This window comes from Akkermansia muciniphila (assembly GCF_030848305.1).
Lineage (GTDB): Bacteria > Verrucomicrobiota > Verrucomicrobiia > Verrucomicrobiales > Akkermansiaceae > Akkermansia > Akkermansia muciniphila_A.
Genome location: NZ_CP114598.1, coordinates 1,151,253 through 1,612,625 on the forward strand (window position 1 = coordinate 1,151,253; position 461,373 = coordinate 1,612,625).

The following is a 461,373-nucleotide window of genomic DNA, read 5'->3' on the forward strand; positions in this document are numbered from 1 at the left end:
CAATCCGGTGCCGTGTACGGTTACCGGGGGCTGGTGAAGGAAATTCTGGCCCGGCTGGAAGGTGAGCTGGGCGTGCGTCCGGCCGTGGTCGCTACGGGGGGAGACGCAGCGCTGATCGCCAGGGGAGTGGAGCGCATTGACCATGTGGACTCTGACATTACGCTGAACGGCTTGCGCATAGCCGCCGTGCTGAATCTTTAAAGAGCGGGCAAAATCGGCTGGAAGCCTGTTGCTTCTGGCGCCGTGGCCGGATGACGCGTAAAAACTCATAAATAGGTATTGCCAATGGCGCATACCCCATGTAGTATCAATGAACCTTAACAATAAATATCATGTCTGACAACAGCATCGAAGAAAAAGTAAGAAGTATCATCGTCGACCAACTTGGCGTTGAATCCGATAAAGTGACTGCTGATGCGAAATTCATCGAGGATCTCGGTGCTGATTCGCTGGATACCGTTGAACTCGTGATGGCTTTCGAAGAAAACTTTGACATTGAAGTGCCCGACGAAGAAGCCGAAAAACTTCAGTCCGTGGCCGACGTCGTTGCTTACATCGAAAAGGTTCAGGGTTAAGTTACACTGCTAAAATCCTTTATTACAAAAGCGGCTTCCCTGTGCAAGGCAAGGAAGCCGCTTTTTCATGGAAAGCCCCTCTGCCTTTTCTTCCATGAGTGACCTGCCTTCCTTTTCCCGTGACGATATCCGCTATGCGGCGGAGATGACGCGGGTGGTGTATGAACCGGACCGCCGCATTGATACGTTTGGCGATACCAGGTTTAATTTTCTTCTCCTCAGCGAACTGATGGATGAGGTGAACGTGGTGCGCGTGCGCAGCGGCTGGGTGGAAGCGGAGAAACCGAAAATCATACGGCCTTCCATTTACAATGAAATCAGTACGGAGGGTTTTTCCGGAGAGGCCAGGCGCTTTTTTGACTGGCTTTCCAAAAATGGGCCGGGCTTTCTGACGCTGCTGGAATACGGATTCAGATTCAAAAGGTCGGAAGTGAGCGAGGAAATTCTGCATGAACCGCTTGATTCCGTGCGTGGCCGGCTGCTGGATCAGGTGCGCAATGGGGAGGATACGTTCATGGCTCTCATTGAGGGGGTGGATGACGCATGGGAGGTCTCCCTCTTGAAATTCACGGTGGAAATGATACAAAAATCCCATGAAATCAATATCTTTGACTTCAAGCGCAAAGGTCTTCTTTAGCCTTTTGGCGGCGGCTTTCTGCGCTCAGGAAGTTTTGGCGGACGGAGAAAATTATTCCCTCTGGCCGCGCCGTCCGGAGACTCTTGCAGAAGCCCGCCGCCTGATGGACCGCGGCAGTCTGCCGAAAGCTCTGGAACTGTTGCAGCCCCTGGCGGAACAGGGAGGCGTGGTGGGGAAAGAGGCGAAGGAACTCATCGGAAGGCTGCGCATCCGCCAGTTGCTGGATCCCAACGGGCCGGACGTGAGGAAATATACCGTGCGAAAGGGAGATTCCTGGATACGCATGGTCAGGAAACTGGGTTGCTCCCAGGCCATGATGGTCCACCTGAACGGTCTGATGGATATTCCTGCTCTTCACACGGGAGATGTATTCAAGTACCGGCCTCTGGATTTCCATGTAGTGGTAAACGTGCCGGAAAAGGAAATCTGCCTTTACGACGGAACGGATTTTGTCAAGGGATACCCCATCCTCTCCATGAAGGACGGGGGAAAAAAGAATGTGGAAACGACCGTAAAGGATGAGCAGGCCCCCGTGTCCATTTACAGCAGGCAGTTTCCTTCTGCGGATAAGACGCTGGTACTGGCGGCGGGAGGCTATGTCATTGACGCCGCCCGCGGCACGCCCCGCTCGCCGGGGTTTTATCTGAGTCGGCAGGACTGCAATGAACTGGCCATGCTGACCAGGCCGGGGACGAAGGTGACTATCCTGAGGGAGAAAGGAGAGGAACCGTGAGGCTGGTTATTCAACGCGTCAGTAAGGCCGCCGTTCATATCGGCGGTGTTTGCGCGGGGGCCGTGGGGCCCGGTCTGCTGATTCTGGCGGGCATTGAAGAGGAGGATACGGAAGAAGATGTGAGCTGGCTTGCCAACAAGGCGGCGGCCATGCGCATTTTTTCCGACGCGGACGGAAAAATGAATCTTTCCGTAAGGGAGGTGGGTGGAAGCGCATTGGTGGTGAGCCAGTTTACGCTGCATGCCTCCACCCGGAAAGGGAACAGGCCCTCTTTCATCCGCGCCGCGAGGCCTGAGCGGGCCATTCCCCTGTATGAGCTGTTTAAGAAGGAACTGGCGTCTTTGCTGGAAGGCAGGGTGGAAAGCGGCGAATTCGGAGCGGATATGCAGGTTTCCCTGATTAACGACGGTCCGGTGACCATTTTCATGGACTCCAGGAAAAGAGAGTGATGGGCAGGGTCTTTATGAACACCATCAAAGAAGCCTATATAATTAGCTTTACCCTGATCTCCTGCTTGCTCTCTATTTTCGTATGAAAAAAGAAAAATATTGCTGATAAATCTATTGCTCCTCCTGAAAATCTGTCCTTGAAAAAGGAGGAATATTATATTTACGTAGATTCGAACCTAGCCCTGAAATAACTAAGGCCGGACGCTCCACTAGCCGGCCAATATTTCCCGTGGAAGCCGCCTGTCCATAGGGCGAGTAGGCGAGTTCCCCGGCCGGTTCCTGCGCCGTCTTGCGGTTGCCGATATTGTCGTAGCTGTAACTGTAGGAGGGGACGGCAATTCTGATCATCATAGTTTACGTTGCGGGAGACCAGCATGATTTCTTGCGGAGAAGCAATTTCATCATATACAAATTCTTCTTGATGCAAATCAATCTGCGTTATTGTTTAATTTTTTTAATTTATCATAAATATTTTTATGTATTTTATATTTATTTTGAATTTCTTCTATCAAATGTTTGATTGTTGTCCGTTCCAGATTATTAATTTGTGAAGAATCAATCTTTTTTTCTATTATGTCCATTTTTTTGAGTAATTCGCAATCTGATATCGACATGATTTTCATAAACAATTCCAAATCATTGATTTTGTATATATCTAATAAATATGAAATTAAATAGAATATATCTGATTTATTATCATTTAAATTATTTGCGTAATTAATAATTTTTTCCTTGGCGGAAACAGCAGAACTTGGATCCTCTACACCATTGCCTAAGATATTTTTTTCTGCCTCTATTTGATCGACATGATTTTTCATAGAGGAAAGGTTGAACCATTTGTGATGGTTCAACCTTTCTATCTCCGCCAATAGCATAATATGATATAAAGCTCCCTTTTGAGATTTAAAAAAATCTTTTAAAGAATTTTCATTTAAAACAGTATATAAAATAATAGAAAATTCGGAAGAATGTGAAAAAGTGGATTTTTCATCCGTGCAACTTTGCAATGTGACAATCATTTTTTCGCAAAAATTTGCATGTTCATTAAATTTTTGATTGTCTCCGCAAACTATTGTGGATGCAAAAATAATAGGAATTATTATATGTTTTGACATAATATGATTTTTTAGATTTCGAAAGTTTCGTCGTATACCGGATGGCGATATATTGTTACAATAAATCTTAATCCATAAGAATTTTGTGAAGATGTATAAAATTGATCAGGTGCTTTATTTGTTATACCTTTTAACGTCAATCGTGAATCACCAAAACCCAGCAAAGGCAATTGATTTTCTCCTAATCTGGGATATCCCTCCTTCCATCCATCCTTTCTCTTGACTCTATACGTCATGATGATATCTCTTCTACCACTCAATTCATAACATTTTTTCACAGATTGCATATCCTCATAAGTAAGAGGAGGTGTTTCTTTCCAAAAGGCCCAAAAGATTATATCTCCAATTGATTTTGTAACAGGTAATTTATCTCCTCTGTTCAATATAGAATATGATACATGATATTCTGGAAAAGGAATCCAAACCCAATATGTTTTTTTTCACATATAATCCAAATCGTGTCGATTTTTGTAAATTTTCAAAAGTTAATATATCTTTACAACATTTTTCTTTTCCTTTAAATGGAACTTTTATTTTTTCATAACTTTCTAACCCCAAAGCATCAACCTTATCTTGAGTGCTGTTGCCGAGGAAGGCATACAAATTCCATCCACCCTGTTCAGTGATGGGATCGCGGTTGATCCACCTGCCGTCTTTTGGGTTGTTCGAATCACGTTCCGGCTGTTGAGCATGTCCAGGGCGGCTATTTGCAAATAACCCCGGTACAGGTAGCGTTCATGGCTGACGACCGTGCCGTTAACCGTCACCTTCTTCATGTAGCGCCGTCCCGGCTGGTGAAGCTCACCGCGCGGTTGGCCGCGTTGTACGCCACTGTCCAGATGCCCGTTGACGTCCTGATGAGCGTCTGGTTGCCCGAGGCGTCGTACGTCGGCACAAAGGGCGCTTCCTCATTTTCTTCAATGCGGGTGTACTGGTTGAGTTCGTTGGCCGCATAGGCGAGTTCCCCGGCCGGTTCCTGCGCCGTCTTGCGGTTGCCGATATTGTCGTAGCTGTAACCGTAGGGGGCGGCGCCCAGGGCAGCGCCGGTGAGCTCATTTCTGCCGTTGTAGCTGAAGCTGTCGCTTCGGGCAGGCTCCGTTCCCTAGTGCGGCCGGGCGTCTCAAAAAAATCATAGTTTATAAGTAGATCATGATCTTAGAAGTCAATCTAGAGTTGACATTTGTAAGTATAATTTATTGACATATTTTGCTTGCTCATCAAGTATATTTATTAAATAATTAGCATCCAATCTTTCTAATTTTATATGATCCTTCATATTTAACGCTTTAGCTGCGTCTCTTTGATCTTCTATCCAAGTATATATTTTTTCTTTTCTTTGTGGATCGTCTTTCTTGAGGTATAAATTTATAATTTCTAGTTTTTGAAATTTTATAATATCATTTGGAGTAACATCAAATTTAGAAAAAATATATTTTCCTGGTGCAAGGTTTCTCAAAGAACATGCTTGATTTACAAACCATTCTGTATAAATGAGAGCTAAATTTGTATTAATATTTGATTCATTGTTTTCTTTTTTATTAATGTTTTTCTGCTCAATATTGGAGCAACTCGTGAATAATAACATGAACACTAAATATAATATTTTATTCATTTTTTAATTTGTGGGAGGTGTTGTGAGAATCCATGATTTCGGGTTTTGAGGATTATCGACTTTATATAATATTATATTACTTTTCTTTATTACGCTGTGGCATTTCCATTTCCCCCTATTACAGGAACACCATTTATAAGCCTGAACACTTACCCCTAATGCGCTCTGAGAGCTGCCTTCTCCTCTCAAAGGTCGGATTTTTCTGTTGAAAGTATCGCCTGTTTGACTATAACATGTTTTGTTATAACAATCAAACCAAGTATAAACTACATAACAACAATTTTCTTTACATGTATTATTATGCTCACATTCAGATGTGAAATTAGGACTTTTAACCGATGCTTTAACATTAATTCCTTTTGTTCCTGCATCCTGGATGATCGGACGTTCCTGTGATCTTTTGCATTCTTTGCAACATTTTGAACATGGATCCCCTGTTTTTATAAACCCCTTTTTTAACCCCAAAGCATCAACCTGATCTTGAGTGCTGTTGCCGAGGAAGGTATAAAGATTCCATCCACCCTGTTCAGCGATGGGATCGCGATTGATCCACCTGCCGTCTTTGGGGTTGTAATAGCGGTAATTATAATAAACCAGAGCGGGTTCTTCGTCGTGCATCTCGCCGGACCACTGGACGGGCTGGACGAGGTCTCCCGTGGAAGCTGCCTGTCCATAGGGGGAGTAGTCGTAAGCCGCCGCGATATGTCCATCTCCATCGAAGACCTCCGTCACATTCTTGTTAAAGTCCCATCCGTAGCAGTAAAGGGAAGCGCCCTGCACGAGGGCCAGGGGACGCGTGGCTGTCGGTTCCAGAGGATCCCACAACAGCGTTCGGAGCACGTTCCGGCTGTTGAGCATGTCCAGGGCGGCTATCTGCAAATAACCCCGGTACAGGTAGCGTTCATGGTTGGCGACTGTTATTTCTGAATTTTATTTTTAATTAACCGTATATCATTTAACATTGTTATGATATATCCTAATACTATCCAAATTAATATTGTTTCGAAACATATAAAAATATCTGTAATGGTAACATCAAATTTATCATTTCCATAATATTCTCCATAGGATAAGTTTATTGCGCGCGAGTATTTGTTAAATAGCGTTGTAGAATCATATATCTGGAAATACTCTAATATGCCTTTTGATATCCCTATCAGATAACATATCCAAGATATTGCTGGTATTTTTTTTAAAAAATTAATATATTTTTTCATAACTATAATATATCTTTTACTGTGTTCGTCTGATCTCTACATATTTTTTTTATCATTTTAGCAACTATTAAAATAGCCTCTTTTTTAGCATTTTCTAATGTCCAATTTTTCCCATTTCCATGGGTTTCCCAGTCTGACTCTATAATTTTCCATGCAAATTTCCTTCCTATTATTAAATATTTTTTGCATACACATTTTTTTACGGAGACTTTTATTTTTGCAACAACAAAACCTTGCCTGGCTCTTTTTTCAGCTAACTCTTTTGCTTTTTTTATTAATGCATCTCCATCCATTCTAGAATTATTAGATATCCTAATAGATCTTGGAATTTTGTATTTTCCAGCCCCTTCAAAATGTGATAAATAATTGATGATTATTACTGCTTTTTCTATATTGTCAATATCGTCAGGATTTAATATATTATTATCTAATAGGTTTATATATTTTATATCATAATCATTATAAAAACATTTACCTGGTGAACATTTATCACCTATCAACCCCAAAGCATCAACCTGATCTTGAGTGCTGTTCCCAACAAACCCGTACAAATTCCATCCACCCTGTTCAGCGATGGGATCGCGATTGATCCACCTGCCGTCTTTTGGGTTGTAATAGCGGTAATTGTAATAGACCAGGGCGGGTTCTTCGTCGTGCATCTCGCCGGACCACTGGACGGGCTGGACGAGGTCTCCCGTGGAAGCCGCCTGTCCATAGGGCGAGTAGTCGTAAGCCGCCGCGATCGTTCCCTGTGCGTCGAACACCTCCGTCACATTCTTGTTGAAGTCCATGCCGTAGCAGTAAAGGGTATTATCCTGCATGAGGGCCAGGGGGCGGGTGGCTGTCGGTTCCAGAGGGTCCCACAACAGCGTTCGAATCACGTTCCGGCTGTTAAGCATGTCCAGGGCGGCTATCTGCAAATAGCCGCGGTACAGGTAGCGTTCGTGGCTGACGACCGTGCCGTTAACCGTCACCTTCTTCATGTAGCGCCGTCCCTGGTAATCGTAGCCGCACTCAATAATCGTGTTTCCATTCTGGCTGGTGAAGCTCACCGCGCGGTTGGCCGCGTTGTACGCCACCGTCCAGATGCCCGTTGACGTCCTGATGAGCGTCTGGTTGCCCGAGTCGTCGTACGTCGGAACAAAAGGCGCTTCCCCGCTTTCTTCAATGCCGGTGTACTGATTGAGTTCGTTGGCCGCGTAGGCAAACTCCTCCTCTATTTCCTGCGCGGTCTTGCGGTTGCCGATATTGTCGTAGCTGTAACCGTAGGGGGCGGCGCCCAGGGCAGCGCCGGTGAGCTCGTTTCTGCCGTTGTAGCTGAAGCTGTCGCTTCGGGCAGGCTCCGTTCCCCGCCGCTGCGTGCGGGTGACCGGGCGTCCCAGGGCGTCGCAGCTTTGGGTCCGGGAGACGAGCCCGGTTTCCCCCAGACGGCAGTCTAGGCCGCTGATCAAATCACGCCGCTGTTCGTAAGAAAGTTCCCGGACGATGCCGTCGGGCATCGCGAGGCTGGAGAGCAGATTGCTTCCCGCCAGGTAGCCGTAGGAGAATGTCTGTTCTTCCCCCTCGTGCATGATTCCGGCGCTGGCCAGCCGCCCGTCGGCTTCATAGCCCTGGTTCACTTCCTGGAGAACGCCGGTTCCTTGCGTTAAGGCGTAGCCGGAGGAGCGTCCGTAAGTGTCGTAGTGTTCCTGGAGCTGGCAGGAGGCGCCTTCGATGGTAATGGCGTCGGTGTCCGGTTCGTTATAGGGAGTGTACGTGAGCACGCGCGTACCGGAAGCGTCCGTGACCTGGGTCAGCTGGTTGAGATAGTTGTAGGCATACTGGATGCCGGGCGTGGAGTCGCTGTAGGAGACGGAGTTGTTGACCCCCTTTTTCAGGTTGTAGCCCCAGGTGGTGACCACCCCCCGCGCGTCCGTCAGCGTGGAGCGGAGATTCAGGGCGTTGTAGGCCGTGTCCTCATGCGTCCCGTCCGCCCAGGTTTTGCGGATGAGCAGGCCCGTGGCGTCATCGTAGCTCCACGTGGTGACATCTCCGTCCGTGCGCCCTGTAGGATCCGTGGTGATGTCGCCGGCGTCCTCCCGGAACGTGGTGAGGCTGGTCATCCTGTCCGCCTCGTCGTAGGCGAAGAGCAGGGGCTGGGTTCCCGTTCCCCATTGCGCCGTGTTGCGGCCCCGGAGGTCGTAGCTGTAGCGCGTCGTGTTCCCAAGCGCGTTGGTGACGACGGCAGGCAGGTCGAAATAAGGGCTGTAGGCCGTGGCGGTCGTATTGCCCGCCGCGTCCGTCACCGAGACGGTGCGCCCGGCAAGGTCGGTGCGCGTCGTGACCGTGTTGCCCCGGCCGTCCGTATGGGCGTAGATGACGCCGGTTTCCGTATAGGCGCGGGTCTGCGTGGTCGTGACGCCTGCGTGGTCCGTCTGCGAGATGATAAAACCGTCGATGACCGTAGCGGTGGCCGTGATGTCGGAAGTGGGGATGCTGCTCTTTTGCGTCCGCAGGGCGCCCGCTCCGTACTCGCTCCACTGCGTGGATATATTTCCCCTGGGATCGATGGAAATGTCTTTGCTTTCCAGCGTGGACGAGAGGGAAGAAAGAAGCGTTTTCCGCGTTTCGTCGCAGGTCGTTCCCCGGCCGTTGTTCCTGGTCGCCGTGACGACCCGGTACACGCCGTCTTCCGCCTGTTCCGCGCCGTAGCTCCACGCGGTGATGCGCGAGTTGGACACGGTGGCCGGATCGGCCAGCTTCCAGGTTTCTTTCGTTCTGTTGCCGAAGGCGTCGTATTCCCACAGGGTCGGGGCCATCGTCGTGGCCGCGTTGCCCGCGTCCGTCTGTTCCTTGATCAGCTGCCCTTTGGCGTTGTAGGTGCGCCTCGTGTAAATGACTCCGCCGACGGTGTTGGGGACGCCCGTGCGCAGGGTTTCCCCGGCTCCGTTGACGATGCTGCGCTGCAGCTCGGTTTCCGTTTCCCCGGAGACGGTTTTCGTGAAGGTCCGCACGCCGTCACTGACCAGGTCGATGGCGTAGATGACGTGCCGCTGCCCCGTCCCGGATTCTTCCAGGACCGTTCCGTCCGGCGCGCTGCGCGTGACGAACGTGGCTCCGGAGGGGGCGGTCCGCGTCGCCGTCAGGCCGTCCCCGCTGTAGGCGTAGGCGGTGACCCGGCCCAGGACGTCCGTGGTGGAGGTTGTTCTTCCCAGCAGGTCGTAGATGGCGCTTTCCTGCGTGGTCATCGCCCCCGTGTCCCGGCGCGTGGAGAGCACGCGCCCCGCCGCATCCCGGGCGTAGGTGGTGATGGTTTCCGGCGTGACGACGGTTTCCCCGTCCATCACGGCGGAACGCGTGGTTTCCGTCAGCTGGCGCGCCGTGTCGTAGGCGTAGTCCGTCCTGATGCCGTTTTCGTCGGTTTCCCACAGCAGGCGCCCGTCGCACATCAGCTCGCGCTGCGTCACCCGCCCATGGCCCGCCGTCCGCTTCACCCACCGGTTCTGCGTGTCAAATTCGTAGACGGCGCTGCCCGTGAGCGCCCATTCCCCGCCGGTGAGCAGGGCGTAGCTTTCTTCCCGGACGCGCTGTCCTTCCGCCGTGATCCACGTCGTGGTGCGCGTGCTCTGGCCCGGCACGGTTTTTCCGTTGACGCGCGTTTCCACCGTTTCCGTGTAGAGGGCGCCGTGCTCCGCCGCGGCCGCGTAGTCGTGCCAGGTTTGCACGCCGTTGAGGTCCCGGCTGAACCGCGTGCGCCCGCGGGCATGGATGTTGGCGGCGCCGGCCAGCCATTGTTCTTCCGCCGTCAGGCGCGTGCCCGCCACGCCCAGTCCCGTGACCTTTTTTTCCGTCCTTTTGATGTGGTTGGCCGTCGTGTAGTTCCAGGTGGTGGATGTGAGCGTTTTGACATGCCCTTCCAGCGGGAGCAGGTCCACCGTTTCCGTGGCGGGGGCGTCGCTGAAGTTGTCCGTTCCCGAATAGGCATAGGTGTAGCGCGTGATGCGCCGCCCGCTTTCCGCCCACGGTTCGTCGCGGGAGAGCAGGCGCCCGTAAAGGTCGTACGCGTCATGAATTTGGCTGCCGTCCATGGCCATTTCCGTTTTGAGCCTGCCGCACTGGTCGTAGCCGTATTGCGTGGTTTGCGCCTCCGGGGTCTGGTAGCCTTCCGTCAGCGCGAGCAGCAGGTCGCCGACGTCCGTGGTCTGGTAGATGGCGCAGGCGCGCGCCGCCACGATTCCGTTTTTGGAGGTTTCCGTGACCAGCAGCCAGACCGCGTCTTCCGGTTCCAGTTCCGTGCGCGTGCGGAGGGTCGTGATGGCGTCTTCCCCCGTTCCTTTCTTCATGTTCCACGCCAGGCCGCTGTTCCACCAGGTGACGGCGTAGGGCTGCCTGGCCGGCGCCTGTTCCGTGATGGTGAAGCGGCCGTCCGCGGACAGGGAGAGGGCAAATGTTTTGAAGGGTGTTCCGGCGACCGTATAAAATCCCTGTTCGTCCGTTCCGGTGATTTGCCCAGGGGTATAGAGCGCGATGGCGTAGCCCGCGGCCGTGACGTTTTCCACGTTGAGCAGGCCGTCCCACAGGTTCCATATCTGCCTCAGCGAGCCGTCTTCGGCATGCCTGACGTCCAGATAGGATGACGCGTTGGAGATGACCTGCCTGTCGGTGGTGGTGTAGGAGAGGAGCTCTCCCGTTTCCGCCGAGAAGAGGTATTGGCTGCCGTCTTCCACCACCCAGCGCAGGCAGGATTGGCCTTCCGCCGTGACCAGCGCCGCACGCCCTCCGCCGCCTGTGTCCACCCCGATGGGCAGTACCGCGCCGTTGGTGTAGCAGCGCATCGCAATTTCCCGGCCTCCCTGCGCCAGAGTGAACCGCGCTCCGGGGACAATGCCTCCTTCGGGCACGTCCAGACGGCTGTTCAGGGGATGGTTGTAGGCCAATGACGCCGGGTTTTCCAGGCCGGAGGTATTTTTCTCAGCCCTCAGTTCCACCCTTCCGGCCGGGATGCCTCCCAGCCCACGGAACGCTCCGAAGTTGCACGACCAGTACATCAGCGTGGCCGTGCTTTCCGCCGTCACGCTGCACCCCGCCGAGCTGTAGTTTCCCAGGACGCCGCTTTCCATTCCCGCCCCGCCAGGACCCGACCGGGAAGGGGAGGGCGGCGTTCCGCCGCTTTCGTCGCACGTGTTTCCTTCGCAGGGACACGGTTCGGGCTCTTTCCTGCCCCCCGGCTCCGTCGGAATCACGTCGATGCTGTAGTTGCAGATGGAGGTGTTGCCGCTGGCCGGCTGGTAGTCGATGTTGGTCTGGCTGACTTCCCAGGTGTAGGCGCCGGAGGGGAGCTGCGCCCCGCCGACTCCCGTGTGGTAGCTGTGCCCCCCCTGCGCTCCCGCCGTCTGCGGGTTTTCCTTCAGGTCCACCTGCGCCACCACCTTGCCGCCGGAGTCTTTTACCTCCAGGCTCCCCCAGTCGTCCACCCCCAGGAAGAGCGAGCAGGTGCCGTAAAGTTTTTTGCCGTCCGCTCCTTCCGGGATGGTGAACGTGCCTTGCGCGCTGTAGCCGTCCGCCGACGTGCTCGGCGGCCCCACGTTCCTTTCCTCATGAATCCGGATTGCTTCAAACGGCAGCGGCGCGGATTCCGAAACTGCCCTCATGCCCTGCGCGCCAACGCTGCCTCCCGCTCCAAAGTACCATTTGCGATAAGTAGGAATGGAAGAATGATGAGGGGGATTCATAAGGCATTAAAGAGTTGGGATTAATGAATAAAACAAGATGAGCGCAATCCTCCCATGACCATTTTCTTAATAGGGTTATCCAGAGCCTGTGTCGATAGAATTTTGTTTGAATATTTTTGATTTTTTATAAAAGGTGACAGATGTTTCCTGCCAAAGGATGATGGCATTGTCTTACTATCAGTACTTTCTATCTATAGACGCAATTATTTTTCTATTTGTTAGAAAGTCTCCCTGATAGATGCCCTACCTTCCTGGCTGCCGGCAAATCCCCAGGAAAGCGGCTATCTGGTATTTTATTCCTCGCTCAAGGAAACCCGGTAATGAAAAAAACTCCCGGCAGCCGAGGCCGCCGGGAGTTTTTGTAGAGCGTCTTGAGAAGGAATCCTACTTTAGAAGCAGAGGCCTTCCTTGGCGTTGGCCCGCATGAAGTCGCGGTTGAGGCGGGCGATGTTGTCCACGCTGATGCCTTTCGGGCAGGCGGCTTCACATTCGTACTGGTTCGTGCAGTTGCCGAAGCCTTCCGCTTCCATCTGCTTCATCATGGCCAGGACGCGCTTGGAGCGTTCCGGCTGGCCCTGCGGCAGCAGATTGAGATGAGCGATCTTGGCGGACGTGAACAGCATGGCGGAGGCGTTTTTGCAGGAGGCCACGCAGGCGCCGCAGCCGATGCAGGCGGCGGCGTCAAAGGCGGCGTCCGCCTTCACTTTTTCCACGGCGATGTTGTTGGCGTTCGGCGCGGAGCCGGTGCGCACGTCAATGTAGCCGCCGGCGGCGATGATGCGGTCCAGGGCGGAACGGTCCACCATCAGGTCCCGCAGGATGGGGAAAGCCTTCGCGCGGAAGGGTTCGATCCAGACGGTGTCGCCGTCCTTGAATTTGCGCATGTGAAGCTGGCAGGTGGTTACCTGGCGTTCCGGCCCGTGGGGAATGCCGTTGATGGTCAGGGAGCACATGCCACAGATGCCTTCCCGGCAGTCGTGGTCAAAATGGATGGGTTCCTTGCCTTCCTTGACCAGACCTTCATTGACGATGTCCAGCATTTCCAGGAAGGAGGCGTCCACCGGAATGTCCTTGGCGGCATAGGTCTCAATGCGGCCCTTGGCGTCACGGTTTTCCTGGCGCCAGACCTTGAGAGTGAGATTGAGTGTTTTAGCCATGTTATAATCTTTCTTTTGAGTGTTAATGTATTGGCTATCTTTACTTGTAGCTGCGGATGGCAAGGTGCACGTTCTCGAAGGTCAGCGGTTCCTTGTGGAGAACAGGCAGGCTGTCCACGCCAGTGTATTCCCAGGCGGCTACGTAGGCGTATTCATCGTCGTTGCGCTTGGCTTCGCCGTCCGGCAGCTGGTATTCCACGCGGAAGTGCGCGCCGCAGGATTCCTGACGGTTCAGGGCGTCATAGCAGAGCAGCTGGGCGAATTCCAGGAAGTCGGCCACGCGGCAGGCTTTTTCCAGTTCCGCGTTGATGCCGTCCGCCGTGCCGGTTACGCGCACGTTTTCCCAGAATTCCTTGCGGAGCTGGGGAATGCGTTCAATGGCGTGGGTCAGGCTTTCTTCCGTACGGGCCATGCCGCAGTCTTCCCACATGATGAGGCCCAGTTCCCGGTGGAAGGAGTCCACCGTCTTGGTGCCCTTTACGCTCAGGAGTTTGTTGATGCGTTCCTTCACCTCGTCTTCCGCAGCCTTGAATTCCGGGGAGGCGGTGGTGACGGCGCCCGGCTTGGTAGTCGTCAGGTAGGCGGGCAGCGTGGCGGGGATGACGAAGTAGCCGTCAGACAGGCCCTGCATCAGGGCGGAGGCTCCCAGGCGGTTGGCGCCGTGGTCGGAGAAGTTGGCTTCACCGAGGACGTGCAGCCCCTTTACGTTGGACATGAGGTTATAGTCCACCCACAGGCCGCCCATGGTGTAGTGGGAGGCGGGGTAAATCATCATGGGCGTTTCATGAGGGTCGTCGTCCGTGATTTCTTCGTACATGTCAAACAGGTTGCCGTACTGGCCGTCAATCCATTCGCGGCCCATGCGCTTGATTTCATCCGCAAAGTCCAGGAAGACGCCCTTGCCGGTGATGGCCACGCCGCGGCCGTCGTCGCAGGCTTCCTTGGCGGCGCGGGAGGAAATGTCGCGCGGAGCCAGGTTGCCGAAGGAGGGATACTTGCGTTCCAGGTAGTAGTCCCGTTCTTCTTCGGGAACATCGGAAGGCTTGATTTCCTTTTTGCGGATTTTTTCCGCGGTTTCACGGGACTTGGGCACCCAGATGCGGCCGCTGTTGCGGAGGGATTCCGACATCAGCGTCAGCTTGGACTGGTAGTCGCCCTTGACCGGAATGCAGGTGGGGTGGATTTGCGTGAAGCAGGGGTTGGCGAAGAAAGCGCCGCGCTTGTAGGCCTTGTAGGCGGCGGTGACGTTGCAGCCCATCGCGTTGGTGGACAGGAAGAACACGTTGCCGTAGCCGCCCGTGCAGAGCAGGACGGTATCCCCTGCGTAGGACTTGATTTCACCGGTGACCAGATTGCGGGTGACGATGCCCTTGGCTTCGCCGTCCACCAGCACCAGATCCATCATTTCGTGGCGGGAGAACATTTCAATGTGTCCTTTGGCCACTTCCTTTTCCAGGGCCTGGTAAGCACCCAGCAGGAGCTGCTGGCCCGTCTGCCCGCGTGCGTAGAAGGTGCGCTTGAGCTGGGCGCCGCCGAAGGAGCGGTTATCCAGCAGGCCGCCGTATTCACGGCCAAAGGGAACGCCCTGGGCCACGCACTGGTCAATGATGTTGGAGGAGACTTCCGCCAGGCGGTAAACGTTGGCTTCACGGGCGCGGAAGTCGCCGCCCTTGACGGTGTCGTAAAACAGGCGGTAAACGGAGTCGCCGTCGTTCTGGTAGTTCTTGGCCGCGTTGATGCCGCCCTGGGCCGCAATGGAGTGGGCGCGGCGGGGGCTGTCCTGGTAGCAGAAGCATTTGACGTTGTAGCCAAGTTCGGCGAGCGTGGCGGCGGCGGAGGCGCCGGCCAGGCCGGAACCTACCACAAGAACCGTGTATTTGCGTTTGTTGTTCGGATTGATCAGTTTGGACTCAAGCTTGTACTTGGACCATTTGTCCTGAATAGGGCCGGAGGGAATTTTGGCATCCGGCATCCAGTCGCTTACGGGAAAATTAATCATGACTTTGAGAGGAGTTGATGGTTATTTGATGATGCCCAGAAGAACCGAGACCGGCACGGAGATGAAGCCCAGGCAGATAATCGCGCCGTAGGCGATGGCGACAAAGTTGTAAAGAGGCCGGATTTTGCGGGAATCGACGCCCACAGTCTGGAAGATGGACTGCACCCCGTGGCGCAGGTGGCTGAACAGCATCAGAACGGCCAGGATGTAGAAGGCGGAGCACCATACGTTGGAGAATCCGGCCACGATCATTTTGTACACGTCAAAGGTTTCCACCGTGCCGTCGGAAATGAAGGTGGTGAACTGGGCGGGGTCATATCCCACGCGCAGGGTGTACTGGTACAGGTGGTAGACCAGGAACACCAGGACGGTCAGGCCGGTGTAAATCATGTAGCGGGAGGAGAGCGTCGCCTTGATGGTGTTCTTGAACACGTAGGGTTCGCGGGCCGCATTGTTTTCCAGCTTCAGCTGGATAGTCAGCCAGACGTGGATGATGAAGATCACCCCAAGCCCCGCGCGAATGCCCCAGAGGGCTGCTTCCGGCATGGAGTGCAGGCCGTGGGCATAGGTGTTGATCCATTCAGGGCCTCCGAAAATGAGAAGGTTGCCTGCCAGGTGTCCCGCAAGGAACAAGACCAAACATAACCCCGTCAGAGCCACAATGATTTTGCGGCCGATGGAGGATGTCACGAATGTACATATGGTTTTTACTAGTGCATTCATAGGCGCTCTAATGAAATAAATGCGTCTCCACAAGATGCCCGGTTCAGGCACGGATGGCAAGCCTCTTCTTGAATTTCCGGCTCTTTTCGGATTTTTGAAAAGCCGTGGAAAGGCGTTGCTGTTTATCAGTTTGGAATAGTTATTATTTTGTTACCTGTTCCGGCTTGACGAGGCTTTCCGCACAGGCGTATCGTCTGTGCATGAAAAGGAGTAAAAAAGAGGTGCTGGACGCGGATTTCGCAGCGGCGCGCGCCGGCGTTCTGGATGTGGCCGCATTTCTGGACCGGGTGGACCGCGGGGAGGGAGAGGCGGATTTCCGCTACCATGCCCTGATGGAGGTTCTTCCCCTTTTGTCCGCATCCGGCCCCGGGCGTGTCCGGGCCATTCTGGAAGCCCTTTCCTACAGGGATGACGCCGTGCCGGAAACCGCCGCGGCCAAGGCAGCCTGTGGAGCCCCGAACTTCAGCAAATAGGAATCATGGCTTTTATCGAACCTCATATACATATGGTGTGCCGTACCACGGACGAATACCGGGCCATGGCGCAGGCGGGCTGCCTGGCGGTAGGGGAGCCGGCGTTCTGGGCCGGTTACGACCGTTCGTCCGTGGACGGTTTCCGGGATTATTTCGTACAGCTTACGGAAGGCGAACCCGCCAGGGCGGCCAAGTTCGGCATGGACCATTACACATGGCTGTGCATCAATCCCAAAGAGGCTCAAGACGTGGCCTTTGCACGGGAGGTAATGACGCTCATTCCGGAGTTTATTGACCGGCCCAATGTCCTCGGCATCGGGGAAATAGGGCTGAACCGGAATACTTCCCATGAAATGACCATTTTTGAAGAGCATCTGGATCTGGCGGTGCGCCTCAACCAGCTTGTGCTGATTCACACTCCCCATCTGGAAGACAAGCTGAAGGGGACCAGGATGATTCTTTCCGCCCTGAAAAACCGCCCGGATCTGGATCCCGGCCGCGTGCTGGTGGACCACTGCGAGGAACATACCTTCCCGCTGGTGAAGGAGGCCGGCTACTGGGCCGGACTGACTCTTTATCCCACCAGCAAACTGAATCCCAAGCGGGCGGCGGATATTCTGGAAATATATGGGATGGAGCGCGTCTGGGCCAATTCCGCGGCGGACTGGGGGGATTCCAATCCCCTGGCGCTGACGGCCCTGGCCTGCGAGCTCCGCAAGCGCGGTTTTTCCCGCCGGGAGGCGGAGCGGCTCCTTCTGGACAATCCGGAGGCGTTTATGGGCCAGTCCCCGAAGTTTCGGAAAGTGTCGTCCCGCTAGTCCCGTGCGCGGCGGGCAGGAAGGCCGCTAATCCCCATCCGGAAAGAAGACGGTGAAGACGGCTCCCAAAATGACTGCGGCGTCGTCCAGCAGTCCCAGCTTGTCTATTCCGGCAAACAGGAATTCATCGGGAATCAGAATATAGACGCCGGCAAGGACGAGCAGGCATATATTGCGCTTGTTGAAAAAGTGCGGTTCTTCCTTTTTGCTTTTGAAATAACGGAAAAAGCGCAGTAGCAGTTGCTGTTTCTGGTGGGTCATGGCCGGAGGATGCTGGTGAGACGGTTTTCTCCCCTTCAGCCGGGAGGAGCAGGTTGGAAAACGGAGGCTTCTTCCGGAATGGACAGGCCGTGCCGGAACGGCCTGGGCGGGGGAGCGGATTGCCGTCTAGGATGGGATGTTCCGGATGTGGGAGGAAGACTCGCTTTCCCACGTCCGTTTCCGGTTTTTTCTGCGCTGGAAAATGGATTGGCGTGGGGACCGGGCAATACCGCTGTTCCGCGGGGAGGGGCCTGCCGCACGGCGTCTGAATATCGTTTTTCCGGAAGAGGGCATTTCCCCGCCCAGCGCTTTGGCGGAGCCTTTGGGAGGGCGCCATATGGGTATGGAAAGGGCTGCCTCACGATTACATGAGGCAGCCCTGGAAAAAAGCGAGCGGACCGATGAAGCAACCTTATGCTCTGCGGCGGCGCACCATCAGCGCAGCCAGCCCCAGCAGGCCCAGCGTGGCCGTGGCGGGTTCCGGAATGCTGGCGATTTCACTCATCAGCTGACCTACCTGGTCCTGGGAAAGGCAGGAGTCATGAACGTAGAGCTGTTGGATGGCGTCGGACAGTTGGGTATCAAACAGAATCTGGTCGATAGTCGCGCTGCTGAATTTCAGGCCAGGGGAGGAATAATAGTTATCGTTGGCGCCAGCATAGATGCGGGAGCCGATATCTCCGGTGACTACAGAGATGGTCAGGAGTCCTTCCGTGCCCAGCGGAGTTGACGCGATAGGAGAGGCATATGCGGCATTGTTCCATAATCCCTGGAGTTTACGATCCGTATTCACGCCCGCACCCCAGCTTGTGCTTCCGCCTTTGGCGTTGAACAGGGCGGTATAGGTCTGCGGCGTGTTGATTTTGCCCAGGTCCAGGACCATGGTCACGGTCATGTTATTGCGATTGCTTGCAGCCGGAGTGCTAAAATTCACCCCGCTTAACATCAGATTGTCGGCGCCTTGCGTGAGGGTAACGGAATCCTTCAGAGTGCCGAAATCCGCCGTCAGGGAGGAGAAGTCCGAATATCCCACGATGGAACTATCCAGCAGGCCGGTATCCGCAGTAGCGCTCAGGCTCATGCCGGCAGAAAGAATCAGAGTGGATAATAATTTCTTCATGATTGGTATCTTAATACTTAATATATAAGAGAATGCGAGGGTCCAGCGCGCATTTGCGCCTGTGTACCGAATTTGGAATCCGCAAGCAATTAAAATTATTAAGAGTTAATGTATTGTATTTATAACTATTTGAAAATGATTGTATTTTAATGCCTCTGGTCCTTTTGCCGTCACGCTGGAACCATCATTGTTATCCATTGATTTCATTATTGATTGGGCTTCTTCACCGTTGCGTGCCGGATTCCAAATTCGATTGAGGGATTCCAAATTTGGTGTAACCACCGCACTCTTTTCCATCGTCTGTCCTGATGACGGATGATGATATCCCCGGCAATGCGGCTGCCGCGGACGGCGGCTACATCCTGATCCGGTGATCATGAAAAGTTTTTCTTTACGGCTCCCCTTTGGAGAAATTCCAGAGGCGGTGCATCGTCATGACGTCCGGAATGTTCATGGGGCGCACCACGCGGAACCCGATCATGCCTCCGTCCGTCAGGTACCAGATGCTTTTAGGGTTTTGGGGGTCCTGGCGGTTCCAGGCGGGGTCGCTGGCGCGCCGCGCCGCGCTTCGCAGACCGTCCGGGTCGTCTTCCCACGAACCGCCGCGCACGGTGTGGGGGGCTCCGGGGACGATGACCAGGGGGTCTTTCGCGGGCAGGCCGCTCCGCTTGCCGTAGGCATCCGGAACGTAGGAGTCCAAAACCCATTCCGCCACATTTCCGTGCATGTCCCGGAGGCCCCACTTATTCGGTTTTTTGGAGCCTGTTTTCTGATAGCGGTCATTGGAGTTGTTCCAGTACCAGCCGTACTGGTCCAGGGGGGCTTCTCCATTGCCGTAAGAGTAGGCGCCGGGGGAGCCGGCCCGGCAGGCGTATTCCCATTCCGCTTCCGTGGGCAGACGGTAGTAATGCCCGGTCTGGGCGCTCAGCCATTCGCAGAATTTGCTGGCGGCGTGATGGGACATGGAGATGGCGGGCAGACCGTGTTCATAGCCGTGGCCCATGCCCAGGTTCATGGCGGTGTAGGGGGCGGTGGGCTGCGTCACGAAGTCCCAGAGCTCGTCATCCGGCTGTTCCTCCAGAAGCTGGCCGTCCTTGGCGCGCGGACGTCCGTTTTCCATGAAGGCCGTATAAAGTTCCCAGGGGATTTCCGTTTCCGAGATCCAGAAGGGGGAGACGCTCACTTCATGCCGCGGACCTTCGTCCGGTTTCCGGTGCGGCTCTTCCGCGGGACTTCCCATAAGGAACGTTCCTCCCGGTATGGCGACCATGCGCAGGGAAGCTCCCGCCGCAGGCACCGTTTCCGTGTAGGATTCAGCATGTGCCGGATTTCCGGAAGCTTCAATGAGATGATGGATTTGGCGCGTCGTGCCGACCAGTTCCCGGGACGGCAGGTCATCCGGGACGGGAAGGGAAGCGCCGGCAGCGCGGTCCAGTTCCCGCTTTTGCAGCGCGGAACGGCTTTCCCCCCACTGGCGCGCGCTGGTAATGCGCGCGGCATCTTCCGTGGCCGGGCGGGGGGAATTTTCTTCCCGGCACCCGGCCAGCAGGGCGCTTCCTCCCAGAAAGCAGGAAACAAAGAAAATGCCGCGCATGGAATGGTAAGAACCGGAAGGCCCTACATGGTCATGCCCCCGTCGCAGGCAATGACCTGTCCGGTAATGTAACGGGCATCGTCAGAGGCCAGGAAGGCCGTCAGGGCGGCGATGTCTTCCACGGAGCCTTGTTCCTTCAAAGGAATTTTCTTAACGATTTCTTCCTTGAGATTGTCGGGAATGGCGTTGGACATTTCCGTGGAGATGAAGCCGGGAGCAATAGCGTTGCACGTGACTTTGCGCGGAGCGAATTCCTGGGCCAGGGATTTGGTGAAGCCGATGAGACCCGCCTTGGAAGCAGCGTAATTGGCCTGGCCGATGTTGCCGACGAGGCCGATGACGGAGCTCATGTTGATGATGCGCCCGGCCGAGGATTTCATCAGAACGCGCTGGAGGGCCTTGACCGTATTGAACGCGCTTTTCAGGTTGGTGTCCAGAACGGCGTCCCAGTCTTCCTCCTTCATGCGGAGCATCAGGGTGTCCCTCGTGATGCCGGCGTTGTTCACCAGGATGTCAATCTGCGGGAAGTCTTTCAAAATGGCGGCCATGGTTTCCTGAACGGCCGCGTAATCCGCTACGTCGCAGGGGTAGGCCTTGCAGGAGTCCGGAAATTCCCTGTTGATCTCTTCTGCGGCTCCCCCGCAGCTGGACGGGCTGCGGCTGATCAGGATGACCCTGGCTCCTTCCGAAGCGAAGCGGCGCGCGACGGCATTGCCGATTCCGCGGCCCGCGCCGGTAACGATGGCTGTTTTACCTGCTAACTTTTGCATACTGCCCACAGTAAACCCGTTTTTCACGGTTCCGGCAAGCTTGAAATGGACTTGGCCGCGCAGGAGCCCATACGGGGAAAAGGCTGCCCGGGAATGAAAGAGGGGAAGGAAACGGGGCGGAGAAGGCTACTGTTCATCTTCTTCATTTTCCCGGATTGTCCGGGAGGGCGCACCGCCTTCATCCTGTCTTTTAAGGAAGGATGAAATTCATGGCAGGGAAAGGGGAGTTGAAGAAGGGCCTCTATTCCGCCGTGACGCCGCCTTTCTCATCATCCAGAATGCCCGACTTTTCCAGATAGTAGTCATATCCGCCCGCGTAGGCGGTGATGGTCCCCCGGTTCACATGCAGGGTTTTTTGCGCCAGGGAGCGGATGAAGTGCACGTCGTGGGAGATGAAGACCAGTGTTCCTTCATAATGCTTCAGAGCCTGCACCAGGGCTTCCACGGACAAAAGGTCCAGGTGGGTGGTCGGCTCGTCCATCAGCAGGAGATTGGGCGGGTCCACCAGGAATTTGACCAGGCTGAGACGCGATTTCTCCCCGCCGGAAAGAACGCTGACGCGTTTTTCCACATCCAGCCTCCGGAACAGGAAGGAGCCCAGGATGGAGCGCGCTTCCTCCTCCCGGATTTCAGCGCTGCATTTCATAATTTCCTCCAGCACGGTATTTTCCGGGTTCAGGTTTTCCGTTCGCGCCTGGGAGAAGTAGCCGATGCGCGTGGTGGTGCCGGGAGTGCGCTGCCCGGAGTCAATGGGGATGATGCCCGCCAGGATTTTCAGCAGAGTGGATTTGCCCGCGCCGTTCGGGCCTACGAGAACAGTGCGTTCCCCGCGTTCCACCAGCAAGTCCAGGTTTTCATAAACCCTGCGGTCGCCATAGGATTGGCAGACTTTTTCCAGCTCAATGACTTTCTGAGTGCTGCGCGGCGGCTGGGGGAAGTTGAATTTAAATACTTTCCTGCGGGCTACCGGTTTTTGGATGAGCTTCATCTTTTCCAGCTGCTTGATGCGGCTCTGGACCTGTCCGGCCTTGGAATTAATGGAGCGGAAACGGTCAATAAATTCCTGGATGTGCGCTATTTCCTTCTGCTGGTTGCGGTAGGCCGCCTGAAGCTGTTCGAAGCGCACGTCCTTCTGTTGGAGGAAGTCCGAGTAGTTGCCGCGGTATTCCACCAGCTCTTCATTGTCGATGTCGTACACGCTCTCCACCAGTTCGTCCATGAAATCACGGTCGTGGGAAATCATCAGGATGGCGCCGGGGTAGTTTTTCAAATATCGCTGGAGCCACAGCAGGGACAGAAGATCCAGGTGGTTGGTAGGTTCGTCCAGCATCAGGAGGTCCGGTTCCAGGACAAGGAGCTTGGCCAGGTACGCGCGCATGATCCAGCCGCCGGACATTTCCCGGGCGGGGCGGTGGAAGTCGCTTTCCCGGAAGGCCAGACCTTTGAGAATTTTTTTGGCCTTGGGCTCCAGCTGGTAGCCGTTGGCGGCGTTGAAGGTGTCAATGGCTTCCGCGTACTCCGGCGTATCTGTCTTGTTGGCGTTTTCCGCCGTCCGGATGATGTGGATGGCCTGTTCCATTTCCGGCGTGATGCCCAGGGCGATTTCCAGCACGGTTTCATCCTTGGGTTCGCTGGCTTCCTGGGGAAGATAGCCTACGATGGCGTATTCATCCATGCTGATGGAGCCTTCGTCCGGCGCGTCTTCTCCCAGAATCATGCGGAACAGGGTGGATTTGCCCGCTCCGTTGGGGCCAACCAGAGCTACCCGTTCCCCCCAGTTAATGGTCATTTCCGTTTCCCTGAACAGGGTTCGTCCGGCGTGGGATTTCGTGAGATTTTTGATTGTCAGCATGGTAAAGAGAGACCGTATTCTACCGGGACGCAAAGGGGAAGGCAAGAGCCGTCAGGGCGGAGGCCGGCATTTTTGAAAGCTTTACTGGATTTTTGCGCGTAGTCTGGTAGCCTTGGCGCGCCATGCCGACCATGCAGACATTCAGGCTTTTGCTTGCTGCCGCCCTTTTGTGCGGATGGAGTTCCTGCTGTACTCCTCCGGCGGAGGATTATCTACAAAAACCTTACGTGCAGCAGCAAATGTCCGGGTTGGCAAATGCCTTCCTGGCGCTGCTTCCGCCGGACCAGGCCGTTCTTCCCGCTGCCGGAGCGGAGGCCAGGTGGCTGGCGGACACGGCTGTAGCCCAGTCCGCCGCGATTGCCCGGGACAACAGGACGGTGCTGTTTGGCTGGCTGAACAACATTCTGGTCAATTCCAACCTGCGCGACAGGGGGCTGTGCTGGCAGGTCCAGCAGGATTTGTACCGGGATCTGCGCCGCCGGCCCGTGAAGTATTTCCGCGTAGGGCTGACGATTCGAGACCGTGGAACGGGCAGGGAGCACAGTTGCGTGTATGTCAATGCCGCCGGGAAGGGATTGCAGGGTTCCATTGTGCTGGATGCCTGGAAGAACTGCGGCCATCTGGTGACGCTGACCCAGAAAGACCGGGAAGGCGGCAAATGGGAGGAAGACTGGCGGGAGCCGTTTGTTTCCAAAGCCTTTCCGGAGGGGCATTCCTACGGCATGGAACATCACCTGGTCTGGCCCGGGTGGGCCAGGAAACGCCCCATGCTGGTTCAACGGATATTCCAGTCTGACCAGCGGAATGAGGCGAAGGCGGGCGCCTCTGAATAAAGGAACCGCCTGCTCCGGCCGGAGCAGGTACACGGCGCTGCGCGACGGCGGTTGACGCCTGCGCGGCCGTATATGCAGGCGCCTGTTGCGGCACCGCCATTTTTAAGTAACATTCCGGCGGAATCGGCAAATGGCGGCGGGAGCCAGGGTTCAGGGCAAATAAAAACGCACTCAGTGCGTACACCGAGTGCGGATTAATTGGATGATTTGCTAGTGTTGCAGGGCAAAACCCCGCTGCAAACTTACTTGCCCTTGGCCTGCACAACCGGAGCGGGAGCAGGAGCGGTAGTTTGCTGTTGCTGCTGCTGCTGGGAGCAAGAAGCGACCAGGCAAGCGGCGCCGGCGATGGCGAGGATAGCGATGTTCTTCATAATTCGAATTAAATACAGTGTTTATTAACTACTGGAACCTCCGCATCCACGGAGGTTTGCTGGGACCAATGTAAATGGTGGCAAGTAGAAATCAAGAGATTTTCTTGTTCCATGTCACGGCATTACAGAAAAGAGCAGGACCCCCGGTTTCTGGAGTCCTGCTCTTGTTGACGCGTTATGGAAAACGGTTTGTTTCAACCCCGTTTTTTACGCTTGCAGACTGGCCCCAAGCTCAATGATCGAGTAGTCTCCGTCCGGTCTCCGGTACACGATCTGGAGCACGTCGCGCCGTGCATTCCTGTAGAGCACGAAGGGCTTATCGGAAAGTTCCAATTCCATGATAGCCTCTTCCTTGTAAAGCTTTTTGAGATTGTAGCTTTCTCTGTGAATGAGCAGGGGTTCCGGGTCTTCTTGGGAATCTCCGGGGTAATCCAGCACGGAATCGTCATATACCGTTTCATCCAGTTTGCGGATAGTTTCCTGGTGATGGGGACGGAAATTCTTCATCAGGCGCGTTTTATGCTTGCGCATGCGGCGCATGATTTTGGTGATCGTCTCATCAACGCAGGCGTACATGTCCGTCCCTTCCGTGGACGCGTCAATGGTGATATGGTCTGAACAGAACAGGATTACCTGGGAAATCTTGCGGTCGCGTTGCACATCAAGCAATACTTTAACCTCCATAATGCGCGGGAAATCCAGGCGGATCCCTTCAATCTTTTTCGTTACGAATTCCCGAATCGCGTCTGTGACTTCCACGTGGCGCCCCGTGATCGTAATGGGTGTGTTTACGTTTACCTTTTGCATTGTCGTACCTCTTTCTAGTTGATGTTAATGCGCGGACTCCCGGTCCGCACCTTTCAAGATATACAGATTTGACAATGTTTGTCGAGGAATCCTTTCTTTTTTTCGTGTGCAGGGAAAGGAGTTTTTCCTTTTCCGTTCCCATTTGCCGGAACCGGGCGGCTCTCCTACCTGTTGTGAGCCAATCAATCGGGGAGCGGCTGTTCCCGTTTATTGCCTTCCTGCGTCTCCGGAATGCGTTTCAGGGCTTCTGTCATACAACTGCGGGCATAAAAAAATTATTTGAAAGTACTTGACATGCCGCGGAAATGGATTATAACGGTTGCGCACTCCTCTACGGATGCTCTCTAAATCGCGGGATGGAGCAGCCAGGTAGCTCGTCAGGCTCATAACCTGAAGGTCGCAGGTTCAAATCCTGCTCCCGTAACCATTTGAAGGCCCTGCAAGCAATAAGCTTGCGGGGCTTTTTCGTTACGGTTGGAAAAGCATCCGGCAGGTATTGGGAACCTGTTGTTTTCGAGAGCTTTTTGACTTTTCAAGCTGCCGGGTTATGGCCGGCCGGCCTGCAAGATCGTGGAACGTGTATTTAATTCCGGCGACCGGGATTTGGAATCCATCATGACTCCGTGGGGAATTGGCATGAATATGGCATGGCTGGATGCCAGGCCGGCGGTGGATGGGATTTCCGCAGTCGTGAACCGGGGTTTTTCTCACAAGTATCCTGTGGCTAACGGTTCCCAGGACCATGGCACGGTTTTGTTGATGGACCCGCGGCATTCCGCCGCGCAGGAGGGCAGTTTCCGGAGCCGGGGGAATAGGTCGCCAGAGGGTACCCATAAGGGCTTCAGCGCGCTTGATTCATTTGACGATGTGATGCCGTGGAGAAGAAATAATGTCATCATGGAAAGATAACCTTCTGTGAGCAGGTATTTTATGAACGTGTGGAGCAATGGCGCGCCGTTGCTGCCGTCTTTGACCTTGTTACGATTAAGGACAAAGGGTATGGTGCGGCAAGATAACCTGCGCCATTAGACGGCACAATGAATGAAAGCGGTCTGCTGCCCGTCGGGAAACGGTTGTTTGCGTCCTTCCCGCGATGCCGCTCCGCTGAATAACATAAAATACTACAATAATGGGAAACTCAATAGACCATGGCATGTTCCGGAATTCCGTCCTGCTGGCTTTCGGATTGTCCATTTCCTTCTCGGGCTTCGCACTTGCCGCATTGGAAGAGCCGGTTCCTGAACAACAGGTCCAGGCCGTTGAAGGCGCCAGGAAAATCAATCCTGCCGCCGTGGAAGTGCTGCTTGACAACAATCGCCGGATGACGCTCGATTTTTACGGAGATAACGTTTTCCGTATTTTCAGGGATGACAAAGGCGGCATTATCCGCGACCCCAAGGCGGACCCGGAAGCCCGCATTCTGGCGGACAATCCCCGGAAGCCGGTTTCCCGGCTGGATGTGGACCAGAAGGGCGATGCAGTTGTCATCACTACGGGGAAGGTCAGGATTGAGATAAATAAAAAGACCTCTCTTTTCAAGGTGATCAATCTGAAGGATCATTCCGTAGTGGCGGAGCAGGCATCCCCCATTCTTTTTGAAAAGGGCAGGACCAGTTTTTCCCTGAAGGCGAAGCCGGACGAATATTTTTACGGCGGCGGCGTGCAGAACGGCCGTTTTTCTCACAAGGGAAAGGTCATTTCCATAGAAAACCAGAACAGCTGGACGGATGGCGGCGTGGCTTCCCCCACTCCTTTTTACTGGTCCACCGGCGGGTACGGCGTCATGTGGCATACCTTCAAGAAAGGGCAGTATGATTTCGGCTCCAGGGAAGAGAATCTGGTGAACCTCTCGCATGATGAAAATTATCTGGACGTCTTTTTCATGGTCAGCGACAGTCCCGTCAGTCTTTTGAGGGATTTCTACCAGCTTACCGGCGCTCCCGTTCTGCTGCCCAAGTTCGCCTTTTACCAGGGGCATCTGAACGCCTATAACCGGGATTACTGGAAGGAAGATGAAAAGGGCATCCTGTTTGAGGACGGGAAACGGTACAAGGAAAGCCAGAAGGATAACGGAGGCATTAAGGAATCCCTGAACGGGGAATTGAATAATTACCAGTTTTCCGGCCGCGCCGTCGTGGACCGTTACAAGGCCCATGATATGCCGCTGGGATGGCTTCTGCCGAACGACGGCTACGGAGCCGGGTACGGCCAGACGGATACCCTGGACGGCAATATCGCGAATTTGAAGAGCCTGGCGGACTACGCCAGGAAGAACGGCGTGGAAATCGGGTTGTGGACCCAGTCCGACCTGCATCCCAAGCCGGAAATCAGCGCTTTGCTGCAGCGCGATATCGTGAAGGAGGTGCGGGACGCTGGAGTGCGCGTGCTGAAGACGGACGTGGCCTGGGTAGGCGCGGGCTATTCCTTCGGGCTGAACGGCATTACGGACGTGGCCCAGATCATGACCTACTACGGGAACAACAGCCGCCCGTTCATCATTTCCCTGGACGGCTGGGCGGGAACCCAGCGGTATGCCGGCATCTGGTCGGGCGACCAGACGGGCGGCGTCTGGGAGTACATCCGTTTCCATATTCCCACCTACATCGGCTCCGGTCTTTCCGGGCAGCCCAACATCTGTTCGGACATGGACGGCATTTTCGGCGGCAAGAACCCGCTGGTGAATGTCCGCGATTTCCAGTGGAAAACGTTCACCCCCATGGAACTGAACATGGATGGCTGGGGAGCCAATGAAAAGTATCCCCATGTCTTCGGGGAACCTTATACTTCCATTAACCGGTGGTATCTCAAGCTCAAGTCGGAACTGCTCCCGTACGCCTACAGCATCGCGGAGGAATCCGTTTCCGGACTGCCCATGATCCGGGCCATGTTCCTGGAATATCCCAATCCCTACACGCTGGGGAAGGCGACGCAGTACCAGTTCCTGTACGGCCCCTATTTTCTGGTGGCTCCCATTTACCAGGAAACCAGGGCGGACGAGGAGGGGAATGACGTCCGCCACGGCATTTACCTGCCGGAAGGACAGTGGATCGATTATTTCACCGGGGATTTGTATGAAGGCGGCAAGATTTACAATGACGTTGACGCTCCTTTGTGGAAGCTGCCCGTGTTCGTCAAGAACGGCGCGATTATTCCCATGGCTAACCCGAGCAACAATGTCTCGGAAATTAATCCGAACCTGCGCATTTACGAGCTTTATCCGCACGGCAGCACTTCCTTCACCGTGTATGACGACGACGGCGTGACGGAAGAATACAGGGCCGGCAAAGGCATCCGCACCCTGGTTGAATCCCGGACGGACGACAAGAACAACGTGACCGTCACCGTTCATCCGGCGGTGGGGGATTTCAACGGCTTCCAGAAGAAGAAGGCCACGGAGTTCCGCATCAACGTGACGCAGAAGCCGTCCGGGGTTTCCGCCAAAATCGGGGAAAACAGCGTCAACCTGGCGGAGGCGAATTCCATGGATGAGTTCAAGTCCCGGGAGAATGTATATTTTTATGACCGGGCTCCCAACCTGAACAGGTTCGCGACGAAGGGAAGCGATTTTGAGAAAAAGGCGATTTCCGGGAACCCCCAATTGCTGGTGAAGCTGGGCGCGGCGGATATTACGGCGGCCCCCACGGTGCTTTCCGTGGAAGGGTTCCGGTTTGAACCCGCTGAAAAGTACCGCCTTTCTTCCGGCGCGCTGACCGCTCCCGCCAACGCCGTGGTGACGGAGGAAAACGCGGCGGCCTATACCCTGAAGCCCACGTGGGACGCCGTTCCGAATGCCGATTTCTATGAAATCGAATTCGGCGGAATGCTGTACACCACCATCAAAGGGACGGAATTCCTGTTTGAGGATTTGGAGGCTGAGACGCCTTATTCCTTCAAGGTGCGGGCCGTCAACAAGGACGGCCATTCCGCGTGGACGGCTGTCAGCGCGAAGACGAAGGCCAATCCGCTTGAATTCGCCATTCCTGGAATTGAGGGTGAGACGAGCGTCGAAAGCCAGGGCAATTCCCTGGCGAAGCTGTTTGACTTCAAGGAAAAGGATGCCTGGCACACGAAGCATGGCGAGAAGGCCGTGCCGTTTGACCTGGTCATGGATTTGAAGACCATCAACAAGCTTGAGAAGTTCCATTACGTTCCCCGCGAGGACGGCGGCAACGGCACATTGCTGAAAGGCGCCGTCTATTACAGCATGGACCGGGAGAACTGGACGAAGGCCGGCACGTTCCAATGGGACAAGAATGGCGACGTGAAGGTATTCAACTTCAAGGATGCCCCTGCGGCGCGCTACATCAAGCTGAATGTCACGGAAGGCGTGGGCGACTATGGCTCCGGCAGGGAAATCTACGTCTTCAAGGTGCCGGGCACGGAAAGCTATCTGCCGGGCGACATCAACAATGACGGCAAGATCGACCGAAACGACCTGACCTCCTACATCAACTACACGGGGCTGCGGAAAGGCGATTCCGACTTTGAAGGCTACATCAGCAACGGAGACATCAACAAGAATGGCCTTATTGACGCTTACGATATTTCCGTGGTAGCCACCCAGCTGGAAGACGAAGCCGACCAGCCGCAGGAAGAAGACGCCAAGAAAGACGGGGAAGAGGATAAGAAGGAAGGAGACGACGAGAAGAAGAAAGCCGCCGGGGAGGCAAAGAAAAAAGCCTGTGTGGATGGAAAGCTTCTGCTCAGCGCCGATAAGAAAAGGTACGCCAGGGGAGACGCCGTCAGGGTGACCGTGAAGGGCCGGAACCTCCGTCTGGTGAATGCCCTGAGCTTCGCCCTCCCGTACGATCCCAAGGATTTGGAATTCGTGGGCGTGGAGGTTAAGAACATGAAGAAGATGGAGAACCTGACGAATGACAGGCTTCATACGAACGGAACCAAGGCCCTGTACCCCACCTTCGTCAACATCGGAGACAAAGAGCCTGTGGAGGGAACCTCCGAACTGTTTGTGCTAAAGTTCAAGGCCCGCCGCGACATGAAGTTCCAGCCGAAGCTTATGGACGGCATGGTGGTGGATAAAAAACTGAACACCAAAAAATTGTAATTGAACACCCTGAGGCGGCTCCATGCCCGGCCGGACAACGGCCGCGCATGGAGCCTTCCGTTCCGGCAGGATGTTTCCGCAGCGTTTCCCACTGCGGAACGGCATTTTTACGCATATTCCAGAGCTTCCCGGACAGAGCGGCAACGGGGAGATATTTTCTGCCCTGCTTTTCCGGGGCGCGGAAGCAGGGCGCCTGCCCCGGCCATTGAACAATGGAAGGCTTGCCATTTCCGCGGCTGCCGCTTCTTCATGCGGCGGCCATCCTCTGGGCGGGGATGGCCGTTCAGGGAGGGATTTGCTGACCGCCTGTAGGGCGGCGGAAGGAGAATCGGAGCTGGGACGCCTGTCCAATGAGGATGGGCCTGTCCGGCATCCTCAAGACCGGTTCTTCACCGCCGGATGAAAGGGGGCGGCTGATAACCGTTCCGGCCAATAGGAAATTCTTTCCTGTAACCGGGGCCGGAAGAATTCTATCCGCGGAATTGGAAAATAGCGGCTGAATGCAGATAAAGGCGGAAATTTCCTGTCTGTCCGAAAGACTGGATTTTGGTTTCAAAAGGCCATTTCTGTTATTCATTGAGAGATTTATTGATGCTTTAAAGTTTTTGTTATGATTTTTGAATGACTGTTCAATTTATTAAAGTCACGAAAAAAGATAGGGTCTGCTATGCTCCGGTGCCGGAGCCGGTGGAAGAAGGGGACAAGCTGGAAATCATGGAAATGAAGGATGGGGGGCTTTTCCCGGCGGCAGGGAAAAACGCAGGGATTTCCCTGTCCCGGAATCCCATGGTATTCGTTAAAATGAATGACGGATTCCAGCGCATCCTGATGAAGCATATCCTGTATGTGGAAGCGGGAGGAAGCTATTGCACGCTGCACGTGCACGGCATGCCGTCCATCCTTGTTTCCGCTCCTCTGGCGCGGGTATCCGAGCATCTGGACGGGGAATATTTTATCCGCGTACACCGTTCCTACCTGGTTAACAAGCTGCATATAGAATCCATTGCGGGCAATTTCCTCCAAGTAGGCGTCGTTGCTATTCCCATCAGCAAATTCATGAAGAAAAAAGTGCTGGGAAGTTTGAACATGCTGTCGTTTTCCAAATAGGCGCCGGGGCGCCGCGCAGACTTCTGCGGCGTTCCCGGAAAGCGAAACGGAACGGCCGGAAAGGCGGGGTGGAAGCAGAACCGAAATGACCGCATGATTCACGACGTCGCCGGAAGGCGGCATATCAATGAACCTGAACCAAAAATAGAAATAAATAATGGCAATTGACAAATCAGCAGCAGAGACAGCGACTTCTTCCCTGCAGTCGCTGCCCTTCGGCAACATTATCGGCGGTCCCCTCGTTGCCTGTGTGGAAGCACAGGCCCAGGCGGCCCGGACTTCCTGGGAATTCATCCAGAACGTGGGCCTGTACTCGGATGGGGAAGAGAAGAAGACGGTAAACGTTTCCTTCCAGTTCATCAAGGACGGCCACATGGCTCAGATTACGGTTCCCCTTCTGACCATCGTCCCCATCCCCTACATCGCCATTAATTCCATCGACATTAATTTCAAGGCGAATATCAGCGCGTCCGCCGCCAGTACGGAAACGGAAACTTCCTCCACTGCCGCCGACGTCAACGTGTCCGCTTCTGCCAGATGCTTCTGGGCGCGCGGCAGCATGAATGCCAGCTACTCCAGCAAAAAGGACTCCTCCGCGACCAGGGATTCCAAGTACAGCGTGGAATACACCATGGACGTTGCCGTCCATGCCGGGCAGGACAGCATGCCCGCCGGGATGGCCAAAGTGCTGGAAATGCTGAACAACAGCATTTCCGTCGTGTCTCCGGATGGTTCCCTGGACGTGCAGCATGCCATTCAGGAAGACGGAACCGTGAAACTGGTGGCCTCCTACAAGAACAAAGAGGGCCTGTTTGACCCGGAAGCCATCACTCTCCGGATAGGCGAAGCGACGGAAACGTTCGAAAACGGCGCGGGGAATGAATCCAGGATTGTGAAGACGGATTCCGGCAAGGAATACACGCTTTCCCGGGAAGACGCCAGAAACTGCACGGTGAGCGCTGGAGAACTCAAGAAGAAGGTGGCTGTAGGCGCCTGATAACCGAACCATAACGATTTCTCCTCCATTCCAGAGCCATGTCCCGTCTTCATCTCATCGTGGAATCCCTGCTGAAGGACATTATTGAAGCGCAGCACGCGGCGAACTGCCATGCGGCATCACTGGCGCGCCAGTATGGGAAAAGAGGCCGCGCGTGCGGCTTTCCGCTGCCCAGCGCCCAGATAGGTTCTCTGGAATTCGATTTGAAGTATGCGGTGACGGGGACTTCCGGAGTGGAGGAGAAACTGGTTGCGGACACGGAGCAGTGGAGATTGTTTCGTCAGGAACTGGAAGAGAGAGCGCCGGCGTTTGCCATCCGTTCCATTGTGATGGCCGTGGTGCATTCCAGTCTTCCGGACGACGAAGCCAGAAGCGACTTTTCAAGCCTGCTGGCCAGGGAGGAACAGTGGAAAAAGAATTTCTGCTCCTACCTGCGGAAGAAAATTTCCGCAGTCGTTTCCACCCATGAAGGCTCGCTTCTGAAAGCGGAAACCGGGCTGGACAGAGGGCTGCTGCTGGAGATTCTGGCAGGCGTCGCGGAGAAGGAGTTTATGGACAATCCGGATCTGGAGGATCTGTTCCGGGGAACCCGGGGTGATGACCTCAGGCAGGAATGCCGCGCGAATCTCCGGGAGGGCCTTTCCTCCTTCCTGGCCGCCCTGGCGGAAAAGTACGTTTTCACCAGGCAGGAAAGCAATGTGGTGGTGGACGTGGAAGTGGAGGCGGACAAGCTGAAAAAGATGCCGGAGGAAGCCGTGCAGACTCTGCGCCTGAATATATCCCCTGTTTCCCTCCCCTCTGTTCTGGCGGAGCAGAATGACGTCTCCGGAGTGTCCGCGCAACAGTGATACGATGATGAGTGATTCTGCAAACAACAAGGTGAACGGGCACATTATGAGCCTGCAGCAGCTGATTTCAGCCCCGCTGGTCGCAACGATTGATGCGGACGCCATGTCCACGGAACGTTACATGAAGCATTTCATGTCCCTGGCCTTTGAGTCCTACAATCCTGCGGACGGGTCCACAGGGGCGTTGAGATTGATCAGCTTCAACTTTACGGACAGCGACGCTTCCGGCGGCGCGGAAAAGAAGGTCAGCGTGCCGCTTATCAGCCTGGTGACGCTGCCGCTGCTGCAAATCAAGCAGGCGGATTTTGATTTTGACATCAATATCATTGACGCAATAGCTTCCGCTCCGAACGAACATTTCTCCCTGAACAGGGGAGAGGTGGAGTCACCCGGCGGAAAGGAGAAGAATGAAGGGCTGAATTTTCGGGCCTCCCTGGCTCCGCAGTCCGGGAGAGGCGCTTCTTCCTCCCTTCAGGCGAACATGAAAATTCATGTCTCCATGCAGCAGGCGGACATGCCTTCCGGCTTGTCCCAATTTCTCCAGCTGGCTTCCAGGCCGCATTATGAGGATTCTCCCTCCCGGGAAAAGAAATGATTAATTGAAAAAAACAACATGGACCAGAAAACAACTTATTCCTACCAGCGCACTCCGGGGCTTCATTGCCCCAAATGCGGAGTGTATTTCCCCACGACCATTCCGGACTTGCTGTCCGGCTCCATCAGGTGCCCCCATTGCGGCCTGGCGCTTTCCGTTGACCGGAAGGCGTCCGACCATGCCATGCAGGCCCTGGAAAAGTTTCAGAACGCATTGGACAAGCAGCTTCCCTCCGCCTCCCTGTCATGAAGAGACTGTTGATTATCATGTCCGCCGTGCTGTGCATGGCTCTTCCATCCCTGTCCCCTGCGGAGATGCGGCAGCAGGAACCCCGCCAGCTTGCCGCAGCCTGGCAGGAAGTGAAGAAGCAGATAGCGGACGACGGACAAACCATCCGTGTGAGGGATGGCATTCAAGCGCTTGAACTCCTGGCGGAGCTGGGGATTTCTTCCGTTCCGGAGGATGGCGTCAGGCTGTCCCGCGGCAGCCTGACCATTGTGGTCACGCGCGGGAAAAAAGAGGACGGGGTTTTTTACGTGCTGGCCGTTAAGGAAGAAGGGGGCGCAAGCCTGGAAGTGAAGATGGTTCCTGCCTCCTGATTTGCCGAAGGGGGCATCCCTTCAGAAAAGGAAGGTCATTCATTTTCAAAGTTCCACACGCGGCGGCGGGCGTTTTTCTTCGTCCGCCCGCCGTTGGCTTTCCGGAAGGGGTCAAAAAGAGAATCCAGCCCGTTCCCTTTCAGCAGCAGGCACTGTTCCATCAGGCGGCCCAGTTTTCCTTTCGGGAACCCCTTGGCCTGGAACCAGGCCAGATATTCCTGGGGGACATCCATCAGCGGACATCCCCTGGGGGGATATTTGGCAGGACCGTACATGCCGAAAGGAATGCGGGTTTGCGCGATTTCCTCCACCAGTTTTCTCAAATCTTCCGCGTCCGGTATTTCAGGATCGTTCATAGATTGTTCATCATAAATGGTTGCAGGCATTCCGCCAGCCTTTCCGGCGTTTCCAGGGGAAGCCGGTGCCCGGCATGAGGGATGATGACGGCTTGTTCTCCCGCCATGCGCCGCGCCAGGGCGCTGAATCTGGCGTCGCGCTGTCCGGCAATCCAAAGCTGGGGAACAGGGGATTGTTTCAAAAGCGGAGCCAGGTTTTCCTGTGCGCCCACAGACCAGTCAATAAAGGCGCGGGAGATGGATTTGCGCCACGGTTTCAGGGAAGAACGGTCCGGAGGCGGCGGACCGCCTTCAAATACGCCCTGGGCATCCCATTCCTTCAAAAAATTTTCCCAGGGAGCGGAGAGGCATTGGACGGCCCATTCCGCATCCTTCGCCCGCCGCGCCGCCCGTTCCGCTTCATGTTCCAGGCCGGGATTGGCGCTGACGAATATGGCTCCTTTCCAGAGAGGGGGATGAGCCAAAACGGCCTGCATGGCCAACCTGCCCCCCAGGGAATAGCCGCAGAGGAGGGGGCGGCGATCCTGGGAGGCTATTTCGGAACACAGCACGCGGCCCATATCCTTCAAACTCTTGGGGCAGCATTCCAGATACTTCCAGAGGTTCAGAGCGCGAGCCTCCACACCTCCGGCATGAAGAAAATCCATGACGGGTTTCCAATCCGCCGGAGAACCCAGATTGCCGTGCAGAAGCCAAATCATGGTCGGAACCGCTTTTCTATTTGACGCCGTAGCCGGCGAGTCCGTTCATAAACATCTGGACGGAAATCATGATGAGCACCATGCCCATCATCCGTTCCAGGGCGATTGTCCCTTTTTCCCCCAGCAGGCGCAGGAACTTCTGGGCGATGAAAAGCACTATTCCGGAGAGGAACCAGGCAGTTACAATGGCCCCGGCATAAGTCATCTGGGAAATGCTGTCCGGAGTCTGGGAGGCGTGCAGCATAATGATGGACAGGGAAGAGGGGCCGGCCATCAGGGGCATGGCGATGGGAACAATAAAGGGTTCGTCCTTTCCGTCCGCCCGGCCGGAGGAAGAAAGCATATCCCTGGCGGGGAAGACCATTCCCAGTGCTACGAGAAACAGCAGGATGCCTCCGGAAATGCTCAGGGTGGAGGGTTGCAGCCCCAGCAGGTTCAGCAGGAATTTCCCGGAAAAGAAGAAAAGGAGCAGCAGGCTCAACGCAAATGCAAGTTCCCGCATCAGAATAGTCTTCTGTTGCGCGGGAGAGTATTTTTTCAGCATTCCCTGAATCATGGGCGCCAGACCCACCGGGTCGATGACGATGAACAGAAGAATAACAGTGGAAAGGAAATCCTGCATGGAATATGCCCCGTTGTAAACGATGCGGGCGTGTACGTCAAAAGGAACCGCCAGCAGTGGAAATTTTCTCTGCCCGGATTGCTATTTTCTTCACTAGCGCAGGAGCCGGGCCTTTATGCCTGGAAAGCGATTTGAGGAATTCTGGGGAAACTTTGCGTAGGAGACCATAGCTTTTTAATAAAACAGAAAAGCTATTAAGGCAAGGCTCCTTTGGGCGACCGGTTCGACGTATGAAATGCTGCCTTCCCTACATACACCCTCCGAATACAGGGATCTCCATATCCGTCACGAAAGATCACTTCCAACTCGTAGTTCTCACCATTGCGAAGACGGTCAAAATACGTCAGCAACAGGTAAACTTCCTTGATGGGAACTTCATGCTTTTCTCCCGGCTTCAACGTAATGAAGCGCATCAGAGCCGCTACCCGTTCGAGTTTATACCCAGGTCCATAACAGGCTATTGGATTCTTTATTTTGCCCACCATGTACCCATATCTCTTCCCTCCCGCTTTTCGCCATATTTCGATGCCGATATTCGGCCCGTCGTCCTTCAGGGGATAGAAGTCGTCGAACAGGCGCACGGTCTTTTCACCCTTGTTCGTGAACACCAGCTTGAAGTCCGGGAAAGCCTCCCTCGCGTCAAACCGGGTCTTTTCCATTACCACGGAACATTCAATTCCGTTGTCGGCCATGTCCCCCCACGCAACCGCATGGAGGGACAGGCTTGCCAGAAGTGCTAAATACCGGAAAATTTTTTTCATTACAGCGCGAGTTTGGCCGTCGCCCGGAGCATCCCCCGGAAACAATCCTTACCGTGCTGATTATAGTAGCGCGTTTCCAGTTCACAAGAACATTGTTTCCAGCCCTCCAGATCGACTTCATCCAGGCATACCGGAATCGTGACGCTGTATTCCTGGCCGGGGAAGAGCTCCCGATAGTTCAAGGAACGATGAAAGGTTATTTTCCCCAATTCAGAGTTCAGAATGCGGGAATCCCCCCGTTCCGTCCTCAACACCGTCAGGAAGAAATAATCGGCCGTTTCGTCGTTGATTTCGTCCGGAATCCGGACAGGCTCGTTTCCTTCGTTGCGGAAGCGGACCATAATGTTGCCTTCCGCGAACCGGGAAGTATCCGCAAAGGAAAGCTTCAGGGAGGACGGTTCCTCCGCAACAGCCACGCTGCGGGCATACATGCCGTTGACAGGAGGAAGGAAACAGGGCGGTTCGATCGTTCCCGGTTCCGTGACTTCATCGGGTACCTTATTCCATCCATTGGCCTTCGCCTGTTGGATGATTCCAAGGGTCGCCTCGTTCAGAACTTGCTGGCCGGCGCAATAGGGCCGATCATTGGCATCATCCGGCAACAATTCAAGATAGTGCCTAACAGCGTTCAAGTAGGTAGTTGTCCAATTAAGAACGGACTACCTCATTTCTGCCAAGGCATCATCCATTTCCGGAAATTTTTCGCAGGAAACAGGTTTTAATTCGATCGAATCCTGTATTCTCAAATTGTCCCAGTAGAATTTGAAAGCGTCATTATATTGGCGGCGGTGATGTTCTTCATGGGCGAGAGAAGCTTGCATCGTGTGCCATGTGCCCACTCTTCCTCGTTCCTGATAGCCGTTCATTTCGTTGACCGCTTCGACGGCTTCATCTTCGGTAATAGGAGGGTTTTTAAGAGCGTCCCTATAAGTTCCCGTGAGCACAAGAATCGTAGAACCGGTGGAAACTTGTTGGACGCGCGGGTTCCATCGCTCAAGCACTTCATCCTTGCAAGCCGTTATGATGATTTGAGGGATAATGAATTTCGTTTTGCAAGGACCAATCCCTTCTTTGATAACGGGTGCAGGTTCTTCGAGCGTCACCTCCACTTTCTTGGACGGTTCACAGGTAATGGTGGATTCCTTTTCAATCGTCCACAATTTGATTTTGGGGGACGGTGAGAATTCGCGTTTCATCGTCGAGTTGCCTTCGTACTTCCCTGCCTGAATGGGTTCCCTGTCCATCGTCACATTGAACGCGGCCGCATTGTTGCTGACAGGATTGTAGGCATTATTCTCGTAAGACAGGGCTACCTTGTAATAGCCCGCTTTCAAGTACCTGATAGCCGTTTCCAGATTCAGCTTGCCGTTGGGAGGTATCCCATCCTTCTTACAAAGTTCTTCGCCCGCAATGGAGATACTGCCTGTGTCGTCAGCCTCCACGCCGAAATAATACAGGCCGTCTTCCTCGACCTTGATGAACATTTCCGGCGCTCCGGCGCAAGTGGCGTGCTCGCACGCCGACCCGTCAAAGTTGAACGTCATCGCGTCAACTCCGAGTTTCTGCGGGATGAGAGCCTGCTCCCCGTCGCAGATAAGCTTCGGGCCGACCGCCTTGTTCAGTGGTATATAATTATTCATGTTCCTGAATTGTTTCTTGTTCACAGAACTAACCATTTAGTTCTGTGAACACCTTGTAGGAATTCCAAAAAACAACAACACGCTCTGGACGTGATGGGGAAAAATCCCCGATTATCTCCAATAAAAATGGCGGATGCCATCCAACGCCCGCCATATATATGTTGTTTGGAACGTATCGCTACGCTTGTGTATGAATTAAGCTAGACCCTACAGGGGCTGGTAGCCCCGTTCCTCCTGCCGGATGAGTTGCCCCTCCGGGATACAGACTCTTTACATTTCCGTTTTCGGAAAAAGCGGGGTTTCTGAAATACGGATTCAAGGCAGTAGGGAAAAATAATACGGAAACGCCCGGCATGGAGGCTTGCGCCGCCGGCCGGGCATTGAATGGTATTTCCGTTTCCGGAGTTACAGAAGAAGATCCTGAATATTGTCTGAGGAAATGACTCCCGTTTCCGTGGAGGACAGCACGCAGAGGGCGTCTACCAGGTTTTCCTGTCCCAGAGCCAGCCCGGCTTCCTCTACCAGTACATCGTCAATATTCAGGGTAGCGATGGAAAGGGGGGCTGTTTCCGGGGCAGAGGGTTCCATCAGGGCGGCAATGCCGATGACGGCCGCCACCAGGGCTGCCGCCGCAGCTCCCCAAATGCGGAAGGAATGCCGCTTGAAGTGATGAATGGATTCCACCGGAACGGCAGGAGCGCATTCTTCCCTTTCAATGCGCATCATGACCTTGCGGGCAAAATCGTCTCCCGGCGCAGGTTGGGAAGCATGGCCCAGAATCTGCCAGAGTGTTGTATCGTCCTGTTCGTTCATGGTGGCGGTTCCGCTGAGGGTTCTATGAGGAAAAACACCGGAAGATGGGTCCGGTTTCTTGCCGGCGTCATTTTTTCCGTTCAGCCGCCCGTCTGATGACGGGAGCCAGTACGGCGGCGATGCGTGCGTAACCGGCCGCAGAAGGGTGCAGTCCGTCGCTGGAAAGCTCTTCCGGGACGTGTCCGTCGCTATTAGCCATGACGCGTCCCGGCTCCGTATAGATGAAATTTTCTTCCGCGGCCAGGCGGTTCAGAAGGAGGTTGATGCCGGCAATGCGTTCCGCCGTGCCTTCCCGGGCGCTGTTGCGCGGATAGAATCCCTGGAGGATGATGACGGCTTTTTCCAGTCTGCCGGTGATTTCCCGGCAGACGGCACGAATGCCTTCCAGGATTTCGCCGTCCGTGTTTTCCGAAAGGTTGTTCGTGCCGAGGAGCACCACGCAAACGGCATTGTCCTCCGCTCCGTCCAGTTCTCCGTGGCGGAGCCGCCACAGGGCGTTTTCCACCCGGTCATAGCCGAACCCCAGGTTGACCGCCCGCATTCCCGCCGCGCACAGGTCCCATGTTTCCGGGGATTTCTGGAGGATGTCCCGGTGCGGTTCGTCCACGGGCGGACCTCCCCAGAAATGTGTGATGGAGTCTCCGATGAAGAGGAGGTCCGGGCGTGTTTCGCGCACGATGCGGCACGCGGCTTCGTGCCGGGACGCCCAGTCGTAAATCATGAAGTCCCGGTCTTGGGTGCAGGGAATCAGCGTGGAGGGTACGGCCCGGGCGGGGGCCGGGCCGGGCATGATGAAGGTTTCCGGGGCCGTAATGCCGCGCTTTCCCCGGAACAGGCGGAAGCGGATGCGCGTGCCGGGCGGGGCCTGCACCGGAGCCAGATAACGGCCCTGCGTGCAGAGCATGCGGGGGGTATCCGCATTTATGTCCATGCGGATGACGGCTTCCGGAGGGGCGTTCACCGCGGTAAGCGCCAGTTCTCCCGCCTCATTCAGGGAGGCGCGGATTCCGGGGGGTGGGGATGATTCTGTCATGAGACGTCGCGCATGTGCTGGCGCATTTGCCTGCGTCCGATGGAGTTCGGCCCGCAGCTGTCCTGCATGCAGTAGTTCACGGGACGGCTCTGGGAAGCTCCGTGGGGGGCGCCCAGGCGCTTATCCGGCTCTGACGGCAGCAGATGCACCACTCTTTTGTTTTTCCAGACCAGCCAGAGCACCACCACGGCCGCCAGTGCGGAGATGTGCAGGATGATGCCGGCTACATTGGCCAGGGCGAAGGACATCCAGGCTTTCATCATGGCATGGAGGGAGGATTCTTGCGCCTCCTCCGGTTCCTGGATGGTGATGTTGGCTTCCGGGATGCTGGCAGGGTTGTCCGGCTCCAGCGCGGGGAGGGAAGGCCTGGGGGCGGATGCCATGTCCGCCTCCGTTCTTCTGGCCAGGGAAATCATGGCCTCAATGAGTTCGTCCTGCGGGTTGGTGAATCGGGAGGCGTCCTGCTTCACCTGGTACAGGAGATCCCGCCGTCCCGCATCCCCAAGGTGGGAACTCAGCTCCGGATCCAGTGCGATCTGGGCACTTTTAATATCTCCCATGTGGAAATGGAGCAGCAGGTTGCGCTCCTTGTCCCTGAATATCTGGCGGGCGATCGTGGGGGCATTGACGGAAGGGGGGACTTTCTGCCCGGCCGCGAAGATGCTGACGAACAGGTTGACGTTGTAACGGGATTTGACGAGCTTGATAAGCTCAATAACGTCATTGCTTTCCACTTCCGCAAGAAGCTTCTGGGGGTCAATCAGGCCGGTGGAGGTGCGGATGTAGTCCGGCAGGAAATATTCATTGACGTCCGTAAAATCCTCCGGAATGGGGTCTACGGCGGGGGAGTCTGCATTGGCGGCGGGTTCCGGCATGGGATCGGAGGGGGCCGCCGCATCCACAGGGGGCAGCAAGGGAGGGTTGGCATTCCACCACGCGCCTCTCATCAGGGATTGCTGGTCGCGGGTGGTCCATTTCAGGGCAGGCAATTCCTGGGCCGGAGCCGGAAAGATGGCCGCCGCCAGCAGGAGCGGGCATAAAAGGGGGTTCATGCGCCGCCTCCTTTCCGGTCCGCAGGAGCGGGAGGCGTTAATCCATAGCGCATGGGATGCCTGACCTTGGAGCGCGCTTTCCGGGCTACGAGCTGGACGGCGTTTTTCATGATGGAACCCGCGGCCTGGAGGAGCATGCTTTCCCGCAGGGGGATGCGGGCTTTCATGATGGATTTGTTGATCAGGTCCGGCTCTACATAAGGGTCCAGTTCATACCCCCACATGAAGCAGGCCGTGTCCGTCCGCACATCCAGCACCAGAATCAGGAGCCACTGGGGGTCCAGCGGTCCCTGGTGGTTGGGGAAGCCTGCCTCGTCCACCGTCAGGTGGTTCATTGTCCAGAAACTGTGTGGAATGAGGGAAAAGGGCTCCAGGATGTTGGGGAAATAAACGGACAGGAGAACGGGGGGAATGCGGCGCTCCAGTTTCTCCAGCAGGGCATTCAGTCTCACGCGGTCCTGCTGCCGGAGAGCGCCGGCGTTGTCGCATACGCGGCGGTAGGGAATGGCGTTTTTGCCGTATTTTTTGTCCAGATTTTCCAGGGAAAAACCGCAGTGGGGGCACAATGATTCCGCCCCGCGGTGGAAATTATGTAAACACTTCGGACAAGTCGGCACAAGGAAAGTTTAAGCACGAAGTTCGTTGCCGAAAAGACTAATTGTCAGAAAGAAATCATGTATGTCTCAATCTTCCAGATTTTCTTTCGTCACACGGTAAATGGCGGCGCACCTGGGGCAGGTGACTTCCAGCTCATCTTCTCCCTGGAACAGGTCTTCCTTGTTTTTCTGAAGGGTCTTGAGCGTAGGCAGGATGCGGTCCAGCGTGCAGCCGCAGTAAAAGCGGAACCGGCGCGTTTCCAGCACGCGGGTATTTTCATCTTCTTCCAGATGGGCCATTTTCTCCCGGGTAAGGGAAGCAAGCCATTCTTCATCCGCGTCAGGTTGGGCCGTCACCATGGTATAGCATTCATCCGGGAGCTCAATGCAGCGGGCGTTTCTCTGTTCGCTTTGCCTGTAGAATTCCTCCACCCACCGTGCCGGAGACGTTCCCGGAATGGGTACGACGGAGTATTGCGGTTCAAACCCCTTGCGGAGCAGGGTGGAATACAGCGTGTTTTCCTCAGGTTCCTTGATGTCCCGGGTGAAGACGCGCCCCACTACGGATTCCGTCAGGGAAGAACCGGTCACAAACAGGTTGGCGACGGCAGGCGTCCGGAGATTGACAGTCCAGGCATGTTGTTCCGCCCAGGGCCGTGCGACCATGTAGAGAGTGAAATAGGCCATGAGTTCTTTCAGCAGGCTGTCGCAGAGTTCTTCGTTGCGCAGGCCGTACTGCATGAGGTGAAGGTAGTAGTCCGTAAACAGGGGAGAGAATTTTGACCTGAGCGCCAGACAATTGCGTCCGCGGACAAAAATGGATTCAACCGTAATGAATTCTTCTACCAGTTCTTCGCTCATGTCATTCAAGTTCGGCCTTCCTCTATGGAAAATCAACCGTTCCTCCTGTCATTAGGAACCATCATGACAGGCAGGCGCGGCAGTATTCTTTTTCCCGGCATGGAAAGGTGCGGCAGAGAAACGGGCGGGAAATAACGGAGGGGCTCGGGGACTGCACGCAATAAGCCTTTACCATGCCTTTTGGCGCGTTTAACATACACCCATGGCAACTGACAAAAATATCACCATCCATACTTCCAAGGGCGACATCAAGCTGACGGTGTTTGCTTCCAAGACGCCCGTGACGGTGGCTTCCTTTCTGAATCTGGCTTCCAAGGGGTTTTATGACGGGCTCAAGTTTCACCGCGTGATTCCGGATTTCATGATTCAGGGCGGCGACCCCACCGGCACGGGCATGGGAGGTCCCGGCTACAGGTTTGAAGACGAGTGCCGCCCGGACCTCAAGCATGACGGCCCCGGCGTGCTTTCCATGGCGAACGCGGGCCCCGGCACCAACGGTTCCCAGTTCTTCATCACCCATGTGCCCACCGACTGGCTGAATGGCAAGCACACCGTCTTCGGCAAGGTGACGGAAGGCCAGAGCGTAGTGGATTCCATTAAGCAGGGAGACACCATCTCCGGCATTACGATTGAAGATAATGCGGATGATCTGTTTGCGGAACAGGCCGACCGCATTGCCGCGTGGAACAAGGCGCTTGGTAAATAACCTCATTCCGGAATTCATTCAGCGGAACGCGGCGCGGGGACGCCCGTTCCGCTGTTTTCCTCTCTCTGCTTTTTCAGCACATGGTTCTGGCTGTTCAAAACCTGCGCGTGCAGTATGGCGCGCGCGTCCTGTTCAATGACCTATCCTTTACAGTGGAGGATGGGGAAAGAATTGCCCTGGCGGGCCATAACGGCGCGGGAAAATCCACGCTGATGAAGTGCATCGCCGGTTTGAATGAACCGGATTCCGGCTCCATTATCAAATCCAGGCATTCCCAGGTGGGTTATCTGCCCCAGGAAGGAATTCATATCCGCGGGCGCAAATTGATTGATGAAGCCATGTCCGCTTTTGCGGACCTGATGGATCTTCAGGAGCGCATTGATGCCTTGACGCGGGAAATGGCGGGGCTGGATCCCCGTTCCGCCGCCTACTCTGAAGTTCTCAATGAAATCGGGGAACTGGAACTGGTGCTGCATGCCCATAATTCCGCCCGGCTGCGTCCCCGGACGGAATCTATCCTGCGCGGCCTGGGATTCAAAGACAGGGATTTTGACCGGGATTGCGGAGAATTTTCCGGCGGCTGGCAAATGCGCATCGCATTGGCCAAACTGCTGCTCCGGGAACCTGAAGTGCTGCTTCTGGACGAACCTACCAACCATTTGGACATCCAGTCCCAACGGTGGATGGAACAGTACCTGCGCTCCTACCGGGGTGCTATTATCCTCATCTCCCACGATGTCGCGCTGCTGGATTCCCTGGTTTCCCGTACGATTGCTTTTTACCACGGCCGTGCGGAGGAGTACGCGGGCAATTTTTCCTATTTCCTGAAGGAAAGCGTGCTGCGGAAGGAGATTCTGCTGCGCCAGAAAAAAGCCCAGGAACGGGAGATCGCCAAAACGAAGGAGTTTATTGACCGTTTCCGTTATAAAGCCACCAAGGCTTCCCTGGTGCAGTCCCGCATCAAGCAGCTGGAAAAAGTGGAGCTGATTGAGGTGGAGGAGGATGACGCCGTCATGAACTTTCACTTTCCTGCCCCTCCAGCCGGCGCCCATTCTGTAGTCAGGCTGGAAAAGGTTTCCAAGCATTACGGCCCCGTTGCCGTTTTTGAGGATGTGGATTTTGAAATCGTAAAAGGGGACCGCATTGCCATTGTAGGAGTAAACGGGGCAGGGAAATCCACATTTTCCCGCCTTATTTCCGGCGGAGAGGCCCCCAGCTCCGGCAGCGTGACCATGGGACGCCATACGCAGGTAGCTTTTTTCTCCCAGACGCATGCTGACGACCTGGATCCGGAGAAAACGGTTCTGGAATGCGTGGAAGTTGCCGCCACGCGGGAATCTGCGCCCATGGTCCGGAATCTGCTTGGCTGTTTCCTGTTCCGGGGGGATGACGTGCACAAGCGCGTTGGCGTGCTTTCCGGGGGCGAACGCTCCCGTGTGGCGCTGGTGTGCATGCTGTTGCATCCGGCCAATTTCCTGATTCTGGATGAACCGACTAATCATCTGGACATCCAGTCCCAGCAGGTGCTTCAACAGGCCCTGTCCGAATATCCGGGTTCCTACTGCATCGTTTCCCACAACCGCAGTTTTTTGGATCCCATCGTGACGAAAGTTCTGGAATTTGTCCCGGGAGAAAAACCGCGCGTGTACCTGGGCAACGTTTCTGATTATTTGGAAAAGGTGGAGCGGGATCAGGCCTTGGCCGCCGCCGCCTCACCCTCTTCCGGAACGGCGGAACCGGGAGCCGGGCTGGACCGCAAGGCACGCAGGCGCATGGAGGCGGAAATCCGCCAGAAGAAGACGCGCCTGCTGCGTCCGCTTCAGGAGAAACTGGAGCTGCTGGAAGAAGAAATAGCGCGACTGGAAACGGAAAAAACGGAAATTACTACTCAGTTGGAACGTCCGGAAATAGCGGCTGATACGGAAGCCGTCATGGAGCTTACCTCCCGTTTCCAGCAGACGGACCGGCAGCTGGAAACCTGTTTTACGCAATGGGCAGATCTTTCGGAAAAGATTGAAGAGACGGAAGCGCGCATTCAAAAAGAGGCGGAAAGAAGCGTTTCCGGGAGCTGAGAGGATTTTCTTCAGGAAACTTTGTTGTTGCCGGATATCTAATCCGGAGACAATCTTTTCCGCAACGTGATAAATGAATGTTTGTCCGTTGCGGGAAATCATAAGTTTGACATGTCCTGAAAGCGGTTTCCGTCCATTTTCCTGCAAGGGGGGAAATATCGAAAACCGGAACGGGAAAAATCAGATTTCTTTCAGGATGGCCTTTTCTTCCCGCTTTTCCGTGTTTTTTTTCTGTACTCTGAAATCGTGACGCCGAACAGGGTAAGCAGGATCCCCGCCAGGGATATCCAGGTCAGGCGTTCCCCCAGAATGATGGCTGAGGCCACCACGGCTACGACCGGTACCATGTAAATGTAAACGCTGGACTTGACGGCTCCCAGCATTTCCACCACGCGGTTCCAGGTCAGGAAGCACAGTGCGGAAGCGAACAGGCCCAGATACAGCAGGTTAACGGCATTGACGGGTTTTGCCATCAGACGCCAGTCCATATTTGCCGGAAGGACCCACAGGGCGGGGATCATCAGCGCGATGCCATAGAAAAAAATGCGGCGCGTGCAGATGATCATGTTGGACGTGTTGACGCCGATTTTTTTCATCAGAATGGAATACGCCGCCCAGACGAAGGCCGCTCCCAGCGCCAGGATGTCTCCCGCCGGATTCAGTTCCAGCACGAAGGCGCCGTTTGCCATGATAAGGAAGATACCCGTGAAGGAGGCGGCAAAACCCAGGAAGAAACGGCGGGAAAAGCCTTCCCCTTTCAGCAGGAAATGGGCTAGAAGGGCTGTGAAGAAAGGCACCACGGCCACGATAATTCCCACATTGGAGGCGAAAGTGTAAGTCAGGGCGATGTTTTCCAGCAGGAAATACAGGGTAACCCCGGTCAATCCCGCTCCGGCGAACAGGAGTTCCTTTTTCCAGCCGGAGAATGGAAGAACCCGCGGTTTCAGGCACCAGAGAAAGGCATATCCTATTACAAAGCGCGTGAAGAGTACCGTGACGGGGGTGAAGTCCCGTAAGAGCACCTTGGTGGAGACGAAAGTCGTTCCCCAGATGATAATGGTCATTAGGGCGGCGGCATGTCCCAGGGTGCGCTGTCGGGAACTCATTAAATTGACGATGTGGGGGAGGAAGGCGCTTCCAGCGTCAGGCCCAGGATTTCCGCCGGTTCCGCATTCCTGTTCCAGACGGCATGGAGAACGCCGCCGGGAACGAGCTGGGATTCGTACTTGTGAACCGTTCGTTCTTCTCCGTCAAGCATGACGGAGACTGTTCCACGGGTGACAATGAATAAGTGGGCGTGGGCATGGCGGTGCGGAGAAAGGGGGCCTCCGCCGCCGGGGCTTATTTTGGCGAAGGCGCCGCCTTTCAGGGTTCCCGGCCTGTCCATAGACAGGTCCCTGGCCGTGAAGCCCGTATGATTGGGGATGGGGGAAAAGGAGTCCATTCGTTTATTTGCGTGCCAGGTCGTATCCGTCTTTGCGGTCTTTGATGACCCAGCCCAGTGTTGCCACTTCCGCCCTCAGACGGTCTGCTTCCGTCCAGTTCCGGTTCTGCTTGGCCTGCCAGCGTTGATCCGCCAGGACGCGAACTTCTTCCGGAGCCTCCTCCTGTTCCTCTTCCGGCAGAATAATGCCGAAGGCGGACAGGATAAAGTGGAAGGCATTCCGCAAGCGGAGCGCCTCCTCCGGTGAAAGAGAGGGGATATCCGCCTTTTTGATGGCGCTGAAGACATGGCCCAGAGCTTCCGGGGTGTTCAGGTCATCGTTCAGGCTGTCCCATGCCGGCCGGAAGATTCCCAATTCCGGGCGTGCCGCGCAGAATTCCTCATAGGATGGAACGGAATCCGTTCCGGAGGCGTTCCTGAGCTGCGTGTCGAATTTGGCCAGGCGGTTCAGCGCGGCTTTGGCGTCTTCCAGCGAGGAAAGGGTGAAATTCAACGGACGGCGGTAATAGCCCCCCGCCAGCACGTACCGGACCGCGGACGGCTTATGGCCCAGTTTGTCCAAATCCGCCAGCGTGTACATGTTGCCCAGGGATTTGGACATCTTGCCGCCGTCCACCAGCAGGTGCGTGATGTGGAACCACAGGCGCGCGAAGCCTCCGCCGCAGGCGCAGCGGGACTGGGCCACTTCGTTTTCATGATGGGGGAATACCAGATCCACGCCGCCGGAATGGAGATCGAAGTCATTGCCGAAGTATTTATGGATCATGGCGGAGCATTCCAGGTGCCAGCCGGGGCGGCCTTCTCCCCAGGGAGAGGGCCAGAAGTTGTCGCCGTCTTCCGGCCTGCGGCTCTTCCACAGCACGAAGTCCGCCACGGAATCCTTTTCATATTCGTCCGCGTTGGACCGGGTATTGGCGGTTTTTCCTAAATCCAGTTCACGTTCGTCCAGGTGGGAAAGCCTTCCGTATTCCGGGAAGGAAGAAATTCTGAAATACACGGAACCGTCTTCCGAGACATAGGCATGGCCCTTTTCCACCAGTATTTGGACCATTCGTATCTGTTCGGGAATATGGCCCACGGCGGAGGGTTCCGCATGGGGAGGCAGGCAATTAAGTGCGGCGCAGTCCCGGTGGAACAGGTCCGCCCAGCCAGCGGTGAATTCCGCCAGGGAAACGCCGGCCTTTTGAGAATCCCGGATAGTTTTGTCGTCCACATCCGTCAGATTGCGGATATGCGTGGTGGGAATCCCCCCCAGTTCCAGGACACGGCGGAAGACGTCCTGCATCACGAAGGTGCGGAAATTGCCGATGTGGGCAGGACCGTACACCGTGGGTCCGCAACAGTAAAAGCGCAGCGTTTTTCCGTCCATGGGGGAAATGTCCTGGGCCGTTCTGGTGCGGGTATCGTAAAGGTGTAACATGGCGGAACGATTAGAAGGGAAGAGGGCTTCCCGGTCAAGCGGGAAAAGAAAGCCGGGGCTCTGCGGTAGTCCGCGGCCCCGGCCTTGAAAGAATCAGAGGATGGCGAGAGAAAAGGAAACGCTATTTATCCGCGTTTTGCTGGCCCTTTTTATAATTCTCGTTGATACGCTCTATTTCCTCCTGAGTGATGAATTTTTCCCGGTAGGGTTTGTTTTCCACCGTGCGCTCTAAAGTATAGCCGAAACGCTTCTGGAAATGTTTTTTGTGAGTTTCCATCTTCTTTTCAAACTCTTCCAGGCTTGGACGGTTTTTATGATTGCCCCACGCGGTTTCGGAAACTGCCATGGCGCGAGGATAGGTCATGTACATCAGCAATTCGCCGGAGGGAATCCATTCCGCCCACATGCAGAGGTTGATGCCCTTGATGTGCTTGACGTCACTCTTGTCCCGTCCGTTGCGGGGATCGAAGTTGTAGCAGTCTTTCAGCAGGATGGGGGCGCCCCCGGGCCGGGCGCGCACGTCGTCCGCCGGGAATTTCATCTGGGTGCGCGCCAGATAATACTTGAACTGGGGAGTGACGATGAGGTCGATGCCCTGTTCCTTCGTCTTGTCAATGCAACGCGGGAATTCTCCCGGCAGCCAGGACATGACGGTTTCCCCCTTGTGGTAATAGCTTTTGTTGATGTCATACCAAAGGATGGGCTTTTTCCTGTGCTTGGCGAGCATGGCCGTCAGGCTTTTCGTGAAATCGCTCATCTGGGCTTCCACATTATCCCCCTGGCCCTTTTTGGCCCGGGCGGCCTGGCAGTCCGGGCATTTCTTCCAGTCTCCCATGGGGCATTCGTCACCGCCGATGTGGATGTACGGGAAAGGGAATATCTGCTGAACGGTATGGAAGGTATCCTTAAGAAACTTTTTGGTGGCCGGTTTCTGCGGACAAATCAGTTTGGAGGAAACGCCGCCGTGCGTCCATACCTGGGCCCGTTTGGTATTGCAGCAGAATTCGGGATAGGATGCGGCCAGGGCCATGTTATGGCCCGGCATTTCCACTTCCGGGAGCACCTGGATACCGCGCGCTTTACAGTAGGCTACCAGGTCCTGGAGTTCCTTTTTGGTATACATGCCTTCATTGGCCAGCAGGGAGTTGTTCTGGCTTGCCGGGGCGGAGGGACGGACGGCGCCGATAGTGCGGAGCTTATCGTAGCCCGGCACCGGGAGCCGCCAGCCCTGGTCTTCCGTCAGATGGAGATGCAGGACGTTGTATTTGTAGTAATGCATGGCGTCCACAAAGTTATAGATCTCCTTCATGGGGTAGTGGTAGCGGCCCACGTCAACCATCATGCCGCGCCAGCCGAAGTCGGGGGAATCCTGGATGTTGCCGCAGGGAAGGCCTTCAGGAGTATCTGAAAGCTGGTCCTGAAGCTGGAGCAGGGTCGCCATCGCCATGGCCTTCCCGTTGGGCGTGGTATAACGGAGTTCCACGCCGCCGGGAGTCAGTTTCATGGTATACCCTTCATTACCCAGTCCGGCGACTTTTTGCTCGTGGACGATCTTGAGGTTTTTGGTAGTTCCGGAAGCCGTCGTCACGTTGACGGGCTCCGGAATAATGTTGTAGGGATTGGTTCCGGCCCAGCAGAGGGAGCCCAGGAACGCAACGGCTAGCAAAATTGATTTCATGCGGCGCGTGTGGTAATGGTTGTTGTTTGTGTGAGGAGTTAAACCTTGTCTTTCCGCCGTCAATGGCGTGTTCCGGATAACCCGTGTTTCGGGAGGAGCGGTGAATGGCGGCGTTAATCTCTGGAAGGAGCGCAGTCCCATTGCGGCTTGACGGCCAGTTTGCCGGTGGCCCCGGGGAAGCCTTTCGGCACCTGGTAGTCTTTGCGGAGCTTGCCGTAAAGGGCTTTAAGCTCTTTCACGGTTTCCGCATATTCCGGTTTGTTGATGACGTTGTGCATTTGGGCCGGATCCTTCTGGTTGTCAAAGAGCATCCATTCGTCGCTGGTCCAGATATAGGAGAGCGTATAACGGTCCGTGCGCAGGCCGTCATGACGCGGAGCGTTGTGTTCGCCCGGATTTTCGTAAAAGGCGTAATAGATAGGACGATTCTTGAAATTCTGATGTTCCCCGGTTTGGAACAGGGGAGTAAGGCTGCGGCCCTGGAAGGTGTTCATATTTTCCTTGGTATTTACCCCGGCTACCTCGCAGAAAGTGGGGGCATAATCCAGTTCCTGCACTATGGCGGAGGAGCGCACGCCTGGCTTGATGTGGCCCGGCCATCTCATGATGAGGGGCATGCGGAAGGATTCTTCAAAAATCCAGCGCTTGTCGTACAGGCCGTGTTCCCCCATGTAGAATCCCTGGTCTCCGCAGTAGAGAACCAGCGTATTCCTGTCCAGGCCGTTCCGTTTCAGATAATCCATGATCTGGCCGATGCTTTCATCCACGGAAAGAACGGTGCCCAGATAGTCTTCCATATAATGGCGCCAGCGGCGCAGCAAAATGTCACGCTGCGTTTTGATTTTTCCGTTTTTAATATCTTTGACAAGCTGTACGGTGCGGGCCTTGTGATAGTTGTACCAGGCTTCCTTCTGCTGCGGGTCCATGCGCACCCATTCCGGCATTTCCCAGTCATACTGGGTATGCAGGGTCTTGGATTCCGGGCAGGAAAGCATTTTCTGGATGTCTTCCGGGACCACCTCCTTGATCAGGTGTTCGTCAGACCATACGTTGAAATGGTTGAGCAGGGTCTGTTCCGTCATTTTCAGGAATTCCGGACGGTCTGCAAAATCGTCTTCCAGATTGGCGGGCGGGTCAATCGCGTCCGCATACTGTTTGGCGCGGCCCAGATTCTGAATGGAGGGGCACCAGCAGCGGTGGGGAGCCTTGTGGCCCACGACGAGCATGAAAGGCTTGTCCTTGTCCCTCTGGTCCAGCCATTTGAGGCTTTTTTGCGTGACCAGTTCCGTGGCATAGCCGGGTTCCGTTTTCACCACGCGCTTGCCGTCTTTGCCGGGAGTGATAAAATCCGGATTGAAATAGTTGCCCTGGCCGGGGAAAATTTCCCAGTAATCGAATCCGGTGGGGTTGGATTCATATTTGGACGTGTCTCCCTTGGCGTCCGGCGGAATGGCTTCCAGATGCCACTTGCCGACGATGGCGGTCTGGTAACCGGCCTTTTGGAGCATTTTCGGGAAAGTGGGCTGGGAACCGTCAAAAGGAGCCGCATGTTCGTTGAAGAGGTACCCGTTCATATGGGAATGGCGGCCCGTGTAAATACAGGCCCGCGAAGGACCGCACAGGGAGTTGGCGCAGTAGCTCCGGTCAAAGACCATGCCTTCGTCCGCCAGTTTGAGGAAGTTCGGATAAGGCATGGGAGAGTCCTTTTCACAGGTGCCCAGGGTCTGGTAGGAATGGTCATCAGTGACAATGACTACGATGTTGGGGCGCTGATCCGGCGTTTGCTTCTGCGGCTGGTCTGCGGAAGCGGACAGGGAACAGGCCGCAAGCATCAGGGCGGTGGCGGCATGACGGTTCATTGTTGAAATCATGAATTAAACAGGCGAATGGTTGGAAGGGAAAGCGGCGGGATTTGTCCGTAAGGGCATTTCCTCCGGAGCGGAAAAGACCACATTCCCGAAAGAAAAAACGCTGGAAGAGAGTTTTAGGAAAAATAGAATATCAGTTTTATATTTCAATACAAAAATGGGGCTGGAGCGGAAGCTCATGAATAAACCGTTCCGCAGCCGGACGGCCGGGGAAAAGCCGTTCAGGCGTCACGTGGGCCGGATCGCTTGTTCCGGCTGTTGTTTTCATGGGCTTCTTTCTGTTCCAGAAGCCATGTTCTGTCTTCAAGGCTGAGCCTCTTCAGGGAGGTTTTGCTCTGGTGCCCGTCCAGCTCCTGGAGCCAGAGGGTCCGGGTCTTTTCCGAATAGCGGGAAAGCTTGGCGAAGACGGTATTGCCATTGACTCCTGTCCAGACCCGGTAGCCTTTGGGAATCAGCGTTTTTTTAAACTCTTCATATTGTTGCTTCGCCAGCTTGACGCTGTTCTTGATCTGGTCAAAATAAAGGGCGTTTTGGCCGGTGTAGTAACCGCGCAGCGTATCCACTTTGGAGCCGTCCGGAGACATGACCAGAAGCACGGGCGTTCCTCTCACGCCAAACAGGGAGGGAGCCTTTTTCACATATTCCAGCATCTTCTGGCGCTTCCTGTAAACAGGTTCGCTTTCAAATTTTTCCGCCTGGTCGTAACAGACGCGGACGACATTCCTTTTTGCCCAGTCTTCAAATTCCTTCGTATGGAGGAGTTCGGTTCCAAGTTTTTTGCTGGGAGGGCTGCCCACGGAATGGTGGAACCAGATGAGAATGGGTTTTCCGGTACTCTGGGCTTCCCGGAGGGCGGTGGGATAGCTTTGAATCCAGCGTTCGTTTTCCTTACGCTGGGCGAAAGCCTCTTCCAGTCCGGGGATGGGGGCGTCCGGGTCATGAGCGTCCGTGTAATAGACGGCCCCACTGTCTGCCCTGGTCATTTCCTCCTGTGTGGTGGCGGTAAGATGGGTGGCCTGTTGCTGATTCGGAGTAGTGCTTAACAGCCCCGTCGGAACATTGGCGATGGAATTGGCCTTATTGTCCTGCATGTATTCCGAAAGGCTTTTTTTTACCTTCGGTTCTTCCTGTTCCGGAGAGGTCCCTACGCAGGAGCAGAGGGCGGCGGAGGCAAGAAGAAGCATGGACAGCCTGGGCAGACTCATGACTGACCTGATAGCATAACAGGGAAAAATGCGCAACCGGGAATTGTTCAACGACTGCGGCGGTTTCAGTGTTTCTTGGCTTCCTGTTCCTTCTGCTTCCGGTTCCGTATGGCGATAATTTGCTGACGGGTGTTACCACGCGCGTGACGTTTCCAGTTGTTTTGCCGTCAAAAAGAAAGGTCTGCTCGTAAATATCCATCCTGACCTCATTCTCCTCGCTGGCAGGGGTATGAATGCTCGCCAAAACACAGGCCGAGAGAACCCGGGAAAACAGTCTCTCCATATTCAAACGGAGAACTGATATAAAACCGGGAGAAAAAGGGAAAGCACCCGTTTAGCGGTCCTGCAGAAAGAAAATGGGTTAATCCCCTGTTTTCAACACCTTGATGAACGCTTCCTGCGGAATGTTGATTTTTCCGATGGCCTTCATGCGTTTTTTGCCCTCCTTCTGTTTTTCCAGAAGTTTGCGCTTGCGGGTGACGTCCCCGCCGTAGCATTTGGCCGTCACGTCCTTGCGCATGGGGGAGATGCTTTCCCGGGCGATAATCTTGCCGCCGATGCAGGCCTGAATGGCGACGGTGAAGAGCTGGCGGGGAATGACGTTTTTCAGGCGTTCCGCCAGTTCCCTGCCGCGGGAGGCGGCCTTGTCCTGGTGAACGATCATGGAGAAAGCGTCCACCGGTTCCCCGGCGATGAGCATGTCCATTTTAATGAGTTTGGCGGCCTGATAACCGGCGTATTCATAATCCATGGAGCCGTAGCCGCGCGTCATGGATTTGAGCTTGTCGTTGAAATCCACCAGAATTTCCGCCAGAGGGACGGTGCAGGTGAGCATCACGCGCATGTCGTCAATGGTCTCCGTATTGTCCACGCTGCCGCGTTTTTCCAGAACAAGCTGCATGATGTCCCCGATGTATTCCCCCGGAAGCATGATGAACACCTTGACGATAGGTTCCCGGATTTCCTGAATTTCCTGCGGTTCCGGGAGCAGGCTGGGATTGTCCACATTGATTTCCTCTCCATTGGTCTTGGTGACCTCATAAATGACGGAGGGATAGGTGGAGATGATATCCATGTTGAATTCCCGGCGCAGGCGCTCCTGAATGATTTCCATGTGGAGCAGGCCCAGGAAGCCGCAGCGGAACCCGAAGCCCAGAGCTACGGAAGATTCCGCCTGGAAGGAGAAAGCGGCGTCATTAATCTGAAGCTTCGCCATGGCTGCTTTCAGGGCTTCAAAATCAGAGGAATCCACCGGATAAATGCCGGAAAAGACCATGGGGCGGATTTCCTTGAAGCCGGGCAGGGGGGACGGGCAGGGGCGCATGTAATCCGTGTACGTGTCCCCGATCTTGACGTCCGCCGCGGATTTCATGTTGGCGATGATATAGCCTACGTCGCCGGCTTCCAGAGAATCCGTTCGGGTCATTTTGGGCGTGAAGATGCCCACTTCTTTCACTTCATACACTTCGTCCGTCGCGAAAAGTTTGACTTTCATGCCGCGGTGCACGCTGCCGGAAATGACGCGTACATAGGAGACCACGCCGCGATAGGCGTCGTAAACGGAATCGAACACCAGGGCGCGCAAAAAGCCGTCCTGCTCCGTTTCTGGCGGAGGGATGCGCTGAACAACGGCTTCCAGAATATCGTCAATGCCGATGCCCATCTTGGCGGAGGCATGGATGGCTTCCTCATGGGGGATGCAGACGATGTCTTCCAGCTGTCGGTACACTTTGGGCAGGTTGGCGCTGGGTAGGTCGATCTTATTGATGACGGGGATAATGGCCAGGTTCAGATCCATGGCCAGGTGCATGTTGGCGAGCGTTTGGGCTTCTACTCCCTGGGCCGCGTCCACAATAAGGAGGGCTCCCTCGCATGCCGCCAGGGAACGGGACACTTCGTAGGAAAAATCCACATGGCCCGGCGTATCCAGCAGATTGAGCTTGTAAGTTTTTCCGTCCCTGGCCTTGTAGAAAATGGTGACGGGGTGGGACTTGATGGTGATGCCCTTTTCCCGCTCCAGATCCATGGCGTCCAGAAGCTGATCCTGCTTCTCCCGTTCGGAAATGGTATTCGTCTTTTCCAGCAGCCGGTCGGAAAGGGTGGTCTTTCCGTGGTCGATGTGAGCGATAATGGAGAAATTGCGAGTCAGTTCAATGGACATGGTGGTCTCTACCCTTCTAACATGAGTGCCCTGTGCGCGGGGAGGGTAACATAGCCCATGCGGCGGTCAAGACTTGAACATGACTGCCTCCCGTTCCCTGCCGCGCCGGCTTCATTCGCTCCGGGAAAACCGTCATTCATGACAGGGGAGGCGCCGGGAGATTGAACGTGGGGGAAGAAGGAAGGCTCTCAACTGGTACAGGCACGCGGAATCTTTTCCCGTGCGGTCATTTCTTACTCAGCCAGCATATGAAATCTTTTTTAGCAGCCATTTTAAGCCTGTTTATTCCCGGTCTCGGCCAGTTGTACAAGGGGCACTTTGTCCAGGCCATCATCTGGTTCCTGGTGGTGGGAGCGGCTTACGGCCTCCTCTATTGGTTCATCTTCGCCCTCATTCCCATTGTCCTGCATATTATTTGTATTCTGCAGGCTTACTTCATGGAAAATAAATGATATCCGTCGTTTCCGGCTTTACGGCCGGGATGGTTGAAAAAACATCCTGCGGATCGGCAGCGGCATTCATTCCCTGAGGTTGAAGAAGGAATGCGCCGTTCATGGCGGCATCATTCTTCTTGATACCGGTATTCGCAATGTTAACGGGCTTCCATTTGTTTACCTCGGAAACGTAAACACAACTTTTTGACTTTGAATTAATCAATATCTTCGGGAAGTGGGCCAGGGGGATAATTCTACGATAAACAAAAATTCAGAGCCGTTCCGGAGCTATTCCGGAACGGCCTGGTCATCATATCATGTTACTTTCTGTTAGAAGTCGTAACGGTAGCCGACGCTTCCGTTCACCGAGCTGGACCCGTCCCGGATGTCCGCGTTGCCGTTGACGAAGACGGTTCCTTTCGTCCCCACCGGCACGCTCAGCCCCGCTCCGAGCTGCAGCGCCGTCGTTCCCGCTTTCGCCCCTCTCACGCTTTGCGTGAAGCCGGGGTTGCCCAGCAGGGTGACGTTTGTTTCTCCCCTCCGGTCTCCCAGGTCCTGCGCCGCGTTGACCCGGATTTCCCCCAGCGCTTCACGTCCGAAGATGTTGCTGCCTACAAGACCCATCCAACGGCCGCCCAGCGCCACTGTTCCCGTCGTCCAGTCCTGCCGGCCGACGTTCAGGCCCGCGTTGCCCGCGCCCGTTTCTTCATAGCCGTCCATCCGCGTCGTCACCACCGAGGCGTTGAACAGCGGCTGCAGCACGCTGCTGCGGTTTTCGTCAAGGTAGATGTCGTAGGTGAGTTCGTACATGGCTCCAAGGCCCCACCCGCCGGTGCTGCCCTGCGTGCTGTAGCTTCCTTCCCCGTAGTTGACCGTACGGTTGAGTGTCGCGTCGTTCCATCCTCCCGTCAGGATGAGCGTGTGCGCCCAGCGTTTGTTCTGGTAGCGCCCGAAGAGGCTGGCGTAGTAGCTGTCCAGGTGGCCGTCGGCGCTGTCCGCCGCGCTGGCCGTCAGGTCTCCGTAGCTGGCCGTGAAGGCCGCTCCCACGGTGACGCGGTCGCTGAGGTCCGCGTCCATGCCCACAGTACCTCCCCAGGTGGTGAGCCGGTAGCCGCTTTCATCTCCCCGGGTGTCGAGCTGGGCGTAGGAGCCCGTGCCTTCCATCCACATGTGGAAGCGGGGGAGGTCGTCGTTGACGTAGGCGGGGTTGACGCCCATGAGGGTGGTCCGGTTGCGGATCCAGCCCATCTGGTCGCGCAGGGCGTCCCGCTGCGCCGTACCCAGCGCGTTGACTGTGCTTCCTGCCACCGCTGCCATGGCGCGCTTCGCTTCCGAGGGGTTGCCGTTGCTGATCATGGTGCTGACGCCGTTCATGAATTGGGCCAGCTGGGAGTCGGAATCCAGGTTTTTGCGGGCTTCCCAGAGCAGGCTGGCTCCAGCGGCGGAGTTCCTCGTGTCGGCCGCGGGAGAGAAGAGGTTTTCCTGACGGAGCGTGGCATTGAGCAGGATGTCGTTTCCGTCGCGGCTCAGGGTGGCGTCCTGATAGTAAACGGCGAAGAGGCCGGATATCCGGGCGGCGAGGTTTTGTCCGTCTTCCAAACCGCTGATGCTGTCGGTGGCGCTCATCAGGATGATGTCATGAAGGTCGCTTCCCGCGTTCATGGCGGCATTCCCTTCCATGTTGGAGAGGAGGAAGCCGGCTCCGTCCTGCACGGTGATGGTGCCCGCCGTCAGCATGGGGGCGCCGAAGGGGGCGTCTTGGTTGAAGTTGTAGATCAGTTCCGTCGTGGAGCCGTTCTGGAAGGTGGCGCTTTCCACGTTGAGCGTGGTGTTGGCGTTGCCCTGGGCATCCCCGGTGGCTTCAATACGCAGGGTGCCGTTGTTTCCGGCAGTGATGCCGTTGTAGTTCAGCGTGGAGGTGTCCGCGGTGCCTTTCAGGACAAGGATGCCTCCGTCACGGACGGCGAGGTCGTAGTCTTCATTGCCGGTTTGCAGGTATTGGGTGGTTTTCCCGGAGATGTCCAGGGCGCCGCTGCCTTCCAGCGTGCCGGAGAAAGTTCCGGCGGAGGTTGTCGCCGAGGAGATGGCGAGGCTGCCTCCGTTCATGGACAGGGTTCCGGCGCCGGAGAGGCTACTGATGGTGCCGGCTTCCGTTCCGGAGAGGTTCAGCGTGCCGTCGGCGGTGATTGCGGGTCCGTCCAGCCGGGCTTCTCCGCCCAGAGCCAGTTCCGCTCCTTCCCGGATACGGAGGGAGCCGGTTCCGGTGATGGCTCCGTCGTTGATATTGCTTGTTCCGGTCAGGTCAAAAGTTCCCTGAATGGTCAGGGTTCCTCCGGCTTCCGTAACGGTCATGGTTTCGATTTCGGCGTTGCCGTTGATGGTCAGGCCTCCTCCTTCCAGAGTAAGGGTGTCCAGGGAGTTTTCCGCGCCGTTGAGGACGATGCTTCCTTCACGCAGGACCAGGGTTTCCACATTCATCTTTCCTCCGACCGTCAGCGCTCCGATTCCTTCTTTGATGAAGGTGACGTTGCTGCCGCCCGTGATGCTGCCGCCCATGACGGTGTCCTGGCCGGCCGGGTCGATGTCGTCTTCTCCCGTCTCTATTTGTTTGTTGTTGAGGATGACGACGGCCGTGCCGTCTCCGGTGTTGTTGACGACCAGGCTGCTGCCCGTGGATCCCATCAGGTTGTTGATTTTAGCTCCCTGTCCGTCGGCTTCGCCTGGTGCTCCGGCCAGGTTGACCGTCAGGGTCTGTCCGCCCCCGATGACGACGCCGGCGTAGCCGGAGAGCGTTTGATAGGAGTTGACTTCATGGGCGTCACCTCCTTCCGCCTGCACGCGGTAGAGGCCGGCGGACGCTCCGCTGAGCACCAGGCTGCCTCCGTCCGTTCCGGTGACCCGGATGCCGTAGTTGGCCAGAAGGTCGGTAGTGAAGGCGATGTCTCCCAGGTCGCCGACGGTCAGCGTTCCGCTGGTCAGGGTCAGGTAGCTGGAAGAGTCGTCGGTTTTGTGGTTCAGCAGAAGGTTGACGACGGCGTCGTTGCTCAGGTCCAGCGTCAGCCCTTCTCCCGATATGGTCAGGTTCGGGGCGCTTCCCGTTGCGCTGCCGTTGCTGATGACGGCGTCAGATGCCTGCGTGTCTTGGCCGATGTTTTCCGTTCCCAGGGCGATGGTTAGTCCGTCCAGGCCGCCTTCTCCTACGGTTACGGTTCCGCTGACTCCGGTCAGACGGGAGCCGGAGGAGATATTCCACGTTCCTTTCATACGGCTGCCGTCGGCTCCGGAGAGGTTCAGGTTGCCTGCCGTGATGGAGATTCCTTCCGTGGTTCCGTCAAGGATGGTTTGCGCTCCTGCCGCGTCCGCTCCGAGTTTCAGGTTTCCCGCTCCGGTTTTGGTCAGGGACGGGCTGTCGGTCAGCGCCCAGATGGTAGCCGAAATTCCTTCCTGCTCGACATTAATTTCATCAAACCGGGTGAAGGTGACGTTTTGGAAGTTCCCGTCTCCAAAGGTTCCCTTGAGTACCAGCGTCCTGTCTCCTTCGACCGCCGCTCCGGCGCTTCCGCCGACGGTGATGCCGCCGTCTTCCCCTTCCGCCCCAAAGACGCTTCCTCCCGTCAGGGAGACGAGGACGCCGCCTCCTACCGTGCCGCAGTTGCCCGCGCCGTAGATGTCGCCCAGGTAGGCGCCCTTTCCAAGGGTGACGGTGACGTTGCCGCCAATGCTGACGGGCAGCGCTGTGGGATCTTCCGCCGTCCACGTGTTTCCTCTCCAGGAGCCGCCCACGATGTTGCCCGTGAAGGTGGAGCCTCCGTCAATGGAGACGCTGGTGTTTCCGTTGGTGGTCAGCGTCGTGCCGTTGCCCCAGTTCCAGAAGGAGCCGCCCATGATGTTTCCCGTGAAGGTGATTCCTTCTTTTCCGGTGATGGAGACGCCTGAGTTTCCTTCCACTTTTTGTACGGCTCCGTTGCTTTCGGATGCCGTATTTCCGTAACTGCCCCCATAAATGTTTTTGACGAAGTTGTTGTGTCCTTCCGTGTCGGAGAGTTCCGCATTGCTTATATTAATCGTTACCGAGGTGTTGCCCCGCACCGTCGTTCCAGATGCCGTGTTGGCTGTCCACGCGCTTCCGCCCGTGATGAAGTTCTGGTCTGTGACGTTGCGGAAACCTCCCAGGTTGACGGTCGTGTTGTTGCTGTACTGAATGCCGGTGACCAGGACGCTCGTGTTTCCGGTGATGGTAGTGACGGCATTGTGGGCGGAGGTGCTTCCTCCGATGATGGCCCCCGCCACGATGGCGTTATCTTTGACGGTAACGTTTGTGTTGCCCGTCAGGGTGGTGCTCGCTCCCTTGTTGTTTCCGCCGATGACGTGTTCCGCCGTGGCGTTCCCCGAGAGCTGCACATGGGTGTCTCCCGTCAGCGTGCTGGTCTGGAGGTTGGTGCTCCATTCGTTGGATACGCCCCCAACGACGGTGCCGAATGGCCCCCCGATGATATCCATCCAGACGTCCCCCTGGTAGTTGAGGTTGCCGGACGGCAGGGTTGCCCCGTTGTTGTATACTCCGTTCAGGTTGATTTTGGTTCCGCCGCTGTTGGTGATTTGATAGACTTTATCCCCGCTGCTCGTCAGGGTTCCGTCCAGATATCCCAGGCTGACATTGGCCGCGTTCCCCTCCCCAAGGGTCAGCGTAAAGGCGTTTTTGACCGTTTCTTCCAACGCCCCTGCCGCTCCCGCGGATACCCACGTCACGCTGGATATAGCCCCTTCTTCAATCGTCAGCACGCTGCCTTCTATGCTGTATTGTCCCGTTGCCAATCCCGTAACGGTAAAGTTCGAGCCGAGGCTGCTCCCTAAATCAAACGTGTATCCCTGGTCTTCCTCCACCAGATTGTCAAGTGCGCCGCCGATATCAATGGTGCCTGAAGTGAAGGTGACATTTTCCTTGGTAAAGGAGGAGCCTGATTCCGTATAGGTTAACTTGGCTCCGTCAATTGTTGCGTTTTTCAATGTGCCGGTGCCGTTCATGTTCAACACGGCATTTGCCCCCAGAGTGGCGGAGGTGAAATCCAGCGTTCCTCCCTCCATGGTGATTATGCCGGAATAGGCCAGGGAAGAATTATTGATTTTCAAGGCGCCCCCTTGGGCCGTGATGTTCGCGTTGATGACGGATCCCGTCAGGTTCTGAGTACCCGTTCCGGCCATAATCAGATTTATTCCTCCCGTGGGAGTAGTGTTGCCGTTGACTCCGGAATGTTGCGTGGTTGCCCCGATGCTTCCCCCATACGTGTAATTCCCGTTGCCCGTCAGGGTAAGATCCGCTCTGGAAGAATTGGCTGACTGGACGCGTCCTTTATGCGTTCCGCTGAAGCCGTCGGCATCATTTAAACCGGCCAGAGAAGCGGCATTGGAAATTTGCAACGTCAGAGCACTGGAACTTTGATTGATTGATCCCGACAAATCCACTGTTGCGTTGGCGAGCGCCGTGCCCGTAATCTGGAGAATGGCTCCTCCGGCTTGTGTTCCCTTTTGGGAAAGGATAATGTTCCCGGCGAAGCTGCTTTCCTGGGAACCAAGCACAAACTTGGAGGCATAGCCGGCATTGCCGTTAGCCGCTACCAGCGTCAGATTTCCTTCTCCGGCAAATGCCCCGTTCAAATTGATAGTACAGCCGCCGTTAGAATTCTGATTAATGGTAAACGAGGAGTCTGCTCCAATATAAAGTCCTGTGGTGTAATTGTTGTTTCCTGAATTTACATCAAGGCTGACGGATTGGTTCCCAGTAACTGAATATTCATTGGCGGGCTCGTTGTTGTTGAAGGTGGAGTCCGCTCCCCATGCGGGAGATTCAGGAGTTGGGGCAGCCAGGGAAACGCCGGTATAACAAGCCAGAACAGCGGTCAGCAGGGTAATAGGGAGATGGAGACGCATTGTAAAAATGTTAGATGTTAATTTTTTGCGTATATAACGGATTGGAAATTCGATGTCAAGTTGAAAATACCAGTTCTTGGGTTTTCAAACTCTCACTGTAAGTGTGTTATGATTTTTTAAATCTCTAAAATGGGATTTTTGCTCTTTCATTTAAACCTCCTTTGAAATAAGGGAAAAAGCATCGTTACGCTTTCATTATGAAAATAAAATATCAAATTTTATGTTATATGGGCTAATATAGGGTTCATCGCCGAATTTCCAATCCGCTTTTCCTCTCTTCGTGAAATAACACGGAGAGACCATAAAAAAGGCCGCCCCCCGGAAACGGGAAGCGGCCTTTGAATGTGGATGAAATGAAGGACTTAGCGTTCGTTGTCGAAGTTGATGGTGTCGTTCAACATGTCTTCGGCAAGTTCCGCCGCTTCCTCTTCGTCGCTGGCCAGCGCGATTTCTTCCGCGCCTTCTGCTGGTTCCACTTCAATCTTGCTGTAACGGGAGAATCCGGTGCCGGCGGGAATGAGGTGACCCATGATGACGTTTTCCTTGAAGCCTTCCAGCGTGTCAGTCTTGCCGAGGGTAGATGCTTCCGTCAGAACGCGCGTAGTATCCTGGAAGGATGCTGCGGAGATGAAGGATTCCGTTTCCAGAGAGGCCTTCGTGATGCCAAGCAGGACGGGCTTGGCTGCGGCCGGCTGGCCGCCCTGGGCTACGGTTTGTTCATTAATGCGGTCAAACGTAGTCTTGTCCACTTGGTCTCCCCACAGGAATTCGGTATTGCCGGGTTCCGTGATGACTACCTTGCGAAGCATCTGGCGAACGATGATTTCCACATGCTTGTCGTTGATTTCCACACCCTGGAGGCGGTACACTTCCTGAACTTCGTTGACGAGGTGTTCCTGGAGGCGTTCCTTGCCGCAGACATCTAGAATTTCTTCCGGAGAGACGGGGCCTTCCGTAAGCTGGTCGCCCAGATGCACATGGTCGTCTTCGTGAACGATAACGTGCTTGTTCATCGGCACCAGATGGTCCACCAGTTCGCCCGTGGGCGTTTCAATGGTAATGACCTTCTTGCCGCGGGAGGTATTCTTGCTGCTGAGGCGCACAATGCCCTCCACGCGTGCAATGGTGCAGGCGTCCTTGGGCTTGCGGGCTTCGAACAATTCCGCCACGCGGGGCAGACCGCCGGTGATGTCCTTCGTCTTGGCTACCTTGCGGGGCGTCTTGGCCACCATCGTGCCGGCGGAAATGGTTTCTCCGTCCTTCACGGTGAGGTTGGCGCCTGCGGGAATGGCGTGATGAGCCAGAACTTCGCGGGTCTTGGCGTCGCGGATGACTACCTGCGGGTGAAGTTCCTGCTTGTGTTCCATGACGACAAGGGAGGAGGCTCCGGTTTCCCGGTCCGTTTCCTTGGAAACGGTGATGCCCACGATCATATCCTTGAATTCGACGATGCCGCCCTTTTCTGCGATTACGGGCACGTTATACGGGTCCCAGGTGGCGAGAGTGTCATCCTTCTTGATGGCGCCGCCGTTGGGCACATACAGGATGGTACCGATGACGGGCTGGTAGGATTCCAGTTCTCGGCCCTGTTCATTTTCAATGCGAACGGAGCAGTTTTTATTCAGAACGACAAAGTTGCCGTCTGCGTTTTCCACCGTGCGGAGATCTTCCGTGTAGATGACGCGGCCGTCGTTCTTGGCTTTCACAATGGGCTGCTTGAACGCCGTGGTGGCCGTTCCGCCTACGTGGAACGTACGCATGGTGAGCTGCGTGCCGGGTTCGCCGATGGACTGGGCGGCAATAATGCCGACCGCTTCCCCGATCTTCACTTCCTGTCCGGTGGCCAGGTTCAGGCCGTAGCACTTGGCGCAGCAGCCTTTCTTGAGTTCGCAGGTGAGCACGGAACGGATTTTCAGCCGTTCAATGCCGATTTTTTCCAGTTGTTCCGCCTGCTTTTCGTTAATGAGGTCGTTGACGTCCACGATAACCTCGCCGCTGACGGGGTCAACGATGCGTTCGCAGGAAGTACGGCCGTAAATACGGGAGGAGAGGGACGCCACTTCTTCATCGCCGTCGTAGATGGCGTGCACAGTGATGCCGTTGCTGGTGCCGCAGTCTTCCGCGTGGACGATGACGTCCTGGGCCACGTCTACGAGTTTGCGGGTCATGTAGCCGGAGTCCGCCGTCTTCAGGGCGGTATCCGCCAGACCCTTGCGGGCGCCGTGGGTGGAGATGAAGTATTCCAGCACGGAAAGACCTTCACGGAAGTTGGCCGTGATGGGGCGTTCGATAATTTCGCCGCTGGGTTTCGCCATCAAACCGCGCATACCGGAGAGCTGCTTGATCTGCGCCTTGTTGCCTCGGGCACCGGAGTCCACCATCATGAAGAGCGGGCTGGCCATCTTGGAACCTTCGTTGTGTTCCAGTTTGCGGTACAGAGCCGCCTGGATGACATCCGTAGTCTGAGTCCAGATGTCCACCACCTTCTGATAGCGTTCTCCATCCGTGATGATGCCGTTCTTATACTGGCGGGTCACCTTGTCCAGTTCTGCATAGGCTTTTTCAATTTCCGTCTTTTTCTGGGAGGGAACCACCATGTCCACGATGCCGATGGAGCAGCCGGAACGGGTTGCTTCCTTGAAGCCCAGGTTTTTCAGAGCGTCCAGGGTCTGCACGGTACGTTCCTTGCCGACGGTCTGGTAGCAGCGCCAGATAATGTCGCCCATCTGTTTCTTACCTACGTTACGGTTAATGTAACCGAGTTCCCGGGGCCAGATTTCATTGAAACGCACGCGTCCGGCAGTAGTGACGATAACCTTCTTGGTGACATCCCCGTACACTACTTCGGAAGGCTTCTTGCCGTAGTCCGGGTTGTGCAGGCGGATCCAGTCATGGTAGCCGATCTTGCGGGCGGCAATGGCGTATTCCACCTCGTCAATGGATTCGAAGAGGGGAAGATGGTGATGATTATCCTGGTTGTTCTGCACTTCCGCAGCACGGGTGTGCGTCAGGAAGTACGCGCCCAGAATGATGTCCTGCGTGGGGGTGGCAATGGGTTTGCCGGAAGCTGGGGAGAAAATATTGTTGGGCGCCAGCATGAGCTGACGGGCTTCCATTTGCGCTTCCACGGACAGAGGCACGTGCACAGCCATCTGGTCACCGTCGAAGTCCGCGTTGTACGCATTACAGACGAGCGGGTGCAGACGGATGGCGGAGCCTTCAATCAAAACCGGTTCAAAAGCCTGGATGGAGAGTCGGTGCAGGGTGGGGGCTCGGTTGAGCATGACCGGGTGCCCCTTGGTCACTTCTTCCAGAATGTCCCACACTTCCGGCGTCTTGCGGTCAATGAGCTTCTTGGCGGAGCGCACAGTGTGCACGTAGCCCAGCTCTTTCAGGCGGTGGATAATGAAGGGCTCAAACAGAATAAGCGCCATCTTCTTGGGAAGACCGCACTGGTTGAGTTTCAGTTCCGGGCCGATGACGATAACGGAGCGGCCGGAGTAGTCCACGCGCTTGCCGAGCAGGTTCTGGCGGAAACGGCCTCCCTTGCCCTTCAGCATGTCGGAGAGGGATTTGAGGGGACGGTTGCCGGCGCCGGTGACGGCGCGGCCGTGGCGTCCGTTGTCAAACAGGGCGTCCACGGCTTCCTGAAGCATGCGCTTTTCATTACGGATGATGACTTCCGGGGTTTTGAGGCTCAGGAGGGTTTTCAGGCGGTTGTTGCGGTTGATGACGCGGCGGTACAGGTCATTCAGGTCAGACGTGGCGAAACGGCCGCCTTCCAGGGGAACCAGCGGGCGCAGATCCGGAGGAATGACGGGAAGAACATTCAAAATCATCCATTCCGGGCGCGTGTTGGACTGAAGGAATCCCTGGGCCAGTTTCAGACGCTTGGCAATCTTGCGCTTGTTCTGCTTGGAGTTGGTATTGTCCAGCTGTTCCTGAAGATCCGCGACGAGGGTAGGCAGATCGATGGCCGCCAGCATTTTCTGAATGGCTTCCGCGCCCATGCCGGCTTCAAAGCTGTCATAGCCGTATTCGTCTTCCGCGTTGCGGAATTCCTCTTCCGTCAGGATGGCACCCTTTTCCAGAGGGGTGCTGCCGGGATCTACCACGATGTAGTCTTCATAGTAAATCACGCGTTCCAAATGGCGGGCAGTCATGTCCAGCATAAGGCCGATGCGGCTGGGCATGCATTTGTAAAACCAGATGTGGGAGACCGGAACGGCCAGTTCAATGTGGCCCATTCGTTCGCGGCGCACGCGTGCGTTGGTTACTTCCACGCCGCAGCGGTCGCAGGTGATGCCCTTATGCTTGATGCGCTTGTACTTGCCGCAGGCGCATTCCATGTCTCGGGTGGGCCCGAAGATGCGTTCGCAGAACAGGCCGCCTTTTTCCGGCTTGAACGTGCGGTAGTTGATGGTTTCCGGGTTGACGACTTCACCGAATGACCAGCTGCGGATGGTATCCGGATCCGCCACGGTGATGGCAACCTGGTCAAAGGTCCGGGGCTTGTCGCTCAGGCCGTGCATTTCCCTGATAGTGGGGGTGTCAGACATATATTGAAAGTTTAAAGGAGGTTTGGTGTCCGCCCCCGCGTTTTGCGGCGCGGGGGCGGAATGCGGTGGATATTAGAATTTGAGGTCGGAGAAGTCGACGTCCGCCAGGCCGGCCATGTCGTCGCTGTCAAAGCCTTCCGTCATGCCGTCCACAGGAGTGAGATCCGTGCCGCCGAGTTGCAGGGAGGGTTGTTCATCCTTGCTGCCGGGGCGTACGTTCAGCCCCAGGGACTGCATTTCCTTCATCAGAACGTTGAAGGATTCCGGAGTTCCGGCTTCCAGGGTATTATCCCCCTTCACGATGGATTCGTAAATGCGGGTACGGCCCTGAACGTCGTCGGACTTGACGGTGAGAAGCTCCTGGAGGGTATAGGCGGCGCCATAGGCTTCCAGCGCCCACACTTCCATTTCCCCGAAACGCTGGCCGCCGTATTGGGCCTTGCCGCCCAGGGGCTGCTGCGTGACCAGGCTGTACGGACCCACGGCACGGGCGTGAATCTTGTCCGCCACCAGGTGGTTCAACTTGAGCATGTAGGTCTGGCCTACCACCACCGGGTTGTGGAAAGGTTCGCCGGTCAGGCCGTCATAAAGGGTGCTCTTCCCGCCTACGGTTCCGTCCTTGCCGTCGCCGATCCAAGTGAAACCGTCCACCTTCTTGGCTTCGGACATGTAATTCCAGATGGTTTCTTCACTGATGCCGTCGAACACCGGAGTGGCCACTTTGAAGCCGAGGGCTCTGGCAGCGATGCCGAGGTGAGCTTCAAGCACCTGTCCCACATTCATTCGGGAAGGCACGCCCAAGGGGTTCAGCACGATGTCCACCGGAGTGCCGTCCGCGAGGAAGGGCATATCCTGTTCCGGAACGATTTTGGCGACAACGCCCTTGTTGCCGTGGCGGCCGGCCATCTTGTCACCCACGCCGAGCTTGCGCTTGGCGGCGATGTATACTTTGACTTCTTTCAGTCCGCCGGGTTCGGATTCGTCTCCGGATTCCATCTGATCCAGTCGGTGTTCCCGTTCGTCATCCAGTTCCGTAAAGCGGCCTTCAAAGGAGGTGATGATTTCCAGAATCTTGTTGCGGATCGGGCTGGGCTCGATTTCGATGTGGTCGTGAACCAGGGCCAGCTTGCGCAGCAGGGTCTTGGTGATTTTCCGGTTGGCCGGGATGATGATTTCACCGGTCTGTTCGTTGACGACGTCCAACGGGATTTTTTCGCCCAGAAGAATGTCGGAGAGCTTCTTGGTCAACTGGTCAATAAGCTGTTCTTTCTTCTTCTTGTGTTCGTCGTTGATTTTCTTGAACTGCTTTTTCTTCTCCGCGCTGTCCACGACGAGGTCGCCGCGGTGGTGGCCGGAACCCGTGGAAGAAATGCGCACGTCCATCACAATGCCGGTGCAGCCGGAAGGAACGCGGAGGGATGTATCTTTCACTTCCGCGGCCTTTTCACCGAAGATGGCGCGAAGGAGGCGTTCTTCCGGGGCCAGTTCCGTTTCCGATTTAGGAGTGATTTTGCCAACGAGGATGTCGCCGGGTTTCACTTCCGCGCCGATGCGGATGACGCCGTCATGGTCCAGGTTTTTCAGGGCTTCATCACCGGCGTTCGGGATATCACGGGTGATTTCTTCCGGGCCCAGCTTGGTATCACGGGCCTGCACTTCAAACTCGGAGATGTGGATGGAGGTGAAGGTGTCTTCCTTCACGGTTTTTTCGGAGATGACAATAGCGTCTTCGAAGTTGTAGCCGTTCCACGGCATGTAGGCCACCAGAACGTTGCGGCCGAGGGCCAGTTCGCCCTGGTCCGTGTTCGGGCCGTCCGCCAGCACGTCGCCGGTTTTGATTTTGTCGCCGCGGCGCACGATCGGACGCTGGTTGATGCAGGTGCCGGCATTGGAACGCATGAACTTGCGCAGGGGATAGACGTAAACGCCATTGTCGCGGTCCGTGCGCACACTGTCGGGATCGGACAGGAACACTTCCGGGCGCACGGGCAGTTCTCCGTCTTTCGTGGTGATGATGACTTCAGCCGTGGCGGAGGCCACGATGCCGTCCGCTTCCGCCAGAACGACGGAACGGGAGTCCCTGGCGCACTTGCCTTCAATGCCAGTTCCCACGTACGGGGATTCCGCCACCATCAGAGGCACGCCCTGGCGCTGCATGTTGGAGCCCATCAGGGCGCGGTTGGCGTCGTCATGTTCCAAGAAGGGGATAAGACCTGCGGCGATGGAGACGAGCTGCTTGGGAGATACGTCCATGTAATGCACGTCCGCCGGATCCACTTCGATGAACTCGCCCTTTTCGCGGGCGGTTACGCGGGAGGTCGTGAAGTTGCCCTGTTCGTCCAGCGGGTTGTTGGCCTGGGCGATGAGATAGCCTTCTTCCTGATCGGCGGTGACGTATTCAATGGTATTGGTGACCCGGCCGTTTTCCACCTTGCGGTAAGGCGTTTCAATGAACCCGAATTCATTGATGCGGGCGTAGGTGCACATGGAGTTGATCAGGCCGATGTTGGGGCCTTCCGGCGTTTCAATGGGGCAAATGCGCCCGTAGTGGGAGGGATGCACGTCCCGGACTTCGAAACCGGCCCGGTCACGGTTCAGACCGCCGGGCCCCAGGGCGGAAAGGCGGCGCTTGTGCGTCAATTCCGCAAGGGGGTTGATCTGGTCCATGAATTGGGAGAGCTGGGAACGGCCGAAGAAATCGCGCACGACGGCACTAAGGGCCTTCGGATTGATGAGTTTGCTGGGCGTGACGCCTTCAATGTTCTGGTCAATGAGGGTCATGCGTTCCTTGACCAGGCGTTCGGTGCGGGCGAGACCTACGCGACACTGGTTGGCCATAAGTTCGCCTACGGCGCGTACGCGGCGGCTGCCCAGGTGGTCGATGTCGTCCACCATGCCTTCACCCTTCTTGAGACGCAGGAGGTATTTGAGGGCGGCCAGGAAATCTTCCGCCGTCATCAGGCGCTGGTCCAGGCTGGTGTCCAGACCGAGCTTCTGGTTGATTTTATAGCGTCCCACGCGGGTGAGGTCATATTTCTTGGGATCGTCAAAAAGCCTCTTGAGCAGGGTGCGCGCCTGAGCCGCCGTAGCGGGGTCTCCGGGCCGCAGCCGTTTGTAGATTTCCTTGAGGGCGGATTCTTCGTCGTGAGCGGGATCCTTTTTCAGGGTTTTGATCAGCACGTCGTCCTCGCTCTGGTCAATGACGTCGATTTTCTTGATGCCGAACTGGAGGAGCTGGCGAACCACACCCATGTTGAGCTGTTCGAAAGCCTTGGCAAGAACCAGATCCTTGTCCTTGATCGTGTCTACAGCCACGAGGTTGTGCAGATCTTCTTCCGTCATGTCTTCGCTCAGGGGAAGCGTGCGGATGTTGTAGAACTGGCTGACGATGTCACGGTCCGTTTTGAAACCCAGGTAACGCATAAATGTCGTCGCAAGGAACTTGCGGCGGCGGCGGCGGCGGTCAAGGTAAACGTAGAGCAGGTCATTGGTGTCAAACTGAACCTCCAGCCAGGAGCCCCGGTCCGGGATGATGCGGAAGGAGTGAAGCAGTTTCCCGTTCAGGTGCTGGGCGCTTTCAAAGCAAATGCCCGGGGAACGGTGAAGCTGGGACACGATGACGCGTTCGGCGCCGTTGATGACAAAGGTGCCGCGGTTGGTCATCATGGGGAGTTCCCCCATATAAACCGTTTCTTCCTTGGACTCGTTGTCGGATTTGAGCTTGAAGGTGACCTGAAGGGCGGCGCTGTAGGTTTCCCCCGCGCGGATGGCCTCGTAATCGCTCATCTTCGGCTGTTCAATGTCGTAGGAGACGAAGTCGAGCTCAATGTTTTCGTCATAGCTCTTGATAGGAAAGATTTCCTTCAGAACGCCTTGTAACCCGATGTTTTTCCTGGCCGCGGCCGGCGTGTCCTGTTGTAGAAAATCGAAGTATGATTGAAGTTGGATCTCAATAAGGTTCGGAGGTTCGATGACTTCCTTGATATTCCCGAAGTAGAGTCGCTTTGACATGGGCTGCTGTGGCGGAGATGTTATGGTTTGCATCCTGAAGAACCCGGATGCTGGGCTGGGCGGTCCTTTCCCTGAGGGGCGGAACCGACTGGAAGCGTTTTACGGGATAAAAAGCCTCTAGTCGATCACGCGGGATGTGAAGACGAGGAAGCGCAACAGGAGAAAAACGGCTTTTCTCCTGTTGCGCGGGAAGTAAAAAGCTTACTTGACGTCCACCTTGGCGCCGGCTTCTTCCAGCTTGGCCTTGGCAACGTTGGCTTCGTCCTTGGAGACGGCTTCCAGGATGACGGCGGGAGTGCCTTCAACCAGTTTCTTGGCGTCCACCAGGCCGAGACCGGCCTTCACTTCGCGGACGGCCTTAATGACGGCGATCTTGTTGGCGCCGGCTTCCGTCAGGACGACGTTGAATTCGGTCTTTTCTTCTTCAGCTTCGGCAGGAGCGGCGGCAGCGCCGGCGGCGGCTACGGGAGCAGCGGCGGAAACGCCCCACTTTTCTTCCAGGAGCTTGACGAGGTCGGCAGCTTCCAGGATGGTAAGGGTGCCGAGTTCTTCAGCGATTTTATTAATATCAGCCATTGTATTATTTTCTAGTTTGGTTTCGAGTCGCGCCAAGAGCCAACTTGGCATTTCAGTTCTCCGGCCGGAGTTCCGACAAGGAACCTGTAGGAGAGTCGGGTCCGGTTTTCACACATTTGGCTAGAGTGCAACCGGACCGTCCGGTCAAGGGGTTGGTATTAGGCGGCGGGTTCTTCGCTGCCGCCGTTTTCTTTGTCCACATATGCCTGAATAACTCGGGCAAGAGCGGAACCGGCCGCGTTGATGGTGCCAAGGAGTTTGGCAAGCAGCTGGTCGCGGGGGGGCAGTTCGCCGATGGCGCGGATTTCGTCCGCGGAGAGAATGGCTCCGTCCAGGATCGCCACCTTGTATTCGGCTTTTTTGGAAGCCTTGGCAAAGGTGTTGATGGCCTTGGCGGCGCCTGCTACGTCGGATGCGCCGGTCACGAAAGCGGTCTGGCCGACGAGATGTTCCCCGATGTCGGGAAGGCCGGCATCCGTCAGAGCCGTGCGCATGAAGTTGTTCTTGGCTACGTGGCACTGGGCGCCGCAGGCGGCCAGTGCGGAACGCAGGTTGGTGAACTCAGGCACGGTGATCGAGGTGTAGTCCACGACGATCAGGAACGGGGAGGCGTTGACGCGAGCGGTCAGGTCGTCAATGATGATACGCTTGTCAGGATTCATGGTGTGCTAAATCGGTTCGGGTTACAGTTTGGCGATGGAAGCGGTGTCAACCGGCAGACCGGGGCACATGGCGCATGAAACGGTGACGGATTCAATGTAGGCGCCCTTGGCGGAAGCCGGGCGGGCCTTGACGACGGAATCAATCAGGGCAGCGATGTTTTCGGCGATGCTTTCGTTGGAGAAAGACAGCTTGCCTACAGCGGCGGAGATATTGGCGTTCTTGTCAACCTTGTAGTCAACGCGGCCGGCCTTCACTTCCTTCACAGCTTTGGCCGTATCATCCGTGACGGTACCGGTTTTCGGGTTGGGCATCAGGCCGCGCGGACCCAGCACACGGGCAACCTTGCGTACCTCCGTCATGGCGTCGGGGGTGGCAATGGCCGTATCAAAGTCAACGAATCCTTCCTGGACTTTTTTGATGAGGTCTTCAAACCCCACGAATTCGGCTCCGGCTTCCTGAGCGGCCTTGGCGGCATCGCCCTGGGCAAAGACGAGGACGCGAACGTTTTTACCCGTGCCGTTAGGCAGGGAAACGCTGCCGCGAACCATCTGGTCGGATTTGCGGGGGTCCACAGTCAGGTGGAAAGAGACGGTGACAGTCGGGTCGAATTTCGGCGCCGGGAAGGATTTCATGGTTTCCACGGCTTCCGTGATGCTGTAGTTCTTGTTAGGAGTAACAAGCTTGGCTGCTTCTTGATATCGCTTGCTGCGTTTGGTAGACATGTGTGTATTTGGCAGTGCGTTCGGATTGGTTTAATCCTCCTGCGGTGAGTGTTACATACCTTCAACTTCAATGCCCATCTGACGAGCCTGGCCAGCAAGAATGCGGGCGGCGCGTTCGGGGTCTTTCGTGTTGAGGTCAGGGAGTTTGGTGTTGACGACTTCCATCAGCTTAGCCTTGGAAAGAGTGGCGACTTTCTTTTTATTCGGTTCGCCGGAGCCGGAGGCGATGCCTGCGGCTTTCTTGAGAAGCACGCTGCCCGGGGGCTGCTTGGTGATGAAAGAAAATGATTTGTCCTTGTAAACCGTGATGACGGTCGGCAGGAGATCGCCGGCCTGCTTTTGCGTGGCGGCGTTGAACTCCTTGCAGAATGCCATGATGTTTACACCGGCCTGACCAAGTGCCGGACCCACGGGCGGGGAGGGGTTAGCGGCTCCGGCATTGATCTGGAGCTTGATGATTTTGGTTATTTCTTTTGCCATGGTTTTGCTTTGTTAGCGGAGAAAATAAACGGGAAGAGAACTGATGAGGGGGGAGAAAAAGACTCAGGCTTTTTCCACCTGCCAGTATTCCAGATCCACAGGCGTGGCGCGGCCAAAAATAGAAACGCTGACGCGCAGTTTGCCTTTTTCCGGGTCGATTTCTTCGATGGTGCCCTCCTGACTCTGGAACGGTCCTTCGCATACGCGCACAGGGTCGCCGACGGCGAATTCCACCTTGGGACGGGCGGCGACAGCTTCCGCATCCAGCAGGGGCAGGAGATCTTCCACCTCGCGCTTGCGCATGGGGAGGGGGGCGTTGCGGGAACCGGCGATGCTGATGACGCCGTCAATTTGCTGGATGAAGTACCAAAGATCCTTGTTCAGGGTGCCGTCCGCTTCCAGCAAGTACATGTTGGCATAAACGTACCCGGGAAAGAGTTTGCTGTGGCGTTCCGTTTTTTTGCCGTTCCGCACTTCGGAAATGAGTTCCGTGGGGACTTCCACCCGGTAAATGAAGTCGGAAAGTTCGGCGTCCTTCGCCTTGCGGATAATGCGGTCACGAACACTGTTTTCCTGCCCGGAGAGGACATGAAGGACATACCATTGTTCGTGGGGCTCTGGGGTACTGGGCATGATCGGAGAAAAAGTGGGGGAGAGTAAAACTAGATTGCCAACTGGATGAGGTAGTTGACCACGCTGTGAAGGAAGATGTCGAACGATGCAACAAACGCGCCAAGGAAGACCATGGCGATCAGTACGACGAGAGTGGAACCCCAGAGTTCGCGGAATTTTTTGAAACCTTTCACCTTGGGGTCGCTTTCCCAGGGCCAGGTCGTCTTCTTAAGTTCGCCTTTAACCTCGGCGATGAATTGAGAAATCTTGCGAAACATGCTTCAAGGTGGGGTGGTGTATTTGGAAAGAAGTGGCAGGTCAGGAGGGACTCGAACCCCCAACTTTTGGTTTTGGAGACCAACGCTCTACCAATTGAACTACTGACCTGTTGAAGTCTCTTCTTTCGTGGGAAATGAGGGGGCCTGCGGGGAGGCCCCCTCATTAAACCTGATGTAGATTCCTCTACAGTTCCTGAGGAACTTAGTCAAGGATTTCGCTGATACGACCAGCACCCACGGTGCGGCCGCCTTCGCGGATAGCGAATCGCATGGCCTTTTCCATAGCGATCGGAGTGATGAGCTGGACTTCCAGGTTGACGTTGTCGCCGGGCATCACCATTTCCACGCCTTCGGGAAGGGTGCAGCAACCGGTCACGTCCGTCGTGCGGAAGTAGAACTGCGGGCGGTAGTTGTTGAAGAACGGAGTGTGACGGCCGCCTTCTTCCTTGGTCAGGACGTAAACTTCAGCCTTGAAGTTCTTGTGGGGCTTCACGGTGCCGGGCTTGATGATTACCTGGCCGCGTTCGATGTCTTCCTTCTTCAGACCGCGGAGAAGCAGGCCAACGTTGTCACCGGCCTGACCTTCGTCAAGCAGCTTGCGGAACATTTCGATGTCCGTAACGGCAGTCTTCTGGGTGTCCTTGATGCCGATGATTTCCACTTCTTCCATCTTCTTGATGACGCCGCGTTCGATACGGCCGGTAGCCACGGTGCCGCGGCCGGAGATGGAGAATACGTCTTCCACAGGCATGAGGAAGGGCTGGTCCACGGGGCGTTCAGGCTGGGGAATGTAGGAGTCAACGGCAGCCATAAGTTCCATGATGGAGTCTTCGGCGGCGGCGTCGCCTTCCAGAGCCTTAACGGCGGAACCCTTGATGATGGGGGTGTCGTCGCCCGGGAATTCGTATTCGTTGAGAAGTTCGCGGATTTCCATTTCCACGAGTTCGAGCAGGTCGGGATCGTCAACCAGGTCGCACTTGTTCATGTAAACGACAATGGCGGGAACGCCCACCTGGCGGGCAAGAAGGATGTGTTCACGGGTCTGCGGCATCGGGCCGTCGGAGGCGGCAACCACGAGGATGGCACCGTCCATCTGAGCAGCGCCGGTGATCATGTTTTTCACATAGTCGGCGTGTCCGGGGCAGTCAACGTGGGCATAGTGACGGTTTTCCGTTTCATATTCAACGTGAGCCGTGGAGATGGTAATGCCGCGTTCGCGTTCTTCGGGGGCGGCGTCAATCTGGTCATAGCCGCGTGCTTCGGCGAAACCCTTCTTAGCGAGCACTGAAGTAATGGCGGCGGTAAGGGAGGTTTTGCCGTGGTCAACGTGACCGATGGTGCCCACGTTCACGTGGGGCTTGTTGCGCTGGAATTGCTCTTTAGCCATAATATTATGTTTAGGTTTGGGCTGCTATGGGTCTAGCTTGAAGATGGAGCTTCTGGCGGGAATTGAACCCGCGACCTCATCCTTACCAAGGATGCGCTCTACCCCTGAGCTACAGAAGCATAGACTTCTTCCGCCTTTCGCTGCTCCTAGAGAAGTCGTAAATCCGCCCAAACCTGCGGTTCTAGCGGATAAATAGCATCCTCCCGTGTTGCCTGACGAAAAGCGGACGCTATGTTACGTTTTTAGATGCGGGATGTCAATGAAAACATGAACATTTTTTCAGTTTAATGCTGCGAATGCAGGGCGCTCATGTATAATGTATTTATCAGGAATGCGTTGAATATTTGGATCTGTTTAGATCTTCCGTCAATTTAAGATTGGGGTCAACGTCTTCATCCAGAGAGTGGAACAATCCCCTGCGGGCTTTGAGACAGGTGACATAAGCGATCATGGCGGCATTATCCGTCGTCAAGTCGAAGTCCGGGAGGACCAGTTCCACTTTTTCGCGGTCGCAGGCGGTTTTCAGGCGGGAACGCAGCTCCCTGTTGCAGGAGACGCCCCCGGAGACGGCAAGGGTGCGGTGACCGGAGGCGCGCAGAGCTTTCAGAGCCTTGTGAATCAGGACGTCCGTCACGGCCCGCTGGAAGGAAGCGCAGAGGTCGCGCAGAGTTTGCCGGGGCAGGTCGTGAGGATCGCCGGTTTTCGTAATTTTGGGCAATGTGTAGAGAACGGCCGTTTTCAGGCCTGAGAAAGATACGTTGACTGTATGTTCTTTCATCAGGGCCCGGGGGAAAGAAAAGGCTTCCGGATCGCCTTCCGCCGCCAGACGGTCGATTTCCGGCCCTCCGGGATAGGGCAGGCCGAGCATTTTGCCTACCTTGTCAAAGGCTTCCCCTGATGCGTCGTCTAAAGAACGGCCCAGCAGACGGTAGTTCCCTACGCCGCGCACGTCCACAAAGAGGGTGTGGCCGCCGGAAACGACCATGCCCAGATGGGGAACGGGACCGCCGGGGCGTTTGAGGAAGGGGGAGAGCAGATGGCCTTCCAGATGATTGACGGAGACGAAGGGCTTGCCTGCCGCCAGAGCAAGAGCCTTGGCCGTGCTGTTGCCTACCAGGAGCGCAGCTACCAGGCCGGGGCCTCCCGTGGCGCCGAAAACGTCAATGTCCGCAGGAGCTGTTCCGGCTTCGCGGCACGCGGTACGGATGATTCCGGGAAGGTCCGCTGAATGGTTGCGGGAAGCCAGTTCCGGGACTACGCCGCCGTGCTGGCGGTGAATGGCAATTTGGGAGGAGATGACGGAAGAGAGTATTTCCGGCGCTTTTTCCTCTCCGGCAGAGCGCAGGATGGCGACCGCCGTTTCATCACAGGAGGATTCTATTCCCAGAACGGTAAGGGATTCCGGCATGAAGGGAGAGCAGGGGGGTTAGGAGGCCTGATGGATTTGAGCCGGTTTGCTGCCGGTAACCGTTTCCCGGGTGATGGTGACGGAATCCGCATTTTTCATGCTGGGCACCTTGTACATGACGTCCAGCATAAGAGTTTCAAAGATGGAACGCAGAGCGCGGGCTCCCGTGCCGCGTTCCATGGCTTCGGCAGCCATGGCTTTCAGGGCGTCCGGCTGCACGTCCAGTTTGGCGCCGTACATGGCGAGCAGTTTGGAATATTGCTTGACCAGGGCGTTTTTGGGTTCCGTAAGCAGGCGGACGAGCTGGCTTTCATCCAGTTTGGAGAGCGGGCAGAAGATGGGCAGACGGCCTACGAATTCCGGAATCATGCCGAAGGAGAAGAGATCTTCCGGCATGGCCTGCGCCAGTATTTCCTCTTCCGAGTATTCCTTGCGGTCGCGTTGTTCCGTGATGGCTCCGAATCCCATCTGGGTGGCGCCGAGACGTTTGCGGATGATGTCTTCCAGACCGACGAAAGCGCCGCCGACAATGAAGAGGATTTTTTCCGTGTTGACGCGGATGTATTCCTGTTGCGGGTGCTTGCGGCCTCCGGTGGGCGGAACGTTGCAAACAGTGCCTTCAATGATTTTCAGCAAAGCCTGCTGCACGCCTTCCCCGGAGACGTCTCTCGTAACGGAGACATTCTGGGTTTTACGGCCGATTTTGTCGATTTCATCCACATAGATGATGCCCTGTTCCGCTTTCGCTACGTCAAAGTTGGCAGCCTGGAGCAGGCGCAGGATGATGTTTTCCACATCTTCCCCCACGTAACCGGCTTCCGTCAGCGTGGTGGCGTCCACAATGCAGAACGGGACGTTGAGCATTTTCGCCAGCGTTTTCGCCAGCAGGGTTTTCCCAGAGCCGGTGGGGCCGGCCAGCAGGATGTTGGATTTTTCAATCTCCACATCGTCCAGGGATTTGTCTTCCAGCATGACGGCACTTTGGCGCAGGCGCATGTAGTGGTTGTACACGGCTACGGAAAGCACTTTCTTGGCATAGTCCTGCCCGATGACATACTGGTTGAGCGTGGCGCACATTTCTTCCGGCGTAGGCAGCGGGCCTTCGTAGGCGGCCGGTCCGGCCGCCGTTTCCCTGAGCATGTCTGCAGCTGCCTCCTTGCGGGCTTCCGCCTGGCACATGGCATAGGCGGAGGGCTCCATATTCAGGATGCCGCGGATGAAGCGGGCTGCCATAGGAAGGCCTGTGTCCTTCACAATCATGTTGACGCAAATTTCAACGCAATTGTTGCAGATGTAAAAGTCTTCCGCAATCTGGATGAGCTTGTCCACCTTGTTCCCGGGCTTGCCGCAACAGGAACAGGCAGGAAGATGATGAGTGGAACCGGACATGGTTGTTCAGGTAGAGAGAAATGGCGGAGGGGAGGATCAGGCCCTGGCTTTTTTCTTGTCGTCCTGGTCGTCGGAATGGTGCGTCAGAACTTTATCCACCAGGCCGTAGGCCACGGCTTCCTCAGCAGTCATGTAGTTGTCGCGGTCGGCATCCTTTTCAATCTGCTTTTCGGTTTTGCCGGTGTGTTTGGCCAGAATGCCGTTGAGACGTTTTTTGAGGTTGAACATGAAGCCGATGGTGCGTTCCACATCTGAAGCGGTGCCCTGGGCGCCGCCGGAAACCTGGTGAATCATTACATGGGAGTTCGGCAGGCAGAAGCGTTTGCCGGGAGTTCCCGCGGCCAGAAGCACGGAGCCCATGGAGGCCGCTATGCCCAGGCAATACGTGTTTACGTCGCAGGAGACGAATTGCATCGTGTCGTAAATCGCGAGACCCGCCGTGACGGATCCTCCGGGGGAGTTGATGTAAACGTGGATGTCCTTTTTCGGATCAGCCATCTGAAGGAACAGGAGCTGGGCAATGACGGAATTCGCCACGTCGTCGTCAATAGCGGAGCCGATGAAGATAACGCGGTCTTTCAGGAGGCGGGAGTAAATGTCAAAAGCGCGTTCGCCGCGGCCGTCCTGCTCCACCACCATGGGCACATAGTAGGAGTTTGCGGGACTTGATTTGGAAGATTGGTCTTGAAACATGTTGATGGAAAATAGGATGTTGTTTTTTCAATGTACGTTACCCGTCCGCAGGACGCAAAACGGGGGAGTCGGGCATGTGCGCGCCAACTCCCCCTGATAAGGTGTTTTTTGTGCAGAGGAGGGGTTACTGCTCGTCTACCGTTACTTTGGCCTCTTTTGTCAGGAAGTCCAGAACCTTGGCTGTCAGCAGGCTCATTCTGATGCCATGCACGCGGCCTTCGCGCTGGAGTTCGCGGATGTAGGATTTGAGGTTCTTTTTCTGCTGGCGGGCCTGGCGGGCCACTTCGTTGTAAAGCTCCATTTCCGTGACGGCAATTTTTTCCACCTGGGCCACTTCCTGAAGCATGAAGAAGACCTTGAGGTTGCGCTTGGCCTCCTGTCTGGCTTCTTCCCGGGCTTCCTCAACAAATTTATCCATGTCCGCCGGGGCGTTTCCGCTGTACATGGCCTGCTGCATTTTCTGCTGGAGGATGCCGTACACTTCGCGTTCTACGACGGCTTCCGGAAGATTGAAGTCAAGCATGTCCGCCAGCTTTTCCGTGATCTGATCGGCCTTGGCTTCATCAATTTGCATGGCTTTGCGCTGGGCCAGGTTTTCCTTCAGGGCGGTTTTCAATTCTTCCAGGTTTTTGCCGGGAAGCACTTTTTCCGCAAAGGCGTCATCCATGACCGGAAGCTGTTTTTCACGTACTTCTTTCACCGTGGCATGGAAGACGAGTTTCTTGCCGCGCAGTTCCGTAATTGGGAAGGTATCCGGAATGGTGACGGTGATATCCTTGCTGTCACCGGCATTCAGGCCTTCCAGGGCAGAGGCGAAGCCGGGCAGGAATTGATCGTCTTCCACCTTCATCCACTGGCCGTCGCGGCCTTCCAGGAAGCCTACGGGTTTGCCTACGGCTTCCGCTACGGGCTTGCCGTCCAACGTGGTTTTGAAGTCGATGATCGCTACGTCGTCTTTTTTGGCGGCGCGGTCCACGGGGGTGAATTCCGCGATTTGTTCAGCCAGGGAGTTCAGCGCTTCCTCTACGTCTGCTTCCGTTACTTCGGAAGAGGGGACCTTGACTTCGATGCCTTTGTATTCCGGCAATTCAAATTCGGGAACCACGGTCATCGTGCTGGTAGCGGCGTAGTTGCCCTGGTCATCCAGGGAATGTTCCGGCTTTCCAAAGTTGAGCACTTTCAATTTGGGGTTTTCTTCCAGAGCGGCGGAGCAGGCCGTTTCAAAAAGGGTATCCAGCAGTTCTTCTTCAATTTCTTTCTTGAAGCGCTTTTCAATGATGGACTTGGGGGTTTTGCCGGGGCGGAAGCCGGGAAGCTTGGCTTTGGCGGCGTAGGAATCCACAATGGAGGCGCGGCGCGCAGACGTGGTTTCTGCGGGGATGGAAGCTTTCAGCGTGGCTGTGCAGTCCGGTTGAATATCAACGTTGATTTCCATAAATAATACGGTCAGTGTTAATAGAAAATGGTTCTGTTTCGGCTCCGGGATGGCGGCAGCGGTCAAAACACGAGCGGCAATGACTTTAATGAGAGCGTATCTGGAGTGCAAGCTATTGCACGGGAATGACACAATTGTCCCCTTAAGCGCGCACGCGCATGCGGCGTAAAGAAGCGCGCTACAACTGTGTTCTACGCGGAATCACGTCTTGACTATGCAAGAGGAAAAGTCCTTTATATCCCAAGCATTAAGTTCAGCTCTCATGATTCGTCCCGTTTTTTTGTGTGTTTCCTTTCCCTTGATAGCATGTTCGGCTGTTTTGGCCCAGGATGAAACTTCCCTTAACAGAGGCGGCTATGGTTCCGTGATGACTCCGGAACAGGTAATGCGGGAACTGGGGCCGGGCACGGGGCTTCTTCCCGGCGACCAGGCGTATGAGGGGCGGCCTGTGAAAAGCGTTTCCGTGCGGTACAGAAGCACCGGCAAGACCGTGTCCGAAGACCGTCTGAAAAATTTGCTGGCTACGCAGCCGGGCACCAGTTATTCCCCGGAAGTGGTTAACAAGGACTTGGAACGGCTGTTGGAAAGCGGTCTGGTAGGCGGCAATACAACGGTGGCCGTGGAGCCTTCCGGCGACGGCGTGTCGGTGGTGTTTGAAATGGCTGCCCAGAATCTGCTGGGCGGCGTGGGGTTCCGCGGCAATACCGCGTTTGACAACAGGGACCTCTCCGAGGAATGCGGGCTGAAGGGGGGGGAAGCTCTCAGCGATAAGGCCCTGAGCAGCGCTATTGCCAAGCTGCGCACTTACTATCAGGAAGCCCGGTATCCGGATGTACGCGTTTCCTATTTTTACCAGAAAACGGAACGGCCCGGCTTTGTGGATGTGGTCTTCGACATCAACGAAGGGAAAAAGGCCAATATTATCAAGATTGACTTTGTGGGCAATGAACACATCAGCGCCAAGGATCTCCGACAGGTGATGAAAACCAAGGAGAAGGGCTGGCTGACCTGGATTACCAAGTCCGGACGCATTGACCGTGAGCAGGTAGAGGACGATCTGGCGGAATTGGTGACTTATTACCGCAATAAAGGTTATTTGCGCGTCAAGCTGGACAAGGTGGAATATTTCGACGCCGGCAAGGGCAATGAGCAAAAGCTGATCATGAAAATTACCCTTACCGAGGGGCGCCGTTACAAGGTTAACCAGGTTGCCTTCGGTCCCACCAAGGTGTTTACGGCCCAGGAACTGATTCCCGGCCTGAGCATGTATAACGGGGATACCTATTCCGCCCAGAAAGTGGCCGACGACGTGACGATGATCCGCCGTTATTACGGTTCCCGGGGGTATGCGGACGCCTCCGTGCGTCCGGACATTCAGGAAGTGGGCGTTGATCCCAAAACAGGGTACGGTCAGATCAACATCGTGTACCATGTGACGGAAGGCAATCCCTACCGCGTAGGCAACATCCGCCTGACCGGGAATAACCGCACAAAGGATTACGTTATCCGCCAGGAACTTCCCCTCCAGTCCAATGACCCCATGAACGCCGTGGATCTAGATACCGCCCAGAAGCGTCTCCAGAACCTGAACTATTTTGACATGGTGGACGTGGCCCAGGTGGGGTCCACGCGGCCCGGCTACCGTGATATCAATATCGAGGTGGCGGAAAAACGTACGGGGTCCCTGAATATCGGCGTGGCATTTTCCTCTATTGAAAGCGTTTATCTGTTCGCTGGCATCACCCAGTCCAACTTTGACATGTATGACTGGTCCTCTTTCGTGGGCGGCGGCCAGCGTTTCGCGATTAACGCCCGCGTCGGTTTTGAAACGCAGGATGCCAGCATCTCCTGGGTGGATCCGTGGTTCCTGCACCGCAAACTGGCCTTCGGGACGGAAATTTTTTACAGCAATTCCTCATATTTTTCCGATTATTACGACCAGCAGAACTATGGCTTTGCCATTTCCCTCCGCAAACCGATCGGGGAGTTGGATTACGTGAAGCTGGAATACCGTCTGGAACAGTACCGTATTGACGCCGAGGGGAACGCCCCTATCTTCTTCTGGCAACAGGACGGGGATTACCTGCGCAGCCATGTGGAGCTTTCCTACACCATTGATACCCGAGACGCGCAGATCTTCCCCCGCAAGGGAGGCAAATTTGAAGTACTGGCCGGTTATTCCGGCCTGGGCGGCGATGTGCATACATACAACTTCGGCGTGAACGGCTCCTATTACTGGAATTTGCGCGGAGACACCATTTTCAGCATCAATGCCGGTGCGGCTACCGTGGATTCCTATGGTAGCCACGATGTACCCATTTTTGAGCGCCTCTACCTCGGCGGGCCATACAACATGCGCGGTTTCCGTTTCCGGGACGTGGCGCCGTACGATCCCGCCCTGAGCGGTGATGAAACGATGGGCGGCCGTTCCTCCTTCTTCTGCCAGTTTGAATATTCCATTCCCGTGATTGAAGAAGTGCGCATCGCGGTGTTTTATGACATCGGCTTTGTCAACGGGGACTCCTTTGACTTCAGCACGTCCAAAATAGTTTCCGACTACGGGATCGGCCTGCGCTTGAACCTGCCCATCGGCCCGCTGGCAGTGGACTATGCCATTCCGATTCAGAAGAACAACGCCATTGACCGCGGGGGCCAATTCCAGTTCTATCTTAATTATTCCTATTAACGATATTTAATAATTTCTCTACCGTTTGACGACATGAGCAATTTCCGCATTCTTATCCTGGCGTTTCTGGTGGTGGTGCTGGCTGTTCTGGGAATGATTTATGTGAATATTTCTTCAAGGATGGATGTGATTCAGCAACAGCAGCAGATGGCCTCCGCTCCGGCGCCGGCCAATCCCTCCCCTTATCTTCCGATGCCCACGCAGGCTCCTGCCTCCGCCGTTCAGCCGGTGGTGGTGGCGGACCCCGTGGTGAGCGAGGAGCTGGCTCATGTCTCGGCGGAGCTGGAACGGATGAAGAAGGAGAATGAAGAATTGAAGAAGCGCCATGCCCTGGCGGAGGAAGAACGCGATTTGTTGGAACGCCAGAGCATGGAGAAGGGAGATCCCCGGCTGCAATGGCTTAATGAAATCAAGGATGCGGAGCAGGTGGGCCGTGTGACGGAATACTACCGTGACGCTAACCTGGTTCTGTTCCAGTCCATCGGCCAGCCCGACCTGAAAGTGGGGCAGGAACTGGGCATCCGCAGGCGCGGAAGCATTTTCGTCTCCCTGATTATCGACGGGGTTGACCCGGACGGGAAGGTGTTCCAGTCCTACGTGAAGCGTAATACGCTTTTTGATCATAATGACAAGGAACCCATCAAGCCGGGGGATGAAGTCATTGTTCCGCCTGCAAGCTGGCAGGAAAACATGACGGAAGAAAACAAGTCCGCGTCCCCTTCCCCCGTTCCCGTGGAAGCTCCCAAACCGGTGATGATTCCCATGGAGCCGTGATGCGGCCCCGTATCCAGTCAAGCCAAGCATAAAGAGAAGTGCACCTGAGAGAAAGATTGCAATCGGGAGCCGGTCCCAGCCTGTCCTTTGAATTTTTCCCGCCCAAAAACGAGCAGGCTGCGTCGGCCTTGTACCAGACCATTCGTGAACTGGAGCCTTACCGCCCCAGCTTCGTCAGCGTGACGTACGGCGCAGGAGGCTCCACCCGCGAGCTTACCCGTGAAGTGGTGCTGCGCATCCAGCATGAATCCCGTATTCCTACGGTACCCCACCTCACCTGCGTAGGCCATAGCCGGGAGGAGGTATGGAATATTCTGGATCAATACGCCCGGGCAGGAGTGCGGGCCGTTCTTGCACTCCGGGGAGACCCTCCCCGGGGAGCGGAGGATTACAACCGTGATGCGGATGCTTTCCGCCATGCGGCGGATCTGGTGGCTTTCATCCGTGGGTATAATGAATCCGGCCGCCATCCGGATCCGGAGGGATTCGCCATAGGCGTGGCCGGTTTCCCGGAAGGTCATCCGGCTACTCCCAACCGCTTGCGCGAGATGGATTTCCTGAAAGCCAAAGTAGATGCCGGCGCGGATTATATCTGTACCCAGCTGTTTTTTGACAATCATTCTTTTCTGGATTACCGGGAACGCTGTCTGCTGGCCGGCATCAAGGTGCCCATCCTGGCGGGAATCATGCCTGTGACCAGCCTGTCCGGCATGAACCGCATGGCAGAGCTTTCCGGAGGCACCTGTTTCCCGGCCAGGCTGCTCAAGGCGCTGAAGCGTGCGGGTTCCAATCCGGACGCTATTCAGGAGGTAGGCATTCAGTACGCCTCCAGCCAGTGCGCCGAGCTGCTGGATTCCGACGTGGACGGCATTCATTTTTATACGCTTAACCAGAGCCGGGCTACGCGGGAAATCTACAGGAATCTGGGCCTGAAGGATTCCCTCCAGCTTCTGGAACATGGCGAAGATAAGTAAAAAGCTGATTGATTTGGCTGGGACAACACGGTAGAAACCTCTTCAACATATTATGGATATCAAGGATATTAAACGGGCCATGGACAATATGCCGATGGGCGACGGAAGCGCGTTTGCGGAGATTTCCGTCGGTCCGTCCAGGCACGAACAGTTTTTGGATGAACATTACGGCAAGGTTGCGCTGGTTGTATTGCTATGCGTCCTTGGAGCCGCCGGATGGATTATTTATAATGGCGTACAGGACTCCATGGAAAGAAAGGCTGGCGCCGCTCTGGTGGCCGCTATGCCGGAATCCCCGGCAACCGGGGAAATTTCCCTGAACGAACAGGGGCTTCAGCAGGTGGTAGCTGATTTTGACAGTTCCCGCGCCGCCGTCACCGCCTCTTATCTTCAGGCCGTTGCCCTGTGGAACGCCGGCAAGGAGGATGAAGGCGTGGCCAAAATGAAAGCTTTTATTGATTCCGCTCCCACGGAGGAATGGAAAGCCCAGGCGTCCGTTACCCTGGCATGCCGCCTGATGAACCGGGGGAAAGCGAATGAGGCGGAAGGGCTGTTCCGTTCCGTGGTGGATGCTGGAGATCCCACTTTCTCCGGCTTTGCCACCATGTGCCTGGGGGACATTGCCCGGGCTAAGAAAGACAATGCCGCCGCAGGCGCTTTTTACCGTGAACTGGCGGAAAAATTCCCGTCCAGTGCATTTGTCCTGCAAAGCGGAGGCTACCTGTTGCGCAAGAGCCTGTTTGATATTCAGAGCCCCGTTCGTATTGAGCCTGTGGTAGAACAGAAATAAGCCTACGGACGTTTCCGAAGTTTTCCGGAAGATGAACGTTTTTCTCATCCGCATGTCTGTTTTTTTGCAGTGCATGCGGATTTCCGTATTCAGGAACGCCGGAACATAGGGTAATGAAAAGCCCGCTGTGCGGTTAACTGTTGTGGTTCCGGAAATTCCGTTCCGGACCGTGACATATTTAAACAAATGATAAGGGGATTCCACGCTTACCGGATGTAACCGGGTCACCGGTATTAACCAGTATTTTTCATTCCATGAACAAGCATATCAAATCATTCTGGCTTCTTCCACTGGCGGGAATGGCGCTTTCTTTCATGCCGTCCTGCACGACGGACAGCTACGGGAACAGCTCCGTAACGCCCGGCGGAGCCGCCGCTATCGGTGTAGGGGCGCTGGCTGCCGGCGCCGCCATTGGAGCGGCTGTCCAGCATGACCGCGACAAGGACAGGTACCGCAATGACTGGCGCCGCCATAATCCCCCGCCTCCGCCTCCCCGTCCGCATCATCGCCCCCACTGGCGGAGATAAGGTGGGGGCATGCGTGTAAAGGCTGCGGTATTTCTGTCCGGCAGGGAGAGTCTGGGGGGGTGATGCGGTTTTCCGATCTTCCCTTGCACGAATTCTCAAACCTGCCGGACGCCGCGGAGCGCCCAGGTCATGCGTTGCCTGGCGCTTTCCGGGTCATTGAGGAGAGACCCCAGCAAATCGAGAACGGGCCGTGCCGCTTTCGGGTCGTGCACTTGGAGTTGTCCGGAAAGAATAAAGGGGGCTCCTCCGCAGCAGGCAAGGTAAACGAGGATGTTCATGGGGTCTCCCATGAGTACGGATCCCTCCTGCTGGGCTTCCCGTATGGTTTCCAGCAGCACGAGGGGATGGCGCGTATGGATTCCTGAAATGAAACGGATGGCTGCCCGTTCCCCAGCCAGGGCATCCAGCACCAGCTGGGCGATGAACTGGCCGTGACGCAACAGGAATTCCATGACGTCACCCAGGATGGCTTCCAATTTTTCAAAGGCCGGAAGATGAATGTTGGCGTGGGTTCTGATTCCGGTGAACAGAGGTTCGTACCAGCGTTCCAGAAGCTCGGTCAGAAAAGCTTCCCGGTTGCCGAAGTGATAGACAAAGCTTCCTGTATTGGTGCCGGCCCGAAGGGACAGACCGCGAACGGTGAGGGCGCGCAGCCCGGATTCCGCGACGATCATGGCGCCCGTATTGAGCAGGTGCTCTCTGGTGGATTTCCGTTTGGGCATGAAGGTGAAGCTTGAACCCCCATGTGTGCTCCTTATTGGCCTGCAAGGCAAGGATTCGTTATGTCTGTTGTTGTAAAAAGCGGAACCGGGGCTTATCCCCTCCCCGGTTCCGCCGCCGGAGTCCTGAATGAATCAGGAGGTGGCTTTCAATTCCTTCCGCCGGGAGGCAATCCAGCGGGAAAAGAGTTTGGCTGTGGCCGGAATGATGAGCAGGTTCAGGATGGTGGCCGTCACCAGCCCGCCGAACTGGACGACGGCCAGAGGGCCGAGCAGTTCGCCTCCGGGCTGGTCAATGGCCCAGATCAGCGGGAGCAGTCCCAGCACGGTAGTCAGGGAAGTCATGATGATGGGGACCACGCGTTCCAGAGAACCTTCCCGTATGGCTTCCGCGGGTTCCATTCCCTGATGTTCCAGGGCCCGGTACCTGTTGAGCAGAATCAGGCCGCTGCGGATGGCGAAGCCGATGACGGTCACGAATCCCACAATGGAAGCCACGGAAAGAATGGGCGGGATATAGGCTTCCCCAAACAGGGAGGCCAGTGTGCCGGGAGAGGCCAGGAAAACGGCTACGATGCCGCCCACCAGGCACAGCGGTATGTTCACCAGGGTCAGCATGGCGCGCCGGACGCTTCCCAGTGCGGAGGATAGAAGCAGAACGATGAGCACCATGACGATGGTGCCCAGGGCGTAAAGCCGTTGTGAGGCGGATTCCCGCGCTTTGATAGTGCCGTCATAGTCCACGGTACAGCCCATGGCATTCATGACCGGGTCCAATTGTTCCCGACAGGCTTTCGCGAGGTCTCCCAGGTTGGAATTGGGGGAGGGATTGCAGGAAATCATGGCTTTCCGCATGGTGTTGTCCCTCAGGATGAGGTTGGAAACTTCCTCCCGGTACACCTGCGCCACGTCGTCCAGGCGCACGGTTTTTTTGTTAGGGGAAATAAGTTCCAGGTTTTTGACGTCTTCCATGGACGTTTTAAGTCTGGGATCAATGCGCAGCACAATGTTCCAATGGTCCTGGTTTTTGATGACTTCTCCCAGTTTTTGTCCGTTCATGGCCGTGGAAACCTGTTCCGCAGCATTCGCCATGGTCAGGCCGTAGGAAGCCAGGGCTTCCTGATTGTACTGCACGCGGATAGTATCCACCATAATTTCCCGGTTGGCGCGCGCATCCGCCACTTCCGGCATGTTCTCCAGAATTTCCTTGGCTTTCCGGGCGGCCAGGCGGAGCTGGGGCAGCTCCGTCCCGTAAATGTTGATGGCGATTTCCGAGTTGGAGCCGGATAAAGCGGAACTGATGCGATGGGCCAGCGGATATCCGATCATGGAGCTGGTGCCGGGAATGCCGTCAATGCATTTTTTGATGGCGGCGCGCAATTCTTTCTGGTCTTTCTTGAGGTCCACGCGCACGAGCAGTTCGGAGGCGCTGACGGGTTCTGCATGTTCGTCATTTTCCGCGCGGCCCGTGCGCTGGGTGACGCTGAGAACCCCCGGAATCTGTTCAATGTCTTTCATGACTTTCCGGGAGATACGTTCCGTTTCATCCAGGGAAGTGCCCGGCACCGTGCTGACGAATACTGTGTAGCAATCCTCGTTGAACGGCGGCAGGAAACTGGTTCCGAATGTGGACCCCAGCCACAGGGCCAGCAGCGTAATGGCTGCCATGATGGCGCAGACCGTTTTGGAAAAGCGCAGGCAGAATTCCAGAATGGGGGTATAAATGCGCTTAATGAGGCGGGAGCTGAGGGAGTCCCCACTTTCCAGAGTAACGGCGTTTTTGCTTTTCCTGAACCATATGTAACAGAGTACCGGAGTGATGGTGACAGCTACAATAAGGGAAGAAAGCAGGGCCAGCATGTAGGAGATCCCCAGCGGCCGGAAAAACTGGCCTTCCAGCCCGGACAGGAAGAGCACCGGAGTGAATACCAGCAGGATGATGACGGAAGAGAAGGAAATGGAGCCTACGATTTCGCTCTTGGCGTTCATCAGCACTTCATATTTGCTCTTGCGCTTATCCTTCGGCAGGGCGGCGTTCCGGTTCAGGTGCCTCCAGGCTATTTCCACGAAAATGATGGCGTTGTCCACCACGTCTCCCACGGCTACGGCCAGGCCGCCCAGGGTCATGATATTGATGGCCAGCCCGAAGACGGGGAACATCATCATTCCGAACAGGATGGACAGGGGCATGGAGATCAGCGTGATGATGGCCGTGCGCAGGTTCAGCAGCGTCAGGAAGATAACGATCATGACCACCGCTCCGGCAATGAGGAGGGTTTCCGTGCCGTTATCCAGGGACATTTCTATGAAATCCGCCTGCCGATAGGCGGTGGTGTGCAGTTTCATTCCCTTGGGAAGCTGGCTTTGGCTGAATTCCCTGACGGCTGCGTCCACGGCCTGCGTCAGGGCCAGCGTGTTGGCTCCCGGCACCTTCTGCACGGAAAGCACCACAGCGTCTTCCCCCATAAATCCGGCGTCTCCCCGCCGCGGCGCACCGTCTATCTTGACTTCCGCCACATCCTGAAGCCGGAGTATTCCGGAAGCATGATCCGGAACCAGGGCGCGGTTGAGCTGTTCAATATTGGCGGTGCGGGTATCCTGCTGAATGGGGAGTTCCTGCCCGGCCACATCCTCCAGATACCCTGCGGGGACGGAGGACTGGGATTCCTGAACAGCCGTTTTCAGGCTGGAAAGGTCCACCCCTGCCAGTTTGAGTTTATTGGGGTCGTAAATCACCTGGTATTCCGGCAGACGTCCGCCCAGCACCGTGACCTGGCCCACCCCGGGAATGGCCAGCAGGCGCGTGCGCAACTTGTATTCCGCCAGTTGCCGCATGTCCAGCTTGGAGGTGTCCTTGTCTCCCGTCAGGGCGATGAGCATGATTTCCCCAGTTATGGAGACGATGGGTGCCAGTTCCGGGGATGTTCCTTCCGGCAGGGATTCCCGGACTGCTCCAAGGCGTTCCGTTACAATCTGCCGGGCCTGGTAGATATCTTTGTCCCAGTCGAAATCCACCCATACGAAGGAAAGTCCGCTGCCGGAGGAGGAGCGGACGCCCTTGACCCCGGCGGTCCCGTTCATGGCGGATTCAATGGGAATGGTGATGTACTGTTCCACTTCTTCCGCAGTAAGTCCGGGGGCTTCCGTCTGGATGGTGACACGCGGAACCTTCAGTTCCGGGAATACGTCCACGGGAATATTTTTCACCACGAAGATGCTGATGATTGCCAGCGCAATCGTCAGCAGAATCACGGTGATCCTGTTATTCAGGCAGAATGAAATTAGAAAGTTCATGGATTTTTGTCGTTAAATACGGGAGATTCAAGGGACTGTTCCAAGGCGTTAGTGGTATTTGTTCCTTAATCTTTCGTTTTGTACATCGTTTAGTGTTCTCCTTCGTGGAACTGGCCGTCCGCGTGGAAGTGTCCGGCAGCTTTTTTGCTTCCGGCCTCTCCGGTGGGCAGGATGTATTTCAATTCATACCCTCCCTTGGTGACGATGGTCTGTCCCGGCATCAGCCCCCTGACGGGCGTTTTTCCCTGCCGGGAGGGCTGCGTTTCCACTTTTTTCATGACAAATGTGTCGTTCCCGGCCTTGATGAAAACCACGTCGTTCACCCCTACCTTGACGACGGCGCTGTTGGGGACGGGAATAAAGCCCTCCGCGGCGGCGTCATCGGAATACAAATCCAGCCGGGCCAGCTGGCCGGCATGCGCCCCTTCCGGCAGGCGGTCCGGAGTGAAATACAGGGCCCGGGACTGGGTGGAGGGATCTACCTGTTCGGCTACTCTCAGGGTTCCGTCCAGCAGTTCCGTATTTTTGCCGCTGGTCAGGGCCAGCCGGGCTTTTGCGTAATGGACGGGATCCGCCCCATAAATGGTCGTGGAAAATTCCAGATCCCCTTTATTGGTCATGACGAGGGCGGGCGCGCCCTGTTCTCCCCAGGCTCCCTGGGTCATGTTCACGGACTGGACGGAACCATCCGCCGCTGCGTATATGTAAAGCAGGTTATTTTTCAATACGCCGGATTCCATTACCAGTTTTAATTTATTGTTGCTGGCGGTCAGGGCGGCCCGGAGGCTGTGGATTTCCGCCTCTTTGAATTGGATGGAAGTATTCAGTTCGCTGTTGCGGGTGCCGATTTTTTCCAACTGGGCCCGGCGTTCCCTGAGGGTGTTGAGTTCCGCAGCGGCGCGGTCCAGCGCGGCCTGCGCCTGGGCGGCGTTCCCTTCCATTTCCACAATATCCGGGGAAGCCAGCGTGTACAGCAGTTCCCCTTTGCGCACCTGTTGCGCGGACTTGACGTTGAATGTTACGCGCCCTGCGGCGGGAAGGGCGTATGTGGTCACCGCATGGGGAGGGATGACCATCTGCCCGTGAAGGGTTTTTGCCGCTCCTTGGGAGGCTTCCGCCACTTTCTCAAAGCGCATGTCCAGGGAATGGCGCGCTTTTTCATCCACATGCACGGGAATCATGTCTCCCAGTTGGCCGGAATTTTTCCCCTCGTGCTCGTGTTCATGGCTGCTTGTGCAGACCTCTCCTTCCGCGTGCTGGTGGCCTTCCTGTTCATGGTCGCCTGTGCAGACGGTTCCGTCCGCATGCCTGTGTTCTTCATGGGCATGGCCTTGAGTACAGGTTTCTCCTGCCTTGTGCTGATGGTCGTCATGGCCGTGTTCCGCCGTGCAGGCGGAGCCGTCCCCGTGTTTGTGTTCCGCAGGGGAAGCTTGTTCTCCGCGTGCGGAATGGAGGCAGAAAACAGGAGCCAGGCCCAACATGATGGAAAAATAAAGATGCTTCATGTTCATTAAAGATGGTGGAGGATTGATGTGGATTAAAGGTTGGCGTGGGTGAGGTAACGGAGCTGGGCCTGAATGGCCATCAGCTTGTCCAGATTATCCAGAAAAGCCAGGCGGCTTTCGTAAAGCTGGTGGCGGTTTTCCGCCAGTTCCAGCAGGGAGGCTTCCCCAATGCCGTGCAGCTTTTCCATAGTCCGGACGGAGGCGGCGAAGGCCTCCATGCGCTGAAGTTCCGTGCGGCAGTGGCGGAGCGCCATTTGCTGGCTGGCGTCAAGCTGGCGGGCGTTGAATAATTCCGTTTTCCAAAGCTGGATGGTTTCCTGCCTGGACAAGTCCCGCGTGCCGCGGGCTTCCGCGATAGCCTTGCGGTTGCGGTTCCAAAGAGGAAGATTGAACCCTATTTCTCCGCCCACTTCCTTTTCTCCGTCATCGCGGGTGAAAGTGGGGCCGAGTTCCAGTTCCGGATACTGCCGGCGGATTTCCGTTTTGAATAATGTTTCCGTGGTAGCGTAGGCTGCCAGCTGGGCCTTGATTTTTGGAGAGGCGGTCAAGGCTGAAGGGCCGGGAGCCGGCACGGCGGCGGGCAGATGAAATCCCTGTTTGGTCAGGACCCTGAGTTTGCGTACCGCAGAAGGATGCAGCCCCATCAGTCTGACGAGTTCCATCTTTTGCTCCAATTCCGTTTCCGTTACGGTCTGGAGTTCCCGGATGGCGTCATTCATGCGCTGGGAAGCTACCTGCCGGGAGGAAAAATCCACTTCCCCCGCGCCGATAAGCTGTTCAATCATGCCGTTTTCCTGCCGGATGGCATCCAGCCGCTCCCGGATGACCGCCTTGCGGCGCCGGGTAACGGCCAATTTGCTCCATGCCTGGTCCAGGGAACTGAGAAAATCCAGTTCCGCCTGGCGGAGAGTCCAGAAATCAGCCTCCTTGTATTGTTCCGCCACTTTTTTTTCCAGGGCGGGGAGGCCGGTCACGGGAATGGTGAAGCCCAGGCTGCCGGACATGTTGAGCGTATTTTCCTGGAGGACTTGTTCAATACCCCAGGAAAAGGAGGGATCGTTCCACCAGCCCGATTGCCTGGCCACTTCATTGCCGGAGGCCAGTTTCAGCCGGGCTTTGTTCAGATCCGGATTCATGACCAGGCCGATCCGGCGGGCCTGGTTCTGGGTGATGGAGGTAGGGGAATCTACGCGGGAGGCCTCTTTCCAGGAGGCTTCCTCCGCGTTCAGGTCAATAGGCGCGCTGTGGTAGACGCTGCATGAGCTGAGCAGGGCTGTCAGGCTGAGCCCGGCGAAGAATGGTGTGGATTTCATGATGAAAAAGATAATAAAAACAGTTCGATCCAATCAGGTTGGGACAATGCGGCGAATAACTCCGCGGAAACAAATAAAGCGGACGCCATATTAAAGGCAACGTACCGCAGGAAACGCCTTCCAGGAACGTTTCTGAAAGAAGCCGTTAAATCAGCAGGGGAAGTTGAAAGCCTTCATGCGCCGGCCCGGTGTTCCTGAACGGGTCAGGGGGAGCCGGCGTTGCGGAATCCGATGTTTGGCTTATGAGAAGAAGAGAGCGGGCCAGATGATGAAAATCCGGCAATGTCTGCCAGATGACGTAAGGCTGGGGCAGAGGCGCATGAGGCACAGGCACCATCAGGTCACTAATCTCCAGCTGCCTGTGTTCGCAGAGATGCCCGGCCATAGGGGCGGAAGAACTGGGGCAGGATGTATCGTCCCCATGGCCTTCGCAGGGGGCGGCATCCTGATGGCAGGAACAGGAAAAAATGAAGATTTCTTCATGGCACGGGCACACGGAAACCATCCCCGTTCCGCCTATGACGACGAGCAGAAGGGTAAACAGCATGATGCCGGTGCGCAATGCTCTGACCATGGTATGCCGCAAATCCTAGAAAGGAGGCGTGAGGGGGTCAAGAGCAAAAGTGGCGGATGTCTGAACCCTGAAGGGAAGACCGTTATTTTCCCGCCGCTTTGCGGAGCAGATCCACAGTGTGTTCAAAGGCTACGCCGCGGACATCAATAATCCGGGAGTTTCCCGCGATGGCCCCGATGATTTCCTCCCGGAATTTTCCGGACTGTTCTTCCGTGAGCAGGTTTTTGGAGCTCAGGGAGCGCGTGATGAGCTGGAGAATATACCCTGTTTCCACGAATGACTGGCGTCCCACGGCTTTTTTCATGGCCTCCATGAATTCCGGCGCATGGGCGGGCGACAGACCAGCCACGGCTTTTTCATAAGCGCGGATGAAGGAATCCACCGGGGCTTTGGAAACTTCCGTCTTGGTGAGGTCAAAGCTGGATTGATAGGCGAGAGCCCCTTCTTCCGCCAGTTGAAGGGCATTTTTGCCGAATTTGTTGACGGCGGTCATGTCCGCCCCTTTTTCCAGCAGCAGGGCCGCCACCTGGAAATTGCCGCGCATAGCCGCCAGCATGAGGGGTGTAAATCCGTTGCCTTCCCGGTTATTGATGTCTGCTTTTCTTTCAATCAGCATGTCGGACAGGCGGTCCAGCCCGCTCCAGGAAGCCCAGTGCAGCGCGGTCCATCCGTCCTTGTCTTTCCGGTCGATTTCCACGCGGGGGTCTTCCAGAAGCCGTTCCAGGTAGGGGGCCCGCGTGGCTTCCAGCTTCAGCGTGGTTTCAATGTTGTTGTAGTTGGCGTAGCATATCCACATGACAGGGGTTCTGCCATGGGGATCCGTCATGTTGACAAAAGCCTTTCCTTCCGCCGCAGCCAGTTTTTCCCCTTCTTTCAAGGTCTGTGCGAATTCTTTCATTCCCTTGACCCGGGCTTCCTGCTCCTCCTGTTCCGAGGAGGCGTTGACTTCCTTGGCCTCCGCTTTTTTCATTACGGTAATCAGGTCCAGGGCCGGGTTGGGGTCTCCGGAAAAGGATTTGGAGACCAACAGGCTGAGACCGCCGAGGATGGAGCTGAACGCTACCAGGATGAGGGAATCCACAATGATGTTGCGCGTGTGCTGGTTCATAGTCTCGTAAGGTCAGGAGTTGGCTTCCGTAAGTTCTTCCGCCGTCAGGGCGGGGTCCGTTTCCGTTTCAATAGCGCTGATGGACGGCGGCTCCGCATCTTCCTCGGGATGGTCTGAGGTGATGGTCTTTCGGGTCATGATGATGGCGATGGGGCTGATTACGGCCATGGCCAGGTAAATGGTCCACATGAATTCCGGGGAGTCCCAGAAGCCGATGTGCCCGGTATCCATCTTGGCGCAGATGCCGTCATAGCAGAGGTAGGCGACGAGCAGGCCGCCGATGATGCCGTTGATGGGCTTGGCGATGAACATGGGAAGCGCCGCCAGAGACATGTAGGAGGCTACCTTGTCTTTCGGAGCCACCCGCGCCACGTATTCGGAGAAGCGGGGGGAGAAGAGAAGTTCCCCGAATGCGAACACCAGGATCTGCGCCACAATGGCTACCAGATACGCCTGGGAGCGCGTTTCGATGCCGGGCACCAGGTAGTACCATTCAATGGGAATGGCCATGAAAACGAGGGAGAAGGCAGAGATGGACATGCCCACAATCATGAGGCCCACGGTGGAGAAACGGCCCAGCACCGGAATGAGCAGAATGAGGCCGGAAACGATGATGGCCGGGTTGACGGCATTGATGGAGCCTATGGCAAAGTCGTCATATAGCGTGCGCACATAATATTTGGGCATCACCAGGAACTGCAGCGTGAAGACGATGCGCACGCCCATGGTCAGCACAAGGAAAAGGATCAGTTTACGGAAGGCGGATTCCCTCCACACTTCCATGAAGAGCTGGAGGGGCCTGCGGAGGGGGGCGTTGAGGTTCGCTTCCCGTTCGCTGGGTTCCGCATAGTTGTTTTCATTAATGAAGCGCGTGGTGATGCATCCCAGCAGCACCATCAGCGTTCCGAAGTTGATGATCCAGTATCCCCCGTCCACGGCGCCGAAATGCTTGCGGAAAAATTCAATCAGGAACACGTTCGCGATGACGGCGGAAATGTTCATCAGCAGGTAATAAATGTTGAAGCCCGTGGCGCGCGCTTTCAGCGGGGAGAAGCGCCGGATGGAGGTCTGGATGACGGGGGACATGAACGCCGTGCCGAAGGACATGATCAGGATGCCCGCCATGACGGCCACCCTCCCGGAGTCCACGGTGGGGCTGAGATCCGGGCCGAAGCCCATGATCAGGCGCCCGGCGATGAGGATGATGAAACCGATCAGGTAGGTGCGCCGTATGCCGATGATGTCGCAGATGGAACCCACCGCGAAGACGAAGGCGGAGATGAAAAGGGTGTACAGGCCTACCCAGAGAGCGGCGTCCGCATCGTTGAAGCTGCAATAGTCCGTCAGGTAGAGGACGAATACCGTAATCATGGAAAAGTAGGCCAGTCCGTCAAAGAATTGAACGACGTTGGTAAGCCAGAAATCCTTGGATACGGTTTTTAGGATTTTGAATTCCGAAAAGTACTTGAGGATGGGGTTTGCGGACTCATTCATGGAGAAGTGGAAGCGGTAGAGAAAAAGTTGACGACGGTGAAAGAGTGGGTTACACGCACCCCCGTTTCAAGATTTTTTTCTCCCGAAGGCCGGTTTAACCGGAAAAATGCGTTTCATCGCCGGGGAAACCGCTATCTGGGCAGAATGCGCCGGAAGCCTGCCACATTACACCATGACAGCGCTTTCAGGCATTGCTCCACAGCTATGGCGTCCGAAGGCAGAACGGGCCACAGTCCGGCTTCTTTCAGCCCTGATTTGGCTGTTTCCGCCGCTTTCCGTTCGCGGAATTGGGAGGGAAAAGCGGAGAAAGTGAAAAAGGCCCAGCAGGCCAGCCCGATGGCCAGCGCAATGTGGAATTTCAACAGTCCGGCCGCCAGCATTCCCAGCAGAATAAGAGCCGTGAAAAAAGGAATCATCGTGGCGCGCACAGAGGCGGTTTTGCGGGCTTTGGCGGCCGCCGGGTCTTCCCGGACCAGGCTGCTCATGGCCCAGGTATGGGCTACGCAGGCCAGCCTGCCTGCGGTCACCTTGTCTTCCCACGCCGGAGGAAGGCTGATGAGTCCGTTTTCATCCACTCCGGGGAACCGGGCTTCCTCCAGTTTCCGCTGGCGTTTTTCCGCGCCGTCCAGGCGGTGGATCAATCCCGCCGGGCCGGGGAAGCCGGGCAGTTCCCGGGATTCGTAGGTGCGCAGGGGAATGATGCCTTTGGTGAAACGCAGCGCGGCAATGACGCCGAGCACGACCACGGAAAGGAAAATCACTACTGCGAATAGCATAGACGGCTTTTTCTCATATGCCCGTGTGTCCGTCAATCTCTCCGGCTGGCATGAAGCCGCCCTTTCCGGACAGCCGCCGGGGGTGGATGCGCCCGCTGTTTTTTCCGCTTTTTCCTGCCTGAAACGCTTTGAAAACGGAAGAGCGGCGCTAATGTCGGAATGATCTGTGATTCAGGACGTTTCCATGTGCGGACGCACATTCCGGCATGGATTTTCTTCATGCCGGAAGCTCTGGATTTGTATTGCTTTTCCGGAGTCTTTCATGTAATTGCTGACCGCAATGGTCCGTATCCGGGAATGCTTGAAGAAGTGGCTGCCGTTTGTCATGATGGCGGCTGCCCTGGGTGCGGCCCCCGCCCAGGATGTGGCGTGTCCCGATGCCGCGGATCTGGATTTGGACCTGGTTAAACTGAAAAGTGGCCCCAGGGGAAAACAGAGGGAGGCCATGCGGAAAGTCCTTCTGCTGGTGCATCTGAAGCAGAAGGAAACGTGGCTGGCGGAATCCACGGGAGAGGGGGCCGTGCATCTGGCGGCGGAAATTTCCTTCCGCCGGTATTTAGCCTCAGTGGATATGAGCGGATGCCCGGAGGAATTCAGGCGTGCTTTCCTCCGGTATGCAAAGCTTCTGAATTCCTTTGAAGAGAAAGATTTGAAAAGCGTCACGGATTTTCCTGCGGTTCCTTTGCAGGCTGCCGGAAGAGAGCTGTTCCGGGTGCTGCTTACTTACCGTCTGGAACCGGAGCATCTGCTGGAGGAAATGAAAGAGCTGGTGGATGAGGAAATTGAGGGAAAGGAGGAACTGTCCGCCGAACAGATGATGGATATTGTCCGGGGAGTGCGGGAGGCCCTGCAATCCGGCAGCCGCCCCTTTCCTGAGGAAAGGCTGCCGGAGGACAGAGATTCCGGAATGTAGCGGCTTTTCATGGACGGCGGCATGCCGGTGCCGTAAAAAATCTTGCGCAGGGCGTGCCGGGGAGGGCGCCCCGGCTATTCCGGGTGGAAAATGGATTGAGACGGCTGCTCGTCACGGTTTCCAGGCGGCGGCCATCAGAGTCTGGAAATGGGGCGGGTCCGGCTCCCTGTCCACAATATCCGTGTGGATATTCCGGAATCCCGCTTCCTTCAGCATGCTTTCCAGGGCGGCGGGCGTGAAGCCCAGCCAGCGGTCCGCATAAAGTTCACGGGCCTCTTCCTGGCCATGCTGGAGCAGATCCAGCACCACCAGGCAACCGCCGGATTTCAGAATGTTCCACGCGGCTTCCAGCGCCCTGGACGGCTTCTGCGCATGATGCAGGGCCTGGCTGAGCAGAGCCAGATCCACCGTGCCGGGGTTAATGGGCGGCGCTTCGATGTCGCCCAGGCGGTATTCCAGATTGTCCAGCCCGTGTTTGCGCGCCAGCTCCTGCCCCAGCTCCACCATGCTGGGGGAGTTGTCCACGGCGATCACCTGTTTGGCGCTGGGGGAGATAAGCTGGGAAACGAAGCCTTCCCCGGCCCCCAGATCCGCCACTACGTCATAGTTCAGAATGCGGAGCAGGGCTCCGGCCAGCGCTTTCCAGGAACGGCCGGGTGCGTAGTTTTTGCCCAGACGGCACACTACTTCGTCAAAATAGGCCTGGGTGCGGTTTTTGCGCTTGTCCAGGATGACCTGAAGGGCTTTTTTGTCCGTTTCCGCCTCCGGCAGTTCCTCGCAGGCTTTCAGAGCTACGTTGTGCAGGTCGCCTGCCAGGGAAAGAGTGTAAAAGACGTTTTTCCCAGAGCGGGCGTCCTCCACCACTCCTTCCTGCCGGAGCTGGGCCAGCTGGCTGGAAATGCTGCTCTGTCCCATGCCCAGAATTTCCTGAAGCTCCGCGACGCTCAGGGATTCTTCATTCAGCACGTTGATGATGCGCAGGCGGGTGGGATCTGCCAGGAGTTTGAGCGTTTTTAGGGTTGACTTCATAGCGGAATAATATATCAACATATCGAGATTTATCGATATGAGCAGAAACACCCCTCACATCTTTACGTCGGAATCCGTTGGAGAAGGCCATCCGGACAAGGTGGCCGACTACATTTCCGACTCTATTTTAGACGCCTGCCTGGCTCAAGACAAAACTAGCCGCGTTGCCTGTGAAACGCTGGTGAAAAGCAATATGGTCATCATTGCCGGAGAGCTGACGACCAAAGCGGTGATTGATCCGGAGAAAATCGCTCGCCAGGCCATTCGGGAGATTGGGTACTGCAACAGTCAGGACGACGATGTTTTCCATGCGGATACCGTCTTTTTCACGAACCTGCTCACGGAACAGTCTCCGGATATTGCGCAGGGGGTGGACGCCCGGGAGGCGGAGGGCAAGGGCCATGCGGAGCAGGGCGCCGGAGACCAGGGCATTATGTTCGGATTCGCAACGAATGAGACTCCGGAGCTGCTTCCGGCCCCCATCGTATTTGCGCACAAGCTGCTCATTGAGCTGGCCAGGCGGCGCAAATGCGGGCATGTGGACTGGCTGCGCCCGGACTGCAAGTCCCAGGTGGCTGTGGCCTATGGCGAAGACGGGCGTCCCAAGCATATTGAAAACGTAGTTATTTCCACCCAGCACACGGAAGACGTGGACCGTGGCACGATTTACTCATATTGCGTCAAACTCATTAAAAATGTGCTTCCTGCGGAATTGCTGGATGAGAGGACGGAATACTTCATCAATCCCACCGGGAAATTCGTGGTGGGAGGCCCCCACGGGGATTCCGGCCTGACGGGCCGCAAAATTATTGTGGACACGTACGGCGGCATGGGCCGCCACGGCGGCGGAGCCTTTTCCGGGAAAGACCCGTCCAAGGTGGACCGTTCCGCCGCGTATATGTGCCGCTGGGTCGCCAAACACATTGTGGCTGCCGGGCTGGCGGACAAATGTGAATTGCAGGTGGCCTACGCCATCGGCTACCCCACTCCGGTTTCCATCCGGGTGGATACGTTCGGCACGGGAAGAGTGGAGGAAAAATCCATTGAAGACGCGCTGGAAAGCATCTTTTCCTTCAAGCCTGCAGATATGGTGAAACAGTTGAACCTGCTTCAGCCCATTTACCGGAAGACGACGCACTACGGGCATTTCACCAATCCGGAGTTGCCCTGGGAACAGCTGGACGAAACGCGCCTGGCCTTCCTGAAACAACTTCTTCATTAATCCTACGACAACGCTTACAGACATGTTTTCAGAAACGGAACAATACAAAGTGCGCGATATCGGCCTGGCGGATTTCGGCCGCAGGGAACTGGATATTGCGGAGCATGAGATGCCCGGCCTGATGGCCGTGCGCGAAAAGTACGCCTCCGCCAGGCCCCTGGAGGGCGTACGCATCATGGGCTCCCTGCACATGACGGTGCAGACGGCCGTGCTGATTGAAACGCTGACGGCTCTGGGCGCTTCCGTCCGCTGGGCGAGCTGCAACATTTTCTCCACCCAGGACCACGCCGCCGCCGCCATCGCCAAATCCGGCACGCCCGTGTTCGCCTGGAAGGGGGAGACGCTGCGGGAATACTGGGACTGCACGTGGAAGGCCATGAACTTTCCTGACGGGCTGGGGCCGCAGCTGATTGTGGATGACGGCGGAGACGCCACCCTGCTTATTCACCGCGGGTATGAAATGGAGGAAGGCTCCGACTGGGTGGATACCCCGTCGGAATCGGAGGAAGAGGAAGTCATCAAGGCCCTGTTGAAAAAGATTGCCGCGGCAACTCCGGGCATTTTCCATCGCTGGCTTCCCGAACTGAAGGGCGTTTCCGAGGAAACGACCACCGGCGTGCACCGCCTGTACCAGATGCAGGCCGCCGGTCGTCTGCTGATTCCGGCCATCAACGTGAACGATTCCGTAACCAAGTCCAAATTTGACAACCTGTACGGCTGCCGCGAGTCCCTGGTGGACGGCATCAAGCGCGCCACGGACGTTATGGTTGCCGGCAAGGTGGCCGTCGTCTGCGGCTACGGGGACGTGGGCAAGGGCTGCGCCCAGTCCCTGCGCGGCATGGGGGCCCAGGTGGTCGTGACGGAAATAGACCCCATCTGCGCCCTTCAGGCCGCCATGGAAGGCTACCGCGTGCTGACGGTGGAAGATACGCTGGGCTGGGCGGATATTTACGTGACCACCACGGGAAACTGCAACATCATCCGCATCGAACACATGGAAAAGATGAAGGACCAGGCCATTGTCTGCAACATCGGCCACTTCGACAATGAAATCCAGGTGCACAAGCTCCAGACGTATCCCGGCATCAGTCATCTTAACATCAAGCCCCAGGTGGACCGCTACACGTTCCCGTCCGGCAACAGCCTGTATCTTCTGGCGGAAGGCCGCCTGGTCAACCTGGGCTGCGCTACGGGCCATCCCAGCTTCGTGATGTCCAACAGCTTCGCCAACCAGGTGCTGGCCCAGCTGGAGCTGTGGAATACCCGTAAAGACCGTTCCGTGGGCGTGGAAGTGCTGCCCAAGGTGCTGGATGAGGAAGTGGCGCGGCTGCACCTCGCCAAAATCGGGTGCAAGCTGACTGTCCTGCGTCCGGAGCAGGCGGACTACATCGGCGTTCCGGTGGAAGGGCCTTATAAACCGGACTTTTACAGGTATTAACTTTGTAAGGGTTTTCTTTTCCTGGCCGTTCCGCGCGGACTTTCCCGACGGAACGGCTTTTTTATTTTCCCGGTAACGGGTGGAGCAGGAGGGCAGCCCGTTTATTTTCCTTCCTGCTTTTATGCAGGTCCCCTGTGGGTAGTGAAAAAAGGAAGGCTTTTTATCCTGTCTTTAAAGTTTAAATACCTTTCCGGCAGGCAACACGGAAGCAGTATTGGAATGTTGGCCAGACAAAGCCTCGGCCTGCTTGAAGGATTTCCCAAAACCGCTTGAATTTAGTAAAGGGGGCGGTTATCGAATGAAGCATAGGAGAAGAGCAGGAGCCTTTTCTTCTCCGCCAGAATCAGCCTCATCAGGCGGGCGGCTTTCTGGTATGTTATTTCCGCAGGCTTATGTCTGCCGTATATCTCTTCCTTGATAAAGAGGTTTCTGATTGTAACAGAAAAGAATATTTAAAAATGACGAATTCCAAATTCGGAGTCAAGGTTAAATTTTGAAAGAAAGGAGCTTCTGAAAATAAGTTTCCCCAATGACCGGGACCTTTCGTCTTCATGATTCCGTCCGGGGCTCCCCATCAATTCCCATTCCGGCAGAAATATTCATATCCGCCGGAAAGCCTGTATTTCAAAGAAAGTGGTTGATTATCAGCTTTATTCCCTTTCTGCGGAGAGTTCCTCCCGTCATGCGGCAATAATCGCACTCAATCTTTTTTCAACCTCAGGGAATTTGGAATCCCTCAATCGAATTTGGAATTCGTGTAGTATTCCCCCACTCTTTACACGGTGCATGCACCCGGAGAGCAAATCCTGTTTTTCAATGATTTATGTTGGAGGATACGGTTTGTTCCTCTACATCAAACGACCATGGATACTTCTTCCCGGAAAACGTCTCTTGTTGTGTTGTTCAACCATCGGTATGACCGTAACATTCCGGTCATCAGAGAGCTTTATTCAAGACGCTTTTCCGGGTTGCTTCAATTAATGCCCTATTACAAGGGGGATGCCCCTGACGTATGTTCCGTTTACGGGAATTCTTTCCAGTTTTATAATTATATTTTACAGTCCAGGGAAAGAATCAGACAGCTGGATGGCGATTATCTTCTCATCATCGGAGACGATCTTCTTTTAAATCCCGGGTTTGACGAATTTTCCACGCCGTCCCTGCTGGGAATTCATGGGGAGGATACGTGTTACCTTGACGGTTTTGTGGACGTTTCTCTGCCGGTGTGTTACCGGGGAACGGCGGAAGCTCACCGTTTTTCCATAACTCCCCCCGGTATTGATGCGGAAAGCGTCAACAGGAACGTTCCTTCCTATGAGGAAGCCAGGCGGATTTTAAAATCCAGGAACCTCATGCGGCATGATGAATTGTCGCGCGTACGCATGTTTCTGCCCAAATGGAGTTCCGGCGGGATTCATGCGAATTGGAAAGTGTTGAAGGGCAGGGTATGGCATTTGCTGAATTACTGGAAGCACCGGATGAAAAAATACCGGTATTCCTATCCTGTCGTTTTCGGATATTCGGACATTGTCTGCATTCCGAAAGGGAGATTGGACGATTTCTGCCGTATTCTCGAAGTGTTCTCCGCATGGAACATGTTTGTGGAGCTGGCCATTCCCACGGCGTTGCAGCTTCTTCCCGGTACAAAACTGGCTACGCTGGAGGACACACAATACAAGTCGGGAAACGTCTGGTTCCCCCAGGATCCGGAACACTTTGAAGCCATGAATGCCGTCATCGGAGGGCTTTTGTCTTCTTCCGGAGGGAACCTTGACAAATTGCTTGCCTCCTTTCCGGAGGAATACCTGTACCTCCATCCCGTGAAATTGTCCCGCTTTGCCAGGTAGGGGCGTCAATAAATTGGCCTTTTTATCCCATGATGAAATATGCTGTGATCGGAGCCGGGGTTTCCGGATTGTCCATGGCCGGAATGTTGCTGAAGAGAGGTCATGAGGTGGTTGTTTATGAAAGGGACTCCCGGCCCGGCGGCCTGATTAAATGCACGGAGGTGCAGGGTAATCTGTATCATCGGGTGGGCGGGCATGTGTTCAATTCCCGGCGGCAGGAGGTGCTGGACTGGTTTTGGTCCCGGTTTGACAGGGAGCGCGATTTTGTTTCCGCCCGGCGCCGGGCGGTTATTTCCCTGGAGGGTGGGGCTGTGGTGGATTATCCCATTGAAAACCACCTCGACCAGTTTCCCGAGGCCGTCCGTTCCTCTATCGTCCATGAGTTGCTGGAACTTTACAGGAATCCTCCCGCGGAGCCCCGCTCCCTGGGAGAGTTTTTTCTGAACCGTTTCGGGAAAACCCTGAACAGCCTTTATTTCACGCCATACAATAACAAGGTGTGGAGGCAGGATATCAGCCAAATTGCCATGGATTGGCTGGAAAACAAGCTTCCCATGCCGGGTGTGGCGGAAATCCTGCTGAACAATATTGGGCACATCGATGAAAGCGTCATGGTGCACAGTTCTTTCTTTTATGCGAAAAACGGCGGTTCCCAGTTTCTGGCGGATACGCTGGCTCGCGGCCTTAAGGTCAGGTACCGGGAGGAAGCCGTAAATATCCTCCCGAAGGACGGGAAATGGCTCATACAGGGAGAGTTGTTTGACAGAGTTGTCTTTACGGGGAATGTCAGGCAGCTTGGGGATTGTTTCCCCTGCGTGGACGAATTGCGCCCGTTTTTCCCCCGGATTTCAGAATTGCGCTCTCACGGAACCACTTCCGTGCTTTGCCGGATCTCCCCTAATGACTACAGCTGGATTTACATGCCCTCTCCGTCCCACCGTTCCCACCGGATCATTTGCACGGGGAATTTTTCCAGAAATAATAATAACGGGGACATCACCACCGCGACTATTGAATTTTCCGAGCAAATGGCGGCAGGGGAAATCAGGCGCCAGCTGGAGCTTATTCCCTTTTCCCCTGTGTATCTGGCTCATCACTGGGAAGAATACACCTATCCCGTTCAGGATGCCTCCAGCCGGACCCTCATCAGGGAACTAAAGGAGCGCCTGGAACCGAAAGGCATTTATTTATTAGGCCGTTTTGCGGAGTGGGAATACTACAACATGGATGCGGCCATTGGCGCGGCCCTTGATTTGGATAAAAGGCTGGCTGCGAAGCAGATGCCGCGGGGATGAGTCAATTTCCGGGTATGGCAGAGTATTTGAACGGGGGATTGTTAATCCGTCTGTTCCTAAAAAATTTAGGTGTAACTATAAAAAAATAATTATAAATGGTTTATAGGATTGAATGGAATTTTTGCGATAAAAAAAATCCTGTTTCAACCCGTGTTCTATGTACGGAAATTATTCTCTGTTAAAGTTTTCCATTGACAGCGGATTAACAACTCGTTATAGCTGAAAGCGCAGAAGATGTGCCCCTGTTTTTTACCAGGGGCATGCATTTCCACCGGAATTTGGGAGTATGGCTATCCGTTATTGTTCTTTCGCGACCCGCGGCTACCGTTTGCGGCAATGGATGCAGATGATGAGCCTGAGGCTGGCGGATTCCTCTGTGGAATTGTCCTGTTGGAATCTTAATCGCCTGGAGAGGGAAGGAATCAGGGAGGCTGTTCCCTGGTTCGACCCGAATTTGCAGGGCGCCGGGTTTTGGGTATGGAAGCCTTTCATCATTCTCAAAGAGCTGGAACATTTGGAGGAAGGGGATTACCTGCTTTATACGGATGCGGGGCGTCCGCCGGGGAGGCTTTTCCATCATTCCTTGCAGCCGTTTGTCCAATGGCTCCGGGAGAAGGGGCAGGATATAATGCCGGGCGTGAACATTTCCTATTATACGGGGGACCTTACGCGGTGGTGCAAGCAGAGCGTTTTTGATGAATTGAAGCTGGATAGCAGGTGTTTTGAAAAAGCGCCCCTGATTCAGGGATCATTCCTTTTCTTGAAAAAGTCGGAACAAAGCCTCCGAATTCTCCATGAATGGATGGATTTATGCCGTCAGTTCAAGCTGGTGTCTTCCGCAGCTCCGGAAGAAGAGAGCCGTTGCCGCTCCAATTTTGTGGCTCACACGCACGATCAGACGTTGCTGTCCCTCGTGGCGGCGCAACATCATCTGGACTGCCTGTATTCCGGGAAGGGCGTCATTCATCTGGAAGGCCGCCGGGCGTTTGAGCGGCATCCCGGTTTTGACGACAAGGACCCGGACCGGTTTTTGGAAGAGCTTGGCGCAAAGAAAGAGGAGCATCCCTTAATGCCCGTGCTTGGCTGCATGCAGCAGGCGTTTTTCCTGTATGAAAAAGCCATGAGTAAATTGATGAAGCTGGCGGGCTTGAGACCCCTCCGCGGGTTTTACCGTTGAGGGATGGTTGTGGGCGGAAGGGGCGTCTGCCAGCTTCAGCCTTCGTGACGGACCGCGCCGGCCTGCCGTGGGGAAAAATAAAAAAGCGCCGGAAAAACCGGCGCTTGGAAAAGCAGTTTCCTGGGGAACTGTTACCAGGAAGCGTCGAATTTGGGGATAGGCGTTCCCTTGCCTCCGGGGCTGTTTTCCGGGACTTTATAGGCTTTACGAAGTTCGTGGTAACGCTTCTTGAGCTGCTCCACCGTAGTTTTGTAGGCAGGATCGTCAATGACGTTTTTCATTTGCATGGGATCCTTTTTCATGTCAAAGAGCATCCATTCTCCGCTGGTCCAGATGTAGGAAAGCGTGTAGCGGTCCGTCCGGATGCCGTCGTGGCGCGGGGCGTTGTGTTCGCCGGGATTTTCGTAAAAACAGTAGTAAATGGCATCCCTCCAGTTGTCGGGAGTCTTGCCCGTGAAAGCGGTGGGAAGCAGGGATACGCCCTGGAAGGTATTCATGTTTTCCGGGGTGTCCGCCCCTGCCGCGGAAACGATGGTGGGGGCGTAGTCGATGTTTTGCACCATGGCGTTGTTGCAGATGCCCGCGGGAATTTTGCCGGGCCATCTCATGATGAGGGGCATGCGGAGGGATTCTTCAAAAATCCAGCGCTTGTCGTACATGCCGTGTTCTCCCATGTAGAACCCCTGGTCTCCGCAGTAGATGACCAGCGTGTCTTTCGCGAGCCCCTCTTTGTCCAGATATTCCATAAGGCGGCCGATGCTGTCGTCCACGGACAGAAGGCACCCCAGATAATCCTCCATGTAGGCATGCCATTTCCATTCCGCAAACGCTTTCGGGTCCTTCAGTTTTCCGGATTTCATGCCGTCCACCAGGGACTTGGTGCGCTTGGCGTAATAGTCCGTCCAGGTTTTCTTTTCTTCCGGCGTCATGCGGTTCAGTTCGCCCAGATCCCAGCCGTAGCCGGGGGAAACGATGCTTTTGCGCATCTCTTCCGGAACCTGGTCCTTAAGCACTTTGAGGTCGGAATAAATCGCCATGTGATTGGCGACGGTCTGCTGGTTTTTCTTCAGGAATTCCGGACGGTTGGCGTAGTCGTCATGGAAGTTGGCGGGCGGCGTCATGCCGGAGGTGTCCACCTTGCCCAGGTGGCGCAGAGCAGGGCACCAGGCGCGGTGGGGAGCCTTGTGGCCCACAACGAGCAGGAAGGGCTTGTTCTTGTCCCGGTTTTCCAGCCACTGGATGGATTTGTCCGTGACCACGTCCGTGGCATAGCCGGGAAATCGCTTCGTCTGGCGTTTGCCGTCCGGCTTGAGGCTGATAAAGTCCGGATTGTAGTAGCTGCCCTGGCCGGGGAAGATTTCCCACGTGTCGAACCCGGTGGGATTTGATTCCAGGTGCCATTTGCCGAAAAGGCCCGTCTGGTATCCGGCTTTCTGCAGCATTTTCGGGTAGGTGGGCTGGGAGCCGTCCAGCGGTTTCTGGCCGTTGAAGACAAAGCCGTTCATGTGGGAATGCCTGCCGGTCAGGATACAGGCGCGGGAGGGGCCGCACAGGGAGTTGGCGCAGTAGCTGCGGTCAAAAACCATGCCCTGGCGTCCCAGTTTGTTGAAGTTGGGCAGGGCGACGGGGGAATCGTCTTTGCCGGTGCCCAGCGTCTGGTAGGCGTGGTCGTCCGTAATGATAAAGAGGATGTTCGGTTTCTTATTTTCCGCGGCCCTGGTTTGGGCTGACAGGGGAACTGCCGCCAGCAGGGCCAGAGTTCCGGCGACGATAGTTTTCAAGGGTCTCATATTGCCTGGAGGATATAGGATGGCGCCGCCGTGTCAATGTCATAGGATTCCTTTTGCCGGTATTCTGCGTTATGGTATTCTCGCCCCATGCTTTCCTCTACTCTGGAAGACACGCTGCGTTTGTTCGGCAAGGAGCGGTTCCGTCCCATGCAGAGGGAGCTGGTGGAGTGTGCGCTGGAGGGCCGTTCCTGCATCGGTATTTTGCCTACGGGTTCCGGCAAGAGCCTTTGCTATCAGATTCCGGCGGTGCTTGGAAACGGGCTGACGGTTGTGGTTTCTCCGCTGATTGCCCTGATGCGCGACCAGGTGGCGGGGCTGGAAAGACTGGGGGTGGCCGCCGCCAGGTATGATTCGACCCTAGCGGAGGAAGATAAGGCCGCCCTGATGGACAGATTGACGTCCGGAAGCGTCCGCCTTCTGTTTGCCGCGCCGGAATCTCTGGAATCCCCGTGGATTCGGCAGGCCATGGAGCTTGTCCCTCCCGGCTTGTTCGTGGTGGATGAGGCTCATTGCCTTTCGGAATGGGGGCACAGTTTCCGTCCGGATTATCTGGGGCTGCCCGGTTTTTTCAAAAAGCACGGATTCCGCTGCGTTATGGCGTTGACGGCCACGGCTACGGAGCGGGTGTGCCGCGATCTGGCCGGCCTGTTTGGCGTGCGCGATGAATGTATTTTCCGGGCTGCTCCGTACCGTGCGAATATTTTCCGCCAGGTGGAAACGTTGAGGGAGCAGGATAAGACCGCGCGGCTGGTTGAATTGTTGAAAGAGGAAGGCCGCCGTCCCGCCGTGGTGTACACGCGGACCCGCAAAGATGCGGAAAACCTTTCCTACGAATTGGGGAAAGCCGGTTTTTCCGTCAAGTCCTACCATGCGGGCATGCCTCCGGAAACGCGGGGGCTGGTTCAGGACGAGTTTCTGGCAGGCGCGGCGGACGTGCTGGTGGCGACGATTGCTTTCGGCATGGGGATTGACAAGCCGGACGTGCGTTCCGTAGTGCATTACCATCCCCCCGCCAGTCTGGAGGCGTATGTTCAGGAATCCGGCCGTGCGGGCCGCGACGGTCTTCCTTCCTTCACCCTGGTGATGTTGTCCGCCCGCGACAGCGTGGCCGCAGTCAACCGGCTGCATGCGGCGGAGCCGGACCGGTACGGCATGAAAGGGCTGGTATCCCTGTTGTCCCGCAGGGGGGAGCACATTATTTCCCTGTATGAGGCTTCCTCCGTTTATGATTTGCCGGATGTGGCGGTGGACCGGATGCTGTTTGACCTGAAGCGTTCCGGTTCCGTACGGGAGCAGGGGACGGGGCACAAGTACTACAAGGTGCGCCCTCTGTTCCGGATGGAAGAAATCCTGTGCGGCCGCAGCAGGGAGGAATGCGCCCGGCTGCAATGGATGGATATGCGCCGGCAGGGGGAGGTGGAAGATCTGGCCGTGGAATGGGGAATTTCATGGGAAGAAGCCGCCGCCTGGCTTGGAGACCTGGCTCTTTCCGGAGAATGGAAAGTGGAGATGCGCCAGGCAGCCCTTCATCTGTATTCGGAAGGGTTTGACGCGGAAGAGGCTACGGAGGAATTTGCGCAGTATTTTTCCAGATCCCGGCTAAACGGGCTGGAACGCTGGAAAACCTGCGTTTCCACGCTGACGTCTTCCGCCTGCCTGAATAGAAGCCTGGATGCCTATTTCGGTTTCCGGGACGCATCCGGACCTTGCGGGCATTGCCCTGCGTGCTGCGGGATGGAGCCCGCGGCCATGGAAGAAGAGGAACCCTCCCCGTTACCGGAAGAGCTGCGTTCCGCCGTCATGGAGCTGGCGGGGCAGAGAAAGCCCGCGCTGGCCCGTCCTTCCCAGTTGGCGCGCTTTTTGCTGGGGCTGGCTTCCCCCGCGGCCATGCGCGCCCGGTTGTGGAGCCATCCGCTTTACGGGGCGTTGGCGGACAGGAAATGGGAAGACGTGTGGATTGAGGCGCATGCCTTGTTGGGGAGTTAGAGGCCGGCTTTTCCGCCTTGGGCGGCTTCACAGGCGGCAATAATGCGTTTGCAGGAATTTTCCGCATGCAGCAGGGAACCCCAGTAGCGGGATATTTCCTCAGGGTTGCGTTTTCCTGAGTCCCAGGCGCGTATTTCTTCCAGCAGCGCTTGGGAGAGGCTTTCCGGAGAATCCTGCGGGCTGAGCGTGCCTGAATCATGGGAAACGTACCATTGCAGGCAGTTCAGCTGGGGGGTGAGGCAGGGCCCTACGACAGAGGCTCCGGCGCACAACGCTTCTGCGGAGGCAAGGTGCGTTCCCTCGGACAGGGAGGTGCAAAGACTGATTTTGGCCAGGGATTGTTTCTTTTGCAGCTCAATGTTTGGGATATAGCCGGCCAGATGAATGCGGGAGCGAAGGCCTTGCGGAAGGTTGCCGTGCCATTCCCGGAGAAAAGGAGGGAGATTGCCGTAAATTTCCGCTTCCCATTCCGGGGCGTGGACAAGAGCCTGTTCCAGCGTGGACATCAGCAGTCCGGGGCGTTTATAGAGAAGATCGTCCCAGCGGCCTACGGCCATGATGATGTTGCGCTTCTCTCCGGCAAAGCGGCAGGTGGAAGAAATGGGGTTGGGAACCAGGAGCAGTTTCCGGACGATGGATTTTCCATAGAGCCATTCCCTGTCTGCGACGGATTGGAGGGCGGACGGAATGGGGAAAGCGACCACGTCTCCTGAATCCAAATGTTTTCTGCGTCCCCTGCTGGCGAGGTTCCATGTATGCTGTTTCAGGAGGCGCAGCAGGAAAAAAGCGGAACCTTTGATTTTTCCGTGGATGAAAACGTCTTTGATATACATGTTTTTCGCAATGGGAAGCCAGTATTGCCACGGAAAGAACAGTCCGGAGGAGTCCATGTAGATTACCAGAAAAATTCCCGCGTCATGGATGGCTCTGGCGATGGGAAGGTATTTGCCCATTCCCCACGCGTACAGGACCAAGCCGTCAATACCCAGGGACTTCCACCAGGCGGGGTTTTCCAGGTTGGCGTATTCCGTGCGGATGAGGTCGGGATCATCTCCTTCCCGGGCAGGTGCGGGCATGATGGCCCTGCTCTTCACTCCGATTTTCTGGAAGGCCTTGCAGAAAGCGCCTGAATCACGGGAAAAGAAGGTATGGTCTCCTTTGAAGGAAACCGGTGTGCATGTGTACCATCTCATGATATTGCGGGGGTGGAAGGTGAATGGAAAACGTGAAGCTCGTCAAGAAGGGCTTCCATGGACCGGAGCCATGCGGCGGGGGAGTATGTGGAGGACAAAAGTTGTTGCCCGTGCGCGCCCATGGACGGCCAGCGTTCTTCTTCCTTCAGGGCGGTGCGCAGCGTCTCCGCCAGGGATTCCACGGAAGGTTTCTGCGCAATCCAGCCGTTTCTGCCGTGGGTGATGAGTTCCGGCAGGCCTCCGTTCGGGGTAACGATGACGGGCGTGCCGTGGAGCCATGATTCCAGGACAACCATACCGAAGGTTTCCTCCCAGAGGGAGGGCGCTATGGAAAGGCCGCAGGCGGCGCGGACGGCTCCTTGTTCCTCATGGGGAATGAATCCGGTCAGGCGGATGGATTCAAGATGGCGGGAAGAGATATAACGCTCCAGTTCCCCGCGCAGGGGGCCGTCTCCCATCAGGTAGAGCATGCGGCCAGGGGGGGACAGGAGTTCCCACGCCTGCACCAGTTGCAGGACTCCTTTTTCCTGCGTCAGGCGTCCGGCGTAAAGGACGTCCCGGCGGGGCGCTCCGGGGGCGGGGGAAGGATGTTGCCGGATGAAATGCGGGATAACCCTGATTTTATTCTCCGGTATTCCGGTCTGGATGAGAAGCTCCCGCTGGCGTTGGCTGATGGCAATGTAGGAGGAAAAGCGGTTCCAGGTTCCCGTGCGGCGCGTTTGATGCAGGACGGCGGCTGCCAGAGAGGAGTACGCGGCGTTTTTTCTCCAACAGGCGCGCATGATGCCGGGGAGATAGTTGCCGCCCTGACAGGAAAAGCAGGGCGCTCCGTTCCGGTAAAAAACTCCGTTGAGGCAGCCGGAGCGGTAATTGTGCATATAATGGATGACGGGAGCGGGCTGATTCAGGGCCAGTTCATAGACGCAGGGAGACATGGCCGGGAACGTATTGTGGATGATCCATGCGTCATAGTGGTTTTCCCGCAGGCATTCGCGCAGTTTTTTCTCCACATCCCTGTTGTGGAGCATATAACTCATTTTCGTCAGGGAGCCGTGGGGGCTCCGGCGCAGTTCCTCCGTTGAGTAAACAAAGGGAGTGACGTCCGCTATGGCGCCCAACGCCTCCGTAATGGCATGGAAGCAGATTTCTTCCCCTCCAACCTCGCTGTAACGGCTGAAAATATGTAGAATGCGTGGACGTTGCATGGCTGCGGCGGAACAGGGGGTTATCCCTGGAGTTCCCTTCTGAGTTTTGCGGGATCCTTCAATAGCTCCCTTTGAATGGCTTCCTGCTGCCGGCGCAGGCGGTCTTCCCGTGACTGGAGGGATTTTTTTCCGGCTCCCAGCCCGGAATTGACAAAGGGATTGTTATCCCCGTATTTGGACCATGGGCCGCGCGGAATACGGTAAAATTCCACAAAGCGCCAGTGGACAAGGGCTGTTCCCCCGGTAATGCCCAGATAGTCGCGTACGGCAGGGGAGATGTCAATGCCCGCCCCTTTGTTCTGGGTGTTGACGGGGGGCTTGTTGCCAAAGACGTAGGGCCAGTCTTCCGTGGTAAAGGGGCCGCAGTCTTCCCATTGGGCAAAACAGGAACGCTTGTTATAAACGATTTGCACCCATCTGCCCTTGCAGACGGATTGCCCTTTTCCCGTGTATTCACGGCGGAACCACGGGATGACCCGCGACGCCTCCGCCTTATGTTCCCCCTTGGAAACGTCATTATAAGGGAGCGCTACGTAAAAGGGGTTTTGCCGGGGGATGAATGTTTTCGGCCGGAAGTCCATCGTGCGGCAAACGGGATCCGGGTTGTCGAAGCCGCCGAAGTTTTCCCGCCATGCGGAATCCCACGAACTTTTGTGGTTGGCTACCGGATTGCGCTCCGTGGGTTCTTCCCCCACCCAGAAGACCGTGGCGGTAATGTTGAGCCGCCAGGGATAGGTGCCGGGGCTTTGCCTGGACGTTCTGGGAAGGATGCGGGGCGCCGGCCGCTTTCCTCCCTCTGTTGCCGCGGGCGATTTGACGATGACCCGGGGCAGGGGGTCCCGTTGCGTTGGGGTGATGATGGCGGGCCCTTTGGGCCGTCCGGGGCTGTCCGCCAGGGCGCGTGTGGCGCTCCGCCCTGTCTGGATGTCCGCCCTGGCGGTCCCTGCGGGGACCAGAACCAGCAGCGCGAGCAGGCATGCGGACGGGAGGGGGCTCCCGGAGGACCCCTTCCGTAATGCCTGTTGACGCTGCCGGTAGTTTACCATCGGTGCAGTTGGGTGACGAAGCGGTGGTCCAGCTTGCCGGGATAATCCGTATTGAAATGGAGGCCGCGGCTTTCATTGCGGCGCATGGCGCAGTCCACGATCAGGGAGGCCACCGCCACCAGATTGCGCAATTCCAGGATGTCCGGCGTAATGCGGTACCCCCAGTAGAAGTCCTTTACCTCCCGGTGCAGCATCCGGAGCCGCGTAGCTGCGCGGTCCAGCCTTTTATTGGTCCGCACAATGGAGACGTAATCCCACATCAGGCGGCGGATTTCATCCCAGTTATGATAGATGACGGAAAGTTCGTCAGGAAGGGCCGTATCTCCGTGGTGCCAGGCGGGGATGTCGTAAGAAGTGGGGGAATCCTTTCTCAGGGGATGCAGGGAAAGCATGGAATTCAGCGCCCTTTTGGCGACCACCACGCATTCCAGCAGGGAATTGGAAGCCAGCCGGTTGGCGCCGTGAAGGCCGGTGCAGCCGGTTTCCCCTGCGGCGTAAAGGCCGTCCAGACTGGTCTGGCCGTTGACGTCCGTCAGCACGCCGCCGCACTGGAAATGCGCTGCGGGAACAACGGGGATAGGTTCCCTGGCGGGATCGACGCCGTAGCGGTTGCATGTCTCGTAAATCAGGGGAAAACGTTCCCGGACGAACCCTTCCGGCTTGTGGGAGATATCCAGATAAACGCACATGCTGCCCGTCCTCTTCATTTCCGAGTCTACGGCGCGGGCGGTGATGTCGCGCGGGGCCAGGGATTTGCGGGGGTCGTACTTGTGCATGAATTCCTTCCCGTCCGCGCCTATCAGCACGCCGCCTTCCCCGCGCACGGCTTCGGAGATGAGGAAGGAGCGCGCTTCCGCGCCTTCCGCCCGGGTGTTGAAGAAACAGGTGGGGTGGAACTGCACGAATTCCATGTTGGCGATGGTGGCCCCCGCCCGCCAGGCCATGGCTACGCCGTCCCCCGTAGCGGAATCATTATTGGTGGTGTACAGGTAGACGCGCCCGCAGCCGCCGGTGGCGAGCAGCACGCGGTCCGACCGGAAGATTTCCACTTCTCCGGAGACGCGATCCAGCACATAGGCCCCCAGCACGCGGTCTTCCGTGACGAGGCCCAGCTTGGTAGTCGTAATCAGGTCAATGGCGAAATGGTCTTCCAGAAGTTCAATGTTGGGGTGAAGCTTGGCCGCCTCCAGAAGTTTGGAGGTAATTTCCAGTCCGGTGGCGTCTTTGGCATGGAGGATGCGCCGCTTGGTGTGGCCGCCCTCTCTGGCCAGTTCGTAATCCTCTCCCTGATTGCCGGAGTCGAAATTCACCCCCCATTCCAGCAGTTCCCGGATGGCGTCCGGACCTTCCTCCACGATAGTGCGCACGGCCTGTTCGTTGCAGAGGCCCGCTCCGGCGTCCAGCGTATCCGCGACATGGTCTTCAAAGGAATCGTTGCGGTCCCATACGGCGGCGATGCCGCCCTGCGCCTTGGCGGAACTGCAATCCAGAAATTTGCCTTTTGTAATGACTGCAACCTTACCGTGTTCCGCCGCTCTCAAGGCGAAACTCAATCCGGCAACACCTGCCCCAATGACTAAAAAGTCGCTCGTCTTCATCTTGAATGGTACGGCATTATACCATGATGCGGGCCGCCAAGTCACGCCCAATGATGGGGCGGCGGGGCATATTTGTCTGGAAAAGAAGCGTAAAACACGCTAATTGATGGGCATGAGACCCCAAGGGAACGAACAGGAAGCGCGCCGGAACAAGCATGTGCGCAGCGCGCCGTCCAAAATTGCCGTGAAGGCGCTGGGAGAGGAGGCGCTGGACGGGATTCTGGACAAATCCCCCAACCCTCTGCTGCTGATTTTGGACTGCGTGCAGGACCCCCATAACCTGGGAGCCATCCTGCGGACGGCGGACGGCGCGGGAGTGGATGCCGTCATCGCCCCGCGGGACAAATCCGTGGGCATTACGGAGACGGTGCTGCGCGTTTCCGTAGGCGCTGCGGAGAAGGTGCCTTTTATTCAGGTGACCAATCTGGCGCGTACCATGAAGCAGCTCCAGAGCCGCGGCATCTGGATATTCGGCACATCGGACAAGGGAGACCGCGGCCTGTATGAAACGGACTTCACGGGGCCGGCCGCTCTGGTGATGGGAGCGGAAGGGGAAGGAATGAGGAGGCTGACGGAAGAGAACTGCGATTTCCTGCTGAGGATCCCCATGAAGGGAAGCATTCCGTGTCTGAACGTATCTGTGGCTACGGGCGTATGCCTGTATGAAATGGTGCGGCAGCGTTCCTGATTCCATGACTGTTTTTCTCCCTCCCTCGTCTTTATGATTCAGGAACTTGCTCTTGCTCCGGGGGACCGCGCCAGATTTATCTCAGACATTCATTTCGGCCATGCCAAGGCGTTGGTGCGGGAGCCGGAAGAGCTGGAGTTTCTTTTGGAGGGATGTTCCCATCTGGTGGTGTGCGGCGACCTCAGTGAAACCCGTGAAGGCCCCTGCCGGGAGGAAGGTTTGGAAAAACGGGCCCGTTTCCTGCGGATGTGCCGGGCTGCCGGGGTACAGCCCGTTCTGCTGGCCGGCAACCATGATCCGGACGAGAAAGCCGGACTGCTGAAATTGCAGGGCGGGCGCATCTGCGCTTTGCACGGCCATGCGCTGTTCAGGGAGGTGGCCCCGTGGGGATGGGAATATTTGAAAAACAAGCAGATTTCCCGCGAACTGATTGCCGCGTTCCCGGAGGCGGATGCGGATTTGCTGCGGCGGCTGGAGCTGGCGCGTGCCATGAGCGTGCTGGTGCCGCCTGTTTACACGCGTCCCGGAGCACATCAAAATAAGCTGGTGCGTTTTTTAGCTCATTCTGCCTGGCCGCCGGAACGGCCCGCGCGGATTCTTCTGGCATGGCTGACGATGATGCGGCGCATGAGGAAATTTGCGGACTGTTTTTTCCCGGAAGCGGAAGTCGTCATTTTCGGCCATCTTCACCGCCGGGCGGTGAGCGGGAAAAAGGGGAGGCGGCTGAACGTCAACCTGGGCGCCTGTTTCCGCCATGCCAAGTGCTGGGCGGCGGACGTGACGCCGGAGGGGGGCGTCTCCATACGCAGTTATACGCCCGGGGGATATGACGGTCCGGCGGCAATCCTCCGCTGATTGATGTCTTCCCCGGAGAAAAAGATGAGGGGAACGCGTCCGTGTTTAGGCGATAATGTGTTAGAGCACCGAATGACTAGTCCATACAGTTTGTGGACGCGTTCCCCATAGAATTTGACCGCGCCTGTTTCCCCTGGCGGCTGGCGGGACAGTTTTTCCCGGAGCTTTTCAGGGCGCAGCCCCGGCAGCAGCAGGGGCGCGAGGAGGAAAAAAGCCTGGAGAAGAAGGACTCCGTTCTGGCGGATGCGCCGCCGGAGCGCTTTCTTTCACTGTTTCTTTCCGAATCGGAGCTGATTATGAATCAAAGTTAGCGTGCGCTAACTATTCTTGCAAGAAAAAAGTTTGGCAAATCTAATATTTTTCAGGAAGAGATTGACTTGGACAGATCCTTGGCTATTGTTTTTTTGTTAGTCAAACCTAATAAGAGTCAATCATGATACACAAAAAATTCCCCACTCCGGAGTTGAGCAACAGTCTGGAGGATTATATTGAGGCCGTCCGCAACATTGAGTTGAAAAAGGGGTGCGCCACCGTAGGGGAGATTGCGGAAGCCCTGAATGTGAAAAAGCCTTCCGCCTCACTGGCCATGAAGCAGTTGAAGGAACGCGGCCTGGTGGAATACACGCAGTATTCTCCCATTGCCCTGACCGGGGAAGGCCGTTATTACGCGGACCGGGTCATTTCCTGCCATACCATGGTGAAGGAGTTCCTTATGACAGTGCTGAAGATGGAGGAAAAACGCGCCGATGAAGTGGCCTGCTGCATTGAACATATCATGACGCTGGAGGAAATCTCCCGTTTCCGGATTCTGACGGAACGTTGCAGAGAGAGGGGAATAGAATACATGGGGCAGCCCGCTTCCCCGGCCGACTGCTCCGCGCCGTAAACAGGAACCGTAATCCGGAATGCTTTAGCCATTCTGAACGGAGGCGGCGGAAACACCTTGCAAAACAGAAAAGAGGAAACTTTCCCGGCTATGCGGAGAAACAAGGACCGGGCCGGTTTCCGGACTTCTCGCGTTCTTCCGGTTCGTGGCTGCGGAGCGTTTCCGGCCTGAGTTTGTCCGGCGTGCGGAGAATGGCCTGGGGCTGGTTTCTTCCCGGATGTTTGCCAGTTTCTCTGTGGCCTCCCGCTGGATGTTCATGGCTTTCAACATGCTCTGAACGGCCCGTTTCCGGGCAGCGGGACTTTTCACTGCTTTCGCATTAATGGCGGCGATTATTACTCCGACACCCCCTCATAGGTCCTTGTCGTTCATGTAACTCATGGTCATTATGTTGATTGGGTTCATCCGGCCTTGACGGCATGCAGCCGCTTTTCTTCCGGCAGGATGGGATTATATCCAATCCAGTCTGCATTTTCTATGCGTTTTCTCGACGTTTATGTTGAGTTAAATTAGTGGAAACTAATTTTTTTGATGGGTGTAAGAATATTTTTAATATATTGATAATAAGTAAAATATAATAAATCGTTGTGGTGATGGCCGGAGCCGGTCAAGGGAATCGGAAAGAAAAAGTGTTGACTGAATAGTTAGTTCAATCTAACTTTGCCGTGTTGCATGAACTTGGCTCATACAGGACTTCACCGTTTCTTCCGCCGGATCTGCCGGTACAGGAAACTGGCCGGGCTGCTCATCCGGCGTCCCAGATACCGTCTGCTTTGCGGAGACTGTGAGTTCTGTATGGGGGCATGCGGCAGAGCTGTGAAAGAGCAATCCCGGCAGAACGAAAGCGGAGCACTTTCCCTGTAAAGAAAAGCGCTCCCTCTCCGCCGCCTTGGTTCAATAATACAATCATTATACCACAAATATCCAACAATAAGACTAACTGTTTTCTATGAAGAAGCATAGCATAATGGCAATGGCGTTGACGAGCCTCATGGCTCTTCCTGTAATCGCTCAAGACAGCACCCCTGCTATTGGTGATATTTTACAGGGTATCAACATGTTTACCCCGGAAGAAGACGATCCTGCCTACAAGGTGAAGGCCAATGATAAGTACGGCGCCCAATGGGCTGTGGATATGGCCTACGGACTTTGGAATACGGAAAAGGTTTCCAATGTTAAGCGCCATACCAACCTGGCTCTTCTTCATGCCCAGCTCAATCAGCGTCTTATTGAAGACAAGGCCAACGGGGGAACCTGGTTGCGTGTGGAATTTTCCGGCTCATGGGGGCTGGATCGCGAATCCGCCCAGAGCGATACGTTTTTCACTGAAGCCTATGCCACGGCTTCCGGTTTGCACGCTGACGCGATGGGACCTCATGAAGGGATATTCCCTGAAGTGGCCCTGATGCAATACTTTGCGGGGAAGCGCGCCTGCCTCATTGCAGGCATGGTGAACCTCACCAACTATGTTGATGCCGTCAGCATCGCCAATGATTCGTTCTCTTCTTTCACCAATGACGGGTTTGTGAACTCCACTATTCTTCCTCTGGTGGACAGCAATGTTGGCGGTATTCTGCAAGTTGAACTCAACCGCAATAATTACATGATGGTTGCCGTTTCCCGCACGGGATGCGATTCCGGATACAACCCCTTTAATTCCAATCATGGCGATGGTTATGCCGTGGTTGGCGAATACGGCCATATTTTTGCCGATGGAGCTGCGACTCTCCGCGTCAATCCGTTCTATGCCAGTACGGATGTGGACATGGATGACGGGGCCGGCGAACGCCGCCGCCAAAATGCCGGGCTTGTCGCGAGCATTGAATATACCCCCTGTGAGCCTTTGACCATTTACTCGCGAGCCGGGTTTGCCGCCAAACAATACTTGAGCAATTCCGCTGAATTCTCCGTGGGAGCCAACGTTAAGCTCTTCCCTTCCCGTGAAGATGACTTCCTGGGCATTTCCTACGGTGTGTTCAAAGGGCAGACTCCCTGTGACGGAGAGCGCGCTGAGCATAACCGCGAACAAGTGCTGGAAGTCATGTACAGCTTCCAGGTGAATGATTACTTCAAGGTTGTTCCGCATTTCCAGTACATTGCGAATCCGGCTTACAGCGCTTCCAGCGAGAATATTCTCTGGGGCGTTCAGGCAGTCTTTTCTTTCTGACCAGCTGATTCTGGACGCGGCCGCCTTTTCTCCTGGATTGGGCATGGCCGGAATTTGATGAAAACGCAGTCATATTAAATCTTCCTTATCTGTCTCCATGCAGTGAGCGGAATCCTGCGTGGAAAAGATATAGAAGGGGGTTGCATGACCTGGCGGCAGCGCCGCATTCTCGATCAGGTAGAGGATGCGGCGCTGCTTATTTGATTACAGAGCGTTTGCCCTCCTTGATTGACGTCTGCCGGCTGATCTGACCGGCAATCCATGCCGGCTCTTGGAATGGCCCTCAGTCTTCCGGGGCTGTCATAAAATACCGTCAGATGAAGATAAGGCTCCCTGCCGCCGTTCCCGGAAAAGCAGGTTTTTTGCCACGCCGGAAGATGGATGGAAACCGTAACGTTTCCGGGGCTCGAAGCGTTTAAAACCATATTGACTTGAACGGAAATTATCTTAAACTGACAGAATGAGTAAGGTTCAATGGGAAATTTCAAATGATGAAGTGACCGACCGTGATACTGCTCTGCGCCGCTTGCAGGAAGGAACGACCGGCCACGTAGTGTGCGCCCGCGACGGTGCATGCCTCCAGTCGTACAAGGAAGCGGACGGCGTGTACCATTGCGAAATCGTATTCAAGGAGGATTCCTGCTGCCCGCCGGTATTCGCCGCCCCGGAAGGGGTGACGGGAAAGGAACTGGAAATGCTTTACGACCGTTTTGCCAATGGAGACGATTTTTCCTTTGTAGAAAAGGAATGGGAACCTCTGATGGCCGTGGAATACCGCCACCGCCACAATGTGATGTGGTTCATTTTCCTGTTCATTGCGCTGGTAATTGCGGTTATGGCGGCGTACCAGCACGGCTGGATTAAGTGACAGGGGCGGCATGCGACGCGGCAAAAAACCTGCAAACCGCGGAAAACGGTTTGCAGGTTCTGGAAGGGAGGGCCGGAATTGGGGGGCTAATCCCGTTTTCCGTGGTCGTGATGGTGGCCGCCGCAGCAATTTCCGCCGCAACAACCGTCGCTGTCGTTGCCGCAGCTGCCGCAGCAATTGCCGCGCTTGCTGAGGATTTTGTATAACGCGTAGGCCAGAGCCAGGAAAAGAAGGGTGGCGATGATATATGTTCCCATATTGGTTAGTAGATAGAATTAAGGGGTGGGTTCAGCAGTCATTGGAGGCTGTATAAGGTTTCTTTGCCACCAGGTAAATAAGACCCGGCAGGAGCAATAGGGCAACACCCTGTCCGATGCCGAAGGAAGCTTCCGCATAAATCCATGCTCCCAACTGGTAGGTCAGGAAGGCCAGGCAGTACGCCAGGGCGCACATGTAGCCGATGGCGAAGAAAGTCCATTTGGCGCTGTTCATTTCCCTTCTGATGGCTCCCATGGCCGCGAAGCAGGGGGCGCAGAGAAGATTGAAAATCATGAAGGAGAAAGCGCTCAGGAACGTGAAGGCTCCCGCCTGGACAAGGCGGTCCCCTGTTTCCCTGATTTCCGCGTCTTCATCTTCTTCTTCCGCTTCAGCGGCGGATTCCCCGGAACCTTCCTCCAGGGATGCCTGGAACTCCTGGCCGGCGGGGGACATTTCCTGCGTTTCGGAGGGTTCCTCCGTTTTTTCCGCCTCATCTTCTCCGGAACCGCCGTCCGCATACAGGACGCCGAAGGTTCCGACTACGTTTTCCTTGGCGATCAATCCGGTGATGGTAGCCATGGCGGGTTTCCATTCCCCCCAGCCCAAAGGCTGGAAGACAGGCGCGGCCGCATTGCCGATGGAGGCAAGCATGCTGTCATTCTGCTCTACGGAATCCACCTTCCAGTTATAGCTGGAGAGGAACCAGATCAGGGCGCTGGACACGAAGATGACGGTTCCGGCTTTTTGCACGAAAGCCTTGCAGCGGTCCCATGCATGGATGATGACGTTCTTCCAGGCCGGGATGTGGTAAATGGGAAGTTCCATGACGAAGGGGGTGGGATCTCCGGCGAACATGGCGGTCTTTTTCAGAATGAGGCCGGAAAGGATGATGGCGCCCACCCCGATGAAATAGGCTCCCGGAGCCACCCAGGAATTTTCCGGGAAAAAGGCTCCGGCAATCAGGGCAATGATGGGGGTTTTGGCCCCGCAGGGGATGAACGTGGTGGTCATGATGGTCATGCGCCTGTCCTTTTCGTTCTCAATAGTGCGGGTCGCCATGACTCCTGGAACGCCGCACCCCATGGAAACAAGCATGGGGATAAAGGATTTCCCGGAAAGGCCGAATTTGCGGAAAATGCGGTCCATGATAAAGGCTACGCGGGCCATATAGCCGCAGTCCTCCAATATGCCTAGGCACAGGAACAGTACCGCCATTTGCGGGAGGAAGCCCAGAACGGCCCCCACGCCGGCAATCACGCCGTCCTGGATCAGGCTTTCCAACCAGGGGGCGCAGCCGGCGCTTTCCAGCAGGCCTCCCACCCATTCCGGAACCCATTCCCCGAAGAATGTATCATTGGCCCAGTCCGTACCCCACGCGCCTATCGTCTGGATGGAGATGTAATATACAGCCCACATGACGACGGCGAAAATGGGGAGGCCCAGCCAGCGGTTAGTGATGATGCGATCAATCCTGTCGCTGCCCGTCAGGCCGCCGGGGCTGGCTTTAACGACGGCATTGTTGATGATGCGGGAAATGGAATTATAGCGTTCATTGGTGATAATGGACTCGCTGTCGTCATCCATTTTCCGCTCCATGGTTTCAATAATCCCGTTGATGCGGGATTGTTCCTCGGGATGGAGAGCGAGCTGGTCCGCGACTTTCCGGTCTCTTTCGAAAACTTTAACGGCAAACCATTTTTTCTGCTGGTCCAGGCATTTGCCGGTGATGATGTCCCCAATTTCTCCGATGGCTTTTTCCAGATGGTTCGGAAAGTGGACGGCCTGCGGGGGGCGTGCGTCGTCCGACGCAGCCGTCGTTACCACGGCGTCTATCAGTTCACGGATGCCGGTCCCCTTGAGAGCGCTGATTTCCAGCACCCGGCAACCGAGGTCGCGTGAAAGTTTTTCCGTGTCGATCCTGTCGCCGCGCTTCCGGACAATGTCCATCATGTTCAGCGCGATAATGACGGGAACGCCCAGTTCGCAAAGCTGGGTGGTGAGGTAAAGATTGCGTTCCAGGTTGCTGCCGTCAACCAGATTCAGGATAAGGGAGGGGTGGTCCGTGACCAGGTAATTCCGGCTGACGATTTCCTCCAGAGTATAAGGGGAAAGGGAATAAATGCCCGGAAGGTCTTCAATGATGATATTTTTATGCCCTTTCAGGCGGCCTTCCTTTTTTTCCACGGTGACGCCGGGCCAGTTTCCGACGTATTGGCTGGCGCCTGTCAGGGCGTTAAAAAGCGTGGTTTTTCCGCAGTTGGGGTTGCCCGCCAGGGCGATGGTAATGTTGCTCATGAATGGTTTCCTTGTCTTGATGAATGAGTGCGCCGTCTTGCTGTCAGGTCAGGAAACGTGCGGTAATAAAAGCGGAATCAATGGATGTGGATATTTTCGGCTTCCGATTTGCGGATGGAGAGTTCGTACCCGCGGACAGTAACTTCAATAGGGTCTCCCAGGGGGGCTACTTTGCGGATGAATATCTGCGTTCCCTTGGTAACTCCCATGTCCATGATGCGCCTTCTGACCGGGCCTTCCCCCGCCAGTTTTCCGACGGTGACGGTTTCCCCGATGAGGGCGTCTCTTAGTGTACGTTGTTTGGTCATAGAATAATGGTTGATTGTTGGATGAAAGAACTCAGGCAACGAATATTTTGCTGGCAAGCGCCTTGCTGAGGGCAATTCTGGCTCCTTTGACGTTGACAATGAAATTGCCTCCGTTTTCGGAAACGATGGAAATCGCGCTTCCGGCAATGAACCCCAGACTTTCCAGAAAACGCCGGGTTTCATCCCTGCCATGGATTTTGTTGACTTGGCGGATATCGCCGATGTTGAGCATAGAGAGTGGCATGGTGCGTGTATGAATCAAGTTCGGGAGAAAGTTAGTCTTATCAAACTAACAAGTCAATGATATTATTCGGCTATCTTTCTTTCATTTATTCAAAGCTCATTTAATATGAACTGATTATATATTAGTTTAATCTAATTATTATTAATGGAGAGAAGGTGGAAATTCCCTGGTAATGCCTGCCGTAGGACACGGAAGGAAGATACAAAAAAGCCGCGCTAATGAATGTTCATCAGCGCGGCTGGAAAAGGAGTTTTTCTTCAGATTCAGGAGGCGGGGCAAACTTCGCCCCGGACAGGTTTACCGTTGTATTCTCCGGTGAGCGACTTCAGGAAGGCTACCAGAAGTCTCACCTCCTTCTTGTCCAGTTTGTCGTAACCGAGCTGGTAATGATACATCTTCGTAATGGCTTCCTCCAGCGTCTGTGCGGAGGCGTCATGCATGTACGGCCAGGTGAGTTCCACGTTGCGGAGGGTAGGAACACGGAACCGGTGTCTGTCCGATTCCTTTTTGGAGAAATTCATCAGACCGTTATCGTCATTGGTTTTGGCGCGTCCGGCAAAGAAATCGCCTTTAAGGTCGGCGTATTCAAAAGACTGTCCTCCCATGGCGGGACCGGTGTGGCAGGTTTGGCAGCCAAGCTTCAGGAAAAGCTTGTAACCCTTTTTGGCGTTCTCGCTGATGGCGTTTTTATCCCCTTTCAGGTAACGGTCAAACGGGCTGTTCGGCGTGATGAGGGTCTTTTCATATTCCGCGATGGCATTCGTGATGGTTTCACCGGTGAACCCCTGAGGGTAAACCTTTTTGAATTCTGCGGCAAAAACGGTGTCCTGATCCAGCTTGGCAGCGATCTTCTTCCAGTCATCCGGATGTTCGTAACCCATTTCCACCGGATTCAGGGGCGGCCCTCCGGCCTGTTCCTGGAGGTTGGCGGCGCGTCCGTCCCAAAATTGCTTGGCATGGAAAGCGGCATTGAAGACAGTAGGGGCGTTGATGCCGCCTTTCTGACCGCGGACTCCGGTGGAGGTGGGCAGGTTGTCCGTCCCGGCTTTTTCCAGGGAATGGCAGGAAGCGCAGGAAACGGTATTGTCCGTGGAAAGGCGCACGTCATGGAAAAGCTTGTAGCCCAGGGCCACTTTGGCCGGATCCGCGGGGAGGGCGTCCGGAATGGGGGCAAGAGGGGAAAGGGCGTATTCCTCACCTACCATGTCGCCGAAAATTTTCAGACGCTCATCCTTGATCCACTGGAGCATGGCGTTTTTCTCCCGGAGAGTGAGCGTACTGCCCCAGTGCACCATGGTGTAGGAAGTGGGAGGCATGGAATTGATTTGAAGCACATGCTCCAGCTTGGAAAGGGTGACGGCGGTGAGAGGCTCTTCCATATTGTAGCTGCGCTGCCCGTCCCTGATATGGCGCGCCAGCAGGCCTCCGGAAAGAGTATTGACCAGTTCGGAAATATGCGTGCCGGGGCTGTGGCAGTCCGCACACTTGGCGTTCATGGTCTGTGCGGTGATTTCCGCCGCCTGGGCGGACGTCAGTGGCTTGACATTCTGGTTCGGCAGGAACAGGGGGGCGACAGCCGCCGTCACGATGACCGTGCCGCCCAGAATGGCTCCTGCCTTGATGAAGGAACGTGTTTTGCTCATGAGATTCTCAATGACGTGGAATTGCCCGGATGATAAAAGGGGAGGGGTAAAAAATCAAGATTTATTCTAAAGTTCGCCGGCCTTTCTCAAATCTTCGTTAATGGCTTCCAGAACATCCGCTTCCGGGGTGAAATTGGCGGCATGGTAGGAGCTGCGGACCAGTGGGCCGGACGCCACGTGCCTGAAGCCTTTGGAGCGCGCAATTTCCTCATACCGGGCGAAATCATCCGGATGGACGTATTTGACCACCGGCAGATGGTTGCGGGAGGGGCGCAGGTATTGTCCCAGCGTCAGGACCGTGACGCCGTGCTCCAGCAAATCGTCCATGGAGCGGAAAAGCTCGTCTTCCGTCTCTCCCAGGCCCAGCATGATGCCGCTTTTGGTAGAAACCTTGCCGTTCACGCACTCCAGCGCCATCTTGAGAACGCGCAGGGACCGCCGGTACTGGGCGCGGAAACGGACGATGGGCGTGAGGCGTTCCACCGTCTCCAGATTGTGTCCGAAAATATGCGGACGGGCCGCCATCAGCGTCTGGATGGAAGAAGGCTTTTCATTCAGGTCCGAGGCTAGCACTTCAATGATTGTGGAAGGGCTGGCTTTTCTGACGGCCCGAATCACCTGGGCGAAATGTGCGGCGGCGCCGTCCGGCAAATCATCCCGGGTGACCATGGTAATCACGGCGTGGCGCAGCTTCATGTGCACGACGGCTTCCGCCACGTGCTGTGGTTCTTCCGGATCCAGCGGATCGGGCTTGGCCGTGCGGGTGGCGCAGAATCCGCAGGCGCGCGTGCACCGTTCTCCGGCAATCATGAATGTGGCCGTACCCTGGTTCCAGCATTCATAACGGTTGGGGCAGTGTGCTTCTTCACAGACGGTAAAGAGGTTCTTGCCTTCCACAAGCTGCTTGACGTCCCAGAATTCCCGGCCGTTGGGCAGGCGCACCTTGATCCATGACGGCTTGCGTTCCATTCCTTCCGCAGTTTCATTATCGTTCCGGCGTTCCATAGTCCCGCTAGCTTGCCGTGACTCTGCTGCTTTGGCAAATGCAAAGTGTTTTATTCCGGGCCGCATTCCCTGTTTTCATCCGGAGGGGCGGGAGGACACGCGGACAGTTTTTTCCGTTCTTTTGCCGCCCGCCGCGCCGCGCGGAAAAACTCCTGAAGATGAAGCAGACACTCGTCTCCCAATACGCCGGGGCGCACCTCGCACTTGTGGTTCAGGGGAGGATTGGAATCCAGCAGATTGATCCAGCCTCCCGCAGCCCCGGTTTTTGCATCCGGGCAGCCGAAAACGACGCGGTCCGGACGGCAATGGACGATGGCGCCCGCGCACATGGGGCACGGTTCCTTGGTGACATACAGGGTGCAGCCTTCCAGCCGCCAGTCGCCCAAAGCTTCCTGTGCCGCCGTCAGGGCGATCATTTCCGCGTGGGCCGTAGCATCCTTGAGCGTCTCCACCTGGTTCCAGCCCCGGCCAATCACGCGGCCATCCTTCACGACAATGGCTCCAACAGGCACTTCCCCTTTCGCGAGGGCCTTTTTGGATTCTTTCATGGCTTGGCGCATGAACCACTCGTCCGAACCGGGCATTTCCATCATTACGGAGGTTATCATGGACTGGGCGGCGCGGTTCTGGCAAGCTCTTTCTGGAAGATGCTTGTTGTGTTTTATACAGTAAGTGCGTCATGCCGCGGAAAGGTGTGGGGATGAATGCGTTTTTACGTTGATTCCGGAGAATGGGTGGCATAAGTATGACCCATGAATTTTTCAGAACCCTGTGCCCTGGCCGTGGATTTCGGCGGCACGAGCATCAAAATGGGCGTAACGGAGGGGGATCGTATTCTGGCGACGGCCGACCGCATCCCTACCGCCATGTTCGAAAGCCCGCAGGCAATCATTGACGCCATGATTGCGGCCGCCCGCACCCTGCGCGGACAATTCCCCACCGCCTGCGTGATGGGCATGGGGATGCCGGGATGGTGCGATTACCAGCAGGGAGTGCTTTACCAGCTCACCAATGTAAGGGTCTGGGATCGGCAAATTCCGGTGAAAGAGATGATGGAGCAGGCCCTGGGGCTCCCCGTCGTGCTGGATAATGACGCCAACTGCATGGCTTATGCGGAATGGAAGCTGGGCGCCGGGCGCGGCATGTCCAGCCTGGTGTGCCTGACGATGGGAACGGGGATAGGCGGGGGAATCGTGGTGCATGACCGCATGCTGCGGGGGAGGCGGCTCTCCGCTGCGGAACTGGGCCAGACCAGCATTCATTACCAGGGAAAAACGGGTCCGTTCGGCAGCCGTGGAGCCATTGAGGAATACATCGGCAACAACGAGCTGGCGGCGGAGGCGGTTAAACGGTATGCCGGGGCGGGAATCGTCAAGACGGCGGATGAATGCACGCCCAGACATCTGGACGAGGCCGCCCGGTCCGGATGCCCCATAGCCCTCCAATTGTGGGAGGATACGGCGGAAATGCTGAGCTGCCTGATCATGAACCTGATGTATACGCTGGTGCCGGACGCCTTCATCATCGGGGGCGGCGTGGCCAAGGCAGGGGATTTGTTGATGAAGCCACTGTTGGAGAACCTCAGGAAACAGTTGTTTCCTCTTCTCATGGAGGATTTGAGAATTCTGCCGGCCAGGTTTGGAGCGGAGGCGGGGCTGTTGGGGGCGGGAGCCATGGCGATGGACGAATTCATGGGGCTGGGGATTTTGGAACGGTTTAAAAACAAGAAATCACCCCAGGCTTCTTGTTAGATTAGACTAATATAAGGCTTGCCATGCCGGAGCGGCAGGCGTACAAGCGGAACAGGTCATGAGTACGGATCATCCCCATGAACATCTTCCGGAAGGAGCTTCCTGTTGTTCCGGAAGCTGCTGTTCTGGAAGCCGTTGCAGTTCTGGCGACGCCATCGGGCCCGTTCCCGCCGTGCTGGGCATTGCCTTGTTCATCAGCGCTCTGGCGGCGGGAGGCGGTTCCTGGGTCGGTGTGGCCGCCTATGCGGGCGCCTATCTGCTGATAGGCTGGGATGTGCTGAAGGCCGCTTTTATGGGACTGATGCGCGGCCGCGCCATAAATGAAAATTTCCTGATGAGTCTTGCTTCCCTGGGGGCGATGTTCCTGGGGGACTATTCCGAGGCGGTGGGGGTGATGCTGTTCTACCGCGTGGGAGAGTACCTTCAGGAACGTGCGGTAGGCAGTTCCCGCCGGTCCGTAAGCGAATTGATAAATCTGAGGCCTGAGGCCGTCCATGTGAAAAAAGCCGGCGCCGTAGATGACGTCCCTCTTTCCGAGGTTTTGCCCGGCTCCCTGATTGAAGTGCGTCCCGGAGAACGCGTTCCGTTGGACGGCATGGTGACGGGAGGCTGTTCCGTGCTGGATACCTCCGCCATGACCGGGGAATCCCTGCCGGTGGAAGCCGGGGCCGGAAGCCCTGTGCTGGCGGGGTACATCAACGGGCAGGGGGTGCTGGAAGTGCGTACGGAGCGGGACTGGCGGCATTCCGCTCTGGCGAGGATCCAGGAACTGGTGGAGGCCGCGTCTGGCCGCAAATCCCCTCTGGAGGGGAGGCTGTCCTCATTTTCCCGCATTTATACGCCGCTGGTGATTTTCATAGCCGTCCTGGTATTTTTGCTTTACCCACTTGTGACGGGCGGAAGCTGGGCGGACGGGCTGTTCCGCGCGCTGGTCCTGCTGGTGATTTCCTGTCCCTGCGCGCTGGTGCTATCCATTCCGCTGGGCTTTTTTGCCGGAATAGGGAGAGCGGCGAGGCAGGGGATTCTTCTGAAAGGAAGCAATTATCTGGATGCCCTGCGGAAGGTGAAGACGGTGGTGTTCGACAAAACCGGAACCTTGACGGAGGGTGTTTTTTCCGTGGATGAAGTGCTTCCCCGTGACGGCGTTTCCCCGGAAGAGTTGCTGTACTGGGCGGCTCATGCGGAGCTTTCCGCCTCCCATCCGCTGGGGCGTTCCATTGTGGAGGCCTATGAAGGGGCTCTGTTCCCGGACCGCGTGGCGGAACTCGTGGAGGTGACGGGCGGGGGTGTTTCAGCCCGCGTGGAAGGGAAACTGGTTCTGGTGGGAAAAAAGGCTTTTCTTCAGGAAGCCGGCATAAAAATGGAGGAGGGAGAAGACCGTGGCGTGACCGTTTATGCGGCGTTGGACGGCATTCTTCTGGGGTGTCTCCGCCTGTCTGACCGCCTCAAGCCGGGAGCGGAGCGCGCGGTGCGGAAATTGAGGAAACTGGGCGTTTCCAACCTGGTCATGCTGACGGGGGATTCTTCTTCCGCAGGGGCAGAGGTGGGACTTAAACTGGGGATGGACGAGGTATTCTGCGGGCTGATGCCTGCCGACAAGCTGGAGCATGTGCGCCGGCTGCAATCTGAAAAGGGGCTGCTTGCCTTTGTGGGGGACGGCATGAATGATGCCCCCTCCCTCGCTGCCGCCGACATCGGCATTGCCATGGGCGGCGTGGGGTCCGATACGGCTCTTCAGGCGGCTGACGTAGTGGTGATGAAGGGAGATCCTTTGGCCGTTCCTCTGGGGATGATGCTTTCCCAAGCCACAGAGCGCATCATTGTGCAGAACATCGTTCTTATTTTGGGCGTCAAAATTCTGGTCATGGCGCTGGGTATTCTGGGGCTGGCGGGGATGTGGGCCGCCGTGATGGCGGATGTGGGCGTCTGCCTGCTTGCGGTGGGCAACTCCATGCGTATTTTCCGGGTGAAACTGGACATGTGACGAAAGGGAATTCTCTTCCTCCCCCTGTTTATGGGCGGATGCTCTTCATCCCGGTATCCGGATGCTGCCGCGGAATCTTGGAATAACGGAAAATATCCTGATAAAAAAGCCTCCGTTTCGGCGGGCGGAACGGAGGCGGTGAAAAGCAGGCCCGGATAGAAAATCCTACCGCAGCCCCGTCAACAGAAGTTCCGCGTTATTCTGGGTCTTGGAGATATTTTGCAGGAGGGCCTGAAGGCCTTCCCAGCCCGGTTTCATGGCGAGCTGACGGCGTAATTGCATGATTTTGACGAACTCCTGTTCGTTATACAGCCTGTCGTCATTGCGGGTGCCGCTCTGGGAAAGGGAAATGGCCGGATAAATGCGCCGTTCGGAAAGTTCCCGGTCCAGGCGGATTTCCAGATTGCCCGTTCCCTTGAATTCTTCAAAAATCACTTCATCCATTCTTGATTCCGTATCCACCAGGCATGTGGCGATGATGGTCAGGCTGCCGCCTTCTTCCACATTGCGCGCCGCGGAAAAGAATTTGCGCGGTTTTTCCAACGCATTGGCCCCCAGGCCGCCGGACATGATGCGTCCCCCCGTCTGGTTGGCATTGTAGCCGCGGGCCAGCCGGGTGAGGGAATCCAGCAGGATGACGACGTCTTTGCCCATTTCCACCAGACGTTTGGCGCGTTCGATAACCAGGTCGGAAACCTGGGCATGGCGCCGGGAAGGTTCGTCAAAGGTGGAGGCGTATACCGGAGCGTCCACGGTTTCTTCAAAATCCGTTACTTCCTCCGGGCGTTCGTCCAGCAACAGCACAATCAGTTCTACTTCCGGGTAGTTGGCTCTGATGGAACGGGCGATTGTTTTCAGAAGAACGGTTTTCCCGCCGCGCGGGGGGGCCACAATCAGGCCGCGCTGCCCTTTGCCGAAGGGCGTCATGAGATCCAGCACGCGCATGGCGGCGGAATTGACCCCCTTGTTTTCCAGAAGAAGGCGTTCCTTGGGGAAAAGGGGGGTGAGGCGTTCAAAATCGCTGCGCGCCCGGTAATCTTCCGCAGGGATGCCTTCCACGCTGATGACGGAGGAGGCGGAAAGGTACTTGTCATGGGGCCGCAATTTGCGCAGCCTGACTTTGATCTGCTGGCCTACGCGGAGATGCAGCGGTTTGATGAGGTTGCCGCCCAGGTAAATATCATCCGGAGAGGTGCGGAAGCTTTTAACCGGATCCCTCAGCATGGCGTAATTATCTTTGGCTTGTTCCATGACCCCGGAAACCACGACTTCATGTCCCTTTGCCAGGAGCTGTTTTCCCAATTCAAAAATTAACTGGGACTTGGTGAGGGAAGCCGCGTTCCGGATGGGCAGCCCTTCCGCCATTTCCTGGAGATCGTTCAGAGGGCGGTTCCGCAGTTCATTGATATCAATCTGCTCCAGAACAGGAGTTGCCGCTTCTTCCTCCCGGACTGCGGTTCCACTGTTTTCCTCCGGGGCGGCAGCCGGCTGTTCCCCGGCTGTTTCTTCCGGAGCGGGGAGGGGCTTGGGGTGAGCTTCCTGCGGAAGATCCCCGGCGGGGGAAGGAGTATTGTCGAGTTCTTCAGTCATGAAAAAAATGTTGGTAGAGTCTTTGGGTTTGCTTGCGGAGCAGGTCCGGGGGGCCTTCATTCCAGATGACGAAGTCGGCCGCAGCCACTTTTTCCATTATGGGGCGCTGGGCCGCCAGAATGGCTTCAATCATATCCTCCCGGAATCCATTCCTGAGAGCCAGGCGGGTTTTCTGCGTTTCCCTGGAAACAGCCACCACGCACACGGCATCTTGGCAATAGCGCGCCGATGTTTCAAAAAACAGGGGCACGTCAATGACAAACCCGTCTACCTCCGCATTCTGACGCGCTGCCAGCATTTGCGCAAGACATTCTTGGTGCAGCAGGGGATGAATGATTCCTTCCAGCGTTCTGCGGCTTTCCGGATTCCGGAAAACAAGCTCCCGCAGAAAATGCCTGTCAGCCTTTCCGTGGGAGTCAACGCTGTCTGGGCCGAAAACGCCGGAGAGTGTCTCTTTCAGCGTACCGCCGTCCAGCAACCTGCCCGCTTCCGCATCACAGTCAAACAGGCGCAGACGTTTGTCTCCCGCCTCCATCAGCAGACGGATGAATGTAGATTTCCCGGTGGCTATTCCTCCGGTAACAACCAAGGTTTTCATGGGGGAAGATAAGATGCTTTTGGGATATAAAGAGCGGGTGAAAGGATTACCCTTTCACCCGCTCCAATATGGACATTATGCACGCAGCCTACATGGGAGGCAGCAGGCCTTCGGAAGCGGGAAGAGCGCTTTCCGGAGCGGCCGCAGTGGGAAGGGCATTGCCGCGTACGGGCTGGCCCGTGGCGTCAATGATCTGACCCGTTACGAAGATCATCAGGTTCTTCTTGATGTGGTTGTCGGAGTTGCTGCGGAAGAAGCGGCCGATGAGAGGCAGGTCACCGAAGATCGGCACTTTGTCTTCCACCGTCTGCACGTTTTCCGTAATCAAACCACCGATTGCCACGGTGTGGCCGTCGTAGATGAACAGGGACGTTTCAACGGACCGCTTGGAGAAGATCGGCTGCTCGATGCGGTTTTCCGTCAGCGTCAGGGACATCGGCTTACCGTCGGAACCAACGCCGGTGGACTGGATCGGGCTGCCGTAGTTCACGAAGCCTTCAAATTCCACGATGCTGGGCTTGAAGTTCAGGTCGATGATGTACTTGTTGTCGCCGATGGTAGGCACCACTTCCAGAGTTACGCCGACGGGCTTCATTTCAAACACGCCGGGAGTGGCGGGAGTGACAGGGAAGCTGGATATCTGGGGTTGGATCTGATTGCCCAACAGACCGTTCACGAGGTTGCCGTTGTTTCCGTAACCATTGTTATTGTAACCGTTATTATTGCCTACGGAATTGGGAAGTTCCGGCGGTTCATATTCGGTAGGATACCAGAATTCGCGGATGATTTCAATCTTGGCGGTTTCACCGGACTTGGCGGTTACGCTGGGAGCGGTGAGAACGTCGGACCCTTTCTTCTGAGACAGGCCGCGCATCAGCATCTGGAAAGAGCCTTCGTCATAAATGCCCGTCAGGGACATGATGCCGGGAGCGGCATTTTTCTGGGAGGCTTCAGAGCGGTTGGTGCTGTTCAGCAGATTGTCTACGGAGTTCTTGGTGATGGCGTAATCACCCGTGCGGTTGCCGCCGGTAACGAGGCCGTTGATGGTATCGCTGCCGCTGTTCACAGGCCAGCCGGTCACGCCGCCGGGGGACTGGGTAAAGCTGTCGGGAGTGGAACCGGTGCCGTAGTTCGTGCCGCCGCCCAGGAAGGTGCTGCGGTCATTGCTTACGGAGAACGGGGTGACGATCCAGTCAAAGCCGAGTTCTTCCGTGTTTTCCTGTGTGACTTCCACGAACTTGGTCATGATGCGCACCTGCTGGGATTCGCCGCGGGTGTTTTCAATGAGCTGTTCGATCAGATCCAGGTTGCCGGAAGTGTTGCGGACGACCAGGGAGGAATTGCCATTGACAAGGAATGCCGTGGCGCCTTCCGGGAAGCTGATGCCGCTCTTTTGCAGCAGGCTGCGGATGGAGGGCATGGGCTTAAGGCCGGAGGAGCTTTCTCCACCGCCGCCGAAGGGGTCGTCGCTGACTTCGCCGCCGCCGTCGCCGACGGTGGTGCGGAGAGCGGACTGGAAGCCCGGGGGCACAGAGAAGGTGCGCTGATACAGATCCACGTCATTGCCGCCGGCAGGGAGGATGGTTACTGCATAGTCTTCCACCTTCTGGCGCAGGCCGGCATTGCTGCAGATGAAACGGAGCACTTCCAGCATGGGAACATTGGTCAGTTTCAACTGGCCGATTTTGCGGGTGCGGATGCTTTCCTGCGGGGTTGCGGCCGGAGCAGCTTCCGTGACTTCCGCGGTTTCTTCGCCAAAGCCGTCTTCATCAGTCGCGGGAACGGCGGGAGCGACGGCGGCGGGTTGGGAATCATTGATGACAAAGTTAATGCCGCGTTCGCCGTTCGGGCCTACCGTGCGGTCCAGTTCAATGGACTTCTTGCGCAGATAGTCAATGGCGTCTTCTACGGTGGTGTCTTCAAAGGAGACGGAGGGGATGATGATGCTCTTGAGCTTCATCAGATTGGCCGTGGCGCCGTTGATGTCCGTGATCGGCGCGTTGTCAGTGCCGTCGGCTCCGGTCGGAACTTCCATCGGGATGGGGCGTTCCCACATCTTGTCCACTTCCGCCAGCATGGTGCTGCGGGTTTCGTCGTAAGCGGCTGCATAGTAAGCCATTCTGCGACGGTTAACCGTTTCCTGTCCGCGGCGGGCCGCCACGTTGTACGGGTCAATGGAGAGAACCTTGTTGAATTCGGCGATGGCTTTGTCGTAGTCGCCGAGGTCATAGTAACCATAGGCCATGTGAAGGAGGGTGTTCACCTTTTCCACGTTCTTCACGTGTTCGGGGGTGAGCGCCGGATTCGTGCGAATCGGATCCTTCATGTATTCGAGCGTCTGCTTGGCAAGCTTGGCGCTCCGGGGATTGAGTTTGATGGCATCCTGCAGAAGCTTGTCAGCTTCGTCATAGCGCCCCACTTTGATGTATTCCTGAGCAACGGCGATGCTGGCGTCGCCAATGTGGTTGGCGATGGCTTCCTTGCGCTGGTCGTTGATCGGCGCGGAAGGCAGCATGTTGTAAGCGGCGTTGTATTTGTCCAGGGCTTCCTTGTACTTGCCTTCGCGGTACAGGTTGCGGCCTTCCGCAAGGAGCTGCATGGCTTCCTGGGTTTGCGCTTCGCGGCGGGCCATGGCTGTGCGCGCTGCACTGGACTGGTATTGGTAACTGCCAGGTCCGGCGTAGGACGAACCCAAGGCACTGGAGGTTCCGACGGCGCCGCCATCACCAGCCTGCGCAAACGGGCAGGAGGCAGCAATGGCCATCAGCGCAATCAGGGAACGCTTCGGTTGATAAAGTGGTGCGTGGTCCATAGTTAGGTTCTTCTTTTTACATGTTTTTCGGATTTGTGAAGCTTTTTTTTCAGAAAAGTTTAAATCCGGCTCTATTTTTTCTTGCTCAGTGTTGTTTGTTCTCCAGTGACTTTGTTGGCAATGGTTACGGTCTGTGTAGCATTATCAACGGTTTTCAGCGTGTAGACCTGTTTGGCGTCTCCCGGAATCCGGAAGTCGGAACCTTCCTCTACTTCAAAGCTGGTATCCCGTTCAGGGCCGGCGGTGATAGTAAGGTTTACTTTCTTATCAATGATTGGAATGACGTATTTTGTTCCGCGCCTGATGGTGTAGGTTTGTCCGTTTTTGGTCGGCTTCAAATCCTTGACGACGGCTTCCTCGTCCGTTTCCACCATGTCCAGGCTGGGATTTTTGAATTCCTTTTTAACAACGCTGACAAGCTCGAACCTGGGTTCGTCTTTTGTATTCTTGCGGGCGCCGAACTTGCCGTTGGTCTGGACAATGTTTTTCCAAATTTCCTGTTTGGCGCGGTTCATGCCCTTAAAAGTAAAGTCATTGCCGTCCGCCTGGGTGAAAGCCAGGTAGAAACCGAACTGCTTGATTTCGTCGACAAAAAGCTTGTTGACCAGGGACGGATGGCTGTTCGGGTCATTGGGATGGGTTTTTGCCGCATATTCCTCCTCCACCGTGAAACCGTCGTTGTCAGGGTCCCGGGTCAGGACGTCCGAGTAAACGAATTCATTTTCCAGTCCGTTGTCCAGGAACCATTTGTTCGGAATGTTGCCATGGATAGGAGGGCCGGAGATGATGTCAAAGGGTTCCATTTCTCCCTCCTTAATCCAGAGATTGGGGGCTACGAAGCCCACATACTTCTGTGTTTCCTGGGCAATCGGCTTGAGCTCGTGGGAGGCGGAAAGTTCCTGGCCTACTTCCGCGGCTTTCCTGATGCCGGGAGGCGGCTCAATGGTTTTTTCGGAAATCTGTATGGGGAACTTGTATTTGTCATTCAGTCCCATAAGGGTCAGCGTACCATAGGCGGCCACCCCCAGGCCCAGGACGATTCCGGATGCCAACAGGATTTTGTCGTAATTTTGTTTTTCAGACATGTTGAAAGTATTTGCTGCGGTTGGTTGCCGTGGTTAATCTTCGGACGCTTCCTGAGCCTTGGGCTGGTTAAAGTGGATCAGATTCAGGGAGACCTGGACAAAGATCTGCTCCTTGCCCATGTAAGGCTTGATGACTTGCTGGATGGCCGGCGCCGCAGGTGCGGCCGCTTCATCCGCAGGAGTCAGGGAAGCCGCACCCGTGGCAGGTTGGTCAGCGGCAGGCTTGGCGGCCGCCGGATTGGCGATGGGTGGGGGCATCATCCGTTCGTTGCGGATCCGGATGGAGTTGATCGTGAACAGATAGTCCTGCATGCCGGTTATGGCGTTTATGGCGTTCAACACACTTTCCCGGTCGCCCTGGAAGGCGATTTCCAAAGGCATGGGAGTCCATGGGGACTGATCGGCTTCGTCCGATTCTTCCGGATTGTTCGCCGGGGTTTCAATGGGGAGCTGGGGGCGGTATACCTTGATGAATTTGGACAGGCCGCATTCCGTCAGCTTGTTGACCAGACTGTTGATGGCTTTCAATTCAAAACCCAGCGTGGAGGCTGCCTGAACGGAAGGCGCCTGGGTGCTGTAAACCTGGAAGCCGAGCCAGTTGGAGGTGTCCGTGATGAGGATGTTCTTTTTCTTGCAGGAGGAGATCAGGGAATCCCTGAATGTTTTCAGTTCATTCTGGAACGCCGTGGGTGTGGTGGGAACCAGCGCGGAAGAGGCAAGGAAGGGCTTGTAGGCCGTTTCCAGGCTGTTCACCGCCTTGGCATAGCGGTTCAGTTCCTTTTCCAGATCCTCGTTGGATGAACGGCACGGAGTGATTTCCGCAGCATTGGCGGACTTGATTTCCTTGGCGGCAATGCTGATTTTTTTGTCCAGCTCACTGCGTTTGGAATTGACGATGTACCCTGTCGCGGATAACCCCAGGAATAAGAGAAGCCCCACGCCCGCGACCATGGCGGCGGGCTTGTTGTCTGTAATCCAATTGCTCATAAAATATGTCTTGTTCGGGTTGGGTAATCTTATTTGTTAAAGTTCACGGGAATGGGCGTTTTTAACGGAAGCACCAGCTTGAAAGGCACAAAGGCTCCGGCCGCCGCGTCTACTTTGGCGTCCTTGGCTCCCAGCTCCATGATCTGGCGGGCTTCCAGCTTGACGTCTCCGGGCTTGAAGGTGAACAGGGATTCCTTGTTCCCGTCTATTTTTGCCTGAAGGTTCTGGATGATTCTCTGGCCGCCCAGGTTGCGGCGGACGAATCCGGTCAGGCGGATGGCATTGACGCTGTAAACGGTCGCTTCATCCTCGCCGGATGCGCTGGCGGAGGCCTCCGTCCTGATATCATCCACCAGGGATGTATTTTTGTCCGATGTGAAGGAATCCTTGATGACGGAGTAGCCCGTGATCTGGGTGGTGTCCTCCGGATTGAAATGGGCCAGCGGTTCAAAATCCGTGAACCAGTAGGGATAATCCTTGTGTTCCGATTGTTCCAGCAGATGCTTGATGATGTCCGCGTAGCCGTAGCGCTGGAGCGTGAGCTGCTGGTAGGAGGCCAGGGCAGAGTCCAGCTTTTTCAGTTTCTGTTCTTTCTGGCGCAGGGCGGATTGTGCCGATTTGATAGAAGTAACGATGGGCTGGACGCCGGCGAGGGTTTCCTCCGCCTTTTTTTCGCCCATATACCCTGTGACGGCATAGGCCGCGGCGCCGAGAACGGCAATGGCGGCTCCAGCGATGATGGCGGGCATTTTTTTCTGGTTGGCCCGTTTCTTGGCGACTGCGGTCGGTTCCAGATTAATATTGAGAGAAGCCCTCCCGATGGAGTGGATGGCGGTGCCGATCAATCCTCCCAGGATGAAAGCTTCTCTGGAGATGGCGTTCACGTCCACGCCGGACCCCACGCTCACGTTGTGCATGGGGTTGAAGAAGGAAATCGGAATGCCCAGTTTGTCTTCCAGGAATTCCTTGGTGTAGGGCAGGGACGCTCCGCCGCCGCACAGGTATGCCTTGACGGGAGCGCTTCCGCTCATCTGGGCGCGGTAGTGGTTGGTGGTGCGCTGAATTTCTGAAGCCAGCCTGGTCATGGCCGTGCGGATGACGGTGGCCAGATTGGCCGTGGCGGGATCCAGGCCTTCCGTTTGCCCGTTGCTCATGGAAACGAGGCCGCTGGTGGTTTTCAGGCGTTCCGCTTCCATGAAGGGAATGTTGAATTCACGGGCGATGGCGGAGGTGACGAAGATCCCCCCCGCGGAGATGCTGCGGGTGAAGAAACGGCCCTGTTCACTGTAAATCAGATCCGTGGATTTGGCGCCGATGTCGATGAGCATGACCGGCTCTTTTTCATCCGGATAACTGTCCACATACGCGTTGTACAGAGAGGTAAGCGCGCAGTCCACCTGGCCGGTGGAAAGGCCGTGGGAAACGATTTCGTCATTCAGGGAATCCAGGTCTTCCGCCTTAATGGCAACCAGGACGGCTTCCCGTTCCAGACCCTTGGCGGGGAGCAGATGGTAGTCCCACACGACTTCGTCCAGCGGGAAGGGGACGTGCTGCTGGGCTTCAAAACGGATGAGCTGTTCCACGTCGGTGTCGTCCAGGGCCGGAAGCTTGACGAAACGGATGAAAACGGATTGTCCGGAAACGGAATAGTTGACGACGCTTCCTTTGACATTGAGTTCCTGGACGAGGTCGGCGATGGCCTCCCCTATTTTTGTCAGGCGAAGGCCTTCCGCTGACGGATCCAGCACTACGAGGCGCGTGGCATAGCGGTCCAGGATAAGGCCGTCTTTGGAAGCCCTGGAAAAGACGCCCATTGAAACTCTCTGGGAACCTACGTTTAATGCGACTATTTGTCGTGAATTAGCCATGGGTGAATTTTTCTGTTAAATAAGATGAAATGATAAAAATGAATGGAACGTTATTCGCCGTCCGCCGGGGATTCTGCCGGAGTTCCGAACGGGGCAGGGGCAGAACTGGAAGCCGCCTGCTGGCTGTTGGGTCTCATAATTTCCGGATAGCGGTCGTACCAGAACACGGAGAAAGGCGTTTCATCCTTGTTCAGCAGGGGATAATAAGAGGTTTCCACGATGCTGGGGGACTGGATGGTCCACCATTTCTCCATCTTGCCGCGTTCGGTGGAATAAGTGGCGACAATCTTGCCGTTATATTCCACCACGACGCCCTGGTACTTCACCCATTTTCCTCTTCCCCCTTCCACGCCGGTAATGCGCCTGACGGAGGACGGGGAAAGGTACACGGAAGCGTATGTGTCGTCTCCCACCGGAACATTGACGTATTTGACTTCCTTATACAGTTTCAGGTACTGGCGCGCGCGGTCCGGATTGACTACCGCAATGTAGAATTTGAACGTCAGGGCGTCAATATAGCCGGATTTGGGCATGGGCGCGGCTTCCACCTTGAAGGGAATTTCAAAATCCGCCCATTTCTTCGGTTTCGGTAGCGGCCGGGGGTCGTCCTGCGTCAGGACGTTGGGGGACTGGCGCATATACAGGGACAGCTTTCCCAGGGAGACCCTCACCTGCATTCTGGGATTGCTGGTGATTTGCGCCGATGCCGCAGGGATGAAAAGCACCGCAGCCAGCATGACCGTGATAGTGTTAAGGATGGATTTCATAGCACAATTCGATTCCCTGATTAGTTACACCAAAAACCGAACTGTGGCTAGCAAAAATCTCTCGTTTCTTTCCATGCGGCGGGGGTGGAACATGACGCGGCTTCCTCCGGCGGTTCTGTCCGGGTGGTCAAGAAAAAAACATGCGTAATGGCTACGGGCTTGACCTGGCAGAAGTGTTTTCACATGCTCGGCCCATGGCGATTGATTCTGACCTGCTGAAAAAGTTTTCAGAGGCCCACGGTATTTCTGGGCATGAGGATGAAGTACGGAACATGGTGGCTCAGGAACTTGATGGATATGGGGAATTTTCTTCCGATGGTTCCGGCAGCCTGTTCTGCACCGGCGGCGGGTCCGGTCCCCGCGTGATGCTGGCCGCCCACATGGATGAAATAGGCTTCCTGGTGCAGAATATAACGTCGAACGGTTTCCTTCAGTTGGTGGGGATAGGCGGCTGGTGGCCGCATACCCTGTTAAGCCAGCGTGTCCTGGTAAAAACCCGCTCGGGTCGCGGCATCCTGGGAGTAATTGGTTCCAAACCTCCCCATTTTCTGCCGGAAGGGCAGCGCAACAGCGTTATGAGCATGGAAGCCCTGTTTGTGGACGTGGGCGCGGAAAGCGCGGAACAGGTGAAGAATGAATTCGGCATTCACCTGGGGGATCCCGTGGTGCCGGACGTGAAATTCTCCCCCCTGGAAAATCCGTTCCGGGTGATGGGGAAAGCCTTTGACAACCGCGCCGGCCTTTCTGTGATGATAGAGGCATTTAAGGAATTATGCCGGGAAGGGCATCCCAACACTCTGATTGCCGCCGCTACGGTTCAGGAAGAAGTGGGCACGCGGGGCGCCAGGACGGCCGGCGTCGCCATGCAGCCGGATTGCGTGATCGTTCTGGAAGGTCCGCCGGCAGACGATACCCCCGGGTTTGCCGTAGGGGATGCGCAAGGAGTTCTGGGTGGAGGCGTGCAGATCAGGCTGTTTGACCCCACGGCCATCACCAACCCCCGGCTGGCTGCCCTGGCCGAAAAAACGGCTTTGGATGCGGGCATTCCATTCCAGTTGACGGTGCGCCGTTCCGGCGGAACGGATGCGGCGGCCCTGCATCTCTCCGGAAAGGGAGTTCCCTCCATTGTACTGGGAATTCCCACCCGGTACATCCATGCCCATAACGGAGTGCTGGATCTGCGGGACTACCGTGCCACAGTGGAACTGACGGTGGCTCTGGCCCGTTCCCTGGACCATGAGACAGTGGAAGCCCTTACCCGTTACCTGCCCTGAAAGAAACGCTCATGAATCCGACCGCTTACGTACATGATCTGGACCCTGTCATCTGGCAGATAACAGACTCAATTGCCCTGCGCTGGTATGGCCTGGCCTATTTAATGGGCTTCATCTGCGGATACTATCTGCTTTCCTGGCTCTCCCGCCGGAAGCTGTATCCTGTTCCTCAGGACAGGATGGCGGATTTTGTCACTTACGTGGCCATCTTTGGCGTTCTGATCGGTGGAAGGCTGGGATATGTGCTCTTCTACCAGATTCCCAATCACGGCTGGTCCCAGTTTCTGGCGGATCCGCTCATGGCCCTGAGGGTGTGGGAAGGGGGCATGGCCAGCCACGGAGGGATGATTGGAGTGGGGCTGTACACGTTTTATTATGCGTGGAAGCACCGCGTCAAGTGGGCGGCGCTTCTGGACGGCCTGGCCATTGTAGCTCCCGTCGGGCTGTTTTTCGGGCGCGTAGCCAATTTTATCAACGGGGAACTGTACGGACGCATTGTTTCGCCCGGCTCTTCCCAGGGAATGATTTTCCCGGCGGAGCTTTCCCAGGATCCGGATTTGTTCGTCCGGGTGGCCTCCCGCATTTATGAAACGCCCGGATTGCTGGACAAACTGTCCCTTTCCGGCGTAGCCGTGCCGGAACGCATGACTGCCGCCTGGGTGGCCGACCGGGTAAGGGATACGCCTGCCATCAGGGAAATCGTGGGGCAGATGATGCAGGACCATGCGCGTTATCCCTCCCAGTTATATGAAGCGTTTGCGGAAGGCGTGCTTCTCTTTGCCGTGCTGTGGTTTGTGCGGGTAAGGTTCCCCCGTGCGTGGAATGGCCTGTTCTGCGGAATTTTTGCCGTTCTTTATGCCGCGGGCAGAATTATTTGCGAAGAGTACCGGGAACCGGATTCTCCTTTCTCCATGGGATTGACCCGCGGGCAGTTCCTTTCCGTTTTCCTCGTGCTGGTGGGCGCCGCTTTCTTTGCATATGCCTTCAAGACCAGGCAGACGGTTCAGGAATGCGCTTTCTATGAACCTGAAAAGAAAGACGGAAAGGAATCGTCCGGAAAGGCCGTTTAAAACGGGTCCAGGTCAAATTCCCCTGTTTGGGGAATATTGCTGGCGGGGCCTGCCTTGAAAATATCGGCAATGCAGCTGGAAAAAAGCCGCAAGTTCCGTTGGTCAAAGGCAAAACGTTCAAATTCCTTGACGGAAAACAGAGTGATGGGGTCCGTGTTGTAGGCTTTGAATTCCATGATGCCGGCGCCCGTATTCGTATTTGACAGGCGTCCCTCAATGCCTACGTCCCCGCTCATGAAGCGTCCCAGGATCAGGGAGGTTCCCGGAAGGGGGGAGACCAAGGAAACAAGATCGGACATGATGTTGCCGCCCACGTCCGTAGGTTTCAGCCTGACGATGGCGAGGTTGAGAGCTACGGCTCCCGGAATGGGGCGGTCAACCAGCTGCCATTTCATCCTTCCGCCTGTCTGTTTGGATTTATTTTCCAGCACGTTGCGGATGTCTTTCTGCAGCTCCGCCCTGAATTGCGCCGCCAGCGCCGGGGCCTCCTTGGGGAATCCGGCCTTGATGTAATCAATATTGACAGGGGCTACATACACTTTCAGCCTCGGAGAATTCCAGATGGCCTGTTCCGAGGGATTGTACCAGACGCCTTCAAAACAACTCTGCCTGGAGTCCGCGTGAAGAGAATGGGTGATCAAGGGGGAAACGGGCATTGTCCGGGAACTGGAACAGGAAAAAACCAAACCTGTTCCCAGAGCCAGGAATAGCCGTGTAATAGCGCCGCACATGCAGGGTAAGACAGCATCCGGCAGGCTGGCGTTCGAGACATGATTCGATTGACGCCAGGAATTTTTCCCGGCGGGGGCCCTGGCAATTCCGGGCGGCTTCGTGTTTCCTTCAATGGCATGGATGATGAGCGGGAAGAGCGGTTCGGCAGGGAACGGGCGAATGGCGTAAGAATAGCGGGGACGGGAAAAAGGCACGGTGAAGAATCAAAAACGGAGCGGTCGGAAGAATTCCTGCCTGCAAGGGAACGCGCAAGGTTGTCCCGTGTCCGGATGCATGATTGACAAGCCGGAAAAGCGGGGCATGCTGTTGGTATGAGATACGAGCCGCTTCCTTCTTCCTTTTTTGCCGGCAACCGTGAAGAACTCGCTTCCCGCCTGCCTGCCGGCAGTATGCTGATTCTGCATGCCAACGACGTATTTCCTACGAATGCGGACGGTACTTTTGCCCTGCATCAGAATGCCAACCTCTTTTATCTCACGGGAATTGACCAGGAAGAAACCGTCCTGGTCATGACTATCCGGGAGGACGGCTGGGATGAGATTCTGCTGTTGCGTGAGACAAATGAACAGATTGCCATCTGGGAAGGAGCCCGGCTCACGCAGGACCAGGCGAGAGAGCGGAGCGGCATTCAGGACGTGCGCTGGACCGATGAATATGATGCGCTGCTGGAAGCCCTGGTGCCGTCCGCATCCATGGTCTTTGTGGAAGCCAACCAGCATCCCCGCTGCACCTGCCCGGTGGAAACGCGCAATGCCCGCATGACCAAGGAACTGAAGGAAAAATTCCCGGATGTTGTTTTGAAGAATGTTTATGAGATCTTGGCGGACATGCGGCAAATCAAAAAGCCGGAAGAAATCAAGGCTCTCAAAAAAGCCTGCGACATCACCAATGAAGGCTTCCGGGAGCTGCTCCGGTTCATCAGGCCGGGGGTAGGCGAATGGCAGATTGAGGGATTTCTGGCCAACGAATTTATCAGCCGTGGCCCGCGCAAATTTTCCTTCCTGCCTATCATTGCTTCCGGAAAGGATACCTGCGTGCTTCATTATATCCAAAACGACAAGCGGTGCGAAGACGGCGATCTGGTGCTCATGGACATAGGCACGGAATACGGGAATTACAACTCCGACATGACTCGCACCGTTCCCGTGAACGGAAAGTTCACCCCCCGCCAGCGCGCTGTATATGAAAGCGTGCTGAATATGATGACTTACGCCAAAAAGATTCTGAGACCCGGCATTCTGAAATCGGAGTACGAACGCCTGGTGCGCGTTTTTGCCGCCGGAGAACTCGTCAAGCTGGGGCTCATCACGCCCGCGCAGGTGGCGGAAAAACCGTCCGATCCTCCCATTGTCCGGAAATATTACATGCACGGGTGTTCCCACTTCCTGGGGCTGGATGTGCACGATGTGGGCGAAGCCAACCCCGTTGTGTTGCCGGGCATGGTTTTCACCGTTGAGCCGGGCATCTATATTGCGGAGGAAGGCATAGGCATCCGTTTGGAAAACGATGTTCTGATCGGGGAAACGGAAAACATCGATCTGCTTGGGGACGTTCCTTTGCTGCCTGATGACATTGAACGGCTCATGGCCCGGTAAAATGGGCCGGATTCGGTTCTAAACTTGACAATGAGGCCCGTGTGGGTTTTCATTCCCGTCCCATCATGTCGAAGAAACTCAAAATAGCTCTTCCCAAAGGCAGTTTGCAGGATTCCACCGTGGAATTGTTCCGCAAGGCCGGCTACAACGTGTATGTGTCCAGCCGCGGGTACCGCCCGACCTGCGACGACGACGATCTGGAGCTCTTCCTGATCCGTGCCCAGGAAATAGGCCGTTATGTCAATGACGGTTTCATCGACTGCGGCATTACCGGACGCGACTGGATTTATGAAAACAGGGCGGACGTGGAAGTGCTGACGGATCTTCAATACTCCAAGGCCACCTCCAAGCCTACCCGCTGGGTGCTGGTAGTCCCGGAAAATTCCCCCATAACCTGCGCGGAAGACCTTCAGGGCAAGCGCATCGCCACGGAAGGCGTGGGCATTACGGAACGCTGGCTTCAGGAAAAGGGCATTGAAGCCCATGTGGAATTCTCCTGGGGCGCTACGGAAGTGAAAGTGCCGGAACTGGTGGACGCCATTGTGGACATCACGGAAACGGGAAGTTCCATCAAGGCCAACAAGCTCCGCATCGTGGACACCCTGATGACCTCCTATCCCCAGTTTATCGCGAACCGGGAAACCATGCAGGATGAGTGGAAGAAGCAGAAGCTGGAACGCCTGGTCATGATGCTCAAGGGCGCTCTGGAAGCGCGCCGGAAGGTGGGTCTGAAAATGAACCTTCCTGCTGCCTCCCTGAACGGCCTGGTAGAGGCTCTGCCGTCTCTGCGCCGTCCCACTATTTCCCATTTGGCGGAAGAAGGCTGGCTGGCCGTGGAAACGGTCATTGACGAATCCGTCGTGAGGGATATCATTCCCCAGCTCAAGGCCCTGGGGGCGGAAGGCATCATCGAATACCCGCTTAACAAGCTGGTTTACTAAATTTTTTCTCACCACAGTAAAACAACAAACGAACCACAATCATGGGATCGCTCAAAAAACGCCGTAAAGCAAAAATCAACAAGCATAAGCGCAGCAAGCGCATGCGTCAGAACCGTCACAAGAAGCGTTTGCGTTACAAGTCCTAAGGTTTGTGCGCTTCGCTGCTCAAACTGGCAGTCTGTCCGATTTCCGGAAAATCCCGGCGTCCTCCTTATCACGGAAGGACGCCGTTTTTTATATGGACACAGCTTTTGTATCATTTTTTAGCTCTTGCTTACCTGAGATAGACCTGTGCACAGATTGATGCATCACGGGAATTGAACAAGGTTATAGATGGGGACGGTAGCTTAAAACAACGGATGTCTTTCATTGCTGTTTCCTTTCAAGGAAGACCGGGATAATGCTGATGAAGGAGAATGGAGCCCGCGCATCATCCATAACACAGGGGTTGAAAAAACAGGAGGATATCCCGCAGGCAATTTTTCCGGCTTGGCAAGGATGTATTTTCCCCGGTTTTAGCGGCAGACCATGTCAGGCTGTTTCATAGCGGCGTCTTATACCGCCTTTTTTCCCGGAATCGTTTCAGGGGAATGCTGATGGTAAAGACGGTTTTCCGGTGTGGGATGCTGGAGACGGTGATGGCTCCGTCGTGGGCTTCCACGGCGCGTTTTACAATGGAGAGGCCCAGGCCCGTTCCCTTGATTTCCGAGGAGTGGTGGGCTTCCACCCGGTAGAAGCGGTTGAAGAGGAAGGGGATGCTTTCCGAGGGAATACCCACGCCCGTGTCCGTGACGGTAATGACGCAGGCATCCTGTATTTTGGCGGCGGCCACACTAATGGAAAGTCCCGGCTCCGTGTTTTGCTTGAGAGCATTTTCTACCAAATTGAACAGAATTTGCGCCCAGTAAAAGGGGTCTCCATAAAGTTCCCAGTCCGCGGGAATGTCCATGTGCAGGACGGCCTGATTTTTCTCCCGGATGGAATCCAGGCGGGAGAAGACATCATCCGCGCAGGTGGTGAGGCGGAACCACTGCTCTTTCAGAATCGCCTTGTGGCCTGATTCGAGTTTGGAGATCATGAGCATGTCTTCAATAATGTTCATTAGCCTCTGGCTGTTCTGGTGCATGACTCCGATGAATTTGCGGGCCAGACCGGGACTTTCTTCCACAAGATTGTCCTCCATCAGGTTTTCCAGATATCCTACGATGATGGTGAGGGGCGTGCGCAGCTCGTGGGAGGCGTTTGCCACGAAGTCCCGGCGCATCTGGTTGGTGAGGTAGTTCTGCGTGATGTTGCGCAGCAGGATGCGCTTTTCTCTGATTGGGGCGTCCGTGATGGCGCTGTCCAGATGCCATGCCGTGATGCCGTTTTGCACTCCGCCGGGGGAATTGGCGGCGCTCAGCGTGAATTCCTTGGTGACGGGACCGTCCGTGTCGAATGCTTCCTGAACATGCCCCAGCAGTTCCTGGTTGCAGACCAGCGCTCCCGCTTTGCGCCCTTCCAGCTTTTCTTCCTGAAAGAGTTCTTTGGCCAGCGTGTTAGCCAGCGTGATATGTCCGGATGGACCGATGAGCAGGAAGGCTTCTCCCAGAGCTTCCAGGAAGCGCCGTTTGTCCGCGATGGCCTGTTCCTGCGCTTCTTCCCCGCGCTTCAGCAGGCGTTGGGCGTCCCGCAAGGCTTTTTTCCGGGCTTTCATAGCGGACCGGCATACCTGAATCAGATGCCAATTTAAGTACAGGGAGGCCAGAATAAGGATGGTCAGGATGTAGTCGATGGCCGACATGGAACCGGAGCGTTAAGCCTTTTCTTCCGGGACGCGGCGTCCCGGCAGGGTAAAGCGGTAGCCGATGCTGCGGACGGTTTCAATGCAGTCTGCATAGGGAGCCAGTTTCTGACGCAGCCGCTTCATGTGCGTGTCCAGCGTACGGCTCTGGGCCTGGTGGCTGTACCCCCATACGCAACTGAGCAGGTCATTGCGGTTCAAGGTTTGGCCTTCCCGTTCAACCATATGGATCATGAGCTTGAATTCCGTGGCCGTCAGGTCTGCTTCCTCCTTGTCGATATAGAATTTGAGGGCGTTTTTGTCAAAAGTGAAGGGGCCGTATTCCGCAATGACGCTGCCGGGGGTACGCTCGCACCGTTTCAGCACGCTGGCCACGCGCAGAACAAGTTCCTTGGGGCTGAACGGTTTGGTCACATAGTCGTCCGCTCCCAGTTCCAGTCCCTGGATGCGGTCTTCCGCCTGGGCCTTGGCAGTCAGAAAGATGACGGGAATATTCTGGGTGCGGCTGTCCCGGCGTAATTCCCTCAGTACGCCATGCCCGTCCATGCCCGGCATCATCTGGTCCAGCAGGATCAGGTCCGGCTTGTCCCGGCGCGCCGCTTTCAGCGCGGTCAGACCGTCATAGGCCGCCAGGGGCGTATGGCCCGCACGTTCCAGGTTATAGGCCACAAGGTCTGAAATGGCGTGATCGTCTTCAGCGATAAGAATGGTTGCCATGTCTGTTTTTACGATGAAAGAAAGGGCGGTGTCCCGATATTAGATGTGACGATTTGTTCACATTTCCCCGTCCGGGAGGCGTTTCCGGTCAGTGAAGGCCTTCTCTTATGCAAACATACTGTAACGGAGGCGTTTTCGTTTTGCAAGGCTGGCCCAGATTCAACTTCTCTTCCCTGCGTCATGTGATACACTTGCGTTGCAACAGTTGTATTGTTATGCGAAGCGATAGAGTTAAAGCAGGGTTCGAGCGTGCGCCGCACCGCAGTTTGATGCGTGCCACCGGAATGACGGATGAGGATTTAAGCCGTCCTTTCATTGCCATTTGCAATTCCTTTAATGAAGTGATTCCGGGCCATGTTCACCTGAACAGGGTGGCAGCCCTTATCAAGGAGGAGGTGCGCAAGGCCGGAGGAACTCCCGTGGAATTCAACCTCCCCGGCGTTTGTGACGGCATTGCCATGGGCCACGGCGGCATGAAGTTTTCTCTGGCCAGCCGTGAGTTGATCGCGGACAGCGTAGAAACGATGCTGAGCGCCCATGCGTTTGACGCCATGATCTGCATCCCTAATTGCGACAAGATTGTCCCTGGCATGATTATGGGCGCCCTTCGCTGCAATATTCCCACTATTTTCTGCAGCGGCGGTCCGATGGCCGCCGGCATGGCGGAGGACGGCACCGTGCTGGACCTGAACAGCGTGTTTGAGGCTGTCGCCCGCTTTAAAGCAGGCAAGATTAATGAGGAGGAACTTCATTCCCTGGAATGCCGCGCCTGCCCCGGCGCCGGTTCCTGCTCCGGCATGTTTACGGCCAATTCCATGAATTGTTTGAGCGAGGTGATTGGCCTGGCTCTTCCCGGCAACGGTTCCCTGCTGGCTACTTCGGAGGAACGAAAGGAGTTCTGGAAGCAGACCGCACGCCGCGCCGTGGAGATGGCGAAGGCGGACGGCCCCCTGCCGCGAGACATTGTAACCCGTGACGCTATTGACAATGCTTTCGCTATTGATATGGCCATGGGCGGCAGTTCCAATACCGTGCTCCATACGCTGGCCATTGCCCGGGAAGCCGGCGTGGAATATGACCTTCAGCGCATCAACGATATTTCCAGACGAACCCCCAACATCTGCAAGGTGGCTCCTTCCTCCCGCTTCCACATGCAGGATGTTTTGCGCGCGGGCGGAGTGAGCGCCATCATTCATGAAATTGCCAGGATCCCCGGCGCTCTTCATCTGAACGCCATGACCGTCAGCGGGAAGACGCTGGGTGAAACGGTGGAGGGGTGCGGCATTGCGGATGAAACCGTGATTCATCCGCTGGAAAATGCATATTCCCGTGATGGCGGCCTGGCGATTCTGTTCGGCAATTTGGCCGAGGAGGGCGCTGTGGTGAAAAAGGCGGGTGTGCATCCGGATATGATGAGTTTCCGCGGGCCCGCCGTGATTTTCGAGTCTCAGGAAGAGGCTTGCGAAGGCATCCTTGCCGGGAAGGTGAAGTCCGGCGATGTGGTTGTCATACGCAATGAAGGACCCAAGGGCGGCCCCGGCATGCAGGAAATGCTGGCTCCCACTTCCTATATTATGGGGCAGGGCCTTGGCGCGGAAGTGGCGCTTATTACGGACGGCCGTTTTTCCGGAGCCACGCACGGGGCCTGTATTGGCCATATTTCTCCGGAAGCGGCGGAAGGCGGTCTGATCGGCCTGCTGAGAAACGGGGATATGATTGAGTATTCCATTCCGGACCGCACGCTGAACGCCTGTTTGAGCGAGGAGGAGATCGCACGCCGTCGTGCGGATTGGAAACCTACCTATAACAGGGTTTCCTCCTCCTGGCTGAGCCGTTACCGCCAGCTTGCCACGAATGCCAGCAAGGGAGCAGTCCTCCAGCGTGGGGAATAATAGCTCGTATTATTCGACTCATCTCAACCAAATTTCAGCCGCCTTCCTCCTTAATGGGGATCGCGGCTGATTCATCTGCCGTCGTGCGGATTGAGATGCCGGTAGTTGTAGTAGATGAGGCCGAGCTCGTCGTCCATGTATTCGCTCGAGAAGCGGAATTTGTTCTCTTGCGCCATGTTGCCTTCCGACGTGATCAGCCCTCCATACGGACGGTATTCGTACAGGGCGCGGCGACCGCGCGCTTCCCCGAAGAGGGAAGTGACGTTCTTCATCGCGTCGTGCATGCAGTAGAGATGTTCCTTCACTTGTGTCCCGTTCGCCTCCCAGCGCGTCCTGGCCATGACGCGCGTGGCCTAAGGTTCCGAGGGGTCCCAGAGGTAGCTGCGCACAAGTACCGGCGTTTCTCCGGTCAAGTCGCACTCCGCCACCTGCAGGTAGTTTCGGTAGAATTATAGACAACGTCCATCATTTCTTCTAAAAGGAGAATTGCCAAGCATATCCAGTATTTTCTTCCCGTAGCTGAATCGGTTGAGATGTCTTTTCATAATAATCTTTTTGATCATTTCGCAATAGGGAGCCTCTTCTTCTTGCATATTCATATAAAACCATAAAAAATCCCACCCATTTTTATCATCCGGGAAATGTTCTATATAATTTTCCGCTGCCAAGTCAAAAATATCCGCCCTGCTTAAAATAGCCTCTCCGTATGCATTGTTTTGAAGAAGAGATAAAATATCTTTATCTTTACTCGATAAGCGGATATATGGAATAATAACTCTATTTAAATAACTATCGTCATCCTGATGTACCATGGACAGTATTTCCGGATACCGTCCGTTGCGGACCTGTTTGAATTCTTTCTTCAACATTTTCTCCCAATTCGCAGAATGAATGATATAACTCGCCAATTGCTGCTTCTGTTGCAGCGATAAGTTCATTATTCATTCCTCTGCCTGAATATATACCGGATCTTTGGGAAGCTTTTCCATATCGTAAACAGGTACTGGCTGCGGAGACTGTATCACCGGAGCCTCTCCTCGGTGACAAGATGAGAAAAATACGACCGGAAACAAGGGAAAGTATAATATTTTGCTAAAAATCATATTCTTTAGATATGGAAACATGGACATCAAGTTCCTGCTTGAGCATTTCAATATTGTTGCTACTTCGTCAAGGATTTTCTCAAAACTATTGGCAGATTCATAGCATTTTTACAATGGTTAATATCTTTGATAGGAAACATAGCTTTATAAAAATCAGCAAAAATTACTATTAAAACAAAGAAGTCATCATTTATGTATTAATTATATAAAATCAAAAATATTATATTTTATTTAATTTGTTCCATATCCTGTTTATACCGCAAGTTGTCTTGCCATTCACATATTAGTTTCCACAGTTTTTCTTTATCTGCACAGGAAAAATCAGTATCATAATCATAAAGGATTATTACGGTCAGGGTACATTCTTTTCCACAGTATGTGGCATAGACATGATGATCGGGAAACTGATCAGCGAGTGTTTGATTAAATTTAGACAATTCCTCAATCTCTACATTTCCTATTATTAAAGGAGGATCATAGCTAAAGACATATGTATTGTCGATCTCTCCTAGAAGAGGAGATCTCTTATAATATTTATCAAAAAACAGAAAAGAAGCAAATACTGAAACAACAACAATAATACAGTATATAATATATTTTTTCATCATATCATTTTAATAAAATCGATAATTACTCAAAAAAACAAAACTTTTTCTCTTCTGAAATTAGTCTCAATTATGATAATAACATAAAAATTCAAATCGCCATTCTAAATTTTTATAAGTTATCTCATTTCTAGAGTACTCTGAAATAGCTGCTCTCCTCCGCAACATAAGCTTTCTATCTCTTTTTGGCATCAGAACAGCTTTCAGCATTTCTCATCATCTTCTGATAATTAAAAAATAGTTTTCTAAATTATATAAAATCATCATATAATTTCTTTATTTTCTATTAATCTGATAGTGGGAAATTTTTTCAATACAAAGTCAACAAGTTGAATAACACAAGATTCTACTGATGGAGAGTAGCGTAAAAAAAGTACATATGAATCTTGATAGGGATAATAAGAAGTTCCCCATATCAAATTAACAATTACCAATTCAGCTATACATATGCCATTTTTATAAAACGGATGAACACAGTTATGTTCCAGAGGAATGGATTCCGCTGTCATAGCCATCTCCCATGATTTATAGTCAAATGAAGAATCTGTCAGTTCGCAGAAATACGAAGGAAGCTCTCTAAATGCACGGCTTTCTTCCGGATATTTTGCCAGACTAAAAGCTCCTTGCACAAAATCGATACTGCGTGAATTTTCAATATGATTAAGTTCATAAGCTTTCATATCGCAAAGCTTTCCGTTGGAACAAAAACTTGGTGTGACAATAAATCCTCCTTCAAGAGGATAAAGACCATCTGTCCCTTCCCAATAAATAGGAATATTTTGATAAGAGGAATTATGTAGATAATTCTGAATGCGAATTCCATTCCTATCAGCCTGCTGACTTGTATAAAAACGAATTTCCTCTATCTCTTTTTTTCTTTAAGAAAAAGTGAATTACCGCCCCATTATTCATGAAATAAAGGGTATCCATACTGGACTGAAAACCAATATATAAATGAGAATAGTGCTCATGCGAAGGAACACAGTTATTATCTTCACAGGAAAAACCCCGCCATAGAAAAGAAATCCATTTTTTACCACATTTATTCCATTTCTGCGAATTCCACTTGTTTGGATATTCACGGGCATTCGGCGGCAACTCCGGAATATATGAACATATTGAATTGGAAAGCATATAATGCAAACCATTTTTGCATTCAAAAAAAAATATAATTCGCTTTATTATCAATATCAAAATAGTATTTATTTATTTCTTGATTCATTTTTTAATAATATACATTTTATCGCAAATAATATAAACTATTTTCTATATAGAATTTTATATTTTTCATCCAATTCTGTAAATATCAAAAATAATACGCCTTCAAGTAAACTTGCAGGCGTATTATTAAATATTAGACATATATTATTCCACTTTAATATCAGATATATTCAGCTTTTTATCCCTACTTATCTTAACTGATTTTTCCCGTATGTCATCGTTTTTGTTAGGTGTTCCCAAAAAAGTATCAATAAAGTAATAATACTGTTGGTCGGCATAGACCCTATAAGTATGCTTTAGACTCATCTTTCCTAATTTACATAGTATAAAAAAAGCGGTTTTCACAGAAACACCTACATCAGGAAGTATAAAATCTTTATCGGTAGAATTTTTACTATCGTATAAAAGATTTATTATTTTATTTTGATCCACATTAGCTGCTTCTATTGGAGAAAAAATACACATACCTCCTAAGATAATTATATAAAAATATAAAATTTTATTCTTTAACATACATTTATGATTCTTTAATGCAACACATATCCATCATCTCTTCTTGAGAACTATGGCAGTGATAGGACCAAGACCCGGAATATGAAGATGCAAATTTACGTATACAACTCTCTATACCCTCTTCTGTCACATTACAACATTTTTTTCTTTTTCTTTACCATATCTCATGAAGGTTGAAAAAAATATACCATTTAAATAACCAGGTACTCCTGTAAGAGTGGAAAGTAAATCCACCCCTTTGGCTGGCCACCATCCATAGCTCTCATTACCCAATTCAACCCACCAGTGCCCATATGCATCCTCTTCTTCTCCTTCCAGTTTTTTAAATACATTCTCTCTAACAAGCTGTTTCCATTTTATTGTTTTTCGTTTTACAGTGATGGTAATAATAGGAGTATCTTTCGGTATTGTTTTTTCCCCTAAATAATCAAAATTGATCATTCCATTATTATTAACGAACGCGAACAAATTCCAGCCGCCCTGTTCCATGATGGGATCTCGGCTGACCCACCTGCCGTCGTGCGGATTGAGATGACGGTAGTTGTAGTAGACAAGCCCCAGTTCTTCCTCGCTGTATTCGCTGCTCCACTGGATGGGCTGGGCGCCGTCTTTGCGGATAGGCAGCGGGCGCGTAGTGCTGCGTCGGATCCCGGAACAGGAACCATCGGAAGGCTCCGCTGACGGCATCTATGACGGCTATTTGCAGGTAGCCACGGTACATGTAGCGCAGGTAGCTGCTCACCGTCCCGTTGACGCTCACTTTGCGGGTGTGCCGCCTACCCATGGAGTCGCAGGCGCATTCCACCACGGTATTGGCGCTTTCATTAACGAAGCGCACCGGGCGGTTTTCCGCGTTGTAGGCGACCTGCCAGATTCCGGTGGATGTCCTGATCAATGTCTGATTTCCGTCCGCGTCGTAAACCAGCTCAAAAGCGGCTTCTTCTCCGCGCTCGATGGCGGTGTATTGGTTGAGCAGGTCGGTTGTGTAGGCGGTCGCTTCTTCCGCGTCTTCCCGCGCGGTTTTCCGGTTGCCGATGTTGTCATAACTGTAGCCGTATGTCTTGCCGCTGACGGTGGCGGTGGTCAGTTCGCTCCGGCTGTTGCAGACAAAGCTGTCGTTGACTGTATTCCCCTGGCGGGGCGTGCGCCGCGTGACGGGCCTTCCCAGGCTGTCGTAAGCGTATTCCCTCGTTACGGCTGCATTTCCGGCGGTGTCCGTCATGCTGACAACTCGACCGACTAGGTCGGTTCGAGTCATGATAGTGTTGTCGTGGCCTATTCTAAATAATTTCAAAAAAACTCCTTCCAATATCATATTGGAAGGAGTTTTTAATAAAAATAAGTGAATTATATTTAAAATTTATTATAATGAAAATCATCAAACAAAAAAGAATTAAACATTATTCATATTCGTTTAGCTTCTACTGATCTCGAATAAATTAATCTCACTTCTTTCGCATGAGAATCGAATAATATTACTATTTCTCTAATCTTATTACTGTAATCATATCCTTTCACAATCATCTTGATATTAAAACTATCTATATCATAGACTGAAATAATCTTACGAAAACTGCGATTTTGAGTTGGTGGAATATCCCCAAAATCAGACCAAAGGGCTATTGATAAATTAGTATTGTCACGGCTTATATTCATATACTCTAAACCATCTGTTGTCTGCCATGTCCCGTAAATCCATTTCGGAATTTTGGAAGCGTTAAAATCAACGATATACTTATGAGATTGGTTAATTTTTACTGGAAATGTCTTTTTATAAATGTCACAATCCGAAAAATCTATTATAAGAGTTTCATTTTTTAAATGTTGAAAAATTGAGAATTTAATATTTGTCCAACTGCTACGCATCCAAAATGACAAGTATTCATCACTTAATTTAATTGGAATTAACACACATTTTTCATTTCTTAATATATCAAATATATCAATACTAATTGATTTTCTGTTTCTTTTTATTTCAAGACGATAATCTAGAAAAATAGAAAAATTCCACTTGCCAAGATACTTTTTCCACAATTCAGGACGAATATTAATCTTCATATTAACTAATTATGTTTATTTTTTTCAAAATTTATGAAATCATTTGTTTTTTGACAGGTAAGGCAGGATGGATGTTTGCTCATCTTCATATAGCAAATGCTCCTTCCTGCATAAGCCGGAAGGAGCATTGTGTAAATAACAAGAATATTAATGAGGAACAGGATAGGGAACTTTTAGTTCATAATAATTAACAAGTTTCCCTTCTTCATTAAAGTTAAATTCAAGAAATTTTAGCCATTCGTCACCAGGATACTCCGGATCGCTCTTGTTACAACGATAACCCAAACTATCTATGACAGGAGGATTATCACTTCCTACTATACCAACTCCTAAAATGTCTATTACTTCTTGTTGAGTTGTTGTCCCAATAACAAAAGACTTGGCTATTGTTTTCTTTTCTTTCCAAGAATATTTTTTAAGAGGATATTTTTTACATAACTCTTCCGGCGGGCATCTATATAAACCATTCCTGTTTGTTTTAACGGAATGATTATTTAAATCAAATTGATACAAATCAACATCTTCCGAGCAGGAGCAGAGCAATGTGCTACATAGAAAAACAACATTTTTTGATATCATCATATTTTACGGAATTATTCACTTAGTCTTGTTTCGTTGATTTCCTCGATTTTTCATCAGATCAATTTTATGAATATCAATAGTCAGGATGTTCTGAAAATCTTACAGCAAGACTATTCTTCATAATTCTGAAATTTAATATTTTGAATATAAATAATATATGCGTATCACTTTTTCTCCATTTTCCCAGATAGCAACTTTACTTTTATCATTTGAAAAACAAAATGTCATCTTACGAATCCCAGACAGTGTTATAATATTTTTTATTTTCTTATTCTCTGTATCTATGAAAGCAATAGCTGTTTTAAAATTCCAAGGAGCAGTAAACCTGCCTGCATAAGTAAATATAACTGCAAGAAGTGTTCCATCATCAGAGAGGGAAGAAATGGATGTTTTCCAAAGCCTATGTTCTAATCGAAGAAGTTTGGGAGTAATATCTATTACTTTCTGTTTACCCTGATAGAAAGAAAAAATCGCTTCTGGAACAGAGGAGGAAATACAAGCTCGAGTCATATCAGACGATAACATACTATCAGCCGGAGTCCCATATTCTGACTCATTAAACGAAAAATTTGTTTGCTCAAGAAATGTCATCGGCTTGAAATTTATAGATCCTAAGAGCAACGGTTGAGCCTCGGATGAAGACTTATATCCACCTAACATCTCCAAGCAAATTGCCTTTTTGTGGAGTAAAAAATTATATTTTTCTATTAATTTTTCATTTTTAATGATATAAGATTTAAGTATTTGAAAATTTCTAGGAAACAGGGATGAAGAATAAAGTAAAGGAATATACTTCCGAGCAGTACCATTAAAAATAATATTACTCGAAACATCGGAAACAGCTTGTTCACGTCTTCCCCTATAAACATTTCCCCAAGGATGTTTTTTAATTAATGTCAAACGTTGACAGGATTTTACATCCTTAGTATTTAATTCATAAATTTCTACATACTCGTCATCCCACACGGCAAAATGTTTTCCATCGTCTGAAAATGACATGGTTGGATGAGAACCGCGATCATAAATACAATTATTAGAAAAACAAGAGATATCCAATTTTGAAATTATATGAGTCTCTGGAAAGACATGTGACTCTCCTAAAGCTAGTAAAGGCATAACAAATATATGGCTAACTATTATTTGAAATAAAGAAATATTCATAATATTTTAAATAAAACAAAATTATCTATTAATCTCTTCACTATAAAAATGACATTTACATTTTGCAAACCAGGCGCTTAAAAATGGAATCGAGTGTATTTTTGTATAAGATTTTGCTTGTTGTTTTCGAATATTTGAATCAGTGGCTCTATCACCTGGTTCAACTCTCGAAAATGGATTCATAACTCTCCAAAAACCTCCATGTCCTCCTTTAAATCCCATAGAGCCAAAAGATACGGGAATCATTATTGGCATTTCAGGAGATCCTTGAATTTTTCCTACAACTGCTTTTTTGGCATTGTCCTCTTCTACTCCATGGGCATAGTAATCTTGCCACATGTGATTTAAATGTCCAAGCGTTTTCAATGCTTCTTTACAATCTTCCAACGATATCATTTGTTTAGATATTGTATCATAGAATTTTTTAGATTCTATAGCAAGGGTAGAAATATAATTTCTTTTAGCTGTTTCAAAGGTCTCATTACTGTCCAATCCTGTGCAATAATGATAAGCTTGGTTTTTACCCATCTCTCCAGAATCCGTATCTACATTTGCTTCAACAATAATCTCTAATAACTCTTTCTTAATGGGAAGAGAAATACTTTTACCATTAATATCAATTTGGAATTTATAGGAGGAAAGAGAACGTCTTGTTAGCCTTCTATGGCGTCTTGCGAGCCATAATCCTAATTTATCGTACTGATAATAAGCTCTATTTCCTACAAAGGCGAACAAATTCCAACCGCCCTGTTCCGCGATGGGATCTCGGCTGATCCACCTGCCGTCGCGCGGATTGAGATGCCGGTAGTTGTAGTAGATGAGGCCGAGCTCGTCGTCCATGTATTCGCACGAGAAGCGGAATTTGTTCTCTTGCGCCATGTTGCCTTCCGACGTGACCAGCCCTCCATACGGACGGTATTCATACAGGGCGCGGCGTCCGCGCGCTTCCCCGAAGAGGGAAGTGACGTTCTTCATCGCGTCGTGCATGCAGTAGAGATGCTCTTTCACTTGCGTCCCGTTCGCCTCCCAGCGCGTCATGGCCAGGACGCGCGTGGCCTGAGGTTCCGAGGGGTCCCAGAGGTAGCTGCGCACAAGCTTCGGCGTTTCCCCGGTCAAGTCGCACTCCGCCACCTGCAGGTAGTCCCGGTAGAGGTAGCGCGCGTGGAAGCCCGTTGTCCCTCCGACCGTCACTTTTTTCTCAAACCTCCTGCCCATGGAGTCGTAGGCGCATTCCACGGTTGTCCCGCCGTCCTCGCTTTCAAATTTCACAGGCCGGTTTTCGGCGTTGTAGGTGATTGTCCAGATGCCGGTGGAAGTTTTCACCAGCGTCTGGTTGCCGTCGGCGTCGTATTGGGGAACGAATGCCGCCGCGCCATTTCCGGCGATGCCCGCGTATCGGTTGAGTTCATCGGTTTCATAGTCCGTCGTGTTGCCGAATTCGAAGGCTTCCTTCCGGTTGCCGATGTTGTCGTACTGGTAGCCGAAGCGCCCTCCGGGCCTGAGCTGGTCTCCGATCAGTTCGCCGCGGCTGTTGTAGGTGAACAAACGCGTCGTTTTGGGCTCCGCCGTGTTCCACGTGTCCCTGCGCCGGGTCGGACGGCCCAGCGCGTCGTAGTCGTATTCATGTCTCGCCGGCGGGTTGGTGCTTCCGGGCCTCTGGTAGTCGATGACGGAGAGGAGGTCGCGGCTGCTTTCATAGGTGTTGACCCGGGTCATGCCGTTGGGGTAGGCGAGTTGTTCCACAAGCCCTCCCTGTTCGCAGTAGGTCCAGGAGAAGGGGTTTTCCATGCCTTCCGCCGCGAGGGCGGAGAGGCGGCCTTTGCCGTCATAGGACAGGCGCTCCTGCTGGACGCGGCGGCCGTCTGCGCTTAATTCATACCCTGCCTGACGGCCGAGCCCGTCATAGAGTTCGGAGACCTGCCAGGAGAGGCCGTTTGCCTCAAGGCAGTCTGTTTCCGGTTCTCCGTAGGGATTGCAGGCGAAGGTCCGCGTTCCGGCGGCATCCGTGATTTGCGTCAATTGGCCGAGGTGGTCGTAGGCGAAGCTCTGGCCGGGCGTGGCGTCCGAGTAGCTGATTCCCGCCAGCAGCCCGCGGGCCTGTTCGTAAGTGCGGGTCTTCACGATGCCGCGGGCGTTTGTTTCCGTGGCGAGCCTGTTGAAGGCGTCCCAGGTTTTGTCCACGTGCGTTCCGTCGGCATAGGTTTTGCGCGTTTCCAGCCCCGTGGCGTCGTCATAGCTCCAGGCGGTGGTGTCGCCGTCCGCGCGGCCGGTGGGGTCTTCCGCGATGTCTCCTTCCTGCGCCGCGCGGAAGGTGGTCAGGCTCACCAGGCGGTCCGCCTCGTCGTAGCCCATCAGCAGGGGCTGCGTCCCCGTTCCCCATTCGGCCGTTTTCCGGCCTCTGGCGTCGTATCCGGCGCACGTCGTATTTCCCAGCGCGTCCGTCACTACGGCGGCCAGGTCAAAGCGGGCGTCGTACTGCGTGACGGTTTCATTTCCGGCGGCTTCCGTCACGCTGACGGCGCGTCCGGCCAGGTCGGTCCGGACCGTCGTTGTGTTGCCGCGGCCGTCCGTGCGGGTCAGGGTCACGCCCGTGGCCGTATAGGCGCGGGCGGCCGTTTCCGTGATGCCCGCGTGGTTCTGCTGCGAGAGCATCAGGCCGTCCGCCGCCACCGTTTGAGCCGTGACGCTGGAAGAGGGGATAACGCTCTTTTGGATTCTTTTCGTATTTTCAGCATACTCCGTCCATTCCGCCGAAGTCAAGCCGCGTTCGTCGATATTTATGGTTTTTGTTTCCAGAACTTCGGAGAGTTCAGACAGGAGCTGCTTCCGTACGGAGACGAGCGGATGTCCATCTGCATGGTAGCGGGTTTGCGCCGTGACCAGATAGACGCCGTCTTCCGCGTTTTCCACGCTGAAGGCATATTCCCGGATGGGGCTGTTGTCCGGTGCGGGCTGCTCCGCCAGGGCGAGCGTTTCCCTGGTCATGTTGCCGAAGGCGTCGTATTCGTAGAGCATGGGCGCCATGGCGACGGCCCCCTCCTGCGTTCCCGTATCTCTCCATGTGCGGATGAGGCGCCCCTGTGCATTATATTCGGAATGGTCATACAGGAACCCGGCAGTCGTGGGCGTCACTTGCAGGACGCTTTGTCCGAAGCCGTTGACCAGGGTCCGGGAGAGGATGGTGGTCTGGCCGGCCAGGGTAACGGTTTCCCTCAGGCAGTTATGGTCGATGTCATAGACATGGCGGCGTTCGCGCTGTCCCGTGCCGTATTCATGGAGTACGGAGCCGTCGGGGTGACGTTCGGTGACGAGGGTGGCGCCGGCGGGCGTCGTGACGGTTTCCGTCAGGCCGTCTTCGCTGTAGGCTGTCGCCGTCACGCGGCCCAACACATCGGTTTGCCTGACGATACGGCCGAGCCTGTCGTATTCCACGCTTTCCGTCGTGGTCATGGCTCCCCTGTCCCGGCGCGTCTGCAGGGCGCGCCCGGCGGCGTCCCGGGTGTAGGTGGTGATGGTTTCCGGGGTAATGACCGTGTTTCCGTCGCTGATTTCCGAACGGATGGTTTCCACCAGCTGGTGGGCGCTGTTGTAGCCGTACGACGTCAGGATTCCGTCTTCGTCCGTTTCCGAGAGCTTGCCGCAGCACATCCAGGACGTGGCGCTGACGCGGCCGTTGCCCCGGGTGGTTTTCGTGCGGCGGCCTTCTTCGTCGTATTCATGGGCGCCGCTTGAGAGCAGCAGCCAGTTGTCGCCATCCCAGACGCTTTCCTGTTCAACAAGCACCGTGTCGTTGGCGGCAAGGAATGATTCCGTCTTGCGGCTCTGTCCGGCCGCCAGTTCGCCGCCGACCTTGGTAACGGCCGTCTTTTTGTGCGCGGCGCCGTGTTCCGCGGCCGCCTCATAGTTATAGAAGGTTTCCACGCCGGCAATGTCCCGGGTGAATTTGGTTTGCCCGGCGGCATAGGGATAGGCGGCGGCTTCTCCATACGTTTCTTCCACGCTTGTCTGTTCCTGGCCGGAACCGGCGGCAGTCACGGTTTTGGTCACACGTTCCATGAGGGGGGAGCGCTCATAGGCGTAAGCGGCGGCCGTCAGTTCGATTTCCGTGCCGTCGGACAGCACCCGGGATTCGGCGATACGCGCCGGACGGTTGTCGTAGAAGCGCAGGCCGGCGTATTCGGTCCGGGTTACCTGTTCTCCTCCGCCGGCCCAGGGCGTCGCCTCAAGCGTGACCCGTCCTTCGCCGTCGTATTCATAGCGCGTGTAGCCGCCGTCCGGACGGTTGATGCGGGAGACGCGGTACTGGCTGTTGTATTCGTAGGAGGTCGTCCGCGCCAGCGGCGTGTTGAAGGCTTCCGTTTCGCTTACCAGCAGCCAGCCGCCGTCCGTGTATTGCCTGACGCTGCGGTTGCAGGCGACCGGCTCGGCGTCGTTGATGCCTCTGACGGTTTCGATGCGTTCCGAGAGGCCTCCGTAGAGGCGGTTGGTTTCAATGGTGCGGATGATGGTGTCGTCCCCCTGGCCTTTGGCGATGCTGACTTTGCCGGGTTCTTCCGTACGGGTGATGGTGTGGGCCGGCAGTCCGCGCTGCTGGCGCGTGATGACGGTGGTCCGCACGCCGTTTTCTTCCGAGGACAGGTAGGAGGAGGTTTTATAGGGTTCTCCCGTTACTTCGTATGTTCCGTCGGCCAGAGCCGTGACGGCGGCGGGAGCGTACCATTCCAGGACGAGTTCTCCGTCCGCTCCGGTCCGGGTGCGCATCAGCCCCTCCGCGGCGCTGTAGCTGCTTACCAGGTTGCCCGCAGGATCATACGTATTGTTTACATTGCGGAAGTAGTCTTCCGCCAGGAGCACTTTGCCGGAGGCGGAGGTCATGGCGACCACGGCGCCGGTTTCCGCGGAGAAGCGGATGTTTTGCCCGTCCGCGTCCACCAGGGAAAGGTAGGCGGGGGCGCCGGAAGCGGCAGGCGCCAGGGTTTCGTCCAGCAGCTGCACCCTGAAGTCGCGCTTGCGGGAGATGCCCGCGGGGAGGGCCGCATCGGAACCGGCCTGCACGTTGAAGTAAAGCGCGGCGCCCGCCGGCGGCATGATGGTGATGAGGCCGGACGTTTCGTCCAGATGGGCGCGCCAGGCCCATGGGCTTACGTATTTCAGGCCGCCGCAGGCTTCCGCCGTTTCACGGGCGTTTTCCGCGGCGCGGAGGCTGAAGGCCGCGGGAGACGGAGCCCCTCCCCCGGCCAGGAATTCGGCCTGGGACATGCAGATTTCCACGCCGGGGTCACCCGGCAGTTTTTCCGCCGCAATGGTGTATTCGTTGCCTTCCGTGTCCGTGCACGTACCGCAACGGCAGCAGATTTCCTTTTCTTCCGGCGGCACGTCCGAAGAGGAGCTGCTGGAGGAGCTGGATGAACCGCCGGAGCTTCCATGGGCAGTCACCGTCACGGAATAGCGGCATACGGATTGGTTGTATTCGTTGTGCGGTATGTCGATGTTCTGGTGCGTGATGGAGAGGGCGTACGTTCCTTCGGATAGTTCAAAGGAGCCTGATTTGGTCCATTCCTGGTGGCCTCCCAGTTCTCCGGGTTCATCGGCGTCAGGGGTCAGGTCCAGTTCGAAGGTGCCGCCCGGGCCGGAGATGGTCAGCTTGCCCCAGTCGTCCACCGTCAGGCTGGCCACGGCCGTGGCCCCGCCTTCCGGGACGTTGAAGGTGTCGTTGACGGGGGACATGAAGACATCGGCTCCGGCAGACGTCTGAACGAAGTTGTCGGATTTTTCATAGATGACAGTATCCGCGCCGTAGGGCTGGATGGGGGTGGATATGGCATTGAGGGATGTCGCGGCGCCAGGCGCGCCAGGCTGGCCGTCCGCCCCGGGAAGCCCGGCGGCGGGGTTGGGGTTCATCTTGTTGGCGGACCCCCTGTTCAACGTGGGGGCGTCGTTTTGTTGTTCGTTGGTATACATGGTGTGTGATGGTTGTTGCTTGATTGCGACGCGAAAGGCGCCGGTTAGGTCGATTTAGACCCTTTACTATGATTGCTTGCCGCGTTTCCGGAAATTCGCCGCCCATTTCTTAAAAAAGTGAATTTTTCTTCCCGGAGCCGTTTCCTGAGGCGGCGCGCCCTGCTTTCCTCCAGATGAATGCTTCTGGCTGCCCGTGACAAATTTCCTTCAGCGTCAATCAATGCCTCAACCAGCTCCCTTTCCTGCGGCTCCAGGGATTCCATTTCCCGCTCGAAGTCTTCCCGGAACATCAGACCGGAAAGGAAGTCAGAATGCTCGTCAGCGTCAATTTCCCGGCCATCTTCATATTCAAGCGGACGGGCTTCCCGCAGCAGCAGCCTCTTCTTCCGGTTCCTTTCGCGCAAATAGCGTTCCGGTTCAAAAACGGTTACATTGCCCAGGTATGTTTTCATGCCGGCGCCTCCGCTTTTCCGGTAACGGCGGCAAATTTCCCAGCACCGGATTCTGAACCGTTGGAGGACATCCAGATATTCTTCCTCAGATATCTGAAACCCGATGGATTCTGCTTTTGTTCGGAAGCGCTGAGGAAACGCTGAAGGTGAAACGGGATCTTCGCCTCACGACACGGCGCGGTATCAGGTATTTCTCCAGAGTTTTGATGCGGAGGTGTCCGGAATTGAAAAGATTTCCGGATCGGAAACTGACGCCGGAGCATGGCGCTCATTTTCTGGAAGCTGCGTTTGCATCCCACAGGCGGGATTACAAGGGCCGGGCGGTGATGAGGATTTGGTGGAGAGGGGAATTTCGTAAGGTCCCGGACCAGTAAAAGGGAGGAATTCTGCATGTCTCCGTTCATGCTGTGCTTCGGCGGCTCCTGGCGGGATATGGGGCAGGGGGGCGGCCTGTTCTATCCTCCCAATTAGCCGATGCGTTAGAGGCTGCTCCGGGAAAAAGCGGGATGGGGTGGTACAACCGCTTTGGAGAATAGAATGCGGATGCGCGGAGGCATACCAATGTTTCCTGTCACGCCAAACGGTTCAGGGATTTTTGCCTGCCTCAGCTGGAAATGAGGCATAAGGGAGTTTCCGGGGCTATTCCCTGGGCAGGAAGTAGCCGCGCTGTTTTTCTGAGATGGGCATGTCCAGGCGTTCCATAACGGCCAGCATGTCTTCCCATACCTTGCGTTTTTCCCTCGGACTGTCTGATCTGAGCAGGTAGCTGGGATGGTAAGTGACGCGTACGGGAATGCCGTTAAGATCATGGAACCTGCCGCGCATGGAACTGACGGATCCCTGTTCCCCCAGCAGGCCTACGGCTGCGGTTCCGCCCAGGGCTATAATCATTTTCGGCTGGATGACCCGGATTTCATGCATGATGATGGGCAGGCATGCTTCAATTTCTTCCGGCGTGGGGGCGCGGTTATTGGTCCGCTGGTTGGGCAGGGCCGGGCGGAATTTGACGATGTTGGAAATGTAAACCATGTCTCTGGAGAGTCCCATGGCCCTTAATATCTGGTTGAGTTTTTCCCCGGCACGGCCCACGAAGGGCTCCTGCTGCACTTCTTCATAATATCCGGGAGCTTCTCCGATGAGCATGAGTTTCGTATGGGGATTGCCCGTGGCAAAGACCATGGTGTCCCGCAGGGAGTTGAGTTCCCGCGCCGGTTTCCAGTTTTGCGCCAGATGGCGGAGGTATTGCAGCTTGTCTTCCATAGTCCCTTCCGGGAGGGTGATGGAGGAGGCCGGTTCCCCGCTTTGCGGAAGCAGTTCCGGTGGTTCCGGCATTTCGGCAGGTGCGGGAGCAGGAGCGGACGTCTGCAGGGGCGGCGGTTTTGGAGAAGCGGACGCTGATGCGGCGGGACGGCCTCCCTGTCTGGCGGCCACGTACCATGTTCTGAGAACGTTTCTGGCTTCATCCGTCAGGCTTGCTCGCGTTGTTCCCTGCTGGATCAGGGAATCAAGATAATGGCGGAAAAGGCTGTTCGGCGTAGCGCTCATGAAAAGATAAACCAGATTAGTCCATAAGAGGCCGTCTGTCACGACGATTCGCAGGTTCCTCTGCTTTCATGGAACGCGCCGTTCCGGGAAATGACACGGTAAAAGATGGTATCTTTTAAGAGGGAGGGGGCAAATTGGGGCTTTCCGGTCCAGGAATGGAAATGCAACCGGCTCTCTCCAATTTTACTTAGTTCACTTATGTCTTTTTCTGAAGAATTAAACGGTTTGATGGATTGCCCTTCTCCTCTGGTGCGCCGTTTCATGGCGTTGCTGGAACCGGTTGACGACGCCCGCCTGGAGGCGATGGCGCAAGAGAGCCGGCGCCTGACGCGGCTGCATTTCGGCCGGACCATCCGCCTGTTCGCTCCCATTTACCTGTCCAACGAATGCATCAATAATTGCAAGTACTGCGGTTTTTCACGGGACAATCCCATTATCCGCACCACGCTTACGGTGGATGAAGTGGTGCAGGAGGCCCGTTACCTGCACGGCCTGGGGCTGCGCAGCATCCTGCTGGTGGCCGGGGAGCATCCCAAGTTCGTTTCCGACGGGTATATGCAGGAATGCCTGGACGCCCTGCATTCCTTTATTCCATCCCTGGGGCTGGAGATAGGGCCGTTGCCGGACGACCGTTATGCGGAGATCGTCCGCCACGGGGCGGAACAATTGGCCGTGTATCAGGAAACCTATAACCGGGAAGTTTATGAAACCCTGCATACGGCAGGGATGAAGAAAAATTTCAACTGGAGGCTGGATTGTCCGGAACGCGCCTATCAGGGCGGTTTCCGCCGCATTCAGATAGGAGCCCTGTTCGGGCTTTCGCCGTGGCGGCGGGAGGCCATGGCGCTTGCCGCCCATCTGGATTACCTGCAGAAGCATTGCTGGAAATCCGCGCTTTCCGTAGCGTTTCCTCGCATGCGCCCCTACGCCGGGAATTACGAATATGAACCTGATCCGGACTTGATGCTGGATGACCGCCATTTTGTCCAGCTCATGGCCGCCCTGCGCATCTGCTTCCCCAGGATAGGCATGTCCATCAGCACCCGTGAACCCGCGCCGATGAGGAATGCCCTGATGCATTTGGGTATGACTCACATGTCCGCTATTGCGCGCACGGAACCGGGAGGATACACGGGCGTGGGAACGGCTGCCGCCCATTTGACGGTGCGGGGCAACCGGGTGGATCTTCCCGATGACCGGAAAGGGCATTGCAAGGCGACGGAACAGTTTGAGATTTCCGACCAGCGCACACCGGAGCAGGTAGTCGGCGCCATACGGAATGCCGGGCTGGAGCCTGTCTGGAAAGACTGGGATGCCGCGCTGGATGTGGTGTAAGAGAGCCTTATCCCGTCTCTCTTCCGCAGAATGACATCCATATCCCCGTGATGTTGTGATGGAGCATTGACGGCATGCTCCGGCTGTCATATTTCCGGCAGTAATGATTCGTTATTATTGGGGGAGGTTTTGGCCGTTCCTCCTGTTTGCGTTCGGTATTGAGGCGGTGGAAAATCTGTTTACGGTATTTTTCGAATACCGCAACATGGATTTCGGGTTGCTTCCCCTTCTGAAAACGGCATACGTTTTTCTGACGGAGTTTGCCGTCACCATGTGCTACTGGCTTATTCCCTACGCCGTTTATTTGTGGATTCTACCGCGCGGGAAGGCGGGAGGGAAGGCGGACAGGTGGTTCACTTCCGCGTGGTTTTTCCTGTTTGTGCTCGCCAATCTGTTTGAAGATGTGGCGGAAGCCTTTTTCTGGAACGAGTTTGAGGCCAGCTTTAATTTCATTGCGGTGGACTACCTGGTTTACACCAAGGAGGTCATCGGGAATATTTACGAGTCCTATCCCATCATCCCTATTCTGGGCGGCATTCTGGCGGCGTCCGTTCTGGCCGTCTGGGGAATGAAGAGGTTTTTGCTTCCCCGGAACGGGGCGGTGCCCGCCGGATGGAAACGAGGCTGTGTGGTGCTGTTCCTGCTGGCCTGCGTCACGGGAGGATATTGGCTGGTGGATATCAAGGATGCGGACGCCGTGAACAACCGTTATAATTCGGAAATGGCCAAGGATGGCCTTTACAGCCTGTTCAGCGCCTTTCTCAAGAATGAACTGGATTACCGCGCCTATTACCGGACACTGCCGGACGCGGAAGCGGCGGCGTTTTTGGCCCGGGAGTTTACGGCGGATGACACGTCCGTGCCAGAGGCTTCGTCCGGCAGCGTAAAGAGGCAGGTGCGTCCTTCCGGGGGAGCTATCCGCCCGAATGTCGTGGTGGTGGTCATGGAAAGCATGGGGGCGGAATTTTTAAACGAATGCCGGGAAGACGGGGCTGACGTCACTCCGTGCCTGAGCCGTCTGGGAAAGGAAGGCATTTTCTTCCCGAACACTTATGCCACGGGTACCCGTTCCGTACGCGGGCTGGAGGCCATCAGCACCTCCCTACCGCCGCTTCCCGGCATGTCCATCCTTCGCCAGGAAGGAAATGAGCATTTGCAGACCATAGGGTCCATCTTCAGGGACAAGGGATATGATCTCAAATGGATTTACGGCGGCTACGGGTATTTTGACAACATGAATTACTTTTTCGGACACAACGGTTTTCAGGTTCTGGACCGTAGTGCCATGAATGATTCCGAGGTGACCCATTCCACCATCTGGGGCGTTTGCGATGAAGATTTGTTCCGTCGCGCCGTACGGGAGGCGGATGAATCCTGCGGACGCGGCAAGCCGTTTTTGCAGGTGGTGTTCACCACGTCCAACCACCGTCCCTACACGTACCCGGAAGGGCGCATTGACATCCCTCCCCGCACGGGGCGCATGGGGGCTGTGAAATACGCGGATTATGCGGTAGGCGCCTTTGTGGAGGAGGCCAGAACCAGACCCTGGTTTGACAATACGCTGTTCGTGTTCGTAGGAGACCACGGCGCCGGGAGCGCGGGAAAGCAGGCTCTTAATCCGGAAACACACCGCATTTTTTCCATTTTCTACGCTCCGGCTCTGCTGAAACCGAAACGGCGGGAAACTCCCGTGAGCCAGATTGACGTGCTGCCCACCCTGCTGGGGCTGTTGAAATGGCCGTATGATGCGGCTTTTTATGGAAAGGATGCTTTAAAGCCTTCTTACCAGTCCCGGTATTTTGTGAGTAATTACCAGTATATCGGCTATTTGAAAGGGAAAGACATGGTGGTGCTTAAACCCCAGCGTGAAGTGGAATTTTTCCGGGACGGGGAAGCCGTTGCTCCGGACGGGCGGATGAAAGATCTGGAAAGGGAGGCGGTTTATTATTACCAGCACGCTTCCGGCTGGCGGACCAGTTTGAAGGAGTAAGGCCCCCGCCAGGTGCGGAGGCCACGCTTTCGGCATCATCCGGCCGTGCGGAAAATGCGTTCAGGATTTATTTCCGTCCCTGTAATCCTGGAGCGCGTCCCAATGGAACGTGAAATGCTTCTGCATGTGCAGTCCGTTGGCGAGAATAAACATGAGGGAAATGCGGAATTCGTTGTTGTTCAAACCATCCAGCTCCTTTTTGTCAATTTTCATGGAGAATTTTCCGCTCTTTTTCCCAAGGCGTTGGGAGAAGGAAACGGCGTCATAGTCCTGGTTGACCGCATAAGGAGGATCCTGGATGTAAACGTTCAGAGCTTTAACGGTCTGGGGGCTTGTATAATTGCCGGAAACCAGAATCTGGTTTCCTTTGAAGGAGATGGCTACGTCCTTAACCTCCACTTCCGGCCTGCCTTCGTAGAATTGCTGGGCCGGGGTGACGGAGAATACTTCACAGGCGTCCAGCAGGGCGCAGCTGGCCGGAGTCAGGAACGTGGGGCTGGTCCCGAACGTGTAATTGCCCGAACCCATCAGGGCTGTGCCGTATTTTTTACCGTCCGAGGCGGTCTGGTGGTTGTGCGGCAGGTTAAGGCCATGCCCCAATTCGTGGGCCATACCCCCATACCATTTGGTCAGCAGCCTTCCTTCTCTGGTTTTCTGGCCCAGATGTTTGATATCGAAGGCCGGATAATCCAGGGCGAAGCAGTTGCGCCCCATGCCGTAAAAGGGGACGCCGCCGGGATTGTCGGGGCCGTTCTTTTCGTCATTCCAGGTAGGCATGATGATAAGCGTGTGCTGGCTTTTTTTCCTGTCCGGATGGGCTTTGAAAAATTCGTCAAGTTCCTGGGCCGCTTTCCAGCCGCCTCCGTTTTCATAAGGATAATGGGCCGCCGGATGTTTGGCCTTGTATTCAATGATGTTCACGCGCCCTGGAGATTTGATGTCCAGGCCGAAAGAACGCGCGCCATAGCCATGCCGCTGCATTTCCTTGCCGTAAAACTGCTGTAGGTGAAGGAGCAATTCGCTGAGGCGCCGTTCGTAATCCGGAACGGGTTCCGTATCACTGCCCAGAAAATAGACGATATTGAGCTGCCGTGCCGTTTTTTTCAGGGCAATCCGGTCTTTCAGGGCGTCCGGAACAGTGACTTCCGCAAAGGATGTGTCGGAGGCCGCCCCCAGAAAGAACAGAGAAAAAAATGCGGAGAGAAGTCGTTTAAACATACTTGCCAAGGTAGGGGGCTCATTGTGAAAAACAAGGAAATTTGCTGTTCTCGCCATCATTGGAGGAAGCGTTCCTGAACCGGGAGGGGGATAACGGGGGAAAGGCTCCGCCATGTGGCGGACGATAAGTTTGGAATGGCTGAAAGATAGAGGTTGCGAAGGCAGTAGATATGTGACATTGTTTATTAAAGCATGCATTTCCAATCTCTATATTTATCTGCCGTGGCGGTAAGTGCCGTTTCTTTCGGGTGGGGGGCTCTGGATAAGCCTTCCGCCTCCAATTTGATCTGGTCTGATGAACCGGCCGTAGTTGTTTATCCGCAGGAAGACAAAAATTCCGAGGGAAGCTTTGGCAAGTACAGGAAGCCTGCCTCCGTTTGGGAAGCGGAAGGGTATCCCATTGGCAACGGTCGCGTGGGAGCCATGATTTTCAGCGCTCCCGGCCGCGAACGGCTTGCCTTGAATGAAATCAGCCTCTGGTCCGGCGGAGCCAATCCCGGGGGAGGGTACGGTTACGGGCCTGATGCCGGGACGAACCAGTTCGGCAACTATCTTCCTTTCGGGGATTTGTTCGTGGACTTTAAAAAAGGCGACCAGCCGGCTTCCCTGTCTGTGGAAGATTTTACGCGCGCCCTGGATCTCCGGGACGGCATTCATAAAGTGAATTACAAGGCTGACGGCGTGACGTATGACCGGGAGGCATTCTCCAGCACGCCTGCCAATGTTCTGGTGTTGAACTATAAAGCCAGCAAGCCCGGCCAGTTCAGCGCGGATTTTTCCGTTAACAGCCAGCTTGGAGCAGATATTTCCGCCAAGGGCCCCGTCATCACCTGGAAGGGGATTTTGAAAAACGGCATGAATTATGAAGGCCGCGTTTTGATCCGTCCCAAAGGCGGTACGCTTTCCTCCGCAGGCGATAAAATTTCCGTGAAAAATGCGGATTCCTGCATGGTTGTCATCGCCATGGAGACGGATTATCTGATGGATTATAAAAAGGACTGGAAGGGCGAATCTCCCGCCAAGAAGCTGGACCATTATGCGGCCAAAGCCGCTTCTGCGGATTATGCCGCCCTGAAACAGGCCCACATTTCCCAATACAAATCCATGTTTGACCGGGTGAAGGTCAACTTCGGGAAAACGGAGGAGGATGTAGCCAAGTTGCCTACGCCGAAGCGTCTGGAATCCTATAAGAAAAATCCGGCAGACCCCGATCTGGAGGAAACCATGTTCCAGTTCGGCCGTTATCTGCTGTTGTCCAGTTCCCGGCCCGGCACGCTCCCGGCCAATCTGCAGGGGTTGTGGAATGATTATGTCAAACCGCCGTGGGCCTGCGACTACCATAACAACATCAACGTCCAGATGGCGTATTGGGGGGCGGAACCCGCCAACCTCTCCGAATGCCATGAGGCCCTGGTCAATTACGTGGAAGCAATGGCCCCCGGCTGCCGGGACGCTTCCCAGGCGAACAAGGGGTTCAATACCAAAGACGGCAAACCCGTGCGCGGCTGGACGGTGCGCACCTCCCAGAATATCTTCGGCGGCAACGGCTGGCAGTGGAATATTCCCGGCGCGGCCTGGTATGCGCTGCATATATGGGAACATTATGCGTTTACCGGTGATAGAAAGTATCTGGAGAAACAGGCATATCCCCTGATGAAGGAAATCTGTCATTTCTGGGAAGATCATTTGAAGGAACTGGGCGCCAAGGGCGAAGGGTTCAAGACAAACGGCAAGGAGCCGAGCGAAGAGGAGAAGAAGGATCTGGCCGATGTGAAAGCCGGAACTCTGGTGGCTCCCAATGGCTGGTCTCCCGAACATGGGCCGCGTGAAGACGGCGTGATGCATGACCAGCAGCTTATTGCGGAGCTTTTCTCCAATACCATCAAAGCCGCCCGCATCCTGGGCAAGGACGCCGCCTGGGCCAAGAGCCTGGAGGGTAAGCTGAAAAGGCTGGCCGGCAACAAAATAGGCAAGGAAGGGAATCTTCAGGAATGGATGATTGACCGCATTCCCAAGACGGATCACCGCCATACGTCCCACCTCTTTGCCGTTTTCCCCGGCAACCAGATCAGCAAGCTCAAGACGCCCAAGCTGGCGGAAGCCGCCCGTCTATCCCTGGAATGGCGCGGCACGACCGGAGACAGCCGCCGTTCCTGGACGTGGCCGTGGCGCACGGCTCTGTGGGCCCGCCTGGGAGAGGGGAACAAGGCCCATGAAATGGTGCAGGGGTTATTGAAGTTCAATACGTTGCCGAATATGCTGACTACCCATCCCCCTATGCAGATGGACGGCAACTTCGGCATTGTAGGCGGCATTTGTGAAATGTTGGTGCAATCCCATGCCGGGGGCTTGGACATTATGCCTTCTCCCGTGGAAGCGTGGCCTGAAGGCTCTGTGAAGGGGCTGAAAGCCCGGGGCAATGTCACGGTAGATTTTTCCTGGAAGGACGGCAAGGTGAGCAACGTAAAGTTGTATTCCGCCCAACCCAAGGTGCTGCCCGTGCGCGTCAATGGGAAGATGACCCGCATGAAAACCCTGCCGATGAAATCAGCAGCGGAATCTTCGCAGCCCGCAGCCAGGTAAAAGAGAAATCCTTGATCCGGTTTTAGTTCCGGGACGCAACATGATCATGGCTTCCAGTCCTTTTGTAAGGGCTGGAAGCCTTTTTTATCCCGAACCTCTGTGGGATGGGACAGTGTTTATTGAAAAAGTGGTGTATGCTGAATGGCGCGTTCCGAAAGAAGGAATTTTTCTCCGGATGGAAAGGTTGGGGAGGGGTTGCGTAGGGGAGGGCCCTCCGCTTTCCGCCTTAAGGAAAGAAGGGATGCGCTCTCATTTCTTTTCCATCTGTCCGAGCAGGGAGCAAATGGCGCAGGAATGGAGGGAACACAGGTCATCGTGGATTTGAAGCAAAGCCTGGTGGTGCCAGGCTTTCGCAAGAAAGGCTTGTGCATCCGGCCTGCGGCCCAGCAGGGATTGGTGGACGGAGAGAACTTTTGTTCCCGCCTGTCCGGCCCGAAGGGAGAGATAATGCTTCCATGCGTGTTCGTCATCTTTCATCGGAAGAAGATGGTTGATGATGAAGTCCAAGATTCTATCCCGGCCCATCAGGGCCATGGGGCGGGGAGAGGGGGAGGAGGGAAGCGTTACATGGGTGCTCCAGTAGGGGTGTATAAGGGAGGAGAGGTACTCTGTCAGTTTTTCCGTATGTCTGGCAACGCAAAGGCGCTTAAACGTATCAAAGTCTGCTGCGATGACGGACAGCGCCCCTACGCGCCTCTGCGGATGGTTGGCCGGCCTGTTGCCGGAAAATGTCCAAGGGAAGGAGCGGTCCGGCGCCAGTTCAAATTGTTCCCGCAGGGGCCACCATTGAGCCCAGAGTTTTTTGTGCAGATCTACGGCTTCCGGTGTGCAGGAGGCCGGCAGCACGGGAAGGAGGAATCCCGCCGTACCGAAGAGCAGGGCTTCCGGGCAGTTCCGGATGGAGCGAAGGGGCGCCCGCAGGGCCAGGTGGCGCATGGCGGTTTTGTTGGCGTGATAGCCGAGCGTTTCCGCCAGGTTTTCAAAAAGGGTCTGTTCCTCTCCTGCGTATTTGGCGCGTTCCGCATGGCGGCGGTGTTTGTTCCGGAACCTGTAGGCTGCTGCTGATTGAAGGAGTGTTTCCAGAGACTCCGGAGCCATGGAAGCCAGCAAATCGGCGTGGAGGCAGTGGCGTACCGGGGCGCTGCCGGAAGGGGATGTTCCTGATTGCGCCAGCGCAGCGGGAGGAATGACAGCCAGAGGGATGCGTTCATGCCGGGCATTGCGGGTGAACCATCCCCTGCGGCTGGGCGTGCAGACGAGGTGCAGGATGACGCCGTTAAACCCCGGGTTGGAACCGTGCCCGTGGCGTTCCCAGTCTTCCGGCGTGGGATCCAGTTCGATGTCTCCTGACTGTGGAACGCCATTAATGCGTATCCTGGCGTTTAGAAAGTCCGGCCCGGCGGATTTATTCCAGTTCCCAAAATCCAGAATGTGAACGTCCCTGCCTGAATCATCCGTAAAAGAAGTTCCGAATACTCCTTCCAGCAGAAGAAGCTGAAGCGTCCGTTCGTCCGGAAGGGAGGAACGATTGGAAACGGAATATTCCCTGACGGCAGCCTGCCCTTCTTCCCTTGCTGCGGAAAGGGCTTCCTCATACAGGGAGGCCATGGAACGCAGGTCCATGTGGAAGGGAGGAAATTTTATTTATCGTTCTGCCGTTCCAATTCTTCTTTCAGGCAGTCGGTTACGTTACGGAATTTTTCTTCGTTCTCTTCGCTCATTTCGCTCAGGGTCAAATGGGAATTGAGAACGTGGAGAGTCTGCTCCTTGGCATCCAAATGGACGGAAGGAGCGTTTTCCGTACCCAGGGCGGCACGTATCTGCTCTACTTTTCCCCTCCAGGGGGCTGTGGGCGGTTCAATGCTGAGCAGGGCGTCCAGTCCCAGGCTTTCCAGAGCGCTCAGGCAGCGTTCGCTCGGGGAGGCGATTTGGATGGACCCCCCGATGGGAAGCAACCGTCGCGACAGGCCTGCAAGAGTGCCCATGAAGGTGGAGTCAATGCCGGAGCAGGTTTCCAGATCAATGACGATCAGGCGTCCTCCGGAAGCGATGTAATCATCCCCCAGGGATTTGACAGTCGGGCTATTGGCAAAACTTCCGCGTCCGGAACACCGGATCCAAAGAAATTCATCAAAAAGTCCGAAAATGATGGAAGAATTGTTATTCACGTCGTTAGAAAATGGAAACCATATGAATAACAAGAGAAGCCGCTGCGGTCAAGTCAGGATTTAATTTGTGCGCCGCCGGCAGAAGGTCTGTTTTCTCCCATACAGAACCTTTTCCCGCGGCGCTCTTTCCGTTGTTCGGGGGATGCCTCAGGAGTTCTTGGTGCCTTCCCCCGTACCTGGCAGGAAACGGTAATAGGTTTCCAGCATCAGCGTTGCCAGGCACTGGCGGTAGATGTTTTCAGATTTGCCGCGCATGCCGGAAACGAATCCTACATCATTTTTCCGGAAACTGCCGTCCGCATTCTGGCCGCTGAGCACAGCGTCCCGGAACGCTTTGTTGTAGGAGGTCCATACGTCTCCGCCACGGTTCATGGCGGCCTGCACGCAGTAGTAATGCATGTAGAGATTGCTCTTGACGTTTTCCGTGCCGCTTCCCTGGCCCCACTGGAGGGCTTTGATATTGTTTTTGATCCAGTCCAGTCCCTTGCGGGCGGCGCTGTCCGAGCCGTTGCCCGTCATTTGCAGAGAAAGCACGCCCACGCCTACCAGGGAGGAACGGGGCATATTGCCGTTTTCCTTATAGGAGAACTTGCCGTCCGGCATGACGTTCTTGCGCACGTAGCTTGAGGCCTTGCGCAGTGTGGAGCGGATTTCCCCTTTGGTAGGTTTGATGCCTCCGTGTTCGGCGGCCTTGAGGGCCTGCACGTTCCATCCGGTGACGGAAAGGTCGATGTCCGGATTGATTTTGTTATTGTAGCTGTAGGCCCAGCCGCCGTTGGGGCACTGGGCGTCAATAATCCTGTCCACGGCTTTTACGACGACCTTTTCCAGATTGGAAATGGAAGGGATGTCCATCTGCTTGCAGAAGGTATAGGCTTCGCACAGGGCGTAGGTGGCTACCGCGTGGTCATAACAGATTTCCTTCAAGGCGGGCTGTTCCGACAGGACGGGGTTTTTCATGCCCAAGTCTACCAGGAAGGAGATGCCCTTCAGGACGTTTTCTCCGAATTCCTCGGAAAGAGGCGTTTCGCAATGGGCCAGATAGGCCAGCAGGGAAATACCGGTCATGGAGGCGCGGAATTGTCCTTCACCCCAGGAGCCGTTGCCGTTCTGCTGTGTTTTCAGCCAGCGGAGGGACTTGACTACGGCTTCCTCGCACTGCGGGGTGCCTCCGTTTTCCGTGATGCGCTTCATGCGGTCGTTCAAGTCGCAGCGTTTGGAGATGATGCCGGGAATGCCTCCCCCGTCTCCGTCTCCCGTGCCGGTCCCGAAGCCGTCGCCGATGTCGATGCCCATGGAAAGCTCTTCCGAGGGGACGTCCACTTCAATGTCCGGATTGACTACTGCGACGTCCGCCGTTGCCACAGCGGCTATGACCTTCACCTGAGCGGAAGTGGAGGAACTGCTGGGGCGCTGGGTGGTCTGGGTGACTTCCGGCGTGTCGATATCCGGGTTGTCGCCTTCCTGGGTGGCGTAGGCGACCATGGGCGGATCTTCCGGGACGGCTACAATGATATGTACCAGGTAGAGGAGGAGGCCCATGAGGGCGACGCCGAGGAAAGAGACGGAAATGGCGGCGGTCAGTGTCTTGGTCCGCTGTTTCTTCAATTCCGCAAGAGCGTCTTCAGTACTTTCAATATGCAGACTCATACAGTATATGAAGGTTTCTGAGGATAATATAATGTTTCACCGGCTGGTGACGAGTTCAAAAATTTTAATGGTCTGTCAAGTTGTAAATGACCAGATGTGAATAAAATAAAATTTTATAATGAAGGATTTATATTATTTGCATCATTGGTTTGGTGGGAAACTGGACGTTCCGGGACATGGGCGCATACTGGGACACAGGCCGTGCTTTTGATTTGCCGGAGGGGAATAAAAAGGCTTGTTGAAGCCGGGAAGGATGAATAACAGGCCAGGAGCTGGTTGCCTTTGAAAGTTTTTTGTTCTGCTGCGGCCGGAGGAGGGGAGGGCGGTTCCGAGCGTAGAGCGTACGAAGAATTTTGGAAAAGAGCAAGCCCTGCCATGGGAGCACATGGCAGGGCGGAAAAAGGGGTGCTTCTTTTGCGCGCAAAGGCATTAATAGTGGCCGCGGCGCGGGCCGGTCATCCACTTCCATGCGGTTTCCACGATAGCTCCGGCATCCTTGCACCTGGCTTCCCAGCCAAGGATTTCCTTGGCTTTCTTCGGATTGGCAATCAGGCGGGGCGGATCGCCTTCACGGCGCGGGCCGTAGCGGACGGGAATTTTTTTGCCGGTGACTTTTTCAGCCGTTTCCAGGATTTCCCGGACGGAAAGTCCCAGGCCTGTTCCGAGATTGAAGCACTCTGTAGCCCCTCCTTTCATCAGGTAGTCCACCGCTTTCAAGTGGGCGTCCGCCAGGTCATTGACGTGGATGTAGTCGCGGATGCAGGTGCCGTCCGGAGTGTCGTAATCCGTTCCGAAGACTTCGATGTATTCCTTTTCCCCGGTCAGCGTGAGCAGGATGTTGGGGATAAGGTGGGTTTCCGGTTCGTGGTCTTCACCGATCAGGCCGTCCTCGCTGCAGCCTGAGGCATTGAAATAGCGCAGAAAAACGCTTTTGAGGCCCCAGGCGCGGTCACAGTCCCTGCAAACTTTTTCCAGCATGTATTTGGAACTTCCGTAAGGATTGATGGGATCCTGCTTTTCCGTTTCCGGGATAGGAATCTGGGTGGGAACGCCATACGTGGCGCAGGTGGAGGAGAAAACAAAACGCTTGACGCCGGCGGCTTGCATGGCGCCCAGAAGGACGAGGGGCCTGGCGATGTTGTTCATGTAGTACTTGAGGGGGTTCTGGACGGATTCCCCCACATTAATAAAGGCGGCAAAGTGAATCACGGCGTCAAAGTCGCCCTTCATCAGGAGAGGATAAACCACGGAGGCATCTCCCAAATCCCCCTTGACCAGTTTCACTTCCGGGTCCACAAGGGCTCCCACGTGACCGTACACCATGTTGTCCAGCACGGTCACGTCTGCGCCTGTTTTGATGAGCTGGCGCACCGTGTGGGAACCAATATATCCGGCTCCGCCGGTTACAAGTACTTTCATGATTTTATCAAATTTGCTGTTGAGCCGGTTTAACTTTTTCTCCGGCAATAGGCGTCCAGACGTTTTGGAGGCTGCGGAACCTTTCAGTTCACGGCAGACTGAATCCCTGTTCCAGACGCCTGTAAAAGTGACATGTTTTCCCCTTTTTGTCAATTTGCGATATATCTTGCCGCCGTCTCTCCGTTCTTTGCCGGCGGCGGTTGGGACTTCTCCGTTTTCATGCCGGAAACTGCCCCGCTTTTTACTAGCTCCTGACAGGTATTTTTGAGAACATGACCTCATTATGAAACCGTCCGAGATCAGGAATGTTCTGGAAGACCATGAAGTGCGCCCCAGCAAGTCCCTGGGTCAGAATTTCCTGACGGATGAGAATGTAGCCCGCTGGATTGTGGAGCAGCTCGAAATCCGGCCGGAGGACTGTGTGGTGGAGGTAGGGCCAGGAACCGGCTCCCTGACGGAACATGCCGCCCCCCTTTGCCGCAAACTGGTTCTGGTGGAATTTGACTCCCGACTGGCGGAATACCAGAAAGAGCGCTGGGCCGATGATCCCCATGTGGAAGTTCACCATGCCGACGGCGCTTCCTGGGATCCGAGGGGGCTGTTTGCAGAGGCCCCTGTCAAATTCCTTGGCAATCTCCCTTATTCCGCGGGAGGAGCCATCCTCCAGAATTTTCTGTCCAGGCCCAGCGCTGTGGAACGTGCCGTGGTGATGCTTCAGAAGGAGTTTATCGACCGTATTCTGGCGACGCCGGATGATGATGCCTTCGGGCTGTTGTCCCTGCGCATCCAGAAGAACTGGATTCCCCGTGCCCTCAAAACCATCCCGCCGGAAGCGTTTCATCCCCGTCCGCGTATTGATTCCACCGTGATGCTGCTCACTCCCCGTCCAGCCCGCGAGCTGCCTCCATATGACGACCGGCTGATGGACGAACTGATGCGCAGGGCTTTTTCCCAGCGGCGCAAACAATTGAAAAAACAGCTCCCCGCTTCTCCCCCATGGGAGGATGTAGCTGCTTCCCTGGGGCTTTCCCCTTCCGCCAGGGCTGAAGAGTTGAATTTGTCCCAGTGGGTGGAACTAACGCGCGTTTATGATGCCAATCCTCTCAAGGATGTGGCGCAGAGCGGGGATGAATTGTTTGACATCGTGGATGAACTCAACCAGGTGACGGGGCAGGGCACGCGCCGGGAGATACATGAAGGCAGCCTCCGTCATCGTGCCGTACACATGTTTCTGGTCAACAAGCATGGAGCCGTTCTTCTCCAGAAAAGGTCCTTATGGAAAGACAGGCAGCCGGGCAAATGGGATTCCTCCGCAGCCGGGCATCTGGATGCCGGGGAAAGTTATGAGGAAGCCGCGGTGCGGGAGCTGAAGGAGGAGCTGGGCGTGTCCGGCTGCGGGCTGCAGAAAATCGCGGATTTTGACGCCGGAGAAAATAACGGCTGGGAATTCATCTCCCTTTATGAAGGACGGTATTCCGGGAAGGTTCGTTTTCCAGCGGCGGAAGTGGACAGCGTGCAGTGGTTTACGCCGGAGCAAATCCAGGCGTGGGTGGAACGCCGTCCGCAGGATTTCTCCCCTGCATTCATTCCGTGTTGGAATGCATGGCTGGCTGCGAACAGAAAAGATCATTCTAACTCAAATACATATCATGATAAACCCTGATCAATTATCTCCGGAACAAATCCAGTCCATCCGAACCTGGGCGGAAGAAGGACTGGATTTAAACGCCATCCAGAAAAAACTGCATGAAGAACTGAACATCAAGCTGACGTTCATGGATACGAGATTCCTGCTTCAGGATCTGGATATCCGCATCAGACAGCCGGAGCCGGAACCTGAAGACGAACAGCCCGGAGAGCTTCCCGGAACGATGTCGCCCCCTGCCTCCCTGCTGGGAAAAACCCAGGTAACTGTGGATGAGATAACGCCTCCCCATGCCCTGATGGCCGGCAAGGTTTTATTCAAGAGTGGCGCCCAGGGCGCATGGGATATTGATCGTACCGGCCGTATCAACTGGGACGCTACGCTTGGAGAACCTACGGCGGACGACTTGAGGGAATTTGAAGTGGAACTGCAAACCGTTATTCGCAGCCGCATGGGAGCCATGTAAGGGAACCGGAAAATATTCCCTTTGAGATGGACTGGAAGCAGGAACTCACTGGGTGGCGGTTATTTTCAATAAAAGCCTTGGCAGGAACGGGAAATACCGTGTCCGCATGTCATTCGTGAGAGAATGTCTGCCCCGGGGTTGCCCGAAAAAAAGATGAGCTTTGATTTAGTCCCACAGTAAAAGCAACAAAAGAATTATCATGGAGATACCGGAGGAAATGATTGAAACGCTGGTGCCTGCCGTTCGGGAACAACTGGAGTCGCCGGACACCGCTTATGTTAAAAACTGTCTGGAGCGCCTGACAGGGCGGGAAAAACTGGAAGAACAGGAAGCTCTGGAACTGATGGCGCAGGCTCTGGCCATTACCATTAATGCGATGATGGTGGGGGGGCGCCCTTTTGATTCGGGAAAGTATAAGGCACTTTTGAAAGATCTCCCGGCTCTTCCGGATGAGGCTCCGTGATAAATCTCGACAATCTCCGGAATTGATTCATAATCCTTTCTTTCACTTGAAATTTTATGGCAAAAAAACCATTAGAAACAGGTGCTCCGGAAGCGTCCGCAGCTAAAAAAACGACTGCTCGCAAGACGGCGGCCAAAAAGACGGCCTCTACCACTAAAAAGGCCGCCGCAGCTGAAAAAAAATCTGCTGCAGACGCCGCTTCCGTAGAAGCACCCAAAACCAAAATCAAAACGGTCAAGTCCGCCCCGAAAACCGCGGTGAAGACAAAAACCGTGAAAACAGCCAAAAAGGCGGTTGATGAAAAGGCTCCTGTCTCTGAACCGGTTGTTGTCCCTTCCGAGGCCCCGGCTCCTTCCGCTCCCGTAGAAAAGGAGATGATGCCCGAAGCTTCCCAGAAGCCCCAGGCTGCCGCTCCGGCCAAGGTCAAGCGGGAATCGTTCCGCCCCAATCGCAATGCGGAACAGCAGGAACGCCATGAACAGCATGGCGGAGATGTCTTTGCCCAGCCGGAAACGGTGGGCGGCGCCTCCGAAGGTCCCTTTAACAAGCGCAAGCGCCGCCGCCGCAATAAAAAAGGCGGCGGTTCCGAAGACCGCCAACCTATGCAGGATGCCGCTTCTCTCAAGCAGCTGGATGGTAAGAAGGTGGCTTCCCGCGCTTGGAAAATGTTCCTGGCGGAAGTGTCTGAAGAAGGCCTTGCCCTGATGGACGACCAGACGGCGCGAGAGGCGGCCCGCCGCGCTTTCCGCTGTGCGGAATTCTTCATGATGGAGGAAGCTCGCCGCAAACATGCCCAGGAAGCTGCTCTCCAGCAACAGGAGAAAACTTCTTCTTCAGAAGAGGAACGGGATTCCGAAGAAGATTCCGGAGAAGAATAATTCCTGCCTGTGATGATGTTTTTGCCCTGCGGCGGATGCCGCAGGGCATTTTTGTATCCTCCGGGGCTGATTCTCCGGAATTTGAATGGCCGTGTTTTCTCCGGTGCATTGGGAGTCAGCATGCGTCAACCTTTTTCACCTGTGCTCAAAAAACAGCCTTTTCCCAACCAGAGCAAGTTTTGAGAATGGAGAGCATAGAAGACGCCTGTATGAAAGCGGGCTTTATTTCATGTCATTCCCCGTTCTTATTCCTCCTAAACTTTTTTGCCTCTCCATTTCCCGCTCTTGAGGTACCACCATGCCAGGGTGATCAGGGTAACGCCGTAAACGTGTTCGGAAAACCAACAGAGAGCTACATCCGGCTTGAGCCTGATGATTCCGTAATAAATGACGGCCGTGTAAACGGCCAGGGAAATCATTTCCATGATGAATCCCGCCTTGGTATTGCCTGTGCCGGATACGGCGTTGAACAGAATGAATGACGGAGCCATGATCAGTGTGGAAGAAGCCATTACATACACGGAATTAACGCTGGCGGCAATCAGGGACGGGCTGTCCGTGAAGGTGCGGAGGACGAGTTCCGGAAACAGGCACAGTATCATGAGCAGGGGGATCAGGATGGCGTATGTCAGTTTGAGGGTCATGCCGCAGGTTTTGAACAGGCAGCGCTGTTTTCCCGCGCCTATCTGGTTACTGATAAGAGCTCCTGCCGTGGTCGCAAAAGCGCTGATTACCATGATCAGCAGGGCGGAAATGTTGCGCACGATGTTGGTGACGGCCAGCGGGCGTTCTCCTAAATGTTCAATCGCCAGGAAAAAAATAAACCAGATGGAAACGGAAATGAAAGATTGCACCATGGTCCATCCGGAAATGGACAGCATCCCCTTCAGCAGATGGGGGCGGAGTGCGAACGCCCGGCGAAAGCCGTACTTCCGTTTATCCGCCGTTATGCTTGTGTAGACGATGAAAAAGAGAAGGGAGACTGCTTCCGACACGCTGGAAGCAATGGCCGCTCCTGCAATGCCCGCGGCGGGGAAGCCGCCTTTCCCGAAAATGAGGCAGTAATTCAGCGCAACATTGCTCAGGAGCATGACAAGGGAATTGACCGTCAGAATCTTCGTCTGGGTAATCCCCACGTAATAGGCGCGGAACATCACGCAGAGGAAAGAGAAAAAGACACCGTAGGTGCGCCAGTGAAGGTAATCCGCCGTGGCTTTGTACACCTGTGGGGAATCAATGATGTCCCGCAGGATAATGGGGGAAAAATATTGAGATGCGGCAAAAAGGGCTATCGCCAGGACCAGCATGAAATAACAGCCCTGGATCATGGTGGGGGCAATCCTGTTGTAACGGCGTTCCCCGTTTCGGCGCGCAATGATGATTTGTGCGCCGAAACCGAAGCCGAACGCCAACATGAACATGGCCATGTAATACACGCCGCCCAGGGCGCACGCTCCCAGCGCCACGTCCCCCACGCGTCCTAGGAAGACAGCATCCGTCAGGCCGATCATATGCTCAATGATCAGGCTGATCATGAGGGGGTATGACATGAGCCATATCTTTTGGTAGGAAGTAAAAGAAGGATTATTCATAGCGGGGGCAGCCTGCGGGCATGGTTCGCCGAGGGCAGGCGCTAAAGGCCCAATATTTTTGAATTAAAATGTTTTCTTGCAAGAAAGAAATTCGTTTGCTTTCTCACATGTCGTGAAAATGCGGGTAATATTCCGGTTCAACTGAGAGGCAGTCTGGTTTCCGGATACCGCAGGGGGGATTTGGTGGGTTGTTTCATGAACGCCAGCACGAAAGCCACCATGCCTACGCGTCCCACAATCATGTTGAACACGATCATCCATTTGCCGACATCGCTGAGTTCCGGAGTGACGTTCCAGGAAAAGCCTACTGTGGCGAAAGAACTGACCACTTCGAAAAACAGGCGTTCCAGGCTCAACTGCGGTTCCGCAAAACACATGACCGTAGTCATCATGCCCACCCAGGCTCCGGCAAGGATGACGGTGATGACGGCTCGTTCCACCACATTGCGGGCAATCCGGCGCTTGTGCATGACCACGTCCTTCTTACCCTGTAAGATGCGCGCCACCTCCCCGCAGGAAACGGCGAATGCGGTGGTATGGACCCCTCCCGTGGTGGAACCGGGATTGCCGCCGATGAACATGAGAGCCCCCAGAAACAAGGCGTATGGAACGCTGTTGAGCGCCATGTCCGAGATGTTGAACCCTGCCGTGCGCGCCGTTGCGTTAAACAGGCTCTCCCACAAAATCCAGTACCAAGGGTCGGCAGACGTAAACAGGCTGCCGTCAATCACTTTAATCAGGAACAGGATCAATCCGCCGCCAAGCACCAGCGCGGCGGTCATGCGTACGACCAGCCAGCTGTATGTGGACCAGTGGCGGCTGACGGTGTTCCGGTTGTCCCAGCCCAGTGCTACTCTGGCCCGGCGGACGATTTCCAGATACATGGCGAACCCCAGGCTTCCGCAAAGCACCATGACCATGATGGTGATCTGGCCACCCGTATTATAGGCTATGCCCGGAGTGGCCAGGTTATCCGCAAACAGGCTGAATCCCGCATTGCAGAAACCGGAAACGGAATGGAAGACGGCGTACCACCAGAGCGTGTCTCCCTCCAGCCCCGGAACATGTCTCCAGGAAAAATAAAGGCCTATGGCCCCCAGCGCTTCCACCCCGAACGTGACGGCAATAATATTCTTGATGAACCGGTCTACCTGGGCAATGCCTTCTTCATCCAGCAGGTTGCTGATGGTTACCTTGGAACGCAGGCTCAACCCCTGGCCTACCATCAGGGAGACGAAATAAGTGAACGTCATAATGCCGAAAGCGCCCACCTGGAAAAGCGCCAGCAAAATGGTCTGTCCGTAATTGGTGAAATGTTCATGGACATTCAGGGGGACCAGCCCCGTGACGCAGACGGCGCTGGTGCTGATGAAATAGGCGTCCGTGGCGGAAAGGACGATGCCGTCCTTGGTTGCTCCCGGAGACATGAGAAGAGTTCCTCCCAGCGCAATGAAGGCAATCAGGGTAAGCAGGAAAAGAAGGGCGGGACGGATGCGCGGGAGGTGGAATCCCCTGTTCCGGCGGGCGATGCGGAAAAAATACTCCTTGAGGTTCAGCAGAGGGGCGGCTCCGTAGCAGAGGCAGAGCGCGCGGAAAATATTCTGAAGCTCTATTTTGGAGATGAAGGTGGAACGGAAAAAGTCACCAGCCAGCATGACCAGAATCAACAGCCCCAGGCACAGTTCTACCCACCGGGGGTTGCGGATGGTTCTGGCAAGCCATTTTTCCCGCAAAATGCCGATGACGCCCGTGAGCTGGCCCAGCACCAGGAAGGAGAGAATTTCGCGGAAATAGCGCAGGGAAAGCTGGTCTTCATGGATCTCTCCGAAGCCGTTCCACCACAGCAGCCACATCAATGCGGCCAGTGTGCACAGGCCGAACCCCATTTCCATGGCCTCAAAATGGTTCAGTAGCGGTTTTTTCTTCGTCTCATTCACAAGCCTGCAATGGTGATGTTTCTGATGCTGGGGGGAGACTACTGCATACGGGAAGATTTGAGAAGCTCTTATATCGTTTCCAAAGGCGTTCCGACCAAAGGTCGGAAGACTCTTTTTGAAAAAAATTTTTTCATGTGGAGGAAAATAGTTGCCAATCCGGCGTCGCCGTGCATAATAAGCCCCGTTCTTACCAAACCATGTGCGCTCGTGGCGGAATTGGTAGACGCGCTAGATTCAGGTTCTAGTGGGGGTTCCCCCGTGAAGGTTCGAGTCCTTTCGGGCGCACCAAACAAGGCCCTGCAAGTTAACTGCTTGCAGGGCCTTACTGGTTTTATGATGTATTTGTGCATCGGCTTTGACGCAACGCCGGAAGATTGGTGAAGGGCAAGGATGAGGATTATTGATCTGTTGTTAAGGAACGCCTGTGATTTTCAGGGGAGGGGTCTTTTCCTTTTGGGGAATGAATGCCTGCGAATTGTTCATGCGCCAGCTTCATGAACATGCAGGATGAACATTTCCTTTCAGCGGTAATGCGTTGTCGGCGCTCCTGGTCGTAAAGTTTCTCGTAGCGTTCGGCGCGTTTCATTTCCCTCCAGAGGAAGATGCCCATCACGGCTGCCACGGAGGCGCCGTTTTGAACGTATTCAAGCAGGGGATTGAGTTCAGAAGTAGCCATGCAAACAACAGCAAGGGTGTTGGCTAAGACGACACTTGTAGTAACAGCGGTCTGGGTCATGGGTAAGGAAAGGTTATGTTTCGAAACTTCTGCGCGCTTCGGAAATGCTTCCGAATTGATGGAGCTGCAAATGCGGCGGATCTGTAAAGGATTTCCATGTTCCTCCCCAGTCCAGGCCGTCAATCTTTGCGTAAAGTTTACCCAGAGTGGCGTAAAGAGGATGATTTGCCAGGTAGTTGCGGCCCTGGAAAATTCCAAAATCCCAGGCCAGTCCGAAGTTGTGCCAACTTTGGCCGCCACGGGCATTCGTTACTTTCGGGCGTTGTCCGTAGAGGGCCTCCTGTTCGGCATACGTGCGCGTTCCGCAGATAATTTTTACTTCATATTCCTGGTTGATGGCTTTATCCAGGGCCAGTTTGAACCATTGCCGGGCGGCTTTTTGCGCTTCCGGCAGCAGGGTGGAGATGTTCCGTTCAGTGCGTTCGTCAAAGCATCCGGTCTCCATTTTGTATCGGTCGGCGTCCGTAGCCCAGCGTTCCGCTCCGGCCCGCGTGCCGTTGCCGGGAATGCCGTCAATGGCTCCGTGGTAGTATCCGGCCAGACGCAAGAGCCTTTGCCAATAGAAGGTATCTTTCTGAAGGTCGGAAATGCTGTTAGCCATTGTCGTGGTCTTCCTGTTCCTTTTTCCGGTCTTTGGTGACGATGCCGATGAGGCCTGCCGCCGCCATGCCTGCGGCGATAATCTGGTCGGCAAGCGTTTGTTCGATAGTGGCTCCGCAGGCTGTGGCCAGGGCAAGGAGGCCCAGCCATGTGGAACGTTCCGTCAGTCGGTTGAGAATGTATTTGAACATGTGATTGTCGGTTAGCGTTAAAAAGTTTTCTCTGTACGGAGAGCTCCAGTTTGCCGGGGATGCTCAAGGCGCCGGAAAAAGATTTTTCCCGGAATCTCTTATCTGTGAGGCAGGCAGGGGCTGGCCTCCGTGCAAGTTGTTCTGATGTTGGTGCCGCGATTTGCAAAGATTCCGCGGATACTTTTATTGCTTGCCCTAATCGGCAAAATCCGTCACAGGAAACGATACTTGTATTTTATTCATGAAGATACCATAATGCGCCAACCAACGCCATTATGAATAACCGTTTAACATCGTTTATCATCCGTAGATTTCTACCATTTCTTCGATATGAATATCTCAGGGAATTGGAAGCGTACCTCAGAAAAGAGGTAACCAATTTCCCTACAGTAATTCCTCCTGAATCTTTTTCCGACCGCCAGCAGCTGGAGGCATACCGCAGGGCTCTCGGGCAAACTATTATTTCCGGCATTTGTTACCGGATGTACGGCCTTAAAAAGGAGACGGATAGGATTTACCGTATTTTCCTCCTTTTGCAAACGTGCAGTTCCGGAGAGGCTACCGCGGATTTGCGGGAATACGCCGAGTCATTGGGCGTTTCCGTCAACAGAGATTTCTCCAATGGAATTGAGCTCGCCGTTTTGCATTTTCTGGACGGCAATATCAGCTTGCTCAGGCAGATTGAGGAGCTGCATTCCATTAAAAAGAGGAAATCGTATCGGATTCTTCCCCCTATGAAGGATGTGCTTCCTTTCCCCATGATTACGGAGAAAGAAAGGGAGAAGGAAAAAGAAGGCTGCCGTCAATATCTGTCCCGGATTTTGTCGGAGAAGGGAATGACTGACGTATGCGTTATCAGCTGTGACCGGATTTCCTCTGATTACTGGTTTACCATCAAACGGGGGCATTATCAGGAGACCGTTGATGAGGTTGACACGTCGGCCAAAGAAATAGTCAGCAGCATACGTACTCCCGGTAATACGGACATTGTCATCTACAGGGGGAGTTCGAAATGCCTGTACGTCAATTTACAGGTTAACGCCAGAATCCAATGGATGATGCGGGCCTATGCCGTGATTGCGGGCCGCATGCTGTTCGGTTCGGATATTTGGGAATTAAGGAACCGCTATACCATGGGCGTCTTTAATAAGAAGTCCATTGCCGACATTGAGGTGTTCAATAATATTCCGGGTCTGCGAAGGGTTGCTGTTTATAAGCTTGTCATGTCCAGGCCTCTCCATGCAAGGAAGAGGACGGAGAAAGAGGTGTTGATGAGAGGATTTACAGGCACTTACAAAAGCCTTTCCGAGCTTGGCGATGAAGATGGTCCCCTGATTGTCGTCCCCAGCGGGTTCCATGTGGACAAAGCGTTTTTTTATTTTGAGTTTGAAGAAGGAAACCCGAAAACCGTTTCTTTGACTCCCGATTCCAATGGCCTGGAATTGGAAAGCGAGCAATACAGGCTCATTGATATGTATTTTGAACAGGCTGGTTTTGACCAGTTGTACAATCGGATTCATGGAGCTTAATTACGGCAATATCCTCGATATCATTATTGAAAGTGAGAGCCTGGAGTCTCCCGATTGGATATGGAAAGCCAGGGTGGGCGGGGATTTTTATCCGGGGCACTGGGTATGCGGCTGTAAACTTGCCGGAATATCCAGTGACTATTACAACCCCGGCGATATCGGCAATCCTTTGAAAGTGGTGGCTCTGCCTCCGGAAGAAGAGCCTTTCTACGAGTACGGAGGGAACCCCGGGGAAGAAGACCGCAGGCGTTTTTATGTATTGAAGGAACCCTGCTGCCGGGAGCCTGTTGAGAGAAGCGAGCTTTTCGTGCATGCCCTGGTGTTCAGGAAGATCGCTTTGAATATTGCCCGTTCCTGCGGAAAGACGGAGAGGGAGATCAGCGGAACGGAGCTGATTCCGGAGTGCCTGATCAGGCTTTTTGATTTTCCCGTAACCGCCTATTTTTCTTTTGCTTTTGATGAGCGGCTTGTTTCCAGATGCCTGCGTGTCATCCGGCAGGCACAGCCGGAAAAGCCCTTTCTTCTCTTTGTAATGGGGAAGCGTTGGCGGACTGCCGCCATGGAGGCTGCAATTGTTGAGAAGTACCAAGGCATCGTTGTTTCCATTCCCGACGTCATGGTGACGACGAAAGATGGATTTGCCTGGGCATACGGTTATTCCTGGGAATGGCTCAGGGAGGGCATGCCTGTTCATGCGCGTACGGGGGAAAGTCTTCCAACCGGCGCCATGTGGGAGGATCTGTGGATTTCCGTGACCGATGAGAGGGAAATAGTTTTTTCCTGTTCACGGGGCAGTGGGGAAGTGAAGGAATTCATGAGGTTTTCCTATCGGGAGGAAAAACGTTTTTTCAGCAGGCAACGGGCGGCTGTGGGACAGGATTCCACGAAGCCGGCTTATAAGATGCTGTTTTTGTACGTAATGAATCCGGATAAAGCCTGTTTGGACAAGGAACTTCTGAAAAGGGCCGGAATCGGGAATGAGGCGGAAGCCAGGTCGGATTTGAGAAAAGTTCTTATGGAAAGGCTGCCCCAGCTGGCGGAAAGGGACCCGTTTGCAAAGAAAAGGGAGAAGTCAAGGCAGGGTATGTACCGCCGGTTTCAGGTAGTTCCCTGTAAATCTTATATCCGTCCTTTGGAACTGATGCTTTCGTTTGAAAGGAAGCAGGAAAGGCACAGGTAGGAGGGCAAGCCGTTATAAACCCTCCCCATGAGCGGCTAGCTGGATGAGCTTATTCGTCCAGCTAGCCGCTTTCTTTTGATAAATATATGAATTTCAAATAATAATGATGATGAATATGTGAGGCGTTTTTCGCTAGCTGGATAAGTCCGCACAGGGTTGGTGAATATGCACGAAAAGCAATCACCACCCTTGTTGGAAACCGTGGAAAACCACGCCTTATACCTCGTTCAGCGCCTCCGAACAAAAGCAGAATCCATCGGGTTTCAGATATCTGAGGAAGAATATCTGGATGTCCTCCAACGGTTCAGAATCCGGTGCTGGGAAATTTGCCGCCGTTACCGGAAAAGCGGAGGCGCCGGCATGAAAACATACCTAGGCAATGTAACCGTTTTTGAGCCGGAACGCTATTTGCGCGAAAGGAACCGGAAGAAGAGGCTGCTGCTGCGGAAAGCCCGTCCGCTTGAATATGAAGATGGCCGGGAAATTGACGCTGACGGGCATTCGGACTTCCTTTCCGGTCTGATGTTCCGGGAAGACTTCGAGCGGGAAATGGAATCCCTAGAGCCGCAGGAAAGGGAGCTGGTTGAGGCATTGATTGACGCTGAAGGAAATTTGTCACGGGCAGCCAGAAGCATTCATCTGGAGGAAAGCAGGGCGCGCCGCCTCAGGAAACGGCTCCGGGAAGAAAAATTCACTTTTTTAAGAAATAGGCGGCGAATTTCCGGAAACGCGGCAAGCAATCATTGTGAAGGCAGATGAACGTTCTTTCTTTTCTGGTGCATGCCCTGTCCGGGACAGCTCCGTGAAGATCCGTTTATTCACTTTATCAAGAACCATAAGCATTTGAAAAACAAAATGATGAATACAACAAAAACATGCGGGAATTCCAGTTCCCGGCCTCAGCGTTCGGAAAGTTCCCTTTCCTGTCCCGTGGCAGATGCCGCGGCAGGCCCCTCCCATAACCCCCTGCTTCCTGTAGGCACGGTTACCGGAGATATCAGGAACAACGACATTGTTCTTCCCCGCCTGAACATTGTTCAAAGCGTAGGCGCTCTTTCCGGGATATTTTCCCCCGGCAGCATCATCCTCAACAGGGAAGTCGTGCTTTCCGACGGAAGCGTCCCACTGGAGCTTTCCGTGCTTTCCGCGCGCAAGCAGTTTATTGAAAAACTTCCCTTTGATTCCGTGGAGAAGCCTGCCGTTTTCAATTCTCTGGAAGAGGTAAAAGCCTCCGGAGGCATGGTCGGCAGAGATCCGGGAAACCGGCCTTCTTTCACTCCCATCCTGCATGTGCAGGCGCTTTTCAAGGCGCCGGAGGGCGTGGATTATCCCTTTCCCCTGGAGTACGAAGGAGAGGCTTTCGGGCTGGCCGCCTGGTCCCTGCGCGGCATGGCTTATTACCTTGCGGGGCGCGACATCCTCACGGCTTCCAGATTTGCCCTGAAGAATGAATTGTTCGCCGGCAAGTGGAAGCTGACTACCAGGCTCAGGAGACTGGAACATAATGGCATTTTCATTCCCGCGCTGCGCAGTGCGGGCCGCAGTACACCGGAATTCTCCTCCTTCATCAGGAGCATCGGTTAAATTTTACTCACCCTCCGCAACGAAGAGCAGCGCTCATGAGCAGTCCAATCAAAAGATTATTCGTCAACGGGTTCCCGAGCCTCTACGGAGGAGCGGGAACGGAACTTCATCACCAGATCATTGTCTGGCGCAAGATGGGCGTGGAAGTCCATCTCATTCCCTCCTGGGATTACCACGGGGAGCCTCTTTACAACGAGATGGTTTCTCTGGGCGTCATCATGCACGCCCCCGCGGACTGGTCGGCCGTTCAGCCCAGCGACCCCGTGCTCGGTTTCTGCAATGCCGATTTCCTCAATGCCTTGTCGGAAATACGCAGGCATACGAAACGCACTGTTTTCATCAACTGCATGACATGGCTTTTCCCCAGGGAAAAGGAGGCCATGCAGAAGGGGGAAATCGCCATGTTCCTCTATCAGAATGAAGCCGTCCGCCAAGAAACCATGCCCGTGCTGCGCAAGCTCAACGGCGACCCGCAAGTGCAGTTCCTGACCTTCAGGCCTTATTTCCATGCGGAATCCTTTCCCTTTATCCGGGAACGAGATGAAGATTTCTTCGGCTGTGGGCGCATCTCCCGCCAGGATGCCGACAAGTTCGCGACCAACACCCTGCGTATCTACGACGCGTTCGTATCCCCCGTGGAGAAGCGCGGCCTTTTTCTCGGTTTTGACAAGAGGAGCGAAGCCAAGATAGGTCGGCCCTTCGACTGGATTCGGACTGCCCGCAATCAAAGGGAAGTTTCCCAGCAGGATTTTTATCGGCACTGCCGGATCATCCTCCAGCCGACGGATACGACGGAAAACTGGCCCCGCATCGGCTTTGAGGCGATGGCCAGCGGGAGCGTGCTCATTGTGGATAACCGGGGCGGGTGGCGGCAGATGGTGGAGCACGGCAAAACAGGATGGCTGTGCGGCAGCGAAAGGGATTTCATCTACTACGCTTCCAAAATGGCCTGCGAACCGAATCTTCGCGACGACATGGCGGAGGCGGCCCGCGCGCGCGGCCGGGCGCTGGGCGGGCTGGATGTTTCCCTGGAGAGCTGGAAGGAAGTGCTGGAGGCGATGGCAAGGCTCCCGGAATGAACATGGAACGGAAAACCGGACTTATGAATAAAAAATATGTTTCCCCGTGTTTCCTGCCCGGCATGCGACTGGGTAACATCATGTTCACGCTGGCGGCCGCCTGCGCCCACTCCCGGAACGTAGGTGTGGAGTGCCGGGTGCCCTGGACCTATAACGACGCTTCCCTGATGCTGCGTGCCCGGCTCGGCGGCTGGGTGCTCCCTTCTACGCCGTGCGGCACCAATGAACCTCCATCCTGGCAGGAGCCTTCCTTTTCCTATTGTCCGATTCCCGCCCGCATCCGGACGGGCGGGCTTCGCGGCTACTTCCAGAGCGCGCGGTATTTGGAAGGGCAGGAAGCGTTCATCCGGGCGCTTTTTGCGCCTCTCACCGCGGAGAAGGAGCCCGGCTCCGTTGGCATTCACATCCGGCTTGGAGACTACAGGCGTCTCCGGGACAAGCACCGCATTCTGGACCCTGATTTCCTGCGGCGAGCCGCAGGCCATTTATCACCCGGGAAGAACCGTCTGGTGCTGTTCAGTGATGAGCCGGACGAGGCGGCGGAGATGCTTGCGCGCATGCCGGCATTCGGTCGTTTTGCGCTGGAGATTGACCGCGGCTCTCCGTGCGAATCCCTCCGCCGCATGACAGCGATGGAGGAACTCGTTATGTCCTGTTCTTCCTTTTCCTGGTGGGGCGCGTGGCTGGGAAATACCCGGAATGTCATCGTTCCGCGCGACTGGTTTGTCGGCGGTGTGGAAGACTACCGGGATATTTACCTTCCCCATTGGGTGACACTGTAATTCCGCCACGAACCCATACCCGTAAAACAATGAATACAAGAACCGTTACAAGCCTCTGGGTGGGCGGGGAACTTCCCCTGATGTCCGTTCTCTGCATCAAATCGTTCCTGGACCATGGCCATGCTTTCCAGCTTTTCACCTACCGGAATTACGACAATATTCCCGCGGGAACACTTGTGCGCGATGCGCGGGATATTCTTCCGGAGGAGGCGATTTTCCATGATTCCCACAATAGCCTGGCGCCGTTTTCCGATTGGTTCCGCATGAAATTCCTTTCACAGGAAGGCGGCTTCTGGGTGGATATGGACGTCATCTGCCTGGGTGATGAACTTCCTTCCCCTCCTCTCTGGTATTGTAAGGAGTGGGCGGAGGTGGTGGCCGTGGGCGCCATGGCCTTTCCTCCCGGTCATTCCGTTCCCGCAACTCTGTGCCGCCTTGCCGAGGATCCGGCGCTCCGCGTCCCTTGGGACTCTCCGGAAGAAATCCGGGCCAAGGAGGAACTGCTCCGCCGTGTGCCGGATGTCGCCGATCGCCGTCGCCAGGTGCCATGGGGATTTTGCGGCCCCACCGGGATGACGCGCGCGTTGCGCCACTACGGCCTGTTTGACCGGGCCGCTCCGTCTTCCCACATGTATCCGGTCCCCTGGACGAGATGGCGCGACTGCTACAACGGCAACATACGCCTTGCCGGACCGGAATTGTCCAATGCCTGGTGCGTCCACCTCTGGGGAGAGATGGCCAGGCGGGAGCCGGATGCCTGGGAAAATATGAGCCGCAACAGCATGGCAGGCGAACTGCTGGACCGGCATCTGCCGGGCCACGCTTGGAAGCCTGCCCCCGGATCGCGTAAAAAAGTGAATATCTTGGTGGGCATCTGCAGCTGCACAGGCGCGGCGAACCGCCGCAAGGCGTGCCGGGAGACCTGGCTTTCCCATCCTCAGGAGGGTGTGGAATGCAGATTTTTCCTGGGGCGGCGCACTCCCTTGCCCCATGAGTCCGATGTAGTGGCCCTTTGGGTGGAGGACGATTACAGGCACCTGCCCGCCAAGGGGCTCGCCTTTTATCAATATGCCCTGGAACATTATGACTTTGACTGGCTTTTCAAGTGCGACGACGATACCTATCTGGCGCTTGACCGCCTGAAAAGCCTCTGCGACGGCCGTTATGACCTTGTGGGCGACATGTCCCTGGCGGACAGGGGATTCCCCAGCGGCGGAGCGGGCTACCTGATGAGCCGGGCGCTAGTGGAGGGCATGGTGGCGCACGGCGGCCGGGTTCCCGCCGCCGGGGCGGAGGACGTCATCTTCGGCCGGCTGGCGCGGGAATTGGGCGCGCGCGTCCATGCCACGCCGCGTCTCTTCCTCAGCCATGCTCCGGCGCCCCACCGCCTGAATGACCAGGTGAGCGCCCATTGGTGCTCTCCAGGTAAGATGTACGGCATTGAGGCCCTTTTCCATGATGAGCCGGTGGCCGTTTATGACGCCGTGCATCCCCATTGGAGGGATGAACTCCTGTTTTTTACCCGGGGCCGTTTCATGCGCGGCGCCGGCGGCTGCGCCGGGCGCTACGTCCTGCAGGACGGGCTTCTCACGCTGTTCTGGAATGACTGGACGCCGGAAGCTCTGGAAAAAAACGGCAGCGGATTTTCCCGCGGTCCGTTCTCCCTGACCCCCGTCGCCGGCAGCCGGCAGATACCTTTTCCGAAGTCCGTGTCCTGACGGGCATGGTCTCCATTCCCTGTTCTTCCTTCCCCGTCCGCCGTGGTGCGGACGGATGGGAAGATGAACCAATCTACTCGGCGTTTATAGACGTCGCAATCAAGCAACAACCATCACACACCATGTATACCAACGAACAACAAAACGACGCCCCCACGTTGAACAGGGGGTCCGCCAACAAGATGAACCCCAACCCCGCCGCCGGGCTTCCCGGGGCGGACGGCCAGCCTGGCGCGCCTGGCGCCGCGACATCCCTCAATGCCATATCCACCCCCATCCAGCCCTACGGCGCGGATACTGTCATCTATGAAAAATCCGACAACTTCGTTCAGACGTCTGCCGGAGCCGATGTCTTCATGTCCCCCGTCAACGACACCTTCAACGTCCCGGAAGGCGGGGCCACGGCCGTGGCCAGCCTGACGGTGGACGACTGGGGCAAGCTGACCATCTCCGGCCCGGGCGGCACCTTCGAACTGGACCTGACCCCTGACGCCGATGAACCCGGAGAACTGGGAGGCCACCAGGAATGGACCAAATCAGGCTCCTTTGAACTATCCGAAGGAACGTACGCCCTCTCCATCACGCACCAGAACATCGACATACCGCACAACGAATACAACCAATCCGTATGCCGCTATTCCGTGACGGTGACTGCCCATGGAAGCTCCGGCGGTTCATCCAGCTCCTCCAGCAGCTCCTCTTCGGACGTGCCGCCGGAAGAAAAGGAAATCTGCTGCCGTTGCGGTACGTGCACGGACACGGAAGGCAACGAATACACCATTGCGGCGGAAAAACTGCCGGGTGACCCCGGCGTGGAAATCTGCATGTCCCAGGCCGAATTCCTGGCCGGGGGAGGGGCTCCGTCTCCCGCGGCCTTCAGCCTCCGCGCCGCGGAAAACGCCCGTGAAACGGCGGAAGCCTGCGGCGGCCTGAAATACGTAAGCCCATGGGCCTGGCGCGCCCATCTGGACGAAACGTCCGGCCTCATCACCATCATGCCGCCGGCGGGCGCCGCGCTTTACTTCAACGTGCAGGCCGGTTCCGATGCGGCCCTCCCCGCGGGCATCTCCCGCAAGCGCGACTTCAGGGTGCAGCTGCTGGACGAAACCCTGGCGCCTGCCGCTTCCGGCGCCCCCGCCTACCTTTCCCTGGTGGACGCGGACGGGCAAAACATCCGCTTCTCCGCGGAAACCGGCGCCGTGGTCGCCATGACCTCCGCCTCCGGCAAAGTGCTCCTGGCGGAAGACTACTTCCGCAATGTAAACAATACGTATGATCCTGCGGGCAACCTGGTAAGCAGCTACAGCGCCGCGGAGGGGCTGATGCGCACCCGGACCGGAGCGGACGGAGAACTCGTCCTGGAATGGTACGCTCCCGCCGCCGTCACGGCTCTGGCCGACGGAACATACGAAGTAACGGGAGAACCCTATAAAACCTCCTCCTACCTGTCCTCGGAAGAAAACGGCGTGCGGACCACCGTCATCACGCGCCAGCAGCGCGGACTGCCGGCCCACACCATCACCCGTACGGAAGAACCCGGCAAAGTCAGCATCGCCAAAGGCCAGGGGGACGACACCATCATCCGCACCATTGAAACCAACCGCCTCTACGGAGGCCTCTCGGAACGCATCGAAACCGTCAGAGGCATCAACGACGCCGAGCCGGTCGCCTGCAACCGCAGCGTCAGGCAATACACGGACGGCGGCTGGCTGCTGGTAAGCGAAACGGAAGCCTTCAACACGCCGCTGGCGCGGACGACCTCCTACGAATACAACAGCCAGTACCGCGTCTCCCGCATCAACCGTCCGGACGGCGGCTACACGCGCTATGAATACGACGGCGAAGGACGGGTCACGCTTGAGGCGACGCCCTGGGCCGGCGGAGGAGAACAGGTAACCCGGACCGAATACGCCGGCCTGCGCTTCTACGACAACCGTCCGGCGCGTATCGCCGAATCCCGGGTGCTGTCCGACGGCACGGAAATCGAACTGACGGCCGCCGCTTACGCCTATGAGCGCTCCCCCCTCATGGAACGTGTGACCAAAACCGTGACTGCCGCCGGTTCCGGCCAGGAACAGACAAGCGTGGAAGAAACGTATGGAGAAGCCGCCGCCTATCCCTATGCCGCCGGGCAAACCAAATTCACCCGGGACATTGCCGGCGTGGAAACCTTCTATAACTATGAGGCGGCCGCGGAACACGGCGCCGCGCACAAAAAGACGGCCGTTACCAAGGTCGGCGGCGAACTGGCGGCCGGACAGAGCCGCAAGACGGAATCATTCCTTGCCGCCAACGACACGGTGCTTGTTGAACAGGAAAGCGTCTGGGATGGCGACAACTGGCTGCTGCTCTCAAGCGGCGCCCATGAATACGACGAAGAAGGCCGCCGCACGAAAACCACCCGGGGCAACGGCCGCGTCAGCGCCACGTCCTGGATGTGCTGCGGCAAGCTCTCGGAAACGGACGAAGACGGAATCCTGACGTCGTACGGCTACAACAGCGCCCACCAGCTGGTGGAAACCATCCGTTCGGAAATCAGCGACGGAAACACGGTCATTACCCCGGAAACCATCACCACCTACACCCGGGACGCCGCCGGGCGCGCCCTGCAGACGCGCCGGGACAGGGGAGCCATGACCACGACGGAAAGCGTGGAATACGACAGGCTCGGCCGTATCGTCAGGCAAACCGATGTGTTGGGCCGCGTGACGGCGACAGCCTACAGCGAAGACGGCCTGACGGAAACCGTCACGACGCCCGCCGGCGCCACCCTCGTCACCGAACGTCACCCCGACGGCTCCGTACTCCATGAATACGGCACGGGACAGCGCGAACGCCGCCATGTCTATGACATCGACCATAACTGCCTGAGGGAAACCGTTACCCTGGCCGGCCAGACCACCATCCTCTCCCGGACCCTGGTCAACGGCTTCGGACAAAGCGTCCTGCAAGTGACGCCCACGACTGCCGGGTTCCTGTATGACCATTCCGAATATAATGCACAGGGGCGCCTCATCCGCACATGGAGAGATACGGGAACGCAGGAGGGGGCCGTCGCCATGGCGCCCATGCTCTACGAATACGACGCCTTCGGCAACATGACCAGGGAAACGCTCGCCCTGGCGGAGCAGCCCGCACCGGACAACAGCCCCATCCGGGAATATGCCTTCAGCGTGGAAAACGCGGAAGACGGCGTCTATCTGGTCACGGCGCAAACCCGCTACCATGCAGATGGACATCCGCTCGTCTCCGTACGGAAGCAGCTCCTGTCTGAACTCTCCGAAGTTCTGGAAACAAAAACCATAAATATCGACGAACGCGGCTTGACTTCGGCGGAATGGACGGAGTATGCTGAAAATACGAAAAGAATCCAAAAGAGCGTTATCCCCTCTTCCAGCGTCACGGCTCAAACGGTGGCGGCGGACGGCCTGATGCTCTCGCAGCAGAACCACGCGGGCATCACGGAAACGGCCGCCCGCGCCTATACGGCCACGGGCGTGACCCTGACCCGCACGGACGGCCGCGGCAACACAACGACGGTCCGGACCGACCTGGCCGGACGCGCCGTCAGCGTGACGGAAGCCGCCGGAAATGAAACCGTCACGCAGTACGACGCCCGCTTTGACCTGGCCGCCGTAGTGACGGACGCGCTGGGAAATACGACGTGCGCCGGATACGACGCCAGAGGCCGGAAAACGGCCGAATGGGGAACGGGGACGCAGCCCCTGCTGATGGGCTACGACGAGGCGGACCGCCTGGTGAGCCTGACCACCTTCCGCGCGGCGCAGGAAGGAGACATCGCGGAAGACCCCACCGGCCGCGCGGACGGCGACACCACCGCCTGGAGCTATGACGACGCCACGGGGCTGGAAACGCGCAAAACCTATGCCGACGGAACGCACGTGGACAAAACCTGGGACGCCTTCAACAGGCTCGCCACGGAAACAAACGCCCGCGGCATCGTGAAGACCCGCACTTACGAACAGGCCCGCGGGCTGCTGGCGGGAATCAGCTACTCGGACGCCACGCCCGGCCAGAGCTTCGCCTACGACCACCTCGGCCAATTGACGCAAATCACGGATGCCGCCGGAACGCGGACCTTCGCCTGCAATCCCTACGGAGAACCGGAAACAGACTGCCTTGAGGCAAACGGCCTCTCCTGGCAGGTCTCCGAACTCTATGACGGGCTCGGCCGTCAGGCAGGGTATGAATTAAGCGCAGACGGCCGCCGCGTCCAGCAGGAGCGCCTGTCCTATGACGGCAAAGGCCGCCTCTCCGCCCTCGCGGCGGAAGGCATGGAAAACCCCTTCTCCTGGACCTACTGCGAACAGGGAGGGCTTGTGGAACAACTCGCCTACCCCAACGGCATGACCCGGGTCAACACCTATGAAAGCAGCCGCGACCTCCTCTCCGTCATCGACTACCAGAGGCCCGGAAGCACCAACCCGCCGGCGAGACATGAATACGACTACGACGCGCTGGGCCGTCCGACCCGGCGCAGGGACACGTGGAACACGGCGGAGCCCAAAACGACGCGTTTGTTCACCTACAACAGCCGCGGCGAACTGATCGGAGACCAGCTCAGGCCCGGAGGGCGCTTCGGCTACCAGTACGACAACATCGGCAACCGGAAGGAAGCCTTCGAATTCGGCAACACGACGGACTATGAAACCGATGAACTCAACCGATACGCGGGCATCGCCGGAAATGGCGCGGCGGCATTCGTTCCCCAATACGACGCCGACGGCAACCAGACGCTGGTGAAAACTTCCACCGGCATCTGGACAATCACCTACAACGCCGAAAACCGGCCTGTGAAATTTGAAAGCGAGGACGGCGGGACAACCGTGGAATGCGCCTACGACTCCATGGGCAGGAGGTTTGAGAAAAAAGTGACGGTCGGAGGGACAACGGGCTTCCACGCGCGCTACCTCTACCGGGACTACCTGCAGGTGGCGGAGTGCGACTTGACCGGGGAAACGCCGAAGCTTGTGCGCAGCTACCTCTGGGACCCCTCGGAACCTCAGGCCACGCGCGTCCTGGCCATGACGCGCTGGGAGGCGAACGGGACGCAAGTGAAAGAGCATCTCTACTGCATGCACGACGCGATGAAGAACGTCACTTCCCTCTTCGGGGAAGCGCGCGGACGCCGCGCCCTGTATGAATACCGTCCGTATGGAGGGCTGGTCACGTCGGAAGGCAACATGGCGCAAGAGAACAAATTCCGCTTCTCGTGCGAATACATGGACGACGAGCTCGGCCTCATCTACTACAACTACCGGCATCTCAATCCGCGCGACGGCAGGTGGATCAGCCGAGATCCCATCGCGGAACAGGGCGGTTGGAATTTGTTCGCCTTTGTAGGAAATAACGGAGTGAACAGATGGGATTATCTTGGAGAATTTTATAAAGGAACTTGGTATAGTGCTTTTAAATATTCCTACAGCAGTACTCCGGTAGACAAGGCTCTGTGGATTAGTGGTAAATTTTCCATTGCTGGGGTATTGACAAAAACTGCAATGGATCATGCAGACGGAGCTATCTCAGGTAATTGGACACTTAATGCCGCTGAAGCTGAAATTGCAAAAAAAGAGTTTGAAAGTTCAAGTAAGCATGACGCATCTGGAAAATCATTTAAAGATTGGTTTGAAAATTATCTGAAGGTAAACTATTGTTCTAAACCTGATGGGATGTATAAAATGAAAACATACGCGCATAATTTCAAATCTAATAAAGGTACAGATATATATACCGCTTTTGGTGATGCACGACTTACATTTGATGGTGAAATATGTAAAATGAAGGAGTCAGGAAAATGTATTGTAGAATACCTTATTAATGTTAATTTAACTGATTACTATACATTTATAAGTCCTGCGAATAGAAAATTAGCAACAACTTTCCGAGGTCAAAAATCACCTACAGCTGTCGGATATCGATTAGAAGATAGTGGATATTTGCGACCTTTCCATGTTAATGGGAAATGGGAGATGAGAGGGCGTAAAGAGTTTTAAGAATTTTATGAATAGAAAATTTATGAAGAGAAAATTATTTTTTTGGGGTACGTCATTAACGATTCTTGGTGTTATATCTCTGTTTTTATTTATTTTTTCTGATGATGATTTAGTATTTAGGGGGAGCGTTTCTCCTGATGTGTTTAAGAGAGAGTTTGAGTCTCATTTACCAGAAGAAACCTTATTTATAGATTATTTTATGGAAGGGAATCGTGCGATTTTTGCACGTATTAAAGTATCTGAAATAAACAATGAAAAAAAACTTATGGAGGATTTTCAAAAAATATCTAGAAGAGACGTTTCTTATAAAAAGCATAATTCCATTCCTGGCTTTGTTCCAAATTGTTCTACAGAAATATGGTGGGATACTTCTATTATTGAAAAGTGTGATTATTATACGACGGAAATGCCATATCAAGATCCCATGTTTTGGTTTGATAGAAAAAATAATTATATTTATATGTTCTGGGGGAACTGATCCTTCATGCATTTCTAACGGCGCAATTTGCAGAAATAAAGAAGCATTTTCGAATGTCCGTCAATACTCTTACACAACACAAAAAGTGTAAAGGAAATGGACAAAAATCTAATTAATAAAATTAAAAATGAAAAAATAAATTATATTGTTGAATGGTGGGAGGAGGATAGTCTAGATATTGATAGTAATCAACACATTCTTTTTTCACTTGAAAACGAAGATATTGATATTATTATAACAGAGAAAAATATTGATGAAATTAATTTTGTTTTGGAAAAATTTAATGTGAATATATCCATGGAATTTCATGTTAACTTTTTTGATCGTATCATCTATCCAATATCTAGATATGGAGAAAAATATTATGAATATAAATATGGATGTGTGCTGAATAAAATTTTAAAATTTATAGGTATTCGCTGTTTGCAAAAAAGGAAGTCTCTTTAAATTTATATTTAATATTTTTTTAATTAGCATTATTTTTTTGAAAATTAACTATATTTGTTAAAGCTGAATTTTCATCTTAATGAGTAACATAACTAAATAGAGATTCTTTTGGGCACCCGGTAAGCTACACTTGCCGGGTGTCTCTTATCAGATTTTTATCTTTATTACAAAGTGTATATATACGAAATATACTGTAATCTGCTGACGGGAATCAGCTATTATGTCGCCACGCCCGATTAGAGTTTTACATACAACTATCTCGGTAATTAACACAGGTTGAGGATGCTAGAAGCGACTGCCTACACAACCGGCCCGCTCAACCAATACACCGCCATCGAGCGCGGAGAATAAGCCGCCTTTGAACCGGTTCACGACGCGGACGGAAATCAGACATTGATAAGGACATCCACGGGCATCTGGCAAGTCACCTACAACGCCGAAAACCGGCCCGTGAAATTCGAAAGCGAGGACGGCGGGACAACCGTGGAATGCGCCTACGACTACATGGGCAGGCGGCACACCCGCAAAGAGAGCGTCAATGGGACGTTGAGCAGTTACCTGCGCTACATGTACCGTGGCTACCTGCAAATAGCCGCCATAGATGCCGTCAGCGGAGCCTTCTGATGGTTCCTCTTCTGGGACCCGACGCAGCCTGAGGCTACGCGCCCGCTGGCCATCCGCAAAGACGGCACCTGGTATGCCTACGGGTGGGATCTGACCAGGAACGTCACGGAAATCTTCGGGAAAGCCGGTTACCTGCGCACAGTCTACACTTACACGCCTTACGGAGAAGTCACCGCCGAAGGGGATGTCGCCCTGCCCATCCAGTGGAGCCGCGAATACAACGATGATGAGCTTGGGCTGGTCTACTACAACTACCGGCATCTCAATCCGCACGACGGCAGGCGGATCAGCCGCGATCCCATCATGAAACAGGGCGGGTGGAATCTGTATTTATCTTTAAAAAATAATTCTTACCTCGTTGTTGATTATCTAGGCACTATTCCTCCTCCTGGTGGAGTTTGGACAGGTACTACTGGGTATGAATCATTAAGAATACCATCATCAGTACCATCAAATTCAAGAAAAAAGAATTTGACTAAAGTTTTGTGGAAAGGCATAAAACGAAAGGTAATTGTTGTTGCAAAAACTATTGAAAAATATAATATTACTACAAGGCTTCAAGGAGCTTTACAGGTAATGGGAGGTGGATTTGAAGCAACTGCAGGATCTGCAGGTCTTTTGGCTCCAGAGCCTACAGCAATGTCTAAAGTCATTGGAGCTATTTTATATGTGCATGGAAATGATGTTGCCCAAGCTGGTCTTAGGGTTCTTATTACTGGAGAATATAATTCAACAATGACACATGAAGCAATAACTAGTGCTGCAAAGGCAGTTGGTGTTTCTCCGCAATTCTCCGAAAATATTGCTACGGGTGCAGAAATTGCATTAGGGGCAAAAGCATTATCAACTCCTGTGAAATCTTGTTGTCCAACAATCATAGTAGAAGCCGAAAATGTTGAAGTAACTACTGTATCTAGATGGGGAGCTGAATTAAAACCTAATACTTGGGTCATGGAAGGAGAGCCAACATTATGGAATTATATTTGGTCTGGAAAATGGCAGCCAGGAATGGGGAATAAATTTTCTCCTCCTTGGAAAGTCCAATCGTATGTCGTTCCCAAAAAGTCCATCGAATGTCCGGGAGGAAAAGGAATTGATGGGGCTATAAAATTACTCGTTCCTGCTAAACAAAGAATTTATAAACCTTAATTAGAATTAATAAAAAATGGTGATTAATATAATTTTATTTTGGATATTAGTTGTTTTTGGAAGTATTGTTAGTTTATATAATTGGATAATATTTTTTAAATCATTTGTAATAAAATCCAAACAATCATCTTGCATTCCTCTGTTGGGTGGGGGTGCAATCTATTTAGCTATGAATCTTCCTGGAATAGATATGGAAGAATACGAATCTATTCCCTTATTATTGGATTATGGATGCATTCCTCTTTTTGTTCACACGTTTTTTTTCTTGATGTATAAAGGATTGAAAGGACTATTTAAATAGCGTGATTTTTCTATTAAAAAGAAAGAATAAATATATTAAAAAAAATTAATTTTGTCACCTCTGATTTTTCAGAGGTGACATTTCATGAAAATTTTCAAGTAAAATACTATATTTGTTCTTTTCTTTATTTTGATTATATGGAATGCCGTACTATAAAGAGAGTAAAAACAATTTTGGTAGTTCTCTATTAAGGGTGTTTGCAGATAGCGAAGTACGAATTAATTAAGGAAATAATGGCTTTTGTGCACAGTTATATTTCAGATTGCTCCGATGAGGGAATATCAATGAAACAAGACTAAAGTAAATAATTCCGTGAGTATATTATATAGAACTTTTTTTGATTTTTGTATCCTGTTAACAACAGGATGTGACTCTGAACAAGAATCATGGGATATCTGTAAATTAAATGAACATCTTGGAATTACTTTACCTCCCAGTAGTATAGTTCTTTCTGCGAGCGACGGAGGAGGAAAAAGAAAAGACATAAGTTACGAACATTATTCTTGGACTTTATATTCTCCTGTTTCAGTCAAGATGCCTTCAGAAATAAAAACTATATTTCCTCTGGAAGGTGACATAAAGTATATTGAATCTAGAATGTATAAGAAAAAATGAAAATTTCGCAAGCTTAGTATGCTTTTTTTTAGCGATTGGGGAAAAATGGTTATATTTTTCGTGCTAAAGTTGTAAGAACTCTACGTGGGGATTTTCTTGTTGTTGAACGTGTTCGTGAAAAGTAATTAATTAAATGTAATGTTGAAAAATAGTTGTGTATTTTTAGATATTCATTTTAACACCTGTCTCCGTTCCAATTTACTGCTCTGCACATGCTGAGGGGAGCCGCTCGTCTCCATACGGAGCAGCTCCTGTCCGAACTCTCCGGAGTTCTGGAAACAAAAACGGTCATCGTTGACGAACACGGCTTGACTTCAGCGGAATGGACGGAGTATGCTGAAAATACGAAAAGAATCCAAAAGAGCATTTTCCCCTCTTCCAGCGTTACGGCATACCCCTAGACATGCGCGACTATAGGGATGCCCCCGACTGGTGGGCTTGCCATGATATGGGATTAGAAACTCGAAAAATGTATGCCGACGACAACCTGAAGCTAGTAAAAACTTCTATCGATATCAGGAAATGTCGTACAATGCCGAATAAAGTTGCTGTAGCAATGTTTACCGGAAGAGAGCTAATATCAAGGCGCGAATTAAAGTTAGTAAATTGTCTCATCTGAATCTAAGTGTCTCAAATAATCAGCAATATGAAATTTTTGTTAATTTTCATTATATCTTTTATTTCTATATCTAATTCTAATATCAAAGATAAAAAATTGATATTAAAAGAGATTATGGAATTGCCTCCAAATCTTTTCTACGAAGAAAATAGAGAATCATTTCAAAAAAGAATTGAGCAAGGTAAATTTTGGGTAGATCAGGAAGAAAAAATATTATATTTATTCATAAACGGAGATGGTGAATTTGGGAAAAGATTATTCATGCTAGATGAAAAATTAAATTTATATATAATCCATCTAAGCAATAATGAAGAAGATGGCAAGGATTACATGTTGTATAAATATGACCGTCTAAAGAAAACAGCAGTTTTAATTGGTACATTTAAACAGTGCTTATTTGAAAAGTAAAGATATTGATACGCAGTTTTTTGCTAATATGATTTAATAATTTTCAATAGGCCTGCAGTTATTTAATTGCAGGCCTATTTGTGTTTGGGTGCCAGCTATCAAGATATCTACAGGAATCTGGCAAGTCGCCTACAACGCGGAAAACCGCCCGGTGCGCTTCGTCAATGAAAGCGCCAATACCGTGGTGGAATGCACCTACGACTACATGGGCAGGCGGTACACCCGCAAAGAGAGCGTCAATGGGACGTTGAGCAACATGTATCGTGGCTACCTGCAAATAGCCGCCATAGATGCCGTCAGCGGAGTCTTCCGGTGGTTCCTGTTCTGGGACCCGGCGCAGCCTGAGGCTACGCGCCCGCTGGCCATCCACAAAGACGGCACCTGGTACGCCTACGGGTGGGATCTGACCAGGAACGTCACGGAAATCTTCGGGAAAGCCGGTTACCTGCGGACGGTCTACACCTACACACCTCACGGAGAAGTCACCGCCGAAGGGGACGTCACCCAGCCCATCCAGTGGAGCAGCGAATACAGCGATGAAGTCATGTGCATTAAGAGTATTGAAAAAATATGACGAATTAGTTAAAAAATCAAAAAATGAAGCCGTTAATTTTAACAACATCAGGTTATTTTCTAGTTATAATATTTATAATTTTTACTTTGATATTTCCAGTGTCATTGGATTCAGATGCATGGTATGACTGGATATCATGGATGATGTTGATTTTATCATTGATTTTAAATATATTGTGTTTTTTTATAAGTGTTTTTTATATAATAAATAAATGTAGAACTTGGGCAAATATTATAGTTTGCATTCTTTCTATTGTTTTCATGATTATAGCATTTTCATTAGTTTCTATAGAAACTGTAATTGTTATTAATTGATCTTGAAATGAAATAATTTTTTACGAATTACAACCACACAGAGGCTGTTATCCTCTGTGTGGTTATTTTTTTAATAAGTATATGATCAAAAGTTTCAAAAAAGTAGGGATTGGAAGGACAACGAACTTCCAATCATGTTGCTTTTACTGAAACTACCTACTATAGGGGCTATTAGTACGCCTATAGTAAAACTTGTTAAAATCTCTAGATTAAATAGTAGAAGAAATTCTTGGTCTGCTGTAGGTAAAACAGCACTAACTAAATTAAAAAATAGCACTATCAGAAGAATTCGCCTGAGAGTCATTACGAAGTATAGTGGATCAGAATTTTATAATTCTTTGCCAGGAATTACCTTGTCCTTACCTAGCACGATATTAAGCAACGGAACCTTGGAATCTAGTAGAATTTATTCTGGCAGTTCGAATTTACCATTGATGTCACAACCACATATACCGCTAGAGGCTGGTAGGTCAAATCCATCACTTTTTTCAATTATATTTTCATACAACATTCTACCATCGTTGTATTTCTATTGACATAAATAAACAATCTTATACCCTTGGAGAAAGACAGGAAGCAATAATTATAATTCCGATACACTAAAATGTCATCTCAAAAAATAATTAATATTTATTTAAAACCTCGTAAAGCTTTCGTTCTGGCAACAGTATCTTGCGGAATTATATTGGGTTTATTTTTATGGAAATTCTGTAATCCAGAGAATATTAATAATGGTCAATTACCTGTTCTAGCAGTAATTTTTTTTATAGGAGTTTACTTAGCTATTAAATTAAGTAGCTATCAATTATTACTACGCAATGATAGAATAATCAAAAAATTATGGTGGCAAAAAAAGGAGATTTTATATAGAGATATAGATAGAATCATCATTAACGCTTCATGTTTCGATGCCTATAAAGTAGGCAAAGCTATCAATCCACAAGTATTTAAAAAATTGGAAAAATATCAAATATTTGATGTATGGATTATTAGTAGTAAATGCAATATACATTTTAAAACTAAATGGTTTGATTCTATCAGACAGATCAATGATGCTCTTTTGCTACTCATCGAAAAATGTCCGATTGATAAATTACAACGTAATCAGTGTACTAATTTTTTTATTGTACGTGACATCAAGATGATTGTTAAATGGATTATTGTATTTTTTATATTAACATACGTAGCTAGTTTTTTCTTTTAATGTTAAACGGGATTATATATAATTGTTCTGGAACCCCTTTGTGAAATGGTTTTTATTAAAAATCATTGAACCAAATTAATGTGAGAAATATTAGATAATAAGATTATTAGTTAAAAGGATTCCTAAGAGACTTAGAAGTGTACGCAATTAACAATGTAATTATTCTGCAAGTTGTATAAACTGTGGGATACTTATAAGGTATTATAAAATCATAATGAAATACTAATGGTAACAATGAAAAAAACAACTTTCTATACGGATTTCTTGCTCAGATCGACAAAATTGGCATGTTTGTTGGCATATGCAGCCTTGTGTTGTGTTTCCAGCGCGCAGGAAATTGATTTTCAAGATAAGGTTTATAAGCCCTATATTATAACATATAACAATAGGAAATATCAATTCTGTCCTGTTGATTTAAATATTTTGAAATGTGAAAAATTCGCTGACATATGCGAATCTTTTTTTCAATTTCATATTTTCTTTAGCGCCTGGCCAGACATTAAGACGCCATCTCGAAAATCATTCATTATCTGCTTTGATGATATTGCTTTTTTTAGCAATTCCTCTATATTTGTGATAGAAGACCTTGTGATTTATGTTGATAGAAAGACAAGTAAAATCTATAAGCGCGATCCAAAAAATATTATAAAATATCAATGCAACAGACATGAAGTGTCCCTAATTGAAAAAATGAGGAAACTGGACTCGCCTGACGATGTTGTGGCTGGCTGGGGAAGGTATTCCAATTTTGGTCCAAGCAATATGCAGCGAACAGAGGATAAAAAAATTGTCATATGGGACTTTGCTGGAAGCAGTTCCAGGGTTACTGAAACTCTTTTCGGACAAAAATCGAAAATCAATTAAAATGTATAAATAAAAATTGACTCAGGTGTTGTAGAAGATCTGATAACTATCAGTACGACAACATCGGCAACCGGAAGGAAGCCTTCGAATTCGGCAACACGACGGACTATGAAACCGATGAACTCAACCGGTACGCGGGCATTGCCGGAAATGGCGCGGCGGCATTCGTTCCCCAATACGACGCCGACGGCAACCAGACGCTGGTGAAAACTTCCACCGGCATCTGGACAGTCACCTACAACGCCGAAAACCGGCCCGTGAAATTTGAAAGCGAGGACGGCGGGACAACCGTGGAATGCGCCTACGACTCCATGGGCAGGAGGTTTGAGAAAAAAGTGACGGTCGGAGGGACAACGGGCTTCCACGCGCGCTACCTCTACCGGGACTACCTGCAGGTGGCGGAGTGCGACTTGACCGGGGAAACGCCGAAGCTTGTGCGCAGCTACCTCTGGGACCCCTCGGAACCTCAGGCCACGCGCGTCCTGGCCATGACGCGCTGGGAGGCGAACGGGACGCAAGTGAAAGAGCATCTCTACTGCATGCACGACGCGATGAAGAACGTCACTTCCCTCTTCGGGGAAGCGCGCGGACGCCGCGCCCTGCATGAATAATGTTCATTTTTTGCATTTTTCAGACAGATTGTTGCGGAAGAGGATTCCGTGCCAGATGGCGCTTTTCTTTAAAGGGGAGATGTAGTATGGCATGGTGTATGGAAAGGAGGATGGGCATAGGCGGTTTTTTCGGGCTGGAATTGCCGGAGTACGGCAATTTTCCGCAATGGCATCCCGGCAGGAGTGTAGCCGTGAATTCCGGCAGACGCGCTTTGGAATGTATCCTGCGCCGCCTGGGGGACGTGCGCTGTGTCCGCGTGCCCCTGTATACGTGCCGGACGGTGGTGGAAACGGTGGAACGGCTTGGCATTCCCGTGATTCCTTACCGCATTGACGAACGCCTGGAACCGGAAGAGCTGCCGGAATTGGAGAAGGGGGAATACCTTTTGTACACAAATTACTTTGGAATCAAAGAGAAGTGCGTGGATCATCTGGCTTTCCGGTATGGAAGCAGCCTGATTGTGGACAATGCGCTGGCCCTGTATTCTCCGGCCCGTTCCGGAGTGGCCTCCCTGTACAGTCCGCGCAAGTTTTCCGGTCTTCCGGATGGGGGGATTGCCGTGATGGATGCGGAGCGGCCCTTGCCGGAACCGGAGGAACGGGACGAATCCCTGCCGGATGCCGCTTTTTTGCTGGAATGCCTGGAGCATGGGCAGGAAAGGGCTTCCTCCGCCTGCGAACGGAACGAACGGCGCTTGCAGAATACCCCGCTGCGAAGGATTTCCCGGCTGACGGAGCGACTGATGAGCGGCATTGATTATGAACAGGCGCGGCTGCTCCGGATGAATCATTTCCTGTTTCTTCATGAAAGGCTGGGCCATTTGAACCGCCTTTCCGTGGAGCCGGATTCCTTGTCCGCTCCGTGTTATTATCCGTTTTGGACGGCTTTCCCCGAGCTGAGGAACGTGCTGATTGATCAACGTATCCTGATTCCGCTCCTGTGGCCGGAGGTGTTGGAACAGGCTCCCGCCGGCAGCCTGGAACGGAAACTGGCTCTGCATCTTCTGCCGCTCCCCGTGGACCAGCGCTGCGGGCCGCAGGATATGGAGCGCATCGCCCGGATTGTGGAGGCATTTTATACCTGAAACAAAGGGAGGATTTTGTATGGGACGTGTTCCTGGCGGCGGGAGTGATTTACTTCCCCGGCGTATTGATGAGAACCTCCGTTCGGGAACGTTGTTCCGGTTTTTTCCCGTGGCCTGGCGGGAGGCTTGCCAGAAGGGGCATTTTTCTTATATCAATGTTGCTTCAAGTCATATGTCCCGGAGAGGGAGGCGGTTTTTCCGTTTCCGAATCCGCGGATTCGTGATGCCGCCGCCTTTCCGGCAGCGCCGGGAACAGGCTGCGTTTATTTGGCGGGTTCCTTGTCCAGGTTCAGGATGCCCAGCACAGACATATTTCCTTCCGCATCTTTTCCGGAGGGAAGGTAGACTTTCGCATTGTTCAGCATGTTTTCAAAAGCCTTGGCGCGGAGCATGTTCGGTCCCATGGCCTTTTCCTTCAGCGCCAGTCCTTCCGCTTCCGCCCGGGCCGCTTCCAGGGCGGCTTCCGCCTGAGCTTTGCCCCGCATGACAATGACTTTGGCCTCCGCTTCCCCCCGGGCCAGATTGGCGTTTGCTTCCTGGCGCGCTATTTCCATTTTCATGGCGCCTTCCGCCTCCCCGCGTGCGCGCTGGATGGCGATATCTTTCCGGGCGATTTGCAGTTCCGTTTCCTTGCGTTCGTTTTCCTGAGTCGTCTGAACTTTCCTGACGACGGATTCAATGATGGCCTGCGGGGGATTTGTTTCTCCCACGGCTACGGAGTCCACAATAAAGGGGGTGCCGTCCAGCCGCTTGCTTAACTGCGTGTAAACGTTGTCGGAGATTTTTTGCAGGCTGCCGGAGGCGTCCAGGGCATTGTACTGGCTTAATTCCGCCCGCACGGCTGTGCGGAAAGGCTGCTGAATGAAATTTTTGTAGGCAAAGAGCATGATCTCGTCCGCCACTTCATCGTCATTGCGGCCGGAGCTTTGGGCGATGCCTCCGTAGTCTTCCATGAATTCCTTCACCCGGGACGGATCCAGACGGTAAACAAGAGAGGCCTTGCAGGAGATGGGGAGCTTGTCCTTGCCCAGGATAGCTCCTCCATTGCGGGCGTCGAATTCCTCCACCGTGGTATCCGGAGTGATGGAAACTTTGCTGACTTCCTTTCTCCACGCCCATCCCGTGGAGGACGGCCCGATCAGGATGCCTTCAAACCTGTTCTGTCCGAAAATGGGTTTGGAATAAACATAGCCGGCAAAGCCGGACAATACGCGCTTGTTGCTGAAATTCTGGAAGGCGAAGATAGCGGTGCCCACAGCGATGAAGATGACGGCGGGAATAAGCAGGGAGAAGGCGGTTTTGGGAGATTTATTCATGACAGGGTAGCGGTTGTGACGGCCTTCAACATAAGAAGAGGTTGATGAAAATCAAGTTATCTTTTCCCGTGAGGCCGGGAAATGCTTTCCGAAAGAGGGCAGGCGGCAAAGTATGTCCTCTTCTGAACACAGGGGAGTGGAAGAAATGTCTTATCCGGCAAAGGTTGCCTGTTTCGTGAGGGGCATTCCGGCGAGGTAGCCGGAGCGCCGCTCCGGAGGCGGGTCTCCATCTGGGTTAAGATGATGAATGTAGCCATTACAGGATCCGGCGGGTTTATAGGGAGCCATTTGGTCAAGCGCCTCAAGATGTTCGGGCATCGGGTGGCTCCCCTGCAACACTACCTGTTTACTCAGGATGGCGTGGATTGCCTGACGCAAGCCCTGGTTGGGTGCCATGCCGTCATCAATCTGGCCGGAGCTCCCATCAATCGACGCTGGACGGACGCTTATAAAAAGGAACTGGTGGAAAGCCGCGTCATGACCACCCGCAAGCTGGTGGAAGCGGTCAACAGGCTACATGAACCGCCGGAAGTGATGATTTCCGCCTCTGCTGTCGGGTATTACGGGCCGTCCAGCTGCTGTCATGGGGAACAGGACGCTCCGGAGGCTGATTCCTTTCTGGCGGAATTGTGCGTAGCCTGGGAAAAGGAGGCCGGGCTGGTGAACGGTTCCGTACGGCTGGTTCTTACCCGCTTTGGCGTGGTTCTTTCTCCGGATGGCGGCGCGCTCCCCGAAATGATGCGTCCGGCCCGGTTCGGCGTTATGGCCGCCGCAGGAAATCCGGATCATCTTTTTTCCTGGGTGGCTCTGGAAGATTTGGTGGATGCCCTGGTTTTCATTATGGGCAGGGAGGGCATTTCCGGCCCGGTCAATATAACGGCCCCGGAGCGCACCTCCAACCGGGAATTCTACAGGGCCGCCGCAGAACACTTCCACACCCGTCTGTCCATCCATATTCCTGACGCCGTGCTGCGGCTGTTGATGGGAGAAGCTTCCCAGGTGATTACCGGCGGCCGGTGCGCCCTTCCGGAGACGCTGATGAGGGAAGGGTTTCAATTTCAATATCCGGATATCCTCACCTTTTTTAACAAAGCATTTTCCGTCAGCTCATGAGCATGATACAGACCATTGTCGCATCCCTGTTTCACGGCCATTCCGTCAAAACCGAACCCATGCCGGATTTCAATCTGGAACGTTATCTGGGGGAGTGGCACGAAATCGCCCGCCTGGAAAACTGGTTCGAGCGCGGCCTCAGCAAGGTTTCTGCCCGGTACGACCGCAGGGAGGACGGTTCCATTACCGTGATTAACAGCGGTTATGACGTTCGAACCGGGGAGCGGAAGGAGGCCCGTGCGCGGGCGGTGGAGGGGGATGCCCCCAATCATTTGAAAGTGTACTTTGTGCCGTTGGTGTACGGCCGGTATGAAGTGGCTTTTCTGGATGGAGATTACACCCGCGCCGTGGTTTCCGGCGGTTCCCTGAATTATCTGTGGCTACTTGCCCGCAAGCCGCAGTTGAAGGAGGATGAGCTTCAACCGATGCTCCATTGCGCGGAGGAACTGGGATATGACACTTCCCGGTTGATTTATTCCGGTTCCCCTGCGTTCCCGGTGCGGTAACTGGGCGTAGAATTATCAGGTCTCTTCGCCTGGATGGCGGGTTAGCAGCGCCGCCGCCAGCAAAGCACCGTCATTCCTGCCATGAAGAGGAGGGAAGAAGCTGGTTCCGGGACATTGTCCTGCGTGTGGTAAAGAAATTCTACCCCAAAAATCCTCCACTCGCTTCCGTTCAACTTCATGTAATAATTGGTAGAGGAGCTTCCTCCTCCCTGTCCTTCCTCGTAGCGGGCTGTAACAGAACCATTGTTCAGTCCTCCCGGGCTGTCAGAGTCTGTAAAATAAAGGGAAGTCACGTTGAATTCCCCTCCATAGTTGGTGTAGTCCGCACCCCAAAGGGCGACGGAATGACCTCCTGTCTGATTATTGAGCATGAGAGACATGCCATAACCGTTCTTTATCCCGTACAGCAGAGCTTCCGAGATGGACATGTAGGCTCCCAGCCCCGGAGCCACCCATGGACAGGTGTTGACTGGTATGAAATCCGTGGAATAGGAAAATTTGTTGCAGGCTGTATAATCAGCGATTAATTTGCATTCCGTTTTATAAACGTCCCGGCAGTAGGAAGTCCATGTGCTCCGAGCTGTCGTCGTTGTCCAGTTGGTGTAGGAACACATTTTGTCGTACATTTCGTACATTTCATCCCCGGTCATTGCGGCTCCCTCTTTGGTATTGCGCCACCATGCCATGACGCTGGCCGCGCTGGCGGCGCTGCACATGGCGGAGTCGTCGTATTTATAATCCGTAATGTTGTGTTTTTTTACGCTGACCCATCCGGAGTCAGCGGAAACGCCGGGCAGAAAGATTGTTCCGGATGTCTGGAGGGTAAAATCTTCTCCCAGAGATATCAGGGCCGACCCTGCAAGGAAGAGCAGGCTTTTTGCGAAAAGAGAGCAGAGATTCATAGATTCAAAAGGAAATATATTCATTTATTTTTTTAATCAAACAGTTTTTGCCGTTGATCGCCCGGAGGGCCGGATGCGAACCATGCGCCGGATATTTTCCGGATCAGGGCAGGACTTTTTTTTGATTCATGGCGGCCAGAGAATGCGGAAAGAAAATTTATTTTGCGTGGATTGAGCGTTCATCCCGGAATGAATAGAAAGGGTTTGCGGGTACGATGTTTTTCCCCGGAGAGGGGATTGGTGCGGGACGGTTTTCTTTTATGGAGCGCCGGGCAAGGAGCGCTGGATTCCGGTTTCTGCCGTTTCGGGGAAGGGGGGCTGCGTGCGGGCGGACGCCCGCTGTTCCGTGGAAATATTCCGGCGTCCGCGGGAATGTGCTTGCAATCAGCATGAAGTGATGTATGTTGCATTCATCCAAACATTGGATGTTTGGATGAATTACTTAAAGAAGGAGTAACAATGGATATTATTCATGACAACGCCGCTGATCTCAGCGCATTGAACGGCAAGACCGTTGCCGTGATCGGGTATGGCGCCCAGGGCCGCGCCCAGGCACTTTGCATGCGTGATTCCGGTGTGAACGTGATTATTGGCGTTCGCCCCGGCAAGTCTTTTGACGCCGCCGCCCAGGACGGATTCCAGGTGATGAGCGTCGCGGAAGCCGCCGAAAAAGCGAACATCATTCACATTCTGCTGCCGGATGAAAGCCACGGCGCCGTGTATGAAGCTGAAATCAAGCCCTACCTGAAGGCCGGCAAGACGCTTTGCTGCTCCCATGGCTTTGCGTATGTTTTCAATACCATCGTCCCCCCTGCGGATGTGGATGTAATCATGGTGGCCCCCAAGGGGCCGGGCACGGAAGTGCGCCGCGTATTTGAAGAAGGGTTCGGCTGCCCCGGCCTGATTGCCGTGCATCAGAACCCCTCCGGCAAGGCCCGTGAGGTGGCTCTCGCCATGGCCAAGGCTGAAGGCCTGACCCGCGGCGGCGTGCTGGAATGCACCATGGCCCAGGAAACGTATGAAGACCTGTTCGGTGAACAGAACGTCCTGTGCGGAGGTCTGGTGGACCTGATGAAGTACGGCTTTGAAACCCTGACGGAAGCCGGCTACCCGCCGGAAATGGCCTATTTTGAATGCGTGCATGAAGCCAAGCTCATTGTGGACCTGATTTACAACGGCGGTATTCAGAAGATGAACTCCGTGATTTCCAACACGGCCGAATTCGGCGAATATTACAACGGCCCGCAGATCCTGCCCGCAGAGGTGAAGGAACGCATGAAGGAATCCCTCAAGCGCATTGAATCCGGCAAGTTCGCCAAGGACTGGCTGGAAGAAGCAGCCAAGGGCGCTCCCAACCTCAAGGCCAAGCGCGAAGCCCTGGGCCAGCACCCGGTGGAAATCGTGGGCGCCAAGATCCGTAGCCTGTTTGAAAGGAACTAAGGTTTCTTTTACCTGGAACGCGTGCCGTTCCGCCGCATTCCGGCGGAACGGCACGGATATTCCCGGGCTTTTCCCGGAAATCCGTCATTTGTTCAGTTTATGGAGCACGCATCGCCGGCCGTCAATGTGGAAAACGCCAGGGTATACCTGGGCGGGCACGAAATCCTGCACAATATTTCCTGGCAGGTGCAGCGTGGAGAACGTTGTTTTATTCTGGGGGCCAACGGCGCTGGAAAGACAACGCTGGTCAAGGTGCTGATGGGGTTTGCGTGGCCGTTCTTCGGGGCCAGGGTGCAGGTTCTGGGCAAGACCTTCGGGCACGTGAACCTGCTGGAGCTGCGCAAGTCCATTGCGTGGGTGAGCCCGTTCATGCACAAATGGCTGGAGGATGGCTCCTGGAACGGGCGCGACATGGTGCTTTCCGGCCCGGACGGCACGATCGGCCTCCTGAGAGCGCCGACGCCGGAAGAGGAGGAAAAAGCGGCGGGAATCATGAAATCCCTGAAAGCGGAGCATTTGATGGACAGGCCGGTGGCGGCCATGTCTTCCGGGGAACAGGTGAAAGTGCTGATTGCCCGGGCTCTGATGACGAACCCGGAACTGATGATTCTGGACGAACCCAGCGTTTACCTGGATTTGGCAGGGCGGGAATTTTTGCTGAAAACCATTGAAGAACTGGCTGAAACGAGACCTGACCTGACCATCGTGTTCATTACCCAGCGCATTGAAGATATCCTCCCTGTATTTGACCGCGGCATGATTTTAAAATCCGGGGAGATCGTAGCGTATGGAAGCCGGGACGAGGTGCTGACGGAAGAAAACCTGAAAGACGCTTTTGAGCTGGATATCCAGTTAATCAAGACGGAAAAAGGGCGTCTCTGGACCGTTATCCGCTAATTTTTCATGAAGCAGTCCAAGACAATGGAGCTGAAGAAACCGGTGCGCGTGTCCCTGGCCCGCCAGGTGCTCACCGCCATGGAATCCATGATACGGTCCGGCAAATGGAAGGTTGGAGACCGCATTCCCGCGGAAGCGGAACTGGCACGCGCCTTTTCCGTCAGCCACAACACCATCCGTGAAGCCCTTCAATCCCTGATTCACATGGGGATGCTGGAGGCGCGCCCCGGGGACGGCACATATGTGATGGCGTCAGACCGCTTTGCCGTCGCGGTGAGCAATCGCCTCAAGGAATCCGATCTGCCCCAGATTCTGGAGGCCCGGCTGGCTTTGGAAAAGGAAATTGCGCGGCTGGCCGCCGTTAAAAGGACGGATGAAGATTTGAAGGAGCTGGAAAATGCCCTGCAGGACTGCCACGGCAGGGTAAGGCCGGGCATTGAAGATGACATGCTGTTTCATGCCGCCGTGGCCCGCGCCACGCATAATCCGGTGCTCTCGGAATTGTACAACGTGGTTATCCGCCATGTGCAGGAGAATCTGGAAAGGCTGCTTCAGGAGAAGCAATATGACGCCGGCGCCATGAAGCTGCATGACGACCTTCTCGCAGCCATCAGAAAGCGGGAGGCGGATGAAGCGGAGAATATTATTGTGAAGATTGTGGAATTTGACACCGTCAGCATAGGCGGATCATTCATTTCCTGAATTGCCGGCAAGGAGGATGACGCTGCGGAAGCGGGGCTGTTCCTTTTTATTTCCCGGCGTTTTTCTTGCCAACGGGCCTTCCGGCAAACGCTTCCGGGAACCAGACGCTTGTCTGCCGGATAAAAAGCGGGAATGTTTTTTTGATTGATAGGGCGGCTAAGACACGTAGATGGACGTATGATGAAGAGGGTACGCCTTTTGTTGATTCTGTGCGGTTTGTTTTGCGGAACAGCAGTTGCGCAGCCCCGCTTTTCCACACCCCCGAACATGATTGTCATTCTGGCGGATGACCTGGGTTATGGGGATTTGGGCTGTACGGGTTCCAGGCAGATTAAAACGCCCTCCCTTGACCGGCTGGCCAAGGAGGGCGTGTTCTGCTCCCGGGCGTATGTGACGGCGCCGATGTGTTCCCCCTCCCGCATGGGATTGCTGACGGGGCGTTTCCCCAAGCGTTACGGCATCACGACGAATCCCAATATCCAGATGGATTATCTTCCGGAGTCCCACTACGGGCTGCCGCAGACGGAGAAATTGATTCCGGAGTATTTGACCCCCTGCGGATACCGGAGCGCGGTGTTCGGCAAGTGGCATCTTGGCCATACGAAGGGATACACGCCGCCGGAACGCGGTTTTACGCATTGGTGGGGGTTCCTGGGCGGTTCCCGGCATTATTTCCCCGTGAAGAAGGAGGCTGAAGGCCTGAATCCCTCCGTGATTGTATCCAATTTTACGGATAAGACGGACATCACCTACTTGACGGACGATATTACAGACCGGGCGGTTGAGTTTCTTCAGGAAGCCGGAAAGGATAAGAAACCGTTTTTCATGTTCGTTTCTTACAATGCCCCCCATTGGCCCAATGAAGCCAAGCCGGAGGATATTGCCAGATTCAAGAATGTGCAGGATGGGAAACGCCGGGTTTATTGCGCCATGGTGTATGCGATGGACAGGGGAATAGGCCGCATTCTGGATGCCTTGAAGGCGGACGGTTTGGAAAAGGATACCATCGTCGTCTTTCTGTCGGACAATGGAGGCGCTCCGGAGGCTCCCGCCTGCAATGCGCCGTTTCGGGGGGCCAAGAGGCAGCATTTTGAGGGAGGCATTCGCGTGCCTTTTATTATCAGATATCCGGCGGACAAGCGTCTGGTCCCCGGAAGCGTTTGCCGGCAGCCCGTTTCTTCCGTTGATTTGCTTCCCGCTCTGTTGAAGGCGAATGGCCGTCAAATTCCCGGAAAGCTGGACGGCATGGATATTCTGGAGCTGGTGGGGAACAGGGGCGCTCCCGTTCCGCGCACCTTTTTCTGGTGCACGGATTATACGTCCGCTGTGCTGGACGGGGATATGAAGTACCTGCTGGCGCCGGACCGCGCTCCGCAGTTTTACAATGTGGCGGATGATCCCCAGGAGCAGAAGGATTTGTATTTTTCCAGGCATCAGGATGCGGATTCTTTCGCCAAAAAGCTGGGAACATACCTGACGACGACGCCTGCATGCCGTTTCCCTGACAGCATCAGCTGGTCCGCCAAATTGATGAGGGAGCATGACAAGACAGAACCGGACAGGCAGCCTGAATAAGGCCGCACTGGCTTTGTCCCGTATTCCGCCTTGCATACCAGCGTTTGGGAACCAACCACGGCGGGAGAGAAACAGGAACCGCGCACAAGTTTTTTCTGCTGAAAAACGCTTTATTTCAGTCGCTTGGGTTCCGCAATGCGGAGAATGTGCTCCCCGGGAAGAGCCAGGTTGCCTTTATCCCGGGCAATCATTTCAAAGTAGTGTGGATCCTGTGAGATCCAGATGAATTCGTTTTTTGCCTGTTCCATCTGCTCCCTGGATTTTTCCAGATGAGCCTGAAGGAAGGAACGTTCATGCTCCAGGGAGCGCAGATCTTTCCATGGCTTGAAACACACCAGGGAAAGCAACATCGTCAGGCACAGCGCCAGGACAATGGCAAAGAGGCGCAGGGCTCTCTGGACGATCAGGGCACGTTTCTCCCGGCGGATTTCAAGCTCCGCCAAGGTAAAACGGTGGTAGTAGCGGCGTCTCCAGAGCATTCCTTGCAGTCAAACGACACATTTTTGATCATAGAATATGAATTTTGCCACCATAAATTGCGTCATCCCCTAATTCTTCCTCAATTCTAAGCAATTGATTGTACTTAGCCATACGGTCGGAGCGGCTTAGGGAGCCGGTTTTGATTTGCCCCGCGTTCGTCGCTACGGCAATATCCGCAATAGTGGCGTCTTCCGTTTCCCCGGAGCGGTGGGAGATGATGGCGGAGTATTTATTGTCCTTGGCCAGTTCCACCGTATCCAGCGTTTCCGTCAGGGAACCTATCTGGTTGACTTTCACCAGAACGGCGTTCGCCACATGGCGGGAAATGCCCTGATTCAGGAATTCCACATTCGTCACGAACAGGTCGTCCCCTACCAGCTGGGTGTTGCCGCCCATGGCTTTAGTAAGCTGTTCCCAGCCCTGCCAGTCGTTTTCCGCACAGCCGTCCTCAATGGAAATGATGGGGTATTTTTTCTGGAGTTCCTGATAGTAGGCCGTCAGTTCCTCCGCCGTTCTGCCCATGCCGTCCGATTTTTTGAAGACGTACAGGTTCCGGGAGGGATCGTAGAACTCGGAGGAAGCCACGTCCAGGGCAATGAAGATATCCGTGCCCAAGGCATACCCCGCCCGTTTTACGGCCTGTGCAATGCATTCCAGGGCGTCGTCCGCGGATTTCAGGGCCGGGGCGAATCCCCCTTCATCCCCCACGGCAGTAGAAAGGCCGCGGTCATGCAGCACCTCCTTGAGCGCATGGAAAACTTCCGCTCCGTAGCGCAGGGATTCCCGGAAAGTGGGAGCCCCCTTGGGCATGATCATGAATTCCTGAAAGTCGATGGGGGAGTCCGAATGGGCCCCTCCGTTGATGATGTTCATCATGGGAACGGGCAAAACTTTGGCGTTCGGTCCGCCCAGGTATTTGAAAAGGGGAAGGTTGAGCTGAATGGCGGCGGCTTTCGCCACGGCCAGGGAGACGCCCAGGATGGCATTGGCCCCCAGGCGGGATTTATTGGGCGTGCCGTCCAGGTCGATCATGATTTTGTCAATGGCCGGCTGAAGGGTGGCATCGTGCCCTGATATTTCCGGGGCAATGATTTTATTGATGTTTTCCACTGCTTTGAGGACGCCCTTGCCTCCGTAGCGCCTGGCGTCCCCGTCCCGGAGTTCCCAGGCTTCATGCTCTCCGGTGGAGGCTCCGCTGGGGACGGATGCGCGTCCGATAGCTCCGCCGGCCAGGGCTACGTCCACTTCCACGGTGGGATTGCCCCGGGAGTCGATAATTTCACGGCCGCGGACGTCGATGATTTCCATTTCATTCATGATCATAAGATTTTTTCTTGTTCTTTTTAGACAGGGAAACGGGTTTTTCCGTTCCGGAGAAGTCTGTCATGTCCCTGGAAGTTCCGGTTTCAAAAGCAGGACTGGCGCAGAACGGGGGATGAAGCTTGCCGGCGTCTTCAGGACCATGATGCCCCGCAGAGTGAAGGTTTTTTCTTGCCGGGCATCTGTCTGCCCGTTTTTGGGAATCTTGCCCGGAAAGAAACTCAGGGAAATCAGGGAAGACAAGACGTTTGATGAGGAGCATGAAATGCAGAGGGACAGGAGCAGCCGCTTTGGCACGGCGGAAACAGCATCAGGGAAAGACGCGCCGTTTCGTGACGCAGGGAAGGACGGCATGCCGGAAAGGGGCCTTGATTCCGTCCCGTTCCGGGTATGGAATAAAAGTGCTTACTACTAAAACCATGCCTAACATTAACGATAACTTCCTCAAGTTGCAGGCGGGATATTTGTTCCCGGAAATAGGGCGCCGCGTACATGCGTTTGCCGAATCCCATCCGGAGGCGGCCAAAAGGCTGATTCGCTGCGGCATCGGCGATGTGACGGAGCCGCTTCCCATGGCGGCTATTGAAGCCATGCACCTGGCCGTGGATGATTTGTCCACTCATGAACGTTTTCACGGCTACGGTCCGGAGCAGGGGTATTTCTGGCTGAGGGAGGCGATCGCCAAAAAAGCCTATCAGGTTCACGGCGTGCATGTGGAGGTGGACGAGATTTACGTGTCTGACGGAGCCAAATGCGACACGGGAAACATTCTGGATATTTTCGGGCCCGGCAACAAAATCGCCGTGCCGGACCCGGTTTATCCCGTATATGTAGATACCAATGTCATGGCCGGGAATACCGGGAGTTCCAGCCCGGATGGTTCTTATGAAGGGCTGGTGTATCTGCCGTGCACTCCGGAAAATAATTTTGTGCCGCAATTGCCGGATGAGCATGTGGATTTGATTTACCTGTGCTTCCCGAACAATCCCACCGGGGCTGTAGCTTCCCGGAATGAACTGCTGAAATGGGTGGAATACGCCCGGGCTAACCATGCCATTATTCTTTATGATTCCGCTTATGAGGCTTTCATACAGGATTCTTCCATACCCAGATCCATTTTTGAAATTTCCGGCGCGCGGGATTGCGCCATTGAGTTCCGTTCCTTCTCCAAGCAAGGGGGCTTTACAGGGGTGCGCTGCGGCTACGTGGTGATTCCCAGGGAATTGCACGGACATGATTCCGAAGGGAACAAAGTTTCTATCAGCCGGCTCTGGAGCCGCCGCACCAGCACGAAATTCAACGGCGCTTCCTATATTGTCCAGCGGGGCGCCGCGGCTCTGTTCACCATGGAGGGCATGGCCCAGACCGCCGCGCTCATCAGCCATTACCTGGGGAATGCTTCGCTTCTGCTGAATGCCTGCCGCCAGGCGGGCATGCGCGTGTGGGGCGGGGAAAACGCCCCTTATGTATGGGTACAGTGTCCGGACGGTCTGGACAGCTGGCAAATGTTTGACAAGATGCTGCATGAGGCGAATGTGGTTATTACGCCCGGTTCCGGTTTCGGTTCCAGGGGGAAGGTTTCTTCCGCATTTCCGCGTTTAATTCACGGGAAAACGTGGAGGAAGTCTGCCGCCGCATTCATAGCCTGTTTGCCAGATAGAAGGGCGTTTCCGGACAGATTGTCCAGGCCGCGGTGTCCTGCGCCGCGGCCTGTGCATTTCTTCCCGGGTGGATTGATGGCCGCGGCATTGTATTTTCCCGCCGGGAGGGGAACTCCTGTAAAAAGTCCCTTTGCCTTGCTTACGGCTTGGTTCCGGGAAAGCGCGGATGCCGTTTTCAAGTGATGGAATTCCAGTCAAGGGACGCATCCTATGGCATATTCGGCCCTTGCCCCCGTTCATTTGTACGGAGTAGGTTGTTGCTTATGTCCCCGCGGGTGCGCATGAGTTCCTTTTTCCGGCAGGCCGTTTTTCCTGCATGTTGCGCCTGTCTGCTGTCTGCTGCCGGCGCCGTCCGGGGACAGGAAGGGGGCATGGAGCTTCCTTCTGTGGAGCCGCTTTCCTGCGCGCATGCCCCGGATGGGAGGGTAACGGTTCGGGGGGCGGTTATGGGTACGGTATTCACGGTGCGCGCTTATCCCGGGAGCGGCATGGACGCGGAAGAGGCGGAGAAGATTTGCAGGGAGGCTCTGGCCTGTGCCGTCCATTGGGAAAAAGTGATGTCCGCCATGGATGCGGAAAGCGGTCTGGCCCGGCTTAATGCTGCGGAATACGGCATTTCCGTACCTGTTTCTCCGGAATTGGAAAGGGTGCTTCTTCTGGCCCTGGATTATGCCCGGCTGACGAACGGCGCTTTTGATCCCACGCTGGGGCCCTGCATCCGTCTGTGGAAAAAGAGCCGCCGCCTTGGCATTCTTCCGTCCAGCGAGGAACGGGAATGCGCGCTCCGGGCATGCGGATGGGAAAAGTTGTCCGTCCGTCAGGGAATGGCGGTCAAGGCGGTTCCTGGAATGAGGCTGGATTTGGGAGGCATGGGCAAGGGCTTTGCCTTGGACCGGATGGCGGAGCTGTTGACAACAAGGGGAGTATGTTCTTTTTTCATGGACAGCACCAGCGATGTTCTGGCTGGCGCTTCTCCTCCCGGGGAGCCGGGATGGCGGCTGCTGGTGGATACGGGAAATGGGCAGGGGGAAGTGTTGCTGTTGAGCCATGCGGCCGTTTCCACCTCCGGGAGCGCCCGTCAGATGGTGAAGATTGGCGGGAAAGCGTATTCCCACGTGCTTGATCCCCGGTCGGGGCTGGGCGTTACGGAAGGGAGGCAGGTGAGCGTCCGGGCGTCTTCCGCCGCGCTGGCGGATTCCCTGGCGACGGCAGGGTGTGTGATGCGTGAGGATCATTTCCGTTCCCTGACGGGCGGATTGCCGGGAGTGTCCGTTCCGGCTTTTTTTCAAAGTCCGCCATGTTCTACGGAGGAAACGCGGAAACGGGACGGCTTGCGGAAAGAGGGATGAATGGGGCCAATGAAAGGAATGGCAAAGCAACGACGTTTTTAAGGTACACCTTAATAACCCCGTTTATGAGATTGTGCCGTTTTTTACTTCCTGCCGTTGTCGGCGCCGCCGTATCCGCCTCCTTTGGGGCAGAGTTCCCCAATCCCTATCCTGCGCCCGCTTCCGGCGTCCGCCTGACTCCTGAAACTCCCCTTTCTCCCTCCATTAATGGCGCCCGTATCGTCGGGGCCGCCCCCGGCTCCCGCATGCTGTTCCAGATTCCCGTTTCCGGGGAGCGGCCCATGAAGATTCAGGCAGCAGGGCTTCCCCCGGGCCTGAAGATGGATTCGCGCGGATTGATTGCGGGTACCGTCCCGGCCGGGAAGAGGGAATACAAGGTAAATATTCAGGCTTCCAACAGGCATGGGAAGGACGTGAAAGAGCTGATTCTGAAGGTGGGGAACGAATTGTGCCTGACTCCGCCCATGGGCTGGAGCAGCTGGTATTCCTTCAGTGAGGCTGTAGGGCAGGAACATGTGCTGAAGACGGCCCGGCTTTTTGCGGAACGGGGACTGGTCAATCATGGCTGGACCTATATCAATATTGACGACTGCTGGCAGGGCAGACGCGGAGGGAAGTATGGAGCCATTCAACCCAATAAGCGTTTCCCTGACATGAAGGCCATGTGCGACGCTATTCACGCCATGGGCATGAAAGCGGGCATCTATTCCACGCCCTGGATGGGAACGTATGCCGGTTTTATCGGAGGGAGCGCGCCCAACGCCAAGTCGGACTACGGGGAAATGGCCATTCCGGAAAAGGAGCGCAAGCAGGAGGATCAGATTTTTGGGAGGTATCCGGGCGTTCATCGCAGAAAGGCGGATCATGTGGGAGCCGTCTGGCTGTTTGACCGTGACGCTAAACAATGGGCGGATTGGGGGTTCGATTATGTGAAGGTGGATTGGAACCCCAATGATGTGCCTACGACAAAGTGCATCCGCAAGGCGCTGGACGAGTCCGGAAGGGATATCGTGCTCAGCCTGTCCAATGCCGCTCCGTACGAACATGCGGAAGAGCTGGGCAAGCTGGCGAATTTATGGCGGACGACGGGGGATATCCAGGACCACTGGGGCAGCGTCAGCAGCATCGGTTTTTCCCAGGAACGCTGGCAGAAGCATATGCGCCCGGGACATTGGAATGACCCGGACATTCTCCAGATCGGAAAACTGGGCCAGCCCAACCAGCCCAACACCACATTTGTCCAGACGCGGCTGACTCCGGATGAACAGTACACCCATGTGACCCTGTGGTGCCTGCTGTCCGCTCCGCTCATTGTCTCCTGCGATTTGGAGCATATTGATTCGTTCACGATGGGGCTGCTTACCAATGACGAGGTGATAGCGGTGGATCAGGATCCGGCCGCCCGCCCCGCCCGTAAAGCGTGGAGCCAGGGGAATTTCCAGGTGTGGACGAAGGAGTTGTCCGACGGTTCCGTGGCGGCCGGTTTTTTCAATACCGGAAAGGAGAAAGGAATTTTGAAGGTGAATCTGAAGGAATTGGGGCTTTCCGGCGCGTATGAGGCAAGGGATCTCTGGAAACGCGCTGACCAGGGAACCGTGCAGGGGGAAATGGCGGTGGAATTGAACGGGCATGGAGCGTCCATGTTCCGGTTCAGCAAAAAGAAGTGACGGGAGGGAGGCAGGAGGTTTTGTATTTGTTCAGGGGCGGCGGGAACAGGCCGCTCCTGAACGTCTGTGGCAGGAGGGGGGAAACCGGCATCCAGAAGAAACGAGCCTTCTTTACAAAACCGCTTTTCTGCAATACCTGCGGCAGATTACCGGATTTCAAGGGGGATGCAGAATGAAGTTGCGAATGCCCCCTGTAACCGAATCTTGTACATCAATTCCGGCAGGTTCTTCCCGGAAAGAGAGCCTTTATTAGTTGTAATAATAAAGAACCGCTCCGGCAGACCCGGAACGGTTCTTATCAAAAGAGATTGATGTTGACTTGCCTTAATCTCTCCCGACAGCTTTTCTAGGCGGCGATGCCGAAATGCTGTTGAATGGAGGCGAAAATCTTGTCGCGGCGGGCGCGGGCTTTTTCAATGTCACGGGTTTTCAGCGAGAATCTCAGGCGTTCCGCCGTGGAGTCCGGCTTGTGAACCGTGACGTGGCACCACCACACCCCCCTGTTGTTCCACAGGTGGTGGTTGGGGTTGTCATCATTAATTCTAAGAGCGATTTTGGTTTGGGCTTTCATCTGTGTGATCTTTTCCAGTAGAGGACGTATTGTTTACGTCCGTTGGCATATTAATGTTTCAATAAAACCTTCAACTTGGAGGCGCCTCACTTAAGCAGATGATCCCTTGTCTTTTTGGACATCTTTTTCTGCCAGTTGCTCACCTCGTTGAAGCCTTAGAGTTCAAGTGGTGAAACAACGTTCAAAAAAAAGAATCTTTTTTACAGGAGACCTACCTTTTTAAGAGTGTTGTAAGCACCGTTCTTGTTGATCGTACGCAGGGCCTTGGCGGAAATCTTCATTTTCACGAATTGACCGAGTTCAGGAACCCAGATGCGCTTCTCCTGAAGGTTGGGGAAAACGGTACGATTGACAGTCTTAGTGACGTGACGACCAATACCGCCCTTTTTCTTGGCAAGACCGGAGCGATGGATACGACGACCTTTGTGAGGCATGGTACCTCTGATGATGCAAATTCGGGACATGGCAATCGAAGTTATTTGTTAATGCGAGAGAGAGAATCTAGCGTATTTTTGCCTAAGGTCAAGAACAACCGGACGAAAGCCCTGGAATTTATCCCGGACTGTGCGGAAGTATGCCTCTTCTTGCGTGAACTCCGGTTTTTTCTCCCATGATGAAGAGGGGCTGCAAAGGCGGCTGAGCTGAAAGCGGGGAGGGGCTGAGCCGGGAAGATAAACGGCATCGCGGATAAAAAGGGGAATGAGGCGTTTTTCCGTATTTTTCCCGCTCCGCTGTGGGAACAGGGGCAGACCGGATAGCCGGGTCGGATGAAGTCCTTTCACCGCAGGAAAAGTGCGGGACGCGGTAAAGATTACGCCCTGGGGTTTTCCCATGGCAATGGTATTATGGCTGACTGCTTCCGGGTAAAACGTATCCGGCGCTTGCACGGAGGGGCGTTCCATGAGAAAGTGAAAGCATGAGTGAGAATCATTATGCAGAGTTTTCCGAATGCAGCATGAAGCCCCAGGAGGTGCTGGAATACGTTTCCGGCTCCATTCCTGTTCCGGAGGAGGGAGAAGTTCTGGTCCGGATGAAGGCTGCCCCGATCAATCCGGCGGACATCAATTTTGTACAGGGAGTTTATGGTCTGAAGCCCGTACTGCCGCACTCCCGCGCCGGCCTGGAAGGCTGTGGCGTGGTGCAGGAGTCTCGCGCAGAGGGATTCCGTGAAGGAGATGAAGTGATTCTCCTGCGCGGCGTGGGTTCCTGGAGCGAGTATGTGGCGGTTCCCTCCGTGAATGTGATGAAACTTCCGGTGAAGGTGGATCCCGTCCAGGCGGCCATGCTGAAGGTGAATCCCCTGACCGCCCTGCGCATGCTGGAAGGGTTCGTTTCCCTGGAGCCGGGGGATTGGCTGGTGCAGAATGCCGCCAATTCCGGAGTGGGAAGGTGCATTATTCAACTGGCCCGTGAAATGGGCGTGAAGACAGTGAATTTTGTGAGAAGGCCGGATGAACTGAGGGATGAACTGACTGCGCTGGGCGCCGATCTGGTGGTGGGAGAGGATGACGGGGATGTGGTAAAGAATACGCTGGCCCGTCTGGATGGAAAGAGGCCTGTGCTGGCTTCCAACGCCGTGGGCGGAGAAAGCGCCCTGCGCCTGATGGATATGCTGGCTCCCGGCGGGAGCATGGTGACGTACGGGGCCATGAGCCGGAAGAGCATCAAGGTGCCGAACGGTTTTCTGATTTTCAAAGGTATTAAACTGGAAGGGCTGTGGGTGACTCAGTGGCTTAAGAATGCCCCTGTTTCAGAGATTGAGGCCGCCTATGACAAGCTGGCGCGCCTGATGGCGGACGGCAGGTTGAAGCAGGCCGTGGACACCGTTTATCCGCTGAGCGATGTGCGGAAAGCTGTGGAGAAGGCCCAGGAGGAGTTCCGCAGCGGCAAGGTGGTGCTGAGCATGGATTGCGCCTGATGCGCGGAAAGGGGGCTTTTGCGCTTTCCCGTACTGCGGAATGCTGGAAAGATGTTTTCAGCGTTCCGTGGTTGGGGGGCGTTGGCTGGCGGCGTTTTTTTGCCGGGGGGAACGGTTTTGCTCAGGAAACGGGAAGTAGGGAGTTCCGCAGGAGCGTAGAGCCGGGAAGGACGGAGCGTGCGCGCCGTTTGGCTTCAGCCCAGCGTGGAATCAAGCCAGGTGTTGAGTATTTCCACAGCGGCTACCTGGTCGATGATGGGGCGGAAATTTTTTGCCTTTTTGCCGGCGGCGTGCAGTTTTTCCTGGGCAATGACGGTGGTGAGGCATTCATCCATGAAGATCAGGGGAATGCCGGGAAGGGCTGCGGCCAGTTCCCTGCCGAAAGCGCGCACCTTGGCCGCGGCTGTTCCTTCCGTGCCGTCCATGCGGACGGGAAGACCCAGCACCAGAGTACGTATTCCCCGTTCCTGGACGAGTTGGACAATGCGGGAAATTCCGTCCGTCTGATGCCTGTGGATGGTTTCTACGGGATGGGCCATGATGCCCACGGGGTCCGTGGCGGCAATGCCGATGCGGGCTTCTCCGTAATCGATGCCCAGAGCGGGGTGCGGACTGGTCATCTGAGTTCGTCCGGCAGCTGGTTGACGATTTTCTTGATTTCGTCCGCCTTGTTTTTATCTGCAATGAGGATGGCGTCCGCCGTTTCCACCACAATCAGGTTTTCCACGCCCAGCAGGGCCACGTGTTTGTCTCCCTTCTGGGAGAAAACAATATTGCCGGAGGCGTTCTGCACGGTGATGTCCGTGTTGGTGGTGTTTTTATTGTGGGTTTCCAGATAGTTGGCTACGGAGATCCAGGAACCTACGTCGTCCCAGTCAAAGGTGGCTTCTATGTTCAGCACTCTGTCCGCATGCTCCATGAGCGCGAAGTCTATGGAAATGGGGGTGAGCGCCGGAAATTCTTCCCGGATGGTTTCCTGCGGAACCGGAGAATCGGCAACGTGTTCCACGAAGGAGGCCAGTTCCGGGCAGTGCTTGTCCAGCTGTTCGCACACGGCGGGAATGCTCCAGACGAACATGCCGGCGTTCCAGCAGAAATTGCCCCGGCTCAGGTAGGCTGCGGCCGTGGCCGTGTCCGGTTTTTCTCGGAATTGAATGACTTCACGGCAGGAACAGCCCGGAACGGAGTGGATTTCCTCTCCGCGTTCAATGTAGCCGTAGGAGGGGCAGGGCCAGGTAGGCTTGATCCCCACAGTGACAAGCGCTTTTTCCCTGGCAGCCGTGTCCATGGCGGCTTTCATCAGGGTGCGGAAGGATTCCTGGTCCTGAATGAGCTGGTCGGAGGGGATGACGAGCATGACTCCGTGCGGGTCCGCCGCCTTGATGAGTCCGATGCCCAGGGCGATGGCGGGAGCCGTGTCCCGGCGCACGGGTTCGGAAATGATGTTGTCCACGGGAATATCGTGGGCCTGGCGGCGCACTTCCGCTTCCTGCAGATGGTTAGTCAGGATAAAGATGTTTTGCCGTGGCACCAGCCCGTCCAGCCTGTCGATGGCCTGGCGGAGGAGGGTTCCTTCCCCGAACATGTTCAGGAGCTGTTTGGGGCGGTGGTCGCGGGAGAGGGGCCAGAAACGGGTTCCGCTGCCGCCGGCCAGAATAAGAGCGTATTGGTTCATGTCTGTTTCGCAGGAATGGGGGTTAAAGAGGGTCAGAGCGCTCCGAAACGGCGCTTTCTGCGGGAGTAGTCCAGCAGGGCGGCTTCCATGTCCCGGTCGCAAAAGTCCGGCCATAACGTGTCCGTCACGTAAATTTCCGCGTAGCTGATTTGCCACAGAAGAAAGTTGGAGACGCGCATTTCTCCGGAGGTGCGGATAAGCAGGTCCGGTTCCGGCATGCCGGCGGTGTCCAGATACTCGCTGAACAGGTTTTCCGTTACGGCGTCCGGATGGAGTTCTCCGCGGGAGACTTTTTCCGCTATTTTTCTGGCGGCGGCGGCGATTTCCCCACGGCTGCCGTAGGAAATGGCCAGAACCAGATTGAGCCTGGTGTTTCCCGAAGTGGCTTCCAGACTGTCCTGAAGCAGTTTCCGGGTGCGGGCGGGAAGACGGGAAAGGTCGCCTATGGCGTGGAGGCGCACGCCTTTTTCCATCATTTGGCGAAGGCGTTTTTTCAGAAATTCGTGCAGCAGGAGCATTAACGCGTGCACTTCCGTCTTCGGGCGGTTCCAGTTTTCCGAGGAAAAGGCGTAAAGAGTGAGCCAGGGAATATTGTGGGTTATGCAGAAGTCCGCACAGCGCTCCACTGTATCCGCTCCCGCCCGGTGGCCTGCCTGCCGCGGCAGATGACGGCTGTTTGCCCAGCGGCCGTTGCCGTCCATGATGCAGGCGATGTGAGTCGGCAGTTTTTCCTTGGGAATGGTAAGCATAGATAGGCGTTGCTCCGTTACTCTAGTCCATGACCGGATCCAGTTCAACACGCAAGTTTTTCAAGATGTATTCCTGTCTTTCCCGCGTGTTTTTTCCCATGTAGAAGGACAGCAGGTCTTTCACCTTGTGGGAGTCTTCCAGCCGGACGCGGTCCAGGCGCATTCCTTCCCCGATAAATGCCTTGAATTCCTGGGGGGAGATTTCTCCCAGGCCTTTGAACCGGGTAATTTCCGGATTTTTCCCCAGCAGGCTGATGGCTTCCTCCCTTTCTGCGTCCGAGTAGCAGTAGATGGTTTGCTGCTTGTTGCGCACGCGGAAGAGGGGCGTCTGGAGGATGAAGAGGTGCCCCTCCCGGATCAATTCCGGAAAGAACTGGATGAAAAATGTCATCAGCAGGATGCGGATGTGCATTCCGTCGTCATCGGCGTCCGTGGCGATGACTACTTTGTCGTAGCGCAGTTCCTCCAGACCGTTTTCAATGTTCAGGGCATGCTGGAGGAAGTTGAATTCCTCATTTTCATAGACGACTTTGCGGCTCATGCCGAAGGAGTTCAGCGGTTTGCCCCGGAGGGAGAAAACGGCCTGGGTTTCCGCGTCGCGCGCCGTCGTGATGGAGCCGGAGGCGGAGATGCCTTCCGTAATGAAGAGGGTGGTTTCACCGGCGCGGGAGTGCTTGGAGTTGTAATGCACCCGGCAGTCCCGGAGATTCTTGTTGTGAATTTTAGCCTTGCGGGCGTTTTCGCGCGCCAGTTTCTGGATGCCGGAGAGTTCCTTGCGGTCCCGTTCGGAGTCCTTGATCTTGGCTTCCAGGGCTTTGGCCGTCTCCGGGTTTTTGTGCAGGTAGTTGTCCAGCTCCCTGGCAATGAAGTTGCCCACAAAGGTGCGGATGGTTTCCCCTTCCGGGCTGATGGTGTTGGACCCCAGCTTGGTTTTGGTCTGGGATTCGAAAACGGGTTCCTTCACCTTGATGGAGATGGCGGCTACGAGGGAGGAACGGATGTCCCCTGCCTCATAATTTTTCTTGAAGAAGTCCCTCAGGGTTTTGACGATGGCTTCCCGGAATGCCGCCTGGTGGGTGCCTCCCTGGGTGGTGTGCTGCCCGTTGACGAAGGAGTAGTGCTCCTCCCCGTATTGGCCGCCATGGGTGAAGGCCACTTCAATGTCATGCCCTTCCAGATGGATGATGGGGTACAATGGTTCCTCGCTCATCGCTTCCGCAAGCAGGTCCAGCAACCCGTTTTTGGAGATGTAGCGGCGGCCGTTGAAATGCAGGGCCAGCCCTTTGTTGAGGTAGGAGTAGTATCTGCACATTTTTTCGATATACTCCGGCCGGAATTGCGTGGCCGCGGGAAAAATGTCCGGGTCCGCGTGGAACGCCGTTCGGGTGCCGTTGGGTTCCTCCGTGGCGCCGTCCTTCCGTCCCTTGGGGATTTCCTTTCCGCGGCAGAACTGGTAGGACCGCGTCTCCCCGTCGCGGTAGGCCTGGATTTCAAAAAAGTCGGCCAGGGCGTTGACCGCCTTGATGCCCACTCCGTTGAGGCCTACGGATTTTTTGAAGGCGTCGCTGTCATATTTGGCTCCGGTGTTGATTTTTGCGGCGCAGTCCAGCAGTTTGCCCAGTGGGATGCCGCGGCCGAAGTCGCGCACTTCGCACAGGCCGTCCGGAGTCACGTCAATGGTGATTTTTTTGCCGAACCCCATGACGAATTCGTCGATTGAGTTGTCGACGACTTCTTTCAGAAGGACGTAAATGCCGTCGTCCGGAGAAGCTCCATCACCCAGTTTGCCGATGTACATCCCCGGGCGCATGCGGATGTGTTCCCTCCAATCCAGGGTTTTGATGCTGTTTTCGTCGTAAGCCATGTGCAACGGGGTCGCGCTTATTATAGCGGCGCCCCCGGAATTTGCGAAGAAAAAATGAGGGGCCGTCCGTTTGCGTTCGATGGAGCTTGACCCGGAGGCCGTCCCTTGGTGGAATCCACGGCGTATGATCAGTTGCAAGGCTCCGTGCAAAGTGAACGTTTCCCTCCGCATTCTGGGAAAGAGGCCGGACGGCTTCCATGAGGTGGATACGGTGATGGTTCCCCTGGATTTGTGCGATGTGCTGGAGTTTTCCCCGGCGGCCCGTCTGGAAATGAGCTGTGACGCTCCGGGTGTGCCTCTGGATGAAAGCAACCTGATCATGAAAGCGGGACGTCTGATGGAGCGGGAGCTGGGAAGGCCCATGCCGTGGCATGTCCGCCTGGTGAAGAAGGTGCCCCATGGCGCGGGGCTGGGCGGCGGCAGCAGTGACGCCGCATGCGTGCTGCGCACCCTCAATGAGCTGGAACGCGGAGGTTTGTCCCGGGAGCGTCTGGCGGAGCTGGGCGGGGAAATCGGTTCCGACGTGGGGTTTTTCATTTATGGCGCGGCGAGCCGCTGCACCGGGCGCGGGGAGAAGGTGGAGCCTTTGCCGGAGTGGAAGGATTGGCGTCCCAGGATTGTCTTATTAAAGCCGTCGTTTGGTGTTTCCACGCCGGACGCCTACCGCCGCTGGTCCGGTTCCCGGGAATTGCCCGGCATTCCCTACGGGGAGCAGGATGTGGACGGCCATGTGCTGGTCAATGATCTGGAAAGGCCCGTATTTGAAAAGCATTTATTCCTGGCGGAAATGAAGCGCTGGCTGGTGGGGCGCCCCGGGGTGCGCGGCGCCATGATGTCCGGTTCCGGTTCCACCATGTTCGCCGTGGTGGAGGATGAAGGAGCCGGACGCGCGCTGATGGAGGATGCCGCCCGGGAGCTGGACCCCACTTTATGGATGTGGTCCGGCCTGGTGATGCAGGATGACGTGCGGTAAAAACATGATTCCGCGGAAGGCCTTGCCTTGACGGAGGGGGAGGCATGCCGTTACACTCCGTCCATGATTAAGAGTTTGTTGGCAGGCATGATGATGGCGGCCGTGTGCGCCGTCCAGGCCGGTGAATACGGGGACAGCGCCGTCCGGGCCGCCCGGGAGCTTTCCGGGGCGGTGAAGACGGGCGATATGATGTGGATGATTGAGAAGATGTACCCTCCCATGAAGAAGCAGCTTGTCGCTTCCTTTCCGGGCGGGGAGGCCTCTTTCATGGAAACCATGAGGGAAAAGATGCGGGCCGCCTCCGCCGTGATGAAGGAGCGCGGCATGGTGGTGGAGACGTATGAAATAGGCCAGCCTGCGGCGGAACATCTGGTGAAGGGCGGAAGCGAAGTTCTGGTGGTCCTTCCCACGCGGATGGTTATTTCCATGAAGCGTCCGGACGGGGTGCCCGTGAAGGTGGAGAATACCGGTGTTCTGGTGCTGGTGAAGGATTTGAAGGATAAGGGGCCCTGGACGTTCATCGACGCTTCCAGGATGAATGCGAACGGTCTGCGCTCCATGTTCTACGACTTGCCTGAAAAGGTGAATCTTCCGCCGGTTTCTTCCCGCCAGCTTCCCTTGGGCCAGTAGGGGGGCGTGTTCCCGCATATGAAGGCCGCCGGGGAAGAGGGCGTGGAAGGCGCTAGCGCTTTTGAGGCTTATGTCCACCGGGCATTTGCCCCGGACGGGCTGTTTTCCCGCGCCAGGGATTTTGAATACCGGGCGGAGCAGCAGAGCATGGCTCTGGCTGTGGCGAGGGCGCTCCAGGTGGATGCCCCCCTGCTGGTGGAGGCCGGCACAGGCGTGGGCAAGTCCCTGGGGTATTTGCTGCCGGCGGTGAAGTTTGCCCTGGATTTTGACCGGAAGGCGGTGATTTCCACGCATACCATCAATTTGCAGGAGCAGTTGTTCAACAAGGATATTCCGTTGCTGCGCACCGCCCTGGGGATTGATTTTTCCGCCGCCCTGCTGAAGGGAAGGCAGAATTACCTGTGCCATACCCGTCTGCGGCGTGCTCTGGCGCAGATGGATTCCCTCTTTACGCAGGGTGAGGCCGCGGAGTTGAAGAGGATCCAGGACTGGGCCCTGAGAACGCAGGACGGCACCCTGAGCGATATGGCATTCCGGCCGTCTTCCAAGGTATGGGCTATGGTATGCAGCGAACCGCATGCGTGCAGCATGCGCCATTGCGGCCCTTCCTGCCCGTACCAGATAGCCCGCAAGCGGGTTCTGGAGGCCAAAGTGGTGGTGCTTAACCATACCCTGTTTTTCGGGCTGATGGCCCAGGCGGAGGATTCCGAGGAGGCGGGGTTCGTGTTTCCCGGAGATTTTGTGATTCTGGACGAGGCCCATATGATTGAGAACATCGCCGCCCGCCAGCTTGGCGTCCAGCTCTCGGAACCGCATTTGAATTATGAGTTGCTGCGGATGTACAATCCGCGCACGCACAAGGGATTGCTGAAACCGCTGAACAATCCGGCCCTGTTCCAGAGGGTTCAGGACGTCATGGACGCCTCCGGCCTGTTTTTCCAGAATGCGCGGGATGACCTGGGGTTTGCGGGTTCCGGAAAGATTGTCCGCATTCTTCAGCCGGAGTGGTCTCAGGATATTCTTTCACAGCCTTTGATGGAATTGATCGGGGAATTGAAAACGGAGAGGGAGAAGCAGGAGGAAAATGCGGCCGTGAAGGATGAACTGGCGGATATGGCCGCCCGGATGGAGGAGGCGCAGGCTTCCCTGAAGGCGCTGATGGACATGACGGAGGAAGGTCACGTATATTGGGCGGAGCGGTCCGGTCCGGATGGAAGGAACATGAGCGTGTGCTCCGCGCCCGTGGAGGTGGGGGATATTTTGAGGGAACGCCTGTTTTCCGCCGGACGTTCCGCCATTCTGACTTCCGCCACGCTGGGGACCGGAGATGCGGACATGAGTTATTTTGCGGGGCGCGTAGGGGCGGAAAGCGTTCGGAAGCTTCAGATCGGAAGCCCGTTCAATTACCGGGAGCAGATGCGGCTGATTGTAGCCCGTTCCATGCCGGAGCCGGACCAGCCGGAGTATGCGGAAGTTCTGCCGGAATGGATTAAAAGGTATCTGGCGGAGTCCCGCGGCAGGGCTTTCGTGCTGTTCACCAGCTATCGGCTGATGGTCCAAGCGGCGGAGAAAGTGCGCCCTTTTTGCGAGGAACAGGGCTGGACGCTGTATGTGCAGGGGCAGGATATGCAGCGGCATGCCATGCTGGAGGCGTTCCGGAAGGATGTGGACAGCGTGCTTTTCGGAACGGACAGTTTCTGGACCGGGGTGGATGTGCCGGGAGAATCTCTTTCCAACGTTATTGTCACGCGCCTGCCGTTTGAAGTGCCGGATCATCCGCTTGTGGAGTCCCGCTTTGAGAGTATCAGGGAACGCGGGGGGAATCCGTTTTACGAATATTCCGTGCCTGTAGCCATTTTGAAGCTGCGGCAGGGGGTAGGGCGGCTGATCCGCACCAGGAGCGATTCCGGCATGGTGGTGATTCTTGATCCGCGCGTAGCTACCAAGAGGTATGGGATGCGTTTTCTCAAGTCCCTGCCGGAAGCCCGGCTGGAGTTTGTATGAGGTTTTTTCAGGATGCTCCGGAATTGTTCCGTTGCCTCTCCTGCCGCATCAGGAGGTAGCTGAGGGGTTGTTCCAGGCGCGCTTCTTCCAGCAGGGAGCGGTCCGCGAAGATGTCCGGAACGGGAGCGTCTGCCAGGATGGAGCCGTCTTTCATTACGATGCAGCGCGTGCACAGATCCATGACCATGTCCAGATCATGGGTAGCAATGATTTTGGTATGGGTGAACTGGCGCAACAGGCTGATGAGGGTACGGCGGGAGGCGGGGTCCAGGTTGGCGCTCGGTTCGTCCAGCACCAGGATGTCCGGGCTCATGGAGAGGACCGTGGCGATGGAGACGGCCCGTTTTTCCCCTCCGGAAAGGTGATGGGTCATTTTGTCTGCCAGGGCTTCCGCGTGAACATCCCGCAGGGCCTGTTCCACGCGGCGGCGGATTTCCTCCGGGGGGAGCCCCATGTTGAGCGGCCCGAAAGCCACGTCTTCCCGGACAGTAGGCATGAATAGCTGGTCTTCCGCCTGCTGGAAGACCATTCCCACGCTTTCCCGGACGCGTGCGACGGTTTTGGGGGTCACGGGAATGTCCCCTACCCGTACCTGGCCGGAGGAGGGAGTCAGCAAACCGTTGAGGTGGAGCAGCAGCGTGGATTTCCCCGCGCCGTTCCCGCCTACGACGGCAACGGATTCCCCGTGGGTGATGCGCAGGGAGACGCCGTTCAGCGCCGGAGGGGAATCCGGGTAGCTGAAACACAGGTCAATGGTTTCTACAAGGTGGTGGCTCATGGGATGAGGCTGCGGGCGCACTGGCCCGCGAGCATGGTGATGTTGAAACAGCGGAACAGAATGACGAGAACGCAGAAAAGAAGGCCTCCCGCTGCGCCGCGTCCGGTGATGACGCTGCGGGAACTGACGAATTCAGGGTCTTCCCCGCCTCTGCACAGGACGGCCTGGTAAATGCGTTCCGCCCGCCCGAATGTCCGCAGCAGGAGCTGTCCGGCCATAGCCCCCCACGTGGAAAGAGGGATGGGCCCGGAGCTTCCCCGCCGGGAACGGAAGGCCATCAGCATATGTTGGCATTCATCCACCAGGATAAAGGCGTACCGGTACAGGAAGGCCATCAGCGTGATAAGAATGCGCGGGGCGCCGAGCTGCCTCAGGCCGCGGCAGAGAGGCGCAAAGCCGGTGGAGGCCAACAGGGTGAAGGCGCCCAGGATGGTGAGCATGCACCTCAGGATGATGGAGATGAAGGAAATCATGCCCTGCGTGACGGGGATGCCGAACCATTCTCCCATGGGAGTTCTGTCCACCAGAGGGTTGAAGATGCCGATCATGACGGCGACGGGCAGCAGCCACAGGGCGCGTTTCAGAAGGTAGCCCAGGGGAAGGCCCGCCAGGCGGATGACGCAGACCGGGAACAGGAAGAAAGGCAGGAGCCCCGTGATTTCCTGCGGAGGCCAGGAAAGAACGCAGATTTGATAGACGAGGAAAGTTCCGATTTTAATGCGGACGTCCAGACGGTGAATGCCGGTATTTCCGCAGGAAAACCGGTCCATTTGGCGGAATTGCTGTGAGGCGTCCGTAAAAAGCGGCATGGGAAGGGTCAGCGGGGGCAGCGGCTGTGCGGTTTTCTGCCGAACAGGAAACCGGCCGCAAAAATAAGGGCTGCGATAATGGCGCTTCCCAGCACGCCGGCCATGCTCGTTTCAGGGTTGACAATGGAAGAAGCGGATTCCGTTTCTGCGGTGTTTGCCCCGTCACCGGCGGGAAAGGCGTAATCCGGCATGATGGCGGTGGCCGCCTGGACGGTTTCCAGACTTTGATGGAGGGGGGACGGTTCCGCCAATCTGGCTTCTTCCGACCCGGTGACGCCGGCTACAGACCATTCCAGTCCGTCAGGATAGGCGGAGGCGAACCAGGAGAGGGCGGCCCCGCAGAGCAGGGCCGCTACCGCAAAGATGCCCAACACGGTCCAAGATGCTTTTTTGGCGGTTCCGGTTTCCAAATCGGCCGGGCGCAGCAGGGATGGCTGTGCCTTGCTGATGAAGATGACGACGGCGGCCGTAGCAAGCCCTTCTACGGCGCCGATGGCCAGATGAATGGGCAGCATCAGTTCCACGAATTGGGCGAAGGGCAGTGCTGAGATGCCGGAGGCCGTTGTTTCCAGGACGACGGCGAAGGCTCCCATCTGAAGCCCGATGACGGCGGCGGTGACGCTGGACAGCGTAATACGGCCCGTGCCGGGGTGTTTGCCGGCCAGGGGCCTGTAAATGAAGGGGTAGGCCACCAGGCAGGAGAAGAAGCCCATGTTGAAGATGTTGCAGCCCAGGGCCAGCAGCCCTCCGTCCGCAAAGAAAAGCGCCTGCACCGCCAGGATGGCCGCCATGACCAGAAAACCCGCATACGGTCCCAAAAGAATTGCCAGGATGAGGCCGCCGCCCAGATGGCCGCTGGATCCGGTGCCCGGAATGGTGAAATTCAGCATCTGGCAGGCGAAGATGAAGGCCCCCAGCACGCCCATGAGCGGGACGAGCCGCATTTCTTTTTCCTGCCTGACTTTGTGCGCGCAGAGCATTGTCATTGCAGCGGAAGCCGCCCACATGGTACAGCCTGCCGCCGGTGAGATGAAGCCGTCCGCCATATGCATGATGTTGATGCCTTTCTATTGGATGAAATGAAGTATTGCTGGCCCCGGACCGGGCAGGTTGGCGCCACTTTAGCATAAACGCCGCAAAGCCGAAGAAGGAAATGCGGCAACGGAGGAAAGTGTGTGCATCAGGCGGCAATTTTGCTGCCGCCCATGCCGGGCAAAAGATGCGGACGGGTTGGGCGTGATGCAGGCGGGAAAACTGTCTGCTAGACGGGACCCATGATGAATTTTTCCATAGCCAGGTGTTTGTTTTCCATAGGGGGATGCACGACGATCCTGGGCAATATTTCCGCAGACACGGCCGTGTCTTCCGCCGGAGCCATCGGAGGCCTGGGCGTTCTGACGATTGCCGTGAACTATACGCTGAATCTGCTCAAAAAGAAGGATGAACAGTTGATGGCGAAGGATGCCCGCATTGAAGCCCTGATGGACCGCCTGATGGACAAATGCCCGAATTGCGAGCTGGCGAAGGCGGCCAACAAGTCCCTGCTGGACGATGAATGACGGCAGCCGCGGGGGGGGGGGCTTATCTCCCGTCCGCGTCCGGCATGCGGGTGTACGTCTCCCGGGTTCCGTCCGTGTCCAGAATCAGCGTGTTTCTGCTGAGGCTGTCAATGGTGGAGGTAGCGGTGAAGAGGGAGGAATTGCCGTTTCCCATGCTTTTCCCTGTCAGGGTCAGGCGGTTGCCGTCCAGCTGCCAGCTTTGGTAGAGAAGCGTGTGCATGTTGATGGAGACGGCCCTGCCGTCCGGCAGGAGCCGCATTCCCTGCACGTTCCCGGGCTGTCCGGGGACGGGTTGGATCCAGGAGCCGGAGAGGCTGTCGGGAGTGGGCTGCATGGAACAGGATGCCGCCAGCAGGGACAGGGCCGGGAGAAAGAAGGAAAATCTCATGGCGGGGAATCAGCGTTGTTCACGGATGATTTCCGTGCCGATGCCGTCCGGAGTGAAAATTTCCAGCAGCAGGGTATGGGGCAGGCGTCCGTCAATGAAATGCACTTTGCGCACGCCCGCGTTCAGGGCGTCAATGGCGGAGTGGATTTTGGGAATCATGCCGCCGGACACGGTGCCGTCCTTGATGAGGTCGAGGGCTTCCGTACGCGTGACGGATTTAATGAGGGTGGAGGGATCCGAAGGGTCTTTCATGATTCCGGGGACATCGGAGATATAAATAAGCTTCACCGGCTTGAGTTCCTTGGCCAGGGCGGCTGCCGCCAGGTCTGCGTTCACATTGAGCGGTTTATGGGTTCCCAGCTCTTTTGCCAGCGGAGAGACGATGGGAGTGATCTGAAGTTCCAGCGCTTCCGTGATGCGCTCCGTCAGACAACCGATGACGTTGCCCACTTCACCGATATCTATGGGGTTGCCCTGTTCATCTTTTTCATGGATGCGTTCCCCCACGAAGATTTCCGTGCCGGGGATGCCTACGCCCTTGCCGCCGTAGTCGCGGAACATTTGGACCAGGCCGGGATTGATGGTTCCGGAGAGGGTGCGTTCCACGATGGAAATGGCTTCCGGAGTCGTGACGCGGAGCCCGTTGACGAAACGGGCTTCCAGCCCCGCCTCCGCCATCGCCTTGGAAATGGCTTTGCCTCCGCCGTGGACGATCACGGGGTTGAAGCCCAGGACCTCCAGCAGAACGATGTCCCGCATGAGCTTCTTGACCAGGCGGGCGTCATCCATGGCGCTGCCGCCGAATTTAATGAGGAATGTTTTGTCCCTGTAGGCCTGGAGGTAGGGGAGGGCGCCGACAATGACGGAGGCCTGTTCAATCAGGCGGGTGATTTTGGAGTCCATGTCAGTAATGAAACGGTAGGAGTTTTAACGGAAGGAGAGGGAGATGTTGAGGCAGGCCCCGTTCAAAGCAGGCGCCTGCTTCTGAAGTAAACCAGGGGAAGAATGATGGAAACGAGCATGACCACCAGGGAGATGTAGTAGCCGTATTCGTTTTCCAGGCCGGGCATGTGGGCGAAGTTCATGCCGTAAATGCTGGCGATCAGAGTGGGCGGCATAAAGACCACGGCCGCCACGGTGAAGATTTTAACGATTTCGTTCTGTTCGATGTTGATGAGGCCCAGAACGGCGTCCAGCATGAAGTTGACGTTGCTGGAAAGAAAGTTGGCGTATTCGGAAAGGGAGGTGACGTCACGGCTCAGAGGGCGCAGCTTGATGTACAGCGTGGAGTTGGTGTCGTCCAGAGCCTCTTCATTGCTGGCGTATGTGAGCAGGCGCAGAAGGTTGACCAGGCAGTCCCGCTGGCGGGTGAGCAGGTCGCCCACGCGGCCCAGATCCTGGAGCGTCAGGCGCAGGGCGCTGGAGACGGGCACACGCTTGCTGGATTTTCCCTCAGGTTCGTCCCGGCGGAAAATGTTTTTGGAAAGGCGGTCCAGTTCCGCGCCGAAACGTTCCAGCACGTCCGCCTGCCGGTCCACGATGGTTTCCAGAAGACCGGTGAAAACCTGGTCCCGGCTGATCTGCTTCTGGCGCAGGAGCTGGTGGGAAAAAACGCGGAAGGAATAGGAGTCCGAATGGCGGATAGTGATGATTTTAGCCCCCATGAGGACGAAGGTGATTTCCGACAGGGAGGGGGATTCCGTATCCACCCGGCTGAGAACCGTGGTGGTCATGAAGCGCGCCCCGTCTTCCGTGTACAGACGGCTGGTGGCCTCAATCTCCCGCATTTCGTCATAGGTCGGCATTTCCAGCCCGCAGAGGCGTTCCACAAACTTGATTTCCGCCGGTTCCGGGGTAAGGAGGTCAATCCAGAAGACGGAATCCAAGTGCTGTTCCGCCGCATCCACCTGGGTGGTGCGCTCAATGCCTTCCGGGGTTTGACGATAGAGCCGGATCATGCCGTTGATTTGGGTGGGGGGATGGAACGATGCCGCGCATGAGGTCGAGTGACGCCCAACGCGGGCATGATGCCTTGTTTGTACAGGGAAGGGAAGTAAAAAGGGTGACAAAAAGAGGCCCGGTCCCCAGGATGGGAACCGGGCCTGCCGGAAAAGGGATGCGCGCCTCTTAGGCGTTTTCCTTGACGACCACCTTGAGCGTGGCTTCCACCTGGGGATGCACCTTGATGACGACTTCGTGTTCGCCTTCGCTCTTGATCGGTTTTTCGAGTTCAATAGCCCGGCGGTCCACTTCCACTCCCTGAGCGGTCAGGGCATCGTGAATGTTCTGGTTGGTGATGGCGCCGAACGCCTTGCCGCCCTGGCCCACTTCAAGAGTGAGGTCTACGGTCAGTCCGCTGATCTTGGCGGCCACTTCCTGAGCGGCGCTGAGTTCTTCCGCTTCGCGCTTGGCGCGGGCGGCCTGAAGATTGGCGATGAAACGGCGGTTGGATGCCGTTGCTTCGTGGGCCAGACCCTTGGGAATGAGGTAGTTGCGGCCATAGCCAGCCTTAACGGTCACCAGGTCGGCTTCTGCGCCGAGCCCTTCAATTTTTGTTGCGAGAATTACTTCCATCGTTGCCATGGCTAAAAAGAAATGGTTATTTGTGAGCGGTTGAAGTAGTAAGTATTCGCCCGAATGTCAAGACAAGAGCGATAAAAAGGGCGTTTTTTTATGTTTTGGGAGGAAAAATCCTTCCCGTTGTCATGATTGGTGACATTGCGCTTGCTTCACGCGGCAGTAGTATGTAGGGAAAGGAACCGCATTTATCGCGTTCCCTCCCGGAGGGGGCGCCGCGGGTACATTACAGATATTTGATCTTATGGCTATTCAGCGCGCATTGATATCCGTTTCCGACAAGACGGGCCTGGAGGGGTTTGCCAAGGGCCTGCATGAGTTTGGAGTAGAGCTTATTTCCACTGGCGGGACCGCCGCCTTCCTGAAAGGCCTGGGCCTTCCGGTGATTGAGATTTCCGACTATACCGGAGAGCCTGAGTTGTTTGAAGGGCGCCTGAAGACGCTGCATCCCATGGTGCACGGGGGCCTGCTGCACCGCCGCGACAATGAGGAGCATGTGCGCCAGGCCAAGGAAAACGGCATCAAGCCCATCGACCTGGTTTGCGTGAACCTGTATCCTTTTGAAGAAACCGTCGCCAGGCCCGGAGTCACGCTGGAGGAAGCGATTGAAAAGATAGATATCGGCGGGCCGTCCATGCTCCGTTCCGCCGCCAAGAATTACGCTTCCGTCACGGTGGTTTCGGACCCCGCGGATTACGCGCGCATTCTGGATGAAATGCAGACCCACAAGGGGGACACGACCCTGAAAACCCGTGAAAACCTGGCGGTGAAGGTGTTTATGCGCACCTCCAATTACGATAACGCCATCACGAATTATCTTGGCCACCAGAGCGCGGAAAGCACCAAGGGCAGCTTCTGCATCTGCGCTCCCCTGTATCAGGAATTGCGTTACGGGGACAACCCCCACCAGGAAGCCAGCCTGTACGGCAGCTTCGGGGACATTTTCCACCAGCTCCAGGGCAAGGAGCTTTCCTATACGAACGTGCTGGACATTGAAGGGGCCGCCGAGCTGATTACCCAGTTCCGCCGCCCGACGGTGGGCATTTTGAAGCACACGAACCCCTGCGGCGTGGGCCAGGACGACGAAGACCTGCGCAACGCATGGCAGAAGGCTTTTGAAACGGATACGCAGGCCCCCTTCGGCGGCGTGATCGTGGTCAACCGCCCGATGACGGAAGGCCTGGCCCGTGTGCTGAGCGCCATTTTCACGGATGTCATCATCGCTCCGGAGTATGATGCGGAAGCCCGCGCCATTCTCCAGAAAAAGAAAAATTGCCGCATCATCCGCATGAACACGGAAGCCTGGATGCAGGCGCGCCGCGAACCCATCATCCGTTCCGCGCCCGGCGGATTCATGACCATGAAGCGGGATACGGACGTGATGGGTCTGGACAATCTGGAGGCCAAGGTGGTGACCAAGCGCCCCCCGACCGAGGAAGAATTGACCGCCATGCGTTTCAACTGGCGCGTCGTGAAGCAGGTTCATTCCAACGCCATCGTTTTTGGCGGCACGGACCGCACGCTTGGCATCGGCGCCGGGCAGATGAGCCGTGTGGATTCCGCCCGCATTGCCGTCTGGAAGGCCGGACAGGCCGGACTGGATCTGAAGGGCAGCGTTGTAGCGTCTGACGCCATGTTCCCGTTTGCGGACGGTCTCCAGGTCGCCATTGACGCCGGAGCCACCGCCTGCATCCAGCCCGGAGGCTCCATCCGCGACGAGGAAGTGATTGCCGCCGCTGACGCCGCAGGAATTGCCATGGTATTTACGGGACACCGGCATTTCCTCCATTAATTTGAATGTTCGTCCCCGTCCCTTTGTCTTAAAACCGATATGCTGCTAGGTGTAAATATAGACCACATCGCCACATTGAGGCAGGCCCGCTATGCGACCATGCTGGATTCCTTCAATGTGGAGCCGAGTGTTTTGGATGCCGCTTATGCGGCGCAAAGGGGCGGGGCGGATTCCATCACCCTCCATGTCCGGGGCGACCGCCGCCACATGCAGGATGCGGATGCCCTGAGCGTCCGGGAGAGCGTGGCTCTTCCCCTGAACCTGGAAATGGGAAATACCCCGGAAATGGTGGATTTTGCCTTGCGGCTGAAACCGGACTATATCTGCATGGTTCCGGAGAAACGCGAGGAAATCACTACGGAAGGCGGCCTGGACGCCGTTTTTCATGAGAAGGAACTGGCTCCGACCATGGCAAGAATGGCCGACAACGGTATACAGGTGAGCCTGTTCATTGACCCGGAAGCGGCTCAGGTGGAGGCTGCCGCCCGTCTGGGCGCCCCCATGATTGAGCTGCATACCGGATGTTTTGCCAACCATTCCGGCAAGGAGCGCGCTGCGGAACTGGCCCGTCTGAAACGCGCTGTGGAACTGGCCCATTCCCTGGGCATCCAGGTGAATGCGGGCCATGGCATCAATTACCAGAATCTGGAACAGTTGCTGGCTGGCGTCCCTTACCTGCATGAGCTGAATATCGGCCATACGATTGTCTCCCGCGCTCTTTTTGTGGGGATGGAACAGGCCGTGAGGGAAATGCGCCAGGCGATCGACCGCCTGAACTGATTTTTCCGTTTCAATTTAATTCCGATTGCCGGAATATGAGCCGCATTGCAGGATTGGGAATGGATTTGGCGGATCTGGAACGCGTACGCCAGGCCCTGCAGAAAAACGGGGAGGCGTTTGCGTTGCGCATCTGCACCCCGGATGAGTGGGCTTATTGCCGGAAACACGCGGACCCCGTCCCGCGCCTGGCGGCCCGCTTTGCGGCCAAGGAAGCCGTGGCGAAAGCCCTGGGAACGGGGATTGGGGCGAAGTGCGCTTTTACGGATGTGGAAGTGGTGCGCAATGATGCGGGGGCCCCTTCCATTCTTCTGCACGGGGCTGCGGGCGTAACCGCCCGGGAGCTGGGCATTACGGGCTGGCTCCTGACCATGACCCATTCCGGTTTGAGCGCCGCCGCCGCCGTTATTGCTTTGGCGCAATAAAAAAGCCGTTCCTTTGGAAGAAAGGAACGGCCGGTATAAAAGAGGAAGAGGAAATTATTTTCTCCTTCTGCGGGCGGCAAATCCCATGAACGCGAGCAGGGACAATGCCGCTGCGGAGGGTTCCGGAACAGCGGCATAAGAAACGGAGAGCGAACTCAGTTTCGTGCCGTTCAGGCCGTCATTATTCCAACCGGGGGCGCGGTGTCCAATGCTGTACATCTCATTTTGAGTGTCTCCTCCGTCAAGGTTTCCGGTATACCAGTTGATGTCGCTGATGGAAGCGGTGGCTGTGCTGGTGGCGGCGCCGTCATCAAGAGTGACGGTTACGTCATGACCCAGGATGTCAACGGTTACCTTCGTCCACGTGTTTGCCGTCAGTCCGGCTCCCGGGATTGCTCCCGCGGCGGAAAGATTGCCGTTGGAGTTGATGGAAATGGCCCCGTTGCTGAGCCCCAGGCTGAAGCCGTTCCCGCTGCGGGCAACGTGAATGATATTCTCAAGGGAATTGTTGCCTCCCCATGAGATGTCCATGGTGATGCTCATGGTCCCCTCCCCGGAAAGGGCTCCGTTCAGCATTTCCCGGAATACATTTGTACCGCGTTCGTCAAAGGTGGAGCCGGTAAGCACCAACCCTTTCTCTGGATCCTGGGAGGTCGTGAAATTGCCTGTAGCAGTTCCCCCCATGACGGGAGCTGCGGAGGAAAATTCCCATGTATAGGTTGTCTCCGCTGCCTGTGCCGCACCACAGAGAAACAGTCCTGTTCCCAAGGCAAACAACTTTTTAATAAATGGATTGATCATCATCAAAGTAATGGGTAAATGCAAAAATATTTAACGGATTTCAAATCCGTCGCATTTTTATCCTGCCTTGTTCATTGATAGATAGCTTTTTGAAGATATTTTACCATACAATTTTCTGTATTCTCATTTATTCGACTGTATTCTTTGATGAAGAAAATGAAAAAATTATGAACTTTACCCTTGCAAAACGGATTTGAAATCCGTTGCCGGAAAACAGAAGAGGCCTTCCCTATTGAGTGGGCCGCCTCTATGTGTTAGGAGGGAGGCTGTAAATGGGGGAGTTTTTTAAGAAAAGCTCTTGATGAGGATCTGGCGCTGTTCTTTCAGTCTGTCCGGGAGTTTGTTGCCCGCTTTGTCGAACAGTTCGGTCTGGCTTTCCTGTTCGGTGCGGGTCGGGGAAATGCCCGTCACGGTCTTCTGGCCTTGCCGGAAGCCGCTACAATGCGGAACAGGAAGCCAAAGTGCAGAAGTAATCCCGCGAGTAATGATGGAAGGAGTTTAATTCTCAGGAAAGTCTCTTTTCAGAATAACAAGACACCGCCCTGGTAACAGGGCGGTGTCCGGGTATTAAGAGATTTCTCTTAAATGAGGTTCTTTAGGAGAAGCTCTTGATGAGGAGCTGGCGCTGTTCTTCCAGTTCGGCCGGGAGCTTCTTGCCCACCTTATCGAACAGTTCAGTCTGGCTTTCCAGTTCCGCCTGCCATTCGCTCGGGTTGAGAGCCATGTTGGCGTTGAACTGTTCTTCGCTGTAGTCGAGGCCCGTCTTATCCAGTTCGGCATAGGTCGGGGAGACGCCCAGCACGGTCTTCTGGCCTTCAGCCTTGCCCTTGGCGCGGCGCAGAATCCAGTCGAGAACGCGCATGTTGTCGCCGTAGCCCGGCCAGATGAAGTTGCCGTCCTTGTCCTTGCGGAACCAGTTCACGTTGAAGATCAGCGGAGGATTGGCGACGGTCTTGCCCATGTCCAGCCAGTGCTGCCAGTAGTCGCCCACATGGTAGCCGATGAAGGGAAGCATGGCCATCGGGTCGCGGCGAACCTGACCGATGTTGCCGAAGGCGGCGGCGGTCATTTCGGAACCCATCGTCGCGCCGACGTAAACGCCGTGCGTCCAGTCGCGGGACTGGAAGACAAGGGGCATGGTGGTGGCGCGGCGGCCGCCGAACAGGATCGCGGAGAGGGAAACGCCTTCCGGGTTCTGCCATTCGGGGTCGATCGTCGGGCACTGGGAGGCGGGGGCGGTGAAGCGGGCGTTCGGATGAGCGCACTTGCGTCCGCAGTCCGGGGTCCAGTCATTGCCCTGCCAGTCAATAGCGTGGGCGGGAGCGGGGCCGTCCATGCCTTCCCACCAGACGTCGCCGTCGTCGGTCAGGCCGACGTTGGTGAAGATGACGTTTTTCCTGATGGTGTCCATGGCGATCGGGTTCGTCTTGTAGGACGTGCCGGGAGCCACGCCGAAGTAGCCGTTTTCCGGGTTGATGGCATGGAAGGTTCCGTCTTCATGGGGCCAGATCCAGGCGATGTCGTCACCGATGATGGAGGTTTTCCAGCCGGCTTCCCGGTAGGAGGCGGGGGGAACGAGCATGGCCAGGTTGGTCTTGCCGCAGGCGGACGGGAATGCGCCGCCGACGTAGGCCTTGGTGCCGTCCGGGGATTCGATGCCCAGAAGGAGCATGTGTTCGGCCATCCACTTGTTCTTGCGGGCGATGGCGGAGGCGATGCGCAGGGCCAGGCACTTTTTGCCGAGCAGGGCGTTGCCGCCGTAACCGGAACCGAAGGACCAGATTTCTTCCGTTTCCGGGAAGTGGCAGATGTATTTTTCTTCGTTGCAGGGCCACGGCACGTCCACCTGGCCGTCTGCAAGCGGGGCGCCCACGGTGTGGAGGCAGGGAACGAACGTTCCGTAACCGTCACGCTTCGGGTTGCCGCCGCCCTTGACTTCGTCTTCAAGGCGCTTGAGAACCTGTTCGCCCATCTTGGTCATGATGCGCATGTTGGTCACGACATAGGGAGAGTCCGTGATTTCAATGCCGATCTTGGCCAGGGGGGAGTCCAGGGGACCCATGCAGAAGGGAATCACGTACATGGTACGGCCCTTCATGCAGCCATTGAAGAGGCCCTTCAGTTTGGCCTTCATTTCAACGGGATCGGCCCAGTGGTTGGTCGGGCCGGCGTCTTCTTCCTTCTCGCTGCAGATGAACGTGCGGTCTTCCACACGGGCCACATCGGAGGGGGTGGAACGGGCGAGGAAGCATCCGGGGCGCTTCTCGGGGTTCAGTTTGATAAAGGTGCCCTTTTCTACCATCATGTTGCAAAGCTCGTCATTTTCTTCCTGAGAGCCGTTGCACCAGTAGATGGAGTCGGGTTGGCAAAGCTGGGCGATTTCTTCGACCCACTTCTTAGCTGCTTCGTGAGTGGTACTCATGGTGCAGACAGTGTACGCGCGGAAATAGCCGTTGGCAAGTCTCCCGTGCGGCTTTTTGTGGGGCGGTTTTGTTTCTTCGGGCATGGAAACCGCATGCGGGGGAAGGCGTTGCCCTGATTGCCGGAGGGCCGTGCGCGGGGCTTCCTTCAGGCCCGCCCTTTTTCCTGGCGCCGTGTTCCGGAAAGAGTGAAAAAGACTGTTTTGACTGGAAATCTGCTTGCCAGCTCGCCCGCGATAGTCTAGGGAAGAATCATGAATGTTAGAATGTTGTCGGCAAATGTGGCGTTTCTGATGCTGTCGGTTCTGCTGGCGGCGTGTTCGGACGCCCCGCGCCCGCCTGCCGTCAGCTTCAGGATTCAGAATGCGCCTCCCGTGCCGCGCACCATGTCCCAGATGTCCAGAGAGGTGCATATCAGCCGCGATTTCATGTCCCCGCGCTCCCGTGCGCGTCGTGCCGCCCATTCCATGCATCCGCGGTTTATCACGATTCACAGCACCGCCAATCCCAAGGGTGACGCCGCGGCGCATGCCCGGGCGTTGAAAAGGGGGGCCATGGGGTCCCTGAACTGGCATTTTACGGTGGACCAGTATCAAGCCGTCCAGCATATTCCGCTGAATGAGACGGGGCGCCATGCGGACCGGGGCGGCCCCGGGGACATGTATTCCATCGGCATTGAGATGGGGGAGGTAAGGAGCCACAACCCCATCATTACCTGGAACCGCTCCGCCAAGCTGACGGCAGTGCTGATGAAACAGTACCATATTCCGCTCCGCAATGTGGTTCCCCATTATTACTGGACGGGCAAGAATTGTCCGGCCCCGCTGCTGACCAACGGCCGCCCGGGCCATAAATGGAGCTGGTTCATTTCCCGCGTAGACTATTACAGGCGCTGTCTGGAGACGCGTCCCGCCGCGGCGCTCTGACGGAGGCGCGCGATGGAATTGAGGTGGGGTATGTTTTTGGATTCATGGCTGGAGAATTGCTGTTAACGACTCCTCTGGAGGAATGCGTTTTTATCCGCCCCAGAGAGTTGGCGGCCATGCAGGCGGCGGGAATGGCTTCCGTACGGGATTTGCTGTTCATGCTTCCGCGCAGGTATGAGGACCGCCGCATGTTTGACCGCTATGATTCCCTGTCTTCCGGCGTTCCCGTCTGTTTGAGAGGGAGGGTGGTGGATGTGGGCTGGAAAGGCTGGGGCGGCCGGGGCGGCAAGAGCCGGGGGCGGTATGTGGAAGCCGTGCTGGCGGATGAGCAGTCTTTGGGGCAGGCCCGTTTTTCCTGCCTGTGGTTCAGCATGCCGGGCGTAGCCAGGATGTTGTGCGCCGGGCAGGAGATGATTGTGTACGGGCGCATGAAACCGTATGGGAAAAAGCTCAGCATGGTTCATCCGGATTTTGAAATAATCCGGGAGGGGGATGAGCAGTCCATTCATCTGAACCGCATTGTTCCCGTGTATGGCGGCCGCATGGGGATTGCCGTCCGCAGGTTGCGGGAAATCGTGTGGGAGACGCTGTCCGGGCTTTCCCCGGTTCCGGAACCGGAGGTGTACGAGTTTGTGCCGGACGTTCCGTGCAAAACGGCATTGAGGGATCTTCATTTTCCGGAGACCGCAGAGGCGCGGGACCGGGCCAGGCGCCGTTTTGCGCTGGAGGAATGCCTGGCTCAGCAGTTGAATGTGGCTTACAGGAGAAGGCGGGCGGATGAAGTGCCCGGCATGCGGACCGCAGGCTCCTGCCATTTGGTGAAGGATTTGGCGGATTCCCTGCCGTTTGAGCTGACGGAGGCCCAGAAGCGCTGCGTGAGGGAGATTTACCGGGATATGAAAGCCCCCCGTTCCATGAACCGCCTGCTCCAGGGGGATGTGGGGTCCGGGAAGACGCTGGTGGCTCTGTGCGCCATGCTCCTGGCTGTGGAGCACGGTTATTCCGCCGTGATGATGGCTCCCACGCAAATTCTGGCGGAACAGCATTATTTGAAGTTCCGGCAGATGCTGGACAGGCTGGATGTGCCCGTTTCCCTGGTGACGGCGGACAGGAAGGAGGAATCCCATGTGTCGTTCGGCAAGAAGGGGGGGATTGTGGTCGGCACGCATGCCCTGCTGTACGGGAAAAATGTGCCGGAGCGCGTGGGGCTGGTCGTGATTGACGAACAGCACAAATTCGGCGTGAACCAGCGGGAGAAGCTGATTGGCCGGGAAGAGCGCCCCGACGTGCTGGTGATGACCGCTACCCCCATACCCCGTACGCTGACGCTGACTTTTTACGGGGAGCTTGACGTTTCCATCCTGGACGGCGTGCCGGGGGGGCGCAGGGCCGTCGTGACGGCCATCCGTACGGAAAAGGATAAGGAAAAAGTGCTGGCATTCGTTCGGAACCAGCTGGAGGAAGGGAGGCAGATTTACGTGGTTTCCCCCCTGATTGACGGGGAGGATTCCCGGAAGGGGAAAGCCGTGACGAAGGAATGGGACGAGTGGAAGGCGCTGCTGCCTCATGTGGATGTGGGGCTGCTGCACGGCAGGATGTCTTCAGAGGAGAAGGAGGCGGTGATGAAGGACTTCCGCGCCAACCGCGTCAGCGTGCTGGTGTCCACCACGGTGGTGGAGGTGGGGGTGGATGTTCCTAATGCCACGGTGATGATTATCAACAACGCGGAAAGCTTCGGGCTTTCCCAGCTTCATCAGCTCCGGGGGCGCATCGGCCGCGGTTCGCACAAGTCCTACTGCATTTTGATGACGGCTGCCCGTCCGGAGGATGAGCAATGGGAGAAGCTGCGTATCGTGGAGACTACGGCGAACGGGTTTGACCTGGCGGAACAGGATTTGAGGCTCCGCGGCCCAGGAGACGTGCTGGGCACGTCCCAGAGCGGCCTGAAGGGCGTGCGCTTTGAGGAATGGCTGCTGGACGCGCGCCTGATCCACCGCGGCCGGCAGCTGGCGGAGGCTATTCTGGCGGAAGATCCCAATCTGGAATCCGCCAAATACCGCCCTCTCCGTTTTCTGCTGGAAAACGGGGCGGAGAGGCGTGTGGCCGGTTAAGATTATTTTTCTGCCGTTTGCTGACGGTCAGCCTGTAAGGGGCGCATGACAGATAAGAGGGCAACGATTTGCCTGCCGGAATGCGTCTAAAGAGGCAAAGAAGATGTTTCTTCTTCAACCCGAACACCGATAAAACAATGATTCAAACGTATCAAGTACTCCCTGTGGTGGCTATCGTATGCTCCGCCTCCGCCATTGCCCAGAACGCTGCCGATCCCGTGCAGATGGTCAAACAGAATATCGACCTGATTTCGTCCGCCAACAAGGTTTTGGACGACGTCAAGGACAACGCCGCTGTCGAAATCGCCATCAAGCAGCTCAATGCGTTGACCCAGCAGGCCAAGCAGCTGGACAAGTCCATGGAAAAGATGAAACTTACTTCCGAGCAGGCTATCCGCATCACCAAGTTGAACGGAGATGCCCAGGACACCATCGTGGACATGCTGGAAAATTGCGAACGCATTCAAAAGGATAAGCTGATGACGCCGGCCCTGCTCAAGGCGGTAAATGATTTTGCCGACGCCGCCAACATCGACGTGGTGGAAACGATTACGACCGTAGAGCAAATTGTGGAAGATTAAGTGACCTGCTTATCAAAAAACCTTTGACTGGTAAGGCCGCCTCCCGAAGAAGGCGGCCTTATTTTTTAATGAAGGGCCGTTGTTCATCAATCTCCGGGCAGGGCGTGTAATTTCTCCATGGCCGGGTTGGGGTTTCCTGCCGGAATCAGGTAGCCCGTGCCGGGAGACGTGCCCAGGCGGGAGAGAAGGTCCTGGTGGCGCGGCAGGGACTTGGCGCGGAAAACGGCTGCGGCGGGGTCCAGCGCATTGCCGAAGGTGATGGCCCCCATCGGGCATGCGAGCTGGCAGGCCGTTTGAGCCGCTCCGTCCGGAAGCCGCATGTCTTGAGCCGTCACATGAATGGAGGTGGACGGCTGGCCCGGATGCTCCTTCATCAAGCGGGCTTTGTGCCTGATTTTGGCGCGTTCCACCATCTGGACGCAGTAGGTGCATTTTTCCATGACGCCGCGGGAGCGGACGGTGACATTGGGATTGCGCTGAAGGCGCGTGGCCCGTTCCGATGCTTTGGCGTAATCAAAGAAATTGAAGCGCCGCGCCTTGTACGGGCAGTTGGTTGCGCAGTACCGGGTGCCCCAGCACCGGGCGTACACCATGGCGTTCAGGCCCTCCGTAGTATGGACGGTGGCATTGACGGGGCATACGGATTCGCATGGGGCGCTGCCGCACTGCTGGCAGGCCACGGGGATGGCGGTGAGCGTCCCTTCCTCCGTGAAATACCTGTCAATGCGTATCCAGTCCAGGGCGCGGCCCCTGGCCATCTGGTCACGGCCCACCACGGGAATGTTATTTTCCGCGCGGCATGCAATCATGCAGGCGTTGCAGCCGATGCAGCGGGACGTGTCAATGGCCATTTTCCACTGGTAAACGGCATCCGCGCCGGGAGGGGGAGAGGAGGAGCGGGCCGGGCCGGGATGGCGGGAGAAAGGGGCAGGCTGCATAACGGGGCTTTGAACGGCCTCCGTACGCTCCGGAAGGGGGGCCAGAGCAATCTGTGCCGGGGCAATGCCGGGTGCCGCCGTTTCTTCCATTTGTCTGCGGAACTCATATCCGGCGGAATTTTCCTGCTTTTCCGCTACGTGGTTGATGCCGCCGTAACCCAGAGGAAGAACAATGAGATGATCCGCCACTCCCGGAACGGGACACAGGATGACTTCCATTTGCATGGAGGGGGCGGCGAGCGTGCAGCGCATGGGCTCGGAATCCGACCCTCCCAGCCGCAGAAAGGTGGCGGGGGAGACCTGTGCGGACGCCGCCCAGCTGACGCCCGTTACGGGGTCCGGGCATTCCTGCATCCAGGCGTTGCGTTTCCAGCGCCCGTCCCCAACGGAATAGTCCGGGCAGAATTGCAGTTCCAGCATCCCGTTTTCCAGTTTTTTCCCGCGGCCTCCGAGAGATGCTGCGGGCGTTTGTGCCATGGCGGTTCCAAGAGCCGTTTCTTCCTGCGGGGACAGGGGGGCATAGGCCGTTTCTTCCGAATAACCGCGCTGGAGCGCCCGGGCCCAGGCCGCCGCTTTATTTTCCGGATTCACGGCCCGTTCAAAGCATTTGCGTGCTCTGTGGTAAACGGGGGAGAGGCGGGCGGGGGAATTGTCCGCTGTGGTGAGCTGGCCTTTGGTGGAAAGCAGGCCGGAGAGCACTTCTTCCGGAGAAACGCCCCCGTACAGGGGAAGAATGACCGGCTGGCGGTAGCAGAATCTGCCCCGGCAGTCCCGCTCCACTCCCCATGATTCCAGAAAGTGGGCCGCCGGCAGATGCCAGCGGCAGACGCGGGAGGTCTCATCTTCATACATTCCTAGGTGGATGCTTTCCACCCCGTTCAGGGCTTCCGACAGGCCGGAACTGCGCCCGGAATCCAGCACGGGATTTCCCGCGTCCAGCAAAAAAACGATTTCCGCCTTTTTCTCCCTGATGTCCCGAATGAAATCCTCCAGCGTCCCATAAGGAGCCGGCCGCGGAGCCTTGAATAATTGGATGGATGTTCCCAGGGAGCCGAGAAGACGGTTGATCTTCCAGACAAGGCCGGACAGTTCCGGATGATTGTCTCCCAGAAGAACCACGCTTTCTCCGGGGTGGCCGGATAAGTCATCCGCGCAGCAGCGGAGCCAGGCGAGTTCCCTTTCCGTCAGGGAACAGTCCGTTTCCGGGGGGAAGGAGGTTGGACGGAGTTTTTTTTGCCGGAAAGATAGCGGAACAGTTCCTCCAGGAAAAACGCCAGGCGCGCGGGGGAAACGGGCAGCCTGTGGTCGGCATGGGCCCCGGTCAGGGAAACGCGGCCCTCTACAGCGTAAAGGCGTGTACGGTTTGGGTTCTCTTCTTTGTAATGAAGCCCTTCCGGGGAGCGGGACGCAATGAAGTCGCGCGTATTTCCATAGGGGTTTTGATGAAGAAAATCGCAATCCAGGGAGAGGATGCGCCTGGCGCGCGCAAAACGCACGCGGAATCGTACTTCTTCCGGCAGCCCTGCCTGCATGCCGGAACCCGGTTCGGGCACAGGGGAATGCCGGTAAATGCGCACGAGCGGGTTTTTCCTGGTTATTTCCTCCAGCAGGGAATGGAGCAGAGGGGAATTCGAGGGGGGGAGGAGAAGGCCGACGCTGCCCCCGTTCCGAAGGTTGCGGGACCAGGAAGAAAAGGCTCCCCGGAATTCGTCTTCGGAGGCCGGCTTGCCGTTGAACAGGATATGCTTGCTGCGGCCGGGGTCGTAAAGGTCCAGAATGGAGGCCTGGGCCGCGGCCGGCAGCCCCGGACCTTCCGGGTATTGCAGGGAGGGAATCAATTTGACGGGGCGTCCTTCATAACAGGCGGCCAGTACGGGCTGCGCGTTTCCGCTCATGGCCAGGCAGGTGGCGTAAGCCGTTTCCACGCCGGGAACGGACCATTCCGGCCCTTCATTGTAGGGCACCAGGTATTTTTCCACACGGCGGCAGGCCGGAAGCCCTATCCCCGCCAGGGCCGCTCCCGCGCCCATCCATTTCATGAAGGAACGCCGCGTTATTCCCCGCTCTTCTTCGGGAAGAAAAGCGGGGTGGTTACGGGGAATTTCATTCTGGGAAAATGGCGGGGGGGAAGTCAAACCGGGCAGTGATGGGGATTGATGAAACAGGAATGGCTTTTTTTAGGAAATCCGGAGAGTGAAATCAAGCGGTGATTGACGGCGGTTGTTGTCTCCGGGCCAATCACGGATCGGCAGGGAACGGGAGGAAACGTTTTTTACGGAATCCCGTGCCGTTGATGACGCCGTATCCGGGAATGCCGCGGATGTCAAACAGGCCAGGGTGGTTAGTGATGGCATGCGGTGCAATCCGTCTTCGGCTGAATGGTCCATTGGCGTTTCAGGAAATTTCCCAGTTGAAGCGGGGTCTGGATGCGTTTTCCTTCTTCATCCCGGATGGAATGCGTGCGGAGGTAATCTGCGGCGGAATAATGGGAACTGGCCGTTTCCTCCAGCGGGCGCAGATGGGGCGCCGGATCGCGGTGGCAGTCCAGGCACCATTGCATGCGGGCGTCGCGTGGAGCCCTGATGCGTTCCATGCCCGCCACGTCCCCATGGCAGGAAGTGCAGCCGATGCCCCGGTTCAGGTGGGCCATGTGGTTAAAATAGGCGTGGCCGGACAGGCGGTTGACCATCACCCAGCGGACCGGCTCCCCTGTGTAGCCGGGATATTGCGGGTCCGCCGCCTCCCTCAGGGGGGCGATGAGAGGGCTGTCCGGAAGAATATGCTGGTGGCAGCCCAGGCAGGACTTCGTGTCCGGAATGCCGGCCCTGGGTGACCGCTGTGCGGCGCTATGGCAAGCCGTGCAGCCCATGTTCAGGTCTCCGGCATGGAGTTTGTGGGAAAAGCGGACGGGCTGCACGGGTTCATACTCCGGAATGCAGAAATGAACGTAATAGATTCCCCCCAGCGCGAACGCGGCAGCGAGCGCCGTCAGGGCGGCAATCCCGTAAAAGCGCCTGTTGGTGTTGGGTGGAAAGATGTTGGCCATGAAGCGTAGGGAGAAAGGGCTGGCGCCTCCGTCAGGCCGTTCTGCCCGGGCGCGGGATGCGGGCGGGGGGCAGGGGCGTATCCATCGTCAGGTCTTCGGGCGCCAGCCGCGTGGAGCTCTTCTTAATCTGTTCCCAGGTAATGCGCCGGCCCGTATGGGCCGCTTCACGCCCCATAATGGCGGCCAGGGTCTTATTGGCCGCGCTTTCCAGCGTCTGGGTCCAGACGCCGGAGCGCAGGAAACGGTAAAAGGCCACGTGCGTGTCTGCGTACATATTGCCGCGCTCCCCGCGGAAACGCCAGCGGTTATCCGCCTGGATGCAGGGGCGGTAGGGGGTGACCAGCGTTCCTTTTTCGCAAATGGTGCGGTCCGCGATTTCCCCGTGGCAGCCTACCCACTGCCTGCATGAGATGTGGGCCGTCACGTTGTGGCCGTACTCAAAATAAACGTCGTAATGGTCCCATACGTCGCCGTCATCCCGGCGCTGGGCGCGTCCTCCGGAGCCGAAAGCCGCCAGAGGGAGTTGCTCGTCCATGGACCAGACCATGCCGTCAATCGTATGGACGATCTGTTCCACAAACTGGCCTCCGCTCAGCCAGTTCCATGCGGTCCAGTTGCGTAGCGCCCATGCCACGTCCGTATCGGAGGCAGGCCGGGAATCCAGGGCCAGCGGAGACTTGGGGGGAGTGGTGTAATATAACCCGTCAAAGGAAAGCACGCGGCCCAGCAGCCCGGAGGAAAGCTTGCGGTGGGCTTCTTCATTCGCTTTGTCGTAGCGCCAGCAGAAGCCGTCCAGAATCACCAGGTTTTTGAGTTTTGCCAGACGTGCGGATTCCAGCACGGAAAGCACGCCGGGAACGTCCACCGCCACGGGTTTTTCCGCATAAATGTGTTTGTCGGCGTCAATGGCCGCCGCCAGGTGTTCCGGGCGGAAAGCGGGAGGGGTGCAGAGCAGCGCCACGTCAATATCCGTTTGAAGCAGTTTCTTGTAACCGTCCAGACCGCTGAACAGGCGGCTCTTGTCCAGCCGGACGCGGCCGCCGTACTGTTCCGTCAGCAAGTTGGTGCCGAAATCGAGCCGTTCCTGGAACACGTCCGCCAGCGCCCAGACCACGGTTCCGGGGTCGGCGTCCAGCGCGTTCTTCATGGCGCCCAGGCCGCGGCCTCCGCACCCTACCAGGCCCACCTTGAGCGGTTTGGCGTCCGCCGGGGCTTCCACGGCGTTCAGGCAGGGCATGGCGGCCAGAAACCCGGCCGTTCCCGCGGCGGTTTTCAGAAAATCTCGTCTGTTCCAGATAGAAGAACCCATGATGGATAAAACAGTATACGAAGGCGGGAGGCGGAATGAAACGACGTATTCGCGTGGTGACGCAAAAAGATGTCGGGAAGGAAGGTGTTTTCTCCCCGGATTGCGGAGGCTGGGAAACGGGGCGCAGTTGAATATTTTATTTGTTTTTGTTGGAAAAATGCTCTTGAAAAATAACTTCATGAGCGTATTTTTTTAAACGTATTTCAAATTTGTTTTGTCCTTAACGCGAAAATTGTATGAAAGTACGCTTACCTTTGCAACTGTTCCGCCGGCTTATCCGTATTCTTTCCGTTCCGTGTTTCACGCTTGGGTCCGTTTCCCTGGGCGGCATCATGCACCAGGACGCTTCTTTCCAGACTTATACGGATTTCGGTCAGAACCGGGGGCGTTATGTCACGGGTGCCACCAACGCGCTGCTTCAGCATCTTCATGCTGACGGGGTCATTATTTCCTACACCGGCGGCCAGGCGGACCAGAAGCTGGCCCATGAAATGATCAGCTTTGAAAGCCAGACGGACAAGGGGAACGCCGCCGCCGTGGGTTATAATTTCATCGCCACCGTATGGCATAACCCCACCAACATGCTTGATACGGTGGGGCTTAATAGCAATGTGACTTTTTCCGCGAATGACATAGGTGCCTCCTACGCCATTCGTTACCAGACGATAGAACTGGATTCCAGGACCCGCGACAAGAGCGGAAAATTTGAGACGGGCAGCGCCGCCACGGATTACAAGGCGGGGCGCCTGAGCAAAATCATCACGGATGTTTCCCCTGCCGCCATTTACAGCGGCGATATTTCCGGCAGCGCGCTGGTTGGCCAGCAGGTTTACCGCAGCGGCTCCGGCACGATGGGGGTTTATAACCATTCCATGCAGCAAACGGGTTTGACCGCCGGCTACAGGTATATTACCGGCGGCGTGGAAACGCTTACCGGGGAAACCCATTATAACGCGGATGCTTTCCGTACATCGGTTTCAGATAGCAATTTCAGCGCGTCCGGCATTACTGCGGCCAAGCCTCTGCCCTTTGTCTCTCTGGGCGGGGACTCTGGAAGTCCCGCCTATATCTGGAATGAGGAGACGAACCAGTATGAGTTCCTGGCCTGTTTGCAATCCGGTGATTCCTTCCGTTTTTCCCAGTTTAACGGCAATTGCGCGTGGACCAGCAAGATAGTCGATAACTACAATGTGGCCGTGGACTGCGGGAGCGCCCTGGGCGGCGCGGACCACACCGTTTACATCAATGCCGTGACGAGGGACGGGGGCGAGGTCATTCAGGGTAACACCGCTTCCACCAGGCCGTGGCACGGGAGCGTGACTGACGCCGCCGGCAATGAGTTGGCGGACTTCATCGGCCTGCGTTCCGGGTCCAATGCATGGAAGAGTCTGAACAACGTCATGAACAGCAATAACTGGTACGCTTACGGGGACGGGTACCTGAACGCCGGTATAGCGGACCTGTTCGTGACGCAGGATCTGGTGTTCACCGCTTCAGGGGATGAGGTTCAGCGCGTTGTGCTGAATGGAAATGTGGACCAGGGGGTAGGTTATACGCGCTTCAGCAAGGCGGCTGGTAGCGGAACCGCCACCTTCCGCCTGACTTCCGCGGAAGGGGAAAGCTACATGCTGAATTCCGCCGGATACATCGTGGACGCGGGGGTGGACGTGCATGTGGAGCTTACGAACTCCGAGGATTACGCCCGCGAATGGAGGAAGACGGGTGAAGGCAACCTGTTCATTGAAGGGCAGGGGAATAATTACATTGCCCTGAACCTGGGCGGTTCCGGCGCCACTTATCTGCAGCGCGAGGGCGGGTATGCCGCCTACAATGTGCTGGCCAACAACGGGACCCGCGTCATCATCAATGATGTGGGGCAGATCGGGCGGGATTTTACGTTCGGCAATGGCGGGGCGACCCTGGATTTCAACGGGAACAGCATGGAGGTGTGGTTCAGCGCCGTGCCGGAAGGGACGGACGCGTTTACCCTCCATTGCCTGGATGAGGGCGGCGTGATTGCCAACCTCCGGCAGGGGACTACTTCCACGCTGACGTTCAGGGAGGGCGGAACATGGAAGGGCTCTTTCCGGGACGCCGGGGAGAATGGCGCCGCCGCCCTGCGCGTGGTGTATGACGGAGGCGATCAGCAGCTCGTGCTCAATTCCATTCTTACCAGCCTCTCCGGCTCCAACGGGGAGGACAGGAGCGCCTTCATCGTGCAGTCCGGAACGGTGCTGCTGAAAGGGACCAACACGGTGCACGGCATGGGGTCCGCGGACGGGCGTTCTTCCAATCGGCTCTTCAACGCTCTGGACTGGCATTATGCTGACGCCGCCATGGATGTGGAGGTGCGCGACGGCGCCACCTTCCGCCTGGGGGATCACGCCCGGCTTCAGGGGGACGTGAATGTCCTTTCCGGCGGCACGTTCCTGGTGAATGAGGGCGTGCAGCATGAGCTGGAGCATATTGAAGGCGGCCAGAAGCTGGAAAGCACCTCCGCCATCAGTGATTACTGGGGCCTCCACGGCAATGTGTCCCTGCAAAGCGGAGCCCGGATGCAGATTGCCTTCAGCGAAGGCGCGACCGTCGGCATGGAGCTCAAGGGCGGCATCAACGGAGATGGAACCCTGAGCGTCAGCCTGGGTTCCAACAGCCTGCGCCTGGTCCTGAGCGGGGACAACGCGTCCCTGAGCGGGGAGAAGATTCTGGAAAGCGGCACGGTTCAGGGGACGTCGCTCGCCTCCATGGGGGATGTCCGGACCAACAAGTGGTCTGTGGGAGAGCAGGGCGTGCTGGCCTCCCTGGGCTTTACTTCCGACGTGTCTTCCTCCCGGATTCTGTCTTATATTGATTCCTCTTCCTCCGGCGTGCTGGCCCTCGCTGCCGACCGGACGGAAACATTGGACATGTCTTCCCACACTTCCTTGTTCATCGGTGCGCTGGAAGGAACGGAAGTCCATTACGGCAGCGCGGATGCGGCGCTGGGCACGAATGCCGCCGGCCAGTGGCTGCTGGGCGGCGGCGGGGGCACGCTGTATGTGGATTCCCTGCTGGAGGGCGAGAACCGGCAGCTGGTCATCGGCAATTCCTATGGGACGGGAAAAGTCGTGCTGACCAACGCGGCCAATACGGCTTCCGGCACAATCATGTTCGGCGGCGGCGTGACGCTGGATTATACGGAAGGGGCTTTGGGGAATCTGCACTTCGATCTTTCCTATACCAACGCTTCCTATTACACCGAAGGCGGTTCGCGGGAGTTCCTGTCTTCCTATGTCAATGAAAACGCTGACGGCATTCTGTTGCTGGACCGCACTCCGGAAGCCGCGATTGATTTGCGCAACCACTCTCTTCTGGCGCTCGGCAGCTCCGATTCCGGAGCGGGAACCGTCTTTACGGGCGATATCCTTCTGAATGAGGGGCAGAGCTACCGTTTCTCCGGCAGCGGCAATTTGATCATGGAACACCTCAGCGCCGGGCATGACGTCATTGTGGACGGTCAGACGTTTTCCGGAGGTTCCCTCACCCTGACGGGAGACAGCCTGGTTACAGGCGCCGTCTCCATCATGGGGCACAGGGAGTCTTCCCCTTCCTCATCCGGCAGCATGTCTTTGTCCCTGCAAACGGACAATGCGTTGAAGGATGCTTCCTGCGTCACGATTTCCGAGGGCGGCATCCTGAATATTAACGGCACTACCCAGACCCTGAACAATGTCGTGCTGAATGCCGGAGGCTCCATATCCGGGGAAGGCACGCTTGTGCTGGCAGTCCCGGATACCGGGATGACGCTGGCCGGCAGCCTGGAGGTGGCGACGGTGATCAAGCAGGATGCCGGCAATCTAACGCTGGGCGGAACGGGGTCATACAATTCTCTGCAGGTGCAGGCCGGAACGGTCACGTTGGGCTCCAACACGGCGTTTTCTTCTTCAGGCACTGCTGATTTTTATGCGGGGACGGGTCTTCTCCTGAACGGAAAGACAGCCAATGGCCGTGTTGTGCTCCATGGGGAGGGTAGTGAGGGCGTGTCCGTCTCCGGCGGCGGCACTTTCTCCGGAACCCTTGCCGTGGCGTCCGGAACGGGATATGTTACGGGCAATACCACTTTCGCGGGGCTTGATGTGGCCTCGGGGGCGGTGCTGAGCCTCGGCGGCAGCGGCAATTTCTCCGTCAGGGGCCAGAATGTCAACGCTTCCGGCGGGACAATCCTGGTAAAGGACGGTTCGCATGCGTTCAACCTGGCGTACAACGGCAACGGGAGCAACCAGATCCTGCGCGGCACGCTGTCCGTCGCGGACGGGGCTTCCCTTACCCTGCAGAGCAATGGCGCCAATTTGGGATATTCCCAGACGAAAACGCTGAATTCCGTCCGCATTGAGGAAGGCGGGCGGCTGGATCTTTCCTGCACCCAGTACAACACGGTCTGGGCGGTAAATGCCCTTTCCGGAGGAGGAGAGCTGAATTGGGATTGTTCAAAAAATAACTATTATTCATCCCAGCTTCTTCTTGGCGGGAACGGCCGTTTTTCCGGAACAATCAATTACCGCTCCACGAATGAAACGAGCGGCTACAAATATCAGAATTATTTGATATTCAATTCAGACCAGGCCGTCAGCGATGCTGTGGTCAATATGTACGGAAAGAGCGGGCTGGCCATGGCCTCTATGGGGGTCAATACGAATCGCCTGTCCCTGCGCGGGCTGGACGGCAACGCCAATACCTACCTTTTTGCCGGCGGGGCCAAGGCGGGCAATCAGCTCCCCTTCCTGCAGGGATTTGTGCTGGATTCGGCGCAGGCGTCTTCCCGCAGGGCCACCCTGACCATCTCCGCCCGTGAAGGGGAGAGCCATACGTTCAGCGGAACGGTCAATGGAAGCGCCTCCGCCGGGTTCAGCCTGGTGATGGACGGCGCGGGGACGCAGACGTTTAACGGGGCTTCCGTCACGCTGCATGACGTGTCCGTGACGGGAGGGGGCGCGTTGAACCTTACCGCCGCCAATCTCAGCGTGCTTGGCAATTTGACCCTTTCCGGGGGCGCCTCCCTGGCTCTGAACTCCGGCTATAACTTAAGCGCCGGGAAAACGCTGGCCCTGATGGGTTCGTCCGCTGCGCCCGCCACGTTGAACATGACAGGGACGGGAAATGCGCTCACGCTTTCCGGCGGCGTTCTTACCTTTACCGGCGGCGTGCTCTGCTCGGATTCCGCCACCTTGCATATCGCCGGCGGCGGATTGGCCTTTGCTGAATCCCTGGCGGAGCAGACCATTAACTTCACGGAAACGGCGTCCATCAAGACCGGCGTAACCTATTGGCTTGCCGATGGAGACTGGAGTCCCTTCCGGAATGGTTCCTTTGCCTCCGGAGCCCTTCCCTATCTGAACGCGGATTTTTCCATTGCGGATACGGGGCTGTATGTGACCTTCTCCGCGGCGGAAGGCGTCAGCATCTGGGACGGAACGGAAACATCCAACAATTGGACGGCCGACAAATTCGGCAATGCCGCCCCTCTGCCCGGAGAAGCCACGGCGGCTATTTTCAATGAAAGCGCCGGAAGCCATGTGGTGAACATTGCCACCACGGCGGAAGTAGGTTCCCTCCTCATTGACGCCGATAACGGATACACATTTACGGCGGCGGGAGATCATCTGGTTTCCTCCGGGTCCCTCACGCATTCGGGCAGGGGAACCACCGTTATTGAATCCGGAGTGCGGATTACGGGAACTGCCTCCATTGAATCCGGGGAGCTTGTCGTGAAAGACCGGGAGACGCTGGCCGGAGCCATTACGGGAACCGGTACCCTGGGAATTGACTGGGGAAGTGAAAGCGGCTCCCTTTCCACAGAGAATTTGGGAACGCTGCACATCATCAGCGGCCGGTATGAGGGAGGCTCCCCCGCCGGGCTGGTGCGTGTGGATGACGGAGGCCAGTTCTTCGTGGCGTCAGGCACGAGTTCTTCCGCCGTTGAGCTGGCCGGCGCCGGCTGGAAGGACGCCGGAAATGAAGCTGACAGGGCGGGAGCCCTGAGGCTCGGCAACGGAGCGGCCGTTTCCGGAGCCGTTACGCTGTCTGCGGACGCGGTCCTCATGCTCAGCGGAACTTCCGGGACGATTTCCCATCTGAATACAAATGGCCATACTCTTGCGAAGGAGGGGACGGGAACGCTCGTGCTGGGAAGTACGGATATTGTGGGAAATCTTGACCTGAAACAGGGAACCATCCAGTTCAACGCAGGCGGCCACGCCGGCATATCCTCCATCCGCATGGCTTCCGGCACGGCCTTGAAGCTTGATTACAATGCCAACATCACCAATGGTTGCGCCGTCTCCATGGAGGATGGCTCCAGCATCAATTTCTGGAACGGCACCGGCACTTCCAATTTGAAAATCGACCTGAACGGAAATATCAGCCTGAACGGGAACTGTTCCGGAAATGCCGCCGTTCTGGCCGGAACGATTTCAGGAACAGGCCGTCTGGATCTGGGCACTACTCTGCAAAATGCCTGGACCATTTCCTCCGCCATATCGGGGGATCTCTCCCTGTCTGTCAACTCCAGGGTGACGCTGTCCGGCAATAACTCCTATACGGGCGGCACCGTTATCTCCGGGTCCACGCTGACGACCAGAAGCGTTTCCGCTCTGGGGACGGGAGCCGTCACTATCAATGGTGGGGCCCTGGCTCTGGGCGGCAACCTGGAAATCTCCGCGCTGGCGGGAACCGGAGGCTCTGTCAGCCTGGGAGGGAATCTTCTGGGCATTTCAGGGGGAGGCGATTCAACCGTTTATGCCGGCTCCATCACCGGAGCGGCCGGCAGCGGGCTGAATGTGGGCGCCGGAGCGAATCTGGGGCTGACGGGCGCAGTCACGGCGGATTCCGTCATGGTGGGCGGCGCGCTGGCCCTGAGCGGCACGACTACGGTGGGCTCCATGCAGGTTGACAAGGGCGGCAGCGTGACGCTGGGCGGCACGTTGAACCTTGATTATTCCGGAGGGAAGCAGGGAGGCATTGTGAATAAGGGAAGCGTTTCCCTCCAGGAGGGGTTGGACCTTCACCTGACGGTGGGCGGCACGGGGGCCGGTTCCTGGTCCCTGGTTTCCGGAGGCGGCATTTCCTACAGCGGCGATTCCCTGACGGACCACCTCTTCATTGATGGCGTGCGGGCCAACCGTCTCCGGGTGGAGCTGACGCAGACTGCGGATGAACTGTCCGTCGCCTACGCAGGCAGCAAGACGCTCCTGTGGACGCCGGGCGAGTTTTCTTCCGTCTGGAATGCCGTGGGAGACGCCAACTGGAGCTTTGAGGACGGTTCCGCCAAGGGCATTGTCTTTTATGAAAACGATTCCGTCATCTTTAACCAGGCAGGTCCCCAGGCCGTGACTGTGGCTGAAGACGGTGTGGCCGTTACGGGAATGTCCGTGCAGGCTGCCGGCTATGCCTTTGACGGCGGCGCTGTCACGGTGAAAGACAGTCTGCTGGTGGACGCGAATGGCGGCGCCGTTTTCAATTCCGCCGTCACGGTAAACAGGGATCTCATGGTTTACGGACGGGAAGGAGCTGTCTTTAATGCCGCCCTGAACGTGGCCGGCGACGTGATGATGGCCGGTAATACGGTCTTCACCCAAAACTTCACGCTGGCGGACGGTGGAACCGTTTCCTTCGCGGAAGGGGCGCAGTGGTCCAGCAGGAACATCGCCCTGGCCGGAAACGGGCAATTTGACGTGCGCGCCGGCGTCCGGAATACGGGCAGCGGGACGGTCAGTGTGGCTACCGGCAAGACCTGGACCGTGGCCCTCAGCAATGACTCCCTCTGCGAAATGGCGTCCCATTATCTGCAGCTTACCGGAGTTCTTAATCTAGAGGCGGGAGAAAACAGCGGCGGCACCCTGGTGGTGGATGGCCTCTGCCTTTCTTCCACCAATCCAAGCGGCGGCAAGAGCCAGTTGAATATTGCCGCCGGCACGCAGCTCTTCATCAAGGGGGACAGCGCCGGAAGAAATAGCGGAGGCATTGTTGGCAATACGGGGTCCATGATGCTCTCCAACTGGCCGGGGAACGGAGGAAACAATGAAGTGAACGTGAATGGCGTCCTGACGAGCAATGCCGTCATCAGCGGCCGTGATGGAGCCTCCGTCATCAACGTCGGGAATGCAGGCGTGCTGAACATGCTGGGAGGACTGGCGGCGAATACTCCAGGACGTACCAAAAACCATGTGATCAACATTGCCGGCGGCGGCCGCCTGAATGCGGCGGGAGGCACGGAAAACCAGTACCTGAAAGTGAACCTGGCGGCCGGATCATCCTTCGGCGGCGTGGGGGAAGCGGGAAGCGCGGCTTCCTTCTCCAACAATCTGGCGTTGGGAACGGCAGGACAGGAAGGAGTGGTTACGTTTGATACGAACGCCCGCAGGCTGAATGCCGCTGCGTATGAGGTGGAAAATGCGGACGGAGGGCTGGATCTTGTCTTCTCCGGAACCATAACTGACGCCGGAAATACGGCGGCGGCGGTAACGGGCAAGGGAAGCGTTGCCTTCACGAATAACACGACTTTTTTCGCAGGAAGCACGGTGGAAGCAGGAGCCGCGCTGAGGTTCGGTTCCGGAACGGCGGCCGCGGAAATCAGGACGGGGAACGGAGCTTCTCCGGCGGTGGTGGCGGGAACCCTGTCCTACGCGGCGGGACCCGGCCTCAGCGTCAGTGAGGGAACTCTTGCCAACACCCGGGTCAGCATGAATCAGGATTCCCGGCTTACGGCCGGCAATGTGGCTATGGATGCCGGATCCTCCATCACGGGGGGAGCCCTGGCGGTGGACGGGCTTTCCATAGCCGTGGAAAGCGGCGTGACATCCACGGATACGCTCATGGTCAATACGGTGTTGATCTCCTCGTCCCAGGAAGAACTCACGGTCAGACTGGACCATGACGCCCGGGTATTGTCCCTGGAGTGCACTTCCCTGAATGACGTGACGGTGACGGGCTCTGCGCTGATGTTTGATTTCTCAGCCTTCGGAGAATGGGCCAGCATCCTGGAATACGAATATCTCTGCCTTGACTTCTCCGCCGCAAGCGCGGATTTGTCCGGGGTAAGCGATATTTCCGTCGTATACGGAGATCAGGTTTATGAAGGCTACCGGGCAGCCACTGTGGCAAGCCGCTCCGGGGTGAGCAATACGGGCAGCTCCATTTACTTTGAGGTCGGAACCAAGAATGCGCCGGAACCGTCCGTGGCCGCCTTGGGGCTGGTGGCTCTGTCCGCGTGCGTCATGCGCCGCCGCCGGTCGTAAGGGTACGCCCTTTTTCTCCTGCGCCCCGCATGGGCGCACAGGAGAAAAAGGATGATGCGCGGATGTTCTTTTAATGTGAAAAATGAATGCCCAAATACTTTTCCAAAGAGTGAAAAACGGTCTGAATGCCTGGATATTGGCATGCCCGGAAGGAAAAACTGATCAAATGTAATCGTGATATGAAAATAGTTTATCTTGTTGCTTTGGCGTCTTTCGCCCTTGTTTCCTGTGACGGCGGGAAAAAACAGGCCCCGCCCCCGGATGTTCCCGCCGCCGGGGAACAGGCTGTCCCCAAAACGCCGGGAGAAAAAATTCTGGCCGTTCTCCTTCTTATTCAGGACCAGGCCGCGGCAAACGCTCATGCGGCGGAGGTGAAGGAGCTTGCGAAGGCCCTCCCCCGGGACATTCCCCATGAAGAAAGCGTGAATATCATGAATGAACTGCTCCGTCTGGCCAGTCGGGAATGCTATGGTTCCCGGTCTCTGGAAGATGCGTTGAAGGGAATCCAATTTGACGCCGGGGAATACACGGGCAGCGTGCCTCTGGATGTGGATGGTTTTGAACCCACCCCGGACGAGCCGGAGAAATAGATTCCCGTGCGTGGAAACGGCGGACTGTTTCCGTGCCTTCTCCGTTCCGTCGTTCCCGGAGAACGAACTACGGAAGGGAAATGGCCTGATGGCTCCGGAAGGGGCGGTTTCCCGGCGGGGAGGGGAAAGATGCTGTACGTTCCTCTTTCAGAAAAAGGAAAGGCGGAAGGGATTTCCCTTCCGCTCTCCGGAATTTTCTGCCCGGATGGGGCAGAGCCGTGAAAGGAAACTCAGGGTAAGGGGCGCCGCAATTCTTCAATGGCTTCCGCCATGTCTTCCCGGGTAATGATCTTGGAAATGCCTGCTTCCCCCGCCTTGGAAAGCAGGACGAAGCGGATGGCTCCTGCCCGGAATTTTTTGTCTGATGCCGTTTTATTGAGAATCAACTCCGTGTCAATGTTATCCGGGAGAACGAGGGGAAGTTCCAGAGCCTGGAGGGTGTAAAGTATCTTGTTGGCGTCGGAAGAACTCAGCCCGGCCTTTCGTTCGCTCAGGAACAGGGCGGCGCGCATGCCGAGCGCCACGGCTTCTCCATGCAGGATAGTGCCGTAGGGAACGGCGGCTTCAATGCCGTGGCCGATGGTATGGCCGAAATTGAGCAGGGCGCGGATATCCAGCGTTTCCAATTCGTCATTTTCCACGATACGGGCCTTGATTGCCACGTTCCGGGCGATCAGGTCGGGAAGCCTGGCAATAGTATTCAGGGAGAAGCCGATGGAAAGTTCCGGCCCCAGCCCTTTCAATTCATGAAGCATGGAAGCATCTTTGATAGCCGCGTGCTTGACGGCTTCCGCCAGGCCTTCCGCCAGCGTGCGGCGATCCAAAGTCACCAGCGTGGTGGGGTCGATGACGACGACGGACGGCTGATGAAAGGCGCCTACCAGGTTTTTCCCCTCCGGAATATTGACGGCCGTCTTTCCTCCTACGGAGCTGTCCACCTGGGCGACCACCGTCGTTGGAATCTGCATGAAGGGAATGCCCCGGTAATGAATGGCCGCGATGAAGCCGGCCAGATCCCCCACGACGCCGCCGCCCAGAGCGGCAATGCATCCGGTGCGGTCGATCCCGGAACGTACCAGTTCGGAACACAGCTCCTGGGCCTGAAGCATATTTTTGGAAGCTTCCCCGGCATTCACTACGTGCAGGCTGGGCATGAACCCCGCGCTCTCCAGGGACTTCATGACGCGCTCCGCATAAAGCGGGGCGACGCGGCTGTCCGTGATCAGCGCAATCTTGCCGTCCAGACCGGCGCGGTAGGCAAACTCTCCGGTACGGTCCAGTGCTCCGTTTTCCACGTGGATGTCGTAGGAACGTTCACCGAGAGCAAGAGAAATGGTAGGCATGAGGCCAGTATGGGGTATTCCGGAGGGAACCTCAAACGGAAAGTGCGGATGAGGCGCAGAAGACGCATTCCCCGTTTAATGCGTTCTTGTCCTGGGCGCCAGCGGAGAAAGAGTTTCCAGGATAACGTTCAAATGCTCCGCGCGTGAGGTCGTGAAGCCGCCGTCGTCCTTCCAGATGATATTGCCGTTGCCGTCCAGAAGGACAATCGCTGTTTCCGCCTTCTTGTGAAGGGAAAGTCTGCGCCGGACAAAAGACTGGTCGTAATAGGAAATCAGGGAATTGGTCTTCATGTAAAAATCCGGGAAATCCCCCAGGGCCTGTGTAAAGGCGGGTACGTCCCCTTCAATGGGAGGCGGCTGCAGCACCAGCAAAATGCTGTACTCCACCGGGGTTGGCGTATGCTTGTACTGCTTGCGGAGGTCTTCGCAGAAGGGAAGCCACTTTTTCATGCCGTACAGGGTTTCCGGATGAAAAACAGTCAACATGATATGAAAACTTTTTGGAACGATGGGAGGCAGGGAAATATTATCTCCCATTAAATTCATGCCGTTGATATCCGGAAAACGGTAACGTCCGTTTCCTCCTCCATAAGGGTGCTCGGGATTGGGCGTTGGCAAGTGTATTTCCTGATTCTTCATGCGCAGTTAGACAAAAATCGGAGAAATAATGTTCATGCTGATGGCTGCCCAACAGGACCTGTTTATGGGGGGACGAGAAGGTTGAGAGTAGTGACGCTATGGAGAGGGAATACAGCGTGCTTGGAAAACCAGCCTTCCTTGCAGAGGGGCGGAAGGGGGCTGAATTCCCCTTGGGAGGCGGGGAAGTGGGATGGGGAAAAAGGGAAGCGTTCAAAAAAAAGACGCGACAGGATGGGGGATTATGACAAAACGTCATCTCATTGATTATATGTGTGTTAATGTCTGTGTGGATAGGGGTGGCCTGAATGAGGCGCGGGAAAAAATGAAAAAACATCTCGAAAAAAATTGACAAAAAGGGGGAAGTTGATAAAGTTCTCGGCACGCCAACACGGCGACGGGATGAAAAGCCCGGCGGCAGACGGACTCGGAAGAGTAACGGAAGCGGCTGGAGCCGGCCACCCGGAGAGCTCCCTGGAAGCAGGGGCGATAAGAAGATTTCAAGGGAATGACTACCGAAAACCGCCGAGGGTTTTCCGAGGGCGCCGAGAGGTGCCGGAGGAGGAAAAAGCCCGAAGGAGCGACCTGGCTCTGAGAGGGGTGGTTTGGTAGAAGCGAGGGGAAAGAAAAAAGGTCGTGACGCGCGCCGTGCAAGGCAGAGCGAAGAGGCCTTCAAGAGACACAACTTGAAGGAAGAGCCGGCTGAAGCATGGCGCAAATGAAATCGCAAGATTCCATTTGGTCCAGCAATTTCAAAAATTAATTTGATGGAGAGTTTGATTCTGGCTCAGAACGAACGCTGGCGGCGTGGATAAGACATGCAAGTCGAACGAGAGAATTGCTAGCTTGCTAATAATTCTCTAGTGGCGCACGGGTGAGTAACACGTGAGTAACCTGCCTCCGAGAGTGGGATAGCCCTGGGAAACTGGGATTAATACCGCATAGAATCGCAAGATTAAAGCAGCAATGCGCTTGGGGATGGGCTCGCGGCCTATTAGTTAGTTGGTGAGGTAACGGCTCACCAAGGCGATGACGGGTAGCCGGTCTGAGAGGATGTCCGGCCACACTGGAACTGAGACACGGTCCAGACACCTACGGGTGGCAGCAGTCGAGAATCATTCACAATGGGGGAAACCCTGATGGTGCGACGCCGCGTGGGGGAATGAAGGTCTTCGGATTGTAAACCCCTGTCATGTGGGAGCAAATTAAAAAGATAGTACCACAAGAGGAAGAGACGGCTAACTCTGTGCCAGCAGCCGCGGTAATACAGAGGTCTCAAGCGTTGTTCGGAATCACTGGGCGTAAAGCGTGCGTAGGCTGTTTCGTAAGTCGTGTGTGAAAGGCGCGGGCTCAACCCGCGGACGGCACATGATACTGCGAGACTAGAGTAATGGAGGGGGAACCGGAATTCTCGGTGTAGCAGTGAAATGCGTAGATATCGAGAGGAACACTCGTGGCGAAGGCGGGTTCCTGGACATTAACTGACGCTGAGGCACGAAGGCCAGGGGAGCGAAAGGGATTAGATACCCCTGTAGTCCTGGCAGTAAACGGTGCACGCTTGGTGTGCGGGGAATCGACCCCCTGCGTGCCGGAGCTAACGCGTTAAGCGTGCCGCCTGGGGAGTACGGTCGCAAGATTAAAACTCAAAGAAATTGACGGGGACCCGCACAAGCGGTGGAGTATGTGGCTTAATTCGATGCAACGCGAAGAACCTTACCTGGGCTTGACATGTAATGAACAACATGTGAAAGCATGCGACTCTTCGGAGGCGTTACACAGGTGCTGCATGGCCGTCGTCAGCTCGTGTCGTGAGATGTTTGGTTAAGTCCAGCAACGAGCGCAACCCCTGTTGCCAGTTACCAGCACGTGAAGGTGGGGACTCTGGCGAGACTGCCCAGATCAACTGGGAGGAAGGTGGGGACGACGTCAGGTCAGTATGGCCCTTATGCCCAGGGCTGCACACGTACTACAATGCCCAGTACAGAGGGGGCCGAAGCCGCGAGGCGGAGGAAATCCTAAAAACTGGGCCCAGTTCGGACTGTAGGCTGCAACCCGCCTACACGAAGCCGGAATCGCTAGTAATGGCGCATCAGCTACGGCGCCGTGAATACGTTCCCGGGTCTTGTACACACCGCCCGTCACATCATGGAAGCCGGTCGCACCCGAAGTATCTGAAGCCAACCGCAAGGAGGCAGGGTCCTAAGGTGAGACTGGTAACTGGGATGAAGTCGTAACAAGGTAGCCGTAGGGGAACCTGCGGCTGGATCACCTCCTTTCTATGGAGTAAGCGCACACAAGTGCGCAGGTCGGATCTCTTCCCGAGGGAAGAGAAAGCGGAACCCGCGAGGGCCCGCAACGAACCAAAGATGTGTAAACAGCCGGTCGCCTGGAGCAAAACCGGGCACGACGTGCGTGACGACCTTTTTTCACCGAGAACCGCAACTGGGGGTATAGCTCAGTTGGTAGAGCGCCAGCTTTGCAAGCTGGATGTCCGGGGTTCGAGTCCCCGTGCCTCCACCAGTTTCGGAAAAGAGACCCAAAGCCGGGCCTGTAGCTCAGTTGGTTAGAGCACGCGCTTGATAAGCGCGGGGTCACAGGTTCAAGTCCTGTCAGGCCCACCAGCAAAATCGATTATTGAGGGAAAGCGAAAATTGACATCTGCGTGGCAAAGAAAACGGTTGCTGAGAAGCAATCGCTTTCCAACAAAGTGGGTAGTTGAACAACAACAACTACAAAACACAAAAACATGCATACCAAGCAATGAGACAATACAGTAAGTCACGAAAGGGCTTTGTGGTATTGTGGAAGTGGTAACAAGCTTTTGCAATATGATGAAGTAAGTAAGGGCGTACGGTGAATGCCTTGGTGCCAACAGGCGAAGAAGGACGCGGCAAGCTGCGAAAAGCCTCGGGAAGCTGCAAGCAAGCGATGATCCGGGGATATCCGAATGGGGTAACCTGATCGAGGCAATACTCGATCGTTCATACCTGAATACATAGGGTATGAAACGCGAAACCCGCTGAAGTGAAACATCTCAGTAAGCGGAGGAAAAGAAAGAGAAATCGATTCCGTAAGTAGTGGCGAGCGAAAGCGGATGGAGCCCAAACCGAAGGTATTCCTTCGGGGTTGTAGGACCACGACCTATTCGACCATACTGGATAGTAGAACAGCCTGGAAAGGCTGGCCGTAGAAGGTGAAAGCCCTGTAGACGAAATCCAGAGTGGGAATTAGTGGTATCCTGAGTAATACATCACACGTGGAACGATGTATGAAACCGCGCGGACCACCGCGCAAGGCTAAATACTAGTTGGCGACCGATAGTGAACAAGTACCGCGAGGGAAAGGTGAAAAGAACCGCTGTGAGCGGAGTGAAATAGAACCTGAAACCGTATGTCTACAAAGTGTCAGAGCAGAGCAATCTGCGATGGCGTGCCTTTTGTTTAATGAGTCTGCGAGTCAGTGTTTGTGGCAAGACTAAGGGCTTCCGGCCCGGAGTCGCAGCGAAAGCAAGTCCGAACAGGGCGCAATAAGTCGCAGGTACTGGACCCGAAGCGGAGGTGACCTACCCTTGGCCAGGTTGAAGCATGGGTAAAACCATGTGGAGGACCGAACAGGTGAACGTTGAAAAGTTCTCTGATGAGCTGAGGGTAGGAGTGAAAGGCTAATCAAACCCCGTGATAGCTGGTTCTCTTCGAAATGCATTTAGGTGCAGCGTCACGTGCTGATGCGCGGGGGTAGAGCACTGACAAGGCTAGGGGGCACACCCGCTTACCAAACCTTATCAAACTCCGAATACCGTGCAATGGAACGTGGCAGTGAGACAGTGGGGGATAAGCTTCATTGTCGAGAGGGAAACAACCCAGACCAGCAGCTAAGGTGCCTAAATAACGCTCAGTGGAAAGGATGTGGGATTACACAGACAGTGAGGATGTTGGCTTAGAAGCAGCCACCATTTAAAAAATGCGTAATAGCTTACTCATCGAGTGATCCTGCGCCGAAAATGATTGGCGATCAAGCGTTATACCGAAGCTCTGGACTTTGCCGCAAGGCAGAGTGGTAGAAGAGCGTTGCATGCGCGTCGAAGGGTGATGGCGACTGACCCTGGAGCACATGCAAGTGAGTATGCAGACATGAGTAACGTTAAGCCGGGTGAAATCCCCGGCCGCCGTAAACCCGAGGTTTCCAGGGCAACGTGTTTCGTCCCTGGGTTAGCCGGGACCTAAGCCGAGGCCGAGAGGCGTAGGCGATGGACATCAGGTTAATAATCCTGAGCTCGCGACCCTTAAACTGGGGGGACGCATGAGAAAAGATGACTAGGTTATTGAATTCCGAGTTGAGTCTACGGACTCAGCGCATCATTGGATCGAGTGCCAAGAAAAGCCCCAGCGTATGCTAAGCGACCCGTACCGCAAACCGACACAGGTGGGTGGGTAGAATATACCAAGGCGTAAGAGTGAAACCTGGTTAAGGAACTCGGCAAATTAGCCCCGTAACTTCGGAAGAAGGGGTGCCTGCAGCGATGCAGGCCGCAGAGAAATGGCCCAACCGACTGTTTATCAAAAACACAGCACTCTGCAAAGACGCAAGTCGAAGTATAGGGTGTGACACGTGACCAATGCCGAAAGATTAAGGCAAGGGGTTAGCCGCAAGGCGAAGCTCTGAACCCAAGTCCCGGTGAATGTCGGCCGTAACTATAACGGTCCTAAGGTAGCGAAATTCCTTGTCGGGTAAGTTCCGACCTGCACGAATCGTGAAACGAGTTGGGCACTGTCTCAACCAGGCGCTCAGTGAAATTGTAGTGGCGGTGAAGATGCCGCCTACCCGCAGAAGGACGGAAAGACCCTATAGACCTTAACTGTAAGCTGTCATTGTTTCTTCGGTTTTAATGCTCAGAGTAAGTGGGAGACGCTGAAGACGCCCTTTAGGGGGCGTCCGAGTCATCAATGAGACACCACCCTTTGAAACTGGAGGATCTAACCCTGAGCCGTGAATCCGGCCAGAGGACCGTGTCAGCCGGTCAGTTTTACTGGGGCGGTATCCTCCCAAAGAGTAACGGAGGAGCGCGAAGGTGGGCTCAGCCCGGTTGGCAACCGGGTGTCGAGTGCATGGGCATAAGCCCGCCTAACTGTGAGACCAACAAGTCGAGCAGATGCGAAAGCAGGCCCAAGTGATCCGGCGGTAGAAAGTGGAATTGCCGTCGCTCAACGGATAAAAGGTACCTTAGGGATAACAGGCTGATCACGCCCAAGAGTTCATATCGACGGCGTGGTTTGGCACCTCGATGTCGGCTCGTCGCATCCTGGGGCTGGAGAAGGTCCCAAGGGTCCGGCTGTTCGCCGGTTAAAGCGGCACGCGAGCTGGGTTCAGAACGTCGCGAGACAGTTCGGTCCTCTATCCTCTGTGGGCGTTGGAAAATTGAGGGGTTCAGACCTTAGTACGAGAGGACCGGGTCTGACGCACCACTGGTGCATCGGTTGTACTGTCAAGTGCATGGCCGAGTAGCTAAGTGCGGACGGGATAAGCGCTGAAAGCATCTAAGCGCCAAGCCCTTCCCAAGATGAGTTTTCCCTACAGGTTCGTGGAAGACCACCACGTTGATAGGTCGCAGGTGTAAGTGCAGCAATGTATTGAGCCAAGCGATACTAATTACCAATTGACTTCATCATATTACATCACTCCCCGTCGTGAATGAACACTTGCTCTTGTCTCATTCTCCTATGCATGATCTCAACCACCAGCCACGCAGATGTCAGTTTACGCTGAATGCCCCCTTCCCAAAAATCTTCTTAGACTCATACTAACCCATTAAAAAAATCCCACACTCGAAAGCCCCAATGCTGGGCTCCCGGGCAGGCAGGATGAAGATCGATGAAAGTCCCTTCCCCCTGAAGCCCGGTGGCCAGAGCGCAGTGGTCCCACCCGGTCCCGTTCCGAACCCGGAAGTGAAACGCTGCCGCGCCAATGGTAGTCGGACGATAGGTCCCGCAAGAGTAGGTCGCCGCCGGGATTTTTTCCCATCAGGCCCCGCCAGTCTCCAGACTCGCGGGGCCTGTTCGCTTCTTGCTCTCTCTTATGCTGTCTTCTTGAAGTTATTATTAGTGATAATATTGACTTTATTCCTTGTAAGAATCTGCAATTCTTGTATGTAGTAAAGTCACTATGTTTTCTCATGCCTTTGCCGTTGGAGCGGTTCTTGGAACTGTCATGTCCCCGCTTGTTTGCGTATCTGCTGCGGAAAGATCTCCTGTAGCGGCGGCTGAAGATGTAGTGGCGCGTGTAACTCCCTCGGCAAAAGGGTCTGTCCTGTTTCATTTAAATCCGGATTTGGGCAACAAGATCACTATCTCCGGTGTTGCCGGAGGCATCCGGGTGGAGGCTTCTGATGTGCGTCGCCTGGTGGCGGGGTATGGATGGTATCTGAAGAATATCGCCAAGGTCCATTTTTCGTGGAACGGGAATCGGATGGCGCTTCCTTCCCCTTTGCCGGTTCCCGCCAGGCCGGTAACGATAGAAAGTCCGTGGAATATTGTTTTTGCCTATAATTACTGCACCCTTTCTTATACGGCTGCTTTCTGGGATTGGAACAGATGGCAGCGGGAGATTGATTTTCTGGCGTTGAACGGGTTTACGCATGCGCTGGTAACGGCGGGTTTGGAAAAGACATGGGAGGATTTTCTGATTGGCCTGGGGTATCCCCGGGAAAAAGCTCTTCGTTTTATCCCTAATCCGGCATTTGCCGCCTGGTGGAATATGGGGAACCTGGAAGGCCACGGCGGACCGTTGAGCCAGCAACAGATAGATAAGATGGCGCAGATGGGAAGGCGTATTGTATCCCGTATGGAGCAGTTGGGGATGACGCCCGTACTTCAGGGGTATGTGGGATTCGTCCCCTCTGACTTTCAGGAAAACGTCCAAATGGATGGTCTGAAACTTATTCCGCAGGGTACATGGGTTGATAATTTTAAGAGGCCATGGGTAGCGGATCCCACTTGCGAGGCTTTTCCGAAACTGGCCTCGGACTGGTATAAGGCTGTCCGCAAGGTATACGGCATTTCCGGAAAGATGTTTGGCGGGGATTTGTTTCATGAGGGGGGACGGAAGGGAGACATTAACGTGACGAATGCGGCACAGGCCGTTCAGAAAGCCATGCAAAAGGCCTCTCCGGGTGCTTCATGGGTGATTCAGGCTTGGGGCGGGAATCCTACCCGCGAGTTGCTGTCCGGCTTGGACCCGGAACGCGCGCTTGTATTGCAGCTTACCAAGGATATGGCTAACGGAGGGAAGAATTTAAGAACTTTTAACGGTATTCCGTGGGTCTGGTGCGAACTGGCGAACTTTGGAGGCAATACGGGACTGTACGGTGGGATTCCCCTTCTTTCCCGGCTTGGAAGTGATTTGTCCGGTTATAGGGACAAGGGGCTGGTGGGCATGGGAACTTTGTCCGAAGGGCTGGAGACGAACCCGCTTCATTACGCCCTGTTCAGTGACCGTTTGTGGACCGGGGAGGATATTTCCCTCCGGGAGTGGCTTGGGAAGTACGCGCGTCAACGTTATGGTTCCGCCCCAAAGGCTGTCGTGAAGGCGCTGGAAGTCTTGTCTTCCTCCATTTACAACCCCGTCCGCTCTCAGGAGGGGTGTACGGAATCTATTATTTGCGCCCGTCCGTCCTGGAATGCCCGGAAGGCTTCCACATGGTCCAGCGGGGAGCGGTATTATCACCTAGGCGATATTGTAAAAGCGGCGCGCGGTTATCTGAAAGCCGCGAATGATCAGCCGAATCTGGTGAAAAAGGAGACATTCCGTTATGATTTGGTGGATGTTGTGCGTCAGGTTCTTGCGGACGCCGCTTTTTACCAGCTTCAACAGGTCAGAAGCGCGTTTGATTCCGGAGATGCGGCTGCGTACAAAAAGCAGGTAAGGCGTTTCCTGTCTCTGATTTCAGATATGGATGCCCTGTTGGCGACGGATAGCCAGTTTCTTTTGGGGACTTGGCAGAAAAGAGCTCTGGATTGGGGCAATTCCCGCCAGGAAAAGGCCTTGATGGACAAGTCAGCCAAAATGCTTGTTACTACGTGGAGTGATCTGGCTCCCCGGTCGCTGAATGATTATTCCAATCGCCAGTGGGCCGGGCTTGTTTCCGATTTTTATTTGCCTCGGTGGAGGAATTTTTTTGAATCTCAGATGGATGTGCTGACCGGCAGGAAGACGCGTGATGCCGCCCATGCCGCATTTATGGATAAAACGGTTCGGGAGGAGCTGGCTTTTGCCGGAAATGGGAAAATATATTCTGCCAAACCGGCAGGGGATACCCTGGCCGTCGCCAATCGCGTGATGAATGCCCACCGGGAAATGCTGGATGCCCTGAGTGCGGAAGAAAAGTTTTCCTCGGGAATTCCCTGGGAACTTCATCAAGGTTCCCCGTTGCAGTTTGATGTCACGGATCAGGTGACCGAACCGGGCACGTATACCGCAACTTTCCAGTGGAAAAATGGTCCCAGCGCCTTGAAAATCCATTCCGTTAAATTATATGAGGGCAACAAGGAGGTGGCTGCCGATGTTCATGAGGGCACGACTGGCGTGGAAAATAAGAATAATGTTTACAGGCTGGAATTGAAGAAGTACAGAACCAACCTTGATTCCTATACTCTGAAGGCAGAAGTTAGCGGTGTTTCTCAAGGTGCTTCCAAAGGAGAAATGATGTTGAAAAGGCCGGTGAATTAAGAAGCGGGCAAATTGTTGCGGAAAGGAGAGGCAAGGCGGTTATACGTGTGGGTTCTGCCGTTTTCTGTCTTCCGTTTTTTCCGGAATCAGTTTGTTCACCTTGCCGAAAAAAGGGAGAAGAGGAATTCCCTCTTCTCCCTTGAAAGATGGCTTGATGGTGAAATTTATCGGCGGCGGCGCAATAATAGAGCTCCTAGGCCGAGCAATCCCAGTGTAGCGGTTGCCGGTTCCGCTGGGCAGGACGACGGTATTATGGGACATGGAGAGGGAGGCGGAGACGGCATGATTTCTGTAAGCCGCCATATTCTCTGTGTCGGCCGTCAGGGTCAGGTCTTCCCAAGCGGTATTGGTAGTGGTCATGATGGGGGAAGCCATAGGGTCGCAAAACCGAAGTAGTTGCTGCCTGCGCTGCTGGCTGGAATTTTCTGAGGGAGAACGTTTCCGTTCAGTGTGCCGCCTGGTAAATGCTGAACATCAGAATGGCCATTCCCGTGAGGGCTGCCCCTGCAATGATGCCGGAGGCGGAGGGAATTTTATATTCCCGTGATTTGTCCTTGAAAAGACGGTCCGCAGTCCAGCCGAGCACAGCCCCTGCAAAGAAGAGGAAGGAATCATTCCACTGGATGGCCCAGGCCAGACCGAAGCCGATGGGAGTGGGGAGCCATTTTCCTGTCCGGGGAAGATAGCGGGGGATAAGTACCAGAATGAGCCCGAGAATGCCGCCTGCGATGATGGAAAGGACCTTGATGCTATGCAAATGGCTGAATCCCATGCCCAGCGCTTCCGCCGTGGCTGCCCATGTTCTGGCTCCCGGGGCATTGAAAGACTGGAGAGCGTTCGCATCCGGAACCATGGAGCGGAAGGCCAGCACGGAAACGAGGGTCCCCAGAAAAATTCCGGAAAACTGGGCGATAAATTGTTTGCGGGGGTTGGCTCCCAGCAGGTAGCCTACTTTGAGGTCTACGAGCAGGTCTGCCGAGGAACTGGACGCTCCGGAAGTGATGTTGGCCGCCATCAGGTTGGCCGTTACATGCCCAGGTGCAATCCCTCCGAAGATGAGCTGGGTAACTTTTCCCATGGCTCCGGTGGGTGTAATATTGGCTTCTCCGGTGATTCGGCATACGACCAGCGCCAGGAAGAAAGATATGACTACTGCGATGCAGCTCATCCAGTACGGAACGTCAAAGGATGCATGAGCCAGATAGCCGAGAGCCGCCAGGGAGATAAGCTGGCCTGCCAGGAACCAGCTCATGGGCGTTTCTATTTTTTCCACATCCGTCAATTCACGTTTTTTGCTCAGGGAGAACATGGCCCCCAGGGAAGAAAAGGAACGAACAATACTTTTCCATTGGAACAGGAAGGCCACAATGCTGGCGACGACCATGCAGGCGGTTCCTCCCCACAAGGTCCAGCTTACGCTTTCCCGATAGCCTGCTCCCGCAGGAAGCAGTTCCTGGCTTTCCAGCCACGGTACGTAAAGGGCCCAGCAAACAGTCCCTCCGATGAAGAGACTGAGGGATGTTTTCATGCCTATCAGAGCTCCCGCGCCCACGAACATGAGATCCCATTTGAAGAAGATAGTACGCTGGTACCAGTTGCCGAAGATATGTTGCTGGACCACTCCAAGCCATCGTTCTCCCCCTGCAGCCATGGCGATGGCGTTGGCGGCGGAGAAAAGGGCGGAGTAAAGAAGGGCCTTGGCCTGTCCTGCCGCCTTTTTGCCTTCCGAATAGAGAACCTTGAGAGTTTCCGCCGTGGCAATGCTGTCCGGGAATCTGATTTGTTCAATGTTGATCATTTGGCGTTTCATTGGAATGGCCATGGTGACGCCCAGTACGGCAATGAAAAATATCCAGGCAAAGGTGGTGCCAAGAGGCATGTGCTGTCCTGTCAACAGAAGCAGGGCTGCTACGGCGGAAGTGAGGGTTCCTCCTGTAGAATAGCCTGCGGAGCTGGCGGCGGACTGCATGCATGTGTTTTCCAGAATAGTCATGGGGGATTTGGAGATGCCCAGGCGCACAAAGGCGTTCCAGAGGGCAAAAGAGATAACTCCCGCCGTCAGAGCTACCCCAAAGGACCATCCCATTTTAAGGTTGGCATACAGATTAGTGAGGGAAAGGATGGAGCCGAGGAGCATGCCGACGATGACGGCTCTCCAGGTAAGCTGCTTCATTCTGTCTCCGGAACCCAGGTAGACTTGATCGTACCATTGCTGTTCTACTTCATCCGGAGTGCCTTGGAATCCCTCCAGAGGCAGTGGTTTTTCCAGACAGGAGGGGAGAGAGCTGGGCGACTGGGGAGACGTGGATGACATATGATCTATAAAATACCATTTACGGCCGTGGCGGAAAAGTCGTATCTGTCTTTCCTTGCTTTCGGAGCATCCTCCGCTTGGGACTTGCCTGCCTGTGACGGCCGTGGTTTAATGGACGTCATGAGCCAATCTTTTACGGATAAACTTGCCGCCCGCATTAAGGAGACCGGTTCCGCCTTGTGCGTCGGGTTGGATCCGCGCCCCGGCATGGATGATTTGGAGGCGATTCCTGCGCTGTTGCGGAAGGTTGTGGAGGAAACCGCCCCGTATGCGGCGGCGTTTAAGCCGAATATTGCCTATTTTGAAGCCATGGGGCTGCGGGGACTGGAAATACTTGAGGATTTACTTCCGGATATGCCTGAGGATGTTCCGGTGGTACTGGATGCCAAGCGTGGAGATATTGGAGAGACTCAGAAGTATTATGCGCGTGCTTATTTTGAACGCCTGGGCGTGGACGCTGTGACGTTGAGCCCCTTTATGGGATATGATACGCTGGAGCCTTTTCTGGATTATGAAGGTAAAGGTATTTACCTGCTGGCGGTTACTTCCAATCCCGGTTCTGCGGATGTGGAACGGCAGGAACTGGCAGGGGGCCGCAGGGTTTTTGAACTGGTGGGAGACATGGTGCTCCGCTCTGTCCGGGAAGGATGTAAAACTTCCGTAGGCATGGTGGTTGGGTTGACCAATGCGGATTCCAGTATTTTGGAGCGTATTCCGGATGCTCCTTTGCTCATTCCCGGTCTGGGAGCTCAAGGCGGCGATCTTTCCTGCCTGAGTGGCTCCGGTCATGTGGCTCCTCCCCTGATTAACGTCTCTCGAGGCATCATGTACCAGAATCCGGAATTGGGTTTTGCAGAGAAGGCCGCCGGATTTGCGCAGCGCATTCGGGAAGCATTGAATTATTGATGTTCACGTATTTTTTGCAAATCACAAAACGATAACGGCCTGCTTATGGCTATGCATGCGCTTGTCAAAGGGAGAGGGCTGGTATATTGAACAGGTGTTCCCCCGTTCCCTGCCCGTTTTTTATGGATGAAAAGCCTGGAATTGTAAAATTCACTCCCCATTCCACTTCCAGATCCGCAGTATTGATTGCGATGGCTGTGGCAGTGGGCGTGCAGGTAGCTTTGTGTGCCGTGCTTGTAGCCATACATTTGCAGGATATGTGGTTTCCCTCCGTCCAGGGCGGGGAGGTGGAAATGACGTTTGTGTCTCCGTCCAAAGAAGCCCCTCAGGAGCAGGAAGAGGTTCAGCCTGTATCTGTTGTTCCTGTTGCACCTCCTTCAACAGTCAGCCCCGTTCCGGAAATTGCATCAGATGAAGACCTGCTGGCGATCAAGCTGCCGGAAAATGAAGATTGTTCCAAAATGAAGGATTTTCTTTTGGATGAGGCTTCTTCGGAACTCTTGCCGGAAGAACTCGCCGTCATGCGGATTTCCATGAATGAGGTAAAGCGCAGGCAACCCGTGAAGAGCCCGGAGGTATCCCCGCCGGGGCGTCCAGACCCGGAGCAGAATATTTCCCCTGATAAAAAGGTGCGTTATAAACATGCTCCGTCCTTGCCCAATTCCGTCAATTCTTCTAAAGTCGGGAAGGTGAATGCCGTGGTGAAAGTGGTGGTTGGAGTGAATTCCCGAGGGGAACCTTCATCCGTCAATCTTCTTCAGTCAACGGGGAATGCGGAATTGGACCGCCTTTTCATGCGTTGGGTGAGAGAGAATTGGACTTTTTATCCGGCGGAAAAGGACGGAGTGCCCATTGCTTCCAAGGTGGTGGTGCCCGTCAGGCTGAATATAGATTAACCTGTGCAAGGAAAAAAGAAAGATGCTTCCGGAGAAGACAGAGAATAGGCCCGTTTATGTGATCGGCCACCAGAACCCGGACACGGATGCTATTTGTTCAGCCATAGGGAACGCGGAGTTTTTAAGAACTCATGGCGAACCTGACGCGGTTGCCGCCAGATGCGGGGAGATGACGCTGAGAACATCCTGGGTGCTGGAAAAGGCAGGAGTGCCGGAGCCGATACTGATTCATGACGTGACGCCCACCGCCGGAACAATCTGCCGTCGTGATGTGATTAGCGTAAGCCCGGACGATACATTCCTGACGGCGTATCGAAGGATGACGGAGAATTCTCTGCAAACCATACCGGTAATTGACGCTGATCACAATCTTCACGGCCTGTTGCGTTATTTTGATTTGTTGAGCCTGCTCATGCCTTTGAATATGACGGAGATGAATGTTCGCTCCGTCTTTTCCAGCCTGAGCAATATTGCCACCACCATTGACGGCAAATGTCTGACCGGGGAATCCTTGAGCGAGGAAGAAACGCAGAATATCCTGCTGGTAGGAGCTTCCAGTGAACCCAGTGTCCGGACAAGGCTCGCAAATTACAGGAGAAAAGGGATGGTCCGGGATCTGATCGTTATTTGCGGAGACCGTCCGAATGTGCAACTATATGCGGTGGAACATGGCGTACGCGCTTTGGTGACCACGTCTGGCGCGTTCCCTTCCCTGGACATTATTGAGACGGCCCAGACGACGGGAACATGTATTTTAAGCACTCCGTGGGATACGGCCAGTGTTGGTCAGTTGATCCGTTGTTCTCGGAAGGTGAGGGAACAGGTTCAGAAGGATTATACAGTTTTTCCGGAAAATATGCTGTTGCCCGAGTTGAGGCAGGCTGCCGTGAAGCGCAAACAGACATTGTTTCCTGTGATGAGCCTCAAGACGGACAAGATCATTGGTGTTCTGAGCAAGACGGATTTGGTGGATCCGCCCCGTACGCGCGTGGCTTTGGTGGATCACAATGAATTTTCACAGGCCGTCAAGGGAGTGGAGGAGGCGGAAATTGTGGAGGTAATGGATCACCATCGTTTGGGCACCCAGCTTTCTACGCGTGATCCCATCCGTTTTCTGAATGAACCCGTAGGTTCTACATCTACTTTGGTGGCGCGCAGGTTTTACCATCGTAATGTGGAGCCTTCCCAGGCTGTAGCGGTTTGCCTTTGCGCGGGGATTCTTTCAGATACCTTGAATTTGACGTCTCCTACGGCGGCACGGGCGGATAGGGAAATGTTGGAATGGCTGACAGGTATCGCCAAAATAGATGCCAAGCAGTTTACAGAGGAGTTTTTTGCCACTGGTTCTCTGTTGCGTTCCAAAACCGAACCTTCCGTTATTATTCAGGCGGACAGGAAGACTTTTACGGAGTACGGCTACAAGATCAGTATTTCCCAGATTGAGGAAATTGGCATGTTTGGCCTGGAAGAGGTTCAGGAAGGTTTAGTGAGGGAGCTTTGGAAGCTGGTGGAGAAGGAGGGGCTGAAGCTTGCCTGCCTTTTGGTTACGGATATTGTCACCCATGATTCTATGTTGCTGGCCGTCGGGGATGAAGACGCTTTGGAAAATATTGAGTACGAGCGGCTTGGTCCTAATCTATTTTCCGCCACTGATGTAGTAAGCCGGAAGAAGCAGCTTTTCCCTGCCATTTCCCGTGCATTAAAAACGTTGTAGATGCCGAGAATCTTTGATTTTTAAAGGCAAAATCTTTCCTGCAGAGGAGGGCCGGCGTTGCTGCGCAGTAAAGGATAGCTCAGGGGATTGCGATGTCTGCCACGATGGACCGGCGAATAGTATCCGGTATCAGCACAGTACTGGCTCTTTCAGGTTTAAGCGGCGGTGTGCAAAAAACTCGGTCCAGGCGCAATAGAGGGAATCTGACAGGCTGCGTAGCTCCATAACCGGCGCCTTTCAGTTTGAAACAATCCTGAAAGTCGGAACTGAATTTGGAAAAAATGGGGGATTGAGGGGCGGCGCTGAAGTTTCCGGCCATGATAATGGGAAGTTCTCCATGTTGGGTTCCTACTTCCTTCAGGGTGTCAAACAGGTATTGAAGTTGTTTGCGGTGGATGAACCGGAGTGTATGGAAATATTTCCAGCAGGCAGGGGCGTACAGGTCGAACCGATGTTCAAAAGGTTCCAGACTGATGTTGATGAGCCGAATTGCCAGGGAGGAATTTTCCGGTATCCAGTCTACAATCAAACCGGCTGTGTCCGTGATGTTCTGGGCCGGACCAATCTGACCGTGCCTCACGATAATGGCGCAACTTCCTATTTGCTTGATATAAGAGGTTCTACCGAAAATACTGTAGGCAAATTTGAGCGTTCGGTTATAATTGCTGCAGCCTTGGACGAAAATAACGTCTGCACGGAGTTTGGATATTTGTTCAATGGGAGGAGGTTCCTCACTCCTCTCGTACAAGGTAAGAACCCTGATTTGCTTGGCGTTCGGAGCCAGAGGCATCTTGTAGTACTCCATTCCGGTTCTGGAAATGGGAGGGAGAAAGTCTGTAATGACGATGCCGTACGCAAACCAGACGGTGATGCCAAGCAGACCGATCCGGGAACCGAAGACCAGCCATGCAATGAGCGCCGGAAAGGAGAAAATGAGGCAGCAAGCCCATATGGGCAGTGACGTTGCAAATGCCATCGTGTCCGAACCGGTCCAGAAGATGGTGACGACGATGACCCACAGGCACAGAGAGACACCGCCCAACGCTATTCCCAAGTGGTTGACTCCGGATAGCGTTGGTTGAGGTTCCTCCAGATGTTTGCGTCTTCTGAGTCGATGCACTGAGGTGACAGATTAAAAGCCCATGCCGGGAGGGAGATCCAGGCCTCCTGTCAGTTTTTTCATTTCCGTCGCTGCTGTTTCCTTGCCCTTGGCAATAGCGGCATTGATGGTTTGAAGGAGCAGATCCTGAAGGAATTCAGAATCGGACGGGTCAATGATGGAAGGATCAATGAGCAGTTCCGTGAGGTTTCCGTCGCAGGTGGCGGTTACTTTCAATTTCCCGCCCGCCCCTTCCGTTGTAACGGTTTGCGAGGCGAGTTTTTCTTGGGCAGCTGCAAGTCCGGCCTGCATCTGCTGAACCTGCTTCATCATTTTCATTATGTTCATGGTCGTTGTATCTGGGTGAATGAGTTGGCTTATTGGGAAATGATACGGGCCCGGAAAATCTCCATGGCGGCATCAATCAGCGGATCCGTATAATAAGAGTTATCTTCATTTTCCTTTTTGGTGGTTTCCTGAACAGGCTCTACAGTTTTTTCCCGCTGGGTATGGGGTTTGGGTGCAGGAACCGGGGATGCCGGGGGAGGCGGTGCAGGCAGAGGATCCAGCTCTTCCTGGACCGGTTCGGGAATGGAAGAATCCTGACGGACAGAAATAGTAACAGGGGTTCCAATATATTGAGAAAGAGTAGTTTCCAGAGCCGTTCGAAGAGGGCCGGCTCCAAGGCTGTCCATCCCTTGGCGGTCAGAAGGATGAAAAGAAATGGCGGCTACTACGCCGTCATAGCCGGAAAAAACGCTGTTGGTCAGAAAGTCCGCTTGAAGAGGGAATTTGACGGCTACTTGTTCCAGAACCGTTTTCCAATCTTCCTCCGTGATAGTCTTTCCGGTTTGTTGGGACGGAACTGCCGGTTCCTCTTTTTCTATCGGAACCTGGGAGTGGGATGATGAGCTTGGAGTATCGAATAGATTGTCAAAGAAGCTTTTGGTCCGTCTTTCCGGAGGAAGATTTTCCTCTGGATCCATGAAAGTAGGCTCTGGAGAATCCGTAGGGAGTTCCGACACATCGGAGACAGCGGAACTCGGGTGCCGGGTGGCTTCCTTGGGCACGGGTACGGTTTCTGTCCGCAATTTAGTGGCGGAGTAGGGAATCTCTTCCTCTGCAACGGCAAGGGATGGAGCTTCTGCAGCAGGTGTGAAAGTGTTTTGTTGCGGTTCGATTTCCTGCGCGGCATAGGGAGAAGCTTGCGTGTCGATCCCCTGATTTTTCTGTACTGCGGGGGATAAGCAGGGAGGAGCCGCGGAAAAATCCGGAACCGGATCCATTAAGTGTTCTTCCGGAGCCGGGGATGGTTTTGTTGCAGCAACAGGAGGCCGGACATTGGATTGGGGGGACGGAGTGGGAGCTGTAGCGGAAGGAGTGAATGCACTTGGTTTTTGCAGTGAAACAGAATCTGAAGAAGATGCCGGGGGCACGGCGGCTAACGGAGCACCTTCCAACGCCATGATAATATCACTGATGCTGGCCTCAGCCAGAGTATGGACGGCCTTGATCAGGCCCATTTCCAGATGAAGTCTTTTATTGGTGGACCAGCGCATCTTATCTTCCGTTTCCGCCAGAACTTCCACCAAGCGCAGGATTTTGTCCGTGTGGGTGCGTTTGACCAATCCGGCAAGTTCTTCCTTGGAGGATTCCGGGAGAGAGTCAAAGCTGGCTTCCGGATCTACTTTAGAGACCAGAATTTCACGTACGGCGGAGATAATTTCGGAAAGGAACTGACTCATATCCCTTCCTGCTTCCGCCTGTTCATGCAGAAGATGCAGGAGGGAGGGAAGCTCCTTGTTTAAAATAAGTGTCAGAGCGTGGGCCACGGTCTCCCGGGAAGTAATGCCGAAAATGTGGAGTACCTGCCGTTCTTCAATATGATCTCCACAGAAGGAAACAAGCTGGTCCAGCATGGATTGTGCATCCCGCATACCACCATCTGCCACTTTAGCGACGGCAAAGGCTGCTTCCCGGCTCAGATTTACTCCCTCTGCAGAAGCGATATGAAGCAGGTGTTCTGCAATGATTTCAGAAGGAATGGGGCGCAGGTCGAAGCGCTGGCATCGTGATAGAATGGTTGGCAGTATTTTGTGGGGTTCCGTGGTCGCGAAAATAAATTTGACATGAGGTGGCGGTTCTTCCAGCGTTTTGAGCAGGGCGTTGAAAGATTCTTTAGTGAGCATGTGCACTTCGTCTATATAGACGATACGGAAATTGCCTCTGCTTGGAGCGAACCGTACGTTGTCCCTGAGATCCCGGATGTGATCGATGCCACGGTTGGATGCTCCGTCTATTTCAAGGACATCAAGGCTTCGTCCTTCCGCGATTTCTTCACATATATCTTCATGCGGGTCAAAATCCACTTTGGGACCACCGCTGCAATTTAGAGCTTTTGCAAAAATTCTTGCGGTTGATGTCTTTCCCGTTCCACGGGGACCTACAAAGAGATAGGCATGGGCAAGGCGGTTGTGCTCAATGGCGTTTTTCAACGTCTGGACGACATGATCCTGTCCAAGGACGTCATTGAATGTCAGAGGACGGTATTTTCTGGCAAAGACCTGGTAACTCACGGTTCAGAAAGACTAGAAGATGAGTTCCCGTTTGAAAAGAAAATAGAGAGTAATTGTTTTAAAATGTTGATAAAACGCTTCTTGGAGGGGCTCGTTACGGAGCCTGTCCGAAAAAAATATCAAGAAAACAATGAGGATGTTATTTTGATGTTGAAATCTGAAAATGTTCATGCCAATCTCACAAAAGTAACAGGAACCTTCTCATCTCTATAATTTCCTATGTGGGTCAAAGTATCAATAGCAGCCTTGGTCATTGCTCTTCTCGGGGGAGCCATGTATTATCTTGATAACGAGGAAGCTCTAACCAAGGAGCGTAAGGAATGCGCCTCCCGCTATAAGAACCTGAACGGTCTTCGTGGTGAGTTCACGGAAGAAAAGACAAAATATGTCGATTTTCTGGTGAAAAATGAGGCTTTGACGAATGACATCAATGCTCTAACCAAGGAAAAAGATGAGCTGGAAGTAAAGAATCAGGAGCTGGCGGCAGCCAATGAGGCCAAAAAATCTGATCTTCAAACGCAGCAAACCGCGTTGGCGGAATTGCAATCCAAGAGTAAGGATATGGAAAGCATTCAGGCCATTGCTGACAGAATCAAGGGGCTGGAAGAAGAGTCCAAACAGTTGGAAGTGGTTAAGCAGGCGGAACAGGGAAAACATGATGCTATCGTTGCTGAGACTGAACAGCTTGTCGTGAATAATGCTGCCCTCCGTCAGCTCAAGGCTGACCAGGATGCCCGTCTTTCTCCGCCTAACCTGAAAACGAGGGTGTCCCAGGTGATAGATGATTTTAATGTAGTTGTGATTGACGGAGGAGCCGCTGATCTGGGCGTGGTGCCCGGTTCCAAGTTGGCCGTGATGAGGGACGGCAACAAGATTGCCGAACTTGACGTAAACGCTGTTGAATCCCGTGTTTCCACGGCTACTATTTTACCAAGTACGGTAACCGCCGGCGAACGTGTTGAAGCCGGAGACGTCGTTGTATCTGTTCGTCCCTAGCATTTTCTCGGTTCAATACATTCCATACACTCTCACATATATACACAATGAAAACTGTTTTAGTAGTTTTATTGATTCTTGCAGCAGGGGCGGGTGCCTGGTTCTCCGGTCTTAGCGGCCTTTTCGGCATTAATGGCCAGTACCAGGATTTTAAAGAAATGATTTCGTATCGTAAAACCTTGGACAAGGAAATTCGTACTTGGACAGGCCTGCGCAACGATATGATTAAGAATCGTGGATTGGCTGCGGAAGAAAACCTTAGTCTGATTTCCAACAAGGCTTCCGTGACTCAGCAGCGCGATGAACAGCTTTCCAAGGAAGCGGAGTTGAAGGAGGAAGAAGTACAATTGAATGCAGACTTGTCCAAAATCAATAAACAAATTGAGGAATTAAAGAGCAAGTTGCAAGATTTTGGTGTTTCCAGCGTACAGGAAATCCAAGAGAAGATGGAATCTCTGGAAGCTTCCAATAAAAAGCTTCAGGAAGATATTGACCAGATTAAAAGTGCTACGGAAGTGGCTGCCAAGAAACGGGCAGAACAAGCCAGTGAGCTGGCTAGCCGCCAGAAGGAACAGGCTGAATATCGAGCTGCTCTTGCCAAAAATGGGGAGGAATATCCCGTTTTGTCTGTGGATCCGCAGTGGGGGTTTGTCGTGATTGGAGCTGGACAGGGTAGTAGCATTGATCCAAATACGGTTCTGCTTGTTACCCGTAACGGTCGCAGCATTGGTAAATTGAAGGTAACTTCCTTGGAAAAGAATCAGACGGTAGCTGACATTATTAAAGACAGCGTGCCTTCCGGTATGAGTATTCAACCTGGTGACAGAGTACAGCTTCTGCGTCCTCGCCAGTCCGCTAAATAAGGTTTTTTGTCACGTATTTTCCTTGAACCCCAGTATGTCTTTCGGCATAGTGGGGTTCAACTTTTTAAAAGGAAATGATGAAACACTTTACAATCTCCTTTTTGTTTGTATTTTTCCCTCTTTTTCTGCTTTCTTCCTGTTCCTGGTTGATGGAGCCGCAGGAGAGGGAGCGTGTGCCGCAGCCTCCTCCCGGTCCGGAAAAGAGTGCACTCCCTCATAATAAGACTCAAAGATTTGAGGCGGAGGCAACGCTCGGGCCGCTGGCGTCGCCAAGACGTTAAGGCTTTCAAATGACGTGGGCGGTGATTCTGTTCTTTACAGTATTCGGCAAACCGGGTACAACCGCCTATGTCTTCCAGGTGGAGAGATGGCTGAGCTGGTCTAAGGCACTCGACTCGAAATCGAACGTGGGCTTTAAAACCCACCGTGGGTTCGAATCCCACTCTCTCCGCCAGTTTTTTAATAAAAGCTCCGTGTTATGCCGGGGCTTTTATTTTTGGAAGGGGAACAGACCGGAAATTTGGATGAACGGCTGTTTAGTGGTAAAGGGGGTGTTCTTGACCGGGATCTTTAAGGCGATCTCCATTAGGATGATTGTAACTATAATAATTTTTATGGGCCGTCTCGGTAGGTTTACCAATGATTACATGATCCAGAAAGCGAATGCCTAATAATTTGGAGCATTCCCGCACGCGTTCGGTCAGGAGGTTGTCCGTACGGCTGGGGGAGGGGTTTCCGCTGGGATGGTTGTGGGCAAGGATGAAGCCATAGGCGTTGTGGATGACGGTGGGGCGTAAGATGTCGCGGGGATGAGCAATGGATTCGTTTAAGGTGCCACTGGAGATTTCCACAGGTTTAATGAGGCGACATTTGGTATCCAGCAGCAGAACGAGTACCGTTTCCTTTTCTTTCCAGCGCATGGCTGTTGTCAGATAATCATAGACGTCTTCCGGTGTTTGAATGGGCTGACGCGACAAAGTTTCGCGAAGAGCCCTCGCGCCCAGTTCAAAGGCCGCGCTCAGCGTAGCGGCTTTCGCCATGCCTATTCCCTTGCAAATGTTCGCTATTTCAGCAGCTTCCATATGAGCTAGGGCGTCTAGAGATCCAGCAGACTGAATCAGGTCCGAGGACAAGTCCAATACATTTTTTCCCTTGATGCCCATTCGGAGGAAGATGGCAAGCAGTTCCGCATTGCTGAGGCTGTGCCTTCCCTGATGAAGCAGTTTTTCCCTGGGCAAAGACTGGGAGGGCAGTTCCTGAAGTTTGCGGTAGGTCATTTCAATAGCAGAGGCGTGCGGTGGAAAGAATGGCGGCAGGCAGATGTCGCAGCGTATCCCCTGCCGTCAGCGTTTGCTGGGTTGCTTCCCCGACGGAGATTGCCATTTCGGAAGCTCGGCCGCACAGGTAGACACCCAGAACGGCGGAAACCAGAAGGGATTCCCCCTGGCTTATGAAACCTCCGCAGATACCTGCCAGCACGTCTCCCTGTCCAGCAGTTGCCATGCCGGGATCTCCGGTGATGTTATAAAAGAGAGGTTTTCCCCGTTGGGTGACGATGGTGCGAGCTCCTTTGTAAATCAGAGCCGCTTCATGTTCCGCCAGAAAGCAGTCGGCAATGTCTGCCCGGATGGCATAGTTGTCTGCATCCGGCAGAAGTCTGCGAATTTCTCCGTGGTGGGGGGTAGCCAGAATATGTTCTTCCAAGTTCCACTGCATGGCCGCGGCCAGATTCAGCCCGTCCGCATCCAGAACGGTGGGAGTACCTGTTTCCAGGATAAGGCGGATAGCTTCTGCGTCTTCCTCTGATACGGAGCCGATGCCGGGGCCAATGAGGAAAGCGCTAAATGTACGGATGGAGATATCTGCGTAACTGTTCACGGGCCTGACCATGATTTCGGGAGGCATGGATGGAGCAATCAGGGGATAGACATTCTTGTGGACGTGCAGCGTAACCAATCCGGCACCTGCCCGAAGAGCTGCTTCACAGCAGAGACGGGCCGCGCCCAGCATTCCTTCCGAGCCTGCTATGACGCCAATGTGCCCGCGTTTGTTCTTATAATCCGTATAGGGTCTTGCAGAAAGGAATTTGGTGAGCCTTGAAGAGGTAATAAGTTCCGTGGCGGGGATCGCCTGTACATGAAGACCGGGAAGGTCGATGCAGACCAAACGTCCGGCAAACAGGGTGGCATCATCGTCCAGCAGGCCCTGCTTAACGGCTCCTATGCACATGGTGAAATCTGCTTCCACAGCATTTTGTTGAGGCATCCCCGTGTCTGGATCTACTCCGGTGGGAATATCGATAGCCACGGTACGTACGGCCCCGCAGCGGTTTCTTATATAGTTTATTTCTGCGCAAAGCTCGGAGATTTCCCTGCGGAGCATTCCCTTTGCGCCAATTCCCAGCAGGCCGTCCAGCAAAATCATAGGTTTTTCCACACGGGGAAGGGGGGGGGCCTGGTATTCCTGAGGGGGGGGAGATATTTCCGCCAACTGCCGCATAGAAAGTTCACTCCATTCGGTGCGCGGGTAAGCGGTTCGGAAGCCTATTTCCCAACCATGTTGTTTCAGTAGGTTGAGAACGGTGAGGGCGTCTCCCCCGTTGTTTCCTTTGCCTACATAGGCTATGCACAGACCCGGGACGGGGAAGAACTGCATGAGGGATTCCGCAATACCGGCTGCGGCCAGGTTCATCAGTGTTCTGGCCGGTGTTCCGCTAACGATGAGCTCGCGTTCCGCGATCTGCATATTTTCCGTGGAGCAAATTTTCATGGCACGCTGATGGAGACAACCTTTACTGTAAGCTAAAAAACCTTCCCCTGCAAGCCGGAGAAGGTTTTTACAAAAGGAACGAGCCGGGAACGGTTAACCGATGCGGAACGTGATGCGCGCTTTAGTCATGTCATAAGGAGACATTTCCATACGCACCTTGTCTCCTACCACGATTTTAATAAAGCGCTTGCGCATTTTTCCGGAAATATGGGCCAGCACTTCGTGCCCGTTGGGAAGGCGCACCTTGAACATGGTTCCTGCCAGTACGGCGCAGATGGTTCCTTCCACTTCAATTTCGCTTTCGGAATTTTCTTCCTTGGGTTCCGATTTGCTAAAATGCTTTCTGCCCTTGGTGTGGCGTCCTCCGCTTCCTTGCGGGCGCTGCCTGTTGGCGTTACCTCCGGGACGGCTCCCCCCTCCTGTTCTGGGATTTCCCGGTCCTGCGGACTGTCCGGCCGGTCGTGACGCTCCTGTGCCATTGCCGGAAGACCGGGATTGTCCGGGACGGTTGCCGGTGCCGGTCGGTCTGGAACCGGTGCGGGAATTCTGACCGCCGCTGGGACGGCTGCTGGATCTTGGATTCGGGCTGATAGGTCTCTCCTTGTAAGGTTAAATGAACGCGCGTGTGCAAATTTCGCGCAGGCGTATGATAGACCATATTTTCGCAAGAGCAAGCCCTGAATGCGGAAGTTGCGCAATTAAACCGCAATTCTATGGAGAGGGACGGGAAAAAGGCCGGAAAAGAGAAAAAGTATTTGACATTTACGTGAATAATCATTAGGAATGCGCCCCCGAATTGGAAGATAACGGCAGGATGCCGAAAAACGAGAACGAAGAATTGAACCATGAAGACCTTCTCAGCCAAACCGCAAGAAGTAGAGCGCAAATGGTATGTTATAGACGCTGCCGACAAGGTGCTCGGCCGTGTTGCCGTTGAAGCGGCTAACATTTTGCGTGGCAAGAATAAGACGATTTTTACTCCCCACGTTGATTGTGGCGATTTTGTCATTATCGTGAACGCGGACAAGGTGGTGTTGACCGGAAATAAGGAAAATGCCAAAATTTATACCCGTTTCTCCGGTTACGTCGGCGGTAAGCAGGTGGACACTCCCCGTAAAATTCGCGCTCGCCGTCCTGAACTTCTTCTGGAACTGGCTGTTAAAGGCATGGTTCCTCACACTCGCCTGGGCCGTCAGCAAATGACCAAGCTGAAGGTTTATGCCGGAGCCAGCCATCCGCATGAAGCCCAGCAGCCCACCGCCATTACTCTCTAATTGATTTTTCAGAACATGAGTCAGACAACCCCATACAACGCCACCGGCCGTCGTAAGACCGCCATTGCACACGCTTGGCTTACTGAAGGTTCCGGCCGCATTACCATCAACCGCCGCGGTTTTGAGGAATATCTTCCTACCGTTCAGTTACAGAACGCTGTTCTTCAGCCCTTTCAGGTTACCAACACCATGAACAAGTTTGATGTGAACGTCGTTACCAAGGGCGGCGGGATTCACGGACAGGTGGGAGCCATTCGCATGGCGATCGCCCGTGCTCTCGTTCAGGTTGATGAAGCTTCCCGTTCCCAGCTCCGTGAATTCGGTCTTCTGACCCGTGATTCCCGCATGAAGGAACGTAAAAAGCCCGGCCGTCCTGGGGCCCGCAAGCGTTATCAGTTCTCCAAGCGTTAAGCTTGGCTGGTTGCGAAGGAACTGGCTTTACCATTTCTTTCTCGGAAAAGGAGTACTCCTTGTGGAGTGCTCCTTTTTTGTTGCAGAAAGAACTTTGTTTTTACTGTTTTATACGTCTTTAAACAGCCTTTTCTGGTCGGATTGCTTACGGCGGCTTCAATGATTTTCCTGCATTTGCCGTGAAGGGAACAGGTTTTCCTGTACAGGAATGTCTGGCCGACGAGGGTTACCGATGGTATGGTGTTCCTGCCAGAATAGTATGGCAGCGGTAAATCTGTTCCAGCAGGACAACAAGCGCCAGTTCATGTTGAAGGGTGAATTTGCTCAAGGACAGGATATGGTTGCACCGGGATCGTAATTCTTCCGTATGACCGTCCGAGGCTCCGATGAGAAACGCGATGCGGCGCACGGAATGCATTTGCCAGTCCTTCGCCAGATCGACCAGCTTTTTTGTGGTCCAGAGTTCTCCGCGTTCGTCCATGGCGATGCGCAGACAGCCTTCGCTGGCTGCCAGCAGGCGTTTTGAAACGTCCTGGGAGTTTCCATCCCTGACAAGTTTGAGTTCCGTTTTGCCGAAAGGTCTGAGGCGGTTGAGATAAAATTCCACGCCTTCCTTGGCGTAGCCTAGAGAAGGCTTTCCTGCGGCCAGAATCAGGAATTGCATGGGGAGTCAGGAGTTGGAAGATGAATTAAGGTAGTTCAGCAGGGCGCGGGCCCAGGTTTCCGAAATGCCGCGGATGGCGGCGATAGAAACCGGGTCCGCCTTTTTAATGGCAGTTACGGATTTGAATTTTTCCAGCAACAGTCTTTTTTTTGAGGCGCTCATGCCCGGTGCGTCGTCCAAGGCGCTTTCCCGCATGCGTTTACGGTAGAGCAGTTCGTTATAGCCGTTGGCGAAGCGGTGGGCTTCGTCGCGGATGCGCTGCATGAGTTTGAGGGCTCCCGTGCTGTGAGGCAGGCAAAGGGGCTGGGACTGGTGGGGGAAAAATATTTCTTCCCTCTGCTTGGCCAGGCCTACGATGGGCATGTCTCCCAGGCCGATGGCTTCCAAATCGGCCAGAGCGGAGGAAAGCTGTCCTTTACCTCCGTCCACCACTACCAGATCCGGAACTTTGATGGGGGCTTTTCCTTCCGCGCTGAGTTTCTTAAGCCACTGGTACAGGGTCATGTCCGCCTGCCGTGAGGCTACGGCATCGCTCTCCGCCAGAATGCGGGAGTAACGCCTCCGGATGACTTCCGACATGGAGGCGAAGTCATTTTGTCCGTCTACAGTGCGTATACGGTACCGCCGGTAGGCCTTGTTGTCCGGCCTGCCGTTGGTGAAGCGCACCATGGAGGCCACGATATGGTTGGAAGAGACATTGGAAATGTCAAAGCATTCCATAATGAGTGGGGGAGATTCTAATCCCAGGGCTACCCCCAGTTCCTTCATGTCTTCTTCCGGGTGAACGGTGCCGGGAAGATCGGGAGTTCCTTTTCGGAACCTCCGGGCGGGTTCCAGTACCTTGACCAGATTGTCCCGGATGTCCCGCAGATATGCCGCGCGTTCAAAGTCCAGTTCATCGGCAGCTTCCATCATTTCCCTGGTAAGTTCGTCCAGAGCGCTTTTTTTTCCCGTCCCTTCCAGCAGACGCACCGCCTGGTCAAAGTTCCGGTTGTAATCATTGATGGAAATGCGGCCAACGCACGGAGCGGAGCAGTTGCGAATCACATCCGCATGGCAGTGCCTGAAGTCATGGATACCCGGATTTTTTGTCTTGCAGGTTCGCAGCCGGAAATGCCGGTTGAGCCATTCCTGCGTGGCGTAAAGAGCCTGGGAGTGGACAAAGGGGCCGAAGTAGCGCGCTCCGTCATCTTTGCGCACCCGCGCCAGCTGGAAACGAGGCAGTTTTTCCCCCTTCGGAATTTTCAGCAGGGGGTAGCGCTTGTCGTCCTTCATCTGGATATTGTAATGCGGGCGATATTGTTTAATCAGTTTGCTTTCCAGCAGAAAAGCCTCCTGGTCATTTCTGGTTTCAAAATAATCAAATGACGCAATAGCATTAATGAGCGCTCTTGTCTTATGATTGGAGAGTGTGGCTCCCGTAGGAGAAAAATAATTGCCCAGGCGGCGGTGAAGGTCCTTGGCTTTGCCCACGTAGATGGTATTTCCCCGGGCGTCTTTCATGATATAAACGCCTGGTTTGTGCGGAGTTTCCCTCCAGAGTTCTTTCAGGGTTGGTTGCTCGCGGTCTGCCACGCAGGCATTATGCCATATGAGGCAAGAAATGGAACTGCGGAAACGTACTGTATTACGGCTACTTGGCTTGCCTAGGAAAACTTCTTCTGTATAATCCCCTATGTCTTTTGTATGAACCCTGTACCGTTTACCACGTTGGCCGCCGCCATGGATTTTGTGGTGGGAGATAGAAATTATCCCCTTTCTGAGCTGTTCATGAAAGGCGGTTTCATCATGTGGCCGCTGCTTCTGTTATCCATCGCCGGAGTAGTGGTGCTGGTCATGTGCTGCTTTTCTACCCGTGCTGCCGCCGTTTTGCCTACCAAACTGGTGGAACAGGCGGAATCTTTCATCCGCAAGCGGGATTACACGGGGCTTTCCATCCTCTGCAAGAATGGAGATTCCTGCTACGCTCGCGTGATGTTGACTGTAGCCAACTTCATGTTGCGCAACCCCTCCGCCCAGTTTGAGGAGGTGAGGGAGATAGCCTCTGCGGAAGGAGGACGGCAGGCGGGGTTCCTAAGCCGCCAGATTTCCTGGCTGTCGGATATTGGCGCCGTAGCCCCCATGCTGGGGCTGTTGGGGACCGTGGTCGGGATGATGAAAACCTTTTTTGAGATTGCCAACGGTGATTTTTCCGGGGGCAAGCAACGTATTGACATGGCGGGCGGCGTGGCGGAAGCCTTGATTACGACGGCGGGCGGCCTGATGCTTGGGATTCCCGCCATCCTGGCTTATGTATATTTCCGCAGCCGTGTACACAAACGGGTAGGAGACCTGGAGGCAGCCGTCACGCACAGTGTTTCCGTAGTTGCCACCCAGCTTCAGAAGCCACGAGCCGGTGCAGCTGGGGCTTTTCATGAAGAGGAACTTCCCAGAGTCCCCGTAGATCCCACTTCCCTGCGCGATGTGCGTGGGCTCTAGCCGGAACGCATCTACTTCTCCACCTCACCGGAAGATTGTATGAAATTTCATTATAAAATGCCCAGTCCTATCGGGTTCCAATTAGCCCCCATGCTGGACATCGTATTTCTGCTGCTGGTGTTTTTCATCGTAACCCAGACATTTGAGGATGATGAACCGGATCTTTCCATCAATCTTCCTTCAGCAGAGACTCCCAAGCCCGGTGAAAATGTGTCCAATGAAATTATCGTGAATATCCGTAAAGATGGTACCGTGGTAATCAACCGCCAGCCGTACACAATGCCGCAGCTGGAAGACAAGCTTTTTTCCGTTGCCCGCTTGGACAAAACTATGCTCGTCCGTATCCGCGTGGATGAGAAGGCGGAATCCGGCGTGGTGGTGCATGTGATGGACGCATGTCTGAAGGCCGGGCTGAATAACGTTTCTTTTTCCACGCGTCCTCCGGCTCCATCTTCCATCAATGTTTCCAATTTCCAGGCTTCATGAAAGCGTTCTTTTCCATTAATGCAGGTTTAATAACTTTGGCGATGTTTTCTGCCGCCCAAGAAAATATTCCGGATGCCGCTCCTATCGCGGATGGTCCGCTGGTCGCTAATCCGGAGCTGGATACGCTGGATATGGCGGACATGCTGTACAAGCAGGCCCAGGCTCCGGCTACGAAGGAGAACCGGCAGGAATATGGACGCCTTCTTGATTTAAGCTTGCGTAAATATCTGGAATTTACCCAACGTTTCCCCCAGTCTGCCCAGGCTCCTCTGGCAGAGTATCGTGCTGCCATGTGTTTGGAGGAGCTGGGCAGGAAAGATGAGGCACACGGCCTGTTCCTCAGATTGATTCAGACGGGCAGCCCCGCTCTGGTTGCCGCCTCTGCCTACCGTCTGGCGACGGATGCTTCTTCTGCCGGGGAGATAGATAAGGCCATCCAGTATTACCAGCTCGTGATTCGCAATGCGGAACAGAATGATTTGAAGGTGGACGCCCAGTACCGTCTGGGACGCCTGTTTCTTTCCAACGGTAATCCGGAGTCAGCCGCCACCATGTTTTGCGCGGTGATGGGCAATCCGGAAGCGGATGCCAAGTTTGTTCTGGTGTCCCGGATGGGATATGCCGCCCTGTGTGCGGATACGGGACGCTTGGGAGAAGCCTATTCCGAATATCGCAAGGTGCTGGAAACGCCCGGTGTGGATAACAGGAACCGGGGAATCGCCACTCTTCAGGCCGCCATGCTGGCCACCAAACTGAAAAAGACTGCGGAAGCCCAGGGCCTTTATGAACGGCTTTTGAAGGACGAGTCCCTGAAGGAGATGGCGCCGGAGGCCCGAATGGGGCTTCTTCTGGGGCTGTACAATATGGGCAAGTACAGGGAGATACTTTCCCAGTATGAGCAGCAGAAGGGAATAAAGATGCCGACAAAGGACGGCCAGGTGCGTCTGCTGATGCTGCTGGGGCAGTCCGCCTATAAATTGAAGGAGTATCGGAAAGCGGCGGATTTCTTTCTGGAAGCGGAAAAGTCCGTCCCTTATACGCAGGAGGCCATGCAAGCCTCCTTTTACCGGTTGTTGTGTTATAATGAACTCAAGCAGAAAGATCTTCCCCAGCGGGCTCAGAGCTTCCTGAACCATTATGCCAAGGCTTTTCCTACCAGTGAACTGCATGATATGGTGCGCCTGATGGCTGCAGAGAACCTGTTCAGCTCCAATCCGGCGGATGCCGCCCGGTTTTATGCCAGCATTGATTTTGACAAGGTGCCTCCGAAGATGCGCGCGGATATTTTATATAAGAGCGCGTGGGCGATTGCCCAGGCCGGGAACAGAGGTGTGGCCGCCAAGCTGCTGACTGATTTTATCAATGATTTTCCGAAGGATCCCCGCATTTGTGAGGCATTGACATTGCGTGGAGACATGTATGCCAAGACCAAGAAGGAAGCTGAGGCTCTGATGGATTTTGACCGTGTGATTGCCCGTTGGCCGAAAGCTGAATCAGCTGCCGCCGCATGGCAGAGAGCCGCTCAGATTTATGCGGGACGCCAGGATATGGCGAACATGGCGAAGTATTATGAAGGCCTGATCCAGAATTTTCCGAAGGCGTCTCCTGCCGCTCTGGCTGAAGCCCATTTCCTGCTGGGGCGTGCGGCGTTTGACCAGGGAGATTTCAAGTCTTCTATCAGCCATATGGCGGAGGCCAAGACGCTGGATCCCCAGAAATACGGAGAACAGGTTAATGTGCTTTCCGTCCTGTCCTATCACAAGCTCCAGGACATGAATAAACTGAAGGAAGCCCTGGAAACCCTGCAAAAGGAAAATCCTTCCGCCGTGGCTCGTGTGCCGGATGTCATTCCCGCATGGCTGGGTCTTCAGGCCTATGGGATGAAGGATCTGGAAACGGCGGACAAGTATATGACCTGGGCTACGCAGAACGACCAGCTTCAGAATGTGAAGAAGGTGATTTGGCGTAATTTGGCGAAGGTGCGCCTGGCGCTCAGAAAGTATGACCGCGCCTTGGTGGCTTCCAACAATTTCCTGAAGGATGAGGATCAGCCTTACCGCCGTGCGGACGGCATGCTGGACAAGGCTTCCATTTTGCTGGGGCTGGGCAAGTATGCGGATGCCAGAAAGACGGCGGAAGATGCGCTGGCTCTGGGCGTGGAAGGTCCTTTGATGGCTTCCTTGAAAATTGTTCTGGGGGATATTTCCTATGCGGAGAAAAAGTTTGATGAAGCGGCCAAGCATTACGGTGTTACGGCCGAGCTGTTTGTCAATGACGCTGAACTGAAACCCAAGGCTCTGTTCAAGGCGGCAGAAGCTTTGGACAAGGCCGGCCGCAAATCGGAGGCTTCCCAATATCGGGGCCGCCTGCAAAAGGAATTCCCGGATTGGAAACAGGATGGAGAGTCTTTGCCTCCGGACGCACGATAAGCGTTTAAGGATTGAACCCGGAAATGGAAAACAGGCGTAAAAGATGGTATGATCTGTTTGGATTGCTGCCTCGCAATCTGGGCCGTCTGTTGTTGTGGTTCAGCCTCATTCCTATCGCTTTCATCATCGTTCTTCTCGTTTATGCATGGAGGGCGGACCAGTATGAGCTGGACGAGGTTTTGGCGCCGTTGGAAAATTGTGCCGCATATGATCGCAACGGCCAGTGGATAGGCACCTTGACAGATCATGACCGGGTGTATGTAGCGCGCAATGAACTGCCCGATAATCTGGTGAATGCTTTCATTGCGCGGGAAGATGAAGACTTTTTCGAACATGGCGGCATTGTGTACTCTTCCATTATCCGCTCCATTTGCCGGAATCTGACTACGTTGTCCTATGCCCAGGGTGCTTCCACGATTACGATGCAGCTGGCGCGGAATTGTTATGAGCTGGGGGGGAAGACCCTGGATCGCAAGGTTTTGGAAATGGCCGTGGCCCGCCGCATTGAGGGCAAGTATTCCAAGGATGAAATTCTGACGGCTTACCTGAACCGCATTTATTTTGGCCAGCAATGCTATGGGATTGCGCAGGCGGCGGATTTGTATTTCGGCAAAAAAGTGGCGGATCTGACGCTGGCGGAGTGCGCTACCCTGGCCGGTCTGGTGCGCGGACCTTCCATCTACAATCCTGTTTACAGCCCGGAGGCTGCTGCCAAGGTCCGCAATGCGACGCTGGAAAGGATGTTTGAGTGTGAATTCATTACCCAGGAACAATTATGGCAGGCGCTCCGCGAACCGATGGCGGTGGCCGGTAAACGGGAAGCTCGGCCCGGTTCTTATCCCGTTCTGGTCGTTTCCCGCGAGTTGGGAGACCTGGATTGCTGCGACGAGCAGGAGGGAACCTCCAGCATTTTTGTAATGACCACGCTGGATTTGGAATTCCAGCGGATGGTTGAAGATGTAAGCGAGCCTATGCTGGCCGCTCTGGAATCTTCTTCTGTGTGGGCAGGGTTGCCCAAAAGGGTGGACAACCAGTTGAATCGTTGTGTGCAAGCGGCCATATTGTGTGTGGATTCCCGTAAAGGGGAGTTGCTGGCCGTAACAGGGGGACGCTCCGCCCAGGACGGTCTGGACCGATGGCAGTCCAGGGTAATGCCCGGCGATCTGTTCACTCCCATCGTCAATTTATGCGCCGTCGACCAGCGTAGAACCGTTATTCGCAGCAATCCGGAAGTCACTGGCCGCGGGGTAGGTTTCAATACAGTAATAGAAACGGCACAAAAGGCCGGTTACAAAGGGGAACTTCCCCGTTCTTCGGACTTGTATACCGGCAGGTTTTCCGTGCCTCTTTCGCATGCCGTCAATGCCCTGTATCTCATCGGCAATGACGGGCTCAATGTGAGTATTTCCTCCGTCAGGCAGGTGGGCACCACCAAAAAGAACCTGGTGATGGTGAATGCTCCCTCTCCGGAAGAAAGCCGCCGGGAAATCCTGCCTAGGGAATCCGCTCACCTGGTGGCGTCCCTTCCTCCCTTCCGCTACGACGAACGAACCAGGAAAACCTTCGTCAATGTCAAACTTCCGGGAAATACGGGACATTTTTCCGCCGTCATGGGGCGTTATTTCACGGTTTTTGCCTGGGTGGGCTTTGATTCTCCGGAGGCCGCCGTCTATGAAAAGAAAGGGGTTTCCGCGGCGTTGGCAAAAACCTGTTCCTCCCTGGCCGGGGAGGTGTATGACCGTGCGGAGGAAGGCCGCAGAAAAGCTGTCCGGGAACGTCGGGAGCGGGAAAATGCTGCAGAGCAGGGCCCCCAATGAAGTTCAATTTTCCATTAGTAGAAGCATCATGAGACACTCACTTGAAATGACCACGGCCATCCAGGCCGCCAAATCCGCCGGAGCTTTCCTGAAGAAGCATTTTTATGAGCAAAAGAAGGTGGATGAAGCCAGCCAGAATGATATCAAGCTGGAGCTGGACAAGCTTTCCCAGAAACTGATTACGGAGGAAATTCTTTCCGTGTTTCCCAACCACGCTGTTTTGGGAGAAGAAGGATACACCGGGGACAGGAACAGCGAGTATGAATGGATTGTAGACCCCATTGACGGGACGGTGAATTATTTTTACACGATTCCCTGGTTCTGCGTCTCCATAGCTTTGCGCCGCCGCGGGGAAGTGGTGCTGGGCGTGATTTACGATCCCATGATGGATGAATGCTGGCATGTGGAAAAGGGCGGGATTCCGTACATGAATGATCATCCCATGCATTGCAGCCGGCGGGAACGCATGGCGGAAGCCGTGGTATTCGTGGGGCACGGCAAGACGGACGGTTCCAAGGAAAAGGGGATTGAACGTTTCGCCAGGATCGCCTGGCAGGTACGCAAGGTGCGCAATAACGGTTCTGCGGCTCTGGCCCTGGCTTATATTGCCTGCGGCAGATTTGACGCCTATGTGGAAAGCGTCATTTCCATCTGGGATGTCGCCGCTGGGGTTTTGCTGGTGGAAGCAGCCGGCGGCAAGGTTGTTTTGGAACCGAAGGAAGATAATCCGGAACAATTCGCCATTGTCGCATGGAACGGCCGCATCCCTATCATGGAGGCGCTGGGAGAGTAACCCGAACATTATTGCCGCAGTACCGTATGAAAAACATGATCGCTTTGACCGGGATCGGGTATGATATCCACCGTTTTGCGGAAGTTCCGCGCCCCTTGATGCTGGGCGGTGTGCATATTCCTTCCTCCCGCGGCCTGGACGGCCATTCCGACGCGGATGTTTTATGCCACGCCATTGCGGATGCCCTGCTGGGCGCTGCCGGGTTGCCGGACATCGGCTACTGGTTTCCGCCGGGCGATCCTGCCTGCAAGGACATCCCTTCCCTGGATATTGTGGCGAAAGCCGTTTCTCTGATCCGGGAGCGCGGCGGCCGCATCGTGAATGTGGACTCGTCCCTTATTGCAGAATCTCCCCGTATTTCCCCTTATTTGGAGCAGATGAAGGGAGCTTTGGGGACCGCTCTGGGAATCTCTCCGGTCCGCGTGGGCATCAAGGCCACTACCAATGAACAGCTTGGCTCGCTGGGCCGCAGGGAAGGCATTGCCGCTTTTGCCGTGGCGTCTATTCTGATGCCGGAGGATCCGGTCATGCCATAAGGCGAATTGCCCCGGTTCTTTTTCTGGAAGTCTTTTCCAGAAAGGGAACCGAATCGGGGCTCTGGAAAGGAATATGCTTCAGAAATAACGGGCAGGAGGGAACGGCTTTTTGGAGAGGCATTTTCCCCAAAGCGGTTTTAATGAAATGGCGAGAGATTGTTAACCGTTCTCCGTCGGCAAAGCCGTTGTAGGCCGCATGATAAATATTCCCCATCTTCCTGCGCAGGGGGGAAGTATTGTCCGGTATCAGCTGATGCAGCGGTAATAGTAATCCACGCGGGAGATGAACCAGGACCATTTGAAGCCGGGTTTGCCATTGTCCAGCAGAAGATGGGGGCAACGCTTGCCGGTCCAGTAGTAGTGGGGCACAACATTCCGCAGGGGAATATCGTGGGCATACATGTTGTAGGCCGCCAGTTTGGCGGCGCGGTCAAAGGTTTTGACGATGCTTTGTCCTCGCTTCTCACACATTTCAATGCCGATGGAGTACATGTCTCCGGGGCCGCCCCGGTCCGCATGGCGCCCTGTTTCATTCAGGGGGATATGCTGCATGGTCACGTACGGATCTACTGTATAATGCCAGTTGCAGCGCAAAGCTCCGTTATTCAGGGCGCGCGCGTGCTGCATGGCGTCTGCGGACGGGTTTTCCGTGTTGTGCATGGTGATGAAGCGCGGCTTCATTCGGGAAGAACGGCGGCGGAGCGGAGAAGATTTAGGCATGAACATAGGCCGGACGTTGCATTCCGCCAGCAACTGGCGCGGAGAACGTTTCACCACGGGGACTCCGGAGGGCTTAAAAGAGATCATGGGTGCCATTCCTGCTTTTCCGGAAGGTCCCGAACAACTGGTCAGGGCAAGCAGGGCGGCGGTTTCCAGCAGAAAAGTTCTGCGGTCCATGCCCTGGACTTTCTCCAGCATGGGCTGGAGCTGACCGGAAAAGCGGGCAAGATAAGCGGCGATGGTGGAAATATTGCTCATACAAAGGCCGGAAGATGGGGAATTTTCAGCACGGATGCGGGAAAAGTTAAGTCCACGCTAAGATTCGCCCTTCTTCTTTGCAACGAAAAAGTGCGAAAGCTTCAGCATTGTGCCGAATTCTTCGCTTTTTTTGTCATATTGATCTGTTTAAACCGTTGTTAAGAGTAAAACAGTCTCTGCTTCTGCCGCAGTGACAGCATCCGCACCTGCCGGGGATAGGATGAATTCGCCCTTCCGGGCCGTTTTCCCGTCCCAGCACACGGAACCGTGGAGAACCGTGAAGACGGCGAAGCGGGATGAGTCCGGCTGGGTGAACCGTTCTCCCTTATCCAGACGGTATTCCTTTGTGGTGAAATGCGGCATTTCCGTCAGGTAGCCGGGGCGCTGGCAGAGTTCCCGGAATTCCCCGATGGAATCCAATGCCTGTTCCAGATGCAGTTCCCGCCCTCGTCCGGAGGCATCCGTGCGGTTCCAGTCATAAAGGCGGTAGGTGGTATCGCTGTTCTGCTGGATTTCCGCAATGAGATGTCCGGCGCCGATGGCATGAACCAGTCCCGCCGGAATGTAAAGATGTTCCCCCGGTTCCAGATGGGCGGAGCTTATCAACTGCTCCATTTGTCCCGTTTCCGCCGCATGACGGATGTCCGGAAGTGAGGCGTTCTCCTTCATTCCCCCGTAAATCCGGGCATCCGGAGTTGCGTGCAGTACGTACCATATCTCATTTTTTACTTCTCCCTGCCGGGCTGCCGCCGTGCGTTCCGGGGGATGCACCTGGACGGAAAGGTTTTCGCGGGCATCCAGAATTTTGCAGAGCAGGGGAAATCGAGGGAAACGTTCGTAGCCGGGCCCGAAAATTTCCTGCCGGCGTTCTTCCCACAGCCGGTGCAGGGGCATTCCTGCCCATTCGCCGTCTTTTACGATGCTCATGGCTTCCGGGCGGTCGCTGATTTCCCACGCCTCCCCATAGGCTGTTTCCCGGTCGGGCAGTTCCCGTCCCAGCATGGTTCTCATGCTCTGGCCGCCCCAGATGCGCGGCTGGTAGATGGAATGAAAGCGAAAAGGCTGCATGGCTGTGGCGGAAGCGTAGGCTATCTTTTATGGGCGGGCAAGCAAAATGCCCACAGGGTTTCCTGTGGGCATGGAAAGGGAGGAACTGACGGGTTATTTGATGGATTCCCAAACAATGCCGATTTCGTCAAATGGCACGTGTTCCTTGTTCTTGTCCGGCTTCGGGACGCCGTAGTTGGTCCGGAACAGAGGCAGGATGGGGGCTCCCGTTTTAGGATCCTTGTTCAGGGGGGGCATGCCCACTTCCTCCAGAAGCAGGGCCATGCCGAATTCTCCCCCAGGAATTTCGCTAATCAGAATTTCAATAGGGTATACCTTTCCCTGTTCCACTTTGAATGTTTTACCAGCCGCAACGCCTCCTAGCGAGCTGTTCCAGTGTCCGGAGGAAGAGTACTTATAGAAAGTGACCGGTGGGGTATTGATGCCCACACTCTTAAGCTCCTTTTTCAGGTCGTCGTTTCCAGGTTTGTTTTCCATGGCTGCTATCCATTTTGGATTAGCGGTTATTTTCCCTAGTGATGCCTGGAACCAGCCATAATCAAACACATTTTCGTTATTGAAGCGTACGGCAATGACGTCGTCACCAGCTCCGACAAAGCGGAATGTTCCGGATTTTGGAGCGCGCACTTTGCCGCGATAGATGGCAATCCATCGGCTTGGTTTGACTTTGTCCGCGCAACCGTAGGCCTTAGGCGCGTCATTGGCGGATGTTCTGGGAACGTAGAACTGTGCTGCGTAAAGCTGTTGGGGCGCCTTATAGAAACGGTTCATATCCTTTTCATCCCACCCTCGATTAATGAAGCGGGAAAGAACGGAACAAAACTGTTCCTGAGACAGATTGGTAGGACGTCCGCCAGGAGTTTGCTTGGTGTCGTAAAAGGTCCCTACCAGCGTGCTTCCGGAGGGTTGGGACGTACCGAAGGCGGAAGTGGCGTCCCCCAGGTCGGGGCCGAAGCCGTCTCCCATGCCAAGGGCGGTTCCTTCCTCCAGCATGACGGGTTCATCAGGCGCGTCAATGTCAATCTTGGGGAGGTTCACCGGAGCGGCGGCCGCTGCCACCACAACCTTGACGGGCGTCTCCGCGTGGGAAGAAGAGGAAGTTTCCCTCTGCACTTCCGGCGGCGGAGGCGTGTCCGACGGCGGAGCATCGTCCGGCGTAATGTAGCCGACGACCTTGGGCTCTTCCGGGGGGGCGATGATGATCGTCAGAGAGTAGAGAATGGCTCCTGCCAAAACGACGGAGAGAATGGATGTCGCGAATGCGGCAATATAATTTTTCCGCCTTTCCTTGCGCAGGGTGTCCACTGCGTCTTCCGTGGGTTCTATATGAAGGCTCATACATGTATGATAGCATAAGAATCCCATCTGTTGAGTAACATGAGGATAACAAGGATAACATGTCGGTAACGAAAAAGGCTGCCTTTGCCGTCCTTTTCCCTCATGGGCTTTTCAGCGTTTCCGCCGTCTTCCCTTTCCTCCCCGGGGCAGCGCAATGGCAAGGGTGGCGCAGACGCCCAGAATCAGGGGATAATACAGGTATTCCATGATCAGCAGGGGGGAGACCTGGGAGATTCCGGCGGCCATGAGCATTTGAGCCCCGTAAGGGATGACTCCCTGAACCAGGCAGGAAAAAGTGTCCAGAATGCTCGCGCTGCGCTTGGGAGGGATATGGAATTTATCGCTGATTTCCTTGGCGATGGGGCCAGCCGTGATGATGGCGATCGTATTGTTGGCCGTGCAGAGGTTGGCTAGGGAGACCAGTCCGGCAATGCTGAATTCCGCGCCGCGCCTGCTGCGGATATGGGCCGTGATTTTTTCGATAATGTACGCGATGCCCCCGTTGAAACGGATGAGGGACAGCACGCCGCCTGCCAGCAGAGTAACGATAATCAGTTCTCCCATGCCGGTCATTCCGCTGCCCATGGCTTGGAACCAGGCGATGAAGGAGAAATAACCCATGCCGATTCCAATCAGTCCCGTGGCAAGGAGTCCCAGGGTCAGAACGGTCATGACGTGGATTCCTGCCAGGGCCGTCGCCAGCACGAGCAGATAGGGGAATACTTTCATCCATTCAATGGAGGTGTCCGCCGTGGAGGGGGACTGCACGTTCCATCCGAGCAGGATGTAGCAGGCCAGGGCCAGCAGGGCGGCGGGAAGCACTACCTTGAGGTTGGCCTGAAATTTGTCCCGCATGGAGCAGCCCTGCGTACGGGTGGCGGCGATCGTGGTGTCTGAAATGAAGGAAAGATTGTCTCCGAAGAATGCTCCTCCCACCACAATGGCCGTCATCATGCCGGCGCTGACCTGAGTGGCCTGCGCCAGCCCCGTGGCTACGGGAGCCAGGGCGACAATGGTGCCTACGGAAGTTCCTACGGAGAGGGAGATGAAGCAGGAGGCGATGAAAACGCTGGCAAGCAGCAGATTGTCCGGCAGGAGCCGCAGCGTGAGCTGGACGGTAGCGTCAATGGCCCCCATGTCCCTGGCCGCCTGGGCGAAGGCTCCTGCCAGCACGAAAATCCAGATCATCATCAGGATGTTCCGGTTGGCCACTCCGGAGGAAAACAGATCCACCCGTTCCGCCATGCTTTTTCCGCGGGTAATGAAAACGGCCCAGACGGCCGCCGCCGTAAAGGCCACCGTTACCGGGACGGCGTAAAAATCCTGTACGGCTATGGAGATGACCAGGTAAAGCAGGAAGAAAACCAGCAGGGGGCTTAACGCCCACAAGCTGGCTTTGGCGGGGGGTGGATTTTGCTTGTCCGGGTGGCTGGTCATGGGGTGAGGGGGGGAGCCGACGGAAAGGTCAGTTGCCGGCAGCGCACATCCGGCTCAGATACCACCGGTAAATGCGTTCCACTCCTTCTTCCAGCTCCACCCGGTGTTTCCAGCCCAGGGAATGCAGCCTGGAGACGTCCGTCAGCTTGCGCATGGTGCCGTCCGGCTTGTCTGCGTTGAACACCAGATTGCCCCGGTAGCCTTCCGTAGCGGCAATCAGCCGGGCCAGTCCGCCGATGGAGATTTCCTTCCCGGTTCCGATATTGATATGGCAGTTCCGCACTTCCCTGCCTCCTTCTTGCAACTGGCTGAAATCCACTTGCTCCATCACATGGACGCAGGCGTCCGCCATGTCCTCGCTCCACAGGAATTCGCGCAGGGGTGTTCCCGTACCCCACAGTTCCACGGAACCGGGGGTGATGCCGTATTTGTCCAGCACGGCCAGGATTTCCCTTTCTTCAGTCGTTCCGTCCACCTGTTCCACAGGGCGCATATCCAGATCTTTCCGCACGGCGTTCCAGTCTCCTTCCATCAGGCACTTGGCCAGGTGTATCTTGCGCACCATGGCGGGCAGCACATGACTGTTTTCCAGGTGGAAATTGTCATTGGGGCCGTACAGGTTCGTAGGCATGACGGCGATGTAGTTGGTGCCGTATTGCAGGTTGAAGCTTTCGCACATCTTCAGCCCCGCTATTTTGGCGATGGCATAAGGTTCGTTGGTGTATTCCAGCGGGGAGGTAAGCAGGGCGTTTTCCTTCATGGGCTGGGGCGCTTCGCGCGGGTAGATGCAGGTGCTCCCCAGGAAGAGGAGCTTGGATACGCCATGCCGGAAACTTTCCCCGATAACGTTCTGCTGAATCTGGAGGTTGCGGAAGATGAAGTCCGCCCGGTAGCGGGAATTGGCGATGATGCCGCCCACAAACGCCGCCGCCAGAAAGACGTATTCCGGCTTTTCCCGGTCAAAGAATTCCCGGACGGCCGCAGGATCTTCCAGGTCCAGTTCTTGGTGCGTCCGTCCAATCAGGTTGGAATAGCCTTTGTTTTCCAGAGATTTCCAGATGGCGGAACCAACGAGGCCGCGGTGTCCGGCCACAAAGATTCTGCTGTTTTTGTTCATCTCAGAAACGGACGGGAGTTTTGACGTATTCCATGTCGTGGCGCACCATGATGCGCACGAGCTCCTCAAACGGCGTGGAGGTGGGGTTCCAGCCAAGAAGGGTTTTGGCCTTGGTGGGGTCTCCCAGCAGTTGTTCAACTTCGGCAGGGCGGAAATATTTGGGATCCACTTCCACCAGGATATTGCCCGTCTTCCTGTCGCGGCCGCGTTCTTCCACGCCTTCCCCTTCCCATTCCAGCTCTATTCCGGCTTCACGGAAGGCCAGCGTGCAGAATTCCCGTACCGTGTGCATTTCCCCGGTGGCGATGACGAAGTCTTCCGGCTTGTCGTGCTGGAGAATCAGCCACATGCATTCCACGTAATCCTTCGCGTACCCCCAGTCGCGCAGGGCGTTCAAGTTGCCCAGGTAAAGCTTGTCCTGCATGCCCTGGGCAATGCGGGCCGCCGCCAGCGTGATCTTGCGGGTAACGAAGTTTTCCCCGCGGCGTTCGCTTTCGTGGTTGAACAGGATGCCGTTGACGGCGAACATGCCGTAGGATTCCCGGTAATTCTTGGTGATCCAGAATCCGTATTGCTTGGCTACGCCGTAAGGGGAGCGGGGATAAAACGGCGTGGTTTCCTTCTGGGGAACTTCTTGCACCAGCCCGAAGAGCTCGGACGTGGAGGCCTGGTAAATGCGGCATTTCTTTTCCATGCCCAGAATGCGGACGGCTTCCAGCATGCGGAGGGTTCCCACGGCGTCCGTTTCCGCCGTGTATTCCGGTACGTCAAAGCTGACTTTCACATGGCTCTGGGCTGCCAGATTGTAGATTTCATCCGGCTGCACGGTCTGGATGATGCGGATGAGGGAACTGGAATCCGTCATGTCTCCGTAATGAAGGTTGACCAGCCGGTTCTTTTTCATGTCCCGCACCCATTCGTCCAGGTAAAGGTGTTCGATGCGTCCCGTGTTGAAGGAGGAGGACCGTCGCAGGATGCCGTGTACTTCATACCCTTTATCAATCAGGAATTCTGCGAGAAAGGAGCCGTCCTGACCCGTAATGCCGGAGATTAATGCGATTTTGCTCATGTGGTGTGTAGGTGGTTTGCTGGCGGGAGTGATTGATGAAAGGAACCCTCTCCCAGAGCATGAAATTCATGCGCTTCGGTGCATAAATAAAGCATTTTTCCCTGTGAGGCGAGAAAAATGCTCTGGTCTTGAAGGTGGTCCGTATGGCTCAGCGTACCTCCTGCCGCCTGGTGGAGGCGATCATCTGCTTGAAGTCCCGGAACAGGTACTGGGGATCCCTGGGGCCGGGAGCCGCTTCCGGGTGGTATTGCACGCTGAATACGGGAAGCGTCCTGTGGGCGATGCCCTCCACGGTATTGTCATTCAGATTGATCAGCGTTATTTCCACGTCGTCCGGAACGGTGGCCGGATCCACGGCAAAACCGTGGTTCTGGGATGTGATGCTGATTTTACCCGTTTTCAGGTCTTTGACCGGATGGTTCGCGCCCCGGTGCCCGAATTTCAGCTTGAAGGTTTTCGCTCCCAGCGCGTGGGAAATAATCTGATGGCCCAGGCAGATGCCGAACATGGGCACTTTCCCAATCAAGGCAGCCACTTCCCGGTGAATGTCCGTCAGCGTGGCGGGATCTCCCGGACCATTGGAAAGAAAAACTCCGTCCGGGTTCATGGCCAGCACTTCCTCCGCCTTCGTATGGGCGGGAACTACGGTTACGCGGAAGCCGTTTTCCCTCAACTGGCGCAGGATGTTGTATTTAATGCCGAAGTCAAAGGCTACGATATCGTATTCCGCAGGGGGCAGAGCTTTTTCCGTAACCAGCGCATCCACTTCCTCCGGCGCCATGGGGCGGGAACCGATTTTGTCCACGATGTTGCAGCCTTCCATGGAGGGGGCGTTTCTGGCTGCTTCCACGGCTTCCTCAGGAGTCAGCTCCGTGGTGAGGCAGGCGCGCATGGCACCGGCGGAGCGCAGATGCTTGGCGATTTTGCGTGTATCCACCCCTTCAATGCCGATGACGCCCTGTTTTTCCAGCCACGGGCCCAGGGATTCCGTGGCCCGCCAGTTGGAGTGAACCTTCGCCAGCTCCGCCACCACAAAACCGCTGACCTGCGCTTTGTCTGATTCCCCGTCTTCCGGATTGACACCGTAATTGCCGATCAGGGGATAGGTCATGGTGACGATCTGGCCGCTGTAGGACGGATCCGTCAATACTTCCTGATAGCCGGTCATGGACGTGTTGAAGCAGGCTTCCCCCACTTCCGTGCCCGTGGCCCCGAAGTGCGAACCGATGAAGACGCTTCCGTCTTCCAGTGCGAGAATGGCTCTCATGGTGATGTAAGTATGCTGTAGGTGGTGCGGGATTAAAGGTTTTGGGCGTGGTATTCCTGAATGGTGCACACCTGAAGATTTTTGTTCTTCAGCGCCTCAATGGCATTCACGCAGGCCTGCGCGGAAGCCAGGTTGGTGCAATAGGAGGTTTTGGCGGCAATGGCGGAGGAACGGATGATGATGTCGTCCGCTCGCGCGTCGTGGGAGCCGGGCGTGTTGATGATGAAATCAATGTCCCCGTTTTTAATATGGTCCACGATGTTGGGGCGGCGCGCCTCGTTGACTTTGTAGGCGCGTTCGCATTCAATGTCGTGCTGGAGCAGGTGAATCATCGTGCCGCGCGTGGCGCACAGCGTGAATCCCATGTCCGCCAGCTGCCGGGCCATGTGAAGCACCCGGTCCTTGTCCCGGTCATTTACGGAAATGAAGACTTTGCCTTCCGTCGGCAGGGGATTGAATGCGCTGACCTGGGATTTTGCGAAGGCGATGTCCGGGTCGGGATCAATGCCCATTACCTCTCCGGTGGATTTCATCTCCGGCCCCAGCACCACGTCGATGCCCGGGAAGCGGCCCCATGGGAAAACGGCTTCCTTCACGCAATAGTATTCCGGAGTGATTTCCCGGGTAAAGCCCAGTTCCGCCAGCGTTTTGCCGGCCATGACCTGTGCGGCCAGCTTGGCGAGGGGCCTTCCGATGGATTTGGAGACGAACGGCACGGTGCGGGAAGCGCGCGGATTCACCTCAATGACGTAAAGCTGTTCATCTTTTACGGCAAACTGGATGTTCATCAGCCCGCAGACGTTCAGTTTGCGCGCCAGCTCCTTGGAAGCCCGCGTGATTTCCTTGTGCATTTTCATGGAAATGCCCATGGCGGGAATCATGCTGGCGGAGTCCCCGGAATGGATGCCCGCCGGTTCCACATGCTGCATGATGGCTCCGATGACGGCGCGCTCCCTGTCCGCGATGACATCCACGTCAATCTCCACGGCATTTTCCAGGAAACGGTCAATCAGCACGGGGCGTTCTTCGGAAGCTTCCACGGCTTCATTCATGTACCGGCGCAGTTCTTTTTCCTCATATACAATGATCATGCCGCGTCCGCCCAGCACGAAGGAGGGGCGCAGCAGCACCGGGTAACCGATGCGCGCGGCAATGGCGGCGGCGTCTTCCACATTGGTGGCCGTTCCTGCATCCGCCTGTTTCAGCCCCAGTTCCTTCAACAGGGCGGAGAAATGTTCGCGGTCTTCCGCCAGGTCAATGGCCTTGGGGCTGGTGCCGATGATGGGCACGCCGTGGGCTTCCAGAGCGTTGGCCAGGTTCAGCGGAGTCTGGCCTCCGAACTGGACGATGACTCCGTCCGGCTTCTCCTGCTCGCAGATATGAAGCACGTCTTCCAGCGTCAGGGGTTCAAAGAAAAGCTTGTCGGAGGAATCGTAGTCCGTGGAGACGGTTTCCGGGTTGGAGTTTACGATGATGGTTTCATAACCCATTTCCCGCAGAGCTATGGAGGCGTGCACGCAGCAGTAGTCGAATTCAATCCCCTGGCCAATGCGGTTCGGGCCGCCGCCCAGGATGAGGATTTTTTTTCTGCCTGTTTCGCGGGCTTCATTTTCATCTCCATAGGTGGAATAAAAGTAGGGGGTGTAGGCTTCGAACTCCGCGGCGCAGGTATCCACCAGCCGGTATCCGGGCACAATGCCCTGTTCCAGACGTTCCTTCCGGATGTTTTCTTCCGTGGTTCCCCGGGCCAGGGCGATTTGCCGGTCGGAAAAGCCCAGCTTCTTGGCTTCCCGCAAATCCAGCTTGTCCAGGCTGTCGCCCGCTCTGGCCAGGTCCTGCATTTGCGCCAGGAACCAGGGATCAATCTGGGTAAGCTGCTGCACTTCATCCAGGGAAAATCCGTTGCTGAACGCCGTTTGAATCCAGAAAATGCGTTCCGCCGTGGGAACAGCCAGTTTCCGCGTGATCTCTTCTGCGGAAGGCGCCTGCGGAGCCTTCGCGTCAAATCCCCAGCCCCAGCGTCCCGTTTCCAGGGAACGCAGGGCCTTTTGCAGGGATTCCTTGAAAGTGCGTCCGATGGCCATGGCCTCCCCTACGGACTTCATGGACGTGGTCAGGTGTTCGTCCGCCTGCTTGAACTTTTCAAACGTGAAGCGGGGGACCTTGGTAACCACATAGTCGATGGTGGGCTCAAAGCAGGCGGGCGTTTCCCGCGTGATGTCATTCCGCAGTTCGTCCAGCGTGTAGCCCACGGCCAGTTTGGCGGCCAGTTTGGCAATGGGGAACCCCGTGGCCTTGGAAGCCAGCGCGGAGGAACGGGAAACGCGGGGGTTCATTTCAATGACAATCATGCGGCCGTTGGCCGGATTAATGGCGAACTGGATGTTGGAACCGCCCGTCTCCACGCCGATCTCCCGGATGACGGCGAAGGAAGCGTCCCGCATGGCCTGGTATTCACGGTCCGTGAGGGTCTGGATGGGGGCTACGGTGATGGAATCCCCTGTATGCACGCCCATGGGGTCGATGTTTTCAATGGAGCAAATGACCACGCAATTGTCCGCGCGGTCCCTCATTACCTCCATTTCAAATTCTTTCCAGCCGATCAGGGACTCTTCAATCAGGATTTCGGAAACGGGGGAAAGATCCAGCCCCCGGGCGCATATCTCCTCAAATTCCGTTTTATTGTACGCCACGCCGCCTCCCATGCCGCCCAGCGTGAAGGCGGGGCGGACAATCAGGGGAAAGGAACCGATGTCCCCGGCTACCCGGCGCGCTTCCTCCATGGTGTGCGCAATGCCGGAACGCGGCACGTCCAAGCCAATGCGGAGCATGGCTTCCTTGAACAGGTTGCGGTCCTCCCCGCGGTCAATGGCGTCCGCGTTGGCTCCGATCATACGCACCTTTTCCCTCTCCAGCACGCCGCTGCGGTGCAGTTCCATGGCGCAGTTCAGGGCCGTCTGCCCGCCCAGGGTCGGGAGAAGGGCATCCGGTTTTTCCCGGATGATGATTTTCTCCACGAACTCCGGGGTGATCGGTTCAATATAAGTGCGCGGGGAGGTCTCCGGATCCGTCATGATGGTGGCGGGATTGGAGTTCACCAGCACTACTTCATAACCTTCTTCCCGGAGGGCTTTGCAGGCTTGGGTGCCGGAGTAGTCGAATTCGCAGCCCTGGCCGATGACGATCGGGCCGGACCCGATCACGAGAATCTTTTTAATGGAGGTGTCTTTAGGCATAATGGCGATGGAAGAATCCTGTGATCCTGGACCGCGGATTTCCGCCGGGGGAATTAAGTGCCCGCCGGGCTCCGGAGGAAAGTTTTTTTACGGTCAATGACGCGGATTTTCAGGGTGTGGGGATCAGTTGAACATGGTGGGGAAAGGAGGCCGGAACAAGGTGCGCCAAGGCTCCGGAGCCGTGCCGCCCCCTGCGGACAGAGGCTTGACCCGCGAGGGGGGGCATAACTCCGGAGCCCGTCGGTGCACCCTCTAATAGATGAACAGCATTTCCCGGTACTTGGGGAGAGGCCAGGACCGGTCGTTCACCAGGGTTTCTGCGGCATCGACGCTGGTTCTCAATCGGGACATCGCAACGAGGATGTCCTCATGGCAGCTCGTAAGCGCCGTTTCCAGGGTATCCAGGTCGGATACGATGGAATCCAGGGCGTCGCCCAGCTTGTCCGCCAGCTTCTGCAGGGCGGCGGTGCCGCTGGTCCGCTTGGCGTCCAGCGCCCTGGAGAGCGCGGAAACGGTTTGCTCGTATTCATTGCGCAGAGCGGGGAGAATGATGGTGGCGGCCATTTCCCAGGACAGGCGGCCTTCAATGCGGATGCGCCTGTGGTATTCTTCCAGGAAAATCTCAAACCTGGATTCCAGCTCCCGCCTGGAAAAGACGCCGTATTTTTCAAACAGGGCCACATTCTTTTCATTCACCAGGGTGTGAAGGGCCGTCATCGTATTTTTCAGGTTGGGGAGGCCGCGGCGTTCCGCTTCTTTCACCCATTCTTCCGAATAATTGTCCCCGTTGAAGATGATTCTCTTGTGTTCGGAAATCCTGCGCTTGAGCGTTTCCTGGAGCTGCGGCAGGAATGTTTCCGGAGCGAAGGAGGAAAGTTCTTCCGCCAGGGAATCGAGGGATTCCGCCACAATGGTGTTCAGGGTCATCATGGGACCCGCGCAGGATTGAGATGAGCCCGGTGCGCGGAATTCAAACTTGTTGCCGGTGAAGGCGAACGGGCTGGTGCGGTTGCGGTCCGTCGCGTCCCGGGGAAGGACGGGCAGCGTGTCCACGCCGATCTTGAGCGTATCGTTGCGCTTGCCGCAGCCGGAAGAGCCGTTGATCATATTCTCAATTACTTCATTGAGCTGGGCGCCCAGGAAAATGGAGATAATGGCCGGGGGGGCTTCGTTCGCGCCAAGGCGGTGGTCGTTCCCGGCGCTGGCCACGGAATTTCGCAGCAAGTCGCTGTGTTTGTCAACGGCCTCGATGATGGCGGTCAGGACGGTCAGGAAAATGGCGTTTTGCTGCGGATCCGAGCCGGGGTCAAGCAGGTTCTTGTTCCCGTAGGAAATGGACCAGTTGTTATGCTTGCCGGAACCGTTGACGCCAGCAAAGGGCTTTTCATGAAGCAGGCATACCAGGCCGTGCTTGCTGGCCTGCTGGCGCAGAACCTCCATCACCAGCATGTTGTGGTCGATCGCCAGGTTCACGTCCTCAAACAGAGGGGCCAGTTCAAATTGCGCGGGCGCCACTTCGTTGTGGCGGGTCTTGGCCGGGATCCCCAGTCTCCAGAGTTCCTGTTCCACGTCGCTCATGAAATTAAGGACGCGGGGTTTGATGGAGCCGAAATAATGGTCTTCCAGCTGCTGGTGCTTGGCGGGAGGTGCGCCGAAAAGGGTGCGCCCTGTCTGGACCAGGTCCGGGCGGTTCAGGTAGAAGTTCTTGTCAATGAGGAAGTACTCCTGTTCCGGCCCCAGCGTGATGGTCACGTGTTCATCCGGAAGGCCGAAGCACTTCATCAGCTTCTTGACGGCGTTGCCCAATGCCTGGCGGGAGCGCAGCAGCGGAGTCTTCTTATCCAGCGCGTCTCCCGTATAGGAACAGTAGGCGGTAGGGATGCAGAGCGTGGCTCCGTTCCCGTGCCTCTTGATGAAGGCGGGGCTGGTGGGGTCCCAGGCGGTGTATCCGCGGGCCTCAAAGGTGCAGCGCAGGCCGCCGGAAGGGAAACTGGACGCGTCCGGTTCGCTCACAATCAGGTTTTTGCCGGAGAAGCTCATGATGGGTTCCATTCCCTTGGGGTCCAGGAAGGAATCGTGCTTCTCCGCCGTGGAGCCCGTCATGGGCTGGAACCAGTGCGTATAGTGAGTGGCTCCCCGTTCCAGAGCCCACTGCTTCATGGCGTGGGCCACATCCGCGGCAATGTCCGCGTTCAGAGGAAGTCCGTCCTGGATAGTGGCCAGGAGGGTTTTTGCCGTATCTTTGGGCAGGTACTTCTTCATCACTTCCGTGCTGAAGACATCCGCTCCGTAATAATCAATGCTGACCGGGGCGCTTTCGCTTGCTCCGCCCACGGGCAGGGAAGCGATGGCGCTGATGGCTTGTGTTCGTGTCGAGTCACTCATCATGGTTAACTGTTGTACCTTTTCTTCAGCAAGAAGCGTGCCAACTTTCCAGGTAAATGTTCTCATGAATATATTGTTAATTTTAATTTATTGATTATTAGTGAAATATGAATATTGTGGCAAAGGGGCTGCAAAAAAGGGAAACAAAACTGCGCATAAGAATGAATTACAAAAATGTAAAATCGCAACAAAGGGGTGATTACAAAAATGTAAAAAATTCTTCTCGGGGGGAACGATATTTTTATTCCGCTTCAAAATGTCCTGTTATGCCGGCAGCCGCGTCAGTCTTTGTAAAACGGGGGTAAAACAGTTTGAAAGCGGGAAAATAGGAAGTCTGGGCAATGTTGGCACGGTTTTTGCTGCAAATAAGTCAGCTTAACCCAAACAAAACAGCAAACTGATGAATAGCGATCAATTTGAGACAGGCATTCCTGCGCCGCAGGGATTGTATGATTTTGAACAGGAGAGGGACGCCTGCGGCGTGGGCCTGGTGGCTGACCTGAAAAATGAACCGAGCCACAAAATCATTGAAATGGGAATTACTGTTCTCAAGAGGCTCATGCACCGCGGAGCCGTGGGAAGCGATCCGGATACCGGGGACGGCGCGGGCATTCTGCTGGCCCTTCCGGATGAATTTTTCCGCCTGGCGCTTCCCAACAAGCTTCCCGCCAGAGGCAAATACGGGGTGGCCATGATGTTCGGCGGATGCGGCCATGAAGAGGAATTGGAAGCCGCCGTTACGGAAAACGGCAGCAGCGTGATTGCGTGGAGGCAGGTTCCTATGGACCGGGACAGCATCGGTAAAAACGCCCAGCGCACATGTCCCCTGATCCGTCAGTTATTCATTGACGGCAGCGGTTTTGCGGATCAGGCGGAATTTGAACGCAAGCTGTTTGTGATGCGCCGGGAAATGGAACGGCGCGTGGAAGGCTGTTATGTGTGCAGCTGCTCCAGCCGCAGCATTGTGTACAAGGGGCTGTTCCTCGGCACGCAGATTGAAGGATTTTACGGAGACCTGGCCAGCGAGCATTTTAAATCCCCTCTGGCCCTTGTCCACCAGCGCTACAGCACGAATACGTTCCCAACCTGGAGCCTGGCCCATCCCTTCAGGTATCTGGCACACAACGGGGAAATCAACACCCTGCGCGGGAACCTGAACCACCTGAGCGTGCGTGAGCCGCATTTGTCCTCCACCCTGCTGGGGGATGACCTGCAGAAGCTGCTGCCCCTTATTTCCCCCGGCCAGAGCGATTCCGCCTGTCTGGACAACATGGTTGAGCTGCTGGCCGCCGCCGGGCGGGACCTGCGCCATGTCATGCTCATGCTCATGCCGCAGGCCTGGGGCGTCAACTACCATTTAGGGCCGGATGTGCGCGGTTTCTTTGAATACCACTCCGCCATGATGGAACCCTGGGACGGCCCGACCGCCGTCGTTTTTTCCGATGGTATCAATGCAGGAGCCATGCTGGACCGCAACGGCCTGCGCCCTGCGCGCTATACGCTGACCACGGATGACATTTTCATTCTGGCTTCGGAAACGGGCGTGGCGGACATTCCCGCGGAAAAAGTAGCCCGCAAAGGCCGCCTCCGTCCCGGGGAAATGATTTATTGCGACCTGGTGCACCACCGGCTGGTATCCGATGCTGAAACCAAGAATGAAATGGCCAGGCGCATGCCCTACCGCCGCTGGGTGGAGAAAAACAAGATTTCCGTCCGTTCCCTGTTTGATTCCATTTCCGCCTCTGCGGAAATGCCGGACCTCGTGGGCCGCCAGCGCCAGTTCGGATTCACCCAGGAGGATGTGGAGCTGATCATCCGCCCCATGATGCTGAAAGGCGCGGAACCTCTCGGCTCCATGGGAAATGACGCGCCGCTGGCCGTCCTCTCCGGAAAGGCTCCCCTCCTGTTCAATTATTTCAAGCAGCTCTTCGCCCAGGTGACCAACCCTCCCATCGACCCCATCCGGGAGGAGCTGGTCATGAGCCTGACCACATACATAGGCAACCATCCCAACATTCTGGAAGAAACGCCGGAGCATGCCCGTCTTATCAAGATGGCGCGTCCCGTCATTACGGATGAAGAGCTCAACCGCCTCTGCAATATTCGGGAGGCCGGCTTCCCCTCCGCCAGGCTTCCCCTCCAGTTCCCGGAAGGCGGGGACGGGAAAGCCCTGCGGGAGACGCTGGAAAGCCTGGCGGAATCCGCCGTGGGCCTGGTCAGGTCTGGCGTGCGCATTCTGGTGCTGACGGACCGCAACATAGGGAACGGCTACCTTCCCGTTCCCAGCCTTCTGGCCTGTTCCGTGGTGAACCGCGCGCTGGCTTCCGCCGGGCTGCGTTCCGACGTGGGGCTGATTCTGGAAACCGGGGAGGCGAGGGAAACAATGCATTTTGCGCTTCTGCTGGGCTTCGGAGCCACGGCGGTCAATCCGTACCTGGCTCTGGCGACGGTTACTTCCCTGGCCGCGCCGCAGGACTGCCCGCTGGATGTGGTGAAAGCCTCCGGAAACTACATCAATGCCATAGACAAGGGATTGCTCAAAATCATGTCCAAGATGGGCATTTCCACGTTGCGCAGCTACCGCTCCTCCCAGCTGTTCGAGGCTGTGGGGCTGAACCGGGAACTGATTGACGAATTCTTTCCCGGCACCGTCAGCCGCGTAGGCGGCATAGGGCTGGATGAAATAGCCGCGGAATGCAACCAGCGCGCCGCTCAACACGCGGAACACGGAGACAAGCTGGATGCGGGAGGGCAGTACAAGTATAAAAAAGGCGGGGAGAACCATCTCTGGAATCCGCAGACGCTTCAGGCTTTCCGCGCTGCCGTGCGTGACAATGACGAACGGAAATACCGGGAATTCGCGGATTACAGCAATCGGCAGGCGCAGCATCTCTGCACCCTGCGCGGCCTGTTTGAATTTGCTCCGGCGGACGCTATCCCCCTGGAAGAAGTGGAAAGCGTGGATTCCATCTTGCGCCGTTTCGTTTCCGGGGCCATGTCTTTGGGTTCCCTCAGTCCGGAAGCCCATGAAACCATCGCCATTGCGATGAACAAAATAGGAGCCAAGAGCAATTCCGGGGAAGGGGGGGAAGATGAAGCCCGCTATGAACCCAACGCCCGGGGCGAAGTTCGCTACAGCGCCATCAAGCAGGTGGCGAGCGGGCGTTTTGGCGTGACTATTAATTATCTGCGCCACGCTTCCGAGCTCCAGATTAAGATGGCCCAGGGGGCCAAGCCCGGGGAAGGGGGGCAGCTCCCGGCGCACAAGGTGGATCCGTACATCGCCCGGCTGCGCCATTCCATGCCGAACGTCAGCCTCATTTCTCCTCCTCCGCATCATGACATTTACTCCATTGAAGACCTGGCCCAGTTAATTTACGACCTGCGCAACTCCAATCCGGATGCCCGTGTCTCCGTCAAGCTTGTTTCCGAGGTGGGCATCGGCGCGGTTGCCGCGGGCGTGGTGAAGGCCCATGCGGATGTGGTTGTGGTCAGCGGCCACGACGGCGGAACGGGAGCTTCTCCTCTCACCAGCGTGAAGCACGCCGGGCTGCCGTGGGAGCTGGGGCTGGCGGAAACGCAGCAGACGCTTGTGCTCAACAAGCTCCGTTCCCGCGTCCGTCTCCAGGTGGACGGCCAGCTGCGCACCGGGAGGGACGTCGTGATGGCCGCCCTGCTGGGGGCGGAGGAATTCGGTTTTGGAACCGCCATTCTGATCTCCATCGGTTGCGCCATGCTCCGCAGGTGCCATGAAAATACGTGTCCGGTAGGCGTCGCTACGCAGGATCCGGCCCTGAGGGCCAAATTCAGCGGCAAGCCGGAATACGTCATCAACTACCTCCGCTTTGTGGCCCGGGAAACGCGGGAAATCCTGGCTTCCTTGGGGCTTCGTTCCCTGGATGAAGCCGTAGGCAGGACGGATCTGCTTTCCGTCAACCGCGCCATAGATTTTTACAAGGCCCGGCATTTGGATTTCTCCTCCATCCTGCATGCGGCAGAGGGGGACGGACGCAGATTTGACCCCTCTTTTGAAAAGGAACCGCTGGACAACTACGACCGCCGCCATTTGCTGCCGGCATTGAAGCCCCTGCTGGAAAAGGGGGAAAAGATGGAACTCTGCCGCGACGTCCGCAATGTGGACCGGACGGTGGGGACGGAGCTTTCCGGCGAACTGGTGATGAAATTCGGGCCGCGCGGCCTGGCGGAAGATACGCTGACGGTGCACTTCACCGGATGCGCGGGGCAAAGCTTCGGGGCTTTTCTGGCTCCCGGCGTTACCTTTGAACTTGTCGGGGAAGCGAATGACTTTGTCGGGAAGGGCCTGTCCGGCGGCAAAATCATCGTGCGCCCCCCGGACCATATTTCCTACGTACCGTCGGACAACGTCATCGCCGGAAACGTCATCGGCTATGGGGCCACTTCCGGCAGCATCTTCCTTCACGGTCAGGCCGGGGAACGTTTCGCCATCCGCAACAGCGGCGCCAAAATGGTGGTGGAAGGCATCGGCGACCACGGCTGTGAATACATGACCGGGGGCCGTGTGGCGGTGCTCGGCAAGGTGGGCGTCAATTTCGCCGCGGGGATGACCGGCGGCCTGGCCTACGTGTATGATGCGGACAACAACTTCGATCAGAAATGCAACCTGGGCAGCGTGGACCTGGAAACAGTCATGCCGCATTCCGCTGATGAAGCGGAACTGCTTCAGCTCATTTACGAGCATTACATGGCTACCAGGAGCCGCAGGGCTTACGACCTGTTAAATAACTGGCCGGAAGAACGCGGCAAATTCATCAAGGTATTCCCGGTGGAATACCGGCATGCCCTGGCTATGCATTCCTGAAAGAAGCATGCAGCAGTTTTCTGTTGTTTGGGGTAAGGCTGGGGCCTCCGCGGGTGTGGAGGCCCCCATTTTTTCAGAGGCGTGCACGCTGTTTCATGGCCGGGTCATTTGGAGACAAATGTTCCAGGAATACCCGGTTCTGTACGGATTACGAATTCGAAGTCAACCGGAAAGTTTGAATAGAAATGTGTTAGTGGAGTTTTGGTTTTGAAAATTCGAGAGAATGGCAATTAATAAAAAAATAAATTGGAAGGTAACTGACTGATGGTTTTGTTATTCAGGCGATCAGAGAATGGCCGCGAATTCGTAATCCGCTAGGTTTGCTTCAACGGGTGTTTGGCTTTTTCTGCCAAGCCGCTCCAATTAACTACGCAAATGAATATATGACGAGGAAACCGGCCCTCTCCATCAGGAAAGGGCCGGTTTTTTGCGGAATTTCTGTAAGGGAGTTCCCTTTCCTTTTTTGAGGCTTGCGCCGGCAAAATATCTTTTTCTGCTCCTTTCCATGAAAAAAGTGCGGCCGCGGGGCGGTCGCACTTGAAGAGGCGGAAGGAAAAACAGGGATTCCTACTTTTTAGGCGTTATATTGCGCATATTGCGGCCTTTAGCTTGGCGCTGCTGTTCTTCCAGGGCCGCGCGCTGCTGCTCCATCATCTTTTGGAAAAAGCCCGACTTCTTCTTTTTGGCGGGGGAAAGCACGGGCATGGGCAGGCGGCGGATAAGGGCCGTTTGTCCTATGGAGATCAAATTCTGCGTGGTCCAGTACAGGGCCAGGGCGGAAGCGAAATTGTAACAGAACAGGAAGAACATCACAGGCATCAGGTTCATGATAATGCGCTGGGAGCGTTCCCCCGCCTGAGGCGTCATCCTCATCTGGATAATCATGGTTACGGCCATGATGAGGGGCAGAATATTGATGGGAATGCCGAACAGGTGGCCCACGGTATCAGGCAGGGAGAGATCCGTCATCCACAGGCAGAAGGGCTGGCCCCTCAGTTCCGCGGAATACTGGAGCACTCGGTAGAAGGCGAAGAAGATGGGAATCTGGATGAGCATGGGGACGCAGCCGCTGGCCGGGTTGATGCCGTATTTTTGGTACAGCTTCATCATTTCCATGTTCACCTTTTGAGGGTCGTCCGGATATTTCTCCTTGAGTTTGACCATCTCCGGCTGAACCAGGGACATGCGTTTCATGGCCATATAGGATTTTTTGTGCAGCGGCCAGATAAGAGCGCGGACAACGATGGTCATGCAGATGATGGCCACGCCCCAGTTGCCGAACCACCCGTGGAAGAGGTTGAGCAGCCAGTTCATCGGAACGCTCAGGAATACGAGCCAGCCGTATGCCATGATATCGCTGATGGCGGGATAGGAGAGATTCAGGTCACGCAGGTAGGCGTTGAATTTGGGGCCGGTGTAAATGTCATAGGTGAGTGTCTTGATTTCATTGGGGGCCATGGTCAGATTGGGGATTCCCATGGCTACGGTGACGCCGGGCACCAGGGCGTTGCCTTCATGCGTCAGAGGGAATTCCTGGCGGGTGGCGTACACCGTGGAGCCCCTGGACTGATCCTGGGGAAGAAGAATGGTGGCGTAATACTGGCTCATGACGCCGGCATAAGTCAGGTCCTGAAGGGGGCCTTCCAGGACGCGGGCCTTGGCGCTGCTGAAAAAGCCGCCCGTGAAATAGGAAGGCACTTCCTGTTCCAGGGAGCCGTCCGCGTGGTAAAAGAAATGGGTGTAGGTATCTTTGGGTTCGCTTTTGGCGATGGGGTAGGCGCTCCCGCCGAAGATGCCCATATAGCGCAGATCCTGGACATTGGGAGATTTATTGAGCAGGGAGACAGTCAGGCGAATGAGGTATTTGCTGCCGGGCAGTACTTCCCCTTCCAGATTTTTGACGGGGTGCAGGGTGTACGTTTTGGAGATGAAAAGCTGCCGTGCGGGGTCATAGCCTTCCAGGGTTACGGAGTCAGCCGTGCGTTTCACTTCCTTATACACGGTATTGTCATAGGAAGGATCCTGGGTGGCGTCCATGTTGAAGACGAGTTCTCCGATGCCCCGCTGCTGGGCTTCGTTGATCGTGATGTTATGGTCCGCGACTTTTTGGGAGTCCACAATGTCGTTGTGCAGGGTAACCGTACCGATAGAGCCTCCTATGCGGTTGAACTTGTAAGTGATGAAAGGTTCCTGCCTGCCGTTCACTTCCTGCGTGGCTACCAGAGTGATTGGAGCGGTTTTGTCTTCTTCAAGGGCTTTATTGACGGAGGGCTGTTCCGGGGCGGAGGTCCCAGCTCCGGGGAGGCCACCGGTAACCGGGGCATTGGTTGCGGCGGCAGCCGTCTGCGGTGCGGGAATGGTGGCGGTTTCAGCCTTTTTATTGTTGCCCATGTAAATATTCAGGCCCAGAAGGGCGGCGCAAATGCCAATGATGATCCATGCTGTGCGATCCATAATGTGATATAGCTTGATTGGAGTTGGTGAAAGGAAAAGGAAAGAAGGGTAATTGATCAGCGTGGGGGACGCGCCGGGGGCACAGGATCATAACCTGATCCGCCCCACGGGTTGCATCTTAAAATACGCCATGTGCCAAGAAGAAAGCCGCGCCAGGCGCCGTGGATGCGGACGGCCTGGATGAAGTACTGGGAACAGGTGGGCGTATAGCGGCAGCCGCTCCCGGGCCCCCCCAGGGCATGCAGGGGAGCGCTGATGAAGGTTTGGTACCCCTTCACAAGGGTGATGAGCAGCCATTTCATCATGTCTTGTCTTGTTCCCGGGAAAGAAGTTGCAGTTTGAGTTTGCGGGCGGCTTTCCGCCAGTCCCGTTCCAGGTCGGCGTAGCTGGCTTTCACGGCCCGCCAGCGGAGGACGCACACCAGGTGTACGCCGTTTTCAAAAGGAGCCCCGTGCGCCCTCAGTATTTCCCTCACGCGCCTTCGCAGTTTGTTGCGGACAACGGCGCAGCCGATTTTTTTCGTACAGATGATGCCGAATTTGGAGGGTTCCTCCGGGCGCTCCAACGGGGCCGCGCTTAAAACAATAAGCCGACCTGCTACGGATGGTCCCTCGTTGCGTACCCGGGCAAATTGAAATGCCCTGGTCATGCTTTGTTGACGAGTAAGACGCATCTCCCGCGGGTCGGCCCGTGAAAAGAAGTTCCAAGGAGGCGTTAACCGGATCCTTGCGGCTGGATTAACGGCCGTGCTGGATGGTGTGGCGCTTGTACTGGATTTCGGCTCCCTTGGGAAGCAGGCGCTTGCGGCCTTTAGCGCGGCGGCGGCGGATGATGTCCGCTCCGTTCTTGGTGGCCATGCGTGCACGGAATCCGAACTGACGCTTGCGGCAACGCTTGGATGGTTGATAAGTCCTCTTGCTCATGATGTTGAAAGATGCTTCTTGTGAATTACTAGATTCAGTGCCGTCCGTCTAAGCGGCCTATGCACAACCGGACGGAAAGGATAACTATTTTGATTGTTTTGTCAATCCGTCAGGCGATTAATTTGCCGTTTTTCTTGGGGAAAGCACGGGGATAAGTAATCTTTATGATTGATAGACAGTGTTTTTCTATTTCAGAAAAGACCGCTTGCTTTACAGGAAGAGCAGTTCCGCATATGTGGGAACGGGCCAAAGGTTTGCGTCCGTCAAGCCTTCCAGCATATCAATGGTGCTTCTCAAATTGTCCATGCCCGTCTGGATGGCCTTGGTATCGGCTTCATCCACGGCGCGGCGCAGTTCCCGCACCTGGTCGGGGAGAAGGTCCAGCAGCGTGCCGATTTGGTTGGCGCGGTCCGTAGTGGCTTTTATTCCCGCCTTGATGCCGGATGCCTTCATCTGGGCAATGGCGTTGGTAAGCTGCGTGAGCTGTTCCGTTACGGCGGGGATGTAAAGGGTTTCCACCATCAGGAGGGCCGTTTCCGCTTCAATGTTGATTTCCTTGTGGAATATTTCCGTCTGGATTTCATGGCGGGCGTGGAGTTCTACGGGGCTGACCACTTTATATTTTTCAAAAAGCGCCCTGGCCTTGGGCGTTTCCAGAGCGGCCAGAGCTTCAATGGTGCCGGGGATGTTGGGGAGATTGCGGCGTTCCGCTTCCTCGACCCAGGCTTCTCCGTAGCCGTCTCCGCTGAATAGAATGCGCTTATGCTTCTTGATGATGTTTTGAAGAAGCTTGTTGAGGGTGGCGTGGAATTCCTCGGGCTTGTCCTTGACGGGTTCCAGGATGGTGCAGATTTCATCCAGGCTTTCCGCTACAATGGTGTTGAGCACCGTCATGGGCCATGCACAGGTTTGGGAGGAACCTACGGCGCGGAATTCGAATTTGTTGCCCGTGAAGGCGAAGGGGCTGGTGCGGTTCCGGTCGGAGGCGTCCAGGGGGAACATGGGCAGGGTGTCCACGCCGATGTTGATGGTCTTTTGAGTGCGCGCTTTTTTAGCGCTTCCTTTCTCAATTTGCTCAATGATGTCATCCAGCAAATCTCCCAGGAAGATGGAAATGATGGCCGGAGGCGCTTCATGAGCGCCCAGGCGGTGTTCATTGCCGGATTTGGCGACGGAGGCGCGCAGCAGATCCGCATGTTCGTCCACGGCCTTGATGGTTGCGCAGAGCAGGGTGAGGAAGATGGCGTTTTCCTGCGGGCTGGAACCGGGATTGAGCAGGCTCCCGTAACCGGGGGCGGAGAGGGACCAGTTGTTGTGCTTGCCGGAGCCGTTCATGCCGGAGAAGGGCTTTTCATGCAGCAGGCAGACCATATCATGCTTGTTGGCGGTTTTCCGGAGCACCTCCATGACCAGCATATTGTGATCCACGGCCAGGTTCTGGCTTTCAAAAATGGGCGCGATTTCAAACTGGCCAGGAGCGACTTCATTGTGGCGCGTTTTGGCGGGGATGCCGAGTTTCCAGAGGGCTTCGTCCACGTCCACCATGAATTCCAGCACGCGGTCCTTGATGGAGCCGAAGTAGTGGTCTTCCATCTGCTGGTGCTTGGGGGGCACATTGCCGAAAAGGGTGCGTCCGCACATCATCAGGTCCGGGCGCAGGGCATAAAGCTGTTTGTCCACCAGGAAGTATTCCTGTTCCGCCCCCAGGTCGGCGCTGACGTGAATGTTGTCCGGACCGCCGAAGCAGGAAAGCAGCCGCTTGGCCTGCCGGGTGACGGCAGTCATGGATCTCAGGAGCGGCGTTTTTTTGTCCAGCGCCTGTCCCTTGTAAGAGCAGAAGGCGGTAGGGATGCAGAGCGTGGCGCCGTTTTCCGTCCGTTTGATGAAGGCGGGGCTGGTGGGGTCCCATGCGGTATAGCCGCGTGCTTCAAAGGTGGCGCGGAGACCGCCGGAAGGGAAGCTGGAGGCGTCCGGTTCGCCCTGAACCAGGCTCTTGCCGGAAAATTTGAGTTCCAGATTTCCTTCCGGGTCCACGTCCACAAAAGAGTCGTGCTTTTCCGCCGTGCTTCCATTGAGAGGCTGGAACCAGTGCGTGTAGTGGCTGGCTCCCTTTTCCAGAGCCCACGTCATCATGGCCTGAGCCACTTCATTGGCGATGTCGGGGTCCAGTTTTTCGTCCTTGCGGATGGTAGCCAGCAGTTTTTTGTAAACGGGCCGGGGCAGGTAATTGCGCATGGTCTCCATGTTGAAGACATCCTGACCGTAAATTTCCGCAATAAAGGTTGCGGCGTTGCCAACATCGGAAGGTGGGTTTGTATGCATCTTGATAGGGAACGCGCCAAAAGGCTCGGAACATACCAAACCTTAAAAGAGACTTTTTGGCAAGCCGAATCCTGCCCTATTTCTTCAGGACAAGGACTTCTTCCGCCTCCATCCGTTTTCGGGAGGAAGCGTAAACGGTTTTCCGGTTTTTATGGGTCTCCGGCGGCAATGGGGAAATTGGGGAAGGGGGGGACGCTGTAAAGGAAGGAATAGTCCGTGATTGTCGGGAAGTGGGCAGGGCCGGAATTGGTGAAATGCCGGGTTTTTTGTTTCATGAAACGGTACAGGAACTTGCCGATCGGCATTTTCCCGTATCTTGAAAGAAATCTATTTCGTTTTCAGTAGTAATAAGTACAACCATATTATTGTGAAATGCGTTTATTGTTAATGCTAAATTGTTTATTGTCGGTCCTGCTGTGTTTTTCGGGAGGGGGTATGCTGCTTCATGCCCAACCTTTGAATAAGAGCCGGATTGCCATTCTGGGTGACAGTATTGCTTATGCGGGCCCATGGGCGAATGAGGTGGAAAACGCCTTGAAAGCCGATAAAAAGTTTGCGGGCTGCGAGATTGTCAACTTTGCCGTTCCCAGCGAGACGGTAGCCGGGTTGAGCGAGTATGGCCATGCGGGCGGCAGATTCCCCCGCCCGTGCCTGCATGAGCGCCTTGACCGGGTTCTCAAGATGTACCGCCCACAACTGATTCTGGCATGCTACGGGATGAATGACGGCCTTATGCAGGCATTTGACAAGGCGCGTTTTCAAGCGTACCAGGAAGGGAATATCCGCCTTAAAGAGGCTGCCGACGCGGTAAAAGCGGAGGTTGTCTTCATTACTCCTCCATTGTTCCGGGGAGATTCCGCTGAACAGGCTGAGTACGACGCCGTATTGGGCAAGTACGCGGAATGGCTGGTTTCTAAAAGAAAAAATGGCTGGAAGGTCATTGATATCCGTCCCGGACTTCGGAAGCTCATTGCCAGTGAGAAGTCCGGAAATCCCGGGTTCAGGTATTCCGGTGACGGCGTGCACCCCGGCCCGGAAGGGCACCACATGATTGCCCGGGAGGTTATTGCCGGGTTGGTTCCGGAGCTCGGCCTTGATGCGGAAGTCGCGAAAAAAGAGAACCGCCCGACGCCGGAGACGATGAAAAAACATGAAGAAGCCCGAAACGCATGGCTGGTCAAAACAAAACATGCACGCCCGGAGATTCCGGGGTATGATCGGGAGATGGCCAGGCGCCAATTCCCTAAAACGGTTTCCTCCTGGAACGGTTTTCTGCGGGAGGAGTTTACCATAGGAGGCCGCAGGGCATTCATCGTCTTTCCCGACAAGCCTGCTGCCCCAGGAAAAGAACAGTTGTGGATATGGCGCCCGCAATTTTTCGATTATAAGCCTGTCGCGGATCTTGAATTGGTGAAACGCGGTTACGCGGCGGTATTTATCAGCATGGAAGACCTTTACGGTTCTCCCAAGGCCATGGGGGTTATGGATCAATTTTACAAGTACCTGGTGGATGAACGCCAATTTTCCGGAAAACCGGTATTGATCGGACTGAGCCGTGGAGGCCTTTATGCGCTGAACTGGGCGGAAAAGAATCCTTTGTGCGTGGCTGGAGTTTATGTGGATGCCCCCGTCTGTGATTTCAAAAGCTGGCCGGCGGGCAGAGGCAAGGGCAAAGGTTCGCCGGATGACTGGAACAAATGCCTGCGCGCTTATGGCTTTAATGAACAGCAGGCTTTGTCCTATCAAGGTAATCCCGTGGACAATATGCGCGGCATGGCTAAAGCCGGAATTCCTTTGTTGTTCATTTCCCGGACGGAAGATGATGTAGTCCCTATTGAAGAGAATACGGATATTTTCGCCAAGCGTTACGCCAGGCTGGGAGGCCCCGTAAAAGTTGTCCGCCGTCCCGGCGGCCACCATCCGCACGGTTTTGACAACCCTGCCCATATTGTAGACTTTGTTCTTTCCGTTACCGGACAGCCTGTCCCCTTGCGCATTGCGTGCCTGGGAGACAGCAATACGTTCGGGGCGGGAGTGGCCGGAGCCAATAAGGACGTTTTACGCTGGAGCCATCTTCTGGAGCAAAAGCTGAAGAAGGAATTCAAACAGAAGGAAGTGGATGTGCTGAATTGTGGGATAAACGGGCGTACCCTTTTAACCAGGGGGGACCTTCCGTATATCAAAACAGGCGAGTACCGGAACGCGCTCAATTCTCATGCGCAGATTGCCATTATCGCTTTAGGCACCAATGACGCCAAACCGCAGAACAGGAAATTCCTGTCCGAGTTTAAGCAGAATTATTCCGACATCATCGCCAAACTGAGGGAAAACATGCCCGGCATTCAAATCTATTGCGCAATACCTCTTCCCTCATGGCAGTCTCCCAGCCAAATTGACAAGGAAACGGTGGAAACTAAGATCGTCCCTCTTGTGAAGCAGGTCGCGAGGGATAACCAATGTAAAACCATCGACTTCTTTACCCCTTTTCAGAATAAACCGGAACTTTTTCCCGATGGCGTTCATCCCGATGCCAATGGGCAGGTGATCATGGCTGATATTGCATTCCGGGAACTTCTGAAAAAATAACCTTTAATTCAGTAAACAAAAAATAATGATGAACACTAAACTATCGGCAATCACAGGTTCGGTTCTCCTGCTGTCAGCCCCGTTGCAGGGATTTTCCGCGACAACCCATCCGGATTCCTGCATTAACCGGGATTGGAAAAAAGAGATTCCCCTTCCGGTGCATCCAAACCGGGAAATGGTGGATCTTTATCATAAGACATGGGAAATTGCGGCAGGCCGCGTCAGAAAAGGGCCGGAAGGCCTTCCCGCGTCCCCTTATATGGATGAGAATTGCTATGAAGATCAAATATGGATATGGGATACCTGTTTCATGGTGCTTTTCGCCAAATATGCGCCCAGGTCATTTCCCGGAGTTGAGAGTTTGGATAACCTTTACAAGCCTGTTCACGAAAAAGCCGTTACTCCGCTTAAGGTCCATTTGGTGGACAATCCCCCGTTATTTGCGTGGGTGGAGAAAGAATATTTTGACTTCACCGGTGATAAGAACCGCCTGGATGATCTCTTGAATAAGAAGCAATATCTGCAAAAGCACTTCAACTGGTTTGCCCAGGCCAAATCAGGGGAACGGTTTGCGTGTTCTCCTCAGAACATCCACTTGAATTCCATCGGCGCTGACGGATTTACCTGGACGGGGGGAGCGAGCGGAATGGATAATACTCCCCGCGGGCGTGACGCCGGCGGCTATCGTAACGTTTTATGGGTGGATGCCATTTCCCAGCAGGCGCTCAGCGCCCGCTGCATTGCCGATATGGAGCAGGCTCTGGGCAATGCGGACGAAGCTAAGAAATGGAATATTGAATATGAAGCGCTTAAGAACAAGATTAACCATCTTTACTGGGATAAGAAGGAGGGATTTTACTACGATGTAACCATCTCGGACAAACAGCCCTGCCGCGTTAAAACCATTGCATCCTACTGGCCCCTTCTGGCTCAGGTCGCCTCCAGGGAACAGGCTCAAAGCATGGTCAGGCATTTGATGAATCCCGAAGAATTCGGAGGCAGTTATCCGACTCCTTCCCTGGCCCGTTCAGATAAGGATTATCATCATCAGACCGGGGATTATTGGAGAGGGGGGATTTGGCTGCCGACGACGTATATGACCATTAAGGCTATTGAAAAGTATGGCTATCATGAAGAAGCCGACGCTATTGCCGAGAAGGTTATCAGCCAGCAGCTTGCCGCTTACAGGAACATAGAGCCGCATACCATCTGGGAGTGCTATAGCCCAAGCGGAAATGCTCCTTCCACGGAACACGGACGCCGTGTAAGACCGGAATTTTGCGGCTGGTCAGCCCTAGGGCCGATTTCCCTGTTTATTGAAAATGTGCTGGGATTCAAGGAAGTGTCCGCAGCCAGAAAAGAAGTGCGGTGGAGGTTGAAAAAAAACAAGGGCCGTCATGGGATCAAAAATTTGAGATTTGGCGGCATTGCAACCGATATTGTTTTTGATGGGAAAGGCACGGTATCGGTCAGGTCGAATGCCTCTTACTCTTTAATCATTAATGACAGTAATTATTCAGTGAAGAAAGGGGATACTGAAATTCAACTGTAAGGGCTTTTCAGGAAGGTCAACAAGGGGGTGCCCCGGAATGTTACTGGAGAGGTAATGCTGCCTGCCGTTTTAACAAGGGGAACAAGCTTCCTCCATATGCTTTACGGAAATTTTCTGATAAAGGGTATGGGTCTGCCCGGGAGCAAGGGAAATGGAACGGGGCGCCGCATTCCCCGTTTCAATGCACAGGAATTTATTCCAGGATTCCGCGCCCAGGTCCGCCATGTTGCCGGCGCCCTGTTGTCCGGGATTCCAGACGATGACGGAAGAGGCATGGTTCCGCTCCACCGTGATGGCACGGTTCAACATAAGGTCTTCCAGTATTGTTTTTCCCGAATAGGAAGGGATGTCGTAAACGCGGTCCAGACACCCCAACGGCGCCAGCGGGCGTTCTCCGTGTTTCATGGGCTGGGCGGCTTCTTCCCGGAACGGGATGTCTTCCAGCCCGTGAACGCGGCATTTGGTCAGGTTGCCGACGGCAAAATAGTTGTGGAAGGCTTCCGTGAGTTTGCAGGGCTGCGTGCGCGCCGTGGTTTCCAGTTTCATGGTCAGCGTGCTGCCCAGTGTAAGGCGCAGGATGGCGGCGGGATAGGATTCCTCTTCCGGATAGAAAGCGAGGGAAAGCAGGACATTGCCGCGCTTGTCCATTTCCTGGTGGTGGAGGCGCCATTCCGAAATGCGCGCTATGCCGTGGGACGGCGCGCCTTTCCGGGGGCCGAACCAGGGCCAGCAGACGGGAATTCCTCCGCGGATGGCTTTGCCGGGGGCAAAGGCTGCATTGGGAGAAAGAAAGAGGCATTCCTCATGCCCTTCCGGCTTCCATGAGGTGAGGTGCGCTCCCTGAAGGCACAGGGATGCCGTGCAGAGCGGTGTTGCCACGTCCAGGAAAGAAAGGCCCTGGGTTGTTGTGCGCCGGGAGATCATGGCTGAAGGCGTTCAATGGTCCAGGAACCGTTTTCCTGAAGTTTGTACATGAAACGGTCATGCACGCGGCCGGGGCCGCCCTGCCAGAATTCAAAGGTGTCCGGGATGATTCGGTAGCCGCCCCAGAAGGAGGGCAGGGGAATTTCCCCCTTGGAGAATTTGTTTTTCAGCTCCATCAGCTTCATTTCCAACAGTTTTCTCCCGGAGATGACGGAGCTCTGGTGTGAAACCCACGCTCCAAGCTGGGATTCCTTGGGGCGGGTGAGGAAATATTTCAGGGATTCCGCGCGGGAAACTTTAACGGCTTTTCCGTAAATGATGATCTGGCGTTCCAGCATGACCCAGGGAAGCATCATGCAGACCTGCGGATTTTCTTCAATGTCACGGGCCTTGTGGCTGCCGTAGTTGGTGAAGAAAACAAAGCCCGTCCTGTCAAAATATTTGAGCAGCACGGTGCGCAGGGACGGTCTGCCCTGCGCATCCGCCGTGGCCAGGGAAAAAGCGTTGGGTTCCGGAATATCCGCTTTCAGGGCCTGTTCAAACCAGGTTTGAAATTGTTCAAAGGGATTTTCCGCCAGATCTTTTCTGTGCAGCTGGCCTTTGAGGTATTCTTCTCTGAAATTAGACAGGTCCATGACGTAGGGAATGATGAGGGGTTATTCTACGCTGAAATCCAGCCCCAGATCCAGGGAGGGGGCGGAGTGGGTCACATAGCCTACGGAGACAAAATCTACGCCGGATTCCGCAATGGCGGCTACCGTGTCCAGATGAACGCCTCCGCTGGCCTCCATCAGGGGGGTGGTGCGTTCTCCGCGCATGGCGACGGCCTGTTTCAGCATTTCCGGCGTCATATTGTCCAGAAGGATATGGTCCACGCCTTCCAGTTTAAGGAAGGTAGCCACCTGTTCCAGGGTGTCCGCTTCCAGCTGGATTTCCACGCCGGGCTTTTCCTTCCGCAGCCTGTTGATGCATTCCTGAAGGTGTCCCGTATTCCCGTCCGTCATCAGGTGGTTGTCTTTCACCATGGCGCGGTCATAAAGGCCCATGCGGTGGTTGGTGCCTCCGCCATGAACGACGGCCGCTTTTTCCAGCAGACGGTAACCGGGGGTGGTTTTGCGGGTATCCAGAATGCGGGCGCTGGTGTGGGAAACGGCTTTCACGTATTGTCTGGTGAGCGTAGCTACTCCGGAAAGACGCTGGATGAAGTTAAGGGCGGTGCGTTCCGCCCCCAGGATGGAGCGGGCGGAGCCTTCAATGAGCATCACCACGGCGCCGGGCGCCACGGCTTCCCCGTCGTGCAGGTAAACTTCCACCTTCAGGGAGGGATCCACCTTGCGGAAAACTTCCGCCGCGACATTGACGCCGGAAAGAACGCCTTTTTTCCGGGGAGTCAAAATAGCCCTGGCTGTCAGATGTTCCGGGACGAAATAGGTGGAAGTCACGTCGCCGGAGCCGAAGTCTTCGGCCAGCGCCAGATTGATCAGGGTTTCTACGTTGTCGGATACGGTTTCTGAGGACATGAAAGAAGAAGCGGCTTAATATTCGCGGTTAAGAAGATAATTGGCCAGTTCCACCAGGCGGGCGCGGCGTTCTTCCGGGAAGATCATCAGGGCATCCAGAGCCGCTTGGGTGCGGCATTTGGCTTCGGAACGGGCGCCATCCAGGCCGATCAGGGACGGACAGGTGGATTTCCGGGAATTGACGTCCTTGCCGGCGGTCTTGCCGAGTTTTTCCGTGGACGCCGTCAGATCCAGAATGTCGTCAATCACCTGGAAAGCCAGTCCCAGGTTGTAACCGAAGTCCGTCAGAGCTTCCAACTGGGCTTCCGTGGCGTTTGCGGACATGCCGCCGAAGCGAAGGGCCGTGGTCAGCAGGGCGGCCGTCTTCCCTTCGTACACGGTGCGCACTTCCGGCTCGGAGAGCTGCTTGCGCTCTCCCTCCAAATCCAGAATCTGGCCTCCAATGAGCATGGTGCTGCCGCCGGTGGCTGCCAGTTCCCTTACGTAGTCCCTGACGGTATAGCGTTCCGTGTCGTCCACCTGGGCGATTACGGCAAAAGCTTCCGTCAGCAGAGCGTCTCCCGCCAGAATGGCGACGCCTTCTCCGAAAGCCTTGTGGCTGGTGGGCTTCCCGCGGCGCAAATCATCGTTGTCCATGGCTGGCAGGTCGTCATGGATGAGGGAGTACGTATGCATCATTTCCACGGCGCAGGCGGGAACCAGGGCGTCCACCGCCAGGCCTCCGCAGGCCTCCGCCGCCGCCAGGCAAAGGACGGGGCGCATTCTTTTCCCACCCGCAAATATGCTGTAGCGCATGGCTTTATGGATGGTTTCGGGACTTTCGTCCTCTGCGGGCAACAGCCTGTCCAGCGCCGCGTCAATCAGGGCGCATTGTTCCGTGATGTAGTCGTTCAGAGATTGTTCACACATGGCGTTATGGGATAGGTGCGGGGGAGGAAGCGGTTCAGCGGTTGACCAGCAATTCCGCGATTTGTACGGCGTTGAGGGCGGCTCCTTTCCGGACCTGGTCGCCCACGACCCAGAGGGTCAGGGCATTGTCGATCGCCATGTCCATGCGCATGCGCCCCACGTAGCAGGTGTCTCCGTTGGTGCTGTCCAGCGGGGTAGGCCACACGCCCTCCGCAGGGTTGTCCATCAGGGCGACTCCGGGTTTGCCTTTATAGGCGCTGCGGGCCGTTTCCACGTCCACGGGTTTTTCAAACTGGGCGGTAACGGCGATGGAATGGGAACGGTAAACGGGCACGCGTACGCAGGTGCATGTTACCTTGAGTTCGGGCAGGGAGAGAATTTTACGGCCTTCATTGAGCATTTTAAGCTCTTCCTTGGTATAGCCGTTTTCCGCAAAGGAGTCGATCTGGGGAAGAAGGTTGAAGGCTATCTGGTGAGGATAAACATTTTTCACTACAGGGTGGCCGTCCACGACGGCGCGAACCTGGGCTTCCAGTTCCGCGATGCCGTGCTGGCCGCTGCCGGAAACCGCCTGGTAACTGGAGGCAATGACGGTTTTCAACCCGAAACGCTGATGCAGAGGGAAGAGGGCCATCAACGTGATGATGGTGGTGCAGTTCGGGTTGGCGATGATATTGCGGGGGTGGTTGAAAGCCGCTTCCGGGTTGATTTCCGGCACCACCAGGGGCACGTCCGGCTCCTGCCGGAAGGCGGAGGAATTATCAATGACCACGCAGCCCGCAGCAGCCGCGACAGGAGCGAATTTCAGGGAAATGCCTCCGCCTGCGCTGAACAGGGCGATGTCCACCCCATCAAAGGATTTTTCCGTCAATTCTTCCACAGTCAGCATTTTCCCGCGGAAAGCAACCTGTTTTCCGGCGGACCGGGCGGAGGCCAGAAGCTTCAGGGAACCTACGGGAAAATTGCGTGTTTCCAGGCAGGACAGGATTTCAACGCCCACCGCTCCGGTGGCGCCGACGATGGCAACATGGGGTGCTTGGTTCATGATTGTTGTCAGAGAATGACGGATGTTTTCCGTCCGCCCTCATTATACGGCAGCCCGGTCATATGGCAATACGATTGCAAGCCTTCAGGCTTAAAAATGAAAAAACTGCCCGAGATTTTACACCTCGGACAGTTGTTGAAAAACGGGAAAGATCGTGTTTTTTATTTCAGCGCTCAAGTCCAAGGACAAGTTCATATCTGTTTGACTCAGGCTGGAGGCGTGGTCGGCCAGTTGGCTGATTTGCCATTTTCCGTCTGGAAAACGATGTTAAGGGGCGCGAAGTTGACGCTAAATCTCCGCTGTTGATATCTTCTGGCCAGACAATGCAAGGTATTGTAGAAAATATCCTTTCTACAGTAGCGTCCCCCTTTATGTGACTTGTAGTTGCTATGGGGCATTTCAACGCCGCAACGCAACGCCGTAAACCTGAAGAGAATTAATCGGGAAGCGGTTTTTGAAGGAAAAGGGCGGTGCAAGACTGCTATTTAACCCATTTTCCCGCGCCTTCCGGCAGCCTGCCGTCAGAGACGGGGCCGTAGCGGGTGGATTCCGTGTTGCCCCAGAGGGGGACGCCTATGATGCGCTTCCACCAGCGGGACATGCTGGCCCCCGTATAGCAGCCGAAGCTCCAGCAATCGGACTGCGGCGTGAAAATATCCCGCCGTATCCTGTTCAGGTCCGTCTCATGGATCCATTCCGTGGAAACGGCCATGATATTGTTGCCGTAATCCAGCATCCACGCATAGCAGTTGGAATGGCCGAAGTAGTAAAAGGATTCCACCTTGTCGCCGCGGAAGCGCGGGGAGGCATTCAGCGCCCGGATGGCCTGGTCGGCGCTGTCCGCCCAGACGAGCTTGATTTTGTACTTGGAAGCCAGGTCCGCAATCCAGCGGGTGTAAGGTTTGCCGTCTTCCTTCCCCCGGGTTGCGTAACCGGGGCGGTAAACAATCCAGGTGATTCTGGCGGCAGGGTCTTGCTGCTGGATCTGGGCGATGCGAATGGTGGAGGCCCTGACAAAGTTGGCCCACCAGTTGTCATGCCTGTCAGGCTGTATTCTCAGTCCTTCCCATTGCCTGAGCGCGGGGCCGCCGCACATGACGACGTGAACGGCCCGGGACAGTCCCGTGCCGCCCAGCAACAGGGCCAGAGCGAGAAAGAGGCGTGAAAGCATGACCGCACCCTACCTTTGCTCCCCGTATCTGTCAATCCGGCGGAGCGTTTTTTACGGGAACAGACGCGCTTGGAAAACCAAGGGAGGATGTTCTTGCCTTCTCAGCAATTCACCACGTTGACGGCCAAGCCGCCCTGGGCGGTCTCCTTGTATTTGGATTGCATGTCCCTTCCGGTATCCAGCATGGTGCGGATGACTTTGTCCAGCGGGACAAAATGGGCGCCCGTTCCGCCCAGGGCCATGCGGGCGGCGTTGATGGCCTTGATGGCGGCAATGGCGTTGCGTTCGATGCAGGGTATCTGGACGAGGCCCGCAATAGGATCGCAGGTGAGCCCCAGATTGTGTTCCATGCCTATTTCCGCGGCGTTTTCCACCTGGTGGGGAGTTCCCCCCAGGTACTCCGCAAGCGCGGCGGCAGCCATGGAACAGGCTACGCCCACTTCTCCCTGGCAGCCTACGTCCGCGCCGGAAATGGAGGCGTTTTTCTTGTACAGGATGGCGATCCCCCCGGCGGTGAGCAGGAAACGATGCACGGCATCCGGGTACGGTGAAACACAGAATTTGGTGGCGTAATTAAGAACGGCCGGAACAATTCCCGCCGCTCCATTGGTCGGCGCGGTGACGATGCGGCCGCCAGCCGCGTTTTCCTCACTTACGGCAATGGCGTACAGATTGATCCAGTCCATAATGGAGAGAGGATCTTTCAAGGCCGATTCTCCGTGCACCAGAAGATTTTTGCGCAAAGTTTTGGCCCGGCGCGGAACCTGCAGAACGCCCGGCAGATTGCCGCGCGCGCTCATGCCGTTGGAGATGGACTGCTTCATCGTCGTCCAGATCAGATCCAGTTGTTCACGGACTTCCCGTTCCGGGAGCATGGCGCATTCGTTCGCCATGACAATGGAGGAAAGAGGGCATCCGCGCTCATCAGCCATGTGCAGCAGTTCATCCGCGGATTCATAAGGAAAAGGAAAGGTTTCCCGTTCCTTTTCCTCCGGATGCAGAAGTTCCTGTTCGGAAGAGACGAACCCGCCCCCCGTGGAATAAAATACCGCATCTTCAACCGGTTCTCCGTCCCGGTTGACGGCAGTGAACTGCATCCCGTTCGGATGCAGGCGCAGGGGCTGGTAGTGGGAAAGATCTAGGTCGCGGGAAGGAGAGAAACGGACGGTTTTTTCTTCCGTGACGGATAACGTTTCCTGCTGGTGCAGGCGGGCGATTTTACCGGGAATGCTGCGCGGCTCCACCGTATGGGGTTCCTCTCCCAGCAGCCCCAGCATGATGGCCGTATCCGTGCCGTGCCCATGTCCGGTAGCAGCCAGGGAGCCGTAGCATTCGCAGCGGATGCCTGAGATTTCCGCCAAACGCGGGGAGTGGCGTATTTGTTCCAGAAAGCGGTGCGCCGCCCGCATGGGCCCTACGGTATGGGAGGATGAGGGACCTATGCCGATGCTGAAAAGCTCAAAAATGCTGTAATGGTGCATGTCCGTTTTCCTGTAGCGGGGAAGGGCCGGAATTCCCAATGGGACTTCCGGCCCGTTCCGAAAGATGGGTTTACAGCCCCAGCAGGTAGCGTTCCGCTTCAATGGCGGCGCTGCAGCCCATCCCGGCGGAAGAAATGGCCTGGCGGTAATGAGGGTCCGCCACGTCTCCGGCAGCGAACAATCCCGGCGTCCTGGTCGCCATCAGCCCTGTTTCCCGGATGATGTAGCCGGCATCGTCCCGGTCCACCAGATCTCCCAGGAAAGAAGTGTTCGGCGTGTGCCCGATCGCCATGAAGACGCATTTGACGGGAAGCTCCGTTTCATCCCCTTCCACTACGTCCTTCAGCATGACGGCTTCCAGTTCTCCCTTGTCGTCCGTCTTATAGCTTACGATGGTGGAATTCCACATGGGGAAAATCTTTTCATTGGACAGCGTCCGTTCCGCCATGATTTTGGAAGCGCGGAGCGTGTCGCGGCGGTGGATCAGATACACCCGGGAGGCGAAGCGCGTCAGGAACATGGCTTCTTCACAGGCGCTGTCTCCTCCGCCAACCACGCACACAGGCACGTCACGGTAAAAGGCTCCGTCACAGGTCGCGCAGGCGGTGAGGCCGTGGCCTACCAGCCCTTCCTCTCCCGGGATGCCCAGATAGCGGGCGGACGCCCCCGTAGCTACAATGATGCTCCGGGTTTCGTAATTCTGGCCGCTGGTCTTCACGGTGAACAGTCCGGTGGCTTCATCCCTGACGACGCTCTTGACGTCCTCATATGCAAACCGGGTGCCGAATTTTTCCGCCTGCTGCTGCATCAGGAACATCAGGTCCGGCCCCATCACGCCGTCCGGAAAGCCGGGGAAGTTTTCCACTTCCGTCGTGGTGGTCAGCTGGCCGCCGATTTGAGAACCCGTGATCAGAAGCGGAGAGAGGTTGGCGCGGGCGGTGTAAATGGCCGCCGTGTAGCCGGCGCAACCGGCGCCGATGATAATGACTTGTTCGCTCATAATAGTATGTATGTCCGTTGCCATGGTAAAGGGGGCGTGCCTGTTTTGCGAGTAGATTTTGCGCTATGCGGCGACAGTGCGGCGACCTGTAATCCGGCGGTTGCGGAAAAGAACCGTCTGCATGTATTCCGGGCGACGAATGCAATATTCTGGCCCTGTCTGCGGGAAGATTGCCCGGCCGCGTGCCTTTCAAGAACAATCCGTCAAGAAGGACAGGGATTTCCTTGTCGCCGTATCCGGCGTGCGGGGATATTTTTCTTCCTTCTCCTGGGCTGGGAAACGCTGCATCAATTTGAGCCGGAACAGCTGGTTGTATGACTGGGGAAGGCTTTCCGGGGGGCTTGCCGAACGGAGACGGGTGTGGTTGGATATGGTTCATGACGTCGGAATTGCTGACCAAGCGCCGTGTGACGGGTGTGGATGATCCGTTATTCCTGGATTCTCTGGATATTTACCGGACAAGTTTTCCTGTGCATGAACAGCGAAGGGTGCAGGATTTTCCGCTGGCGTTTCAAGATCCCGGTTTTTGTTATGAAGTATTTTTAAATGGGGAAGGCCGGGTGGTTGCGATGCTGGTGACGTGGCGTCGGGAACAATTCGTGTATCTGGAGTATTTTGCCGTGGCTGCCACCCTGCGCGGCCGGGGCGCTGGGCAAAGGATTCTGGAAGAATTGAGGGATGCGTTTCCGCGCAAAGTTATTCTGGAAATTGATCCTCCGGAGGACGGGATTTCACGCCGGAGGCTGGGGTTTTATCAGAGGCACGGCTTTGTTCCCAATCCGCAGTTTGATTATGTCCATCCTCCTTATACGGATGAGGGCGAATCTTTTCCGCTTCTGTTGATGACGCATGGAGATCTGCTGGATGAGGAGACATACCGGAGCTTTGTGGATTTCCACCATCGTCACGTAGTGGCAAGGTGAATGAATGACCGGGAAAAATCCGCGCCATGAGGGATTTTTCCTCCCCCTTGAGGCGAATTATTCTAGGGGGGCTTGCTGATATGAGCCGGTAGGGCATCAGGCGCATGCTGCGGTTTTGCCTGTTTAAGGAATGCCCCTGTTCCTTTCCGGAGTACGATGCGTGGCGGCGTTCCTTATGCCCGGTAAACGCCCCTGGGCCCGTGTTTTCTGAAAACATGCGGCGGGTTGGGATACGCCGGAAGAATCAGCTCCATGCCCGGTCCACGGTCTCCTGTTCTTCCGGGGCAAGGTATCTGGAGAGCCGTTCTTTCATGCGCTGCCGGTATTCGGGAATACTCCAGGAATGAAGCGGCTGAACGGCGGAGTTGGTGAATTGCCAGGAGGGGACGGGCACGACCACGTCCAGGACTTCTCCGGCTCTGGAGGGCATCCCGGCCAGTACCGCCGCGATGGTGGGGGAAAGCTCCGGATGTTCATCCAGAAGATCCAGCAGCCAGCCGCAGCCCAGGTCCGTGGGAATGGCTTCCGTTCCGGCCAGCAGGTCCGTGAGGCGTTCGGGAGGAAGATTTTTGGAAATGAAAGACAGATAAGGGGCAAACCGCATGTCACCCAGGCTCATCAGGGCGTCCAGCGCCGGAGCCATGGACGCCTGTCCGGGGCAGGGAGAAGCGCAGATGACCTTCGCCAGTCCGGCAATTCCGGGAAACCGCTCCTCCGGCTGGGGCGCGGCCAGCGTATAAATAAGGAAAGCGGATTGCCTGCGGATATCCGGCGTCTCATCCGCCATGGCAAAAGGCAGCAGGGCCCTCCATCCGTCCCCTTTCCGCTGCCGGATAAAAGCTGCCAGTTGCAGAGCGCATTTGCGGCGGGCGTCCGGAGCGCAGCGGGATTGAAACATCTGGTAAATGGTGACGCCTTCTTCTTCTCTTCCCGTTTCATTGCAGGTGACCAGTCCATAGGCGATCATGGCCAGAGGCCATTGATCCGGACCGATTTCCCCCCTGCGGGAGGGATCCATGACAAGGGCGGCAAGCCGCTTGATTTCCGACAAAGAGCTGGTTTGATCCTGAAAAAGGCCCATGCCCGCATGATAGCCGGAGGCGGAAACCTGCCAAGGAAAAACCGTGGATTACTTACAGGCGCCCGGAGTTTTCCGGTACGGAGCCTTTTTCTTCTTCTGGAATATAAATTGGGCAGAGTACTCTGCTGCCTGCGATTCGATGCGCAATCGCCTCATTTTTATTTTCTGAAAAAATAATTGAATAAAAAATCAATGGAAATAGAAACCCAGCGCATGGAGGGGCGTCGCGAAGCCATGTCCGCCCGGTTGAATGGAGGCGTCAAGGGTGGATCAGGTTTTCCATATTGCTTTGAACCAGGTCAACCAGGTTGTTGACGGTCATGCCCAGTTCCCGCGCCGCGCGGCGGTAAAGTTCCGGCAGGGTTTCCGGATGCCCGTCCGATTCCAGCGCCAGCCGATGGAGCGGTATGGAGGCAAGCAGACCCGGACGTTCCATTTCCCGCAGGCCTATGGAGAGAAGCCAGTTTCCCGAAGGAAGTTCCGAGCTAAGATGCAATGCTCCCGTCCAGCCGTGCAGGATAATGTTCAAACGGGGATATTTTTTCAGCATTTCCGCCAGCGTGCCCCATGCGCGGCAGCAGTGCAGGGAAGCGGGCCGGTCCAGGAGCGCGGCCAGTTCCAGATGCCGTTCCAGCGCTTCCTTCTGGAGAGGCAGCCCCGGGATGCCGCGCCGGCATTTGTCCAGCCCCGTTTCCCCAACGCCCGCATGGGGGATTTTTTTCAGCAGGGATTCCAGTCCGGGCATTTCCTCCTTCCACTCATCCGGGTTCAGGAACCAGGGATGAATGCCGAAAAAGGGCGTAACATGTTCATCCCGTTCCGCCAGAAGGGCCACCTGTTTCCAGTCCTCCGGGGAGGTGCCGCAGATGAACCGAGGCGCCGTGCCGGAAGCGAGTGCGGAGGAATGAGTGTGGGCATCCGGCAGATTCATCATTGCTTAATGGGACAACGAAGGCGCGTCCGACGGTTCAATAATATCAAAACTCTGTTTCGCCAGGCGCACGGCGGCGGCGCCCGTTTCCATTTCATCATGGATGACGTTGACAATGCCCGCGTGATGCAGGGAAGCCACTTCCGAACGGAATTTGGCGCGGGCAATCACCGTGATGTCCCCATTGGCGCCTTTGATCTGCATGTAGGTGGACAGGGCCGGGGCAGGGTCCGGGAACGTGAAGGCGATCAGCCGCGCGGTACGGACGCCTGCCAGGTCCATGGTGATTTGGTGCTGAATGTCTCCCAGAAAGGCCAGATGGCCTTCATTAAGCAGGGATTTGACGGTGTCCGCATTCAGGTCGATAATAATGCAGGGAATGCCGTATTGGGACAGGCTTTCATGAAGCCTCCTGCCTACGGGGCCGTAGCCGCAAATGATGGCGTGCTCCCTGATGCCTTCCATGCGCGTGATCAGGGTTTCCACGTTGAGGCGTTCCCGTTTTGTTTTCAACCCGGGAATGCGCACCAGCAGCGGGGTGAGTTTCCGTGCCGCTTTCATCAGCAGCGGAGTCATGCCCATGGAGACGGCGGCAATGGCGTAAACGTTGGTGGTCACCAGAGCCGGGATGGGGGAGATCTCCTGCATGAAGGGGATGAGCACCAGGGAAAATTCCCCCACATTGGTGAGCGCGGTGGAGGCCATGATGCCCATGCGGCCGGGGATTTTCAGGAAACTTGCGGCTGTAAGGCAGGCTATGAATTTAATCGCGAGGACAAAGGCGGTGAAGGTCGCCACCTGTCCGATGTGTTGCCACAGTCCGTCAATGTCGATCAACAGCCCGGCGGACACGAAGAAAATGGTCAGGAACAGGTCCTTGAAGGGGAGCACTTCGCTGAGGACCCGGTGGCTGTAGTAGGACCCGCTGACGAAGAGGCCGGCGGTGAAAGCGCCCAGGGCGATGCTCAGGCCCAGCAGGCTGGCGAGCATGGCAATTCCCGAACAGATGGCGAACACCATCAGGGTGAAGAGTTCCCGGCTTTTGGTCCGGGCGACGGCCAGCATGATGCGCGGAAGCAGGTAACGGCCGATCAGCCAGGCGGCCCCCAGGAAGACGAGCCCCCGCAGCACGGCCATGCCGATGTTGAGCGCTGTTTCCCAAGAGTCGGGCGTGACGGTAAAGATCTGCGGCATGATCGCCACCAGCATGATGGCGGCGATGTCCTGGAACAGGGCGATTCCCACCGCCATTTTTGCCCCGGAGGTTCCGCTCAGGCCGAATTCCTGGAAGGATTTCAGAGCCACCGCTGTGGAGGAAAGCCCCATAATGGCCCCGACCGTCAGGGAGTGGCTCATGTCCATGCCTGTGGCGTAATGGAGCCCCAGGCCGAAAGCGGCGGTGCAGATGAACATTTGAATACCGCCGCCGACTAGGGCGGTTTTACGCAGATGTTTGAGTTCGTCAACGGAGAATTCGAGCCCCAGCGTGAACATGAGCAGGATAATGCCTACCTCGGAAAGGGCCTGGATGCTGACGTCGGAATTGGGGATGTGGTCCAGAATGCCGCAGTTGGCCAGAATTACCCCGCAAATGAAGTATCCTGCCAGCAGGGACTGCCGGAAGTGGGCCAGAATGAGGGCAATCGCGATGATGCCCATGAAGACGACAGTAAGCAGGGTAAAGAAGGGAGGCGCGTCATTAGGGCCTCCGGAAGCCAGCAGAGAGAAAACCATGGCGGTCGGGTCGGGAAGTTAGGGAATGGTAATGAGGTTGATTTCCGGCGGGCAGTTGAAGCGGCCCGGCCCCAGGTAGCCTATGCCGCGGGTGACGAAGACCTGCTTGTCCTCATAGGAATGGAAACCGGAGTTCATGGTTTCCCCTTCCGACGCCAATAGCGGGGCGGAAAAGAATGGCAGTCTGATCTGGCCCCCATGCGTATGGCCGGAAAGCATCAGGTCCCAGCGGTAATTTCCCAGCAGTTCCCTTCCTCTGGGGTTGTGGCTCAGAACGATGGTTGGCATGGGGGAGTTTTCCTCCAATCCGCGCGGGGTCATGCACCGGTCCGGGAAAAAGTCCCCCTCCCGCAGGTCTCCCAGCCCCACCAGCTTGAATTCCACGTTTTTCAGTCTGGGAATGGAGACGAAAGCTGCGGAATTCCTGAGCAGGGTGAACCCGCCTTCCTTCAGGATTCGCTCCACGTTGTCCGCCAGGGCCATGTCGTGGTTGCCCAGGCATGCGTAGGCCGGAGCGACGGAGGAGAGGCGTTTCATCTGGGCGATGTAGTCGCCTGCATGGGTGACCCGCAGAAAATCCGTGTACAGATCTCCCAGAAACACGATCATGTCCGGTCTGGCCTGTTCCGCCATTGTTGCCGCCTGTTCCAGCAGGGGCAGGTTGGTGTGGATGTCTGACAGAACCAGGATACGCAGGCCGGAAAGGCCGGGCATACATCCGGCAGGGGCTGCGTTTTCATTGAATTCCAGATGGTTGGCCTCCCAGTGCATGTAGGAGGCCAGCAGGGAGCCCAGCAGAATGGCTGCCGCGGCCGCATACAGGCATTTACGGAACAGGGAACGTTTTTTGGGGGCAGGGGTGGCGGTCATGATTGGGAAGGATTGAGAATGGTCAGTTCCGGCAGGGTGAACAATCCGTTGCGGCGCACCAGCTTCCCGTCCAGGTAAATATCTCCTCCCCCGGCAGCCTCCGTCTGGAGGCATACCATGTCCCAGTGAATGCGGGACTGGTTGCCGTTGTCCGCCACGTGGTAGGCCTGCCCCGGCGTCAAGTGGAAGGAGCCGGAGATTTTTTCATCAAACAGGATGTTGCGCATGGGGCGTGTGATAGCCGGATTGACGCCGAAGGCGAATTCCCCCAACCTGCGAGCGCCGGGATCCGTGTCAAGAATAGCGTTGAGTTCTCCTGTTTTTTCTCCCGCTTCCGCATGCACGATCAGTCCGTTTTTCAGCGTCAGGCGGATGTTGTCAAAGGGAATACCCTGGAACAGGCTAGGCGTATTGAAGGCTATATGGCCGTTGGCGCTGTCGATGACGGGGGCGGTAAACACCTCTCCGTCCGGCAGGTTGCATTCCCCCGCGCACGGGATGGCCGGCAATCCCTTAATGGAAAAGGAAATATCCGTTCCCGGCCCGGTGATTTTCACGTATTCAGCCTTTTCCATCATGGCGGCCAGCGTCCGCATGGCGGGACGCAGGGCGGCGTAATCCATCAGGCAGGTATGGAAATAGAAGTCTTCAAATTCTTCCGTGCTCATGGCAGCCTGCTGGGCCATGCCCCGGACGGCCAGCGCAGCCCGCACCAGCGCGTATGGCGGATGCGCCGCTGGGAGACGGGATTCAGGGCTTTCATGGCGGCGGCCATGTTTTCCTGCGGAACGGAGGACAGTTCAAAGGCGTTTTCTCCGCCGCGGATTTCAATGTAGGCGTCCATGTCCTCCATTTCCGCCAGGCGGTGGCGGCCGATGATACCGTATTGTTCTTCTGTGGCTCCTGAGAGCATTTCCCTGTTCAGGCGGGACTGGTTCAGGCGCAGAAAGGGCATGGCTCCCGCCTTCCTCACCTCCCGGATGAGGGTTATTCCCATTTCTTCCGGAATATCCGTCAGTTCCAGCAGAACCCTGTCTCCGGGGCGCAAGGAGGTGGAATACCCTGCAAGCTGGACGGCCAGGGCCTGAAAACGGGGGTCTCTCATGTCTTTATTAGGCAAATACGGCAGCCTTTTTGTCAAGCCGGAGACTTGCCACGGGCAAAAAACTGTGGTTTCATCCCCCGGATGTCCAGATTGCCCAAGTTAGGAATACTCGGTTCCGGTTCCGGTTCCAATTGCCAGTCCATTTATGATGCCATCCAGTCCGGTTCCCTCCGGGCGGAAATCGCCGTGGTGATGTCTGACAATCCGGACGCCTTCATTCTGGAACGCGCCCGCTCCTGGGGCATCCCGGCGGAGGTGATCGATTGCGGAGGGTTTAAGACCAAATTCCCGGAGGAATCCCAGGCATCCGTTGCCGCGCGCCTGAAGGAATACGGCGTGGATTGCGTTTGCCTGGCCGGATTCATGCGCCTGGTGAAACATCCTCTGCTGAAGGAATTTCCTTCCCGTATCCTGAACATCCATCCTTCCCTTCTTCCTGCTTTTCCGGGGCTTCATGCCTGGGAGCAGGCCGTGAACGCCGGGGTGGCGGAGAGCGGCTGCACCGTCCATTATGTGGATGACGGAATGGATACCGGTCCCATCCTGGGCCAGGCCCGCGTGCCCGTGCTGCCGGGGGATACGCCGGAAAGCCTTCACGCCCGCATTCAGGAGCAGGAGCACACCCTTTATCCCGCCATGATCGCCCGCGTTTTGAAGACGCTGGCATGACCTGCCGCTCCTTTGATCCGGACAGCAATCCGGCTTTCTGCCGGGAGAGGATGACAGGATGACGGATTCTCTTGTCTTGTGCTGTGAACGGAATCCGTTAAAAAGGAGTCTTCTTTTTCAAAGAAAGGATAAAAATACCATGAAGATGAACCCTTCCATCGCCCTGTTTGCCGTTTCCGCCCTTTTGGCGGGTGCGGCGGGCGCGCAAGAAAAGGCTGCCGAAGTTCCGGCGGCCGACCAACCCAAACAAGAGAAAGAAATTACTGTGTCTCCCGAACAGATGAAAAAGGACCTGGGCTATTTTCTGGGTTTCCAGAGCGGTCAGCAGCTTGGTTCCATTCCTACCCTGACCTTTGACGACCTGGACCAGGAATCCTTCCTGCAGGGCATCAAGGACGGCATGGTCCGCAAGCCCGCCAAGGACCAGGAACAGCTGAAGCCCGCCCTGGATGCGTTCCAGAAGCAGATAGATGAACGCATTTCCGCCAAGGCCAAGGCCAATTTGGAGGCCAGCAAGAAGTTCATGGAGGAAAACGGCAAAAAGGAAGGCGTTACTACGACGAAGTCCGGCCTCCAGTACAAGATTGTGAACAAGGGCGGCGAAGAAAAATTTGATGAAAAGAAGTTCAAGAACCCCATGTTCAAGGTGAAGTACAAGGGCACGCTGCTGGACGGCACCGTGTTTGACGACACCAAAGGCAAATCCGTGGAACTTCCCCTCCAGGTCATCCCCGGCTTTGCCGAAGCGCTGACGACGATGCCCGTCGGCTCCAAATGGATTGTTTACATTCCTTCCGAGCTGGCTTACGGGGAAAACACTCCCGGCGCTCCGATTGAACCCAATTCACCGCTCATCTTTGATCTGGAACTGGACGGCATTTCGGAAGCTCCTGCCCCCCAGGGCGGCCCCATGAGCATTTCTCCGGAACAGCTTCAGGAGATGCTTAAGCAAAGCGGCGCCCAGCAGCAGTAAGGAAAAAATAGTTTAAGCCAGGGCCGTTCCCGGGAGGGAACGGCCTTTTTGTTTTTATCTGTACCTCTTTCATCAGGAACGCGAATGGGCAGACGGGGAATTTATAATCCTGCTTCTTTCCTTAATCCATGTATATTGCTTGTAATGAAAGAATGATGATTTTGTCCTTCTGGATATGGTGGTAGATATGTTGGACAGGCGGATGATATTTGTTTCCCATTATTTGTTTAATGTGAGCTTTTTTCGAAAATTGGCTTGCCAACGGATTATAAATCCGGGTATTACTGGCCACAATATCTTTGATCAGTATGAGACTTCATCTTCCTCCGTCTTTGCGTTCCGCCCTTCTCGCTTCCCTGGTTTCCTTCTCCGGCATTTACTCTTATTCCCATGCCGCAACCTCGGCGGATTTCTGGCAGATTCCCGATTTTGGCGGTCCTGATTTTACATGGACGGGGGATGGGGAAGGCGACGCCGTAGGAACGGCAGACAATTGGGAGGGAGATGCAGCTCCCTCCCGCGTGGACAATAAGGGGCCGCACTTGATTTTTAACGGCGTTGAGGTGACGGTGACGGGGAACCCTCCCAATACCTCGGACGGCGGCGGTATTTCCGTAACGGGGAACGGCAGTGTATCCGCGGGGCTGGGACAATGGGGCGGCAATGTTTACGTGGAGAAGGGCTCTACCCTTACCACCTCCTTCAGCAACCAGATCAAGAATACGGAAGCGGAAGGCCATGCCAATATTTATGTGGACGGCGCTCTGAACATGACGACTCCGGGGGGGAACCTCAATTTTGACCATGGCTCCGGTGCCGGCAATCATTACTGGCACATCGGGCTTGACGGAATGGTCAACCTGTCAAACACCACCACCATTACCAAGAACTCCAAAACCTGGAATGTGGAGGTAGTGGTTGCAAGCGCTATGGAAGAGCTTTCAGTCACCAATCGCGAGATGGTTGACGATGCCCTGATAACACGCTATTTCATGTCTACAGGGGCCGATTTAGGGGCATCCCTGGATTCCCTGCGTATTTGGAAGCAAACCGGGGACGACTCTTATGAGGCATTGACGAGAGCCGATTCCGCCGGTCAGCTGGGAGCGGACAATTTCCTGCTTGTTTCCAACGGTTCCGGCATGTCCGTGCAGTACAAGGGGGAAGGGTATAATGCAGAGACGCTGGTCTGGAATTCCAACGGCACATGGAGCAATACGGGAACGGGCTGGTACAAGCAGGGTGACGGAAACAAAACGGATACTTCCTTCCTGAATGGGGATGCCGTTATTTTCACGGCGGCGGAAGGTTCCAAAACAGTCAATTTTTCCGGAGGAATCAATGTTTCCTCCATGACGTTTGAGGCGGATTATACGCTCCTTCCCGGAGAAGGAGCCTCTCTTTCCGCCCGGGAAACGGTTTTAAGCAACGGCTCGTCCCTGACGTTGGGTGATGGGGATCACCGTTTTTCCGGATTTGAAAGTCTGGTGACGGGTGGGGAAAATTCTTCCCTCACGGTTTATATGAAAACGGATGCTTCTTCTGCGGGAAGCGTCAATTTGCTGGAGGGCTCGGCTCTTCAGAATCTTTACGTTGATGGTGCCTTGAGGCTGAGAGCTTCTGCCCAGTCAGGGACATGGATGCTTGGCGGAGCCAGCCTGCATATGATGGCGGGTTCTACCATGGTGTTCAATTCCGATGCGGGGACATCCATTGGAGCGGGGCAAACAGTAATCGCGGAGGGCAGTCTGAATGTTTATGCGCAGAATGTTTCCGACAGCAACACGTATCTTTGGAACCTGAAGGGCGGCGAGAGTGTCTCGAATGGAGATACGCTGACCTTTAACGGATCCAGCAATCCGACCGTGGCCGGCAATATCTCGTACGCCGGCAATATCGTAACCAGCTCCCAGACCGGCTCTTCCATGACGTTTACGGGAGATATCCGGGCGGAATCGTTCAAGGTCGCCCATTATTACGGCAGGATTCATATGGCTGGTAATGAATTGGCGGTCAACAAGCTGTGGGTTGGGGCCGGCGGCGGATACGACAATTCCCTTTATGGGGCCCTTGATCTTGATTCCGGCAATGTGACTACGGCAGGCCAGGTCCGGCTTGCCGAGCTGGGACATGGAGTGCTTAATGTGAACCAGGGTTCCTCACTGACTGTCTCCGGCAGCAATGATACCCATAGCACAAGCGCCAGCTTCCTGCTGGCCCACTGGGCTTATTCAGGGGAACTTAATTTGAGGGGCGGTTCCCTGACTGCATTGTCAACCTCGATGCGCCTGTCCTGGGATGGCACGGGCACGTTCAATGCCTCTTCCGGAACGGCGGATTTGCTGGGAATGAGTTTCTGGGCTTCCGGAAACGGTTCATTCCGGGGCAGTTTCCTGTTGGGCGGCGCGACATCCGGGGATGCCAGGGTGAACATAGGCTCTTCGGGCATCACCGATGTGGCGGGGGCAGCCGTTATCAAACTGGGGGAAGGCACTCTGGGAGCCCTGTCCAACTGGAGTATAGGCTATAATCCGAATTTCACGCCTTCTTATGTAGAACTTCTGGGCACGGTGAACGGGACTATCCTCGATACGCTGGATGCCAATGACCATGTCACGGGGCGTACTGTTACCTTCTCCAACGGGCTGACGGGAAACGGCAGTCTGGTGAAGGTTGGCGACGGGGTTCTGGTTCTTAACGGAACGGCCCAGGCCCCGGTCCCTGCCGAAGGAGAAACGGCAGCCGTTCCCGGCTTTACCGGAACGGTGGAATTGAGGGAAGGCGGTTTGACGGTGAAGGATTCCAGCGTTATCGGGCAGGGTTCCTTGCTGATCGGAGGCGGCCTTACCGTGAACGTTACGTCCGCGGACGGGTATGTGCTGAATGCCGGATCTACGCTGGGATCCACGGGAATTGCCGGAGGAACAGCTACTTTATCCGCCGGGTTGACGTTGAACGGAGGCGCTTTGAGCTTCAGTTCTCTTGATTCGGAAACGGCGGCTCTGACCGCTAACTCCATCAGCGGCAGTGAGGCTACGGAAGTACGGCTGGGGGTGTCTTCTCTGGAAACGGGGATTAGTTACGCATTGCTTTCCGGAGCGGGGTTGACGGAAAGTTCTTTCTTTACTTTGGGCGGAGCCGTTGCGGAGCTGTACAATGGAACGTTTTCCGTCAGCAACGGCACTCTTTACGTCAATTTGAGCGACAAGGAAGGTTTGTTGAGATGGAAGAGCGGCACCTGGAATACGGAAAGCTCGAATACCTCCTGGAGCCTTGACGGAACTCCGTCAGCTTATACTGATGGGGAAACGGTATATTTCTCCAATGGCGATGGAGTGGATAAAAATGTGACGATTGCGGGGAATGTCGCTCCAGGCAGAATTAACGTTTCCGGTACGGATTTCATTTTTACGGGTGACGGCTCCATTACCGGAGATACGACGCTGAACCTGCTGGACGGAGCTTCCCTGACCATGAACAACGCCAATTCCTATACCGGGGATACCGTTCTTGGCGATGGCAGTAAACTCGTTGTCGGCAATGCCGGCGCGCTGGGCTCCAGCACGGTCCTGTTGCAGGGGGATTCCGTTCTGGAACTGACCACGGGCACGTGGAACGGGCTGGGAACACGTTTGAACTCCAATTCCTCTGGCACGCTGAAATTGAGCGGGAACGCCTCCGGAACGACAACGGCCGCCCTGACTGGAGTCAGATATGAGCTGGGAGCCAATACCACGCTGACTCTTTCCGCCGGAACCTATGGAAATACGATTACCGGGGCCGGCACGCTGATCTCCGCGGTAGGAACGAATGTCCTTAATGGAAATGTTGATATTACAGGAGAATACAGGGTGTTGGCAACCAACGGCACGGCATGCGCCTGGACGCTGGGTTCCGGCGCTTCCGTGACGGCGGGGAGCTTTATCGGCCGCTACGAGTACAATGGAACGACTACGCTCAATATCAGCGGGGATGCCGTGATGAATATTACCGGCACCTTGAGGATTGCCCGTGACGGGAGAGGCGTCATGAATATTGGTTCAGGCGGCATGGTGCTGGCCCGGACACTGGATTTGGGACAGAACTGGGACGGAGTAAGCGCCAAGGGCGCCACCATTAATCTGAATGGCGGTTCCCTGTTCCTCGGTTCAGGCGGCATGACGGCGTCCGGAAATACCAATACGATTGCCCTGAACATGAATTCCGGGACGCTGGGCACGACGGCGGCGGAAGGCTGGTCTTCCGCCTATAACATGACCCTTGCTGGAAATGTGACGGTTGATACCCGCCAGTATGATGCGGACACCAAGTCTTACCATGACCAGGCTTCCACCGGCATCACCCTCGGAGGCGTTCTTTCCGGAGCGGGCGGCCTGACGAAAACCGGCTCCGGAACCTTGACCCTTTCCGGGCAGAATACTTATACGGGACTGACTAATGTCCAGGCAGGAACGCTGGCGTTTACAAATACGAACGCCATGACCCTGAGCAGCATTTCCATGGGTGCGGGGGCCAGGATGACGACGGCTTCCGCCCTGACGCTGAATAGCGGTGCGGCCCTCACCTTTGACATGACGGGCGTGGCGGCGAATGAGCCTGTCATTAATATCACGGCCGGGACCCTGGCTCTTGCGGATTCATCCTGTGCGCTGACGATTAACAATTATGGAGAATTGGAGGCGTCTAATTATGTCTTGGCCCAGTGGGCTGCGGCCGGAAGCCTGACGACGGATTCCTTCACATGGACGCCCGACATCACCAGGGAAGGATTCGAATATTCCGTGGTGGTGGAAAACAACCAGCTTGTGCTGAAGGTTGCAGACGTCAGCGGAGACAACGGTTTTGTATGGGACGGAGGAACGGACCGGAAGTGGATCAACACCAGCGTTGACGGCTGGACGACGAGGCAGGCGGGAGTGGATACGCTGGATAATCAGGAAATTTACTTCTCTTCCTCGGAAGCGGGTGAAGTCAAGGTTTCCGGTACTGTAACTCCCAAGAGCGTCGTTTTCAACAGCGGCTCTTACACGCTGGTCAGCGATCCTGACAACGCGGGTTCTATCGCGGATTCCACAGCTCCCACCACGCTTACCGTGAACGGTACGGCCGAGGTTGCCTTAAACCTGGCCAACACCTATACCGGAGGAACGATACTTAATGGCGGCATTCTTACCATTGGAGCTGACGGAGCGCTGGGAACGGAAGGGGATATTACATTCAACGGAGGGACACTGGCCTATGCGGATTCCTCTGCCGGTGCGGATGCGACAGGTGATGACATTTCCGGTCGTGTCAACGTGGGAGACGGAGGTTCCCTGAACGTTTCCGTGCTTGGCGCGGCGGATACCGTTTCCTGGGCCGGACTGACAGCCGACGTCATGGGGGCAGGCACTACCCTGACCAAAACGGGAGCGGGCACTCTGGCCCTTGGATATGCAGGAAATACCCTGGCCCACCTTACTGTGGAAGAGGGCACGCTCGCTTTCACGGGCGGCGCGACCATCGGCGTAAATCCGAACAATGCTACTATTGTCCGCGTCAGTGAAGGCGCTTCCCTTGCCCTCTCCGGCGGAACCGTCAACCTGCATGCCCAGCTCAATGGGGCTGGCACCGTCACGATCGGGACGGCGGATACTGCAGGTCTGGTTAATATCTCCAATACGGGCAATACCGGCTTCACTGGCCGCCTGGAACTGGTCGGCAACGGGGTGAATATGAGCACCAATGCCAACTGGGTAGCCTTTGGGGCAGGAAATACGCTGGGAGGCGGCACCGTTTTCATTGACGGCAAGGGCTTCCATTTTTCCGCGGGCGCGACGGCAGCCAATTTTGAAATCGGCGCAACCCACGGCGCGATGCAGAACGGCTCTTCCGGCGCCACATATACTTTCTCCGGAAGCCTTTCCGGTTCGGGCACGTGGGCTATGGCTGCGAACGTGCGGATGAACAATGTCCTCACGGGATCCCTCAAGGACTTCTCGGGAACCCTGGTCACCAATGAGACTTCCGTCCACAACAATCGCCAGGCCTGGAACTTCGGTTCCGGCGGGGCTTGCGCCACAGGAGAGGGGAATGCCGTTTTTGGAGACGGCGCCATTCTGGGAGGCAACACGGGCTCCGCGAATACCGGGCTGGCCGCACAATACAACGTCAATTACAACAATACGGAACTGGTGCTGAACGCGCTGGTTCAGGGCAACTCCAGCCTGACGCACGCAGGCGCGGGCACTCTGATCCTGGATCAGGCCAATACCGCTGCGGGAGCGCTCGGCATTACGAATGCCGGAGCCGTTGTTCAGCTTGGCACGGAGGACAAGGCCGGCCAGTGGGCCGGAACCGTGCTGAATGGAGCGGGAACACTGAAAATCGTCAATGGCGCGCTGACTTCCTCCATGACCCGGGCGGAAGGCGCGACGGCAGCCATTGTCGTGGACTCCGCTTCTTCCATCAATCTGGGCGATACCGACGGCGGCATGCTCAAAGGCATTACGCTGGCTGCCGGAGGCAGTCTTGCCAACGTTTCCGGAGATATTATAGTGGGCGAGGGAGCCACGGAAACATTGAATCTTACCCTGGGGGCGGATAACGTCAACCAGGATGCGGCCGGTACGGCCATCATTGACCAGGGAGACGGCAGACTTGTCATTAACAATCCCGCCACGGTCAATCTGGACATTGACGCTATTGTGAACACGCTCGTCGCCCATAAGGAAGCCGGTGCGGAAAGCTGGCTCACCCTGACGACCGGAACGCTGGAATGCGAAAATCTTGGCGATATCCAGTTCAGCAGGATTCTTTCCAATTACGGCATCCGGGTGACGGGCACCGACGGCGGAAGCCTGGTTCTCAGCGGGCAGGTCAGCGGGCTTTATATGGTGAATGATTCCTCCGCTTCCGACCCTGACACCGTCACCAGCTACGGTACGCTGGGGATGTACTCCGGCGTGGTGATTTCCCAGGACAAGACGCTTGCCGTTCAGTTGTCCGGAGCTCCCGGCGATTCCGACGGGGACGGCGCGGTCATCAACAACCTGCTGGGCGCTACGGGAAGCACGCTGAAAGTGGAAAACACCAGTGCGGACAGAGGCAACGCCGTTGTCATCCTCAACAACGAACGCCTGGAAACGGGCTTGCCTGCTCCTGATGATTACTCCGGTGCGGATTCCATCATGGGCGGAAACATCGTCGGGGAAAACGGAGTTACCTTCATCAAGCAAAACACGGGTAAGTTGACAGTCAACGGTTCTTTTGTGACGGACACCCTGCGCGTGGAAGGCGGTTCCCTCGCTCTTAACGGTGAAGGAAGCAACTTTAATCATGTGGAACTTGCCGGCATAGCGGAAGGCGTTGTTCTGGACATCAACCGGAATACCGTCATGGGTGACCTGACGGACAGCGGCGAAGGCGCGGTCCTGAACATCGGCAGCGGAGCCTCCCTTTCCGTCAACGGCGCCAGCAGCCTTTCCTCCAGCACCATCCAGGGCAGCGGAACGCTTACTCTCCACGATGCGCTGGAACTTTCCGGAACGGCTTCCCTCCAGGGCGGCATTCTGCTCGATCTGGCGAAAGATGGTGGCTCCCAGGGAATACTGGACCTTGGTTCGACATCCGGCAGCACCGTTTCCGGAATCGGCGGAGAGGGCACTCTGAAGAGCGCTGGCGGCGTTTTGGCTGTCAATACCGGTAATTCGGGCAGCGGCTCCGTTTTCAGCGGTACTCTGGAAGGACGCGGGCAGCTTAATATTTCCGGCAATGCCGGGCAGACGTTTGAAAACGTCATGACCGCTGCCGGCAGCAGCTGGGCAGTTAACAACACGGGGCTCCTCAATATCCGGATGGGAGGCACGATGGACGACCCGAAATCCAATACGGCGCTGACCCTCAGTAGTTTGACGCTGGTTGACGGTTCCAGTACGAATCTTGCCTTCAACACGGACTACGCCGGCCCCATCATCAGCGTGACCGGAAACATCAGCATCAGCCAGGGCGCGGAAATAACTCTCAGTTCCACTGGCGGGAACGAGCTGACTCTGGACGCAGACGGCAGTTACACGCTCATGCACGCGGACGGAGCCATTGATCTGGGAGGAAGCGACAGACTGGCTATCCTGCTGGATCCCTCCTCCTCCGCGTTCAAGAAATTTGAAAATGATGCGTACCTGGTGATGGAAAACGGCAACCTCGTTCTGATGGCCACGGCTTCCAGGGACAATAAATACGCCCGCCTTGCGGATACGTTTAATTCCGGGGCCGGGGCGGAACTGCTCTGGAACCTGCCTGGCGATCTCGCTGCGGATTCCATCCTCAAGAAGGTGGATGACGCCGTAGGTGCCCTGACGTCTTCCAACCCCTCGGAAGCAAAGCGCGCCATGGCAGCGGTGGCAGGAAGCACAGTCAACGCGCTGGGTACGGCGCAGCGGGACGCCCTGCGCGACCAGATGGGCTGGATCCGCAACCGGACCACCCTCATGGGCGTCAACCCCGCCTACGTCAACGACGACCTCCCCCGCTTCCACATGTGGATGGAAGGCACGGGCTCCTACGCCCAGCTCGACACCCGGGGAGATGAAAGCGGCTACCGGCTCACCACCTGGGGAGGTACTGTGGGCATGGACGCGGACCTCAGCGACCGCGTCACCGTGGGAGCGGCCTTCACGGCCAGCTACGGAGACCTGACGGCCAGCGCGGCGGACAGCGCCGACGGCCACCTGGACAGCTACTACGCCAGCCTCTTCGGGCGCTACCAGAACAAACGCTGGGCGCACACGCTCATCCTGACGGGAGGATGGAACGACGCGACACTCAACCGTACGGTCAACTACGGGGAAGGAAGCTACAGCACGCAGGGCAGCACCGGCGGGTGGGGCCTTGGAGCCATGTACGAACTCACCTACGACATCTACCTTGACGAAAACCGCAGCAGCGTGCTGCAGCCGCTGTTCAACGCCTCGGTGGTGACGACGCGGATGGACGGCTATGAAGAAACGGGCGCGGGCAACGCGGGCCTGAACGTCGGCCGGCAGGACTGGACGACGGGAACAGTGGCGCTGGGCGGCCGTTGGATGGGTCTTGTAGGCAGCAACATCTTCGGACGTGAAGCGCTGGGGGAAATCCGGGTCAACGCGGCGCAGGACCTGGGAGACCGGAGGGGAGAAACAAACGTCACCCTGCTGGGCAACCCCGGCTTCACGCAAAGCGTGAGAGGGGCGAAAGCGGGAACGACGGCGCTGCAGCTCGGAGCGGGGCTGAGCGTGCCGGTGGGGACGAAAGGAACCGTCTTCGTCAACGGCAACGCGGACATCCGAGACGGGTCCAGCTCGGTGAACGGAAGCGTCGGCTACCGTTACGACTTCTAACAGGAAGAAACGGGAAAGGAGGCTCGCTGGAGCCTCCTTCCTCCGGGCCCTCCAGAGCCGTTCCGGAACAACTCCGGAACGGCTCTGTTGCCCAGGGAAAACCCGCCAGTGCCCCAAGAGGGGCAAAAATGAGGTAAAAACGCGCCAAATGTTCCCGGCCCCCTCTTCCGCTATTCGGAGCCGGAAAAAAACGGAACGCGAGTAACAGGGCCTTTTTTATGCGATTTCAGCGGAGTTTTGAACGGACAGGTCCTACGCGCGCGCACGCGTTTTATAATATTAGCCTTGCAAAAAATTAAGATAAGCGTAGTATATTTCGGTTATGTCCGAAGATACCAACGAGGTTGTTGAAACCACCGTTTCCACGACGGCGCAGCATGAATACGGCGCCGCGCAGATTGACAAACTGGAAGGCCTGGAGGCCGTGCGGAAGCGGCCCGGCATGTACATCGGGGACCCTGACGAACGGGGCTTGCACCATTGCGTATTTGAAGTGCTGGATAACTCCATTGACGAGCATCTGGCCGGCTATTGCAGCAAGATTGACATTGTCATTCATGTGGACGGTTCCATTTCCATCGTGGACAACGGACGCGGCATTCCGGTGGATATCCACCCGAAGTTCGGCATTCCCGCCGTGGAACTGGTTCTGACCAACCTGCACGCGGGCGGCAAATTCGGTCAGGGCGCGTACAAGTACTCCGGCGGTCTGCACGGTGTGGGCGCCAAATGCGTGAACGCCCTGTCCGACTGGTTCAAGGCGGAGGTGCGCCGGGACGGCAAGCGTTACCAGATCAAGTTTGAGCGAGGCAAGACGGTGGAACCCCTCCGTACCGTAGGTTCCTGTGCCTGTGAAGTCACGGGAACCACGATCACGTTTTTCCCGGACGCCACCATTTTCACGGATACCACGGAGTTCAAGTTTGACCGCCTGACGACGCGCCTGCGGGAACTGGCTTTCCTGAATCCCGGCCTGGTCATTGAACTGATTGACGAGCGTGAAGCTCCGGCGCGCCGGGAAACGTTCTTCTATAAGGACGGCATTGTGGAGTTCGTCCGCCAGCTGGGCACGAACAAGGAAGTGATCAACGAAGACCCCATTTCCATTTCCGGCGTCCGGAAGGTGGAAGTGGAGTACGACGGCAAGAAGATGGAGGACGATGTTCTGGTGGACGTAGTGTTCCAGTACAACAACACGTATGAAACGAACATCCTTTGCTTTGCCAACTCCATTTACAACGGGGACGGGGGAACACACCTTTCCGGTTTCCGCGGCGCCCTGACGCGCGTCATCAACGGTTACGCGAAGGCCAACGGCCTGCTGAAGGAAAAAGATCCCTCCCTGAGCGGCGAAGACGTTCGTGAAGGCCTGGTGGCGGTCATTTCCGTCAAGATGCCCAACCCGCGTTTCTCCTCCCAGACGAAGGACAAGCTGGTGAATACGGAGATTGAAGGCGTGGTGGGCAACGTCGTGTACGAGGAAATCAAGACGTACTTTGAAGAAAACCCGGCGATGGCCAAGAAGATCATCGAGAAGAGCATCACGGCCGCCCGTGCCCGGGAAGCCGCCCGCAAGGCGCGCGAAACAGTCCGCAAGAGCGCCCTCTCCATCGGCGGCCTGCCCGGCAAACTGGCAGACTGTTCCGACCGGGATCCCGCGAAGTGCGAGCTGTTCATTGTGGAAGGTGACTCCGCAGGCGGTTCCGCCAAGATGGGGCGCGACCGCCGCACGCAGGCTATCCTGCCCCTGCGCGGGAAAGTGCTGAACGTGGAAAAAGCCCGCCTGGACAAAGCCCTGGGAAGCAAGGAAATCCAGAACATGATTACGGCCATCGGCGCCGGAATCGGGGAAGGGGACGATGAAGCCTCCTTCAAACTGGACCGTGTGCGTTACCACAAAATCATCATCATGACTGATGCCGACGTGGACGGCGCCCACATCCGCACCCTCCTTCTCACTTTCTTCTGCCGCCACATGCCGCAGCTGGTGCGCGCCGGGTATCTGTACATCGCCCAGGCGCCCCTGTACCGCATCATCCGCAGGAAAAAGGAAGAGTACGTGCAGGATGACGTGGCCCTGAACCGCAAACTGATTGAACTGGCCGTTAATGACGTGACCCTGCGTTTCGCGGACGGTTCCCGTTCCTTCTCTCCCGAAGAGCTCTCCGCCATTCTGGAAACGCTGGTCAACCTCCAGCGTTATACGGAATCCATGCAGGCGCAGGGCGGTTCCCTGGAAGATCTGCTCAGCCACCGGGAGGCCAACGGGGAATTCCCGGAATTCCTGGTGAAGGTGCGCTGCGGCAATGAAGAGGAAATACTCTTCTTCCATGACATGGAGGCCCTGACTGCCTTTTCCGACGAAAACAGGGACCTTTTCATCTTCGGCATGCCCTCGGAAGAGGAGCTGCTGGAAAATCCGCTTCCGGAACGGGAGGGGCCCAGCCGCCGCTCCATCACCCATGAACTGCATGAAGCCAAAGCCATCACGCGGGCTCTGGCACGGCTGGCGGAACTGGGCATTCCGGGGAATATGATTGTCTCCATGGACACGCCCCTGTTTGAACTGGTGGAGGGCGAGGGGGACAAGGAAAAAGTGACCCCCCTGTTTTCCGTCATGGACATTCTGGAATCCGTCATCTCCATCGGCAAGCGCGGGGTGGAAATTACGCGATTCAAAGGGTTGGGTGAAATGGACGCCAAGGACCTGTTCAAGACGACGATGGACCCGGAACGGCGCGAGCTGCTCCGCGTCATCCTGAACGACGACAACGCCGTCAGGGCCGATGAAATGTTCACCATCCTGATGGGGGATGTGGTGGAGCCCCGCAAGAATTACATCGTGGACCATGCCCTCAATGTCCGCAACCTTGACATCTAACCCCCGCACTCTCTTTCAGCACCATGGAAAATAATAGAATCAAACCGGTGGATGTAGCCAACGAGCTCTCCACTTCTTTCCTGGACTACTCCATGTCCGTCATCATCTCCCGCGCCCTGCCGGACGTGAGAGACGGCCTCAAGCCTTCCCAGCGGCGCATCCTGTACGCCATGAAGGAACTCAATCTGTCCCCCGGGGGCAAGACCCGCAAATGCTCCAAAATCGTGGGCGACACGATGGGTAATTACCACCCCCACGGGGATGCCGCCATTTACGGCACCCTGGTGAACATGGCGCAGGACTGGTCCATGCGGGATATTCTCGTGATCGGCCAGGGCAACTTCGGCACGCCGGACGGAGACCCCCCCGCCGCCGCCCGATACACGGAAGCCAAGCTCTCCGGCATGGGCGTGGCCCTGATGGCGGATCTGGACAAGGACACCGTGGACTTTGTTCCCACATACGACAATGAACACACGGAACCTACCGTGTTCCCCTCCGCTTTCCCGAACCTGCTGGTGAACGGCGGCACGGGGATTGCCGTGGGGATGGCCACCAACATGCCTCCGCACAACCTGGGGGAAGTGGTGGACGGCATCTGCGCCGTGATTGACAATCCCCACATGACGGTGGATGAGCTGCGCCAGTACATCAAGGGGCCGGATTTTCCCACCGGAGGCGACGTGCTGGGCTTTTCAGGCATTGACAGCTACTTCCGCACCGGGCGCGGCTCCGTGCGCATCCGCGGCAAGATAGACATGGAAGTAACGGATTCCGGCAAGGACCTTCTCATCATCCGGGAAGTGCCGTTCGGCGTGAACCGCGCCGCCCTCCAGGAACGCATCGCGGAACTGTACAAGGATAAAATTCTGACGGACATTTCCGGCATCCGGGACCTTTCCGACGAGAAAACCTGCATTGAAATCGAGCTGAAGCGGGATGCCCGCCCGCAGGTGGTCATGAACCAGCTTTACAAGCTCACCTCTATGGAAACTTCCTTTGCGGTGAATATGCTGGCGATTCATGACAACCGCCCCAAGACGCTCGCCATGATGGACGCCATCAACTTCTACATCGAGCACCGCCGCGAGGTGGTCGTGCGCCGCACGCGCTACCTGCTGGGGGACGCGGAGAAGGATGCCGAGCGCCTGGAAGCCTTCCTGCTGGCCCTGCACCACATGGATGATTTCATTTCCATTATCCGGGATTCCAAAAACCGGGATGAAGCCCGTGAACGCCTGCAGAACTACACCTTCTCCACGCAGACGGCGGAAAGCCTGGGCATCCTGATCCGTTCCCAGGCCTCCATCCAGGGGGACCGCTATGTCTTTACGGAACGCCAGGTGAACTCCATCCTGGACCTGCGCCTGTACCAGCTGACCGCTTTGGAAAACGACAAGATTTCCGGGGAATACGCGGAACTGCTGGTCCGCATCAAGGACTACCTGGATATTCTGGCGAACGAATCCCGCGTGCTGGGCATCGTGAAGGACGAACTGAAGGCGATTAAGGACAGGTACGCCACGCCGCGCGTCACGCGCATTATTCCCTTCTCCGGGGATATGGCCATTGAGGATCTCATCCCGAATGACACGATGATCGTCACCATCACGCACAGCGGCTACATCAAGCGCACCAACTCCGCGGAATACCGCGTGCAGGCGCGCGGAGGCAAGGGCGTGAAGGCTGCCACTACCAGGGGGGCCAAAAAGGACGCGGAGGCGGACTTTATCGAACACCTGTTCGCCGCCCAGAACCACGACTACCTGATGTTCTTTACGAACACCGGACGCGTGTACGTGGACCGCGTGTATGAGATTGACGAGGCGGCGCGCAGCGCGCAGGGCCGCAATATCAAGAACCTGCTGGATCTCCAGCCGGAAGAAGCCATCGCTGCCATCCTGCGCCTGGAACGCCGGGTGGATGAAAAAGGCAATGACATTACCTTTGCAGAAGGCAGCGGCAATGTTGTTTTCGCCACGAAGGACGGCACGGTGAAGAAAACCAGCCTGAACGATTTCGCCAATTACCGCAAGGCCGGCATCATCGCCATTAATCTGGAGGAAGGCAACAGTCTGGTGAACGCGGAACTTACCAGCGGGGCCGATGAAATCGTTCTCGTCACGCATGACGGCATGAGCATCCGCTTCCCGGAAGAAGATCTGCGTACGCAGGGCCGCAACACCATCGGCGTCCGCGGCATCCGCCCGCGGGCGGGGGACTATGTAGTGGCCCTGGCCATTGTGGACCCGCAGAAAACCCTGCTGGTGGCTTCTGAAAACGGCCTCGGCAAGCGCACTTCCTTTGACGAATACCGCACGCAGGGCCGCGGCGGCACCGGCATCAAGACCATGAACTGCACGGACAAGACCGGCAAGGTGGTTTCCGCCACGGTCGTGTCCGACGAAGACGAGCTGATGCTGATGACCACGGCCGGACAATCCGTCCGCATTAAGGTGGCGACCGTGCGTGAAACGGGCCGCGCCACCCAGGGCGTGAAGCTCATGACGCTGAATGAGGGCGAATCCATTCAGGACATTTCCATCGTCATTCCCGATGATGAGGATGAAGAAGCCCCGGCGGAAACGGAAGACGCGGGAGCCGGGGAAGTGTCCGGTGAAATGGAAACTCCGGCGGAAGAATAATATTCAGGTTTTCCTGCTCCGGCGCCATGCCGGAGCAGGGGGCTTCATGGGCCGTTTTTATGGAAGACCCCCTTTCATTGGAGCAATGTGCCGGACGTCTGGAACGGCGCGGATTCCGGAGCTTTGTAGTGCCGGGCCTGAAGGAGGCTGCGGAGGTGATGCGCGGCCTGGTGCGGGAGTTCAGTCCGTCGTCCGCTTCCTATGGGGATTCCATGACCTTGAAGGCTGCGGGCATTCTTGATGACCTGCGCTCCAATCCGGACATTCAGTTTTATGACGGCTTTGTCCCGGGCATGGATCGGGAGGAAAAATGGGAGATCCGCCGCCGGGGCATGACGGCGGACCTGTTTTTAACCGGCGTTAATGCCGTCAGCATGGAAGGGACCCTGCACTGGGTGGACATGGTGGGCAACCGTGTGGCTCCGGTGGCATTCGGACCCCGGCATGTCATTCTGCTGGCCGGTTCCAACAAGCTGGTGGCCACGCCGGCAGAGGCCCGGGAACGCATCCGCCGCATTGCGCCCCTGAACGCCAGGCGGCATGAAGGGTTCAGGACCCCCTGCATGCACACCGGAATCTGCGCGGATTGCAATTCCCCGGACCGCCTGTGCAACATCCACATGTCTATCGTTAAATGCTTTCCCAAAGGAAGAATTTCCGTCATTCTGACGGAAGAACCCGGAGGACTTTGACTCATGCCTTTTCAAAACCGGATAGAAATCATGGCCCCGGCGGGGTCGTTTGAATCCCTGGCGGCCGCCTTGCAGGGCGGAGCGGACTCCGTGTACTTCGGCGTAGGCAAACTGAACATGCGTTCCCGCGCCACGGTCAATTTTTCGGAAGAAGATTTGCCGGAAATCGTCGCGCGCTGCCATGAGGCGGGCGCCAAAGCTTATCTGACGCTGAATATCATCGTGTACGATGAAGAGCTGGAAGCGGTGCATGCCCTGTGCTCCGCTGCCCGGAAGGCTGGTGTGGATGCCGTCATCGCTTCCGACCTGGCGGTGATTTCTTATGCGCGTTCCATTGGGCTGGAAGTCCATATGTCCGTGCAGGCCAATGTCTGCAACATGGCCTCCGTCAGATTTTACGCGCAGTACGCGGATGTGGTGGTGCTGGCCCGGGAACTTACCCTGGCGCAAATCAGGCACATTATTGAATCCATCCGGAAGGAGGGCGTGAAAGGCCCCTCCGGGGAGCTGCTGCGGGTGGAAATTTTCGCCCACGGGGCGTTATGCGTGGCCGTGTCCGGCAAATGCCACATGAGCCTGGCGGCCTACAACTCCTCCGCCAACCGGGGGGCCTGTTTCCAGAACTGCCGCCGCGCCTACCGCGTGACGGACGAGGAAACGGGCAATGAGCTGGTGATAGACAATAAATACGTGATGTCTCCCAAGGACCTGTGCACCATTCCGGTGCTGGACCAGCTTCTAGACGCGGGTGTCTCCGTACTGAAGCTGGAAGGGCGCGGACGTTCCTCGGATTACGTCAGGACGGTCACCTCCGTGTACCGGGAAGCCGCGCGGGCGTGCCAGGACGGAACCTTTTCCGCGGACAGGGCGGAAGCGTGGATGAAACGGCTGGAATCCGTTTTCAACCGGGGATTCTGGCAGGGCGGGTATTACCTGGGCGTGAAGTGGGGGGAATGGAGCGGTTCAGCCAACAGCCGCGCAGCCCTGTTGAAGATCCACATTGCCAGAGTAGAAAACTTCTATAAGAAGAACGGGGTGGCAGCCCTGTTCCTGGAAGCCGGCGGCTTGTCCGTGGGACAAACCATCCTTATAGCAGGTCCCACTACGGGAGCCGTCCGCATGGAAGTGGCCGCCATGCGGAAGGAGACGGCAGAGGGAATGGAATCCGTAGAAGCCGCTCAAAAGGGAGAAACCGTCTATCTGGCGGTTCCCGAACAGGTGCGCCGCCGGGACAAGGTGTATCTGCTGCGCCCCCGGATGCTGGAGGATGCCTGAATGCCCGGCTGACCCTTTTCTCTTCTGCCTGCCTTTTCCAAAAACCGGGAATCGACGGGCAGAATGATTTTAATTTTTCCGTTTCCTGCCCGGCTGGGCCGGCGGGGCGTCCGGCTTTAGCAGGGGCCTCTTGAAATTCACGGCGGATTTCCGGTTTGGATATCCGGCTTAATTAAGCTATCCGTTCATTATCTTTCGTTTGGGATAAAAATGTTGGAAAGTGATTTTCCAATTGAATGAAAAAGAATTTCCCTGGCGTATTATTTGAAAACCATACGCCATGCCTGCCTATATTTCCTTTCTACGCCTTTTTTCATGTTCCTGCGCCTTGCTGGGAGCAGGAATGCTCCATGCTTCCGGTTTGCAGCCCTGGCTGCGGGAGCTGGCCGTAATTCCGCCTGCGTTTTCCGTGAAAGAGAAGGATGCATGGATGCGGCAGGTGTGGACAAGGACGGCGGAGTATGCGGCTTCCCTTTCCGAGCCGGCTGCCGCCGACGATTGCGGGGATGCGATGGTTCTGCTGGTTCCCGTATTTCAGGCATGGCCGGACGGGAAGGCTGCCGGCTCCGCGCTGGCGGAAATTCTTTCCGTTCCGGCAGAGAGTATTGGAGCCGTTTCTTCCTGGGATGACCTGGTTAAGCATCAGGAAGCCATTCAGGAACGAGTCCGTTTCCTCAGGCTGAAGAAACTGGCGGCCTATTACGACTCTGCGGCCATCCGCCGCGCGGTGAAGCGAAACCGGGACAAGTACGGGGAACGGTACGCCGGAGCGGAAGGTTTCCTGGCGCGGCTGGATGAGTGGGAGAAGGAGCTGGGGCCTCTGGACCGGTGGGTGGAGCAGGCCGGGCCGGGACAGGCGGCCCGGCTGCGGGAGATGGTGGATCTGCGGAGAAAAGCCCTGATTGAAGCCCTGCCGGAACAGAACGGCCTGAAGGCATGGGTGAGCGTGCGGCGTTTCAATCCGTCCGGGAAAAGTTCTTTCAATCATGACCGTTCGGCGAACTGGCAGGGTATTTCCAGCATGCCGGGGACCGGACGCAAATACCGCAGCGGCATTGTGAAATTTAACGGGGTTTCCTCTTCTTCCCCTGTGGAGCAGCTGCTGGCGGACGACCGCTGGGTCGGGCATCTGGATATTGATTTTTCCGGGGAGAAGCTCATGTTCACCGGGAATGGATTCGGTAAGAAGGAAAACAGGCCCTGGGACGTGTTTGAGCTGGACTTGAAAACCGGGAAAAAGGAATCCCTTACCGCGCATATGCCGGCGGATACGGACAGCTATAATTCCTGCTACCTTCCGGACGGCCGGATTATTTTCGTCAATACTTCCGGCATGCAGGGGGTGCCCTGCGTGGCCGGGGTGGATTACGTGGGCAACCTCCACCTTTACGACCGGGAAAAGAAAACGACCCGCCGGCTTACCTTTGACCAGGACAATAACTGGTTCCCTACCATGCTGCCGGACGGCAGGGTGATGTTCCTGCGCTGGGAGTACACGGAAAGCGCCCACTATTTCAGCCGCGTGCTGATGCACATGAATCCGGACGGCAGCGACCAGAAGGAATACTATGGTTCCAACTCCTATTGGCCCAACAGCTTGTTCAACGCGCGGCCCCTCCCCGGCAGGCCGGGCATGTTTGCGGGCATTGTCAGCGGGCACCATGGAGTCAAGAGGCTGGGGGAACTGGTGCTTTTTGACGTGAACAGGGGACGCGCCGCCACGGAGGGTGCCGTTCAGAAGATTCCGGGGCATGGAAAGCCCGTGGAAAACGTGACCAAAGATCAGCTGGTGCAGGGATTGAAGACTCCTTATTTCGCAGAACCTTATCCGTTGAATGACGAGTGTTTCCTGGTCGTTTCCTCCCCTTCCGGCGACCAGGGCGTGACCAATGTGGTCTGGTGCGACATATACGATAACATCGTTCCTCTCACGGCCTCCTCCTACTTCGTCTATGCAGACCCCGCGCCCCTGGGGCCGCGCCAAAAACCGCCCGTGCTGCATGACCGGGTGAAGACGGAAAGCAAGACGGCTACGGTTTATATTTCCGACGTGTACCGGGGCCGCGCCATGGCCGGAGTGCCCAGAGGGGAAGCCAGGGCCCTGCGCGTGTTCATGTCCGAGTACAGCCCCCGCAATACGGGAAGCCACTATGCCATGGGCATGGAGAGCAATTGGGACTTGAAAGTGCTGTACGGCACCGTGCCCGTGAATCCTGACGGTTCCGCCATCTTCACGGCTCCCGCCTGCCAGCCTTTGACGCTTCAGGTGCTGGACGGGGAGGGGCGCGCCCTGGCGCTGATGCGGAGCTGGTTTACCGCCATGCCGGGGGAAACGCTCAGCTGCATCGGCTGCCATGAACGGCAGAACTGCGCTCCACCCGTCAGGGCGGTCATGGCCTCCCGCCAGAAACCCGCCTCTATCGTCCCGTGGTACGGCCCCGCGCGTACCTTCTCCTTCATGAATGAAGTGCAGCCCGTGCTGGACCGCCATTGCATACGCTGCCACACAGCGGAAGGCAAGGCCCGTGAAGGAGTGCCGGATTTCATGACATTGGAGGCCGTCAAGGGGGCGCCCGCCCCCGGCTCCGTCTCTTATTGGAACCTTCACCCCTATGTGCGCCGCAACGGCCCGGAGGGGAACTATCTGGGGCTGGCCCCCACGGAGTTTTTCGCGGATACGTCGGAGCTTTACCAGCTCCTTAAAAAAGGCCACCATGGCGTGGACATGCCGCAGGAGGACTGGAACCGCCTGGTCACGTGGATGGATATGAATGCCCCTTATCTGGGCGAATGGCCGGGAGAGCGCAATGAAGGGCTGCTGAAACGCCGTTATGACCTGCACGGCAGATTTTCAGGAGCGGAACGTAATTACGTGACGATGAAGGATTCCCTGTTCCGGAGAAGCGGCGGCGGTTCCATCCCTGACGCCGGGAAATCCATTACCCGCGCCGGAGAAAAGAGCGTTCCCGTTCCAGAACCGAGAAATGAAACGCTGACTGTGGATTTGGGGGACGGCGTGAACATGACGTTCCGCCGCATTCCCGCAGGGAAGTTCAGGATGGGGAATGAACGGGAAACACCGGCGGAACGTCCTGTTTCCACGGTGGGGATTGAAAGGCCGTTCTGGATGGGAGAGGCGGAAGTGACGCTGGAACAATACCGCCGCTTCGACCCGGAGTATGCTAACGGATGGTATGACATGCATTACAAGGATCAGGTGAAGCCCGGCTACGACATGGATGCCGATCCGCGTTTTCCCGTCATCCGGGTGCCTTGGGCCCGGGCCATGGAATTTTGCCGCTGGCTTTCCGGGAAAACCGGGAAAAAAGTGACCCTGCCTACGGAAGCGCAGTGGGAATACGCGGCCAGGGGGGGCGCGGATACGGATTTCTTCTTCGGGGAACGGGATGCGGATTTTTCCGCGTATGCCAACCTGGGGGACGTGACGCTGAAGGAGCTGGCCGTTTCCGGCGTGGATCCCAAGCCGATTAAAAATCCCAACCGTTTCTGGGACTTCGTGCCGAGGGATGAAACATACAATGACGGAAAGCTTCACCTGGCCCCCGTCAAGAGTTACAAGCCGAATGCCTACGGATTGTACGACATGATCGGCAATGCCGCGGAATGGACCCGTTCCGAATACAGGCCCTATCCCTGGAAGGAAGGGGACGGACGCAATGAAAGCCTGGATTCCCGTGTTCCCCGTGCGGTGCGCGGCGGTTCCTGGTATGACCGTCCCAGACGGGCCACATCCTCCTGGCGCTGGGGATATCCCGGCTGGCGTCCGGTGTACAACGTGGGGTTCCGGGTGATCATAGAAGACTGATTGTTGAAATTGCCATGAAACTGACAAAAATGTTCCGCGTCTCTGCGACTGTTCTTGGCTGTCTGCTGGTCCTCATTTCATGCAGGCAGGGGGAGGATGCCGCTTCCAGCCCTCTGGCTCCGGTGGATGTGAAGGTCGTTAATCACCTGGTTGCTGTGCTGGGGCATGAGAGCCGCGTGCTGGAACTGGTGGACCCTGCTTCCGGGGAAAAGGTGAAAAGCATCCGGCTGGCCCAGCCTCCCAACGGCATGGTCGTGGATGGCGCGACGGTTTATGTGGCGGAGGGGGGAGCGCGCGGAGTGGTGGAAGTAGTGGACCTGGAAAGCGGGGAATTGAAGCGTTCTTTTCCTGCCGGGCATACGCCCATGTCTCCTGTGCTGCGGGAAGGGAAGCTGTATGTGGCCTGCCGGTTTGATTCCCGCGTGCTGGAAATGGACGCCGCTGCCGGAACCGTGCTGAATTCCTGGAATGTCCCCCGTGAACCCGTAGTGCTGGCCGTTTCTCCGGACGGCAGGAAAATCTGGGCTGCCGGCCATTTGCCGGCCGGGGCTGCGGACGGGGATTTCACGGCTGCCGCGCTGACTCTGGTGGAAGACGGAAAAGCTGTCCATTTCCCGCTTTCCAACGGGACGCAGGGCGTGCGCGGCATGGCGATAAGCCCGGATGGACGCTATCTGGCCGTGGCGCATGTATTGAGCCGGTACCAGGTGCCCACCACGCAGCTGGACCGCGGCTGGATGAATACGAATGCCGTGACGGTTATCGATACGGACGAGCCGGACAAGCCTCATCCCGTTCTGCTGGATGATCCGGATGCGGGGGCGGCCAATCCGTGGGGCGTTTCTTTTTCCGAAGATGGCGGAAAACTGTTCGTGACGCATGCGGGGACGCATGAACTCTCCGTAATTGATTTCCCGGCCCTGCTGGAGCGCATGAAGCGGGAAGACCGGAGCAATGAGCCGGTTTCCGAAAGGCTTGGTTTCCTGCACGGTCTCCGCACCCGGATCGCTCTGCCCTTGAACGGCCCGCGCTCCGTGGCCTCCGATGGGAAAAACGTTTATGTGGCCGGATACTTTTCTGATTCTCTGGCAGAAATCTCCCTGAAGGATGCCTGCAAATCCAGGGCAATTCCCCTGAATGCCCCATTCCGGCCTTCCCGGGAAAAACTGGGGGAACAGTATTTTAATGACGCTTCCCATTGCTTCCAGGGGTGGCAGAGCTGCGCCACCTGCCACCCGGATGGCCGGGTGGACGGCCTGAACTGGGATCTGCTGAATGACGGCATGGGCAACCCGAAAAATACGCGCACCATGTTCCTTTCCCACCGGACGAGCCCGGTGATGACGCTGGGCGTCCGCGCCTCTGCGGAAGTGGCCGTGACGGCAGGCTTTGTGCATATCCAGTTTCTGGAACCTTCCGGTGAATTGGCGGAATGCGTGAATGCGTACCTGAAAAACATGAAGGAAGTTCCCAGCCCGTTCCTGGTGGCGCATACCCCTTCCAAACAGCAGACAGGGGGGGAGGGGTGCGCCCAGTGCCATGCTCCCGGCGTGGAAAGGGGCGCCTTGTCCGAATCTGCCCGGAGGGGCAGGGAAGTGTTTAAAACAGCCGGGTGCGTGCGGTGCCACCCCCATCCTTACTTCACTAACAAGGAACTGGTGGCCACGGGGACGACTACGGGGCTGGATGAAGGTAAAAGCGTTCTGGTGCCCTCCCTGGTGGAAGTGTGGCGGACCGCCCCTTACCTGCACGACGGCCGTGCGAAGACGATACGGGAAGCCATCACGACATGCAATCCGGGGGATCTCCGCGGGAAGACGAGTTCCCTGAATAACCGTGAACTGGAGGATTTGATCAATTACGTGCAGTCCCTGTAAAGGGGCGGGAGGTCATCATGACGGCGAATGTACCTGAACGACTGGAATGGTCCGGAAAAAACGGGGCGGAAGAACGCTTCTTCTGCATGACGGCGGAGCCGGGCGCGAGTTTTGAGGAAGAACTGCGTTCCCTGATGGCCAGGTACCGCAATCTGGGGGGCGGGGAAGAAGATGAATTCCTGCTGCGTTTCCATGTCAGCGACCCGGTGCGCCAGTCGGCTCCGCTGCGGCAGATAATAGGAGAACGGAATTCTTATGTTTCCATAGTTGGACAGCCCCCTGCGAACGGGGCCCGCGTGGCTCTGGAAGCCTGGCACATCGGCGGAATGCTGGGAAAAAGGCGTAGGGCGGAGCCGGGCGGAACAGTCGTGGAAGCCCTCCGCGCTCATTACCGTCTGTTCCTGGCGGGCAAGAGGGAATTTTCCTCCCCGGACAGCTGCGGCCAGATGCGGGAGGAATTCCGCTGGCTGGACCGGATTGCCGCCTTACAGGGGGGAGCCGTGCCGGATTTGATTCACCGCACCTGGATTTACTGCCGGGATATTGACAACAATTACCGGGGATTGGTGGAAGGCCGCAACGGATGCTTTGACCGTTACGGGCTGACGGCGGAGAGCCATTTCATCGCCAGTACCGGTATTGAAGGCTGTACGGAACTGCCGGGCCGCCTGCTGCATATGGACAGTCTGGGCATCGCGGGGCTGGAGCCCGGGCAGGTCCGGTACATGGAAGCGCCGGACTACCTGTCCCCCACGCATGTGTACCGGGTGGCCTTTGAGCGCGGCGTCCGTATTGTGTATGGGGACCGCTCCCATTATTTCCTTTCTGGCACCGCCAGTATTGACGCGGAGGGAAACATTGTCCATCCGGGGGACGTGGTGGGCCAGACGGCCCGCACCCTGGAAAATATGAGCGCCCTGATGGAAAGGAGCGGGGGAAGCCTGTCCGACCTGAAGCAGGCCGTAGTGTACCTGCGCGACTGGGCAGACCGGGAAACGGTTCGGAACCGGCTGATGGACTCTCCGTTGGCCGCAGTGCCGCATGTGATGCTGAAAGCCCCTGTCTGCCGCCCCGGCTGGCTGGTGGAAATAGACGGAATAGCCGTTAATGGAGCCGGAGAGTCCGCCTTTGCCCCCTTGTAAATCCTGCCGTTCCCGGAACCGCGGCGCACGGGCGATTTCCCTTGTTATCCCGTGCACGGAAATGGTATCATGAAAGCGCATGACTTATCGCCTTAATACGGACCGTCTGGTATTTTTTTCCGTGCTGTTGTGGGTGCTGTTGCCGCCGGGTGTTTTTGCCTGGGAAGGGAATCCTCCGGGTCCGGATAATGTGCGGTGGCTGGAGCAGTTCTGTTCCAGCTACATGCAGTTTTTGACCCTGGGCGGCGTGTTGTGCGCGGTTATTGGTTTTGTGTGCGCCGCCCTGGTCTGGCTGGTGCATCGTCTGGACTGGGCGCGGAGCTTGAAAATCAGCGTTCTGTTTGTCATGTCCATCCTGTGCCTGGTTTTGTATGGCGGTTCGCTTTCCTTTGCCGTGTTTTATCTTCCCCTGGCCCTGATTAACCCCGCCGTGTATTGTTTCAGCGTTAGCAGGGTGTAATGAGAGCTCCTGGCGGCGACGGAGGGATGTTTTTCCTGGGGGGGGAGAAAAGGCTTTATAATTTTATTTTTGGCGTATCTTTTTTGATTTTCAAAGATAGCAGGATTTGCCCCGGAGCCGTCCGCGGCAAAAACGGCTCCGGGTGTTTATGCTTTTATAAAGATTGCGGATGTAATGCGCGGATGCTCCAGTCACCGAATCCTTCCCCCTGGTTGCGTTCCGCCGCAAAACGTGCAAATACTGGTCGGAGCACGTCTGCGATTTCCTTTACGGGTACAGATTCCTGATAGATGAAGCCCAGCCTGTCTCCTCTTCTGGAACCGCCCATCCAGATATTGTACTTGCCCGGACCTCTGCCGACGAAAGCCAGTTCTGCCAGATATGGTCTGGAGCATCCGTTGGGACACCCGGTCATGCGGATGGAAATGTCTTCGTCCCATAGCCCCAGTTCTTTTAACTGCGGTTCCAGTTCATCCACCAGTTTTGGAAGCAGCCTTTCGGAGTCTGTAAGGGCCTGCGGGCAAAATGGCAGGCTGGTACAGGCGGAGGAATTGCGCCTGAGCCCCGAATCGTTGGGGAGAAGATTGTACTTCCCAATGATGGATTTGATTTGCTCGGCAGTATCCGGTGTGATGCCGTCAATGACCAGATTCTGATTACCTGTGATGAAAAAATCTCCTTGATGAATGGAAGCTATTTCATGAAAAGCGGTTTTGAGCTGTTGCCTGTTTGAATTCTGGATGCGGCCTCCTTCAATTTCAATGGTCTGGCGGCCAGGAACATCTGCGGCGTCTCCGTTCGTAGATAATGAAAAAGGTCTGGCCGCTTGAAGCGGAAATGGAAGGCGTGTTGCAAGTTCGTTAGTGAACCAGTCCAGCCCTTTGCCGGCAATGGTATACCTGAGCCGGGATGTTTTTCTGTTGCAGCGGGTGCTGAATTCTTTATGGATCAAAAGCACCTGCCGGGCTACTTCCTCCACCTGTTCCGGGAAACAGAATCCGATAATATCCGCAAGGCGGGGGAAAGAACCGGGATTGCCGTAAGCATAGCCCATTCCTCCGCCGGCCAGGATGTCATATCCCAGGAGTTTCCCTTCTTTTTCAATAGCCACGAAGCTCAGGTCCTGGGCGTACACATCCACATCATTTTCCGGGGGAAGCGTAAAAGCGATTTTAAATTTGCGCGGCAAATAGCCGGGACCGTACAAAGGCTCTTCTTCCGCGCCCGAGTAGATTCGTTTGGCATCCAGCCATATTTCATGATAGGCGTGCGTCTGCGGTTCCAGTTTTCGGGAGAGTTCCCGGGCTTGATTGAAGACAGTTTCATGGATGCCGGAATCTTCCGGGTGCAGAGAAACCATGACATTGCGCGTGGCGTCCCCACTGGCGGCAATCGTGGTGATGGCCGCGTGGTGGATATCTTTCATGGTCTGTTTCAAGTCCTGTTTGACGACTCCGTGGATTTGAATGGCCTGGCGTGTCGTAAGTTTAAGGGTGCCGTTGCCGAATTGGTCGCTTAGCGTTTCCGCGGCTAGCCATTGGCTGGGCGTCATGCGGCCCCCGGGGAGGCGCAGCCTCAACATGAATAACCAGTTTCTTTCCTGTCCGTTTTTCTTCCGGATAAGCCGTTCATCCCGGTTATCCTGCTGGGTAATCCCGTGAAATTTCAAAAGAAATTCTTCTTCGGACGGGAAATGGGTAATGCTGCCGTCATGGAGGAGGTCAGAGATGTTTCCTCTGAGGAAATCGCTTTCCTCCTTGATTCGTTCGTTGGATGTGTATCCTTCTTTAGTCATGATATTTTCTGTTGGTTAAGCTAAATTAGTCCCCCAGCGTCTGTAGATGGCTTGTTCCAAGGGGGAGAAGATGAGTTTGTCTGAGAGCAGGCCTATGAGAATAATAACGAACATGATGCCCATGACCTGCTCCATGGAATTGAGTTCTCTTCCGAAGTGCAGGAGCTGTCCCAATCCCAGTCCTGTCAGGATGGGAACAAAAATTTCTGCGGACATCAGGGAGCGCCAGGAAAAGGCCCATCCCTGCTTCATGCCGCTGACGATGAATGGAGCAGAGGCCGGAAGCGTGACGAAGAGCAGCGTGTAGGCAGAGCCGGCTCCCATTGTCCGTGCTGCGCGGGCATAAATCGGAGGGACGTTGGCAAGTCCATTTTCTGTGGCCAGTATGACCGACCAGACGGTGCCCATGACAACGACGAACAGGATGGCCGCTTCTTCCTGGCCGAACCACAGGATAGCCAGAGGGACCCAGCAAACGCTGGGAAGCCCTTGAAATCCCAATGCCAGAACTCCGATGGTGTTTCTCATTAGCTGGAAGCGGGCAGATAAAAGTCCTGCCGGAATTCCGATGGAGATTCCGGCCAGGTACCCCAGGAGCAGTCTCTGGATAGTAACGACCGTAGCGGCCCAGAGAGAGTTGTCCCTGATTGCTTCTTCAAGATAGCCGCTTATGGCGGAAGGAGCCGGGAATAGGAAAGGCCTCCACCAGCCGGATAGAGAACCGTATTCCCATATAGCCAAGGCCAGCAAGATGAATACTGAGGATTGGAGAATATTTTTTATGGAAGGGTGCATGATGTTTGTGCGTCTTGTTTTTCTTCTGCGGGCCTGGAAATTGATTTTAATGCCCGTGTGATGTTTGAAGCTAGCCGGGTCACTCCCGGATCATTGATTTGGCGCGGGCGCGGCAAACGAATGCAGAATTCTCCGCAAATACGTCCAGGGTGGGATGAAAATAAAATGACTCTGTCTCCCAGGCATACGGCTTCCCGTACATTATGGGTGACAAAGACGACGGTAATTCCATGCCCGGCGCAAATGGACTGGAGGTCCGCATAAAGCTGTTCCCTGGTCATGGCATCCAATGCGGCGAAGGGCTCATCCATCAGGAGAACCCTGGGACGCAATGCAAGGGCCCGGGCTATGGCCACGCGCTGTTTCATCCCTCCGGAGAGTTCATGGATACGAGCATGCGCAAAGTTGTCCAAGCCTACTGATTTCAGGTTTTCCAAAGCTATTTGGAGGCGTTTTGCGCGGGGAATTCCGGTAAATCGGAGACCGAATTCTACGTTGTGCAGCACATTTAACCAGGGGAACAGGGCGAAATCCTGAAAAACGACTGTCCTGTCCGGTCCCGGTCCTGAGATTATTTCCCCATCATAGGAGATGCTTCCCGTATCCGATTTGATCAGACCGGCGATCATATTCAGCAGAGTTGTTTTGCCGCAACCGCTTGGACCTACCAGGCAGATGAATTCTCCTTCCCCTATGTCCAGATTGGCGGAAGAAAGAGCCAGAAGCGATTTTTTTCTGGAAAAATAACTTTTGGAAACGTTTCGTATGGATAATCTACTCATGGGCGGGATTATTTTTATTATTCCAGATGATGCCTTCGACGTGGGGGAGTTTCTTGTAAAATCCGCTCCGTACCGTATCCTTGGCTAATTCGTGGAGCTTTTCTTCGGATATTTCATTCGTGAGAACTAACCTGGGCCACGCATGGATAATTAAAGCGGGATCAATGTTGGAGCGGGTAAGTTCCCTCAATTCTTCTACGACGATTTTTTGAGCTTCCTGGGGATGTCCAATGATCCAGAGAGTGAGTTCTCTGTGAGCTTCAATCATGGCCTGCGCCACGTCCGGCTGTTTTTTCAGGAAATCCTTTTGGGCTGTCAGAACAGTGGTTACGGCATCCTTTTCAAGAAACAGGAGCTTGCCTCCGGCTTCTTTTTCCAGGCGGCTAATCCATGGTTCTACAGTCCAGGAGCCGTCCAGTTTGCCTTGACGCAAGAGGGGTATCTGTTCTGGGTTGGGGGTAGGAAGTATGCTTGCGTCTCCTCCGGTTTGAGTGACTGTTACGCCTCCCAGGGCCAACCATGTCCGGCAGGCTATATCCTGAGTATTGCCCAATTGGGGAGTAGCGATGATTTTCCCTTGAAAGTCTTTTTGCGTGTATGCTCCGGAATGGGTGGGAACGACCAGTCCGGACCCTCCCTGTACGGCTCCCGCTACGATTTGCAGGAGAGTTCCGTTGGATTTGGAATACGCATTAATGGCAGGGCCCGGCCCAACGTAGGTAAAATCCAGGGAATTGGCGAACATGGCTTCCATAGCGCCAGGGCCGGCGTTGTAAGCATACCATAGAATGGAGATGTTTTTTCCCGTCCGTTCAAAGATGCGTTTTTCAAACCATCCCTCCCCCGTGCGGCTGAAATGCCTGGCAACCAGCCCCTGGACATGGGTTACGTTGGGAAAAAGGCCAAAGCGTATTTGAGCCTGCCGTTCGGGGGCTTCCCGACAGGATGCCAGAAAGGCTGGAGCCAGGAGAGCGCCAACGCAGAGAAGAGCATTTAATGCAAGAGGCTGAGTTTTCATAAAATGATGGAACGGGTATTAAAATGGGATAAAATCAAAATTCCACATAGAGAGTGCGCGCCAGAAGAAACGCGGTATTTTCATTTGCCTTTGCGGGGGGGAGGATGCGGTCTGCCGTTTCTGGAGCGGAGACGACGTTCCCCAGCCAGATGCAGTAGGCTCCCTTGGTGTTTCTGGGCAGGACGGGAAGTCCCGGCAGCACTGCAATGCTCATCAGCCCCGCTTCGGCCAGCAGGCCTGAGGCATTGACGATTTCTTTAGCGGATCTTCCCCATACGCCTTCCGCCTTGAAATCCAGACCGTAGGTATGGGCCTTGAGCCGGTGGAGTTCCCTTTCCAGCTGCTTGGCGAAGCTGCGCGCCAGTTCGCTGTCTTCTCCCGCTATGTAAATTTGTTTTCCGCCATGCCCGAAGGTTTCTGCGCGTTCATCGCTTGAAACGAATGTCGGAAGTTGCTCCTGTTCTTTTTCGGGAGCCTTATCTCTGTGAGGAGGGCGAAGCATACCGGCTCCCGCCGTGACGTTATTCAGCGGGTCAATCAGGATGAAAGCTCCTCCGGAGCGGTTATCCCGGTAATAATCATAGAACAAGGGGGAACTTGTTTCCAGGACGATACGGCCGACATGGTTCAGAGGAAGCTGTGTCGCATGGCGGCTTTCCAGTGTATTGACGTCTATGTCGTACTGGAGTTCTGCTATCCGCCCCTGGATATTTCTGCCCGCATGGCGAATCATGTATTTGCTTCCGGGAAGAAGGGGTTTTTCAGACATCCAGATGACACGGGCCTCCAGCCGATCTTCGATATGGGGGAGATTCCCTTTTTTGACGATCATGTCACCGCTGCTGATATCTATTTCATCCTCAAGTTCCAATACGACGGCCTGGGGAGAGAATGCTTCTTCCAGATCTCCGTCCGGAGTAACGATCCTCTTGATCCGGCTGTTTTGGAACGAAGGCAGCGTTACGACAGGGTCACCTCTGCGAATGGCTCCGGAAGTAATGGAACCGGCGAACCCCCGGAAATCGAGATTGGGGCGTATGACTGTCTGTACCGGAAAGCGGAAATCCCGGAGATTCCTGCTGTCGCTGGAATCCAGCGTTTCCAGGATGGAAAGCAGATGATCTCCCTGGTACCAGGGCGTTTTTCCTGTTGTCTGCGTCACATTTTCCCCTTCAATGGCGGAAATGGGAACGAAACGAACGTCCGGGATATTCAGCTGTTGCGTGAAGCTTCCGAATTCTTCTTCAATCTTCCGGAATTTTTCTTCAGAGTAATTCAGAAGATCCATCTTGTTGACGGCTACGATGAGGTGCCGTATTTTCAGAAGAGAGGCGATGAACGCATGCCGCTTCGTTTGTGTGAGTACTCCGTGACGGGCATCAATCAGGATGATGGCCGCGTCCGCCGTGGAAGCTCCGGTGGCCATGTTCCGTGTGTATTGTTCATGGCCGGGACAGTCGGCAATGATGAATTTGCGGCGGGGTGTGGTGAAGTACCGGTAGGCTACATCAATGGTTATTCCCTGTTCCCGTTCCGCTTTAAGGCCATCCAGCAACAGGGCGTAATCAATGTTGCCTGCCCCCGTAGTTCCATTTTTTTCACTGGCTTTGCGCAGTTCTGCCAGCTGGTCGTCGAAAATCAGTTTGCTGTCATAAAGAAGGCGTCCGATGAGTGTAGATTTCCCGTCGTCCACGGAACCGCAGGTAAGTACGCGCAGCAGGCTTTTATTTTCGTGTTCGTTCAGGTATGAGTCGATGTCCATAATGGTAAAAAGAAGAGGTGTCGTCAGAATGATTCATAATAGGGGTTAAAAATATCCTTCCCGTTTTTTCTGCTCCATGGAGGCATCACCATCGTGGTCAATGATGCGGGAAGAACGCTCGCTCAGCCTGGTTTCCAGCATTTCCGCCACAATCTCTTCTACAGTGCGGGCTGTAGATTCTATGGCTCCGGTTAGAGGGTAGCAGCCCAGCGTACGGAAACGGACGGTTCTCATTTGCGGTGTTTCCCCCGGTTCCAAAGGCAGGCGGTCGTCGTCCGCCATAATCAGGGAGCCGTCACGTTCCACAATGGGACGAGGTTTAGCGAAATACAGGTCCACCACCTGTATTTTTTCCAGGCGGATATATTGCCAGATATCCAGTTCCGTCCAGTTGGACAGAGGAAAGATACGGACGCTTTCTCCCGGATTGATACGGCCGTTGTAAATGTTCCATAATTCCGGTCGTTGATTTTTGGGGTCCCATTGGTTGAATTTATCCCGGAAAGAGAAAATTCGTTCCTTGGCCCGTGATTTTTCTTCGTCGCGGCGGGCTCCTCCGAACACGGCATCATATTTTCCTGCGGTCAACGCCTGAATCAATGCCTGTGTTTTCATAATATCCGTGTATTTGCGGCTGCCGTAAGTAAAAGGATTAACGCCGGCGGCAATGCCTTCCTGGTTACTGTGGACAATCAGATCCAGATCATTTTCCTGAACGAATCTGTCCCGGAATTCTATCATCTCGCGGAATTTGAATGTGGAGTCTATATGAAGAAGCTTGAAGGGGAGCCTGCCGGGATAGAATGCCTTTCTGGCCAAGTGGACCAGTACAGAGGAGTCTTTCCCGATGGAATAAAGAAGTACGGGATTTTCAAACTGGCTGATGGCATCCCGGAAAATGTGAATGCTTTCTGCCTCCAGTTGCTTAAGCTGGCTGAGTCTGCAAATGCTGTTCATTTTGTATGTTCTTTTTTTTGATTGTTAATGTCTTGGCCTGCGGTGTAGGCCGCATTCCTTGTGTTCTTTTTCTTCCCACCACCATCGTCCGTCGCGTACGTCTTCTGTCCTCTTGACGGCTCTTGTGCAGCAGGCGCACCCGATACTGGGGAATCCTGCATCATGAAGAGGATTGTAGGGAACGCCGTAGGCGCGGATATAGTTCCAGACATCCTCTTCTGACCAGTGGGCCAGCGGGCTGATTTTGATGATGCCGTTAGCCTCATCGTTTTCTGTGATATGAAGTCCTTTCCGGGTGATGGACTGGGTGGAGCGTAATCCGCAAATCCACGCTTTTTTCCCGGCAAGGAGCCTTTCCAGAGGGCGCAGTTTGCGGATATTGCAGCATTTGTGACGGTTTTCCACACTGTTGCGGAACAGGTTGACGCCTTTGTCCAGAATCATGCTTTCCACTTCTTCCGCTGCCGGAAAATAAGGAATAATGCGAATGCCGTATATTTCCTCCGTTCTTGCCCAGAGTTCATAGGTTTCCGGAAACAGACGCCCCGTGTCCAGAGTAGCCAGAGGAATATTCAGGCCAAGATGGGAGATCATATGGGTAAGCACCTGGTCTTCTGCCCCGAATGATGTGGCAAAAACAAGGTTTCCTTCGTATTGCGCCGCGACTTGTCGCAACGTGTCTGTAGCGGTTGGGGAATGAGCGTTCATGAATGTTGAGCCGGTTGAAGGCGGATAGCCGTATCTGGTAGAAAAAAACGGGATGTCAGATGAACAGGGGAGTTGAGTAGTACCGGTCCGCTGAATCGGGAAGGATCACTACTATATTTTTCCCTGTATTCTCTTTTCTCTTAGCAACCTGGACGGCTGCCCATAGGGCTGCCCCGCTGGAAATCCCGGTCAGAATTCCTTCTCTGACGCCCAGTTCTTTAGCTGTGGAAAAGGCATCTTCATTGGAAACGGTGATGACTTCATCATAGATATCCGTATCCAGGGTTTCTGGGATAAAGCCGGCTCCTATTCCTTGAATTTGATGGCTTCCTGCCTGGCCGGCGGATAATACGGGGGAATCTGCCGGTTCCACGGCAATGACGGTGATTCCTCCGGGTTTGCGTTCCTTGAGCAGTCTGCCTATGCCGGTTATTGTTCCTCCGGTGCCTACTCCGGCTACGACGATATCTACTTCTCCGTCCGTATCTTCCCATATTTCAACCCCTGTCGTTTCATAGTGGGCCCTGGGATTGGTCGGATTGGTGAATTGGCTGGGAATGAAGGAGCCCGGAGTAGTGGCCGCCAGATCCTGGGCTTTGGCAATGGCTCCTTTCATTCCCTGGCTGTCTTCCGTCAGGACAATATCGGCTCCGTAGGCTTTTAGAATATTTCGTCGTTCAACGCTCATGCTTTCCGGCATGGTAAGAATGATGCGGTATCCCCGGGAAGCGGCAATAGCCGCCAGGCCAATGCCCGTGTTGCCGCTGGTTGGTTCAATGATGACGGAACCCGATTGGAGCTGGCCCGATGCTTCTGCCTCGTTGATCATGGCGAGTGCGATACGGTCTTTCATGCTTCCTGCCGGATTCAGGTGATCCAGCTTGAGCAGGAGCCGGGCATTCAGACGATGTGCCTGGGCATAATTCCTTGGCTCCAGAAGAGGTGTTTTCCCGACCAGTTCCGATATGGAGGTGTAAATGTTCATCGTGACGTGCTTTACAGGGATGGATTTAGATTTCTTTTGTATTCCGATAGGAATAATAGGGATTAGTTACTCTTATCCTCCGGAAGTGTCAATATGAATCAATGAATATGATATATTATTTTGTTATTTGTTTTTTTATGCAAATAAAAATGGTAGAAGAGCAGGGAATGGACGGCTGTAAAATTTCAGAGATTGAGAGTAAAAGGCCGGTTTTCTCCGTTTTCAAGCTATTGGCCGTGAAGGTGAAAGGATGCGTGCGAGGGGCAGATGCCTTATTTCCTTGCCTTCCTGGAGCATGCAGTTGTATTGAGTCTCTCCGGTTAACGTTATGAATTATTCCTTTTCCCGGAGAGTAATTGTGGCGCTGGGAAAACTGTTTGTTTTGCCCCATTCCATCCTTTGCCGCATATCCCTGGAATGTTTATTGCCTGTATGCTGATAATTTGGCAGTTGTGATTATTTGAAGGATGGTGTGCAAAAACACAGCTGTTGAGAAGATGAGCCGTTAGGACTTATGGGGGAAGCCTCTGACACACGAAATTCGGATCATGCTGTTCATCATGATCTTTGTACGGGCAACAGGGAATCGCCGTACAGGCAGGAATTGTTTTATCTTTCCTTACCGTGGCGGATGTCCGTGGCTTCCTTCAGGAAGACGGTGGTAACGGCGATGGTTCTGGCAATGTCTCCGATACGTTCCAGAGAACGGATCATGAAGAGAAGGTTGACGCTGTCCTACATGTATGAACGGATGGGGATGAGTCTGTGACCATCGCCAAAAGGGTCAACAGGCTGAATAAGCGCCCGCGCATCCGGGAGGCTGCCTTGGCGGATTCCGTCTATCGGGAAATGGCGGAGCGGTTCAGGGCTGTGAATAAGGCTGTTTCCTCCCGGGACGGGGAGGCTCCGGCGGAGTTTGTTCCTGCGCCGGGGAATTGGGTCGGAGCACGCGGCGTCCCTGACGGAGGCGTTTGCCTGCTTACCTGGGCAATATCAGGACAATCCGGTTTCCGTTGCGGAGCTGGTTTTTGTGAACCGTTCCCAGGAACGCATCGCGGATGGGTGCCAAAAGGCAGTAGCGAAAGGGCTTTGCGCGGACATCCTGACGCCGCGTGCCTGAACGGGAAAACCCGCGGCGGGTGTTGTTGAAGCGCCGTTTTTTATTCGGAAACGGGATTTAGGCAGACCGTCTATCTGACGGTCCAGGTAATGCTGCGCGTGGCGGATTGGCCGGGACGCAGAATCACGCTGGGGAAGTGGGGGGTATTGACGGCATTGGGGAAGCCCTGGGCTTCCAGCGCTATTCCCTGGCGCGCCTGAGGCAGGTATTCCCCGGTATATACCTGGAGGCCGGGAGCGTCCGTCGCCACAATCAGGTGGTGCCGGGATTCCGGGTCAAGAAGGATGGCGGCGATTTTGTCTCCCGGTTCGGAATCCAGCACGTAGTTATGGTCCAGCCCGGCGGCGGTGTCCGGGTGGGCGGCGGAATTGCGTTCTCCCAGCAGGGCTGCTTTCCGCAGGTCAAAGTCCGTTCCTTCCACGGGAAGGATACGGCCGTCGGGGATATTGGTGGCATCCACCGGAGTATAGGCGGATGCCCGTACCTCCAGAGTCATGGAATCAATGGTGGGCTTGCCGGACAGGTTCCAGTAAGCGTGGTTGGTGAGGTTGACGATTGTGGCCGCGTCCGCGTACGCTTCCAGGCGGAGGTGAAGGGTTTCTTCCACCACGGTGTAGGTGGCTACCACTTCCAGGTTGCCGGGGTAATTTTCCTCCCCGTCTGCGGAGTGCAGGGTCAGCACCAGCGTATTGCGCCCGGCTTCCTGTACCTGCCAGATTTTGCTGTCGAACCCCTGGATGCCGCCGTGCAGGTGGTTGGGGCCGTTGTTGACGGCCACGGTGCGGGAATCCCCGTCAATGGAGAACCTGCCTTTTGCGATGCGATTCGCGACGCGGCCGCAAATCGCACCGCAATAACAGGTGTCTTTCAGCATGTCTTCAAAGCGCTTGGGTCCTACGATCATGTCCATGCCGTCCTTGACGACGGAGATGATGCGCCCCCCGTAGTTGCTGATGCGTACCGTCAGCTTGTTGGAAGACAGTTCAAACAATTCTACAGGTGCGCCGCCGGGTAAGGTGCCGAAGATCATGCCGGTATATAGCTTGGTCAGTAGTGGATTTCCAATTAATAGGCCAGCACGCGGGAACCGTTGTTGCCGATGATCACGCGCACGCGCTGTCCGACCTGGATCGGGTTGTTCCTGCTGGCGACCTGGACGACCGTGTAGTTGCGGGTGCCGTTCCTTTTCTGGTCCAGACGCACGGTGATGCGTTCCCCGGTCGTGTTGTTGATGGCCTTGTCAATCTGGTTGCCGGCGATGCCGCCCAGAATGGCGCCGCCCGCCGCCGTCGCGAATTTGGCGTTGCCGCCCCCGAACATGGCGCCGGTCAACCCGCCCGCCACGGCGCCGATTCCGGTGCCGGTGTTGGCGTTATTGGCCTGGATTTTGACGTTTTCCACGCTGGTGACCGTGCCGGTATAGGTTTCCTGGGCTCCGCCGATTTCATTCAGGTTATAGGTGTTCGGGGAACCGAAGTTGGTGCAGGAAGTAATGGACAGCGCCATGACTGCACAGCCGATGGTAAGAATGGAAGCTGTTTTCATGATGACGATTTATAAAACGGATTGAAGGTTAAGATCAAGTAATTTCGTAGTCACCGGAAGGGCCGCGGTTGCGCCCTTACGGCGGAGAAAACCCTTGCCGGAACCTTCCGGCAAGGGTTCGTATTTATTCTAACGGTTTCGACGGGTCAGGCCTTGGGGGCTTCTCCCTTTTTGGGGCAGCCGCAGGGCTTTTCTCCTTTGCTGCAAGGCTGGCCGCACTTTTCCGGGCATTTGCCTTCCTTGGCGCATTTCCTGGGGCACTTTTTATCTTTCTTGCAGCACTTTTGGGCTGCGGGGGCGGGGGAGTCCGCCGGAGCGGCTGCCTCCTGGGCGTAACCGTTGACACTGAAGGCGAACGCGAAGGCTGCTACAGCGAGGATCTTTTTCATATAATGAGATGTGAGGTTTGTGGTGTTGGTAATGCTGCGGCAGAGGAGCTGCCGCTCTACGACTGATAGAGCGGCAGGGAGCGATATTTGTTCAAAAAAATACGCGGAGAGGATGTTTTTTAAGGCGGTTTTTTTGATAAGGACGCGCTTTTGGACTCCGGAGTAAGTTTGACAGTCCGGGAGCATGTACGGAGCGCCGGCTTGCATGGGGCGATTTCTTGAGGCACGGTAGGGAACATGAGTTCAGCCAAGGAACCTGTGACGCGCCGTTTTGGAAATGGTTTGACGGTTTTGATCAAGGAGGACAAGTCTCATCCCGTAGTGTCCCTCCAGTACTGGGTTGGCACGGGGTCCATGAATGAGGGGCACTGGCAGGGGAGCGGACTTTCCCATTTGCTGGAGCATCTGGTGTTTAAGGGAACGGCGCATTTCTCCGGTCAGGAACTGGCCCGCAAGGTGCAGGAACGCGGCGGCCACTGGAATGCGTACACCAGCGTGAACCGCACCGTGTACTACATAGACGGCCCTGCGGAGTCCTGGCAGATTTTTCTGAATCTTCTGACGGAGCTTGTATTTTTCCCCACGTTCCCGGAAGACGAGATGGAGCGGGAGAAGGAGGTGGTGCGCCGGGAGATGGCCATGTATGCGGATGATCCCGATTCCGTGGCCTACCAGCTTCTGATGCAGACGCTGTATCTCAAGCATCCCCGCCGCTGGCCCGTGTTGGGTGAGCGCGCCGCCTTTGACTGCCTGACGCGGCAGGACGTGCTGGATTACCATGCCAGCCGTTATGTTCCGAATAACGTGGTTCTTTCCATCGCGGGAGATGTGGATGCCGTGGAGATTCTTTCCCATCTGGAATTGCTGGTGGAAGACCTGAAATCCCGTCCCCTGAACCGGGAACCCATTCCCCATGAACCTCACCAGTTCGGTTCCCGCAGGGTTCGGAAGGAGTTTGCCGTGCCTTATTCCAAGCTGCACCTTGCCTGGCGCCTGCCCTGTTCCGCCCATCCGGATACGCCGGCCCTTTCCGCGCTGTCCAGCATTCTGGGCGGCGGACGTTCCGCGCGTTTTTATGAAAAGTTCCATGACCGCCTGGGGCTGGTGTACGGCATTGAGGTGCATTCCAACCAGTCTGAGACGGATGAGGGGGCGTTCACCATCAGCATTGACGTGGACCGCGCCCAGCGCGACAAAGTGCGGGACCTGGTGCTCCAGGAGCTTCGCAATCTGGCGGAAGAGGATTTTACGGAGGACTTGAAGAGAGTTTGCAAACAGACCCGTGTCAGCCGCCTGCGCCGCAGGAGTTCCGCTTCCGGGATGGCCTCGGAAATGGGGGCGGACTGGTTCGGCGCGCGCAATTTGAACCTGTCTTCCGAATGGCAGGAGGCTATTGAACGGGTGACAACGGAAGATTTGCGCCGCGTTTGTTCCACCTGGCTGTCTTCCCCGAATGTGACGGAAGTCAGCCTGGACCCCCCGGGCAGCAATGCCGGGGATGAAGAAGGGGCCTCCGCCGCCGAGGAAACGGCCCTGAGCGAGCATGTTCTTGGCAACGGCATGAAGGTGGTGATCCGTGAAGACCATCGCCTGCCGCTGGCCTATGCCTGCATGGCGTTCAAAGCCGGATGCCGTGCGGAAAATGAGCATGACGCCGGAGTGACGGACTTGATGGCCGAATGCCTGCTGAAAGGAACCTCCACCCGTTCCGCCGCGGATATAGCCCGTTTTCTGGAAGACATCGGGGGGGCCGTCAACACATCCGCCGGTAATAATTCCCTGAGCGTGGGGTGTCAGATCCTGGCGGAAGACCTGGACGCCGGGCTGGAGCTGATGGCGGACGTAGTCATGAATCCGTCTTTCCCGGAAGACGCCTTTCTGAGGGAACAGGAGTCTTTTGTGGCGGATGCGGAGGAGGATATGGAAGACCCTCTTTCCGTGGCGTTCCGGCAGGAGCGGAAGGTGGCTTACGGGCATGTCTCCTATGGGAATTCCCCTTCCGGCACGCCGGAAAGCCTGTCTTCACTGACGGTTCAGGACATCAAAAGGCAATATGAACGCATTATCTGCGCCTCCAATGCCGTGATTTGCATTTCCGGAGATGTCAGGAAGGAAGAGGTTCTGCCTCTTCTGGAAAAACATCTGGGAGGCATGAGGGCGGGAACGCCTCCGGCCCTGACTCCCACGCCCGCGCTGCGGGCCGGCCGGGAAGTGGCCGTTCTGGACAAACAGCAGGCCGTGCTGGTAGTGGGGGTGCCGGGCGTGGACGTGGCTTCCCCGGAGATGGCCCAGGCTCTGCTGTTCCAGTCCTGGTGCAGTGATATGGCCGGTCCCGTTTTCACCAATATCCGGGAGGAAGCCGGACTGGCCTATTATGCCAGTTCTTCCCTGTTCATCGGCATGGATGCCGGAGGCATCTGCTTCTATCTGGGGACCTCCCCGGAACAATTGGAGGAAGCCGGGCGGAGGCTGGAAGAAACCCTGGAGATGATTTATGAACAGGGCATGACGGAGGAGGAGCTGGAACGCACCAGGGCGGCCGCCCTGTCTTCCCGTCTGCTAGCCATGCAGTCCAATGGAACGTTGTGCCAGATGCTGGCGCTGGATATCCTGTTCGGTCTGCCTCTGGAAGCGTTTGAACAGCAGACGAACGCTATCAGGAAGATGGATCTGGACCGGATGAACGCCTTTATCAGGAAGGCGCTGGATCCCGCCCAGCCGCGTTCCTGGTCCGTCGTGCGCCCGCCTGCCGGGGAATAATTTCCCGGAGAATCGTTCCCGTTTTCATGGGAGGCGATGCATGGCGGGGCTGAATGATTTATCCTGTCCGGTTTTATGGGCGCTGTTTGGGAAGGAGGGAATGCTTTCCCTCCTTGCCCGATCGCCTGTTTTCCGGCTTTTTCCAAATGCCCGGCAGAAAAAGGTTTTGTGATGGAAGGATCACGGGAAAGAATATATACGGATGAGCGTGAATTAGAGAGAACGCCGGGATGTGAAAAATAGACAAAATATAGAATTCCAGGTGGGAAGCAGAGAAGAAGCTCTTCCGGGCTTTTCACCCGATTTCCCATACATAGCTTCACGGGCGGAACTTGACAAGTATCCGGGGCAGTCTGTTCCCTGGCATTGGCATCAGGCGGTGGAGTTATTTTTTATAGAGAGCGGTTCTCTTGAATATTATACCCCAAAGGGAACAGCTTGTTTCCCGTCAGGATCCGGCGGCATGGTGAATTCCAATGTATTGCATCGGACAAAGACAGCAGTGCATACGGGAAAAAACGTCCAGTTGCTTCATATTTTTGATGTATCCCTGCTTGATGGAGGGAAGGGGAGCCGGATAGGACAAAAATATATTTCTCCAGTTGTTTCAGATCCGGAGGTGGAATTGATCTCTTTCTCCCCTGCAAATCCCCGGGATGAAAAAATTCTGGAACTGATACGGGATTCTTTTCAACTTTCAGATCGTGAATTTGGGTATGAAATGAAGTTGAGGAATGCCCTGTCGGAAATCTGGATGAGGATATTTAACCAATTCCCTTTTTCCGCTCAAAGAAAAGAATGCAATAAAAGGGATGATAAAATAAAGCAGATGATGGCCTATGTCCATGAACATTATTCCGGGAAAATTGCTGTTCAGGAACTCGCGGCGGCGGCTTTTTTAAGTGAAAGGGAATGCTTCAGAACATTTCGCGATTGCCTGCATATGACGCCGGTGGAATATATCAGAAGCTATCGTTTGCAAATAGCTTGCCGGATGCTGGCTGACGTCAGGATTCCCATTACGGACGTAGGTTATTCCTGCGGATTGGGCAGCAGCAGTTATTTTGGAAAGATTTTCCGGGAATATTTTTATTGCACCCCAACCGAATACCGGAGAAAATGGCGGAATCGTGATATTTAATGGCAGGTAAATGATATTTATTTCCGTGGGAATGCGCTATAGTGATAGCCATGACTGAGATGGATCCGGACAGAAAAACCGCGGAACGGGCAATCAGGGAAGCATATGAATCCAACCCGGGAGGCTGGGCGGAACATTCCCGCCATGTAGCGCAGGCCTGTGAAAATATAGCATCACATTGTAAAGGGTTGTCCGGCGAAAAGGCTTATGTTCTGGGGTTGTTGCATGATATTGGACGGCATGCCGGAGTAAGTTCCGAAAAGCATTTAATAGACGGGTACCGCTATTGTTCGGCAAGAGGCTGGAACAAGGCTGCGCAGATTTGCATTTCTCATGCGTTTATGATACAGGATATTAATACTTCTATCGGCACGTTTGACGTGAGTGAAGAAGATTACCTGTTCATGAAAAATTTTGTAGAGAACGCAGTCTATGACGACTATGACCGTCTGGTCCAGTTATGTGATGCTTTGGCCTTGCCTACAGGCTTCTGCCTTTTGGAAAAACGTTTTGTAGATGTGACAATCCGTTATGGAGTGCATCCGTTTACGGTGGACCGGTGGAAAAAAATTCTTCAGCTCAAGGCGTTCTTTGAAAAGAAAACAGACTGTTCCATTTATGATCTGTTGCCGGGAGCCGTTGAAAACAGTTTTCGTCAGGAGGAAAGCCATGCGTTATGAAGCAAAAGATTTTTTGGAAACGGCAAGTCCTGATGCGTTAAGGAAAATTGCCCGGGCGAGGGAATTGACAAGGGAATATTATTTTTCCGCGTATGGCGATACGCGGAGAAGACGTGAAATTCTTCAGGAATTGCTGGGAGGGATTGGGGATAACGTGACGATAGATACTCCCTTTCATTGCGACTACGGGAAGAACATCTTTTTAGGGAGCAACGTGATCATCGGCATGAACTGCACGTTGGTGGATAATGCGCCCATTCACATTGGCAGCCAGGTGTTGATTGCGTCCAATGTTCAGATTTATACGGCTTCGCATCCGGTCTTGCCTCAGGAACGCCTTGTGACGAAATGGGAAGAAGGTAAGGGAACGTTTTTCCGAACTTATGCACTGCCGGTAGAAATTGAGGATCAGGTATGGATTGGAGGCGGCAGCGTTCTGCTGCCGGGCGTGACGATAGGAAAAGGCTCCGTTATTGGAGCGGGAAGCGTCGTTACTCATTCCATACCGGCCGGCTGTGTTGCTGTTGGGAATCCATGCAGGGTGATCAGGCGTTTTTGACATCAACGGATGAAGGCCGCCGCAGGAGACGGCGTTTTTCGTTCCTTAAGAATTGGAGAGTTTGCCCAGTGAGGCTTTTCAGCATCAGGGCAAGTTCCGCCTGCTCCGGTTACGGATGTTTTTCCAGAGGCGGGGAGGGGCGCAGGGACTCAATAAAAAACGCAGGCGGCGATGCGCCTGCGCGGTATCCGGCGATAGTTCTGACAGAAGGAAGGAGCGGTTTTTTTGCCGGAGGGGCTTTGTGCCAAACGGCATTCTTCCGCCTCCTGCCCCCCCGGCGCGCTTTCGTGCTTTTGGAGAAGCGGCCGTATCAAGGCACGCCAGGGAAGAACAGGACGGCTGTTTTTTAGCCGATTTCCGTGCGGCCCAGCAGGTGGGCGCCTTCCTCCATGGCGAGGCTGCGCGTTTTCATGTCTCCGACGACGCGGGCCTGCTGCTTGAGTTCGCAGCGGTCAGAGGTGACCTTGCCTTCCACGTTGCCATAGATGCGGACGTCTCCGGCAGTGATGTCACCCTTGATTTGGGCGGTTTCCCCGATGGTGACTTTTCCCTTGTCGGAGATGATTTCGCCTTCGATTTTGCCGTCGATGTGCATGTCATTCTGGAAACGGATGGTTCCCTTGATTTCGATGCCGGAGGCGAGGAAGTTGGTTACGTTGTCTGTCATTGTCGTCAAATGGTTGGGGATGGGTGTTTCCGGTTTAGATGGTCATGATATCCTTTTCCTTGACGGCCACCAGCTCGTCAATCTCCTTCACGTATTTGTCCGTCAGCTTCTGGATTTGCGTTTCCAGGTCGCGCTGGCCGTCTTCCGTGACGATGTTTTCCGCCTTGAGCTTTTTGGCGGAATCCATGGCGGCCTTCCGGGCGCCGCGCACGCGTACGCGGGCTTCTTCCGCCTGGGATTTGACAAGCTTCACAAGGTCTTTGCGGCGTTCTTCCGTGAGGGCGGGAATGGGCAGGCGGATGGAGCGGCCTTCCACCAGGGGATTGAGGTTCAGCTTGCTTTCATTGATGGCGCGGCCAATGTCGTGAACGGTGCTCGGGTCAAAGGGCTGGATGAGAATGAGGCGGGGTTCCGGCGTGCTGATGACGGCCAGGCCCTTCAGCTTCATGACGGAGCCGTAGCTGGAGACATGCACGTCCAGGTTTTCCACGAGGCCGGGGGAGGCTTTGCCCGTGCGTACGCCGGAGAATTCCTGTTTGGCGAAGTCCACGGCCTTGAGCATGGATTCCTCCGTTTCCAATAATAATGTTTCTGCGTCCATGGTGATGGTAGGTGCTAAGTGTTTTTAGTGGGTTGAGAGGGAATGGGGGCTCAGCTGATGATGGTGCCGATCGGTTCCCCGAGAAGGGCGCGCGTGATGTTGCCCGGCGTGTGCATGTCGAATACGATGATGGGTTTTTTGTTGTCCATGCACAGGGTGAAGGCCGTGGAGTCCATCACTTTGAGCTGGCGTTCCAGGCATTCCTGATACGAGATGGTGTCAAATCGCTTGGCTCCGGAGACTTTTTTGGGGTCCGCATCATACACTCCGTCCACGGAGGTGGCCTTCATGACCACTTCCGCATTGATTTCGCTGGCGCGCAGGGCGGCCGTGGTGTCCGTGGAAAAGAACGGGTTGCCTGTGCCGGCGGCGAAGATGACGATTTTATTGTTGTCCAGATACGAGCGGGCCCTCAGGCGGATGAAGGATTCCGCGACGTTTTTCATTTCAATGGCGGACTGCACCACGCAGGGGACTCCCGCCCGTTCCAGCGCGCTTTGAAGGGCCAGGGCGTTCATCACGGTGGCGAGCATGCCCACGTAATCCGCCGTGGCGCGGTCCATGCCGCGCACGCTGGCTTTCGCCCCGCGCCAGAAATTGCCGCCGCCCACGACCAGGCCTATTTGGATGCCGGAGCGGTGCGCCTGGGCGATTTCTTCAGCAATGCGGGCGACGATTTCCGGGGAAATGTTGTCCATGCTGCCGGGGCTGCGCAAGGCTTCCCCGCTGAGTTTCAGGAGGATTCTTCGATAGGCGGGTGCAGATGTATCAGACATAGATGCGGATTTTACGCAGACAAGATTGAAATTTCACGGGGCAAAAAGAAAGCAAAAAGAGCTTCCTTATTGATTTTTCTCCGGAGGTCCGGAAATTTCCACCTTGATGGGGCTTCTGCTCTCCAGGCTGCAGGTAGGGAAGGGGAAGGAAATGCCTTCTTCCTCAAAGCGGCGCTTGATGTCATGGGCAAGCGTTTTCTTGCAGTCCAGGAAATTTTCTTTCTGGCACCAGGCGCCTACGGTAAAGCCCAGGGAAGAGTCCTGGAACCCTGAAAACGAGATGAGGGGCGCGGGGTCGTCCAGGCAGAATTTGTTTTGTTTGACTATTTCCCGGAGAACGTTCACGACATGCTCAATGTCGCAGTTATAGTCCACGCCCAGACTCAGGTCGCACCGGCGCGTGGAAAAACGGGTGATATTGCTGACCGGATTTTTGATGATTATTTCATTGGGAATGCGCACCATGGTATTGTTCGGCAGCCGGAGCTGGACGGACATCAGGTTGATGGAGTCCACGTTTCCGGTAATTCCATTCACTTCAATCATATCCCCCAGGTTAATCTGCTTTTCCCCTACCAGGAAGAGGCCGCTGATGATGTTGGACAGGGAGGTCTGGGAGGCGAAGCCTACGGCGACGCCGATGATGCTGGCCGCGCCCAGCAGGGTCAGGATATCGAACCCCATCAGGGCAAAGGCTTCCACGCCTATAATGATATAGCCGACGTTTTTGACGATTTTCACCGTCAGGCGGGAGGCCTGGGGCGACATTTTCAAAATAGTGATTTTTTTGAGCACCTGGCAGAGCAGTTTCAGGAGTATCCAGCTGATTACCAGCCATACCGCCACGTGCAGGATTTTGACTCCCGCGGACTGCACCATTTCCAGCTTGAGCCAGTCCGGCATGTTCAGGAAGTCCATGGTTTTTGTCCAGATGTCTTCTCTGGGGGATGCGTCTGCCATGATATTCATATGAAGGATGTAGCAAACGCTCCTGCCCGGCTCAAGGGGCGCGCGCGTATTCTGCCCGGTTTATGACAGTTCCTCCGGCAGTGGGAAAGGCGGGTTTTCCAGGCGCGGCGGCCGCAGAAATTCATCCCGCGGGAAGGGCGGCTGCCGCATGGCCGGATATGGCGCCTGATTGGGAAAAAGGGAAAGGCGGGGATGAAAAAAGGCCGTTCCCCGGAGGGGGGAGCGGCCTTGAAATATTGCCGGGGGCTGTTTTACTTGCTGAGGTAGGAGGCCACGCCTTCGTGGGACGGGGTCATGGCCGCGTCTCCCTTGTGCCAGCCAAGGGGGCAGACTTCCCCGTACAGTTCGAAGTGCTGGAGGGCGTCAACTACGCGGATGGCTTCATCAATGGAGCGTCCCAGCGGGAAGTCGTTGATGAGCTGGTGGCGGACGATGCCGTCCTTGTCAATCAGGAAGAGGCCGCGGTAGGCGATCAGTTCCCCGTTGACTTCCACATTGCCGTCTTCGTCAATTTCCTCATCGCCGGCCAGCACGCCGTAGTCGGCGGAAATGGTCTTGTTGATGTCGGAGACGATGGGGTAGGTCACGCCCTGGATGCCGCCCTGGCTGCGGGGGGTGTTGATCCAGGCCCAGTGGGAGAATTCGCTGTCCGTGGAGCAGCCGACGACGGCTACGTCACGCTTGTCGAATTCGCCCAGGGCTTCCTGGAAGCCGATCAGCTCGGTAGGGCACACGAAGGTGAAATCCTTCGGGTAGAAGAACAGGATTACGTATTTTTTGCCCTTGAACTGGTCAAGGCTGAAATCCGGTACGATGGTACCGTTTACAACTGCGTTTGCGCTGAAATGAGGTGCCGGTTTTCCTATGAGAAGCATGATTATTTTTTGGTTTGGTTCTAAAAGAATGATTCCAAAAAACGGACGAAAGTCAAGCGGCAATGATGCCTCATTCGTTCCAAACGAGCCTGTTTTCTCTTGAAAATGAAGCTTTTTTTGTCAGTATTCCCTCCATGTCATCCTCAAAGGCGCAACAAGATGAGTGGTCCGGAAAAATCGGCGTGATTCTCGCTGTGGCCGGCAGTGCCGTCGGGCTGGGAAATTTTCTGCGCTTTCCGGGGCTGGCCGCTCAATATGGAGGGGGCGCCTTCATGGTGGCTTACGGGCTCATGCTTGTTCTGGTGGGCGTGCCCGTGGCATGGGCGGAGTGGTCCATCGGGCGGCGCGGCGGCCAGATGGGCGCCCATTGCGCCCCCGGCGTGTTCTGGTACCTGACCAAAGGGTCCAGGCTGTGGAAGTTTCTGGGCGTGCTGGCGGTTCTGGGGCCTTCATCCGTGGCTTTTTACTACATGGTGGTGGAAGCGTGGTGCTGCGGCTATTTCTGGAAGATGCTCACCCGTCCGGAGGTTTTTGCCACGGCGGAGGGGACGGCGCAGACTTTTTTCAGTTTCACGGGCATGTACGGTGACGGGAACGCCCTGTTGTCGGACAACGGGCTGCTGTGGATCGTCGTCGGGGTTATTTTGCTGAATCTGGTAATTATTTACCGTGGCATCAGCAAGGGCATCGAAATGTTTTCGCGCTGGTTCATGCCGTTGCTGCTGTTGATTTCCCTGGTGCTGCTGGTGCGCATTTTGTGCATCGGCACGCCGGACCCTTCTTATCCGGACCGCAGCATCGAGCAGGGACTGGGGTATATGTGGAATCCCAGCAAGGTGCTGGTGGAGGAACTGGACCGGGACAGCGGGGACTGGAAGACGGTTTCCATGGTTTCAGCCTCCCAGGCGGGAGCCTTGGATGAAGCCGTGCGGCAGGTGGAGATGTCCGGCGGAACCCGGAGGCTGACTGAGGTGTCCTTGTGGGACGGTCTGAAAAATATTGAGCTTTGGATTGCGGCCGCCGGGCAGGTTTTCCTGAGCCTTTCCGTAGGGACGGGGCTGATTCTGACGTATGCCAGCTATGTCAAAAAGAAGGAGGATATTGCGTTGAGCGGCTTTTCGGCAGCCGCCTCCAATGAAGTGTGCGAGGTGGGCATTGCCGGTATGATGACGGTGCCTGCCGCCGTGGCGTTCCTGGGAGTGGCCGGAGCCGCCGGGCAGGGGACTTTTGCGCTGGGCTTCATGGTGCTTCCGCAGGCTTTTGCCAAGATGGGGGCCAGCGTGGTATTCGGCAGCCTGTTCTTCCTGCTTCTGACGGTGGCGGCGGTGACCAGCTCCATTTCCATGATGCAGGTGGGCTTGTCCTTTATTGAGGAATTCATGGGGTTGAAACGCAAGATGGCTGTGGTGGTGCAGGGCTTTTTTACGGCTACGGGCACGTTCATCGTTGCCTGGTACAGCGGCAACCTGCTGGCGATGGATACTTATGACTTCTTTCTGGGCACGCTGTGTTTCTTTGTGAGCGCCATGGTGATGATGATTCTTTTTTCCTGGAAGCTGGGGGTGGACCGGGGGTTGAAGGATTTGGAGGACAGTTCCGTCATCCGCATTCCCAGAATATACCGTTTCATCATGAAGTTTGTGACGCCTACGCTGTTGCTGGCGATTTTCCTGGCCTGGCTGGCGCAGAATATCTGGGTGAAGCAGGCCGCGCCCATTGAAGCGCTGGGGCGGGGAGAGCATGGGGCGGTCATTCCCATGGGGTTTCTGGCGGCTTATGCCCTGTTCCTGATTTTCATCACCATGGCGTCCGGAAGGCATAAGGTGTACCACGGTCCGCGATAGGCGCGGAAAGGCCTGCGCGGCTGCCCGTTTCCCGCAGTCTGAGGCAGGTTGTGAGGCAATCCGGAGGCTTGACCAGAGCCGGATTTGATATAGGCTGGAACCATGTCCAGAACAAGGAGGATACGCAGGAAAAAGCCCCGTGCAGGCAGCGTCTGGAAAAAGCTGCTGCTGTGGGGCGTGCTGGGGATGCTTGTTCTGGCTGCCGCTGCGGTGGCGGGGTCTTATCTGTATGTCAGGGCCTACTTGAAGAGCGATGGTTTTTTAGCCATGCTGGAACAGTCCGCCATTGATGATATGAATGTGGAGACAGCCAGGATAGCCCCTCTTGACTGGGACGGCTCCGGCATCCGGTGCGGCGGCGTAATGATGGAGGGGCATGAGTTGTTGACTTCCCTTCAGGCCAGGGACATTGAGACGGAATTCAGCCGCTGGGATTTGCTGAAGCGCGCTTTCGTCATGACCTCCGTCAATATTGCGGAGCTGAAGCTTCAGCTCGCCCCCGCGTCTTTCCGTTTCAGGGAAAAGCCGGAAGGGCCCAGAAGCTGGGCGGAAGAGAATATTCTGCCGGATACGTTCCGTCTGGAAAAAGGGAGCATTGATTCCCTGTCCATTTCCTATGGGGAGGCCGGCCGGCTGTATATTCTGGACGGGGCCCGCGTGGAGAGCGTCTATGACGCCGGTTCCAGCCAGTACAGGTTTGAAGTGCGGGGGGGAAAGCTGCTCCTTCCCTTCAGGGGATGTCCCGAATTTTCCCTGATGTCCGGCACGGCGCAGTTTAACCATGCCGGCAGGAGGGTGAACGTCCCGTCCTGCCGCCTGACTACGGACTCCGGCGGTTATCTGGACATCAAGGGGGACTGGAACGGCTCTTCCTCCTTCTGGACGGCGAATATGGTGGTGAACGGCGTCCCTGTCTCTTCCTTCCTGGAAGATCATTGGAAAAAGCATGTGCAGGGCAGCATGAGCGGCGGGATAGACCTGCGCGGCGGACAGGACGGCGTCACCCATGTGGCCGGGCTCGCCAGATTGCAGGGCGGCATGCTGACCGGCCTTCCCGTCCTGGACAGGCTGGCCCTGTTCTGCGGTTCTTCCAGATTCCGGAATCTTCCCCTGCATGAGGCGTCCGCCCAGTTCGTCTATCAGGAATCCGCCTGGCATATTTCCAATATTCTGGTGGAAAGCGAAAACCTGGTCAGGGTGGAAGGCTGGCTGGAAATCGGGAAAGGGGGGGCGCTGACCGGAAGGCTGCAGGTGGGGCTGAGGGCCGACGGCCTGTGGAAAGCTCTTCCGGGATTTTCCGATGTGTTTTCCGTGTCCCGCCAGGGAGCGGGAGGCAATCTGGCGTGGGCCAATGTGAATATCGGCGGGACGTTGGACAACCCGTCGGAGGACTTGTCCGCGCGGCTCATCAAGGCGGCGGGAAACCGCCTGACGGAAATAGGAATGGGCAAGGCGGCTGAAGTGGCGGACGTCGCGTCGCGGCTGCTGAACAGGGGAACCGGGAAAAACGGGGCAGGGGATGGTAAGGAACATCCTGGCCGCAAGTTCGGGATTCCCGCCGCGGACGAAGTTCCCGTCCCGGTTGTGCCGCAGTTGCAGGACGCTGCGGAAAAGGGGCTTAAAACAGGAAGTGACCTGATGAACGAATTAATGAATTGGTAACCCTTTTTTTCAGATGAAACCTTATCCCTGCCAAATGGTGCAGGCGGTCGCCGTTATCGTGGAGCGTATCGCGGATACGGCTTTCCGCGCCACCCTGCCTAATGGCAAGACCGCCGTGGCTTTTGTAGAAAAAAAGAACGCTTCCCTGAGGGAGCTGCTCAAGCCGGGCGACCGGGTGAACGTGACGATTTGCCCGGCGGATTTTGACCGCGCCCGAGTGGACGGACTGGCGGAATGAGGCGGTACGTTTTTCCCCTCATTATTGGGAGAAAGAGGCGTCGCGCTCGGCGCGGGCAGAACCGCTGTAAAGACGGAATGGTCCCGTGCCGGGATTGATGCGGAAAGGTCGTCCCTTTACAGCCGGGTGCGTCCTTCCAGAGCTTTCATCAGCGTCAGCGTGTCCGCGTGGCTGAGGCCGGAACCGGCAGGCAGCCCCTGGGCAGGGCGGGAAATCCTGCAATCCATTTCTTTGAGCAGATGGTGGAGGTAGGTGGCTGTTGCCTCCCCTTCCACGTCGGAGCCTGTTGCCAGAATGACTTCGCAGTCAGGCTGCCGGGAGACGCGTTCCACCAGGGATTGAATGTTGAGGTCTTCCGGCTCCACATCATCCAGTGGGGAAAGCTTGCCGCCCAGGCAGTGGTACAATCCGCGGTAGGCGCTGCTGCGTTCAATGGGGATGACGTCCGTGGCCTGTTCCACCACGCAGATGAGGCGGCTGTCCCGTTCTTCGTCCCGGCAGGCGGCGCAGGGTTCCCCTTCCGTGCTGAAGAATCCGCAGACGGGGCAGGGCGTGACGTGTTCCGCCGCCTGGCCGATGGTGAGGGCAATCGCCTCCGCTTCCCCCATGTGCCCCTGGAGCATCCACAGGGCCATGCGTTCCGCGCCGCGGATGCCGATGCCCGGAAGCTGTTTCAGGGCGGTGACCAGTTCAAGCACGGGAATGGGATAGTCCAGATTATTCATGAGCGGGAGGAGGTTCGGAATGATGCCGGGGGGGAGAGGGTGGCCAAAGGATGGCGAGCGCGCCCGCGCCCCCTGCGGAAAGCAGGCATGGGACGGCATTGAAGAAAAAGCCCCACAGCCCCAGCGCCGGGGTAAAGCAGGCCAGAAGCAGGAGGAAAGCGGCCAGAACGGCCGTTTTGCGGAGTGTTCCGCGGATGAGCAGCAAATCGTAAACGAGAGTCAGCGTCAACGCCATGCACAGCAGGAATCCCGTGCCGGGAGAAAGGGAGGGGGCGTCCGCGGGAAGCAGAAACGGGGCGGAGGCCATGGCTTCCTTCAGGCCCCGGGCCCAGACGGGAGTAATGCCCAGGGAGTAGAGCGCCACGATCAGGATAAGCCCGGCTACGGAGAACAGGGCCCAGCGCATGAGCAGAATGTCCTGGTGCGTTTTGGCGGGCATGGCTTTAAATGAAAAAAGCGGAAGCGCGATGGCTGCGGTGGCCGCAAACATCAGCGCTTCCGCCGGAGAAAGGAGAGGCCCGGAAGGGTCAGGCGAACCGTTTCACGATGACGGAGGAGTTATGCCCCCCGAAGCCGAAGGAGTTGCTCAGGACGGCATCCACCCTGGTTTCACGGGCCTTGTTGGGCACGCAGTCCAGGTCGCATTCCGGATCCTGGTTGTCCACGTTGATGGTGGGCGGGACGATGTTGTCCTGCATGGCCATCAGGCAGACGGCCAGTTCCACGCCGCCGGCGGCGCCCAGAAGGTGGCCGGTCATGGATTTGGTGGAGCTGATCAGCAGCCCGTTTTTGGCGTGGTCGCCGAAGACGGCCTTGAGGGCCTTGATTTCGCAGATGTCGCCCAGCGGGGTGGAGGTGCCGTGCGTGTTGACGTAGTCGATTTCTTCCGGCTTCATTCCCGCGTGTTCCAGAGCCATTTTCATGCAGCGGGCGGCGCCGCGGCCTTCCGGGTCTGGGGCGGTAAGGTGGTAGGCGTCCGCAGAGATGCCGTAGCCGACGAGCTCCCCGTAGATTTTCGCGCCGCGCTTCTGGGCGTGCTCCAGCGTTTCCAGAATGACAACGCCGGCGCCTTCTCCCATGACGAAGCCGTCGCGGTCCACGTCGTACGGGCGGGAGGCCCGCTGGGGTTCGTCATTGCGTGAGCTGAGGGCTTTCATGTTGCTGAACCCGGCCACGCCCGTGGGCAGGATGGTAGCTTCCGCCCCGCCGCAGACCATGACGTCGGCGTCGCCGAACTTCATGATGCGCCAGGCTTCCCCGATGTTGTGGTTGGAGGTGGCGCAGGCCGTGACGATAGACATGTTCGGACCGCCGAGGCCGTATTCCATGGAGATGAGGCCGGAGGCAATGTTGCTGATCATGTACGGAATCATGAAGGGGGACACGCGGGCCGGTCCCTTGGAAAGAAGCGTGGCATGCTGGCTTTCCAGCGTGCCGAGACCGCCGATGCCGCTGCCCACCATGACGCCGATGCGGGTTTTGTCCTCCGCGTCCAGATCCAGCCCGGAGTCCTTGAGGGCCATTCCGGCGGCGCCCATGGCAAAGTGCGTGAAGCGGTCCACGCGGCGGGCGTCCTTGGGCGTCTTGAAGTACGGAGCGGGATCGAAATCCTTGACTTCACCGGCGATTTTCGTGGAGTAGCCGGTAACATCCATGGACTTGATGGTGTCAATGCCGCTGCGGCCAGCCTTCATGGCTTCCCAGGTGGATGCGAGATCATTGCCCAGGGGGCTGATCACTCCGATGCCGGTGATAACAATTCTGCGGTCGGTCATAATAAGTGTGCGTGGTTGCAAATAATGCTTAAACCAGAATAGGCGACATTGCAGGAAAGTCAAGCTAATCCCCCCTCTTTCCCGGTGCGGTGGAAACAGGATGGGAGAAAGGCCGTATCCTGTTGCCGGCAAGGGATTTGCGGGTAAGGGTCTTCCCTGTTGCCTGCCGCGGCTCCGGGGCCGTGAGAGGATTTCAGGGTAAATTCCGCCGCGGCGTCCGTGTCCGGCAGGGCGTGGGACGGAGGCCTGCTTCCGGGGGCGGCGGACGGATATTTCTTCCGCCGAGCCCTTTTAACGGGGGACATCCGCCAACATCGGAAGAGGTGCGGCCCGGAATTCCAGGGAAAGGGAGTTGACGCAGTAGCGCGCATTCTTCGGCGTCAGGCGTTCGCCATTGAAAATATGCCCCAGATGGCCTCCGCAGCGGGCGCATGTGATCTCCGTGCGCCGCCCGTAGCCCGCATGGACGCTTGTGACGGCGTCCGGTAGGGAATCATCAAAACAGGGCCAGCCGCAACCGGCATCGAATTTGTCTTCCGACCGGAACAGGAGCGCACCGCATTTGCGGCAGGAATAGATGCCCGGCTCAAAGAAACTGACGAATTCCCCGGAGAAGGGCGGTTCCGTTCCCTGGTGTTCGATAATGCGTTTTTCCGTTTCCGTGAGGGGGCGGCGCGTTTGGGAAGGGCCGGGGTCGGGCACGTCCCGGGAGGCGGGAATTCCCCCATTCACGGCCATGACTCCAGCCACGCCTTCCGCAATCACTCCTATCCATGATGCCCAGTGTCTCCGCTCTTCCTGATTCATATGTGCTTATGACCGGGTTGGGGCGGATTTTGCTCATTCATGAATCAATATCTTGCGGATATCGCCGTTTTTGGGGGGAGTGTCCTGGAAATGCGGGAGTCTATGGAAGGGTTAATACTCCAGCTCCAGCCAGAGCTGTTCCCAGATGCCCTGCCGCTGTTCTTCCTGGGGATGGGAGACGGACAGCCCCAGAAGGCGGAATGTACGGTCTCCGGAATCCAGTTCTTCCATCAGGGTCCGCGCCAGGGGGAGGATGTCCTCCTTTTCCGTCAGCGTTTCCGGAACGGTCGTGCAGCGGGTCTTTTGGACAAAGTCCGGGAATTTAACCTTCAGGGTAAGGGTGTTTCCCCGGAAGCCGGCGCGCGCCAGGCGCCTTGCGAGTTCTTCCGCCAGCAGGGGGAGGTGCTGTTCCTGCGCTTCCTCCCTGGTGACGTTTTCCCGGTAGGTCTCTTCACAACCTACGGATTTGCGGATGCGGGAAGGTTCCACGGGGCGGTCGTCCACACCGCGGGCGAAGTTGTAGAAGAGGGCTCCTATCTTGCCGAAATGCCGCACCAGGAAGTCCTTGTCCCGTGCCCGGAGCTGTGCCCCGTTGGTGATGGAAAGAGCGCGCATGCGTTCGGCGGTGGCGCGGCCGACTCCCCAGAAAGCTTCAATGGGAAGGGCCGCGATGAATTTCTCCGCCCGGGATGGATGGATTGTGAACAGGCCGTCCGGCTTGCGGTAATCAGAGGCGATTTTTGCCAGGAATTTGTTGTAGGAAACGCCGGCGGAAGCCGTCAGGCGAAGTTCCTGGCGGATTTCCTTTTTAATCCTCCTCGCAATGTCGACGGCCAGCGGAATGCCCGGCTTGTTTTCCGTGACGTCCAGAAAGGCTTCATCCAGGGAGAGTGGTTCCACCAGGTCCGTATAACGGTGAAAGATGGCGTGTATCTGCGCGGAGACGGTCTTGTACACTTCCATGCGGTTGCGGGTGAAAATCAACTGGGGGCAAAGCTTGAGCGCCTTCATGGAGGGCATGGCGGAACGCACGCCGAAGCGGCGCGCTTCATAGCTGGCCGCCGCCACCACGCCGCGCATTTCCGGCCGGCCTACGGCGATAGGTTTGCCGCGGTATTCGGGATGGTCCCGCTGTTCGATGGACGCGTAAAAGGCATCCATATCCACATGGATGATTTTTCTCTGGTTCATGGGAGCGTTTCATGATTCCTGACGGGGCGGAAAACATGAGGAAATGGGATGCCCCATCATAATCCGGCTTATCCAGCAAGTCCAGTTGGAAGGAGAAGCTTCGGCAGGGAGGCGAAAAAAGGCGGATTTTTTTGGGAACGGGAGATTTAAGTGAAAAAATCTTCCGGCTATGGTACATTCCGGGCATGCCCAGAGGAATGAAGGAACGCCTGTGCCGGAGTCTGGAAAAGGCGCTGCATGTGGAACCCCGTGAATTGCCTGCCGCAGCGGGGGGAATTGTTCTGTTTTTCCTGCTGTTCCTGGCCTATTCCATGTTAAGGCCGGTCCGGGAGACGATGGGCATTGCCGGAGGCGTTCAGAATTTGCAGTGGCTTTTTACGGCTACTTTTGCCGCTTCCATAGGGATCCAGTTTTTATTTGGGTGGGCATCCTCAAAAGTGCGGAGAAAGGCCATTCTTCCGTGGACGTACGGTTTTTTCATTCTTAACCTGGTGGTTTTTGCGGCGCTTGTGCTGGCATGCCCGGGAAATATCTGGACGGCCCGTTCGTTTTATGTGTGGCTGTCCGTATTTAACCTGCTTACCGTTTCCGTGGCGTGGAGCGTGCTGTCGGACGTCATGAAGCCGGGGCAGATGAAACGCCTGTTTGCCCTGATTGCCAGCGGAAGCAGCCTTGGGGCCATTGTGGGGCCGGCGGTGACGGCCGCCCTTGCCGGCGTGGCCGGCCATCTGTGGCTGTTTCTTGCTGCCGCTGTTTTTCTGGCGCTGGCGATGCTGGCGGGAATGTATTTGCACCGCTGGCGTGACAGGACTTCCCCGGAAGGAGCGGGTGTGGGGATTCCTCTTCCGGCCGACTGCCGGGAACGCCCTCTGGGAGGGAATCCTTTTGCCGGGGCGTCTGCCGTGTTCCGGTCTCCCTTCCTGATGGGCATCGGGCTGTTCATTATCCTGCTGGCCGGGACCAACACGTTCCTGTATTTTGAGCTGATGAGCGTTGTAGCGTCTTCCTTCCCTGATCCGGTGCGCCAGACGCAGGTATTCGGAGTACTGGACGCCGTTGTTCAGGGGTGTACCATGCTGCTTCAGGTATTTCTGGCGGGGCGTATTGTTCGGAAATTCGGATTGGCGGCATTGCTGGCGGCTGTCCCCGTTCTTATTTCCCTGGGTTTTGTCTGGATGGCTTTCGCTCCGGTATTTGCCGTCGTGGCCATAGTGATGGCGGTACGCCGCATCGGGGAATACGGAATGGTGCGTCCCGGCCGTGAAATGCTGAATTCCGTATTGTCCCCTGAAGAAAAATACAAGGCCAAGAGCTTTATTGATACGGTCCTTTACCGTGGCGGCGACGCCGTCAGCGCATGGCTGAAGAGCTTCTTTAACGTGTTGGGCTCCCATTCCCCGTGGGCCATGCTGGCCGGAGCCGCCATTTCCCTGCTTTGGGCGGCCACCGGCTTCCTGCTTGCGCACAGGTTCCGGAAGATGGCCGGAGTTCAGGGAAAGGAATAATCCCCATGACGGGGAATTCTCCGTCTTGTCCGGATACGGCCTGCTGTTGCGGAATTTTTTTCAGGTCAAGGCTGGCGTGATGCCCTTAATGCGGCGGAAGCGGCAGGGGGAAAACAGATGTTTTTTCCTCCCGGTGACAGATTATTTCTGGAATATTTTTTTATTTGACGGCGGTTTCCGATGTGGCGCCGACATTCGGATTCTCAATCCGCTCCATGAACCGGCTTAGAGGGGAAATTCCATGTACAATATCTCCTGCGGCATCCAACCACCATTTCGATGTTTATCATAATTTGTTTATATTAAAAAGATTGTATTTCTATCAACAAGGTGTCGAGAAAATCAGCCTGTCTAAAAAACAATAGAGGATGCCTGGCACGGAAGGATTTCCTTTGGAGGAGAAATCATCCTGAAAACAGCTTCTCGATGATACTTAAATTGTTTTCCCACAATATTTAGTATTGATTTCGGATTGAGAATTCGTTATTGGGTTCAAAGCCTCTTCGGGTGAAGCAGGCTAGTCATCGTTTCGTTAGATGAATCAATCATTACTCCTATTATTATATTCCTCTGATAATGAAGAAGACACTCATTACGCTCATTGCTCTGGCGGGAATAGCTCATGCCGATTTCACATGGAATGGCGGCAGTGACATTACCCAGCAGCTTTGGCAGACAGAATCCAGCTGGATTATCAGCGAGTCAGATTCCTGGCCGGCAGCCGGAACCGGCCCCGGCACGCCCCAATCCAATGCCTGGTCTCTTATTTCCGTTTCCAATGCGAGCGGTTCCATCACCCAGCTGGAAGGCTGGACATTGAAGCTTGCCCTCAGCAACGGCTCGGATTTGACCGTAGGGAACGTCAAGAAATTCCAAGGGGGCTGTTCTATTGACATTGATCAGTCATCTGCGCTGACCATCAATGGTTTTAGCGGCGGCAACGACGGCGAGATCACGACGTTGAACAACTACGGCACCTTTAACCTGGCTTATTCCAAGAGCCAGGGAGGTGGAGGCTTTAACGTCAATTTGGGAGCCACGGGCGTGATGAACCTTACTTCTTCCAACGGTAATTCATACAATGCCAGGATAGCAAGCCTGACTGCTACGCTGACTCTTGACGGAGGCACCGCCAGCGGAGTAACCGCCGACGGACATCAAATCCTGACCCGGAATCTGGTTTCCCTGGGGGATAATATGTCTTTTGACGGCACGAACACTTCCCTGGAAATGCTCAGCGGCATTGCAGGCGTTGATACCCTCACTGCGGTGGACGATTTGACTAATGCCGAAGTAGGTTCTTATATGGTTACCAAGAATGGGGACGGGTACAGCGTTTCCTATGTGGTTCCCGAACCTGCAGCGGCTTCCCTGAGCCTGCTGGGCCTGGTTGGCCTGGCGATGCGCCGCCGCCGCAAGTAACGGCAAACTTGGATTTCTGTTTCCATGCAGCTCCCTTCCGCGGTTAACGGAAGGGAGTTTTTTATTATTTAACGGAAGGGCGGCATCTTTCCGGAAGATGTCCGGGCAGAACGGGAGAGGGAAGCCGGGAGAATGCACACGCATGGGTCTGTTTTCCCCCGGAGGATGCCGGAACGGGATTAGCTCCTGCTACTGTTCTACAAACCTGCGGGAAAGAAAAGGTCTCCTGATATTGCCGAGGATAACCGCTTCTTTTCAAGAGAAGTGGTAGGCCCGGTAGGAATTAATATATTTATTTACAATAATATATTATAAAATGTGTTCATTATTGTGATAATGTTGAGCACACGGAAGGATGAAAAATAGTCTGAAATAGGCCGAAAAAGGGAGTCTCCTTGAGCGTAGAGGCTCGAACTGGGTCATGGGTCATCTGTGTTTTTGCATGCATGGAGTTGAAAAATTTCATGCAACTATTCCAACAATGCAACGGGAAAAGTATAGTTTCAGGTGAAAGCCTGCGTGTCTTCCGTAGAGGAAACGCAACGGGGCCGCATTTGTATGTTACGGATTGCAAAAGCTCTTTATGTCTGGGGAGCGGTGGACATTGATGAACGCATACCCCGTTTGAAAGAAGCTTTGGATAAGGCTGTTGAAGATATCATTGAAAACCAGGGAAAGGAAATCACTCAAGGGAACGTGGGGGACAGTTCATTCCAGTTCGCGCCAGGTTCCATGACTATTGATTTATGGGTGGAAGCTTTGGGGATGGCTATTCGTTCTCTTGAGCATGGCCGGTTTGAAGGAGGGAATAACGTTGCAAGGATAGTGTTTCGATGAAAGCAGGAAATGTCCAGATTTTGGATCAGTTCGGCCGGCCGTTTTCAAGCCGCCCCATTTACAAGAGCGGCAGTTATGATGACGGGCTGCAGCGGCTTCCGAATTATCTCAAAGAACCGGAACAGCTTTCCGGGAGCCTTACCCGGAAGAACCTCATTTCCGCGTCCCGTCTGTTGTACAAGAACAACGGCGTTGTAAAAGGCGCCGTGAACATGAAGGCTGAATACTCTATCGGGAAAGCGTTTCTGTTCAAATCTCTGTGCAAGAATCCGGAAGTTGCGGCGAAGTATGACGAGTACATCAAGGCGTTTTACAAAGTTGCATGCGTGAACGGAAAGAATTTTCACTCGCTCCTGTATCTGATCTCCACCGCCATCGACATTGATGGGGATTGCTTTGTAATGTTGACGGAAAGCAAGACGGGGTTTCCTCAACTGCAATTTATCCGGGCAAACCGTGTTTGCTCTCCTAAAAATGGCCTTATTGACTCCGGAAAATATAAGGGATTGAACGTGCTGCACGGCGTCATAACCAATCGCATGGGACGTGAAATCGCTTATTGGTTGGACGGCGACGAACCAGGGGGAGGTGAAATCATCCCGGCATCCTCAATACTTCATATCGTGGATGACGACTTTCTTTCCACCTGCCGGGGCGAGCCTCTCTTCTCTCATGGCCTCAAGGAATTCCGATACATTGATGATATCAATACAGCCGAACTTGGGGCCATGAAGATTGCGTCACAAATTGCCCTGGTAAAAAAGAACGAAACGGGAGAAGTTGACATAACGCAGGCTTATGCCAAACCGTCCAATAATGGGGAGGTGCTCATCCGTAATACTGGTGATAAGCAAATTGTATTTTTGAAGTCTGAAGATTCCCTTGACTCCCTGAAGATTGAGCGCCCCTCTCCGAACTACATGAGTTTTTCAGAACGGCTTCTGAAGGGCGTTTTATCCGGGGTGGGCGTGCCCTATGATATCGTGGTCAATCCGGACTCAAGCGGCGTTGGGAACAGAATGTCTCTGTCCAAATTTGACAATACCACGCGAGATCGGGCCACGCTGCTTGAAGATGCTGCCAGACTGCTTGTACAGTATATCTTGGCCGTAGGTATCCAGCGGGAGGACATCCCGCACGCGGAAGGCTGGTGGAACATGATGTTCAGCCGCGCCAAGCGTCCAAGCGTAGACATGGGCCGCGACTCCAACAGCCAGTTGAAAGAGTACAACGCCGGTATTAAAAACCTCACAGAAATCTGTGAGGAAAACGGAACGCAGGTTGAGGACCATTTGAGAATACGTGCCAGGGAAGCCGCCATTGCGGAGAAGTTGCGCCGTGAAGCTGAAGCAGAATTTGGAGTAGAAATCTCTCCGGATTATATCAGGAAGTTTTAATGTGATGAAACCGTTATATTGTGAAGAAACTGCATGGCTGGCGAAGATTCGCCAGCGGAAGAGCCTGGAACCGAAAGCCGCAGGGAATCCGGATTTTGACTTCTCATTTTTCATCCAGACACGCCAAAAAGCGCGGGTAATTGGGTCATCCTTGGTGATTGACGTGATTGGGCCTCTATACGGTGACGGCGTGCCGTTGAATGAAGTCTTGGGCGGCACGAATTATCAGTCCATCGTGAAGGAAATAAAGGGTGCTGCCGGGAACATTGATGAAGTTGTTTTCATTTTTGACTCTCCGGGAGGTGACGTGCAAGGCTGTCATGAAACAGCAGAATTGATTAAATCTCTGCCAGTGGAAACAGTGGCTTATGTCAAAGGCATGTGCTGCTTTGCCGCCTATTATTTGGCTTCCGCTTGTGATCAAGTGGTCGTGACGGAAACGGCGCTGGTTGGCAGTATCGGGACGGTCATCAGCCTGTGGAATGCCAAGAGTGAGGAAATATTGACCATCACGAATGATGATGCTGTTTTCAAGCATCCGGAAACCCCGATGAATACGGAGGCAATCGCCTATTACAGGGATTTGTGCAACAAGATCGCCGGGCGGTTTCAGGAATTTGTGGCTTCAGGACGTCCCGGTTTATCTGCGGATGCGTTTTCCGGCAAGGTTTTTGTGGCGGAAGATGCTGTTTCCTTGGGCCTGATTGATGATGTAATACCCTGGGTCGATTTTCCTGGAGTGGTATGAAAACGCAACGGTTTTGTCATAAGTATGGCACTATTCAAATCTGATCAAAATATCGTTGATGCGCTCAAACAAGAGCTTGCCCCTTTTGGGGCAGAAATGAAGAATGGGATTAAAGAAATCCAATCCTCTATTAAAGATCTTTGTGAGCGTGTCGAAGCCCAGGAAAAGGAGAATGTCAAGCTCCACGCATCCGTTGCCCTCAAGAAAAACCAGCTTGAGGAAGAAGCCGATACGAAGGCGAGCCAGAAGGCCGCTGAAATGGTGGCTGGTATGGGACATAAAGCCGTAGTGGATAAGCCGGAAGACGGCGAAGAAAACTCCTCTATCCTGGAGCAGTACTCAGCTCTTTCCGGAGAGGAACAGAGGAAGTTTTATGCTGCTCATAAGGATGAGTTGGTAAAACTTTGCAAGTAATCAATAACAATATTAACGATTAAAACCATTTTTTAGAATTATGGCTCTTTCAGATGCTCACAAGATAGTTATTCACAGTGAAGTCATTTCTTCTTTGCGTAAAGCGCTGGCTCCGCTGGAATACTTTAAGAAGGATTTCCGAATGGAGTATGCTTCTGAGATTAAATTCAAGAATGTAAAAGCCGCCGGAAATATTACTGAAAACCCTTCTGATTACCAGACGGATAAAGAAAATGAAGGGGATTTAATCCCCCTGTCACTTATTGAACTCCATCAACCCTGGCGCATTACGCACGCCGAAAAGCGGAATGGGTGGAAATTGGCGGATTTGGCAAAAACGAACGCTACGGCGTTTGCCAATAACTTGAACAAGCGCATACTTTCCCTTGTTACAGCGGATGGAGCCAAGGTTATTGGTACGGCTGACGCTTTCACAAAGCGTAAGTGCATCAACCTCAGCGGAGACGTAGAATCCGACGAACCTCGCCTTTTGCTGGTGCCTGATTATTACCGAGCTATTCTTCCGGAAAATACGACGGAATTCCGGCTTGATGGAGGCGCTTACGGATTTGATTCCATCCATAAGGTCAAGACCTCCGTCTTTGCTGATAACGTAGTCGGTATTTCCTATGATGGAGGTGCGGTTGCTGTTGGTTCCGCCCTTCCGGAGATCGACGAGGCTTTCAAGGATGATATCCATTCCGAGGTCATTCAGGTGGAAGGTCTTGCTGGTCTTTCTATCCTGTTTTGCACTTGGCTTGATTTGAAAACTCGCGCGGAATGGGCTTCTCTGGGCCTGATGTTCGGGGCAAAGATTCTCGAGGCTGACAAGGTGAAAGGATACGTTGCCGCTGCTGTTGCGTCAGATGAAGGTTGATTCATGCTGGTGTTTACCGTCCCGGATTTGTCCGGGGCGTTTTTTTGTGCAACGCACCGCCATTTGTATGAGATTCACAGAGGCTGCCAACGTTGCTCACCGGAGTATTAACCGGGTATTGCCACAGACAGAAATTGTCTACAATGGCCAGACGTACCGGGGGTACATGAATTCCCGGGACATAACCATTGAACGCCAGGAAGGAGGGTATTGCAACCAGCGTGACCGCATCATTCACATCCAGACAGGGGACGCTTTTCAGATTGGGGGGCGTGTGGGGTGCGAAGGGATGAAATTCAAGATTACCACCGTCATAAGTAATTGTGTTTACAAGGTATTAACTTTATCAGCCGATTTATATGAGTAGCATGGAAGTCCGGATAGATGTGAAAGGAATGGATAGTGCCTTGAAAAAGGCGAAAACGAATATTGAGCGTTTCGGAAATTTATATACTACGTTGCTTGCCTACAATACCGCTAGCGGGATGTGCTTTAACGCCACTCTTCCGCTGGGAAAAAATCGCAAATCAAAGGTTTCCGGAAGAAAATCCGGGGAAGGGTCTGTCAGCCGGGACGTTTCCCGCGCCGGGCGCGGTGTTGGATCGTTTATCAACCAACTAAAGGAAAGAGACATAAAAAGGCAAGACAGGTTGTCGGCATGCTTTCTTTAAAGGCAGATCCTCAAAAGGCTGCCGAAGTGGCGACGGATGTTTTTGGGCAGGTTGTGCGCTTTTATCAGAGTTACAGCCCGGAATTTCATACTTCTGCCCGGAAGAATGGTTGTGTGTCCTCCTTTACTGGGAATGTCGTGCTCAATAGAAAGAGTACGGAGAACTATAAGAATAAGGTATTCAAGCATATCGGGAAGGCAAAATCAGGGTGGCTGATTAATACTTCTTATGGATGGGCTGCTCGTGCGCCTCAATGGATTGCGCGGCATGGGAAAAACGGGACAATCAAGAAGTTGCCTGATGGAAGTGTCGAAATAGAAAATAATCTGTCTTATGCCTCGGAGGCTATGCTTAAGGCGCTTGTACCGTTTGTCCAAACCAAGGCATTGCAGGCCACGAACTTGAAATTGCACCATGAGTGGCAAAGGAGAAACAGGGTATGATTATGGATCGTGTCATCAGTCATTTGAGGAATTCCGGGTTTACTGTCTACAAAGCCGGGAATAACAGCGACATAGAACGGAAGCCCTGCGTCGTCATAGGCATGGCCGGGTATACTCAGCCTTGGGCGCCTTTGCCCGCCAGGGAATATACGCTTTCCATGATTCTGATCAATAACCGGTCTGATTCGGAAATGGAACGATCCCTTGTGGAGACGTTATTCCGGCTGGATTGTGGTGAACAGTGTGATTTTTTCAATATTACGGATTATTCCGCTGCCCTGGATGATGATGACTGGGTAACTACTTGGACATTGCGTTATATTGAAAGATAGTTTTGTACTATTTTGATAATCAATGGTTGTGTTTCTTGTACTCCTTCATATCCTTTATTTCCGGCTTGGTTATCGTGCCGTTTTAGTCTTTTTGCTCACGTTCTGAATGTGGGTTGAACTACGCGTTAAACGTGTTGATGGGGAGCGAGAAATCTTTCAAAGTTTTGATGAACTGAATATTCAGTTCATTCAACAATAAACGATTAGAAAACATAACATTATGGCTATATCAACAATACCATTCCACCCGCTCGACGCCGAGAATAATCGTCGTTACAAGGTGACGAAAAAAGCAGCTCCAAAGATTGCCTGGCATAAGACAGAAGAAACAGGTTCCCACGATTGGGAAGGCTATATCCGCGTCGAGACCACTAGGGAATGTTCCTTTGTTATTCAGATAGATGACACCGGTTACCTGGAAATCAATGGAGAGAAAGTCGTGGAACTCAAGGGCAGCAATGCGTCAAAGAAAGCCGAGGGTAAGAAGAACCTCAAAAAAGGCTTCCACTACGTCAAGCTCCACCACGAAAATTTGAAAGTCCCAGAGGCAATCGCCCCTTATCCCAATGCAGAGGAATTCGTCCCTCAAATGAATGGGGCAGATTTGGAACTTTGGGAAATTGATGCGCCTAAGAACTTGATGACAAAGGAAGAAGCTCAAGAACTGCTGAATAACTACAAACCGGTAGGTTATGGGGAAGGCGGCAAGAGTACGGATGGTGTATGGGCATATATAGGAGGTGGCCTTAACAAGGCTCATCTCAAGGAAATCGCTGATAATATTCCGATGGATGCCCGGCAGTATTACAACAGTTGTGCCTTACGTGTAAGTATCGCTCTCGGCCGTTCCGGTACTTCTCTGGCGGCAGTGAGGGATGAAGGCGGAAAATTGGCCGCTACCAATATTACGTTGATGGATCCTCCCGGTAATCTTGGAGCTCTGAATCCGGACTACATAGAAGGAGGGGACACATCAAATTTGCGTAAGCATGTTGTTTTGAGTGCTGCCGTTATGACCAAGTATTTCAAGGATAAATATGGGGCAGCAGATTACACCGATGACTGGGAGGATGCCTACTCCACCCCGCAGGAAGGTGACATCCTCTTCTTTGGAGACACAAGCCATACAGGTATTGGTCCAGGGAACAATTTGGCTATTGGAAGCTATAATCACCAGGCTCTCTGGCTTCTATATCGGGAAACCCTGGAAGAATAACCTTCCGTGATAATCTCGTTTATTTCACAAGGCGGATGCTCACACATCCGCCTTGTTTTTTTAAGGAACGATACGCATATTGATGTAATGCACGTAAGGAAGAATAGCAGACTGATCTTTATCCTGACGATTCTGTTCCTCATAGGCATGGATAGCGCCATGGCCGACAGTCCTGATGCCCCCCTGATGAGTGAAGAGCAAATCAGAGCCTGCCAGCAAGGTAATATGGATGTTCTTGCTTCCTACTTGGGGCCTGATAATCCTGTCATTATGGTCTGTGAATACAAGGCTGAATGGGAGCCTCCTACGTCAAAATCAAGCAAGGGCGCTCTGACTACATACGCCACGGTTGTTAGGTCAGTGGACGATGGTTTTCCTGTAGGGACTAAGATAAAATGGATAAGTTACTTAGAAGGTTCTATTTCGCAGCAAATGCTTGAACAATGCCTGTCTAAAGAAGGTAGACTGTCTTACATCATTAACCCTTGGAAAAAGCAACGGGAGGAAGAGTGGGATATAGTCCATGCACAGGACGATATTCCAGAAGTATCATACAGTTTCAACTTTCTTATTGCCTATCCTTACTATTATAATAACCTGCGAGCCATGCTCGACATCCCTATTCAACCCGTCACTTCTCCTCGTGTTGCCACGCAGACGGACATTGACAATGAGCATGATAACTTCCTCCGTGGGACGGCCCGGCAGTTGCGCCAGAACGACATTGTCCTAGCGGTTGTCATTTATAAGACGGTGGAAACTACCCAGGAGACGATATTCTACGCCCGCGTCATTCAGTCCCTCCGGGGAGACATTCCTGTAGAAGCCCTGGTTCAGTGGAGAGGGGCGGCGAATAATCTCCCTGTGGGCGGCTCTCCTAAAACAGAACTGTATTCGAGTTGTAATCTGAGTTATGTTCTTGCGACTTCAAAGGAGGTAGAAAAACTGCTGTGTACGCCGGAAGATTTTATTCCGGCTGACAGCATTTATGGACTGGCTTCCTACAATTTGGGAAATGACGTCAGTTTTTTCCCGATGACGGAGAGTAACTCAGGCCGCGCCATGAAAAAGCTCCTCCGTATCGAACCGGCCAAAATTACTGAAGAATCGGAGGCGGCCCGCTTCCAGCCGGAATCCGGCGAGTAATCCGGTTTTCTCTCTACGCTTCGATTTTATTTGAATCATCCCCGTTCATGAAATATGAGCGGGGCTTTTTTGTGGAGGAGGTTCATTCTCCTGTTTTTTGGGGGGCGGAAGCGCAACGCGCGGCCATTTGTATGGCAAAAGCATTTGATTTTATCCAGCACGGGGAAGGTATTTTCGGACTCAATTATTCCGGTGAACAGGAATTCGGAGCTATCATTTCTTCCGTTAGTTATTCATGGTCGGCCAAAGGTGATGTAGAACTTACTGGGGACAAGGGATTGATGGAGGGAAACACGCTTTATGATTCCCGCTGTGAAATTACTTGGGAAGCCTATATGAGAAAGACTGGCACGGAAGTGCCCCACATTGGCGATATTGTTGATGTGCATGCTGATGTCTTGAATCTCTGCATCAAGAATTCCGGTGAAGAAATTCCGGCAAAGGTGACTAAGGCCATCTGCAAGAGCGTGGATGTGAAGATGGAGACGCAGAATTATAGGAGTTTCACGGTTAAAGCTACTTATGGCCCTAATATCGTTGCTCTGAATCCGGATATTGCTTCCGAATGACAAATTTAAGGGGGTGAGCTTCACGCCTCCCCTCGCCTCAAACAAAAAATAATATAATAGACAGAACATGAATAATATAATCAATATTGAAGATGTTAATCTCGCCAGCGCTTTGCTCGCTGCTACAGCCCCTATTGCCAAGCGGGCGGAGATAATCATTACAGACCGGGGAGAACGGAAGGTTTTTTATTTTACGGACACCCTGGAGACGCGGGAAATGATCAGGAAGTGGAAGGATCCTGATTTCGTGAAGAACAATCCGGAAGATCCGTTTGCGCTGGTCAAGGCGGCCTTTGATTGCCGCCGCGGCATTCTGTCCGGCCTTTCCCGATTCCGGAAAATAGCCTGCATCCGTTCCAGGGATGGGGAGAAGGTCGCCTTAATTCCGGAGAATTGTCCGGAAGAGGATAAAATGGAAATCATGGGGCGTTTGAACTCTTGAGTGTTGGAATATGATGAAAGATGAGGAAAAAGCCTTGAAGCTCCGTCCCCTGTCTATTGGGAGCATGGAGCTGATGCAGCGGTTTAACTGTGGATTCATGGACGGGAGCATGAATCTGGGCTGCATTGTGGAATATATTTATATTCATACGGAGGATATTGAAACGCTTGAGTCCATGAGCCTTGAAGCGTTTAAGGAAGCCGTCCGAAGATTCAAATATGAATTAAGCCCTGATGAAATGCAGCGTATTTCCTCCCTGGTAGGGATGCAGGCGCAGCAGGTTGATGAAGCCGCTTTTACTGTTGAGGACTCCAAAAAAAAACGGGAGGGGACAGGCCGGACTATTTTATCCAGGTGGTTTGGGCGATTGCGTCGAAAACGGGTTATCCCTTAAATTACATTAAATATGATATTCCCTACAGCATGATCCTGCAGTTCCTGATGAGCGAGTGTGTTGCAAATGGCGTAAGCTGTTATTACACCCATGCCCGGAAGGTGGATCATGCTGATTTGGAGCGTTTGGACGCTCTGTTTAACAAGCCTGTTGATGTTGAAGAATGAGTGCCGTAAAATTTAAATTCTCCGGAGATTCTTTGGAATTGCTCAAAGAACTGGAGAACATTAAGGAAAAGATCCGCGAGACCTCGGGGCAGGCGGCAAATATGCGTGTTGCTAAGGGCGGTAAGACTGACGTAGAGGGATTGGGGGCGTCTTTCAAGAAGTTATTGCCTGCAATTACGGCTGCCGGCGCTGCCGCGGCAGGATTTGGGGCGGCATGGAGCGCTGTCAAAACAGGAATCAAGGACGCGATGGATGATGAATACATGGCGGTACAGTTATCTTCCTATACAAAAAATATTGAGTCGGCCAGGGATTTGCAGTCCCAGCTTGATCATCTGGCGGCAAATGGCGTTGTTAGCCTGGACGATTTAGGGAAAGCCGCGCAAAACCTGGCCATGCATTTCCGGACAAATAATACGGCTATCATGAGCTGGTCGGAAGTTTTTGCAGATATTGCCGCGTCCGGAAAGATTTCCGCAGAGCAGCTTTCCAATTCATGGGCGAAGGTGATGGCAAACGGATTTGCCGACTCACGGGCCATTAACCAGCTGCAGAATCAGGGCATTCCCATTATCAAGGCTTTGGCGGAAGAAGTGGGCGTGGCGGAAAGACAGGTTGTTGAGCTCGCCAAGAAGCGGGAAATTTCCGCTGACCAGTACGTGAACGCCATGAAGAAAATGCGTTACGCGGAATTTTCCGGGAAGAATTCCGCATTGTCTAATACGACCATCGGTTCATGGGAAACGCTCAAGGCGACTTTTGAAAATGCTATGGGGGATCTGGTGAGTGATAATGTCTCAAAAACGGCCGGGCTTTTTCAGTACCTGACAGCTCGAATAGAAGAGGCCTCCGAGGTTGGTTTTCATTTTTACGCCATGAATCAAGAGAATTTATCTCTTTTTGAGATCATGTTATCTAGAGTTCAGGCTGGTTTTGCTGGTCTTACAGGGATTTTTGTGAATGGGAAGTGGGAAAATCCATATCAAGAGGGGTCGTATGACCAAAGGAAAAATCTGATTGATTACGGTTCATCTGATAAAATCAGGGAAGAAATATCCAAGGCCAAAAGCAATGATGAAATTGAGCTTGTTCAGGAGCGGCTAGGTAAAGAATGGGATGATCTTATTAAACAGCGCGGCATCCGTCAGAATTATATTGCAAACGATGGCGTAAACAGTGCAGAAGCAAAGGCGGAAATTGAGGCTATTGACAGGATGATTGCCGCCCGTCAAGAACTTCTTGAGGAAATAGAAGAAGGAGTTTTGTGGAGGGAGAATGAGAAGCAATCAATTAAAGAGATCGTAGAAAACAATCAGAAGGAAGCGAGGGCTGCCGCTGATTTGAACGATGCAATGGAGAAGCTTAATGAAACAAGAGATAAAGCAAATAAGCAAAAGCCTAAAAAGAAACAGGATGATTTATCAGTCGATGGTCTAAAGAAACAGCTTGAAGACGAATTAGCCGCTGTTCAACATATTTCCTTGGATGATTTGGAAGAGGAATTGAAATTACTTGAAAAAGAATTCCAAGCAGGAGCTTTAGATTTTAATACAGCCACGAGATACGAAAAGCTGTTATCTGTTGCTGACTCCATCCGGGAAATTAACGCTCAATTAAATAAAAAGAACAGAGCCGTTAATGATGTGAGACAGGATGCGCAGGAAGAAATTGCCATCATGCAGGCCGAACTTGACGGCGAAAAGAAAAAACGTCGCGAACTGGAAAAGCAGCGGGATGTGCGGAAGGAAATGCAATCCCTCGTGAAAAGCGGCATGAATGAGCATGACGCCCTGGGGCTGGCGGAACAGAAGGTTTCTCTGACATACAAGATTGAGGACAAAAGGGAAAGGGAGAAAAAGGAAAAAGAGGATTCCAGGGCGCGGGCGCAGGAAATATCCGATGCGTTTAAAACACGGTTTGACGCAGTACAGCAGACGCTTTCAAGCGTATCCCGTGTGAGGTCTGGTTTCGGTTCCCTCTTTAACCTGGTGGGGAAGGGGGATGCCGGCCTTTCCGCTGCCGTGGACTCCCTCACAAAGGAAGTGCAGACTTCCAACGGATACCTCAGGACGATTGCGGAAAAGGCCGAGAAAGGCGGTGTTGCCCTCTTTAGCTGACATGAACAAGGATATTAAACACACAGGCGGGTACGGATGGCAGGGAGACTTTGAAGCATCCATGTCTGATGATGGCTCCTGGTCGGCAAGCGTTTCTTACGTGGCGCTCCCCGGGGAGAAATTCACGCCTTCTTACTCTCTGCATTGTCATGTTCCGGGCTTCACGGATTTGACCCTGTCCGGTTACCAGCATTCACGGATGGCGGATTTGTGGAAAACATCCTGTACCTTTAAAAAAGACGCTCCGCAGGAGGATGAAGATCCTGACGATCCGGAACCCGGAGATCCGGACACATGGGACTTTGACCCCAAAGACACGAAAACCACCTGGGAATTTACGGCCGGCGTGGCGAGCAAGAGCATCTTTGACCATCCGAATTTCAAATCCATGTTTCAGGATAATCCGGATCTGAAGAAAGCTTATGAAGCAATTATGTCGGGCCGCGTGGATATTGAATCATTGAAGATTGATTCCAGGCTGAAAAGGAAAGATCCGTATGATTTCGGCCTGGGGGGTGTTAAATACTCCCAGGAACTTTCTGACTTGTTCAACAAGATCATTAATAAGGGAATCACTGACTATTACACAAGATCCTGCTCCTATTCCATCACGACCACGGAAGGAAAGGGGCCTGATGCCGCCCTTCAATCATTGATTTCTGCGGGAGGCGGCAATTTTGTAAAGATGGGGGAAGACAAGAATACCTATGGGCGGAACATGGAAACCACGCAATCCTTCTCCCAGATTTTGGAAGAAGGAATTTTGATTATTGGCTCATGATCTGGACAAACGATTTACGGATTAACACGGACATTACGCCGGATGCCGGTAGCCACCAGGCCTACGGGACATACAGAGTGAACCGTACCGTCTCGCAATCGGAAATTGTTCCCATTGCCGGGTTCCGGCGTCCCAAATGGGCGGCCGCGTCAACCAATCCCAATGCTCCCGGCATGGTGGCGACGGGTTATAAAATCTCCCTGCATTCTCCGACGGCTTACAAGGTCACCGTAACGTACTCCTATCCATCCGAAGGTGTCAAAGAGGATGAGGAGGGCAACCCATCCTCGGATGATCCGGAAGGCGGAGGTGAGGCGAGCGAGAAATACAAAGTCAAGATCAGCGACCGTTCAAATATGACTCTTGAACCCTTGCTGAGCTATTACAAGCTGCGGAATCCGGACGGAAGCAGCAAATATCCGGAGGGGGATATGCTGATTCTGGCCGTTTATTTGTCCGGCGGCCTTGTCATGTGCAGCAATGGACAGTACCGGCTGAAATGCGAAAAAGACGAAACGCCGGGACATATTCAATTGCCCGTTACGCCCATCACACCGTATATCACGCTCGGGTATAAAAAAATATGGGATCTACATACTTGACTAACCATCCAACAGATCACTTCCAATATTCTAATAATATTGCCGCTAAAACTGATCCGACAGCACCAAGAACAATTGTTATAATTGTTGATAAAATAAGAGTGAAAACAGGTCTTCTTTTTACAAAATCCAAGATTTGATAATATCTTTCTTTATGTATTTTCTTTAACTCAATTTGAACTTTATCAATAATACTTCTATCGATCCTTGGATTTTCATTATGAGTTATATCATGAACACAATCATCACATAACTGCGGTTTATTAAGAGAATGAATTATATCTGTTTTAATACCACACATGTCATATAGACATCCTCTTGTTTCATCATGAGCAAAATTCGTTGGTTCATGACGTGTAGGAATACGATTTCTATATCTTTTATACAATATAGATATAGAATATAAAACCCTTAGAATAAGATTTTCTAGTGAAATATTATATATTGTCAATATATCTACCATTTCATGATAGGTCAAACATACTCTATTATCAGAAAATCTTCTTGCGAAATAATTACCTTCTAGAGGAACATTTGTAATTACAATCAAAATATCCTCACTATTTCTTTGAGGAATAATACTTACAAGATTAGAATCACTATAACTCCAATCTGGACCATCTGAATCGGTTGTAATTGGATATTTTCCTACTTCTCTTTCAATTTTAAATAAACAAGATTTCCATTTTATTATTTTTGAAATATCAATTAGATACGGCAAGTGCCCTAAAACAGCCAATTTTATTTTTATCATAAGATTGGTAAAAAATTATATATTGTAATTTAGTGAACTGAAGATAAGTAGTTTTATGGTTCTTGGTAAAAATTGCCTTTGGTTATACCGAATTGTTTACACAATCTTTCAAAAAATGGATCTTTTGTGTTGCAGACTTCTTCCATCAAAGATGTATTTTCTTCTATTATGGTGCTTTTCTCGAAAGTATCGCTTAGGCAAAAAGACATTAAAACGACTACGGAGCGCCATCCAAAAGTCAAGGTTGGATGGTGAATATATTGATTTATAAATAAATCATGAAGTAAATTTAAACGACGTAATAGTTCATCACATTGTTCTTCTGATAAAGAAGGGTTTGGGTCATTCATCAAATAATTTTGAATGAATTTTGAATAATCAATATTATCATTTTGAACTATTTTACTAGATTCAATAGATTGTTTTTGTATTTCCTTCGATAGGGTAACAATAATACTTGTTAGTTCGGTAAAATTAAAAATTTGATTGCCGTTTAAACGCATACCATATGATGAAAAAGAAGAAAGCAAAAGTCAAGCCATTTTTACTCATTCTCCATATAGTCCAGACACATGCCTAAGTGTACGTTTATCCTAATGACTATTAAATAAAGCTCCGTTAATTTTTATACCTTTAAATTCTGAGAACAATTTTCTACTCGCCCAATATGGGTAAGAAAATTGTAATACAAAATAATTCTCAATACGCTGAAAATAAACGCGTACGAACCAGTCAAAACACGACAAAATTTCCCTATCACAACAAAGATATGGGAAAAACTAAGTTCAAATATACTTCCTTATATGAGTTCTTCTCCAAATTTCCTAATGAGGAATCTGCTCGGAAATATTTTGAGTTAAAAAGATGGAATGGTCATGTCCGTTGTCCTCATTGTGGTTCCAATCATATCACCGAATGTAAGGACCAAAAACCGATGCCTTATCGCTGTAAAGATTGTAGAAAGTTCTTCAGCGTCAGATTCGGTACAATTTTAGAGGAATCCAAATTGCCTCTTCACAAATGGTTGATGTGTATGTATCTGTTGGCGACTTCCAGAAAAGGCATTTCCTCCATCCAGATTTCAAAAGAACTTGGAATCACTCAGAAGACTGCCTGGTTCCTCTGTCACAGGATTAGGGAAGTTTGGATGAAGGATAAAAAGGAGAAGTTGGACGGTATTGTAGAAGTAGATGAAACCTTTATCGGAGGTAAGGAATCCAACAAACACTTTTCCAAGAAGCTGAACAAGGGAAGAGGCTCGGTCGGTAAATTGATTGTGATCGGGGCCAAACAGAGGAATGGAAAGGTGATCGTCAAACATATCGACGATACTTCCGCTTACAATTTACAAGGATTCATTGGAAAACATGTTGAGAGGAATTCCAATGTGTTTACGGATGAGTTCAAGTCTTACAAGGGACTTGTCGGATTTGTCCATGAGTTTGTCAACCATAAGGGGAAACAGTATGTCGATGGAGAGGTTCATACCAATTCCATTGAAAGCTTCTGGTCTCTACTAAAAAGAGGTTACTATGGCGTTTACCACTATATGTCTCCTAAGCATTTGAAGAGGTATATCCATGAATTTGCCTATAGGCATAATACCTTTAAAGTTGAGATATTGGATTTTATAGGAGACACGATTACTAAGATGATTGGTAAGAGAATGATGTATTGTGAATTGGTAGGTTGAAGAAATTGAACTCTACTTTCCTTGATACTATTCTTTGGAAGACTTCTCCATCACATCATCCAGAAGGCTATGAACATCTATCTGTAGATTTTTACAAATGTTGATGACCTCCGTGAATGTAAGGTACCGTTCTCCTACTTCATATTTGTTGACAAAGGTATGAGGAGTATTCAGGAGTTCTCCCAAGTCCCGTTGAGTCATATTCAACTCTAAACGTTTTTCTTTTAATATTTTACGAAGATTTTTCTCTTCATTACTATTTCTGTTCCTCATTTTGGAACAATAACAGAGAATGAGATTGTACCAAATTTAGGTACAAAAGTGTTTACAAGTCATTCGATATTCGGTAATAGGTCTTCAATGTTCCTAAAATGGGAACAAACCTAGATAAGAACTATGAAGACATTATCATCAGTAAAGGCCTTATTCATTTCCCTAAGCCTATTGGTTTCATACACCATCCCCTATTGTTTAGCGGCAAAAACTGCCTACGTCACGATTGATGGAGATATTATAGAAGATGACGAAAAACATCATAATACCTCCTCAAATGTTTCATGCGCTTTATTGATTTCTTCAGGATCTTCCTATACCGGAACTAATATTGTAATTTCTACAGTTTGTAGATCTAATTCTTTTGGGGATGCGGCGATTTACTCAAAAGGAGGAAAATTTCTCAATTTAGGAGCGAATTATGGTTGGTCCTCAGTTACCGTATCAAAGGGAGGCGTTTATGGTGTTTACAGTTCAGCGATCGAACTGAGTGACATGACCGAAACATCTACTATCTACAATACGAAAATTTATAATTACTCAGATGGGGGAACAGGTATTCGTCTCTGGAATAATTCAAACCTTCTCCTTGATAATGTAGAAATTTATAATGCCTCAGATACGGCGATCCACGCGAGTAGAAACGCTACAATATCAAATAAAGGCAATGGAATTATCAGAATATCAACAACAGGAGATAATAGGGCTTCTATATCCGCAAGCGGAGATTCAAAAGTAACTCTTTATAATACACATATTGAAAATAAAAAATCCAGTACCAGTGGGGTCTTGGTTGGAGATAGTAGTACTATATCTCTTACAAATTCATCTATTTCTTCAGTTAATAACAACACACTGATTTCAGGTGCAGGAAATCTAGAAGTTAGCCTTAGTAACGTGGATTTGTCTAAATCTAAAAATCAGAGAATATCCGCTTCATCTGACTTAACTGTTAATATTCAGAATGGTACTTCTTTCGATGGTTACACTTCTCAAGAAAATGATGGTTCAATTAACATAAATTTAACAAAATCAAGTTGGAACATAACTAAAAATTCTAATTTGTTTTCTCTATCACTAAATGAAAATTCATTTTTAACATTTAACTTCGGGAATGGAGATAAGTTCTACTACATATCCGCTGGTTCTGTTTTCATGGATAAGAGTAGTCAAATAAGGCTTGATCTTGATGAGACGAAAATTTTGAGTATGATCTCTTCCGGTGATGAATTCCAACTATTTTCGGGCGATTTGACGAATTATAATCTTTCAGATATTGATATGTTCAACTCTGACGGATCATATAAATTAACTTATGAAGAAGGGGAATCGGGAAAGGGATGGTTCAAATTAATAGGATATGACGTTGTTCCCGAACCATCGACTTCTACCATGAGTCTATTAGGAATTGTTTGTATTCTCCTAAAGAGACGGAGGGTTTGATAGAAAAAAGGAAGATCGTAAGTTGATCTTCCTTTTTTCTATATTGTTCACCTTCAAATAATTAGGATATAATGAAAATATTATAAAATAGTTTGGTTAGTCAAGTATGTAGGTCCCAAAAATATCACAGAACAATACGGTCATCACGAAAACCTACACGGCGCGCCGTGTGGAACCGTCCAAGGTGGAACGCGTGGGTAAGATTGTCCAGGGCGGCGAGTTTGGAGGCGCAACGAATGTGCAAGGGTATAAGCTTGATTACCTCTTTACCCGGTATTCCGTCCACAAAGTAGGCAATCGGGAATACGAAATTACGGAAGAATACACCCAATCCAACCCCGGAGGCTGGTCTGCGGACCTGTACAAAAATGGATAATATCACCAAGGGCGACCCAATTAAGGCGGATTGGGCCAATGCTCTTACAAATGCCGTCAATGCGGCCGCGCATGGCAAAACAGCCTTGCGCGGTGGCGGCGGACAGAACGTTTTCATTTCCCCTTATCAGCGCGGTTCCCGCCCCCTGGCCTTTGATTTGGTGGAAATCACGGATGATGAGGAAGGTAGCCTTTCCGGCAAGATCTCCGGGGGAGTGCTGTTGTCCGCATACAAAGAGGAACAGGAAAAAAAATATCGCTGAAAACGGAATGCATGGAAATCAGCGAATATGAAGAAACCTTCCAATCAGGCGATCAGGTGTGGGTCCATGTGACCTATGATCCGGACACATGGGAGGCATATGTTGCAATCCTGGAAAAAGGGAAAGAACCGCCGGAGGCAGAAGAGGGTGAGGCCTACATTATTGTTGGCGAGTTTGAGGAACGCGACCAATCCATTATCTACAGGCACAAAGGAATTACCTGTATCAACTGGGATGCAATCAAATGGGAATTTGAGGAATTCAAGCTCAAGACGGATCCTTTGTGCGCTCTGGAACTCAAGGAAGAAGAGAACGAAAAGGAATTGACTCTGAATATTGAATCTTCCAGTGAAGAAGAAGATTTGGGTGCCGACAGCAATTTGAAGGTATGGCTGGTGCAGAAAAAGGGGAAAGGAGAGGGCGGGGCAGAAGATGGGCCGGTCAGGCTTGGCGTGAGAATTAAAGATTCACGGAGTTTTCAGCAGGTGCAGCCGGGAGACGGCCTTGAATGGAAAACGGAAAAAGGGGCGGATGGCCATAACATCCAGACGGAAATCCTGCAGGTCAGGATTGATTCCACGGTTTCTTCTTCAACGGGGCAAGAGGGAAGAATCCCCGTTGACCTGAGTGTGTCGCAGGAGGGATTGAAAGGCGAGGTGGATTTGACAATTGATGATACGGAGAATGATTTATGGGGAGGGTGGAAAATCAAACTGTCCAGGGCCACCAGGGGAGTATTGTCTCTTGCGGTCACTCCTGGAGGCGACGCGGAAGAATTGAGCTTTCGCGCACCCCTGCGGAAAAATGGAGAATACGTTGTGCTGGATTATGAATCTGGTTGGTCTGATGCCGTCAACGGTGTGAAGGCAGGCCTGTTTCTGCGGAATAATAAATTGGCTGTGGAGCTGTACGCAGACACGGAGCCGGATGGCTCTGATAATCTTATAAGCGATTCATGGACGGTGTTGGCTTGCGACAGCGACCACGCAATACGCCTGAGCCGGGACGAAAGCGGGAAAATCTATATCCAGCAGGGGGAATGGATTGTGACCTCCAAAATTTATTCACCAATAAATTAATAAAAATGAATTACGCAATATTCTGTTATAGAGAAGATTATAAATGCCTTGAATTGTGCGTTGGTCAAATCCGCCGCGTTGATCCTGATTGTACGATTTACCTGTTTGACGACGGAAAAGCTTCTCTCGCAAGAAAAGACATCCCCAAGGGAAGGGACATCATTTACAAAAAGACCTATTTTGAACGCAACAGGAACTTGAATGGCCTCGAATGTATCCGCGGTATGTTGTCCTGCATGCGTGATATCCCGGGCCGGGAGCCCATCATCAAAATAGACGCTGATACACTGCTGATGTCCCTTGAAGAAATACGGAAATCACTGTTTGAGCGCAGGAAACTGGCAGGGGGATATCAGTGTGCCGTTCCATTCGCCTGGTCCGGAGTATGTTATTGGGTAACGCGGAAATTCATCAGTGATGCTCTTGATGTCCTGGTAACGCGTGAATTCCCGACACGCAATCAGGATTATCCGGAGGACGTGACCGTTTCCAGGCTGGCCCTGTACCTGTACGGCCGCAAGGGGGTTGATGTCATTGAGTTCCAGGGAGGCAAGTACCTGATCGGCATCAGAACATGTGATTCTGGCCAGTTATCAAAGCTGGCGAAACTGGCCCGCCGCGTGTCTGCCGTTCACTGCGGACAGCAGGATTTTTATGAGCCGATCATCCAGCAATCAGGCTGTACCCTCCGGGAAGCTTGCGCCCGTATCATGTGGGAAATCCTTCACCCGGGTGAACCGGAAGGATTCAGGCTTTGAACAGATCCAGAATCATCTGGTTTTCCTCAAAACATTTCTTTCCCGTGCCGTATGTTTTCATGATTTGTTCCGGCGTCTTTTTCCGCGGTGTCTCCAGCTTTTTGACAGGGCGGCGCTTCATGGCTGCATGTTCCGTCTGCTGCATCATCAGGGAGGGCGGGAGTCCGCTCTCTGCAAGGAATTTGGAAGCAGCGCGGGAAATGGCCGCTTTATGCACGCCCAGTTTCCGCGCCCTCTGGGCCATGCGTTCATTTCCGAGCACGGACGTCAACCCCAGAGCGTATGCCACGCCGAATGCGGTGACATTGGGAGTGCGGCTGTTAATGACGTGATACAGGGCCAGGGACATGATCCGGATCATTTCAAGGGCGCGTTCCCGGAATTCGTTTTCCTGCTCCTGCCCTTCTTCCGGATACTCAAAATCCGTATGTGCTGTGTAGTATGACTGTTGCGGTTCCATGCTCGGTGTATTTACATATCAATATATAATGATACAATAATATGTAAAGAAGGGGATAATGGCAGGGATTTCACAGGCGGAACTTGCCCGGCAATTGGGCGTCAATAAAAGCACGATCACGTACCACGTGAAGCGTGGTCTGACGCATGCGCAAATCCGGGAGCTGATTGAAGCCAGGAGGAAGGAAAATCCAATTGCTGAACCTGCTTCTCCAGAAATTGGGAAAAACGCTCCGGAGGAAGGGGTAGCGGAACTGAGAAAAAGGAAACTTGCTGCGGAAATTACCTACAAGAATTTGCAGGCTGAACAGGCCCGCGTGAAGCTTGAAAAGGATAAGGCCCGGCTGGTGGACATGGAAGATGTGAATGAGCTTGTCGTACATCTGGCCAGTATTACCAAAGGCGTTCTCCAGGCATTTGAAAATAAACTGCCGGGGAAGCTGGAAGGATTGACGGCTGCGGAAATGGTTCCCGTGCTGCGGGAGGAAATCAAGGCCGCCCTGTATTACATTGCGGAAGAATCCAGGGCCCAGATCAAGATAATCAGCCGGGCGGAACAATGAGAGACGTTGAAAAGGCTGTCGGATTTCTGAATCTTTTCGCGGATAACGTATCCGCGGGAATGGACGTGGAGCCGATAGCATGGATACGTGAAAACGTGATAGACCAGCAATCGGCGCGGTCTACCCATATTGATTTTACGTTGAGCCCGTTTCTGCTGGAACCCATTGACAAATTCCTGAATGACGGCACGGTCAGGCACATTAACCTGATGGCTCCCACCGGTTCCGGAAAGTCGACATTGTTCGTCGGCTTGCTTAATTACCTCATTGCCAATGATGCGGGGAATACCTTAGTCGCTTTCCAGAATGAACAGGAAACCTCTGATTTCGCGGAAACGAGGCTTTTTCCCACATTCCGGGATAATAAGGCTTTAAAAAACTTGCTGCCGAAGAAAAGGCATGCGGCCAGGAAAACGGAGATCCTTTTTCCGCACATGAACTTGTGGATGGTCTCCGCTACCAAGGGGCAGTTGCAGTCGAAGTCCTGCCGGTATTTGATTGGTGATGAAATGTGGGCGTGGGAAAAGGGAATGGTCCGGGAGTTCCTGGCCCGCCACCATGACCGGTTCAACCGTAAAATCCTGATGGTTTCCCAGGGAGGGGACAAGGGGACGGACTGGGTGGACGAGTACGAAAAGGGCCGCATCCACCATTACCATTGGCAATGCCCCGGCTGCCAGGAGTGGAATGCCTATGACTGGCGGGATGTCATTTACAGCAAAGAAGAAAATATTGATTGGGAACGTTTTAAGGAATCCGTCAAAATGGTTTGTCCCCGGTGTTTGTACGAAATAGAGGATACTGTACACAACCGACGCCATCTGGCCGGCGGCGGCAAGTACGTGTTTTCCGGCAATACGAGTGCCTTGCCGGAGATCGTGAGCTACAATTTTAATGCTTTGGCCTGTTACTGGGTATCAGGGCGGATTTGGCCGTGGAATGGATACTGGCCAATAAAAAGAAGAGGAACGGGGATGTAGAACCGCTGAAAAAGTTTATCCAGAAGCGGCTTGCTCAAAATATTGTGGATTTGGGAGAGAAAGACGACGTGTTGAACATCCCGCTCACGGCGGAAAGCATGGAGGAGTACGCTGTGGAAAACGAACGGGCGCGCTTCTTAACGGTAGATGCCCAGAAAGGGCATTTTTGGCATACTGTTTACGGCGTGGATGCCGGAGGGGCTTTCCATTTACTTTCAGAGGGGCGTCTTGAAACGTTGGAGGATATTGAACGTAAACAGGCGGAGTTTAACGTGCCTGATCATTGCGTTGCTTTGGACTGCGCTTTTGATACGGATGCTGTGCGGAAGATATGCGGGCTTCATCACTGGTTTTCCATGAATGGGACGGTCAAGGAAGAATATGTGCACAAAATCAGGGGCCGAGGGGTTAAATTGATTTATGCGCCTCTTGAGCGGCACATGGTGGAGGGGATACAATGCCTTCATTTCAATTTTTCTTCCCAGCGGGCGAAGGACGTTCTTGCCGCGCGGATTAAATCGGGGCATTTCAAGGTTCCCCATGATGTTTCTGCCGAGTACATCAAGCAGATGCAGGCTGAAAGCAAACAGGAGTCCATAGACAAGCGCACGGGGAGGGTTTCTCTCAAATGGCTTGCGTCCGGCAATAACTCCCACATGTGGGACTGTTCCTGCATGGCGGTGATTTTTGCCATGATTCACCGGATGATTTAAGCGCAATGGGCGCGCACTAGTATATGATGATTCTGAGTCAGGCAGCCCCGTTTGACATGGCCACTACCAGCGGCATTGCCCAATCGGTGACGCTTCGTTTTGTGGACAGCTCCGGCGCCGCAAAAGATATTTCCGGCCATGAGTTCCGCTGTGCTGTCCGCGGCCCTGGCGCCGCCGCCATCAAATGCGAGCCTGTAGACGTCAATACGGCTCTTTTGTCGTGGAGCCCTCTCAAGGCCGGAACGCATGCTTATGACCTTTTCATGACCTCTCCTGATGGGGCGGAGCGCCCCTTGATTAAAGGGGAAATCCATGCCGCTTCCCGTGTTACGCCGCCGGGCAGTGAAGATGTGGTTACAATTGGAGACGTGAAAATCATGATTCCTGACGCCGCGGAAGGAGAGGTGAAAATTATTGATCCTTCCGTGGATGCTGCTGAACGGGCTGAATCCGCTGCTCAAGAAGCCTCAAATGCCAGGAACGACGCTCAGAATGCCAAAAAAGAAGCGGAAAAATCAGCAGAAAGAGCTGCGACATCCGCCACGGAGTCGGCTAACTCCGCGACGGCGGCCCAGCAGGCCCTTGAGGCCATACCTCAAGTAGATGATGCAGGCAACATGACGCTGGCCGGAGGTCTGACGGCGGCGGGGGCTATTAACGCCAATGGCGGCATCAATATGCCGCTGGCCGTGGGGGCAGTAACGGATACGTCAGCGGTCAACTTTTTTTATGCTATGGGTCTGGCAGGAGCCGTACAGGCGTTGATTCAGCCTCTGTACCTCAAAACCAGCTCCATGCCCGTAGTGGGGGCCGGCACTACTTCTGTTCAATATGCCGGACTTTATGCAACCAGTTCAACGTCGGTAGCCTCCGGATCTCCTGCACACAGTACGACCACGTTTACCTTTGAAGGGCCGCAGGGCCAGCATAATTACAGTTCTTTCGCGGGATTTTCGAGACCGCTGTCCGGTTCAACAGCGTCCAAATTTACCTTTGGATTAGGCCGCGGATCAAAAACGGTAAGAGGCGGCCTGACGATGGATTCATTTTCCATGATTCCGGGCAATAATCTGGCCGTCAATTACGGAGAGATTATCGACATCACAACCACAGCGGTCCGTGATGCTGTCCGGGGAGGTTACGTGCTTAGAGTGCGGGAGATTTATTACGTCTCTTCCGGTGATTCATGGCAGGTGAAAACTACGGAAAGTTTTATTCCCGCAACTCAAAACCACCCATTTCCCGCCTGCCTCAACAGGCTCATTTTCATGCAGGAGGGGCTTTCAAGCATGTCGTCATACGAGGGGAAAGCGTCGCTTTATATTGAGCTGGGGGGAGGGCAGACAAACACTTTGTTCAAAATAGCCGCCCTCAGAGGCGTTTCAGGATTCGAAGACGGAATGGGGTTCAGCACGTTGGTGGCGGATGTGGAAAATCCCAATTCCTGGACTTCCTCGGTTCGCACGGGAGCAGGCAGCCGCTACCTTTATGCCAATGGGTTGCGCAATCCAATGTACGCTGCATTGGAAGCAATGGCCGTCAATGCCATTGAATCCGAGGAAACAGCGGATTTTGTGGATGTAAATACCCCCTTAGAATCATGAATGCAGAAATACAACTTCAATTCCCCAAGCCAGGCGAATGGAGAGAATTCACCCTGACGCCCATCTATCAGGACAAGGGCGGTTATAGACCTCCGGCCCGCTTTAATCAGGACGAGATACCAGCCGACCATGCCCCGGCAATGCAGGCGGTAGTGGCCGCGTTGGTTGGATTGTCGGAGCCGTGGAAGCCGTTCAGGTGTGGGCGAGACTGAAAGAGTTTTATGCGCCGGAAGAGGATGATCCTGTGCGAACGGTGGAAACCGTGGATTTGACCGTTGAGGCCGTCAACCCGCAGGGCGGCCGGAGGGTGTTCACTTCCCGCGATTACCCGGTTTTTGTCCTCACGGATCCCGCCGCCGTGGCGTTTTTTAAGCATTTCACTAAACAATAAACCATGAACATCAATAAACAAGACATTGAAAAGGCCCTACAGGCGGCATCCGCCCGCTGGGGGAATTGGGTTAAGTACGTGATTGCCGCCATCATCGGCGCGGCGGCCGTAGCCGGTTACATCACCGTTAACGGGTGCGGGCACTCCGTGGACGTCACCCCGAACCGCGCCGAGGTGTGCAAGGACGGATCCTGCCTCGTCATTGAGCAGGGGCATATCTCCTATTCCCAGGCCCAGCCTGTTACGGACGTTCCGCCCGTTGTTCAGATCGTACCTTCCAAGAAATAAGGCCATGTGCAAACCCCTCAAGGAATATCTGGGAGTGATCCGCGATTATACGCGTGAGATCGTCACTTTCGGCGGTTTTGTGATAGCCGTGTTCATCTACCTGGATTTCCGCGAGGTGGTGAAGGAACAGGCTACCAACGCGGCCCATACGGCGGAGATCCTGCGGACGATGGATACCCGTCTCCAGCATTTGGAGAATTACCACCAGCAACAGCTTAAACAGCGAGATTAATTCCAACTGTAAAGTTTTTCTTACAAGTTCCCTTTATCTAATAGCCAATAGTTTACAATATGAATCCTACAGAAAGAAAGATGGCCGCGGCTATCCTCCGGTTTGAAGACAGCCGCGTTACCGGGCCGGATTCCCTGCGCGTTTCCCGCCTTCCCGCCGCCGACAAGGGCAGCAAGTGGGAGATTTGCGGCATTTGCGACGGTATTGAACCGGCCGTGTTTAACAGATTGAAGGCCCTGCTGGATGCCGGAAGACGTGAAGAGGCCTGGGAAGGTTGTCTCCAGTATGTCCTGGATAATACCGCCGCCGTGCGCTCCTGGCTGGGTTCCGACGTTTTTCCTGGCGTTGAATTCATCCTGCGTGACCATTATTTCAATTCCGGGAGCAGGAATACCGGGAAGATTTTGCAGCGCGCACTGAATATCCACGGCGCCGGTCTCACAGTGGACGGGATTGTTGGCCCCAGGACCCGGCAGGAGTTGCAGGACCAGCTGGCCGCTACGGGTGAAGCGGTGTTTTTGGTTGGGTTACAGGAGAAGCGTCAGGCGTTTTACCGCTCGTGTAAGCAGTTTTCCGTGTTCGGGAAGGGCTGGCTGAACCGCTGCGACGATGCGTTCAGCGTGGCGCAGGAGCTTGCGTAGGGTTATTTGTTTCTATCCACGCGCCCTATTTGAGGGGCGTTTTTTTTGTTGCCTGGGCAAAATAACGTCAGGAATTGATCAATTCAGGATGCTTTTCAATAAGGTCAAGCAATTTTGCGGAAGGGCCGCAGGGGCGCCGCAAGCCGTGTTCCCATTTGACCAGCGTGGAAGGGCTGACTCCCAGCACGGCGGCAAAATCTTTCTGGCTCATTCCCTGGCTTTTCCTTAACCGCGCAATGCTTTTTTCATTGCCTGTTTCGCGGAAAGGTGACGGAGAAATAGCTATAGCCCGGGGCTGGGGCAGTTCCATTCCTTTTTCCAGACAACGTTCAATATACATTTCCGCCACTTCCTGAAGGTTGCGGTTGACTTCTTCCAGGGTTTCCCCGTGGGTGCAGTCCTTTTCAAAATCAGGCAGGGAACCGATATAGCAATTATCTTCATCGCTCCACCGGATGAAACGGCTGTATTTCCCGGCAAGCGTCTTCATATCCTGTTCAGTCATTTTCATAGTTGTTTTTCTTGGGGTTGCAAGGGAGCTTACGCTCCCTTGCTTTTTGCCTCTTCTATCTTCTCCCTGACGTGCTTGACCAGATAGGGCTTGGCATCGTCTCCATCATGCCCGCAGATGGTCGCTACCGTACCGGAGGCCCGATGCTCATACTGACGGTGGGAACCTTTGCCGCGGCCCGTATTGTCAAAGCCCGCCTTGCGAAGATCGGCAACTAGTTGTCGTATCTTAGGAGGCATGCCTACAATATAGTTGCACAATGTGAAAATAGCAAGGATTGTTTTCACATTGTGTCATGTCTCTCTGGAAAGGCTAGTTCTAACATTTCTTGCGCTGAGTCTATGGAAGTGTTTTCATAAGCTATCGTATGGACGAAAAAAAATTCTACATATTTTCAGATGGAGAAGTGCAAGGGCCTTTTTCAGAACGTGGACTTGAGTTGCTTTGTGCTCAAAAACGTATTACCGGCGAAACTCTCGTATGCCTTGAAGGAGAGCAAAATTGGACGCCATATTCGGATTTTTTGAAAAATCGCTCTGTAACAGTTAATGAAAGTTTTTCATCAGAAAATATTCCTCAAGCTATCAGTCAGAATAGGAGAGCGAAAGCTTCTTTTTCAGACAGTCAAAGCTTTCAGGAGGTAAAAATCCCATTTACATCAATGACGGTGCAGGCTTTCGGCATAATGGGAGGGATTATTATTATTCTTTCTATTCTAGCTGCAGTAGCCGTTTTCATCGTTGGTATTATGAGTAAAAATGCCGTTGCTTTACCAATGATGATGTTATGGGCTGTTGGAATATTTTTCGGGGCTCTTCTTTATGGTGGTGTTTTCATAGCCATTGCGAACATTGTGCAATGTCAGTTAAGGAGCGTTGACTTGCTCAAAAAGATTGTAGAGCAGACAAAGGAATAATCCTTGTTGAGGCAACCAAGGATGAATGCAATAAAAAGCCCCTTGGCCCGGAGGCCAAGGGGCGAAGCATTCTAACGTAAGGAGGACGAATAATAGTTTCTTTTTTAAATGAAGCTATTGTGTAGTATATGATGCTAGAGCAATTTGATGACTCCAGCGAAGACAGTAGTGAATGTGGTAGGTTAGAAGAGAAAAAGACACCTCCCATAGTGTTGACGCACCGAGAGGGGGGGAAGCTTGTATCAGATATAGGTGATTATGAGCTTGGAGTTTGCCAAAAACATTATCTATGCCATTGGCTAGTTTTTAGCATTTTTCCCCATTTTTCTAATAAATTTTATGAGACGTGTCCATTCCTCATCTGTCGAAAACGCGTTCTGAATAAGTTCTAAACAGTACGTTCCCGCATCGAGTCCACGGCGTTCAGCTTCGGTTTTTATAATTTGATATTGCTCACTATCAAATTCCAATTCCAAAGTGACCATCCCAGATTCATCCACAACGAGTTCTTCTTCTGTGGAAAGATGTCCTTGTTTAAACATGAGATCATAGATTGTAAGTAAGGCTTTTGCAGGAATTTCAGATTTTTTAAAGAACCATGAATCCACTGTCCGTTTGTGAACTCCACATTGTTCCGCAAGCCAAAACCTGTCCTTTTTTATTTTCTTGAGCCAGGCTTTGACATTCTCTTTTTCATCTTTTGAACTCACAGTATTACTATACAATTTTTTTTAGCATTGTCAATTAGCAGGATAGAACAAATTACAAAAAAATATTGTATTTATTTGTTGACGATTACAAGTTGACGTTGTAATTCTAGTTTTGTTGAGTTGATGTTCGCTCTCAATCCATGAACATACGGTTCATGTCAGAAACAAAAGCGGCCACCTGCGGGAACAGGTGACCACCAATAACGGGCGTGAGCCCAACTAATAAGACAAAACATGACTACTATAAATTATATAGTAGCGCAAGCAGATTGCGCCAACATGACGGGGAACGGTATTAAGCTGTTCCAGAACTCCGATCTGAATTGCACGATTGAAGTCATCGAAAGAAATGGTGAACCTTGGATCTTTGCCAAAGAAGTATGTGAAGCTCTCGGTTACTCGAATATTTCGAAAGCTCTATTGAATGTAAGAGAAAAGTGGAAGGGTATAACCAGCAGGGATACCCTTAAAGGAAAGCAATCAGTTTCAATTATCAATGAAGCTGGCTTGTTCGCTCTTGTGATGAAATCCAAGATGCCGAAAGCGGTCGAGTTCCAGGATTGGGTGTGTGAAGAAGTTCTCCCCTCTATCCGGAAGACAGGCGGGTACATGACAACCCGTCCGGAAGACACGCCGGAACAGATTATGGCCCGTGCTGTGCTGTTGGCCCAGGATGCCATCAAGAGGAAAGATGATCACATTCACCAGTTGGAAGCCGAACGGGAAAGGAACGCAGCCTACGTAATCTACGGCAAGTCCGTGGAAGTAGCGAATGGCAGCAAGCTTATTGGAACCTACGCCAAGATGCTTACCCAGGGAGGAATGATCATCGGCGAAAAAAGGCTTTTTGCCCTGCTCCGGGAGTTGGGGATTCTCGGCAAAACCGGAAGCCGTTACAACGAACCCTGTCAATACCACATTGAGAAGGGGTACTTTCGGGTCACCACCAGAACTATTACTCATTCTGACGGAGTTGAGCAAACAAAGATCACGCCGCGCCTTTTGCCCAAGGGCCAGATATGGCTCACGGACAAATTCTACAAGCTATGGAATACAAACCCGGAGGTCTTTACTCCGTTCGTCGGTAAGGGGTCATGTCTGCGTCTGGACATGAAGGAGTATATCGCAAGGGGAGATATTGATGACGTTGCATGATCTCATTCCCCTGTTTCCCTTGAGGAAGCGGGGGATTTTTACTGCCCTCGGTATGGCATGGCTGTATGCAGATGTAACACAGCATCAAACTTTTCCCTATTGATGGAAGGCTTCAATAGGAAAACGAGGAGTTCTGTATTATCCCACTTGCCGTATTTGGAAGAAAGTGCTAATTATTTTGAATTATGCCATTGTTGTTGTTCATTCTGATTTTATGCTGCTTGATTGCGTCTTTCCTCATTCCCTGGTGGAGGACAGATGCGATAAAAAAGGAATTGGAAGAGAAAAATAGACTTTTGAATGAGGAAAAAAGACAGTTTGAAAAAGAGATATTAAAAGAAAAAAAGGAACTAAAAAAATTAAAAAAACAGTTTGAAAAGGATATAGTTGAACTCAAGAAAAAATCTCGTTCGATTGAAAGTGATATTAAAAAATTAGAAACAGAGCGAAAAAATCTTGAAAATCTTAACTCTGTTCTAAAAAGGAGTATTCATGGATATGGAAATGAATATATTGAACCCATATCTGTTATTTATGATGAACTTATAAGCAAGTACGGATATACGCAAGCTGCTAAAAATTTGAAAGATATAAAGTCATTGCTAAAAGGTATGCGCAAAAAAGGCAAAGTTGTTTCATTTTTAGCAGACAGCATCTCTGCGAGTGAGGAAGATCTCACTAAAATATTACTGTTATCAATGGATAGTCTTTGCTCGTTGTACTTGAGTGAGGTTAAGGTTTCAAATGTGGGAATTCTTCAACAGAAGGTTCGCGATGCCGCTGTCTTAATAGAAGGGGCTTTCAAAAATAGAGTCAAGTTTACACAGGAATATATAGATGCACGGATCAAGGAAATATCTTTGATGTCTGCAATGGAATATGCCAAGGAACTGGATAGAGAGCAGCAGAGAATCATTAAAGAAAAAATTAGGGAGGAACAAAAAGTTCAGAGGGAAATAGAGAAAGCTTTACGAGAAGCAGAAGCTAAGGAAAGAGCTTTGCAGAGACAAATTGACATCGCAAAGGCCAAGGAACTGGAAGCAGGTGAAAATGAAGAAAAGAGAAGAGTGCTTGAAATAAAGATAGAAGAATTAGAGCAGCAGCTTCAGCTGGCAAGAGATTCCGGACAAAGGGCTCTTTCCATGGCTCAACAAACAAAACGCGGATATGTCTATGTCATCTCAAATGAGGGGAGTTTTGGGCCTGGTGTGTTCAAAATTGGGATGACGCGGCGGTTAGAGCCTCTTGATCGAGTAAGAGAATTAGGGGATGCGTCCGTTCCTTTTTCTTTTGATGTCCATGCAATGATTTATTCGGAAGATGCGCCGAAGCTGGAAACAACATTACATAAACATTTTTTAATGGATCAAGTGAATAAGGTGAACTATCGGAAGGAATTTTTTAGAACAGACCTTCATAGCATAAAAGAGGTAGTTGACGGTTTCGGGTTGGAATGTCATTGGACAGAGACAGCCAAAGCGAAAGAATACAGGGAAACTCTGGCTATAGAAAAGACCATAGCCCATAACCCTGTTGCAAGAGAGGCATGGAAGAATCGTCAACTTGTTTTAGATTCTCCTTTGTCTCATTTTGAAGAATGGAATGAGGCTGAAAATACTTGATGTTGTTATTAGAGGAGTAATTCAAGCTTTCTCCCACCTGTTCAGGTTTTCCCGTCTCTTTGAAGCCACTTCTTGACGTCACTCTTCGAGTGCATTCGTAAAAAATATCATACCAAAAAAGAGAAAACAAGAGAGGACGCCTTTGAGAGAGCAACAAAAAAAGCCCAGAAGGTGCCGGGCTTGAGTTCATGTCTTTGATAGGAGGTTTAGAATGGAATTTCGTCCTCTGGTTTCATACTCGATTTGATTTTATTAAAGATCGCTTCCTCAGCTTTTTTATCTAAGACTTCATTAGCCCATACATTGACATTTTCCTTTTTCATTCCACATACAACTAACCATAAGTACGCATTAGCTTGGGTGAAATAATAAATATATTCTCCTGCTTGCATTCGATTATTGGCTTCATTCTCCGAGATTCCGTCGTACTGGCCTAGTTCCACGTTTTTCAACGAAAAAGAATTATTTTTTTCTTTCTCTTGAGCAATAATTTCTTGAGCTTTCTGATTTAATATTTTTTCTATAATAGAAGAAGGGTCTATTTTTAAATTGCCATACGTCCTCATGAAACCAGTGTCAGCAAAAAAAGCACTTCTCCATAATAGAAGGGAATTTTCAGCAAGGGGATGTATCCATATATGTTTCTCTGCATTTGCATCATCCGGTAAAATAACTCGGGTAGCCCATTCATTCAGCGTCTCTCTAGCCCACTCTTCAACAGAATCGGAAAATTCCATTTGCGAGGCTTTTTCCCACCTATCCCACTCTTCCTTACTCTCAGGAAAAATTGCACAATTCTTTTTGTCCCAAAAAGAAGAATTTATGATGCCGTTAGCATGGTCTTTTATTATCTCGTTTATTTTAAAAAGGTTAGTGTCGGATATCTTGGTGCTGCTATAGAACCAGTTTTTGACTGTCCCTTCAGATAACCCTAATTGTGCAGCAAGCCATTTCAAAGATAGCCCATTGTGTTTAAGATATTCCTTGATTGTCGATTTTTCAGGCTCTTGAGGATCTCTAGAGGCAGGCACTATCAAGTTTTCATCACTCTTCATGAATGCCATTTTATATGCAGAATACCCTAAATGTCAACTATTATTATCTATTATAGAATCTTTTCTATCTTTCTTATTGCATGTATTGGTAAATATGTTATTACTGTGTACATGGAGCAGGTTTTAGGAAAAGCAAGACTACTAAATCAGCGCGAACTGGCAGCCTCCCTCCGGGTCAGTAAGCATACTGTAATAGCTTGGGCAAAAGAAGGTTGTCCGTGTGTTTACTATGGAATCAAATGCTCTCCTGGGCGTGGTTCCCGTCCCCGTTACGACCTTGAAAAAGTGAAAGCGTGGCTGGAAGAACGGAGCAAGAAAAGAACTTCCGTGGATTGAGCAAGCCACCCGTCCGACATGCGGCCCATGTCGAAAACAACGAAGGCCACCTGCGCCAACAGATGACCTTCAATAACGGGCATAAGCCCAACTAATAAACAAGACAATGAGTACTATACAATGTACGAAAGCGCAAGCTGATTGCGCCAACATGACGGGGAACGGCATTAAGCTGTTCCAGAACTCTGAATTGAACTGCAATATTCGGACGGTCATTATCGGTGAAGAGCTCTGGTTTGTTGTCAAAGATGTTTGCAACTACTTCGGCGAAACTAACCGGAATCGGGCAATGCAGAATATCGACGAGGAAGACAAGGGGGGTACGCAAATGAATACCCCTGGTGGAATTCAAACAGTAGCAATCGTTAATGAATCGGGTTTGTATTCTTTACTCTTCGCTATGTAACCGGAAAAAGCTCGTGGAGTCTCTGATGAGTACATAGTGGAACGGCAGACAAAACTCAAAAGCTTTAAACGCTGGGTCACACATGAAGTCCTTCCCTCCATCCGGAAGCACGGCCTGTACGCCACCGGGGAGAAGCTGGAAGAAATGCTTGCCGACCCGGATACCATGATTCTGACGCTTCAGGCATTGAAAGCTGAACGGGAGAAGAGAAAAGCTCTTGAAGCAAAAGCTGCGGAAGATGCTCCCTATGCATATTTCGGACGATGCGTGGAAGTTTCCGAGGGCTGCATCCTGATTGGAGAATTTGCCAAGATTCTCGCTCAGAATGGAATGGAGACAGGACAAAACCGTTTGTTTGAGTATCTACGCAATGAAGGCATTATGGGGAGGTACGGCAATCGTCACAATGTTCCAGCCCAAGAGTATATTGAAGCTGGGTATTTCCGTCTCACTTACCGGGTTATTCAGCGTTCCGACGGTTCACAGCAGTCCAAACCGACACCGTATTTGACACCCCGCGGTCAAATATGGTTGATGAAGCGTTTGGGATTAACCCTTGAGAATATACCTGCTGCCTAAGATTTTACATCTGGTGCGTGTATTCGAATTTGGATCAACCAGCAAAAATTTCCCCGTTTCCTTTTGGAAACGGGGACTTGACCTGAGTTCTGCTACCTCAATCTAAATCCAAGTTATGAAGACAACAACCCTACATCACCACAGAATCCTCAATGAGGATTATTCCCCCGCGTCTTCCAGCGCAGCACTACGGATGAACTCCTCAATAGTTTGCCCGCTGATTTGTGCGGCCTTGGAAATGAGTTTTAAATCATCTTCCGAAAGAGGAACCGCTACCGCTGCAACACCATTCAATATAGGGACAGAGGATGCTGTCCTGGCCGCTTCTTCTCCTTGCCTATTCATTTCTTTCCGGATTAGCTCAAGGTCTATAATTTCATCTTCCATTAGGTTTTTAATGAGAGCTAATTTTGCAGGCGGAATCCCCCGATCTGTAGAAAGCCATGAGTTAACAGCCGATCGTTTGACGAAGCATTGTTCCGCGAGCCAGTCGCGATCTTTCTCAATGGATTTCAACCATTTTTTTATCTCTTCTTTAGTCGGCGTCATGCATTGATTGTGTGATATTTTTCAAACTTGTCAACATTGAAAACGGAATCTTGATTGCAAATATTTCACATTTTGCTTGTGTGAGTGTGAAAAAAATCATATTTTTTGGACATCAACAGCACGCAAGACGCGAATATGATCATCAACCTGAAAAAAGAAACGCAAGAAGTGCGGGAGTGGTTCCGGGAGGCGCAGGCCGCTACAGGCTTGAGCGGCCGGGCTCTCGTTATCGGCGCCATCATGGATTTCCGCCAGAAGGCAAAAGACCGTAGTCCACAGCCTCGGAAGAAGAACGTTGAACCCAAAAAAAACTCAGCCTAATGGAAGAAGCCCTGATTGACGAATTTATCCGGCTCGGCTGGCACGAACTTTAATCTGCACTGTGACAATGAATTCACATGAAATGTTCCACCGGACAATCAGTCACGGCCCATATGCCGGGATGGTGGAAACAATTACAAATAAAAATTGTAAATTCGCGGTCCGGTGCTGTTGGTGCAGTTACCCCTCCGAAAGGGGTAACACTTACTACTCCGTTGTTACGGACAGTCATGGAGCATTGCATAGCCTTGATTTCCTGTGCGCTTCCTGTGCCCGTGAACACATCAATGGTATTCCGGACAGGGCAGGGAAGAGCCCCTATCAGTCCCTTGATCCCCGGAAGGAACTTCGCCTCCTGCAAGCCCGCAAGAATAGAGCCCGGGCACGCCGGCACCAGACCGTGGCGTATCTGCTCTTTTGGCTGGTAATCGCTTTTGCCTGCGTGGCTGTGGCGGCCTTCATCGTCTGCGCCTCTTACACAATAACAAAAATCGTCTTAGGATAATGGACGCCAATGATCAACGTTTGATAGAAGGGTTGTTTGCCCGCATTGACCGCCTGGTTGCGATCATGGAAGGGAAATACTGCCCTGAAACAAGCGGTGAAACCTGGCTGCGTGCGGAAGAGCTTCTCAAACTGCCCCAGTTCCGGCATCGCAAGGGCCGCGTATGGCTCTATGAACTGGCGAAGACATCACCGGATATCATGAAAAAGGACTGTCTGCCGCATCAAAAGCGGGGCGCCACCCTCTGGTGCGTGGAACGTATTTCCAAGGCCATGAAAGAGAATACCGCAAAAATCCTTTCTTTTGACGGTTTATCAAAACCGTCCCGCCCTCACGGCATGAGGAAACAATAACCATTAAAAATACATAATACAATGATTACAAGCAATATTGATACTGCATCTAAACCTGTTCAGGCAAAGCCTTTTGATACAGGCGACAGGGTAATGTTAAATTCCCAGTTAATTATCACCATGCCTAACCGTGGAAGGACTTATCGTTTTTCTCCGGAAGATGAATTTGTCGTGGTGCGGCGCAAGGACGAGAGCAATTTCTACGTCGCCTTTATCAAGGCTCCCTGGCTGGGCGTCTTTGAATTGAATGACGAAGGCTTCTCCTTGTGCGACGAAGACTAACGACTTCTTCACGCCTCTGTCCGGGGCGCGTCGATTGAACCTGATTAAATAATAATAGTTAATTGATAATAAATAAGATTATGATCGCTATGAATACAACTGCAGCATTACTGGTAAACGAAGAACCCCTCTCCCGTTGCAGCGGGAAAGGGGCGGATGTTGTGAATAATGGCAAGACGGCTAATCCTATCATTGCTCACAAGCCAGTAAGTACGACAGACGGGAAGCCCTGTCAACCGGCAAAGGCTGCCAGAACGGCCAAGAAGCCCGCCGCCCCCAGGAAGAAGCGGTACGATGAAGAGGATTTGATAGCCTTCGGAGAGAATGCCATCATGCTCCGGGGCGCGGCCGAAGCCATTCTGGATATGTTTCACCTGTTGGTCTTTTTTGATGACGACCAGGAAGAGGTTGTCAATGGCGTGAAGGGAGCCTTCGATGAGGCCGCCATTCTTCTGCAAAATGCGGCGAATGCGTTTGAAGAGAAGATTCCTTTCAAGGTTTTGGACAAGAGGCGGAAGACTTTTTTTGCCCTGACGGAAATAGATGAAAAAGACAGCGATGTTCTTGCCGCGATTACTGCTATCAATTCCGGTTTTATCCAGTGGGATGAAGGAAGTGTTTGCGTGAAGGCGACACGTTGCGAAATGGCAACTCTTCTGCTTAACCGCGCATTGGAAAGCGCCAAGAAGTCCTTCTACCTTGCCGAAGACTCAACATCAAACCCCGCCCTTGCCGCAACGCTTGCTTCCATGAAAGGAGGGCACAGGTGATGAAGGTTGTTACCCTGAAGATTCCCATCTCACAATCTATTTATGATACCGCCAAATTTGCGGTGGAAGAAGGGGTGGCGAGAAGCGAAGAAGAGTTCCTGGCCTGCATTGCGCTCAAAGGAATTTTCTCTGATCTTTTTGAAGACGTGCAACCGCACCTGGACGACTATTTGGACGAGATGGTTAACAACGTCTATCCCGAGGAACTTGCCGGGGAAGAAAGGAGGACTGTATGACTTCTGAAGAGGGAACAGACGTTCTTCTGAAGGTTTACGAAAGTCTTTTCTTACAAGAAAGCAATCTGGTTAAGCTTCTAGAAAATCATTCGGGAGGCCTTATTGAACGAGACCGGATAACGTCCATCATGCGGAGAATGAAACGTTTACGTGCTGATACTTACGGTTTGGTTACGCAAAGGTGGCTTAATGCAAAACTTCATGGAAAGGAGGGGGGCGATGAAGCACCTTTATATTGACCAATCAGGCCGCGGCATCCGTGCTGGAGTTGAAAATGAGGCAGTTTGCTTTCCTATGGAAACACCAGAACAGGAAGAACGCCGCTGCATTCAGGAGCTTTGCCGCATTAAGGGGGAATTGGGGCGTACAGGCCGCTACGGCGTGTATTTTGACCTTACAGGTCCGGAAATAGAGTTTTGGGTAGAGAAGTTCGGCAAGCCGGGCTTTCTGATCTACATCAAACACCAGGACGCCGGCACGGTGCTGGATTATGTCCGCAAGAGGTGTGATGAACTACGTTTGATTGAACCATAGAACATGCCTAATAGAATCATCAGGGAAGGGTTTCTGACATCCGACAAGGTCGATAAGCTGAGTTGGGTGGAAGAGTGCTTCTATCATCGTCTTTTACTTGCTGCAGATGACTATGGACGGTATCACGCCGACCCTCCTCTACTGATCGGAAAGATAATGCCTCGCAAAATAGGCAATGTCAGTAACCAGGACATAGAAAAGTGGCTCACCGCTTGTGTGACCGCGGGTCTTGTAAGGGTGTACGGTGTCGAAGGGAAGCGTTATCTGGAGGTCTTGCAGTTCGACCAAAGGACCAGGGCGAAGAAGAGTAAGTTTCCTGCTCCTGATGAAGAAAAAACTGACGCTTGTCAGTCAGATGACGGCCATGTGTCAGACACATGTCAGTCACGTGACCGCCATCCGCTCGCCTATACGGAGACGGAGTCGAATACGAAGACGTATACGAAATCGGAGACGGAGACGAAGGAAGCTGCGCCTGACGGCTTGCTTGATTTTCCCCCACCCTCTCGACCTTCTCCCATGGTTCCATTGCCGGAATCCGTCGAGGAAGTGGAGGCACACATGCGTCAATGCTTTGTCCATCCCCTGGATCCGGATGCGTTGAGAAGTTCCGCAGAGAGGTTTTACGATCACTACGTGGAACAAGGCAACTTCATCCGAAACTGGAAGTCCAAAGCCACAATTTGGACGAAGGACGATGCTTTGAGGGAGCAAAGGCAGAAGCTTGTCAACCAACCACCCGGAGGAGAAAGCGACCCCTTCGATCCAAGATTTAGAAAAACATTTAACCTTCAAAAAGAAAAACCATCATGCATTTTACAGAAACACAACTCAACGCCGAAAAGACCGTTCTTGACAACTGCATTGACGGAGCCGACAAGGTGGCCGCCCTGATCGAACAGGGCTTCACGAAGGCTTATTTTGTCCTTCTGGCCCATCAGAAGGTCTGGAGCGCCTTTGAGACTCTGGCCAAGACTCCAGAAAAGGTCAATATCACCGACCTGATCCAGCACCTGGAAGCCGCCGGCGAGCTTGAATCCGTAGGAGGTCACGCCGGGCTTGTCGAGCTTTCAACCAGCTTTGCCTACCATTTCCAGTTCGAGCCCTCCGTGAAGATTCTGGTGGAAGCCAAGAAGAAGCGGGATGTGGAATCCCTGTTCATTTCCGGGCTGGAAAATCTTCAAAACCCAACCCTGACCAAAGACGAAGTGCTGGCGGAAGCCGAAAAGGTGATGTCCTCCTTGCGGGAAAGTTACGGAGTGGCCCAAGTGGCGCGCATGGCTGATGGCACACAGAAGGTGGTGGAAGGGTTGGAGTTTCGCATCAAGAATCCAGGACAGACCAAGGGGCTTCCTACCGGCTACCCCTCCCTGGACAGGATGCTGGACGGCTTACAGAACACGGCTATGGTGGTCATCGGAGCTCGGCCGGCCGTGGGGAAGACTTCCTTCATGACCAACATTCTGTACAATCTGGCCGCCGAAGGGGTGCCAGTAGGCATGTTCTCTCTGGAAATGTCCAAGGAGCAGTTGCTTGAACGCACGCTTTTTGGCATGTCCAAAATCAATGCGGCCAATCTGCGCCGAGGCATCAAGCTGACCAAGTGGCAGCGGGATGCTTTCACCAACGCGGTTCGCAAGGTAAGGAGCCTGCCTTTCTTCGTGGACGACCGGGGCGCCTTGAGGATTGACCAGATCCAGGCGACCGCCCGGCGCATGGTTGCGGACCACGGCGTGAGGTGCATCGGCGTGGATTACCTGCAGCTTGCCAATCCCACCGGACGCCAGTCTTCCCGGGAACGGGAGGTGTCGGAGATTTCCGCCGGCCTCAAGGCTCTGGCCAAGGAACTGAATATTCCGGTGATCGTGCTTGCCCAGTTGAACCGGGAAGCGGAGAAACGCGCCGGGAAGGAAGCCGGGGTTCCCCGTGTATCCGATTTGAGGGATTCAGGGTCTATCGAACAGGACGCTGATCAGATATTGTTGCTCTACAGACCGTACGTTATGGACAAAAATGCAGATCCGGCAGAGGCGAAAATCATCGTCGGCAAGAACCGTTTCGGGGAGATTGGTTACATTGACCTGAAATGGGACGCTGCCGCCACGACTTACAGAGAGGTTTAAAACATGATATCACTATTTAAGGTAGTGCTACAATTTGGGAAGCTTTTCAAGGGCTTGTGTAAACTCCTTGGCTCCAAAGTCGATGTATCCTTCATGGACTTCCCGGGAATCGTGCCCCACAATGGCTTGCACAAGAGCAGGGGGAACACCGGCGTCATGTAACATGGTTGTTGCCGTATAGCGGAGGCTGTGGAAGGACAATTCATTGACGTGGCGCCGCGTCTCTGTGCCGTTTCCTTCCTGCTTTTTGTATTTTTTGCCTGCAGCCAGAGGGTCTTTGGCAATAAGGCCACACTGGTACAGGATGTGGCTAAAGATATTTGACAGGCGTCCGGATCCCTTGCTTTCAAAAATATTCGCGCATTCAGGATGCAGGAAGTCCCCAGGAGCTTCTTTCTTCCGTTGCTGCAGGTGTTTTTTCAGCGCCGGAAAAATCGGAATCATCAGAGGCTTTCCCTTTTTCTGCGTGGTCATCCGGATAACGCCTCGTTTCTCGTCAATCTGGGACCACCGGAGCGTTGCCACGTCTCCCAATCTTTGACCGCCCGTATAGAGGCACGTTTTCACCATGGAGCGCCATTCCGGATTGCATGCGGCCATTACCTTTTCAAGCTCTTCCAATTCGAATTTCCGCCGTTTGACGGCTTTCCCCTTGTGAGGCTTGGTAATCGCCGTAAAGGGGTTGGTTTCAATAATTTTATAATCAACTGCCGCCTGGAACGCCGCGGAAACCAGCGTAAGAGCAATATTGGCGGTAGATGGTGAGACACGGGAAAGAAGATGGTTTTTGAAATCGTCCAGCATCAGAGGAGTAATGCGATCCAGAGGCAGGTTGATACGTTCTCCCATTGAGGCGCGAAATTTGTCAAAGGCTTGTTTGTAGTTCGCTATGGATGCGGGTTTAAGCCCATTGCGCGTAATGCGCCGCATGTGGTCATCAAGCCATAATTTGACAGAGGGCATTTCCATAGATTCTCCGGTCAATTCCGTGGACAATGCGGAAATGGCCCGGCGTAATTGATAGGCCGGCAGGTTTGCCCGCGCCGTTGATTCAAGGGCGTCCGCCAGGCGTTGTGCCTTGGTCATAGCCTGTTCCCTGGTCAGGACGTTCAGCTGCTTCCCCATGGCCTCTGCGGCTTCCTTTACTTCCCTTGTTACCGTGGCGGGGGTATGCTTGATTTTGGTTGACAGCCGGACCAGTTTCCAGCCTGTAGCGGTTCTCACGCGGTATTGTGCGTACCAGTAAGGGCTGTTCGGCTTTTTATAGATGGAGGCCATGATTTAGTGGTATCAATAGTGTGCTCTTTTTGCAAGTTGTATCACCATGTTTTAAGATGTTTGTGTGTTTTCTGAAATTTCGTAAGAGCTTTGTTTAGAGTGGAATAAAATCAAAAAGGCCGTCTCCGGAGAGACAGCCTTTTTCTTGAAACTGGTAGGCCCGGTAGGAATCGAACCTACATCGTCGGTACCGGAAACCGATGTCCTATCCATTGAACGACGAGCCCATGTTCCCAAGGAACGAGAGAAATAGAATAGAAAAAACGGGCAGGATGCAAGTATTTTTATGCCGGTGACGGGATTGGACTGAGGAAAATGTTAAAGCCGGGAGGTTAAAGGAAGAGATGCTTCCGGGTATTCCGGGGAAAAGGAAGGGGCGTCAGGAAATTTTGCGATGGAAAGAGAAGACGGCTGCCAGGGCGGCCACCACGGTAACGGCCATAATGGCCGCGAAGAGGGGCCAGAGATCCAGGAAGCCGGCTCCTTCCAGAAAGATGCGCTGGATGAGTTCCAGACCGTATCTCATGGGGTTGAGCAGCGTGAGGTCCTGAAAGATTTCCGGCATGCTGGAGATGGGCGTGGCGAAGCCGGAGAGCATGACCATGGGCACCAGCAGCAGGAAGGTTCCTACAATGGCCTGCTGGAGGGATTGGGCGAAGGAGGAGATGCACAGCCCGATGGCCGCAGCCGTGACGATGAAGAGCAGAAGGGCGGCGGAGAGCAGCCAGATGGAGCCCTGGAAGGGGATGCGGAACCAGAACATGGCTACCAGCACTACGAAGACGGCCTGCATGATTCCGGTGATGACGGAGGCTGTCCCCTTGCCGAGCAGGATTTCTCCGGGAGTGTACGGGGCGACGAGAAGCTGGTCGAAGGTGCCTTCTTCCCGTTCGCGGGCGATGGAGAGAGCTCCGGAGAGGATGGAGTTGATGAGCACGAGCACGGCAATGAGGCCGGGGACGATGAACCAGCGGGTGATGAGGTTGGGGTTGAACCAGGCGCGGGATTCTATTTCCACCGGGGAGGCCCCGCCGTTTTGGGAGAGCAGATCCTCCCCGTAGGCGGAAGCGATTTGCTGGCCGTAGCTGAGGGCGATGGCCGCCGTATTCGTGTTGCGTCCGTCCGCAATGAGCTGGAGGGAGGCGGCCCTCCCCGTCTGAATGTTGCGGGAGAAGTCCGGGGGATGGTGAGCCCCACGACGATTTCCCGGTTGTCGATCATGCGGTCGATATCCTTTTCCGTGGCCGCCGTAGCCTGCCTCTGGAAGATGCCCGTGCCTTCCAGGTCCGCGATGTACTGAGAGGCCGCTTCTCCGCCGTCCTTGTCCAGCACGGCGTACGGCACGCGGGTGACGTTCATGGTGGCGGCATAGCCGAAGATGGCTATCTGGAGGATGGGCGGGATGATAAGGGCCAGCCGGCTTTTTTTGTCCCTGAGCACGGCCAGCAGTTCTTTTCTGACGAGGGAGGCTATTCTGACGAGAAAGTCCATGGCGTTATTCGAGGGATTTGGGGGCTTTCAGCCGGGCGATGCCCATGAGCGCCACGGCAAAGACGCCCAGCGTGATGCAGCAGGGAATGATGACGGAGGGGATATCTCCGGCCAGGAAGAGGGTCTGGAGCAGGGTGACGTAATAGCGGGCCGGAATGAGGTAGGTGATGGCCCGGACGGCGGGGGGCATGTTGAGGATGTCGTACAGGAAGCCGGAGAGCATGAGCGCCGGCATGAAGGTGCCCATGATGGCGAACTGGCAGGCCAGGAACTGGTTTTTGGCGGCGGTGGAGATGACCAGCCCCAGCCCCAGAGCCACAATCAGGAATAATGCGGAGACCGCCAGCAGAAGTGTGAGGGAGCCGCGGATGGGGATGCCGAAGACGAAGGCGGCGAAAATCATGGAGATGGCCAGGCTGACCATGCCCAGCAGAAAGTTGGTGGCGGCTTTGGCCGCCAGGATTTCCCCGCTGCCCACGGGCGTGACGAAGAGGCTTTCCAGCGTGCCCCGTTCATATTCCCGTGCCATGACCAGGGAAGTGAGGAGCGCCCCGATCATGGTCATGATGGTGACGATGACGCCGGGGACCAGGTAGTAGTGGCTGTCGTTGGCTTCATTGAAGCGGGCTCGCGTCTGCACGTTCAGCACGGGGGCGGCCTGACTGTTCAGGGAGACTGCCCAGGACGCCACGACGGCCTGAAGGTAGTTGCGGATGAGGGTTGCCTGATTGGCGTTGACGCCGTTGACTACAATCTGGACTTTCGTGATTCCATTGTGAAGCGTGTCCGGCGCGTCGCTTTGCAGGGCGATGAAGGCGTCCGCCTCATGGGTGCGCAGCTTTTCTTCCGCCTCCCGGGTGGAGAAGACGCGTGAGGTCTGGAAGTATCTGGAAAGGGTGAGCCGCGTTTCCAGGTCCGTGGACTGGCTGGAGGCGGGGACGGCCAGGTACGCGATGCGCACGTTTTTGATGTCCATGCTCATGCCGTAGCCGAAGAGGATCAGGAGCACGGCCGGCAGGATGACCGCGATGCCTATATTGCCGGGGTCCCGGACCACCTGGTGGAGTTCCTTGACGATGAGGGCTCCTATTCTTTTGAGGGAGGCGGTCATGTTTCTCCTCCTCCTTTCTTCATGTGTTCTTCCGTGATGGCCAGGAAGGCGTCTTCCAGCGAGGCTGGGGCTCCGTCTTCGCGCGGGGGAGCGTGTTTGCGGATGTCCTCCGGGGAGCCTTCCGCCAGCGTGGTCCCGTCCATCATGATGAGCATGTTGTCGCAGAATTCCGCTTCTCCCAGGAAGTGCGTGGTAATGATGACGGTGACGCCTTTTTCCGCCAGGGCGTTGATGCGCAGCCAGAAGTCCCGCCGGGCCAGGGGATCCGCGCCGGAAGTGGGTTCGTCCAGAAAAAGGATGTCCGGGGAGTGGAGCAGGGCGCACGCCATGCTGAGGCGCTGCCTGTAGCCGCCGGGCAGGTGCGCGGCGGGGGCGTTCATATATGGGGTCAGGCGAAATTCTTCTTCCATGGAACGGATGGCTTCCTGCCGCTCCTTTCCGGACATGCCGTAGGCCCCGGCGAAGAATTCCAGATTCTGCCGCGTAGTGAGCATGCCGTACATGGAGAATTTCTGAGCCACGTATCCCACTTTCCTGCGCGCCCTGGCGGCGGCGGTCCGCAGATCCGCCCCGGCCACATTGAGCGTGCCGCCGCTGGCGGGCAACAGCCCGCAGAGCATGCGGAAGGTGGTGCTTTTCCCCGCTCCGTTGGGGCCCAGAAGGCCGAAGACCTGCCCTCTGCGGACGGAGAAGCTGACGTGGTTGACGGCAATAAAATTGCCGAATTTCCTCACCAGGTCCGTTACCCGGATGACGGCGCCGTTGTTTTCCGCCTGTTCCGGTTCCGGCGGTCCGGCGGGGACGGGGATGTCCTGCGGGGAGAGGTCCACTTGGCCGGCAAGCAGGGTCATGAATCCGTCGGAGAAGTCCGGCCGCGCGGGGACGGGGTGGTATTCCTCCAGCTTTTCCCGGGCGGGGTGGCCGGGGGGAACGATGATGCGGACGGTGTTCCCCTGCGGGGTGGCGTTGATGATGCCGGGCACGGCGGCCATCCTGCTCTGGAACTGGCGCGCATGCAGCCCTTCCGGCGTGCGCACCGTGACGCACATGCCTTCCGCACGGGCGATGACGTCGGAGGGCGGAGCGTCCATAAGCAGGCGCCCTTCATACATGATGAGGGTTCTGTTGCAGTAGGCGGATTCGTCCATGTAGGAGGTGCTGACCAGCACACCCACGCCTTCCTCTCCTGAGAATTGCTTCAGGATGCTCCACAGTTCCCGCCGGGAAAGAGGATCCACGCCCACGGTGGGTTCGTCCAGCAGGATAAGGGGCGGGGAGGAGACCAGGGAACAGCACAGGCCCAGTTTTTGTTTCATGCCTCCGGAGAGCTTTCCCGCAAGCCGCGTGGTGAAGCGTTCCAGACTGGTCATGGAGAGCAGGCTGCGGAAGCGTTTTTCCCTGTCCTGTCCGTAAACGCCGTGCATGCGGGCGTAAAGCTCCATGTTTTCCCGGACGGTAAGGTCTTCATAAAGTCCGAATTTCTGCGGCATGTAGCCTATGGAGGCCTGGATGTCCCTGCTTTTTCTCACGGAGTCCAGATTCAGAACGGAGATGGAGCCGCCATGCGGTTTCATCAATCCCGTGATGAGGCGGATCAGGGTGGTTTTTCCCGCGCCGTCCGGACCCAGCAGCCCTACGATTTCCCCGGAGGACAGACGGAAGGAAACATCGTCCACCGCCGCAAAGGGAACGCCGGCGGAGTCCGGAAATATTTTCCGGACGTTCCGGCAGTCAATCAGGGGCTGGGATTCCGTAGTCATGGCCTGGGCTGTTCCGGGGGCTGCGTTCCGGCGTTCTGATCCAGGGGGATGGTGACGGTGGCGGGGGCTCCCAGGCGCAGCCGGTTGTCCGGATCGTCCACAATGATGCGCACTTCATAGACCAGGGCCGTTCTGAGGTCCGGCGTTTCCACGTTTTTAGGAGTGAATTCCGCTACGGAGGAGATAAACCCCACCGTTCCTTTGAAGCTGGTGTCCGGGAAGCTGTCATTGCGCACGGTGGCGGAAAAGCCTGGCTTTACTTTGCCGAGCTGGGATTCCGTGAGGTAGGCCCGCACCCATTTGGTATGGTTCAGGGAGATGTTGTAAACGGGTTTCTGGGGGGAGGCCATGTCCCCCTTTTCCAGAATGCGGTTGCGCACCACGCCATTGTCGGGGGCGTAGAGCACGGCGTCTTTCAGGTTCTGCTCCCTGATGGTCAGGCTGGCCCTGGCCTGGTTGTACTGGGCCAGAGCCTGGGCGACGTCTTCCTCACGGGACCCGGCCAGCAGCAGTTCCAGCTGTTTTCTGGCTACATCCAGATTGGCGGCGGCCACTTGCCGGGAGGCGATGGCGTCGTCCGCCTCCTGGCGGGAGATGGATTTGGTTTCTGCCAGCGCTTCCAGCCTTTTGCTGCGCATTCCGGCGTTGTTCAGCGTAGCTTCCGCGGCCTGCACGTTCGCCCTTGCCTGGGCTATTTCTTCCGCGCGCGGGCCGTTTTTAACGCGCAGGTAGTTTTGGCGGGCGGCTTCCGCTATCTGCCGGGCTTCATCCACTGCCTGCCGGAGCCGCACCGTTTCCAGCGTGGCGAGTTTCTGGCCGGGAACAACCGTGTCTCCTTCGTCCGCCAGCACGGAATCAATACGTTCGGAGATGAGGAAAGCCAGATCCACCTGGCGCAGGTCCACATTGCCGTAAAGAACGGCTTTGTCTTCAGGCCCGGACGGAGTTTCCCGGCAGATGAACCAGGCGGCCGTTCCTGCCGCCGCAAGAAGAACCAGGAGGAGAACCAGCTTTTTCATGATTTTATTTATACGCGTGTATAAATCCGCCGCAAGCAAAAAAGAAGTTCGCATGACGGGGAAGGAATTAGCGATTTACTAACGGGGGGAGAACAGGCATAATCCGGCGTCTTTTACTTTTCCCATTATTCGTTATGATGACCGCCACCGAAATACGCCAAAGCTTTCTGGACTTTTTCCGCGAAAAACAGCACACGGTCGTGCCCTCCGCTTCTTTGATGCCTCAGAGCCCCGGTTTGTTGTTCACAAATGCCGGCATGAATCAGTTTGTTCCGTATTTCCTGGGCGTATGGACTCCCCCGTGGACGCCCGCCCGCGCTACGGATACCCAGAAGTGCATCCGCGCCGGCGGAAAGCACAATGACTTGGAGGATGTGGGGTATGACTCCTACCACCACACGTTTTTTGAAATGCTGGGGAACTGGTCTTTCGGGGATTATTTCAAGAAGGAGGCTATCCGGTGGGCCTGGGAGCTGGTCGTGGAGCGGTGGGGATTTCCGGCGGAACGCCTGTACGCCACCGTGTACGCGCCGGACAAGAGCAAGGGCGACCCCGGAGAGTTTGACCGGGAAGCCTGGGATTTCTGGGCTGAGCTGTTCCGTTCCCGCGGGCTGGACCCGGACGTGCATATCGTGCACGGGAATGTGAAGGATAATTTCTGGATGATGGGGGAAACCGGCCCCTGCGGCCCTTGTTCCGAGCTGCACGTGGACCTGACTCCGGAGGGGAATACGAAGGGAAGCCTGGTAAACAAGGATTCCGACCAGTGCATAGAAATCTGGAATCTGGTGTTTATCCAGTACAATGCGGAGAGCGACGGTTCCATGCGCAACCTCCCGGCGTGCCATGTGGATACCGGCATGGGTTTTGAACGCGCGTGCTCCATCATGCAGTGCACGAACGGATTCAAGGATTTTTCCCGCAAACCTTCCAATTACGCCACGGATGTATTCCGCCCCCTGTTTGACCGCCTGGAAGTTTTGAGCGGGCGGAAGTACGCGGACGTGTATCCGGCGCCCGGTTCCAAGAAGGTGGACGCGGAGGACGGGACCCTTCAGGAGGCGATTGCCTTCCGCGTGATTGCCGATCATCTGCGCACGCTCAGTTTTTCCATTGCGGACGGCATTCTGCCGGGCAACAATGGACGTAATTACGTGTTGCGCCGCATTCTGCGCCGTGCCGTGCGCTATGGGCGCCGCCTGGGCTTTACCCAGCCGTTTTTGGCGGAACTGGTGGATACGCTGGTGGAGTCCTTCGGGCAGGTGTTCCCGGAACTGGCCGCCCGCGCCGCTACCGTGAAGGAGGTGTTGAACCGTGAAGAAGCCAGTTTTAATGAGACGCTGGACCGCGGCCTGGAATTGTTTGACGCGGAAACGGCTTCCGCCGGAAAGGTGAGCGGCGAGTTCGCCTTCAAGCTGTATGATACGTACGGGTTCCCCATTGACCTGACCGCCCTGCTGGCGGAGGAACGAGGCCTGGATATTGATATGGAGAGGTTCAACAGGCTGATGGAGGAACAGCGGGAACGCGCCCGGGCCGCCCGCAAGAGCGAGGTGGTGCGCGCCCTGGATTTGAAGACGGACGCCGTGACGGAGTTTACGGGGTACGATGTGGACGAATGCGCCGCTACGGTGCTGGAAGTAAGCCGCCAGGGGGATTCCCTGTTCATCATCACGGACAAGACTCCGTTTTACGCGGAAATGGGCGGGCAGGTGTCCGATGCCGGGTTGATTGAAATCGGCGGAGACAGCTACCATGTGATGGCCGTCCAGCAGATCGGGAATGCCCGCGCCCATGTGGTGGAGGCGCGCCCCGGGCTGGACGTGAAGCCCGGCGACCGCGTGCATTTGAGCATTGACGCGGAACGCCGCCGCCGCATTGAGGCGCATCACACCGCCACCCATCTTCTTCACTGCGCCCTGCATCAGGTGGTCAGCCCGGATGCGGCCCAGCAGGGGTCTTTTGTCTCGGAAGACCGGCTGCGCTTTGACTTTAACAGCAGCGCCGTTTCTCCGGACCAGCTCCGCCTGATTGAAGAGAAGGTGAACGGCTGGGTTGAGGAGTCTCTTCCCGTGCATTGCACGGAACGCGCTTATGCGGACGTGAAGGGCAATGCCGCGATTGCCCAGTTCTTCGGCGACAAGTACGGGGATGTGGTGCGCGTGGTCCAGGTGGGCGGATGCAGGGATGGGCTGGACGGCGTTTCCATGGAATTCTGCGGCGGAACCCATATTTCCAATACGAAGAATATCGGCCTGTTCAAGATTAAGAGCGAGGGGGCTATCGCTTCCGGCGTGCGCCGCATTGAGGCGATGACGGGGGACGCAGCTCTGGAGATGATACGGCAGCATGTTGTCGCCAAGAGCCTGGAAATCGCCAAGGCGGTGGAGAAGATCAAGGAAGTCAATTACGAGTTGGCGGACATGGGGCTGGAACAGGTGACCGTCCCCACGATTGAAGGCAAGCCGGGGCTGACGGCCCTGGGGGCTTCCGATATCCGGACGGTGAATGATTCCCTGGCGCGTTTCGACGCCTCCGTGGAGCATTTCAAACAGACGGCGCTGGATGCGGAGAAGAAGCTTAAAAAAGCCCGCGCCGGGCAGTCCGCCGCCAAGGCAGACGCCCTGCTGAATGAGTGGCTTTCCGATGCCCCTTCTTCCCTGATCCAGGTGGCGGAGGGCGCCGGGGAATTGCTTCAGGAGCTGCTGAACGGACTGAAAAAGCGCCAGTATGCGGGCGCCGCCTTCCTGCTGTGCGTGGACAGTTCTTCCTTGCTCCTGGGCGCTTATTGTGGCAAAGATGCCATTGCGGACGGTTTGTCCGCCGGAGACATGATCCGCGAGGTGGCCGCTCTTGCCGGAGGCAAGGGAGGCGGCCGTGCGGACCAGGCCCGCGGTTCCGCTCCGCAGGATGCCGATCCACAGGCCCTGGCTGCCGCCGCCCGCAATATTATTAACGGATAAGCCCCTTAACCGGGCCCTATCGGACACCAAGCATGGACAAGAAGATTTTTCCGGACGAACCTGAGATTCCCATTTTGCCTAATTTGTTTACGGCAGGGAATCTGGTGTGCGGTTTTTTCGCCATTCTGACGATTTTTGAGGGAATCAACCAGGCGGACAGCGACGCTGTGGCCGCTTTTTCCTGTTATCAGAATGCCACTTTTCTGATCTTCGCGGCGTGTTTGTTTGACTTGTTTGACGGCCGCATTGCCCGCATGCGCGGGCAGGACGGCCCGTTCGGGCGGGAATTCGATTCACTGGCGGATATTGTCTCCTTCGGCATCGCTCCGGCGCTGCTGGTGGCCAAGGCCGTTCTGTTCCAGCTGTCCCCGCCGGAGGTGGGATGGGGCATCGGCATCCTGTACCTGCTGTGCGCCGCGTTGCGCCTGGCGCGGTTTAACTGCATGGCGGCCGCTCCCCGGAAGGAAGGCCAGAGCAGCGATTTTGTGGGGCTGCCCGTTCCGATGGCGGCGGGTGCCGTGGTCTCCACCATGTACCTGGTGATGTATCTGGCAGGCAGGGCGCCGGACGGGGCCATGGACCTGGGCGTCTTCAAGTACGTGATTGCGCTGGCAATGGCGGGAGTCTCCATTCTGATGATGAGCCGGGTGATTTATCCCAGCTTCAAGCATATCAACATGCGCACGCGGGGGACGATGTACGCGATTGTGTTCATCGTGCTGGCGGTCATCTGCATTTTCAAATTCCCGTGGGTGATGCCCGCAGTCATTTTTTCCATTTATCTGCTTTACGGGCTGGTGCGGCCCTGGGTGGCCCGCCGCTGGCGGAACAGGCTGGAAGCCCGTGATGGAGAATAAGAAAGCCTGTAGAAAACTGTTCCTTCCTTTTCTTTGAACAGACTACGCTGCGCCGGATTGAAACCGGCCGTGCCCCTGAGTCCGTTTTTTAAGGGAGGGGCGGAATAGCCCCTAAGGACCGGAGCTTACTTGTTTTTCTTTTTAAAGTCGTCCGCAAAGGGGTCTTTTTCCGGGGCGGTGGGCACGGCGTGCGTTTCAATGTCCTTGGTGCTCTTGACCAGCGTGATGCATACGGGCTTGCTGCGGTTGCCCATGGCGTCGTAAGTGTAAAGGAAGCGGCGCACGAGTTCCTTGGTGCGGGAATCGAACATTTGTTCTTCTCTCAGGTTGGCGTTGCCGTCGTAGCCGTAACGCACGAAAAAGAGTTCGTTTTTCTGTCCGTCAAAGATCAGGCAGGAGCGCAATTCTCCAAAAGGCCCTCTTTTGTACAGGGTTACGGAAACAAGAACATTGCGGACGTTGTAAGTGGTTTTTTTCATCCCCTTGCCGTCCCCTGTTTTTTCAAAGTAGCTGCGGGAACCGTCTTCATGCTTGACCATGCGGGAAGAAGCAGTCTGAACATGGAAATCGTCCTGGCCGGCGGCCAGGGCTCCGGACGTCATGAGCATGGGAATGAAGAGAAGCAGGGGCGTTGTTTTCATGGTGAAAAAAGAGTTTCTGACTTATTAAAGTGATGTATAGTGGCTTTGACAAGAACGTAATTAGATGAACTGGCTTGTAAGGAGAAACGTATTGGATGTGGCGCGCGGAGGCGTGTTGATGGGAATTGTGAACGTTACTCCGGATTCCTTTTCCGACGGAGGGCGTTTTTATGCGACGGAACGCGCTGTCTCCCATGCAAAAGAGCTTGAACGGCAGGGGGCCCTGATTCTGGACATAGGGGGGGAGTCCACCAGGCCGGGGGCCGCGGAGGTTTCCGCGGAGGAAGAATTGGGCAGGGTGCTGCCCGTGGTGCGGGAACTCCGTTCGTGCACGGATGCCGTGATTTCCGTGGACACGCGCCATGCCGCCGTAGCGGCGGCTGTGCTGGAAGCGGGTGCGGACGTCATTAATGATATTTCCGGATTGCGGGAGGAGGGGATGGCGGAATTGTGCGCTGAGGCGCGCTGCGGCGTGGTGGCGATGCACATGCAGGGACAGCCTGAAACCATGCAGGACGCCCCTTCTTATGGGGATGTGGTGCGGGAAGTGCGCGGCTATTTTGAGGAACGTTATGATTTTCTGCTGGCGCGGGGCCTGGAACCGGAACAGATTTGCTGGGATCCCGGCATCGGCTTTGGCAAAACGGCGGAACACAATCTGGCCCTGCTGTCCAACATGGACAAGCTTCAGGTGGCAGGCCGCCCGGTGCTGCTGGGCCTTTCCCGCAAGCGCATGCTGGGCGCCGTCCTGGGGGATGCGGAGCAGGGCCGCGCGCCGCTGAGCACCGCCGTGATGACGGTGTGGGGGCATTTGCACGGCGCGCAGATTCACCGTGTCCATGACGTGGCGGAATGCGCCCGCGCTCTCCGGCTGATCCGGGCCGCTGAACCGTTTGTCCGCTGATTGAGCCATGGAATCCGCTTCTTCCCGTCCGGTATTGACGTCCCTGGCGTCCATCGCGTTTTCCCTGGCGGTGGTGTTCCTTTTTCTGGCGGTACGGGGGATCTGGCCTTTCGGCGGCCGCTTCCTGGAGTATATGGATAACGGGCAGCTGGTTTATCCTACCTTGAAGTATTATGCCTCCGCCCTGATGTCCGGAGCGTTTGACGGAGCTTTTTTTTATGATGTCAATGGCGGCGCGGGAATCCGGGTGAGCCCTACGCTGCCGCATCAGCTGCTGGTCCCCTCCACCTGGATTGCCGTGGCGATGGGGGATTCCTTCCTGTTGAAGGACATGGTCTGGGTGATGCTGGCGGATGTGGCCTGCATCTGCGTGACGGCTTCCTGGTTCCTGAGACGCGTGTTTCCCTCCCTGCCCGTATGCTGGACCGTGCTGCTGACGGCGGGGTATGCCGTGGGGGGCTTTTTCCAGACCAAGTACGGGTTCATGCAGTTCCTGGACCATGCCGCCATGTTCCCCCTGTTTGCGCTGGGCCTTTACCGTCTGGTGAACGGGGGGAGGGGCTGGCTGTATGCCGCCGGCCTCTTCCTGCTGGCTACCTCCCTGTACAGCGCGTTCATGGCCGTCGTCACCGGCTGGCTGTTCGCGTGGGCCTTTACGCTGCCCCTGAAAGGGACGCGGGAACGCCGCGTGCGCCTGGCCCGCGTGTTCTGGTACACGGCGGCGGTGACGCTGGCCACCTGTTATTACTGGCTGCCGATGGCGGAAATGAGCCGGGATTCCATGCGCTCCCTGTTTATGACGCCGCCCACGTTTTTTGAGTTGTCATGGCCATTTGACCCTCCGAAATTCCTGGAACGCCTTTACGCCTGCCTGCCGGGGATGTCATTCGCCGCTCTGGCGGCGGTTTATCTGGCTTACGGGAAGAAGGCGTTCCCTGCGCCGGACAGAGGGAGAAGCCTGTTTATTCTTCTTCTGGCGGCGTCCGTTTTGCCCGCGTTTGTCGAGCCCATCCACCGCGCCGCCCATTTGTGGAGCTACGTGGATTTTCCCGTCCGGTTCGGTTTTATTCCCAATCTGGCGGTAATGTCGTTCTGCGCCTGGATTTTGTCCGGCGGCAGGCTGCCGGGGCCGGCAGGACGGCCGTGGGGGTGGGGATGGAGCCTGGGGCTTCCCATAGCGGCTTTTTCCGTTTCCCTGTTTGTCCTGCAGATGACGGCTGCGGATCTTGCGGCGCGTCTTCTGCCGTTGCTGTTTTTTGCATGCGCATGGCTGTGCTGGAGGCATGTGGAAGGCAAAAGGCTGGCGTGGTCCATTGCTGCCGTGATGATGCTGGGGCTGCCCATAGGGGCTGCCGCGTTCTGGAAGCAGGGGGAGGAGGAGAAAGCCTCCGTCCAGGCGCTCAATGCGGAATGGCTGGCGCGCGGCATGAAGGGGTATTCAGGCTTGCTGCGCGTGAAGGACAGGGATCGCCTGATGGTGGAAAACGCGGATTGCCTGGGGCCTGTCCCGGGTATTGGCAATTTCCGGCATACGACGAGCATCGATCATTTCCGTTTTCTGAAAAACCTGGGGTACCGGGATGAATTCACGCGCACATACGGCCAGGGAGGCACTCTGTTTTCCGATTTATTGCTGGGCCATGGTTTTGTGCTGGCGTCCCGGCCCATGGTGGGAATGGAGTGCGTGCTTTCCCGGGAAGGCATGTATTTATACAGGCTTCCGGGCGCCCGCTGGGGTCTGGTGGTTCCCCAGGGCGCGCTGGGGCTGCGTCTGGATGAAAACGCTGATGTGTTCAGCAATCTTAATGCCCTGCATGCCGCGCTCTGCCCATCAGCGGAAGGCCCCCTTTACGTACCCGTAACAATGAGGACGGAGATGAGCGGCCCCTTTTACCGGGCGGACATTCCGGAATATCCCGGCGCGGTGTACGGGTTCCCGCAGACGGATACGGCGGAACTCCGCGTCAATGGCTGTGCGGTGTCCGTCATGGCGGAGGCGCAGAAGACATCCGGAGGAACGAGCCGCACCTATAACGGGGTATTGGAGTTGAAGCGTGCGGCCGTTGCCGGGGAAACCGTGGTGGAGGGAAGAATGCTGCGGGTTGTGGAGCCTCCTCTTCTGGCAGCTGCGGCGCGTACGCCGGAGCAGGATGTTCCGGTTCTGGGGAAAGAGCAGGATAAGTACGGGCTGGAGGCGAAAGGAAGAGGTGGCCATGTGGAGGTGGAGCTGACTGCCGGAAAAGGGGAGGCTCTCATGGTTCCGCTCGTGTATGACCGGGGATGGAGGGCCCGGCGGAACGGGATGGAGGCGCCTGTGGAAAAGGTGGGGGAATTGATGGCGGTGCGCCTTCTGGAAGGGCAAAACCGGGTGGTGTTTGATTATTATCCGCCTCTGTTGAAAAGGTCCCTGCTGGTTTCCTCCGGAGCGGCCGTCATCTTCCTGCTGTATGCATGGTGGGCGCGGCGGCATTCGGAATCCACGCTCAGGAGGATTGTCCTGGCCTGCGGATACAGGCTGTTTCAGTGCTGCGCCGCCGTGGTGCTGGCGGCTGTTTATATAGGGTCAATCGTGTTGTTTATCGTGCAGTCCGCGTTGTGAAGGAATCCCCGGAAGTCAGGGGAAGATGCCGGAGATTACGCAGGGAGGGATGTTGACGTGGAGCAATATCCGCGGGGCGGAGCCTTTTCCGTTTTTCCGGTTGCCGGATTGGCGGGAAAAGGCTTTCCGTTTTGAAGGATGGTTGACAGGGGAATCTGGCGCGGTAGAGTGGTTTCATGCAGTCTTCCTATTGTCCGAGTCCTTATCGATACACGCGCCGCGCAACCCGTGAAGTCATGGTGGGGAATGTGGGGGTGGGCGGGTCCAATCCCATCCGGATTCAGTCCATGCTGACGTCCGATACGCGGGATACGGATGCCTGCGTGAAGGAGGCTTTGGAGCTGGCGGAGGCTGGGTGCGAGATTATCCGCCTGACCGCGCAGACCAGGGCATATGCCGCCAATTTGGAGAATATTTCCCGGGAATTGCGCGCTGCCGGCTGCCATGTGCCTCTGGTGGCCGATATTCATTTTAAGCCGGATGCCGCGATGGAGGCTGCCAAATGGGTGGAGAAGATTCGTATTAATCCGGGCAATTTCGTTGATAAAAAGAAGTTTGAAGTGCGGGAGTATTCCGACGCCGAATACCGCGAAGAGCTGGACCGCCTGAGGGAGGAATTTACGCCCCTGGTCCTGTTTTGCCGGGAGCATGGCCGCGCGATGCGCATCGGTTCCAACCATGGCTCCCTGTCCGACCGCATTCTGAACCGCTTTGGCGATACGCCGGAGGGGATGGTGGAGAGCGCGATTGAGTTTGCCCAGATTGCCCGCGACCTGGATTACCATTCCCTGGTGTTTTCCATGAAGGCTTCCAACGTCAAGGTGATGGTGGCCGCCTACCGGTTGCTGGTGGAGCGCATGAACGCCCTGGGGCCGGATTGGAATTACCCCATTCATCTGGGGGTGACGGAAGCCGGGGGCGGAGAGGACGGACGCATCAAGAGCGCCGTGGGCATCGGCTCCCTGCTGACGGACGGCATTGGGGATACCCTGCGCGTTTCCCTGACGGAGGACGCCGTGCGGGAGGTGCCCGTGGCTTACCGCCTGACCAATCCTTTCCAGCCGTCGGAGCGTTCTGATGACCCGGTTTCCTTCTCTGAACCGGAGTTGAGTTATGACCCCCTGAAGTTTTCCAAAAGGCAGGGGGGGCTGGCGATGTGTCATGGCGTGCGCCTGGGCTGGGAGCAGCCTGTGCGCGTGGCGATCCCCGACGCCGGGTTTTACGCCCTGCAGACGGAACGGGAGGCGATGGGGGACATGATGCCTGAATTATCCCTGGGGCAGCTGGATGCCATTGAGGTGGATCCCCGGTGCGATGCCGATCTGGAGCCGTTGAGGGAACTGGCGGAACCGTCCATTGTCACTGTAAAGAACGGGCTGGCTATGGAGCCTGTATATGCGTTCCGCCTTTTGGCGGCCCGGATTGAGGACAGGCACCTGATCCTGCTGAAAGATACGCTGGCGCCCGGTTCCGTTTCCGGGGAAGACGTGCCGCTGACGGCTGCCCGCAATATCGGCTCCTTGCTGTGCGACGGGATTGGAGACGCCGTGCTGATTCAGGGCGAGCCAGATCCCCGTTTGGCTTCCTTCCTGGGATTCAATATTTTGCAGGCCACGGGAACGAGGCTGACGCGGGCGGATTACGTTTCCTGCCCGTCCTGCGGACGCACTCTGTACAATATCCAGGAGGCGACGGCCCGCATCCGGAAAGCCACGGAACATTTGAAAGGGGTGAAGATTGCCGTGATGGGGTGTATTGTGAATGGCCCCGGAGAAATGGCGGATGCGGATTTCGGGTATGTGGGCGGCGCGCCGAACAAGATCAACCTGTATGTGAAGCACACCCCTGTGAAGTTCAATATTCCCCAGGAGGAAGCTGTGGAACGGCTGGTAGACCTGATTAAGGAGTATGGGCGGTGGGTGGACCCCAAGTGAGGTTTTAACGTTGAGGGAGGCTTTTTCTGATGCGGAGAGTGTTTATCAGCGGCGGTCACGGCGGTTTGGCGCGGGCCGTCGTGGAATGTTTTTCCGCCGCAGGATGGGAGACGGATGCTCCGGGCCATGCCGTACTGGATGTGGGAGACCGTCCCGCCGTACGCCGCTGGTTTGATTGCCATGCCGCGTATGATTTGGCGGTTTGCGCCGCCGGAATTACCAGGGACAGGCCGTTCCTGAAACAGACGGAGGAGGAGTGGGACGAGGTAATGAACGTGAATGTGACGGGAGCCGCCTGGTGCGGCCGGTGCGCCGCCGCCGCCATGATGCGGGAGAAACGGCAGGGGCAGGTGGTGATGGTCGGCTCTTATGCGGCGCTCCGTCCGGCTCCGTCCCAGGCGGCTTATGCCGCTTCCAAGGCTGCTCTGGCAGGCCTGGTGAAGAGCCTGGCGAGAGAATGGGGAAAGGAGGGGATTCGCGTGAATCTGGTGTTGCCGGGGTTCATGCTGACGGAGATGACGGCCGTGCTGAGGGAGAGCGTGAAAGAGGCGGCATTGTCCCGGCATGTGTTGAACCGGTTGAATACGCCGGAGCAGGCTGCGGCGTTTATCCTGTTTTTACAGGATGTTCTTACGGCAGCTTCCGGCCAGGTGTTCGATCTGGACAGCAGAATTGTTTAATAATGGACAGCGGATTTATTATCCGCGTTCATTTCTCCCAATAAAATATTTTCAAAAAATTCATTTTTTAAATAAAAGGGGGCGTCTGCGATGATTCTGAAAACAGCAAATCCCCAGGAACAAGGGTTTTCCGGTCTTCTGGAAAGCATGTAAACATGAAGAAATTTCCCTTTCCGTGTCTGGAATTTCATGTTTTCGGCGGAAACCGGATATCCCTGAACCGTCAGTTTTTTCTTAAATCACTCTTCTTCAATATTAAGGCTTGAACGCGGATAATAAATCCGTAGAAATGTTTCTCCATGAGTTTGCCGCTGGCTGATGATGAAGAGAAAGGAAAGCGTTTTTCCTGTGGTTGTCCGGAATATATTTCCCCGTCCCGGAATTATGGGATAGATGCTTTGCGCATTGTCGCCATGGTGATGGTTTTAATTCTTCATCTTTTGGCCTCCATTGATGTTTTGTCTGTGGAGAATCATGGGACCTCTTCCTATAATGTCGGGTGGCTGCTGGAGACTGCCGCTTATTGCGGGGTGAATTGTTATGCGCTCATTACAGGATATGTGTGCTGCGACGGAACGTTCAGGTATGAACGCGTGGTTTCCTTATGGTTTCAGGTTGTTTTTTATACATGGGGCAGTTTGCTGCTCGCGCTGTTGTTGTTCCCCCACGCGCTTCAATTGAATCATATTCTGAATTCCCTTTTCCCCGTTTTATCCGGTCAATATTGGTATGTGACGGCGTATGTGGGGTTGTTTTTCTTCATTCCGTTTCTTAACGCCCTGGGGAACAGGCTGACCAAATTACAGTTCCAATATCTTCTGGTGACCGTTTTTGTGCTGTTTTCCGTTATTCCCACCCTGCTTCACAGGGATGTGTTTTCGGTGGAAGAAGGGTATACCATCTGGTGGCTGGGCAGCCTTTACATGCTGGGGATGTATATTAAAAAGCATGGTTTGCTGATGGGAATGAAAACGCGTTCTTTATGGATGTTTTATGCCGGATGCGTATGTTTCGCCTGGGGTTTCAGGATGGTTCTTAACGTGGTGTCTCCATACCTGATTGGGCAGGTCAAGGGCGGTGGAATGTTTGTTCACTATAATTCTCCTTTTATTGTAGGAACGGCGGTTGCCCTGCTGCTGATTTTTTCCCGGATGCATTTTTCATCCCGAAGATATGTCTCCTGCGTTTCATGGTTGGCGGCAGCGTCGTTCAGCGTTTATGTGCTGCATTGCAATGCTTTGATAGGAAAGTGGTTTTTATGGGATGTCTTTGAGTGGACTGCGTCTTCTTCCACAGCGCTGATGGTTGTGAAAGTGTTGGCTGCCGCCGCCGCGGTTTACGCTGGATGCGCCCTGGTGGACTCCGTGAGGCGTTATTTGTTCAGGTTGATAAACGTGGAAAGAGGCGCCCGGTCAGTAACGGGCTTTTGCGGAAAGCTGGGGCACGCGTTCCGGCAGATGTACCGCCGGATAAATCCGCGTCCCTGAGGACGTGGAAATGCTCTGTTCCGGCGGTTCCGGGCGGTTTTTGTCCGGAAGCCGGGCTAGTTGTTATGATGGCTTTTGTCCAGGAGGGATTTAAGCCAGGGAATAACCAGGTCTTTTTTGAAGAAGTGGTTGCGAGGGTCCACGTTGACGAGGCGGAAAAAAGCGTCTCTGTCCAGTCCTGCGGGCAAGTGGCTGCCGTTCCAGCGTTGGGCAGGGTCCGCAAACCGGGGCTGGTGGTGGTATTGGAAATGATCCGGCGCTCCGGCCATACGGTAAGCTGCGGAGATGATCCGGAAGTCTCTGTCCAGGCCGCCTTCCGTGCAGATGACGGGGCGCGGGGCGAGAGCCGCCACAATATCCGGGAAGTCGAATTGTTTCCAGAAGCCCGGAATGAGGTGGCGGATGGAGTTGGGCGCGGAGCGCACGCCCCTGCCGTTGGGCATGGTCATGGTTTTGGCGCGTTCCAGCGTGCGGCACAGAAAGTCGTTATATACAAAGGCAAAGATATCCGGATTCAGGATGCCCAGAACCATCATGGGTTCCGTTCCCAGGGAGAAGCCGCTGAGAATAATATGGTTTTTTTGCGCCCAGGGGCGTGTTTTCACCCAATCCAGAACACATTGGTCCGCATAGGAGGCGTAGCCCAGCCAGCTCCAGTCCATTTCCAGCAGGAAACGGGCCAGGTTTTCATAATCGTGAGAAGAACGGCCTGCGGCGCGTTCCGCGTCTCCTTCCTCTCCCGTTCCGGCGTTGTCCACCACAATGGCCGCCCATCCCTGCCTGACATAATGGAACGCCATGGCGTTGTTGCCCGGCTGCTGTACGGGAGGCTGGTCCAGATCCGGCGATGTTTCCCCCGCCAGCTCTTCCTTGGTCTGGTCGGAACCGGGAATGCAGAACAGCACGGGAACCGGATTTTTGTCTGAAGCGTTGTCCGGCAGGAGCGCCAGGAACGGTACGGCGGCTCCCGGGAAGGGATAGGCTTCCCATTTTTCCACCCGGTAGTGTTCTCTTTGCGCGGTTTTTACCAGAACGGGGGTAGGGATATCCGCCTGAAGGGGGAATTTCATCAGTTGTTTCATGGCTTCCCGGAGTTTTTTCCGCCAGGCGGGGAAATCCTTTGGAGCCATATCCGGAGAAAACTCGCATGCCGGACGCAGTTGCTCCAGCATGGTTTGGACGACGCCCCGTGAGGAAACATGCCGCTGGTCGCTCCGGGAGGAATGAAGCACCGCCCAGTCTTCCGCCCGGAATTTTTCACTGGGCGGGGAAAGGGAGAAGGAGGGAAGAGAAAGGGTTGCCAACAGAAGAGAGAAGAAAACGGCGGGCTGAATAGTCATGAAGCCAGATTGCCATAAAAGGAGCTCCCGTTGCAAGGTTGCGGCAGTGGTCTTTTCAGGTTGTTCCTGACGCACCGGAAGCTTGAGTTTTTCCGGGCAGGGCGGTAGTTTTGCCGCCGTCATGATGACGGGGGGTAAGAGTCCTGGAAGCCCGGAACCGCGGGTATGCGGCCTGGGCCTGGCTTCCGGCTTCGGCATGGGGGCGGAAGCCCATCTTGCCGGGGTAAGGGAAGGACGCAGAGTGTTGAAGCCGTTGAGCGAGTTGTGGGGCGAGGGGAATCCCTGGGACTATGTATTAAGCGGATGGATTCCAGACAGGGGGCTGTTATGCAGCCGCAGGAACGGCCCTGCCTCCCAGCTGGCGCTGCTGTTGGCGCGACAGGCTGTGGAGGAAGCCGGATGGGGAAAGGAGGAATTGAGGGACGCCGCCCTGATTGTAGGCAGTTCCCGCGGGAACGCTTCCGGGTGGCTGAGCCCGTGGCCGGGACGGCGGGCCATGAAAATTTTGGCCGTTCCCAATTCCCTGCATAGCGAGCTTGCTTCCTGCGTCAGCATCGAATTGGGAATTTGCGGGCCTTATCACGTCCTGGCGAGCGGCTGTGCCGCCGGCCTGGATGCCGTAGGCATGGCCGCCATGCTGATGCGGCAGGGAATTGTCAAGAGAGCGTTGGCTATCGGTCTGGATTTGCCCTTGTGCCGGGAGCTGCTGGGAACGTACTGGGCCTCCGGCATGCTTTCCCGCAATGGCTTGAATGATCCCTACGGCCCCCTGGCCGACGGCATGTGCATTTCCGAGGGCGGGGCGGCCATAGCCCTGGAGTTGTCTTCGGAACCCGGTATTTATGTGAAGGATTATCTGGTGAATTCCGATGCCTATAGCCCGCTGGGCATGCCGGAGGACGGAAAGAGCATTGCCGCCCTGCTGGAGGCTGCTTTGAAAAATTGGGATGGAGAGGTCCCTCTGACCGTTTGTCCCCATGCCAGCGGCACGGCAGGGAATAGCGTGTCCGAACGGGCTGCTCTGAAAAGGGTTTTTAGAAACGGACTGCCGGATTTGAGGATGATGAAGCCGTGGACGGGGCATGCCATTGGAGGCAGCGGAATTCTGGAACTGGCTCTGATGCTTGCCTTTGCCAGAGAGGGGGTATTGCCTCCCAATCCTTCCTGGGTCACCTTCCTGGAAGGCAGCGCCTGTTCTGCGGAGGAACTGCCGTTGGCCGGGGGGCGGATGCTGGTCAAATCCGCCGCTTCCATGGGCGGCCATAATGTGGTGCTGAGTCTGGCCGTGGACGGCTGAATATTGTTGAATAGTGAACGCTTATGAAGAATCCTGAACAGTTTTTGTCAGAGTTGCAGTCTGCGGGGCTGCTGCGCGTCCTGCGGGATGTGGAATGCCTGCCCGGAGGGATGGCCCGCCTGGCGGATGGGCGCGAAGTGGTCAATCTGGCGAGCAACGATTATCTGGGGCTGGCCCACCATCCGTCTCTGGCGGAGGCTTTTTCCCGTGTGGTGCGGGATGAAGGGGCCGGGGCCATGGCGTCCCGCCTGGTGACGGGGACGCGGCGGGCGCATTCCCGTCTGGAAGAGGCCCTGGCCGCTCTGAAGGGAACTGAGGCGGCGGTCAGCTTTTCTTCCGGTTATGCTACCT

393 protein-coding genes, 8 tRNA genes, 3 rRNA genes and 2 pseudogenes (2 of these 406 running past the window's edge) are annotated in these 461,373 nt (G+C 54.9%); 198 read left to right on the top strand and 208 right to left on the bottom strand.

Annotated features, from left to right (window positions below):
* The 5 genes from O4G22_RS05050 to dtd form a co-directional block, all read left to right on the top strand.
* Positions 1-201 carry the 3' portion of a type III pantothenate kinase gene (locus O4G22_RS05050; RefSeq protein WP_094137252.1) on the top strand. The gene continues 528 nt to the left of window position 1, outside the view, so only the last 201 of its 729 coding nucleotides appear in the window; the start codon falls outside the window, past its left edge; its stop codon occupies positions 199-201.
* Between the two features lie 131 nt (positions 202-332).
* Complete coding sequence (locus O4G22_RS05055) at positions 333-575, top strand: acyl carrier protein (protein WP_012420022.1); 243 nt, start codon at positions 333-335, stop codon at positions 573-575.
* A 94-nt stretch (positions 576-669) separates the two neighbouring features.
* Positions 670-1,212 carry a hypothetical protein gene (locus tag O4G22_RS05060; protein ID WP_256943598.1) on the top strand — a complete coding sequence of 181 codons (543 nt, stop codon included), beginning with the start codon at positions 670-672 and terminating at the stop codon, positions 1,210-1,212.
* Complete coding sequence (locus O4G22_RS05065; protein ID WP_306702321.1) at positions 1,169-1,945, top strand: hypothetical protein; 777 nt, start codon at positions 1,169-1,171, stop codon at positions 1,943-1,945. Before O4G22_RS05060 ends, O4G22_RS05065 begins: the two co-directional genes overlap by 44 nt.
* A complete protein-coding gene (gene dtd / locus O4G22_RS05070; protein WP_288928470.1) occupies positions 1,942-2,394 on the top strand; it encodes a D-aminoacyl-tRNA deacylase in 453 nt (150 codons plus the stop codon). Before O4G22_RS05065 ends, dtd begins: the two co-directional genes overlap by 4 nt.
* Positions 2,395-2,505: 111 nt before the next feature.
* Here the strand turns inward: dtd and O4G22_RS05075 are convergent, their stop codons facing one another.
* The 10 genes from O4G22_RS05075 to O4G22_RS05120 all read right to left on the bottom strand — a co-directional run bounded on the left by O4G22_RS05075 (position 2,506) and on the right by O4G22_RS05120 (position 15,895).
* Positions 2,506-2,745 (bottom strand): hypothetical protein, encoded by a 240-nt coding sequence (locus O4G22_RS05075; RefSeq protein ID WP_306702322.1) that lies wholly within the window; start codon positions 2,743-2,745, stop codon positions 2,506-2,508.
* A 77-nt stretch (positions 2,746-2,822) separates the two neighbouring features.
* Positions 2,823-3,509, bottom strand: coding sequence for a hypothetical protein (locus O4G22_RS05080; protein ID WP_306702323.1), 687 nt, complete (start codon positions 3,507-3,509; stop codon positions 2,823-2,825).
* Between the two features lie 11 nt (positions 3,510-3,520).
* Positions 3,521-3,892, bottom strand: a complete 372-nt coding sequence (locus O4G22_RS05085; protein WP_306702324.1) for a hypothetical protein — start codon at positions 3,890-3,892, stop codon at positions 3,521-3,523.
* Between the two features lie 389 nt (positions 3,893-4,281).
* Positions 4,282-4,404 carry a hypothetical protein gene (locus O4G22_RS05090; RefSeq protein WP_306702325.1) on the bottom strand — a complete coding sequence of 41 codons (123 nt, stop codon included), beginning with the start codon at positions 4,402-4,404 and terminating at the stop codon, positions 4,282-4,284.
* 267 nt (positions 4,405-4,671) lie between these two features.
* The gene (locus O4G22_RS05095) at positions 4,672-5,094 is read right to left on the bottom strand and encodes a hypothetical protein (RefSeq protein WP_306702326.1); all 423 of its coding nucleotides are present in this window, start codon (positions 5,092-5,094) and stop codon (positions 4,672-4,674) included.
* Between the two features lie 30 nt (positions 5,095-5,124).
* Entirely contained in the window at positions 5,125-6,000 is an 876-nt protein-coding gene (locus O4G22_RS05100; protein ID WP_306702327.1) for an RHS repeat domain-containing protein, read from the bottom strand.
* A gap of 340 nt (positions 6,001-6,340) precedes the next feature.
* Positions 6,341-12,049 (bottom strand): RHS repeat-associated core domain-containing protein, encoded by a 5,709-nt coding sequence (locus tag O4G22_RS05105; RefSeq protein ID WP_306702328.1) that lies wholly within the window; start codon positions 12,047-12,049, stop codon positions 6,341-6,343.
* Between the two features lie 389 nt (positions 12,050-12,438).
* On the bottom strand, positions 12,439-13,206 hold the full coding sequence (locus O4G22_RS05110) for a succinate dehydrogenase/fumarate reductase iron-sulfur subunit (protein ID WP_022197426.1): 768 nt from the start codon (positions 13,204-13,206) through the stop codon (positions 12,439-12,441).
* 40 nt (positions 13,207-13,246) lie between these two features.
* Complete coding sequence (locus O4G22_RS05115) at positions 13,247-15,205, bottom strand: fumarate reductase/succinate dehydrogenase flavoprotein subunit (protein WP_290488618.1); 1,959 nt, start codon at positions 15,203-15,205, stop codon at positions 13,247-13,249.
* A 21-nt stretch (positions 15,206-15,226) separates the two neighbouring features.
* On the bottom strand, positions 15,227-15,895 hold the full coding sequence (locus O4G22_RS05120) for a succinate dehydrogenase cytochrome b subunit (protein ID WP_179218559.1): 669 nt from the start codon (positions 15,893-15,895) through the stop codon (positions 15,227-15,229).
* 233 nt (positions 15,896-16,128) lie between these two features.
* On the opposite strand from O4G22_RS05120, the gene O4G22_RS05125 reads away from it, so the two are divergent.
* Positions 16,129-16,401 (top strand): hypothetical protein, encoded by a 273-nt coding sequence (locus O4G22_RS05125; RefSeq protein WP_128804737.1) that lies wholly within the window; start codon positions 16,129-16,131, stop codon positions 16,399-16,401.
* Positions 16,402-16,406: 5 nt separating this feature from the next.
* The gene (locus O4G22_RS05130; RefSeq protein ID WP_290488617.1) at positions 16,407-17,219 is read left to right on the top strand and encodes a TatD family hydrolase; all 813 of its coding nucleotides are present in this window, start codon (positions 16,407-16,409) and stop codon (positions 17,217-17,219) included.
* 27 nt (positions 17,220-17,246) lie between these two features.
* Here the strand turns inward: O4G22_RS05130 and O4G22_RS05135 are convergent, their stop codons facing one another.
* The 6 genes from O4G22_RS05135 to O4G22_RS05160 all read right to left on the bottom strand — a co-directional run bounded on the left by O4G22_RS05135 (position 17,247) and on the right by O4G22_RS05160 (position 22,816).
* The gene (locus O4G22_RS05135) at positions 17,247-17,480 is read right to left on the bottom strand and encodes a hypothetical protein (protein ID WP_290488616.1); all 234 of its coding nucleotides are present in this window, start codon (positions 17,478-17,480) and stop codon (positions 17,247-17,249) included.
* 412 nt (positions 17,481-17,892) lie between these two features.
* Complete coding sequence (locus O4G22_RS05140; protein WP_306702329.1) at positions 17,893-18,600, bottom strand: PEP-CTERM sorting domain-containing protein; 708 nt, start codon at positions 18,598-18,600, stop codon at positions 17,893-17,895.
* A 105-nt stretch (positions 18,601-18,705) separates the two neighbouring features.
* Positions 18,706-18,978: a hypothetical protein gene (locus tag O4G22_RS05145; protein ID WP_306702330.1), complete on the bottom strand. Its 273-nt coding sequence runs from the start codon at positions 18,976-18,978 to the stop codon at positions 18,706-18,708.
* A 13-nt stretch (positions 18,979-18,991) separates the two neighbouring features.
* Positions 18,992-20,194 (bottom strand): formylglycine-generating enzyme family protein, encoded by a 1,203-nt coding sequence (locus tag O4G22_RS05150; protein WP_306702331.1) that lies wholly within the window; start codon positions 20,192-20,194, stop codon positions 18,992-18,994.
* 23 nt (positions 20,195-20,217) lie between these two features.
* Complete coding sequence (gene fabG / locus O4G22_RS05155; RefSeq protein ID WP_306702332.1) at positions 20,218-20,964, bottom strand: 3-oxoacyl-[acyl-carrier-protein] reductase; 747 nt, start codon at positions 20,962-20,964, stop codon at positions 20,218-20,220.
* Between the two features lie 241 nt (positions 20,965-21,205).
* On the bottom strand, positions 21,206-22,816 hold the full coding sequence (locus O4G22_RS05160; protein WP_290488614.1) for an ABC-F family ATP-binding cassette domain-containing protein: 1,611 nt from the start codon (positions 22,814-22,816) through the stop codon (positions 21,206-21,208).
* 122 nt (positions 22,817-22,938) lie between these two features.
* Here O4G22_RS05160 and O4G22_RS05165 point away from each other — a divergent pair, with 122 nt between their 5' ends.
* Positions 22,939-23,649 carry a hypothetical protein gene (locus tag O4G22_RS05165; RefSeq protein WP_306702333.1) on the top strand — a complete coding sequence of 237 codons (711 nt, stop codon included), beginning with the start codon at positions 22,939-22,941 and terminating at the stop codon, positions 23,647-23,649.
* Between the two features lie 242 nt (positions 23,650-23,891).
* On the opposite strand, the gene O4G22_RS05170 is transcribed toward O4G22_RS05165, so the two are convergent.
* Both O4G22_RS05170 and hpf read right to left on the bottom strand, forming a co-directional pair.
* Positions 23,892-24,020, bottom strand: a complete 129-nt coding sequence (locus O4G22_RS05170) for a hypothetical protein (protein WP_012420041.1) — start codon at positions 24,018-24,020, stop codon at positions 23,892-23,894.
* Positions 24,021-24,227: 207 nt separating this feature from the next.
* Positions 24,228-24,827, bottom strand: coding sequence for a ribosome hibernation-promoting factor, HPF/YfiA family (gene hpf / locus O4G22_RS05175; protein WP_094137280.1), 600 nt, complete (start codon positions 24,825-24,827; stop codon positions 24,228-24,230).
* Positions 24,828-25,177: 350 nt separating this feature from the next.
* On the opposite strand from hpf, the gene O4G22_RS05180 reads away from it, so the two are divergent.
* The 9 genes from O4G22_RS05180 (at position 25,178) to O4G22_RS05220 (ending at position 34,038) form a co-directional block, all read left to right on the top strand.
* Positions 25,178-25,254, top strand: a tRNA-Met gene (locus tag O4G22_RS05180).
* A 143-nt stretch (positions 25,255-25,397) separates the two neighbouring features.
* The gene (locus O4G22_RS05185) at positions 25,398-25,736 is read left to right on the top strand and encodes a hypothetical protein (protein ID WP_306702334.1); all 339 of its coding nucleotides are present in this window, start codon (positions 25,398-25,400) and stop codon (positions 25,734-25,736) included.
* A gap of 220 nt (positions 25,737-25,956) precedes the next feature.
* Entirely contained in the window at positions 25,957-29,892 is a 3,936-nt protein-coding gene (locus tag O4G22_RS05190; protein WP_306702335.1) for a TIM-barrel domain-containing protein, read from the top strand.
* A gap of 621 nt (positions 29,893-30,513) precedes the next feature.
* Positions 30,514-30,999, top strand: coding sequence for a LytR/AlgR family response regulator transcription factor (locus O4G22_RS05195; protein WP_094137285.1), 486 nt, complete (start codon positions 30,514-30,516; stop codon positions 30,997-30,999).
* Positions 31,000-31,156: 157 nt separating this feature from the next.
* Positions 31,157-31,996: a DUF2589 domain-containing protein gene (locus O4G22_RS05200; protein WP_094137286.1), complete on the top strand. Its 840-nt coding sequence runs from the start codon at positions 31,157-31,159 to the stop codon at positions 31,994-31,996.
* Positions 31,997-32,034: 38 nt separating this feature from the next.
* A complete protein-coding gene (locus O4G22_RS05205) occupies positions 32,035-32,844 on the top strand; it encodes a hypothetical protein (protein ID WP_306702336.1) in 810 nt (269 codons plus the stop codon).
* 7 nt (positions 32,845-32,851) lie between these two features.
* The gene (locus O4G22_RS05210; protein ID WP_295978372.1) at positions 32,852-33,439 is read left to right on the top strand and encodes a DUF2589 domain-containing protein; all 588 of its coding nucleotides are present in this window, start codon (positions 32,852-32,854) and stop codon (positions 33,437-33,439) included.
* Between the two features lie 18 nt (positions 33,440-33,457).
* Positions 33,458-33,688 (top strand): hypothetical protein, encoded by a 231-nt coding sequence (locus tag O4G22_RS05215; protein ID WP_094137289.1) that lies wholly within the window; start codon positions 33,458-33,460, stop codon positions 33,686-33,688.
* Positions 33,685-34,038 (top strand): hypothetical protein, encoded by a 354-nt coding sequence (locus tag O4G22_RS05220; protein ID WP_290488608.1) that lies wholly within the window; start codon positions 33,685-33,687, stop codon positions 34,036-34,038. Before O4G22_RS05215 ends, O4G22_RS05220 begins: the two co-directional genes overlap by 4 nt.
* A 35-nt stretch (positions 34,039-34,073) precedes the next feature.
* On the opposite strand, the gene O4G22_RS05225 is transcribed toward O4G22_RS05220, so the two are convergent.
* The 11 genes from O4G22_RS05225 to O4G22_RS05275 form a co-directional block, all read right to left on the bottom strand.
* A complete protein-coding gene (locus tag O4G22_RS05225; protein ID WP_094137291.1) occupies positions 34,074-34,394 on the bottom strand; it encodes a DUF3820 family protein in 321 nt (106 codons plus the stop codon).
* A complete protein-coding gene (locus tag O4G22_RS05230; protein WP_306702337.1) occupies positions 34,391-35,095 on the bottom strand; it encodes an alpha/beta fold hydrolase in 705 nt (234 codons plus the stop codon). Before O4G22_RS05230 ends, O4G22_RS05225 begins: the two co-directional genes overlap by 4 nt.
* Positions 35,096-35,111: 16 nt before the next feature.
* Positions 35,112-35,717: a MarC family protein gene (locus O4G22_RS05235; protein ID WP_094137293.1), complete on the bottom strand. Its 606-nt coding sequence runs from the start codon at positions 35,715-35,717 to the stop codon at positions 35,112-35,114.
* Between the two features lie 194 nt (positions 35,718-35,911).
* Positions 35,912-36,478 (bottom strand): hypothetical protein, encoded by a 567-nt coding sequence (locus tag O4G22_RS05240; RefSeq protein WP_306702338.1) that lies wholly within the window; start codon positions 36,476-36,478, stop codon positions 35,912-35,914.
* Positions 36,478-37,110: a hypothetical protein gene (locus O4G22_RS05245; protein ID WP_306702339.1), complete on the bottom strand. Its 633-nt coding sequence runs from the start codon at positions 37,108-37,110 to the stop codon at positions 36,478-36,480. The genes O4G22_RS05240 and O4G22_RS05245 overlap by 1 nt, the downstream gene beginning before the upstream one ends.
* A gap of 27 nt (positions 37,111-37,137) precedes the next feature.
* Positions 37,138-38,118, bottom strand: coding sequence for a hypothetical protein (locus O4G22_RS05250; protein WP_306702340.1), 981 nt, complete (start codon positions 38,116-38,118; stop codon positions 37,138-37,140).
* Positions 38,119-38,523: 405 nt separating this feature from the next.
* Positions 38,524-38,931 carry a hypothetical protein gene (locus O4G22_RS05255; RefSeq protein WP_306702341.1) on the bottom strand — a complete coding sequence of 136 codons (408 nt, stop codon included), beginning with the start codon at positions 38,929-38,931 and terminating at the stop codon, positions 38,524-38,526.
* A gap of 67 nt (positions 38,932-38,998) precedes the next feature.
* Entirely contained in the window at positions 38,999-39,964 is a 966-nt protein-coding gene (locus O4G22_RS05260; RefSeq protein WP_306702342.1) for a GDSL-type esterase/lipase family protein, read from the bottom strand.
* Entirely contained in the window at positions 39,961-41,016 is a 1,056-nt protein-coding gene (locus tag O4G22_RS05265; protein WP_306702343.1) for a hypothetical protein, read from the bottom strand. Before O4G22_RS05265 ends, O4G22_RS05260 begins: the two co-directional genes overlap by 4 nt.
* The gene (locus tag O4G22_RS05270; protein ID WP_094137299.1) at positions 41,013-41,582 is read right to left on the bottom strand and encodes a hypothetical protein; all 570 of its coding nucleotides are present in this window, start codon (positions 41,580-41,582) and stop codon (positions 41,013-41,015) included. Before O4G22_RS05270 ends, O4G22_RS05265 begins: the two co-directional genes overlap by 4 nt.
* A gap of 117 nt (positions 41,583-41,699) precedes the next feature.
* Entirely contained in the window at positions 41,700-42,473 is a 774-nt protein-coding gene (locus O4G22_RS05275) for an Hsp33 family molecular chaperone HslO (RefSeq protein ID WP_306702344.1), read from the bottom strand.
* A 202-nt stretch (positions 42,474-42,675) separates the two neighbouring features.
* On the opposite strand from O4G22_RS05275, the gene O4G22_RS05280 reads away from it, so the two are divergent.
* The gene (locus O4G22_RS05280; RefSeq protein ID WP_306702345.1) at positions 42,676-43,179 is read left to right on the top strand and encodes a peptidylprolyl isomerase; all 504 of its coding nucleotides are present in this window, start codon (positions 42,676-42,678) and stop codon (positions 43,177-43,179) included.
* A gap of 80 nt (positions 43,180-43,259) precedes the next feature.
* On the top strand, positions 43,260-45,251 hold the full coding sequence (locus O4G22_RS05285; RefSeq protein ID WP_306702346.1) for an ABC-F family ATP-binding cassette domain-containing protein: 1,992 nt from the start codon (positions 43,260-43,262) through the stop codon (positions 45,249-45,251).
* Between the two features lie 191 nt (positions 45,252-45,442).
* Here the strand turns inward: O4G22_RS05285 and O4G22_RS05290 are convergent, their stop codons facing one another.
* From O4G22_RS05290 to lepA, 7 genes are all read right to left on the bottom strand, one after another.
* The gene (locus tag O4G22_RS05290; RefSeq protein ID WP_094137303.1) at positions 45,443-46,357 is read right to left on the bottom strand and encodes a DMT family transporter; all 915 of its coding nucleotides are present in this window, start codon (positions 46,355-46,357) and stop codon (positions 45,443-45,445) included.
* A complete protein-coding gene (locus tag O4G22_RS05295; protein WP_094137304.1) occupies positions 46,357-46,695 on the bottom strand; it encodes a cupin domain-containing protein in 339 nt (112 codons plus the stop codon). The genes O4G22_RS05290 and O4G22_RS05295 overlap by 1 nt, the downstream gene beginning before the upstream one ends.
* Before the next feature lie 4 nt (positions 46,696-46,699).
* Positions 46,700-48,115 (bottom strand): cysteine--tRNA ligase, encoded by a 1,416-nt coding sequence (cysS, locus tag O4G22_RS05300; RefSeq protein ID WP_306713962.1) that lies wholly within the window; start codon positions 48,113-48,115, stop codon positions 46,700-46,702.
* 121 nt (positions 48,116-48,236) lie between these two features.
* Positions 48,237-49,793: a beta-N-acetylhexosaminidase gene (locus O4G22_RS05305; protein WP_306702348.1), complete on the bottom strand. Its 1,557-nt coding sequence runs from the start codon at positions 49,791-49,793 to the stop codon at positions 48,237-48,239.
* 113 nt (positions 49,794-49,906) lie between these two features.
* Positions 49,907-51,652, bottom strand: coding sequence for a sulfatase family protein (locus O4G22_RS05310; protein WP_306702349.1), 1,746 nt, complete (start codon positions 51,650-51,652; stop codon positions 49,907-49,909).
* Positions 51,653-51,882: 230 nt separating this feature from the next.
* Entirely contained in the window at positions 51,883-52,866 is a 984-nt protein-coding gene (locus O4G22_RS05315) for a thioredoxin family protein (RefSeq protein ID WP_295978342.1), read from the bottom strand.
* Between the two features lie 361 nt (positions 52,867-53,227).
* Positions 53,228-55,027 carry a translation elongation factor 4 gene (gene lepA / locus O4G22_RS05320; protein WP_094137310.1) on the bottom strand — a complete coding sequence of 600 codons (1,800 nt, stop codon included), beginning with the start codon at positions 55,025-55,027 and terminating at the stop codon, positions 53,228-53,230.
* Positions 55,028-55,275: 248 nt separating this feature from the next.
* Between lepA and O4G22_RS05325 the strand changes: the two genes are divergently transcribed.
* Positions 55,276-55,479 (top strand): hypothetical protein, encoded by a 204-nt coding sequence (locus O4G22_RS05325; protein WP_094137378.1) that lies wholly within the window; start codon positions 55,276-55,278, stop codon positions 55,477-55,479.
* A 312-nt stretch (positions 55,480-55,791) separates the two neighbouring features.
* Here the strand turns inward: O4G22_RS05325 and O4G22_RS05330 are convergent, their stop codons facing one another.
* From O4G22_RS05330 to tig, 16 genes are all read right to left on the bottom strand, one after another.
* The gene (locus O4G22_RS05330) at positions 55,792-61,389 is read right to left on the bottom strand and encodes an autotransporter domain-containing protein (RefSeq protein WP_306702350.1); all 5,598 of its coding nucleotides are present in this window, start codon (positions 61,387-61,389) and stop codon (positions 55,792-55,794) included.
* 362 nt (positions 61,390-61,751) lie between these two features.
* The gene (rpoC, locus tag O4G22_RS05335) at positions 61,752-65,948 is read right to left on the bottom strand and encodes a DNA-directed RNA polymerase subunit beta' (protein ID WP_290492090.1); all 4,197 of its coding nucleotides are present in this window, start codon (positions 65,946-65,948) and stop codon (positions 61,752-61,754) included.
* Positions 65,949-66,020: 72 nt separating this feature from the next.
* On the bottom strand, positions 66,021-69,959 hold the full coding sequence (rpoB, locus tag O4G22_RS05340) for a DNA-directed RNA polymerase subunit beta (RefSeq protein WP_012420082.1): 3,939 nt from the start codon (positions 69,957-69,959) through the stop codon (positions 66,021-66,023).
* A gap of 201 nt (positions 69,960-70,160) precedes the next feature.
* A complete protein-coding gene (gene rplL, locus O4G22_RS05345) occupies positions 70,161-70,535 on the bottom strand; it encodes a 50S ribosomal protein L7/L12 (protein ID WP_306702351.1) in 375 nt (124 codons plus the stop codon).
* Positions 70,536-70,693: 158 nt separating this feature from the next.
* Positions 70,694-71,197, bottom strand: coding sequence for a 50S ribosomal protein L10 (gene rplJ, locus O4G22_RS05350; RefSeq protein ID WP_012420084.1), 504 nt, complete (start codon positions 71,195-71,197; stop codon positions 70,694-70,696).
* Between the two features lie 21 nt (positions 71,198-71,218).
* The gene (gene rplA / locus O4G22_RS05355) at positions 71,219-71,920 is read right to left on the bottom strand and encodes a 50S ribosomal protein L1 (RefSeq protein WP_094137313.1); all 702 of its coding nucleotides are present in this window, start codon (positions 71,918-71,920) and stop codon (positions 71,219-71,221) included.
* 51 nt (positions 71,921-71,971) lie between these two features.
* Positions 71,972-72,400: a 50S ribosomal protein L11 gene (gene rplK / locus O4G22_RS05360; protein ID WP_022197881.1), complete on the bottom strand. Its 429-nt coding sequence runs from the start codon at positions 72,398-72,400 to the stop codon at positions 71,972-71,974.
* A 63-nt stretch (positions 72,401-72,463) separates the two neighbouring features.
* On the bottom strand, positions 72,464-73,033 hold the full coding sequence (gene nusG, locus O4G22_RS05365) for a transcription termination/antitermination protein NusG (RefSeq protein WP_012420087.1): 570 nt from the start codon (positions 73,031-73,033) through the stop codon (positions 72,464-72,466).
* Positions 73,034-73,062: 29 nt separating this feature from the next.
* Entirely contained in the window at positions 73,063-73,290 is a 228-nt protein-coding gene (locus O4G22_RS05370) for a preprotein translocase subunit SecE (RefSeq protein ID WP_012420088.1), read from the bottom strand.
* A 33-nt stretch (positions 73,291-73,323) separates the two neighbouring features.
* Positions 73,324-73,399 (bottom strand) — tRNA-Trp (locus tag O4G22_RS05375).
* A 93-nt stretch (positions 73,400-73,492) separates the two neighbouring features.
* Complete coding sequence (gene tuf, locus O4G22_RS05380; protein ID WP_012420089.1) at positions 73,493-74,677, bottom strand: elongation factor Tu; 1,185 nt, start codon at positions 74,675-74,677, stop codon at positions 73,493-73,495.
* A 44-nt stretch (positions 74,678-74,721) separates the two neighbouring features.
* A tRNA-Thr gene (locus O4G22_RS05385) sits at positions 74,722-74,796 on the bottom strand.
* A gap of 206 nt (positions 74,797-75,002) precedes the next feature.
* A complete protein-coding gene (gene tsaD, locus O4G22_RS05390) occupies positions 75,003-76,085 on the bottom strand; it encodes a tRNA (adenosine(37)-N6)-threonylcarbamoyltransferase complex transferase subunit TsaD (RefSeq protein WP_306702352.1) in 1,083 nt (360 codons plus the stop codon).
* Between the two features lie 18 nt (positions 76,086-76,103).
* A complete protein-coding gene (gene clpX, locus O4G22_RS05395) occupies positions 76,104-77,474 on the bottom strand; it encodes an ATP-dependent Clp protease ATP-binding subunit ClpX (RefSeq protein WP_290488809.1) in 1,371 nt (456 codons plus the stop codon).
* A gap of 36 nt (positions 77,475-77,510) precedes the next feature.
* Entirely contained in the window at positions 77,511-78,167 is a 657-nt protein-coding gene (locus O4G22_RS05400; RefSeq protein WP_297408115.1) for an ATP-dependent Clp protease proteolytic subunit, read from the bottom strand.
* A gap of 124 nt (positions 78,168-78,291) precedes the next feature.
* Positions 78,292-79,602, bottom strand: a complete 1,311-nt coding sequence (gene tig / locus O4G22_RS05405; RefSeq protein ID WP_306702353.1) for a trigger factor — start codon at positions 79,600-79,602, stop codon at positions 78,292-78,294.
* A gap of 319 nt (positions 79,603-79,921) precedes the next feature.
* On the opposite strand from tig, the gene bamA reads away from it, so the two are divergent.
* From bamA to O4G22_RS05430, 5 genes are all read left to right on the top strand, one after another.
* Positions 79,922-82,288 (top strand): outer membrane protein assembly factor BamA, encoded by a 2,367-nt coding sequence (gene bamA / locus O4G22_RS05410; RefSeq protein WP_306713963.1) that lies wholly within the window; start codon positions 79,922-79,924, stop codon positions 82,286-82,288.
* Positions 82,289-82,321: 33 nt separating this feature from the next.
* Positions 82,322-83,062, top strand: a complete 741-nt coding sequence (locus tag O4G22_RS05415) for a hypothetical protein (RefSeq protein WP_094137319.1) — start codon at positions 82,322-82,324, stop codon at positions 83,060-83,062.
* A gap of 38 nt (positions 83,063-83,100) precedes the next feature.
* Positions 83,101-84,036 carry a methylenetetrahydrofolate reductase [NAD(P)H] gene (gene metF, locus O4G22_RS05420; protein ID WP_290488815.1) on the top strand — a complete coding sequence of 312 codons (936 nt, stop codon included), beginning with the start codon at positions 83,101-83,103 and terminating at the stop codon, positions 84,034-84,036.
* Positions 84,037-84,088: 52 nt separating this feature from the next.
* Positions 84,089-84,826, top strand: a complete 738-nt coding sequence (locus O4G22_RS05425; protein ID WP_306702355.1) for a tetratricopeptide repeat protein — start codon at positions 84,089-84,091, stop codon at positions 84,824-84,826.
* Between the two features lie 254 nt (positions 84,827-85,080).
* Positions 85,081-85,353 (top strand): hypothetical protein, encoded by a 273-nt coding sequence (locus tag O4G22_RS05430; RefSeq protein WP_094137322.1) that lies wholly within the window; start codon positions 85,081-85,083, stop codon positions 85,351-85,353.
* A gap of 95 nt (positions 85,354-85,448) precedes the next feature.
* On the opposite strand, the gene O4G22_RS05435 is transcribed toward O4G22_RS05430, so the two are convergent.
* From O4G22_RS05435 to O4G22_RS05470, 8 genes are all read right to left on the bottom strand, one after another.
* On the bottom strand, positions 85,449-86,075 hold the full coding sequence (locus O4G22_RS05435) for a TetR/AcrR family transcriptional regulator (RefSeq protein WP_094137323.1): 627 nt from the start codon (positions 86,073-86,075) through the stop codon (positions 85,449-85,451).
* Positions 86,076-86,207: 132 nt separating this feature from the next.
* Positions 86,208-89,366 carry an efflux RND transporter permease subunit gene (locus O4G22_RS05440; protein ID WP_306713965.1) on the bottom strand — a complete coding sequence of 1,053 codons (3,159 nt, stop codon included), beginning with the start codon at positions 89,364-89,366 and terminating at the stop codon, positions 86,208-86,210.
* An 89-nt stretch (positions 89,367-89,455) separates the two neighbouring features.
* Entirely contained in the window at positions 89,456-90,871 is a 1,416-nt protein-coding gene (locus tag O4G22_RS05445; RefSeq protein ID WP_306702357.1) for an efflux RND transporter periplasmic adaptor subunit, read from the bottom strand.
* A gap of 32 nt (positions 90,872-90,903) precedes the next feature.
* On the bottom strand, positions 90,904-92,184 hold the full coding sequence (locus O4G22_RS05450; RefSeq protein WP_297405374.1) for a TolC family protein: 1,281 nt from the start codon (positions 92,182-92,184) through the stop codon (positions 90,904-90,906).
* A gap of 145 nt (positions 92,185-92,329) precedes the next feature.
* Positions 92,330-92,758 (bottom strand): hypothetical protein, encoded by a 429-nt coding sequence (locus O4G22_RS05455; protein ID WP_297405373.1) that lies wholly within the window; start codon positions 92,756-92,758, stop codon positions 92,330-92,332.
* 82 nt (positions 92,759-92,840) lie between these two features.
* The gene (locus O4G22_RS05460) at positions 92,841-93,866 is read right to left on the bottom strand and encodes an ankyrin repeat domain-containing protein (protein WP_297408107.1); all 1,026 of its coding nucleotides are present in this window, start codon (positions 93,864-93,866) and stop codon (positions 92,841-92,843) included.
* Between the two features lie 12 nt (positions 93,867-93,878).
* Positions 93,879-95,360 carry an MFS transporter gene (locus O4G22_RS05465; RefSeq protein WP_290488831.1) on the bottom strand — a complete coding sequence of 494 codons (1,482 nt, stop codon included), beginning with the start codon at positions 95,358-95,360 and terminating at the stop codon, positions 93,879-93,881.
* 131 nt (positions 95,361-95,491) lie between these two features.
* The gene (locus tag O4G22_RS05470) at positions 95,492-96,136 is read right to left on the bottom strand and encodes a hypothetical protein (RefSeq protein WP_297405371.1); all 645 of its coding nucleotides are present in this window, start codon (positions 96,134-96,136) and stop codon (positions 95,492-95,494) included.
* Between the two features lie 325 nt (positions 96,137-96,461).
* Here O4G22_RS05470 and O4G22_RS05475 point away from each other — a divergent pair, with 325 nt between their 5' ends.
* A complete protein-coding gene (locus O4G22_RS05475) occupies positions 96,462-97,049 on the top strand; it encodes a hypothetical protein (RefSeq protein WP_290488834.1) in 588 nt (195 codons plus the stop codon).
* Positions 97,050-97,160: 111 nt separating this feature from the next.
* Here O4G22_RS05475 and O4G22_RS05480 read toward each other — a convergent pair whose 3' ends face one another.
* Entirely contained in the window at positions 97,161-98,078 is a 918-nt protein-coding gene (locus O4G22_RS05480; protein WP_297405370.1) for an ArsR/SmtB family transcription factor, read from the bottom strand.
* Between the two features lie 37 nt (positions 98,079-98,115).
* Between O4G22_RS05480 and metK the strand changes: the two genes are divergently transcribed.
* From metK to O4G22_RS05505, 5 genes are all read left to right on the top strand, one after another.
* On the top strand, positions 98,116-99,300 hold the full coding sequence (gene metK, locus O4G22_RS05485) for a methionine adenosyltransferase (protein ID WP_297405369.1): 1,185 nt from the start codon (positions 98,116-98,118) through the stop codon (positions 99,298-99,300).
* A gap of 22 nt (positions 99,301-99,322) precedes the next feature.
* The gene (ahcY, locus tag O4G22_RS05490; RefSeq protein ID WP_094137334.1) at positions 99,323-100,738 is read left to right on the top strand and encodes an adenosylhomocysteinase; all 1,416 of its coding nucleotides are present in this window, start codon (positions 99,323-99,325) and stop codon (positions 100,736-100,738) included.
* 863 nt (positions 100,739-101,601) lie between these two features.
* The gene (locus O4G22_RS05495) at positions 101,602-102,585 is read left to right on the top strand and encodes a hypothetical protein (protein WP_094137335.1); all 984 of its coding nucleotides are present in this window, start codon (positions 101,602-101,604) and stop codon (positions 102,583-102,585) included.
* 29 nt (positions 102,586-102,614) lie between these two features.
* A complete protein-coding gene (locus tag O4G22_RS05500) occupies positions 102,615-103,880 on the top strand; it encodes a protoporphyrinogen/coproporphyrinogen oxidase (RefSeq protein ID WP_094137336.1) in 1,266 nt (421 codons plus the stop codon).
* Positions 103,881-104,166: 286 nt separating this feature from the next.
* Positions 104,167-105,057: a hypothetical protein gene (locus O4G22_RS05505; protein ID WP_297408103.1), complete on the top strand. Its 891-nt coding sequence runs from the start codon at positions 104,167-104,169 to the stop codon at positions 105,055-105,057.
* 131 nt (positions 105,058-105,188) lie between these two features.
* Here O4G22_RS05505 and O4G22_RS05510 read toward each other — a convergent pair whose 3' ends face one another.
* Positions 105,189-106,847 carry a sulfatase family protein gene (locus O4G22_RS05510; RefSeq protein ID WP_306702358.1) on the bottom strand — a complete coding sequence of 553 codons (1,659 nt, stop codon included), beginning with the start codon at positions 106,845-106,847 and terminating at the stop codon, positions 105,189-105,191.
* Positions 106,848-106,934: 87 nt separating this feature from the next.
* Here O4G22_RS05510 and O4G22_RS05515 point away from each other — a divergent pair, with 87 nt between their 5' ends.
* Positions 106,935-108,833 carry a RecQ family ATP-dependent DNA helicase gene (locus tag O4G22_RS05515; RefSeq protein ID WP_306702359.1) on the top strand — a complete coding sequence of 633 codons (1,899 nt, stop codon included), beginning with the start codon at positions 106,935-106,937 and terminating at the stop codon, positions 108,831-108,833.
* On the opposite strand, the gene O4G22_RS05520 is transcribed toward O4G22_RS05515, so the two are convergent.
* The 4 genes from O4G22_RS05520 to nadB are packed head-to-tail and all read right to left on the bottom strand — an operon-like array spanning position 108,830 to position 113,875.
* Positions 108,830-110,026 (bottom strand): glycosyltransferase, encoded by a 1,197-nt coding sequence (locus tag O4G22_RS05520; RefSeq protein ID WP_306702360.1) that lies wholly within the window; start codon positions 110,024-110,026, stop codon positions 108,830-108,832. The genes O4G22_RS05515 and O4G22_RS05520 overlap by 4 nt on opposite strands.
* Positions 110,023-111,231: a glycosyltransferase family 4 protein gene (locus O4G22_RS05525; protein WP_306702361.1), complete on the bottom strand. Its 1,209-nt coding sequence runs from the start codon at positions 111,229-111,231 to the stop codon at positions 110,023-110,025. Before O4G22_RS05525 ends, O4G22_RS05520 begins: the two co-directional genes overlap by 4 nt.
* A 20-nt stretch (positions 111,232-111,251) precedes the next feature.
* Positions 111,252-112,277 (bottom strand): hypothetical protein, encoded by a 1,026-nt coding sequence (locus tag O4G22_RS05530; protein ID WP_094137342.1) that lies wholly within the window; start codon positions 112,275-112,277, stop codon positions 111,252-111,254.
* Positions 112,271-113,875: an L-aspartate oxidase gene (gene nadB / locus O4G22_RS05535; protein ID WP_094137343.1), complete on the bottom strand. Its 1,605-nt coding sequence runs from the start codon at positions 113,873-113,875 to the stop codon at positions 112,271-112,273. The genes O4G22_RS05530 and nadB overlap by 7 nt, the downstream gene beginning before the upstream one ends.
* Before the next feature lie 106 nt (positions 113,876-113,981).
* Between nadB and rlmB the strand changes: the two genes are divergently transcribed.
* The 6 genes from rlmB (at position 113,982) to O4G22_RS05565 (ending at position 119,339) form a co-directional block, all read left to right on the top strand.
* A complete protein-coding gene (gene rlmB, locus O4G22_RS05540; protein ID WP_094137344.1) occupies positions 113,982-114,563 on the top strand; it encodes a 23S rRNA (guanosine(2251)-2'-O)-methyltransferase RlmB in 582 nt (193 codons plus the stop codon).
* Positions 114,564-114,596: 33 nt separating this feature from the next.
* Positions 114,597-115,418, top strand: a complete 822-nt coding sequence (locus O4G22_RS05545) for a metallophosphoesterase (protein ID WP_290488857.1) — start codon at positions 114,597-114,599, stop codon at positions 115,416-115,418.
* A 92-nt stretch (positions 115,419-115,510) separates the two neighbouring features.
* Positions 115,511-115,729: a hypothetical protein gene (locus tag O4G22_RS05550; RefSeq protein ID WP_306702362.1), complete on the top strand. Its 219-nt coding sequence runs from the start codon at positions 115,511-115,513 to the stop codon at positions 115,727-115,729.
* Positions 115,730-115,851: 122 nt separating this feature from the next.
* Positions 115,852-116,304, top strand: coding sequence for a metal-dependent transcriptional regulator (locus O4G22_RS05555; RefSeq protein WP_306713967.1), 453 nt, complete (start codon positions 115,852-115,854; stop codon positions 116,302-116,304).
* Positions 116,305-117,271: 967 nt separating this feature from the next.
* Positions 117,272-118,471 carry a carbohydrate porin gene (locus O4G22_RS05560; RefSeq protein ID WP_306702364.1) on the top strand — a complete coding sequence of 400 codons (1,200 nt, stop codon included), beginning with the start codon at positions 117,272-117,274 and terminating at the stop codon, positions 118,469-118,471.
* A gap of 460 nt (positions 118,472-118,931) precedes the next feature.
* Positions 118,932-119,339 carry a hypothetical protein gene (locus O4G22_RS05565; protein ID WP_094137351.1) on the top strand — a complete coding sequence of 136 codons (408 nt, stop codon included), beginning with the start codon at positions 118,932-118,934 and terminating at the stop codon, positions 119,337-119,339.
* Positions 119,340-119,425: 86 nt separating this feature from the next.
* Here O4G22_RS05565 and O4G22_RS05570 read toward each other — a convergent pair whose 3' ends face one another.
* The 7 genes from O4G22_RS05570 to tadA form a co-directional block, all read right to left on the bottom strand.
* Positions 119,426-119,596, bottom strand: a complete 171-nt coding sequence (locus tag O4G22_RS05570; RefSeq protein ID WP_143245729.1) for a FeoB-associated Cys-rich membrane protein — start codon at positions 119,594-119,596, stop codon at positions 119,426-119,428.
* A 31-nt stretch (positions 119,597-119,627) separates the two neighbouring features.
* Complete coding sequence (feoB, locus tag O4G22_RS05575; RefSeq protein WP_306702365.1) at positions 119,628-121,892, bottom strand: ferrous iron transport protein B; 2,265 nt, start codon at positions 121,890-121,892, stop codon at positions 119,628-119,630.
* A 77-nt stretch (positions 121,893-121,969) separates the two neighbouring features.
* A complete protein-coding gene (locus O4G22_RS05580) occupies positions 121,970-122,200 on the bottom strand; it encodes a FeoA family protein (protein WP_290488867.1) in 231 nt (76 codons plus the stop codon).
* Positions 122,201-122,231: 31 nt separating this feature from the next.
* Complete coding sequence (locus tag O4G22_RS05585) at positions 122,232-122,444, bottom strand: FeoA family protein (protein ID WP_094137379.1); 213 nt, start codon at positions 122,442-122,444, stop codon at positions 122,232-122,234.
* A gap of 263 nt (positions 122,445-122,707) precedes the next feature.
* Entirely contained in the window at positions 122,708-124,087 is a 1,380-nt protein-coding gene (locus tag O4G22_RS05590; RefSeq protein ID WP_306702366.1) for a cytochrome c peroxidase, read from the bottom strand.
* A gap of 66 nt (positions 124,088-124,153) precedes the next feature.
* Positions 124,154-125,092, bottom strand: coding sequence for a lipoyl synthase (lipA, locus tag O4G22_RS05595; RefSeq protein WP_094137355.1), 939 nt, complete (start codon positions 125,090-125,092; stop codon positions 124,154-124,156).
* A 50-nt stretch (positions 125,093-125,142) separates the two neighbouring features.
* Positions 125,143-125,700 carry a tRNA adenosine(34) deaminase TadA gene (gene tadA, locus O4G22_RS05600; RefSeq protein WP_290488872.1) on the bottom strand — a complete coding sequence of 186 codons (558 nt, stop codon included), beginning with the start codon at positions 125,698-125,700 and terminating at the stop codon, positions 125,143-125,145.
* Between the two features lie 144 nt (positions 125,701-125,844).
* On the opposite strand from tadA, the gene O4G22_RS05605 reads away from it, so the two are divergent.
* On the top strand, positions 125,845-126,843 hold the full coding sequence (locus O4G22_RS05605) for an ROK family protein (RefSeq protein ID WP_306702367.1): 999 nt from the start codon (positions 125,845-125,847) through the stop codon (positions 126,841-126,843).
* Positions 126,844-126,901: 58 nt separating this feature from the next.
* A complete protein-coding gene (locus O4G22_RS05610) occupies positions 126,902-128,827 on the top strand; it encodes a heavy metal translocating P-type ATPase (protein ID WP_306702368.1) in 1,926 nt (641 codons plus the stop codon).
* 165 nt (positions 128,828-128,992) lie between these two features.
* On the opposite strand, the gene rho is transcribed toward O4G22_RS05610, so the two are convergent.
* From rho to O4G22_RS05645, 7 genes are all read right to left on the bottom strand, one after another.
* Positions 128,993-130,417, bottom strand: coding sequence for a transcription termination factor Rho (gene rho, locus O4G22_RS05615; RefSeq protein ID WP_306702369.1), 1,425 nt, complete (start codon positions 130,415-130,417; stop codon positions 128,993-128,995).
* A complete protein-coding gene (gene coaE / locus O4G22_RS05620; RefSeq protein WP_094137360.1) occupies positions 130,410-131,015 on the bottom strand; it encodes a dephospho-CoA kinase in 606 nt (201 codons plus the stop codon). The genes rho and coaE overlap by 8 nt, the downstream gene beginning before the upstream one ends.
* A gap of 88 nt (positions 131,016-131,103) precedes the next feature.
* Positions 131,104-133,827, bottom strand: coding sequence for an Amuc_1098 family type IV pilus outer membrane protein (locus tag O4G22_RS05625; RefSeq protein ID WP_290488877.1), 2,724 nt, complete (start codon positions 133,825-133,827; stop codon positions 131,104-131,106).
* A gap of 71 nt (positions 133,828-133,898) precedes the next feature.
* Positions 133,899-134,912 carry an Amuc_1099 family pilus-like system protein gene (locus tag O4G22_RS05630; RefSeq protein ID WP_290488879.1) on the bottom strand — a complete coding sequence of 338 codons (1,014 nt, stop codon included), beginning with the start codon at positions 134,910-134,912 and terminating at the stop codon, positions 133,899-133,901.
* A gap of 33 nt (positions 134,913-134,945) precedes the next feature.
* Positions 134,946-135,899, bottom strand: a complete 954-nt coding sequence (locus tag O4G22_RS05635) for an Amuc_1100 family pilus-like protein (RefSeq protein ID WP_306702370.1) — start codon at positions 135,897-135,899, stop codon at positions 134,946-134,948.
* A gap of 29 nt (positions 135,900-135,928) precedes the next feature.
* The gene (locus O4G22_RS05640) at positions 135,929-137,767 is read right to left on the bottom strand and encodes an Amuc_1101 family PilM-like pilus complex protein (protein WP_297546608.1); all 1,839 of its coding nucleotides are present in this window, start codon (positions 137,765-137,767) and stop codon (positions 135,929-135,931) included.
* A gap of 50 nt (positions 137,768-137,817) precedes the next feature.
* Complete coding sequence (locus O4G22_RS05645) at positions 137,818-138,534, bottom strand: Amuc_1102 family pilus-like protein (RefSeq protein WP_094137365.1); 717 nt, start codon at positions 138,532-138,534, stop codon at positions 137,818-137,820.
* Between the two features lie 194 nt (positions 138,535-138,728).
* On the opposite strand from O4G22_RS05645, the gene O4G22_RS05650 reads away from it, so the two are divergent.
* Positions 138,729-139,808 carry a M42 family metallopeptidase gene (locus O4G22_RS05650; protein WP_306702371.1) on the top strand — a complete coding sequence of 360 codons (1,080 nt, stop codon included), beginning with the start codon at positions 138,729-138,731 and terminating at the stop codon, positions 139,806-139,808.
* A gap of 11 nt (positions 139,809-139,819) precedes the next feature.
* On the top strand, positions 139,820-140,878 hold the full coding sequence (gene lgt / locus O4G22_RS05655; RefSeq protein ID WP_297405353.1) for a prolipoprotein diacylglyceryl transferase: 1,059 nt from the start codon (positions 139,820-139,822) through the stop codon (positions 140,876-140,878).
* Here lgt and O4G22_RS05660 read toward each other — a convergent pair.
* Positions 140,875-141,519, bottom strand: coding sequence for a hypothetical protein (locus O4G22_RS05660; RefSeq protein ID WP_306702372.1), 645 nt, complete (start codon positions 141,517-141,519; stop codon positions 140,875-140,877). The two genes, lgt and O4G22_RS05660, sit on opposite strands and share 4 nt — an antisense overlap.
* Before the next feature lie 402 nt (positions 141,520-141,921).
* On the opposite strand from O4G22_RS05660, the gene O4G22_RS05665 reads away from it, so the two are divergent.
* From O4G22_RS05665 to O4G22_RS05675, 3 genes are all read left to right on the top strand, one after another.
* Positions 141,922-143,205 carry an aminopeptidase P N-terminal domain-containing protein gene (locus O4G22_RS05665; RefSeq protein ID WP_300772017.1) on the top strand — a complete coding sequence of 428 codons (1,284 nt, stop codon included), beginning with the start codon at positions 141,922-141,924 and terminating at the stop codon, positions 143,203-143,205.
* A gap of 65 nt (positions 143,206-143,270) precedes the next feature.
* Positions 143,271-144,146 carry an ATP phosphoribosyltransferase gene (gene hisG / locus O4G22_RS05670; protein WP_012420148.1) on the top strand — a complete coding sequence of 292 codons (876 nt, stop codon included), beginning with the start codon at positions 143,271-143,273 and terminating at the stop codon, positions 144,144-144,146.
* 41 nt (positions 144,147-144,187) lie between these two features.
* Positions 144,188-144,292 carry a hypothetical protein gene (locus O4G22_RS05675; RefSeq protein WP_012420149.1) on the top strand — a complete coding sequence of 35 codons (105 nt, stop codon included), beginning with the start codon at positions 144,188-144,190 and terminating at the stop codon, positions 144,290-144,292.
* A 395-nt stretch (positions 144,293-144,687) separates the two neighbouring features.
* Here O4G22_RS05675 and O4G22_RS05680 read toward each other — a convergent pair whose 3' ends face one another.
* Together O4G22_RS05680 and O4G22_RS05685 are read right to left on the bottom strand one after the other, a co-directional pair.
* Positions 144,688-145,929, bottom strand: a complete 1,242-nt coding sequence (locus tag O4G22_RS05680; protein WP_306702373.1) for a sensor histidine kinase — start codon at positions 145,927-145,929, stop codon at positions 144,688-144,690.
* 12 nt (positions 145,930-145,941) lie between these two features.
* Positions 145,942-146,646 (bottom strand): response regulator transcription factor, encoded by a 705-nt coding sequence (locus O4G22_RS05685; protein ID WP_094137371.1) that lies wholly within the window; start codon positions 146,644-146,646, stop codon positions 145,942-145,944.
* A gap of 215 nt (positions 146,647-146,861) precedes the next feature.
* Here O4G22_RS05685 and ilvD point away from each other — a divergent pair, with 215 nt between their 5' ends.
* The gene (ilvD, locus tag O4G22_RS05690) at positions 146,862-148,538 is read left to right on the top strand and encodes a dihydroxy-acid dehydratase (protein ID WP_306702374.1); all 1,677 of its coding nucleotides are present in this window, start codon (positions 146,862-146,864) and stop codon (positions 148,536-148,538) included.
* A gap of 71 nt (positions 148,539-148,609) precedes the next feature.
* Here ilvD and O4G22_RS05695 read toward each other — a convergent pair whose 3' ends face one another.
* The 13 genes from O4G22_RS05695 to O4G22_RS05755 form a co-directional block, all read right to left on the bottom strand.
* Complete coding sequence (locus O4G22_RS05695) at positions 148,610-148,879, bottom strand: hypothetical protein (protein WP_306702375.1); 270 nt, start codon at positions 148,877-148,879, stop codon at positions 148,610-148,612.
* Positions 148,880-148,987: 108 nt separating this feature from the next.
* On the bottom strand, positions 148,988-149,476 hold the full coding sequence (locus tag O4G22_RS05700) for a hypothetical protein (protein ID WP_306702376.1): 489 nt from the start codon (positions 149,474-149,476) through the stop codon (positions 148,988-148,990).
* A 392-nt stretch (positions 149,477-149,868) separates the two neighbouring features.
* On the bottom strand, positions 149,869-150,249 hold the full coding sequence (locus O4G22_RS05705) for a hypothetical protein (RefSeq protein WP_306702377.1): 381 nt from the start codon (positions 150,247-150,249) through the stop codon (positions 149,869-149,871).
* A 260-nt stretch (positions 150,250-150,509) separates the two neighbouring features.
* A complete protein-coding gene (locus tag O4G22_RS05710) occupies positions 150,510-150,926 on the bottom strand; it encodes a hypothetical protein (protein ID WP_306702378.1) in 417 nt (138 codons plus the stop codon).
* Positions 150,927-151,611: 685 nt separating this feature from the next.
* Positions 151,612-151,980 (bottom strand): hypothetical protein, encoded by a 369-nt coding sequence (locus tag O4G22_RS05715; protein WP_306702379.1) that lies wholly within the window; start codon positions 151,978-151,980, stop codon positions 151,612-151,614.
* A gap of 126 nt (positions 151,981-152,106) precedes the next feature.
* Positions 152,107-152,541, bottom strand: a complete 435-nt coding sequence (locus O4G22_RS05720; protein WP_430538343.1) for an RHS repeat domain-containing protein — start codon at positions 152,539-152,541, stop codon at positions 152,107-152,109.
* On the bottom strand, positions 152,432-153,238 hold the full coding sequence (locus O4G22_RS05725) for a hypothetical protein (RefSeq protein WP_306702381.1): 807 nt from the start codon (positions 153,236-153,238) through the stop codon (positions 152,432-152,434). Before O4G22_RS05725 ends, O4G22_RS05720 begins: the two co-directional genes overlap by 110 nt.
* A gap of 146 nt (positions 153,239-153,384) precedes the next feature.
* A complete protein-coding gene (locus O4G22_RS05730; protein WP_306702382.1) occupies positions 153,385-154,038 on the bottom strand; it encodes a hypothetical protein in 654 nt (217 codons plus the stop codon).
* 147 nt (positions 154,039-154,185) lie between these two features.
* Positions 154,186-154,620 (bottom strand): hypothetical protein, encoded by a 435-nt coding sequence (locus tag O4G22_RS05735; protein WP_306702383.1) that lies wholly within the window; start codon positions 154,618-154,620, stop codon positions 154,186-154,188.
* A gap of 132 nt (positions 154,621-154,752) precedes the next feature.
* A complete protein-coding gene (locus O4G22_RS05740) occupies positions 154,753-155,781 on the bottom strand; it encodes a hypothetical protein (RefSeq protein ID WP_306702384.1) in 1,029 nt (342 codons plus the stop codon).
* A 21-nt stretch (positions 155,782-155,802) separates the two neighbouring features.
* A complete protein-coding gene (locus tag O4G22_RS05745) occupies positions 155,803-161,742 on the bottom strand; it encodes an RHS repeat domain-containing protein (RefSeq protein WP_306702385.1) in 5,940 nt (1,979 codons plus the stop codon).
* A 44-nt stretch (positions 161,743-161,786) separates the two neighbouring features.
* Complete coding sequence (locus tag O4G22_RS05750; protein WP_306702386.1) at positions 161,787-162,194, bottom strand: hypothetical protein; 408 nt, start codon at positions 162,192-162,194, stop codon at positions 161,787-161,789.
* 639 nt (positions 162,195-162,833) lie between these two features.
* The gene (locus O4G22_RS05755; RefSeq protein ID WP_306702387.1) at positions 162,834-163,781 is read right to left on the bottom strand and encodes a uracil-DNA glycosylase; all 948 of its coding nucleotides are present in this window, start codon (positions 163,779-163,781) and stop codon (positions 162,834-162,836) included.
* A gap of 156 nt (positions 163,782-163,937) precedes the next feature.
* Here O4G22_RS05755 and thiH point away from each other — a divergent pair, with 156 nt between their 5' ends.
* Together thiH and O4G22_RS05765 are read left to right on the top strand one after the other, a co-directional pair.
* Positions 163,938-165,074 (top strand): 2-iminoacetate synthase ThiH, encoded by a 1,137-nt coding sequence (gene thiH, locus O4G22_RS05760; protein ID WP_094136346.1) that lies wholly within the window; start codon positions 163,938-163,940, stop codon positions 165,072-165,074.
* A gap of 103 nt (positions 165,075-165,177) precedes the next feature.
* Complete coding sequence (locus tag O4G22_RS05765; protein ID WP_306702388.1) at positions 165,178-167,064, top strand: LTA synthase family protein; 1,887 nt, start codon at positions 165,178-165,180, stop codon at positions 167,062-167,064.
* 60 nt (positions 167,065-167,124) lie between these two features.
* Here O4G22_RS05765 and O4G22_RS05770 read toward each other — a convergent pair whose 3' ends face one another.
* Complete coding sequence (locus tag O4G22_RS05770; RefSeq protein ID WP_306702389.1) at positions 167,125-168,282, bottom strand: hypothetical protein; 1,158 nt, start codon at positions 168,280-168,282, stop codon at positions 167,125-167,127.
* Between the two features lie 222 nt (positions 168,283-168,504).
* Between O4G22_RS05770 and O4G22_RS05775 the strand changes: the two genes are divergently transcribed.
* On the top strand, positions 168,505-170,865 hold the full coding sequence (locus O4G22_RS05775) for a glycoside hydrolase family 95 protein (protein ID WP_306702390.1): 2,361 nt from the start codon (positions 168,505-168,507) through the stop codon (positions 170,863-170,865).
* Positions 170,866-171,114: 249 nt separating this feature from the next.
* Here O4G22_RS05775 and O4G22_RS05780 read toward each other — a convergent pair whose 3' ends face one another.
* From O4G22_RS05780 to galE, 4 genes are all read right to left on the bottom strand, one after another.
* Complete coding sequence (locus tag O4G22_RS05780) at positions 171,115-172,488, bottom strand: DUF2851 family protein (protein ID WP_306702391.1); 1,374 nt, start codon at positions 172,486-172,488, stop codon at positions 171,115-171,117.
* Positions 172,489-172,505: 17 nt separating this feature from the next.
* Complete coding sequence (locus O4G22_RS05785) at positions 172,506-173,033, bottom strand: STAS domain-containing protein (protein WP_179218384.1); 528 nt, start codon at positions 173,031-173,033, stop codon at positions 172,506-172,508.
* A gap of 147 nt (positions 173,034-173,180) precedes the next feature.
* Positions 173,181-174,683, bottom strand: a complete 1,503-nt coding sequence (locus O4G22_RS05790) for a prenyltransferase/squalene oxidase repeat-containing protein (RefSeq protein WP_094136369.1) — start codon at positions 174,681-174,683, stop codon at positions 173,181-173,183.
* A gap of 429 nt (positions 174,684-175,112) precedes the next feature.
* Positions 175,113-176,102 (bottom strand): UDP-glucose 4-epimerase GalE, encoded by a 990-nt coding sequence (gene galE, locus O4G22_RS05795; RefSeq protein ID WP_290488178.1) that lies wholly within the window; start codon positions 176,100-176,102, stop codon positions 175,113-175,115.
* Between the two features lie 283 nt (positions 176,103-176,385).
* Between galE and rsmA the strand changes: the two genes are divergently transcribed.
* The 4 genes from rsmA (at position 176,386) to O4G22_RS05815 (ending at position 179,554) form a co-directional block, all read left to right on the top strand.
* Positions 176,386-177,765 (top strand): 16S rRNA (adenine(1518)-N(6)/adenine(1519)-N(6))-dimethyltransferase RsmA, encoded by a 1,380-nt coding sequence (gene rsmA / locus O4G22_RS05800; RefSeq protein ID WP_297668458.1) that lies wholly within the window; start codon positions 176,386-176,388, stop codon positions 177,763-177,765.
* Complete coding sequence (locus tag O4G22_RS05805; protein ID WP_094136355.1) at positions 177,752-178,213, top strand: hypothetical protein; 462 nt, start codon at positions 177,752-177,754, stop codon at positions 178,211-178,213. Before rsmA ends, O4G22_RS05805 begins: the two co-directional genes overlap by 14 nt.
* 199 nt (positions 178,214-178,412) lie before the next feature.
* Complete coding sequence (locus O4G22_RS05810) at positions 178,413-178,676, top strand: hypothetical protein (RefSeq protein WP_290488175.1); 264 nt, start codon at positions 178,413-178,415, stop codon at positions 178,674-178,676.
* Between the two features lie 56 nt (positions 178,677-178,732).
* Positions 178,733-179,554, top strand: a complete 822-nt coding sequence (locus O4G22_RS05815) for a hypothetical protein (RefSeq protein WP_306702393.1) — start codon at positions 178,733-178,735, stop codon at positions 179,552-179,554.
* Positions 179,555-179,808: 254 nt separating this feature from the next.
* Here O4G22_RS05815 and O4G22_RS05820 read toward each other — a convergent pair whose 3' ends face one another.
* Both O4G22_RS05820 and O4G22_RS05825 read right to left on the bottom strand, forming a co-directional pair.
* On the bottom strand, positions 179,809-181,146 hold the full coding sequence (locus tag O4G22_RS05820) for an MATE family efflux transporter (protein WP_345784513.1): 1,338 nt from the start codon (positions 181,144-181,146) through the stop codon (positions 179,809-179,811).
* A gap of 137 nt (positions 181,147-181,283) precedes the next feature.
* The gene (locus tag O4G22_RS05825) at positions 181,284-183,083 is read right to left on the bottom strand and encodes a TrkH family potassium uptake protein (protein WP_306702395.1); all 1,800 of its coding nucleotides are present in this window, start codon (positions 183,081-183,083) and stop codon (positions 181,284-181,286) included.
* Between the two features lie 201 nt (positions 183,084-183,284).
* On the opposite strand from O4G22_RS05825, the gene O4G22_RS05830 reads away from it, so the two are divergent.
* A tRNA-Leu gene (locus tag O4G22_RS05830) sits at positions 183,285-183,371 on the top strand.
* Positions 183,372-183,480: 109 nt separating this feature from the next.
* On the opposite strand, the gene O4G22_RS05835 is transcribed toward O4G22_RS05830, so the two are convergent.
* The 3 genes from O4G22_RS05835 to O4G22_RS05845 are packed head-to-tail and all read right to left on the bottom strand — an operon-like array spanning position 183,481 to position 184,610.
* Positions 183,481-183,819 (bottom strand): hypothetical protein, encoded by a 339-nt coding sequence (locus O4G22_RS05835; RefSeq protein WP_290488172.1) that lies wholly within the window; start codon positions 183,817-183,819, stop codon positions 183,481-183,483.
* Positions 183,820-183,832: 13 nt separating this feature from the next.
* On the bottom strand, positions 183,833-184,420 hold the full coding sequence (locus O4G22_RS05840; RefSeq protein WP_306702396.1) for a M15 family metallopeptidase: 588 nt from the start codon (positions 184,418-184,420) through the stop codon (positions 183,833-183,835).
* Positions 184,413-184,610, bottom strand: a complete 198-nt coding sequence (locus tag O4G22_RS05845) for a hypothetical protein (RefSeq protein WP_094136361.1) — start codon at positions 184,608-184,610, stop codon at positions 184,413-184,415. Before O4G22_RS05845 ends, O4G22_RS05840 begins: the two co-directional genes overlap by 8 nt.
* 533 nt (positions 184,611-185,143) lie before the next feature.
* On the opposite strand from O4G22_RS05845, the gene O4G22_RS05850 reads away from it, so the two are divergent.
* From O4G22_RS05850 to O4G22_RS05945, 20 genes are all read left to right on the top strand, one after another.
* A complete protein-coding gene (locus O4G22_RS05850) occupies positions 185,144-186,139 on the top strand; it encodes a hypothetical protein (protein ID WP_306713823.1) in 996 nt (331 codons plus the stop codon).
* Positions 186,129-187,319, top strand: coding sequence for a hypothetical protein (locus O4G22_RS05855; RefSeq protein WP_306702398.1), 1,191 nt, complete (start codon positions 186,129-186,131; stop codon positions 187,317-187,319). Before O4G22_RS05850 ends, O4G22_RS05855 begins: the two co-directional genes overlap by 11 nt.
* Before the next feature lie 360 nt (positions 187,320-187,679).
* Positions 187,680-188,078 (top strand): hypothetical protein, encoded by a 399-nt coding sequence (locus tag O4G22_RS05860; RefSeq protein ID WP_306702399.1) that lies wholly within the window; start codon positions 187,680-187,682, stop codon positions 188,076-188,078.
* Positions 188,079-188,249: 171 nt separating this feature from the next.
* Positions 188,250-188,903 (top strand): hypothetical protein, encoded by a 654-nt coding sequence (locus O4G22_RS05865; protein ID WP_306713824.1) that lies wholly within the window; start codon positions 188,250-188,252, stop codon positions 188,901-188,903.
* A 35-nt stretch (positions 188,904-188,938) separates the two neighbouring features.
* Entirely contained in the window at positions 188,939-189,982 is a 1,044-nt protein-coding gene (locus O4G22_RS05870; RefSeq protein ID WP_306702401.1) for a glycosyltransferase, read from the top strand.
* A gap of 23 nt (positions 189,983-190,005) precedes the next feature.
* Entirely contained in the window at positions 190,006-190,764 is a 759-nt protein-coding gene (locus tag O4G22_RS05875; protein ID WP_306702402.1) for an alpha-1,2-fucosyltransferase, read from the top strand.
* A gap of 29 nt (positions 190,765-190,793) precedes the next feature.
* The gene (locus O4G22_RS05880; protein ID WP_306702403.1) at positions 190,794-192,482 is read left to right on the top strand and encodes a hypothetical protein; all 1,689 of its coding nucleotides are present in this window, start codon (positions 190,794-190,796) and stop codon (positions 192,480-192,482) included.
* Between the two features lie 122 nt (positions 192,483-192,604).
* The gene (locus tag O4G22_RS05885; RefSeq protein ID WP_306702404.1) at positions 192,605-198,496 is read left to right on the top strand and encodes an RHS repeat domain-containing protein; all 5,892 of its coding nucleotides are present in this window, start codon (positions 192,605-192,607) and stop codon (positions 198,494-198,496) included.
* A 7-nt stretch (positions 198,497-198,503) separates the two neighbouring features.
* Entirely contained in the window at positions 198,504-198,974 is a 471-nt protein-coding gene (locus O4G22_RS05890; RefSeq protein WP_128153485.1) for a hypothetical protein, read from the top strand.
* A 96-nt stretch (positions 198,975-199,070) separates the two neighbouring features.
* On the top strand, positions 199,071-199,421 hold the full coding sequence (locus O4G22_RS05895) for a hypothetical protein (protein WP_102734346.1): 351 nt from the start codon (positions 199,071-199,073) through the stop codon (positions 199,419-199,421).
* 393 nt (positions 199,422-199,814) lie between these two features.
* Positions 199,815-200,045: a hypothetical protein gene (locus O4G22_RS05900; RefSeq protein ID WP_306702405.1), complete on the top strand. Its 231-nt coding sequence runs from the start codon at positions 199,815-199,817 to the stop codon at positions 200,043-200,045.
* 132 nt (positions 200,046-200,177) lie between these two features.
* Complete coding sequence (locus tag O4G22_RS05905; RefSeq protein WP_306702426.1) at positions 200,178-201,194, top strand: RHS repeat-associated core domain-containing protein; 1,017 nt, start codon at positions 200,178-200,180, stop codon at positions 201,192-201,194.
* Positions 201,195-201,807: 613 nt separating this feature from the next.
* Complete coding sequence (locus O4G22_RS05910) at positions 201,808-202,110, top strand: hypothetical protein (protein WP_306713825.1); 303 nt, start codon at positions 201,808-201,810, stop codon at positions 202,108-202,110.
* A 212-nt stretch (positions 202,111-202,322) separates the two neighbouring features.
* Positions 202,323-202,511, top strand: a complete 189-nt coding sequence (locus O4G22_RS05915) for a hypothetical protein (RefSeq protein WP_297668309.1) — start codon at positions 202,323-202,325, stop codon at positions 202,509-202,511.
* 245 nt (positions 202,512-202,756) lie between these two features.
* Positions 202,757-203,137, top strand: coding sequence for a hypothetical protein (locus O4G22_RS05920; protein WP_306702406.1), 381 nt, complete (start codon positions 202,757-202,759; stop codon positions 203,135-203,137).
* Between the two features lie 88 nt (positions 203,138-203,225).
* Positions 203,226-203,711, top strand: coding sequence for a hypothetical protein (locus O4G22_RS05925; RefSeq protein WP_306702407.1), 486 nt, complete (start codon positions 203,226-203,228; stop codon positions 203,709-203,711).
* A gap of 918 nt (positions 203,712-204,629) precedes the next feature.
* The gene (locus O4G22_RS05930; RefSeq protein ID WP_306702408.1) at positions 204,630-205,229 is read left to right on the top strand and encodes a hypothetical protein; all 600 of its coding nucleotides are present in this window, start codon (positions 204,630-204,632) and stop codon (positions 205,227-205,229) included.
* A gap of 234 nt (positions 205,230-205,463) precedes the next feature.
* Positions 205,464-206,093 (top strand): hypothetical protein, encoded by a 630-nt coding sequence (locus O4G22_RS05935; protein ID WP_306702409.1) that lies wholly within the window; start codon positions 205,464-205,466, stop codon positions 206,091-206,093.
* A gap of 203 nt (positions 206,094-206,296) precedes the next feature.
* Positions 206,297-206,704 (top strand): hypothetical protein, encoded by a 408-nt coding sequence (locus O4G22_RS05940; protein WP_306702410.1) that lies wholly within the window; start codon positions 206,297-206,299, stop codon positions 206,702-206,704.
* A gap of 86 nt (positions 206,705-206,790) precedes the next feature.
* The gene (locus O4G22_RS05945; RefSeq protein ID WP_306702411.1) at positions 206,791-207,789 is read left to right on the top strand and encodes a hypothetical protein; all 999 of its coding nucleotides are present in this window, start codon (positions 206,791-206,793) and stop codon (positions 207,787-207,789) included.
* Positions 207,790-208,052: 263 nt separating this feature from the next.
* Here O4G22_RS05945 and O4G22_RS05950 read toward each other — a convergent pair whose 3' ends face one another.
* The gene (locus O4G22_RS05950) at positions 208,053-209,105 is read right to left on the bottom strand and encodes an SPFH domain-containing protein (RefSeq protein ID WP_306702412.1); all 1,053 of its coding nucleotides are present in this window, start codon (positions 209,103-209,105) and stop codon (positions 208,053-208,055) included.
* Positions 209,106-209,345: 240 nt separating this feature from the next.
* Between O4G22_RS05950 and O4G22_RS05955 the strand changes: the two genes are divergently transcribed.
* Positions 209,346-210,218, top strand: coding sequence for a TIGR01777 family oxidoreductase (locus O4G22_RS05955; protein ID WP_306702413.1), 873 nt, complete (start codon positions 209,346-209,348; stop codon positions 210,216-210,218).
* The gene (locus tag O4G22_RS05960; protein ID WP_290488960.1) at positions 210,215-210,724 is read left to right on the top strand and encodes a lipocalin family protein; all 510 of its coding nucleotides are present in this window, start codon (positions 210,215-210,217) and stop codon (positions 210,722-210,724) included. The genes O4G22_RS05955 and O4G22_RS05960 overlap by 4 nt, the downstream gene beginning before the upstream one ends.
* A gap of 41 nt (positions 210,725-210,765) precedes the next feature.
* On the opposite strand, the gene O4G22_RS05965 is transcribed toward O4G22_RS05960, so the two are convergent.
* Positions 210,766-211,626 (bottom strand): PEP-CTERM sorting domain-containing protein, encoded by an 861-nt coding sequence (locus tag O4G22_RS05965; RefSeq protein WP_290488958.1) that lies wholly within the window; start codon positions 211,624-211,626, stop codon positions 210,766-210,768.
* Between the two features lie 459 nt (positions 211,627-212,085).
* Here O4G22_RS05965 and ilvC point away from each other — a divergent pair, with 459 nt between their 5' ends.
* The 4 genes from ilvC (at position 212,086) to O4G22_RS05985 (ending at position 216,240) form a co-directional block, all read left to right on the top strand.
* Positions 212,086-213,066, top strand: coding sequence for a ketol-acid reductoisomerase (gene ilvC, locus O4G22_RS05970; protein WP_345784514.1), 981 nt, complete (start codon positions 212,086-212,088; stop codon positions 213,064-213,066).
* A gap of 99 nt (positions 213,067-213,165) precedes the next feature.
* Complete coding sequence (locus tag O4G22_RS05975; RefSeq protein WP_306702415.1) at positions 213,166-213,963, top strand: ABC transporter ATP-binding protein; 798 nt, start codon at positions 213,166-213,168, stop codon at positions 213,961-213,963.
* A 6-nt stretch (positions 213,964-213,969) separates the two neighbouring features.
* Entirely contained in the window at positions 213,970-214,665 is a 696-nt protein-coding gene (locus O4G22_RS05980; RefSeq protein WP_290488953.1) for a FadR/GntR family transcriptional regulator, read from the top strand.
* A 267-nt stretch (positions 214,666-214,932) separates the two neighbouring features.
* Entirely contained in the window at positions 214,933-216,240 is a 1,308-nt protein-coding gene (locus O4G22_RS05985) for a sulfatase-like hydrolase/transferase (RefSeq protein ID WP_306702416.1), read from the top strand.
* A gap of 110 nt (positions 216,241-216,350) precedes the next feature.
* On the opposite strand, the gene O4G22_RS05990 is transcribed toward O4G22_RS05985, so the two are convergent.
* Positions 216,351-216,719 (bottom strand): FtsB family cell division protein, encoded by a 369-nt coding sequence (locus tag O4G22_RS05990; RefSeq protein ID WP_022197005.1) that lies wholly within the window; start codon positions 216,717-216,719, stop codon positions 216,351-216,353.
* 28 nt (positions 216,720-216,747) lie between these two features.
* On the bottom strand, positions 216,748-218,028 hold the full coding sequence (gene eno, locus O4G22_RS05995) for a phosphopyruvate hydratase (RefSeq protein ID WP_297405537.1): 1,281 nt from the start codon (positions 218,026-218,028) through the stop codon (positions 216,748-216,750).
* 431 nt (positions 218,029-218,459) lie between these two features.
* Between eno and O4G22_RS06000 the strand changes: the two are divergent.
* The 3 genes and pseudogenes from O4G22_RS06000 to O4G22_RS06010 all read left to right on the top strand — a co-directional run bounded on the left by O4G22_RS06000 (position 218,460) and on the right by O4G22_RS06010 (position 222,717).
* Positions 218,460-219,700 (top strand): annotated as a pseudogene (locus O4G22_RS06000) (LL-diaminopimelate aminotransferase).
* A gap of 282 nt (positions 219,701-219,982) precedes the next feature.
* Complete coding sequence (locus O4G22_RS06005; protein ID WP_306702417.1) at positions 219,983-221,050, top strand: FAD:protein FMN transferase; 1,068 nt, start codon at positions 219,983-219,985, stop codon at positions 221,048-221,050.
* A 65-nt stretch (positions 221,051-221,115) separates the two neighbouring features.
* The gene (locus tag O4G22_RS06010) at positions 221,116-222,717 is read left to right on the top strand and encodes a glycoside hydrolase family 27 protein (protein ID WP_306702418.1); all 1,602 of its coding nucleotides are present in this window, start codon (positions 221,116-221,118) and stop codon (positions 222,715-222,717) included.
* A gap of 346 nt (positions 222,718-223,063) precedes the next feature.
* On the opposite strand, the gene O4G22_RS06015 is transcribed toward O4G22_RS06010, so the two are convergent.
* Positions 223,064-223,288 carry a hypothetical protein gene (locus O4G22_RS06015; protein ID WP_012420228.1) on the bottom strand — a complete coding sequence of 75 codons (225 nt, stop codon included), beginning with the start codon at positions 223,286-223,288 and terminating at the stop codon, positions 223,064-223,066.
* A gap of 200 nt (positions 223,289-223,488) precedes the next feature.
* Positions 223,489-223,752 (bottom strand): 50S ribosomal protein L28, encoded by a 264-nt coding sequence (gene rpmB, locus O4G22_RS06020; RefSeq protein WP_012420229.1) that lies wholly within the window; start codon positions 223,750-223,752, stop codon positions 223,489-223,491.
* Positions 223,753-224,204: 452 nt separating this feature from the next.
* Between rpmB and O4G22_RS06025 the strand changes: the two genes are divergently transcribed.
* Positions 224,205-225,206, top strand: a complete 1,002-nt coding sequence (locus O4G22_RS06025; RefSeq protein ID WP_306701263.1) for an MDR family NADPH-dependent oxidoreductase — start codon at positions 224,205-224,207, stop codon at positions 225,204-225,206.
* Positions 225,207-225,400: 194 nt separating this feature from the next.
* Here the strand turns inward: O4G22_RS06025 and ruvX are convergent, their stop codons facing one another.
* Genes ruvX through O4G22_RS06045 form a run of 4 tightly spaced genes read right to left on the bottom strand, consistent with a single transcriptional unit; the run spans position 225,401 to position 229,494 of the window.
* The gene (gene ruvX, locus O4G22_RS06030) at positions 225,401-225,826 is read right to left on the bottom strand and encodes a Holliday junction resolvase RuvX (protein ID WP_306701264.1); all 426 of its coding nucleotides are present in this window, start codon (positions 225,824-225,826) and stop codon (positions 225,401-225,403) included.
* On the bottom strand, positions 225,823-226,881 hold the full coding sequence (locus tag O4G22_RS06035) for a mannose-1-phosphate guanylyltransferase (protein ID WP_094135907.1): 1,059 nt from the start codon (positions 226,879-226,881) through the stop codon (positions 225,823-225,825). Before O4G22_RS06035 ends, ruvX begins: the two co-directional genes overlap by 4 nt.
* A 32-nt stretch (positions 226,882-226,913) precedes the next feature.
* Complete coding sequence (locus tag O4G22_RS06040; protein ID WP_094135908.1) at positions 226,914-227,630, bottom strand: isoprenyl transferase; 717 nt, start codon at positions 227,628-227,630, stop codon at positions 226,914-226,916.
* A gap of 22 nt (positions 227,631-227,652) precedes the next feature.
* Positions 227,653-229,494, bottom strand: coding sequence for a DNA topoisomerase IV subunit B (locus tag O4G22_RS06045; protein ID WP_306701265.1), 1,842 nt, complete (start codon positions 229,492-229,494; stop codon positions 227,653-227,655).
* A 124-nt stretch (positions 229,495-229,618) separates the two neighbouring features.
* Here O4G22_RS06045 and ispE point away from each other — a divergent pair, with 124 nt between their 5' ends.
* The 3 genes from ispE to O4G22_RS06060 all read left to right on the top strand — a co-directional run bounded on the left by ispE (position 229,619) and on the right by O4G22_RS06060 (position 233,101).
* A complete protein-coding gene (gene ispE / locus O4G22_RS06050; protein ID WP_306701266.1) occupies positions 229,619-230,467 on the top strand; it encodes a 4-(cytidine 5'-diphospho)-2-C-methyl-D-erythritol kinase in 849 nt (282 codons plus the stop codon).
* A gap of 63 nt (positions 230,468-230,530) precedes the next feature.
* Positions 230,531-231,097, top strand: a complete 567-nt coding sequence (locus O4G22_RS06055) for a hypothetical protein (protein ID WP_306701268.1) — start codon at positions 230,531-230,533, stop codon at positions 231,095-231,097.
* 18 nt (positions 231,098-231,115) lie between these two features.
* Positions 231,116-233,101, top strand: a complete 1,986-nt coding sequence (locus O4G22_RS06060) for an ATP-dependent DNA helicase (protein WP_306701269.1) — start codon at positions 231,116-231,118, stop codon at positions 233,099-233,101.
* Between the two features lie 7 nt (positions 233,102-233,108).
* Here the strand turns inward: O4G22_RS06060 and O4G22_RS06065 are convergent, their stop codons facing one another.
* Genes O4G22_RS06065 through O4G22_RS06075 form a run of 3 tightly spaced genes read right to left on the bottom strand, consistent with a single transcriptional unit; the run spans position 233,109 to position 235,740 of the window.
* Positions 233,109-233,879, bottom strand: coding sequence for an energy-coupling factor ABC transporter ATP-binding protein (locus O4G22_RS06065; RefSeq protein WP_102741536.1), 771 nt, complete (start codon positions 233,877-233,879; stop codon positions 233,109-233,111).
* Positions 233,876-234,688: an energy-coupling factor transporter transmembrane component T family protein gene (locus O4G22_RS06070; RefSeq protein ID WP_306701270.1), complete on the bottom strand. Its 813-nt coding sequence runs from the start codon at positions 234,686-234,688 to the stop codon at positions 233,876-233,878. The genes O4G22_RS06065 and O4G22_RS06070 overlap by 4 nt, the downstream gene beginning before the upstream one ends.
* A gap of 8 nt (positions 234,689-234,696) precedes the next feature.
* Entirely contained in the window at positions 234,697-235,740 is a 1,044-nt protein-coding gene (locus O4G22_RS06075; protein WP_306701272.1) for an energy-coupling factor ABC transporter permease, read from the bottom strand.
* 222 nt (positions 235,741-235,962) lie between these two features.
* Between O4G22_RS06075 and O4G22_RS06080 the strand changes: the two genes are divergently transcribed.
* The gene (locus tag O4G22_RS06080; protein ID WP_094135916.1) at positions 235,963-236,247 is read left to right on the top strand and encodes a hypothetical protein; all 285 of its coding nucleotides are present in this window, start codon (positions 235,963-235,965) and stop codon (positions 236,245-236,247) included.
* A 22-nt stretch (positions 236,248-236,269) separates the two neighbouring features.
* Here O4G22_RS06080 and O4G22_RS06085 read toward each other — a convergent pair whose 3' ends face one another.
* The 4 genes from O4G22_RS06085 to rplI all read right to left on the bottom strand — a co-directional run bounded on the left by O4G22_RS06085 (position 236,270) and on the right by rplI (position 239,218).
* Positions 236,270-236,635 (bottom strand): lipocalin family protein, encoded by a 366-nt coding sequence (locus O4G22_RS06085; RefSeq protein WP_297673820.1) that lies wholly within the window; start codon positions 236,633-236,635, stop codon positions 236,270-236,272.
* 9 nt (positions 236,636-236,644) lie between these two features.
* Positions 236,645-237,538, bottom strand: a complete 894-nt coding sequence (gene argB, locus O4G22_RS06090; RefSeq protein ID WP_012420243.1) for an acetylglutamate kinase — start codon at positions 237,536-237,538, stop codon at positions 236,645-236,647.
* A 62-nt stretch (positions 237,539-237,600) separates the two neighbouring features.
* Positions 237,601-238,593, bottom strand: a complete 993-nt coding sequence (locus O4G22_RS06095) for a magnesium transporter CorA family protein (protein ID WP_094135918.1) — start codon at positions 238,591-238,593, stop codon at positions 237,601-237,603.
* 169 nt (positions 238,594-238,762) lie between these two features.
* Positions 238,763-239,218: a 50S ribosomal protein L9 gene (gene rplI / locus O4G22_RS06100; RefSeq protein ID WP_022197022.1), complete on the bottom strand. Its 456-nt coding sequence runs from the start codon at positions 239,216-239,218 to the stop codon at positions 238,763-238,765.
* A 238-nt stretch (positions 239,219-239,456) separates the two neighbouring features.
* Between rplI and purH the strand changes: the two genes are divergently transcribed.
* Genes purH through acpS form a run of 3 tightly spaced genes read left to right on the top strand, consistent with a single transcriptional unit; the run spans position 239,457 to position 242,206 of the window.
* Positions 239,457-241,004 (top strand): bifunctional phosphoribosylaminoimidazolecarboxamide formyltransferase/IMP cyclohydrolase, encoded by a 1,548-nt coding sequence (gene purH, locus O4G22_RS06105; RefSeq protein WP_094135919.1) that lies wholly within the window; start codon positions 239,457-239,459, stop codon positions 241,002-241,004.
* A gap of 39 nt (positions 241,005-241,043) precedes the next feature.
* Positions 241,044-241,784 carry a pyridoxine 5'-phosphate synthase gene (locus tag O4G22_RS06110; protein WP_306701273.1) on the top strand — a complete coding sequence of 247 codons (741 nt, stop codon included), beginning with the start codon at positions 241,044-241,046 and terminating at the stop codon, positions 241,782-241,784.
* A gap of 35 nt (positions 241,785-241,819) precedes the next feature.
* Entirely contained in the window at positions 241,820-242,206 is a 387-nt protein-coding gene (gene acpS / locus O4G22_RS06115) for a holo-ACP synthase (RefSeq protein WP_094135921.1), read from the top strand.
* 54 nt (positions 242,207-242,260) lie between these two features.
* On the opposite strand, the gene O4G22_RS06120 is transcribed toward acpS, so the two are convergent.
* The 3 genes from O4G22_RS06120 to O4G22_RS06130 form a co-directional block, all read right to left on the bottom strand.
* Positions 242,261-243,010, bottom strand: a complete 750-nt coding sequence (locus O4G22_RS06120) for a PEP-CTERM sorting domain-containing protein (RefSeq protein ID WP_306701274.1) — start codon at positions 243,008-243,010, stop codon at positions 242,261-242,263.
* Between the two features lie 282 nt (positions 243,011-243,292).
* Entirely contained in the window at positions 243,293-243,418 is a 126-nt protein-coding gene (locus tag O4G22_RS06125; RefSeq protein WP_306701275.1) for a hypothetical protein, read from the bottom strand.
* A 184-nt stretch (positions 243,419-243,602) separates the two neighbouring features.
* Positions 243,603-245,429, bottom strand: coding sequence for a phosphoenolpyruvate carboxykinase (GTP) (locus O4G22_RS06130; RefSeq protein ID WP_297668349.1), 1,827 nt, complete (start codon positions 245,427-245,429; stop codon positions 243,603-243,605).
* Between the two features lie 252 nt (positions 245,430-245,681).
* Here O4G22_RS06130 and O4G22_RS06135 point away from each other — a divergent pair, with 252 nt between their 5' ends.
* The 3 genes from O4G22_RS06135 to O4G22_RS06145 all read left to right on the top strand — a co-directional run bounded on the left by O4G22_RS06135 (position 245,682) and on the right by O4G22_RS06145 (position 249,045).
* Positions 245,682-246,353, top strand: a complete 672-nt coding sequence (locus O4G22_RS06135) for a peptidoglycan recognition protein family protein (protein ID WP_306701276.1) — start codon at positions 245,682-245,684, stop codon at positions 246,351-246,353.
* 44 nt (positions 246,354-246,397) lie between these two features.
* A complete protein-coding gene (gene recG / locus O4G22_RS06140; RefSeq protein ID WP_306701278.1) occupies positions 246,398-248,464 on the top strand; it encodes an ATP-dependent DNA helicase RecG in 2,067 nt (688 codons plus the stop codon).
* A gap of 137 nt (positions 248,465-248,601) precedes the next feature.
* Positions 248,602-249,045 (top strand): hypothetical protein, encoded by a 444-nt coding sequence (locus O4G22_RS06145; protein WP_290488340.1) that lies wholly within the window; start codon positions 248,602-248,604, stop codon positions 249,043-249,045.
* A gap of 86 nt (positions 249,046-249,131) precedes the next feature.
* Here O4G22_RS06145 and O4G22_RS06150 read toward each other — a convergent pair whose 3' ends face one another.
* The 4 genes from O4G22_RS06150 to O4G22_RS06165 all read right to left on the bottom strand — a co-directional run bounded on the left by O4G22_RS06150 (position 249,132) and on the right by O4G22_RS06165 (position 254,338).
* Complete coding sequence (locus O4G22_RS06150) at positions 249,132-251,102, bottom strand: 4Fe-4S dicluster domain-containing protein (RefSeq protein ID WP_306713827.1); 1,971 nt, start codon at positions 251,100-251,102, stop codon at positions 249,132-249,134.
* A gap of 65 nt (positions 251,103-251,167) precedes the next feature.
* Positions 251,168-252,118, bottom strand: coding sequence for a twin-arginine translocation signal domain-containing protein (locus O4G22_RS06155; RefSeq protein WP_430538349.1), 951 nt, complete (start codon positions 252,116-252,118; stop codon positions 251,168-251,170).
* A gap of 206 nt (positions 252,119-252,324) precedes the next feature.
* Complete coding sequence (locus tag O4G22_RS06160) at positions 252,325-253,029, bottom strand: cytochrome c3 family protein (RefSeq protein ID WP_306701281.1); 705 nt, start codon at positions 253,027-253,029, stop codon at positions 252,325-252,327.
* Positions 253,030-253,060: 31 nt separating this feature from the next.
* Positions 253,061-254,338, bottom strand: coding sequence for a Gfo/Idh/MocA family protein (locus O4G22_RS06165; protein WP_297668354.1), 1,278 nt, complete (start codon positions 254,336-254,338; stop codon positions 253,061-253,063).
* 236 nt (positions 254,339-254,574) lie between these two features.
* On the opposite strand from O4G22_RS06165, the gene O4G22_RS06170 reads away from it, so the two are divergent.
* The gene (locus tag O4G22_RS06170) at positions 254,575-263,610 is read left to right on the top strand and encodes a S6 family peptidase (protein WP_306713829.1); all 9,036 of its coding nucleotides are present in this window, start codon (positions 254,575-254,577) and stop codon (positions 263,608-263,610) included.
* A 179-nt stretch (positions 263,611-263,789) separates the two neighbouring features.
* A complete protein-coding gene (locus O4G22_RS06175; protein ID WP_297405511.1) occupies positions 263,790-264,200 on the top strand; it encodes a hypothetical protein in 411 nt (136 codons plus the stop codon).
* 230 nt (positions 264,201-264,430) lie between these two features.
* Here O4G22_RS06175 and aroB read toward each other — a convergent pair whose 3' ends face one another.
* The gene (gene aroB, locus O4G22_RS06180) at positions 264,431-265,543 is read right to left on the bottom strand and encodes a 3-dehydroquinate synthase (protein ID WP_306701283.1); all 1,113 of its coding nucleotides are present in this window, start codon (positions 265,541-265,543) and stop codon (positions 264,431-264,433) included.
* Positions 265,544-265,618: 75 nt separating this feature from the next.
* Positions 265,619-266,029 (bottom strand): hypothetical protein, encoded by a 411-nt coding sequence (locus O4G22_RS06185; RefSeq protein ID WP_290488347.1) that lies wholly within the window; start codon positions 266,027-266,029, stop codon positions 265,619-265,621.
* A gap of 914 nt (positions 266,030-266,943) precedes the next feature.
* Here O4G22_RS06185 and O4G22_RS06190 point away from each other — a divergent pair.
* From O4G22_RS06190 to O4G22_RS06215, 6 genes are all read left to right on the top strand, one after another.
* Positions 266,944-268,455: ribosomal RNA gene (locus O4G22_RS06190) — 16S ribosomal RNA — on the top strand.
* A gap of 168 nt (positions 268,456-268,623) precedes the next feature.
* Positions 268,624-268,699, top strand: a tRNA-Ala gene (locus tag O4G22_RS06195).
* A gap of 24 nt (positions 268,700-268,723) precedes the next feature.
* Positions 268,724-268,800 (top strand) — tRNA-Ile (locus O4G22_RS06200).
* Positions 268,801-269,009: 209 nt separating this feature from the next.
* Positions 269,010-271,845, top strand: a 23S ribosomal RNA gene (locus O4G22_RS06205).
* Between the two features lie 225 nt (positions 271,846-272,070).
* Positions 272,071-272,186, top strand: a 5S ribosomal RNA gene (gene rrf / locus O4G22_RS06210).
* The 16S, 23S and 5S rRNA genes sit together here with 2 tRNA genes alongside, the layout of an rRNA operon.
* A 197-nt stretch (positions 272,187-272,383) precedes the next feature.
* On the top strand, positions 272,384-274,900 hold the full coding sequence (locus O4G22_RS06215) for an alpha-N-acetylglucosaminidase (protein WP_306701285.1): 2,517 nt from the start codon (positions 272,384-272,386) through the stop codon (positions 274,898-274,900).
* A gap of 39 nt (positions 274,901-274,939) precedes the next feature.
* On the opposite strand, the gene O4G22_RS06220 is transcribed toward O4G22_RS06215, so the two are convergent.
* Together O4G22_RS06220 and O4G22_RS06225 are read right to left on the bottom strand one after the other, a co-directional pair.
* Positions 274,940-275,275 (bottom strand): hypothetical protein, encoded by a 336-nt coding sequence (locus O4G22_RS06220; RefSeq protein ID WP_306701286.1) that lies wholly within the window; start codon positions 275,273-275,275, stop codon positions 274,940-274,942.
* Positions 275,276-275,345: 70 nt separating this feature from the next.
* Positions 275,346-277,214: an OPT family oligopeptide transporter gene (locus tag O4G22_RS06225; protein WP_306701287.1), complete on the bottom strand. Its 1,869-nt coding sequence runs from the start codon at positions 277,212-277,214 to the stop codon at positions 275,346-275,348.
* 120 nt (positions 277,215-277,334) lie between these two features.
* Here O4G22_RS06225 and pyrF point away from each other — a divergent pair, with 120 nt between their 5' ends.
* From pyrF to O4G22_RS06240, 3 genes are all read left to right on the top strand, one after another.
* The gene (pyrF, locus tag O4G22_RS06230; protein WP_306701289.1) at positions 277,335-278,120 is read left to right on the top strand and encodes an orotidine-5'-phosphate decarboxylase; all 786 of its coding nucleotides are present in this window, start codon (positions 277,335-277,337) and stop codon (positions 278,118-278,120) included.
* Positions 278,121-278,242: 122 nt separating this feature from the next.
* Positions 278,243-279,016, top strand: a complete 774-nt coding sequence (locus tag O4G22_RS06235; protein WP_306701290.1) for an energy transducer TonB — start codon at positions 278,243-278,245, stop codon at positions 279,014-279,016.
* A 22-nt stretch (positions 279,017-279,038) separates the two neighbouring features.
* Positions 279,039-280,730: a putative manganese-dependent inorganic diphosphatase gene (locus O4G22_RS06240; RefSeq protein WP_306701292.1), complete on the top strand. Its 1,692-nt coding sequence runs from the start codon at positions 279,039-279,041 to the stop codon at positions 280,728-280,730.
* A gap of 79 nt (positions 280,731-280,809) precedes the next feature.
* On the opposite strand, the gene O4G22_RS06245 is transcribed toward O4G22_RS06240, so the two are convergent.
* The 3 genes from O4G22_RS06245 to dnaX form a co-directional block, all read right to left on the bottom strand.
* Positions 280,810-281,784: an endonuclease/exonuclease/phosphatase family protein gene (locus tag O4G22_RS06245; protein WP_290489591.1), complete on the bottom strand. Its 975-nt coding sequence runs from the start codon at positions 281,782-281,784 to the stop codon at positions 280,810-280,812.
* Positions 281,785-281,862: 78 nt separating this feature from the next.
* Positions 281,863-282,177 (bottom strand): YbaB/EbfC family nucleoid-associated protein, encoded by a 315-nt coding sequence (locus tag O4G22_RS06250; RefSeq protein WP_094135527.1) that lies wholly within the window; start codon positions 282,175-282,177, stop codon positions 281,863-281,865.
* A gap of 29 nt (positions 282,178-282,206) precedes the next feature.
* On the bottom strand, positions 282,207-284,405 hold the full coding sequence (gene dnaX / locus O4G22_RS06255; RefSeq protein ID WP_306701294.1) for a DNA polymerase III subunit gamma/tau: 2,199 nt from the start codon (positions 284,403-284,405) through the stop codon (positions 282,207-282,209).
* On the opposite strand from dnaX, the gene O4G22_RS06260 reads away from it, so the two are divergent.
* From O4G22_RS06260 to O4G22_RS06275, 4 genes are all read left to right on the top strand, one after another.
* The gene (locus O4G22_RS06260; protein WP_179218303.1) at positions 284,289-284,618 is read left to right on the top strand and encodes a hypothetical protein; all 330 of its coding nucleotides are present in this window, start codon (positions 284,289-284,291) and stop codon (positions 284,616-284,618) included. The genes dnaX and O4G22_RS06260 overlap by 117 nt on opposite strands.
* Before the next feature lie 6 nt (positions 284,619-284,624).
* Positions 284,625-285,401: a hypothetical protein gene (locus tag O4G22_RS06265; RefSeq protein WP_290489593.1), complete on the top strand. Its 777-nt coding sequence runs from the start codon at positions 284,625-284,627 to the stop codon at positions 285,399-285,401.
* A 47-nt stretch (positions 285,402-285,448) separates the two neighbouring features.
* Positions 285,449-286,264: a hypothetical protein gene (locus tag O4G22_RS06270; RefSeq protein ID WP_094135530.1), complete on the top strand. Its 816-nt coding sequence runs from the start codon at positions 285,449-285,451 to the stop codon at positions 286,262-286,264.
* A gap of 361 nt (positions 286,265-286,625) precedes the next feature.
* A tRNA-Ser gene (locus O4G22_RS06275) sits at positions 286,626-286,718 on the top strand.
* 82 nt (positions 286,719-286,800) lie between these two features.
* Here O4G22_RS06275 and radC read toward each other — a convergent pair.
* From radC to infA, 3 genes are all read right to left on the bottom strand, one after another.
* Positions 286,801-287,541, bottom strand: coding sequence for a RadC family protein (radC, locus tag O4G22_RS06280; RefSeq protein ID WP_306701297.1), 741 nt, complete (start codon positions 287,539-287,541; stop codon positions 286,801-286,803).
* Between the two features lies 1 nt (position 287,542).
* Positions 287,543-289,033 carry an NAD(P)H-hydrate dehydratase gene (locus O4G22_RS06285; RefSeq protein ID WP_306701299.1) on the bottom strand — a complete coding sequence of 497 codons (1,491 nt, stop codon included), beginning with the start codon at positions 289,031-289,033 and terminating at the stop codon, positions 287,543-287,545.
* Between the two features lie 93 nt (positions 289,034-289,126).
* Complete coding sequence (gene infA / locus O4G22_RS06290) at positions 289,127-289,327, bottom strand: translation initiation factor IF-1 (protein ID WP_031930865.1); 201 nt, start codon at positions 289,325-289,327, stop codon at positions 289,127-289,129.
* A gap of 551 nt (positions 289,328-289,878) precedes the next feature.
* Between infA and rplM the strand changes: the two genes are divergently transcribed.
* Both rplM and rpsI read left to right on the top strand, forming a co-directional pair.
* Entirely contained in the window at positions 289,879-290,307 is a 429-nt protein-coding gene (gene rplM, locus O4G22_RS06295; protein WP_012420274.1) for a 50S ribosomal protein L13, read from the top strand.
* Between the two features lie 15 nt (positions 290,308-290,322).
* The gene (rpsI, locus tag O4G22_RS06300) at positions 290,323-290,718 is read left to right on the top strand and encodes a 30S ribosomal protein S9 (RefSeq protein ID WP_012420275.1); all 396 of its coding nucleotides are present in this window, start codon (positions 290,323-290,325) and stop codon (positions 290,716-290,718) included.
* Between the two features lie 226 nt (positions 290,719-290,944).
* On the opposite strand, the gene O4G22_RS06305 is transcribed toward rpsI, so the two are convergent.
* Positions 290,945-291,382: a 23S rRNA (pseudouridine(1915)-N(3))-methyltransferase RlmH gene (locus O4G22_RS06305; RefSeq protein WP_094135534.1), complete on the bottom strand. Its 438-nt coding sequence runs from the start codon at positions 291,380-291,382 to the stop codon at positions 290,945-290,947.
* 6 nt (positions 291,383-291,388) lie between these two features.
* Positions 291,389-292,957, bottom strand: coding sequence for an excinuclease ABC subunit UvrC (locus O4G22_RS06310; protein WP_306701301.1), 1,569 nt, complete (start codon positions 292,955-292,957; stop codon positions 291,389-291,391).
* 111 nt (positions 292,958-293,068) lie between these two features.
* On the opposite strand from O4G22_RS06310, the gene O4G22_RS06315 reads away from it, so the two are divergent.
* From O4G22_RS06315 to ispF, 6 genes are read left to right on the top strand one after another with little or no spacing between them, the layout of a single operon-like run.
* Positions 293,069-293,860, top strand: a complete 792-nt coding sequence (locus O4G22_RS06315; protein WP_022197693.1) for a MotA/TolQ/ExbB proton channel family protein — start codon at positions 293,069-293,071, stop codon at positions 293,858-293,860.
* Positions 293,861-293,899: 39 nt separating this feature from the next.
* Complete coding sequence (locus O4G22_RS06320; protein ID WP_102737934.1) at positions 293,900-294,346, top strand: ExbD/TolR family protein; 447 nt, start codon at positions 293,900-293,902, stop codon at positions 294,344-294,346.
* A complete protein-coding gene (locus O4G22_RS06325) occupies positions 294,343-296,775 on the top strand; it encodes a tetratricopeptide repeat protein (protein ID WP_046435312.1) in 2,433 nt (810 codons plus the stop codon). Before O4G22_RS06320 ends, O4G22_RS06325 begins: the two co-directional genes overlap by 4 nt.
* Before the next feature lie 23 nt (positions 296,776-296,798).
* On the top strand, positions 296,799-298,592 hold the full coding sequence (locus O4G22_RS06330) for a transglycosylase domain-containing protein (RefSeq protein WP_046435313.1): 1,794 nt from the start codon (positions 296,799-296,801) through the stop codon (positions 298,590-298,592).
* A gap of 28 nt (positions 298,593-298,620) precedes the next feature.
* On the top strand, positions 298,621-299,385 hold the full coding sequence (locus O4G22_RS06335; protein WP_012420282.1) for an inositol monophosphatase family protein: 765 nt from the start codon (positions 298,621-298,623) through the stop codon (positions 299,383-299,385).
* A gap of 26 nt (positions 299,386-299,411) precedes the next feature.
* Positions 299,412-299,921, top strand: coding sequence for a 2-C-methyl-D-erythritol 2,4-cyclodiphosphate synthase (ispF, locus tag O4G22_RS06340; protein WP_345784506.1), 510 nt, complete (start codon positions 299,412-299,414; stop codon positions 299,919-299,921).
* A gap of 246 nt (positions 299,922-300,167) precedes the next feature.
* Here the strand turns inward: ispF and O4G22_RS06345 are convergent, their stop codons facing one another.
* From O4G22_RS06345 to O4G22_RS06385, 9 genes are all read right to left on the bottom strand, one after another.
* Complete coding sequence (locus O4G22_RS06345) at positions 300,168-300,899, bottom strand: peptidoglycan recognition protein family protein (protein WP_094135542.1); 732 nt, start codon at positions 300,897-300,899, stop codon at positions 300,168-300,170.
* Between the two features lie 147 nt (positions 300,900-301,046).
* Complete coding sequence (locus O4G22_RS06350) at positions 301,047-301,967, bottom strand: type I phosphomannose isomerase catalytic subunit (protein ID WP_290489602.1); 921 nt, start codon at positions 301,965-301,967, stop codon at positions 301,047-301,049.
* A 93-nt stretch (positions 301,968-302,060) separates the two neighbouring features.
* Complete coding sequence (locus tag O4G22_RS06355; protein WP_297405388.1) at positions 302,061-303,305, bottom strand: hypothetical protein; 1,245 nt, start codon at positions 303,303-303,305, stop codon at positions 302,061-302,063.
* A 111-nt stretch (positions 303,306-303,416) separates the two neighbouring features.
* Positions 303,417-304,742, bottom strand: coding sequence for a Na+/H+ antiporter NhaC family protein (locus O4G22_RS06360; RefSeq protein ID WP_297405389.1), 1,326 nt, complete (start codon positions 304,740-304,742; stop codon positions 303,417-303,419).
* Positions 304,743-304,770: 28 nt separating this feature from the next.
* Entirely contained in the window at positions 304,771-305,859 is a 1,089-nt protein-coding gene (locus tag O4G22_RS06365; protein WP_297405390.1) for a GDP-L-fucose synthase family protein, read from the bottom strand.
* Between the two features lies 1 nt (position 305,860).
* Complete coding sequence (gmd, locus tag O4G22_RS06370; RefSeq protein WP_094135547.1) at positions 305,861-306,928, bottom strand: GDP-mannose 4,6-dehydratase; 1,068 nt, start codon at positions 306,926-306,928, stop codon at positions 305,861-305,863.
* Between the two features lie 148 nt (positions 306,929-307,076).
* Complete coding sequence (gene carA, locus O4G22_RS06375; RefSeq protein ID WP_094135548.1) at positions 307,077-308,195, bottom strand: glutamine-hydrolyzing carbamoyl-phosphate synthase small subunit; 1,119 nt, start codon at positions 308,193-308,195, stop codon at positions 307,077-307,079.
* Positions 308,196-308,227: 32 nt separating this feature from the next.
* Entirely contained in the window at positions 308,228-311,431 is a 3,204-nt protein-coding gene (gene carB / locus O4G22_RS06380) for a carbamoyl-phosphate synthase large subunit (RefSeq protein ID WP_297405391.1), read from the bottom strand.
* Positions 311,432-311,683: 252 nt separating this feature from the next.
* A complete protein-coding gene (locus O4G22_RS06385) occupies positions 311,684-313,819 on the bottom strand; it encodes a glutamine synthetase III (protein ID WP_295978843.1) in 2,136 nt (711 codons plus the stop codon).
* Positions 313,820-314,216: 397 nt separating this feature from the next.
* On the opposite strand from O4G22_RS06385, the gene gltB reads away from it, so the two are divergent.
* Entirely contained in the window at positions 314,217-318,656 is a 4,440-nt protein-coding gene (gene gltB / locus O4G22_RS06390; protein WP_306701303.1) for a glutamate synthase large subunit, read from the top strand.
* A 567-nt stretch (positions 318,657-319,223) separates the two neighbouring features.
* Here the strand turns inward: gltB and yidC are convergent.
* From yidC to O4G22_RS06420, 6 genes are all read right to left on the bottom strand, one after another.
* On the bottom strand, positions 319,224-321,110 hold the full coding sequence (gene yidC, locus O4G22_RS06395) for a membrane protein insertase YidC (RefSeq protein WP_297405394.1): 1,887 nt from the start codon (positions 321,108-321,110) through the stop codon (positions 319,224-319,226).
* 56 nt (positions 321,111-321,166) lie between these two features.
* Positions 321,167-321,415 carry a membrane protein insertion efficiency factor YidD gene (gene yidD, locus O4G22_RS06400; protein WP_094135554.1) on the bottom strand — a complete coding sequence of 83 codons (249 nt, stop codon included), beginning with the start codon at positions 321,413-321,415 and terminating at the stop codon, positions 321,167-321,169.
* On the bottom strand, positions 321,412-321,783 hold the full coding sequence (gene rnpA, locus O4G22_RS06405; RefSeq protein WP_094135555.1) for a ribonuclease P protein component: 372 nt from the start codon (positions 321,781-321,783) through the stop codon (positions 321,412-321,414). The genes yidD and rnpA overlap by 4 nt, the downstream gene beginning before the upstream one ends.
* Before the next feature lie 64 nt (positions 321,784-321,847).
* A complete protein-coding gene (gene rpmH, locus O4G22_RS06410; RefSeq protein ID WP_012420297.1) occupies positions 321,848-322,033 on the bottom strand; it encodes a 50S ribosomal protein L34 in 186 nt (61 codons plus the stop codon).
* A gap of 210 nt (positions 322,034-322,243) precedes the next feature.
* Positions 322,244-324,355 (bottom strand): glutamine synthetase III, encoded by a 2,112-nt coding sequence (locus tag O4G22_RS06415; protein ID WP_290489610.1) that lies wholly within the window; start codon positions 324,353-324,355, stop codon positions 322,244-322,246.
* A gap of 149 nt (positions 324,356-324,504) precedes the next feature.
* On the bottom strand, positions 324,505-324,630 hold the full coding sequence (locus tag O4G22_RS06420) for a hypothetical protein (RefSeq protein WP_290489611.1): 126 nt from the start codon (positions 324,628-324,630) through the stop codon (positions 324,505-324,507).
* A 181-nt stretch (positions 324,631-324,811) separates the two neighbouring features.
* Between O4G22_RS06420 and O4G22_RS06425 the strand changes: the two genes are divergently transcribed.
* A complete protein-coding gene (locus tag O4G22_RS06425) occupies positions 324,812-326,941 on the top strand; it encodes a GDSL-type esterase/lipase family protein (protein WP_290492203.1) in 2,130 nt (709 codons plus the stop codon).
* Positions 326,942-326,966: 25 nt separating this feature from the next.
* On the top strand, positions 326,967-328,493 hold the full coding sequence (locus tag O4G22_RS06430; RefSeq protein WP_297405395.1) for an amylo-alpha-1,6-glucosidase: 1,527 nt from the start codon (positions 326,967-326,969) through the stop codon (positions 328,491-328,493).
* 69 nt (positions 328,494-328,562) lie between these two features.
* On the opposite strand, the gene O4G22_RS06435 is transcribed toward O4G22_RS06430, so the two are convergent.
* From O4G22_RS06435 to O4G22_RS06455, 5 genes are read right to left on the bottom strand one after another with little or no spacing between them, the layout of a single operon-like run.
* Complete coding sequence (locus O4G22_RS06435) at positions 328,563-329,417, bottom strand: D-hexose-6-phosphate mutarotase (RefSeq protein ID WP_297405396.1); 855 nt, start codon at positions 329,415-329,417, stop codon at positions 328,563-328,565.
* Positions 329,414-330,052 carry a pyridoxamine 5'-phosphate oxidase gene (pdxH, locus tag O4G22_RS06440; RefSeq protein ID WP_012420302.1) on the bottom strand — a complete coding sequence of 213 codons (639 nt, stop codon included), beginning with the start codon at positions 330,050-330,052 and terminating at the stop codon, positions 329,414-329,416. The genes O4G22_RS06435 and pdxH overlap by 4 nt, the downstream gene beginning before the upstream one ends.
* Before the next feature lie 21 nt (positions 330,053-330,073).
* The gene (gene nadC, locus O4G22_RS06445) at positions 330,074-330,937 is read right to left on the bottom strand and encodes a carboxylating nicotinate-nucleotide diphosphorylase (protein WP_094135559.1); all 864 of its coding nucleotides are present in this window, start codon (positions 330,935-330,937) and stop codon (positions 330,074-330,076) included.
* A gap of 15 nt (positions 330,938-330,952) precedes the next feature.
* Positions 330,953-331,846 carry a polyprenyl synthetase family protein gene (locus tag O4G22_RS06450; RefSeq protein WP_094135560.1) on the bottom strand — a complete coding sequence of 298 codons (894 nt, stop codon included), beginning with the start codon at positions 331,844-331,846 and terminating at the stop codon, positions 330,953-330,955.
* A 34-nt stretch (positions 331,847-331,880) separates the two neighbouring features.
* Positions 331,881-332,891: an aspartate-semialdehyde dehydrogenase gene (locus O4G22_RS06455; RefSeq protein ID WP_094135561.1), complete on the bottom strand. Its 1,011-nt coding sequence runs from the start codon at positions 332,889-332,891 to the stop codon at positions 331,881-331,883.
* 15 nt (positions 332,892-332,906) lie between these two features.
* Here O4G22_RS06455 and O4G22_RS06460 point away from each other — a divergent pair, with 15 nt between their 5' ends.
* Positions 332,907-333,197 carry a hypothetical protein gene (locus tag O4G22_RS06460; protein ID WP_143245523.1) on the top strand — a complete coding sequence of 97 codons (291 nt, stop codon included), beginning with the start codon at positions 332,907-332,909 and terminating at the stop codon, positions 333,195-333,197.
* A gap of 175 nt (positions 333,198-333,372) precedes the next feature.
* Here O4G22_RS06460 and O4G22_RS06465 read toward each other — a convergent pair whose 3' ends face one another.
* From O4G22_RS06465 to trxB, 3 genes are all read right to left on the bottom strand, one after another.
* A complete protein-coding gene (locus O4G22_RS06465) occupies positions 333,373-334,062 on the bottom strand; it encodes a hypothetical protein (RefSeq protein WP_094135563.1) in 690 nt (229 codons plus the stop codon).
* Positions 334,063-334,163: 101 nt separating this feature from the next.
* Positions 334,164-335,543, bottom strand: a complete 1,380-nt coding sequence (locus O4G22_RS06470) for an L-serine ammonia-lyase (RefSeq protein ID WP_094135582.1) — start codon at positions 335,541-335,543, stop codon at positions 334,164-334,166.
* A 70-nt stretch (positions 335,544-335,613) separates the two neighbouring features.
* Positions 335,614-336,567: a thioredoxin-disulfide reductase gene (gene trxB / locus O4G22_RS06475; RefSeq protein ID WP_256943696.1), complete on the bottom strand. Its 954-nt coding sequence runs from the start codon at positions 336,565-336,567 to the stop codon at positions 335,614-335,616.
* A 353-nt stretch (positions 336,568-336,920) separates the two neighbouring features.
* Between trxB and O4G22_RS06480 the strand changes: the two genes are divergently transcribed.
* Positions 336,921-337,466 (top strand): GNAT family N-acetyltransferase, encoded by a 546-nt coding sequence (locus O4G22_RS06480; protein ID WP_179218308.1) that lies wholly within the window; start codon positions 336,921-336,923, stop codon positions 337,464-337,466.
* Positions 337,467-337,710: 244 nt separating this feature from the next.
* Here the strand turns inward: O4G22_RS06480 and O4G22_RS06485 are convergent, their stop codons facing one another.
* The 5 genes and pseudogenes from O4G22_RS06485 to O4G22_RS11555 form a co-directional block, all read right to left on the bottom strand.
* Complete coding sequence (locus O4G22_RS06485; protein WP_094135565.1) at positions 337,711-338,547, bottom strand: hypothetical protein; 837 nt, start codon at positions 338,545-338,547, stop codon at positions 337,711-337,713.
* Between the two features lie 259 nt (positions 338,548-338,806).
* Entirely contained in the window at positions 338,807-339,481 is a 675-nt protein-coding gene (locus O4G22_RS06490) for a TatD family hydrolase (protein WP_094135566.1), read from the bottom strand.
* A gap of 3 nt (positions 339,482-339,484) precedes the next feature.
* Positions 339,485-341,212 carry a cation:proton antiporter gene (locus O4G22_RS06495; RefSeq protein WP_094135567.1) on the bottom strand — a complete coding sequence of 576 codons (1,728 nt, stop codon included), beginning with the start codon at positions 341,210-341,212 and terminating at the stop codon, positions 339,485-339,487.
* A gap of 18 nt (positions 341,213-341,230) precedes the next feature.
* Entirely contained in the window at positions 341,231-342,082 is an 852-nt protein-coding gene (gene yaeI / locus O4G22_RS06500) for a phosphodiesterase YaeI (RefSeq protein ID WP_094135568.1), read from the bottom strand.
* Positions 342,079-343,187 (bottom strand): annotated as a pseudogene (locus O4G22_RS11555) (aminopeptidase). Before O4G22_RS11555 ends, yaeI begins: the two are co-directional and overlap by 4 nt.
* Positions 343,188-343,268: 81 nt before the next feature.
* On the opposite strand from O4G22_RS11555, the gene purN reads away from it, so the two are divergent.
* The 11 genes from purN to O4G22_RS06565 all read left to right on the top strand — a co-directional run bounded on the left by purN (position 343,269) and on the right by O4G22_RS06565 (position 368,983).
* The gene (gene purN / locus O4G22_RS06515) at positions 343,269-343,856 is read left to right on the top strand and encodes a phosphoribosylglycinamide formyltransferase (RefSeq protein ID WP_094135570.1); all 588 of its coding nucleotides are present in this window, start codon (positions 343,269-343,271) and stop codon (positions 343,854-343,856) included.
* 139 nt (positions 343,857-343,995) lie between these two features.
* Positions 343,996-344,829, top strand: a complete 834-nt coding sequence (locus O4G22_RS06520; RefSeq protein ID WP_180974253.1) for an FKBP-type peptidyl-prolyl cis-trans isomerase N-terminal domain-containing protein — start codon at positions 343,996-343,998, stop codon at positions 344,827-344,829.
* A 308-nt stretch (positions 344,830-345,137) separates the two neighbouring features.
* Positions 345,138-354,185 (top strand): autotransporter-associated beta strand repeat-containing protein, encoded by a 9,048-nt coding sequence (locus O4G22_RS06525; RefSeq protein WP_306713832.1) that lies wholly within the window; start codon positions 345,138-345,140, stop codon positions 354,183-354,185.
* Between the two features lie 322 nt (positions 354,186-354,507).
* Complete coding sequence (gyrB, locus tag O4G22_RS06530) at positions 354,508-357,066, top strand: DNA topoisomerase (ATP-hydrolyzing) subunit B (protein WP_102731945.1); 2,559 nt, start codon at positions 354,508-354,510, stop codon at positions 357,064-357,066.
* Positions 357,067-357,089: 23 nt separating this feature from the next.
* The gene (gene gyrA / locus O4G22_RS06535) at positions 357,090-359,711 is read left to right on the top strand and encodes a DNA gyrase subunit A (protein WP_306701306.1); all 2,622 of its coding nucleotides are present in this window, start codon (positions 357,090-357,092) and stop codon (positions 359,709-359,711) included.
* A 59-nt stretch (positions 359,712-359,770) separates the two neighbouring features.
* Positions 359,771-360,403, top strand: a complete 633-nt coding sequence (locus O4G22_RS06540; RefSeq protein ID WP_295979047.1) for a lactate utilization protein — start codon at positions 359,771-359,773, stop codon at positions 360,401-360,403.
* A gap of 3 nt (positions 360,404-360,406) precedes the next feature.
* Positions 360,407-361,678 carry a peptidase U32 family protein gene (locus O4G22_RS06545; RefSeq protein WP_306701307.1) on the top strand — a complete coding sequence of 424 codons (1,272 nt, stop codon included), beginning with the start codon at positions 360,407-360,409 and terminating at the stop codon, positions 361,676-361,678.
* A gap of 280 nt (positions 361,679-361,958) precedes the next feature.
* Positions 361,959-365,504, top strand: a complete 3,546-nt coding sequence (locus O4G22_RS06550; RefSeq protein WP_306701308.1) for an SUMF1/EgtB/PvdO family nonheme iron enzyme — start codon at positions 361,959-361,961, stop codon at positions 365,502-365,504.
* Positions 365,505-365,518: 14 nt separating this feature from the next.
* On the top strand, positions 365,519-367,381 hold the full coding sequence (locus tag O4G22_RS06555) for a PQQ-binding-like beta-propeller repeat protein (RefSeq protein ID WP_306701309.1): 1,863 nt from the start codon (positions 365,519-365,521) through the stop codon (positions 367,379-367,381).
* A 17-nt stretch (positions 367,382-367,398) separates the two neighbouring features.
* On the top strand, positions 367,399-368,523 hold the full coding sequence (locus O4G22_RS06560) for a Rid family hydrolase (RefSeq protein WP_306701310.1): 1,125 nt from the start codon (positions 367,399-367,401) through the stop codon (positions 368,521-368,523).
* A 79-nt stretch (positions 368,524-368,602) separates the two neighbouring features.
* On the top strand, positions 368,603-368,983 hold the full coding sequence (locus O4G22_RS06565; protein WP_306701311.1) for a hypothetical protein: 381 nt from the start codon (positions 368,603-368,605) through the stop codon (positions 368,981-368,983).
* Between the two features lie 154 nt (positions 368,984-369,137).
* Here O4G22_RS06565 and O4G22_RS06570 read toward each other — a convergent pair whose 3' ends face one another.
* The 11 genes from O4G22_RS06570 to O4G22_RS06620 form a co-directional block, all read right to left on the bottom strand.
* Positions 369,138-370,778, bottom strand: coding sequence for an NADPH-dependent assimilatory sulfite reductase hemoprotein subunit (locus O4G22_RS06570; protein WP_102758931.1), 1,641 nt, complete (start codon positions 370,776-370,778; stop codon positions 369,138-369,140).
* A gap of 15 nt (positions 370,779-370,793) precedes the next feature.
* Positions 370,794-371,528, bottom strand: a complete 735-nt coding sequence (locus O4G22_RS06575) for an ABC transporter permease (protein WP_306713833.1) — start codon at positions 371,526-371,528, stop codon at positions 370,794-370,796.
* A 29-nt stretch (positions 371,529-371,557) separates the two neighbouring features.
* The gene (locus O4G22_RS06580; protein WP_306701313.1) at positions 371,558-372,355 is read right to left on the bottom strand and encodes an ABC transporter ATP-binding protein; all 798 of its coding nucleotides are present in this window, start codon (positions 372,353-372,355) and stop codon (positions 371,558-371,560) included.
* The gene (locus O4G22_RS06585) at positions 372,348-373,373 is read right to left on the bottom strand and encodes an ABC transporter substrate-binding protein (protein ID WP_306701314.1); all 1,026 of its coding nucleotides are present in this window, start codon (positions 373,371-373,373) and stop codon (positions 372,348-372,350) included. Before O4G22_RS06585 ends, O4G22_RS06580 begins: the two co-directional genes overlap by 8 nt.
* A 34-nt stretch (positions 373,374-373,407) precedes the next feature.
* Positions 373,408-375,135 carry a sulfate adenylyltransferase subunit CysN gene (cysN, locus tag O4G22_RS06590; protein ID WP_297405637.1) on the bottom strand — a complete coding sequence of 576 codons (1,728 nt, stop codon included), beginning with the start codon at positions 375,133-375,135 and terminating at the stop codon, positions 373,408-373,410.
* 45 nt (positions 375,136-375,180) lie between these two features.
* Positions 375,181-376,092 carry a sulfate adenylyltransferase subunit CysD gene (cysD, locus tag O4G22_RS06595; protein ID WP_094139894.1) on the bottom strand — a complete coding sequence of 304 codons (912 nt, stop codon included), beginning with the start codon at positions 376,090-376,092 and terminating at the stop codon, positions 375,181-375,183.
* Positions 376,093-376,116: 24 nt separating this feature from the next.
* On the bottom strand, positions 376,117-376,800 hold the full coding sequence (locus O4G22_RS06600) for a phosphoadenylyl-sulfate reductase (protein WP_306701315.1): 684 nt from the start codon (positions 376,798-376,800) through the stop codon (positions 376,117-376,119).
* Positions 376,801-376,855: 55 nt separating this feature from the next.
* A complete protein-coding gene (cysK, locus tag O4G22_RS06605) occupies positions 376,856-377,785 on the bottom strand; it encodes a cysteine synthase A (protein ID WP_022198890.1) in 930 nt (309 codons plus the stop codon).
* Positions 377,786-378,975: 1,190 nt separating this feature from the next.
* On the bottom strand, positions 378,976-379,935 hold the full coding sequence (locus O4G22_RS06610; RefSeq protein ID WP_306701316.1) for an aldose epimerase family protein: 960 nt from the start codon (positions 379,933-379,935) through the stop codon (positions 378,976-378,978).
* A gap of 35 nt (positions 379,936-379,970) precedes the next feature.
* Positions 379,971-380,450, bottom strand: coding sequence for a glycine zipper 2TM domain-containing protein (locus O4G22_RS06615; protein ID WP_094135437.1), 480 nt, complete (start codon positions 380,448-380,450; stop codon positions 379,971-379,973).
* A 146-nt stretch (positions 380,451-380,596) separates the two neighbouring features.
* Positions 380,597-380,839: a hypothetical protein gene (locus tag O4G22_RS06620; protein ID WP_306701317.1), complete on the bottom strand. Its 243-nt coding sequence runs from the start codon at positions 380,837-380,839 to the stop codon at positions 380,597-380,599.
* Positions 380,840-381,076: 237 nt separating this feature from the next.
* Between O4G22_RS06620 and O4G22_RS06625 the strand changes: the two genes are divergently transcribed.
* The 4 genes from O4G22_RS06625 (at position 381,077) to O4G22_RS06640 (ending at position 385,979) form a co-directional block, all read left to right on the top strand.
* Entirely contained in the window at positions 381,077-383,599 is a 2,523-nt protein-coding gene (locus O4G22_RS06625; protein WP_306701318.1) for a M16 family metallopeptidase, read from the top strand.
* A 232-nt stretch (positions 383,600-383,831) separates the two neighbouring features.
* Positions 383,832-384,740 (top strand): AraC family transcriptional regulator, encoded by a 909-nt coding sequence (locus O4G22_RS06630; RefSeq protein WP_306701319.1) that lies wholly within the window; start codon positions 383,832-383,834, stop codon positions 384,738-384,740.
* Positions 384,741-384,799: 59 nt separating this feature from the next.
* Positions 384,800-385,420, top strand: a complete 621-nt coding sequence (locus O4G22_RS06635) for an HD domain-containing protein (RefSeq protein ID WP_306702427.1) — start codon at positions 384,800-384,802, stop codon at positions 385,418-385,420.
* The gene (locus O4G22_RS06640; RefSeq protein ID WP_295979066.1) at positions 385,410-385,979 is read left to right on the top strand and encodes a sugar O-acetyltransferase; all 570 of its coding nucleotides are present in this window, start codon (positions 385,410-385,412) and stop codon (positions 385,977-385,979) included. The genes O4G22_RS06635 and O4G22_RS06640 overlap by 11 nt, the downstream gene beginning before the upstream one ends.
* A gap of 346 nt (positions 385,980-386,325) precedes the next feature.
* Here O4G22_RS06640 and O4G22_RS06645 read toward each other — a convergent pair whose 3' ends face one another.
* The 5 genes from O4G22_RS06645 to O4G22_RS06665 form a co-directional block, all read right to left on the bottom strand.
* Entirely contained in the window at positions 386,326-386,646 is a 321-nt protein-coding gene (locus O4G22_RS06645) for a bactofilin family protein (protein WP_012420356.1), read from the bottom strand.
* 34 nt (positions 386,647-386,680) lie between these two features.
* Complete coding sequence (gene frr, locus O4G22_RS06650) at positions 386,681-387,247, bottom strand: ribosome recycling factor (RefSeq protein ID WP_012420357.1); 567 nt, start codon at positions 387,245-387,247, stop codon at positions 386,681-386,683.
* A gap of 50 nt (positions 387,248-387,297) precedes the next feature.
* Positions 387,298-388,023, bottom strand: a complete 726-nt coding sequence (gene pyrH / locus O4G22_RS06655; RefSeq protein WP_094135444.1) for a UMP kinase — start codon at positions 388,021-388,023, stop codon at positions 387,298-387,300.
* A gap of 66 nt (positions 388,024-388,089) precedes the next feature.
* Entirely contained in the window at positions 388,090-388,983 is an 894-nt protein-coding gene (locus O4G22_RS06660; protein WP_290489040.1) for a mechanosensitive ion channel family protein, read from the bottom strand.
* A gap of 260 nt (positions 388,984-389,243) precedes the next feature.
* On the bottom strand, positions 389,244-389,870 hold the full coding sequence (locus tag O4G22_RS06665; protein WP_179218298.1) for a redoxin domain-containing protein: 627 nt from the start codon (positions 389,868-389,870) through the stop codon (positions 389,244-389,246).
* Between the two features lie 131 nt (positions 389,871-390,001).
* Between O4G22_RS06665 and O4G22_RS06670 the strand changes: the two genes are divergently transcribed.
* The 3 genes from O4G22_RS06670 to O4G22_RS06680 all read left to right on the top strand — a co-directional run bounded on the left by O4G22_RS06670 (position 390,002) and on the right by O4G22_RS06680 (position 393,611).
* Positions 390,002-391,711 carry a hypothetical protein gene (locus O4G22_RS06670; protein ID WP_297405645.1) on the top strand — a complete coding sequence of 570 codons (1,710 nt, stop codon included), beginning with the start codon at positions 390,002-390,004 and terminating at the stop codon, positions 391,709-391,711.
* 102 nt (positions 391,712-391,813) lie between these two features.
* A complete protein-coding gene (locus tag O4G22_RS06675) occupies positions 391,814-393,373 on the top strand; it encodes a hypothetical protein (RefSeq protein WP_306701320.1) in 1,560 nt (519 codons plus the stop codon).
* A gap of 13 nt (positions 393,374-393,386) precedes the next feature.
* Complete coding sequence (locus tag O4G22_RS06680) at positions 393,387-393,611, top strand: hypothetical protein (protein WP_102735285.1); 225 nt, start codon at positions 393,387-393,389, stop codon at positions 393,609-393,611.
* 116 nt (positions 393,612-393,727) lie between these two features.
* Here O4G22_RS06680 and recR read toward each other — a convergent pair whose 3' ends face one another.
* The 5 genes from recR to dinB all read right to left on the bottom strand — a co-directional run bounded on the left by recR (position 393,728) and on the right by dinB (position 398,109).
* Positions 393,728-394,336: a recombination mediator RecR gene (gene recR / locus O4G22_RS06685; RefSeq protein WP_306701321.1), complete on the bottom strand. Its 609-nt coding sequence runs from the start codon at positions 394,334-394,336 to the stop codon at positions 393,728-393,730.
* A complete protein-coding gene (locus tag O4G22_RS06690; protein ID WP_306701322.1) occupies positions 394,329-394,775 on the bottom strand; it encodes a hypothetical protein in 447 nt (148 codons plus the stop codon). Before O4G22_RS06690 ends, recR begins: the two co-directional genes overlap by 8 nt.
* Before the next feature lie 88 nt (positions 394,776-394,863).
* The gene (gene fabF, locus O4G22_RS06695) at positions 394,864-396,111 is read right to left on the bottom strand and encodes a beta-ketoacyl-ACP synthase II (protein WP_094135453.1); all 1,248 of its coding nucleotides are present in this window, start codon (positions 396,109-396,111) and stop codon (positions 394,864-394,866) included.
* 291 nt (positions 396,112-396,402) lie between these two features.
* The gene (locus tag O4G22_RS06700; protein ID WP_256943514.1) at positions 396,403-396,918 is read right to left on the bottom strand and encodes a peptide-methionine (R)-S-oxide reductase; all 516 of its coding nucleotides are present in this window, start codon (positions 396,916-396,918) and stop codon (positions 396,403-396,405) included.
* A 111-nt stretch (positions 396,919-397,029) separates the two neighbouring features.
* Positions 397,030-398,109, bottom strand: a complete 1,080-nt coding sequence (gene dinB / locus O4G22_RS06705) for a DNA polymerase IV (protein ID WP_094135455.1) — start codon at positions 398,107-398,109, stop codon at positions 397,030-397,032.
* Between the two features lie 185 nt (positions 398,110-398,294).
* Between dinB and O4G22_RS06710 the strand changes: the two genes are divergently transcribed.
* The 20 genes from O4G22_RS06710 (at position 398,295) to O4G22_RS06805 (ending at position 414,189) form a co-directional block, all read left to right on the top strand.
* Positions 398,295-399,614 carry an NTP/NDP exchange transporter gene (locus O4G22_RS06710; protein WP_306701324.1) on the top strand — a complete coding sequence of 440 codons (1,320 nt, stop codon included), beginning with the start codon at positions 398,295-398,297 and terminating at the stop codon, positions 399,612-399,614.
* A gap of 576 nt (positions 399,615-400,190) precedes the next feature.
* The gene (locus O4G22_RS06715) at positions 400,191-401,036 is read left to right on the top strand and encodes a PEP-CTERM sorting domain-containing protein (RefSeq protein WP_306701325.1); all 846 of its coding nucleotides are present in this window, start codon (positions 400,191-400,193) and stop codon (positions 401,034-401,036) included.
* Positions 401,037-401,594: 558 nt separating this feature from the next.
* Positions 401,595-401,873 (top strand): hypothetical protein, encoded by a 279-nt coding sequence (locus O4G22_RS06720; protein ID WP_143245504.1) that lies wholly within the window; start codon positions 401,595-401,597, stop codon positions 401,871-401,873.
* On the top strand, positions 401,870-403,270 hold the full coding sequence (locus O4G22_RS06725; RefSeq protein WP_094135460.1) for a phage portal protein: 1,401 nt from the start codon (positions 401,870-401,872) through the stop codon (positions 403,268-403,270). The genes O4G22_RS06720 and O4G22_RS06725 overlap by 4 nt, the downstream gene beginning before the upstream one ends.
* A gap of 154 nt (positions 403,271-403,424) precedes the next feature.
* Complete coding sequence (locus tag O4G22_RS06730; protein ID WP_306713973.1) at positions 403,425-404,018, top strand: S49 family peptidase; 594 nt, start codon at positions 403,425-403,427, stop codon at positions 404,016-404,018.
* Positions 404,019-404,042: 24 nt separating this feature from the next.
* Entirely contained in the window at positions 404,043-404,432 is a 390-nt protein-coding gene (locus tag O4G22_RS06735) for a hypothetical protein (protein ID WP_306701327.1), read from the top strand.
* 40 nt (positions 404,433-404,472) lie between these two features.
* On the top strand, positions 404,473-405,309 hold the full coding sequence (locus O4G22_RS06740) for a hypothetical protein (protein WP_306701328.1): 837 nt from the start codon (positions 404,473-404,475) through the stop codon (positions 405,307-405,309).
* Between the two features lie 118 nt (positions 405,310-405,427).
* Positions 405,428-405,676, top strand: a complete 249-nt coding sequence (locus tag O4G22_RS06745; RefSeq protein WP_306701330.1) for a hypothetical protein — start codon at positions 405,428-405,430, stop codon at positions 405,674-405,676.
* The gene (locus O4G22_RS06750) at positions 405,669-405,980 is read left to right on the top strand and encodes a hypothetical protein (RefSeq protein WP_306701331.1); all 312 of its coding nucleotides are present in this window, start codon (positions 405,669-405,671) and stop codon (positions 405,978-405,980) included. The genes O4G22_RS06745 and O4G22_RS06750 overlap by 8 nt, the downstream gene beginning before the upstream one ends.
* The gene (locus O4G22_RS06755; RefSeq protein ID WP_306701332.1) at positions 405,968-406,423 is read left to right on the top strand and encodes a hypothetical protein; all 456 of its coding nucleotides are present in this window, start codon (positions 405,968-405,970) and stop codon (positions 406,421-406,423) included. The genes O4G22_RS06750 and O4G22_RS06755 overlap by 13 nt, the downstream gene beginning before the upstream one ends.
* On the top strand, positions 406,420-406,755 hold the full coding sequence (locus tag O4G22_RS06760) for a hypothetical protein (protein ID WP_306701333.1): 336 nt from the start codon (positions 406,420-406,422) through the stop codon (positions 406,753-406,755). The genes O4G22_RS06755 and O4G22_RS06760 overlap by 4 nt, the downstream gene beginning before the upstream one ends.
* Positions 406,756-406,975: 220 nt before the next feature.
* Complete coding sequence (locus tag O4G22_RS06765; protein ID WP_094135466.1) at positions 406,976-407,971, top strand: hypothetical protein; 996 nt, start codon at positions 406,976-406,978, stop codon at positions 407,969-407,971.
* A 159-nt stretch (positions 407,972-408,130) separates the two neighbouring features.
* Positions 408,131-409,117 (top strand): hypothetical protein, encoded by a 987-nt coding sequence (locus O4G22_RS06770; protein WP_306701334.1) that lies wholly within the window; start codon positions 408,131-408,133, stop codon positions 409,115-409,117.
* Between the two features lie 47 nt (positions 409,118-409,164).
* Positions 409,165-409,686 carry a hypothetical protein gene (locus O4G22_RS06775; RefSeq protein ID WP_306701335.1) on the top strand — a complete coding sequence of 174 codons (522 nt, stop codon included), beginning with the start codon at positions 409,165-409,167 and terminating at the stop codon, positions 409,684-409,686.
* A 67-nt stretch (positions 409,687-409,753) separates the two neighbouring features.
* Positions 409,754-410,128 (top strand): hypothetical protein, encoded by a 375-nt coding sequence (locus tag O4G22_RS06780; protein ID WP_306701336.1) that lies wholly within the window; start codon positions 409,754-409,756, stop codon positions 410,126-410,128.
* A 10-nt stretch (positions 410,129-410,138) separates the two neighbouring features.
* A complete protein-coding gene (locus O4G22_RS06785) occupies positions 410,139-410,522 on the top strand; it encodes a hypothetical protein (RefSeq protein WP_306701337.1) in 384 nt (127 codons plus the stop codon).
* A gap of 29 nt (positions 410,523-410,551) precedes the next feature.
* The gene (locus tag O4G22_RS06790) at positions 410,552-410,689 is read left to right on the top strand and encodes a hypothetical protein (RefSeq protein ID WP_012420386.1); all 138 of its coding nucleotides are present in this window, start codon (positions 410,552-410,554) and stop codon (positions 410,687-410,689) included.
* Positions 410,686-412,806: a tape measure protein gene (locus tag O4G22_RS06795; RefSeq protein WP_306701338.1), complete on the top strand. Its 2,121-nt coding sequence runs from the start codon at positions 410,686-410,688 to the stop codon at positions 412,804-412,806. The genes O4G22_RS06790 and O4G22_RS06795 overlap by 4 nt, the downstream gene beginning before the upstream one ends.
* A gap of 1 nt (position 412,807) precedes the next feature.
* Positions 412,808-413,587, top strand: coding sequence for a hypothetical protein (locus O4G22_RS06800; RefSeq protein WP_306701339.1), 780 nt, complete (start codon positions 412,808-412,810; stop codon positions 413,585-413,587).
* On the top strand, positions 413,584-414,189 hold the full coding sequence (locus O4G22_RS06805) for a hypothetical protein (protein ID WP_306701341.1): 606 nt from the start codon (positions 413,584-413,586) through the stop codon (positions 414,187-414,189). Before O4G22_RS06800 ends, O4G22_RS06805 begins: the two co-directional genes overlap by 4 nt.
* A 16-nt stretch (positions 414,190-414,205) precedes the next feature.
* Here the strand turns inward: O4G22_RS06805 and O4G22_RS06810 are convergent, their stop codons facing one another.
* Together O4G22_RS06810 and O4G22_RS06815 are read right to left on the bottom strand one after the other, a co-directional pair.
* Positions 414,206-414,943 carry a hypothetical protein gene (locus O4G22_RS06810; protein ID WP_306701342.1) on the bottom strand — a complete coding sequence of 246 codons (738 nt, stop codon included), beginning with the start codon at positions 414,941-414,943 and terminating at the stop codon, positions 414,206-414,208.
* 53 nt (positions 414,944-414,996) lie between these two features.
* Positions 414,997-415,473 (bottom strand): hypothetical protein, encoded by a 477-nt coding sequence (locus O4G22_RS06815; protein ID WP_155844508.1) that lies wholly within the window; start codon positions 415,471-415,473, stop codon positions 414,997-414,999.
* A gap of 239 nt (positions 415,474-415,712) precedes the next feature.
* On the opposite strand from O4G22_RS06815, the gene O4G22_RS06820 reads away from it, so the two are divergent.
* Complete coding sequence (locus tag O4G22_RS06820) at positions 415,713-416,636, top strand: IS1595 family transposase (protein ID WP_306702429.1); 924 nt, start codon at positions 415,713-415,715, stop codon at positions 416,634-416,636.
* Between the two features lie 27 nt (positions 416,637-416,663).
* Here the strand turns inward: O4G22_RS06820 and O4G22_RS06825 are convergent, their stop codons facing one another.
* Entirely contained in the window at positions 416,664-416,909 is a 246-nt protein-coding gene (locus O4G22_RS06825) for a helix-turn-helix domain-containing protein (protein ID WP_128154504.1), read from the bottom strand.
* Positions 416,910-417,032: 123 nt separating this feature from the next.
* On the opposite strand from O4G22_RS06825, the gene O4G22_RS06830 reads away from it, so the two are divergent.
* The 5 genes from O4G22_RS06830 to O4G22_RS06850 all read left to right on the top strand — a co-directional run bounded on the left by O4G22_RS06830 (position 417,033) and on the right by O4G22_RS06850 (position 420,827).
* Positions 417,033-418,352, top strand: coding sequence for a PEP-CTERM sorting domain-containing protein (locus O4G22_RS06830; protein ID WP_306701343.1), 1,320 nt, complete (start codon positions 417,033-417,035; stop codon positions 418,350-418,352).
* A 169-nt stretch (positions 418,353-418,521) separates the two neighbouring features.
* The gene (locus O4G22_RS06835; protein ID WP_306701344.1) at positions 418,522-418,728 is read left to right on the top strand and encodes a hypothetical protein; all 207 of its coding nucleotides are present in this window, start codon (positions 418,522-418,524) and stop codon (positions 418,726-418,728) included.
* A complete protein-coding gene (locus O4G22_RS06840; protein ID WP_306701345.1) occupies positions 418,721-418,990 on the top strand; it encodes a hypothetical protein in 270 nt (89 codons plus the stop codon). Before O4G22_RS06835 ends, O4G22_RS06840 begins: the two co-directional genes overlap by 8 nt.
* Positions 418,991-419,001: 11 nt before the next feature.
* Positions 419,002-420,069, top strand: coding sequence for a hypothetical protein (locus tag O4G22_RS06845; RefSeq protein WP_306701346.1), 1,068 nt, complete (start codon positions 419,002-419,004; stop codon positions 420,067-420,069).
* 236 nt (positions 420,070-420,305) lie between these two features.
* Complete coding sequence (locus tag O4G22_RS06850; protein ID WP_306701347.1) at positions 420,306-420,827, top strand: hypothetical protein; 522 nt, start codon at positions 420,306-420,308, stop codon at positions 420,825-420,827.
* Here the strand turns inward: O4G22_RS06850 and O4G22_RS06855 are convergent.
* Positions 420,817-421,287, bottom strand: coding sequence for a hypothetical protein (locus O4G22_RS06855; RefSeq protein ID WP_306701348.1), 471 nt, complete (start codon positions 421,285-421,287; stop codon positions 420,817-420,819). The two genes, O4G22_RS06850 and O4G22_RS06855, sit on opposite strands and share 11 nt — an antisense overlap.
* A gap of 58 nt (positions 421,288-421,345) precedes the next feature.
* On the opposite strand from O4G22_RS06855, the gene O4G22_RS06860 reads away from it, so the two are divergent.
* From O4G22_RS06860 to O4G22_RS06895, 8 genes are all read left to right on the top strand, one after another.
* Complete coding sequence (locus O4G22_RS06860; RefSeq protein WP_306701350.1) at positions 421,346-421,849, top strand: winged helix-turn-helix transcriptional regulator; 504 nt, start codon at positions 421,346-421,348, stop codon at positions 421,847-421,849.
* Positions 421,846-422,829, top strand: coding sequence for a phage terminase large subunit family protein (locus tag O4G22_RS06865; protein ID WP_306701351.1), 984 nt, complete (start codon positions 421,846-421,848; stop codon positions 422,827-422,829). Before O4G22_RS06860 ends, O4G22_RS06865 begins: the two co-directional genes overlap by 4 nt.
* A complete protein-coding gene (locus O4G22_RS06870) occupies positions 422,784-423,542 on the top strand; it encodes a terminase gpA endonuclease subunit (RefSeq protein ID WP_306701352.1) in 759 nt (252 codons plus the stop codon). The genes O4G22_RS06865 and O4G22_RS06870 overlap by 46 nt, the downstream gene beginning before the upstream one ends.
* Positions 423,543-423,565: 23 nt before the next feature.
* Positions 423,566-425,146: a hypothetical protein gene (locus tag O4G22_RS06875; RefSeq protein WP_306701354.1), complete on the top strand. Its 1,581-nt coding sequence runs from the start codon at positions 423,566-423,568 to the stop codon at positions 425,144-425,146.
* A gap of 181 nt (positions 425,147-425,327) precedes the next feature.
* Positions 425,328-425,537: a hypothetical protein gene (locus tag O4G22_RS06880; protein WP_306701355.1), complete on the top strand. Its 210-nt coding sequence runs from the start codon at positions 425,328-425,330 to the stop codon at positions 425,535-425,537.
* 3 nt (positions 425,538-425,540) lie between these two features.
* Complete coding sequence (locus O4G22_RS06885) at positions 425,541-425,825, top strand: hypothetical protein (RefSeq protein ID WP_306701356.1); 285 nt, start codon at positions 425,541-425,543, stop codon at positions 425,823-425,825.
* Positions 425,826-425,829: 4 nt separating this feature from the next.
* Positions 425,830-426,057 (top strand): hypothetical protein, encoded by a 228-nt coding sequence (locus O4G22_RS06890; RefSeq protein ID WP_022196875.1) that lies wholly within the window; start codon positions 425,830-425,832, stop codon positions 426,055-426,057.
* 59 nt (positions 426,058-426,116) lie between these two features.
* Positions 426,117-426,698, top strand: coding sequence for a putative peptidoglycan-binding domain-containing protein (locus O4G22_RS06895; RefSeq protein ID WP_306701357.1), 582 nt, complete (start codon positions 426,117-426,119; stop codon positions 426,696-426,698).
* Positions 426,699-426,765: 67 nt separating this feature from the next.
* On the opposite strand, the gene O4G22_RS06900 is transcribed toward O4G22_RS06895, so the two are convergent.
* Complete coding sequence (locus O4G22_RS06900; RefSeq protein ID WP_306701358.1) at positions 426,766-427,209, bottom strand: helix-turn-helix domain-containing protein; 444 nt, start codon at positions 427,207-427,209, stop codon at positions 426,766-426,768.
* 29 nt (positions 427,210-427,238) lie between these two features.
* The gene (locus O4G22_RS06905; protein ID WP_208012742.1) at positions 427,239-427,496 is read right to left on the bottom strand and encodes a type II toxin-antitoxin system HicA family toxin; all 258 of its coding nucleotides are present in this window, start codon (positions 427,494-427,496) and stop codon (positions 427,239-427,241) included.
* 80 nt (positions 427,497-427,576) lie between these two features.
* Here O4G22_RS06905 and O4G22_RS06910 point away from each other — a divergent pair, with 80 nt between their 5' ends.
* Positions 427,577-428,125, top strand: a complete 549-nt coding sequence (locus tag O4G22_RS06910) for a DUF4339 domain-containing protein (RefSeq protein ID WP_306701359.1) — start codon at positions 427,577-427,579, stop codon at positions 428,123-428,125.
* A 299-nt stretch (positions 428,126-428,424) separates the two neighbouring features.
* Here O4G22_RS06910 and O4G22_RS06915 read toward each other — a convergent pair whose 3' ends face one another.
* Positions 428,425-428,835 carry a hypothetical protein gene (locus O4G22_RS06915; RefSeq protein ID WP_306701360.1) on the bottom strand — a complete coding sequence of 137 codons (411 nt, stop codon included), beginning with the start codon at positions 428,833-428,835 and terminating at the stop codon, positions 428,425-428,427.
* Between the two features lie 234 nt (positions 428,836-429,069).
* Between O4G22_RS06915 and O4G22_RS06920 the strand changes: the two genes are divergently transcribed.
* Positions 429,070-429,990 (top strand): BRO family protein, encoded by a 921-nt coding sequence (locus tag O4G22_RS06920; protein WP_306701361.1) that lies wholly within the window; start codon positions 429,070-429,072, stop codon positions 429,988-429,990.
* A gap of 185 nt (positions 429,991-430,175) precedes the next feature.
* Positions 430,176-431,612 carry a GIY-YIG nuclease family protein gene (locus O4G22_RS06925; RefSeq protein WP_306701363.1) on the top strand — a complete coding sequence of 479 codons (1,437 nt, stop codon included), beginning with the start codon at positions 430,176-430,178 and terminating at the stop codon, positions 431,610-431,612.
* Positions 431,613-431,818: 206 nt separating this feature from the next.
* On the opposite strand, the gene O4G22_RS06930 is transcribed toward O4G22_RS06925, so the two are convergent.
* Positions 431,819-432,667 (bottom strand): helix-turn-helix domain-containing protein, encoded by an 849-nt coding sequence (locus O4G22_RS06930; protein WP_306701364.1) that lies wholly within the window; start codon positions 432,665-432,667, stop codon positions 431,819-431,821.
* A 30-nt stretch (positions 432,668-432,697) separates the two neighbouring features.
* Here O4G22_RS06930 and O4G22_RS06935 point away from each other — a divergent pair, with 30 nt between their 5' ends.
* The 3 genes from O4G22_RS06935 to O4G22_RS06945 all read left to right on the top strand — a co-directional run bounded on the left by O4G22_RS06935 (position 432,698) and on the right by O4G22_RS06945 (position 433,988).
* Positions 432,698-433,003, top strand: a complete 306-nt coding sequence (locus tag O4G22_RS06935; RefSeq protein ID WP_306701365.1) for a hypothetical protein — start codon at positions 432,698-432,700, stop codon at positions 433,001-433,003.
* Between the two features lie 106 nt (positions 433,004-433,109).
* The gene (locus O4G22_RS06940; protein WP_306701366.1) at positions 433,110-433,409 is read left to right on the top strand and encodes a BRO-N domain-containing protein; all 300 of its coding nucleotides are present in this window, start codon (positions 433,110-433,112) and stop codon (positions 433,407-433,409) included.
* A 36-nt stretch (positions 433,410-433,445) separates the two neighbouring features.
* The gene (locus O4G22_RS06945) at positions 433,446-433,988 is read left to right on the top strand and encodes a phage antirepressor KilAC domain-containing protein (protein WP_306701367.1); all 543 of its coding nucleotides are present in this window, start codon (positions 433,446-433,448) and stop codon (positions 433,986-433,988) included.
* Between the two features lie 159 nt (positions 433,989-434,147).
* Here the strand turns inward: O4G22_RS06945 and O4G22_RS06950 are convergent, their stop codons facing one another.
* Positions 434,148-434,537 carry a DUF1778 domain-containing protein gene (locus O4G22_RS06950; protein WP_297545231.1) on the bottom strand — a complete coding sequence of 130 codons (390 nt, stop codon included), beginning with the start codon at positions 434,535-434,537 and terminating at the stop codon, positions 434,148-434,150.
* Between the two features lie 135 nt (positions 434,538-434,672).
* On the opposite strand from O4G22_RS06950, the gene O4G22_RS06955 reads away from it, so the two are divergent.
* The 9 genes from O4G22_RS06955 (at position 434,673) to O4G22_RS06995 (ending at position 439,661) form a co-directional block, all read left to right on the top strand.
* A complete protein-coding gene (locus O4G22_RS06955; protein WP_306701368.1) occupies positions 434,673-434,858 on the top strand; it encodes a hypothetical protein in 186 nt (61 codons plus the stop codon).
* A 238-nt stretch (positions 434,859-435,096) separates the two neighbouring features.
* Positions 435,097-435,363 (top strand): hypothetical protein, encoded by a 267-nt coding sequence (locus O4G22_RS06960; RefSeq protein ID WP_306701369.1) that lies wholly within the window; start codon positions 435,097-435,099, stop codon positions 435,361-435,363.
* Positions 435,363-435,716, top strand: a complete 354-nt coding sequence (locus O4G22_RS06965) for a hypothetical protein (RefSeq protein ID WP_012420409.1) — start codon at positions 435,363-435,365, stop codon at positions 435,714-435,716. Before O4G22_RS06960 ends, O4G22_RS06965 begins: the two co-directional genes overlap by 1 nt.
* A gap of 120 nt (positions 435,717-435,836) precedes the next feature.
* Positions 435,837-435,998 carry a hypothetical protein gene (locus tag O4G22_RS06970; RefSeq protein ID WP_155844533.1) on the top strand — a complete coding sequence of 54 codons (162 nt, stop codon included), beginning with the start codon at positions 435,837-435,839 and terminating at the stop codon, positions 435,996-435,998.
* 89 nt (positions 435,999-436,087) lie between these two features.
* Complete coding sequence (locus O4G22_RS06975; protein WP_306701371.1) at positions 436,088-436,768, top strand: hypothetical protein; 681 nt, start codon at positions 436,088-436,090, stop codon at positions 436,766-436,768.
* Complete coding sequence (locus O4G22_RS06980; protein ID WP_306701372.1) at positions 436,768-437,004, top strand: hypothetical protein; 237 nt, start codon at positions 436,768-436,770, stop codon at positions 437,002-437,004. The genes O4G22_RS06975 and O4G22_RS06980 overlap by 1 nt, the downstream gene beginning before the upstream one ends.
* Before the next feature lie 294 nt (positions 437,005-437,298).
* Entirely contained in the window at positions 437,299-437,538 is a 240-nt protein-coding gene (locus tag O4G22_RS06985; RefSeq protein ID WP_306701374.1) for a hypothetical protein, read from the top strand.
* A gap of 3 nt (positions 437,539-437,541) precedes the next feature.
* On the top strand, positions 437,542-438,432 hold the full coding sequence (locus O4G22_RS06990; RefSeq protein WP_306701375.1) for a hypothetical protein: 891 nt from the start codon (positions 437,542-437,544) through the stop codon (positions 438,430-438,432).
* The gene (locus O4G22_RS06995; RefSeq protein ID WP_306701376.1) at positions 438,348-439,661 is read left to right on the top strand and encodes a replicative DNA helicase; all 1,314 of its coding nucleotides are present in this window, start codon (positions 438,348-438,350) and stop codon (positions 439,659-439,661) included. The genes O4G22_RS06990 and O4G22_RS06995 overlap by 85 nt, the downstream gene beginning before the upstream one ends.
* A 27-nt stretch (positions 439,662-439,688) precedes the next feature.
* On the opposite strand, the gene O4G22_RS07000 is transcribed toward O4G22_RS06995, so the two are convergent.
* From O4G22_RS07000 to O4G22_RS07025, 6 genes are all read right to left on the bottom strand, one after another.
* The gene (locus O4G22_RS07000) at positions 439,689-440,939 is read right to left on the bottom strand and encodes a tyrosine-type recombinase/integrase (protein ID WP_306701378.1); all 1,251 of its coding nucleotides are present in this window, start codon (positions 440,937-440,939) and stop codon (positions 439,689-439,691) included.
* Positions 440,940-441,091: 152 nt separating this feature from the next.
* A tRNA-Arg gene (locus O4G22_RS07005) sits at positions 441,092-441,166 on the bottom strand.
* A gap of 152 nt (positions 441,167-441,318) precedes the next feature.
* On the bottom strand, positions 441,319-442,101 hold the full coding sequence (locus O4G22_RS07010) for an ABC transporter permease (protein WP_306713975.1): 783 nt from the start codon (positions 442,099-442,101) through the stop codon (positions 441,319-441,321).
* Between the two features lie 333 nt (positions 442,102-442,434).
* Complete coding sequence (locus O4G22_RS07015; protein ID WP_306701380.1) at positions 442,435-443,541, bottom strand: ABC transporter permease; 1,107 nt, start codon at positions 443,539-443,541, stop codon at positions 442,435-442,437.
* Positions 443,538-445,301: an ATP-binding cassette domain-containing protein gene (locus O4G22_RS07020; protein WP_306701381.1), complete on the bottom strand. Its 1,764-nt coding sequence runs from the start codon at positions 445,299-445,301 to the stop codon at positions 443,538-443,540. The genes O4G22_RS07015 and O4G22_RS07020 overlap by 4 nt, the downstream gene beginning before the upstream one ends.
* Positions 445,298-446,320 (bottom strand): efflux RND transporter periplasmic adaptor subunit, encoded by a 1,023-nt coding sequence (locus O4G22_RS07025; protein ID WP_306701382.1) that lies wholly within the window; start codon positions 446,318-446,320, stop codon positions 445,298-445,300. The genes O4G22_RS07020 and O4G22_RS07025 overlap by 4 nt, the downstream gene beginning before the upstream one ends.
* A 134-nt stretch (positions 446,321-446,454) precedes the next feature.
* On the opposite strand from O4G22_RS07025, the gene alaS reads away from it, so the two are divergent.
* Together alaS and pssA are read left to right on the top strand one after the other, a co-directional pair.
* The gene (alaS, locus tag O4G22_RS07030) at positions 446,455-449,283 is read left to right on the top strand and encodes an alanine--tRNA ligase (protein ID WP_094135394.1); all 2,829 of its coding nucleotides are present in this window, start codon (positions 446,455-446,457) and stop codon (positions 449,281-449,283) included.
* 32 nt (positions 449,284-449,315) lie between these two features.
* Positions 449,316-450,140, top strand: a complete 825-nt coding sequence (gene pssA / locus O4G22_RS07035) for a CDP-diacylglycerol--serine O-phosphatidyltransferase (protein ID WP_094135393.1) — start codon at positions 449,316-449,318, stop codon at positions 450,138-450,140.
* Positions 450,141-450,265: 125 nt separating this feature from the next.
* On the opposite strand, the gene O4G22_RS07040 is transcribed toward pssA, so the two are convergent.
* Positions 450,266-450,781, bottom strand: coding sequence for a hypothetical protein (locus tag O4G22_RS07040; RefSeq protein WP_094135392.1), 516 nt, complete (start codon positions 450,779-450,781; stop codon positions 450,266-450,268).
* A gap of 64 nt (positions 450,782-450,845) precedes the next feature.
* On the opposite strand from O4G22_RS07040, the gene folP reads away from it, so the two are divergent.
* The 5 genes from folP to O4G22_RS07065 all read left to right on the top strand — a co-directional run bounded on the left by folP (position 450,846) and on the right by O4G22_RS07065 (position 458,385).
* Entirely contained in the window at positions 450,846-451,685 is an 840-nt protein-coding gene (folP, locus tag O4G22_RS07045; RefSeq protein WP_306701383.1) for a dihydropteroate synthase, read from the top strand.
* Between the two features lie 7 nt (positions 451,686-451,692).
* Positions 451,693-454,284: a YfhO family protein gene (locus tag O4G22_RS07050; RefSeq protein ID WP_306701384.1), complete on the top strand. Its 2,592-nt coding sequence runs from the start codon at positions 451,693-451,695 to the stop codon at positions 454,282-454,284.
* A gap of 176 nt (positions 454,285-454,460) precedes the next feature.
* A complete protein-coding gene (gene ispG, locus O4G22_RS07055; RefSeq protein WP_306701385.1) occupies positions 454,461-456,218 on the top strand; it encodes a (E)-4-hydroxy-3-methylbut-2-enyl-diphosphate synthase in 1,758 nt (585 codons plus the stop codon).
* 29 nt (positions 456,219-456,247) lie between these two features.
* A complete protein-coding gene (locus O4G22_RS07060) occupies positions 456,248-456,898 on the top strand; it encodes an SDR family NAD(P)-dependent oxidoreductase (protein WP_306701386.1) in 651 nt (216 codons plus the stop codon).
* A gap of 299 nt (positions 456,899-457,197) precedes the next feature.
* Complete coding sequence (locus O4G22_RS07065; protein ID WP_306701388.1) at positions 457,198-458,385, top strand: acyltransferase; 1,188 nt, start codon at positions 457,198-457,200, stop codon at positions 458,383-458,385.
* A gap of 56 nt (positions 458,386-458,441) precedes the next feature.
* On the opposite strand, the gene O4G22_RS07070 is transcribed toward O4G22_RS07065, so the two are convergent.
* On the bottom strand, positions 458,442-459,725 hold the full coding sequence (locus O4G22_RS07070) for an alpha/beta hydrolase family protein (protein ID WP_306701389.1): 1,284 nt from the start codon (positions 459,723-459,725) through the stop codon (positions 458,442-458,444).
* A gap of 121 nt (positions 459,726-459,846) precedes the next feature.
* Here O4G22_RS07070 and O4G22_RS07075 point away from each other — a divergent pair, with 121 nt between their 5' ends.
* Entirely contained in the window at positions 459,847-461,022 is a 1,176-nt protein-coding gene (locus O4G22_RS07075) for a beta-ketoacyl synthase N-terminal-like domain-containing protein (protein ID WP_306701390.1), read from the top strand.
* Positions 461,023-461,045: 23 nt separating this feature from the next.
* Positions 461,046-461,373, top strand: partial view of an aminotransferase class I/II-fold pyridoxal phosphate-dependent enzyme gene (locus tag O4G22_RS07080; protein WP_306701392.1) — the 5' portion only. The gene runs 836 nt beyond the window's last position; only the first 328 of its 1,164 coding nucleotides appear in the window; its start codon is at positions 461,046-461,048; its stop codon lies off the right edge, out of view.

Excerpts from the sequence above, each read along its gene's own strand:
- O4G22_RS05055 (WP_012420022.1), top strand. The coding sequence starts at position 333 with ATGTCTGACAACAGCATCGAAGAAAAAGTAAGAAGTATCATCGTCGAC.
- O4G22_RS05060 (WP_256943598.1), top strand. The coding sequence starts at position 670 with ATGAGTGACCTGCCTTCCTTTTCCCGTGACGATATCCGCTATGCGGCG.
- O4G22_RS05065 (WP_306702321.1), top strand. The coding sequence starts at position 1,169 with ATGAAATCAATATCTTTGACTTCAAGCGCAAAGGTCTTCTTTAGCCTT.
- O4G22_RS05075 (WP_306702322.1), bottom strand. The coding sequence starts at position 2,745 with ATGATGATCAGAATTGCCGTCCCCTCCTACAGTTACAGCTACGACAAT.
- O4G22_RS05080 (WP_306702323.1), bottom strand. The coding sequence starts at position 3,509 with ATGTCAAAACATATAATAATTCCTATTATTTTTGCATCCACAATAGTT.
- O4G22_RS05095 (WP_306702326.1), bottom strand. The coding sequence starts at position 5,094 with ATGTTATTATTCACGAGTTGCTCCAATATTGAGCAGAAAAACATTAAT.
- O4G22_RS05105 (WP_306702328.1), bottom strand. The coding sequence starts at position 12,049 with ATGAATCCCCCTCATCATTCTTCCATTCCTACTTATCGCAAATGGTAC.
- O4G22_RS05110 (WP_022197426.1), bottom strand. The coding sequence starts at position 13,206 with ATGGCTAAAACACTCAATCTCACTCTCAAGGTCTGGCGCCAGGAAAAC.
- O4G22_RS05115 (WP_290488618.1), bottom strand. The coding sequence starts at position 15,205 with ATGATTAATTTTCCCGTAAGCGACTGGATGCCGGATGCCAAAATTCCC.
- O4G22_RS05125 (WP_128804737.1), top strand. The coding sequence starts at position 16,129 with ATGAAAAGGAGTAAAAAAGAGGTGCTGGACGCGGATTTCGCAGCGGCG.
- O4G22_RS05130 (WP_290488617.1), top strand. The coding sequence starts at position 16,407 with ATGGCTTTTATCGAACCTCATATACATATGGTGTGCCGTACCACGGAC.
- O4G22_RS05135 (WP_290488616.1), bottom strand. The coding sequence starts at position 17,480 with ATGACCCACCAGAAACAGCAACTGCTACTGCGCTTTTTCCGTTATTTC.
- O4G22_RS05140 (WP_306702329.1), bottom strand. The coding sequence starts at position 18,600 with ATGAAGAAATTATTATCCACTCTGATTCTTTCTGCCGGCATGAGCCTG.
- O4G22_RS05145 (WP_306702330.1), bottom strand. The coding sequence starts at position 18,978 with ATGATCACCGGATCAGGATGTAGCCGCCGTCCGCGGCAGCCGCATTGC.
- O4G22_RS05150 (WP_306702331.1), bottom strand. The coding sequence starts at position 20,194 with ATGCGCGGCATTTTCTTTGTTTCCTGCTTTCTGGGAGGAAGCGCCCTG.
- fabG (WP_306702332.1), bottom strand. The coding sequence starts at position 20,964 with ATGCAAAAGTTAGCAGGTAAAACAGCCATCGTTACCGGCGCGGGCCGC.
- O4G22_RS05160 (WP_290488614.1), bottom strand. The coding sequence starts at position 22,816 with ATGCTGACAATCAAAAATCTCACGAAATCCCACGCCGGACGAACCCTG.
- O4G22_RS05165 (WP_306702333.1), top strand. The coding sequence starts at position 22,939 with ATGCCGACCATGCAGACATTCAGGCTTTTGCTTGCTGCCGCCCTTTTG.
- O4G22_RS05170 (WP_012420041.1), bottom strand. The coding sequence starts at position 24,020 with ATGAAGAACATCGCTATCCTCGCCATCGCCGGCGCCGCTTGCCTGGTC.
- hpf (WP_094137280.1), bottom strand. The coding sequence starts at position 24,827 with ATGCAAAAGGTAAACGTAAACACACCCATTACGATCACGGGGCGCCAC.
- O4G22_RS05190 (WP_306702335.1), top strand. The coding sequence starts at position 25,957 with ATGGGAAACTCAATAGACCATGGCATGTTCCGGAATTCCGTCCTGCTG.
- O4G22_RS05195 (WP_094137285.1), top strand. The coding sequence starts at position 30,514 with ATGACTGTTCAATTTATTAAAGTCACGAAAAAAGATAGGGTCTGCTAT.
- O4G22_RS05200 (WP_094137286.1), top strand. The coding sequence starts at position 31,157 with ATGGCAATTGACAAATCAGCAGCAGAGACAGCGACTTCTTCCCTGCAG.
- O4G22_RS05205 (WP_306702336.1), top strand. The coding sequence starts at position 32,035 with ATGTCCCGTCTTCATCTCATCGTGGAATCCCTGCTGAAGGACATTATT.
- O4G22_RS05210 (WP_295978372.1), top strand. The coding sequence starts at position 32,852 with ATGAGTGATTCTGCAAACAACAAGGTGAACGGGCACATTATGAGCCTG.
- O4G22_RS05215 (WP_094137289.1), top strand. The coding sequence starts at position 33,458 with ATGGACCAGAAAACAACTTATTCCTACCAGCGCACTCCGGGGCTTCAT.
- O4G22_RS05220 (WP_290488608.1), top strand. The coding sequence starts at position 33,685 with ATGAAGAGACTGTTGATTATCATGTCCGCCGTGCTGTGCATGGCTCTT.
- O4G22_RS05225 (WP_094137291.1), bottom strand. The coding sequence starts at position 34,394 with ATGAACGATCCTGAAATACCGGACGCGGAAGATTTGAGAAAACTGGTG.
- O4G22_RS05230 (WP_306702337.1), bottom strand. The coding sequence starts at position 35,095 with ATGATTTGGCTTCTGCACGGCAATCTGGGTTCTCCGGCGGATTGGAAA.
- O4G22_RS05235 (WP_094137293.1), bottom strand. The coding sequence starts at position 35,717 with ATGCAGGATTTCCTTTCCACTGTTATTCTTCTGTTCATCGTCATCGAC.
- O4G22_RS05240 (WP_306702338.1), bottom strand. The coding sequence starts at position 36,478 with ATGAAAAAAATTTTCCGGTATTTAGCACTTCTGGCAAGCCTGTCCCTC.
- O4G22_RS05250 (WP_306702340.1), bottom strand. The coding sequence starts at position 38,118 with ATGAATAATTATATACCACTGAACAAGGCGGTCGGCCCGAAGCTTATC.
- O4G22_RS05255 (WP_306702341.1), bottom strand. The coding sequence starts at position 38,931 with ATGAACGAACAGGACGATACAACACTCTGGCAGATTCTGGGCCATGCT.
- O4G22_RS05260 (WP_306702342.1), bottom strand. The coding sequence starts at position 39,964 with ATGACAGAATCATCCCCACCCCCCGGAATCCGCGCCTCCCTGAATGAG.
- O4G22_RS05265 (WP_306702343.1), bottom strand. The coding sequence starts at position 41,016 with ATGAACCCCCTTTTATGCCCGCTCCTGCTGGCGGCGGCCATCTTTCCG.
- O4G22_RS05275 (WP_306702344.1), bottom strand. The coding sequence starts at position 42,473 with ATGAGCGAAGAACTGGTAGAAGAATTCATTACGGTTGAATCCATTTTT.
- O4G22_RS05280 (WP_306702345.1), top strand. The coding sequence starts at position 42,676 with ATGGCAACTGACAAAAATATCACCATCCATACTTCCAAGGGCGACATC.
- O4G22_RS05285 (WP_306702346.1), top strand. The coding sequence starts at position 43,260 with ATGGTTCTGGCTGTTCAAAACCTGCGCGTGCAGTATGGCGCGCGCGTC.
- O4G22_RS05290 (WP_094137303.1), bottom strand. The coding sequence starts at position 46,357 with ATGAGTTCCCGACAGCGCACCCTGGGACATGCCGCCGCCCTAATGACC.
- O4G22_RS05295 (WP_094137304.1), bottom strand. The coding sequence starts at position 46,695 with ATGGACTCCTTTTCCCCCATCCCCAATCATACGGGCTTCACGGCCAGG.
- cysS (WP_306713962.1), bottom strand. The coding sequence starts at position 48,115 with ATGTTACACCTTTACGATACCCGCACCAGAACGGCCCAGGACATTTCC.
- O4G22_RS05305 (WP_306702348.1), bottom strand. The coding sequence starts at position 49,793 with ATGAAATCAATTTTGCTAGCCGTTGCGTTCCTGGGCTCCCTCTGCTGG.
- O4G22_RS05310 (WP_306702349.1), bottom strand. The coding sequence starts at position 51,652 with ATGAACCGTCATGCCGCCACCGCCCTGATGCTTGCGGCCTGTTCCCTG.
- O4G22_RS05315 (WP_295978342.1), bottom strand. The coding sequence starts at position 52,866 with ATGAGTCTGCCCAGGCTGTCCATGCTTCTTCTTGCCTCCGCCGCCCTC.
- lepA (WP_094137310.1), bottom strand. The coding sequence starts at position 55,027 with ATGTCCATTGAACTGACTCGCAATTTCTCCATTATCGCTCACATCGAC.
- O4G22_RS05325 (WP_094137378.1), top strand. The coding sequence starts at position 55,276 with ATGAAATCTTTTTTAGCAGCCATTTTAAGCCTGTTTATTCCCGGTCTC.
- O4G22_RS05330 (WP_306702350.1), bottom strand. The coding sequence starts at position 61,389 with ATGCGTCTCCATCTCCCTATTACCCTGCTGACCGCTGTTCTGGCTTGT.
- rpoC (WP_290492090.1), bottom strand. The coding sequence starts at position 65,948 with ATGTCTGACACCCCCACTATCAGGGAAATGCACGGCCTGAGCGACAAG.
- rpoB (WP_012420082.1), bottom strand. The coding sequence starts at position 69,959 with ATGTCAAAGCGACTCTACTTCGGGAATATCAAGGAAGTCATCGAACCT.
- rplL (WP_306702351.1), bottom strand. The coding sequence starts at position 70,535 with ATGGCTGATATTAATAAAATCGCTGAAGAACTCGGCACCCTTACCATC.
- rplJ (WP_012420084.1), bottom strand. The coding sequence starts at position 71,197 with ATGAATCCTGACAAGCGTATCATCATTGACGACCTGACCGCTCGCGTC.
- rplA (WP_094137313.1), bottom strand. The coding sequence starts at position 71,920 with ATGTCTACCAAACGCAGCAAGCGATATCAAGAAGCAGCCAAGCTTGTT.
- rplK (WP_022197881.1), bottom strand. The coding sequence starts at position 72,400 with ATGGCAAAAGAAATAACCAAAATCATCAAGCTCCAGATCAATGCCGGA.
- nusG (WP_012420087.1), bottom strand. The coding sequence starts at position 73,033 with ATGCCCAGTACCCCAGAGCCCCACGAACAATGGTATGTCCTTCATGTC.
- O4G22_RS05370 (WP_012420088.1), bottom strand. The coding sequence starts at position 73,290 with ATGTTTCGCAAGATTTCTCAATTCATCGCCGAGGTTAAAGGCGAACTT.
- tuf (WP_012420089.1), bottom strand. The coding sequence starts at position 74,677 with ATGGCTAAAGAGCAATTCCAGCGCAACAAGCCCCACGTGAACGTGGGC.
- tsaD (WP_306702352.1), bottom strand. The coding sequence starts at position 76,085 with ATGCCGGAATCCCTTACCGTTCTGGGAATAGAATCCTCCTGTGATGAA.
- clpX (WP_290488809.1), bottom strand. The coding sequence starts at position 77,474 with ATGTCCGGTTCCACTCATCATCTTCCTGCCTGTTCCTGTTGCGGCAAG.
- O4G22_RS05400 (WP_297408115.1), bottom strand. The coding sequence starts at position 78,167 with ATGTTTCAAGACCAATCTTCCAAATCAAGTCCCGCAAACTCCTACTAT.
- tig (WP_306702353.1), bottom strand. The coding sequence starts at position 79,602 with ATGGAAATCAACGTTGATATTCAACCGGACTGCACAGCCACGCTGAAA.
- O4G22_RS05415 (WP_094137319.1), top strand. The coding sequence starts at position 82,322 with ATGAGCAATTTCCGCATTCTTATCCTGGCGTTTCTGGTGGTGGTGCTG.
- O4G22_RS05425 (WP_306702355.1), top strand. The coding sequence starts at position 84,089 with ATGGATATCAAGGATATTAAACGGGCCATGGACAATATGCCGATGGGC.
- O4G22_RS05430 (WP_094137322.1), top strand. The coding sequence starts at position 85,081 with ATGAACAAGCATATCAAATCATTCTGGCTTCTTCCACTGGCGGGAATG.
- O4G22_RS05435 (WP_094137323.1), bottom strand. The coding sequence starts at position 86,075 with ATGCCCAAACGGAAATCCACCAGAGAGCACCTGCTCAATACGGGCGCC.
- O4G22_RS05440 (WP_306713965.1), bottom strand. The coding sequence starts at position 89,366 with ATGAACTTTCTAATTTCATTCTGCCTGAATAACAGGATCACCGTGATT.
- O4G22_RS05445 (WP_306702357.1), bottom strand. The coding sequence starts at position 90,871 with ATGAAGCATCTTTATTTTTCCATCATGTTGGGCCTGGCTCCTGTTTTC.
- O4G22_RS05450 (WP_297405374.1), bottom strand. The coding sequence starts at position 92,184 with ATGAAATCCACACCATTCTTCGCCGGGCTCAGCCTGACAGCCCTGCTC.
- O4G22_RS05455 (WP_297405373.1), bottom strand. The coding sequence starts at position 92,758 with ATGGTCAGAGCATTGCGCACCGGCATCATGCTGTTTACCCTTCTGCTC.
- O4G22_RS05460 (WP_297408107.1), bottom strand. The coding sequence starts at position 93,866 with ATGAACCAGCACACGCGCAACATCATTGTGGATTCCCTCATCCTGGTA.
- O4G22_RS05465 (WP_290488831.1), bottom strand. The coding sequence starts at position 95,360 with ATGAATGAGTCCGCAAACCCCATCCTCAAGTACTTTTCGGAATTCAAA.
- O4G22_RS05470 (WP_297405371.1), bottom strand. The coding sequence starts at position 96,136 with ATGCTATTCGCAGTAGTGATTTTCCTTTCCGTGGTCGTGCTCGGCGTC.
- O4G22_RS05475 (WP_290488834.1), top strand. The coding sequence starts at position 96,462 with ATGATGGCGGCTGCCCTGGGTGCGGCCCCCGCCCAGGATGTGGCGTGT.
- O4G22_RS05480 (WP_297405370.1), bottom strand. The coding sequence starts at position 98,078 with ATGAAGTCAACCCTAAAAACGCTCAAACTCCTGGCAGATCCCACCCGC.
- metK (WP_297405369.1), top strand. The coding sequence starts at position 98,116 with ATGAGCAGAAACACCCCTCACATCTTTACGTCGGAATCCGTTGGAGAA.
- ahcY (WP_094137334.1), top strand. The coding sequence starts at position 99,323 with ATGTTTTCAGAAACGGAACAATACAAAGTGCGCGATATCGGCCTGGCG.
- O4G22_RS05495 (WP_094137335.1), top strand. The coding sequence starts at position 101,602 with ATGGATACTTCTTCCCGGAAAACGTCTCTTGTTGTGTTGTTCAACCAT.
- O4G22_RS05500 (WP_094137336.1), top strand. The coding sequence starts at position 102,615 with ATGATGAAATATGCTGTGATCGGAGCCGGGGTTTCCGGATTGTCCATG.
- O4G22_RS05505 (WP_297408103.1), top strand. The coding sequence starts at position 104,167 with ATGGCTATCCGTTATTGTTCTTTCGCGACCCGCGGCTACCGTTTGCGG.
- O4G22_RS05510 (WP_306702358.1), bottom strand. The coding sequence starts at position 106,847 with ATGAGACCCTTGAAAACTATCGTCGCCGGAACTCTGGCCCTGCTGGCG.
- O4G22_RS05515 (WP_306702359.1), top strand. The coding sequence starts at position 106,935 with ATGCTTTCCTCTACTCTGGAAGACACGCTGCGTTTGTTCGGCAAGGAG.
- O4G22_RS05520 (WP_306702360.1), bottom strand. The coding sequence starts at position 110,026 with ATGAGATGGTACACATGCACACCGGTTTCCTTCAAAGGAGACCATACC.
- O4G22_RS05525 (WP_306702361.1), bottom strand. The coding sequence starts at position 111,231 with ATGCAACGTCCACGCATTCTACATATTTTCAGCCGTTACAGCGAGGTT.
- O4G22_RS05530 (WP_094137342.1), bottom strand. The coding sequence starts at position 112,277 with ATGGTAAACTACCGGCAGCGTCAACAGGCATTACGGAAGGGGTCCTCC.
- nadB (WP_094137343.1), bottom strand. The coding sequence starts at position 113,875 with ATGAAGACGAGCGACTTTTTAGTCATTGGGGCAGGTGTTGCCGGATTG.
- rlmB (WP_094137344.1), top strand. The coding sequence starts at position 113,982 with ATGGGCATGAGACCCCAAGGGAACGAACAGGAAGCGCGCCGGAACAAG.
- O4G22_RS05545 (WP_290488857.1), top strand. The coding sequence starts at position 114,597 with ATGATTCAGGAACTTGCTCTTGCTCCGGGGGACCGCGCCAGATTTATC.
- O4G22_RS05555 (WP_306713967.1), top strand. The coding sequence starts at position 115,852 with ATGATACACAAAAAATTCCCCACTCCGGAGTTGAGCAACAGTCTGGAG.
- O4G22_RS05560 (WP_306702364.1), top strand. The coding sequence starts at position 117,272 with ATGGCAATGGCGTTGACGAGCCTCATGGCTCTTCCTGTAATCGCTCAA.
- O4G22_RS05565 (WP_094137351.1), top strand. The coding sequence starts at position 118,932 with ATGAGTAAGGTTCAATGGGAAATTTCAAATGATGAAGTGACCGACCGT.
- O4G22_RS05570 (WP_143245729.1), bottom strand. The coding sequence starts at position 119,596 with ATGGGAACATATATCATCGCCACCCTTCTTTTCCTGGCTCTGGCCTAC.
- feoB (WP_306702365.1), bottom strand. The coding sequence starts at position 121,892 with ATGAGCAACATTACCATCGCCCTGGCGGGCAACCCCAACTGCGGAAAA.
- O4G22_RS05580 (WP_290488867.1), bottom strand. The coding sequence starts at position 122,200 with ATGACCAAACAACGTACACTAAGAGACGCCCTCATCGGGGAAACCGTC.
- O4G22_RS05585 (WP_094137379.1), bottom strand. The coding sequence starts at position 122,444 with ATGCCACTCTCTATGCTCAACATCGGCGATATCCGCCAAGTCAACAAA.
- O4G22_RS05590 (WP_306702366.1), bottom strand. The coding sequence starts at position 124,087 with ATGAGCAAAACACGTTCCTTCATCAAGGCAGGAGCCATTCTGGGCGGC.
- lipA (WP_094137355.1), bottom strand. The coding sequence starts at position 125,092 with ATGGAACGCCGGAACGATAATGAAACTGCGGAAGGAATGGAACGCAAG.
- tadA (WP_290488872.1), bottom strand. The coding sequence starts at position 125,700 with ATGATAACCTCCGTAATGATGGAAATGCCCGGTTCGGACGAGTGGTTC.
- O4G22_RS05605 (WP_306702367.1), top strand. The coding sequence starts at position 125,845 with ATGAATTTTTCAGAACCCTGTGCCCTGGCCGTGGATTTCGGCGGCACG.
- O4G22_RS05610 (WP_306702368.1), top strand. The coding sequence starts at position 126,902 with ATGAGTACGGATCATCCCCATGAACATCTTCCGGAAGGAGCTTCCTGT.
- rho (WP_306702369.1), bottom strand. The coding sequence starts at position 130,417 with ATGACTGAAGAACTCGACAATACTCCTTCCCCCGCCGGGGATCTTCCG.
- coaE (WP_094137360.1), bottom strand. The coding sequence starts at position 131,015 with ATGAAAACCTTGGTTGTTACCGGAGGAATAGCCACCGGGAAATCTACA.
- O4G22_RS05625 (WP_290488877.1), bottom strand. The coding sequence starts at position 133,827 with ATGGACCACGCACCACTTTATCAACCGAAGCGTTCCCTGATTGCGCTG.
- O4G22_RS05630 (WP_290488879.1), bottom strand. The coding sequence starts at position 134,912 with ATGTCTGAAAAACAAAATTACGACAAAATCCTGTTGGCATCCGGAATC.
- O4G22_RS05635 (WP_306702370.1), bottom strand. The coding sequence starts at position 135,899 with ATGAGCAATTGGATTACAGACAACAAGCCCGCCGCCATGGTCGCGGGC.
- O4G22_RS05640 (WP_297546608.1), bottom strand. The coding sequence starts at position 137,767 with ATGGCTAATTCACGACAAATAGTCGCATTAAACGTAGGTTCCCAGAGA.
- O4G22_RS05645 (WP_094137365.1), bottom strand. The coding sequence starts at position 138,534 with ATGAAATCCATCCTTAACACTATCACGGTCATGCTGGCTGCGGTGCTT.
- O4G22_RS05650 (WP_306702371.1), top strand. The coding sequence starts at position 138,729 with ATGGCGATTGATTCTGACCTGCTGAAAAAGTTTTCAGAGGCCCACGGT.
- lgt (WP_297405353.1), top strand. The coding sequence starts at position 139,820 with ATGAATCCGACCGCTTACGTACATGATCTGGACCCTGTCATCTGGCAG.
- O4G22_RS05665 (WP_300772017.1), top strand. The coding sequence starts at position 141,922 with ATGAGATACGAGCCGCTTCCTTCTTCCTTTTTTGCCGGCAACCGTGAA.
- hisG (WP_012420148.1), top strand. The coding sequence starts at position 143,271 with ATGTCGAAGAAACTCAAAATAGCTCTTCCCAAAGGCAGTTTGCAGGAT.
- O4G22_RS05675 (WP_012420149.1), top strand. The coding sequence starts at position 144,188 with ATGGGATCGCTCAAAAAACGCCGTAAAGCAAAAATCAACAAGCATAAG.
- O4G22_RS05680 (WP_306702373.1), bottom strand. The coding sequence starts at position 145,929 with ATGTCGGCCATCGACTACATCCTGACCATCCTTATTCTGGCCTCCCTG.
- O4G22_RS05685 (WP_094137371.1), bottom strand. The coding sequence starts at position 146,646 with ATGGCAACCATTCTTATCGCTGAAGACGATCACGCCATTTCAGACCTT.
- ilvD (WP_306702374.1), top strand. The coding sequence starts at position 146,862 with ATGCGAAGCGATAGAGTTAAAGCAGGGTTCGAGCGTGCGCCGCACCGC.
- O4G22_RS05695 (WP_306702375.1), bottom strand. The coding sequence starts at position 148,879 with ATGGCCAGGACGCGCTGGGAGGCGAACGGGACACAAGTGAAGGAACAT.
- O4G22_RS05700 (WP_306702376.1), bottom strand. The coding sequence starts at position 149,476 with ATGAACTTATCGCTGCAACAGAAGCAGCAATTGGCGAGTTATATCATT.
- O4G22_RS05705 (WP_306702377.1), bottom strand. The coding sequence starts at position 150,249 with ATGATGAAAAAATATATTATATACTGTATTATTGTTGTTGTTTCAGTA.
- O4G22_RS05710 (WP_306702378.1), bottom strand. The coding sequence starts at position 150,926 with ATGAAAGCTTATGAACTTAATCATATTGAAAATTCACGCAGTATCGAT.
- O4G22_RS05715 (WP_306702379.1), bottom strand. The coding sequence starts at position 151,980 with ATGTTAAAGAATAAAATTTTATATTTTTATATAATTATCTTAGGAGGT.
- O4G22_RS05725 (WP_306702381.1), bottom strand. The coding sequence starts at position 153,238 with ATGACTCGAACCGACCTAGTCGGTCGAGTTGTCAGCATGACGGACACC.
- O4G22_RS05730 (WP_306702382.1), bottom strand. The coding sequence starts at position 154,038 with ATGAAGATTAATATTCGTCCTGAATTGTGGAAAAAGTATCTTGGCAAG.
- O4G22_RS05735 (WP_306702383.1), bottom strand. The coding sequence starts at position 154,620 with ATGATGATATCAAAAAATGTTGTTTTTCTATGTAGCACATTGCTCTGC.
- O4G22_RS05740 (WP_306702384.1), bottom strand. The coding sequence starts at position 155,781 with ATGAATATTTCTTTATTTCAAATAATAGTTAGCCATATATTTGTTATG.
- O4G22_RS05745 (WP_306702385.1), bottom strand. The coding sequence starts at position 161,742 with ATGTATACCAACGAACAACAAAACGACGCCCCCACGTTGAACAGGGGG.
- O4G22_RS05750 (WP_306702386.1), bottom strand. The coding sequence starts at position 162,194 with ATGAAAACATACCTGGGCAATGTAACCGTTTTTGAACCGGAACGCTAT.
- thiH (WP_094136346.1), top strand. The coding sequence starts at position 163,938 with ATGTCTTTTTCTGAAGAATTAAACGGTTTGATGGATTGCCCTTCTCCT.
- O4G22_RS05765 (WP_306702388.1), top strand. The coding sequence starts at position 165,178 with ATGATTCGTTATTATTGGGGGAGGTTTTGGCCGTTCCTCCTGTTTGCG.
- O4G22_RS05770 (WP_306702389.1), bottom strand. The coding sequence starts at position 168,282 with ATGTTTAAACGACTTCTCTCCGCATTTTTTTCTCTGTTCTTTCTGGGG.
- O4G22_RS05780 (WP_306702391.1), bottom strand. The coding sequence starts at position 172,488 with ATGGACCTGCGTTCCATGGCCTCCCTGTATGAGGAAGCCCTTTCCGCA.
- O4G22_RS05790 (WP_094136369.1), bottom strand. The coding sequence starts at position 174,683 with ATGAGTCTGCATATTGAAAGTACTGAAGACGCTCTTGCGGAATTGAAG.
- galE (WP_290488178.1), bottom strand. The coding sequence starts at position 176,102 with ATGAAAGTACTTGTAACCGGCGGAGCCGGATATATTGGTTCCCACACG.
- rsmA (WP_297668458.1), top strand. The coding sequence starts at position 176,386 with ATGAAACCGTCCGAGATCAGGAATGTTCTGGAAGACCATGAAGTGCGC.
- O4G22_RS05805 (WP_094136355.1), top strand. The coding sequence starts at position 177,752 with ATGATAAACCCTGATCAATTATCTCCGGAACAAATCCAGTCCATCCGA.
- O4G22_RS05810 (WP_290488175.1), top strand. The coding sequence starts at position 178,413 with ATGGAGATACCGGAGGAAATGATTGAAACGCTGGTGCCTGCCGTTCGG.
- O4G22_RS05815 (WP_306702393.1), top strand. The coding sequence starts at position 178,733 with ATGGCAAAAAAACCATTAGAAACAGGTGCTCCGGAAGCGTCCGCAGCT.
- O4G22_RS05820 (WP_345784513.1), bottom strand. The coding sequence starts at position 181,146 with ATGAATAATCCTTCTTTTACTTCCTACCAAAAGATATGGCTCATGTCA.
- O4G22_RS05835 (WP_290488172.1), bottom strand. The coding sequence starts at position 183,819 with ATGACCCAGACCGCTGTTACTACAAGTGTCGTCTTAGCCAACACCCTT.
- O4G22_RS05840 (WP_306702396.1), bottom strand. The coding sequence starts at position 184,420 with ATGGCTAACAGCATTTCCGACCTTCAGAAAGATACCTTCTATTGGCAA.
- O4G22_RS05845 (WP_094136361.1), bottom strand. The coding sequence starts at position 184,610 with ATGTTCAAATACATTCTCAACCGACTGACGGAACGTTCCACATGGCTG.
- O4G22_RS05855 (WP_306702398.1), top strand. The coding sequence starts at position 186,129 with ATGGAGCTTAATTACGGCAATATCCTCGATATCATTATTGAAAGTGAG.
- O4G22_RS05860 (WP_306702399.1), top strand. The coding sequence starts at position 187,680 with ATGAAAACATACCTAGGCAATGTAACCGTTTTTGAGCCGGAACGCTAT.
- O4G22_RS05870 (WP_306702401.1), top strand. The coding sequence starts at position 188,939 with ATGAGCAGTCCAATCAAAAGATTATTCGTCAACGGGTTCCCGAGCCTC.
- O4G22_RS05875 (WP_306702402.1), top strand. The coding sequence starts at position 190,006 with ATGAATAAAAAATATGTTTCCCCGTGTTTCCTGCCCGGCATGCGACTG.
- O4G22_RS05880 (WP_306702403.1), top strand. The coding sequence starts at position 190,794 with ATGAATACAAGAACCGTTACAAGCCTCTGGGTGGGCGGGGAACTTCCC.
- O4G22_RS05885 (WP_306702404.1), top strand. The coding sequence starts at position 192,605 with ATGTATACCAACGAACAACAAAACGACGCCCCCACGTTGAACAGGGGG.
- O4G22_RS05890 (WP_128153485.1), top strand. The coding sequence starts at position 198,504 with ATGAATAGAAAATTTATGAAGAGAAAATTATTTTTTTGGGGTACGTCA.
- O4G22_RS05895 (WP_102734346.1), top strand. The coding sequence starts at position 199,071 with ATGGACAAAAATCTAATTAATAAAATTAAAAATGAAAAAATAAATTAT.
- O4G22_RS05915 (WP_297668309.1), top strand. The coding sequence starts at position 202,323 with ATGCTGAGGGGAGCCGCTCGTCTCCATACGGAGCAGCTCCTGTCCGAA.
- O4G22_RS05920 (WP_306702406.1), top strand. The coding sequence starts at position 202,757 with ATGAAATTTTTGTTAATTTTCATTATATCTTTTATTTCTATATCTAAT.
- O4G22_RS05930 (WP_306702408.1), top strand. The coding sequence starts at position 204,630 with ATGTCATCTCAAAAAATAATTAATATTTATTTAAAACCTCGTAAAGCT.
- O4G22_RS05935 (WP_306702409.1), top strand. The coding sequence starts at position 205,464 with ATGAAAAAAACAACTTTCTATACGGATTTCTTGCTCAGATCGACAAAA.
- O4G22_RS05945 (WP_306702411.1), top strand. The coding sequence starts at position 206,791 with ATGGCATGGTGTATGGAAAGGAGGATGGGCATAGGCGGTTTTTTCGGG.
- O4G22_RS05950 (WP_306702412.1), bottom strand. The coding sequence starts at position 209,105 with ATGAATAAATCTCCCAAAACCGCCTTCTCCCTGCTTATTCCCGCCGTC.
- O4G22_RS05955 (WP_306702413.1), top strand. The coding sequence starts at position 209,346 with ATGATGAATGTAGCCATTACAGGATCCGGCGGGTTTATAGGGAGCCAT.
- O4G22_RS05960 (WP_290488960.1), top strand. The coding sequence starts at position 210,215 with ATGAGCATGATACAGACCATTGTCGCATCCCTGTTTCACGGCCATTCC.
- O4G22_RS05965 (WP_290488958.1), bottom strand. The coding sequence starts at position 211,626 with ATGAATCTCTGCTCTCTTTTCGCAAAAAGCCTGCTCTTCCTTGCAGGG.
- ilvC (WP_345784514.1), top strand. The coding sequence starts at position 212,086 with ATGGATATTATTCATGACAACGCCGCTGATCTCAGCGCATTGAACGGC.
- O4G22_RS05975 (WP_306702415.1), top strand. The coding sequence starts at position 213,166 with ATGGAGCACGCATCGCCGGCCGTCAATGTGGAAAACGCCAGGGTATAC.
- O4G22_RS05980 (WP_290488953.1), top strand. The coding sequence starts at position 213,970 with ATGAAGCAGTCCAAGACAATGGAGCTGAAGAAACCGGTGCGCGTGTCC.
- O4G22_RS05985 (WP_306702416.1), top strand. The coding sequence starts at position 214,933 with ATGATTGTCATTCTGGCGGATGACCTGGGTTATGGGGATTTGGGCTGT.
- O4G22_RS05990 (WP_022197005.1), bottom strand. The coding sequence starts at position 216,719 with ATGCTCTGGAGACGCCGCTACTACCACCGTTTTACCTTGGCGGAGCTT.
- eno (WP_297405537.1), bottom strand. The coding sequence starts at position 218,028 with ATGGAAATCATCGACGTCCGCGGCCGTGAAATTATCGACTCCCGGGGC.
- O4G22_RS06005 (WP_306702417.1), top strand. The coding sequence starts at position 219,983 with ATGAGTTCCTTTTTCCGGCAGGCCGTTTTTCCTGCATGTTGCGCCTGT.
- O4G22_RS06010 (WP_306702418.1), top strand. The coding sequence starts at position 221,116 with ATGAGATTGTGCCGTTTTTTACTTCCTGCCGTTGTCGGCGCCGCCGTA.
- O4G22_RS06015 (WP_012420228.1), bottom strand. The coding sequence starts at position 223,288 with ATGAAAGCCCAAACCAAAATCGCTCTTAGAATTAATGATGACAACCCC.
- rpmB (WP_012420229.1), bottom strand. The coding sequence starts at position 223,752 with ATGTCCCGAATTTGCATCATCAGAGGTACCATGCCTCACAAAGGTCGT.
- O4G22_RS06025 (WP_306701263.1), top strand. The coding sequence starts at position 224,205 with ATGAGTGAGAATCATTATGCAGAGTTTTCCGAATGCAGCATGAAGCCC.
- ruvX (WP_306701264.1), bottom strand. The coding sequence starts at position 225,826 with ATGACCAGTCCGCACCCCGCTCTGGGCATCGATTACGGAGAAGCCCGC.
- O4G22_RS06035 (WP_094135907.1), bottom strand. The coding sequence starts at position 226,881 with ATGAACCAATACGCTCTTATTCTGGCCGGCGGCAGCGGAACCCGTTTC.
- O4G22_RS06040 (WP_094135908.1), bottom strand. The coding sequence starts at position 227,630 with ATGCTTACCATTCCCAAGGAAAAACTGCCGACTCACATCGCCTGCATC.
- O4G22_RS06045 (WP_306701265.1), bottom strand. The coding sequence starts at position 229,494 with ATGGCTTACGACGAAAACAGCATCAAAACCCTGGATTGGAGGGAACAC.
- ispE (WP_306701266.1), top strand. The coding sequence starts at position 229,619 with ATGATCAGTTGCAAGGCTCCGTGCAAAGTGAACGTTTCCCTCCGCATT.
- O4G22_RS06055 (WP_306701268.1), top strand. The coding sequence starts at position 230,531 with ATGATTAAGAGTTTGTTGGCAGGCATGATGATGGCGGCCGTGTGCGCC.
- O4G22_RS06060 (WP_306701269.1), top strand. The coding sequence starts at position 231,116 with ATGAAGGCCGCCGGGGAAGAGGGCGTGGAAGGCGCTAGCGCTTTTGAG.
- O4G22_RS06065 (WP_102741536.1), bottom strand. The coding sequence starts at position 233,879 with ATGAGCCACCACCTTGTAGAAACCATTGACCTGTGTTTCAGCTACCCG.
- O4G22_RS06070 (WP_306701270.1), bottom strand. The coding sequence starts at position 234,688 with ATGCCGCTTTTTACGGACGCCTCACAGCAATTCCGCCAAATGGACCGG.
- O4G22_RS06075 (WP_306701272.1), bottom strand. The coding sequence starts at position 235,740 with ATGCATATGGCGGACGGCTTCATCTCACCGGCGGCAGGCTGTACCATG.
- O4G22_RS06080 (WP_094135916.1), top strand. The coding sequence starts at position 235,963 with ATGATGAATTTTTCCATAGCCAGGTGTTTGTTTTCCATAGGGGGATGC.
- O4G22_RS06085 (WP_297673820.1), bottom strand. The coding sequence starts at position 236,635 with ATGAGATTTTCCTTCTTTCTCCCGGCCCTGTCCCTGCTGGCGGCATCC.
- argB (WP_012420243.1), bottom strand. The coding sequence starts at position 237,538 with ATGGACTCCAAAATCACCCGCCTGATTGAACAGGCCTCCGTCATTGTC.
- O4G22_RS06095 (WP_094135918.1), bottom strand. The coding sequence starts at position 238,593 with ATGATCCGGCTCTATCGTCAAACCCCGGAAGGCATTGAGCGCACCACC.
- rplI (WP_022197022.1), bottom strand. The coding sequence starts at position 239,218 with ATGGCAACGATGGAAGTAATTCTCGCAACAAAAATTGAAGGGCTCGGC.
- purH (WP_094135919.1), top strand. The coding sequence starts at position 239,457 with ATGGCTATTCAGCGCGCATTGATATCCGTTTCCGACAAGACGGGCCTG.
- O4G22_RS06110 (WP_306701273.1), top strand. The coding sequence starts at position 241,044 with ATGCTGCTAGGTGTAAATATAGACCACATCGCCACATTGAGGCAGGCC.
- acpS (WP_094135921.1), top strand. The coding sequence starts at position 241,820 with ATGAGCCGCATTGCAGGATTGGGAATGGATTTGGCGGATCTGGAACGC.
- O4G22_RS06120 (WP_306701274.1), bottom strand. The coding sequence starts at position 243,010 with ATGATGATCAATCCATTTATTAAAAAGTTGTTTGCCTTGGGAACAGGA.
- O4G22_RS06130 (WP_297668349.1), bottom strand. The coding sequence starts at position 245,429 with ATGAGTACCACTCACGAAGCAGCTAAGAAGTGGGTCGAAGAAATCGCC.
- O4G22_RS06135 (WP_306701276.1), top strand. The coding sequence starts at position 245,682 with ATGAATGTTAGAATGTTGTCGGCAAATGTGGCGTTTCTGATGCTGTCG.
- recG (WP_306701278.1), top strand. The coding sequence starts at position 246,398 with ATGGCTGGAGAATTGCTGTTAACGACTCCTCTGGAGGAATGCGTTTTT.
- O4G22_RS06145 (WP_290488340.1), top strand. The coding sequence starts at position 248,602 with ATGATTCAAACGTATCAAGTACTCCCTGTGGTGGCTATCGTATGCTCC.
- O4G22_RS06160 (WP_306701281.1), bottom strand. The coding sequence starts at position 253,029 with ATGGCCAACATCTTTCCACCCAACACCAACAGGCGCTTTTACGGGATT.
- O4G22_RS06165 (WP_297668354.1), bottom strand. The coding sequence starts at position 254,338 with ATGGGTTCTTCTATCTGGAACAGACGAGATTTTCTGAAAACCGCCGCG.
- O4G22_RS06170 (WP_306713829.1), top strand. The coding sequence starts at position 254,575 with ATGAAAGTACGCTTACCTTTGCAACTGTTCCGCCGGCTTATCCGTATT.
- O4G22_RS06175 (WP_297405511.1), top strand. The coding sequence starts at position 263,790 with ATGAAAATAGTTTATCTTGTTGCTTTGGCGTCTTTCGCCCTTGTTTCC.
- aroB (WP_306701283.1), bottom strand. The coding sequence starts at position 265,543 with ATGCCTACCATTTCTCTTGCTCTCGGTGAACGTTCCTACGACATCCAC.
- O4G22_RS06185 (WP_290488347.1), bottom strand. The coding sequence starts at position 266,029 with ATGTTGACTGTTTTTCATCCGGAAACCCTGTACGGCATGAAAAAGTGG.
- O4G22_RS06215 (WP_306701285.1), top strand. The coding sequence starts at position 272,384 with ATGTCCCCGCTTGTTTGCGTATCTGCTGCGGAAAGATCTCCTGTAGCG.
- O4G22_RS06220 (WP_306701286.1), bottom strand. The coding sequence starts at position 275,275 with ATGGCTTCCCCCATCATGACCACTACCAATACCGCTTGGGAAGACCTG.
- O4G22_RS06225 (WP_306701287.1), bottom strand. The coding sequence starts at position 277,214 with ATGTCATCCACGTCTCCCCAGTCGCCCAGCTCTCTCCCCTCCTGTCTG.
- pyrF (WP_306701289.1), top strand. The coding sequence starts at position 277,335 with ATGAGCCAATCTTTTACGGATAAACTTGCCGCCCGCATTAAGGAGACC.
- O4G22_RS06235 (WP_306701290.1), top strand. The coding sequence starts at position 278,243 with ATGGATGAAAAGCCTGGAATTGTAAAATTCACTCCCCATTCCACTTCC.
- O4G22_RS06240 (WP_306701292.1), top strand. The coding sequence starts at position 279,039 with ATGCTTCCGGAGAAGACAGAGAATAGGCCCGTTTATGTGATCGGCCAC.
- O4G22_RS06250 (WP_094135527.1), bottom strand. The coding sequence starts at position 282,177 with ATGAACATAATGAAAATGATGAAGCAGGTTCAGCAGATGCAGGCCGGA.
- O4G22_RS06260 (WP_179218303.1), top strand. The coding sequence starts at position 284,289 with ATGGGCAAGGCGGTTGTGCTCAATGGCGTTTTTCAACGTCTGGACGAC.
- O4G22_RS06265 (WP_290489593.1), top strand. The coding sequence starts at position 284,625 with ATGTGGGTCAAAGTATCAATAGCAGCCTTGGTCATTGCTCTTCTCGGG.
- O4G22_RS06270 (WP_094135530.1), top strand. The coding sequence starts at position 285,449 with ATGAAAACTGTTTTAGTAGTTTTATTGATTCTTGCAGCAGGGGCGGGT.
- radC (WP_306701297.1), bottom strand. The coding sequence starts at position 287,541 with ATGACCTACCGCAAACTTCAGGAACTGCCCTCCCAGTCTTTGCCCAGG.
- O4G22_RS06285 (WP_306701299.1), bottom strand. The coding sequence starts at position 289,033 with ATGAAAATTTGCTCCACGGAAAATATGCAGATCGCGGAACGCGAGCTC.
- rplM (WP_012420274.1), top strand. The coding sequence starts at position 289,879 with ATGAAGACCTTCTCAGCCAAACCGCAAGAAGTAGAGCGCAAATGGTAT.
- rpsI (WP_012420275.1), top strand. The coding sequence starts at position 290,323 with ATGAGTCAGACAACCCCATACAACGCCACCGGCCGTCGTAAGACCGCC.
- O4G22_RS06305 (WP_094135534.1), bottom strand. The coding sequence starts at position 291,382 with ATGCAATTCCTGATTCTGGCCGCAGGAAAGCCTTCTCTAGGCTACGCC.
- O4G22_RS06315 (WP_022197693.1), top strand. The coding sequence starts at position 293,069 with ATGAACCCTGTACCGTTTACCACGTTGGCCGCCGCCATGGATTTTGTG.
- O4G22_RS06320 (WP_102737934.1), top strand. The coding sequence starts at position 293,900 with ATGAAATTTCATTATAAAATGCCCAGTCCTATCGGGTTCCAATTAGCC.
- O4G22_RS06325 (WP_046435312.1), top strand. The coding sequence starts at position 294,343 with ATGAAAGCGTTCTTTTCCATTAATGCAGGTTTAATAACTTTGGCGATG.
- O4G22_RS06330 (WP_046435313.1), top strand. The coding sequence starts at position 296,799 with ATGGAAAACAGGCGTAAAAGATGGTATGATCTGTTTGGATTGCTGCCT.
- O4G22_RS06335 (WP_012420282.1), top strand. The coding sequence starts at position 298,621 with ATGAGACACTCACTTGAAATGACCACGGCCATCCAGGCCGCCAAATCC.
- ispF (WP_345784506.1), top strand. The coding sequence starts at position 299,412 with ATGAAAAACATGATCGCTTTGACCGGGATCGGGTATGATATCCACCGT.
- O4G22_RS06345 (WP_094135542.1), bottom strand. The coding sequence starts at position 300,899 with ATGAGCAATATTTCCACCATCGCCGCTTATCTTGCCCGCTTTTCCGGT.
- O4G22_RS06350 (WP_290489602.1), bottom strand. The coding sequence starts at position 301,967 with ATGCAGCCTTTTCGCTTTCATTCCATCTACCAGCCGCGCATCTGGGGC.
- O4G22_RS06355 (WP_297405388.1), bottom strand. The coding sequence starts at position 303,305 with ATGAGCCTTCATATAGAACCCACGGAAGACGCAGTGGACACCCTGCGC.
- O4G22_RS06360 (WP_297405389.1), bottom strand. The coding sequence starts at position 304,742 with ATGACCAGCCACCCGGACAAGCAAAATCCACCCCCCGCCAAAGCCAGC.
- O4G22_RS06365 (WP_297405390.1), bottom strand. The coding sequence starts at position 305,859 with ATGAACAAAAACAGCAGAATCTTTGTGGCCGGACACCGCGGCCTCGTT.
- gmd (WP_094135547.1), bottom strand. The coding sequence starts at position 306,928 with ATGAGCAAAATCGCATTAATCTCCGGCATTACGGGTCAGGACGGCTCC.
- carA (WP_094135548.1), bottom strand. The coding sequence starts at position 308,195 with ATGAGAGCCATTCTCGCACTGGAAGACGGAAGCGTCTTCATCGGTTCG.
- carB (WP_297405391.1), bottom strand. The coding sequence starts at position 311,431 with ATGCCTAAAGACACCTCCATTAAAAAGATTCTCGTGATCGGGTCCGGC.
- O4G22_RS06385 (WP_295978843.1), bottom strand. The coding sequence starts at position 313,819 with ATGATGAGTGACTCGACACGAACACAAGCCATCAGCGCCATCGCTTCC.
- gltB (WP_306701303.1), top strand. The coding sequence starts at position 314,217 with ATGAATAGCGATCAATTTGAGACAGGCATTCCTGCGCCGCAGGGATTG.
- yidC (WP_297405394.1), bottom strand. The coding sequence starts at position 321,110 with ATGGATCGCACAGCATGGATCATCATTGGCATTTGCGCCGCCCTTCTG.
- yidD (WP_094135554.1), bottom strand. The coding sequence starts at position 321,415 with ATGATGAAATGGCTGCTCATCACCCTTGTGAAGGGGTACCAAACCTTC.
- rnpA (WP_094135555.1), bottom strand. The coding sequence starts at position 321,783 with ATGCGTCTTACTCGTCAACAAAGCATGACCAGGGCATTTCAATTTGCC.
- rpmH (WP_012420297.1), bottom strand. The coding sequence starts at position 322,033 with ATGAGCAAGAGGACTTATCAACCATCCAAGCGTTGCCGCAAGCGTCAG.
- O4G22_RS06415 (WP_290489610.1), bottom strand. The coding sequence starts at position 324,355 with ATGCATACAAACCCACCTTCCGATGTTGGCAACGCCGCAACCTTTATT.
- O4G22_RS06420 (WP_290489611.1), bottom strand. The coding sequence starts at position 324,630 with ATGAAACAAAAAACCCGGCATTTCACCAATTCCGGCCCTGCCCACTTC.
- O4G22_RS06430 (WP_297405395.1), top strand. The coding sequence starts at position 326,967 with ATGATGAACACTAAACTATCGGCAATCACAGGTTCGGTTCTCCTGCTG.
- O4G22_RS06435 (WP_297405396.1), bottom strand. The coding sequence starts at position 329,417 with ATGATCTCCCGGCGCACAACAACCCAGGGCCTTTCTTTCCTGGACGTG.
- pdxH (WP_012420302.1), bottom strand. The coding sequence starts at position 330,052 with ATGGACCTGTCTAATTTCAGAGAAGAATACCTCAAAGGCCAGCTGCAC.
- nadC (WP_094135559.1), bottom strand. The coding sequence starts at position 330,937 with ATGTCCTCAGAAACCGTATCCGACAACGTAGAAACCCTGATCAATCTG.
- O4G22_RS06450 (WP_094135560.1), bottom strand. The coding sequence starts at position 331,846 with ATGTGTGAACAATCTCTGAACGACTACATCACGGAACAATGCGCCCTG.
- O4G22_RS06455 (WP_094135561.1), bottom strand. The coding sequence starts at position 332,891 with ATGAACCAAGCACCCCATGTTGCCATCGTCGGCGCCACCGGAGCGGTG.
- O4G22_RS06460 (WP_143245523.1), top strand. The coding sequence starts at position 332,907 with ATGACGGATGTTTTCCGTCCGCCCTCATTATACGGCAGCCCGGTCATA.
- O4G22_RS06465 (WP_094135563.1), bottom strand. The coding sequence starts at position 334,062 with ATGCTTTCACGCCTCTTTCTCGCTCTGGCCCTGTTGCTGGGCGGCACG.
- O4G22_RS06470 (WP_094135582.1), bottom strand. The coding sequence starts at position 335,543 with ATGCACCATTACAGCATTTTTGAGCTTTTCAGCATCGGCATAGGTCCC.
- trxB (WP_256943696.1), bottom strand. The coding sequence starts at position 336,567 with ATGGCAACGGACATACATACTATTATGAGCGAACAAGTCATTATCATC.
- O4G22_RS06480 (WP_179218308.1), top strand. The coding sequence starts at position 336,921 with ATGACGTCGGAATTGCTGACCAAGCGCCGTGTGACGGGTGTGGATGAT.
- O4G22_RS06485 (WP_094135565.1), bottom strand. The coding sequence starts at position 338,547 with ATGGGCCTTTTTCAGGATCAAACCAGCTCTTTGTCGGAAATCAAGCGG.
- O4G22_RS06490 (WP_094135566.1), bottom strand. The coding sequence starts at position 339,481 with ATGATGAATCTGCCGGATGCCCACACTCATTCCTCCGCACTCGCTTCC.
- O4G22_RS06495 (WP_094135567.1), bottom strand. The coding sequence starts at position 341,212 with ATGGTTTTCTCTCTGCTGGCTTCCGGAGGCCCTAATGACGCGCCTCCC.
- yaeI (WP_094135568.1), bottom strand. The coding sequence starts at position 342,082 with ATGACCGCCACCCCTGCCCCCAAAAAACGTTCCCTGTTCCGTAAATGC.
- purN (WP_094135570.1), top strand. The coding sequence starts at position 343,269 with ATGTCCAGATTGCCCAAGTTAGGAATACTCGGTTCCGGTTCCGGTTCC.
- O4G22_RS06520 (WP_180974253.1), top strand. The coding sequence starts at position 343,996 with ATGAAGATGAACCCTTCCATCGCCCTGTTTGCCGTTTCCGCCCTTTTG.
- O4G22_RS06525 (WP_306713832.1), top strand. The coding sequence starts at position 345,138 with ATGAGACTTCATCTTCCTCCGTCTTTGCGTTCCGCCCTTCTCGCTTCC.
- gyrB (WP_102731945.1), top strand. The coding sequence starts at position 354,508 with ATGTCCGAAGATACCAACGAGGTTGTTGAAACCACCGTTTCCACGACG.
- gyrA (WP_306701306.1), top strand. The coding sequence starts at position 357,090 with ATGGAAAATAATAGAATCAAACCGGTGGATGTAGCCAACGAGCTCTCC.
- O4G22_RS06540 (WP_295979047.1), top strand. The coding sequence starts at position 359,771 with ATGGAAGACCCCCTTTCATTGGAGCAATGTGCCGGACGTCTGGAACGG.
- O4G22_RS06545 (WP_306701307.1), top strand. The coding sequence starts at position 360,407 with ATGCCTTTTCAAAACCGGATAGAAATCATGGCCCCGGCGGGGTCGTTT.
- O4G22_RS06550 (WP_306701308.1), top strand. The coding sequence starts at position 361,959 with ATGCCTGCCTATATTTCCTTTCTACGCCTTTTTTCATGTTCCTGCGCC.
- O4G22_RS06555 (WP_306701309.1), top strand. The coding sequence starts at position 365,519 with ATGAAACTGACAAAAATGTTCCGCGTCTCTGCGACTGTTCTTGGCTGT.
- O4G22_RS06560 (WP_306701310.1), top strand. The coding sequence starts at position 367,399 with ATGACGGCGAATGTACCTGAACGACTGGAATGGTCCGGAAAAAACGGG.
- O4G22_RS06565 (WP_306701311.1), top strand. The coding sequence starts at position 368,603 with ATGACTTATCGCCTTAATACGGACCGTCTGGTATTTTTTTCCGTGCTG.
- O4G22_RS06570 (WP_102758931.1), bottom strand. The coding sequence starts at position 370,778 with ATGACTAAAGAAGGATACACATCCAACGAACGAATCAAGGAGGAAAGC.
- O4G22_RS06580 (WP_306701313.1), bottom strand. The coding sequence starts at position 372,355 with ATGAGTAGATTATCCATACGAAACGTTTCCAAAAGTTATTTTTCCAGA.
- O4G22_RS06585 (WP_306701314.1), bottom strand. The coding sequence starts at position 373,373 with ATGAAAACTCAGCCTCTTGCATTAAATGCTCTTCTCTGCGTTGGCGCT.
- cysN (WP_297405637.1), bottom strand. The coding sequence starts at position 375,135 with ATGGACATCGACTCATACCTGAACGAACACGAAAATAAAAGCCTGCTG.
- cysD (WP_094139894.1), bottom strand. The coding sequence starts at position 376,092 with ATGAACAGCATTTGCAGACTCAGCCAGCTTAAGCAACTGGAGGCAGAA.
- O4G22_RS06600 (WP_306701315.1), bottom strand. The coding sequence starts at position 376,800 with ATGAACGCTCATTCCCCAACCGCTACAGACACGTTGCGACAAGTCGCG.
- cysK (WP_022198890.1), bottom strand. The coding sequence starts at position 377,785 with ATGAACATTTACACCTCCATATCGGAACTGGTCGGGAAAACACCTCTT.
- O4G22_RS06610 (WP_306701316.1), bottom strand. The coding sequence starts at position 379,935 with ATGATCTTCGGCACCTTACCCGGCGGCGCACCTGTAGAATTGTTTGAA.
- O4G22_RS06615 (WP_094135437.1), bottom strand. The coding sequence starts at position 380,450 with ATGAAAACAGCTTCCATTCTTACCATCGGCTGTGCAGTCATGGCGCTG.
- O4G22_RS06620 (WP_306701317.1), bottom strand. The coding sequence starts at position 380,839 with ATGAAAAAGATCCTCGCTGTAGCAGCCTTCGCGTTCGCCTTCAGTGTC.
- O4G22_RS06625 (WP_306701318.1), top strand. The coding sequence starts at position 381,077 with ATGAGTTCAGCCAAGGAACCTGTGACGCGCCGTTTTGGAAATGGTTTG.
- O4G22_RS06635 (WP_306702427.1), top strand. The coding sequence starts at position 384,800 with ATGGATCCGGACAGAAAAACCGCGGAACGGGCAATCAGGGAAGCATAT.
- O4G22_RS06640 (WP_295979066.1), top strand. The coding sequence starts at position 385,410 with ATGCGTTATGAAGCAAAAGATTTTTTGGAAACGGCAAGTCCTGATGCG.
- O4G22_RS06645 (WP_012420356.1), bottom strand. The coding sequence starts at position 386,646 with ATGACAGACAACGTAACCAACTTCCTCGCCTCCGGCATCGAAATCAAG.
- frr (WP_012420357.1), bottom strand. The coding sequence starts at position 387,247 with ATGGACGCAGAAACATTATTATTGGAAACGGAGGAATCCATGCTCAAG.
- pyrH (WP_094135444.1), bottom strand. The coding sequence starts at position 388,023 with ATGTCTGATACATCTGCACCCGCCTATCGAAGAATCCTCCTGAAACTC.
- O4G22_RS06660 (WP_290489040.1), bottom strand. The coding sequence starts at position 388,983 with ATGGCAGACGCATCCCCCAGAGAAGACATCTGGACAAAAACCATGGAC.
- O4G22_RS06670 (WP_297405645.1), top strand. The coding sequence starts at position 390,002 with ATGTCATCCTCAAAGGCGCAACAAGATGAGTGGTCCGGAAAAATCGGC.
- O4G22_RS06675 (WP_306701320.1), top strand. The coding sequence starts at position 391,814 with ATGTCCAGAACAAGGAGGATACGCAGGAAAAAGCCCCGTGCAGGCAGC.
- O4G22_RS06680 (WP_102735285.1), top strand. The coding sequence starts at position 393,387 with ATGAAACCTTATCCCTGCCAAATGGTGCAGGCGGTCGCCGTTATCGTG.
- recR (WP_306701321.1), bottom strand. The coding sequence starts at position 394,336 with ATGAATAATCTGGACTATCCCATTCCCGTGCTTGAACTGGTCACCGCC.
- O4G22_RS06690 (WP_306701322.1), bottom strand. The coding sequence starts at position 394,775 with ATGCCCGCCAAAACGCACCAGGACATTCTGCTCATGCGCTGGGCCCTG.
- fabF (WP_094135453.1), bottom strand. The coding sequence starts at position 396,111 with ATGACCGACCGCAGAATTGTTATCACCGGCATCGGAGTGATCAGCCCC.
- O4G22_RS06700 (WP_256943514.1), bottom strand. The coding sequence starts at position 396,918 with ATGAATCAGGAAGAGCGGAGACACTGGGCATCATGGATAGGAGTGATT.
- dinB (WP_094135455.1), bottom strand. The coding sequence starts at position 398,109 with ATGAACCAGAGAAAAATCATCCATGTGGATATGGATGCCTTTTACGCG.
- O4G22_RS06710 (WP_306701324.1), top strand. The coding sequence starts at position 398,295 with ATGCCCAGAGGAATGAAGGAACGCCTGTGCCGGAGTCTGGAAAAGGCG.
- O4G22_RS06715 (WP_306701325.1), top strand. The coding sequence starts at position 400,191 with ATGAAGAAGACACTCATTACGCTCATTGCTCTGGCGGGAATAGCTCAT.
- O4G22_RS06720 (WP_143245504.1), top strand. The coding sequence starts at position 401,595 with ATGTTACGGATTGCAAAAGCTCTTTATGTCTGGGGAGCGGTGGACATT.
- O4G22_RS06725 (WP_094135460.1), top strand. The coding sequence starts at position 401,870 with ATGAAAGCAGGAAATGTCCAGATTTTGGATCAGTTCGGCCGGCCGTTT.
- O4G22_RS06735 (WP_306701327.1), top strand. The coding sequence starts at position 404,043 with ATGGCACTATTCAAATCTGATCAAAATATCGTTGATGCGCTCAAACAA.
- O4G22_RS06740 (WP_306701328.1), top strand. The coding sequence starts at position 404,473 with ATGGCTCTTTCAGATGCTCACAAGATAGTTATTCACAGTGAAGTCATT.
- O4G22_RS06750 (WP_306701331.1), top strand. The coding sequence starts at position 405,669 with ATGAGTAGCATGGAAGTCCGGATAGATGTGAAAGGAATGGATAGTGCC.
- O4G22_RS06755 (WP_306701332.1), top strand. The coding sequence starts at position 405,968 with ATGCTTTCTTTAAAGGCAGATCCTCAAAAGGCTGCCGAAGTGGCGACG.
- O4G22_RS06760 (WP_306701333.1), top strand. The coding sequence starts at position 406,420 with ATGATTATGGATCGTGTCATCAGTCATTTGAGGAATTCCGGGTTTACT.
- O4G22_RS06765 (WP_094135466.1), top strand. The coding sequence starts at position 406,976 with ATGGCTATATCAACAATACCATTCCACCCGCTCGACGCCGAGAATAAT.
- O4G22_RS06770 (WP_306701334.1), top strand. The coding sequence starts at position 408,131 with ATGGCCGACAGTCCTGATGCCCCCCTGATGAGTGAAGAGCAAATCAGA.
- O4G22_RS06775 (WP_306701335.1), top strand. The coding sequence starts at position 409,165 with ATGAAATATGAGCGGGGCTTTTTTGTGGAGGAGGTTCATTCTCCTGTT.
- O4G22_RS06780 (WP_306701336.1), top strand. The coding sequence starts at position 409,754 with ATGAATAATATAATCAATATTGAAGATGTTAATCTCGCCAGCGCTTTG.
- O4G22_RS06785 (WP_306701337.1), top strand. The coding sequence starts at position 410,139 with ATGATGAAAGATGAGGAAAAAGCCTTGAAGCTCCGTCCCCTGTCTATT.
- O4G22_RS06790 (WP_012420386.1), top strand. The coding sequence starts at position 410,552 with ATGATCCTGCAGTTCCTGATGAGCGAGTGTGTTGCAAATGGCGTAAGC.
- O4G22_RS06795 (WP_306701338.1), top strand. The coding sequence starts at position 410,686 with ATGAGTGCCGTAAAATTTAAATTCTCCGGAGATTCTTTGGAATTGCTC.
- O4G22_RS06800 (WP_306701339.1), top strand. The coding sequence starts at position 412,808 with ATGAACAAGGATATTAAACACACAGGCGGGTACGGATGGCAGGGAGAC.
- O4G22_RS06805 (WP_306701341.1), top strand. The coding sequence starts at position 413,584 with ATGATCTGGACAAACGATTTACGGATTAACACGGACATTACGCCGGAT.
- O4G22_RS06810 (WP_306701342.1), bottom strand. The coding sequence starts at position 414,943 with ATGATAAAAATAAAATTGGCTGTTTTAGGGCACTTGCCGTATCTAATT.
- O4G22_RS06820 (WP_306702429.1), top strand. The coding sequence starts at position 415,713 with ATGGGAAAAACTAAGTTCAAATATACTTCCTTATATGAGTTCTTCTCC.
- O4G22_RS06825 (WP_128154504.1), bottom strand. The coding sequence starts at position 416,909 with ATGAGGAACAGAAATAGTAATGAAGAGAAAAATCTTCGTAAAATATTA.
- O4G22_RS06830 (WP_306701343.1), top strand. The coding sequence starts at position 417,033 with ATGAAGACATTATCATCAGTAAAGGCCTTATTCATTTCCCTAAGCCTA.
- O4G22_RS06840 (WP_306701345.1), top strand. The coding sequence starts at position 418,721 with ATGGATAATATCACCAAGGGCGACCCAATTAAGGCGGATTGGGCCAAT.
- O4G22_RS06845 (WP_306701346.1), top strand. The coding sequence starts at position 419,002 with ATGGAAATCAGCGAATATGAAGAAACCTTCCAATCAGGCGATCAGGTG.
- O4G22_RS06850 (WP_306701347.1), top strand. The coding sequence starts at position 420,306 with ATGCGTGATATCCCGGGCCGGGAGCCCATCATCAAAATAGACGCTGAT.
- O4G22_RS06855 (WP_306701348.1), bottom strand. The coding sequence starts at position 421,287 with ATGGAACCGCAACAGTCATACTACACAGCACATACGGATTTTGAGTAT.
- O4G22_RS06860 (WP_306701350.1), top strand. The coding sequence starts at position 421,346 with ATGGCAGGGATTTCACAGGCGGAACTTGCCCGGCAATTGGGCGTCAAT.
- O4G22_RS06865 (WP_306701351.1), top strand. The coding sequence starts at position 421,846 with ATGAGAGACGTTGAAAAGGCTGTCGGATTTCTGAATCTTTTCGCGGAT.
- O4G22_RS06875 (WP_306701354.1), top strand. The coding sequence starts at position 423,566 with ATGATGATTCTGAGTCAGGCAGCCCCGTTTGACATGGCCACTACCAGC.
- O4G22_RS06885 (WP_306701356.1), top strand. The coding sequence starts at position 425,541 with ATGAACATCAATAAACAAGACATTGAAAAGGCCCTACAGGCGGCATCC.
- O4G22_RS06890 (WP_022196875.1), top strand. The coding sequence starts at position 425,830 with ATGTGCAAACCCCTCAAGGAATATCTGGGAGTGATCCGCGATTATACG.
- O4G22_RS06895 (WP_306701357.1), top strand. The coding sequence starts at position 426,117 with ATGAATCCTACAGAAAGAAAGATGGCCGCGGCTATCCTCCGGTTTGAA.
- O4G22_RS06900 (WP_306701358.1), bottom strand. The coding sequence starts at position 427,209 with ATGAAAATGACTGAACAGGATATGAAGACGCTTGCCGGGAAATACAGC.
- O4G22_RS06910 (WP_306701359.1), top strand. The coding sequence starts at position 427,577 with ATGGACGAAAAAAAATTCTACATATTTTCAGATGGAGAAGTGCAAGGG.
- O4G22_RS06920 (WP_306701361.1), top strand. The coding sequence starts at position 429,070 with ATGACTACTATAAATTATATAGTAGCGCAAGCAGATTGCGCCAACATG.
- O4G22_RS06925 (WP_306701363.1), top strand. The coding sequence starts at position 430,176 with ATGCCATTGTTGTTGTTCATTCTGATTTTATGCTGCTTGATTGCGTCT.
- O4G22_RS06930 (WP_306701364.1), bottom strand. The coding sequence starts at position 432,667 with ATGAAGAGTGATGAAAACTTGATAGTGCCTGCCTCTAGAGATCCTCAA.
- O4G22_RS06935 (WP_306701365.1), top strand. The coding sequence starts at position 432,698 with ATGTCAACTATTATTATCTATTATAGAATCTTTTCTATCTTTCTTATT.
- O4G22_RS06940 (WP_306701366.1), top strand. The coding sequence starts at position 433,110 with ATGAGTACTATACAATGTACGAAAGCGCAAGCTGATTGCGCCAACATG.
- O4G22_RS06950 (WP_297545231.1), bottom strand. The coding sequence starts at position 434,537 with ATGACGCCGACTAAAGAAGAGATAAAAAAATGGTTGAAATCCATTGAG.
- O4G22_RS06955 (WP_306701368.1), top strand. The coding sequence starts at position 434,673 with ATGATCATCAACCTGAAAAAAGAAACGCAAGAAGTGCGGGAGTGGTTC.
- O4G22_RS06965 (WP_012420409.1), top strand. The coding sequence starts at position 435,363 with ATGGACGCCAATGATCAACGTTTGATAGAAGGGTTGTTTGCCCGCATT.
- O4G22_RS06970 (WP_155844533.1), top strand. The coding sequence starts at position 435,837 with ATGCCTAACCGTGGAAGGACTTATCGTTTTTCTCCGGAAGATGAATTT.
- O4G22_RS06975 (WP_306701371.1), top strand. The coding sequence starts at position 436,088 with ATGAATACAACTGCAGCATTACTGGTAAACGAAGAACCCCTCTCCCGT.
- O4G22_RS06980 (WP_306701372.1), top strand. The coding sequence starts at position 436,768 with ATGAAGGTTGTTACCCTGAAGATTCCCATCTCACAATCTATTTATGAT.
- O4G22_RS06985 (WP_306701374.1), top strand. The coding sequence starts at position 437,299 with ATGGAAACACCAGAACAGGAAGAACGCCGCTGCATTCAGGAGCTTTGC.
- O4G22_RS06990 (WP_306701375.1), top strand. The coding sequence starts at position 437,542 with ATGCCTAATAGAATCATCAGGGAAGGGTTTCTGACATCCGACAAGGTC.
- O4G22_RS06995 (WP_306701376.1), top strand. The coding sequence starts at position 438,348 with ATGCATTTTACAGAAACACAACTCAACGCCGAAAAGACCGTTCTTGAC.
- O4G22_RS07000 (WP_306701378.1), bottom strand. The coding sequence starts at position 440,939 with ATGGCCTCCATCTATAAAAAGCCGAACAGCCCTTACTGGTACGCACAA.
- O4G22_RS07015 (WP_306701380.1), bottom strand. The coding sequence starts at position 443,541 with ATGACCGCCTCCCTCAAAAGAATAGGAGCCCTCATCGTCAAGGAACTC.
- O4G22_RS07020 (WP_306701381.1), bottom strand. The coding sequence starts at position 445,301 with ATGACTACGGAATCCCAGCCCCTGATTGACTGCCGGAACGTCCGGAAA.
- O4G22_RS07025 (WP_306701382.1), bottom strand. The coding sequence starts at position 446,320 with ATGAAAAAGCTGGTTCTCCTCCTGGTTCTTCTTGCGGCGGCAGGAACG.
- alaS (WP_094135394.1), top strand. The coding sequence starts at position 446,455 with ATGATGACCGCCACCGAAATACGCCAAAGCTTTCTGGACTTTTTCCGC.
- pssA (WP_094135393.1), top strand. The coding sequence starts at position 449,316 with ATGGACAAGAAGATTTTTCCGGACGAACCTGAGATTCCCATTTTGCCT.
- O4G22_RS07040 (WP_094135392.1), bottom strand. The coding sequence starts at position 450,781 with ATGAAAACAACGCCCCTGCTTCTCTTCATTCCCATGCTCATGACGTCC.
- folP (WP_306701383.1), top strand. The coding sequence starts at position 450,846 with ATGAACTGGCTTGTAAGGAGAAACGTATTGGATGTGGCGCGCGGAGGC.
- O4G22_RS07050 (WP_306701384.1), top strand. The coding sequence starts at position 451,693 with ATGGAATCCGCTTCTTCCCGTCCGGTATTGACGTCCCTGGCGTCCATC.
- ispG (WP_306701385.1), top strand. The coding sequence starts at position 454,461 with ATGCAGTCTTCCTATTGTCCGAGTCCTTATCGATACACGCGCCGCGCA.
- O4G22_RS07060 (WP_306701386.1), top strand. The coding sequence starts at position 456,248 with ATGCGGAGAGTGTTTATCAGCGGCGGTCACGGCGGTTTGGCGCGGGCC.
- O4G22_RS07065 (WP_306701388.1), top strand. The coding sequence starts at position 457,198 with ATGAGTTTGCCGCTGGCTGATGATGAAGAGAAAGGAAAGCGTTTTTCC.
- O4G22_RS07070 (WP_306701389.1), bottom strand. The coding sequence starts at position 459,725 with ATGACTATTCAGCCCGCCGTTTTCTTCTCTCTTCTGTTGGCAACCCTT.
- O4G22_RS07075 (WP_306701390.1), top strand. The coding sequence starts at position 459,847 with ATGATGACGGGGGGTAAGAGTCCTGGAAGCCCGGAACCGCGGGTATGC.